General features: G+C 71.1%; 346 protein-coding genes, 5 tRNA genes, 6 pseudogenes and 2 riboswitches (1 of these 359 only partly in view). Of the genes and pseudogenes, 221 read left to right on the forward strand and 136 right to left on the reverse strand.

The features are described 5' to 3' along the window. Nucleotides 1-588: the 3' portion of an ABC transporter permease gene (locus RAN62_RS18135; RefSeq protein WP_305785859.1), read on the forward strand. 138 nt of this gene lie to the left of the window's left edge; 588 of the gene's 726 nt are visible here — the last part of the coding sequence; its start codon lies off the left edge, out of view; it ends in the stop codon at nt 586-588. A gap of 58 nt (nt 589-646) precedes the next feature. On the opposite strand, the gene RAN62_RS18140 is transcribed toward RAN62_RS18135, so the two are convergent. From RAN62_RS18140 to RAN62_RS18150, 3 genes are all read right to left on the reverse strand, one after another. Beyond that, the gene (locus RAN62_RS18140) at nt 647-3,802 is read right to left on the reverse strand and encodes an ATP-binding protein (RefSeq protein WP_305785860.1); all 3,156 of its coding nucleotides are present in this window, start codon (nt 3,800-3,802) and stop codon (nt 647-649) included. A gap of 78 nt (nt 3,803-3,880) precedes the next feature. After that, complete coding sequence (locus RAN62_RS18145; RefSeq protein WP_305785861.1) at nt 3,881-5,008, reverse strand: outer membrane protein assembly factor BamB family protein; 1,128 nt, start codon at nt 5,006-5,008, stop codon at nt 3,881-3,883. A 16-nt stretch (nt 5,009-5,024) separates the two neighbouring features. After that, the gene (locus RAN62_RS18150; RefSeq protein ID WP_305785862.1) at nt 5,025-7,166 is read right to left on the reverse strand and encodes an alkaline phosphatase family protein; all 2,142 of its coding nucleotides are present in this window, start codon (nt 7,164-7,166) and stop codon (nt 5,025-5,027) included. A gap of 148 nt (nt 7,167-7,314) precedes the next feature. Between RAN62_RS18150 and RAN62_RS18155 the strand changes: the two genes are divergently transcribed. Next, the gene (locus RAN62_RS18155; protein WP_305785863.1) at nt 7,315-8,505 is read left to right on the forward strand and encodes a glycoside hydrolase family 18 protein; all 1,191 of its coding nucleotides are present in this window, start codon (nt 7,315-7,317) and stop codon (nt 8,503-8,505) included. A 74-nt stretch (nt 8,506-8,579) separates the two neighbouring features. Here RAN62_RS18155 and RAN62_RS18160 read toward each other — a convergent pair whose 3' ends face one another. Beyond that, nucleotides 8,580-9,038: a PASTA domain-containing protein gene (locus tag RAN62_RS18160; RefSeq protein WP_305785864.1), complete on the reverse strand. Its 459-nt coding sequence runs from the start codon at nt 9,036-9,038 to the stop codon at nt 8,580-8,582. 1,069 nt (nt 9,039-10,107) lie between these two features. Then, on the reverse strand, nt 10,108-12,912 hold the full coding sequence (locus RAN62_RS18165) for an AAA family ATPase (protein ID WP_305785865.1): 2,805 nt from the start codon (nt 12,910-12,912) through the stop codon (nt 10,108-10,110). A 99-nt stretch (nt 12,913-13,011) separates the two neighbouring features. Here RAN62_RS18165 and RAN62_RS41380 point away from each other — a divergent pair, with 99 nt between their 5' ends. Then, entirely contained in the window at nt 13,012-14,094 is a 1,083-nt protein-coding gene (locus tag RAN62_RS41380; protein ID WP_305785866.1) for a medium chain dehydrogenase/reductase family protein, read from the forward strand. Nucleotides 14,095-14,145: 51 nt separating this feature from the next. On the opposite strand, the gene RAN62_RS18175 is transcribed toward RAN62_RS41380, so the two are convergent. From RAN62_RS18175 to RAN62_RS18185, 3 genes are all read right to left on the reverse strand, one after another. Next, entirely contained in the window at nt 14,146-14,691 is a 546-nt protein-coding gene (locus RAN62_RS18175) for a hypothetical protein (RefSeq protein ID WP_305785867.1), read from the reverse strand. A gap of 51 nt (nt 14,692-14,742) precedes the next feature. Next, on the reverse strand, nt 14,743-15,417 hold the full coding sequence (locus RAN62_RS18180) for a DedA family protein (protein WP_305785868.1): 675 nt from the start codon (nt 15,415-15,417) through the stop codon (nt 14,743-14,745). A gap of 133 nt (nt 15,418-15,550) precedes the next feature. Further along, complete coding sequence (locus RAN62_RS18185; protein WP_305785869.1) at nt 15,551-18,412, reverse strand: GH92 family glycosyl hydrolase; 2,862 nt, start codon at nt 18,410-18,412, stop codon at nt 15,551-15,553. A 308-nt stretch (nt 18,413-18,720) separates the two neighbouring features. Here RAN62_RS18185 and RAN62_RS18190 point away from each other — a divergent pair, with 308 nt between their 5' ends. Further along, nucleotides 18,721-20,406 carry a sulfatase-like hydrolase/transferase gene (locus RAN62_RS18190; protein ID WP_305785870.1) on the forward strand — a complete coding sequence of 562 codons (1,686 nt, stop codon included), beginning with the start codon at nt 18,721-18,723 and terminating at the stop codon, nt 20,404-20,406. On the opposite strand, the gene RAN62_RS18195 is transcribed toward RAN62_RS18190, so the two are convergent. Beyond that, nucleotides 20,403-21,290, reverse strand: a complete 888-nt coding sequence (locus RAN62_RS18195; protein ID WP_305785871.1) for an NADP-dependent oxidoreductase — start codon at nt 21,288-21,290, stop codon at nt 20,403-20,405. The two genes, RAN62_RS18190 and RAN62_RS18195, sit on opposite strands and share 4 nt — an antisense overlap. A 50-nt stretch (nt 21,291-21,340) precedes the next feature. Between RAN62_RS18195 and RAN62_RS18200 the strand changes: the two genes are divergently transcribed. Further along, nucleotides 21,341-21,946 (forward strand): TetR/AcrR family transcriptional regulator, encoded by a 606-nt coding sequence (locus tag RAN62_RS18200; protein WP_305785872.1) that lies wholly within the window; start codon nt 21,341-21,343, stop codon nt 21,944-21,946. A gap of 17 nt (nt 21,947-21,963) precedes the next feature. On the opposite strand, the pseudogene RAN62_RS18205 reads toward RAN62_RS18200, so the two are convergent. Beyond that, nucleotides 21,964-22,725 (reverse strand): annotated as a pseudogene (locus RAN62_RS18205) (dolichyl-phosphate beta-glucosyltransferase); the annotation flags it as partial. Nucleotides 22,726-22,806: 81 nt separating this feature from the next. Between RAN62_RS18205 and RAN62_RS18210 the strand changes: the two are divergent. Continuing rightward, nucleotides 22,807-23,553, forward strand: coding sequence for an SDR family NAD(P)-dependent oxidoreductase (locus RAN62_RS18210; RefSeq protein ID WP_305785873.1), 747 nt, complete (start codon nt 22,807-22,809; stop codon nt 23,551-23,553). Nucleotides 23,554-23,556: 3 nt separating this feature from the next. On the opposite strand, the gene RAN62_RS18215 is transcribed toward RAN62_RS18210, so the two are convergent. The 9 genes from RAN62_RS18215 to RAN62_RS18255 form a co-directional block, all read right to left on the reverse strand. Further along, nucleotides 23,557-24,708, reverse strand: a complete 1,152-nt coding sequence (locus tag RAN62_RS18215) for a calcium-binding protein (RefSeq protein WP_305785874.1) — start codon at nt 24,706-24,708, stop codon at nt 23,557-23,559. A 93-nt stretch (nt 24,709-24,801) separates the two neighbouring features. Next, complete coding sequence (locus RAN62_RS18220) at nt 24,802-25,995, reverse strand: cysteine desulfurase-like protein (RefSeq protein ID WP_305785875.1); 1,194 nt, start codon at nt 25,993-25,995, stop codon at nt 24,802-24,804. Further along, complete coding sequence (gene egtD, locus RAN62_RS18225; protein WP_305785876.1) at nt 25,992-26,930, reverse strand: L-histidine N(alpha)-methyltransferase; 939 nt, start codon at nt 26,928-26,930, stop codon at nt 25,992-25,994. The genes RAN62_RS18220 and egtD overlap by 4 nt, the downstream gene beginning before the upstream one ends. Then, entirely contained in the window at nt 26,930-27,667 is a 738-nt protein-coding gene (gene egtC, locus RAN62_RS18230; protein WP_305785877.1) for an ergothioneine biosynthesis protein EgtC, read from the reverse strand. Before egtC ends, egtD begins: the two co-directional genes overlap by 1 nt. Then, entirely contained in the window at nt 27,667-28,965 is a 1,299-nt protein-coding gene (egtB, locus tag RAN62_RS18235) for an ergothioneine biosynthesis protein EgtB (protein ID WP_305785878.1), read from the reverse strand. The genes egtC and egtB overlap by 1 nt, the downstream gene beginning before the upstream one ends. An 84-nt stretch (nt 28,966-29,049) precedes the next feature. Continuing rightward, nucleotides 29,050-30,267 (reverse strand): ergothioneine biosynthesis glutamate--cysteine ligase EgtA, encoded by a 1,218-nt coding sequence (egtA, locus tag RAN62_RS18240; protein WP_305785879.1) that lies wholly within the window; start codon nt 30,265-30,267, stop codon nt 29,050-29,052. Nucleotides 30,268-30,464: 197 nt separating this feature from the next. Further along, nucleotides 30,465-31,283, reverse strand: coding sequence for an RNA polymerase sigma factor SigF (locus RAN62_RS18245; RefSeq protein WP_305785880.1), 819 nt, complete (start codon nt 31,281-31,283; stop codon nt 30,465-30,467). A 297-nt stretch (nt 31,284-31,580) separates the two neighbouring features. Beyond that, nucleotides 31,581-32,090 (reverse strand): LURP-one-related/scramblase family protein, encoded by a 510-nt coding sequence (locus RAN62_RS18250; RefSeq protein ID WP_305785881.1) that lies wholly within the window; start codon nt 32,088-32,090, stop codon nt 31,581-31,583. Between the two features lie 58 nt (nt 32,091-32,148). Then, nucleotides 32,149-33,333 carry a zinc-dependent alcohol dehydrogenase gene (locus RAN62_RS18255; RefSeq protein ID WP_305785882.1) on the reverse strand — a complete coding sequence of 395 codons (1,185 nt, stop codon included), beginning with the start codon at nt 33,331-33,333 and terminating at the stop codon, nt 32,149-32,151. A 101-nt stretch (nt 33,334-33,434) separates the two neighbouring features. Between RAN62_RS18255 and RAN62_RS18260 the strand changes: the two genes are divergently transcribed. Then, entirely contained in the window at nt 33,435-34,241 is an 807-nt protein-coding gene (locus RAN62_RS18260) for an SDR family NAD(P)-dependent oxidoreductase (RefSeq protein WP_305785883.1), read from the forward strand. Here the strand turns inward: RAN62_RS18260 and RAN62_RS18265 are convergent, their stop codons facing one another. After that, nucleotides 34,242-35,078 carry a helix-turn-helix transcriptional regulator gene (locus tag RAN62_RS18265; protein ID WP_305785884.1) on the reverse strand — a complete coding sequence of 279 codons (837 nt, stop codon included), beginning with the start codon at nt 35,076-35,078 and terminating at the stop codon, nt 34,242-34,244. It lies immediately after the preceding gene. A 311-nt stretch (nt 35,079-35,389) separates the two neighbouring features. Here RAN62_RS18265 and RAN62_RS18270 point away from each other — a divergent pair, with 311 nt between their 5' ends. Genes RAN62_RS18270 through RAN62_RS18290 form a run of 5 tightly spaced genes read left to right on the forward strand, consistent with a single transcriptional unit; the run spans nt 35,390 to nt 40,602 of the window. After that, complete coding sequence (locus tag RAN62_RS18270) at nt 35,390-36,595, forward strand: ROK family transcriptional regulator (RefSeq protein WP_305785885.1); 1,206 nt, start codon at nt 35,390-35,392, stop codon at nt 36,593-36,595. Further along, nucleotides 36,592-37,401, forward strand: a complete 810-nt coding sequence (locus tag RAN62_RS18275) for an ABC transporter permease (protein ID WP_305785886.1) — start codon at nt 36,592-36,594, stop codon at nt 37,399-37,401. Before RAN62_RS18270 ends, RAN62_RS18275 begins: the two co-directional genes overlap by 4 nt. Continuing rightward, on the forward strand, nt 37,398-38,159 hold the full coding sequence (locus RAN62_RS18280; RefSeq protein ID WP_305785887.1) for an ABC transporter ATP-binding protein: 762 nt from the start codon (nt 37,398-37,400) through the stop codon (nt 38,157-38,159). The genes RAN62_RS18275 and RAN62_RS18280 overlap by 4 nt, the downstream gene beginning before the upstream one ends. Continuing rightward, entirely contained in the window at nt 38,156-39,139 is a 984-nt protein-coding gene (locus RAN62_RS18285; protein WP_305785888.1) for an aliphatic sulfonate ABC transporter substrate-binding protein, read from the forward strand. Before RAN62_RS18280 ends, RAN62_RS18285 begins: the two co-directional genes overlap by 4 nt. After that, entirely contained in the window at nt 39,136-40,602 is a 1,467-nt protein-coding gene (locus RAN62_RS18290; protein WP_305785889.1) for a sulfatase family protein, read from the forward strand. Before RAN62_RS18285 ends, RAN62_RS18290 begins: the two co-directional genes overlap by 4 nt. Nucleotides 40,603-40,639: 37 nt before the next feature. Here RAN62_RS18290 and RAN62_RS41160 read toward each other — a convergent pair whose 3' ends face one another. Continuing rightward, nucleotides 40,640-40,990, reverse strand: a complete 351-nt coding sequence (locus tag RAN62_RS41160; protein WP_369077179.1) for a hypothetical protein — start codon at nt 40,988-40,990, stop codon at nt 40,640-40,642. Between RAN62_RS41160 and RAN62_RS18295 the strand changes: the two genes are divergently transcribed. The 5 genes from RAN62_RS18295 to RAN62_RS18315 all read left to right on the forward strand — a co-directional run bounded on the left by RAN62_RS18295 (nt 40,887) and on the right by RAN62_RS18315 (nt 50,426). Then, complete coding sequence (locus tag RAN62_RS18295; protein ID WP_369077177.1) at nt 40,887-42,185, forward strand: sulfatase family protein; 1,299 nt, start codon at nt 40,887-40,889, stop codon at nt 42,183-42,185. The genes RAN62_RS41160 and RAN62_RS18295 overlap by 104 nt on opposite strands. Continuing rightward, nucleotides 42,182-43,180, forward strand: coding sequence for a formylglycine-generating enzyme family protein (locus RAN62_RS18300; protein WP_498371879.1), 999 nt, complete (start codon nt 42,182-42,184; stop codon nt 43,178-43,180). Before RAN62_RS18295 ends, RAN62_RS18300 begins: the two co-directional genes overlap by 4 nt. A 217-nt stretch (nt 43,181-43,397) precedes the next feature. Then, complete coding sequence (locus RAN62_RS18305) at nt 43,398-45,611, forward strand: family 43 glycosylhydrolase (RefSeq protein WP_305785891.1); 2,214 nt, start codon at nt 43,398-43,400, stop codon at nt 45,609-45,611. Nucleotides 45,612-45,736: 125 nt separating this feature from the next. Further along, nucleotides 45,737-48,709: a discoidin domain-containing protein gene (locus tag RAN62_RS18310; RefSeq protein WP_305785892.1), complete on the forward strand. Its 2,973-nt coding sequence runs from the start codon at nt 45,737-45,739 to the stop codon at nt 48,707-48,709. A 64-nt stretch (nt 48,710-48,773) separates the two neighbouring features. Beyond that, a complete protein-coding gene (locus RAN62_RS18315) occupies nt 48,774-50,426 on the forward strand; it encodes a methyl-accepting chemotaxis protein (RefSeq protein WP_305785893.1) in 1,653 nt (550 codons plus the stop codon). 52 nt (nt 50,427-50,478) lie between these two features. Here RAN62_RS18315 and erm read toward each other — a convergent pair whose 3' ends face one another. Further along, on the reverse strand, nt 50,479-51,240 hold the full coding sequence (gene erm, locus RAN62_RS18320; RefSeq protein ID WP_305785894.1) for an ErmE/ErmH/ErmO/ErmR family 23S rRNA (adenine(2058)-N(6))-methyltransferase: 762 nt from the start codon (nt 51,238-51,240) through the stop codon (nt 50,479-50,481). A 339-nt stretch (nt 51,241-51,579) separates the two neighbouring features. On the opposite strand from erm, the gene RAN62_RS18325 reads away from it, so the two are divergent. From RAN62_RS18325 to RAN62_RS18335, 3 genes are all read left to right on the forward strand, one after another. Next, nucleotides 51,580-52,854, forward strand: coding sequence for an AAA family ATPase (locus RAN62_RS18325; RefSeq protein WP_305785895.1), 1,275 nt, complete (start codon nt 51,580-51,582; stop codon nt 52,852-52,854). Further along, a complete protein-coding gene (locus tag RAN62_RS18330; RefSeq protein ID WP_305785896.1) occupies nt 52,851-53,471 on the forward strand; it encodes an RloB family protein in 621 nt (206 codons plus the stop codon). Before RAN62_RS18325 ends, RAN62_RS18330 begins: the two co-directional genes overlap by 4 nt. An 83-nt stretch (nt 53,472-53,554) precedes the next feature. Beyond that, nucleotides 53,555-53,647: riboswitch (ZMP/ZTP riboswitch) on the forward strand. 19 nt (nt 53,648-53,666) lie between these two features. Beyond that, nucleotides 53,667-55,091: a glycine hydroxymethyltransferase gene (locus RAN62_RS18335; protein ID WP_305785897.1), complete on the forward strand. Its 1,425-nt coding sequence runs from the start codon at nt 53,667-53,669 to the stop codon at nt 55,089-55,091. Between the two features lie 142 nt (nt 55,092-55,233). Here the strand turns inward: RAN62_RS18335 and RAN62_RS18340 are convergent, their stop codons facing one another. Continuing rightward, on the reverse strand, nt 55,234-55,836 hold the full coding sequence (locus RAN62_RS18340) for a TetR/AcrR family transcriptional regulator (protein WP_305785898.1): 603 nt from the start codon (nt 55,834-55,836) through the stop codon (nt 55,234-55,236). Between the two features lie 55 nt (nt 55,837-55,891). On the opposite strand from RAN62_RS18340, the gene RAN62_RS18345 reads away from it, so the two are divergent. Beyond that, nucleotides 55,892-57,337 carry an MDR family MFS transporter gene (locus RAN62_RS18345; RefSeq protein WP_305785899.1) on the forward strand — a complete coding sequence of 482 codons (1,446 nt, stop codon included), beginning with the start codon at nt 55,892-55,894 and terminating at the stop codon, nt 57,335-57,337. Nucleotides 57,338-57,374: 37 nt separating this feature from the next. After that, complete coding sequence (locus RAN62_RS18350) at nt 57,375-58,829, forward strand: alpha/beta fold hydrolase (protein WP_305785900.1); 1,455 nt, start codon at nt 57,375-57,377, stop codon at nt 58,827-58,829. A gap of 16 nt (nt 58,830-58,845) precedes the next feature. On the opposite strand, the gene RAN62_RS18355 is transcribed toward RAN62_RS18350, so the two are convergent. From RAN62_RS18355 to RAN62_RS18370, 4 genes are all read right to left on the reverse strand, one after another. Then, nucleotides 58,846-59,640, reverse strand: a complete 795-nt coding sequence (locus tag RAN62_RS18355) for an ATP-binding cassette domain-containing protein (RefSeq protein ID WP_305785901.1) — start codon at nt 59,638-59,640, stop codon at nt 58,846-58,848. Next, nucleotides 59,637-60,653, reverse strand: a complete 1,017-nt coding sequence (locus RAN62_RS18360; RefSeq protein ID WP_305785902.1) for an ABC transporter permease — start codon at nt 60,651-60,653, stop codon at nt 59,637-59,639. The genes RAN62_RS18355 and RAN62_RS18360 overlap by 4 nt, the downstream gene beginning before the upstream one ends. 1 nt (nt 60,654) lies before the next feature. Next, nucleotides 60,655-61,677, reverse strand: coding sequence for a sugar ABC transporter substrate-binding protein (locus tag RAN62_RS18365; RefSeq protein WP_305785903.1), 1,023 nt, complete (start codon nt 61,675-61,677; stop codon nt 60,655-60,657). A gap of 113 nt (nt 61,678-61,790) precedes the next feature. Then, nucleotides 61,791-63,989, reverse strand: a complete 2,199-nt coding sequence (locus tag RAN62_RS18370) for a discoidin domain-containing protein (RefSeq protein WP_305785904.1) — start codon at nt 63,987-63,989, stop codon at nt 61,791-61,793. Between the two features lie 294 nt (nt 63,990-64,283). Between RAN62_RS18370 and RAN62_RS18375 the strand changes: the two genes are divergently transcribed. Then, complete coding sequence (locus RAN62_RS18375; protein WP_305785905.1) at nt 64,284-64,793, forward strand: metallophosphoesterase family protein; 510 nt, start codon at nt 64,284-64,286, stop codon at nt 64,791-64,793. 53 nt (nt 64,794-64,846) lie between these two features. Here the strand turns inward: RAN62_RS18375 and RAN62_RS18380 are convergent, their stop codons facing one another. Together RAN62_RS18380 and RAN62_RS18385 are read right to left on the reverse strand one after the other, a co-directional pair. Then, nucleotides 64,847-65,545, reverse strand: coding sequence for a quinone oxidoreductase family protein (locus RAN62_RS18380; RefSeq protein ID WP_305785906.1), 699 nt, complete (start codon nt 65,543-65,545; stop codon nt 64,847-64,849). A 7-nt stretch (nt 65,546-65,552) separates the two neighbouring features. Further along, a complete protein-coding gene (locus tag RAN62_RS18385; protein ID WP_305785907.1) occupies nt 65,553-66,611 on the reverse strand; it encodes an L-dopachrome tautomerase-related protein in 1,059 nt (352 codons plus the stop codon). Between the two features lie 65 nt (nt 66,612-66,676). Between RAN62_RS18385 and RAN62_RS18390 the strand changes: the two genes are divergently transcribed. From RAN62_RS18390 to RAN62_RS18400, 3 genes are read left to right on the forward strand one after another with little or no spacing between them, the layout of a single operon-like run. Beyond that, nucleotides 66,677-67,294 carry a TetR/AcrR family transcriptional regulator gene (locus RAN62_RS18390; RefSeq protein WP_305785908.1) on the forward strand — a complete coding sequence of 206 codons (618 nt, stop codon included), beginning with the start codon at nt 66,677-66,679 and terminating at the stop codon, nt 67,292-67,294. Continuing rightward, the gene (locus tag RAN62_RS18395; RefSeq protein WP_305785909.1) at nt 67,291-68,184 is read left to right on the forward strand and encodes an ABC transporter ATP-binding protein; all 894 of its coding nucleotides are present in this window, start codon (nt 67,291-67,293) and stop codon (nt 68,182-68,184) included. Before RAN62_RS18390 ends, RAN62_RS18395 begins: the two co-directional genes overlap by 4 nt. Continuing rightward, nucleotides 68,181-69,755: an ABC transporter permease gene (locus RAN62_RS18400; protein ID WP_305785910.1), complete on the forward strand. Its 1,575-nt coding sequence runs from the start codon at nt 68,181-68,183 to the stop codon at nt 69,753-69,755. The genes RAN62_RS18395 and RAN62_RS18400 overlap by 4 nt, the downstream gene beginning before the upstream one ends. Nucleotides 69,756-69,762: 7 nt before the next feature. Here RAN62_RS18400 and RAN62_RS18405 read toward each other — a convergent pair whose 3' ends face one another. Next, nucleotides 69,763-70,578, reverse strand: a complete 816-nt coding sequence (locus RAN62_RS18405) for an SGNH/GDSL hydrolase family protein (RefSeq protein ID WP_305785911.1) — start codon at nt 70,576-70,578, stop codon at nt 69,763-69,765. 109 nt (nt 70,579-70,687) lie between these two features. Here RAN62_RS18405 and RAN62_RS18410 point away from each other — a divergent pair, with 109 nt between their 5' ends. After that, nucleotides 70,688-71,206, forward strand: coding sequence for a SigE family RNA polymerase sigma factor (locus RAN62_RS18410; RefSeq protein WP_305785912.1), 519 nt, complete (start codon nt 70,688-70,690; stop codon nt 71,204-71,206). Next, complete coding sequence (locus RAN62_RS18415) at nt 71,203-72,318, forward strand: hypothetical protein (protein WP_305785913.1); 1,116 nt, start codon at nt 71,203-71,205, stop codon at nt 72,316-72,318. Before RAN62_RS18410 ends, RAN62_RS18415 begins: the two co-directional genes overlap by 4 nt. A 3-nt stretch (nt 72,319-72,321) precedes the next feature. Here RAN62_RS18415 and RAN62_RS18420 read toward each other — a convergent pair whose 3' ends face one another. The 6 genes from RAN62_RS18420 to RAN62_RS18445 form a co-directional block, all read right to left on the reverse strand. Next, nucleotides 72,322-72,891: a LutC/YkgG family protein gene (locus tag RAN62_RS18420; protein ID WP_305785914.1), complete on the reverse strand. Its 570-nt coding sequence runs from the start codon at nt 72,889-72,891 to the stop codon at nt 72,322-72,324. Then, nucleotides 72,888-74,303 (reverse strand): LutB/LldF family L-lactate oxidation iron-sulfur protein, encoded by a 1,416-nt coding sequence (locus RAN62_RS18425; RefSeq protein WP_305785915.1) that lies wholly within the window; start codon nt 74,301-74,303, stop codon nt 72,888-72,890. Before RAN62_RS18425 ends, RAN62_RS18420 begins: the two co-directional genes overlap by 4 nt. Then, nucleotides 74,300-75,034 carry a (Fe-S)-binding protein gene (locus tag RAN62_RS18430; RefSeq protein WP_305785916.1) on the reverse strand — a complete coding sequence of 245 codons (735 nt, stop codon included), beginning with the start codon at nt 75,032-75,034 and terminating at the stop codon, nt 74,300-74,302. Before RAN62_RS18430 ends, RAN62_RS18425 begins: the two co-directional genes overlap by 4 nt. 1 nt (nt 75,035) lies before the next feature. Next, nucleotides 75,036-76,394, reverse strand: coding sequence for a rhamnulokinase (locus tag RAN62_RS18435; protein WP_305785917.1), 1,359 nt, complete (start codon nt 76,392-76,394; stop codon nt 75,036-75,038). Continuing rightward, nucleotides 76,391-78,421 (reverse strand): bifunctional aldolase/short-chain dehydrogenase, encoded by a 2,031-nt coding sequence (locus RAN62_RS18440; protein WP_305785918.1) that lies wholly within the window; start codon nt 78,419-78,421, stop codon nt 76,391-76,393. The genes RAN62_RS18435 and RAN62_RS18440 overlap by 4 nt, the downstream gene beginning before the upstream one ends. 97 nt (nt 78,422-78,518) lie before the next feature. Continuing rightward, nucleotides 78,519-79,538, reverse strand: coding sequence for a LacI family DNA-binding transcriptional regulator (locus tag RAN62_RS18445; protein ID WP_305785919.1), 1,020 nt, complete (start codon nt 79,536-79,538; stop codon nt 78,519-78,521). Between the two features lie 175 nt (nt 79,539-79,713). On the opposite strand from RAN62_RS18445, the gene RAN62_RS18450 reads away from it, so the two are divergent. From RAN62_RS18450 to rhaI, 6 genes are read left to right on the forward strand one after another with little or no spacing between them, the layout of a single operon-like run. Then, nucleotides 79,714-81,207, forward strand: a complete 1,494-nt coding sequence (locus tag RAN62_RS18450) for a sugar ABC transporter ATP-binding protein (protein WP_305785920.1) — start codon at nt 79,714-79,716, stop codon at nt 81,205-81,207. Next, nucleotides 81,207-82,229, forward strand: coding sequence for an ABC transporter permease (locus RAN62_RS18455; protein ID WP_305785921.1), 1,023 nt, complete (start codon nt 81,207-81,209; stop codon nt 82,227-82,229). The genes RAN62_RS18450 and RAN62_RS18455 overlap by 1 nt, the downstream gene beginning before the upstream one ends. Further along, entirely contained in the window at nt 82,222-83,238 is a 1,017-nt protein-coding gene (locus RAN62_RS18460) for an ABC transporter permease (protein ID WP_305785922.1), read from the forward strand. Before RAN62_RS18455 ends, RAN62_RS18460 begins: the two co-directional genes overlap by 8 nt. 33 nt (nt 83,239-83,271) lie before the next feature. Next, the gene (rhaS, locus tag RAN62_RS18465) at nt 83,272-84,351 is read left to right on the forward strand and encodes a rhamnose ABC transporter substrate-binding protein (RefSeq protein ID WP_305785923.1); all 1,080 of its coding nucleotides are present in this window, start codon (nt 83,272-83,274) and stop codon (nt 84,349-84,351) included. 3 nt (nt 84,352-84,354) lie between these two features. Next, complete coding sequence (locus tag RAN62_RS18470; protein ID WP_305785924.1) at nt 84,355-84,672, forward strand: L-rhamnose mutarotase; 318 nt, start codon at nt 84,355-84,357, stop codon at nt 84,670-84,672. A gap of 5 nt (nt 84,673-84,677) precedes the next feature. Beyond that, nucleotides 84,678-85,844: an L-rhamnose isomerase gene (rhaI, locus tag RAN62_RS18475; protein ID WP_305785925.1), complete on the forward strand. Its 1,167-nt coding sequence runs from the start codon at nt 84,678-84,680 to the stop codon at nt 85,842-85,844. Here rhaI and RAN62_RS18480 read toward each other — a convergent pair. Continuing rightward, nucleotides 85,841-86,329 (reverse strand): nuclear transport factor 2 family protein, encoded by a 489-nt coding sequence (locus RAN62_RS18480; protein ID WP_305785926.1) that lies wholly within the window; start codon nt 86,327-86,329, stop codon nt 85,841-85,843. The two genes, rhaI and RAN62_RS18480, sit on opposite strands and share 4 nt — an antisense overlap. 24 nt (nt 86,330-86,353) lie before the next feature. Between RAN62_RS18480 and RAN62_RS18485 the strand changes: the two genes are divergently transcribed. Both RAN62_RS18485 and RAN62_RS18490 read left to right on the forward strand, forming a co-directional pair. Beyond that, on the forward strand, nt 86,354-86,908 hold the full coding sequence (locus RAN62_RS18485; RefSeq protein WP_305785927.1) for a TetR/AcrR family transcriptional regulator: 555 nt from the start codon (nt 86,354-86,356) through the stop codon (nt 86,906-86,908). Between the two features lie 26 nt (nt 86,909-86,934). Next, on the forward strand, nt 86,935-89,103 hold the full coding sequence (locus RAN62_RS18490) for an SEL1-like repeat protein (RefSeq protein WP_305785928.1): 2,169 nt from the start codon (nt 86,935-86,937) through the stop codon (nt 89,101-89,103). Here the strand turns inward: RAN62_RS18490 and RAN62_RS18495 are convergent. Further along, nucleotides 89,086-91,464 (reverse strand): beta-glucosidase, encoded by a 2,379-nt coding sequence (locus RAN62_RS18495; protein WP_305785929.1) that lies wholly within the window; start codon nt 91,462-91,464, stop codon nt 89,086-89,088. The two genes, RAN62_RS18490 and RAN62_RS18495, sit on opposite strands and share 18 nt — an antisense overlap. Before the next feature lie 68 nt (nt 91,465-91,532). Between RAN62_RS18495 and RAN62_RS18500 the strand changes: the two genes are divergently transcribed. The 4 genes and pseudogenes from RAN62_RS18500 to RAN62_RS18515 all read left to right on the forward strand — a co-directional run bounded on the left by RAN62_RS18500 (nt 91,533) and on the right by RAN62_RS18515 (nt 95,491). After that, a complete protein-coding gene (locus RAN62_RS18500; protein WP_305785930.1) occupies nt 91,533-93,176 on the forward strand; it encodes a Na+/H+ antiporter in 1,644 nt (547 codons plus the stop codon). Between the two features lie 44 nt (nt 93,177-93,220). Further along, a pseudogene (locus RAN62_RS18505) lies at nt 93,221-94,555 on the forward strand (sensor histidine kinase); the annotation flags it as partial. After that, nucleotides 94,552-95,163: an aspartate/glutamate racemase family protein gene (locus RAN62_RS18510; RefSeq protein ID WP_305785931.1), complete on the forward strand. Its 612-nt coding sequence runs from the start codon at nt 94,552-94,554 to the stop codon at nt 95,161-95,163. The pseudogene RAN62_RS18505 and the gene RAN62_RS18510, both read left to right, overlap by 4 nt. 127 nt (nt 95,164-95,290) lie before the next feature. Beyond that, nucleotides 95,291-95,491, forward strand: coding sequence for a DUF397 domain-containing protein (locus RAN62_RS18515; protein WP_305785932.1), 201 nt, complete (start codon nt 95,291-95,293; stop codon nt 95,489-95,491). Here RAN62_RS18515 and RAN62_RS18520 read toward each other — a convergent pair. Then, the gene (locus RAN62_RS18520; protein ID WP_305785933.1) at nt 95,418-96,230 is read right to left on the reverse strand and encodes a DUF6082 family protein; all 813 of its coding nucleotides are present in this window, start codon (nt 96,228-96,230) and stop codon (nt 95,418-95,420) included. The two genes, RAN62_RS18515 and RAN62_RS18520, sit on opposite strands and share 74 nt — an antisense overlap. A gap of 185 nt (nt 96,231-96,415) precedes the next feature. Here RAN62_RS18520 and RAN62_RS18525 point away from each other — a divergent pair, with 185 nt between their 5' ends. Continuing rightward, nucleotides 96,416-97,210, forward strand: coding sequence for an alpha/beta hydrolase fold domain-containing protein (locus tag RAN62_RS18525; RefSeq protein ID WP_305785934.1), 795 nt, complete (start codon nt 96,416-96,418; stop codon nt 97,208-97,210). Nucleotides 97,211-97,262: 52 nt separating this feature from the next. Here the strand turns inward: RAN62_RS18525 and ahcY are convergent, their stop codons facing one another. Continuing rightward, nucleotides 97,263-98,747, reverse strand: a complete 1,485-nt coding sequence (gene ahcY, locus RAN62_RS18530; RefSeq protein WP_438874522.1) for an adenosylhomocysteinase — start codon at nt 98,745-98,747, stop codon at nt 97,263-97,265. A 224-nt stretch (nt 98,748-98,971) separates the two neighbouring features. Between ahcY and RAN62_RS18535 the strand changes: the two genes are divergently transcribed. The 3 genes from RAN62_RS18535 (at nt 98,972) to RAN62_RS18545 (ending at nt 101,819) form a co-directional block, all read left to right on the forward strand. Then, nucleotides 98,972-100,099 carry a LacI family DNA-binding transcriptional regulator gene (locus tag RAN62_RS18535; RefSeq protein ID WP_305785936.1) on the forward strand — a complete coding sequence of 376 codons (1,128 nt, stop codon included), beginning with the start codon at nt 98,972-98,974 and terminating at the stop codon, nt 100,097-100,099. Continuing rightward, nucleotides 100,096-100,416 carry a YciI family protein gene (locus RAN62_RS18540; RefSeq protein WP_305785937.1) on the forward strand — a complete coding sequence of 107 codons (321 nt, stop codon included), beginning with the start codon at nt 100,096-100,098 and terminating at the stop codon, nt 100,414-100,416. The genes RAN62_RS18535 and RAN62_RS18540 overlap by 4 nt, the downstream gene beginning before the upstream one ends. A gap of 110 nt (nt 100,417-100,526) precedes the next feature. Beyond that, nucleotides 100,527-101,819 carry an RNA polymerase sigma factor gene (locus RAN62_RS18545; RefSeq protein ID WP_305785938.1) on the forward strand — a complete coding sequence of 431 codons (1,293 nt, stop codon included), beginning with the start codon at nt 100,527-100,529 and terminating at the stop codon, nt 101,817-101,819. A gap of 327 nt (nt 101,820-102,146) precedes the next feature. On the opposite strand, the gene RAN62_RS18550 is transcribed toward RAN62_RS18545, so the two are convergent. Next, the gene (locus RAN62_RS18550; RefSeq protein WP_305785939.1) at nt 102,147-103,001 is read right to left on the reverse strand and encodes a TIM barrel protein; all 855 of its coding nucleotides are present in this window, start codon (nt 102,999-103,001) and stop codon (nt 102,147-102,149) included. A gap of 396 nt (nt 103,002-103,397) precedes the next feature. Between RAN62_RS18550 and RAN62_RS18555 the strand changes: the two genes are divergently transcribed. Next, nucleotides 103,398-104,504 carry a M48 family metallopeptidase gene (locus RAN62_RS18555; protein ID WP_305785940.1) on the forward strand — a complete coding sequence of 369 codons (1,107 nt, stop codon included), beginning with the start codon at nt 103,398-103,400 and terminating at the stop codon, nt 104,502-104,504. A 158-nt stretch (nt 104,505-104,662) separates the two neighbouring features. Continuing rightward, nucleotides 104,663-105,199 carry a peptide deformylase gene (def, locus tag RAN62_RS18560; RefSeq protein ID WP_305785941.1) on the forward strand — a complete coding sequence of 179 codons (537 nt, stop codon included), beginning with the start codon at nt 104,663-104,665 and terminating at the stop codon, nt 105,197-105,199. A 614-nt stretch (nt 105,200-105,813) separates the two neighbouring features. On the opposite strand, the gene RAN62_RS18565 is transcribed toward def (RAN62_RS18560), so the two are convergent. Beyond that, a complete protein-coding gene (locus tag RAN62_RS18565) occupies nt 105,814-107,028 on the reverse strand; it encodes a cytochrome P450 (RefSeq protein ID WP_305785942.1) in 1,215 nt (404 codons plus the stop codon). 150 nt (nt 107,029-107,178) lie between these two features. Beyond that, entirely contained in the window at nt 107,179-107,400 is a 222-nt protein-coding gene (locus tag RAN62_RS18570) for a hypothetical protein (RefSeq protein ID WP_305785943.1), read from the reverse strand. A gap of 313 nt (nt 107,401-107,713) precedes the next feature. Between RAN62_RS18570 and RAN62_RS18575 the strand changes: the two genes are divergently transcribed. Next, nucleotides 107,714-108,136, forward strand: coding sequence for a helix-turn-helix domain-containing protein (locus RAN62_RS18575; RefSeq protein ID WP_305785944.1), 423 nt, complete (start codon nt 107,714-107,716; stop codon nt 108,134-108,136). Here the strand turns inward: RAN62_RS18575 and RAN62_RS18580 are convergent. The 3 genes from RAN62_RS18580 to nhaA are packed head-to-tail and all read right to left on the reverse strand — an operon-like array spanning nt 108,133 to nt 111,170. After that, entirely contained in the window at nt 108,133-109,377 is a 1,245-nt protein-coding gene (locus tag RAN62_RS18580) for an MAB_1171c family putative transporter (RefSeq protein WP_305785945.1), read from the reverse strand. The two genes, RAN62_RS18575 and RAN62_RS18580, sit on opposite strands and share 4 nt — an antisense overlap. Further along, entirely contained in the window at nt 109,374-109,868 is a 495-nt protein-coding gene (locus RAN62_RS18585) for a hypothetical protein (protein WP_305785946.1), read from the reverse strand. The genes RAN62_RS18580 and RAN62_RS18585 overlap by 4 nt, the downstream gene beginning before the upstream one ends. A 51-nt stretch (nt 109,869-109,919) precedes the next feature. Further along, the gene (gene nhaA, locus RAN62_RS18590; RefSeq protein ID WP_305785947.1) at nt 109,920-111,170 is read right to left on the reverse strand and encodes a Na+/H+ antiporter NhaA; all 1,251 of its coding nucleotides are present in this window, start codon (nt 111,168-111,170) and stop codon (nt 109,920-109,922) included. 152 nt (nt 111,171-111,322) lie between these two features. On the opposite strand from nhaA, the gene RAN62_RS18595 reads away from it, so the two are divergent. The 3 genes from RAN62_RS18595 (at nt 111,323) to RAN62_RS18605 (ending at nt 113,637) form a co-directional block, all read left to right on the forward strand. Next, the gene (locus RAN62_RS18595; protein WP_305785948.1) at nt 111,323-112,210 is read left to right on the forward strand and encodes a DMT family protein; all 888 of its coding nucleotides are present in this window, start codon (nt 111,323-111,325) and stop codon (nt 112,208-112,210) included. Then, nucleotides 112,131-112,751: an L-threonylcarbamoyladenylate synthase gene (locus RAN62_RS18600; protein ID WP_305785949.1), complete on the forward strand. Its 621-nt coding sequence runs from the start codon at nt 112,131-112,133 to the stop codon at nt 112,749-112,751. The genes RAN62_RS18595 and RAN62_RS18600 overlap by 80 nt, the downstream gene beginning before the upstream one ends. Nucleotides 112,752-112,827: 76 nt before the next feature. Continuing rightward, nucleotides 112,828-113,637 carry a sulfotransferase family protein gene (locus RAN62_RS18605; RefSeq protein ID WP_305785950.1) on the forward strand — a complete coding sequence of 270 codons (810 nt, stop codon included), beginning with the start codon at nt 112,828-112,830 and terminating at the stop codon, nt 113,635-113,637. A gap of 69 nt (nt 113,638-113,706) precedes the next feature. Here the strand turns inward: RAN62_RS18605 and RAN62_RS18610 are convergent, their stop codons facing one another. Next, nucleotides 113,707-114,276, reverse strand: coding sequence for an NADPH-dependent FMN reductase (locus tag RAN62_RS18610; protein WP_305785951.1), 570 nt, complete (start codon nt 114,274-114,276; stop codon nt 113,707-113,709). 104 nt (nt 114,277-114,380) lie between these two features. On the opposite strand from RAN62_RS18610, the gene RAN62_RS18615 reads away from it, so the two are divergent. Both RAN62_RS18615 and RAN62_RS18620 read left to right on the forward strand, forming a co-directional pair. After that, nucleotides 114,381-116,489 (forward strand): LLM class flavin-dependent oxidoreductase, encoded by a 2,109-nt coding sequence (locus tag RAN62_RS18615; protein WP_305785952.1) that lies wholly within the window; start codon nt 114,381-114,383, stop codon nt 116,487-116,489. Next, nucleotides 116,486-117,373, forward strand: coding sequence for an LLM class flavin-dependent oxidoreductase (locus RAN62_RS18620; RefSeq protein ID WP_305785953.1), 888 nt, complete (start codon nt 116,486-116,488; stop codon nt 117,371-117,373). Before RAN62_RS18615 ends, RAN62_RS18620 begins: the two co-directional genes overlap by 4 nt. Here the strand turns inward: RAN62_RS18620 and RAN62_RS18625 are convergent. The 3 genes from RAN62_RS18625 to RAN62_RS18635 form a co-directional block, all read right to left on the reverse strand. After that, nucleotides 117,370-118,053 (reverse strand): hypothetical protein, encoded by a 684-nt coding sequence (locus RAN62_RS18625; protein WP_305785954.1) that lies wholly within the window; start codon nt 118,051-118,053, stop codon nt 117,370-117,372. The genes RAN62_RS18620 and RAN62_RS18625 overlap by 4 nt on opposite strands. 138 nt (nt 118,054-118,191) lie before the next feature. After that, nucleotides 118,192-118,482, reverse strand: coding sequence for a hypothetical protein (locus RAN62_RS18630; protein WP_305785955.1), 291 nt, complete (start codon nt 118,480-118,482; stop codon nt 118,192-118,194). A gap of 121 nt (nt 118,483-118,603) precedes the next feature. After that, entirely contained in the window at nt 118,604-119,020 is a 417-nt protein-coding gene (locus tag RAN62_RS18635; protein ID WP_305785956.1) for a nitroreductase/quinone reductase family protein, read from the reverse strand. Nucleotides 119,021-119,136: 116 nt separating this feature from the next. Here RAN62_RS18635 and RAN62_RS18640 point away from each other — a divergent pair, with 116 nt between their 5' ends. The 3 genes from RAN62_RS18640 to def (RAN62_RS18650) all read left to right on the forward strand — a co-directional run bounded on the left by RAN62_RS18640 (nt 119,137) and on the right by def (RAN62_RS18650) (nt 123,030). After that, the gene (locus RAN62_RS18640) at nt 119,137-121,149 is read left to right on the forward strand and encodes a glycosyl hydrolase family 28-related protein (RefSeq protein WP_305785957.1); all 2,013 of its coding nucleotides are present in this window, start codon (nt 119,137-119,139) and stop codon (nt 121,147-121,149) included. Nucleotides 121,150-121,248: 99 nt separating this feature from the next. Further along, on the forward strand, nt 121,249-122,397 hold the full coding sequence (locus tag RAN62_RS18645; protein WP_305785958.1) for a Gfo/Idh/MocA family protein: 1,149 nt from the start codon (nt 121,249-121,251) through the stop codon (nt 122,395-122,397). 93 nt (nt 122,398-122,490) lie between these two features. After that, on the forward strand, nt 122,491-123,030 hold the full coding sequence (gene def / locus RAN62_RS18650) for a peptide deformylase (protein WP_305785959.1): 540 nt from the start codon (nt 122,491-122,493) through the stop codon (nt 123,028-123,030). Nucleotides 123,031-123,157: 127 nt separating this feature from the next. Here the strand turns inward: def (RAN62_RS18650) and RAN62_RS18655 are convergent, their stop codons facing one another. The 4 genes from RAN62_RS18655 to RAN62_RS18670 all read right to left on the reverse strand — a co-directional run bounded on the left by RAN62_RS18655 (nt 123,158) and on the right by RAN62_RS18670 (nt 126,326). Then, entirely contained in the window at nt 123,158-124,048 is an 891-nt protein-coding gene (locus RAN62_RS18655) for an ATP-grasp domain-containing protein (RefSeq protein ID WP_305785960.1), read from the reverse strand. A gap of 2 nt (nt 124,049-124,050) precedes the next feature. Continuing rightward, complete coding sequence (locus RAN62_RS18660) at nt 124,051-125,217, reverse strand: hypothetical protein (RefSeq protein ID WP_305785961.1); 1,167 nt, start codon at nt 125,215-125,217, stop codon at nt 124,051-124,053. Nucleotides 125,218-125,302: 85 nt separating this feature from the next. Further along, a complete protein-coding gene (locus RAN62_RS18665; RefSeq protein ID WP_305785962.1) occupies nt 125,303-125,587 on the reverse strand; it encodes a hypothetical protein in 285 nt (94 codons plus the stop codon). Between the two features lie 79 nt (nt 125,588-125,666). Continuing rightward, entirely contained in the window at nt 125,667-126,326 is a 660-nt protein-coding gene (locus RAN62_RS18670; protein WP_305785963.1) for a DUF305 domain-containing protein, read from the reverse strand. 115 nt (nt 126,327-126,441) lie between these two features. On the opposite strand from RAN62_RS18670, the gene RAN62_RS18675 reads away from it, so the two are divergent. Next, the gene (locus RAN62_RS18675) at nt 126,442-127,866 is read left to right on the forward strand and encodes an LVIVD repeat-containing protein (protein ID WP_305785964.1); all 1,425 of its coding nucleotides are present in this window, start codon (nt 126,442-126,444) and stop codon (nt 127,864-127,866) included. A gap of 82 nt (nt 127,867-127,948) precedes the next feature. On the opposite strand, the gene RAN62_RS18680 is transcribed toward RAN62_RS18675, so the two are convergent. From RAN62_RS18680 to RAN62_RS18695, 4 genes are all read right to left on the reverse strand, one after another. Next, nucleotides 127,949-128,647, reverse strand: coding sequence for an acyltransferase (locus RAN62_RS18680; RefSeq protein ID WP_305785965.1), 699 nt, complete (start codon nt 128,645-128,647; stop codon nt 127,949-127,951). Between the two features lie 108 nt (nt 128,648-128,755). After that, nucleotides 128,756-128,929, reverse strand: a complete 174-nt coding sequence (locus RAN62_RS18685; RefSeq protein ID WP_305785966.1) for a hypothetical protein — start codon at nt 128,927-128,929, stop codon at nt 128,756-128,758. A 3-nt stretch (nt 128,930-128,932) separates the two neighbouring features. Further along, the gene (locus tag RAN62_RS18690; RefSeq protein ID WP_305785967.1) at nt 128,933-130,018 is read right to left on the reverse strand and encodes a helix-turn-helix transcriptional regulator; all 1,086 of its coding nucleotides are present in this window, start codon (nt 130,016-130,018) and stop codon (nt 128,933-128,935) included. A 14-nt stretch (nt 130,019-130,032) separates the two neighbouring features. Continuing rightward, nucleotides 130,033-130,275, reverse strand: coding sequence for a helix-turn-helix domain-containing protein (locus RAN62_RS18695; protein WP_305785968.1), 243 nt, complete (start codon nt 130,273-130,275; stop codon nt 130,033-130,035). Nucleotides 130,276-130,682: 407 nt separating this feature from the next. Between RAN62_RS18695 and RAN62_RS18700 the strand changes: the two genes are divergently transcribed. Further along, nucleotides 130,683-131,483: a M15 family metallopeptidase gene (locus RAN62_RS18700; protein WP_305785969.1), complete on the forward strand. Its 801-nt coding sequence runs from the start codon at nt 130,683-130,685 to the stop codon at nt 131,481-131,483. A gap of 181 nt (nt 131,484-131,664) precedes the next feature. On the opposite strand, the gene RAN62_RS18705 is transcribed toward RAN62_RS18700, so the two are convergent. Then, nucleotides 131,665-132,834 carry an LCP family protein gene (locus RAN62_RS18705; RefSeq protein ID WP_305785970.1) on the reverse strand — a complete coding sequence of 390 codons (1,170 nt, stop codon included), beginning with the start codon at nt 132,832-132,834 and terminating at the stop codon, nt 131,665-131,667. Nucleotides 132,835-133,153: 319 nt separating this feature from the next. Here RAN62_RS18705 and RAN62_RS18710 point away from each other — a divergent pair, with 319 nt between their 5' ends. Further along, on the forward strand, nt 133,154-133,891 hold the full coding sequence (locus tag RAN62_RS18710; protein ID WP_305785971.1) for an SAM-dependent methyltransferase: 738 nt from the start codon (nt 133,154-133,156) through the stop codon (nt 133,889-133,891). Nucleotide 133,892: 1 nt separating this feature from the next. On the opposite strand, the gene RAN62_RS18715 is transcribed toward RAN62_RS18710, so the two are convergent. From RAN62_RS18715 to RAN62_RS18735, 5 genes are read right to left on the reverse strand one after another with little or no spacing between them, the layout of a single operon-like run. Continuing rightward, nucleotides 133,893-134,360: a hypothetical protein gene (locus tag RAN62_RS18715; RefSeq protein WP_305785972.1), complete on the reverse strand. Its 468-nt coding sequence runs from the start codon at nt 134,358-134,360 to the stop codon at nt 133,893-133,895. Between the two features lie 11 nt (nt 134,361-134,371). Next, a complete protein-coding gene (locus tag RAN62_RS18720) occupies nt 134,372-135,430 on the reverse strand; it encodes a polymorphic toxin type 24 domain-containing protein (RefSeq protein WP_305785973.1) in 1,059 nt (352 codons plus the stop codon). Further along, nucleotides 135,427-135,732 carry a type VII secretion target gene (locus RAN62_RS18725; protein WP_305785974.1) on the reverse strand — a complete coding sequence of 102 codons (306 nt, stop codon included), beginning with the start codon at nt 135,730-135,732 and terminating at the stop codon, nt 135,427-135,429. Before RAN62_RS18725 ends, RAN62_RS18720 begins: the two co-directional genes overlap by 4 nt. Before the next feature lie 56 nt (nt 135,733-135,788). Then, complete coding sequence (locus tag RAN62_RS18730; RefSeq protein WP_305785975.1) at nt 135,789-136,526, reverse strand: SDR family NAD(P)-dependent oxidoreductase; 738 nt, start codon at nt 136,524-136,526, stop codon at nt 135,789-135,791. 20 nt (nt 136,527-136,546) lie between these two features. Then, complete coding sequence (locus RAN62_RS18735) at nt 136,547-137,419, reverse strand: NAD(P)H-binding protein (protein WP_305785976.1); 873 nt, start codon at nt 137,417-137,419, stop codon at nt 136,547-136,549. A 69-nt stretch (nt 137,420-137,488) separates the two neighbouring features. Here RAN62_RS18735 and RAN62_RS18740 point away from each other — a divergent pair, with 69 nt between their 5' ends. The 4 genes from RAN62_RS18740 to RAN62_RS18755 are packed head-to-tail and all read left to right on the forward strand — an operon-like array spanning nt 137,489 to nt 140,257. Next, nucleotides 137,489-138,355: a LysR family transcriptional regulator gene (locus tag RAN62_RS18740; RefSeq protein WP_305785977.1), complete on the forward strand. Its 867-nt coding sequence runs from the start codon at nt 137,489-137,491 to the stop codon at nt 138,353-138,355. A gap of 59 nt (nt 138,356-138,414) precedes the next feature. Next, nucleotides 138,415-138,681, forward strand: coding sequence for a hypothetical protein (locus RAN62_RS18745; protein ID WP_305785978.1), 267 nt, complete (start codon nt 138,415-138,417; stop codon nt 138,679-138,681). After that, nucleotides 138,678-139,727 (forward strand): glycoside hydrolase family 16 protein, encoded by a 1,050-nt coding sequence (locus tag RAN62_RS18750; RefSeq protein ID WP_305785979.1) that lies wholly within the window; start codon nt 138,678-138,680, stop codon nt 139,725-139,727. Before RAN62_RS18745 ends, RAN62_RS18750 begins: the two co-directional genes overlap by 4 nt. Nucleotides 139,728-139,744: 17 nt before the next feature. Next, complete coding sequence (locus RAN62_RS18755; protein ID WP_305785980.1) at nt 139,745-140,257, forward strand: zinc metalloprotease; 513 nt, start codon at nt 139,745-139,747, stop codon at nt 140,255-140,257. On the opposite strand, the gene RAN62_RS18760 is transcribed toward RAN62_RS18755, so the two are convergent. Both RAN62_RS18760 and RAN62_RS18765 read right to left on the reverse strand, forming a co-directional pair. Continuing rightward, complete coding sequence (locus tag RAN62_RS18760) at nt 140,234-141,352, reverse strand: MAB_1171c family putative transporter (protein WP_305785981.1); 1,119 nt, start codon at nt 141,350-141,352, stop codon at nt 140,234-140,236. The genes RAN62_RS18755 and RAN62_RS18760 overlap by 24 nt on opposite strands. A 110-nt stretch (nt 141,353-141,462) precedes the next feature. Further along, complete coding sequence (locus tag RAN62_RS18765; protein WP_305785982.1) at nt 141,463-141,888, reverse strand: helix-turn-helix domain-containing protein; 426 nt, start codon at nt 141,886-141,888, stop codon at nt 141,463-141,465. Nucleotides 141,889-141,966: 78 nt separating this feature from the next. Here RAN62_RS18765 and RAN62_RS18770 point away from each other — a divergent pair, with 78 nt between their 5' ends. Then, nucleotides 141,967-142,716 carry an AfsR/SARP family transcriptional regulator gene (locus RAN62_RS18770; RefSeq protein WP_305785983.1) on the forward strand — a complete coding sequence of 250 codons (750 nt, stop codon included), beginning with the start codon at nt 141,967-141,969 and terminating at the stop codon, nt 142,714-142,716. Here the strand turns inward: RAN62_RS18770 and RAN62_RS18775 are convergent. Continuing rightward, nucleotides 142,691-143,095: a gamma-glutamylcyclotransferase family protein gene (locus RAN62_RS18775; RefSeq protein WP_305785984.1), complete on the reverse strand. Its 405-nt coding sequence runs from the start codon at nt 143,093-143,095 to the stop codon at nt 142,691-142,693. The two genes, RAN62_RS18770 and RAN62_RS18775, sit on opposite strands and share 26 nt — an antisense overlap. A 223-nt stretch (nt 143,096-143,318) precedes the next feature. On the opposite strand from RAN62_RS18775, the gene RAN62_RS18780 reads away from it, so the two are divergent. Continuing rightward, nucleotides 143,319-143,391 (forward strand) — tRNA-Arg (locus RAN62_RS18780). Nucleotides 143,392-143,657: 266 nt separating this feature from the next. Here RAN62_RS18780 and RAN62_RS18785 read toward each other — a convergent pair. The 6 genes from RAN62_RS18785 to RAN62_RS18810 form a co-directional block, all read right to left on the reverse strand. Continuing rightward, nucleotides 143,658-144,470 (reverse strand): helix-turn-helix domain-containing protein, encoded by an 813-nt coding sequence (locus tag RAN62_RS18785; RefSeq protein WP_305785985.1) that lies wholly within the window; start codon nt 144,468-144,470, stop codon nt 143,658-143,660. A gap of 561 nt (nt 144,471-145,031) precedes the next feature. Further along, nucleotides 145,032-145,646, reverse strand: coding sequence for a TetR/AcrR family transcriptional regulator (locus RAN62_RS18790; protein ID WP_305785986.1), 615 nt, complete (start codon nt 145,644-145,646; stop codon nt 145,032-145,034). Beyond that, nucleotides 145,643-146,302, reverse strand: a complete 660-nt coding sequence (locus tag RAN62_RS18795; RefSeq protein ID WP_305785987.1) for a DsbA family oxidoreductase — start codon at nt 146,300-146,302, stop codon at nt 145,643-145,645. Before RAN62_RS18795 ends, RAN62_RS18790 begins: the two co-directional genes overlap by 4 nt. 117 nt (nt 146,303-146,419) lie before the next feature. Then, nucleotides 146,420-147,169 carry a MerR family transcriptional regulator gene (locus RAN62_RS18800; RefSeq protein ID WP_305785988.1) on the reverse strand — a complete coding sequence of 250 codons (750 nt, stop codon included), beginning with the start codon at nt 147,167-147,169 and terminating at the stop codon, nt 146,420-146,422. Next, nucleotides 147,169-147,915: an ABC transporter permease gene (locus tag RAN62_RS18805; RefSeq protein ID WP_305785989.1), complete on the reverse strand. Its 747-nt coding sequence runs from the start codon at nt 147,913-147,915 to the stop codon at nt 147,169-147,171. The genes RAN62_RS18800 and RAN62_RS18805 overlap by 1 nt, the downstream gene beginning before the upstream one ends. Then, nucleotides 147,912-148,685, reverse strand: a complete 774-nt coding sequence (locus RAN62_RS18810; RefSeq protein WP_305785990.1) for an ABC transporter ATP-binding protein — start codon at nt 148,683-148,685, stop codon at nt 147,912-147,914. The genes RAN62_RS18805 and RAN62_RS18810 overlap by 4 nt, the downstream gene beginning before the upstream one ends. A gap of 56 nt (nt 148,686-148,741) precedes the next feature. Between RAN62_RS18810 and RAN62_RS18815 the strand changes: the two genes are divergently transcribed. The 5 genes from RAN62_RS18815 to RAN62_RS18835 all read left to right on the forward strand — a co-directional run bounded on the left by RAN62_RS18815 (nt 148,742) and on the right by RAN62_RS18835 (nt 152,534). Further along, nucleotides 148,742-149,245 carry a hypothetical protein gene (locus tag RAN62_RS18815; RefSeq protein WP_305785991.1) on the forward strand — a complete coding sequence of 168 codons (504 nt, stop codon included), beginning with the start codon at nt 148,742-148,744 and terminating at the stop codon, nt 149,243-149,245. A gap of 216 nt (nt 149,246-149,461) precedes the next feature. After that, nucleotides 149,462-149,689, forward strand: coding sequence for a hypothetical protein (locus tag RAN62_RS18820; RefSeq protein ID WP_305785992.1), 228 nt, complete (start codon nt 149,462-149,464; stop codon nt 149,687-149,689). 461 nt (nt 149,690-150,150) lie between these two features. After that, the gene (locus RAN62_RS18825) at nt 150,151-151,644 is read left to right on the forward strand and encodes a helix-turn-helix domain-containing protein (RefSeq protein ID WP_369077173.1); all 1,494 of its coding nucleotides are present in this window, start codon (nt 150,151-150,153) and stop codon (nt 151,642-151,644) included. Nucleotides 151,645-151,676: 32 nt separating this feature from the next. Continuing rightward, on the forward strand, nt 151,677-152,144 hold the full coding sequence (locus tag RAN62_RS18830) for an HNH endonuclease (RefSeq protein ID WP_305785993.1): 468 nt from the start codon (nt 151,677-151,679) through the stop codon (nt 152,142-152,144). A gap of 57 nt (nt 152,145-152,201) precedes the next feature. After that, nucleotides 152,202-152,534, forward strand: coding sequence for a hypothetical protein (locus RAN62_RS18835; protein ID WP_305785994.1), 333 nt, complete (start codon nt 152,202-152,204; stop codon nt 152,532-152,534). A 55-nt stretch (nt 152,535-152,589) separates the two neighbouring features. Here RAN62_RS18835 and RAN62_RS18840 read toward each other — a convergent pair whose 3' ends face one another. The 8 genes from RAN62_RS18840 to RAN62_RS18875 all read right to left on the reverse strand — a co-directional run bounded on the left by RAN62_RS18840 (nt 152,590) and on the right by RAN62_RS18875 (nt 165,255). Beyond that, nucleotides 152,590-154,419 (reverse strand): substrate-binding and VWA domain-containing protein, encoded by a 1,830-nt coding sequence (locus RAN62_RS18840; RefSeq protein WP_305785995.1) that lies wholly within the window; start codon nt 154,417-154,419, stop codon nt 152,590-152,592. A gap of 236 nt (nt 154,420-154,655) precedes the next feature. After that, nucleotides 154,656-158,006 (reverse strand): Neogenin, encoded by a 3,351-nt coding sequence (locus RAN62_RS18845; protein WP_305785996.1) that lies wholly within the window; start codon nt 158,004-158,006, stop codon nt 154,656-154,658. A 92-nt stretch (nt 158,007-158,098) separates the two neighbouring features. After that, complete coding sequence (locus RAN62_RS18850; protein WP_305785997.1) at nt 158,099-158,896, reverse strand: sensor histidine kinase; 798 nt, start codon at nt 158,894-158,896, stop codon at nt 158,099-158,101. A 5-nt stretch (nt 158,897-158,901) separates the two neighbouring features. Further along, nucleotides 158,902-160,944 (reverse strand): ATP-binding protein, encoded by a 2,043-nt coding sequence (locus RAN62_RS18855; protein ID WP_305785998.1) that lies wholly within the window; start codon nt 160,942-160,944, stop codon nt 158,902-158,904. A gap of 11 nt (nt 160,945-160,955) precedes the next feature. Further along, on the reverse strand, nt 160,956-162,092 hold the full coding sequence (locus RAN62_RS18860; protein ID WP_305785999.1) for a glycosyltransferase family 4 protein: 1,137 nt from the start codon (nt 162,090-162,092) through the stop codon (nt 160,956-160,958). Next, nucleotides 162,089-162,892: a glycosyltransferase family 2 protein gene (locus tag RAN62_RS18865; protein WP_305786000.1), complete on the reverse strand. Its 804-nt coding sequence runs from the start codon at nt 162,890-162,892 to the stop codon at nt 162,089-162,091. Before RAN62_RS18865 ends, RAN62_RS18860 begins: the two co-directional genes overlap by 4 nt. A gap of 15 nt (nt 162,893-162,907) precedes the next feature. After that, nucleotides 162,908-163,975, reverse strand: a complete 1,068-nt coding sequence (locus RAN62_RS18870) for a glycosyltransferase family 4 protein (protein ID WP_305786001.1) — start codon at nt 163,973-163,975, stop codon at nt 162,908-162,910. Nucleotides 163,976-163,992: 17 nt separating this feature from the next. Continuing rightward, on the reverse strand, nt 163,993-165,255 hold the full coding sequence (locus tag RAN62_RS18875; protein WP_305786002.1) for a polysaccharide biosynthesis protein: 1,263 nt from the start codon (nt 165,253-165,255) through the stop codon (nt 163,993-163,995). 90 nt (nt 165,256-165,345) lie between these two features. On the opposite strand from RAN62_RS18875, the gene RAN62_RS18880 reads away from it, so the two are divergent. From RAN62_RS18880 to RAN62_RS18890, 3 genes are read left to right on the forward strand one after another with little or no spacing between them, the layout of a single operon-like run. Continuing rightward, nucleotides 165,346-165,891, forward strand: a complete 546-nt coding sequence (locus RAN62_RS18880) for a hypothetical protein (RefSeq protein ID WP_305786003.1) — start codon at nt 165,346-165,348, stop codon at nt 165,889-165,891. A gap of 18 nt (nt 165,892-165,909) precedes the next feature. Then, a complete protein-coding gene (locus tag RAN62_RS18885; RefSeq protein ID WP_305786004.1) occupies nt 165,910-167,274 on the forward strand; it encodes a thymidylate kinase in 1,365 nt (454 codons plus the stop codon). Further along, nucleotides 167,271-169,454, forward strand: coding sequence for a hypothetical protein (locus RAN62_RS18890; RefSeq protein ID WP_305786005.1), 2,184 nt, complete (start codon nt 167,271-167,273; stop codon nt 169,452-169,454). The genes RAN62_RS18885 and RAN62_RS18890 overlap by 4 nt, the downstream gene beginning before the upstream one ends. Here RAN62_RS18890 and RAN62_RS18895 read toward each other — a convergent pair. Beyond that, a complete protein-coding gene (locus RAN62_RS18895; protein WP_305786006.1) occupies nt 169,339-170,241 on the reverse strand; it encodes a glycosyltransferase family 2 protein in 903 nt (300 codons plus the stop codon). The two genes, RAN62_RS18890 and RAN62_RS18895, sit on opposite strands and share 116 nt — an antisense overlap. Before the next feature lie 120 nt (nt 170,242-170,361). Between RAN62_RS18895 and RAN62_RS18900 the strand changes: the two genes are divergently transcribed. Continuing rightward, nucleotides 170,362-170,913, forward strand: a complete 552-nt coding sequence (locus RAN62_RS18900; RefSeq protein ID WP_305786007.1) for a hypothetical protein — start codon at nt 170,362-170,364, stop codon at nt 170,911-170,913. Between the two features lie 3 nt (nt 170,914-170,916). On the opposite strand, the gene RAN62_RS18905 is transcribed toward RAN62_RS18900, so the two are convergent. The 3 genes from RAN62_RS18905 to RAN62_RS18915 all read right to left on the reverse strand — a co-directional run bounded on the left by RAN62_RS18905 (nt 170,917) and on the right by RAN62_RS18915 (nt 173,048). Then, on the reverse strand, nt 170,917-171,615 hold the full coding sequence (locus tag RAN62_RS18905; protein ID WP_305786008.1) for a response regulator transcription factor: 699 nt from the start codon (nt 171,613-171,615) through the stop codon (nt 170,917-170,919). Nucleotides 171,616-171,690: 75 nt separating this feature from the next. Then, the gene (locus RAN62_RS18910) at nt 171,691-172,464 is read right to left on the reverse strand and encodes an EAL domain-containing protein (protein WP_305786009.1); all 774 of its coding nucleotides are present in this window, start codon (nt 172,462-172,464) and stop codon (nt 171,691-171,693) included. Between the two features lie 149 nt (nt 172,465-172,613). Beyond that, nucleotides 172,614-173,048 (reverse strand): glycosyltransferase, encoded by a 435-nt coding sequence (locus RAN62_RS18915; RefSeq protein WP_305786010.1) that lies wholly within the window; start codon nt 173,046-173,048, stop codon nt 172,614-172,616. Nucleotides 173,049-173,255: 207 nt separating this feature from the next. On the opposite strand from RAN62_RS18915, the gene RAN62_RS18920 reads away from it, so the two are divergent. Both RAN62_RS18920 and RAN62_RS41165 read left to right on the forward strand, forming a co-directional pair. Then, on the forward strand, nt 173,256-173,948 hold the full coding sequence (locus tag RAN62_RS18920; protein ID WP_305786011.1) for an ABC transporter ATP-binding protein: 693 nt from the start codon (nt 173,256-173,258) through the stop codon (nt 173,946-173,948). A gap of 155 nt (nt 173,949-174,103) precedes the next feature. Continuing rightward, nucleotides 174,104-174,451: pseudogene (locus RAN62_RS41165) on the forward strand (FtsX-like permease family protein); the annotation flags it as partial. Between the two features lie 212 nt (nt 174,452-174,663). On the opposite strand, the gene RAN62_RS18925 reads toward RAN62_RS41165, so the two are convergent. After that, the gene (locus RAN62_RS18925; protein WP_305786012.1) at nt 174,664-174,819 is read right to left on the reverse strand and encodes a hypothetical protein; all 156 of its coding nucleotides are present in this window, start codon (nt 174,817-174,819) and stop codon (nt 174,664-174,666) included. Nucleotides 174,820-174,977: 158 nt separating this feature from the next. Here RAN62_RS18925 and RAN62_RS18930 point away from each other — a divergent pair, with 158 nt between their 5' ends. Together RAN62_RS18930 and RAN62_RS18935 are read left to right on the forward strand one after the other, a co-directional pair. Further along, nucleotides 174,978-175,667 carry a sensor histidine kinase gene (locus tag RAN62_RS18930; protein WP_305786013.1) on the forward strand — a complete coding sequence of 230 codons (690 nt, stop codon included), beginning with the start codon at nt 174,978-174,980 and terminating at the stop codon, nt 175,665-175,667. Further along, nucleotides 175,664-176,334, forward strand: a pseudogene (locus RAN62_RS18935) (response regulator). The gene RAN62_RS18930 and the pseudogene RAN62_RS18935 overlap by 4 nt, the downstream one beginning before the upstream one ends. Before the next feature lie 3 nt (nt 176,335-176,337). Here the strand turns inward: RAN62_RS18935 and RAN62_RS18940 are convergent. The 7 genes from RAN62_RS18940 to RAN62_RS18970 all read right to left on the reverse strand — a co-directional run bounded on the left by RAN62_RS18940 (nt 176,338) and on the right by RAN62_RS18970 (nt 187,614). Beyond that, the gene (locus RAN62_RS18940) at nt 176,338-179,118 is read right to left on the reverse strand and encodes a helix-turn-helix transcriptional regulator (RefSeq protein ID WP_305786014.1); all 2,781 of its coding nucleotides are present in this window, start codon (nt 179,116-179,118) and stop codon (nt 176,338-176,340) included. A 190-nt stretch (nt 179,119-179,308) separates the two neighbouring features. After that, nucleotides 179,309-179,908 (reverse strand): RNA polymerase sigma factor, encoded by a 600-nt coding sequence (locus RAN62_RS18945; protein ID WP_305786015.1) that lies wholly within the window; start codon nt 179,906-179,908, stop codon nt 179,309-179,311. Nucleotides 179,909-180,388: 480 nt separating this feature from the next. Then, nucleotides 180,389-183,355 carry an alpha-mannosidase gene (locus tag RAN62_RS18950; protein WP_305786016.1) on the reverse strand — a complete coding sequence of 989 codons (2,967 nt, stop codon included), beginning with the start codon at nt 183,353-183,355 and terminating at the stop codon, nt 180,389-180,391. A 51-nt stretch (nt 183,356-183,406) separates the two neighbouring features. Beyond that, nucleotides 183,407-184,648 carry a glycoside hydrolase 5 family protein gene (locus RAN62_RS18955; RefSeq protein ID WP_305786017.1) on the reverse strand — a complete coding sequence of 414 codons (1,242 nt, stop codon included), beginning with the start codon at nt 184,646-184,648 and terminating at the stop codon, nt 183,407-183,409. Nucleotides 184,649-184,658: 10 nt separating this feature from the next. Beyond that, a complete protein-coding gene (locus RAN62_RS18960; RefSeq protein ID WP_305786018.1) occupies nt 184,659-185,474 on the reverse strand; it encodes a carbohydrate ABC transporter permease in 816 nt (271 codons plus the stop codon). Then, on the reverse strand, nt 185,471-186,349 hold the full coding sequence (locus RAN62_RS18965) for a carbohydrate ABC transporter permease (RefSeq protein ID WP_305786019.1): 879 nt from the start codon (nt 186,347-186,349) through the stop codon (nt 185,471-185,473). The genes RAN62_RS18960 and RAN62_RS18965 overlap by 4 nt, the downstream gene beginning before the upstream one ends. Further along, complete coding sequence (locus RAN62_RS18970) at nt 186,349-187,614, reverse strand: ABC transporter substrate-binding protein (RefSeq protein ID WP_305786020.1); 1,266 nt, start codon at nt 187,612-187,614, stop codon at nt 186,349-186,351. The genes RAN62_RS18965 and RAN62_RS18970 overlap by 1 nt, the downstream gene beginning before the upstream one ends. A 163-nt stretch (nt 187,615-187,777) precedes the next feature. Between RAN62_RS18970 and RAN62_RS18975 the strand changes: the two genes are divergently transcribed. Further along, entirely contained in the window at nt 187,778-188,791 is a 1,014-nt protein-coding gene (locus RAN62_RS18975) for a LacI family DNA-binding transcriptional regulator (protein WP_305786021.1), read from the forward strand. A 38-nt stretch (nt 188,792-188,829) separates the two neighbouring features. Continuing rightward, a complete protein-coding gene (locus RAN62_RS18980; RefSeq protein WP_305786022.1) occupies nt 188,830-189,387 on the forward strand; it encodes a hypothetical protein in 558 nt (185 codons plus the stop codon). Here the strand turns inward: RAN62_RS18980 and RAN62_RS18985 are convergent. Together RAN62_RS18985 and RAN62_RS18990 are read right to left on the reverse strand one after the other, a co-directional pair. Continuing rightward, a complete protein-coding gene (locus RAN62_RS18985) occupies nt 189,384-190,190 on the reverse strand; it encodes a calcium-binding protein (protein WP_305786023.1) in 807 nt (268 codons plus the stop codon). The genes RAN62_RS18980 and RAN62_RS18985 overlap by 4 nt on opposite strands. 135 nt (nt 190,191-190,325) lie before the next feature. Then, nucleotides 190,326-191,186 (reverse strand): LysR family transcriptional regulator, encoded by an 861-nt coding sequence (locus RAN62_RS18990; RefSeq protein ID WP_305786024.1) that lies wholly within the window; start codon nt 191,184-191,186, stop codon nt 190,326-190,328. Nucleotides 191,187-191,333: 147 nt separating this feature from the next. On the opposite strand from RAN62_RS18990, the gene RAN62_RS18995 reads away from it, so the two are divergent. After that, nucleotides 191,334-191,702: a hypothetical protein gene (locus RAN62_RS18995; protein WP_305786025.1), complete on the forward strand. Its 369-nt coding sequence runs from the start codon at nt 191,334-191,336 to the stop codon at nt 191,700-191,702. Here the strand turns inward: RAN62_RS18995 and RAN62_RS19000 are convergent. Continuing rightward, complete coding sequence (locus tag RAN62_RS19000; RefSeq protein WP_305786026.1) at nt 191,699-192,298, reverse strand: methyltransferase domain-containing protein; 600 nt, start codon at nt 192,296-192,298, stop codon at nt 191,699-191,701. The two genes, RAN62_RS18995 and RAN62_RS19000, sit on opposite strands and share 4 nt — an antisense overlap. A 207-nt stretch (nt 192,299-192,505) precedes the next feature. On the opposite strand from RAN62_RS19000, the gene RAN62_RS19005 reads away from it, so the two are divergent. After that, entirely contained in the window at nt 192,506-193,117 is a 612-nt protein-coding gene (locus tag RAN62_RS19005; protein WP_305786027.1) for a GNAT family N-acetyltransferase, read from the forward strand. Then, complete coding sequence (locus RAN62_RS19010; protein WP_305786028.1) at nt 193,114-194,205, forward strand: DNA glycosylase AlkZ-like family protein; 1,092 nt, start codon at nt 193,114-193,116, stop codon at nt 194,203-194,205. Before RAN62_RS19005 ends, RAN62_RS19010 begins: the two co-directional genes overlap by 4 nt. Before the next feature lie 4 nt (nt 194,206-194,209). Here RAN62_RS19010 and RAN62_RS19015 read toward each other — a convergent pair whose 3' ends face one another. From RAN62_RS19015 to RAN62_RS19030, 4 genes are all read right to left on the reverse strand, one after another. Beyond that, nucleotides 194,210-194,509: a DUF3040 domain-containing protein gene (locus RAN62_RS19015; RefSeq protein ID WP_305786029.1), complete on the reverse strand. Its 300-nt coding sequence runs from the start codon at nt 194,507-194,509 to the stop codon at nt 194,210-194,212. 184 nt (nt 194,510-194,693) lie between these two features. Beyond that, nucleotides 194,694-195,917: a bifunctional glycosyltransferase family 2/GtrA family protein gene (locus RAN62_RS19020; RefSeq protein ID WP_305786030.1), complete on the reverse strand. Its 1,224-nt coding sequence runs from the start codon at nt 195,915-195,917 to the stop codon at nt 194,694-194,696. Between the two features lie 128 nt (nt 195,918-196,045). Beyond that, nucleotides 196,046-198,193 (reverse strand): ArnT family glycosyltransferase, encoded by a 2,148-nt coding sequence (locus RAN62_RS19025; RefSeq protein WP_305786031.1) that lies wholly within the window; start codon nt 198,191-198,193, stop codon nt 196,046-196,048. Between the two features lie 128 nt (nt 198,194-198,321). Next, a complete protein-coding gene (locus RAN62_RS19030) occupies nt 198,322-199,383 on the reverse strand; it encodes a 3-deoxy-7-phosphoheptulonate synthase (protein ID WP_305786032.1) in 1,062 nt (353 codons plus the stop codon). Nucleotides 199,384-199,661: 278 nt separating this feature from the next. On the opposite strand from RAN62_RS19030, the gene RAN62_RS19035 reads away from it, so the two are divergent. Beyond that, nucleotides 199,662-200,066 carry a hypothetical protein gene (locus RAN62_RS19035; protein WP_305786033.1) on the forward strand — a complete coding sequence of 135 codons (405 nt, stop codon included), beginning with the start codon at nt 199,662-199,664 and terminating at the stop codon, nt 200,064-200,066. Here the strand turns inward: RAN62_RS19035 and RAN62_RS19040 are convergent. Both RAN62_RS19040 and RAN62_RS19045 read right to left on the reverse strand, forming a co-directional pair. Then, on the reverse strand, nt 200,013-201,545 hold the full coding sequence (locus RAN62_RS19040; RefSeq protein ID WP_305786034.1) for a HAMP domain-containing sensor histidine kinase: 1,533 nt from the start codon (nt 201,543-201,545) through the stop codon (nt 200,013-200,015). The two genes, RAN62_RS19035 and RAN62_RS19040, sit on opposite strands and share 54 nt — an antisense overlap. Nucleotide 201,546: 1 nt before the next feature. Continuing rightward, nucleotides 201,547-202,284: a response regulator transcription factor gene (locus tag RAN62_RS19045; protein WP_305786035.1), complete on the reverse strand. Its 738-nt coding sequence runs from the start codon at nt 202,282-202,284 to the stop codon at nt 201,547-201,549. Between the two features lie 130 nt (nt 202,285-202,414). Between RAN62_RS19045 and RAN62_RS19050 the strand changes: the two genes are divergently transcribed. Both RAN62_RS19050 and RAN62_RS19055 read left to right on the forward strand, forming a co-directional pair. Continuing rightward, nucleotides 202,415-202,627, forward strand: a complete 213-nt coding sequence (locus tag RAN62_RS19050) for a hypothetical protein (RefSeq protein ID WP_305786036.1) — start codon at nt 202,415-202,417, stop codon at nt 202,625-202,627. Nucleotides 202,628-202,662: 35 nt separating this feature from the next. Beyond that, nucleotides 202,663-203,580, forward strand: coding sequence for an RCC1 domain-containing protein (locus tag RAN62_RS19055; protein ID WP_305786037.1), 918 nt, complete (start codon nt 202,663-202,665; stop codon nt 203,578-203,580). On the opposite strand, the gene RAN62_RS19060 is transcribed toward RAN62_RS19055, so the two are convergent. Further along, entirely contained in the window at nt 203,486-205,408 is a 1,923-nt protein-coding gene (locus tag RAN62_RS19060; RefSeq protein ID WP_305786038.1) for a hypothetical protein, read from the reverse strand. The genes RAN62_RS19055 and RAN62_RS19060 overlap by 95 nt on opposite strands. Before the next feature lie 128 nt (nt 205,409-205,536). On the opposite strand from RAN62_RS19060, the gene RAN62_RS19065 reads away from it, so the two are divergent. Both RAN62_RS19065 and RAN62_RS19070 read left to right on the forward strand, forming a co-directional pair. Continuing rightward, complete coding sequence (locus RAN62_RS19065) at nt 205,537-205,926, forward strand: tetratricopeptide repeat protein (RefSeq protein WP_305786039.1); 390 nt, start codon at nt 205,537-205,539, stop codon at nt 205,924-205,926. A gap of 10 nt (nt 205,927-205,936) precedes the next feature. Continuing rightward, nucleotides 205,937-206,221 (forward strand): Smr/MutS family protein, encoded by a 285-nt coding sequence (locus RAN62_RS19070; RefSeq protein ID WP_305786040.1) that lies wholly within the window; start codon nt 205,937-205,939, stop codon nt 206,219-206,221. A gap of 53 nt (nt 206,222-206,274) precedes the next feature. Here the strand turns inward: RAN62_RS19070 and RAN62_RS19075 are convergent, their stop codons facing one another. After that, nucleotides 206,275-208,626 (reverse strand): M28 family peptidase, encoded by a 2,352-nt coding sequence (locus RAN62_RS19075; RefSeq protein WP_305786041.1) that lies wholly within the window; start codon nt 208,624-208,626, stop codon nt 206,275-206,277. Nucleotides 208,627-208,687: 61 nt separating this feature from the next. Here RAN62_RS19075 and RAN62_RS19080 point away from each other — a divergent pair, with 61 nt between their 5' ends. The 9 genes from RAN62_RS19080 to RAN62_RS19120 all read left to right on the forward strand — a co-directional run bounded on the left by RAN62_RS19080 (nt 208,688) and on the right by RAN62_RS19120 (nt 218,383). Beyond that, nucleotides 208,688-209,035, forward strand: coding sequence for a hypothetical protein (locus tag RAN62_RS19080; RefSeq protein ID WP_305786042.1), 348 nt, complete (start codon nt 208,688-208,690; stop codon nt 209,033-209,035). Between the two features lie 139 nt (nt 209,036-209,174). After that, the gene (locus RAN62_RS19085) at nt 209,175-210,365 is read left to right on the forward strand and encodes a PP2C family protein-serine/threonine phosphatase (RefSeq protein ID WP_438874517.1); all 1,191 of its coding nucleotides are present in this window, start codon (nt 209,175-209,177) and stop codon (nt 210,363-210,365) included. Beyond that, nucleotides 210,362-211,957 (forward strand): sensor histidine kinase, encoded by a 1,596-nt coding sequence (locus tag RAN62_RS19090; RefSeq protein ID WP_305786043.1) that lies wholly within the window; start codon nt 210,362-210,364, stop codon nt 211,955-211,957. The genes RAN62_RS19085 and RAN62_RS19090 overlap by 4 nt, the downstream gene beginning before the upstream one ends. Beyond that, nucleotides 211,954-212,409 (forward strand): response regulator, encoded by a 456-nt coding sequence (locus RAN62_RS19095; protein ID WP_305786044.1) that lies wholly within the window; start codon nt 211,954-211,956, stop codon nt 212,407-212,409. Before RAN62_RS19090 ends, RAN62_RS19095 begins: the two co-directional genes overlap by 4 nt. Then, nucleotides 212,402-213,208 carry an inositol monophosphatase family protein gene (locus RAN62_RS19100; protein ID WP_369077174.1) on the forward strand — a complete coding sequence of 269 codons (807 nt, stop codon included), beginning with the start codon at nt 212,402-212,404 and terminating at the stop codon, nt 213,206-213,208. The genes RAN62_RS19095 and RAN62_RS19100 overlap by 8 nt, the downstream gene beginning before the upstream one ends. A gap of 65 nt (nt 213,209-213,273) precedes the next feature. Beyond that, nucleotides 213,274-214,023: an SDR family NAD(P)-dependent oxidoreductase gene (locus RAN62_RS19105; protein WP_305786045.1), complete on the forward strand. Its 750-nt coding sequence runs from the start codon at nt 213,274-213,276 to the stop codon at nt 214,021-214,023. A gap of 63 nt (nt 214,024-214,086) precedes the next feature. Further along, complete coding sequence (locus RAN62_RS19110; RefSeq protein ID WP_305786046.1) at nt 214,087-215,091, forward strand: coiled-coil domain-containing protein; 1,005 nt, start codon at nt 214,087-214,089, stop codon at nt 215,089-215,091. Nucleotides 215,092-215,133: 42 nt separating this feature from the next. Continuing rightward, nucleotides 215,134-216,636, forward strand: a complete 1,503-nt coding sequence (locus RAN62_RS19115) for a fused MFS/spermidine synthase (protein ID WP_305786047.1) — start codon at nt 215,134-215,136, stop codon at nt 216,634-216,636. Nucleotides 216,637-216,646: 10 nt separating this feature from the next. Then, on the forward strand, nt 216,647-218,383 hold the full coding sequence (locus tag RAN62_RS19120) for a serine/threonine-protein kinase (RefSeq protein WP_305786048.1): 1,737 nt from the start codon (nt 216,647-216,649) through the stop codon (nt 218,381-218,383). A 26-nt stretch (nt 218,384-218,409) separates the two neighbouring features. Here the strand turns inward: RAN62_RS19120 and RAN62_RS19125 are convergent, their stop codons facing one another. Both RAN62_RS19125 and RAN62_RS19130 read right to left on the reverse strand, forming a co-directional pair. Continuing rightward, nucleotides 218,410-219,111 carry a potassium channel family protein gene (locus RAN62_RS19125; protein ID WP_305786049.1) on the reverse strand — a complete coding sequence of 234 codons (702 nt, stop codon included), beginning with the start codon at nt 219,109-219,111 and terminating at the stop codon, nt 218,410-218,412. Nucleotides 219,112-219,119: 8 nt separating this feature from the next. Next, nucleotides 219,120-220,418 (reverse strand): TrkH family potassium uptake protein, encoded by a 1,299-nt coding sequence (locus tag RAN62_RS19130; protein ID WP_305786188.1) that lies wholly within the window; start codon nt 220,416-220,418, stop codon nt 219,120-219,122. Nucleotides 220,419-220,777: 359 nt separating this feature from the next. On the opposite strand from RAN62_RS19130, the gene RAN62_RS19135 reads away from it, so the two are divergent. Further along, nucleotides 220,778-221,503, forward strand: coding sequence for an SDR family NAD(P)-dependent oxidoreductase (locus RAN62_RS19135; protein ID WP_305786050.1), 726 nt, complete (start codon nt 220,778-220,780; stop codon nt 221,501-221,503). A gap of 172 nt (nt 221,504-221,675) precedes the next feature. Next, on the forward strand, nt 221,676-223,832 hold the full coding sequence (locus RAN62_RS19140; RefSeq protein ID WP_305786051.1) for a RecQ family ATP-dependent DNA helicase: 2,157 nt from the start codon (nt 221,676-221,678) through the stop codon (nt 223,830-223,832). Between the two features lie 13 nt (nt 223,833-223,845). Here RAN62_RS19140 and RAN62_RS19145 read toward each other — a convergent pair whose 3' ends face one another. Continuing rightward, nucleotides 223,846-224,961: a C40 family peptidase gene (locus tag RAN62_RS19145; protein ID WP_305786052.1), complete on the reverse strand. Its 1,116-nt coding sequence runs from the start codon at nt 224,959-224,961 to the stop codon at nt 223,846-223,848. An 85-nt stretch (nt 224,962-225,046) separates the two neighbouring features. Here RAN62_RS19145 and RAN62_RS19150 point away from each other — a divergent pair, with 85 nt between their 5' ends. The 5 genes from RAN62_RS19150 (at nt 225,047) to RAN62_RS19170 (ending at nt 228,450) form a co-directional block, all read left to right on the forward strand. Next, nucleotides 225,047-225,349 (forward strand): metal-sensitive transcriptional regulator, encoded by a 303-nt coding sequence (locus tag RAN62_RS19150; RefSeq protein ID WP_305786053.1) that lies wholly within the window; start codon nt 225,047-225,049, stop codon nt 225,347-225,349. A 107-nt stretch (nt 225,350-225,456) separates the two neighbouring features. Next, entirely contained in the window at nt 225,457-225,669 is a 213-nt protein-coding gene (locus RAN62_RS19155) for a heavy-metal-associated domain-containing protein (protein WP_305786054.1), read from the forward strand. Next, on the forward strand, nt 225,662-227,047 hold the full coding sequence (locus RAN62_RS19160) for a DUF8832 domain-containing protein (protein WP_305786055.1): 1,386 nt from the start codon (nt 225,662-225,664) through the stop codon (nt 227,045-227,047). Before RAN62_RS19155 ends, RAN62_RS19160 begins: the two co-directional genes overlap by 8 nt. A gap of 441 nt (nt 227,048-227,488) precedes the next feature. After that, complete coding sequence (locus RAN62_RS19165) at nt 227,489-228,154, forward strand: biliverdin-producing heme oxygenase (protein WP_305786056.1); 666 nt, start codon at nt 227,489-227,491, stop codon at nt 228,152-228,154. A 2-nt stretch (nt 228,155-228,156) separates the two neighbouring features. Beyond that, nucleotides 228,157-228,450, forward strand: coding sequence for a DUF2470 domain-containing protein (locus RAN62_RS19170; RefSeq protein ID WP_305786057.1), 294 nt, complete (start codon nt 228,157-228,159; stop codon nt 228,448-228,450). Nucleotides 228,451-228,695: 245 nt separating this feature from the next. Here RAN62_RS19170 and RAN62_RS19175 read toward each other — a convergent pair whose 3' ends face one another. The 3 genes from RAN62_RS19175 to RAN62_RS19185 form a co-directional block, all read right to left on the reverse strand. Continuing rightward, nucleotides 228,696-230,558, reverse strand: coding sequence for a DEAD/DEAH box helicase (locus tag RAN62_RS19175; RefSeq protein WP_305786058.1), 1,863 nt, complete (start codon nt 230,556-230,558; stop codon nt 228,696-228,698). A 419-nt stretch (nt 230,559-230,977) separates the two neighbouring features. After that, entirely contained in the window at nt 230,978-231,202 is a 225-nt protein-coding gene (locus tag RAN62_RS19180) for a DUF3107 domain-containing protein (protein ID WP_305786059.1), read from the reverse strand. Nucleotides 231,203-231,239: 37 nt separating this feature from the next. Continuing rightward, a complete protein-coding gene (locus RAN62_RS19185; RefSeq protein WP_305786060.1) occupies nt 231,240-231,902 on the reverse strand; it encodes a TetR/AcrR family transcriptional regulator in 663 nt (220 codons plus the stop codon). Nucleotides 231,903-232,138: 236 nt separating this feature from the next. On the opposite strand from RAN62_RS19185, the gene RAN62_RS19190 reads away from it, so the two are divergent. From RAN62_RS19190 to RAN62_RS19215, 6 genes are all read left to right on the forward strand, one after another. After that, the gene (locus RAN62_RS19190) at nt 232,139-234,196 is read left to right on the forward strand and encodes a Daple (RefSeq protein WP_305786061.1); all 2,058 of its coding nucleotides are present in this window, start codon (nt 232,139-232,141) and stop codon (nt 234,194-234,196) included. Then, complete coding sequence (locus RAN62_RS19195) at nt 234,196-235,167, forward strand: alpha/beta fold hydrolase (RefSeq protein ID WP_305786062.1); 972 nt, start codon at nt 234,196-234,198, stop codon at nt 235,165-235,167. The genes RAN62_RS19190 and RAN62_RS19195 overlap by 1 nt, the downstream gene beginning before the upstream one ends. A 28-nt stretch (nt 235,168-235,195) precedes the next feature. After that, nucleotides 235,196-236,008 carry a DUF3152 domain-containing protein gene (locus RAN62_RS19200; RefSeq protein ID WP_305786063.1) on the forward strand — a complete coding sequence of 271 codons (813 nt, stop codon included), beginning with the start codon at nt 235,196-235,198 and terminating at the stop codon, nt 236,006-236,008. A gap of 238 nt (nt 236,009-236,246) precedes the next feature. Then, complete coding sequence (locus RAN62_RS19205; RefSeq protein ID WP_305786064.1) at nt 236,247-238,265, forward strand: DUF3152 domain-containing protein; 2,019 nt, start codon at nt 236,247-236,249, stop codon at nt 238,263-238,265. 110 nt (nt 238,266-238,375) lie between these two features. Continuing rightward, nucleotides 238,376-239,557, forward strand: coding sequence for an adenylyltransferase/sulfurtransferase MoeZ (gene moeZ / locus RAN62_RS19210; protein ID WP_305786065.1), 1,182 nt, complete (start codon nt 238,376-238,378; stop codon nt 239,555-239,557). A gap of 117 nt (nt 239,558-239,674) precedes the next feature. After that, nucleotides 239,675-240,481: a prenyltransferase/squalene oxidase repeat-containing protein gene (locus RAN62_RS19215; RefSeq protein ID WP_305786066.1), complete on the forward strand. Its 807-nt coding sequence runs from the start codon at nt 239,675-239,677 to the stop codon at nt 240,479-240,481. Here the strand turns inward: RAN62_RS19215 and RAN62_RS19220 are convergent. Both RAN62_RS19220 and proB read right to left on the reverse strand, forming a co-directional pair. Beyond that, the gene (locus tag RAN62_RS19220; protein WP_305786067.1) at nt 240,478-241,716 is read right to left on the reverse strand and encodes a glutamate-5-semialdehyde dehydrogenase; all 1,239 of its coding nucleotides are present in this window, start codon (nt 241,714-241,716) and stop codon (nt 240,478-240,480) included. The genes RAN62_RS19215 and RAN62_RS19220 overlap by 4 nt on opposite strands. An 18-nt stretch (nt 241,717-241,734) precedes the next feature. After that, on the reverse strand, nt 241,735-242,835 hold the full coding sequence (gene proB / locus RAN62_RS19225; protein ID WP_305786068.1) for a glutamate 5-kinase: 1,101 nt from the start codon (nt 242,833-242,835) through the stop codon (nt 241,735-241,737). A 61-nt stretch (nt 242,836-242,896) separates the two neighbouring features. Between proB and RAN62_RS19230 the strand changes: the two genes are divergently transcribed. Beyond that, the gene (locus RAN62_RS19230) at nt 242,897-243,187 is read left to right on the forward strand and encodes an MGMT family protein (protein WP_305786069.1); all 291 of its coding nucleotides are present in this window, start codon (nt 242,897-242,899) and stop codon (nt 243,185-243,187) included. On the opposite strand, the gene RAN62_RS19235 is transcribed toward RAN62_RS19230, so the two are convergent. Further along, nucleotides 243,180-243,824: a TetR/AcrR family transcriptional regulator gene (locus RAN62_RS19235; protein ID WP_305786070.1), complete on the reverse strand. Its 645-nt coding sequence runs from the start codon at nt 243,822-243,824 to the stop codon at nt 243,180-243,182. The genes RAN62_RS19230 and RAN62_RS19235 overlap by 8 nt on opposite strands. Before the next feature lie 75 nt (nt 243,825-243,899). Here RAN62_RS19235 and RAN62_RS19240 point away from each other — a divergent pair, with 75 nt between their 5' ends. The 3 genes from RAN62_RS19240 to RAN62_RS19250 are packed head-to-tail and all read left to right on the forward strand — an operon-like array spanning nt 243,900 to nt 246,528. Next, nucleotides 243,900-244,847: an NAD-dependent epimerase/dehydratase family protein gene (locus RAN62_RS19240; protein WP_305786071.1), complete on the forward strand. Its 948-nt coding sequence runs from the start codon at nt 243,900-243,902 to the stop codon at nt 244,845-244,847. Beyond that, a complete protein-coding gene (locus RAN62_RS19245) occupies nt 244,844-245,638 on the forward strand; it encodes a hypothetical protein (protein ID WP_305786072.1) in 795 nt (264 codons plus the stop codon). The genes RAN62_RS19240 and RAN62_RS19245 overlap by 4 nt, the downstream gene beginning before the upstream one ends. Before the next feature lie 17 nt (nt 245,639-245,655). Further along, on the forward strand, nt 245,656-246,528 hold the full coding sequence (locus RAN62_RS19250) for a DUF3037 domain-containing protein (RefSeq protein ID WP_305786073.1): 873 nt from the start codon (nt 245,656-245,658) through the stop codon (nt 246,526-246,528). Nucleotides 246,529-246,532: 4 nt separating this feature from the next. On the opposite strand, the gene RAN62_RS19255 is transcribed toward RAN62_RS19250, so the two are convergent. Further along, the gene (locus RAN62_RS19255; protein WP_305786074.1) at nt 246,533-247,948 is read right to left on the reverse strand and encodes a gamma-glutamyltransferase; all 1,416 of its coding nucleotides are present in this window, start codon (nt 247,946-247,948) and stop codon (nt 246,533-246,535) included. Between the two features lie 60 nt (nt 247,949-248,008). On the opposite strand from RAN62_RS19255, the gene RAN62_RS19260 reads away from it, so the two are divergent. Next, nucleotides 248,009-248,587 (forward strand): NADH-quinone oxidoreductase subunit B, encoded by a 579-nt coding sequence (locus RAN62_RS19260; protein WP_305786075.1) that lies wholly within the window; start codon nt 248,009-248,011, stop codon nt 248,585-248,587. Between the two features lie 28 nt (nt 248,588-248,615). Continuing rightward, entirely contained in the window at nt 248,616-249,920 is a 1,305-nt protein-coding gene (locus tag RAN62_RS19265) for a DUF2252 domain-containing protein (protein ID WP_305786076.1), read from the forward strand. Nucleotide 249,921: 1 nt separating this feature from the next. Here RAN62_RS19265 and RAN62_RS19270 read toward each other — a convergent pair whose 3' ends face one another. Beyond that, complete coding sequence (locus RAN62_RS19270) at nt 249,922-250,884, reverse strand: hypothetical protein (RefSeq protein ID WP_305786077.1); 963 nt, start codon at nt 250,882-250,884, stop codon at nt 249,922-249,924. Next, on the reverse strand, nt 250,877-251,371 hold the full coding sequence (locus tag RAN62_RS19275) for an RNA polymerase sigma factor (protein ID WP_305786078.1): 495 nt from the start codon (nt 251,369-251,371) through the stop codon (nt 250,877-250,879). The genes RAN62_RS19270 and RAN62_RS19275 overlap by 8 nt, the downstream gene beginning before the upstream one ends. Before the next feature lie 277 nt (nt 251,372-251,648). Between RAN62_RS19275 and RAN62_RS19280 the strand changes: the two genes are divergently transcribed. Both RAN62_RS19280 and RAN62_RS19285 read left to right on the forward strand, forming a co-directional pair. Next, nucleotides 251,649-252,476: an NADH-quinone oxidoreductase subunit C gene (locus RAN62_RS19280; RefSeq protein WP_305786079.1), complete on the forward strand. Its 828-nt coding sequence runs from the start codon at nt 251,649-251,651 to the stop codon at nt 252,474-252,476. Further along, a complete protein-coding gene (locus RAN62_RS19285; RefSeq protein ID WP_305786080.1) occupies nt 252,476-253,435 on the forward strand; it encodes a complex I subunit 1/NuoH family protein in 960 nt (319 codons plus the stop codon). Before RAN62_RS19280 ends, RAN62_RS19285 begins: the two co-directional genes overlap by 1 nt. Before the next feature lie 238 nt (nt 253,436-253,673). Here RAN62_RS19285 and RAN62_RS19290 read toward each other — a convergent pair whose 3' ends face one another. After that, nucleotides 253,674-254,102, reverse strand: a complete 429-nt coding sequence (locus RAN62_RS19290) for a hypothetical protein (protein WP_305786081.1) — start codon at nt 254,100-254,102, stop codon at nt 253,674-253,676. 322 nt (nt 254,103-254,424) lie between these two features. Between RAN62_RS19290 and RAN62_RS19295 the strand changes: the two genes are divergently transcribed. The 9 genes and pseudogenes from RAN62_RS19295 to RAN62_RS19345 all read left to right on the forward strand — a co-directional run bounded on the left by RAN62_RS19295 (nt 254,425) and on the right by RAN62_RS19345 (nt 263,807). Next, nucleotides 254,425-255,048: a NuoI/complex I 23 kDa subunit family protein gene (locus RAN62_RS19295; protein WP_305786082.1), complete on the forward strand. Its 624-nt coding sequence runs from the start codon at nt 254,425-254,427 to the stop codon at nt 255,046-255,048. Further along, complete coding sequence (locus RAN62_RS19300) at nt 255,045-255,572, forward strand: NADH-quinone oxidoreductase subunit J family protein (RefSeq protein ID WP_305786083.1); 528 nt, start codon at nt 255,045-255,047, stop codon at nt 255,570-255,572. Before RAN62_RS19295 ends, RAN62_RS19300 begins: the two co-directional genes overlap by 4 nt. Further along, nucleotides 255,572-255,907: an NADH-quinone oxidoreductase subunit NuoK gene (gene nuoK / locus RAN62_RS19305; protein ID WP_305786084.1), complete on the forward strand. Its 336-nt coding sequence runs from the start codon at nt 255,572-255,574 to the stop codon at nt 255,905-255,907. The genes RAN62_RS19300 and nuoK overlap by 1 nt, the downstream gene beginning before the upstream one ends. Then, nucleotides 255,904-257,766 carry an NADH-quinone oxidoreductase subunit 5 family protein gene (locus RAN62_RS19310; protein WP_305786085.1) on the forward strand — a complete coding sequence of 621 codons (1,863 nt, stop codon included), beginning with the start codon at nt 255,904-255,906 and terminating at the stop codon, nt 257,764-257,766. The genes nuoK and RAN62_RS19310 overlap by 4 nt, the downstream gene beginning before the upstream one ends. Next, nucleotides 257,763-259,268, forward strand: a complete 1,506-nt coding sequence (locus RAN62_RS19315; RefSeq protein WP_305786086.1) for a complex I subunit 4 family protein — start codon at nt 257,763-257,765, stop codon at nt 259,266-259,268. The genes RAN62_RS19310 and RAN62_RS19315 overlap by 4 nt, the downstream gene beginning before the upstream one ends. Continuing rightward, a complete protein-coding gene (locus RAN62_RS19320; protein WP_305786087.1) occupies nt 259,265-260,683 on the forward strand; it encodes an NADH-quinone oxidoreductase subunit N in 1,419 nt (472 codons plus the stop codon). The genes RAN62_RS19315 and RAN62_RS19320 overlap by 4 nt, the downstream gene beginning before the upstream one ends. Nucleotides 260,684-260,718: 35 nt before the next feature. Next, nucleotides 260,719-261,207: a GNAT family N-acetyltransferase gene (locus tag RAN62_RS19325; RefSeq protein WP_305786088.1), complete on the forward strand. Its 489-nt coding sequence runs from the start codon at nt 260,719-260,721 to the stop codon at nt 261,205-261,207. 13 nt (nt 261,208-261,220) lie between these two features. After that, nucleotides 261,221-262,030: pseudogene (locus RAN62_RS41170) on the forward strand (replication initiator). Nucleotides 262,031-262,205: 175 nt separating this feature from the next. Next, entirely contained in the window at nt 262,206-263,807 is a 1,602-nt protein-coding gene (locus RAN62_RS19345; protein ID WP_305786090.1) for a tyrosine-type recombinase/integrase, read from the forward strand. A 1,800-nt stretch (nt 263,808-265,607) separates the two neighbouring features. On the opposite strand, the gene RAN62_RS19350 is transcribed toward RAN62_RS19345, so the two are convergent. Beyond that, nucleotides 265,608-266,315 carry an HAD family hydrolase gene (locus tag RAN62_RS19350; RefSeq protein WP_305786091.1) on the reverse strand — a complete coding sequence of 236 codons (708 nt, stop codon included), beginning with the start codon at nt 266,313-266,315 and terminating at the stop codon, nt 265,608-265,610. A gap of 135 nt (nt 266,316-266,450) precedes the next feature. Between RAN62_RS19350 and RAN62_RS19355 the strand changes: the two genes are divergently transcribed. Then, a complete protein-coding gene (locus RAN62_RS19355) occupies nt 266,451-266,915 on the forward strand; it encodes a DUF1707 SHOCT-like domain-containing protein (RefSeq protein WP_305786092.1) in 465 nt (154 codons plus the stop codon). Here the strand turns inward: RAN62_RS19355 and RAN62_RS19360 are convergent, their stop codons facing one another. Beyond that, nucleotides 266,916-269,036 carry an acyltransferase family protein gene (locus RAN62_RS19360; RefSeq protein WP_305786093.1) on the reverse strand — a complete coding sequence of 707 codons (2,121 nt, stop codon included), beginning with the start codon at nt 269,034-269,036 and terminating at the stop codon, nt 266,916-266,918. Between the two features lie 107 nt (nt 269,037-269,143). Here RAN62_RS19360 and RAN62_RS19365 point away from each other — a divergent pair, with 107 nt between their 5' ends. The 3 genes from RAN62_RS19365 to RAN62_RS19375 are packed head-to-tail and all read left to right on the forward strand — an operon-like array spanning nt 269,144 to nt 271,496. Next, nucleotides 269,144-269,959, forward strand: coding sequence for a GNAT family N-acetyltransferase (locus RAN62_RS19365; protein WP_305786094.1), 816 nt, complete (start codon nt 269,144-269,146; stop codon nt 269,957-269,959). Beyond that, a complete protein-coding gene (locus RAN62_RS19370) occupies nt 269,956-270,621 on the forward strand; it encodes an MOSC domain-containing protein (RefSeq protein ID WP_305786095.1) in 666 nt (221 codons plus the stop codon). The genes RAN62_RS19365 and RAN62_RS19370 overlap by 4 nt, the downstream gene beginning before the upstream one ends. Further along, entirely contained in the window at nt 270,618-271,496 is an 879-nt protein-coding gene (locus tag RAN62_RS19375; protein ID WP_305786096.1) for a hypothetical protein, read from the forward strand. The genes RAN62_RS19370 and RAN62_RS19375 overlap by 4 nt, the downstream gene beginning before the upstream one ends. Here RAN62_RS19375 and RAN62_RS19380 read toward each other — a convergent pair. Continuing rightward, nucleotides 271,426-271,971: a TIR domain-containing protein gene (locus RAN62_RS19380; protein WP_305786097.1), complete on the reverse strand. Its 546-nt coding sequence runs from the start codon at nt 271,969-271,971 to the stop codon at nt 271,426-271,428. The genes RAN62_RS19375 and RAN62_RS19380 overlap by 71 nt on opposite strands. 169 nt (nt 271,972-272,140) lie before the next feature. After that, nucleotides 272,141-273,346 carry an IS110 family RNA-guided transposase gene (locus RAN62_RS19385; protein WP_305786098.1) on the reverse strand — a complete coding sequence of 402 codons (1,206 nt, stop codon included), beginning with the start codon at nt 273,344-273,346 and terminating at the stop codon, nt 272,141-272,143. Between the two features lie 485 nt (nt 273,347-273,831). On the opposite strand from RAN62_RS19385, the gene htpX reads away from it, so the two are divergent. Further along, a complete protein-coding gene (htpX, locus tag RAN62_RS19390; protein ID WP_305786190.1) occupies nt 273,832-274,716 on the forward strand; it encodes a zinc metalloprotease HtpX in 885 nt (294 codons plus the stop codon). 125 nt (nt 274,717-274,841) lie between these two features. After that, entirely contained in the window at nt 274,842-276,056 is a 1,215-nt protein-coding gene (locus RAN62_RS19395; protein WP_305786099.1) for an MFS transporter, read from the forward strand. A gap of 1,356 nt (nt 276,057-277,412) precedes the next feature. On the opposite strand, the gene RAN62_RS19400 is transcribed toward RAN62_RS19395, so the two are convergent. Beyond that, nucleotides 277,413-277,496 (reverse strand) — tRNA-Tyr (locus tag RAN62_RS19400). A gap of 149 nt (nt 277,497-277,645) precedes the next feature. Between RAN62_RS19400 and RAN62_RS19405 the strand changes: the two genes are divergently transcribed. From RAN62_RS19405 to RAN62_RS19415, 3 genes are read left to right on the forward strand one after another with little or no spacing between them, the layout of a single operon-like run. Next, nucleotides 277,646-278,140, forward strand: coding sequence for a YajQ family cyclic di-GMP-binding protein (locus tag RAN62_RS19405; RefSeq protein ID WP_305786100.1), 495 nt, complete (start codon nt 277,646-277,648; stop codon nt 278,138-278,140). Between the two features lie 29 nt (nt 278,141-278,169). Beyond that, entirely contained in the window at nt 278,170-278,454 is a 285-nt protein-coding gene (locus RAN62_RS19410) for a hypothetical protein (protein WP_305786101.1), read from the forward strand. After that, nucleotides 278,451-279,248: a sulfurtransferase gene (locus tag RAN62_RS19415; protein WP_305786102.1), complete on the forward strand. Its 798-nt coding sequence runs from the start codon at nt 278,451-278,453 to the stop codon at nt 279,246-279,248. The genes RAN62_RS19410 and RAN62_RS19415 overlap by 4 nt, the downstream gene beginning before the upstream one ends. Here the strand turns inward: RAN62_RS19415 and RAN62_RS19420 are convergent. Then, nucleotides 279,245-279,541, reverse strand: a complete 297-nt coding sequence (locus tag RAN62_RS19420) for a hypothetical protein (protein WP_305786103.1) — start codon at nt 279,539-279,541, stop codon at nt 279,245-279,247. The genes RAN62_RS19415 and RAN62_RS19420 overlap by 4 nt on opposite strands. Nucleotides 279,542-279,798: 257 nt before the next feature. On the opposite strand from RAN62_RS19420, the gene RAN62_RS19425 reads away from it, so the two are divergent. The 55 genes from RAN62_RS19425 to truA all read left to right on the forward strand — a co-directional run bounded on the left by RAN62_RS19425 (nt 279,799) and on the right by truA (nt 321,043). Next, complete coding sequence (locus RAN62_RS19425; RefSeq protein ID WP_305786104.1) at nt 279,799-279,948, forward strand: hypothetical protein; 150 nt, start codon at nt 279,799-279,801, stop codon at nt 279,946-279,948. Between the two features lie 62 nt (nt 279,949-280,010). Further along, a complete protein-coding gene (locus tag RAN62_RS19430; RefSeq protein WP_305786105.1) occupies nt 280,011-282,542 on the forward strand; it encodes a putative bifunctional diguanylate cyclase/phosphodiesterase in 2,532 nt (843 codons plus the stop codon). Nucleotides 282,543-282,646: 104 nt separating this feature from the next. Beyond that, nucleotides 282,647-282,722: transfer RNA gene (locus tag RAN62_RS19435), tRNA-Thr, on the forward strand. A gap of 46 nt (nt 282,723-282,768) precedes the next feature. Beyond that, nucleotides 282,769-282,841: transfer RNA gene (locus RAN62_RS19440), tRNA-Met, on the forward strand. A gap of 175 nt (nt 282,842-283,016) precedes the next feature. After that, nucleotides 283,017-283,184 carry a 50S ribosomal protein L33 gene (gene rpmG, locus RAN62_RS19445; protein WP_067495822.1) on the forward strand — a complete coding sequence of 56 codons (168 nt, stop codon included), beginning with the start codon at nt 283,017-283,019 and terminating at the stop codon, nt 283,182-283,184. Between the two features lie 332 nt (nt 283,185-283,516). Next, entirely contained in the window at nt 283,517-283,963 is a 447-nt protein-coding gene (locus tag RAN62_RS19450) for a MaoC family dehydratase N-terminal domain-containing protein (RefSeq protein ID WP_305786106.1), read from the forward strand. Nucleotides 283,964-283,965: 2 nt separating this feature from the next. Next, nucleotides 283,966-284,361, forward strand: coding sequence for a MaoC family dehydratase (locus tag RAN62_RS19455; RefSeq protein WP_305786107.1), 396 nt, complete (start codon nt 283,966-283,968; stop codon nt 284,359-284,361). A 115-nt stretch (nt 284,362-284,476) separates the two neighbouring features. Further along, nucleotides 284,477-284,549, forward strand: a tRNA-Trp gene (locus tag RAN62_RS19460). 115 nt (nt 284,550-284,664) lie between these two features. Then, nucleotides 284,665-285,036, forward strand: coding sequence for a preprotein translocase subunit SecE (gene secE / locus RAN62_RS19465; protein ID WP_305786108.1), 372 nt, complete (start codon nt 284,665-284,667; stop codon nt 285,034-285,036). Between the two features lie 27 nt (nt 285,037-285,063). Beyond that, a complete protein-coding gene (gene nusG / locus RAN62_RS19470) occupies nt 285,064-285,819 on the forward strand; it encodes a transcription termination/antitermination protein NusG (RefSeq protein ID WP_305786109.1) in 756 nt (251 codons plus the stop codon). Between the two features lie 76 nt (nt 285,820-285,895). Next, nucleotides 285,896-286,609, forward strand: coding sequence for a 50S ribosomal protein L1 (gene rplA, locus RAN62_RS19475; RefSeq protein ID WP_305786110.1), 714 nt, complete (start codon nt 285,896-285,898; stop codon nt 286,607-286,609). A gap of 442 nt (nt 286,610-287,051) precedes the next feature. Further along, the gene (rplJ, locus tag RAN62_RS19480; protein ID WP_305786111.1) at nt 287,052-287,597 is read left to right on the forward strand and encodes a 50S ribosomal protein L10; all 546 of its coding nucleotides are present in this window, start codon (nt 287,052-287,054) and stop codon (nt 287,595-287,597) included. A gap of 55 nt (nt 287,598-287,652) precedes the next feature. Continuing rightward, nucleotides 287,653-288,039 (forward strand): 50S ribosomal protein L7/L12, encoded by a 387-nt coding sequence (rplL, locus tag RAN62_RS19485; protein ID WP_305786112.1) that lies wholly within the window; start codon nt 287,653-287,655, stop codon nt 288,037-288,039. Between the two features lie 589 nt (nt 288,040-288,628). Beyond that, nucleotides 288,629-292,069, forward strand: coding sequence for a DNA-directed RNA polymerase subunit beta (rpoB, locus tag RAN62_RS19490; protein WP_305786113.1), 3,441 nt, complete (start codon nt 288,629-288,631; stop codon nt 292,067-292,069). Nucleotides 292,070-292,173: 104 nt separating this feature from the next. Then, nucleotides 292,174-296,064: a DNA-directed RNA polymerase subunit beta' gene (locus RAN62_RS19495; protein ID WP_305786114.1), complete on the forward strand. Its 3,891-nt coding sequence runs from the start codon at nt 292,174-292,176 to the stop codon at nt 296,062-296,064. A gap of 110 nt (nt 296,065-296,174) precedes the next feature. Next, nucleotides 296,175-296,489 (forward strand): hypothetical protein, encoded by a 315-nt coding sequence (locus RAN62_RS19500; RefSeq protein ID WP_305786191.1) that lies wholly within the window; start codon nt 296,175-296,177, stop codon nt 296,487-296,489. Between the two features lie 88 nt (nt 296,490-296,577). Beyond that, nucleotides 296,578-297,210, forward strand: coding sequence for a hypothetical protein (locus tag RAN62_RS19505; protein ID WP_305786115.1), 633 nt, complete (start codon nt 296,578-296,580; stop codon nt 297,208-297,210). A gap of 407 nt (nt 297,211-297,617) precedes the next feature. After that, on the forward strand, nt 297,618-297,992 hold the full coding sequence (gene rpsL, locus RAN62_RS19510) for a 30S ribosomal protein S12 (protein WP_014440718.1): 375 nt from the start codon (nt 297,618-297,620) through the stop codon (nt 297,990-297,992). A gap of 1 nt (nt 297,993) precedes the next feature. Then, nucleotides 297,994-298,464 carry a 30S ribosomal protein S7 gene (gene rpsG / locus RAN62_RS19515; protein ID WP_041831882.1) on the forward strand — a complete coding sequence of 157 codons (471 nt, stop codon included), beginning with the start codon at nt 297,994-297,996 and terminating at the stop codon, nt 298,462-298,464. Nucleotides 298,465-298,578: 114 nt separating this feature from the next. Further along, nucleotides 298,579-300,675: an elongation factor G gene (gene fusA / locus RAN62_RS19520; RefSeq protein ID WP_305786116.1), complete on the forward strand. Its 2,097-nt coding sequence runs from the start codon at nt 298,579-298,581 to the stop codon at nt 300,673-300,675. A gap of 119 nt (nt 300,676-300,794) precedes the next feature. Beyond that, entirely contained in the window at nt 300,795-301,988 is a 1,194-nt protein-coding gene (gene tuf, locus RAN62_RS19525; protein ID WP_305786117.1) for an elongation factor Tu, read from the forward strand. Between the two features lie 378 nt (nt 301,989-302,366). Further along, the gene (rpsJ, locus tag RAN62_RS19530) at nt 302,367-302,675 is read left to right on the forward strand and encodes a 30S ribosomal protein S10 (RefSeq protein WP_007073037.1); all 309 of its coding nucleotides are present in this window, start codon (nt 302,367-302,369) and stop codon (nt 302,673-302,675) included. An 11-nt stretch (nt 302,676-302,686) separates the two neighbouring features. Continuing rightward, nucleotides 302,687-303,337 (forward strand): 50S ribosomal protein L3, encoded by a 651-nt coding sequence (gene rplC / locus RAN62_RS19535; RefSeq protein ID WP_305786118.1) that lies wholly within the window; start codon nt 302,687-302,689, stop codon nt 303,335-303,337. Further along, nucleotides 303,334-303,981 (forward strand): 50S ribosomal protein L4, encoded by a 648-nt coding sequence (gene rplD, locus RAN62_RS19540; RefSeq protein ID WP_305786119.1) that lies wholly within the window; start codon nt 303,334-303,336, stop codon nt 303,979-303,981. The genes rplC and rplD overlap by 4 nt, the downstream gene beginning before the upstream one ends. Further along, complete coding sequence (rplW, locus tag RAN62_RS19545) at nt 303,978-304,280, forward strand: 50S ribosomal protein L23 (RefSeq protein ID WP_305786120.1); 303 nt, start codon at nt 303,978-303,980, stop codon at nt 304,278-304,280. Before rplD ends, rplW begins: the two co-directional genes overlap by 4 nt. 14 nt (nt 304,281-304,294) lie before the next feature. After that, nucleotides 304,295-305,134, forward strand: a complete 840-nt coding sequence (gene rplB / locus RAN62_RS19550; protein WP_305786121.1) for a 50S ribosomal protein L2 — start codon at nt 304,295-304,297, stop codon at nt 305,132-305,134. 13 nt (nt 305,135-305,147) lie between these two features. After that, nucleotides 305,148-305,429 (forward strand): 30S ribosomal protein S19, encoded by a 282-nt coding sequence (gene rpsS / locus RAN62_RS19555; RefSeq protein WP_067696121.1) that lies wholly within the window; start codon nt 305,148-305,150, stop codon nt 305,427-305,429. A 31-nt stretch (nt 305,430-305,460) separates the two neighbouring features. Further along, nucleotides 305,461-305,934: a 50S ribosomal protein L22 gene (gene rplV / locus RAN62_RS19560; RefSeq protein ID WP_305786122.1), complete on the forward strand. Its 474-nt coding sequence runs from the start codon at nt 305,461-305,463 to the stop codon at nt 305,932-305,934. Further along, nucleotides 305,934-306,767, forward strand: a complete 834-nt coding sequence (gene rpsC / locus RAN62_RS19565; RefSeq protein WP_305786123.1) for a 30S ribosomal protein S3 — start codon at nt 305,934-305,936, stop codon at nt 306,765-306,767. Before rplV ends, rpsC begins: the two co-directional genes overlap by 1 nt. Before the next feature lie 3 nt (nt 306,768-306,770). Beyond that, entirely contained in the window at nt 306,771-307,196 is a 426-nt protein-coding gene (gene rplP / locus RAN62_RS19570) for a 50S ribosomal protein L16 (protein ID WP_015618999.1), read from the forward strand. After that, nucleotides 307,196-307,429 (forward strand): 50S ribosomal protein L29, encoded by a 234-nt coding sequence (gene rpmC / locus RAN62_RS19575; RefSeq protein WP_305786124.1) that lies wholly within the window; start codon nt 307,196-307,198, stop codon nt 307,427-307,429. Before rplP ends, rpmC begins: the two co-directional genes overlap by 1 nt. Continuing rightward, nucleotides 307,426-307,701 (forward strand): 30S ribosomal protein S17, encoded by a 276-nt coding sequence (gene rpsQ / locus RAN62_RS19580; RefSeq protein WP_305786125.1) that lies wholly within the window; start codon nt 307,426-307,428, stop codon nt 307,699-307,701. Before rpmC ends, rpsQ begins: the two co-directional genes overlap by 4 nt. A gap of 97 nt (nt 307,702-307,798) precedes the next feature. Further along, nucleotides 307,799-308,167, forward strand: coding sequence for a 50S ribosomal protein L14 (rplN, locus tag RAN62_RS19585; protein WP_015619002.1), 369 nt, complete (start codon nt 307,799-307,801; stop codon nt 308,165-308,167). Then, nucleotides 308,164-308,484 carry a 50S ribosomal protein L24 gene (rplX, locus tag RAN62_RS19590; RefSeq protein ID WP_305786192.1) on the forward strand — a complete coding sequence of 107 codons (321 nt, stop codon included), beginning with the start codon at nt 308,164-308,166 and terminating at the stop codon, nt 308,482-308,484. The genes rplN and rplX overlap by 4 nt, the downstream gene beginning before the upstream one ends. After that, entirely contained in the window at nt 308,484-309,053 is a 570-nt protein-coding gene (rplE, locus tag RAN62_RS19595; RefSeq protein WP_305786126.1) for a 50S ribosomal protein L5, read from the forward strand. The genes rplX and rplE overlap by 1 nt, the downstream gene beginning before the upstream one ends. Before the next feature lie 2 nt (nt 309,054-309,055). Continuing rightward, complete coding sequence (locus tag RAN62_RS19600; protein ID WP_305786127.1) at nt 309,056-309,241, forward strand: type Z 30S ribosomal protein S14; 186 nt, start codon at nt 309,056-309,058, stop codon at nt 309,239-309,241. A gap of 80 nt (nt 309,242-309,321) precedes the next feature. Continuing rightward, nucleotides 309,322-309,729: a 30S ribosomal protein S8 gene (rpsH, locus tag RAN62_RS19605; RefSeq protein WP_305786128.1), complete on the forward strand. Its 408-nt coding sequence runs from the start codon at nt 309,322-309,324 to the stop codon at nt 309,727-309,729. 12 nt (nt 309,730-309,741) lie between these two features. Beyond that, nucleotides 309,742-310,284 carry a 50S ribosomal protein L6 gene (rplF, locus tag RAN62_RS19610; RefSeq protein ID WP_305786129.1) on the forward strand — a complete coding sequence of 181 codons (543 nt, stop codon included), beginning with the start codon at nt 309,742-309,744 and terminating at the stop codon, nt 310,282-310,284. Further along, nucleotides 310,281-310,676 (forward strand): 50S ribosomal protein L18, encoded by a 396-nt coding sequence (gene rplR, locus RAN62_RS19615; RefSeq protein ID WP_438874518.1) that lies wholly within the window; start codon nt 310,281-310,283, stop codon nt 310,674-310,676. Before rplF ends, rplR begins: the two co-directional genes overlap by 4 nt. Nucleotides 310,677-310,689: 13 nt before the next feature. Continuing rightward, nucleotides 310,690-311,310: a 30S ribosomal protein S5 gene (rpsE, locus tag RAN62_RS19620; protein ID WP_305786130.1), complete on the forward strand. Its 621-nt coding sequence runs from the start codon at nt 310,690-310,692 to the stop codon at nt 311,308-311,310. Further along, entirely contained in the window at nt 311,310-311,492 is a 183-nt protein-coding gene (gene rpmD, locus RAN62_RS19625) for a 50S ribosomal protein L30 (protein WP_305786131.1), read from the forward strand. Before rpsE ends, rpmD begins: the two co-directional genes overlap by 1 nt. Next, nucleotides 311,492-311,935 (forward strand): 50S ribosomal protein L15, encoded by a 444-nt coding sequence (gene rplO / locus RAN62_RS19630; RefSeq protein ID WP_305786132.1) that lies wholly within the window; start codon nt 311,492-311,494, stop codon nt 311,933-311,935. Before rpmD ends, rplO begins: the two co-directional genes overlap by 1 nt. A 274-nt stretch (nt 311,936-312,209) precedes the next feature. Next, nucleotides 312,210-313,556 (forward strand): preprotein translocase subunit SecY, encoded by a 1,347-nt coding sequence (secY, locus tag RAN62_RS19635; RefSeq protein WP_305786194.1) that lies wholly within the window; start codon nt 312,210-312,212, stop codon nt 313,554-313,556. A 74-nt stretch (nt 313,557-313,630) separates the two neighbouring features. Beyond that, nucleotides 313,631-314,284 carry an adenylate kinase gene (locus RAN62_RS19640; RefSeq protein WP_015619013.1) on the forward strand — a complete coding sequence of 218 codons (654 nt, stop codon included), beginning with the start codon at nt 313,631-313,633 and terminating at the stop codon, nt 314,282-314,284. Nucleotides 314,285-314,290: 6 nt separating this feature from the next. Further along, nucleotides 314,291-315,145, forward strand: coding sequence for a type I methionyl aminopeptidase (map, locus tag RAN62_RS19645; RefSeq protein ID WP_305786133.1), 855 nt, complete (start codon nt 314,291-314,293; stop codon nt 315,143-315,145). A 27-nt stretch (nt 315,146-315,172) separates the two neighbouring features. Beyond that, nucleotides 315,173-315,574, forward strand: a complete 402-nt coding sequence (locus tag RAN62_RS19650) for a DUF1707 SHOCT-like domain-containing protein (RefSeq protein ID WP_305786134.1) — start codon at nt 315,173-315,175, stop codon at nt 315,572-315,574. 29 nt (nt 315,575-315,603) lie between these two features. Then, nucleotides 315,604-316,113 carry a DUF1707 SHOCT-like domain-containing protein gene (locus RAN62_RS19655; protein WP_438874523.1) on the forward strand — a complete coding sequence of 170 codons (510 nt, stop codon included), beginning with the start codon at nt 315,604-315,606 and terminating at the stop codon, nt 316,111-316,113. 238 nt (nt 316,114-316,351) lie between these two features. Continuing rightward, on the forward strand, nt 316,352-316,573 hold the full coding sequence (gene infA / locus RAN62_RS19660; protein ID WP_007073013.1) for a translation initiation factor IF-1: 222 nt from the start codon (nt 316,352-316,354) through the stop codon (nt 316,571-316,573). Between the two features lie 85 nt (nt 316,574-316,658). Next, on the forward strand, nt 316,659-316,775 hold the full coding sequence (rpmJ, locus tag RAN62_RS19665) for a 50S ribosomal protein L36 (RefSeq protein ID WP_305786136.1): 117 nt from the start codon (nt 316,659-316,661) through the stop codon (nt 316,773-316,775). Between the two features lie 188 nt (nt 316,776-316,963). Beyond that, on the forward strand, nt 316,964-317,344 hold the full coding sequence (gene rpsM / locus RAN62_RS19670; protein WP_305786137.1) for a 30S ribosomal protein S13: 381 nt from the start codon (nt 316,964-316,966) through the stop codon (nt 317,342-317,344). Nucleotides 317,345-317,361: 17 nt separating this feature from the next. Beyond that, the gene (gene rpsK, locus RAN62_RS19675) at nt 317,362-317,769 is read left to right on the forward strand and encodes a 30S ribosomal protein S11 (protein ID WP_014440747.1); all 408 of its coding nucleotides are present in this window, start codon (nt 317,362-317,364) and stop codon (nt 317,767-317,769) included. 16 nt (nt 317,770-317,785) lie between these two features. Then, entirely contained in the window at nt 317,786-318,412 is a 627-nt protein-coding gene (rpsD, locus tag RAN62_RS19680; protein WP_305786138.1) for a 30S ribosomal protein S4, read from the forward strand. A gap of 95 nt (nt 318,413-318,507) precedes the next feature. Continuing rightward, nucleotides 318,508-319,530, forward strand: a complete 1,023-nt coding sequence (locus tag RAN62_RS19685; RefSeq protein WP_015619022.1) for a DNA-directed RNA polymerase subunit alpha — start codon at nt 318,508-318,510, stop codon at nt 319,528-319,530. Between the two features lie 31 nt (nt 319,531-319,561). Next, nucleotides 319,562-320,155, forward strand: coding sequence for a 50S ribosomal protein L17 (rplQ, locus tag RAN62_RS19690; RefSeq protein WP_305786139.1), 594 nt, complete (start codon nt 319,562-319,564; stop codon nt 320,153-320,155). A gap of 63 nt (nt 320,156-320,218) precedes the next feature. Beyond that, on the forward strand, nt 320,219-321,043 hold the full coding sequence (gene truA / locus RAN62_RS19695) for a tRNA pseudouridine(38-40) synthase TruA (protein WP_305786140.1): 825 nt from the start codon (nt 320,219-320,221) through the stop codon (nt 321,041-321,043). Here the strand turns inward: truA and RAN62_RS19700 are convergent. Then, complete coding sequence (locus RAN62_RS19700) at nt 321,023-321,664, reverse strand: hypothetical protein (RefSeq protein ID WP_305786141.1); 642 nt, start codon at nt 321,662-321,664, stop codon at nt 321,023-321,025. The genes truA and RAN62_RS19700 overlap by 21 nt on opposite strands. 74 nt (nt 321,665-321,738) lie before the next feature. Between RAN62_RS19700 and RAN62_RS19705 the strand changes: the two genes are divergently transcribed. The 9 genes from RAN62_RS19705 (at nt 321,739) to thiC (ending at nt 329,734) form a co-directional block, all read left to right on the forward strand. After that, complete coding sequence (locus RAN62_RS19705; protein WP_305786142.1) at nt 321,739-322,347, forward strand: class I SAM-dependent methyltransferase; 609 nt, start codon at nt 321,739-321,741, stop codon at nt 322,345-322,347. Nucleotides 322,348-322,378: 31 nt separating this feature from the next. After that, complete coding sequence (locus RAN62_RS19710; protein ID WP_305786143.1) at nt 322,379-324,034, forward strand: ABC-F family ATP-binding cassette domain-containing protein; 1,656 nt, start codon at nt 322,379-322,381, stop codon at nt 324,032-324,034. A 41-nt stretch (nt 324,035-324,075) separates the two neighbouring features. After that, nucleotides 324,076-324,186: riboswitch (TPP riboswitch) on the forward strand. 17 nt (nt 324,187-324,203) lie between these two features. Beyond that, nucleotides 324,204-324,806, forward strand: a complete 603-nt coding sequence (thiE, locus tag RAN62_RS19715; protein WP_438874519.1) for a thiamine phosphate synthase — start codon at nt 324,204-324,206, stop codon at nt 324,804-324,806. After that, the gene (gene thiO, locus RAN62_RS19720; RefSeq protein WP_305786144.1) at nt 324,803-325,804 is read left to right on the forward strand and encodes a glycine oxidase ThiO; all 1,002 of its coding nucleotides are present in this window, start codon (nt 324,803-324,805) and stop codon (nt 325,802-325,804) included. The genes thiE and thiO overlap by 4 nt, the downstream gene beginning before the upstream one ends. Then, complete coding sequence (thiS, locus tag RAN62_RS19725) at nt 325,801-325,998, forward strand: sulfur carrier protein ThiS (RefSeq protein WP_305786145.1); 198 nt, start codon at nt 325,801-325,803, stop codon at nt 325,996-325,998. Before thiO ends, thiS begins: the two co-directional genes overlap by 4 nt. 2 nt (nt 325,999-326,000) lie before the next feature. Beyond that, the gene (locus RAN62_RS19730; protein WP_305786146.1) at nt 326,001-326,750 is read left to right on the forward strand and encodes a thiazole synthase; all 750 of its coding nucleotides are present in this window, start codon (nt 326,001-326,003) and stop codon (nt 326,748-326,750) included. After that, nucleotides 326,744-327,337 carry a thiamine phosphate synthase gene (locus tag RAN62_RS19735; RefSeq protein WP_305786147.1) on the forward strand — a complete coding sequence of 198 codons (594 nt, stop codon included), beginning with the start codon at nt 326,744-326,746 and terminating at the stop codon, nt 327,335-327,337. The genes RAN62_RS19730 and RAN62_RS19735 overlap by 7 nt, the downstream gene beginning before the upstream one ends. After that, entirely contained in the window at nt 327,334-328,086 is a 753-nt protein-coding gene (gene thiD, locus RAN62_RS19740) for a bifunctional hydroxymethylpyrimidine kinase/phosphomethylpyrimidine kinase (RefSeq protein ID WP_305786148.1), read from the forward strand. The genes RAN62_RS19735 and thiD overlap by 4 nt, the downstream gene beginning before the upstream one ends. 58 nt (nt 328,087-328,144) lie before the next feature. Then, the gene (gene thiC / locus RAN62_RS19745) at nt 328,145-329,734 is read left to right on the forward strand and encodes a phosphomethylpyrimidine synthase ThiC (protein ID WP_305786149.1); all 1,590 of its coding nucleotides are present in this window, start codon (nt 328,145-328,147) and stop codon (nt 329,732-329,734) included. Nucleotides 329,735-329,898: 164 nt separating this feature from the next. Here the strand turns inward: thiC and RAN62_RS19750 are convergent, their stop codons facing one another. The 4 genes from RAN62_RS19750 to RAN62_RS19765 all read right to left on the reverse strand — a co-directional run bounded on the left by RAN62_RS19750 (nt 329,899) and on the right by RAN62_RS19765 (nt 334,010). Then, on the reverse strand, nt 329,899-331,905 hold the full coding sequence (locus tag RAN62_RS19750; RefSeq protein ID WP_305786150.1) for a hypothetical protein: 2,007 nt from the start codon (nt 331,903-331,905) through the stop codon (nt 329,899-329,901). Nucleotides 331,906-331,986: 81 nt separating this feature from the next. Then, nucleotides 331,987-332,295, reverse strand: coding sequence for a cupin domain-containing protein (locus RAN62_RS19755; protein WP_305786151.1), 309 nt, complete (start codon nt 332,293-332,295; stop codon nt 331,987-331,989). 28 nt (nt 332,296-332,323) lie between these two features. Then, complete coding sequence (locus RAN62_RS19760) at nt 332,324-333,256, reverse strand: LLM class F420-dependent oxidoreductase (RefSeq protein ID WP_305786152.1); 933 nt, start codon at nt 333,254-333,256, stop codon at nt 332,324-332,326. Nucleotides 333,257-333,260: 4 nt separating this feature from the next. Further along, entirely contained in the window at nt 333,261-334,010 is a 750-nt protein-coding gene (locus RAN62_RS19765; protein WP_305786153.1) for an ABC transporter ATP-binding protein, read from the reverse strand. A gap of 254 nt (nt 334,011-334,264) precedes the next feature. Between RAN62_RS19765 and RAN62_RS19770 the strand changes: the two genes are divergently transcribed. Together RAN62_RS19770 and RAN62_RS19775 are read left to right on the forward strand one after the other, a co-directional pair. After that, on the forward strand, nt 334,265-335,284 hold the full coding sequence (locus RAN62_RS19770) for an ABC transporter substrate-binding protein (RefSeq protein ID WP_305786196.1): 1,020 nt from the start codon (nt 334,265-334,267) through the stop codon (nt 335,282-335,284). A gap of 62 nt (nt 335,285-335,346) precedes the next feature. After that, nucleotides 335,347-336,135 carry an ABC transporter permease gene (locus tag RAN62_RS19775; RefSeq protein WP_305786154.1) on the forward strand — a complete coding sequence of 263 codons (789 nt, stop codon included), beginning with the start codon at nt 335,347-335,349 and terminating at the stop codon, nt 336,133-336,135. 120 nt (nt 336,136-336,255) lie between these two features. Here the strand turns inward: RAN62_RS19775 and RAN62_RS19780 are convergent, their stop codons facing one another. Further along, on the reverse strand, nt 336,256-337,365 hold the full coding sequence (locus tag RAN62_RS19780; protein WP_305786155.1) for an ABC transporter substrate-binding protein: 1,110 nt from the start codon (nt 337,363-337,365) through the stop codon (nt 336,256-336,258). Nucleotides 337,366-337,888: 523 nt separating this feature from the next. On the opposite strand from RAN62_RS19780, the gene RAN62_RS19785 reads away from it, so the two are divergent. From RAN62_RS19785 to RAN62_RS19800, 4 genes are read left to right on the forward strand one after another with little or no spacing between them, the layout of a single operon-like run. Continuing rightward, a complete protein-coding gene (locus RAN62_RS19785) occupies nt 337,889-341,131 on the forward strand; it encodes a nitrate- and nitrite sensing domain-containing protein (RefSeq protein WP_305786156.1) in 3,243 nt (1,080 codons plus the stop codon). After that, nucleotides 341,128-341,538, forward strand: coding sequence for a roadblock/LC7 domain-containing protein (locus RAN62_RS19790; protein ID WP_305786157.1), 411 nt, complete (start codon nt 341,128-341,130; stop codon nt 341,536-341,538). The genes RAN62_RS19785 and RAN62_RS19790 overlap by 4 nt, the downstream gene beginning before the upstream one ends. 53 nt (nt 341,539-341,591) lie before the next feature. Next, a complete protein-coding gene (locus tag RAN62_RS19795) occupies nt 341,592-341,954 on the forward strand; it encodes a DUF742 domain-containing protein (protein ID WP_305786158.1) in 363 nt (120 codons plus the stop codon). Then, entirely contained in the window at nt 341,935-342,555 is a 621-nt protein-coding gene (locus RAN62_RS19800) for a GTP-binding protein (protein ID WP_305786159.1), read from the forward strand. Before RAN62_RS19795 ends, RAN62_RS19800 begins: the two co-directional genes overlap by 20 nt. Nucleotides 342,556-342,572: 17 nt before the next feature. On the opposite strand, the gene RAN62_RS19805 is transcribed toward RAN62_RS19800, so the two are convergent. Then, nucleotides 342,573-343,718 (reverse strand): uroporphyrinogen-III synthase, encoded by a 1,146-nt coding sequence (locus tag RAN62_RS19805; RefSeq protein WP_305786160.1) that lies wholly within the window; start codon nt 343,716-343,718, stop codon nt 342,573-342,575. A gap of 695 nt (nt 343,719-344,413) precedes the next feature. Here RAN62_RS19805 and rplM point away from each other — a divergent pair. From rplM to glmM, 3 genes are all read left to right on the forward strand, one after another. Continuing rightward, on the forward strand, nt 344,414-344,857 hold the full coding sequence (rplM, locus tag RAN62_RS19810) for a 50S ribosomal protein L13 (RefSeq protein ID WP_305786161.1): 444 nt from the start codon (nt 344,414-344,416) through the stop codon (nt 344,855-344,857). A 20-nt stretch (nt 344,858-344,877) separates the two neighbouring features. Beyond that, the gene (rpsI, locus tag RAN62_RS19815; protein WP_305786162.1) at nt 344,878-345,381 is read left to right on the forward strand and encodes a 30S ribosomal protein S9; all 504 of its coding nucleotides are present in this window, start codon (nt 344,878-344,880) and stop codon (nt 345,379-345,381) included. Nucleotides 345,382-345,760: 379 nt separating this feature from the next. Beyond that, a complete protein-coding gene (glmM, locus tag RAN62_RS19820; protein WP_305786163.1) occupies nt 345,761-347,113 on the forward strand; it encodes a phosphoglucosamine mutase in 1,353 nt (450 codons plus the stop codon). Between the two features lie 113 nt (nt 347,114-347,226). Here glmM and RAN62_RS19825 read toward each other — a convergent pair whose 3' ends face one another. Both RAN62_RS19825 and RAN62_RS19830 read right to left on the reverse strand, forming a co-directional pair. Further along, nucleotides 347,227-348,405 (reverse strand): pyridoxal phosphate-dependent aminotransferase, encoded by a 1,179-nt coding sequence (locus tag RAN62_RS19825; RefSeq protein WP_305786197.1) that lies wholly within the window; start codon nt 348,403-348,405, stop codon nt 347,227-347,229. Nucleotides 348,406-348,440: 35 nt separating this feature from the next. Next, nucleotides 348,441-349,283 (reverse strand): MmpS family transport accessory protein, encoded by an 843-nt coding sequence (locus RAN62_RS19830; protein WP_305786164.1) that lies wholly within the window; start codon nt 349,281-349,283, stop codon nt 348,441-348,443. 199 nt (nt 349,284-349,482) lie between these two features. On the opposite strand from RAN62_RS19830, the gene glmS reads away from it, so the two are divergent. Further along, entirely contained in the window at nt 349,483-351,369 is a 1,887-nt protein-coding gene (glmS, locus tag RAN62_RS19835) for a glutamine--fructose-6-phosphate transaminase (isomerizing) (protein WP_305786165.1), read from the forward strand. Here the strand turns inward: glmS and RAN62_RS19840 are convergent. Further along, complete coding sequence (locus tag RAN62_RS19840) at nt 351,356-352,705, reverse strand: alpha/beta hydrolase (RefSeq protein WP_305786166.1); 1,350 nt, start codon at nt 352,703-352,705, stop codon at nt 351,356-351,358. The two genes, glmS and RAN62_RS19840, sit on opposite strands and share 14 nt — an antisense overlap. Continuing rightward, nucleotides 352,702-352,980, reverse strand: coding sequence for a hypothetical protein (locus RAN62_RS19845; protein ID WP_305786167.1), 279 nt, complete (start codon nt 352,978-352,980; stop codon nt 352,702-352,704). The genes RAN62_RS19840 and RAN62_RS19845 overlap by 4 nt, the downstream gene beginning before the upstream one ends. A 132-nt stretch (nt 352,981-353,112) precedes the next feature. Here RAN62_RS19845 and RAN62_RS19850 point away from each other — a divergent pair, with 132 nt between their 5' ends. The 12 genes from RAN62_RS19850 to RAN62_RS19905 all read left to right on the forward strand — a co-directional run bounded on the left by RAN62_RS19850 (nt 353,113) and on the right by RAN62_RS19905 (nt 365,069). Next, the gene (locus RAN62_RS19850) at nt 353,113-353,481 is read left to right on the forward strand and encodes a holo-ACP synthase (RefSeq protein ID WP_305786168.1); all 369 of its coding nucleotides are present in this window, start codon (nt 353,113-353,115) and stop codon (nt 353,479-353,481) included. Nucleotides 353,482-353,504: 23 nt separating this feature from the next. Then, the gene (locus tag RAN62_RS19855; RefSeq protein WP_305786169.1) at nt 353,505-354,953 is read left to right on the forward strand and encodes an NAD(P)H-hydrate dehydratase; all 1,449 of its coding nucleotides are present in this window, start codon (nt 353,505-353,507) and stop codon (nt 354,951-354,953) included. A gap of 27 nt (nt 354,954-354,980) precedes the next feature. Then, on the forward strand, nt 354,981-356,132 hold the full coding sequence (gene alr, locus RAN62_RS19860) for an alanine racemase (protein ID WP_305786170.1): 1,152 nt from the start codon (nt 354,981-354,983) through the stop codon (nt 356,130-356,132). Between the two features lie 26 nt (nt 356,133-356,158). After that, complete coding sequence (locus RAN62_RS19865; RefSeq protein ID WP_305786171.1) at nt 356,159-357,247, forward strand: alpha/beta fold hydrolase; 1,089 nt, start codon at nt 356,159-356,161, stop codon at nt 357,245-357,247. Next, nucleotides 357,244-357,717 carry a tRNA (adenosine(37)-N6)-threonylcarbamoyltransferase complex ATPase subunit type 1 TsaE gene (gene tsaE, locus RAN62_RS19870; RefSeq protein ID WP_305786172.1) on the forward strand — a complete coding sequence of 158 codons (474 nt, stop codon included), beginning with the start codon at nt 357,244-357,246 and terminating at the stop codon, nt 357,715-357,717. Before RAN62_RS19865 ends, tsaE begins: the two co-directional genes overlap by 4 nt. Before the next feature lie 30 nt (nt 357,718-357,747). After that, the gene (locus RAN62_RS19875) at nt 357,748-358,467 is read left to right on the forward strand and encodes a uracil-DNA glycosylase (RefSeq protein ID WP_305786173.1); all 720 of its coding nucleotides are present in this window, start codon (nt 357,748-357,750) and stop codon (nt 358,465-358,467) included. Nucleotides 358,468-359,063: 596 nt separating this feature from the next. Further along, nucleotides 359,064-359,720, forward strand: a complete 657-nt coding sequence (gene tsaB, locus RAN62_RS19880) for a tRNA (adenosine(37)-N6)-threonylcarbamoyltransferase complex dimerization subunit type 1 TsaB (protein WP_305786174.1) — start codon at nt 359,064-359,066, stop codon at nt 359,718-359,720. A 109-nt stretch (nt 359,721-359,829) separates the two neighbouring features. Next, on the forward strand, nt 359,830-360,270 hold the full coding sequence (gene rimI / locus RAN62_RS19885; protein ID WP_305786175.1) for a ribosomal protein S18-alanine N-acetyltransferase: 441 nt from the start codon (nt 359,830-359,832) through the stop codon (nt 360,268-360,270). Then, nucleotides 360,263-361,315 carry a tRNA (adenosine(37)-N6)-threonylcarbamoyltransferase complex transferase subunit TsaD gene (gene tsaD, locus RAN62_RS19890; protein WP_305786176.1) on the forward strand — a complete coding sequence of 351 codons (1,053 nt, stop codon included), beginning with the start codon at nt 360,263-360,265 and terminating at the stop codon, nt 361,313-361,315. The genes rimI and tsaD overlap by 8 nt, the downstream gene beginning before the upstream one ends. 9 nt (nt 361,316-361,324) lie before the next feature. Beyond that, entirely contained in the window at nt 361,325-361,579 is a 255-nt protein-coding gene (locus RAN62_RS19895; RefSeq protein WP_305786177.1) for a hypothetical protein, read from the forward strand. A gap of 44 nt (nt 361,580-361,623) precedes the next feature. Next, complete coding sequence (locus tag RAN62_RS19900) at nt 361,624-363,315, forward strand: ABC transporter ATP-binding protein (RefSeq protein ID WP_305786178.1); 1,692 nt, start codon at nt 361,624-361,626, stop codon at nt 363,313-363,315. Beyond that, on the forward strand, nt 363,312-365,069 hold the full coding sequence (locus RAN62_RS19905) for an ABC transporter ATP-binding protein (protein WP_305786179.1): 1,758 nt from the start codon (nt 363,312-363,314) through the stop codon (nt 365,067-365,069). Before RAN62_RS19900 ends, RAN62_RS19905 begins: the two co-directional genes overlap by 4 nt. Before the next feature lie 30 nt (nt 365,070-365,099). Here the strand turns inward: RAN62_RS19905 and RAN62_RS19910 are convergent, their stop codons facing one another. Both RAN62_RS19910 and RAN62_RS19915 read right to left on the reverse strand, forming a co-directional pair. After that, entirely contained in the window at nt 365,100-366,356 is a 1,257-nt protein-coding gene (locus tag RAN62_RS19910; RefSeq protein ID WP_305786180.1) for a sugar ABC transporter permease, read from the reverse strand. Beyond that, nucleotides 366,353-366,584, reverse strand: a pseudogene (locus RAN62_RS19915) (sugar ABC transporter ATP-binding protein); the annotation flags it as partial. The gene RAN62_RS19910 and the pseudogene RAN62_RS19915, both read right to left, overlap by 4 nt.

The raw sequence follows: 366,584 nt of genomic DNA on the forward strand, positions 1-366,584 counted from the left end.
TACCTGCTGCCGGGCATTCTCGGCCAGACCATCGCCACGGGCTGCATCGCCATCGGCGTCAACCTCAACACCGACCTGGCCAAGGGCATCTTCGACCGGTTCCGGTCGCTGCCCATCCCGCGGTCGGCGCCGCTGATCGGGGCGGTGCTGGGCGACGTCATCCGCTACGTGATCGTCACCGTGGTCACGCTGGCCATCGGCTATCTGATGGGCTTCCGGATCACCACCGATCCGTTCAGTGCCATCGCCGGCTGCCTGCTGGCGGTCCTCTTCGCCCTGTGCCTGAGCTGGCTTTCCGTGCTGGTCGCGATGAAGGTGCGTACGCCCGGTGCGGTGCAGGGGTTGATGTTCGCCCTGATCATGCCGCTGAGCTTCGCGTCCAACGTCTTCGTGGGCACCAGCACGCTGCCGGGCTGGATGCAGGGCTTCGTCGATGTCAACCCGCTGACCCATCTCGTGGCGTCCATGCGCGGGCTCTTCCTCGGTACGCCGCTCGGCAATCACGTGTGGTGGACGCTCGCGTGGTGCGCCGGCTTCGTGATCGTCTTCCTGCCGCTGGCCCTTCGGGCGTACCGGAAAAAGGTCTGATTCCGGCCGCCGGCGCTCAGGGCGTACCGGAAAAAGGTCTGATTCCGGCCGCCGGCGCTCAGGGCGTACCGGAAGAAGGTTTGAGCAGGCCGTCCATGAGCTCGTGGATGCGCGGTCCGAGCTGCTCGAACCGCTCGGCGACGCGGCGGTCCTCCCCGAGGGCCGCCGTCAGCCGTTGCACCTCGCCGGGCGGGAAGAGCGCCACCACGTTCGTGCCCACGCCCATGCCGAGCTGCCACAACTCGCGCGCGGTGACCCGGTCGCCGCGGTGCAGGGCCAGGGTGGCGCCGCCGATCGCCCACGCGCCGATGAGCGGGACGTCCCGGGTGGACAGCACCTCCTCCCGGCTCCGGACGAGCAGCCGCCGGGCCGTCTCGTCGGCCGTGGGCTCCTCCCGGACCGTGGCCAGGGCCAGACGGGTCACCGCCACGGCCACCTGGAAGAGCACCCGGGGCTGGGGCGAGCGAACCGGGAAGACCTCGGTGGCGCGCAGCACCGCCTCGGTGTAGCGCGCGACCAGCTCCCACTTGCCGCGCTGCCAGGCCACGTGGGCGAGCCCCAGGTTGGCCTGGGCGAGGTTCCAGTCCTCGCCGGGGTTGCTCGTCGCGGCGGTCTGCAGGCGGACCTCGGCCTCCTCATCGCCGATGAGCGCCAGCTGCGAGTCCAGGCTGACCCGCAGGGCCCGCGCGTCCTGGGCGGCGCCGATCAGCTCCATGTGCCGGACGCCCAGGGCCAGCCACTCGACCGCCCCGCTCGTGCCGCGCAGGAGGATCGAGTTGCCCACCGTCTGCGCCGCCATGGCCATGCCCCAATGGTCGCCGGCCGCCTCGAACTCCGCGTACGCCTGCTCGGCGTCCGTGATCGCCTCGGCCGGCATCCCGCCACTCTCCCGGAAGGCGGCCCGGGAGAAATAGCCCATTCCCCGCACGTACGCGTCCTCGTGCCCCAGCATCCGCTCGGCCGCCAGCGTCGCCCGGTCGAACTGCACCGTCCCGAAGAACGGCAGCAGCTCGGCGAGGACCGTGCGCCGGGCCGAGACCGTCTCGGGCCGTTCCCGCATGACCGTCCGCACCATGCGGTTGCCGAGGGCGACGAGCCGGGTCGGCCCGGTGATGCCGCCGTTGATCACGGTCATGAGACCGGTCCACACGAGCCGGTCGGCGTCGGGCAGCGGCCGGCCGCTCGCCTTGCCTTGCAGGACCGCCGACCGCAGACGCGCTGCCGGGTCGTCCGCGTGCGTCACTTGCCGGGCCCACTGCGACACCTCGACATGCAGGCCGCGCACCATCCAGAACTGGAACAGTGTGGCCGCCACGTCCACCACGGCCGGTTCGTCGTCGATCGCCAGGGCCCACCGCAGGGCGGCCTGCAGATTGTCCGAGTCGCGCGCGATCGCGTGCAGGACGGACGGCTGCCGCGGCCCGATCACGTCGTCCAGCCAGGACACCGCGACGGTACGGGCCCAGCCGAGCAGCCCCTCCATGGCGGCCGTGCGATCCCCGAGCCGCACCTCGCCGTACTCCCGGACGGTCTCCAGCATCCGCCAGCGGGGCTCGCCGTCCTCCTGGTCGAGCACCAGCAGCGACTGCTCGACCAGCACCGCCAGCCCCCGCCGCACGTCGGACCGGCCGGCCACCGCGGCCGCCGCCTCCGCCGTGAAGCGCGCCGGGATGACCGCGAGCCGTTGCAGCAGCTCCCGCTCGGCGCCCGGAAGCAGCTCTCGGCTCCAGTCGACCATGGCCCACAGGCTGGCGTGCCGCTCGGGCAGCCCGCGCAGGGCGTCGTCGAGCAGCGCGAACCGGTCGTCGAGGCCGGTCAGCACGTCGTCGATGGGCATGTGCCGTAGCCGGGCCGCCGCCAGCTCCAGCGCCAGCGGCAGATTGTCGAGGCGGCGGCAGAGCAGCAGCGCGCGGTCGGCGTCCCAGGTGGGCACGGCCCCGCCGGCCCGGGCCCGCGCGTCGAGCAGGTCCAGCGCCTCGGCGTCCGGCAGCGTGCCCAGCCGGTGCACGATCTCCCCGGCCAGGCCCAGCGGCGCCCGGCTCGTGGCCAGCACGGCCACCTCGGCGGCGACGTCGATCAGATCGGCGACCACGTCCGCGGCGGCGGCCAGCACGTGCTCGCAGTTGTCCAGGACGAGCAGGCCGTCCAGCTCCGGCGCCGCGGCGCGCAGACGCTCACGGGGCGTGAGGACCCGGCGCTCGAGGTTCACCGTGGACGTCGTCTCGCCGCCACCGAGGGCGGCGAGGATCGTGGGGAGGACCTCCGCCGGCGTACGGACACCGGCCAGCTCGACCACCACGACGGCGCCCTCGGCCCGTCGCGCCACCTCGGCGGCGAGCCGGGTCTTGCCCGCGCCGCCGGTGGCCACGATCGTGACCAGTGGCGCATCGGCGAGGGCGGCGGTGACCTGGGCCAGGTCGTCGTCCCGGCCGACCAGCGCGGTGCCGGGGCGCCGCCACGATCCGGGCAGGCCGCGGCGGGCCGGGGCCTGCGGCTTGCGGGCAAGGCCGTCGCGACGGGGGGCGAGATCGCCCCGGAGCAGGGCGACGTGGACCTCGGCGATGACGGGTGACGGGTCGGTGCCGTAACGGTCGGCCAGCTCGGTGCGCAGCCGCTCGATCACGTCGAGGGCCTCGGCGTCGCGCCCCTGGGCGGCCAGGACCCGGACCAGCAGGGCGGTCGCGGGCTCGTCGGGCGGCGTGCGGGCGGCGAGCAGGCGCAGGTCGGCGTCGTCCAGGGCGCCGGCCCCGGCCAGGGCGGCCTCGGCCCGCAGGGCGACGATCTCGCCGAAGAGCCGGGCCTCGGCCGCCGGCTCCGGCACCTCGGGGAAGCAGGCCCGGGCCTGGTCGGCGGTCAGGCGGGCGGCCGTCGCGTCGCCGGTGCTCAGCGCCGCGCGGGCCTGCCCGGCGAGTGTGCGGGCCGTGGCGACATCGGTCTCGATCTGCTCGACCGGCGTCCGGTAGCCGCCGGGCACCGCCACGACCGGCACGCCGAGCCGCCGCACGCGCGAGACCAGCGCCTGCACGGCCCCGGAGGCGTCCTCGGGCGGATCGCCGTGCCAGACAGCCTCGGCCAGGGCGCCGCCGGAGACCGCGCGGCCGCGGGCCGCCACGAGCTCGCGGACCACCGCGGCCAGGCGGTCGCCACGCACTGGCCGGCCGTCGACGGCCAGCGGGCCGAGCAGGGTGATCCGCACCCGGCCATTGTCCGCCACGCCGCCACCCCGTTTCACCCGCCCGGCGGTGGCGGGCTGCTCACCCGCGTCTTACTCACTCGCGCGTTGCTCACCGCGTCAGCGGAACGTGGCGAACCGCTTGCGGATCTGGCCGCCGATCGCGGTGAAGTCGCCGCCCGCGCTCATCGCGCCGCCGTGGGCCACCAGCGTGCGGACGCCGATCACCCCGTTGGCCTGCGGCGCCCACGAGGTGAGGGCGCCGGCGGCGGTCAGCGAGGCCAGCTTCACCCGGGAGTACGAGCCGTCGAGGCAGGCGCCCTGCGTGCCGTTGCGCACCGAGCGGCAGATCTTGTCGAAGTGCCCGCCGACGTAGACGCTGCCGCCGAGGGTGGCGATGGCGACCGCGTCCCCGTCGAAGACGCGCTGCCACTTCAGCTTGCCGGTCGTCGTGTAGGCGAGGGCCCGGCCGCCCTGGCCGCCCGTGGCCGCGTACACGTTGGCGCCGTCGACGGCGATCGAGTTGACCTGCGAGTCCGGCTTCGGCGTGAACGAGCGGTCCACGGCGCCGGACGACGCCGAGATTGCCGCGAACCGCAGGGTGCCCGTGACCCCGCTGACCTTGTGGAAGCCGCCGCCGGCGTAGACGCGGCCACCGGCGAGGGCCAGGGCGTGCACCGAGTCGTCCGCGGCCGGGCGCCACTGGCTGTCCAGCCGTCCGGACGACAGCGAGAAGGCGGCCAGGTTGCCCCGGGCGGAGCCGTCGATCTCCTCGAAGCTGCCGCCGACATAGAGACGGCCATTGCCGACCACCATGGCGTACGGCGCCCCCGTCACCTGGTGCGAGAAGGAGCTCACGGCACCGGAGTACGCGTCGAGCCGCACCAGGTTGTCGCGGATCCAGCCGGAGACGCGGCGGAAGGAGCCGCCCGCGTAGACGGAGGAGCCGCTGACGGCGAGGGCGCGTACGGTGCTGTCCGCCGCCGGGGACCAGTCGAGCAGGGTGCCGGACCTCGCGTCGAAGGCCGCCAGCCGGGACCGCGAGTACATGCGGCCGCCCGACTCGGCGCTGGTGAAGGCGCCGCCGACGTAGACGGTGTCACCGCGGTACGCGATCGCGTACACGGGACCGTTGAACTGGGGCGCCCGGGCCGGGCCGGTCGTGATCGCACGGGCCGGGGCCGCGCCGGCGGCGACAGTGAGCGTGGCGGCGACGGCCGTCAGCAGCAGCCGACGCGCGAGAGGCATGAAACGCACATATCAGTCAACCATCGCGGCTCGGCGAAAGTCGCGCCGCCGCGCTGTCCGTTTGTTGTGCTTTATCCCTCACTGTCGGCTTCTCCACCACCGGGACCGGCTCGGCCGGCGGCGGCAGCCGGGTGCCCGCCGTCACCTGCCCGGCGATGTCCCGGTCGCGCAGGCCGAGCATGACCAGCCAGTCGACCAGCTGCCGGTGGACGGCGTCGGGGCCGATCAGCTCACCCTGGCTGATCTGCCACTCCGCCGGGTGCACCAGCATGGCGTCGGTCTGCCAGCCGCCGAGCCCGCCGTGCGAGCCGACCAGCTCCTCGAACGCGGCGACCTCGCTGGTCACCGGGTCCACGGTGCTGATCAGGACCAGGTCGGGGATGTGGGCTGACTCCTGGTGGCGCAGCAGGTCGGCGCGGGCGTGGGGGCCGTACGGGAGAAGGGGGTCGATGCCCTGCACCTCGCCGTCGGTGAGCCGGTGGCTGCCGCCCGGCCCGTAGGCGACGGGTCCGTCCGCCTCGGCCACCACGACGATGCCGATCCCCGGGTGCCCAGCGAGCCCCGGCACGAGCTGCGGATAGATCCGGTCGATGCGGTCCTTGGTGAGCCGCTCGGTGTAGCGGGTCAGATAGACGAGCGCGAGGTTGCCCGAGGAGACGACCAGCAGCGGCGCCACCGGGGAGGGCGGGAAGTCGGGCTCGTGCTTCGCCTCGTCCTCGGCCGGAGTGCTCGGGGCGTCTGCCGGGTCGGGCACCGAGAAACGCTCGACCGCCTCGTCGAGGGTCTCGCCGTGCCGCTGCCGGAACGTGGCGCCCTGGCTCTGCCCGTGGTCCGACACGATCACGATCTGATAGGAGCGGGCGGCCTCGCGGCGCAGCTTCTCGAGGACGCCGAGCATCCGGTCGAGACTTTCCAGCTGCCGCATCGACTCGGGGCGCGCGGGGCCCGCGTGATGCGCCACCTCGTCGTAGTCGACCAGGTCGCAGTAGATCGCCGGGGCGCCCCGGGCCATCTGCTCGGCGATCAGCGACACGTTGACGTCGCGCAGCAGCATCGAGGCCGGGCGCAGGGCCAGGAAGGCGCCGGAGCGGCTGACCCGCGGCTGCAGGTTGCGCCGGCGCTGGAGCCGGGCCTGGTAGAGCTCGACGACCACCTCGCCGACCCCCAGCACCAGGGCCCGCGTGAAGCCGAACGGGCTGGCCATGAACGCCGCCCAGCCCCGCGCCGACCGGCCCGGCAGCGCGGCGTGGCTGACCGTGAGCAGACAGGTGGTGGCGTCACCGGAGAACGCGTTGCCGATGCTCACGCCGTCGTCGCGCAGCAGTCCCCGGCCGTCGGAGAGCCGGGGCTGGATCACGGCGGCGTCGCGCGGGCGGTTGGAGACCATCAGCTTGCCGGTGTCCTTCTCGAACCACCGGAAGCCCGGGATCTGCCGGGAGGCGCCGTGCAGGATGCCCGCCTGCGACGCCGGGGTCGTGGACGGGAGGCCGGTGTGCCAGCCGCGCATGGTGTGCGTACCGGAGCGGAGCCAACGGCCGAGAGTGGGCAGGTTGCCGGCGCGGACCGCCCAGCGCAGCACTGGCTCGCTGACCCCGTCGAGCTGGACCACGAGCAGCCCGGGCTCGGTGCCCATCGCCGGCCGGTGCAGGCTCAGGAACCGCCCGCCCGCCTGCCGGGCCTGCCGCCGGCGGATGGCCCGCATGAGCCGGCGGGCCTCCTTGAGGAACGTGTCCTCGGTGCCGCTGTCGACCATCCAGTCCAGGATCGCGGCGCCCACCACGGCCACCAGGGCGGCGACCCCGACGGTCGGCCAGCCGCTGAGCCGCTTGGACGGGTCCAGCTCGAGGGCGACGGCCATGACGGCGATCTGGGCGACGACGCCGAGCAGCATCGCGCCCCAGCCACCGAGCGCGGTGACGCCCCAGAGCAGCAGCGGCCGCAGCACCGCGCCCACCAGGGCGACCAGGACCACGAGACCCATCGTGTCGATGACGTCGGTGCTGCGTACGCCCGGCATCAGCCACAGCGTGATGCTCAGGACGACGAAGGTGATGATGCCGTTGCGCAGCACGGCCTTGAGCCGGTCCAGCACGCGCGGCCAGGCGATCAGCGCCCGCAGATCGTCCCCGCGGTTGCTGTTCCCTGGTTGCACGGCCACCGGGAAACGATCGCACAGCTCCGGGCGTCCCCGCTTCCCACGTCGCCAACGACACGTCCCGCCGGGCCACCCGATCGGATGACAGAGGAGTTTTCCGGCACCGGGCCGCGATACGGTCGGTGCTCTGCGAGGGATGGGGGAGGCCCGGATGCGGGTCGTACCCGTTGTCGTCACGCTGCTGCTCGTCCTGGCCGGCTGCTCGGCCCAGGCCCCGGAGCCGACGCCGTCACTCCCGGCCCCACCGGCCGCGCCCAAGATCGTGGGCTACTTCACCGACTGGGGCGTCTACGGCCGCAACTTCCAGGTCGAGGACGTCGCCGCCGACAAGCTGACCCATCTGCTGTACGCGTTCGGCAAGGTCACCGGCGGCAAGTGCACGACCAGCGACGCCTGGGCCGACTATCAGCGTCCCGTGGCGGCCGGCGACAGCGTGGACGGGGTCGCCGACTCGTCGGGATCGGCCCTGCGCGGCAACTTCGGCCAGCTCCGCAAGCTCAAGGCCAAGCACCCCGGGCTGAAGATCCTGTGGTCCTTCGGCGGCTGGACCGGCTCGGGCGGCTTCACCGAGGCGGCCAGGAACCCGGCCGAGTTCGCCGAGTCGTGCGCGAAACTGCTGAAGGACCCGCGCTGGACCGGCGTCTTCGACGGCATCGACATCGACTGGGAGTACCCGAACGCCTGCGGCCTGAGCTGCGACTCCAGCGGCCCCGACGCGCTCACCGGCCTGGTCGCCGACCTTCGCCGCGAACTGGGTCCGGGCGCCCTGGTCACCGCGGCCGTCCCCGCCGACACCGGCAAACTGGGCGCCAGCGACTACGCGGACGTCGCGGCGCAGACCGACTGGCTCAACGCGATGACGTACGACTTCTTCGGCACCGGCAACACGCCCGGCCCGACGGCGCCGCACTCACCGCTGACCGCGTACCCGGGCATCCCCCGCGAGACGGCGACCACCGAGGCGGCCATCGGCAAGCTCCTCGACCTCGGCATCCCCGCCGGCAAGATCCTGCTCGGCATCGGCTTCTACGGCCGCGGCTGGACCGGCGTCGGCACCCCGGACCCGGGCGGCAAAGGTACGGGCGCGGCGCCGGGCAGCTACGAGCAGGGCATGGAGGACTACGGCGTCCTCGCCCGCACCTGCCCGCCGACCGGCACCGTCGGCGGGACGGCCTACGCCTTCTGCGGCGGGCAGTGGTGGAGCTACGACACCCCCGACACGATCAAGAGCAAGATGGCGTACGCCCGGAGCAAGTCCCTGGGCGGCGCCTTCGCCTGGGAACTCTCCGGCGACACCGACGACGCCCGCCTCCTGTCCGCCATGGCCGCCGGCCTCAGCTGATCGTCCGTCTCAGCCTTTACCGTCGCGCGCCTCAGCCTTACCGTCGCGCGTCTCAGCCTTTACCGTCGCGGGTCTCAGTCGTCGGAGTACTTCTTGACCGTCGCGGTGATGAACGAGTCCGCGGCGACCTTGGAACCCGCCTTCAGATCCTGCGCGACAACGACCCAGTTGGCGTCGATCAGCGGAAGCCGGTGGGCCCCGGTCGCGTCGGTAGCCGGTGCGACATGCAGTCCGGCCGCGCGCCAGAGATCCTGCGCCGACTGGTAGTTGAGCCCGACGCCGTCCGGCACCTTGACCGGAGCCTTGGTCTTTCGCGGCGCGGTCGTTGCCTTCGCGGTTGTCGCTAGTGCGGTCGTCGCAGTCGTCGCCGTCGCGGTCGTCGTGGGACTCGGCGTCGTCGCCTCGGCCGGGGCGGCGGTCGAGGTGGCTGCGGCAGCCGGGGCCTCCGATGTGGTGCCGTCGCCGCTGCTCGAACAGCCCCCGAGAGCACACGCCAAGGTAAGGATGATCGCGGACGCTGTCTTCGTGTGCATCACCGCAGGCTAGCGACGCGCTCATCTGCGGATCGGCCGAATGCCGGTCGGCTGGACATCCGATGCCTGCCCCTTTCCGGCCGGCCTTCAATCAGCCGTGCGGCGGCTCGAGTCCTTATGTGGTTGTATCCGCGCCGCGGTTGCATTCATCAAGCAATTCTTCGGCGCTTTGGTGACGGTGGTTACTTTCGGCGGTTTGGCATGCTGGATCGTCATTTCGATGCGACATGGCGGGGTGGGCGGGAGGACAATTTTCGGCATGGGACAGCTGGAATTGTTCAGCCGGGCGCAGGTGGCCGGGATGCGGGATCGCACCCGCTCGCGGAGCTGGTGCCCGGAGCGTGAGCAGTTCCGGCGCGACCACCAGGTGCGGCGCGACTGGGGCAAGTTCCGGCTGCACACTCGTCGGCTGGGTGAGCTGCGGGCTCGCCGGGAGGGCTTCTGGTCGCCCGGCGCGAGTGGGCCCGGGGGAGTGCTGCCCGCCTCCCCGGTGCGCCCTCGGCCCCGACCGGTCCTCGCGCCACCACCCGCCGCATCGCCCACCTCAGCCGCGTCGCCGTCCGCCGCGCCGCCCGCTCTGGCCGTGTCGGCGTCTGCTGCGCCGCCCGCTTTGGCCGTGTCGGCGTCTGCTGAGCCGCCCGCTTTGGCCGTGTCGCCGTCCGCCATGCTGCCCGCCCCGGCCGTGTCGCCGTCCCCGGCGGTAGCGTCGCCGCCCAGCACGCCGCGTGCTCCCGTTGTGTCGCAGCCGGGCGTGCTGCCCGCGCCGACCACGTCGCAGCCCGTGGTGCCGCCCATCCCGGTCGTGTCGTCGCCCATCTCAGCCTCATCGCCGTCTGCCGCGCCGTCCTCGACATCGAGTGGGCCGGTTCTCCCGTCAGTTCGGCCTGGGCGTGCCGCGCCGGCGATGTCGCGGTCGGTCGTTCCCGCCTTGCAGCCGGGGGTTTTCGCCTTGCGGTCGACGGGAAAGGCTTCGGGTTTTCCTTGTCTGCGCGCCACGGCGTTGCGGCGTTGCGCGAATTGCGGAGACGTGGGGAGAGGGGGCGCCTGGGAATGCGGGTGGAGGGGGCGGTCAGGGGGTTTCCTGGAGGTGGGGGTGGTCTTTGAGCTGGCGGCGGGAGGTGATGTCGAGTTTGCGGAAGATGTTGCGCAGGTGGGCGTCGACGGTGCGTTTGCTGATGAAGAGGCGGGTGGCGACTTCTTGGGAGGTGGCGCCCGCGGCGGCCAGGCGGGCGACGGCGACTTCGTGCATGGTGAGTTTTTCGTAGCCGTGTTCGGTGCGGGGGCCTACGCGGTCGCCGGTTGCGCGGAGTTCGTCGGCGGCGCGCCGGGCGAAGGCGTCGGCTCCGGCTCGGGTCAGCAGGTCGAGGGCGGCGCCCAGGTGGGTTCGGCAGTCGCGGCGGCGGCCCTGGCGGCGCAGCCATTCCCCGTACGCCAGTTGGGCGCGACCCAGATGCACGGTGAGCCGCCCGGCGGACAGCAGCTCCACGGCCTCGTGGAAGTGCTCTTCGTCGCCGGTCACCAGTCCGCGCGCGTGGGCGGCGACGCCCAGGCCCGCGGCCGTGCCCGCGGCCGCCGTGCGCTCGGTCAGGGTGGCCAGGCCCCGGGCGGCGACGGCCGGCTCGTGGCAGCGGACCGCCGCCTCGATCAGCTCCGGCAGCACGGCGCCGGTGAGGAACAAGTCGTCGTGGTCGAGGGCCTGGCGGGCCGCGGTCAGGGCGGCCGGATAGTCGCCGGTTCCGTTGTGCAGCATGGCGGTCCACAGGTGGGCGTTGGCCACCAGGCCGGTGCCGGGGGCGGCGACGGCGGCCCGGGTGAGTTCGGCCGCCTCCTCGCGCCGGCCTCGCAGCGCGGCCAGGTGCAGCCGGTGGTAGATCAGCGGGGCGGCGCCGATCGCGTCGGAGATCGCGGCCTCCTCGGCCGTGGCGGCGATCGCCCGTCCGATGTCGCCGGTGAGGATGGCGTCGACCACCTGCTGGGCCAGGCCGACCCGGAGCGGCAGGGGGGCGCCCGCCGCGCGGCCGGCCTTGACCAGCCGGTCGGCGATGGTGGTGTGGGCGTCGAGGTCCCACAGCTCGATCGCGATCATCGCCGCGAGCGTCGGGCGCCGGGCTTGGGACGGGTCGTCGAGGGCGGCGCGCAGCGCCGGGACGGCCACCGCATACCCTTCGGTGGCCTGCAGCACCAGCGCGTGCAGCAGGTCCGGTGGCCCGGGCGAGGGAGTCTCGGCCGCCGCTTGCAGGACCTCGTCGATGACCCCGCCCCGGCCCACGACCAGGCTCATCTCGAGGGCGTCGAGGAAGGTGTCGCGGGACCGCCCGGGGTCGAGGTCCGTCAGCCGTTGCGCGGCCCGGACGACCAGGCGCGGGCCGGAGGCGTCGCCGTGCCGGGTGAGGGCGATGCTGCCCCGCAGCGACTCGAGCCGGGCCCGCCGCCGGTCGTCGAGCGCGGCGGCGTCGAGGGTGCTGAGCAGGTCGGCGGCCCGGGCGATCGTCCCGGCGTCGAGGTGCGCCTGGGCGGCGTCGAGCGTGCGGGCGACGCGTCGGGCGGGGTTAAGGGTCAGCCCCACCGAACGTTCGAGGAACGCCGCGGCCGCCGCCATGCCCCCGCGCGCCTGGGCCCGGGACGCCCGGCGTTCCAGCTCGTCGGCCAGCTCGTCGTCGGGCCCGGTGGCGGCCTGGGCCCGGTGCCAGGCCCGCCGATCGGGTGCGGCGACGGGATCGGTGGCCGCCGCGAGCGCCGCGTGGGCCGCGTGCCGGTCGGCCACCGGGGCGGAGTCGTAGGCGACCGACCGCGCCAGCGGATGGCAGAAGCGGACGCGGGACCCGAAGTCGGCCAGGCCGGTCGCGGTCACCTCCGCGGTGGCGGCGGCGAGGTCGAGCCCGAGCGTCCGCGCGGCGGGCCAGAGGAGGCCGGGGTCGCCGGTCGGGTCGGCGCCGGCCACGGTGAGCAGCAGCCGGGCGGGGGCGGAGAGGTCGGCCAGCCGGGCGCGGAAGCCGTACTCGATGCGGGCCGGCACCGACGCCGTCCCCGGCGGCACGAAGCCTCCGGCCCGGGGCAGCTCGAGCAGGGCCAGCGGGTTGCCCTGGGCCTCGGCGACGAGCCGGTCGCGCACCTGGTCGTCGAGCCCGACCGGGTGCCGGGCCGCCAGCACGGCGGCGGCCGCCCCGGCGTCGAGGCCGGCGACCGGCAGCCCGGGCAGCTCGTCGAGGCCGGCGATCGGCAGCCCGGGCAGCTCGTCGAAGCCGACGTGCCCGGCCCGCCGCACTCGTGCGCCGTCGTCACGCTCGACGTGCCCGCCCTGACCCCCGGCGAGGCGATCGCCCTCGCCCGGCGCACCCTCCGCGACGCCGATGACCGGGGTCCGGACGGCGAAGATCATGGCGATCGGGTCGGTGGCGATCCGCCGGGCGATGAAGAGCATCGCCTGCGCGGAGGCGCTGTCCAGCCACTGGGCGTCGTCGACCAGGCCCAGCAGCGGCTGCTCCTGGGCCGCCGCGGTCAGCAGCCCGAGCGCGGCCAGCCCGATGCGCAGCGGATCCGGAGTGCCGTCGGTCAGCCCGAAGGCCACTTGCAAGGCCTCGCGATGCCGCGCGGGCAGACCGGTCAGCTGCCCCAGCAACGGTACGCACAGCTGGTGCAACGCCGAGTAGGGCAATTCCCGCTCGAGCTCCGACCCGGCCGCCCGGACGATCGCCAGGCCGGCTGTCGTGCGTACGGCCTGGTCCAGCAGTGCGGTCTTGCCGATGCCCGCCTCGCCGCGCAGCACCAGCGCCCCGCCCCGGCCCGCGCGGGCGGCAGCGGTCAGCTCGTCGATGCGGCGCTGCTCCGCCGCCCGGCCGACGAGCAGCTCCGTCCCGGATGGCAGCGTCCCCACCCCGGGCACGGTAGACCACGTAGGCATGCGTTGCCGACGCGCGGGCCCGCCGCGGTGGACGAGGGTCGAAGGACCACGATCCACCCCGAGGAGTACGCCATGAGCACCACCGCTGTCGAAGTCGTCCTGCCCGCCCGGGTCGAGCCGGACGGCCTGCAGGTCCGGTCCCGTCGGCTGGCGGCCCCGGGACAGGGCCGCGCTCTGCTGCGCATGGAGGCCACCGGGGTGTCGTTCGCCGAGCAGCAGATGCGCCGCGGCAAGTACTACGATCAGCCGCCCTTCCCCTTCGTGCCCGGCTACGACGTCGTCGGCACGGTCGTGGCCGTGGGCCCCGGCGTGGCGGCCGAGACGGTGGGCAAGCGGTTCGCCGTGATCACCAAGACCGGCGCCTGGGCCACGCACCTCGAGGTGGACGCGGCCGATCTGCTGCCGGTGCCCGCCGGACTCGACCCGGCCGAGGTGGAGGCCGTGCTGGTCAACGGCATCACCGCGTGGCAGATGCTGCACCGGACGGCCAAGGTGCCGCGCGGCGCCACGATCGTGGTGCTCGGCGCCAACGGCGGGGTCGGGTCGACCCTCGTGCAGCTGGCCCGGCACGCCGGGATGACGGTCATCGGCACCGCGGCGGCCCGCCACCACGAGTTGCTCCGCGAGCTCGGCGCCACCCCGGTCGACTACCGCGACCCCGACATGTACGAGCAGATCCGCCGGCTGGCCCCGGACGGCGTCGACGCGGTGTTCGACCACGTGGGCGGGCCGGGGCTCAAGCAGTCGTGGCATCTCGTGCGCAAGGGCGGCACGCTGGTCTCCTATGGCAGCGCCGCCACCATGAACGAGGGAGGCAACGCCCAGTTGCCGATGCTCAAGCTCATCGGCCAGCTGGCCGGCTGGAACTACTCGCCCAACAACCGGGGCGCCCACTTCTACAACTTCTGGGCCGGCCTGCGCAACGGCGGCGCCTTCCGGGCGCGCCTGCGCGAGGACCTCGCCGAGGTGCTGAAACTGCTGGCCGACGGCGTGCTCGTCCCGCACGTCGCCGCCCGGCTGCCCCTGGCGAGCGCCGCCGAGGCCCTCGCCCTGGCCGAGTCCCGCACCCTGGCCGGCAAGATCGTCCTGGTCCCCGACGACCAGGAAAGGCGTGCCGGCGACCAGCGTCCCGGCGACCAGCGTGCCGGCGACTGAGAAAGGCGACTGAGGAAGGCGACCGGGAAAGGCGACTGGGAAAGGCGGAGGTCAGGTGCGCGCGGCGGTGCGGCGGGCGGCAGTGCGCCGGGCCGTCGTCTTGGTCGGCAACTCCCGCTCCGGCGGCGGATCCGCGACGGCACGGCTCGTCGATTCGCGTACCCCGTCGTCGGCGGGCGACCCGGAAGCGGGCGACGCGGTGGCAGGCGATGCGGTGGCAGGCGATGCGGTGGCGGGCGACCCGGAGGAGCGGTCGCGTTCCTTCTCGCGCTGGATCAGGGCGGCCAGCACTTCCTTGTCGTACCTGGTCTCGGCGCTGCGGGCCCGGTCGCGGGCCTTCTCCGCCTTGGCGACGGCCTTCTTGCGCTCCTTGACCAGCTCGGCGCGACGCTTGCCGGCGGCCTTCAACGCCTGCTTGAGCCGGGCCGTCTCGTCCGCCGCCCGGCGCAACGCCTGACGATGCTGCTCGGACAGGCTGTCGATCGTCTCCAGCTGGTGGTCGATGTCCGTCACGGCCGTCCGCGCCCGATCGGCGGCGGCCCCGGCGGCTCCGGCCTTCTTCCGCCGGCGGTCGAGGGGCTGAGCTGTTGTGGTCACGGCTGTCACTCCCTTCGGTGTCTCTCTTTGCGCTACCCGGGGAGGGCCGGATCAAGCCTGTGAGTCTCCTGGCGCGGCCAGGGCGGCCTCGGCCTCGCGGGCGCGGCGGCGGCGGATGTGACGCATGTGCAGGATCACGTACGCCACCACGGCCAGCACCACCAGCGGGATCACGAACCACTTGTAGTGGTGCGCCTCCTCGATCAGCTCGCCGAGGCGTGGACCGAGCAGGTAGGCGATGGTCGTCCACCAGCCCACCCACAGCGCCGCCCCGATCGCGTTGTAGAGCAGGAACGCCTTCCACGGCATCGCGGTGATGCCGGCGATCACCCCGTTGAGCTGGCGCAGGCCGTCGATGAAGCGGGCCACGACCACGATCCGGTTGCCGCGCCGGGCGAAGAACTTCTCGGCGCGCTCGAGCCGCTCGGGCGTGATGAAGATGTACTTGCCGAAGCGGTGCACCGCCTTGCGGCCGCCGCGCACCCCGATCCAGTAGCCGATGTTGTCGCCGAGCACGGCCGCGACGAAGGCGATCGCGGCGACGGCCCAGATGTCGAGCCGGCCCCAGCTGGAGTAGATCGCCGCGGCGACCATGATCGTCTGGCCGGGCGCGGGCACCCCGAAGCTCTCCACGCCGATCACGGCGGCCACGGCCAGGTAGCCCCAGCGGTCGAGGATCGGAGCGACGCCGTGCAGGAAGCTCGGCAGGTCGTCGGTGGGCGGCATGGGCTCGGGTGGCTCCTGTCCTGGGCGCGGGGGCGGCGCCCCCGACCTCACACCGTATCCACCACGCGGGGGCACAAACCAAAGGTGTGCCCCGACGATCCCTCGCCGGAGCACACCTTGTCCCGCTAACAGCTCAATTCTGCGGGGGAACGTCTCCGGGCCCGCTGCCCCACGTGCGACTGGGCGTTGCGGAGAGCGTGTAGACCAGCTTGCCGCCCTGGGTGACCTTGTCGGCGGTGAGCCAGCCCTTCGTCGTCGCCTTGCCGTCCACGGTCAGCTTCTGCACGTAGATCTGGGTGCCGTCCGTCCGCGGGGCCTCGATCGTCAGGTCCTTGCCGCTGCCCAGGTGCACGACCGCGCGGGGGAAGAGCGGGCTGGTCAGGGCCAGCTCGGCCCGCGTCGGTACGGTCGGATAGAGGCCCAGCGCCGAGAAGACGTACCAGGCGCTCATCGTGCCGGCGTCGTCGTTGCCGGGGATGCCGCCCGTGCCCGCGTTCCACTTCTGGTCGAGCACCGCGCGGATGGTCTCCTGCGTCTTGTACGCCGCCCCGAAGTAGTTGTAGAGGTACGGCGTCTGGATGTCCGGCTCGTTGGTGGCGTCGTACTTGGTGCCGGTGGTGGCGCTGAGGTCGAACGAGCCGTCCGGCTTGCGGAAGAACGAGTCGAGCCGCTCGATCGCGACGTCCTGGCCGCCCATCTTCTGAGCCAGCGTCACCACGTCGGAGTAGACCATCCAGGTGTACTGGGCGCTGCTGCCCTCCACGAAGCCCGTGCCCGTGGCGGGGCTGAAGCCGCCGGCCCAGGTCCCGTCGCTGTAGCGGTCACGCATCCAGCCCTTGTGCAGGTCACCATCCGGTACGGGCGTCGGCACGGCCGGGTCGGCCAGCTCCAGCTCGCCGAGCTGCACGATGTCCGCGCCGCCGTTCGCCGTCACATTCAGGCGGTAGTACGCGTACGGCTGCGGGGTGTTGATCTGATAGGTCTTGGTCTGACCGCGCTGCTCGAACGTCTCGCCGGACCGCGTGTCGATCGGGGTCCACGTGGTGCCGTCGGCCGAGCCCTGCAGCTGCCAGTCCCGCGGGTCGCGCTCGGGGACGTCGTTGCCGGAGGTCAGCGCGTACTGGGTGACGGTCAGCGGCGCGTCGGTCTTGGCCTGGATCCAGCCCGTGGTCGCGAACGTGAGCCACTTCGTGCCCTTGTCACCGTCAAAAGCCTGAGCCTTCCCCTCGTACGGGGCGTTCTCCGCGCTCGCCTGGATCTCGGTGATCCGCTCCCGGATGTTGTGGGCCAGTCCCGGGTCGATCTGCGCCTCGGTGTCGAAGACGTTGCGCCAGTTGTGCGAGCGGCCGAGGAAGTCCGCGTACGTGTCGTCCTCGCCGAGCACCTTGGCCAGCTGCGCGATGCCGTAGTCGGCGGCGGCGTCCTCGAGCGTCTCGGCCGCGCCGCCCCAGCAGTGACAGTTGTCGGCGGAAACGTAGCCCAGCTCGAGGTACTTGTCGAGGGACGGGCGCTGGCCGACGCACTCGACGTTGCAGCCCGCGTCGCTCGAGTCGTTCGCCGTCGGCACGGTGGCCGCGTGGACCAGGGAGTCGAAGGCGCCGCGCACGTCGAAGTCGCGCGCGCCGAAGGCGTACATGCCGGCGACGGCCGCGGCGGACGGGTCGCCGGACATGACCGCGGTCTTGCCGTGCTGCAGCAGCCAGCGGTCCCACTCGCCGTCGCGCTGCGAGGCGTAGTTGAACAGGCTCTGCGCATAGTCGGATCCGACGCGCGGGTCGAGCATGGCCAGCAGCTGGACCTGGGCGCGATACACGTCCCAGCCGGAGAACGTCCCGTACTGGGCCTTTTGTCCTGTGGACAACGTGTGGATTTCGTCGTCGGCGCCGTAGTATCGGCCGTCGACGTCGCTGGTCAGCGTCGGCTCCAGCATCGAGTGGTAGAGCGCGGTGTAGAAGGTCTTCTTCTGATCCTCGGTGCCACCACCGATGCCGATCTTCTTGAGCCGGGCACTCCACGCCGACCGAGCGCCGGCCTGGATCGCGGCGAAGCTCAGCCGGTCGGGCGACTCCGTGGCGAGGTTCCGGCGAGCGCCGTCGAGGCTCACGTAGGAGATCGCGACGCGCGCGTTGACGCTGGTCGTCCCGGGGGCGAAGGTCACGTACCCGCCGGAGCCTTTGTTGGCATTGGGCCGGCCGGCGCTGCTGTAGCCACTGCCGCCCGTCGCGTCGGTGCTGCCCGGCGTGAGCGTCGTGTCGTGCCAGGTGCCCGTGGCCGCGAACGGCTGGTCGAGCTGCGCGACGAAGTGCAGCGTGTAGTACGCGTGCGAGTTGTCGGTGCTCTGCGGCCCGCAGAAGTTGCCGGCGCTGACCGACCCCGTCACCGTACGCGTGGCCGGGTCGATGTGGACGGTCGCGTCCTCGCTGCCGGTCTCCGACAGTGACGTCCGGAACAGCAGGCTCGCGTCCTGCCCGGCCGGGAACGTGAACTTGCCGAAGCCGGTCCGCGGCGTCGCCGTCACCTCGGCCCCGGCGCCGCTGTCGAGCCCGACCTTGTAGTAGCCGGGCTTCGCGACCTCGTTGGCGTGCGAGAAGGTGCTCGCGAAGATCGCGTCCGTCTGGTCCGCGGTCGGCGAGCTCGCGACCGCCCCGACGTGCGGCATGATCGGGATGTCGCCGTTGGCCCCCGAGCAGCCGACGCCGCTGAGGTGCGTGAGGCTCAGCCCGCGGATCCTGGTGGCGGTGTACTGGTAGCCGCCCGGCGCCGGCGTCGAGAGCTGGTTGCCGCGCGAGGTCTGCGGGCTCCACGCCAGCATGCCGAACGGCGTGACCGCGCCCGGATAGGTGTTGCCCAGGTTGGTCGAGCCGATGAGCGGGTCGACGTAGGCCGCGGGCTCGGCGACGAGCGGCGGCAGGGGCGCGGCGGCCTGGGCGGCCGCGCCGATCGGAATGGTCAGCGCAACGCCCGCGAGGGCGGCGACGGTACGGCGTCCGAGCATGCGATCCCCTCAGCTGACATCGATGTCACACAATGTCCAAGGTCAGCTTCCATCGACTCGTCCCGATAAGTCAACCCGCGGCCGGCGAGCGCGTTGAACTCCTGGTGCACGAGATCCGTAACGCCTCGTGGAGTGTCCTGGAGGAGGGCTCGGTTTTGTCTGTCACATCGTTTTTCGACCGCTTTCGGCGGTCCGGCCCGGCCGAAGCTCCGGCGGCGGCCGAGGTCTCCGCGGACAAATCGGACGCTTCGGAGGAGGCCGCGCCGGATGCGGCCCCCGATGCGAAGCCCGACGCGGCGTCCGTTTCCATGAACAAATCGGACGACCGGCCGGCCGCTCCGAGCCGTACCCGGAAGATCGCCGGCCGCGTCCTCACCATCAGCGCCTTCGTCCTGATCTTCGCCGCCCTGATCCTCCCCAACACGGTCAGCCGGCTCGAGCGCCCGGGCACCTATCTCCGCCTCCCGCTCGAGGGCTTCGTCGCGGTCGGCCTGCTCTTGCTGATCCCCGGCGGCCGGGCCAAGCGCATCGTCGCGGGCGTCCTCGGCGCCGGCCTCGGCGTGCTGACCGTCATGAAGATCACCGACATGGGCTTCTACAAGACGCTCGCGCGGCCCTTCGACCCGGTGCTCGACTGGGTGCTGCTCGACGACGCGGAGGCGTTCCTCCGGGACTCGGTGGGAGCGGCCGGCGCCGTCGGGACCGCGGTCGCCCTCGTGCTGCTGATCCTGGTGATCCTCACGCTGACCACGCTGGCCGCGATGCGCGTCGCCAAGGTCGGCGTACGCCACCGGCGCACCACGGCGATCACGGCCGTCAGCGGCACGGCGGTGTGGGTCGTCCTGCTGCTGCTCGGGGTGACGGGGCTCAACAACTTCCCGGTCGCGGCGCGCAGCGGTTACACGTACGCGTGGGACCGCGCGCAGATGGTGCGCAAGGGCGTGGCGGACGAGCGGTCGTTCGCCCGCGAGGTGCAGATCGACGCGTACGCGAACACGCCCGCCGACCAGCTCCTCACCTCGCTCAAGGGCAAGGACGTCATGGTGACGTTCGTGGAGAGCTACGGGCGCTCGGCGGTGCAGGACCCGACGCTCAACTCCGGCGTCGTCCCGGTGCTCGACGAGGGCACCAAGGAGCTGGCCGCGGCCGGCTACTCGGCCAGGAGCGGCTGGCTCACGTCGCCCACCTTCGGCGGCGGCAGCTGGCTGGCGCACTCCACGCTGCTCTCCGGCCTGTGGATCAACAATCAGCAGCGGTACCGCAACCTGACCTCCAGCGACCGGCTGACCCTGCCCAGCCTGTTCCGCAAGGCCAGCTGGAACGCGATCAACGTCGCCCCCGGCACCACCCGCGCGTGGCCGGAGGGCAACTTCTACCGCTACAACCAGTCCTTCGACTCCCGCAACACCGGCTACGCCGGGCCTAGCTTCGGCTGGGCCCCGCAGCCCGACCAGTACACGCTCTCGTGGTTCGAGAAGAACGTGCACACCCCCGGCCACCAGCCCTACTACGTCGAGATGCCGCTGATCTCGAGCCACACCCCGTGGGCGCCGCTGCCGACCCTCATCGACTGGGACCAGGTCGGGGACGGCTCGATCTACACCCGGCTGCGGGAGCAGGGCAAGTCCACGAAGTCGGTGTGGGCCGACCCGGCGAAGGTGCGCCACGAGTACGCGCGCTCGATCCAGTACACGCTGTCGACCGTCTTCTCGTGGCTGGAGAAGTACGGCGACGACAACACCGTCATGGTGCTGCTCGGCGATCACCAGCCCAGCCCGCTGGTCGTCGGCGACGGCGCCAGCCATGACGTGCCGATCACGATCCTGGCCAAGGACAAGACGGTCCTGGACAAGATCGCCGGCTGGAACTGGACCGACGGCACGCGCCCCGACCCGGCCGCCCCGGTCTGGCCCATGAACGAGTTCCGCGACAAGTTCCTGGCCGCGTACGGGTCGAGTCCCCAGCTCAGCCACGCGATCGCGCCGCCGCGTTAGTTGGTCAGGACGATCTTGCCGCGGGCGTGGCCGCTCTCACTCAACCGGTGAGCAGCGGCCGCGTCCGTCAAGGGAAAGACCCCGGCCAGGGGTACGGTCAGCCGCCCCTCGTCCGCGAGCCCGGCGGCCGTGTGCAGCCCGTGCCACGCCGGCGGATCCGCGTTCGGGCCGGCCGAGGTGGTCAGATGGGCGCCGGCGTTGACGTCCGCCACGGTCACCACCCGGTCGGCGATCGTCAGCAGGTCGGGCAGGGAGCCTGATCCGGCACAGTCGAGGGCCGCGTCCACGCCGGTGACCCGTTCCGCCAGTCCGGGGCCGTACGTGGTGGGGACGGCTCCGAGGGTGGACAGGAAGGCGTGGTTGCGCTCGGAGGCCGTACCGATGACTCGGGCGCCGCGGGCCACCGCGAGCTGGACGGCGACCGTGCCCACCCCGCCGGCCGCCCCCTCGATGAGCAGGGTGGTCCCGGCGCCTACGGCGAGCCGGTCCAGCGCCCGGGTCGCGGTCTCGATGTTGCCCGCCGCGCCGCCGGCCTCGGCCCAGCTCCACGCCGCGGGTTTCGGCGCCCAGGCCACGAGCACGGCGAAGTCGGCGTTCGCCCCGCCCAGCCGTGCGATGTCGGTGGCCCCGAAGACCTCGTCGCCGGCCGCCACGCCGGTCACGCCGGGCCCGATCTCGTCCACGACCCCGGCGGCGTCGAAGCCGAGCAGCCGGGGCAGCGGCAGGCCGGGCATCAGGCCGGCCCGGATCTTCCAGTCGGCCGGGGTGACGCCCGAGGCTCGGACGGCGATCCGCAGCTGCCCGGGGCCGGGGTGCGGCTCGGGGACCTCGGTGACTTCCAGCACGTCGGCCGGGCCGAAGGCGGTGATTCGAAGGGCACGCATGGCCCCGGACGTTAGCGGAACACCCCGTCCGCTTGGCTAAAGTGAGACGCGTGACCGGCACACTGCCTCAGACGCTGCGCTCGGACGCCCGCGACAACCGGGAGCGCATCCTCGCGGCGGCCCGCGACGTCTTCGCCCGCGACGGCCTCGACGTGCCGATGCGCGAGATCGCCCGCCGCGCCGGCGTGGGCCCGGCGACGCTCTATCGCCGCTTCCCGACGAAGGAGGCGCTGGTCACCGAGGCCTTCGCCGAGCGGATGGCGGCCTGCACGGCGATCGTCGAGGCCGGCCTGGCCGACCCCGACCCGTGGCGCGGTCTCAGCCGGGTCATCGAGGACGTCTGCACGCTGCACGCCCAGGACCGGGGTTTCACCGCGGCCTTCATGGCGGAGTTCCCGAAGGCAATCGACTTCGCCGCCGCCCGCGAGCACTCGCTGCGGCTGGTGGCCGAGCTGCTGCGCCGCGCGAAGGCCGCCGGCGACCTGCGCCCCGACATCGAGCTGCCCGACATCATGCTGGTCATCATGGCCAACGGCGGCCTCCGCGCAACCACTCCCACCGCGGCGGCGGCTGCCTCCCGCCGCTTCGCGAGCCTGATCCTCGACTCCTTCCGGGCACCGCCGCCCGCGCCTCACATCGTGAGCACCACGCGGTAACGCGCCTAGACCAGGGCCCGTGCGGGCAGGGCACCGCGGCCCAGTCGCGCGCGGATGTCGGCCAAGGGCAAAGTGCGCAGCGTACGCCGCATCCGCGCGATCCCCCGCAGATCCTCGGCCGCCGTGGCCACGATGTCGACCTTGCTGTCCGGGTCGTCGACCCAGTCGACCGGCACCTCGTGGGTCCGCAGCCCGGCCCGCTCCGCCAGCACCAGCAACTCCGTGTCGAAGAACCAGCCCGCGTCCTCGACCAGCGGCAGCACCGCCCGGGCCACGTCGGCGCGGATCGCCTTGAAACCGCACTGCGCGTCGGTGAAGCCGGCCGACAGCGTGGCTCGCAGGATCAGGTTGTACGCGCGGGAGATGAACTCGCGCTTCGGCCCTCGCACCACCCGCGCCCCGCGCCGCAGCCGGGACCCGATCGCCAGGTCCGAGTGCCCCGACACCAGCGGCGCGACCAGCGGCAGCAGCGCGGCCAGGTCGGTCGACAGATCCACGTCCATGTACGCACACACGAGCGCGTCGGACGCCGACCACACCTGCTTCAGCGCCCGTCCCCGCCCCTTCAGCGCCAGGTGCACGACCCGCACCTCGGGCAGCTCGGCCTGCAGTCGCCGGGCCACGAGCGGCGTACCGTCCGTGCTCGCGTTGTCCGCGATCGTGATGCGGAAGGGGAACGGCAGCACCTCCCGGCAGTAGGCGAGCAGCCGCCGGACGCTGCTCTCCAGGTCCTTCTCCTCGTTGTACACGGGAACGACGACGTCGAGCACGGGAGTCATGCGGTCCACAGTCGCCTCGGCGGCTGAGCCGGCTGTGTGCTCACCCTGTGCGCCGCCTATGAGAGCTGCGACGATGGCGGGATGGATCAGCGCATCCTCGTCACCGGCGCCCGGCGCGGCATCGGCGCGGCCCTCGCGACCGGCCTCGCCCGCCCCGGCGTCACCCTGCTCCTGCACCACCTGGACGCGCCGGACGAGACCGAGGGCGTCGCCCGGCTGTGCCGGGACCGGGGCGCCGGGGCCGAGCTGCTCGACGCCGATCTGAGCTCCGCGGATGCCGTGGCCGCCCTGGCCGCCCGGGCCGGCGCGGTGGACGTGCTGATCAACAACGCGGCCCGCGCCTCCAACGTCCCCATCGGCGAGCTGACCGTCGAGGAGTGGCAGGCCACGTACGCCGTCAACGTCACGGCCCCGATGCTGCTCGCCCAGGCCCTCGGCGCGGGCATGGCCGCCCGGGGCTGGGGCCGCGTCATCAACGTGGTGTCCCCGACGGTCGCGCTCGGCGGCCCGTCCGGCCCGGCCTACGTCTCCAGCAAGGCCGCCCTCATCGGCCTGACCCGCTCGCTGGCCCGGGCCCTCGGCCCCGCCGGCGTCACCGTCAACGCGCTGTCGCCCGGGGCCATCGACACCGAGGGCGAGGAGGAACTGGCCGCCGCCGACCGGGCCGCTGGCCGCACCCGCCGCATGAACCTCCTGGCCGCCCAGGCCGTCCCGCGCCCCTTGGTGCCGGACGACCTGGTGGCCACCGTCCGCCTGCTGGCCGGCGAGGGCTCGGCGGCCCTCACCGGCCAGGTGATCGAGGTCGGCGGCGGCCTCGTCCTGCGCTGAGGCTCAGCGCTCGATGTCGACCGCGGTGTCGCCCGGGCCCACGTAGGCGAGGTCGCCCAGGGTGCCGTTGTCGCCCCCGTCGAGCAGGTCGGGCGTCTGGGCCACGGTGGAGGAGTCCACGTCGAGCCCGCTGAGCGTGTCGTCGCCGGCCTCGCCGAAGATCTGGTCCGAGCCGAGGCCGCCCTCGAGGTGGTCGTCGCCGCTCCGCCCGTGGATCAGGTCGTCGCCGCCGTTGCCCCGCAGGGAGTTGTTCGCGCCGCTGCCGATCAGGATGTCGCCGCGGAACCCGCCGGCGGCGTCCTCGACGTTGCGCACGGTGTCGCGCTCGCCGCTCTCACCGTTGACACTCCCCGTGCTGCCCAGGTCGACGCGGACCGACTGCTGCCGCCCCGAGTAGTTGACCAGGTCGTGCGAGCCCGCCCCGCCGTCGAGCAGGTCGGCGCTGTTCGCCACGAGACGCTCGTCGAGGTTGTCGTCGCCGGCGCCGCCGTAGACCTTGTCGCTGCCCGACTCGCCCCAGAGCTGGTCGTTGCCGTTCTCCCCGTAAAGCAGGTCGTTGCCGCTGCCGCCCAGGACGGTGTCGCCGCCGTCGCCGCCGTAGATCTTGTCGGCGCCCGGGCCGCCCGCGAGGTAGTCGTAGGCACTGCCGCCGCGCAGGGTGTCGTTGCCGGCCTCGCCGTACAGGTGATCGCCGCCGGTGCCGCCGGCCAGCGTGTCGTTCCCCGCGCCGCCGTAGAAGGTGTCCCCGCCGCTGCCCCCGGTGAGCGTGTCGTTCCCGGCCTGCCCGTAGACGCCGGAGGTGACCGCGGTCTTGTTGACCAGGGTGTCGTTCTTGTTCCCGAGGGAGACGGACACCCAGCTCACCTTGGTCAGGGTGCACCTGACCCTGGTCTTGTCGCCCTTGACCGCCTTGCAGTTCTGGCCCGCCTTGATGGGCGTCACATCGTCGAAGGTGATGGTGTTCCCCGAGCGGGTGATCACCACCTTGTGCGCCTTCGCCAGGGTGGCCCGATACCAGAAGATCCCATTGCTCTCGTACGCCCCGGCCACGCCCGTGGCCGGAGCGGCCTCCGCAGGTCCGGCGAGCACAGCACCGGCTCCCGCGGAGGCCAGCACCAGGGCACCGGCCCGCATCATCCAGCCGTCACGTCGCATCTCAACTCTCCCCTTGAGTCGCTGTCGACCGGAGTGTAGAAGCGACGCCACCGTCCCGTCCCTGCGTCCGAGATGGACACTGAGTGAATTCGGTCAGGCGAGGGCATCCAGAAGGCGGTCGACCTCCTCGGCGGTGTTGTAGTGGTAGATGCTCACGCGCACCGCGCCGCCGCTGTCGCGCAGACCCATGGCGGTGAAGTACTCGTACGCGTAGTAGTCGCCCGCCATCACGCAGATGCCGCGATCGCCCAGCGCCCGAGCCGTGTCGGCGGGCGCCTGCCCATCGATGCGGAAGGCGACCGTCGGGCAGCGCTCCTCCGGCGCCGGGAGCAGCGCCACGTGGGGGAGCGTGGCCAGACCTTTGAGCAGCCGGTCCAGCAGGGAGTGCTCGTACGCCTCCGCCGCGGCCAGCGACTCGACCAATCGGGAGCGGCGATCGCCCGAGCCGGGCCCGGCCAGATCCGCCAGGTGATCGACCGCCGCCGTCACACCGCTGAGCAGCTCGACGTTGCGGGTGCTGTACTCGAAGCGCTCGGGCACCTCGTCCGAGGACGGCAGGAGCTTCGCGGGGCGCAGCGGCTCCCACACGGCCGGGTCGGCGATGACCGCGCCCTGGTGCGGACCGGACCATTTGTACGCGCTGATCACATAGAAGTCGGCGCCCAGTGCCCGCACATCGGTGGGCCGGTGCGGAGTCGCGTGGACGCCGTCCACGTACGTCAGCGCCCCGAACGAGTGCGCGATGTCCGCGATCTCCCGGACGGCGGGCACCGTTCCGATCGCGTTGCTGCCGGCCGTCACGGCGACGAGCCGCGTGCGCGGGCCGATCAGGTCGACGTACTGCGCGGCGGGCAGCGTGCCGGTGGCCGGGTCGAAGGTCGCCCACCGCACGGTCGCCCCGGCGGAGGCGGCGGCCTGCACCCACGGCCGGACGTTGGCGTCGTGGTCGAGGCGGGAGACGACCACCTCGTCGCCCGGCTCCCACGTGGCGGCCAGCGCGCGCGAGACCACGTAGGTGAGGTCGGTCGCGCCCGGCCCGAACGCCACGCCCGCCGGGTCGCCGCCGACCAGGTCGGCCACGGCGGCCCGGGCGTCGGCCACGATCTGGATGGACCGGCGGCCGGGCAGGTGGGACGGCGTGCGGTTGGAGACGGCGCGGCGCAGGGTGGCGCCGACGGCATCGGCCACCGGCGCGGCGACCTGGGTGCCGGCCGCCCCGTCGAACATGGCGAGCCCCTCGAGCAGGGAAGGATAACCAGCTCGGACCCGGTTGATGTCGAAAGTCACGATGCCACCGTAAGCGACACCGCGAACCGGCCCTCGGGGTCGGTCCACCACTCGGCCAGGGTGAACCCCGCCTCGGCCAGCTCCTTCTCGACGCCCTCGCGCCGGAACTTGGCCGAGATCTCGGTGCGCAGCTCGGAGCCCGCCGCGAACTCGGTGACCAGGTCGACGGCCGGGATGGTGACGCGCATCGGCCAGCGCGCCCGGAGCCGCATCTCGATCCACTCGTGGCCGGCGTCCCAGAGGGCCACGTGGGCGAAGCCGTCGAGGTCGAAGTCGGCGTCCAGCTCCCGGTTGAGCACCCGCAGCACGTTGCGGTTGAACTCGGCGGTCACCCCGGCCGCGTCGTCGTAGGCGGGCACGAGCACGTGCGGATCCTTGACGAGGTCGGTGCCCAGCAGCAGATGCTCGCCCGGGCGCAGCTGGGCGCGTACGGCGGAGAAGAACTCGGCCCGCTCGGCCGGCAGCAGGTTGCCGATCGTGCCGCCCAGCAGGGCGACGGTCCGGGCGGGAGCGTCGGGGAAGGGGTGACGGGCGAAGTCCCCGACGATGGTGCGAATCGCCAGGGCGGGATAGTTCGCGCTCACCAGGGACGAGGCGGCGGTCAGCGCGGAGGGGGACACGTCCACCATCACGTACGACGAGAGCGGCAGCGCGTCCAGCAGCAGTCGCGTCTTCGTCGAGTAGCCCGACCCCAGCTCGATGAGCGTCCGGGTCCCCGTTACCGCCGCGATGTCGCCGGCGTGCGCCCGCAGGATCGCGGTCTCGGCGCGCGTGGGGTAATACTCCGGCAGCTCGGTGATCCGCTCGAACAGCTCGCTGCCCCGGGCGTCGTAGAACCACTTCGGCGGCAGCCGGCGCGGGTCGGCGGCCAGGCCCCGGCGCACGTCCTCGCGCAGCGACCGGGCCACCTCGTCGGCGGTCAGATAGATCTCCATCAGCGCAGATCCTCCAGCGTGAGCGACGTGGCCCCGGCGACGACCAGCGTGCGGTCGGGCACCGGAGCCCACGCCGGGTCGTCGTCGAGCGGTTCGGAGGCGATCAGGACGGACTCGTCGTCCCGTCGCACGGACAGGGCATGTCCCCACGTGCTGGCCACCATCGACTCCCCGTCGGTGAGCAGCAGATTGAGCCGCGAGCCGGGCGCCGCGGCGGCGACCTCGGTCACGACCGCCACGACCGCCTCGGCCGGGGCGACGCCGCGCCGGAGCCGGGCGAGCACCAGCGCCCACAGCAGCGCCGCGTCGGTCGGCGCCTCCAGCGTGAGCAGATCGGTGACCTCCAGCGCGGCGGCGAGCTTCGCCACCGACTCGGGCCAGCCGGCCACCACGCCGTTGTGGCTGAAGAACCACGGGCCCGCGGCGAAGGGGGCCGCCGCGGTCTCCACGACGGGCATGCCCACGGTGGCGCTGCGCACCGCGGCCAGCACCATGGGCGCCGCGACCGACGCCGCCAGCGCGGGCAGCGTCGCGTCGCTCCACAGCGGGGTCGCGCGGCGATAGCGCACCGGGCCGCCGGGGGCGTACCAGCCGGCCCCGAACCCGTCCGCGTTGATCGTCCCGCCGCCGCGCATGTCGCGCGGGGCCCACGCCTGGTGCGCCAGCGCGTGCGGCCGGTCGAAGAGCCACCGCCCCACCGGTACGGGCGGACCGGCATAGGCCAGGTGACGGCACATCAGGCGTCCCGCGCGCAGCGGAACCCGCTGAAGATCTGCCGCCGGATCGGATAGTCCCAGTTGCGGAACGTCCCGCGCACCGCCGAGCCGTCCGTGCCGAACGAGCCGCCGCGCAGCACCTTGTAGTCCGGACCGAAGAACACCTCCGAATACTCCCTGTACGGGAACGCCGAGAAGCCCGGATAGCCGGAGAAGTCGGACGACGTCCACTCCCACACGTCGCCGATCAGCTGGTGCACGCCCGCCGGGGAGGCACCGTCCGGGTACGCCCCCACGGGCGCCGGCCGCAGGTGCCGCTGGCCCAGGTTCGCGTGGCGGGGCTCCGGCGCCTCGTCACCCCACGGGAAGCGGCGGGAGCGGCCGGTGGCGGGGTCGAACCGGGCGGCCTTCTCCCACTCCGCCTCGGTCGGGAGGCGCTTGCCGGCCCACCGCGCGTACGCCTCGGCCTCGAAGAAGCAGACATGCACCACGGGCTCGTCGTCGACCAGGGCGGCCGTGCGCCCGAAGGAAGTCACCGCCCACCCGTCGCCGTCGCGCTCCCAGTGCGCCGGCGCGGTCAGCCCGGCGGACTGCCGGTGGTCCCAGCCGGCCGCACTCCACCACCGCGGGTCGTCGTAGCCGCCGGCCGCGATGAACGCCGCGTACTGCCCGTTGGTCACGGGCGCCCGGTCGATGTGGAACGCCGGCACGTCGACGGCGTGGGCGGGGCGCTCGTTGTCGAGGGCCCAGGGCTCGGTGTCCGTTCCCATGGTGAAGGGCCCGCCGGGGATGAAGGCCTCGCCGGTCACGCGCACGGTGGCGGCGGGCGGCGCGGGCGCGGTCAGCACGGCGGCGCCCGTGCGCAGCTGGTGGGTGGCGAGCATGGTCTCGTCGTGCTGCTGCTCGTGCTGGACGATCATCCCGAAGGCGAAGCCGTCGGCGACCAGCGGCCGGCCGTCCAGCCGGACCCGGTCGAGCACGTCGAGGGCCTTGTCGCGGACCTGGGCCACATAGCGGCGGGCCTCGGCCGGGTCGAGCAGCGGCAGCGCGATCCGGTCGCGGCGGGCGTGCTTGAAGGCGTCGTAGAGCTCGTCGATGTCGCGGCGCACCGGCTCGCGGCCGCCGACGTCGCGGACGAGCCAGAGCTCCTCCTGGTTGGCGACGTGCGCGAAGTCCCAGACCAGCGGGGACATCAGCGGCGAGTGCTGGCGGACCAGGTCGTCGTCGTCGACGGCCGCGATCAGGGCGTCGGTGCGGCCGCGGGTGCGGGTCAGCTCGGCGGCGACGCGGTCGCGCAGCCGCTCGGTCTCGGCGGTCATCGCGACTCCTCCTCGTGGCCGGCGCTCGGGAAAAGAACGGTCATCGCGACTCCTCCTCGTGGCCGGCGCCCGGGAAAAGAACGGTCATCGGGACTCCTCCTCGTGCAGGCGCCGGTGGACGCCCGCGAAAAGGTCGGTGCGCAGCGCGGCCGGTAGGCCGGTGCGGTCGAGATGGCGGCAGGCTAGGTCGAGCACGGCGGCCGCCGTGCGGCGCAGCGCGGGATCGGCGACCCCCTGCCGGAACGCCGTCTCCCACTCCTGCGCCGTGGCCTCGGTCAGCTCGAGCGCCTGATCGGTGACGGCGGGGTCGGAGAGCAGCGCGGCGACGGCGGCCACCGGCGCGAACCAGTCGTCGCCGGCCTGCGCGTCGAGATAGCGGACCTCGAGATAGCCGCGCGGGCGCACGGGCGGGAACAGCGTGCTCAGGTGGTAGTCGACGTCGGCGACGGTGGGTGGCCGGGAGAACGCGCCGCCCGCCCAGGCGCGCAGGGTGAGACCCGGGGGAGCGGACCAGCTGCCGTCCTCGCGGCGGATGCAGGTGACCGGGGCGTCCAGCGCGTAGCGGGCCCAGGCGCCGGCCGGGTCGCCGGCCGAGACGGGGACGGGGTGGGTCAGCCGGCGGTCCATCGCCCACCAGGCCGCCATGCGGGCGGACGCGTGCCCGGTGGCCCGGCCCGCGTGGGTGTGGGCGGTGGCGAACGCGGCGAGCAGCGGCGGCCCGAGCGCGTTCACCGCGGCCCAGCGGGCGGCGACCTCGCCGGGTGTGCCGGCGTCGAGGCAGACCTGGAGGCCGGCGGTGCTGCACATCATGACCCGCCCGTCCGGCCCGAGGGCGGCTTCCATCGCGTCGTAGCGCGGGGTGTGCAGCAGTCGCCGCGGCGGGCGGTGGGGATCGATGCCGTGATCGCCGAGGGTCAGCCCGGCGTCGGCGAGCAGGCGCCGCAGGTGCGCGACGTCGGTGGAGACGGCCGCGTGCAGGGCGGCGAGGGAAGGGGCCGGGGCCGAGGAGATCTCGACCTGCCCGCCGGGCTCGCAGGTGACCGTGCCGTGGGCCGGCAGGGGGAGCTCGGGGCTGTGCGGGTCCAGCGTGCGCGGGGCGTGCGGACCGAGTGCTTGTCGCAGGGACGAGGGGTGCGATGGGGCCCGGGGATCGGCTGCCGGATGGACCGTCCACTCCAGCTCGGCGCCGAGGTGCGTCGGCGGGCCGGTCTTGAAGCAGATGGCGCGGATCCGCGCCTCCACTTCCTCCTGGTTGCGCAGCGCGCGGCTGGTGGCCGCCGCGTCGCGGTCGAGCGTCGTCATCGAGAAGACTCCTCACGAGGTGAGCCCGTAATCTCGTTCGACACTATGGCCGGGGTGGGACAAAAACTCGGGTCAGCCCGCTGACGAGCGGAAGAAACATGGGTGACGACCTGCGTTGACGGGCTGATAGTGACGTGCATCACTGGACATGGCGAAGGGCCGGTCCGATGCCGGACCGGCCCTTCGGCGGGAGAAGATCAGATGGTGTCGGTGGCCAGCTGCGAGCGCAGCTTGGTCAGCGCCTTGGTCAGCAGGCGGCTGACGTGCATCTGGCTGATGCCGATCTGGTCGGCGATCTGCGACTGGGTGAGGTTGCCGTAGAAGCGCAGCGTCAGGATCTTCTGCTCGCGCTCGTCGAGGGTGGCCAGGGCGGGGCCGAGGGCGACGCGGGTCTCGGCCAGCTCGAACTCGCTGTCCTCGCCGCCGAGGGTGTCGCCGAGCTCGGTGGTGCCGTCGGCGCTGATCGGGGTGGAGAGGCTGGTGGCGTTGTAGGCGCGGGCGCCCTCCAAGCCCTCCAGGACCTCTTCCTCGGTGACCCCGAGGTGCACGGCGATGTCGGCGACCGTCGGCGAGCGGCCCAGGCTGTGGGTCAGCGTGGAGTTGGCCTCGGTGATCGACAGGCGCAGCTCCTGCAGGCGCCGCGGCACCCGCACCGACCACGTGCGGTCACGGAAGTGGCGCTTGATCTCACCGATGATGGTCGGGATCGCGTAGCCGGCGAAGTCGACACCGCGCTCGGGGTCGAACTTGTCGACGGCCTTGATGAGGCCGACGGTGGCGGTCTGCACGAGGTCGTCGGTGGGCTCGCCGCGGCCGGAGTAGCGGTGGGCGAGGTGGCGGGCCAGCGGCAGCCAGGCCTCGATCGCGCGGTCCCGCAGGGAAGCGCGCGACGGGTGCCCGGCCGGCATCGCGGCCATCGCGTTGAGCAGGTCGGAGGCGCTGTCCGCGGGCGCCTCGCTGAGCGTCGTCGAAGACTCGGCCGACGTGGTCGTGGCGGTCGACTGGGTGACAGTCATTCCGTGGTCCTCCCTGGCACCTGTCCGGAGAGCCGGTCCGGCTTGCGCCGGGCCCGAGTCGGGCGGGGTGTCAACTATCGGCTTCCCGGTCGACGGTGATCGATATGACCACCGCCAGCCGGGCATGGTTGGCCGTTCGGTTATGACGACCTTATCCGAGAGGTCGAGCCATGACTAGCCGAAAGTATGAGTCACGTTATGTAGCGATGCAACCACACCGCATTGTTGCGCGTTTCGTCCGGGTCTGACAACAAATGCCGCTCGCTCGGACGGGTGACCTGTGGTGATCACCACGCCTCAGTCGTCCTTCTCCTTGTCCTCCTTCTTCTTCTCCTCGCGCTCCAGGGCGAGGTCCAGGGCCAGCGCGCTGCCGATGATGAGCAGTGGTTCGACGTTCGCGGTGACCTGCACGGCGTAGGTGTCGCGGATCGACAGCCACCGCTTCGACACCGCGGCCACCTCCTCGCCGCCCAGCTCGATGACGTACTCGTGGTCGAGCAGGTCGCCCTTCATCGTCAGGTCGTCGGGCCCCGGCACGTCGATCGTGAACTTGTCGCGGAACGGCGTGAGGAGCTTCTTGCGGACCTCGGCCGCCTTCTCGCCGCCGATCCGGATCTCGTACGTCGGCCGCAGCGCCACCAGCTGCCGGTGGACGCTCGCCACCTCGTTGCCGGCCACGTCCTCGATGACCACCCGGTCACGGACGCTGAAGACCTTGCCGTCCACCCGGTAGATCTTGTTGCCGTTCTCGTCCAGCACGTCGAAGTCGTCGCCGAGGGAGAAGAACTTCTCACGGATCACAAACATGGCGCCCAGTGTGCCCCCGGCGGGCCACCCGTAAGCGCGAGCCCGCCGGGGAAGATCACTAGGGCTTGAGGACGACCTTGATGCAGCCGTCCTCCTTCTTCTTGAACATGTCGTACGCCTGCGGGGCCTCCTCGAGGGGAACCCGGTGCGTGACCAGGTCGTCCACCCCGAGCGGGTCGGCGTCATCGGTGAGCAGGGGCATGATGTCGTCCACCCAGTGCTTGACGTGCGCCTGGCCCATGCGCATCGTGATGCCCTTGTCGAACAGGTCCATCATCGGCATCGGGTCGGCCTGGCCGCCGTACACACCGATGATCGAGACCGTGCCCGCCCGCCGGACCGCGGCGAAGCAGGTGCGCAGCGCGGCCATCCGGTCGATGCCGGCCTTGTCGATCGCCTTGCGCGCCACCGCGTCGGGCAGCAGCCCGGCCGCCCGCTGCGCGAACTCCTGGAACGGCGTGCCGTGCGCCTCCATGCCGACCGCCTCGACCACGCTGTCCGCGCCCCGGCCGTTCGTCATGTCCAGGACCGCGCCGACGACGTCGTCGACCTCGTCGAAGTTGAGCGTCTCGATGCCGTGGCGCTGGGCCATGGCGATGCGCTCGGGCACGTTGTCCACGGCGATGACCTTCTCCGCGCCGAGGTGCCGCGCGATGCGGGCGGTCATCTGGCCGATCGGGCCGAGGCCGGTGACGAAGACCGTGCCGCCCGGCTCGATGTCGGCCCACTTCGCGGCCTGCCACGAGGTGGTCAGCACGTCGGAGAGGAAGAGGAACCGCTCGTCCGGCAGGCCGTTCGGCACCCGGATCGGCCCGAAGTGCGCCTGCGGCACGCGCAGGTACTCGGCCTGGCCGCCGGGCACCTGCCCGTACAGCTTGGTGTAGCCGAAGAGCGAGGCGCCCTTCTGCTGATCCTTGTTCTGCGTGGTCTCGCACTGGGCGTAGTAGCCCTTACGGCAGTAGAAGCAGTGCCCGCAGGAGATGTTGAAGGGGATGACCACCCGGTCGCCCGGGCGGATGTGGGTGACCTCGGGCCCGACCTCCTCGACGATGCCCATCGGCTCGTGGCCGAGCACGTCGCCCTTGTCCAGGTACGCGCCGAGCACGTCGTAGAGGTGCAGGTCGGAGCCGCAGATCGCGGTCGAGGTGACCTTGATGACGGCGTCCGTCGGCTCCTCGATCTTGGGGTCAGGGACGTCCTCCACGGACACCTTCGAGGTGCCCTGCCAAGTCAGTGCGCGCATTGTGTCCTCTTCTCGTCGTCACCCGATCTGGTGCCCGGGGAAGGACCACATATGCATTGCTGAGCGTGATTAGTGGAGAACGATCGGGGCACCCCCTGGTCATGACAACGACACCCACCGGGCACGAGCTGGCGGTCGTCACGGGCGCCTCCAGCGGCATCGGCTACGAGCTGGCCCGCCAGTTCGCCGAGAACGGATACGACCTGCTGATCGCGGCCGAGGACGACGGCATCGACCAGGCCGCCGTGGACCTGCGGCGCGACGGGCAGAACCAGGTCACGGCGGTCAAGGCCGACCTGGCCAATTTCGACGGCGTGGAGAAGCTCTACGCCGAGATCAAGGCGACCGGCCGGCCCGTCGCCGCGATCGCCATCAACGCGGGCCGCGGCATCGGCGGCGACTTCGCCCGCGACACCAACCTCGAGGACGAGCTGAACGTCATCGACGTCAACGTCACCTCGACCGTGCACCTGGCCAAGCGGGTGCTGCCCGACCTGATCGAGCAGGGCGGCGGCAAGGTGCTCTTCACCTCGTCGATCGCGTCGATGATGCCGGGCACCTACCAGGCGGTCTACAACGCGTCGAAGTCCTTCGTGCAGTCCTTCGCCGAGGGCGTGCGGGCCGAGCTCAAGGACACCGGCGTCACGGTCACCGCGCTGATGCCCGGCCCCACGGACACCAACTTCTTCCACCGCGCGGACATGGACGACACCAACGTCGGCGCGAGCAAGAAGGACGACCCGGCGGTCGTGGCGAAGCAGGGCTTCGAGGCGCTCATGAAGGGCGAGGAGAAGGTCGTCGCCGGCTCGGTGAAGACCAAGGTCCAGGGCGCCGCCTCCAAGGTCATGCCGGACGCCCTCAAGGCCAAGATGCACGAGAAGATGGCCGAGCCCGGCTCCGCGAAGTAGTCACATGCGCTGGTCCCCGATGACCGAGAGCAGCTGCAGCTTCTCGTAGCTCTCGGTCCCGGGGGCGGCGGTGAAGACCAGCAGCACCTGCGTCGTGCCGGGGTCGATCAGCGTCTGACAGTTGACGTGCAGGATCCCGAGCTCCGGGTGGGCGATCCGCTTGGTGTCGAGGTGCGCCTCGCCGATCTCGTGCCGGGCCCACTCCGTACGGAAATCGGCGCTCGTGGCCAGCAAAGACTCCACGATCCCGGCCGCCCGCGAGTGCTTGCCGTCGCGGGCATAGGCGATGCGCAGCTGCGCCGTGAAGGTGCGCCCGTGCAGGTCGTGGTCCTCCGCCGGATAGATGTCCCGGGCGGTGGGGTCCGTGAACCAGCGGTGCACCATCGCCTTGTTGAGCCCGGTCCAGCGCAGGTCGTCGCCGAGCAGCCCCACCGCGGGCCGCGTCTGCAGCAGCGTCTCGCCGAGCCCGGAGAGCACCTGCGCCGGGGTGTCGGCCAGCCGGTCCAGGATCCGCATGAGGCCGGGCCCGACGTGCTCGGTGTGCACCGCCCGGCGCGGGGTCGCGTGCCCGGCGAGCCGGAAGAGATGGTCCCGCTCGTCGAGGGAGAGCCGCAGGCCCCGGGCGATCGCGGCCAGCATCTGCTCGGACGGCACCGGGCCGCGCTGCTGCTCGATGCGGCCGTAGTAGTCGGCCGACATGCCGCTGAGCGCGGCGACCTCCTCACGCCGCAGGCCCCCGGTGCGCCGGCGCGGGCCGCGGGGGAGGCCGACGTCCTCGGGCTGCAGCACTTCCCTCCGCGTACGCAGGAAGTCGGCGAGCTGGGCACGATCGGTCATGCCTCAAGACTCTCCCACCGCGCCGCCCCGGATGAAGGGATGAGTTGTCCCTGGATGTGACGAGGCGCCGGCCATGGGGACGCTGGCCGGCGCCTCGACGGGACGGAACCGGGGGACGGTGCAGCCAGTCTCATCGATGCATCTGTTAACAAGCAAGTAATCCTGGTTCCGGAACCGGGCCGGGGCCAAGTTGGCAGCCACGGGCCGCCCGCGTTTCGCCCGTGTTTCCAGCACCCTTTTCCTAGCTGTGAGGTAGAGATAATTCTGCCGGAGTGTTGACGGAAAAATTCGGCGGGTCCTACCGTCGTCACGTGCCGGTCACCGAAGGCGTCCATGCGCTGGTCAGGCGCGCTCATGAGGAGCGCGTCCTGGCCCTGCTGCGCGAGCGCGGGGCGCTGAGCCGGGCCCAGATCGCCACGCACGTCGGGCTGTCCCGCACCACGCTGTCGGAGATCACCGGCGAGCTGCTCGCCCGGGGCGCGATAGTCAAGGTCAACACCGATGCCGAGGTACGCACGGGCAGCGGCCGCCCCGCCGAACTGCTCGCACTCGACCCGCACTCCGGCCAGTTCCTCGGCGTCGACCTCGGGCACAACCGGGTCCGGGTCGCCGTGGCGGACGCCGCGCACGAGATCATCGTCCAGGGCCACAGCTCGTACGCCGCCGAGACGCCCTGGTCCGACCGCCTGTCCGCCGCGTTCGCGCTGATCGAGCGGGTGAGCCGCGAGTCCGGGGTCACGTTCCGGGCGCTGCAGGGCGTCGGGGTGGGCGTGGCCGGGCCCCGCCCCGCCGCGGACGTGCGCGAGGAGGTGCTCGCCTCCTTCGGCGCCCGCTTCTCCGCCCCCGTGACCGTGGACAACAACACCCGGTTCGCCGCGCTGGCCGAGGCGATGACCGCCGGCGACGAGGCCCGTGACCTGCTCTATCTTCGGCTCTCCGACGGCATCGGCGGCGGGCTGGTGGTCGGCGGGCGGCTGGTGGCCGGCCGGCACGGCGGCGCGGGGGAGTTCGGTCACCTCCTCGCCGATCGGGACGGCGACGTCTGCCGCTGCGGCCGGCGCGGCTGCCTGGAGACGGTCGCCTCGGTGCCCGCGGTGCTGCGCGCGGCCCGGCTGGCGGCCGTCGAGGACCTGGCCGTGGCGCTGGACGCGGGCGAGCCCGTCGCCACCGCGGCGATCGAGCGCGCGGCGCAGGCGGTGAGCCGGGCCCTGGCCGGGGCGGCCCAGCTGCTCGACCCCGAGGAGATCGTCATCGGTGGCCGGCTCGTCGCCGCGGCGCCCGGCATTGTCGCCCGTACTCGTGAGCTGATCGAGGCTGACCTGTCGGCCGGACCGCGCATCCGGGCGGCCCGGCTGGGCGACGATGACGGGGCCCGCGGCGCGATCGCGGCCCTCTACCGGCAGTCCCCGCTGCTCGCGGGCTACCCCGACTCCGCAGTTCCCGCTGATCGCGGGCTCTCCGACCCCGCAGTTCCCGCTGATCGCGGGCTCTCCGACCCCGCAGGGAGCAAGGCATGACATTGGTCGAGAACCCGGCGCCGACGCAGGCCCAGGACCCGCCCCGGGCTCGGCGCCGCGGCCGCGGCGGCCGCATGCTGCTGCTCAACGCGGTGTCCGTGGTGCTGGGCATCGGGGTGTGGTGGGCGCTGTCACTGGCCGGGTTCGACATCCCGGCGCCGCCGGAGGTGCTGAAGCGCTACGGCGAGCTGATCTCCGACGGGACATTGATCACCGACATCGGCGCGAGCCTGCGGCGCGTACTCATCGGCTTTGTCCTGGGGGTGGCCCTGGCCGTGCCGGTCGGGTTCGGCATGGGCTGGTACGGCTGGGTGCGCGGCCTGGTCGAGCCGTGGGTGCAGTTCTTCCGCACGATCCCGCCGCTCGCGATCATCCCGCTGGCCGTGGTGCTGATGGGCATCGAGGAGACCCCGAAGATCTTCGTCATCTTCCTGGCGTCCTTCCTCGCCTGCGTCATCTCGACCTTCCAGGGCGTGGTCAACGTCGACAAGACGCTGATCAACGCGGCCCGCGTGCTCGGCGCGAACGACCGGATCATCTTCGCCCGGGTGGTCGTGCCCGCCTCGACGCCCTTCATCCTCGTCGGCATGCGGGTGGGCCTCGGCTCCTCGTGGGCCACCCTGGTCGCCGCCGAGCTGATCGCCGCGCAGGAGGGCCTCGGCTACCGGATGCAGAGCGCGCAGCTCTACTACGACCTCCCGACGATCTTCGTCGGGCTCATCACCATCGGCATCCTCGGCCTGCTGATGGACCGCATCCTTCTCTTCGCCGAGGCGAAGCTCACGGGCTGGCAGGAGCGCCGATGATCACCATCGACCGGGTCCACAAGACCTTCCCGCTCCAGGGCGAGACCTTCACCGCCCTCGGCGACGTCTCGCTGGAGCTCGCCGACAACGAGTTCGTCACCGTCGTCGGCCCGTCCGGCTGCGGCAAGACCACGCTCATGAACATCCTCGCCGGGCTGGAGGAGCCGACCAGCGGCCGGGCGCTGCTCGACGGCAAGGCCATCAAGGGTCCGGGCCCGGAGCGCGGCGTCATCTTCCAGCAGTACGCGCTCTTCCCCTGGCTGACCGTCCGCAAGAACGTGGAGTTCGGCCTCAAGACCAAGGGCGTGGGGCGCGACGAGCGGCGCCGCGTCGCCGACCATTTCATCGACCTCGTGGGGCTGACGCAGTTCGCCGACGCCCTGCCCAAGACGCTCTCCGGCGGCATGAAGCAGCGGGTCGCCATCGCCCGCGCGTACGCGGTGAATCCCTCGATCCTCCTGATGGACGAGCCGTTCGGCGCCGTCGACGCCCTCACCCGCGTCCGCCTGCAGGACCAGCTGCTCGCCACATGGAGCCAGGAGAAGCGCACGGTCGTCTTCATCACCCACGACGTCGACGAGGCCGTCTTCCTGGCCAACCGGGTCGTCGTGATGGCGGCCCGCCCCGGCCGCATCGTCGAGATCATCGACGTCGATCTGCCCTACCCCCGCAACGACGAGCTCCGGCTCAGCCCCGCCTTCACGGCCCTGCGCAACCGCGTCTGGAACGCCGTCTACCACCAGGAGACCCCCTCATGAAGCGACGTTCCTTGATCTTCGGTGCCGCGGCCGCGCTGACGCTGGCGGCGTGCGGCTCCTCCAATGACGAGTCGTCTTCGGGCGGCGCCACCAAGGTCAACTTCGGCTACATCGGCGACTACAACGGCACCAGCCTGCTCGCCGTCGCCAACGACCAGAAGCTGTGGGAGAAGCACGGCCTCGAGGTCAGCACCAAGGTCTTCACCAACGGCCCGCTGCAGGTCACCGCGCTCAACGCCGGCGACCTCGACTTCGGCTACATCGGCCCGGGCGCGGTGTGGCTGCCCGCCTCGGGCAAGGCGAAGATCGTGTCGCTGAACTCGCTCGGCAACGCCGACCGGGTGATCGCCCAGGCCGGCATCACCGATCTGGCCCAGCTCAAGGGCAAAAAGGTCGGCGTGCCCGAGGGTACCTCCGGCGACATGATCCTCACCCTGGCGCTGGCCCAGGCCGGGCTCACCAACGACGACATCCAGCGCGTGCCGATGGAGGCCGCGACCATCGTGACGGCCTTCGGCGCCGGGCAGATCGACGCCGCCGGCATCTGGTACCCGCTGCTCAACACCATCAAGGCCAAGAAGCCCGACCTGGTCGAGCTGGCCAAGGACGCCGACTTCGCCGACACGGTGTCGTTCCCGACCGCGTTCGTGTCGTCGAACGACGCGGCCCAGGACACCGACAAGACCACCAAGGTGCTCAAGGTGCTGCGCGAGGCGATGGACTACCGCAAGGCGAACAGCGACGCGACGGTCAAGCTGGTCGCGGCGATGCTCAAGCAGGACGAGGCCGCGGTGAAGGCCGACGCCGGCAACAGCGAGATGCTCGACTCCAAAACCCTCGACAGCTACACGGCCGACGGCACGATCGACAAGTGGCTCAAGGGGATGGGCGATTACTTTGTCGGTGCCAAGAAGCTGACGGAGAACCCCGACCCGAAGTCTTACTACCTCGGGGACCTCTTCACCAAGGCTGCCTCATGAACGTGCTTTTCCTCATGACCGACCAGCATCGGGCGGACACTCTGGGGGCGTACGGGAACCCGCTCGCCCGCACCCCGCACCTGGACGAGCTGGCGGCCACCGGCACCCGCTTCGACCGCTGGTACACGCCGACCGCGATCTGCACTCCCTCGCGGGCGAGTCTGCTCACCGGGCAGGCCCCCTTCCGGCACAAGGTCCTGGCCAACCACGAGCGCAACGTCGGCTATCAGGAGGATTTGCCCGACGGGACGTTCACCTTTCCCGAGGCGCTGCGGTCGGCGGGCTGGAACGCGGGGCTCGTCGGCAAGTGGCACGCGGGCACTCGCAAGTCCCACGCGGACTACGGCTTCGACGGGCCGGAGCTGCCCGGGTGGCACAACCCCGTGGACGCCCCGGACTATCTGGCCTATCTGAAGGACAACGACCTCCCGCCGTACGAGATCAGTGATCGCATCCGCGGCACGCTGCCCAACGGCGGGCCGGGCAACCTGCTCGCGGCCCGGCTGCACCAGCCGGTCGAGGCGACCTTCGAGTACTACCTGGCCACCCGGACCATCGAACTGATGCGCAAGTACGCGGCCGAGGGCAAGCCGTTCTACCTGTCGACGCACTTCTTCGGGCCGCACCTGCCCTACATCGTGCCGGACGAGTACTTCGACATGGTCGATCCTTCGACCGTGCCGCTGCCCAAGTCGATCGCCGAAACCTTCGAGGGCAAGCCGCCGGTGCAGCGCAACTACAGCGCGCACTGGACCTTCGACACCATGCCGATCGAGACGACGCGCAAGCTCATCGCGGTCTACTGGGGATACGTGACGCTGATCGACGAGCAGATCGGCCGGATCCTCGCCGCGCTCGACGAGCTGGGCCTGCGCGACGAGACGTCGGTCTTCTTCACCTGCGACCACGGCGAGTTCACCGGCTCGCACCGGCTGCACGACAAGGGCCCGGCCATGTACGAGGACATCTACCGTACGCCCGGCATCGTCCGCATCCCCGGCGCGGAGCCGCAGGTGCGCCGGGAGTTCGTGAGCCTGCTCGACTGCACGGCCACGATCCTCGACCTCGCCGGCCTGCCCACCGACCGGGCCGTGGACTCGCGCAGCCTCGTCCCGCTGGTGCGCGGCGAGCACCCGGAGTGGCAGCAAGACATCGTCGGCGAGTTCCACGGGCACCACTTCCCGTACCCGCAGCGGATGCTCCGCGAGGACCGCTACAAGCTCGTGGTCAACCCGGACTCGACCAACGAGCTCTACGACCTGGAGAACGACCCCGACGAGCTGATCAACGTCTACCGGCATCCGGAGATGGCCGAGGTCCGCGGGCGCATGCTCAAGCGCCTGTACGGGCTGCTGGTCGAGCGCGACGACCGGTTCTACCACTGGATGACCTCGATGTACGAGATCGGCGAGGTCGACCACGATCCCACGCAGAGTGGGCTGGACGAGGCGTCGTACAAGTGACCCGGCGGCCCAACATCGCGATGATCCTCACGGATGATCACGCGGCGCACGCGATCTCGGCGTACGGCTCGGCGTTCGCTTCCTCCCCGGATGCGGCGCCGCAGGTCGCTTCCTCGGATGCGGCGCCGCGCGTTGCTTCCTTGGATGCGGCGTCGCGCGTTGCTTCCTTGGATGTGGCGTCGCGCGTTGCTTCCTTGGATGTGGCGTCGCGCGTTGCTTCCTTGGATGTGGCGTCGCGCGTTGCTTCTCTGAATGCGACGCCGCGCATCGACGAGATCGCGGCGCTGGGCCGCCGCTTCGACAACTGTTTCGCGACCAACTCGCTGTGCTCGCCGAGCCGGGCCAGCATCCTCACCGGTACGTACAGCCACGTCAACGGCGTGACCACGCTCGTGACACCCATCGACGCGGCCCAGCCGACCTTCGTCTCGCTGCTCAAAGGGGCCGGCTACCGCACCGCGATGGTCGGCAAGTGGCACATGGGCGAGGGCCCGGGGCACGACCCGCAGCACTTCGACTACTGGGACGTCCTGATCGACCAGGGCGAGTACAACGACCCGCAACTCCTCTCGGCCGACGGTCTGCGCGTCGAGCCCGGCTACACCACCGACGTACTCACCGACCTGGCCCTGACCTGGCTCGACAGTCTCGACGGCGACGATCCGTGGTGCCTGCTGCTCTATCACAAGGCCCCGCACCGGCCCTGGGTCCCGCATCCCCGGCACGCCGGGCTCTTCGACGACGAGATCCCGGTGCCGCCGACGTTCGACGACGACTACGCGACCCGGAGCTCGTCGGCGCGCCGGGCCGCCATGCGCATCGCCGAGCACCTCACGCAGGAGGACCTCAAAGAGGATCCGCCCGCCGGTCTGTCGTACGAGGAAGAAGCGCTCTGGAAGTACCAGCGCTTCATGCAGGACTATCTGCGCTGCGTGACCGCCGTGGACGAGAGCGTCGGCCGCGTCATCGACCACCTGCGGGCGCGGGGCGAGTTTGCCGACACCCTGCTCATGTACGCCTCCGACCAGGGCTTCTTCCTCGGCGACCACGGCTGGTTCGACAAGCGCTTCATGTACGAGGAATCGCTGCGCATGCCGCTCCTCCTCAGCTACCCGCGCCGGCTCCCTGCGGGCGAGCCGTTCACCGGCATCGTCACCAACGTCGACTGGGCCCAGACGATCCTCGCCGCGGCCGGCGTCGAGCCGCACCCGCGCATGCAGGGCCGCAGCTTCTGGCCCGACCTGCTCGGCACGCCCGAAGCCCCACCGGCGGACGGCATGTACTACCGCTACTGGGAGCACGACGACGTCTTCCACAAGGCGCCGGCGCACTACGGGTACCGCACCGACCGCTACAAGCTGATCTACTTCTACAACGACGGGCTCGGGCTGCCCGGCACCGGACCGTTCACCTACCCCGGCGAATGGGAGCTCTACGACCTCGCCGAGGACCCGCGCGAGCTGCGCAACGTCTACCACGATCCGGCCTATGCGCCGATCGTCGCCGATCTCACCCGGCGCCTGGCCGCGGAGCAGGCGCGGTTGCTCGACAAGCCGCACCCCTCGCAGGGGCGGTCCGCATGAGCTCCTGCTGCTCGCCCTCCTCCGGCCGCCCAACGCCGCTCGTCTCGCCCGCGCTGCCTGTCTCGCCCGCGCCGCCTGTCTCATCCGCGCTGCTTGTCTCGCCCGCTCCGATCACCGCGCCGGTTTCGGTTGTGTCGTCCCTTTCGACCACGGGCCGGCACGGCATCGACCAGGCCACGATCCCTCCGCAGACCTTCGTGATGGGCGACGCCCAGGAGGACGGCGCGCGCCCCGACGGCGAGACGCCGCTGCATCCCGTACGGCTGCGGGGCTTCGCCATCGATGTCACCACCGTGACCGTCGAAGCCTTCCGGGCCTTCGTCGAAGCGACGGGTTATCGCACCGAGGCCGAGCGCTTCGGCTGGTCCGCCGTCTTCCACCTCGCCGTGTCCGATCCCGATCGTGTCGTGGGGCGGATGCAGGGCACGCCCTGGTGGCTCGGGGTCGAAGGCGCCGACTGGGCGCACCCGGACGGCCCCTCCTCGGTGGCCCGCGACGACCACCCCGTGGTCCACGTGAGCTGGAACGACGCCCGGGCCTACTGCACGTGGGCGGGCCGGCGCCTGCCCACCGAGGCGGAATGGGAGTGCGCGGCCCGCGGCGGCCTCGCCGGAAAACGCTATCCGTGGGGTGACGACCTGCCGGAGGAATGGCGGATCAACATCTGGCAGGGCGACTTCCCGGTGGACAACACGGCCGAGGACGGCTGGCTGACCACGGCGCCCGTCCGCTCGTACGCCCCCAATGGTTTCGGTCTTTTCCAGCCCGTCGGCAACGTCTGGGAATGGTGTGCCGACTGGTTCTCCCCGGCCTATTACCGCCAGTCCCCGGTGGACGACCCACGAGGCCCGTCCCTCGGCGCCGCCCGCGTGATCCGCGGCGGCTCCTACCTGTGCCACGACTCCTACTGCAATCGCTATCGCAACGCGGCCCGCTCCTCGAACACCCCCGACTCCTCGACCGGCAACACAGGATTCCGCACAGTAGCCCCCTAGACACCCCAAGTTCCGTTGTCCACTACTTAGTTGTCCACACTCGAGTTGTGGGCAATCGAATTGCGAGCCATCAAGTCCCGAGCCATCAAGTTGCGGGCAATTGAGTTGTGGACAATCAAGTTGTGGGCAATTCAATGGTGCGCAATTGGTTGGCGCACACGATTGTGGAGGACACGCACGGATGCGTAAGACCCCCGCTCTCCTATCTTTGATCATGGTGGCCGCCGGCCTCACGGCTGCCACCCCGTCCAGCCCCGTCGCGGCCGCCCCGAAGGCCGCGACCTACACCAACCCGGTCAGCGCCGGAACCGTCGACACCTTCCCCGATCCCGCGACGATCAAAGCGAAGGACGGCAAGTGGTACGCGTACGGCACCACGAATCCGATCTTCTACAGCTCGGGCGAGCGCGGCGAGCACATTCTGCCGATCCTCAGCTCGACCGACCTGACCCATTGGACTTACGCGGGTGATGTCTTCGCCCTGACCGCCAAGCCGGCGTGGTGGCCCGCCGCCGCCCGTCAATGGGCGCCGGACATCCGCTATGTCGACGGCGAGTACCACCTGACGTATTCGCTGTCGGTCGGCGGGATCGGGCTCGCCACCAGCCCGGGTCCCGCGGGGCCGTGGACCGACCGTGGGCAGATCGTGCCGAACGGCGGCGGCTGCCCGAGCGGCACCATCGACCAGGCGATGTTCACCGACACCGACGGGTCGCACTACCTCTACTGGGGCAGCTACGACACGATCTGCGTGGCGCGGATGAACGCGGACGCCACCGCGATCACCGGCGCCGTCACGACGATCGCGCGCGGGCGCCGGGCCGAGGGCGGCTTCGTGGTGCACCGCGGCGGCTACTACTACCTCTTCTATTCCGACGGCGGCTGCTGCGACGGGGCCTTCAGCGGGTACGTGACCAAGGTCGGCCGGGCGACGTCGCCGACGGGCCCGTTCTTGAGCCCGGGCGGGCTGAACCTGCTCGACGACACCAGCAAGGACGGCATCGTCGTCGCGGCGAGTGGCAACGGCTGGGTGGGCCCGGGGCACAACTCGATCGCCACCGATCTCGCCGGGCAGGACTGGCTGGTCTACCACGGCATCGCCGAGACGGACCCGGACTTCGGCCCGATCACCGGCGCGAACGGCGCGACGCTCAACCTCACCCGCCGGCCGCTGCTGATCGACCGGCTGGACTGGATCGGCGGCTGGCCCGTCGTCAACGCCGGCGCCGGCCCCTCGGCGACCCCGCAGACCGCCCCGGTCACCACGTGGACGGTCGGCAGCACCTTCGCCTCGGCCGCCGGCTTCGGCCGGAACTGGTCACTGACCGACGGCCACCTCGCCACCCCCCGCCCCTCCACTGTGCTCAGCGATCAGGCCGTCTCCGGCGACGTACGGGTCGAAGGCGACGTACGCGGCACCGCCGCCGGCATCGTCCTCGCGTACCAGTCGTCGTCGAAGCAAATCGCGGCCTGGCTGGACAGTTCGACGCGGCGGCTGGTCGTCTCCGTGGGCGGTCGGCAGACCTCGGCGGCGTTGCCGGCGACGTTCGACTACGGCTCGTGGCATACGATCGTCGCGGAGAAGCGCGGCCGGGAGCTGCACGTCGAAGTCTCGGCGGACCGGTTGCACGACGCCGTGGCCACCGTGGACCTGACCGTGCCCGCGGGCTACCCGACCGGCCGGATCGGGGCTGTGTCGAAGTCCGGGGCGGCCGACGTCGACAACCTCGGAGCAGCGCCGCTCCACCGTCCAGTGACGCAGAAGGTCACCGATCCCCGGCTCGGTGCCCAGCTCGCCGCGTACTCGGACGAATTCGACGGCACCGCGCTCGGCGCGGGCTGGACCTGGGTGCGCGGCAATCCCGGCGCGACCGTCTCCGGGGGCTCGCTGGTGTGGCCCACCCAGGCCAAGGAGCTCTATCTCGGCGACAACTCGGCGTCCGTGCTGACCCGCGACGTGCCGCCGGCCGACTTCGTGGTCGAAACCAAACTGACCTTCGACGGTACGCGCGGCAACCAGCAGGCCGGTCTGCTGCTCTACGAGACGGACGACAAGTTCGTGAAGCTGGTGCACTCGGTCCTGCCGCTGACCACCTACGGGGCGCCGGCCGTCCAGCAGACCACCGAGTTCACCAAGGAGCACACCCGCGTCTCGACCGGGGCGACCTTTGCCGGTCCCATGTTCGGTGGCCCGGCGACGCCCACCGAGTGGCTGCGGCTGGCCTATCACTACGACGCGGCGACCAACAGCAACGACGTCCGGATGGCCTCCAGCACGGACGGCGTCACGTGGGAGTGGGGCGGCGCCTGGTCGTTCCCGCGCGGCGGGCCGCTGAAGCTCGGACTGGTGTCGATGAACACAGCCGGGGCGACGGGCACGTTCGATTACGTCCGCACGTATGCCGCGACGAACCCGCTGACCGGCTGCTGACGAGTGGTGCGCCGGGCCGGCTCGCCCAAGGGGAGAGGCGAGCCGGTCGGCGTTTCGCCGATTTGACAGGCTTTGGGCGTACAGCGAAAGCTTTGCAGGGCATCCGCACCCCTCGGAGGTCACCCTTGCTGCCGCTGTCGCGCCGCCAATTGCTCACGCTGGCCGGGCTGAGCAGCGCCTTCGTGGCCCTCCCGGGGATGCCCGCGCGGGCCGCCGCCAAGCCGCTCGGCCCGGTGGCGGCGATCTATCGCCGGGTGCTGCTGCTGCACACGCGCTGGGTCGAGGAGCAGTGGGATCCCACGATCAGGGCATACAACGGCGCCGATTTCCGCTTCGTCTCCGTGCTCGGCAACGCGGTCGTGCTCGGCATGGAGGAATACGATCCCGCGCTCGCCGGCGTCGAGAAGACGATCCTCCGCGCGCACACGGTCGCCACGATCCGGCACTATGCCGCCACCAACCGGCTGGCCGGCGGGTCGGGCTGGGGGCGGCAGCTCTTCTGGGACTCGACGTTCGAGCTCTATTTCGTCCTCGCCGCCCGCCTGCTCTGGGATCAGCTCGACGCCGGGACCCAGGCCGCGGTGCAGGCCATCGCGGTCGGTCAGGCCGCTTATGCGTACGGGCTGGGCGCGGGCGACGACCCGATGAGCGGCGACTGGTCCCCGCGGGGCACCGCCGGCGGTTACGAGGACGACACCAAGCTGGAGGAGATGGGCGTCTACGCGCAGGCGCTCGCCCCGGGCGTGGCCTGGGCCGGGGCCGGCGACCCGGCGGGGGAGTGGCGCAAGCGCCTCGTCCAGTGGGCGGCCAACGCGAGTGGTCTCCCGGCCGCCGACCGGGCCAACCCCGCGGTCGTCGACGGTGAGCGCCTCGACCGCCTGATGACCGCGCACAACCTGCACGGCTCGTTCGTGGTGGAGAACCACGACGCGGTCAACCCGCACTATCAGGCCGAGCTGTGGCGCACGGCCGGCCGCGCCGCGATCCACTTCATGGTCGCCGGGCGCCCGCTGCCCGAGGTGCTCACCCGCCAGCCGAACGGCGCGCAGCTCTGGCGCACTCTGCGCCTGCTGGCCAGCGACGCCGGCGAGCCGGTCATGCCGATGGTCACCGACCGCTACCACCTCTACGGGCGCGACGTGCTGCCGCTCGCCTTCCTCGCCCAGGTCCAGGGCGACCGCGACGCGGCGCGCGCCGAGGCGGACCTGGCGGCCCGGCTCGAGCCCTACACGCGCTACGCCCCCGAGTTCCGGCTCACGAAGTTCAGCGGCGAGGAGAAGTACGAGCCGGAGGCGCGGGCCGAGGTTGCCATCGCGTACCTCTTCCACCAGCTGCGCGCCGCGCCGGTCGAGCCGGTCACATCGCAGCAGTTCTTCGCCGGCGCCCTCGGCACCCGGGACTTCGGCGCCAAGACGGGCCTGACCGTGCACCAGTCGATGCACGCCTTCGCCGCGGCGTCCGCCAAGGAGGACTTCACGCGGTTCGTGTGGCAGCCGGGGCACGACAACTGGCTCGTCGACGTTCGGCAGCCGGTGTTCCTGCCGCCGGGCGTGACGCCGACCGAGAGCAGCCGCCGGGCGTACTCGAAATGCCGGGACGGGGTCGACGCGACCGCGACCGTGCTCGCGGTGAGCGAGGGCTATGCGGGCTTCACCACGCTGCCCACCGGCACCGTCGTCTATGCGAGCACCGGGCTGCCGGGCGAGGGCGACCTGACGATCTTCAACCTGACCATGCCCGGCGTGCCGGGGCTGGCCGGCACCCGCTCGTTCACGTGGGCGGGCGGCCGGGCCGAGCTGCGCGACGAGATCACCGGCGACCTGTCCTTCGCGCCGCGCGACGCCCGCTACGTGCGGATGCTGGGCCGCGAGCCCGCCACCGAGTACGGCTACTCCATCTGGACCTTCGCGGTGCTCGACACCGAGGGCGCCGACCTGGCCCAGGGCGCGATGCCCGTCGCCTCCTCGGAGAACATGTGGTACCCGGCGCGCAACGCGACCGACGGCGACCCGGACACCCGCTGGGCCGTGGCCACCGAGGAGCGCGGCCGCGGGGACAGCTGGCTCGCGGTCGACCTCGGCTCGCCCGTGCGGGTCGCCGGGGTGCGCATCACGTGGGAGGCCGCGGTCGCCAAGAGCTTCGTCATCCAGACCTCGACCGACGCCGTCACCTGGACCGACGCCGTGGCCGTCCCGACCACGCGCACGGCCTCGCGCTGGGTCGGCATCGACGGCCGGGCGGGCGTGGTCACCCATGGCGGCTCCGGCACGATCACCGTCACGGCGACCGGGATCACCGCTCCCGCGCCGCTGATCGAGGGCTATCCGGGCGCGCGGAAAGACCTGGCCCGGGCCGCCGCCCGCCGCATGCCGGCCGCCGCCGGGCTCACGGTCAGTGACGCCGACGGCTATCTCAGCGTTTTCAACCTCACGCCCGACGCGGTCGAGGGTGCCGTGGTGACGCTGCCGTCGCGGAAGCGGCTCTATCGCGGCCGGCAGGTCGTGACCGCGCGCGGGCTGGAGCTGCCGGTGAGCCTGGGCGGCGGGTCGGCCCTGGTCGAGCCGCCGCGCTTCGTGGTGGAGGGCGAGCCGCCGGCCGGCACCGCCTTCACCGTCGCCGACTCGCACCGGGTGGTCGTCGAAGCGCCCGCCGCCCGGTCCGCCGTGGTCCGGCTGGGCACGGCCACCTGGTCGCGCAAGGTGAAGGTGCCCGCCGGAGGGAAACGGACGGTGACTGTCCCCGGCGTGCCAATCACGCCGACGGCCGACCTGGCCCGCGGCCGCACGACCTTTCCGACCTCGCCCCTGCCCGCCGGCATGACGGCGCCGGACCGCGCGGTCGACGGCAACCCGCGCACCGCCTGGCGCCCCGGGCCGGCCGGGCGCATGGTCGTCGATCTCGCCCGGGTGGTCACGGTCGCGAAGGCGCAGCTGACGTGGGGTAAGGGGCGCCGACGGCCGTACCGGATCGAGGTCTCGCGCGACGGCCGCACCTATGCCGCCCTCCCGGGCGCCGGAGCCCCCGCCCGCTATGTCGCGGTCGTCGTCGACGGGTGGCGTCCGGGCGACGCCGAACTGGTGGAGTTCGCCGTGCTTTGACGATTTGCCTCAGTTGTCCCGCTCCGGGCGCGATTATTTCTGCGTACCGTCAAGTGGAGGCACCGTGCCCAAGTCCCAGCTGAACGAGCCCGTTCAGGTCACCGTCCGTCGCAACCCACTCCTCGGCTGGCTCGCCGACCGCAAGCTGGCCGCCAAGACCGGCATGGCGGCGACCGCCATGGGCATCGTCGCCCTGCTCGTGGGGCTGCTCGCCCTGAGCCAGGTCAGCGAGCTGAGCAAGGACCTGGCCACGATGAAGTCCGACCACGTCGACAGCCTCCAGCAGGTCGCCGAGATGCGGGCCGGCATGGGCGAGATGTACCGCGGCATGCTGGTCTACGAGATCGCCACCAACGACACGGAGAAGAAGAACGCGATCGCCACGACGGAGACCGCGGACCAGAAGGTCGAGGCGGCCGTCGCGGCGTACCGCGGGATCGCCGCCGAGTCGCCGGACCGCCTGGCCGTCCTCACCTCGTTCGAGGACGCGTTCAAGCACTACGGCGCCCTGCGCAACACGATCCTCTTCGGCCAGCCGCTGGCGGCCGGCTACACCATGCCGGCGGCCGACGCGGTGGGCGCCGAGTTCGACACCATCGAAGCCGACATGAACAACGCGGTCGCCGGCCTGCAGAAGGCCGAGGACACCGCCGCCGACGCGCTCGCCGCCAAGGCCGCCGACCAGGCCTCCGGCTCGCGCATGTTCATCATCGTGGCGCTCATCGCCGGCATCGCTCTGGCCGCCGCGCTGACCGTCTTCGTCATCGAGGTCATCAAGCGCCAGCTGGCCACGGTCGCCACCGCCCTCGGCGCGGTCGCCGAGAACGACCTCACCGTCGGCGCCGACGTCCGCTCCCGCGACGAGCTGGGCCGCATGGCCGTCGCCGTCAACCGCGCCCGCGACGGCCTGCGCGGCACGGTCGCCCAGCTCACCACCGGCGCCCAGGACCTCGGCGCCAGCACCAGCCGCCTCACCGGCGTCACCGCCCGCATCGGCGAGAGCGCCCGCGAGGCCGCCGCCCAGGCCGGTCTGGTCGCCGCGGCCGCCGGCGACGTCTCCGGCTCGGTCCAGTCCGTCGCCGCGGGCAGCGACCAGATGGGCGCCTCCATCCGCGAGATCGCCCAGAACGCCAACGACGCCGCCCAGGTCGCCTCGAGCGCCGTCGGCGTCGCCCAGAGCACCAACGAGACCGTCGCCAAGCTGGGCACCTCGTCCGCCGAGATCGGCGACGTGGTCAAGGTGATCACGGCCATCGCCGAGCAGACCAACCTGCTCGCCCTCAACGCCACCATCGAGGCGGCCCGGGCCGGCGAGGCGGGCAAGGGCTTCGCCGTCGTGGCCTCCGAGGTCAAGGATCTCGCCCAGGAGACGGCCAAGGCCACCGAGGACATCTCCCGCCGCGTCGAGACCATCCAGGCCGACACCTCCAGCGCCGTCGAGGCCATCGGCGAGATCTCCCAGATCATCCAGCGCATCAACGACTACCAGGTCACCATCGCCTCCGCCGTCGAGGAGCAGACCGCCACCACCGGCGAGATGAGCCGCAGCATCGGCGAGGCCGCCGGCAGCAGCTCCACCATCGCCGCCAACATCAACGGCGTCGCCCAGAGCGCCGAGGCCACCAGCAGCACCCTGATCGAGGCCGACGACGCCGTGGGCCAGCTCAACCGGGTGGCCACGGACCTGCGTACGGTGGCGGAGCGCTTCCGCGTCTGAGCTGTCCCTTGAGCGCCGGCGGCGCCGAGCCTTCGGGCTCGGCGCCGCCTTTTCATCGCGTCAGGAGCCTGTAGAGGGTCAGCCATTGCTCGGGCCACACGTGGCCGACGGGCAGGTCGCGGGCGAGCCGGGTGGAGCGGAAGGCGGCGTCCACCCGGCGGGCACCGAAGCGGCGCGTCATCGTGGCGTGCAGGGAGCCGCCCGTACCGGTGAAGCCGAGATCGACGAAGTCCTGCCAGCGGTCCTGGTCCCGGACCAGGGGCGCCGGGCGGTTCTCGAGACGGAGGATGCCGCCGTCGACCGCGGGCACCGGACGGAAAGCGGTGCGCGGGACCCGGCCCACGAGACGCCAGCCGGTGCGCGGCCAGGTGCGGATGGTGAGCCGGGACCAGCGACCGTAGTCGCCTGTGCGCTTCCGGGCGTACTCCAGCTGGGTCAGCAGGGTGGCCGAGGTGAGCATGGGCGCGCCGAGACACCACTCGACAACAGCCGCCGTCAGCGCATAGGGCACGTTGCCGGCGACGGCGAAGGGCTCGTGCGGCGGTTCCGCGGCGAGGAAGTCCTCCGCGCGTACCGTGAGCCCGGGCCGCCGCGGCAGGGCCGCCGCCATCGCCGGATCCACCTCGAAGGCGACCACGTGCCGCGCCCGCCGCACCAGGCCGGCGGTCAGGCTGCCCCGCCCGGCCCCCACCTCCAGCACAAGATCGCCGCGCCCCACGCCGGTCGCCGTGAGGAAGGCGCGGATCGCCGCCGGGTCGGAAAGAAAATTCTGGCCGTACGCACGCCGCGCGCGCACATGCTCGGAGAAAGCCATGACGAAGTCCTGTCAGCCGCACCGGAGCACGGACAGGCGTCAGCGCGGCCCGTCCGTGTGAGGACACGAGGGGCCCAGGGCGGCCACGCGACCGGAAATCGTCAGGCGGCGAGGCGGCTCAGGGCGTGACGCCCCGGCGGCACCGAACCGAGAAGAAGGCCGGCGCGAACGCCACGCAGCTCGAACACATGCCCGCGACCCTACGTACGGGTCGCCGCCTTGTCGCGCCATTTACCAGGGGCCCGGAAGGTCCTCAAGCTGCGGACAAAGCTCCTCTGCGGTCATTTCTTGACGAGATTGGGAGTTTGAGCGCGCCCTTCGTGCAGGTAGAATGAGGCCGTGCTCGTCCGATTCGAGGTTTCCAACTTCCGGTCGATCGCTGCGCCCGTCGAGCTGTCCATGGTTGCCGTCGACCGTGATCGCGAGCAAGCGCGCGATCTGCCTCAGCTGGGCGAAAGCCTTCTGACCCTGGCTGCCGTCTACGGGCCGAACGCCTCCGGCAAGTCCAACATCGTGAGCGCCCTCGCGTGGCTGCGCGACGCGGTCCACGACTCGTTGCGGATGTGGGAGGACAGCGTCCCGCTCGATCCGTTCGCCTTCGGTTCCGGGCCGAGTTCACCTAGTGGATTCGTCTTCGAGGCGGCGATCGACGGTGTCCGCTTCGAGTATGTGCTCGAGCTGACCCAGGAGAAGATCGATTACGAGGGCCTGTTCCACTACCCGGAGAAGAAGCGCCGGCGCATCTTCGAGCGTGATGACCTGGAGCTCAAGCTGCAGCGCGGTCTCGGCGCGCTGTCCGGCGTCCGTGAGCTGCTCACTGAGCAGACGTTGGCGCTCTCGGTGGCCAGACGGTTCAACGAGCCGCTGGTGAGTCGTTTCGCCACGGAGCTGCTGACCATGCAAACCTTCGGGCTGGAGTCCCAGCGCGGCCGGTCCCGCTACCCTCGCACGCTGCCTCGTCCGGGCCGGGCGACGATGCGCTGGTTCGAGGAGGCCGCTGAGCAGCCGTCGCTTCTGGCGGAGTCCGACGTCGACGGGGACAAAGAACGAGCCTTGGCCATGCTGCGGCTGGCGGACCTCGGCATCGAGGACGTCTTGATCGATGATGAGCGTGCCGCCTTCCCCTCCCTGTCGGAGAACCCGAGCGTGCGGCGGCTGAGGCTGGTCCACCGGGCCGGAGGATCGACCGCACCACTCGATTACCACGCGGAGTCCCAAGGAACGAGGACCTGGTTCGACCTCATCGGGCCGGTGCTGACTGCCTTGCGGCAGGGCTCCATCGTCGTCTTCGACGAGCTGGACGCCAGCTTGCATCCCACGCTCTCGGCCGAGCTGCTGCGGATCTTCGGCAGTGCCGTGCTCAACCCCCGGGGAGCGCAACTCATCTTCACCACGCACGACACCAGCCTGCTCAGTCATTTGAACAGAGACGAAGTCTGGCTCACCGAGAAACACAGGGATGGCTCGACCCGGCTCGGAGCCTTGGCCGAGTTCGCCGGCGAACGGGTTCGCCGGTCTCAAAACCTCGAGAAGGCCTATCTGCACGGCCGCTTCGGGGCGCTGCCAGAGGTCGACGACACTGAGTTTCTGCAAGCGCTCGGCCTGATCGGATGAGCGCGACCCGGCAGCGACGCGGTGGCAAGCCGTTGAAACGCGTCACTGCCCGGCGCGCGGAGAGGCGAACCATCGTCGTCTTCTGCGAGGGCAGCAAGTCGGAGCCGGCTTACGTCAACGGAGTGCGCAGGCTTCCGGGAGTCACGGCGAACACCGCCATGACCATCGTGGTCGACCCGATCCAGGGCACACCGGTCACACTCGTCGAGGCGGCGATCCGGAAGTCGCAGGACGACGAGGTCGACGAGTGCTGGTGTCTCTTCGACGTCGAATGGCCTCTCAATCACCCACGCCTGGCCGAGGCCGTCGACCTGGCGACCAGGAACGGTATCCATCTGGCGATCTCGAATCCGTGTTTCGAGCTCTGGCTGCTCCTGCACCATCAGGACTGGAGCAGATTCGAGAACACCGACGTGGTGGAAAGAGCCAGCCGAGCCCTGGAGAAGCGAAAGGGCAAAAGCATCGACGCCGCCTTCTACCTCCCACATCGGCAGGAAGCGGTCCGGCGGGCCGTTGTCCTGGAGCAGCGGCACTCGAGGTCCGGAACGACGCTGCCCGACGACAATCCGTCGTCCGGGATGCACAAGTTCCTGGCCGCGGTCGAGCGACCTCGCTGATCGTGCCGGTCGACGGCGAGGGCGGCGGGCAATTGGCCCGGGGATCATCGATGTGACCGGTGGGGCGGGCGCCGGTATGCTTGCTCGCAGGCCGTGACTGGCGTGATCGGATGGACCAACCATCGGGGAGCGGCCGCACCCGTGAGGGTGACCTGCCGCGCGCCTGGGCCTCATCACCTGTGATAGGGAGGTCCGATGTCCGATCTCAACGCCGAATCGACCGCATTCCGCGCCGCGCTCGACGCCGTGCGTGCCGTCGAGCCGCGCATCGCCGACGCGATCGCCAAGGAGCTGCACGACCAGCGCGAGTCGCTCAAGCTGATCGCCTCCGAGAATTATGCGTCCCCCGCCGTGCTGCTCGCGATGGGCAACTGGCTCTCCGACAAGTATGCGGAGGGCACGATCGGCCGCCGCTTCTACGCCGGCTGCCAGAATGTCGACACCGTCGAGTCGGTCGCCGTCGAGCACGCGAAGGCGCTGTTCGGCGCGGAGTACGCCTATGTGCAGCCGCACTCGGGCATCGACGCCAACCTCGTGGCCTACTGGGCGATCCTGGCCGACCGGGTCGAGGTGCCCTATCTCAAAAAGTTCGAGAAGCGCCAGGTCAACGACCTGTCCGACGCCGAGTGGGCCGAGCTGCGGGCCGCGTTCGGCAACCAGCGGATGCTGGGCATGAGCCTGGACGCCGGCGGTCACCTCACGCACGGCTTCCGGCCCAACATCTCCGGCAAAATGTTCGACCAGCGCTCGTACGGCGTTGACGCGGCCACCGGTCAGATCGACTATGCGGCGCTGCGCGAGACGGCCAAGGAGTTCAAGCCGGCCGTGATCGTGGGCGGCTATTCGGCGTACCCCCGCAAGGTGAACTTCGCCACGATGCGTGAGATCGCCGACGAGGTCGGCGCGACGTTCATGGTCGACATGGCGCACTTCGCGGGTCTGGTCGCGGGCAAGGTGTTCACGGGCGACTTCAACCCGATCGCACACGCCCACATCGTGACGACCACCACCCACAAGAGCCTGCGCGGCCCGCGCGGCGGCGCGGTGTTCGCCGGCCCCGAGCTCGCCGACCAGGTCGACCGCGGCTGCCCGATGGTCCTCGGCGGCCCGCTCGCGCACGTCATGGCGGCCAAGGCGATCGCGTTCGCGGAGGCCCGGCGCCCCGAGTTCGCCGACTACGCGCAGCGCATCGTCGCCAACAGCCAGGCGCTCGCCGAGGGGCTCAAGCAGCGCGGCGCCACCCTGGTCAGCGGGGGCACGGACAACCACCTCGTGCTGATCGACGTCGACAAGTACGGCCTGACCGGCCGGCAGGCGGAGCAGGCGCTGCTCGACAGCGGCATCGTCACCAACCGCAACGCGATCCCGGCCGACCCCAACGGCGCGTGGTACACGTCCGGCATCCGGATCGGCACGCCCGCGCTCACGACCCGCGGGCTCGGCGTGGCGGAGATGGACCAGATCGCGGAGCTCATGCACACCGTGCTCGGCCAGACGAAGGCCGGCGCCAGCAAGGCGAAGTTCGACCTCGACCCGGCGGTCAGCGACGGCGTCAGCAAGGCGGCGAACGAGCTGCTCGGCGGCTTCCCGCTCTACCCGAGCGTGGACCTGGGCGCCTGACCCGGCGTTTGACCCTCGCGCACCATCACGGATGCCGTCCAGCCCGAAAGGGCCGGGCGGCATCCGTCTGCCCGGCCGCGACAAGGCCCGCCCGGCCAGGCCGGCCGCCACAAGGACGCCGGCCGCGACAAGGCCCGTGCGGCTACGCCGGCCGCGGACGGACCAGCGGCAGGAAGATGTCGTCGACGATTTCCACGACGGCCGCCTCCGAGAGCGGCTGCAGCGTCACCATGATGTCGTGCCGGTAGAGGTCGAACGGCAGGTTCGCGATCCGCGGCGTCAGCCGGTCCGGGTCCAGCTCGCCCCGCGCCGCCGCCCGGTCGTAGATCTCCTGCACGGTCGGCCCGGACTCCTCCCGTACGATGCTGCGCCGCAGGTCGGCAATGGTCTGGCCGGTCTCCGCATAGAACGCGCCCAAGTGCACGCTGAGCATCGCGGCGAACTGTGACCGCGTCTCGTTGAAGTCGAGCAGCATGGCGATGAGGTCGCCGCGCAGGCTGCCGGTGTCCGGGACGGTCCGGACCACGGTACGCACGGCGTGCGTGATCGCCGCCTGCGCCAGCTCGTCCCGGGTCGGCCAGCGCCGGTAGAGCACCGCCCGGCTCGTCCCCGCCCGTTGCGCCACCGCGTCGATCGTGAACGCGCCGTACCCGTGGTCGTTGAGCTCGTCCCACGCCGCGTCGAGCAGCGCGTTCTCCAGTTCCTGACCTCGTCGCCGCCCGGGCTTGCCATCCGTAGGAGTCACGGGTGTATCTTATCGCTGAGCCAATAAGAAACACTCGTGTATCTAAGGAGTGGTCGTGGACAAGCTCGACCCGGTCGTCAAACGCACCGCCACAGCCCTGATCACCGGCGCCCTCGCGGTCGTCTTCGACAGCACGATCGTCAGCGTCGCGTTGCAGGCGCTCGCCGACGACCTCGACGCGAGCGTGGCGACGATCCAGTGGGTGAGTACGGCGTACCTGCTGGCGCTCTTCGTCACGATCCCGGTCGCGGGCTGGGCGCAGCACCGCTTCGGCGGCAAGCGGCTCTGGCTCGTGAGCCTCGGCATCTTCCTGGCGGGCTCGGTCCTGTGCAGCCTGGCCTGGGACGCGCCGAGCCTGATCGCCTTCCGCGTGGTGCAGGGCCTCGGCGGCGGCCTGATGCTGCCGCTGATGACGACGATGCTGATGCAGGCGGCCGCCGGGCGCTCCCTCGGCCGGCTCATGGCCGTGGTCAGTCTGCCCGTGATGGCCGGCCCGGTGCTCGGCCCGGTGCTCGGCGGCGTGATCCTCAACCAGCTCGACTGGCCCTGGCTCTTCTGGGTCAACGTGCCGTTCTGCGTCGCCGGCATCATCCTCGCGGTCCGCCTGCTGCCGGCCGACGGCCCCCGCACCCCGGCCCGCCTTGATGTGCCGGGCCTCGCGCTGGTCGTCCCCGGCGTCATTGCCATCCTGTACGCCCTCACGAACGTCACCAGCCCCGGCGGCTTCGAACGCGTCGACGTCCTCCTGCCGCTGACCGGCGGCGTGGCACTGCTCGTGGCCTTCGTCGCCTGGGCCGTCCGCCGCGCCGGCGACGCCCTCGTCGACGTCCGCCTGCTCCGCCACCGCCCGCTCGCCTCGGCGTCGGTCCTGATGTTCCTCTCCGGCGCCGCCCTCTACGGCGCGATGCTGCTGCTCCCGCTCTTCTACCAGCAGGTACGCGGCGCGGACGCCCTCGCGGCCGGCCTCATGCTCGTCCCCCAGGGCGTCGGCACCTTGCTCAGCCGCTCGCTGGCCGGCCGCTTCACCGACCGCCTCGGCCCCCGCGTCGTCTCAGCCGCCGGCTTCGCCCTGGTCGCCCTCTCCACCGTGCCCTTCGCCTTCTCGGACACCGCCTCGAACACCTGGCTCCTCGCCGCCGTCCTCCTCCTCCGCGGCGCCGGGCTGGGCGCCGTCATGATCCCCTTGATGAGCGCGGCCTTCGTCGGCCTCGACCGCCCCGAAGTGCCGCACGCCAGCATCATCACCCGGGTCGCCCAGCAGCTCGGCGGCTCCTTCGGCGTGGCCGTCCTCGCCGTCATCCTGCACGGCGCCGCCCAGGACACGACCGGCCCGGCCGCCGCCTTCCAGGAAAGCTTCTGGTGGGCCGTCGGCTTCACCGCCTTCGCGGTCCTCGTCTCCTTGCTCCTGCCCGGCCGCCCCGAGCCGGAGCCCGCGCCCGAACCCGAGGCGCAGCCGGCAGCGGTGGGGGCAGCCCTACCACGGATCGGCGGGTCTGCGTGATCGTGCGGTAAGGGTGGCGATTCCTAGGGTTCTCCTCATGAAGAAGCTGCTCTGGATGACAACCGCGGTCGCCGCCGCTGCCACCGGCACGGTGCTGGCACTACCGGGAGCCGAAGCGGCGACGACCGCCGTCCATTGGGGAGCGTGCCCGGTGACCCCGGCGGATCCACGGCAGGAATGCGGGACGGTGCGGGTGCCCCTGGACTACCGGCACCCGGCCGGACGGCAGATCTCCCTCGCCGTCTCGCGGATCCCGGCCGCCGACCCGGCCAAGCGCCGGGGCGTGCTCCTGGTGAACCCCGGTGGGCCCGGCGGGGAGGGGCTCACCTTCCGCTTGGCCGGGAGCAAGGCGGTGCTGGACGCGTACGACCAGATCGGTTTCGACCCTCGCGGCGTCGGCCACAGCGCGCCGGTCACGTGTGGCTTCACGGCCGAGGAGATGCTGCCGCCCCAGCCCTATCCGGCGGCGGACGGCTCGATCGCGCGCAACGTGACGTTCGCCCGATCCGCGGCGGCGCGGTGCGAGGCTCGCTCCGGTGACCTGCTGCCCCACGTCACGACCGCCAACACCGCCCGCGACCTCGACCGCATCCGGGCGGCGCTGGGCGAGGCGAAGATCTCCTACTACGGCCTCTCCTACGGGACGTATCTCGGGGCGGCGTACGCGTCGATGTTCCCCGCCCGCACGGACCGCATCGTCCTGGACAGCGCGGTCGACCCGGCCCGCGTCTGGTACGACAGCTTCCGGCTGCAGAGTCAGGGCATCGCGGACCGCTTCCCGGACGCCGCGTCGTATGCCGCCGCGCGAGGCGTGCTGGGCACCACTCCCGCCGCTGTCACACGCGCCTATCTCGCTCTGGCGAGCCGCCTCGACACGGCGACGGCCGGACTCTCGGGCAACGTCTTCCGCTCGGCCAGCACGGCGCTGCTGTCCCAGGACGCCGCGTTGCCCTACCTGACCGACTTCTGGACGGCGGCCGCCGCTCTCGCGGACGGGACGGCCACCCCGGAGCAGTCCTCCACCATCCAGCAGATCCTCGGCATGATCAGCCTCGCGGCCAACACGTCGCCCGGCGTCCCCGCGGACAACGCGCTCGCCGCCGCGTACGCCGTCGTCTGCGGCGATGTCCGATGGCCGCGCGACATCCGGACGTACGCCCGGAACGTCGCCGCCGACCGCAAGGCCCATCCCCTCTCGGCCGGCGCGCCCGCCAACATCTGGCCCTGCGCCTTCTGGCCCGACCCGATCGAGCCGCCCGTCGCCGTCACCGGCCACGGCCCGCGCAACGTGCTGATCCTCCAGAACTTGCGCGATCCGAACACGCCCCTCGCCGGCGGCCGGGGCATGCGCAAGGCCCTCGGCGAGCGCGCGGCCCTGGTCACCGCGAACGCGGGAGGGCACGGCGCCTACGGCACTGCGGCCTGCGCCACGGCGGCGGCCGACACGTTCCTGGCCGCCGGCCACCTCCCGGCCCGCGACCGCACCTGCTGATCCCGCCCCGAGCCGTCTAGGTTCTTGATTTTTCGCTGCGCGTGACCGGCGGCGGGGGCTCGGCGGCGCCGGTCATGATGGCCACCGCTTCGTTCATGCTGTGGGATTCCGGGGTGATGACCGTGGCGCGGCGGCCCAGGCGCTGGATGTGGATGCGGTCGGCGACCTCGAATACGTGGGGCATGTTGTGGCTGATCAGGATCACCGGGAGGCCGCGGTCGCGGACGTCGCGGATGAGTTGCAGGACGCGGTTGCCTTCCTTGACGCCGAGGGCGGCGGTGGGCTCGTCGAGGATGACGACCTTGCTGCCGAAGGCAGCCGAGCGGGCCACCGCCACCGCCTGGCGCTGCCCGCCGGAGAGCGACTCGACCGCCTGGCCGATGTTCTGCAGCGTGCCGATGCCGAGGTCGGACATGTGCTGCTTGGCCTCGCTGCGCATGTGGCCGGTGTCGAGCATGCGGAAGACCGAGCCCAGGATCCCGCGGCGCCGGTGCTCGCGGCCCAGGAACAAGTTGTCGGCGATGTCGAGGCCGGGCGACACGGCGAGCGTCTGGTAGACGGTTTCGATGCCGGCCTCGCGCGCCTCCATGGGGTTGCGGAACTGCACGCGCTGCCCGTCCAGATGGATCTCGCCGCTGTCCGGGATCAGGGCGCCGGAGAGGGCCTTGATCAGGCTGGACTTGCCGGCGCCGTTGTCGCCGATGACCGCGAGGATCTCGCCCGGATAGAGCTCGAGGTCGCCGCTCTCGATGGCGGTGACGCGGCCGTAGCGCTTGGTGAGGCCGCGGGCCTCCAGGACGGGTGTGGTCATGATTTGACCTTCCTGATCCACTGGTCCAGGGAGACGGCGACGAGCACGAGCAGGCCGATGGCGAAGCCCTGCCAGACGACCTCGACCCCGCCGAGCTGGAGGCCGTTGCGGAAGACGCCGACGATCAGCGCGCCGATGAGGGTGCCGAGGACGCCGCCGCGGCCGCCGAAGAGGCTGGTGCCGCCGAGGACCACGGCGGTGATGGAGTCCAGGTTGTACTCGGTGCCCACGTTGGGGCTGGCCGACGCGAGCCGGCCGATGAGGATCCAGCCGCCGACGGCGTAGAGGAGTCCGGCGACCGTGTAGACCGAGAAGAGCACGCGGCCGGTGCGGATGCCGGCGAGCCGGGCGGCTTCCCGGTCGTCGCCCGTCGCGTAGACGTGTTTGCCCCAGGCGGTCGAGCGCAGGGCGTAGAAGAAGAAGCCGAAGAGCAGGAGCATGAGGATCGACCCGTACGTCAGCCGGAAGCTCCCGATCGGGATCGAGTCGCCGGTCCACGTCATGAGGCCGGGCATGTCGGAGCCGCGTACCGTCTCGCTGTTGGAGACGACCGAGTTGAGCGAGAAGAAGATGGTCAGCGTGCCCAGCGTGACGATGAACGGGGGCAGCTTGATCCGCGTCACGAGCACGCCGTTGAGGGCGCCCATCGCCGTGCCGCAGACGAGACCGAGCAGCAGCGCGACGATGCCCGGCATGCCGGCGTCGAAGGCGAAGTTCGCCGCGAGGATCGACGAGAAGACCGCGATCGCGCCCGCCGACAGGTCGATGCCGGCGGTGAGGATCACCAGCGTCTGACCCAGGGCCAGCGTGGCGATGACGGTCACCTGCGCGAGCACCAGCGACAGGTTGGTCGCCGAGAAGAAGCGCACGTTGACGATCGAGAAGGCCACGATCGCGATGACGAGTACGGCCAGCGGCCCGAGCACCGGATTGCCGTGCAGGATGTGCTGCACCCGCTCCGCGGGAGTGTCGTGCCGGGCGACCTCGAAGTCGCCGACCGCCGAAGTCGCCATGTCAGCCCCAGCAATTCTGCAGGCCCCACGCGGAGTCCTTGGCCTCCACGCCGGCTTGCGGGTCGTCGGTGATGAGCTGGACCCCGGTGTCGACGAAGGTCTTGCCGGCGGTGGCCTGCGGCCGGGTGCCGTCCTTCGCGAAGCGCGCGATCGCCTCGATGCCCAGCGCCGCCATCTTCAGCGGGAACTGCATCGAGGTCGCGCCGATGACACCGTTCTTCACGTTGTCGACGCCCGGGCAGCCGCCGTCGACGGAGACGATGGTGACGTCCTTCTCCTTGCCCGCGGACTTGAGCGCCTGATAGGCCCCGGCCGCGGCCGGCTCGTTGATCGTGTAGACCAGGTTGATCGACGGGTCCTTCTGGAGCAGGTTCTCCATCGCGGTCCGCCCGCCGTCCTCGGCCCCGTCGGTGACGTCGTGCCCGGCGATGCGCGGGTCGTTCTCGTCCCCGATCCGGTTCTTGTCGGCGACGTCGATGCCGAAACCCTCGAGAAAACCCTGATCCCGCTGTACGTCCACCGAGACCTGGTTCGCGTTGAGGTCGAGCATCGCTATCTTGGCCTGCGTGCCGGACGAAGCGAACTTCGCCTGGGCCCACTGCCCGATCAGCCGCCCGGCCTGGTAGTTGTCGGTGGCGAACGTGGCGTCGGCGGCGTCCGGCGGGTCGACCGGCGTGTCCAGCGCGATGACGAGCATGCCCTGCTCGTGCGCGCGGTCGATGGACGGCACGATGGCCTTGGAGTCGTTCGGGGTGATGAGGAAGCCCTTGGCGCCGAAGGACATGAGGTTCTCGATCGCGAGCACCTGCGCCTCGTTGTCGCCGTCGATCTTCCCGGCGAAGGACTGCAGCTCGACGCCCTCCTGCCCGGCCGTCTGCTGCGCACCCTTCTTCATCGTCACGAAGAAGGGGTTGGTGTCGGTCTTGGTGATCAGGCCGACCACGTCGTCGCCGGAGCCGCCCTGGCAGGCCGCGGTCGGCAGGATCAGAAGCACCGCGGCCAGCGCGGGCGCCAATCGGGGCATGTCTCCTCCACTTCGCCGGGAAGGACTGCCCCTGTAGTCAACGCCGCGTGTCGATCGACTGTCAACGATGAAAAAGGCCGGCGCCCCGGGCGCCGGCCTTTTCCCTCAACGGTTTACGGGAAGTTGGTGACGGTCACCGGTACGGTCGCCGTGCCCTGCGCCGGGCCGCCGGTGTTGTTGACGACGTGGTCGATCACGCCGTTGCCGCCCAGCGACACGGTGAAGACGTTGTGCAGCTTCACGCCGCTGTTCACCGGCACCTCGAAGCCCCGGTCCGAGTGCACCTGCGGGTTGACGTTGAAGTAGCAGTAGCTGCCCATCGCCCACGCCTCGTGGCTGGTCACGCTGTCGGCGACCTTGTACGCGGCGTAGCCGTTGGCGCCCGACCGCCACGCGGCGTTGGACGGCGGGTCGTACGGCTGCTCGTTCTGCAGGAAGTACGTGCGGCCGCCGTTGCCGTTCCAGACGACCTCGTACTTCTGGTAGTGCTCGACGAAGAGCCCGTACGCCGTGACGTTCTGACCGTTGACGATCAGCCCGCTGTCGGCGGTGTTGATCGTCCAGCCGTAGGTGCCGGCGTTGCCGTGGTCGGCGCGCCACGCCCAGATGTGGTCGATGATCGTGTTGTTGCTGTTGACCAGCAGGCTGTTGGTGGCCTTGCCGGCGATCGAGCCGCCGATCCGGAAGAACACGTCCTGGACGGTCGTCGGGTTGGCCGCGTGGTTCGCGCTGCTTCCACTCGGCCCGATGACGAGCAGGTTCGCCGAGTTCGTGGTGCCGGCGTCGAAGAGCAGACCGGCGATCTTCACGCCGTCCACGTCGGCCACCTGCATCGGCGTGACGCCGTTGTCCGGGATGATCGTCGCGTAGCCGAGACCGAGCACGACCGTGTTGGCCCGGGTCACGTTGATCGTCTGGTTCACGTGGTAGATGCCCGGCTGGAAGATCAGGTTGAGACCCTGCGCCAGCGCCTGGTTGATCGTCGCGGCCGAGTCACCCGGCTTGGCGACGTAGAACTGCGTGAGCGGGAGGCTCGTACCCGGCGTGTTCCCGTTCGCCCAGGTCACGCCGCTCGCGTTCGACTGCAGGTTGGGTACGAAGACCGCGTACTGCCCGTTCGCCTGATAGAGGTACGGCTTCTCGCGGATGACCGGCGCGGTGCCGATCGTCGTGTACGGCGGGTTGGGGAAGCTCGACGCCGGGGCGCCCTGCACGCCGACGAACGTCTGGTTCCACACCGCGTTGAGGCTCGACCCGATGGTGCTGTTGCGGGTGAACCACTGCTGCTGCGAGTACTGCTGCTCGGAGCCGCTGATGCGGGAGTCCGCGATGTAGCCGCCGGAGGCCCACCCGTACCCGTTGGGGGCGAGGTTGAGGTCGCCGTGGATGTCCATGCGCCGGAACGGGGCGGCCTGCGAGACGGCCCAGCGGTCGGCGCCCGACACGGGGTAGACCGACAGGTTCTCGACCGAGCGCCAGAAGTTCTGGGTGGCGTTGCCCTGGAACCAGCCCGCGTCCACGGTGATGTCGCCGTTGATCCGGGTGTCCTGCGGGTTCTGGCCGAGACCGATCACCGAGGTGTAGAAGCCGACCTGGATGTTCAGCCCGTTGTAGGTGCCCGGCTTGAACGCCAGGACGTAGCGCTGCGGGCCGAACTGGTTCGACTCCTGCTGGCGGAAGATCGTGTCGGCCTGGCTCTGGATCGAGGCGGACGACATCGACGGGTCGAACGTGATGACGTTCGCGCCGAGGCTGCCACCCCCGTTCGACGGCGGTGGCGTGGTCGGGTCGGTGGACGGGGTGCCCCCGAAGACCTTGAATTCCCAGAGCGAATATCCGTACGCGGTGGCGCGCTCGGTGCCGTACATGCGCACGTAGCGGGCGGTCGCGTTGACCGTCAGGCTCTGCACACCGGCCTGTCCCGCGGTCGCCGGGGTGGCGTCGGTCCAGGTGCTGCCGTTGGCCGAGGTCTGAATCCGGAAGGTCTTCGCGTACGCGGCCTCCCAGTTCAGCTCGACCCGGTTGATCGCCGAGCTGGCGCCCAGGTCGACCTGCAGCCACGACGGGTCGGCGAAGCCGGAGGCCCAGCGCGTGCCGGTGTTGCCGTCGACGGCGGCCTCGGCCGGGAAGGCGCCCTGGTTCTCGTAGGAGGACGCGGTCACCGGCTTGCCCTGCGACAACAGTGTCTCGGCGGCGTGCGCGCTGAGCGTGGTGGCGGCGCCGAAGCCGGCGACGACCGCGACGACGAGGCCGGCGGTGGCGCCGAGACGCCACCGCCTTCGCGGCCGCGCCGGGGTGATGGGGACGGTCATGACATCTCCTCTGCGGGAGGTCGGGACGCGTGGGGTTGCGCGTCCGCCGGGGAGCCGGGGAAGCTCCACGGGGAAACGATCTTTGGAGAGCGCTTCCCCGCGTCTGGACGCTAAGTTCGGTTACATCGATGTGTCAAAGGTTCCGTAACTCGATGACCATCGAAATCCCGGAACCGGTTCCGAGGCGCCCACGCTGAGCTGCCCGATAACAGTTCTCCGCGCCGGGCCGCCTCGCCCGAATCGGCTGCCGCCAGCAGGACGGGCCTTCCCGGCATACCGCCTACAGTGGTCCGTATGCGGCTGCTCCTGACCACCGACACCCACGTCCCGAAACGCGCCCGAGACCTCCCCGAAGCACTGTGGGCCGCGGTCGCCGAGGCAGACGTGGTCGTCCACGCCGGCGACTGGGTCGACGTGACTTTGCTCGACACGCTGGAGTCGCGAGCCCGCCGCCTGATCGCCTGCTACGGCAACAACGACGGCCCGGCCCTCCGAGCCCGCCTCCCCCTCGTGGCCCGAGCAACCCTCGACGGCCTCCGCCTCGCCGTCGTCCACGAAACCGGCGACGCCAAGGGCCGCGAAGCCCGCTGCGCCGCCGCCTACCCCGACACCGACCTGCTGGTCTTCGGCCACTCCCACATCCCCTGGGACACCACCACCCCGACCGGCCTCCGCCTCCTCAACCCCGGCAGCCCCACCGACCGCCGCCGCCAGCCCCACTGCACCTACATGACGGCCACCATCGAGACCGGCACGCTGGCCGAGGTCACCCTGCACAGGCTGCCGCTACGGGTCGGTCGCTGACCCCGGACGGCAGCCGGGTGGCCGCGCCGCCTTCGGGCGGGTGGCGCTTCCCATTACGGGCGCAGGACGACCTTGCCCAGGTTCTGCCGGCTTTCGAGGATGTCGTGGGCGCGGGCGGCGTCGGTCAGTGGGAGTTCGGCGTGGATGGCGGGGCGGAGCTGACCAGACTCGGCCAGCTTCCATAGCTCGCGCTCGTGGGTTGCGTACAGGTTGGGGTGCGTGGCGGCGAAGTGGCGCATTGCCAGGCCGGTCACTGTTTTGGCGCCGGCCAGGAGGTCGGGGGCCGCGATCGTGCCGCCGCCGGAGCTCGCCCGCGCCCGGGCCAGCTGGACGGCGAGGTGTCCGACCCCACTGGCCGCCGCGGTGATCAGGACGGATTCGCCCGCCGCGAGGGAGTCCAGGGCGGCCAGCGCCACGTGCCCGCTGCGGACCAGCGCCACGGCGGTCACCGCGGCACCCGGCGGAATCGGGCTGGTCACCGCGGCCGGGGCGACGACCACGTCCTGGTACGACCCGGTGAACGGCAGCGTCACCACCTGGTCCCCGAGGGCGTAGCCGGTCACTCCCGGCCCGAGCCCGATCACCGTCCCCGCGACTTCACCCCCGAGGACGCCCGGGCCGCCGCGGCGGGACATGCGGACGACCGGCAGCGTGACGCCGATAGCTGCCGGGCGGATCAGGAACTCACCCTCGGCCGGCGCCGGCTCGGGGATCTGCTCGATGGTGAGGGTGTCGAGGCGTACGCGTCGCATCGCCCACTTATGTCAGGCGGACCGGCCCGGCGTCGATCGGAAATCGGAACAGCGCGTACGGGTACTCCCGCTCGTCCGCCCCGCCCGTGTACTTGGCCTGCCGGTGCAGCTGGTTGGCCGTCACGTAGACGTACCCGTCGGCCACGGACATCGTGTCGGGCCAGAGCAGGCGTGGGTCCTGCACCAGGGTTTCGAGCGTGCCGTCCGTCGCGCGGCGGAGCAGCGCCTTCCGCTCGGGGCTCGTCAGATAGAGCCGACCCTGGTCGTCCGTCTCCAGCCCGTCGGAGATGCCGCCCTTGTCGCCCTCGTCGCGCACGGTCAGGGCGACCTCGTCGTCCGAGGCCTCGCGGTTGCAGAGCGCGCCGGCGTCGACGCTGTACCAGCGGCGGGACTGCAGGGGGCAGTACCAGAGGCGGGAGCCGTCGGCGGCGATCGCGATGCCGTCCGCGCCCATCGTCACCGGCTGGGGCGTGGGGCCGGAGCGGTCCAGGAACGGGCGGTCCTCGACGGAGGGGCGCAGGGACAGGTCGGCCTTGGTCGACGGGTGGTCGTGCAGGCGCCGCCAGGCCGTGCCGCTGTCGAGGTCGACCACGATGATGCCGTTGGGGCCCTGGTCGGCGGAGTCGGTGATGAAGGCGGCGTTGCGGCGCAGGTCGAAGCGCACGTCGTTGAGGTAGGTCGTCGGCAGGGCGGTCCTGGGGTCGAAGACGATCGTGCGCTCGACCGTGTCGGAGGCCAGGTCGATGCAGACCAGTTTGGGCCCGCCGAAGTGGGTCTCCTGGAACATCGGGGAGCCGGTGTCGAGCACCCACAGGCGGTCGGCCGGGTCCACCACGATGCTCTGCACGGAGACGAACGCCTTGGGGTCGTCGTCGCCGGTCGGGCTGTTCCAGGCCTGGTCGGGATAAGGCACGACCTGCCCGTCGCGGATCTCGGCCACGGTGAACGGCACGTCGTCGCCCCACTTGGGGAAGTTGACGAAGACGCGTCCCGTGGCGGACACGCTCACGCCCGTCGGCATGGGGCCGCTGTCGAAGGCGTGCACCGTCTCCAGCTGATCGCTCATCGCCGACGCATACCCCCGGAAATCGAGAGGGAAACGGCTACACGGTTGTGTAGTAGGCTGCACACGTGAGTAGTCAGTCGGATCTGACCGCACGCGCCCGCATCCGGGACGCCGCCATCACGCTCATCGCCGAGCGGGGGGCTCAAGCCACCACCATCCGCGACATCGCCGACGCCGCCGGGGTCTCCTCCGGGCTGCTGCGGCACCACTTCGGCTCCAAGGAAGGACTGCGCGACGCCTGCGACGAGTGGGTGCAGGCCGAGCTGACGCGCATCCGCAGCAACGCCCTGGCCAGCGCGCAGGACGTCTTCGCCGCGCTGCGGGCCGCGCCGCTGCGCCTGCAGAGCTATGTGCTGCGCTCCACGATGGACGGCAGCCCGGCCGGCGAGCGGATGTTCGACGCCATGGTCCAGCAGGGCGAGGACTGGATCGCCACGACGGACGTCAAGACCGACGACCCGCGCGCCTACGCGGCCGTCCTCACCGCGCTGAAGATGGGCATGTTCATCCTGCGCGACCAGATTTCCCGGGCGATCGGCCAGGACATCACCGAGCCGCCCGGGCAGGCGCGGATGCTGCGCGCCTCGGTCGAGATCTTCAGCCGGCCCCTGGTCGGCCCCGAGCTGGCCGAGCAGATGCTCGCCGCGCTGGAGCGGTACGGCGCCGAGGAGGCGGAGAGATGAGTGCTGTCGAGGTCACCGGTCTGGTCAAGAGCTTCGGGCGCACGAAAGCGCTCGACGGGCTCGATCTGCGGGTCGAGACCGGCGAGGTGCACGGCTTCCTGGGTCCCAACGGCGCCGGGAAGACCACGACCATCCGGATCCTGCTCGGGCTGATGCGCTCGGACGGCGGGTCGGCGCGGCTGCTGGGCGGCGACCCGTGGGCCGGGGCGACCACGTTGCACCGGCGGCTGGCGTACGTGCCGGGGGATGTCACCCTGTGGCCCAACCTCAGCGGCGGCGAGGTCATCGACCTGCTCGGCCGGCTGCGCGGCGGGGTCGACCGGCGGCGCCGCGACGAGCTGCTGGAGCGTTTCGATCTCGATCCGCGCAAGAAGGCGCGCACCTATTCCAAGGGCAACCGGCAGAAGGTCGCGCTGGTGGCGGCACTTTCCGCCGACGTCGAGCTGCTCGTGCTCGACGAGCCGACCTCGGGGCTGGACCCGCTGATGGAGGAGGTCTTCCGCGAGGTCGTGCGGGAGGAACGGCAGACCGGCGACCGTACGGTGCTGTTGTCCAGCCACATCCTCAGCGAGGTGGAGGCGCTGTGCGACCGGGTCACCATCGTGCGCGCCGGCCGTACGGTCGAGACCGGCACCCTGGCCGGCCTGCGGCACCTGACCCGGACCACCATCACGGCCGAGCTGGCCGGCCCGGTCGACGGCCTGGCCACGCTGCCCGGCGTGCACGGCCTGCGCACCGACGACCGCCGCGTCATCTTCGACGTGGACTCCGACGCCCTCGACCCGGCGCTGCGCAAGCTCGTCGGCATCGGCGTCCGCAGCCTCACCAGCCGGCCGCCCACGCTCGAGGAGCTGTTCCTGCGCCAATACCGGAAGGAGCCGACCGCATGACCGGGACCTGGCAGCTGCTCCGGCTCGTGCTCCGCCGCGACCGGGTGCTGCTGCCGCTGTGGGCAGTCATCCTCGGCCTCCTCCCGGCGCTCTATGTGAGCTCGTTCCGGGAGCTCTTTCCCACCACCAAAGACCTCCAGGTGTACGCCGACCTGAGCCGGGCGAACGCCGGGTTCGTCGGACTCTACGGGCCCCTCGACGGCGCGAGCCTCGGCGAGATTGTCGCGTGGCGCAGTGGTTTCCTGCCCGTCGTCGTGGGCCTGTTCAGCCTGCTGACCGTCATCCGCCACACCCGCGCGAACGAGGAGGCCGGGCGCACCGATCTGCTCGGCGCCGGGGTCACCGGGCGGCACGCCGGTCTGGCCGCCGCCCTCGCCGCCACACTCGGCGCGAACGCTCTTCTCGCCCTGGTCATCGCGTCGACGCTGCTCGCGCAGGGGATGCCGGCCCCCGGATCGGTGCTGCTCGCCCTCCAGTACGCGCTGGCGGGCGCCGTCTTCGCCGGAGTGGGAGCGGTCGCGGCGCAGGCGGGGCAGACCGCCCGGACGGCACGGTTCCTGGCCGTCGGGGGACTCGCCACCGCGTACGTGCTGCGCCTCGCCGGAGACGTGAGCGCCCTCGGGAACAGCTCCCTCGCGTGGCTGTCGTGGCTCTCGCCCGTCGGGTGGCTGCACCGCACCTTCCCGTACGGGCAAAACGCCTGGTGGCCCGCCCTGCTGGCGCTCGCGCTGACCGCCGTGCTGCTCGCCGCGGCCGCGGTCCTGCAAGCCCGCCGGGACGTGGGCGCCGGGCTCCTCGCCCCGCGGCTGGGTCCGGCCACCGCGGCGCCGTCGCTGCGGGGCCCGCTGGGTCTGGCCTGGCGGCTGCACCGGGGTGTCCTGGCCGGCTGGGTGCTCGGCTTCGCGCTGCTCGGGCTGGTCTTCGGCGGGGTCGCGCAGAGCGTCGCCGCCCTGACCACGGACAACGCCGGGCTCGCGCGCGTCTTCGAGCGGATGGGCGGCGCGTCGGCGATCAGCGACAGCTTCCTCGCGTCGGTGCTGGGGCTGATGGGGATCTTCGCGGCGGCGTTCGCGGTGCAGGCCGCCCTGCGGGCCCGCGACGAGGAGGAGACGGGCCACGCCGAGCTGGTGCTCGCCACGCGGACCGGGCGCCTGCGCTGGCTGGGCAGCCATGTGCTGTTCGCCGGGGCGGGACCGGCCGCCGCGCTGCTCGCCGGGGGCCTGACCTGTGGCCTGATGGCCGGGGACGCCGGGGGAGTGCTCGCGGGGGCCGCGGTGCAGGTGCCGGCCGCTGCCACGCTGGGCGCGGTGGCCGTACTGATGATCGGTGCCCTGCCCCGGCAGGCGCCGGCGGCGTGGGGTGTGGTCGCGGCCTGCTTCCTGCTGATGCTGGCCGGCGCGGTGCTGGGGCTGGACCAGTGGGTGCTGGACCTGTCGCCCTTCACGCACACGCCGCACCTGCCCGGCGGCGAGGCGCGAGCCACCCCGCTGGTGGCGCTCTCCCTGGTCGCCGTCCTCCTCGCCACGGCGGGCGTCGCGGCCTTCCGGCGCCGCGACGTGCCCGCCGGGTGAGGCCCGCTCAGCGGATGCCGCGCTCCAGCTCCAGCATGAAGGCGAAGGCGCGGTGCCCGGTGTTCGTGGGGTGGAAGATCTCCGAGACGTGGCTGGGGTCGACGCCGTTGATCCACGAGTCGGGGCCGCAGGCCTCGTGACCCTCGAACGGGAGGCGCATCTCCACGAAGTTCACGCCCGTACGGTCGACCGCGTCCTTGATGCCGGCGACGAGGTGGTCGTTGGCGTGCAGCATCTGCTGGCGCCGGAAGTCATTGAGCGTGACGGCGCCGCAGCTGCCCGTCCCCTGCGCGACGAGCCGGGGGTAGCCGAGCACGTAGATCTGCGCCTTCGGGGCCCGCTGCCGCACGTCGGTGTAGAGGGCGGTCAGGTCCTCGGTCAGCTTCGTCCGCGCGTAGTACGCCCCGAGGTTCGTCGCGTCCTGGCACGCCTGGTCGGTGCCGAGCAGGCAGTTGTTCGCCATCGACTCGAAGCCGACGTCGTTGCCGCCGACGGTGATCGTGACCAGCGTGGTCTTGCCGCTGAGGGCGCCCAGCTGGTTGGCGCGCACGTCGGCGACCGTCGCGCCGCTGCAGGTCACGTCCTGCAGAGTGAGCGTCGGGTGGTTCTTGGCGAACGTACGCGGGTAGCTGTTCGGGCTCCGCTTGCAGGCGCCGCTCTCGGGCAGGTAGGGCGTCGTCAGGTCGCCGACCCCGGAGGCGTACGAGTCGCCGATCGCGACATAGTCGCCCGGGGCGACCGCCGCGCTCGCCGGGGCCGCGGCCGCGAACGACGCCGCGAGGGCCACGACGGCAGAGACCAGGAACGATGAAGTTTTTCTCACGCGAGGATCATGGCGGTATCGCCCCGATCGTTCCAGTTCCACAAGGGAACGTGCCCGAATTTCCGGCGATGGGGCACAACCTTTCCGCCTTGGATCGCGTCGGTGGTTCGTGACAAGTGATGGTAGGCACCAAGAGTTCCTTGCCTACGTACGCGGGCGGGCGGCATCGCTGAGACGGTCGGCGTACCTGTTGTGCGGGGACACGCACCAGGCCGACGACCTGGTGCAGGAGACCCTGACCACCGTCTACTCGCGGTGGCGGCAGGTCTCGCAGGCGGACAACGTCGACGCGTACGTGCAGCGGATCCTCGTCCGCACGTTCATCAACGAGCGGCGGCGGGGCTGGTGGAAGGTCCGGCTGTTCGGCGCGGCCCCGATCGACCCGCCCGCGCCCGGCGCCGGCGTCGAGGACCGGGAGGTCCTGCGCGCGGCGCTGTCCCGGCTCGCCCCGGGTCAGCAGGCCGTGCTGGTGCTGCGCTACCTGTGCGATTTGAGCGTCGCGGACGTCGCGCAGCAGCTCGGCTGCACCGAGGGCACGGTCAAGTCCCAGACCAGTCACGGCCTGACCGCGCTACGCAAGATCCTTGGCACCTCCACGCCGCACCTCACTTTGAAGGGAGCCCGATGAACGCCATGGACGACAGCGAGGCCAGGCAGCTCCTCGGCCCGCTGGCGGGCGAGCCCGGCGGCGCGCAGCGGCTGGACGTCGACGAGATCGTCCGCGTGGGCACCCGGCGCCGGCACGTCCGCGTCATCGGCAACAGTGTGCTGGCCGCGGTCGCGGCGGTGGCCCTGGCCAGCGGCGCCACGGTCGCGATCCGGAACGCCTCCCTGCCCCAGCCTGGTGACGTCTGGCCGAGCGCTTCGGCGCCCGCGGGTTTTGCCCTCCCCGACGCTCCGGCCGGCCCGAACTGCACGAGGTCGCGGCTGCCCGGACCGAGCGGTGCTGTCTCCGCCGTCGACCACACCGGCCGCTATGTGCTGGAGGGGAAGACCGGCAAGGCCGTCGTGTGGCGGGACGGCGAGAAGGTCGTGGAGGTGGCGGTGCCGGCCGACATCAACGCCCAGTACGCGATCAACGGCAGGGGCGAGTTCGTGGCGACGCTGAACAACGGCGTGTACGCGTACCTGGACGGGAAGTTGACCCGGCTCTGGACCGGCTCCGCCGCGGCGATCACGGACGACGGTGACATCGTGGGGCTCCAGGACGGCGCCGGGCCGGTTCTCTGGACCGACGGCGCCAAGACGACGCCGGGCCTGCCCGCGGACAGCGTCCCGGCGGCCCTCGACGACGACGGCACCATCGCCGGCATGACCGGGGCCTCCGACGAGCTGACGGTCTGGCTGCCCGGCGGCGACATCCGGGTGCTGCCGGTGCTGCCGGGCCCGGACGCGAGGTTCGTGGCGGGCCTCCGCAACGGCTGGGTCGTGGGCGTCGACGGGCGCGACGGGTTCCGCTACAACGTCACGACCGAGGAGTACGAGACCCTGCCCGCCCCGTTCTCCCGGCCGATCGCGGTGGCGGCCGACGGCGCCGTGCTCGCCGACCACTCGGAGACGTCCTCGTACTTCGTCCTGTCCGGCGGCACCGCCCGGGCGCTGGTGGTCGACACCGCGACCAGCGACTTCGCCCCGCTGAGCATCAGCGACGACGGCACGACCGTGATCGGCAACGAGTACGTCCGCGGCACCGACCGCCCGGTCGCCGAGACCCGGCCGGTCGCCTGGACGTGCGACTAGGCACTAGTCCAGCAGGACGACGTGCAGATTCCGGGGGCCGTGGACGCCCTCGACCCGGTTGAGCTCGATGTCGCTGGTCGCCGACGGCCCGCTGATCCACGTCAGCGGGCGCGTAGCGTCGAGCCGGGTCAGGGCGTCCGGCACCGATGCGACGACCTGATCCGTCCGCACGACGCAGATGTGCAGGTCGGGCAGCAGCGACAGCCGCCGGTGGCCCTGGTCGGGTGAGCCGTCCAGCACGATCGTGCCGGTCTCCGCGACGGCCACGGTGGCGGCGGTCAGGACGGCGTCGGCGGTGAACTCGTCCTCGGCCAGGGTGACGCCGGGCGGGAGCCACGAGCGGTCGATGCCCGGCGGGACGACGAGTCGTCCGGGCTGCAGACGGGCGGCGACAGCCGCGACATCCTGCTCGCGATGCACGACGGCCTTGTAGTCCACCAGCCGGTCGACGAGCATCTCCACATCGGGCTCCAGGCTGCCGGCCGACCGGTAGTCCCTCGGCACCGGCTCGGCGCTTGCTTGCTGGCCGAGGGCCGCACGGACCCGGCTCAGGATCAGATCTTTGCTGCTCATCGCTTGGCCCACCAGTCGCGGAAGGTCTCGGGCGGCGGCTCCGGCAGGTCCCGCGACGCCGTCCAGCCGTTCAAGGGCGGGGGCAGCTTCTTCGCGTGTTTCGACAGCTTCGCGGCATGCTGCGCGCGGGTGTAGAGCGCCGGGTGGTCCATCGTGTACGCGGCGGCCGCCATCGCCGCCTTCTCGGCGCGCGGATGCGGGACCTCGTTGCGCAGGTGCACGAGGATGGACGGGATGTCGATCTTCACGGGGCAGGCGTCGAAGCACGCCCCGCACAGCGACGACGCGTACGGGAGGGAGGCATTGTCCTCGACCCCGGTGAGCTGCGGCGACAGCACCGCCCCGATCGGCCCCGGATAGACGGACCCGTACGCGTGGCCGCCCGTCCGCTCGTACACCGGGCAGACGTTGAGACACGCCGAGCAGCGGATGCAGTGCAGCGCCTGCCGTCCCACCTCGTCGGCCAGCACCGCGGTCCGGCCGTTGTCGAGCAGCACGAGGTGGAACTCCTGCGGCCCGTCGCCGGGCGTGACCCCGGTCCACATAGAGGTGTACGGGTTCATCCGCTCGCCGGTCGACGCCCGCGGCAGCAGCTGCAGGAAGACTTCGAGGTCCTGCCAGGTCGGCACGAGCTTCTCGATGCCCATCACGGTGATGAGGGTTTCCGGCAGGGTGAGACACATCCGGCCGTTGCCCTCGGATTCGAGTACGGCCAGCGTGCCGGTCTCCGCCACGGCGAAGTTCGCGCCCGAGACGGCCACCTTGGTGCTCAGGAACGTCTCGCGCAGGTAGCGCCGGGCCGCCGCGGCCAGCGTGGCCGGGTCGTCGGTGAGCGCCGGGTCGACGCCGGGCATCTCGCGCAGGAAGATCTCCCGGATCTCGGCGCGGTTGCGGTGGATCGCGGGCACCAGGATGTGGCTCGGCTTGTCGTGGCCCAGCTGCACGATCAGCTCGGCGAGGTCGGTCTCGACGGCCGCGATGCCCGCCTCCTCCAGAGCCTCGTTGAGCCCGATCTCCTGGGTCGCCATCGACTTGACCTTGATGACCCGCTCCTGGCCGGTCGCCCGGACCAGGCCGGTGACGATCCGGTTCGCCTCGGCGGCGTCGGCGGCCCAGTGCACCACCCCGCCCGCCGCGGTGACCTTCTCCTCCAGCTGCTCGAGCAGCTCGGGCAGCCGGGCCATCGTGGCGGCCTTGAGCGCCGAGCCGGCTGCGCGCAGCTCCTGCCAGTCGGGCAGCTCGCTGATGACGGCGCCCGACTTGCGGCGGATCGTGCCCGTGGCGTGCCCGAGATTGCGGCGCAGCTGACTGTTCGCGAGGGCCTTGCGCGCGGCCTTCGGGAACGGCTCGTCCCCGCGCAGGTTCCCCACCCCGGGCGGCGAGGTGGCCGGCATGCCGAGGAAGGTGCTCATGATTCCTCCGTCGCGGCCAGGATCTCGGCCAGGTGCACCGTGCGTACCCCCGCGTCGAGCCGGTTCAGCCCGCCGCCGATGTGCATGAGACAGGACGCGTCGCCGGCCGTGCAGACCTCGGCTCCCGTGTCCTTGATGTGCTGCATCTTGTCGGCCAGCATCGCGGTCGACGTGTCCGCGTTCTTGAGCGCGAAGGTGCCCCCGAACCCGCAGCATTGCTCCGCCGCGGGCAGATCGACCAGGTCGATGCCCCGGACGTTGCGCAGCAGCCGCAGCGGCTTGTCGCCGACCCGGATCATCCGCAGCGAGTGACAGGTCGGGTGATAGGTGACCCGGTGCGGGTAGTACGCCCCGACGTCCTCGATCTTGAGCACGTCGACGAGCAGCTCGGAGAGCTCGTAGGTTCTCTCGCCGACCGCTTGCGCCGCTCGCTCGAGGCCGTGGTCCCCCGCACCCCGGGCGACCATGGCGTGCTGGTGCCGGATCGAGCCGACGCACGACCCCGAGGGCGCCACGATCACGTCGTGGTCCTCGAAGGTGCGTACGTGCCGCCGGACCAGCGGGAGCGCCGCCTTCTGATAGCCGGTGTTGACGTGCATCTGACCGCAACAGGTCTGCTCCGGCGGGAAGACCACCTCGTGGCCCAGCCGCTCGAGCAACTGGACCGTGGCCTTGGCGGCCGCCGGAAAGAGCGTGTCGGCCAGACAGGTGACGAACAGGGCGATCCGCACGTCAACCTCCCTGGGGCTCGTACCGCTTGATGGGCTGAGTCTGGCTGATGAGCCCGCGCAGCGCCCGCAGGTCGCCACTGATCACACCCGCCGCCCGCGCCTGCACCAGCACATTGCCGATCGCCGTGGCCTCGACCGGGCCGGCCAGCACGGGCAGCCCGCACGCATCCGCGGTCAGCTGGCACAGCAGCTCGTTGCGCGCGCCGCCGCCGACGATGTGCACCGCGTCGACGTGCGTGCCGGACAGCTCCTGCGCCTGCTCGACCGCCCTTTTGTGCGCCAGGGCGAGACTGTCCACGATGCACCGGACAAGCCCGGCTCGCGAAAGTTGCCGCCCGATTCGTCCCGTGAGCCGCCCCTCCATCCCCCCGGGGGGAAGATAGACCGGATCGTCGAGGTCGACCACCGGGCCTGTGGACAACCGCGCCGCCTCGGCGAGCAGCGCGCCGATGTCGGGGTTGCCCCACTCGCGCAGACACTCCTGCAGCGGCCACAGCCCCATCACGTTGCGCAGATAGCGGACCTTGCCGTCGACGCCGCCCTCGTTGGTGAAGTTGGCGATCCGGGACGCCTCGGTGAGCACGGGCGCGTCCAGCTCGACGCCGACCAGCGACCACGTGCCGCACGAGATGTAGGCGAACCGATCACTGGCAGCCGGCACGCCCACGACGGCGGAGGCGGTGTCGTGCGAGCCGACCGCGATGACGTCCGGGGTTCCCACGCCGATGCTGGGCAGGACCGGGCCGATGCGGTCGCCGGGCGCGCGCAGCGGCGGGAGCAGCGCCGGATTTATGCCGACTCGGTGCGCCAGATCGGTGGCCCACTCGCCCGTGCGCACGTCGAGCAGCTGCGTTGTGGACGCGTTGGTGAACTCGGCGCCGGCCACCCCGGTCAGCCAATAGGCGAGCAGGTCGGGGATCAGGAGGAGCTGGCGGGCCGCCGCGAGCTGAGGTGTGCCCGCGGCGGCCACGAGCTGATAGATCGTGTTGAAAGGCAGCTTCTGCAGGCCGGTCCGGGCGTACAAGTCCGGCACGACGGAGGAAACTTTGGCGGCCACACCGTCGGTGCGGGCGTCGCGGTAGTGGATCGGGTTGCCGAGCAGGGCGCCGCTCTCGTCCAGCAACCCGTAGTCCACGGCCCACGAGTCGATGCCGATCGCGTCGACCGGTCCCGCCCGGCGCAGCCCCTCGAGGACCCCGCGATAGAGGGCGAGGATGTCCCAGTGCAGGGTGCCGCCGACGCGTACCGGCTCGTTGGCGAAGCGGTGCGCCTCGGTCAGCGTCAGCTCGCCGGGCCCCGCGCGGCCGACCATGACGCGCCCGCTGGACGCGCCGAGGTCGACCGCGGCGAAAGCAGTCACCGGAGGAACGCGGCCGCGACGCCCGCGTCCACGGGGATGTGCAGGCCGGTGGTGTGGGACAGCTCGCCGCCGGTGAGGACGAAGACCGCGTTCGCCACGTGCTCCGGCAGGACCTCACGCTTGAGGAGCGTGCGCTGCGCGTAGTACTCGCCCAGCTTCTCCTCCGGGACCCCGTAGACGGCGGCCCGCTTCGCGCCCCAGCCGCCCGCGAAGATGCCTGAGCCCCGCACGACGCCGTCGGGGTTGATGCCATTGACGCGTACGCCGTGGGCGCCGAGCTCCGCCGCCAGCAGGCGCACCTGGTGGGCCTGGTCGGCCTTCGCGGCGCTGTAGGCGACGTTGTTGGGGCCGGCGAACAAGGAGTTCTTGCTGGAGATGTAGACGATGTCGCCGCCCAGGCCCTGCTTGACGAGGACGGCCGCGGCTGCCTTCGACACGAGGAAGGAGCCCTTGGCCATGACGTCGTGCTGCAGGTCCCAGTCGGCCTCGGTGGTCTCCAGCAGCGGCTTGGAGAGGGACAGGCCGGCGTTGTTGACGATCAGGTCCACGCCGCCGAAGGCGAGCACGGCGTCCTTGACCGCGGCCACGACGGCGGCCTCGCTGGTGACGTCGGCGCGGACGGCGACGGCGACGTCCGGGCCGCCGATCTCCTGGGCGACGGCGGTCGCGGAGTCGAGGTCCCGGTCGGCGACCACCACGCAGGCGCCCTCGGCGGCGAGCCGGAGCGCGATGGCCTTGCCGATGCCCGAGCCGCCGCCGGTGACCAGAGCGATGCGGGTGGCGAGGGGCTTCGGCTTCGGCATGCGCTGCAGCTTCGCCTCCTCCAGGGCCCAGTACTCGATGCGGAACTTCTCCGCCTCGTCGATGGGGGAGTAGGTCGAGACGGCCTCGGCGCCGTGCATGACGTTGATGGCGTTGACGTAGAACTCGCCGGCGACCCGGGCGGTCTGCTTGTTGGCGCCGAAGCTGAACATGCCCACGCCGGGGACCAGCACGATGGCCGGGTCGGCGCCGCGGATGGCCGGGCTGTCGGGGGTCGCGTTCCGCTCGTAGTAGCCGCGGTAGTCGTCGCGGTAGGCGGCGTGCAGCTCCTTCAGCCGGGCCTCGACCTCCTCCAGCGGCGCGTCGGGCGCGGTGTCGACGACGAGCGGCTTCACCTTCGTCCGCAGGAAGTGGTCGGGACACGACGTACCCAGCGCCGCGAGCTCGGGCATCCGGGCCCGGCCGACGAAGTCGAGCACCGTGTCGGTGTCGGTGTAGTGGCCGACCTGGGGCCGGTCGGTCGACGCCAGCCCGCGGAGGACCGGGAAGAGCGCCGCGGCCCGCTCCCGGCGCTCGGCGGCGGCCAGGGGCTCGTGGACCAGCGGGCCGAAGGGCTCGGGACGGCCGTGCTCCTTCAGGTACGCCGCCGCGGTGTTGATGATCTCCAGCGAGCGCGCCTCGCACTCCTCGCTGGTCGCGCCCCAGGCGGTGATGCCGTGTCCCCCCAGGATCACGCCGATGGCCTGCGGGTTGGCGCGCTGCACGGCGGCGATGTCGAGGCCGAGCTGGAAGCCGGGCCGGCGCCACGGCACCCACAGCACCTTGTCGCCGAAGATCTCCTTGGTCAGCGCGGGGCCGTCGGCGGCGGTCGCGAGGGCGATGCCGGCGTCGGGGTGCAGGTGATCGACGTGCGGCGCCTCGACCAGCCCGTGCATGGCGGTGTCGATGCTCGGTGCGGCGCCGCCCCGGCCGTGCAGGCAGTAGTCGAACGCGGCGACCATCTCGTCCTCGCGCTCGACGCCCGGGTAGACGCCGGTCAGCGCACGCAGCCGGTCGAGCCGGAGCACCGCGAGCCCGGCCTCCTTGAGAGTGCCCAGGTCGCCGCCCGAGCCCTTGACCCAGACCAGCTCGGTGGGCGCGCCGGTGACGGGGTCGGTCTCCGTGCCCTTGGCCGACGTGTTGCCGCCGGCGTAGTTCGTGGTGCGGGGGTCGGCGCCGAGGCGGTTGCTGCGGCCGAGGAGATCGCTGACTACGGGGTTCGCCATGACCATCCCTAAAGAGGAGCCGTGAAACGTTTCATAGATTGCAGGCAGGTTACGGCGGTCGTCATGCCCCGGTCAATAGCCCGACGGAGAAAGCGCCTCAGTGGCTGCGGGTGGAGGCGCGCGCCACCAGCTCGGGCGTGAAGGTCAGCTGCCGGTGCCGGTGGGTCGCCGCGGCGGCCTCCTCCAGCACCAGCTGCGCGGCGGCCTTGCCCAGCTCCTGCCGCGGCTGGCGCACCGAGGTCAGCGGCACGGCGGCCGCCGCGGCGAACTCGATGTCGTCGAAGCCCACGATCGCCAGGTCGTCCGGGATCCGCAGGCCGGCCCCGATCGCCTGCTGCAGCAGCCCGAGCGCGAGCAGGTCGTTGGCGCAGAACGCCGCCGTCGGCCGCCGCCGGGCCGGGATGCCCGCCAGGCGCTCACCCGCCGAGCGGCCCTCGGCCACGGTCATCGCGGCGGTGGGCATGAACGTCAGGTCCTCCGGCGGCAGGCCCTGCTCGGCCCAGAACTGCCGGGCGCCCTCGAGCCGCTCGCGCATCTGGCCCAGCGACTCCGGCCCGCCGATCACGGCGACCCGCTCGTGCCCCTGCTCGACCAGGTGCTCCACGGCGATCCGGCCGCCGAGGACGTCGTCCACCGCGACCGAGCAGAACTCGCCCGGCGCGACCCGGTCGACCAGCACGATCGGGATGCCGCGCCGGGCCACGTCGGCCAGGTGCGCCGACTCCGGGTCGACCGGGGTGATGAGCACGCCCTGGACCCGTTGCTGCATGAGCCGGTCGAGGTGCAGCGCCTCGCGGTCGGCGCGGGCGTTGCTGTTGCAGATGAACAGGGCCAGGTCGGCGTCCTCGGCCGCGAGCTCGATGCCCTGCGCGACGTCGTGGAAGAACGGGTTGCTGCCGTCGAGCATCACGTAGGCGAGCGTGCGGCTGGTGCCGGCGCGCAGCTGCCGGGCGGACTCGTTGCGGACGAAGCCCAGCTCGGCCATCGCCCGCTCGACCCGGTCGCGGGTGGCCGGGCTGACGACCTCGGGCCGGTTCATCACGTTGGAGACCGTCCCCAGGGAGACCCCGGCCGCGGCGGCGACGTCCTTGACCGACGGGCTTCTGCCGATGGCCACGCGGCCTCCCTCGCGGTTTTTGAAACGTTGAAGCGACATGGTACGGCACCGGATGCTCCAGCCCGGACCATGTTTCCACAAGGTTTCCATCTAATGCTTGACATGTGTGATCGGGGCCACCTACCTTCGTCACACGGCGCCTGAAACATTTCAAACACTCGATCCGGAGGTGGCCGTGAGCGCATTGCTCGAGGTCCGCGACGTGAGCAAATCGTTCGGGGCCGTGGCCGCTGTCCAGGGCGTCAGCTTCCCGCTGCACGCCGGTGAGGCCCATGCCCTCGTCGGCGAGAACGGCGCCGGCAAGTCGACCATCGTCAAGATGCTGGCCGGGGTGCACCGCCCCGACACCGGCACGCTCGTGGTCGACGGCACCCCGGCCGAGTTCACCGGCCCGGCCGACGCCAAGGCCGCCGGGATCGCCGTGATCTACCAGGAGCCCACGCTCTTCCCCGACCTCTCGGTCGCGGAGAACATCGCCATGGGCAACCAGCCGCTGACCAAGCTGCGCCAGATCGACCGCAAGGCGATGCGCGCCACCGCCGAGCGGCTCTTCGTCCGGCTCGGGGTGCGGATCGACCCGGACCGGCCGGCCCGCGGGCTGTCCATCGCGGACCAGCAGCTCGTCGAGATCGCCAAGGCGCTCTCCAGCCAGGCCCGCGTGCTCATCATGGACGAGCCCACGGCGGCGCTGAGCGGCGTGGAGGTCGACCGGCTCTTCGCGGTCACCCGGGCGCTGCGCGACGAGGGCGCCGCGATCATGTTCATCTCGCACCGGTTCGAGGAGATCACCGCGCTCTGCCAGCGCGTCACGATCATGCGCGACGGCAAGCACGTCTGCACCGAGCCGGTCGAGGATCTCAGCGTCGACGACATGATCCGGCGCATGGTCGGCCGCGACCTCAGCGCGCTCTACCCCAAGCAGGAGGCGGAGATCGGCGACGTCGTGCTCGAGGTCGAGGGTCTCGGCCGCGAGGGCGTCTTCCGCGACATCAGCTTCACGGTCCGGGCGGGCGAGATCGTCGCGCTGGCCGGGCTGGTCGGCGCCGGGCGCTCCGAGGTGATGCAGGCCGTCTTCGGGGTCGACAAGTACGACACCGGCACCGTCCGCTTCCTCGGCAAGAAGCTCAAGGGCGGCGACCCGCGCGCCGCCATGACCGCCGGCATGGGCCTGGTCCCCGAGGACCGGCGCCAGCAGGGCCTGGTCATGGAGCTCTCCATCGAGCGCAACGTCAACCTGCCCCGCTCCCGCGCGCTGTCCCGCCTCGGCCTGCTCTTCGGCGGCCGGGAGCGCAGCGAGGCGCAGGAGTGGACGAAGCAGCTGCAGACCAAGTTCGGCCGGCTGACCGACCCGGTGGGCACGCTCTCCGGCGGCAACCAGCAGAAGGTGGTGCTGGCCAAGTGGCTGGCGACCGGCCCCAAGCTGCTGATCGTCGACGAGCCCACCCGTGGCATCGACGTCGGCACCAAGGCGGAGGTGCACCGGCTGCTGTCGTCCCTGGCGGCTCGCGGGCTCGCCGTCGTCATGGTCTCCTCCGAGCTGCCCGAGGTGCTCGGCATGGCAGACCGCATCGTCGTGCTGCGCGAGGGGCACGTCGCCGCCGAGCTCACCCGGGCCGAGGCCACCGAGGAGACCGTCATGTACGCCGCCATGGGACAGGAAACGAAGTGATGGCCGCCATCGCCACCCCCTCGGCCTCGCCGGCCAGAAGAGCCTTCGGCGGGCTGGTGAAGACCCGCGAGCTGGGCATCGTCATCGCCCTGATCGCGCTGGTCGTCTACACCGCCGCGAACAACCCGCGCTTCCTGTCGGCGCAGAGCATCCGCGACATCCTGCTGAACACCGCGATCCTCGCGGTCATGGCGGCCGGGCAGGCGGTCGTGGTGATCACCCGCAACATCGACCTCTCGGTGGGCTCGGTGCTCGGCCTCAGCGCGTACGCGGTCGCCACGCTCCTGCAGGCCAACCCCGGCGTCCCGATGGTGGTCGCCCTGCTCATCGGGCTGGCCGTCGGCGCGGCGGCCGGAGCGCTCAACGGTGTGCTGGTCCGCTACGGCAAGGTCCCGGCGCTCGTGGTCACGCTCGGCACGATGTACATCTGGCGCGGGGTCGCGTACTCGTGGGCCGGGGGTGACCAGGTCACCGCGAGCGAGCTGCCGAAACACTTCCTCTCCTTCGCCAACGACTCGGTCCTCGGCATCCCGTGGCCGGTGCTCGTCGCGATCGTCGTCGTCCTCGGCGTCACCGTGGTGATGCGCAACTACCGCGCCGGCCGCGAGCTCTACGCGATGGGCTCGAGCCCGGACGCCGCGGAGCTCGCCGGCATCAAGGTGAGCCGCAACCTCATCGGCGCGTTCATCGTCAGCGGCGCCCTGGCCGGCCTCGCGGGCGTCCTCTTCGCCGCCCGCTTCGGCACGATCGACGCCTCGGCCGGCAACGGCTACGAGCTGAACGTCGTCGCCGCGGTGGTCGTCGGCGGCGTCGCGATCTCCGGCGGCAGCGGCACGGTCTGGGGTGCCGGCCTCGGGGCCCTGCTGCTGACGGTCATCGGCAGCGCCCTCACGGTGCTCTCCATCAACCAGTTCTGGCAGCAGGCCATCGTCGGCGCGCTGATCATCCTCGCGATCTGCGCCGACCGGGTGGTCGCCGTCCGCATCGCCCGTGCCCTGAGGAAGAGGGACTCGCATGTCTGACACCGCAGCCCCGAGGGGGATCCGCCGGGGCGAGCTCGGCAAGCTGGCGAGCTGGGACGGCATCATCATCGTCCTCACGGTGCTGGCCCTGGTGGTCGCGTCGCTGGCCGTGCCCAACTTCGGCACCAGCCGCAACTACACCTTCCTCGTGCTCGACCTGATGCCGATCCTGCTCATCGCCCTGCCGATGACGCTCATCATCGTCACCGGCGAGATCGACCTGTCGGTGGCGAGCACGCTCGGCTTCACCAGCGCGCTGATGGGCTGGTTCTGGAACAACGGCCTCAGCATCGAGATGATCATCCCGCTCTGCATCGTCATCGGCGCGGTGCTCGGCGCCTTCAACGGCTTCCTGGTCACCCGGCTCGGCCTGCCGTCGCTCGCCGTGACGATCGGCACGCTGGCCCTCTATCGCGGTCTCGCCCTGGTGGTCCTGGGCGACGGCGCGGTGGCCGACTTCCCCTTCGACTACACCGGGTGGGTCACCGGCACGATCGGCGGCGGCTCGATCCCGAACGTCCTGCTCCTGCTGATCCCGCTCGCGATCGTCTTCGGCATCGTCCTGCACGCGACCCCGGTCGGCCGCGCGCTCTACGCGATGGGCGCCAACGACAAGGCGGCCCACTTCGCCGGCATCCGGGTGGAACGGACCAAATTCTGGCTGTACGTGGCCAGCGGTGCCGTGGCCGGGCTGGTGGGTGTGCTCTGGACTCTGCGCTACTCGAGCGCCCGCGCCGACAACGGCTCGGGTCTCGAGCTGGCGGTCGTGGCGGCCGTGCTGCTCGGCGGCGTCTCGATCTTCGGCGGCAAGGGCAGCCTGCCGGGCGTACTCGCCGGGGTGGTCCTGCTGGCCGTCCTCCAGAACGCCCTGCGCCTGCAGGACGTCTCCGGTCAGGCCCTCAACATCGTCACCGGGGCGTTGCTCGTGCTCTCGGTGCTGCTGCCCAACATCGTCACCTCCCTCCGCACCACGTGGCACCGGCGGAGACTCCGCCAGGCCGCTGCCTGATCTTTCGAAACCCCCCTTAAACAGGAGCCCTCGATGATTCGCACCCACCATCGGCTACTGACCGCCGCGACCGCGTCACTCCTGGTCCTGGGCTTGACCGCCTGCGGCGGCACCACCAAGGACAGCAACGAGTCCTCGGGCGGCGGCCCGGCCGGGGCCGGCGCCGCGTCGGCCGACCCCAACGCCGCCATCAAGGAGGGCCTCAAGATCGCCTTCCTGCCCAAGCAGCTCAACAACCCGTACTCGGACGTCGAGACCTCCGGCGGCGAGGCCGCGGTCAAGGAGCTCAAGGGCGAGTACAAGAAGGTCGGCCCGAACGACGCGTCCGCCTCGTCGCAGGTCAGCTACATCAACACGCTGATCCAGCAGCAGCAGGACGTCATCGTGGTGGCGGCCAACGACCCGAACGCGGTCTGCCCGTCGCTCAACCAGGCCCGGCAGGCCGGCATCAAGGTCGTCACCTTCGACTCGGACTCCGCCCAGGAGTGCCGCGACGCCTTCATCAACCAGGCCACCACGCAGGGCATCGGCGAGAGCCTGGCCAAGATGGCCAACGAGCTGGCCGGCGGCGAGGGCGAGATCGCGATCCTCTCGGCCACCCCGAACGCCACGAACCAGAACGCCTGGATCGAGGTGATGAAGTCCGAACTGGCCAAGCCGGAGAACAGCAAGCTGAAGCTGGTCAAGACGGTCTACGGCAACGACGACGACCAGAAGTCGTTCCAGGAGGCCCAGGGGCTGCTCCAGTCGTACCCGAACCTCAAGGTGATCGTCTCCCCGACCACCGTGGGCATCGCGGCGGCGTCGCGCTACGTCAGCTCCTCCAACTACAAGGGCAAGGTCGCCATCACCGGTCTCGGCCTGCCGAACCAGATGCGCGAGTACGTGAAGGACGGCACGGTCAAGAAGTTCGCGCTGTGGAACCCGGCCGACATCGGCTTCCTCGCCGCGTACGCGGGTGCCGCCCTCGCCTCCGGCAAGATCACCAGCGCCGAGGGGCAGAAGTTCACCGCCGGCAAGCTCGGTGACTACACCATCGGCGCCGACGGCGAGATCGTGCTCGGCCCGCCGACCGAGTTCACCGCCGAGAACATCGACCAGTTCAACTTCTGATCGATGCCTCGTTACTGCTTCCAGCTCCAGGTCCGGCCGGACCGGATCGCGGAGTACAAGGAGCGGCACCAGGCCGTGTGGCCCGAGATGCAGGACGCACTCCGGGCCACCGGCTGGCGCAACTACACGCTCTTCCTGCGCGAGGACGGGCTGCTGATCGGCTATGTCGAGGCCGACGACCTGGCCGCCTCCGAGGCGGCGATGAACGCCACCGACGTGAACGCGCGCTGGCAGGCCGAGATGGCCCCGTTCTTCGCCGGCACCACGCCCGAGGAAGGCTTTCCCCTGCTCACCGAAGTTTTTCACCTAGAAGGTAAGTGAGTCTGATGACCGACCTGGCCGCCGTCAAGCGCGCGCTCGCCGCGCAGCGGATCGAGACCCCGTCGTGGGCCTTCGGGAACTCGGGTACCCGCTTCAAGGTCTTCGCCCAGCCGGGTGTCCCGCGCACCCCGGAGGAGAAGATCGCCGACGCGGCCGTCGTGCACCGGTTCACCGGCGTCGCCCCGACCGTCGCCCTGCACATCCCCTGGGACAAGGTGGACGACTACTCCGCCCTGGCGTCCTACGCGGCCGATCAGGGCGTCGGCATCGGGGCCATCAACACCAACGTCTTCCAGGACGACGACTACAAGCTGGGGTCGGTCACCAACCCCGACCCCGGCGTGCGCCGCAAGGCCACGGACCACCTGCTCGAGGCCGTCGACATCATGGACCGGACCGGGTCGCGCGACCTCAAGCTCTGGTTCTCCGACGGCATCAACTACCCCGGCCAGGACGACCTGACCAGCCGGCAGGACCGGCTCGCGGCGGCGCTGCGCGAGACGTACGACCGCCTGGGCGACAACCAGCGCATCCTGCTGGAGTACAAGCTCTTCGAGCCGGCCTTCTACGCCACGGACATCCCCGACTGGGGTACGTCCTACGCCCACTGCCTCGAGCTGGGCGAGAAGGCCACGGTGTGCATCGACACGGGGCACCACGCCCCGGGCACGAACATCGAGTTCATCGTCGCCTTCCTCCTGCGCCAGAAGAAGCTCGGCGCGTTCGACTTCAACAGCCGCTTCTACGCCGACGACGACCTCATGGCCGGGGCCGCCGACCCGTTCCAGCTGTTCCGGATCATGTACGAGATCGTCCGCGGCGGCGCGCTCGACCCGGCGTACGGGATCAACTTCATGCTCGACCAGTGCCACAACATCGAGGCGAAGATCCCCGCGATCATCCGCTCGGTCCTCAACATCCAGGAGGCCACGGCCAAGGCGCTGCTGGTCGACCGGGACGCCCTCGGCAAGGCGCAGAGCGACGGCGACGTCCTCGAGGCGAACGCCGTGCTGATGGACGCGTACAACACCGACGTGCGCCCGTTGCTGGCCGAGGTCCGGGCCGACGCGGGCCTGGACCCCGACCCGGTCGCCGCCTACAAGCGCAGCGGTTACCAGGAGAAGATCGTCGCCGACCGCGTCGGTGGACAGCAGGCGGGCTGGGGGGCCTAGGCCCCGCCCGGCCGCAGCGGGAGTTCGGTGCGGTCGCCGGGGGCGCGCGGGCCGACGATGGTGCGTTCGCCCTCGGTGATGCGCAGGTCGTTGATGCTCGCCTCCCGGCGCCGCATGAGCCCCTGGTCGTCGAACTCCCACAGCTCGTTGCCGAAGCTGCGCCACCACTGGCCCGCGTCGTCGTGGCACTCGTACTGGAAGCGGACGGCGATGCGGTCGGCGGTGAAGGACCAGAGCGACTTGCGCAGCGCGTACGCGTGCTCGCGTTGCCATTTCGCCGTGAGGAACCGGACGATCTCGGCGCGGCCGGTGACGAAGGTGTCCCTGTTCCGCCAGACCGAGTCCTCGGTGTAGGCGAGGGCCACCCGCTCGGGATCGCACGTGTTCCAGGCGTCCTCGGCGGCCTGCACCTTGGCGGCGGCCGTCTCGGCGGTGAACGGGGGCACGGGTGGGCGCATGACAACCTCCGGCACGAAGAGAACCACGGTTCTCCGGTAGAGTAGAGAACCGTGGTTCTCCCCGTCAACGAAGCCCGCGACCGGGCCCTGGACGCCGCCGAGCAGCTGATCTACGCGCGCGGCGTGCACGCCGTCGGCATGGACGACGTCCGCGAGCTGTCCGGGGTGTCCCTCAAGCGGCTCTACGCGCTCTTCCCCGGCAAGGAAGCCCTGGTCGAAGCGGTCCTCGAGCGGCGGGACGGGCGCTGGCGGCAGCGCCTCGCCGACTTCGTGACCCGGGTCGGTGACCGGGACGAGCGGCTGCTGGCCGTCTTCGACTGGCTGGCCGAGTGGTTCGCCGAGCCGGACTTCCGGGGCTGCGCGTGGATCAATGTGTTCGGCGAGCTGGGCTCCACCTCGCCGGCCGTGCTGGCCCAGGTGCGCGGGCACAAGCGGCGCTTCGCCGAGCAGCTGGCCGGCTGGGTGGCCGACGCGCACCGGCCCGCCGAGCTCGCCCCGCAACTCCTGCTGCTGGCCGAGGGCGCGATGGTGACCGCCGGCATCCACGGCGGCCCGGGCCCCGCACACGAGGCCCGGCGCGCGGCCGCGGCGCTGCTTTCCCGTTAGGGCACAGGTGTTGCCACAATGGGGCCATGCGCGTGCGGCCGGTCTGGGGAACAATCACCATTCTCGGCGCGCTGGGAGTCGTCGTCTCCTTCCTCATCAAGGAGGGGCGCAGTAACGCTGATCAGTGGATGAGCATCGTGTCAGGCCTGATCACGATCATCGGTCTGCTGCGCACCTTCATTTTTCCCGGCGCCGCACCGGCTGCTGCTGCGGAAATGTCGGCCACCACACCGTTGGAGCGCTGCGCTCTGCATCTCGAGAACGGCCGGTTGCCATCGGTGAGTGAGCTCTCGGACTCGGCGTTGGGAGTCAAGCCGGCCATTCAATCCTCCGGCGGAGCCGATGAAATACCTGCCTACCTGGCTCGCGCCCATGACAGTGACTTGGAGTGGGCTGTCGCAGCCGGTGGGGTCGTTCTCGTACACGGCCGGGCGGCATCAGGCAAGACCCGCAGTGCCGCCGAGACCGTCCGGCGCCTGCGTGGCGGGCATCAGCTGCTGGCGCCGGTGTCCGGACAGGCTCTGCGGGCCCTCGTCGATGCGGGATACGAGCTGCGCGACACGGTGGTATGGCTGGACGACGTCGAGCGCTATCTCGTCGCGGGCGGGATCGATCAGAATGTCCTCGACCGGCTGTGCCCACGCGGCCGGGCGGACATCACGGTTGTCGCCACGATCCGCGGCGAGGAGCTCGCTCGGTTCGATCGCGCCGCGAGCATCCGCGACGAGTTCGAGCGGGGCGGACCCGTCCGGGCTGCCGTCGATGTGCTGCAACGCATCACCGGCCGGCGTCGGGTACTGGTGAAGCAGTATCTCACCGAGGTGGAAGCCGCGGCCGTCGACGCTGCCGCCGACGATCGGGTCGCCGCCGCGGCAGCTGCCTCCTCCGGCTTCGCCGAGTATCTGGCCGCCGGCCCAGCCATGGTGCGGCGCTGGCAGGACGACGGCGACCGGATCGCTGACGTCGGTCAGGCGCTGATCAGTGCTGCCGTGGACTGCCGCCGAGCGGGCTACCACTCTCCCGTGGGTGGCGACTTGCTTGGGCGGCTGGGGGAGCATTACCTGAACCCGGCTTTGCGGGGCAGAGCGGACCTACCCTCGGTCGCAGAGGGGTTGCAATGGGCCGCCCAGCCGGTGTTGGGAGCGAGTTCTTGCCTTCAGCCCCGGGCCGGCGACTGCTATCTCGCCTCTGACTATCTGGTCGACCGGGCCGAAAGCGGTGAGGGGCCGCGCGGCCGGACCGAGATTCCGCCTCAGGTATGGGATGCGCTGCTTGGCATGGCCACGGCGGACGAGCGCGCCGACATCGCCGGAGCGGCCTTCTTCTCCGGACAGCTGACCGCGGCGTTCGACGCGGTGCTGCCGCTGGCCGAAGGAGGTGACGGCGCCGCGATGATGAACATCGGACTCATCGAGTTCCAGCGGGGGAGTGCTGAGGAGGCCGAGCGGTGGTGGCTGCGCGCGGCGGAAGCCGGAAGCGCGGGCGGGATGCACAATCTGGCTTTGCTGTACGGCAGGAAAGGCGACCAGGAAAAGGCGGAGCTCTGGTATCGGCGGGCGGCGGAGGCCGGGGAGGCTTCGGCCATGCACAACTTGGCCTTCCTGCTGGCCGCCCGGGACGAGAAGGAGGAGTCGACGTTCTGGTACCGGCAAGGGGCTGCGGCCGGAAGCGCTGAGGCCATGCACAATCTCGGTTTGATCTGCCTGCACGAGCAGCGCTACGACGAGGCGGCAACCTGGTTGACCAGCGCCTTCGAGGCCGGCAACCTCCGTGCCGCGCATAGTCTCGGCGTCCTGCACAACGCCGAGGGCCGGGACGAGACGGCTGCGACCTGGTGGCTGCGGGCCGCGACGGCTGACGAGCAGGCGGTGGAGCCGAGGTTCAATCTGGGGCAGTTGTTCTACCGGCAGGGACGTCACGATGACGCCATGAGGTGGTGGCAGCAGGCTGCCGAGCTGGGCGACGCGCAGGCCATGGTCAACCTGGCCAATGTTCACTTCGAGGCCGACCGGCCGGCAACGGCGAAGCGGTGGTGGCAGCGGGCGGCTGCTGTCGGCGACGCTCAAGCCATGTACAACCTCGGCGTACTGGCGCATCGGCGAGGGGACGTCGACGAGGCCAGAAGCTGGTACGAGCGCGCAGCCCAGGCCGGTGATGCCGACGCTGCGCTGCTCATCTCAGGACCCGTCGACTGATGCTCGCAAGCGGATGTCGCGGGAGGAGGCGCCGACGGCGATGCCGTACGAGCCCGGCGCCGACTGCCAGCGGCCGGATGTCCACTGCTCGAAGGCGCCGGGGTTCAGGGGGATCGTGACCCGGCGGGACTCGCCCGGGGCCAGGGTCACTTTGGTGAAGCCGGCCAGGGCCTGCGGCGGTTCGCCCGTGGCGGGGGGCGGGTTCACGTACACCTGAGGGGTCTCGGTGCCGGGCCGGACGCCGGTGTTGGTGATTTCGACGGTCGCGCTGTCGCGGGAGACGCGCAGGCCGGAATAGCTGAACGTCGTGTAGGACAGGCCGTGCCCGAAGGGGAAGAGCGGCTGCTTGCCCGTGGCGTCGTACCAGCGGTAACCGACCTTGAGCCCCTCCGAGTAGACGCCGCCCGGCCACTGCTCGGGCGTCGCGGCGGGGACGTCGGCGAGCGTGCGCGGGAAGGTGACGGGCAGGCGGCCGGTGAAGTCGGTGTCGCCGAAGAGCAGGCGGGCGAGGGCGTGGCCGTACTCCTGGCCGGGGTACCAGGCGGCGACGATCGCCCGGACCGAGCCCGCCCAGGGCAGCGCCACCGCCGAGCCGCTGTTGACGACGACGACCGTGTTCGGGTTGACCGCCGCCACGTCGCGGACCAGGGCGTTCTCGGCGGGGGAGAGGCTGATGTCCGGCAGGTCCGCCCCCTCGGCGGTGCCGCGGCCGACGACCACGACGCTCAGATCGGCCGTACGCGCGGCAGCCACCGCGTCGTCGTGCAGCCGCTGCCCCGGAAGCGTCCAGCCGAGCGTGAGCGCCGCACTGCCGGCATAGTGCGCGAACTCGACCGTCACCGGCACCCGTGCGCCGGCGGTGAGCGTGATCGTGCCCAGACCCGTGCGGCGCGGCCGGTTGTCCCAGCCGTTGTCCACGAGCGTTCGGTCGCCGATGCGCAGCCGGGCGCCGCCGCTGTTCGTGAGCGAGAACGTGTACGTGCCGGTGGCGGGCGGCGTGAGGTAACCGGTCCAGCGGGCGGACCACTGCGACGGCCGGCCCGTTCCGGGGTCACCGGTGCGCCAGTCGCCGTCGAGGGTGGCGTCCGTACGGGTGGCGAACGGTGTCCCGGCGAGCCCGGTCCCGGCGAAGAACGCGCCCGTCAGCCCGAGCCCGGGGACGGTCGGCAGGGCGCCGTCGGCCCGGGTCACGCCCGGTTGACAGGTGACCTCGGCGCGGTCGCCGGCGCGCTCGCGCAGGCCCTCGCAGGGGGACACGACGTACTCGGGGTCCACGCGCGCGCTGCCGCCACCCTGGCTCAGGACGGCCGTACCGGCGGCGCTGCCTATGACGGCGATCGCGCGGGCGTCGTCGCGTACGGGCAGCAGGTTTTGATCGTTTTTGAGCAGGACGCTGCCCTGTTCCGCCACCTCGCGCGCGACCACCGCGTGGGCCGCGGTGGTGACCCGGGCCGTGAGGCTGCCGGGCCGGTCGGCGTCGAACATGCCGTTGCGGAACATGGCCGTCAGGATGCGGCGGACACTCACGTCCACGTCCCGGCCGGCGAGACCGCCGAAGTACTCGGACGCCGGCATCTCCATGTCGAGGCCGTTCCGGGCCGACGAGTGCGTCGCGTCCCAGTCGGACGTGATGAAGCCGCGGAAGCCCAGCTCGCCCCGGAGGATGTGCTCCTGCAGCTCGGCGTTCTCGCACGGGTAGACCCCGTTGACCGGGTTGTAGGCGCACATCACCGACTCGGCGCCCGCGGCGACCGACGCCGCGAAGGCCGGCAGGTAGATCTCGCGCAGCGTCCGCTCGTCGATCGTCGCGTCGCTCGCCGGGGTGTTGCGGCCGGTCTCCTGGTTGTAGACGGCGTAGTGCTTGACCTGCGCCATCGGCCCGGCGGAGCGGATGCCGCCGATCTCGGCCGCGGCGGCGACCCCGGACAGGTACGGGTCCTCGCCCAGCGACTCGAATGCCCGCCCCCAGCGCGGGTCGCGGACGATGTTGACCGTCGGCGCGAGCACCACGTCGGCGCCCTTGCCCCGGTGCTCGGCCCCGAGGACCTGCCCGTACGCGCGCATCACCGCCGGATCCCACGCGGCCGCCGCGGCCACGGGGGCGGGCAGTTGCGTCACGCCGGTCAGGCCGCCGCCCACCCCCGCCGGGCCATCCTGCAGGTGCAGCGGGGGAATGCCGAGCCGCTCGATGCCGTCGACGCACCCGACGTACCCGCAGGCCGCGCCGCCGTGCAGCAAGGTGACCTTCTCGGCCTCGGTCATGCGCTTGAGCAGGGCTTCCGCGCGCTGCTCCGGAGCGTTCCGGTCCTCGACACCGCCCGTCACGGTGAGCAACAACATGATCGCCAGGAGCGCCGACACTGCCGATCTTGATCTCATCGAGTTCCTTGCCGCCCACGGGACCGCTCCGGGTCCGGAACAATACAGGGGTGAGTGTCGAGACGACGTTGCTGTTCATCCTTGCCGGGGTCGCGGTCGTGGTGGCCGTCCGCTGGTTCGCCGAGCGGACCGGGCTGCCGGCTGCCGCCCTGCTGACCCTCCTCGGCATCCTCTACGCCGTCCTGCCCGGGCCCAACGTCGAGCTGGATCCCCATCTCGTGCTGACCCTGGTGCTGCCGCCGCTGCTCTACAACGCCGCGCTGGACTCCTCCTTGATCGACATCCGGCGCAACCTGCGTACGGTGATCAGCCTCTCCGTGGTCCTGGTGATCCTCACCGCGCTGATCATCGGCGCGGGCTTCGACTGGTTCGTCGCGGGCGCCACGATGGCGGCCGGGGTCGCGCTCGGGGCCGCCGTCGCCCCGCCCGACCCGGTGGCCGCGCTCGCCGTCGGCAAGAAGGTCGGCCTGCCCCGCAAGATCGTCACCCTGGTCCAGGGTGAGGGCCTGCTCAACGACGCGACCGCGCTGACCCTGCTCAGCGTGGCCGTGGCGGCGGCGAGCGGCGAGTTCTCGTTCCCCCGCGCCCTGGCCGAGTTCGCCCTGGTCGCGGTGGGCGGGGTGGTGGCCGGCGTGGTCGTCGCCTACGCCTTCCGGGCCACCCGGCGCATCCAGCACGACCCGATCATCGCCAACGCGATCTCGCTGGCCACCCCGTTCCTCGCGTACGTGCTCGCGGAAGAGGTGCACGTCTCCGGTGTCCTGGCCGTCGTGGTCGCCGGCCTGATCATCGGCCACGACACCCCGCGCCTGGCCACGGGGGCCAGCCGGCTGCAGGTCAGCGCGGTCTGGCGGCTCGTCGACTTCCTCCTCGAGGGCCTGGTCTTCCTGCTCATCGGTCAGCAGCTGCCCCTGGTCATCGAGGGCCTGAGCGAGTACAGCACCAGCACCGTCGTGATCGCCGTGGCGATCTCGGTCGGCGTGGTGCTGCTGCTGCGGCCGCTCTTCCTCTGGGTGACGCAGACCCTGCCGCCCGCCATGCACGCCCGCCTGGGCGGCGACATGGACTCCGACGAGGACTCGCCCAAGCGGGAGCGCGCCCTCAACGGCAAGGAGATCATCGCGCTGAGCTGGTCCGGCACGCGTGGCGTCATCACGCTGGCCGCCGTCTTCACCATCCCGCTCACCACCGACGCCGGGGCGCCCTTCCCCGACCGGGACCTGCTGCTCTTCTGCGCGTTCGTCGTCGTGCTGGTGACACTCGTGCTGCAGGGCATCAGCTTCGGCCCGCTGGTCCGCATGCTCGGCCTGCGCGCCAACGAGACCGACGAGGCCCGCGAGCGCAACGAGGCCCGGACCGCCTCGGCGCAGGCCGCGATCGACCGGCTCGACGAGATCCAGCAGGAGAAGCACGACCACGTCGAGGACCCGGCCATCGACTCCATGCGCAAGCAGATGCAGGTACGCCTTGAGCGCTACCGCCGCCGACTCGACCTGCTCGAGGCGGCCGACTCCGACGAGCTGCCGGTCTCCCCGCAGTACGAGGCCGCGCTGCGCGTCCGCCGCTCGGTGATCGACGCCCAGCGCGAGGAGCTGCTGCGCTGGCGCGACGCGGGCCGGCTCTCCGACGAGAGCCTGCGCGCCTTGGAGCGGGAGCTCGACCACGAGGAGCGGCTGCTCCCCGACCGGCGCTGACCATGGCCCAGGCCGCCTTCGTGATCGCGCCGCCCGGCGCGCCCGCACTGTCCCGCGGCCGTCGCGTGGCCGGCTTCGCCTCGGTGCTTCTCGGCCTCCCGGCGCTGACCGCAGCGCTGGGGAGCCGGGAGCTCTCGCTCACCGCGGACATCCTGCTGTTCCTCGCCCTGGTGGTCGGGGTCGCCCTGATCGGCGGCCTCGGGCCCGCGCTGCTCGCGGCCGTCGGCGGGTCGCTGCTGCTCAACTGGTTCTTCACCCCGCCGTACGGCCGCTTCCTCATCGCCGAGCCCGACAACCTGCTGGCCCTGGTCATCTTTGTCGTGGTGGCGATCGCGGTCAGCTGGGTGGTCGACACCGCCGCCCGGCGCACCCGGCAGGCGGCCGAGGCGGGCGCCGCCGCGCAGACCCTGGCCACCGTGGCCGGCGGGGTCCTGCGCGGCGACCGGCCGGTGCTCGCGCTCATGGACCAGCTCCGCGAGACGTTCGCGCTGGAAGCCGTCACGCTGTCACAGCACGGCGACGTGGTCGCGACGGTCGGGACGCCCTCGCCCTCCGCCGAGTCCGCGTCCTTCTCGTCCCACGACGTCGTTCTGCTCCTGCAAGGCCGGGAGCTGGCGGCCTCCGAGCGGCGCATCGTCGAGGCGTTCGCGGCCCAGATGACGGTCGCGCTGCGCCAGGAACGACTGGCGGTCGCCGCCGAGGCGGACCGCATGCGCACCGCGCTGCTCGCGGCCGTCAGCCATGATCTGCGTACGCCCCTCGCGTCGGCCAAAGCGTCCATAGCCAGCCTCCGCAGCCCCGACGTCCACTTCGACGAGACGGATCGAGCCGAGCTCCTCCTCACCGCCGCCGAGTCCCTCGACCGCCTCGACCGGCTGGTCATCAACCTCCTCGACATGAGCCGCCTGCAAGCCGGAGCCCTCGGCGTGACCCTCCTCCCGATCGGCGCCGAAGAGGTCGTCCCGGGCGCCCTCGACGAGCTGGGCCCGCCCGGCCGCGCCGTGACCACCCGCATCCCCGACGACCTCCCGGCCCTCCTCGCCGACCCTGGCCTGCTCGAACGCGTCCTGGTCAACCTGGTCGGCAACGCCCTCCGCTACAGCCCGCCCGGCCACCCACCCACCGTCACCGCGACCGTCGCCGGCGCCATGCTGGAATTCCGCGTCATCGACCACGGCCCGGGCATCCCGGCGGCCCGCTGGGACGACGTCTTCCTGCCGTTCCAGCGCCTCGGCGACCGCGACAACCACACGGGCGTCGGCCTGGGCCTCGCCCTGGCCCGCGGCCTGACCGAATCGATGGGCGGCCGGCTGACCCCGTCCGAGACGCCCGGAGGAGGCCTGACCATGATCCTCACCCTGCCCCTGGCCCCCCGATGATCGCCTTCCTCCACACCTCCCCAGCCCACGTCCCCACCTTCGGCGCCCTCGCCCCCGACGCCCGCCACCTGGTCGACGAGTCCCTCCTGACCGACGCCCGCGCTGGTATCGACGTCCGCGACCGTTTGCTGGCCCGCCTGCAAGCTCTGACTCCGGCGGACGTGATCGTGTGCACCTGCTCCACCCTGGGCGCCCTGGCCGTGTCCCTGTCCCCGTCGGTAGGCGTCCCGATCCTCCGAGCCGACGAACCGATGGCCGCCGCAGCGGTCGCCGCCGGCCGCCGCATCGCCGTGGTCGTCACCATGGAGTCGACGGTGGGGCCGACACTGGCGCTGCTGCAGTCCTACGCCCGCCCCGAGACGGAGTTGGTGGTGGCGCGCTGTCTGTACGCGTGGCCGCTGTTCGAAGCGGGAGATCTCGAGGGGTACGCCCGGGTGGTCGCGGACTACGCCCGTACGGTGGACGCCGACGTGATCGTGCTGGCCCAGGCAAGCATGGCGCCGGCGGCGGATTTGCTCGCCGACCTCGCAAAACCGGTCCTCACCAGCCCCCGCAGCGCAGTAGCATGGGCGAGAGCTGTGCTGAGCGACCCTCACTACCGGTCATGAATCCTGTTTCGATCAGTTGCCCTGCTGATGGTGGGCGTGTTCTCCTGGTTCTGCGAGCGTCGGTGGCCGAAGATGGTCAGGTTGTCTCCTCTCAGACCTGACCGCGAAGGCGACCTTGAAGAGCGATATGGGCACTGAGCCGTTGAGTTGGCGCAAAAGCAGTCGGTCCGCGCTGGACCGCGACTGCGTCGAGGTCGCCTGCGGTGATACGGAAGCCGTTCTCATCCGTGATTCGAAGGACCCGGACGGGCCTGTCATCGCCATGACCCGGGAAGCCTTCGCCGGTTTCCTGATCGATGTGAAGTCGGGTCGCTTCGACCGGTCCTGAGATACCGGCGTTCCAAGACCGACAAGCCGACGTGGGCAATGGACACAGTGCCTGCGAAAGCTCCGGCCAAGACATGCGAGCCTCGCTTCGTCGCGCCGGCCCGGCGTCGCTTCGCCGATGTCACCAAGGGTGGCCGAGCGGCCGCGCGACTTTCGGCCTTGTGCCATTCGTCGGTGACGAGTGCTACGAAGCGACGTTGCCTGCGGTTACGCGGCTCGATCCATGTCGCCCGGCGCTCGTTCCACCAGTTGCGCGAGTCCGGGCTCCAGAACATGCGCGACACGTTGTGGCGCAGCTCGGCCTCTGGTAGGTCACCGAGCTGCCATAAACCCAGCCAGTAGCCCATCCAGAGGTTCGCATAGACCTTCTTGCGATGTTCGTACGTGACGAGGCCTCCGCCGTCCAGGGCCTCGAACAGTTCTGGATCGTCCAGGCCGAGCTTCAGCAGGTCGAGATGTCGCTGTCGATCTGAGCTGATTTGCTCTTGGCGAGTTTGCCGGACCTGGTAAGTCAGCGAGGCGGCGACTCCCGTGAGGGCGATCGCTGACACGACAGCGGACGCGCCGCCGTAAGCCTCACCAATGTCCGAGAGATCGGACCACGGGAGGCCATCGCCGAGCAGGGTGAGAAGAAGGACAGGGGACCACAGAACCGCCGCGAGTCCGGCGACAGTGCCGGCGGCGAGAAGAAGGAGCCTGATGGTCATCCGAGCAACAGCCTGGGCGAAGGGCTTGGCCATGGACGTCACCGTGCCTCTTGCGCGCCCGTCGGCAAACGGGCCGCATTGACTTGTGTGACTTGATAGTAGCTGGGCGTGACATCTCTTCCGGTGAGTGACCGGTTCACTCATCGGTTGCACGTGCCAATCCCGTCCGTACCGTTATCGGTTTGCCTTGGTGCTCGACAACCGGTAGCAGTCGGTGGGTGGAGATTGCTGAGATTGCTGTGCCGGGCGGGCTCGGGGCTGTGCCGGACTTCGGAGAGATCGACTTCGGGATTCCCGTGGTGGCGGAGCAAAAGCCGGGCGGGACGCTGGTTGCGGCGGAGGGAGTCAATCCCGCTGACAACCCGCTCGTGTACGTCCACGGCGGCGGATTCGAGCATCGGAACCCGGCCTTCATGCACAGGGAGGCGTACGAGTTCTCGCGCGTGACCGGGCGACCCGTGTTCGTGGTCTACTACCGTCTCGCGCCGGCGGATCCCTTTCCGGCGCCGCTCGCCGATGTTGTCGCGGCGGTGCGCGGGGCGGAGCTCGTGATCGGGGAGTCTTCCGGGGCGGCGCTCGTTCTCTCCGCGCTGCTGGTGTTGCGGGATGCCGGGGACCGGCTGCCGGCAAGGGTGTTGACCTGGTCGGCGGTGACGGATCTGGCGGTGACCGGCGCGTCGGTGGACGATTCGCCGGTTGATCCGGTGGGGCGGGAGATGCTCACACGGCTGATCGGGCAATATCTCGCCGGGGCGCCCGGGGACGCCGCGCCGCAGTCGCCGCTTCATGGGGATCTGCGCGGGCTGCCGCCGCTGGTCATGGTGGTCGGGGGCGGCGAGGCGTTGCGCGACGACACCTTGCGGTTCGCGGAGAAGGCTGCGGCGGCCGGCGTCGAGGTCGAAGTCGACGTGTACGAGGGGATGCCGCACGTCTTCCAGACAGCCGCACTGCAGCGGGGCAACGAGCTCGGCGCGCACCTGCTGGATCGCATATCGGCGTGGAGTCGCCGATAAGGGCGAAAGCCCCGCCGCTTCTCGCGACGGGGCCTTTCGGAAAAGACGCAACTCAGTAGCGGTAGTGGTCCGGCTTGTAGGGACCCTCGACCGCCACGCCGAGGTACTCGGCCTGCTTCTTGGTGAGCTCGGTCAGGCGCACGCCCAGCGCGTCGAGGTGCAGGCGGGCGACCTTCTCGTCCAGGTGCTTGGGGAGAACGTAGACCTGCTTCTCGTACGCGTCCGGCTTGGTCCAGAGCTCGATCTGCGCGATCACCTGGTTGGTGAAGGAGTTCGACATGACGAAGCTCGGGTGGCCGGTGGCGTTGCCGAGGTTCATCAGGCGGCCCTCGGACAGCACGATGACCGCGTGGCCGTCCGGGAAGCGCCACTCGTGGACCTGGGGCTTGACCTCGACCTTCTCGATGCCGGGGACCTTGGCCAGGCCGGCCATGTCGATCTCGTCGTCGAAGTGACCGACGTTGCCGACGATGGCGTTGTGCTTCATCTTCGCCATGTGCTCCGGCGTGATGATGTCGGTGCCGCCGGTGGTGGTGATGAAGATGTCCGCCTCGGAGACGACGTCCTCGATGCGGACGACCTGCATGCCGTCCATGGCCGCCTGCAGCGCGCAGATCGGGTCGACCTCGGTGACGACGACGCGGGCGCCCTGGCCCCGGAGCGTCTCGGCCGAGCCCTTGCCGACGTCGCCGTAGCCGCAGACCACGGCCAGCTTGCCGCCGAGCATCACGTCGGTGGCGCGGTTGAGCCCGTCGACCAGGGAGTGGCGGATGCCGTACTTGTTGTCGAACTTGCTCTTGGTGACCGAGTCGTTGACGTTGATCGCCGGGAAGAGCAGCTCGCCGGTCTTGGCGAACTTGTAGAGACGCGCCACGCCGGTGGTGGTCTCCTCGGTCACGCCCTTGATCTCGGACGCGATCTTGGTGAACCGGCCCTTGTCCGCCGCCAGGCTGCGGCGCAGGGTCTCGAGAATGATCGTGTACTCGTGGCTGTCGTCCTCGGTCGTCGCGGGGACCGCGCCGGCCAGCTCGAACTCCCGGCCCTTGTGCACGAGCAGGGTGGCGTCACCGCCGTCGTCGAGGATCATGTTGGGGCCGAGGCCACCGCCGAAGTCGAACAGCTGCTCGGTGCACCACCAGTACTCCTCGAGCGTCTCGCCCTTCCAGGCGAAGACCGGCACACCGGTGGGCGCCTCGACGGTGCCCTCGGGGCCGACGACGACCGCCGCGGCGGCCTCGTCCTGCGTCGAGAAGATGTTGCAGGAGACCCAGCGGACCTGCGCACCGAGCGCGGTCAGCGTCTCGATCAGCACGGCGGTCTGGATCGTCATGTGCAGCGAGCCGGCGATGCGCGCGCCCTTGAGCGGCTGCGCGGCCCGGAACTCCTCACGGACGCTCATCAGGCCGGGCATCTCGACCTCGGCCAGGCGCATCTGGTGCCGGCCGAACGGGGCCAGGCTCAGGTCGGCCACCGCGAAGTCGAGGCCGTTGACGGTCTGCAGGCGATCGGACATGAAAGAGGGCACCCCCCTCGTCAGGAGGCGCCCTTGACGTAGGTGACCCGCGGGCCGAGCGTGGCGGACCGGGTCTTGTCGGACCCGCCCGTCGCAGCGCCTCTCGGCCAGGGGCTGCACCGGAGCACCGGCGCTCGTCAGATGATACCGCCGTCGGCCGAAGATCGCCCAAATCCCCGGTGATCACCTCAGGTCATCACCCGACAAGGTGCTTGAAAACCCCTCAAAAAGCCATCAAAAATGTACGCATGAAGCAGTCCCCGTCCGACCCCGTCGCCGGCGCTCCGAAGCGGGCCCGGACGCCCTATCTGATCCGGGAGATCGCGGCCCAGTCCGGCCTCAGCCCGGCGACGATCGACCGCGTGCTGCACCGGCGTGGGGGCGTGCGGCCGGGCACCGTACGCGAGGTCGAGCAGGCCATCGCCGACCTGGACCGGCAACGCTCACAACTGCGCATCGGCGGCCGCACGTTCATGCTCGACGTCGTGGTGCAGTCGCCGCCGCGCTTCACCGCCGCCGTGCGCGCCGCGCTCGAGGCGGAGCTGCCGGCGTTGCGTCCCGCGGTGCTGCGGTGCCGGTTCCACTTCCTCGACGGCGGGCCGCCCGACGAACTGGTCACCGTCCTGGACAAGGTGGCCCGCAACCGGTCGCACGGCGTGATCCTCAAGGCGCCGGACTCGCCCGAGGTCGTCGCGGCTGTCGCGCGGCTGGACAGACAGGGGACGCCGGTTGTCGCTTTCGTCACCGACCTGCCCACGAGCGCGCGCAAGGCGTACGCCGGAATCGACAATCGCTCAGCCGGCGCCACTGCGGCCTATCTGGTCCGGCAGTGGCTCGGCGATCGTCCCGGCGAGGTGCTGGTCGTGCGCGGGCGCGGGTCGTTCCACGGCGAGGACGAGCGGGAGATGGGCTTCCGGGCGGGGATGCGGGCCCAGGGCATGAGCCGTACGCTGCGGGAAGTCGTCGACGAGGAAGACCGTGCGGATGCCGTCCACATCGGAACGCGCGAGCTGCTCGCCGCGCACCCGGAGGTACGGGCCGTCTACTCGCTCTATGCGGGGGCGGGCGGCAACACGGCCGTGGTCGACGCGTTCGACCGCGAAACGCGCAAGTACGACGTGTTCATCGCGCACGATCTCGACGGCGAAAACGCGCAACTGTTGCGCGACGGGCGGCTGTCGGCCGTCCTCCACCACGATCTGCGGCAGGACCTGCGGCACGCGTGTCACCTGGTGTTGCAGGCCCAAGGCGAGTTGCCCGGGCCGCCGCGCTCGCAGCCGTCGCCTGTGCAAGTGATCACTCCGTACAACGGTCCGGAAAGCCCGGTGCTCGTTCGTCAGCCGGGTAAACCGGCAGCCGAGAGGATCGAACCGTGAAGTACATGATGTTCGTCTGCACCGACACCGAGCCCGACACGGGTGACGCTCCCGACATTGACGCGTGGGTCGAGGAGAACGACGCGGCGGGCCGCCGGCTCGACGGCGACCAGCTGGCCGGCCCCGGCGCCGCGACGACCGTGCGCGTACGCGGCGGCGAGCTGCTCCTGACCGACGGCCCGTTCACGGAGAGCAAGGAGGTGATCGTGGGCTACGACGTCCTCGAGTGCGCGGATCTGGACGAGGCTGTGCGGGTCGCGCGGGCGCACCCGATGGCCTACGCCGGACGCATCGAGATCCGGCCGTTCGTGAGCTGAGAAGCGGGCGCTCGAGATCGTCCGCTTGCGAGTGCCCGAGATCGTCCGCTTGCGAGCGCTCGAGGTCGCCGTGGGGTGAGCGTTCAGGATCGTCCGTTGGTGAGTGGGGAATGAGCGTTCGAGCAGCGGTCGCGCAGGCGCATCGGGAGTCCTATGCGCAGGTCGTCGCGACCTTGATCCGGGTGACAGGCGACTGGGACCTCGCGGAGGACGCGACGCAGGATGCGCTCGCGACCGCCCTCGACCGCTGGCGTACGAGCGGCATCCCCGACAATCCGGGCGGCTGGCTGATGACGGTGGCCCGCAACCGCGCCCTCGACATCGTCCGGCGGCGCAATACTGAGCAGCGAAAACTCGCCGAGCTGGCGAACCTGCCGGAGGAGCCGCAGTCGCCGGGGCAGGACGACCGGCTCCGGCTGATCTTCACGTGCTGCCACCCCGCGCTGTCCCTGGAAGCCCGGGTGGCACTGACACTGCGAACGGTGACAGGAATGTCCGCCGCGGACATCGCGCGCGTGTTCCTCGTGAGCGAATCAACAATGACCCGCCGCCTCACGCGCGCGAAAACCAAGATCGCCCAGGCCCGTATCCCGTACCAGATCCCGGCCGGTCCGGATCTCGCCGAGCGGCTGCCCAGCGTGCTCGGCGTCTTGTACCTGCTGTTCACGCGCGGCTACGACCCGGGCGGCCCGTCGGAGTTCGCAGCCGAGGCGATCCGGCTCGCGCGATTGCTCGACCGGCTGATACCGGGAGAGCCGGAGGTGCGCGGACTACTTGCTCTGTTCCTGTTGCAGCATTCGCGCAGAAGCGCGCGCCTGGACGAGCAGGGCCGGCCAATCGTGCTGACGGAGCAGGACCGCTCGCGCTGGGACCACGCCGCAATCGGGGAGGCGCTGGCGGTGTTGCCACCGCCCGACATCGCCGGCGTCCGACCCGCGCCGCCGGCGACTCACGGCAACCGGCGTTCTGACGTCGGCGCGGGTTCCCGTGAGCGTGCTGCCGATGTGAGTGCGGAGGAGTGTCGGTGGGTAGCGGACGGGCCGTATGCGATCCAGGCGGCCATCGCCGCGTGCCATGTCGCGCATGAGACGGACTGGGTGCGCGTCGCGGATCTCTACGATCGGCTGGCTTTGCTGCTTCCGTCACCCGTGGTGCGGCTCAATCGCGCATTGGCGCACGGATACGCGCACAGTCCCGCCCGTGGTCTCGCCCTGCTCGCCGAGGCGCGGGCGGGCGGCGGGCTCGACGGCTACGCACCGGCGCTCGCCGTGGCGGCCGATCTGACCTCGCGCGCGGGCGATCCGGTTGCGGCTGCTCAGTTGTACGAGTCAGCCGCCGCCGCAGCCGCCACGGACGGTGAGCGGAGTGTCCTGCTCGCTCGCGCACGCTCACTGAGCGAATGACACATGCCCCGCCCGCTGCTGAGCGAATGACGCGTACCGAACGACGCTTGGCCCCGCCCGCTGCTGAGCGAACGACGCGTACCGAACGACGCTTGGCCCCGCCCGCTGCTGAGCGAACGACGCGTACCGAATGACGCTTGATCCGCTCGCTAACGAGTGCGTGACGCATGGCGCGCACGCTACTGAGCGAATGAACGAACCCTCCCTGCGAAGGCGTACACACCGACCGTCGAGACCATCAGCGCCTCGCGGCCGTGCTCGACGGTGCGCAGCTCGTCCCACCTGCACCCGATCGCATGGCGAACAGAGGAAGTGCTTCGCGCATCTTCACTGAGCGAACGAGCGGAGGATCGCGCGAAGACAATCGGCGCTGCGACGTACTGCTTCGGCGGGGCTCGGGCCCGCATGTTCACCGTTCAGGATCGTGTCCTGTTCCAGGACCCACCAGCCGTCGTACCCGTGCCGGTGCAGGGCCGCGGCGACCCGGGCGAAGTCCACGTCGCCGTCGCCGATCGGGCGGAACATGCCCGCGCGTACGGCATCAGTGAAGGGCCGCTGCCCCTCGCGCACCTCCCTGGCCAGCGCCGCGTCGACGTCCTTGGCGTGGACGTGGGCGATGCGGCCGGCGAATCGTTCGGCCAGGTCGGCGGGGTCGGTGCCGCCGATGAGTAGGTGGCCGGTGTCCAGGCAGAGGGCGATGCGCGAGCCGCTCAGCACTCGGAGCACCTCGTCCGGGCGCTCGATCATCGTGCCGGCGTGCGGATGGAGTACGGCCGTCAGCCCCCGGGCATGCGCGCTTTCGTGCAAAGCGTTCAAGTTGGCCAGCGTGCGCGCCCAGCCGGACTCGTCGAGCTGCGGGCGCGTGTCGTAGCCGTCCAGCCCCGTCGCCGCGGCGAGCACCACGGTGTCCGCGCCGGCGGCTACGAAACGGTCGAGGTCCACTGTGGGTTGGCCCCGGTGCAGGACCACCGGTACGAAGCCTCCGACAGCGGCGAGCTGTTCTTTGTGGAGGATCGCTCTCGCGGCGGCGCCGTCGGCGGGCAGGAAGCCGTCCGGGCCGAACTCGGTGGCGGTGAGGCCGATCTCCCGCATCTCGCGCAGCACTTGATCGGCGGGCAACTGACGGCCCCAGCCCGGGACCTCGCTCACGCCCCAGGAGATGGGGGCTCCGGCGATCCTCATGCCCCGAAGCCTGCCCGTTTAACAAGATCGTAACAAGGCGTTGCGTACCTCAAAAAGACCTCAGCCTGAGGTGTTTCTGACGGATCCTGCCCCTCGGCCGAAAGCGGATGCGGCCTCTCAGCCGGAAGCGGCTCCGGCCCCTCGGCCGGAAGCGGATGCGGCTCCTCGGCCGGAAGCGGATGCGGCCCGGCCAGGAGGGGTTCCGGCTCCGACCGCAAGCGGCTCCGACCGCAAGCGGCTCCGACCGCAAGCGGCTCCGACCGCAAGCGGCTCCGGCCCCTCGGCCGAAAGTCGGAGGGAACCGCGGCGAGTTCCCGCTGGGAGCCGATGCGCCCGGGGCGGGGCGGCGAGGAGGCTGCTTGCTGACCTGACGACCAGTCACCGGAGGCAACCGCGATGACCACGGACGACGAGAACCGCCCCGCCCGCCGGCGGGTGACCCTGACCGGCATCAGCTCGCGGGCCTGGGAGCATCCGGCCGACCGGGGTGCCCTGACCGCCCTGCGCGAGCTGCGCGGCTTCGACGATGTCGTGCGGTCGATCTTCGGGGTGTGGAACGAGCGGGGCTTCCGGCTCCAGCATCTCGCCGGGGCCATCCGGGTCGACCACCGGCAGTACCCCAGGGTGTACCGGCTCTTCACGGAGGCGGCGACCACCCTCGACGTCGCGGAGCTGCCGGAGCTCTTCGTCGCGCAGGATCCCGTGATCAACGGGCGCGCCGTCGGCCTCAACCAGCCCTTCATCGTCGTCTCGACCGCCGCCGTGGAGAAGCTCGACGACGACGAGCTGCTCACCCTGCTCGGCCACGAGATCGGCCATGTCCGCAGCGGGCACGCCGTCTATCAGACGATCATGATCATTCTGACCCGCTGGGTCACCCAGATCAGCTGGGTCCCGGTCGGGGCGATCGCCCTGCGCGCCATCATCGCCGCCATGTACGAGTGGTGGCGCAAGGCGGAGCTCTCCGCCGACCGCGCCGGGCTGCTCGCCGGTCAGGACCCCGCCGCGTCGACCCGCCTGCTCATGAAGATGGCCGGCGGCGGCGACCTCACCCAGATCGACACCGCGGCGTTCCTCGAGCAGGCCGCTGAGTACCAAGGCGGCGGCGACCTCCGGGACAGCATCCACAAGATCGGCATGACTGCCTTCAGCGGCGTCCCGGTCCCGGTGGCCCGCGCGGCCGAGCTCCGCCGCTGGGTCGACTCCGGGGAGTACGCGACCGTGCTCGGCGGCGACTACGAACGGCGCGACTCCGACGGCGACGCGTCGGTCACCGCCGATGTGAAGGCGGCGGCTGCGCACTACCGCGAGACCTTCCGTACGTCACAGGACCCGCTCGTCACCCTCGCCCGGCGCATCGGCGGCGGGGCGGCGGACCTCGGCGACTGGGCGGGTACGCAAGCCGGCAAGGTAGGCGCCTGGGTCGGCACCGCAGCCGGCGCGGCCGGAAGAGCGGCTCGCCGGGGTGGCCGCCCCGACGACAACGGCACGCCGCCGGCCTGATCGGATCCCGCAGGGCCACGGACGGGGACGCCGCCGCCTGATCGGATCCCGCGGGGCCATGGACGGAAACGCCGCCGGCCTGATCGGATCCCGCGCGGGGTCACGGGCGGGACGCTGCCCGCCTGATGGGGTCTTCGCAAAGTTCTAGAATACGGACCGTGCAGACCCGGGCAGGAACTCCGCGACCGATCACCCGTTACGGCAACCCCGTGCTCCACCGCCGGTGCGCCGACGTGACGGTCTTCGACGAGGCGCTGGAGCAGTTGGTCGCGGACATGTTCGCGAGCATGGCGGCGGCCGAGGGCGTCGGGCTCGCGGCAAACCAGATCGGCGTCGACGCCCGGGTCTTCGTGGTCGACTGCCCCGACGAGACGGGCACCCACGTCGTCGCCCACGTCGTCAACCCGGTCCTGCACTTGCCCGAGGGCCGGGGGCTCGAGGTCGACGACGAGGGCTGCCTCTCCGTCCCGGGCGTCCGGGCGGAGGTGGGCCGCCCCGCCACCTCGTACGTCACCGGTGTCGACACGAAGGGCAACCCCGTCCGCATCGACGGCACCGGCCTGCTGGCCCGCTGCCTGCAGCACGAGACGGACCATCTCGACGGCCTGCTGTACGTGGACCGGCTCCCCGTCAAGCAACGCAAGAAGCTCCTCGCGAAGAGCGCCGACGCCCCAGCCGTGGGCGTCCTCGAATAGTCGCCGACCCCCTGGCCATGGGCTTCCTCGAGTAATAGTCGCCGACGCCCCAGCGGTGGGGTGTCCCCGAATGGTCGCCGCCGACGCCCCGGCCCGTGGGCGTCGTCGCACAGCCGCCGCGAACAGCCGCCGCGAACAGCCGCCGCGATCGGCCTGCGCGGTCGGCCTGCGCGCGGTCGGCCTGCGCGCGATCGGCCTGCGCGCGATCGGCCAACGCGCGATCGGCGGCGCGACGCGGAATGATCGATTCAGGAGATGGACAAAGACCGGGATCGGTCGATACTCTGTGCCGGACGCCGTTGCGAGTTCTTCCCCCGTGGAATTCGCAGCGGCGCTCCTATTTCCGCACCGATTCCGTGTGCGTGACCGCCTCCCGCCCCGGATCCCGCGCGGCCGCCCGATGCCCGGCGCGACAGTCCGCGGGGAATCGCGGGACGCCGGATCGCGGCGGGGCAGTGCCGTGATGAATCCGGCGGCAGAGCGGAGACGCATCGCGTCAGGGCAGCAGCGCGTCGCATCTTGGCGGGAAAGTGGGCGACGCATCGCGGCGGGAGCGACCGGATCCGCGCGGCCGGTGAGCGAAGCCGCGCGGTCCAGTGCCGGCCCGGAACGTCTCAGTCGACGGCGACCGGCAGGCTTGTGAGTCCGCGCAGGGTCAGGCTGTCTCTTCGCGCCGGCGCCCCGGCCAGCTGCATCGCCGGGAAGCGTTGGGCCAGCGCCGGCAAAGCGATCTGTGCTTCGAGGCGGGCGAGCGGCGCGCCCAGGCAGTAGTGGATGCCGCCGCCGAAGGAGACGGGGGCGTTGTCGGGGCGGGTGAGGTCGAGGCGGTCCGGGTTCTCGAAGCGTTCCGGGTCGCGGTTGCCCGCCCCGAGGTAGGAGATGATCCGTTCGCCGCCCTGGATCGGGACGCCGGCGACCTCGATGTCGTCCCAGGCGATGCGGGGGATCAGTTGGACCGGGGAGTCGTACCGGAGAAGCTCCTCGACCGCGGGAACCGCGATCGCCGCGCCGTCCGTGCGCAGCTTGGCGAGCTGGCCGGGATGGTCCAGGAGCGCGACGACGCTGTTGGCGAGCAGGTTGGTGGTGGTCTCGAAGCCGGCCATGAAGAGCAGGCCGGCCATGGTGAGCAGCTCGTCCTCGCTCAGTTTGTCGCCGTCCTCCTCGGCGGCGACCAGCGCGCTCATCAGGTCGTCGGTCGGCCGCGCGCGGCGCTCGGCCGCGAGCCCCGCCAGGTAGTCGCGGATCGTGGCGGCCGCCGGGTCGGCCTTGGCCAGGACCTCGTCGGTGACGATCTCCATGACCATCGTCCAGTCGCGGACGAGCTGCTGAAACTGCGGACGATCAGCCTCCGGTACGCCCAGCAGCTCCCCGATCACGTTGACCGGCAACGGGAACGCGAACGCCGTGACGAAGTCCACCTTTCCGCTCATGGCGCTGAGCAGGTCGTCGACCATGCGCTCGATGCGCGGGCGCAGCGCCTCCACGCGGCGGGGCGTGAAAGAGGTGCTCACCAGGCGGCGCAGGCGCGTGTGGTCGGGCGGGTTGATGGTGATGAGGCTCGTGAACAGCTGGCGCAGGGACGGGTGGTCGGCCCAGCCCGGGCGTACGAAGTCGAGCATGTGCGCGGGGACGTGGCCGAGCTTCGGGTTCTTGACGACCGCGGTGCATTCGGCGTGCCGGGTGACCACCAGTGCGCCGTCGCCGGCCCGGACGATGGGTGAAATCTCCCGGAGCCTGCGATAGCGCGGATAGGGGTCCTCGCGCCCCGGCATCCGCGTCAGCTCATCGAGCAGGGTCGACACCTCGGGGCTCTCCACGATGTCCGTCATGGCCCCGAGACTACAAGCGACGCGCCGCCCGCTCCGGCCCCGAGACTGCAAGCGACGCGCCGCCGGCTCCGGCACCGAGACTGCAAGCGACGCGCCGCCCGCTCCGGCTCCGAGACTGCAAGCGCCGCGCTGGCCGCCCCGGTCCTGAGATCACAAGCGAAGCGCGGCCGGGGACAACGTGGCCGGGAAGAGCGCGGCGGGAAAGCATCGGCGGAAAAGCAACAGCGCGGTGGGGAAGGGCGAGGCGGGGAAGAGCGCGGCCAAGAAGCCCGGAAGGGCCAGGAAAATCCGCCCCGAGAAGGCGAGATTGCGCGAAACCGCAATGAGCTTGAGCCCACTCCCTCCATCGTTTACGCTCGGCCCGGAAGTCATCAACCTGAGTTTACGGTCGTTGCGATGCCGCACATCGGGGGATGGTGCAGCCCGCGGGTTGCTCATGCGACATCACCGCAACGACCGCATTTCGTGGGTGGACCCGGGTGTGCCCGGCGCGCGGCGCCAGGCGACCCGGGTGACGGGCGCCGAGCAGGACCGGGTGCCGGGCGAGAGGGCCGACCGCGCGTGCCGGTGCGGAAAGGCCCGAAACGCCGGGCAGGCGCGGAAGGTCCGGGTCGTGCGAAACTGTCCCGACCGGCGGCCACCGGATGACGAGGCCGCAGCGGCGCGACCGGCGGAAGGAGCGCGGATGCCGTCCGAGTTCTCCCTCGCCGACAAGCTCGACCGGCTGTTCCGCCAGGTGCGCGGGGCCGGCCAGGGCGAGGTGAGCTACATGGCCGTGGCCGAGGCGATCCGCGAGCGGCAGGGCATCGCGATCTCGCACACCTACATCTGGCAGCTGCGCACCGGCCGCCGCGACAATCCGACGATCCAGCATCTGCGGGGGCTGGCGACGTTCTTCGGCGTACCCGTCGCCTATTTCCTGGACGACGACGAGACCCGCAAGATCGACGGTCAGCTCGAGCTGCTCCGCACTTTGCGCGACGCCCAGGTCACCGAGATCGCCCTGCGCGCCGCCGACGTGTCGCCCAGCAGCCGCGAGACGATCGGCGAGCTCGTCCGCAAGGTGTGGGAGCTCGAACAACGCCGCAAGGGTGGCGAGCCGACCTAGCGCCGCGCGGCGGCCACGAAACGTGCCGGCTCCGGACGCCGGATCGCCGCGCTGACGGCACTGAGCCACGCGATCTCCGACGCCAGATCGTCCCCGGCCTCAAGCCACCGACCCCCCGAGCCGCCCGGAGAAAGCCCCGAACCGCCCGAGCCGCCCGAAGAAGGCCCGGAATCGCCCGGCCCGCCCGGAGACAACCCCGAGCCGGCCTGAGAAAACCCAGAGCCGGCCGGAGAAGGCCCCGAGCCGCCCGGGGAAAGACGCGAGAAGTCCGGCGATCCGGGAGCGAGATCCCGCGCCCGCCGGTCCAGCGCCAGCGCGACCGCGCAAGCCTCCACAAGCGACGCCGGAGCATCACCGACGAACTGGCGAGCCTCCTCGTGCGCCGACGCCGGCAGCCATCCTCGCAGCGCCAGCATCCCGTCCCGGATCTCGATCACCCGCCGGTACAGCCGCAGCCGCACCTCCTCGAACCCCGCCAGCTCGATCAGCGCCCGCCGCCGCGGAAACAGAATGACGTCCGGGAACGTCCGCCGCATCAGCGTCCACAACGGACGCAAGGCCCACAGCGACCGGTACGCCCGGAGAATCGTCCGCGCCCTCCCACTGGCCGGAACCGCCGCCCCGACGACGGCGAGAATCATCCCGGCCGTACGCACCCCGTTGGCGACCGGCTCGATCGGCGCGAACGACACGGGGGCCCCGAGCGCGCCCGCGATCACGACAACGGTCTTGACGACGGCGTAGAGCGCGATGATCCACACCCCGGCCGCCATGGCGCGCAGTCCCAGGCGGAGGCTCCGGGAGGAGGCCGCCCCGGCGGGACGCCAGAAGATCAGGCCCGCCACGGACAGCACCCCGCCGAGATAGCTGTTCAGGACGATCCAGTACGCGGTGTCCGTACCGATGAGGGCGATCAGCGCGACGAGCACCGCGACCGTCACGATCAGCTGGCGCCCCGCGGCCCGGGGGTGGGTGTCGGCCCAGCCGGTGACCAGCATGACGAAGCGCAGCAGGAAGTAGGCGCTGAGGACGCCGAAGAGGTGCGGGACCACGGCGGCGTGGGTGGTGACACGGTCGAGCGCCGCCGATCCGGCCGGGGAGGAGGCCGTCTTGACGAGCGCGAGGGCCAGGACGGTCGCCCACAGCGCCCGCTGCTCGGGGCCGCGGCCGAGGGTGGGCAGGCGGATCAGCACTGTCGCCCAGAGCACGAGGAACAGGGCGCTGGAGAGGCCGCCGTTCACCGGCGGAATTTGAGCACGTCGGCGAGGGTGCCCAGGGTGCCGCCGGCCGTCCGGGCGCGGGCGCCGGCCGATCGCGCCCGGATCAGGGAGGCGAGCATCTCGGCCTCGCGCTCCTGCGTGGTCGTGTAGCTGACCCGGCCGAGGATGCGCGAGACGGTGGCGGGGTCGACGTCGGGGACGAGCCGGGCGAGCGCGCCGCCGCTGACGTCGAGGCCGGTGCGGTGGCCGCTGAGCATGTGGGCGAGCTCGTGCAGCACGATGTGCTCGGCGTGCAGCCGCGACGTGCCGGGATCGTAGAAGACGTAGTCGGTGTCGCCGGCGGCGATCCAGAGGCCGCAGGGGGCGCCGGCCTCGAGCCCCGGCAGTGGCCGCAGCACGAGCGGACGGCCCCGATGGGCGGCGACAACCGCCGCGAAAGCGTCCAGATCGAACGGTTCCGGCACGTCGATGCCCGCGAGTCGTTGCTCGCAGCGCCGGCGCAGGCTTCGCACCCCGATCCCCTCCGTCGGACACCCTTCAGGCGCAAGCCTACCCGGCCGAAACTATCGCTCCTGGTAAATGTCCGGGATGCCGTCCTCGTCCGCGTCCCGGCTCTCCTGCTCGTGCACGTGCCGGTAGTGCCTGTTCCGCAGCCGCAACACGATCGCGGCCAGCAAGGCGGCGACGGCCGATCCGAGGAGGACCCCGATGCGCGCGTGGCCGTCGTGCGGACTGCCTTCCCCGTACGAGAGCTGGGCGATCAGCAGCGACACGGTGAACCCGATCCCGCCGAGCAGGCTCAGTCCCAGCACGTCCCACCAGCTCAGCCCCGGGCCCAGTTCGGCCCGCGTGAACCGCTGGACCAGCCACGTGGTGCCGGTGATGCCGACCGTCTTGCCGACGACGAGCCCGGCGACGACCCCGAGCGTGACCGCGTCCCCGAGCGCGGCGCCGAATCCGCCCGCCGCCGCCACCGAGACACCCGCGGCGAAGAGCGCGAACACGGGTACGGCCACCCCGGCGGAGACGGGCTGCCAGCGCTCCGCGAACCGGCCCGCGAGACCGCTGCGCACGGGCACGGTGAAGGCGAGCAGGACTCCGGCGACCGTCGCGTGGACGCCGGACTCGTGCATGAGCCACCACGCGGTCACGGCCAGGGGGATCAAGAGCCACCACGCCCGTACGCCGCGCTGGACCAGCAGCCCGAACAGCGCGATCGGCAGCAGGGCGAGCAATCCCGGCACCGGGTGCAGTGACGACGTGTAGAAGACCGCGATCACCAGGATCGCCAGCAGGTCGTCGACCACGGCCAGCGTGAGCAGGAAGAGCCGCAGCGCCGACGGAAGATGAGTGCCCAGCACCGCGAGCACGGCCAGGGCGAACGCGATGTCGGTGGCGGTCGGGATCGCCCACCCGGCGAGCGTCGCCGAGCCCTGGTTGATCAGCGTGAAGACGAGCGCGGGGGCCGCCATGCCGCCGACCGCCGCGAGCACCGGCAGGGCCGCCCGGCGGGGGTCGCGCAGCTCGCCCGCGACGAACTCCTGCTTGAGTTCGAGCCCGGCGACGAAGAAGAAGATGGCCAGCAGCCCGTCGGCCGCCCACTTCTCCAGGCTGAGCGGGCCCAGGTGCAGCTCGGCCAGGCCGCGGTAGGCATCGCTCCACGGTGAGTTGGCCCACAGGAGCCCCACGAGCGCCGCGCCGAGCAGCAGCAGGCCGCCGACAGTCGCGGTGCGGAGCAGCTCGGCGATGCGCCGGGCCTCGGGCCAGGTGCCGCGCGAGAAGAGAGACCCGGTGCCGCGCGAGAAGAGGGACATCGTGCCTCCGTCAGGGGTCGGTTCAGCGAACGCCGACCAGACTTCCCGGCACACCTCCAGTCAGAGTACTACCAGCGTAGTAGGCGTGCGCGGCGCCACTTACCGCGCAGGGACGACGCGCCGCGGGCCTCCCGGCTCGTACGGTGATCGGCGTGGGAACAGCAGTGGCGATCGCAGCGTGCGTCGCGTCCGCGTGGGCGTACGCCGTCGGCGCCCTGGTGCAGGAGCACGTGGCCGACCGGCCGCTCCGGCTCCTGCTCCGCCTTCCGTCGTGGTGGGGGGCCGTCGCGCTCAACGGGCTCGGCGGCCTCCTGCACGTGGTGGCGCTCCGCTACGGACCGCTGTCGTTGGTCCAGCCGTTCGGGGTGCTGACGCTCGTGGTGGCCGTACCGTTGGCGGCTGTCGTGGCCCGGCGCGCGGTCACCCGGCTGGAGTGGCACGGCATGGCGCTCACCGTCGCCGGCCTGGGCGGCATCCTGGTCGCGACCGGCTCGGCGGGCGTCGGTGTGCTCGGCGCGGGCGACGTGATCGGCCTGCTGCTGGTGACCGCGATCGCGCTGACCGCGCTGGCCGGCGCCTCGGGGCTGTGGGTGGCCGCGGCGGGCGGGATCGCCTTCGGCGTGTCGTCGGCCCTGACCCAGACCGCCACCGTACGCCTCACCGCCGGCGACTTCGGCCTCCTGAGCCTGGTGACGGCGCTCGCCGTGGCCGTGCTGGCGACGCTGGGGCTGATGTTCACGCAGCGGTCGTTCCGGGCCGGGCTGAGCGCGCCGCTGGCCGTGGGCACGCTGACCAACCCGGTCGTGGCGGCGGCGATCGGGCTGGTGCTCCTGGGCGAGGAGGTCGCCGGCGGCCGGCTGGGCCTGACCCTGGCGCTGTGCAGCGCGGCCGGCGCCGGGCTGGGCGTGGCCTTGCTGGTGCGGGCGTCCTCCGGCCCCCGTGCCGATCTAGGCTTGAGGCGTGGCCAAGTACTTCGACGTGCACCCGGACAACCCGCAGCCCCGCGCGCTCAGCCAAATCGGGGACCTGCTGCGGGATGACGGGCTGATCGCCTATCCGACGGACTCCTGCTACGCGCTGGGCTGCCGGATCGGCAACGCCGGGGGCATGGAGCGCATCCGCGAGATCCGGCACCTGGGCAGCGGTCACCACTTCACGCTGGTGTGCCGCGACTTCGCCCAGCTGGGCCAGTTCGTGCAGATCAGCAACGCCGTCTTCCGGCTGGTCAAGGCGAGCACGCCGGGCAGCTACACCTTCATCCTGCCGGCCACCCGCGAGGTGCCGCGGCGCCTGCTGCACCCCAAGAAGAAGACCGTCGGCGTACGCATCCCCGAGCACACCGTCACCCAGGCGATCCTCGCCGAGCTGGGCGAGCCGCTGCTGTCGAGCACGCTCCTGCTGCCCGGCCACGAGGAGCCGTTGACGATGGGCTGGGAGATCAAGGAAGAGCTCGACCACGTCGTCGACGCGGTGATCGATTCCGGCGAGTGCGGCACCGTGCCCACGACCGTCGTGGACCTGTCGGAGGGCGTTCCGGAGGTTCTCCGCGTCGGCGCGGGCGATCCGGCGCGCTTTGCTTAGTGATCGATCAAATTCCAAGGATCTTCACAGCTTCGTGATTCCGTCTGCCTAATGTTCACCTCTAAGGTGTACTTTCATGGCTTGGCGTAAGCAGGTTAATGTCCGGTTGGCCCGGAAGACGGGGATGCAGGTCGTGCACCGCCAGGGGAAGCTCCGCCTGGTCCCGGTGCCGCAGCGGGAGCTCGCCGCACCCGGCTTCCTCTTCTCCTCGGTGCGCTCGGGCTCGACCCTGCTGCGGATGATCCTGAACAGTCACTCCGAGATCTTCGCGCCGCACGAGCTGCACCTCGCCCACATCAAGGTCAAGTGCGAGCTCCCGGCCGCCAAGACGGCGATGGAGCAGCTGGGCTTCACCGAGCGCGAGCTCACCAACATGGTGTGGGACCGCCTGCTCACCAAGGCCCTGCGGGACAGCGGCAAGAAGATGCTCGTCGAGAAGACGCCCAACCTGGTCTTCCAGTGGGCCCGCGTGGCGCAGGCCTTCCCCGACGCGAAGTTCATCTACCTGCTGCGGCACCCCGCCTCGATCCTCGACTCCTGGCAGCGCGCCCGCACCACCCAGACCTTCGACGAGGCCGTCGCCAGCGTCACCAAATACCTGACCGCGCTGCACGAGGCGCGCACCAGCCTGCCCGGGCACACCGTTCGTTACGAGGACCTGACCGGCGACCCGGCCGGCGAGGCCCGGAAGATCTGCGCCTATCTCGGGGTCGCCTACGAGCCCGCGATGGTGGAGTACGGCAAGGCCGACCACGGTCCGCTCGTGGCCGGCCTCGGCGACTGGCAGGAGAAGATCAAGACCGGCACGGTGCAGGAGGCGCGGCCGGTGCCGCAGATCGAGCTGCCGGACACGCTCAAGACGCTCGCGATCGACCTCGGTTACTGAGCCGTCCGCCCTCCGCTGCGCCGCTTGCTTTCCGCGGCGCCGCTTGCTCCCCTCCCGCGGGGGCGTTGCTTACTGGCGCTTCCGCAGCGGGGAGAGGGCGTCGTTCAGGCGGGCGAGCTCGCGCACGACCGGGCCGACGCTCCCGGCGACGATCTCGTTCGGCACGAACTCGCCCTCCTCGTCGATGAACTGGCCGACCAGCGGGATCGGCACCTGCTCGAAGATCGGGACCATCCGCAGCGTGGTGACGACCTGCTTGAGCGCCTGGGTGGCCCGCAGGCCCGCGCTGACCCCGCCGTAGCTCACGAAGGAGACCGGCTTGTCGGCCCACTCGGCGTGCAGGTAGTCGATCGCGTTCTTGAGGGCCGCGTTGAAGCTGTAGTTGTACTCCGGGTGGACGAACACGTACGCGTCGCCGCGGTCGATCGTCTCGCTCCAGCGCTTGGTGTGCTCCTGGGTGTACTGCCGCAGGCGCGGGTGGTTGGGCTCGTCCATGAGCGGCAGGTTGAAGTCCGCGATGTCGACCAGCTCGACCTCGAACGGCCCGTGCTCGGCCGCGGCCCGCGCGAACCACGTGGCGACGGGGAGGCCGATGCGGCCGGGACGGGTGCTGCCGACGATCACCTGAAGAAGTGCCATGAAAGCCATCTAATCAGCGGCCGCGCGCCGATCCGGAACGATGTGACAGACTGCACGGATATTTGCGACCGCAATGTCTGACGCGGCAACCAACGGAGGTCAGCATGCTCCACCGGCTCGAGTTCGGCGCGCTCGTGACCGGCGCCGGCGCCGCCGTGGAGGCCGAACGGCGGGGCCTCGACCTGGTGGCGGTCCAGGGCGACGGCGCGTGGACGCGGCTGAGCTGGATCGCGGGCGTGACCGAGCGGATCGGCCTCGTCGCGCAGATCGATCTCGCGGAGCACGCCCCGGCTGTCCTGGCGCGCTCGGCGGCGAGCCTCGACCTGCTCACCGGCGGCCGCGTGACCCTCGCACTGGCCGACGAGCCCGGGACGGCGGAGGCGGTCGAGATCGTGCGCAATGTGCTCGACGCCGGGGAGCCTCGGCCCTACAGGCACCTGGGCGAGCACTACCGCGTTCCGCAGGCGCAGCGCGGTCCGTTGCCCGCGCACCGGATCGCGATCTGGCTGACCGGGGCGGATGCACGCTCGGTGCGCCTCGCCGGGCGTACCGCCGAGGGGTGGATCGGAACTCCCGACGAGCTGGCGGCGACCGGCAAGCTCCTCGACGAGGCCGCCGCGGAAGTGGGACGCGAGGCCGCCGAGATCCGGCGCGTGGTCATCCTCGACCCGCGCGCCGCAAGCGCCTCCGAGCCGGGCGCTGCGGACCTTTTCGAGCTGAGCGTCGCGGCTCTTCTTCCGCTCGTTGTTGAGCATGGTGCCGGCACGTTCCTGCTGCGGACGGACGATCCCGACGAGCTGCGGCGCTTCGCGGAGCTGCGGGAGGTCGTGCTGCGCGAGCTGCCCGAGCCGCCGCCGGCTCCGATCAAGCCCGCCGCCGTACGCGCGAAGCGCCGCCCGGGCATCGACTATGACAATGTCCCGGCGAGCCTCGCGGCCACCGCAGTCGAACCAGGTGATCTGGATTACGCGCGCGTGCGGTCGACGTACATGCGTGGGGGTGCGCCCGGGCTGGTGCTCCGCCCGCGTTCGACGGGCGAGGTGGCCGACGCGCTGGCGTTCGTGCGGGCGCATCCCGGCGTGCCGTTCGGGCTGCGCAGCGGCGGTCACGGCATGAGCGGACGGTCCACCAACGACGGTGGCATCGTGCTCAGCGTCCAGGCCCTCGACACGATGGAGGTGCTCGACGCGGCCGAGCGGCTGGTCCGGATCGGCCCGGGCGCGCGCTGGGCGGACGTGGCGCGCTTCCTGATGCCGTACGGATGGGCACTGAGCTCGGGCGACTACGGCGGCGTGGGCGTTAGCGGCCTCGCCACGGCGGGCGGCGTGGGCTGGCTGGCGCGCGAGCACGGGCTGACCATCGACCACCTGCGCGCCGTCAAGATGGTGCTCGCCGACGGGAGTGTCGTGCGCGCCTCGGACGACGAGAACCCTGACCTCTTCTGGGCCGTACGCGGCGCCGGGGCCAACTTCGGGGTGGTCACGTCCTTCGACTTCCAGGTCGACGAGGTGGGCGACGTCGGCTTCGCCCAGCTCGTGGTGGCCGCCGACGACCCGGCCGACCTGCTGGTCCGCTGGGGCCGGGCCATCGAGGCGGCGCCCCGGACCCTGAGCGGTCAGCTCATCATGGGACCGCCGCGCCCGGGACAACCCGCCTTCGCGCAACTGATGGCGGTCGTCGATGCCGCCGACCCTTCGGTCATCGTCGACACCTTGCAGCCCCTCGCGCAGTTGGCGCCTTTGTACAACCAGAATGTGGTGCTGACTCCGTACGCGGGAATCGTGAACAACGCCGCGGAGGGCTATCACAGCGGGCAAGGCGATCCGGTCTCGCGCTCGGGTCTGATCGAGCATTTGACGCCCGCCTTCGCTAAGGCCGCGGCGGAATTGATCGCGAGCGGCGCGGTGCACTGGTTCCAGATCCGCACGGTCGGGGGCGCGGTCGCCGACATCCCGCCCGCCGCCACCGCGTACGCCCACCGCTCGGCCAATTTCTCGATCGTCGCCATGGGCTCGTCCGAGCGGCGGGTGGATGCCGCTTTCGCGCCGTTGCGCAGCCATTTCGACGGCATGTACCTGAGCTTCGAAACCGGACTCGATCATGTGGCCGACGCGTTCCCGCCGCCGACGCTGGCGCGGTTGCGGGAATTGAAGCGGCGCTACGACCCTGCCGGTTTGTTCCGCGACAACTTCGCCCTGGGGGACCAGTCATGACGGATTACGGGCACGATCTGCTCTTCGGCGCCTTTGTCACGCCGTCCGCCACGGCCGGGGCGGAGCTGGCCGTCGTCGCCGACCGCGCGGGGCTCGACCTGGTCACGTTCCAAGACCACCCGTACGTCGCCCGCTTCCACGACACGTGGACGCTGCTCTCGTACGCGGCGGCGCGTACGACGCGGATCAAACTCGCCGCGAACGTGCTCAACCTGCCGCTGCGCCAGCCGGCCGTCATCGCCCGGAGCCACGCGACACTCGATCGTCTGAGCGGCGGCCGCATCGAGCTCGGCCTGGGCGCCGGCGCCTTCTGGGACGGCGTCGAGGCGATGGGCGGCCGCCGGCTCACCGCCGGTCAGTCGATCGACGCCCTGGGCGAGGCCATCGACATCATCCGCCAGGTCTGGGACACGTCCACCCCTGGCCCGGTACGCGCATCCGGCGCCTACTACGACGTCTCCGGCGCCAAGCGCGGCCCGGCGCCGGCGCACGCCATGAGCATCTGGCTGGGCGCCTACAAGCCCCGCATGCTCCGCCTCGCCGGCCGGGCCGCCGACGGCGTCGTACCCTCGTTGTCCTACCTCCCGGGCGGCATCAACGACTACGCCGACCTCAACCGCCACATCGACGAAGCCGCCGAGGCCGCCGCCCGCCCACCCGCCGCCGTCCGCCGCCTCCTCAACATCAACGGCACCTTCTCCGACTTCGGCCGCTCCTTCCTGGACGGTCCGGCCGAGCAGTGGGCCGAGGACCTGGCCGGCGTGGCCCTGGACCACGGAGTCAGCGCCTTCATCCTGGCCAGCGACAACCCGGCCGACCTGGAACTCTTCGCCGCCGAGGTGGCCCCGGCCGTCCGCGACCTGGTGGCCGCCGAGCGCGCTTAGTCCTCGTCAGAAAACAACGCCAGCAGATCCGCTGCCACTCGCGTCGGCAGGGCCGTCGACCAAATGTGCTCCCCCGGGGCAGCTTCGATGCCCAGGACCTTGCCCGGCTCGATCATCCAGTCGTCCTCCTCGATGCCGGGCACGGCGCGAAGGATCGCCGACAGGGTCCCGGCGTCCGCCGCAGTGTCGAACCCGATGACGAGATAGGTCTCACCGTCTTGCGCCCGCGCGACCGCCGTCACGCTGAAGCGCCGGAAAACGGTGTGATAGGCCCGGCCGTCCCGCAGGGACCGTGCGATCATGCCGCCGATCACCCGCCTCGGCTGCAGCTCCCAGGCGACAGTTTCCTCCGCCTCGAGTCGGTCCCAGTCCCATTGCGTGGGCAGCCAGCGATCGGAGGACGCGGGCGAGGTCGAAGTCCTCGCTGCCCGCTTCGCCGCCGCGGCAAGGACGGCGTAGAAGTCGGCCGGGTCACCGTCTCGCCGGTAGCCGCCGGCGCCCAGCCACCAGCGAGCGCTTCGCCCGCCGCGTTCGTGGGGCAGATCTGTTGCGGCGCCTCGCCAGCGGCCCGTTTTCACCTTGAACCACAGACGGTCACCGAGCGAACGAATCCGCTCGGCCCCGCCCGCGGCGCAGGTGTCGGGCAGCCTCTGCGCCTCCCGGATCAGGTCGTGACGCATGTCCGAAAGGGGGGTATCGACTGCCGGAGGGTCCACATTGAGCATCGCCAGGCACAGACGTGTCGGACGTACTGCTGAGGGGGTAGTCATACCGCAACGCTATGGGCGCCGCCTTGTCCTAGTCAAGCCGCAAGCTGACTAACGCCTATCCGGCATGCCTCCGAGCTCATTGATGCGCTCGACGGACATGCCGGTCAGCAGGGCAACGACGCTTCCCGGGGTGCCGTCGAGCTTGCGGAGGTTCGCGCGGACCTGCGCGATGATCTCGTCGCGGTGCTCCTCGGCGTACCGGCGGATGTAGGCCTTCTCGGCCTCCGTGTAGGGGGTGTCGCGCAGGTGGGTGTCGTAGGTGAGGAAGCGGATGCCCCTGGGGTCGGTCCCGGCATCGAAGGGTTCGGTGTCGGCCTCGAGGGGTTCGGTGTCGGCCATGCGTGCCTCCCGTGAGCCGGAGCGCCTGGCCCTGTGACGGACAGGCGGACAGGTGGTCATGCAGCAACGCTAGAGCCGTTCTCGCGTCTAGTCAATTAGCAACATGACTAGCGACTACTTCTCAGCTGACGGTGATGACCGCGACGGGGAACTGGCGGTCGGTCTTGGTCTCGTAGGTGGCGGCGTCCGGCCAGTACTCGCGCCACACGCCGTAGAGCTTCTCCCAGTCGTCGTCGCGGCCCGGGCGGACGACGCGGTGGCCGGCCTGGAGGGTTTCGGTGCCGAGCTCGATGGTGACGGGGCCGTCGAGGGCTTCGAGGTTGGCGACCCATTGCGGGTCGGCCGGGCCGCCGCCCGCGCTGCCGCAGACGATGTACGACCCGTCGTGCGGCGCCGCGACCAGCGGGTTCACCGTGACCTTGCCCGTCTTGCGGCCGGGGGTGTGCAGCAGGAGCGTCGTCTTGCCGGCCCAGTGGTCGCCGAGCACGCCGTCGTTGGCCCGGAACTGCTCGATGATCGTGTCGTTGAAGGAAGTCATGACCGTCACTGTAGTTCGCTCATCCGCACGAGCGCGGCTGCAAGAAATCGACCGTTCGACGAAATATCTCGACAGTCTATTGTGGCGATGGTCACAGAGTCCTTAGGGTCACGCTCATGACCCCTCCCTCCCGGGGAAGGCGAGCCGGCGTTCCACCGCGCCCGGCCGCTCTGCTCCTCAGCGCCCTTCTCGCGGCCGGCGCCAGCATGATCGCCGCTCCCGCCAGCTATGCCACGCCCGCCGCCGGTGCTGTTGTCACGCGGGCGGGTCTCGACCCCGCGCTCGTCGCCGGCCGCGGCGCCACGGTGCCCTTCCTCGAACAGGAAGCCGAGAACGCCCGCTTCACCGGCACGCGCATCGGCCCGAGCCGCGCCGCCTACACGCTGCCGGCGGAAGCCTCCGGTCGCACCGCGGTCCGGCTCACCCCCGGTCAGTACGTCGAGTTCACCCTGCCCGCGGCCGCCAACGCGATCACCGTCCGCTACGCGATCCCGGACGCGCCGCGCGGAGGCGGGATCACCGCACCGCTCGGCGTGTCGGCGCCGGGCGTCCGGCGCACCATGACGCTGACCTCCCAGTACGCCTACCTCTACAACCAGTACCCGTTCACCAATGATCCGGCGGCGGACCTGCTGCACCCGGACTGGTGGATCACCGAATGCGCGTGCGTGCCCGCGGCGACGGCTCCGGCGCCTGTGATCAGCAAGCCGTTCCGCCCGATGCACTTCTATGACGAACAACGGCAACTTCTCGGCCGTACGCTCCACAAGGGCGACAAGATCCGCCTGACCGCGCAGCCCGGGGCGGCCTGGACCGTCATCGATCTGCTCGACTCCGAGCTGGTCGCGCCGCCGCGGATCGTCACCGGGGCGGCGAACGTCCTGCTCTTCGGGGCGGATCCGAGCGGCCGCCGCGACTCCGCCGACGCCATTGACCGGGCGATCGCGTTCGCCCGGCGCGCACACCTGAAGGTCTATCTGCCCCCGGGTACCTACCAGGTCAACCGGCACATCATCGTCGATGACATCACGATCGAGGGCGCCGGCAACTGGTACACGATCGTCAAGGGGCACGAGGTCGCCCTCCCCGAACCCGCGCCGGACGGCTCGATCCACACGGGCGTCGGCTTCTACGGCAAGCCGGCAGGCGAGAGCGGCAGCCGCAACGTGCACCTTCGGAACTTCGCGATCGAGGGCGACGTCCGTGAGCGCATCGACACCGACCAGGTCAACGGCATCGGCGGCGCGCTCAGCGATTCCAGCGTCGACGGCCTGCACATCCGGCACACCAAGGCCGGCCTCTGGCTCGACGGGCCGATGAACAACCTCCGCGTGAGCAACACCATGGTCGTCGACCAGATCGCGGACGCGCTCAACTTCCACACCGGCGTCACGAACTCGATCGTGACGAACACGTTCGTGCGCAACACCGGCGACGACGGTCTGGCGATGTGGTCCGAGCGCATCGCGGACTCGGGCAACGTCTTCGATCACAACACCGTGCAGACGCCGACGCTGGCCAACGGCATCGCGATTTACGGCGGCACGGACACGACGGTGTCGAACAACCTGGTCGCCGACCCGATCCGCGAGGGCAGCGGCCTGCACGCCGGCGCCCGCTTCGGCGCCGAGCCGTTCGCGGGCGCGCTCACGATCAAGGACAACACGGTGGTACGCGCCGGAACGCTCGACCTCAACTGGAACATCGGCCTCGGCGCCCTGTGGTTCTATGCCCTCGATCGGAGCATCGACGCGGACATCCGAGTCGCCGGCGACCACTATCTCGACAGCACGTACAACGCGATCATGCTCGTCAGTGATTTCGCCGTGAAAGACCTCTACTCCGTCACGGGCGTCTCCTTCGAGAACATCCGCGTGGACGGGACGGGCACCTCGGTGGTCAGCGCGCGTACGGCCGGTTCGGCGTCCTTCCGGAACGTCGACGCGCGCAATGTCGGGGCTGCCGGCGTCAACAACTGCGGTTCCTTCCACTTCACGCCGGCCGGCTCGGAGTTCTCACTCGCCGACCTCGGCGGGAACGACGGCGGCTGGCTGGACCCGTACGCGCCGAATGTCCTGTCCTGCGACGACCGTCCCGCCGTCGTCCCACCGCCACCACCCGCCCCCTGACGGTGATGGAGGGGTCGCCGCCGCCCACCCCTGGCGGTGATGGATCTTGCCGGGACGGGTCCGCCGCGGCCCGTCCCGGACGTTTCGTAGGCTCTGCGCATGACGTCATCGCTGGGAGTCGCCGTCGCCGGGTTCGGGTGGATGGGACGCGTCCACACCCAGGCCTACCTGCGGGTTCCGCACCACTTCCCGGAGCTGGCCCGGCGCCCCCGCCTGGTCGCGGTGGCCGACGACGTGCCGGGCCGCGCGAACCAGGCCGCCGGACAGTACGGCTTCAGCACCGCCACCACCGACTGGCGCACCCTGCTCGCCGACCCGGCCGTGGAAGCGGTCAGCATCGGCGCCCCGAACTTCCTGCACCGGGAGATGGGCGTCGCCTTCGCCCGCGCCGGCAAGCACATCTGGATCGAGAAGCCAGTCGGCCTGACCTCGGCCGATGCGTCGGCGGTGGCCGCAGCAGTCCGCGAGTCCGGCGTCCAGGGCACGGTCGGCTTCAATTATCGGCACGCCCCGGCGGTCGCCGCCGCCCGGGAGCTCGTCGCCGCCGGTGAGCTCGGGGCGATCACGCACGCGCGGTTCCGGCTGTTCAGTGACTACGCGGCGCACCCGGACGGCGCCCTCACCTGGCGCTACTCACGGGAACGGGGCGGCAGCGGCGTACTCGGCGATCTGGCCGCCCACGGCATCGACCTGATCCGGCACCTGCTCGGCGAGATCTCGGCGCTGGTGGCCGACACGGCGATCTTCGTGCCCGAGCGGGCCCGGCCCGGCGGGGCGACGGCCGGTCACGCCCGCGGCACCGGCGAGCCCGGCCCGGTCGAGAACGAGGACTATGTCGGCGCCCAGCTCCGCCTCGCCTCCGGCGCGCGGGTCGTGCTCGAGGCCAGCCGCGTGGCGGTCGGCGACCAGAACAACTACGGCTTCGAGATCCACGGCACCCGCGGCCAGGTGGCCTGGGACTTCCGCCGGATGGGCGAGCTCAGCGTCAGCTCCGGCACCGACTATCAGGACCAGCCGACGCGTACGGTTCAGGTCGGCCCCGGTCACGGCCGGTTCGGTGCCTTCCAGCCCGGCGCCGCGAACCCGATGAGCTACGACGACCTGAAGGTGATCGAGGCGTACCACTTCCTCACCTCGATCGCGACCGGCGCGCCCGTGGGCAGCACGCTGGAAGACGCGGTCCGCAGCGCCGAGGCCCTCGACGCCATGTCCGCCTCGGTCGAGTCCGGCGCCTGGGTCGCGTTGTGATCCACTGCGGAGGGTCCGCGGCCCGTTCGATCTTGGCGCCGCGGGTTTCTCCGGCATACCGTCGGACGCGGTAGCACGAGCAGAGGAGCAGTCATGAGTGTCATCCCGATCCGGCTCATCGGCGACCCGGTGCTGCGGCGCCCCGCGGCGCCGGTGACCTCGTTCGACGCCGAGCTGCGGACGCTGGTGCGGGACCTCAACGAGACGCTCGCCGAGTCCCGCGGCGCCGGGCTGGCCGCGCCGCAGATCGGCGTGGGCCTGCGTGTCTTCGCGATCAACAAGGACCTGCCGGGCAACGACAAGCAGCTGGACCACCTGGTCAACCCGGTGCTCGAGTTTCCGGACGAGGAGGAGCAGAGCGGCCCCGAGGGCTGCCTGTCCATCCCCGGCATCTATCTCGACACCAAGCGCCGGATGAACGTGCTGGCCAAGGGCTACACCCAGCACGGCGACCCGGTCCAGGTGGTGGGCGACGGCATCCTGTCCCGCTGCATGCAGCACGAGACGGACCACCTCGACGGCATCCTCTTCGTCGACCGCCGCACGCCCGAGGAGCAGGAACGCCTCCTCACCACCCTCCGCAACGCCTCCTGGTGGGACGACAGCCTCACCGTCAAGGTCAGCCCCCACTGACCCGCCCCGGCCACGCCCGGATAGCGAAGCGGGCCACCTCGAAGCGCGCGCGGCGGCTGCCCGAGGTGAGGACGACGGGCCACTCCGCAAGCGCGCGCGGCGGATCAGCGGCGGCGCGGCGGGGTGGTCAGGCGGCGGCGCGGGCCAGGATGGCTTCGGCGACGTTGGCGCACTGGGCGGGGAAGAGAGGCAGGAACTTCACCGGCGCCACCATTTCCGCCTCGAGGAGGAGGAGTCCGGTCGGCGAGGCCGGGTCCAGCACGAAGTCGAGGCGGATCGCCAGCGGTTCGTTGACGAGGAGACGGCGGAGGGCCGCGTACGTCTGGTGGATCACCCGGTCGTGCTGGGCGGTCAGGCCGCGAAAGGGCTGCGGGTCGGGGTGCGGCTCGGTGATCGGCCGGCCCGGGCGCAGCAGCGGCGCCTTGGTGACAGCGTGCGACACCGTGCCGTCGAGCACCACCACGCCCAGCTCGCGATGGGTGTCGAGGGCGACCTGGTAGGGCTGGACGAGGGCCTCGTCGAGCCGCCGCAAGTGGTCGAGCAGCTGCGGGAGCTCAGCTTCGGTGTACTCGCCGGTGTTGAGGGCGCCCCCGGACGCGATCGGCTTGACGACGAGGGTCGGGCGGCTGGGGTCCGTACGCGTGAACAGGTCGTGCAGTTGATCGCGAGTGGGGGAGGTCACCGTCGGCACGACCGGCACGCCCGCGGCGGCGAGCCGGGCCAGGTAGCGCTTGTCGGAGCCGAGCGTCACCACGTCGGGCGGGTTGAGCAGGCGGGTGCCGTCGGCCTCGCGCGCGTGCAGCCAGGCGGTGAAGTCGGCGAGCCGCAGCCACATGCTCCAAGGCGACTGCAGGACCACGGCGTCGTACGCGGCCCAGCCCCCGTGATCGTCACCGTCCCAGGTCAGCACCTCCACCGTGGCGCCGCGGCCGGTGAGCTCCGCGGCGAGCACGGGGGTGTCGTCGTCGCGCCAGGACGGGTGGGGGAACTCGCGCGACGTGACCAGGGCTATGCGCATGGTCAGCTGGCGATCCGGGGCCGGGCGCCGGTGGGCTGGGTCCAGCTCGGGCGCTCACCGGGGCCGGCGGCGGTCGTCGTGCGACCCGCGGCGGTGGTCGTGCGACCCGCGGCGGTCGTCATGCGGATGGTGGCGGCGGTGTCCGTGGCGGCGCTCTGGTAGAGCCCCGCGGCAACAGGACGGGCCTGCGTGAAGGCGGCCGCGACGGGCCGGGCCTGCGGGGAAGCGGCCGCGACGGGCCGGGCCTGCGCGGGAACGACCGGGCCGGGCCGGGTCGCCGGGGATGTCGCCGGGACGGGCTGGGTCGAGGCCGGGTCGGCGGGCTCGGCGCCGAGGCCGATGCCGGACAGCTCGTCCTCGCGCGCGGCGGGCGGGGCGATCTCGATGCGCTGGGTCGTGACCACGATCGGGGCCGGCCCGGCGGCGTCGAGGATCGCGCGGGCGGCCTCGGGCAGGGCCTGACGGGCGGCGTCGGCGGCGGCCTGGGCGGCCGTGAGCTCGTTGCGCAAGGTGCGGACCGCGGCGGTGGCGACGTCGGCGGCCTGCCAGGCGGCGTCCTCGGCGGCCAGCGCCCGCTGATAGGCCTGGAAGCGGTGCTCGACGGTGGCCCGGGCGAGCATCAGCTCCTGCTCGACGGGGTGCAGCGACGGGTCCCAGCCGTTGCGGTGGGTCAGCGCGTCGAGCAGCGTCTCGTCGGAGATGTCGCCCCGCCGGTGCGCGGCCTGGGCGGCGCGGCGCAGGGCCTGCTCGCGATCGGTCTCGCTCTCGGCGGCGGAGGTGGACACCGGCGTGGCGTAGGCGGCGGCCTTGCGGGCCCGCTCGAGGGCGGCGTCCGCGTCCTGCCAGGCCTGCCAGGCCCGCTCGACCCCGGCCTGGGCGACCTGGCACTCCTCGCGCCGGCGCTCGGCCGTGGCGGCGGCACCGTCGGCGGCGACCTCGATCTCCTGGGCGAAGCGGGCGACCTCCTGGGCCTCGGCGGCCCGGCTCTCCAGCTCGGAGCGCTTCTGCGCGGCCGAGTCGGCCAGCCACCGGCTGATCTGCCGGGGCCGGCGCACGCCGCGCGGCAGCGCGAGACCGCCGAGCGCGATCACGGCCAGCACGATCAGCGTGAGGTAGATGACGGCGACGCGTCCGCTGTTGTCGCCGAGGAGCTGCAGCCCGAAGTCCATGTGTCCTGTCCTTTTCCACCGAGAGCGCGACTAATCGATGACCCCGGATGCTCGAGCGCAAACCCCGGGGGCGTGCCGAAATCGATCAGGCGCGGACGGGCGGAGCCCGCGGCGCGGCGGCCGGGCCGCCGACGAGCCCGCTGAGCTGCGGGACCGCGGCGAAGGCCGGAGCCGGGACAGCGACGGGCGTGGAAACGGCCGGGACATCCGGGGTCTCGTCGAAGGCGGCGACCGAGGAGGAGGCGGCCTGGGCGACCACGGGAACGGGCGCCGGCGCGGGCGGCGCGACGGCGGGCCCGCCGAGCAGGGCGAGGAACAGCGACGCCACGAGCGGCAACCGCGCCCGCCGCAGCACCCCCCGCACGTCCATACCGGACAACCTAACGGGGATCACCGCCCGCCCGCACCCCGTGGCCGCCGATCGTGATCGAAGCAACGCCACGAACGGGTCAGCCGAGCGCCGCCATCCGCTGGATCTCGATGCCCTGCTCGATCAGCATCTCGCCGGCGACCTCGCGCAGCTGCTCGTCGGTGCCGCCCTTGACCACGTCGTTGCCCATCTGCAGGGCGCCCTGGTGGTGGGCGGTCATCATGGTCACGAACATCCGGTCGAATCCGGCGCCCGTCGCGGCGGCCAGCGCGGCCATGGCTTCCGGGCTCTGCATGCCGGCCATCGTCGTGTGGTCGTGACCGGTGGCGTCCTCGGGAAGCTTCCGGGTCCGCAACCAGGTCCGGTAGTAGTCGATCTCCAGGCCTTGACCGGTGCGGATCCGGTCGGCGAAGGCCCGCAGCTCGGGATCGGCGGCCCGCTGCGGGGCGAGCTCCGCCATCGCCAGCGCCTGGGTGTGGTGCACGATCATCATCTGGACGAAGAGCGTGTCGATGCCGTTCCAGGTCGACCCGTCCGGGGCCTTGACCTGGGTGGAGTCGGTGATCCGCGCGGTGTCGCCGGGGCGTCCGGGCAGGACGACGCGCTGCGGCGGCGCGGGGCTCGCACTCGGCCGGGGCGCCGCGGCGGACCGCTCGGGCCCGGCCCGGGTGACGAGGATGACGCCGGCGACCACCGCGGCCAGCACGGCGACGACCATCAATGCCCGCTTCCGGCTCATCGGATCCTTTCATCGGTGTTAACAAATGTTCCCGTGGGGCGCCCCGGCCACTACTGTAGCGACGAAGGTGAATACGCACCGTACGTGAAGCGATGCGTGGACCGGAAGGAGCTCCATGAAGCACACTGCCCCACAAGGGCGGCGGCTCAAGCGCCTCGCCGTGCTCAGCACGGCCGCGGTGGTCGTCGGACTGCTGACGGCGCCGGGCGCGGGCGCGGCACAGGCGCCGGACCCGGGGACGATCCCCGGCGTCGACGAGATCCGCAGCAGCGCCAACCTCACCCAGGTCGCCCACCTGGACAAGCCGGCCCTGCTCACGGCCACCAACTCGGACTGGGCGTTCAAGGGCCGGTACGCGTACGGCGGCAACTACAACGGCTTCGCCGTGTACGACGTGAAGAACCCGAAGGCGCCCACCGTGGCGACGCAGGTCTTCTGCCCGGGTTCGCAGAACGACATCTCGATCAGCGGCAACTTGCTCTTCCTCGGCACGGACTCGCAGCGTACGAACGACTCGTGCGACAACGCCGCGTCCACCACCGACGTTCCCGGCGAGCGCTGGGAGGGCATCAAGATCTTCGACATCAGCGACCCGCTGACGCCGCAGTACGTGAAGTCGATCAAGACGGAGTGCGGCTCGCACACCCAGACGCTGATCCCGGGCAAGCGCTGGGACCCGAACGTCTACCTCTACATCTCGTCGTACCTGTCGGGCACGACGATCAACTGCGCGCCGCCGCACGACAAGATCTCGATCATCAAAGTGCCGACGCGCAACCCGCAGGCGGCCACCTTGCTCTCGGCGCCGATCATCTTCCCGGACGGCGGGTACGAGGGCTCGACCGGCCACAGCGCCACCAGCGGCTGCCACGACATCACCGCGTACCCGGCCAAGGACATCGCCGCGGGCGCCTGCATGGGTGACGGCGTGCTGTTCGACATCTCGGACCGCACCGCGCCGAAGATCATCACGTCGGTCCGCGACACGGTGAACTTCGCCTTCTGGCACTCGGCCACGTTCAACAACAACGGCACCAAGGTCGTCTTCACCGACGAGCTCGGCGGCGGCGGCCAGGCCACCTGCAACCCGACGATCGGCCTGCAGCGCGGCGCCGACGCGATCTACGACCTCGTCGGCAAGGGCGCCCAGCGCAAGCTGGAGTTCCGCAGCTACTACAAGATCCCGCGCACCAATGCGGACACCGAGAACTGCGTGGCCCACAACGGCTCGCTGATCCCGGTGCCGGGGCGCGACATCATGGTGCAGGCGTGGTACCAGGGCGGCATCTCGGTCTTCGACTTCACCGACTCGCGCAACCCCAAGGAGATCGCCTACTGGGAGCGGGGCCCGATCTCGGACACCGCGCTCGTCACGGGCGGCTCGTGGTCGGCGTACTGGTACAACGGCTACATCTACTCGAACGACATCGCCAAGGGCATCGACGTCCTGGACCTCAAGGACTGGCGCACGCTGCCGGCCAAGATCTTCCGGACGGACCTGTTCAACGCCCAGACCCAGGAGAACTTCTACACCTGGTGACGTGCGAAAGCCCGGTTTCCCGTACGGGAAACCGGGCTCCTCGTTTTCCCGGCGCGGCTGGAGGAAGCCCCAAGCCGGCCCGTCAGTGCTGCGTGAGGTTCCAGTAGCCGGTCTTCGTGACCGTGCTCGCGTCCGGCTTGTAATAGGGCTCGGTCAGCGAGAGATGCGGCCGCTCCCAGGCGACATTTTCCCGGATGACCCGGGCGGGCGTGCCGGCGGCCACGCAGTTGTTCGGGACTTTGCCGGTCAGCAGGCTGCCGAAGCCGAGGATCGAGCCGTCGCCGATGCTGGCGCCGCCGAGGACGACCGCCCGCTTGGCGATCCAGACATGGTTGCCGATCGTGATGTCCTGCGCCGGGTTGATCCGCTCGCCCGTGGTCACGTCGAAGATCGGGTGCGCGTCGTCGGCGCGGATGTCGTTGTCGCTGGCGATCATCACGTCGTTGCCGATCGTGATCGTGGCCCCCTCGACGGCCGAGATCGTGCACGTGTTGGTCATCGACACGTTGGCGCCGATGCGGACCTTGGCGTCCTCGCCCAGCCGGATCCAGCCCCGGAACGACGGGACCTTGCTGTGCCCGCCGATCTCCAGGACCGCGTTGTTGCAGTCGAAGTGCACCTCGAGCTTGCCGATCGAGGCGTTCGGCGAGACGACGAGCGTGTTGCCCGTACCGCGGAAATTGATCTTGACGTTGTTCGTCGTGGTGTTGCCGTGAATGATCTTGTTGCCGCGTTCGTCACTGTAGTCGGCAAGCGTGGTCACGGTCGTCACGGTGGGCATCGCGCCATGCTATGCCACGCCTGTGATTTGTCTATGGGTCGGCTGTCCGTCACCTCGCGGCAACCCCGGACCGCCGGCCCGGCTGGTGCCGGGCCGGCGTCACGCCTGTCAGGCGCAGGTGATGCAGGAGCCCCCCGGGAACTCGGAGGGGGTCGGCGTGCCGACGATCGACTGCTGCCGCGGCTGCTCGCCCGGCCCGGAGGTGGTGGCCAGGAAGGCGACCAGGGCGACGAACAGCAGGGCGAAGGCACCTATGACGACGGTGGACAAGCGGATACGCATCATTTACTCCCCGTGAGTTGATGACACTTCGGACATCAGAGACGGCGGTACGGTGGCCTGCAGTCCACCGAGCGCCAAGCCGAGCTGGAACCTGTTCTCCACGCCGAGCCGGTCCATGAGCACACGCAACGTTCCGGTGACCGAGCGCGGGCTGATGCGCAGCTGCTCGGCGGCCGTCCGGTCGGTGTGCCCGGCTGCCAACAGCGTAACCAGTGCGCGCTCGCGATCCGACAGATTTATGGGCGTCACAGGATCACGCCGCTTCGCCGCCGCGTCCGCCCAGTGTCGGTTGTAGACGCCGGTGAGCGAGTCGAGCAGTCCGGGATCGGTGATCTCCAGCCAGCCACGCTCGAGGTCGGCCGGGTCGGCGGGCAGCAGGGCCACCCGGTGGTCGATGAGCATCATGCGCGCCGGCACCTCGAAGGAGTCGAGGCGCTGATAGGAGCGTCCGTCGATCAGGTGCCCGCTGACGTCCCAGGCGTCCCCGTCGGCGACCGGGGGCGCCAGCAGCCGGATCTGCGTACCCCGGGCGACCAGGGCATTGTCCAGCGGAGCCGCCGCCCGGGCCGCCTCCGCGTCCACCGCCTGGTCGGTGGTCATGGTCCAGTACTCGCCGACCGGGGCGCTGACCAGCTCGCCGATGCGGTCGCGGGCGCGGGGGCGGGTGTCGAGATAGCGGATGCCGGCCGCGACCTCGCCCCGCAGCGGCGGCAGCCGGCCCGGCCCGACCATGGCCATCAGGCCCGACGAGCGCAGCACGGCCTGGAACGACCGGAGCTTCTCGGCCGGGTCGACGAGCTTCAACCGGCGGCAGCGCAGGCGCTCGACGACAGCGGCGGGCCGGGCGGGGGTCCACAACCGCACTGTCGTACGTGGATCCGCGGTGGCCGCCGCGGCGCCGCACTCGCGGAGCTCGGCCAGCGCCTGGGCCGTACGCCGGGCGGAGAGCCCCAGCTCGACGGCGAGAGACCGCTCGGTGTGGGGCCCGAAAGTGACGAGAGTGCGGTAGACGAGGTCGGCGTCGCTCGTCAGCCCCCAGCGGACCAGGGACGGCACGGCGGCGCCCATCGGGACCGGGGTGCTCGACACTTCATCGATTCTCGTCAACCGGATTCGTCACCGCCTCCGACGGACGGCCGGGGAACGCTGGCCTTGCGGAGGAACCCGAGCGCCAGCCCGAGCTGGAACCGGTTGTCCACGCCGAGCCGGTCCATGAGGCTGCGCAGGATGTTCGTCACCGACCGCGCGCTGATGCCGAGCTGCTCGGCCGCGGACGTGTCGGTGTGTCCCTGGGCGAGCAGCTCGACGAGCCTGCGCTCGCGCTCGGACAGGGTGATCTTCGGCATGGACGACTCCGTTCCCGTGTCACAGGCCCAGGGCCCGCGCTCCTACGGGTGCAGCCAACCCGTGTGACGGCCGCAGACAATCACAGCCGTCGCCGCCGGTCCAGACTTACCGGCCCGTAGCCACCGGCGGCTGCGCGATCGCGCACCCTCCGATTGCGGAATCCCGCAATCTGCCCGGCCCGGGCCGGACGTTCGTTGACCCCTGACGGACGGTTCAGCACTCTGGTGGCACGGGGGAACAAGTCCGGGGCCGGCGCCGCGGGTGCGAGGGGGACGCATCCACGGCGCCGCCACCCCGGCGGGACCCGGCGGGCCGGTCCCGGCGTTCAACGGGGGACGTCGGAGCCGGCCCACCGGTTTCGCCGATCCCGCTCATGATCATGGCCGGGCGAGGCGTAATGGTCGTGATGAAAAGCTTTCTCGCCTTCGTGCTCCTGGTGTCCCTTCCGTTCGTGCCCGGCGCTCCCGCCGCCGCGGCCCCGGCGTCGCCCTCGGCGGTCACCCCGCCCTATCACGTGGTGCGGCCGGGCGAGACGATCAAGGAGATCGCCGCCGTCCATCACGTGACCCCGGGCCAGCTGCGGGCGTGGAACAGCATCCGCAAGCCGTACCAGCCCGTCCCGGACGGCGTCCTGCACCTGGCGAAGCCGGCCGTCCCGCTCACCGGCTGGCGCTCCCGGATCGAGGAGGTCACGCCGGGGCAGGTCAACTGGGACCCGAAGCGGGCCTGCCCGGTCCTGCCGGCGAATCTGCGCAAGGTCTGGGTCACGTACATCGACTTCTACGGCGTCGCCCGCGCCGGCAGCCTCGTCGTCAACAAGGCGATCGCGGCGCGGGTGCAGCGGGCGTTTCTGTCGCTCTATCGCTTCCGGTTCCGGATCCAGGGCATGAGCCCGATGTCCATCAACGCGCCCTGGATCACCGACATGGGCACGGTGACGGCCGGCTACAACTGCCGGACGGTCGCCGGCAGCGCGACGCTGTCCCAGCATTCGTACGGGCTGGCGGTCGACGTCAATCCGGTGCAGAACCCGATGGTCCGCGGCGGTTACCCCGGCAGCGGCGGCTTCCTGGCCCGCGACGCGTACCGGCGGGGCATGATGCACCCCGCCGGCGCGGTGCGCGCCTTCACCGCGAACGGCCTGGCTTGGGGCGGTCGCTGGCGCACTCTGAAGGACTACATGCATTTCAGTACGACGAACAGGTGACGCCCCGCACCGCCGCTCAGCTCAGCTCGGGTGCCGGGCTCACCCTGCGGGCTCAGCTCTCGGCTCGCCCTCCCGGGGCTCAGCTTTCGGCTCGCCTCCCGGGGCTCAGCTTTCGGCTCGCCTCCCGGGCTCAGCTTTCGGCTCGCCTCCCGGGCTCAGCTCTTGGCTCGCCCTCCCGGGCTCAGCTCTCGGCGATGAACTCCGGGTGGTCCTGGAGGAAGACCGAGACCTGGTCCTTCTTGACCGACTTGAGCAGTTTCAGCGAGTCGTCGCTGAGAATCTCGACGCTGCCGGCGCCGGGCACGATGTCGGTGGTGAACTTGCCGGCGTTCGTCTTGATGGTGATCAGGTCGTCGGGGTTCGTGTTCTTGAGGTTGAACGCCCAGTCCTCGAGCGAGATGCCGCCGTCGTCGACCGTCATCGTCTTGCCGACCGCGGAGAGCAGGCTCGGCAGCTTGGTGGGCGAGTTGAGCCCGTCCTTCACGACCTGCTTCATGATCGCCTTGAGCAGCTGCTGCTGGTGGCGCTGCCGGCCGTAGTCGCCGTCGCCGTTGGCCAGCAGGTCGCGCTGCCGGGCGAAGTCGAGCGCCTCGACCGGGGTGAAGCAGTGGTCGCCCTTCTTGTAGAAGTTCGCCGTCACGCCGGGGACCTTGCGCGGGTTCGTGCCGTCCGAGTTCGTCTTGTACGGGACGGCCTGCTTGCCGTTGGCGTCCTTGCCGACGTGGATCGAGGTGACGTCCTCGTCCACGTACATGCAGACCTTGCCCAGCACCTCGACCACCTGCTTGAAGCCGGTGAAGTCGATGATCGCCCCGGCGTCGGGGGTGATGCCGGTGAGCTGCTTGATGGTCAGCGCGAGCAGCTCGAACCCGTGCGAGAGCGCCGCTTCGCCGTCGAGCCCGCGGCTGCCGTACGCGAAGGCGCTGTTGATCTTGTTCTTGCCGCCGTTGTACTTCTGCGCGCCGTTGTCGTAGGCCGGGATCTCGACGTAGCTGTCACGCGGCAGCGAGATCAGGTACGCCTCGGAGCGGTCCGCCGGCAGGTGCAGCAGGATGATCGAGTCCGAGCGGCTCGGCTCCTTGTTCTTCCAGCTGGGCCGGGTGTCGAGACCGATCAGCAGGATGTTCTTGGCGCCCTTGATGTCGGCGTGCTGCCGCTCCACGGTCGTCTGCGCGGCGCCCAGCAGGCTCTGCTGCGTCACCGCCCCGGTCGCCGACTTGAGCAACATGTTCGCGCCGACGAGCGTGCCGCTGCTCGCCACCAGCAGGAAGGCGCCCGCACCGAGCAGCCAGCGCGCCCACACCGGGGAACGGCGGCGTTTGACCCGCTTGACCCGCGCACTCTTCGGCACCGTGGCTCCCCTGTCTCCCGCTGTGGTATCTCTCTACCCCGCAAAGACGGGAGCCGATGCCCGAAACATTGCGCCCGACGGGGAAGTCCTGATGGCGGCGGAAGGCTACAACATCACTCTGTGGCTTTCCTGGCCGTTCCTCGTCACCATTCGTCACCGATCGCGGTGCCTTGAGGAACTGAGTGCAACCGGCCCGGCCGACCTTGGTCAAATGTCCGGAAAGCCGTCGTCACGCAGCGTCCACCGGGCGCCCGAGGACTATGCGATGTGATTTCCGCAACGTCTTGATGGGCAACCGGTGCATGGCCTAGAAAAAGGCATGGACCTCCGGCCCGAAGTCCCGCACGCCGCCCGCATCTGGAACTACTGGATGGGCGGCAAAGACAACTTCGCCGCCGACCGAGCCGCCGGCGACGCGGTCGCCCGGGTCTATCCCGAGATCGCCACCATGGCCCGCGTCTCCCGCGGCTTCCTCATCCGAGCCGTGCGCCACCTGGCCTTCGAGGCCGGCATCGACCAGTTCCTCGACATCGGCACCGGCCTCCCCACCATGCAGAACACCCACGAGGTCGCCCCCGCCGCCCGCGTCGTCTACGTCGACAACGACCCCATGGTCCTCGCCCACGCCCGCGCCCTCCTCAACGGCAGCCGCTACATCCAGGCCGACTACCACGACCCCGGCCGCATCCTCACCCAGGCCGCCGAGGTCCTCGACTTCGACCGCCCCGTGGCCGTGATGTTCATGGGCGTCCTGGGCTACGAGCCGGACCTCGAGCTCGTCCGCTCCATCGTGGACCGAACCGTGGCGGGCCTCGTCCCCGGAAGCCACCTCGTCCTGTGGGACGGCACGAACACGTCGCCGGAGGTGGTGCGCGGGAGCGAGCGGCTGGCCCAGAGCGGCGGGGTGCCGTACATCCTGCGGAGCCCGGAGGAGATCGGGTCGCTGTTCGGGGACTTCAGGCTGCTCCCGCCCGGCCTGACCCAGATCACCCAGTGGCGGCCGGACGAGGCCGACCCCGAATACATCGACGCGTACGGAGCCGTGGGCGTCCGCTGAGTCACAGGTCGTGCGGCTGCGTCCAGAAGGTGACCGAGGGACCGTAGGCGTCGCCCACCTCGACGGTGACGGTCAGATCCGGATGGCGGGCGGGCAGTACCCCGCGCCAGCAGGCCGCCACGTCGGCGGCAAGGCCCGGCAGTGCGTCCGCGTACGGATCGATGTCACAGTTCACGAACAGGTCGAAGAACGTCACGGCATTGACGACCGCCTCGATGCGAGCCGACTCGTCAGGATAACGCTCGAACCACTCGTCGACGGCGGGCGCGGAGAACCGGTCAGCCAGGAACAGGCCGCCCCGATACCGTACGGTCGGCGGGTTGAACAGCCACCCGGCAGCGATGGCCGGACCCACCGCGGTGTCCTGGTTGAGATAGTCGGTGGGCGTCCAGCCGGCTGCGCTGTCGCCCCAGCCCGCGCGCCAGCGAACGAAGAATTGAGGCAGCGGGCGGCCCGGGTCGCCTGTCATCGACATCTCCCTCACGGGATCTCCTCCGGCGTGGCCGGCCGCACGTGCCGCCGCGCCTGGACGAAGACCTGGCCGGTGTCCGGATTGACGTTCGAATCGTATTCAACGACGTGGGGCGTGGGGACACCGCCGTGCCCGCGACCCGTCAGGTCCACCCGTTTGACGGCATTCCCGGCAGAGTCGTAGACGGTGTAGTTCGTGATGTCGCCGGACTGCGGATCACGTTTGTAGAGGGTTCCAAGCGGCGGTCCGCCCTGCACTGGAAGCTTCCGGCCGACGTACTGCTCACCGTTCTTGATCTGCCGGGTGGCCTTGGTCGGTGGCTTTCCGCCGCCCGGGCCGGACGAGCTGCGCCCGAGGAGCTTCGTGAGTTTGCGGAGCACCTCGCCGACCTCGCCGGCCATGCCCCGGAGCCGCGAAAGGCTGCTGATCAGGTCGCGCAGCCACTTGCTGATCTTCGCGGCCCACGCGGCGCACAGTGTGCTCACCTGCTCGACGACCAACGGGGTCGCGAGTCCGAGCGACGCGACCTCTTCGATCGCATAGACAGTCAGCCGGGAGATCACGGTCGCGACGGCATCCCGGACCAGCATGCGCACGCCGGCGACGAGAACACCGGCTGCCTCGGTCATGGCCGCCAGCGTGCCCGCGCACGTGGCGATGCCCTCGGCGGCGGCACGCTGCTGCGTCATCCAGGCCCGGTACGCCTCCGCGGCGGCTCCGGTCCATTCGGCGATGTCCCATCGCACGACGCGCTCGAGGTCGGCCGCTCGATCGTGCAGCATGGTGGCCACTTGGCGCCACGTCCGGGCGTGGGCGGCGATCTGGCCCGGGTCGCCGGCGAGCCGGTCGAGGGCCTCGGACAGCGGCTCGACGTGTTCGAGCAGCCATGCCACGCCGTATTGCAGGAGGGCGCCGGCCGGGTCGGAAAGCAGAGCGAGCGCGTCCAGCCCCGCCGAGACTGCCTCGAGGGAGCTGTCGACCCAGGAGCCGTTCTCGACGCCCTGACGAAGGGCCTCGACGTCTTCCGCGATCCATACGCCGGCCCATAGGTCGGCCGACGCGCTCATCGCGCATTCCGGAGCCGCTCGGCTGCCCGCAGGTCGGAGGCTTCGTAGCCTGCGGCCACGGCGCGCAGGGCCTCCGCTGTGTCGTGCACGGCCGTTGCCGCAGCCGCGATTCCGTCGAGCACTTCGTCCTGGAGGACGCCGAGGAACGCCGGGACCAGCTGACACAGATCCCCGTACACGCCGGCCGCCATCCGTACGGGGAGGCCTGCTCGATGCGCGTCGGCCAGGCCGGCGCCGATCTCGTCGACGTGCCCCGCGTGCGCCACGAGGTCGGGCAGGGGGACCTGCATCTGGTCGGTCATCGCGCCTCCCTGCCGTGGGCCCTCTCAACTCCCACGGCCCGGGGCGCGGCGGTGGTTCAGGCGGCGTCGGGGAAGTCGGGCTGCTCGGGGCCGTGGGGGATGTCGATGCGGGGTTCGCCGGTGCGGAGGGCTCGGAGGATGACCCGGGCGACGTATTCGGGGGAGTGGGGGATCAGGCCGCCCGGGCGGACGACGGTGCGGTCCTGGAACATGCCGCCGCCGAATTCGGTGGCGGTGATGGAGGGGAGGAGGAGGGTGACTTGGATGTTGTCGTCGGCCAGTTCGAGGCGGGCGACGTCGGTGAGCATGTTGACGGCGGATTTGGTGGCGGCGTAGGCGCCTACGGCCGGGGTGGCGCGGCCGGTGCTGCCGGAGCTGATGTTGACGATGTTGCCTCCTCCGGCGGTGCGGAGGTGGGGGAGGACCGCCTGGATGCCGTGGACGATGCTGACGACGTTGAGGTCGAGGAGCTTCAGGTACTCGAGGGGGTCGATGTCCTCGATGCGGTGGTGGTAGCTGGCTCCGGCGTTGTTGACCAGGGCGTCGATCCGGCCGTGGCGGTCGAAGGCGGCGGTGGTCAGGGCGGTCCACGCGTCGGGGTCGGTGACGTCGGCCGGGACGGCGAGGGCGTCGCTGAGTTCCTTGCTCAGGGCGTCCAGGCGGTCGGCGCGGCGGGCGGCGAGGACGGGGTGGGCGCCGGCTTCGTGCAGGAGGCGGGCGGTGGCCTCGCCGATGCCGGAGGACGCCCCGGTGACGATGACGACCTTGCCGGCGAGCGGGGACTGTGCTGTCACGGGTTCCTCGATCCGATCTGTCAGGCGTCGACGGCCGGCTTGAGCACGTCGAGGCACCACTGGCGGAACGTGGTGCCGCCGAGAGGCGTACCCAGGATGGTGTGGTCCAAGCCGTTGTCCTTGGCCACGAGCATGTCGACGCGGCCGTGGGCCATCGCCTCGGAGACGCCCTGGCTCCGGGCGAGCTGCAGGGTCGCCTCGGGCGTCGTGCGCTGGTAGCGCACCGGCCGGCCGAGCACGTCCGACATGACGGCGGCGAGGTCGTTCTGGCTCAGCAGCTCCGGGCCGAGCACCGGGACCTCCTCGTAGCCGGTCCACGTGTCGTCGCGCAGCAGCCGGGCGGCGACGGCGGCGATGTCCCGGGTGGCGACGAGCGGCAGGGGGCGCTCGGGGTCGTACACGGCGGTGAAAATGCCCTGGCTCTTGATCAGCCCGGCCTGGCGCAGCAGGTTGTCCATGAAGGACGGCATGGTGAGGGCCCGATACGGTACGCCTGTCGCGGCGATCAGGTCGTCCATGGCGAGCGAGGCGGTGACGTAGCCCGCGTTGCCGGCGACGGCCGTGCCCCGGCCCAGCGCGGAGACGCCGACGACCCGGCCGACGGACGGGAACGCCTCGATGGCCGCCCGCGCGAACCCCGAGAAGGCGGCTTCCAAGCTCGGGGCGTGCGGGTCCGGCGGCACGAGCCAGAAAACCGCGCCGGCCCCCGCGAAGGCGTCGGCGACGACGGCCGGGTCGCTGTGCGAGCCACGTACGACCTCGGCCTGCTCGGCGACGCCCGGCGCGAGCCGCGCGGGGTCCCGGGCCACCACCCGCAGCGGCGTGCCGGTGGAAAGGATGTTCTGCACGACCTGGCGGCCGATCGCGCTCGTCGGCGCGGTGATCACGATCATGCGTCCAGTCAACGGCCGTCCGCCGGAAAGCGGAAAGACCGTCTCCCTCTGGATTGATACCCTCGCGGTATGGGTGACCTCGAGACGCGGCAGCTGCGCTACTTCGTGGCGGTGGCCGAGGAGCGGCATTTCGGGCGGGCGGCCGAGCGGCTCGGCATGGCCCAGCCGCCGCTCTCCCGGGCCATCCGCGAGCTCGAACGGCAGCTCGGCGTGCAGTTGCTGATCCGCACCACGCGCCAGGTCAGCCTCACGCCGGCCGGAGAGGCGCTGCTGACGGACGCCCGCACGGCGCTGGACGCGGTCGCCGCCGCCGCCCGCCGCGCCCGTCGCGCCGGCCAGCCGGTCCAGGCCCTGCGCCTCGCGCTCAAGGCCGACTACGACGCGGGCCTACTGCCCAAGATCCTTGACGCGTACGCCGCCCAGCCCGTCGAACTCCAACTGGGCGGCCGTGGTGAGCAGCTCCCCGCCCTGCACGACGGCCGGGCCGACGTCGCGCTGCTGGTGACTCCCTTCGACGACCGTGGCCTCGATCACGAGCCACTGGTGACGGGGCCGCGGGTGGTCGCCCTGGCGGCCGGGTCGCCGCTGGCCGCGCGGGAGACCGTACGGCTGGCCGACCTGACCGGATGGCGCCTCCCGGACGGCACCCGGGCCGACCGGGGCGGCCGGGAGCCGTTGCCGCCCGGCTACCGCAGCCCGTTCGACCTGCTGCAGATCTTCAACCTGATCGAGGTCGGGGAGATCGTGTGGTTCCTGCCGGAGTGGCTGGCCCGGCGCTATCCCCGGCCGAACATCGCCTACCGGCCGGTCGAGGGCCTGGACCCGGTCACGCTCGCCGTGGCGTGGCCGGCCGAGTCCCGGTCCCCGGCCGTGGCGGCCTTCGTGCAGACCGCCCTGCGCGTGGCCCGCGAGTCACGCCTCGAAGTGTGTAGGTGAATGCATAGGGGCTCTCCCGAGACTGCGGACGACATCCGTACGTCCGGGAAGGAAACAGGATGCGACTCTCTCGATGGCGCGTGGGCGTGGCGATCGCCGCGGCGATGACGGTGGGGGCCGGGGGCGGGGCGATTGCCACCGCGGCGGTTCGGCAGGCGGCGGCGGGGCAGACGGGCACGGTCGTCAACACGTGTACGAACCCGGTGCTCGATCGGGACCTGACCGGCTGGGGCAAGCACGGCACCGGCGCCACGCCGGGCCGGGTCGCGGTGACCGGGCACGTGGTGGCCGACTACGCATACTCGCAGCCAGCAGCAACGGGGTGAACCCCGAGATGTATCTGCCGCAGAAGGATGTCTCGCCCGGCGAGGTGTGGACCTTCGCCATGGACACGTGGGTGAGCGGCTCGGCTTCGGCGCCCGCGGTGGCCATGCAGGTCGACTGGTACAGCGCGAGCAGCAGCTACCTCGGGCACACCGAGGGCGCGCCGGTGCCGGTGGCCGCGAGCAGCGCCGAGCAGTGGACCCGGGTCGCCGGGGACTTCACCGTGCCGGCCGGGGCGGCGCGGGCCAATGTCACCGCGCAGCTGACGGCACCCGCCGGGATGACGTGGCGGGCGACGGCGTGCGACTACCGGCCCATCAGCGCCGGAAGCAACCCGCCCGCGGAAACCGGCACGGCGGCGGGCATCTTCGGGTGGGGGACGCCGTTGCCGGAGTCCGATGAGTTCAACTACGGCAGCGCCACGGCGCCGGCCGCGCCGGATGCGAGCAAGTGGAACTCCGCCGGCACCGGTCCGAACACCTGCTATGCGGGACACAACGGCAACGGCCTGCGCTGCGAGGCGAACACCCGGGTGGTCGGGACCTACGCGCGGATGACCGGCGAGGCCAACGGCGAGACCGGGTGGCTCGGCAGCAAGCGCGAGCAGAAGTACGGCCGGTGGGAGGTCCGCGCGCGGTCCCAGGCGACCGGGGCGGCGAGCAGCCGGCAGTACCACCCCGTGCTGATCACCTGGCCCTCGAACGACGAGTGGCCGGAGGGCGCGGAGTACGACTTCCTGGAGAACAGCGCTCCTGGCGAGGACTGTGCCGGAGCGTTCCTGCACTATCCCAACCACCAGCCCAAGACGCAGGAGCACGCCGAGAAGTGTGGCGTGGACCTGACGCAGTGGCACAACTTCGGCTTCGAGTGGACGTCGCAGGGGTTGAAGGGCTACATCGACGGGGTGCAGTGGTTCTCCTACAACGGTGACTGCATCCAGTGCGCGCCGGGCCCGATGAACCTGACGATCCAGCTGGACAACTTCTTCGGCAGCAACCTCCAGCCCGCCGTCTTCGACATCGACTGGGCCCGCGTGTACGCGCTTTAACCCCCTACATTGGACATGTGGGGGAAGAAAGGGCGGCCGTCCGGCGGCGCTGCGCGGCTCTGGTCCGCCGGCTGACGCGCGCCACCGGCCTGCCGGCGCCGTTCGAGCTGGCCGCCTTTCTCGCCGCGTACAGCGAGCACTTCTCCGGCCGGCCGATCGAGCTGCTGGCCCTGGCCCCGGACGAGATGCCCGCCGGGGTCTGCGGCCTGTGGCTCGCGATGGCCGGCCGGGACGTGATCGGCTTCCCGGCCGGGGTCGGCCGCACCCACCGCGACCACATCGTGCTGCACGAGGTCGGCCACATGCTGGCCGGCCACACGAGCATCTCCGGCCCGGCGGCGCTGCTGCCCGACCTCGACCCCGAGATGGTCCGCGCGGTGCTGGGCCGCTCGGTCTACGACGACGTGCAGGAGCAAGAGGCCGAGCTGATCGCCTCATTGATCCTGCAGCGGTCGCTGTCCACGACCCCCACCCGCGATCGCCCGTACGATCCCGTGGTCGAACGCCTACGCCGGGCCCTCGACGACTAAGCGGTTGTAGGCGGCGCTCACCTGTTCGAGGTGGCGCACCACGGCGGCGAGGTCGGGCTCGTCCTCGTCCGGGGGAGCCGCGTCGTGTGCGGGCAGCCCGGCGCGCAGAGCCGCCAGACCGGCTGCGAGGATCGCCGCGTCGCGGGTGGCCCGGGAGGTGGAGGCTTGGTCGATCGCGGCCAGGGTCTCCGGGCGTACATGGGCGGCGGCGGCGAGGCGGCCGTCCTGGATCTCCACCACGCGCCGGTAGAGGCGCAAGCGGGCGCCCGGGGCGGACACCGGCAGGACCGCGTGCGGGCGCACCTCGCGGATGGCCTCCCACAGCGGTTGCAGCCGGCGGATCGCGCGGCGGTGGTCGACGGCCCGGCCCACGACGCGGATCAGCACCGCGAGCACCACCAGCGCCAGCGCGGTCGCCGGGACCACGGTGGCGACGATCAGCTCGAGCAGGCCGTAGCGGTCGCCCGTGATCATCAGGTCGGGGTCGATGCGCCCGACGACCAGGGCGCCGATGCGACCCGCGAGGTAGAGCATGCCGACGGCGCAGGACCACGCGTAGAGACGCAGGCTCAGGCGCAGGTGGCGATCGTCGACGCGGGCGGCGTACCGGCGCAGGAGCAGGACCATCGCGCTCAGGGTGACCGCCAGATAGCCGGTGTAGACCAGGTAGTAGGCGACCACCCCGGCCGGCGCGTCGGGGGAGGTGAAGCGGCCGGCGGCGGTCGGCGTGGCGAGGAAGAACGCGGTCAGGCCGGCCAGCGCGGCGACGAGCGGAATCAGCCAGCGGCGCGACAGCGTGCCGGCGCGGGGGCGGTCGTGCAGGATGTGCACCATGCCGACCTGCATGAGGTAGGCCGCGATCAGCGTGGTGCCGTTGCCGGTGAGCTGGCCCAGGTTGCTGATCAGCGCGTTCTGCAGCTCGCGGGCTGCGGGCGACTGCACGAGGAACGACACGCCCAGGATGCCCAGCGCGCCGGTGAAGGCGCCGCGCGCGGGCGAGGCCGGAGCGCCGCGGCGGTGGGCCGTCACCGCGGTCGACACCAGGAGCACCCCCATGGTGGCGAATGCCCCGTTGACCGCGGCCGCGTGCGACATCGATCGAAGAGTACCACTGCGTTCATCTACTGACAGTAGACACTGTGGACGACCGCATCTACTCTCAGGAGAGCCGATGCGCGCCACGGGGGTGGGTTATGCGGGGGGAGTCACGAGGGGGAGCCCTCCGCATGACCGTCGCCGTCACCGCTGAGGCGCTGCACGATGCGCAGCACCGCGAGCCGGTCCGGCCCGGAGAGCGTGCTGCTGCGCTGCAAGATCTCGCGTACGTCCGCATCGCGCGCGGCGGCCAGCAGCGCCAGCTGCTCGTCGATGTCGGCGGCGCGCTCGTCGGAGAGAAAATAGGCCGGCGGCACCCCGAAGAAGGCGGCCAGCGCCTCAAGCTGCTTCACCGTCGGGTTGTCCCGGCTGCCGTTGCGCAGCGCCCACAGGTACTGCGGCGAGATCTGCACGTCGCCCCGCCCGCTGACCGCCCGGGCGACCTCGGGATTGCTGAACGGCTTGCTCCGCCCCGCCGGGCGCACGACCTCGAACAGGTGGTTGAGCCGGTCGGCGAGGGTGCGCTGCGCGGACATGACTCAGCCTAACGTGCCACGACCCGACTCTCGTCCCCCGTCTTTCTCTTCCGTCGCTCATCCTTTTTGGAGCTTCCCGTGCCCAGGATTCGGATGCTCGGCCCGTTGCAGGTCGAGGACGCCGCGGGCCGGCCGGTCACCCCGGTCCGCCGCAAGCAACGCGAATTGCTCAGCCTGCTGCTCGTACGGGCCGGAGCAGTCGTCACCACGGACGAGATCGTCGACTGCCTCTGGCCCGCCCGGCCGCCCGCCTCGGCCCGCGCCAACGTCCACTCGTACGTCCACGGGGTGCGCGCCCTCCTGCCCGGCGGCCTGACGCGGACGTGCACCGGCTACCTGCTCGACGTGACGCCCGACGACTGCGACGCGCTCCTCTTCGAACGTCAGGCGACCCTCGGCGGCGCTGCCCTGTCCGCGGGCCGGCCGCACGAGGCGGCTTTCCTCCTGGCGCCCGCTCTGGCCCTGTGGCGCGGCCCGGTCCTCGCCGGCATCGAGCGCGCCGACTGGCTCGCCCCGGCCGCCGCCCGCATCGAGGAAGCCCGGCTCACCGCGATCGAGGACCACGTCCAGGCCCGCCTCCTCCTCGGCCGGCTCGGCGGGCTGGCCACCGAACTGACCGACGCCACCGCCCGCTACCCGCTGCGCGAGCGCCTGTGGGGCCACCTGATGCTCGCCCTGCACCGCACCGGGCGGAGCGCCGAGGCGCTGGCCGCGTACGGGCGGCTGGCCGATCTGCTCGACCGCGAGCTGGGCACCCGCCCCGGCCCCGCCATCCGCCGCCTCCACCGGGGCATCCGCACCCTCAATGGCGAACCCGGCGCAGCGTGACAATCGGCGCCGGCGCCTCCGGCACGGACGGCATCCCGCTGTGAAACCGATAAGCCGCCGCCACGGCGTCGTAATAGTCCCGCCGAATCCGCGCCGTCCCCTCTTTGATCGCCCGCCTCGCCCGAGCCGCACTGGCCGGCTTGGCAACATAGGTCCACGCGTCGCCCGTGTCGGTGCGCACGTAGTTCCCCTCCCGTGCGTCGAGAGCGCGCAGCTCCGCCGCAGGCACGAAAAAAGTCACGCCTTCCGCCACGGCAGCGGGAGCTCTCTCAACCGTCAAGAAAAGCACCTGAATCTGCGGCCGCGTGCCGTCGACAGGATCCTCGTACGAAACCCTCCGATCGGGCGCCGTGTTGTCCGTGCACACGTTCCAGGTCACGGTCCAGCCCGGAAGAGTCGTACGCACGTAGTCCCGCCCCGCAACCGCCGGCCGGCCGAGCAGGGTGGCCATCGTCGCCGGGGCGGCCAGAGACCCGTACACGAAGACGCCTCTGCTCATGCTTCAAGAGGCTCCCGTGTCCGGGGGCCGGTGGTCAACTGCGGGCGGGGCTTGGTCGGGTAGCATGTGGCTTCGCGCCCCTCGTAGCTTCGGGGGCGCTCGGGCCCTCGTAGCTCAGGGGATAGAGCAACGGTTTCCTAAACCGCAGGTCGCAGGTTCGATTCCTGCCGGGGGCACAAATGTGATGTCTCGCGACATCGGAAACGTCCGGATCGACGTTTTCCTGAGTTCGGGCGTTCTGGGCAAGTGCGCGACCGGTGGGCTGGCAGTCGCGTTACGCGTCGATGGGAGCCCTTTGACAGGTACGCCGGCGTCGCCGTCCGGGCCGAGCAAGGTGCAAGGCGCACCCCAGCGCCTCTCGACTTTCCGGAGGTGGGCGATGCATCGGTCAGGACCGCGGCCTCCTCGGGCCCGCCGTCCGATGCCCGACTGAATCACTAGCTCAGAGGCGATTCAGCGCCTCGTGAAGGTGTTTCAAGGTGTCCTCGGGCTTTCCCGCGTCCAGGGACAGCTCCTCCATCGCCGTCCGGTAGGGATCCGATTGCGCGGGAGTGTCGAAGAACAGCGGGTCACCGATGTGTTCGATGTAGATGACATCGGCGAGTTTTTCGATGCGTTGCCGCAAGATCGAGAAGGACGTGGCGATCCCCCGTCGGCCGCCCGCGCCGGAGGGCACTACTTGCAGGACGACGCTGGGCCGCTGGGCGGCTTCGATCAAGAACTCGATCTGCTCGCGCATCACCTTGCGGCCCGCGAAGGTTTCCTCCAGGGCGGCATGATCGACCAAGGCCCACAACCGTCGAACATTCCCTTGCAGAATCGTCCGTTGTCGTTGCTGACGGATGTCGACCCGTCGGCGAATTTCCCGTTCGTCGTCGTAACGCCGCCCGATGAGTGCAGCCGCATATGCGGGCGTCTGCAGCAACCCTGGGATGAAGCGAACCTCGTAGGTCCGGATTGTCTGGGCCATGGATTCCAGCAGCAGGTAGGAGCAGAACGAACCGACGAGCACCGCGCGGTCGGAGTGCCACCATTGCGGGCTGTTGAGACGGCTGACGTACTCGAGCAGCGCCTGCCGCTGGGCTCGGCCCGTCACGCTGTAGAGGTCCATCAGCACGTGCAGATCGCTTTCCTTGACTCTGCTCTTGCCGCTTTCAATGCGGCTGACCTTGGAGGGGCTACCGACGTGCCGGCTGGCGACCACGGGAGAAATGCCGGCCGCTTCCCTCAGTAACCGAAGCTGGCGTCCGAGCATCTGGTGAGCTTCGTTCGGACGAGTCGGCGGTTTTTGGCGCTGGGACATGCCACTCCGTTGTGCGCTGGGCGAGTTGGAAGTCGGCCGCCGGGCAGGCGGTGCGGTGCTTGTGGCGTTGAGGTCCGGCGATGTCAGGCAGCGAGTCGCTTGATGATCGTGTTTGACAGTGCGACGGACGCAACGCCGGCAGCGGTGGCAACTACTGGCTGCGCCAGGGTCGCCTCGGCGACAGAGAATGCCATAAGCGCAAGATCGAATATCAGAAGAGAACGCACGCCATGGATGCCACGCGGGGTACGGCACGTGGGGCAGGGGCGTAAAGGTCGTGGAGGGCGTCGTTGCCTAGTCACAAGACCTATAGTTTCCCGATCACCGTGCAACGCGCAATGGCAGCTGCACTCTTGCATGCACGTGCAGATGCATCGCCGTTTTCGTCCTGATTGGACGGGATCTCATCGTAGAACGGCGATTCCATCGTCGTTACCGCGGAGCCCCTCCATCGCCTGCCGGAAGCGGATCAGGCGGTCAAGTGCCCGACAGATTGAGGCGAAGGCGTCCGCGTCAGCGGGTAGCGCGGAGGCCCCGCAGGATGAAATCGAGGCGGCGGGTGTAGTCGGTGCGGGACTGTTTGGTGCAGGCTCGGACGATCACGCCGCGCTCGAGGATCAGGTAGGTCAGGTCCTCGGGGGTGACGTCGGCGCGGATCACGTTGGCGGCCTGAGCTTCGTGGAGGAGGTGGCGGGCGAAGTCGCAGGCTTGGTCGCAGAGGATGGCGAGGGGCTGGGAGTCGGGGAGGGCTCGCATCAACACGTCGTTGGCGGCTGGTTCGTCGTACTGGAGGAGCCAGGTTCGGCGCAGGAATTCTTCGAAGCGGGTCAGGGGGCCTTCCAGCTCGCCTACGGCTTCGATGATGTCGCGGATGCGTTCGGCGACCAGGTCGTCGACGACCGCGTCGATCAGGGCGCTTCGGCCGCCGAAGCGGTGGTAGATGGTCCCTTTGCTGACGCCGGCGGCCCGGGCGACCTCGTCGAGGGGCGTAGTCAGCCCACTCGTGCGAAATACTTCCAGCGCGGCTCGGCGGATGCCCTCGACGTTGCGTTGGGCATCCGCACGGAGCCGCGGCGCCGGCGTTGCGGCCGAGGCGCGCGGCGGCGGCTGGCTTGCGGAGGGGCTCATGCCGGCTGGGCGGCGCGGTCCTGCCAGCTCAGGTCCAGCGCCTTCCGGAACAGCTCGAGCGGCTGCGCCCCGGACACGGCCCGCTTGTTGTCGAAGACGAAGAACGGGACGCCGGTGATGCCGTACGCGCGGGCCTGATCGAGGTCGGCTCGAATCTCCTGCTCGTACGCCTTCGTGCGCAGCGCCTCGAGGGCGGCGTCGCGGTCGAGGCCCAGCCCGGCGGCTAGGTCGGCGAGGACGGCGTGGTCCGAGAGGTCGGCGCCGTCCGTGAACTCGGCCCGGAAGAGGCGCTCGACCATCGGCAGCTCCTGGCCGTGGGCCTTGGCGAAGTGGATCAACCGGTGCGCGTCCAGGGTGTTGACCATGAGGGCCTGCGGGAAGCGGTAGTCCAGCCCCGCCTCGGCACCCCGCGCGGTGAGGTGCTCGTGCGACGCGTCCAGCTGCTCCTTCGGTACGCCGTGCAGAGTGCTGACGTAATCGTCGGCGCTCACGGCCGTACCGGTGAAGGCGGGGTTGAGCTGGAAGCTGTGGTAGCGGATCTCCACCTGGTCGCCGTGGTCGAAGTCACGGACGGCCGCTTCGAGCGTCGCGTGGCCGAGGTAGCAGAACGGGCAGACGACGTCGCTCCAGACGTCGATGACAACGGGCTCGGTCATCAGTCACACACCTCGCCGGGCGTGCAGACGCCGCCGTCGTCGTCAGTCGGCTCGAGCACGATCAGCGGAGGCGGCGCCTCGTTACTTGACTCCATAGTCAAGAAGATAGCTCGCTGGTCAGAGACGTTCCACCCGGGTCCACGTCACCCAGCCGCGCTCGCGCATGAGGTCCCGCATCCGCTGCGAGCGCGGGTCCGCCTCGTCCGCCAGCGCGTCGAGGAGATCGGTGTCCATTCCGCTCGTCTCCCGGAAGCCGGCCGCGAAGGCCTCCTCGTTCAGGACGGCCATGATGTCGGCGGCCTCGACCAGCAGCGCCTCGTCCCACGCGTCGTCGTCGATGACCTTCGACAGCACCTCATAGAGCCGGAGGATGCGCGGGTCGTCAAGCGCGGCGAACTTGCTGGGCATCCACGCGACGACCTCGTCCGGCCGGAGGGCCGTCATCAGGATCCAGCCGTCGCGCTCGCCGGCCACGATCCGCTCCGACACTCCGAGCTCCCGGAGCCGGTCGAGATAGGCGACGACCTCGGGTGGCAGCACCAAGCTGTCGCCCGCGGCCAGTTGCGCGATCTGCTTGCGGCTGGTCTCGAGCCGGTCGACCTCGGCGCGCAGCTGCCCGTCGATCCGGTCGATCGCCTCCGCGAAGGCGTCCGCGTCGGCTTCGAGCATCGCGCCGATCCGGGACAGCGGCACGCCGGCGTCGGCGAGCGTACGAATCTTGGTGAGCAGCACCACGGCCGTCGCGCCGTACCGCCGGTAGCCCGAGGCGTCGCGCCCGGGCTCCGGCAGCAGGCCGATCTGGTGGTAGTGCCGGACCGCCCGCACGGTGACGCCGGCGCAGGCCGCCAGTTGGCTGATCGTCAGCATCAGCTGATTTTCCGCCGATAGGTCAGAACCGCGAAGAGGTACGCCACCACGAGCACACCGACGCACCAAGCGAGCGCGGTCCAGATGCCGGAGCCGACCGGCCGCTCGGCGAAAAGGTCACGGATCGCGTTGACGAGCGCGGTCGCCGGCTGATGCTCGGCGAAGGCGCGCACCGGCCCGGGCATGGATTCCGTGGGTACGAACGCCGAGCTCACCAGCGGCAGGAAAACGAGCGGATAGGAGAACGCACTCGCGCCGTCCACGGATTTCGCGGTGAGCCCGGGAATCACGGCTATCCACGTCAGCGCCAGCGTGAAGAGGATCAGCAGCCCGGCCACCGCGAGCCAGCCGAGCACGCCCGCCCCGCTCCGGAAGCCCATGAGCACCGCGACGCCGACGACGACCACGAGCGAGATCAGATTGGCGACGAGCGAGGTCAGAACATGCGCCCACAGGACGGACGACCGCGCGATCGGCATCGACTGGAACCGCTCGAAAATGCCGCCCCGCATGTCCAGGAACAGCCGGTACGCGGTGTACGAGATGCCCGACGCGATCGTGATGAGCAGGATGCCGGGCAGTTGATAAGTCACGTACGAGTCGGATCCGACGTCGATGGCGCCGCCGAAGACGTACACGAAGAGCAGCATGAAGGCGATCGGCATGATCGCGGTCGTGATGATGGTGTCGGGGCTGCGCAGAATGTGCCGCAGCGAGCGTCCGAGCAGGACCAGAGTGTCATTCATCGCTTCTCGGCTCCCACGACGCTGAGGAAGATCTCTTCGAGGGTCGGCTGTTTCTCGACGTATTCGACCTGGGCCGGCGGCAGCAGTCGCTTGAGCTCCTCGAGCGTCCCGTCGACGATGATCCGGCCCTGGTGCAGAATGGCGATCCGGTCGGCGAGCTGCTCGGCCTCGTCGAGATATTGGGTGGTGAGCAACACGGTCGTGCCGCTCTCGGCGAGCTCCCGGACCGCTTGCCACACCTCGAGCCGTGCCTCCGGATCGAGCCCGGTCGTCGGCTCGTCGAGAAAGACGACCGGCGGATTCCCGATGAGGCTCATGGCAATGTCCAGCCGCCGCCGCATGCCGCCCGAATAGGTCGCCACCCGCCGTCCGCCCGCCTCGGCCAGATCGAAGCGCCCGAGCAGCCCGTCGGCAATCGCGCCGGGGTCCGCTTGCCGGCGCAGCCGGGCGACCAGCACGAGATTCTCCCGGCCGGTGAGGATTTCGTCGACCGCGGCGAACTGCCCGGTCAGGCTGATCGAGCGGCGCACGTCGGCGGCTTGGGTGCGTACGTCGAAGCCATTGATCGAAGCCTGGCCCGCGTCGGCCTTGAGCAGGGTCGAAAGAATGCGGACAACCGTGGTCTTTCCCGCCCCGTTCGACCCGAGCAGGGCGAAAATGCTGCCCCGCGCCACGTCGAGATCGACCCCGCGCAGCACGGGCAGATCCTTGAACGATTTCTCGAGGCCCCGCACGTGAATCGCGCTGGTCCCCGTCTCCGGTGCACTCATGCCGGTCAGCTTGCAGGGTTGACGCTGCGTCAGGGTCAAGCCTTACATTCAATGTCATGCGTCGATATGCCAACGCCGCGCTCGCCGGAATCCTGATCGCCCTGGCCCCGGGCGCCGCCGCCCAGGCCGCACCCCCGACCGGCGGCGGATGGGTCAAGGAACCGACCCCGCCGTTCGATTTCCCGGCCGGGGTGCCCTGCGACTTCGCGGTGCACGGAGAGCCGATCGTGGACGAGGTCTACTACAAGGACATCTCGGAAACCACGCAGCTCGCAGTCGGACCGCTGATCTACGAGGTCAGCAATCCCGCGACGGGCGCTTCCACCCGGGCCGACGCGAGCTCGAGCGCCGTGCTCATTCATCGCGCGGACGGCTCGCAGACCTGGCTGCTGCACGGGCCGCTGCTGCTCCGCTTCCGCGAGGGCAACGGAAATCTGCCGCGCGGCCTCTACAACCTGACGGGCCCGGCCTGGCGCCTCGACATCAGCAGCGAAGGCCGTCTCACCGTCTCGGGCAACTACCGCATCACCAAAGACGTCTGCGCCACCCTTCAGCCATGACCTTGTCCCTCCCCCGAGGCATTGACGCGGGGGTTGACGACATCGGTACTCTCGGCACGTGGCTGTTGCGGCGGCCTGGTTGCCGGGAGCTCCCGGACATGGTTCCCCCATGGCAGCCGAAAGGTTGACAGCCTTCCGCAGCGCGAATTCGCAGTGATGGTCGACATCTGGCAGATCTCGAAGCCGCTGGCCGGGTAAAGCGGAGCGGAGATGGTCATGCCCTCATTCGGCCTTGTCACGGTGCCCGGCGCGATGGTCCGCCCCTTGATCGTGGTGATCGCCCACATTCCCATTCTCGTCCTCGCCTGTTTCACGATCCCGGTGTGGATCATGGCGGCGGTGCGTCCCTCGACGCACGGCACCTTCGGCTTGAGCCTGGTGCGCGAGCTGAGCACGTGGAGCCGCGACGTGATCGGCGCGACCGGCGGGACACGGCGGCGGTGACTCGGTCCGTCCGCCGGCGGCGCATGTTCACCGGGGAGTCGCATCAGCAGGCGTTGGCGGCGATCGGACGGCTGGAGGCCGGACAGCGGTTGATCCCGGACGCCACCGGCAGCGACCAGCAACGGATCGAGGCCGTCCTCCTGCACCGGATGTTGTCCGGCGGGGTTCGGTTGCCCTCAGCGGTGTCCCCTGCGACGGTCCTCGGCGTGCGCGCGGTTGAGCCGTCACCGGGAGGTCTGAGGATCCACGTTCCTGCTGGTGCGGAGCCCGAGTTCGGCCGGTGGCTGACAGTGGGCCGGGCTCCCGTGGCAGGGCAAGCGGCGGACGCCTTCACGCTTCAGCGCCGAGACGGCCGCAATCTGTCGATGACCGCCCACGGCGCCGGCGCCGAGATCAAGGTGCGCTGCTCCTGGAGTGATTTGTGGAACGCTTCCGCGCCAGGCCTCGGCAAAAGGGCATTGATGGAGGCGACGGCAGGAGTCGCACCTGCTGTCGCTTACCGCTCGGCGCTCAGCGCCCTGCTGCGCCGCCTCATCCTCTTCACGCGAGAAGACCGCCTCCACTGGCTCCTCTCCTGGTACACACGACTGTCCCGGGGAGAAACGGCTCCATCGACGCCTCCGCCCGCCGACCTGGCCAGACTCTTGGCCGACCCCTACTTCGGAGTACCGGAGCCGGTGCTGCACCTGCTGTGCCCCGCCGCGCCGACCCGCCGCGGACGAAGCACCGTCGCCGGCGCACCGGCGCACTATCCGGCCGGCGGCCTGCCGATCGGCCGCCGCATCTCCTACTGGCGCACCCGGCGCAAGATGTCCCAGCAGGTATTCGCGGACCGGATGGGCAAGAGCAGGAGCTGGGTCGACAAGGTGGAGCGCGGGGTGCGCCGCATCGACAAGCTCTCGGTCATCTACGAGATCGCGGACGTCCTCGCCGTCGACGTCCAGCTGCTGCTGGGCCGGGACGTCGAGCCACGGCCCGAGACGCGGAACGACATTGACCAGGTCGACATCGAGAAGATCCGCGCCGCCCTGGAACGCTACGACCTGATGAGCGCGTTCTTCGCCCAGCCACCGCCTGCGCCGCCCTTGTCCGAGCTGGGGAAGGCCGTTCGCCGGGCATGGCTGACCTACCAGCACAGGAACTACGGCCCATTAACCCGAATGCTCCCGCAGCTGTTGCACGATGCCCAAGCCGCCGACAGCGCGCATGCCGGAGGGAAGGAGGCCAGTGCGGCCGCCCACCTGCTCGGGCAGGTCTATCAGATCGCCTCCACGACGCTGCGCAAGGTCGGCGAGCACGAGCTGTCCTGGCTGGCCGCGGACCGGTCGATCGCGGTCTCCCAGCGCGCCGGCGACCCGCTGCTGGCCGGGCGGGCCAGTTATCGGGTCGGCAGCGCGCTGCTCTCGCTCGACCGCGCCCACGCCGCCCTCGACGTCAACGTCAACGTCGCTGACCGGCTGGCCTCGGGCGGACAGGAACGGTCCCCGGAACGGGTCAGTGTCTACGGGATGCTGTTGGCCAACGGGGCGCTGGCGGCAGCCCGGATCGGGGCCGACGCCACCGTGCGTGACCTGATCGCGGGGGCTGAGGAGGCCGTCCGAGAGCTGGGCGACGAGCAGACGCACTACTGGACCCGGTTCGGCCCGACCAATGTTCAGCTGCACCGGGCGGCGGCCGCGGTGCGCTGCCACGAGCAGCTCGACCACAAAAGCTTCGCAGCGATGCCGCCGGAGCACCGGGCCGACCACTATCTGACTGTCCCCCGCGGGTACGCCCAGATCGGCGACGTGGAAAAGGCCGGCGAAATGGTGCTCGAGGGCGACAGGCTCGCCCCGTCGGAGATCCGGTGCCGGCCGTTGGCGCACGAGGTCCTCTCCGACGTGCTGAGCCGCACCCGGGGAAAGCCGCCGGCGCCCATCGCGGAGCTGGCCGAGCAGATGGGGGTCGGCATTTAGACCATTCCGACCCGTCGACCCGGACGTTTCCGATGTCGCGAGACAAGTTGTGCGCGGTCAGCGGCTGCGACCGCCGCACGTATGCACCCGGCAGCACGATGTGCAACCGGCACTACCAGCGCGAACGCAAGTACGGCGACGTGCATGTCCGGGGCCTTCCCCGCATCGCCACGTGCGCTACGTGCGGCAGCCAGTTCGATCCGGGCGAGGGACGCGCACGCAAGTACTGCGGTCGAACGTGCAAGCCGAGCGGCCGGATCGCGGGCAGCGTGAACATGCGGCGCTGGGTCGACAAGCTCGGCGCCGAGGACGGCTGGGTCTGCTGGCTGTGCGAAGACCCCGTGGACCCGGGCCTCTTCTGGCCGCACCAGTACGCCGGATCGGTCGACCACGTCGTCCCCGCCTCGCACGGCGGCACCGATGAGCGTCACAACCTGCGCCTGGCTCACCTCACCTGCAACTGCTCCCGTAGCGACAAGTTGATCGACAAATCGGACTGACGGCGACGCCGATCCGGGCACGGTAGCCGGCCCTCCGCGGCGCTCTAGACTGCCCGGATGAGCGACCCCGGCGTCCTGGACATCGGCCGGCTGTCGCGGGGGCTCTTCGTCGAGTATCTGGGCGAGACGACCACCGACGATCTCGTCGTAGGAGTGGGCGATCCGCCCCCGGTCTGTGACCGCCTCTGGCACGGGCATCCGGGCGTGATCGAGGACCCCACCATGCAGCACGTCCAGGTCACGTGGGCCGGCCTGGAGGACGCGGCGGTCAGTTTCGGGGTGGGGCACAGCTGCGACGACCAGGGTCGCTACGGCCTGGGTGTCATCTCCGCGGCGGAGTACGAGCGGCGCCGTCGCCGGGTGCTGGCGGGACGACCTCCGCAGGATTGACGGTCAGGGCACGTCCGGCGGATCACGACGACGCCGTGATCCGCCGGACGCACCCTCAGCGCGGGGCGTGGGCGGCGAGGAAGGCCTGGGCGATGGCCGAGGCCACGTCGGCCGGGTTCGTGGCGGAGATGGCCTGGCCGCCGGTGGCTTTGGCCATGGCGTTGAGGGCGTTCATGTCGGCGTCCTGGCCGAGGCCGACGGCGATGACCGGGACCGGCTTGCGCGGGTCGGCGTCCTTCTGCAACTGGTCGAGGAAGGCCTGCTGGGTCATCGTGAAGTCGGATTCCTCGTCCTGGCCGTCGGTGAGGACGATGACGATGTTCATCGTGCCCTCCTTGGCCTTGGACCGCATCGAGTCGACGCCGTCGAGGACGGTGCGGTAGAGCGGGGTGCCCGCGTCGTCGACGGCCTTGTAGGCGGCCATCGCGGCGCCCATGACCTCGCGGCGGGACTTGCCGTTGATGTCGTCGGTCAGGGGGCCGAGGGGGACGGCTTCGACGTGGGGGGTGCTTTCCGGGGTGGGGGACGAGAAGTACCACATGCCGATGCTGGTGTCGTCGCCGAAGAGGGTGTTGGCGTTGGCTCCTGACTCGCGGAGCAGCGTCGCCTTGGTGGTGACGCGGCCGCCCTTGTCGGTGACCTTCTGGTTCATGGAGCCGGAGCCGTCGACGAGCAGGAGGACCTGGAAGGGGAAGGTCCGGTACTGGGACCACTGCTGGGCGGTCCGGGTGAGGCGGCTCGGGTCGTCGGGCAGCTTCAGGGCGCGCGGGTCGGCCTCGGCCCGGAAGCCGGCCGCGGTCAGGGACTTGGTGGTGATGGCCGCGCGCAGCTTGTTGGCCAGGTCGCGCTGCTTGGTGGTGCGGGAGATCGCGTACGGGTAGTCGGCCTCGATCATGGCGTCCTGCGGGTACAGGGTGGTGAGATCGGTGTCCTTGGCCAGCTGCTGTTCCGTGGTCGGGAAGACCTCGGTGGCGTGGTCGCGCAGCAGCACCGACGGGTCGGCGTTGGCGTCGGTGAGCCGGCTGCGCAGGGTCAGCGCGCGCAGCTGGGCGATGCCGTCGTCGGGGGTGGTCTTGTTCATGGCGGCCTGCACGGCATAGACGGAGAGCATGCCGACCGTGTTGTGCTGCGGGTCGGGCATGGCGACGTCCTTGACCCGCTGCTTGCTGACGCTGTCGATGAGCGCCGCCCAGGAGGTCTTGTCCTTCTTGGCGAACCGGGCGGCGGTCTTGGCCGGGGCGGCGATCACGATCGGCGAGCGGGCCAGCGGGCCGCCCTTGGTGTCGTAGGTGGTGCCCCCGGCGGCGGCGAGGTCGAGCCAGGCGCTGCTGGAGGGGATCCAGACGTCGGGCTTCTGCACGCCGCTGCCGACGGTGGACGGCTCCTCGGCCCCCACGTAGACCGGGCCGCAGGTGGCGCCCTCGGGGGCCAGCTTGCGGGCGGCGGCCTCGATGACCGGGGCGATCTCGGGGGCGGCGGCGACGCGCAGGATGGTGTCGGGGCAGCCCTCGGCGCTCTGGCGGTCGGCGGCCGCGTCGCGGTCGCGCTGGAGCCAGGTCATGCCCCCGGCGACGGCGGCCAGGACGGCCACGGTGGCGAAGGCGACCGGCCACCGGCTGAAGCGGCGGTGCGAGCGGGGCTCGTCCCAGGAGTAGCGCTGCGGCTCGGCGTCCGGGCGGAGAAGTGAGCCCGCCGGGGCCAGCGTGCCCGACTCGGTGATGACGCGGTGGGGGCGCGGCGGGGCACCGGGCGGCGGAGTCGGCGCGGGGGGCTCGGAGGGCTTGCGGCGGGCGTGGACGACGCCGGCGACCACCCAGATGAGCAGCAGCAGCGCGGCCAGGCCGGCCACGCCCCAGAGCAGGATTGCGCCCAGGTTCCCGTCCATCCAGTACTGCCCCGCTCGTCTCGATCCGATCACTTTCAGTCACGGGTCCGGCGGCCCGCGAACACGAAGAATAGTCGCTTAAATATGCGTGCCCGACGATGGGTACCGTCGGGTATCTGCACTTGCGGAAATGGAGATCAACAGCACCGGGAGTACATAACCGGTGCACAAAGGCGCAGGGCCCGGGTTCGCGTACACCCGGGCCCCGCATTTAAAGATTTTTTAAGGAATGGTGATCAGTACTTCCGGTCCAGCACGTAAGCCCAGTAGATGAGCGTCGTGGCCTGGGCGCTGGAGATCACCGGCTTCTTACCGACAGTCAGCGCCAGCACCTTGGCGATGTAGATCAGGAACCACCGCTTGTTGAGCGAGGTGTCCAGGCTGCCCAGCACCGAGGCGGTCGCGTTGTCCCCGGCGTACTGGTGGGTCAGCTGGATGAGCCACGCGATGGTGGGCTCGACCGTGTAGGTGATGGTCAGCGGGTTCGCCGCGTTGCCGGCCTTGTCGACCGCGCCCTTGCAGATCACCGTGTGCACACCCTTGTCGGTGCTGGTGTGCGTCATGGCGGCCTGGGTCGCCACGCCCGACGCGTCGTCGGTGGTGAGGCAGGAGACCACGGGGAGCGCCTCCATGCCGTAGACCGTGCCGTTGACGGCGCCGGCGATCGACACCTTCGGGGCGGTCTTGTCGATGTTCAGGCTGACCGACGCCTCGTTGGTGTTGCCGGCCTTGTCGGTGACCTTGCCGGGCACGGCGATCTTGGCGCCCTCGGTGGTCACCGTGACGTCGGCGGGGCAGCTGGCGACCGTCGAGATGTTGTCGGTGCAGGTGAAGCGGACGGTCGGGTTGGTGCGGTACCAGCCGGCGTCGTTCTTGGTGCCGGTCACGGTCGCGGTGATCTCGGGGGCGATCTGGTCGACGTTGACGGCCACGGCCGCGGCGGCGGTGTTGCCCGCCTTGTCGATCACCGAGCGGGCGATGCGCTGGTCGGCGCCGTCCTTGGTGACCTTGACGTCGTCCGGGCAGACCGCGATGCCGGCCAGGCCGTCGGTGCACTCGAAGTGCACGACCGGGGCGGTGCGGTACCAGCCGTCGGCGCTCTTCTCGCCGAGCACGGTGGCCTTGATGACCGGCAGGGCCGAGTCGAGGTTCACGGTCGCCGAGGCGGTGGCCGTGTTGCCCGCGGCGTCGGTCGCGGTGCCCAGGACGATCTGGTTCGCGCCGTCGGCGAGGACCGTCTTGTCGCCGGGGCAGCCGGTGATGCCGGAGCCGGCGTCGGTGCACTCGAAGTGGATGACCGGCGCGGTGCGGTACCAGCCGTCGTCGGTCTTGTCGCCCACGACGGTGGCGGTGATCTCCGGCGCGGTGGCGTCGATGTTCAGGGTCAGCGCCGCGGTGGCGGTGTTGCCGGCCTTGTCGACGGCGGTGCCGATGACCTTGGCGACGCCCTCGGTGGTCAGCGTGGTGTCCTCGGGGCAGCTGGCGATGCCGGAGCCCTCGTCGGCGCAGGTGAAGTGGACGGTCGGCGCGCTGCGGTACCAGCCCTCGGCGTTCGGCTCGGCGCCGGTGATGGTCGCCGTGATGGTCGGGGCCACCTTGTCGGCGTTCACCGTGAGCGAGGCGGTGGCGGTGTTGCCGGCCACGTCCTTGGCCGTGCCGATCAGCGTCTGGTCGCTGCCGTCGAGCCGCACGATCTGGTCGCTCGGGCAGAACGCCACGCCGGAGGCCTCGTCGGTGCAGGTGAAGTGGACCAGCGGCTCACCGGTGTACCAGCCGTCGGCCGTCCGCTCGCCCTTGATCTCGGCGGTGATCTGCGGCGCCTTGGTGTCGACGTTCAGCTTGAGCGCGACGTCGGCGGCGTTGCCGGCCTTGTCCTTGGCCGTGTTGACGATGGTCTGCAGCTTGCCGTCGGTCGTTACCTTCTTGTCGTCCGGGCACAGCGCCACGCCGGACAGCGCGTCGCTGCAGGTGTAGCGGATGGTCGGGGCGACGGTGTACCAGCCGTCGGCGTTCGCGTCGCCGAGCACGGTGGCCGTGACGACCGGCGCGAGCTGGTCGAGGTTGATCGTGACCGGGGTCGGCGTGGTGTTGCCGGCCTTGTCGTACGCCGTGCCGATGATCTTCTGGCCCAGGCCGTCCTTCGTCACCGGGGTGTCGGCGGGGCACAGGTTCACGCCGGAGGTGGCGTCGGAGCAGGTGTAGTGGATGACCGGCACCGAGGTGTACCAGCCCTCGTCGTTCTTGGTGCCCTGCACCGAGGCGGTGATGACCGGGGCGGTCATGTCGACGTTGACGGTCAGCGTGATCGTCGTGGTGTTGCCGGCCTTGTCGATCGCGGTGCCGGAGAAGCGCTGCTGCGCCCCGTCCTTGTCGACCTTGATGTCGGCCGGGCAGGACGCCATCTCGACCAGGTCGTCACAGGCGAAGCTGATGGTCGTCGGGGCGACGATCCAGCTCTTGGGGGTCGGCGTCAGGGTGGCCTTGATGGTCGGCGGCGTCCGGTCGTTGCCGGTGGTCACCGTCGTCGAGGTGGTGGTCTCCTCGGGGCTCGCCCCGGGCGCGGTGGTAGGCGCGGTGACCGGGGTCGCGGCGGCCGGCGTGGTGGCGGCGGGCGTCGGGTCGACCGTCACCGTGGTGGGCGTGGTCGCGGCCGGCGCGGCGGGGGCGGTCCACACCGGAACGGTGCCGGTGATGCCGTTGCTGCCGCCGTTGCCGTTGTACGCCTTGACCTGCACCATCCACGCCTTGGTGGTGTCCAGCTTGATCGAGCCGGAGGTCGCGGGCGCGGTCACCTTGGTGATCGCGGTGACCTTGGACTCGCCGTAGCCGATCTGGTAGTAGGTCGGCTCGACCCCGGAGGCGGCCTCGGTCCAGAGCACCTCGACGGTGTTCGGGTCGTCCGAGCGCCGCTGCACGATGAGGCCGCTGGCGTCGGAGGGGACCCACTTGGCCAGGGTCGACTTGATCGTGGTGCCGGCGCCGTACTCGTTCTCGGTGGTGAGCGAGATGCTGTACGACAGCGCCGGGTCGATGCCCTCCAGGCGGAAGGACGTGTCGAGGCTGCGGTAGTCGCGGAGCACCACGCCGTCGGAGTTGCGCGAGAAGACCACGTGATAGGCGGTCATGGGCGTGTAGCCGATCCACGACGGCGTCTTCCACGTGATGGCGGCCGTGGCGCCGTTGTCCTCGCGGTTCAGCGCGAGGCCGCTGGCGGTGCTCGGCACGAGCGACTTGACCGTCCAGTAGCCGGTGGAGGCGGTCGCGCCGGCCGCGTCCGCGGCGCCGATGCGCACCTTGTACGACGCGGTGATGTCCGGCGCGTCGACGGTGTAGGACAGCGTCGACGCCGGCACGTTGATCAGCGACTGCACGTTGCCGGCGGCGACCACGTCCACGACGTAGTGGTCGGCGTCGCTGACGGCCTTCCACGTGACGTTGATCTTCTTGACGTCATCGGTGGCCCGTGCCACCGAGAAGCTCTTGGGAGCCGCCGGCGCCGCCAGTGCGGCGACCGGGCTCACGACAGCGGTGGCTGCCACGCCCACAAGAGTCGCGCTCACCGCGGTGAGCAGTCGCCTCACGTTCATCTGGCCTCATCTCGGGATTCGAGTCGAACAGCCAGCCCTATCGGAAGCAAACCTCAAGACCCGAGCAAGGTGATGTCAGCAAATGAGCAAGCTCACCGGAGAATCATGGTCCGGGCGACCGGCAGGGTCAGCCAGATGCGCGCGCCCCCGGTGAAGTCGGGGTCGGCGCCGATCTCGCCACCGAGCCGGCGCACGATCCGGCGGCAGATGGTCAACCCCAGACCCGTTCCCGGGTACGCCGGATGGGCCCGGTGCAGCTCGCCGAAGATCGCCTCGTGCTGTCCCTCGGGGATCCCGATGCCCTGATCGGTGACCTCCACGCGGACGAACCCCTCGTGGCCCTCGGCGGCCGGGATGACGTCGGCGGAGACGTGGACCCGGGCCGCCTCGCCGGGCCGCACGTACTTCACCGCGTTGCCGATCAGGTTGTCGATCACGCGGCGGAGCATCAGATCGTCCCCGCGTACGGCCGGCAGGTCGTCCCACGTGATGCGCGGCGCCGGCCTGGAGACGTCGCCGGCCCACTCGGCGGCCACGTCGGCCAGCACGGCGGTCAGCTCGACGTCGGTCAGGTGGAGCACGGCGCCGCGGGCGGTGGAGTAGGCGAGGACGTCGTCGATCAGCCGGCTCATCAGGCTCGTACCCCGGCCGATCTCGTGCACGAAGTCGTCGAACTCGGCCGGGCGGGCCGGCCCGAAGTCCATGTTCTCGAGCAGCTGGGCGTAGCCCAGGATGCCGGCCAGCGGCGCCTTGAGATCGTGGCTGACCTCGCGGGCGAAGGCCTCGAGCTCCTGGACGGAGTCGTTGAGGGCGCGGACCGTGCGCTCGAGCTGCTCGTTGCGGAGCCGCTCCTGCTCGAGTTGCGCGGCCAGAGTCTCCGGATCGGTCACGACGGTCACCTCTCGTCCCCGGCGAGGTACTGCTTCATGCCTTTCGTGGCGCCGCTGACGGCGCTCTCGATGCGTTCCACCAGCTCGGTCAGCCGGTCGGCGGCCGCCCCGGTGGTCGCCTGCCGCTCGAGCTCGGCGCAGGCGTCGGCGAGCGGCATCGCCCCGAGCAGGGCGCTGGACGACTTGAGCGTGTGCGCGGCGGCCCGCAGTCCGTCGACGTCGTGGCGGCGCAGGGCGTCGGACATCGCGAGCCGGCGCCCGTCGAGCTGCGCCAGGAACGTGTCCACGGTCGCCACCACGAGGGCCCTGTCCTCGAGCTGCTCCTCCAGCTCCTGGAGCCGGGTGAGGTCCAGGGGCGTCGCCGGCGCCGGCTTGGCCGACAGGTACGGAGCCAGCGCCGTCCGCAGCTCCGGCAATGTGATCGGCTTGCTGAGGTGCCCGTTCATCCCGGCCGCGAGACAGCGCTCGCGGTCCCCGTGCAGGGCAGTGGCCGTCAGCGCCAGGATCGGCGTCTCATTGCCGGCCGCCCGCACGCGCTGGGTCGCCTCGATGCCGTCGGTGCCGGGCATCTGCAGATCCATGAGCGCCACGTCGTACGGGTCCGGGCCGAGCAGCGCCTCCGCGGCGGCCGCCCCGTCGGGCACCGCGTCGCACTCGACGCCGAGGAGCTGGATCATGCGGCGGAAGACCGTACGGTTGACGTCATTGTCCTCCGCGAGCAGCACCCGGCCGCCGGCGAGCGGGGCCACCGTGACGGGCGCACCGCGCACGCCGGTCCGCTCCCGGTTGAGGGCGGCGACGAGCCGGGCCAGCACCAGGGGCGCCGTGAGCATCCCGGGCCGCCGCACGACGCCGGTGCGCGGGTCGGTCGTACTGATCATCAGGGCCTGGCCCGACGTGCCGAGCGCGCCGATGATCTCGTCCGCCCGGCCCACCGCCGCCTCGTCGTGCGCGTCGTCGCACCAGACCACGGTGTCGGTGGCCGTGGCACCGGTGACGACCTCGTCCAGCGTGGCCGCCAGCGGGTCGGCGCCGGCGCTGGTCAGCAGCCAGGACAAGGCGGTGAGCGAGCGCGGCGTCGGCGCCACGACCGCGACCTTGCGCGTGGCCAGCGGCAGCGGATCGGACTCGGGCTGGTCCGGCGCGGCGACCAGCGGCAGCCGCAGGTGGAACGACGAACCGGCCCCGGGAGCCGACTCGGCCGTCAGCGATCCGCCCATCCGCTCGCACAGCCGGGAGGCCAGCGCCAGGCCGAGCCCGGCACCCTCGTGGCGGCGGGCCGCGGACGAGTCGGCCTGGGTGAAGGGCGCGAAGATCCGTTCGAGGTCGCCGGCGGCGATGCCCGGGCCGGTGTCGGAGACCGTGATGACGAACTCGGCCGCGGAGGAGGCAGCGGCCGTGACGACGACCTCGCCGTCCTCGGTGAACTTCACGGCGTTGCCGACCACGGCACTGAGCACCTGCCGCAGCCGGTCCGCGTCCCCGACGAGCGTGGCCGGCAGCTCCGGAGCGGGCGCGGCGAGCAGCAGGACGCCCTTGCGCCGCACGAGGTGCTGCAACGGCTCGACCACGTTCTCGAGCAGGGGGCGCAGGGCGAACGGCTCCCGCTGAACCTCCAGCGTGCCGGTCTCCAGGCGGGCCAGGTCGAGCAGGTCGTCGGTCAGCGTGCGCAGGGCGTGCACCGAGCGGCGGGTGCTGTCGACGACCTCGCGGGCCTCGGCGGGCAGGGGCTGGGCGCGCAGGAGGTCGACCATCGCCACGACGGCGGTGACCGGCGTGCGGATCTCGTGCCCGAGCAGCGCGAGGAACTGCGACTTCGCCGCCGCGACCGCATCCGAGTTGTCCGAGTGGGGCATCGTGACCAGACGCCGCTGGGCCCCGCAGGAGGCTTCCAGGGGCGCGACGTGCATCGTGCCGCCCGGGTCGGCGAAGAGCGAACCCTCCGGGAACACCGCGGTGTCGTTGGCGACAAGGATGCGCCCGTCGGCGTCGACGATCGCCGCCGGACCCGGGAGGGCCTGGACCAGCGCGCGTGCCGCGAACCCCATGACAACCCCTTCTAAGCCGCCGCGTACGCCGAGGCGGTGACCGCCGCGGCCCGGTCCCAGCCCAGCCGCTCGCGCACCGACGCCAGCCCCGCGGTCGCGTACCGGCGCCAGGACACCTCGTCGCGCAGCAGGCTCGCCAGGGCGTCGCCCAGCTCGGCGGGCCGGGCGGGCGGGACGGCCACCCCGTTGACGCCCGGCTCGAGGACCGCCCGCACGCACGCGACGTCGGTGGCCACGACGGGCAGCCCGACGCTCATGGCCTCGGCGACGGCCATCGCGGGCGGCGACGTCGTGTAGTCGAACTTGAACGGCCACGTGCCCACCTGCGCCGCCGCCAGCTCCGCGAGCAGGTCGGGGACCGGCTCGGTGACGACGTCCACGGACTCCAGCGACTCGGCGCGGGCCAGGATCGCCGGCAGCTCGGGCCGCGGGATGAGCAGCAGCCGCAGCCGCGCGCCGGGCACGCGATCGAGGACCGTGGGCCAGGCGGCGAGCAGGGTGTCCAGGCCGCGTACGGTCTCGGCCCGCCCGGCGAACACGACCGTGGGCGTCCCGGCGTCGAAGCGGGCGCGGCGCTCGTCGGCCGGAGCGCCCGAGGGCAGCCGGGTCACCGTGATGCCCGCGCGGTCGCCCAGGCGCTCGGCGACCCGCGGGTCCGGTGTGAGCACGGTCGAGACGCCGGCGCGGTGCAGGGCCGCCGTGGCGAGCGCGGGCGGCAGGAGGGTCGTGAGGGCCACGCGGGGCTGCAGGACGTTCGAGGCGCGCATCTCGGCCAGGGACGCCCGGCGCCAGGCCGCGGGCCCGGGCACGGTCGGCCACGCGTACGCGGTCAGCACCGTCTTGTACGGCCGGAGCACCGGCAGCGCGGCCTGCACCGGGCCGAGCGCCCCGGCGTGCAGGTGCACCACGTCGGGCCGGATCCGGGCGAGCACCCCGGCCAGCGCGGCCGTGCGCCCGAGCGGGAAGGACGCGACCGCGCCCCCGATCTCGTCCACGCTCGCGAAGACCGCGTGCCCGTCGTGCGCCGCCGAGGTCACCAGGTGATGGGTGCCCGGCACCCGCCCGGCCGTCTCGGTGACGGTCCGGCCCATGGCCTCGTGCGCCGAGAACTCGGCGATGAGGTGCACGACGCGCGGCCCGGAACTCATGAGCGAGCCGCCGCCCGACTGTCCCGGATGCCCAGCACCAGCCCCGCGGCCTCGGTCGCCTTCAACGTCACGAGACCCGCCGTGAGCACCGGGTGGCGCAGCAGCCGGCCCGGGTGGCGCAGCAGCGCCGTACGCGCGAACTTGTCCCCGCTCGAATCCGCATGCATGCGTACATACTGGTCGATCCAGCGGCCGTAGTACCGCTTCTTGGCAAAGGTCGCCCGCAGCTGGATGCGCCCCTCGTCGTGCCAGATCCACGCCCCGACCCGCCCGATGGTGGTGATCTCGCGGGTCCGGTCGGCCAGGTCCCAGTCCTCGGCGGCGGTCAGCTGCTCGTCCCAGCCGCCCAGCTCGTCGAGGACCGCCCGGCGGAAGGCGCGGGGCGACTCCACGGCCGGATCGCCGACGTACAGCATCTTCTCGAGCTGCCGGCAGCGGGCCAGGAAGCCCTCGCCGAACGACCGCTCGGGGATGACCAGCGCGCCGGTGCCCGGGGCGGCGGCGAACTGCCGCTCGATCTCGGTGGCGACGTGCGGCTCGAGCACCATGTCCGAGTCGATGAAGACGACGACGTCGCCGGTGCTCAGGTAGGCGCCGCGGTTGCGCTGCGCGCTGCGCTCGGGACCGAACTGCTCGACCTTGTCGGCGAAGCGCTCGGCGAGCTCCGGGGTGCCGTCGGCCGAGCCGTTGTCGATGACGAGCAGCTCGACGTCGGGGTGCGTCTGGGCCTTGATCGAGCCGAGGCAGGCCGCCAGCGTACGGGCGTTGTTGCGGGTCGGCACGACGAAACTGATCCTCACGGGAACTCCTGCCAGTCAGGCGGCGCGCTGCGAGACCGCGTCGAAGAGGGTGGTGGCGACGTCGTCCCAGGAGTGGGCGCCGCCGTAGGGAACGGGCTCGAAGGACCGCGTCTGCCAGCCCGGCAGCAGCTCGGTGATCCAGTGGGCCATGGCCTCGGGGCTCGGCGGCACGACCACCCCGCCGGCCGCGAACGTGGAGTCGCGCAGGCCCGGGACGTCGTACGCGATGGTGGGTGTGCCCAGCGCGGCCGCCTCGGTGACCACCAGTCCCCAGCCCTCGCGGACGCTGGTCGCCAGGTGCACGTGGGCGCGGGCCATCATGTCGTGCTTGACCCGCTCGCTGACCCGCCCGACGAAGTCGACGCCGGCCGGGGCCTCGGCGCGCAGCTTGTCGAGCAGCGGGCCGCCGCCGATCATCCAGAGCCGCAGGTACGGGATCTCCCGGCGGGCGAGCTGGTGGGCGCGCATGACGTCGTACGGCCGCTTGTAGCTGACCATCCGCCCGCAGAAGACCGCCGTGGGCACCTTCTCCTTGGCGCTGTCCGGCAGCGTGGCCGGCGGCTCGTAGCCCTCCGGCACGACCGTGACGTCCCGGGCGCCGAAGCGGGCCAGCGCGTCGCGGGTCGACTCGGACACGGCCAGCACCGGGGCCGACGCCAGCCGGTGCAGCCACCGCGGCTCCAGCGCCAGCCGGCCCAGATGCGCGACCAGCGGCGGCGCGTTGTGGTGCCAGATCTCCTCGCACGTCTGGTGGACCAGGGCGACCGTCCGGGCGTCGTCCACCCACTCGTGGGCCAGGAACGGCACGGTGTTGGTCTCGTCGACGACGATGTCGAACCGGCCCCGGCCGCAGCGCTCGTACCAGCGGCGGGCCTCGCGGTAGACGGTGAACCGGTTGCCGGCGCGGACCACCCGGTAGCCATCGCGCAGCTCGGCCGCGGGACGCCCGGCGACCGCGGCGGCGAAGAGGGTCACCTCGTGGCCGGCGGCGGCCCAGCGGCGCAGCACCTGCTCGGTGTACACCTCCGCGCCCCCGGCGGCCGGGTGGGACAGGTCGCGCCAGTTCAACACCAGGATGCGCACGGGAGGCTCCGAGGGGGTCAGGCCGCAGTCGCGGCAGTAGCGGAAGATTCGGCAGCGACCGGCTGCGGTTGAGGAGCCCGGCCCCAGACCCGCACTTCCAGCAGCAACATCGCCAGCAGTGTCGGCACCAGCGCGGCGACCGAGCAGGCGGCGATCTGCGCGGCGGAGCCGTGCCACACCTCGATCAGGGCCACCTCGAGCACCGCCCCGAGCCACGGGACGGCGATCGTCCGGGCGTCCCGGGCCAGCGCCGCGTTGGTGAGCAGCGTGACGAACGAGGTCAGGGCGGCCACGCTTGCCAGCGTCCGGACCAGGCCGGTCTCACCCGCGTACGCGTCCCCGTAGAGCACCGTGAGCACCAGGCCCGGCAGCGCGACGATCACGAGCGCGCCGAGCAGCGCGGGACCCGTCACGGCCAGTCCGCCGGAGAGCAGCGCGCGGCCGCGTCCGGGGCGGTTGCGGGCCGCGAGCAGGCGCGGGAAGACGGCAGCCATGATGCCGGCCGGCAGTGCGAGCACGGTCTTGGCCAGGGTGGCCGCGGCGACGTAGGCGCCGGACGCCGCCGCGGCGAGGTGGTGCCGGGCCAGCAGCAGGTCGACCGTGGAGAACAGGAACAGCCCGGTGACCGCGATCCCGGCGTGCGCGACCGCGCCGAGCCGCAGCCCGTTTTGTCCCGGACCTGCGCTGGCCCGGAGCGGGCGGAGGGCCACCAGCAGCGCGGCGAGCTCGGAGAGCACGGTCGCGGCCAGCGCGCCGGAGACGCCGAAGGGGATGACCAGGGCGAGCCCGAGCCCGAGCCGGATCGCGGTGGCCACGAAGTAGGTGTGGGCGACGGTCGCCACGCGGCGGTCGCCGAGGAGCAGGCCCCGGGCGGTCGCGGCGAGCGCGGCCACCACCAGGTAGGGCGCCAGCTGGGCGGACTGGGCCAGCGAGGAGAGGTGGAAGTAGTCGCGCAGCAGGGGCGCGCAGGCCAGCACGATGCCCGCGGGGATCAATGACCACAGGCCGACCGAGCGCAGCGTACGCCGCGTCGTGTCCCGGCTCGGGCCGTGCTCGGCGACGAGGGCGGACGCGGCCGTCTGCAGCGCGCCCAGCGGGACGCCGAGCATCGTCATGGCGGCCAGCACCGCGCCCAGGGCCCCGTAGGTGCCCGGGTCCAGCGTCCGGCCCACCACCGCGTGGAAGAGCAGGTTGCCCACGCTCTGCGCCGCGACGGCGACCGCGATGGGGGCGGCGCCGACCGCGAGCAGGCGGCCGAGCCGGCCGGTTCCGAGTGTCACGGGGGTGCCTATCGGCCGCGCGACTCAAGATCTGTTCATTTCCGCCGTGAGGTTGCGTCACACGCGGAAAAGCCGCCGCATAGTGGGGACATGTCCCAGCCGAGCAGCGTGCCGAAGAAGGTCCGGGTCGTTGTGGCCGTGGTCCTGCTGGCCGCGGCCGCCGCGGTCCTCGCGCTCTGGCCGGACACCGCCCCCAAGCAGGCCAAGAGCAAATTCGTGTCGCCCGGCGCCGGGCTGACCGTGGCCTACGACGAGAAGACCGGCGAGATCAACATCGCCGCGATCGGCTATCGCAAGAAGTCGGTGGCCCAGGTGCGGGTCGGCAGCAACCCGTGGCAGGACGTGCGGGCCGACGACAACGGCACGGTCAAGTACACCGTCATGCTCGGCGCGCGGCCCGGGCTGTCCGGGACGTCGGTGCTGGTCAGCGGGCGCAGCGCGAGTGCCGGATCGCGGACGTTGATCGGCGGCCTGCCCCCGGCGGCCAGCGCGCGCGGCGGGGTCGACCTGACGCCCTACGCCGTGGCGAACGGGCTGATCCTCATGGCTGTCGTCGCCGCCTTCGGCCACCGGCCTCGCCGAGGTCGTCATCGCCGGACCCGTGTTCGGGATACGGCCACGGTGGCGTTCGCCTGAGGGTCATACTCGGGGGAAATGACCGATTATCTGCCTGTCCGAGCCATCCCGACCCGGGACGAGCTGCTGCGTGCGATCGCTGCGGCGCTCGACGCGACCGGGGTGCCATGGGCGTGGCAGGGCGCCGAGGACGCACCCGGGCGCTGGGCCGCGGACACCGGCCCCAAGGATCTCGACATCTGGCTCGGCGGCACCCAGCGCACGGCCGAGAGCGTGGCCGCCGCCCTGCGCAGTCACGGCCCGGCGGCGCTGATCGCCGAGGCGCACGACCCGCGCCGGCTGTGCCACCTGAGCATCGCCGTGCGCACGGCCACCGGACCCGCCGTGGTCGACCTGACCTACGGCGACCTGCGCGTGGGGCCGGTGCTGCTGGTCCCGGCGGCCGGCGTCACCGTCGAGGACCGCCGGCTCACCGGGGCGGCGGCGATGGCGGACCTGCTCGTGCGGCCGGTGCTGCGGGGGCGGCTGCCGGACGCGTACCGGCTGGTGGAGGCCCGGGCGGCCTGGGCGGTGGCCGACCCGGTGGGGCGCGAGCTGCTCGCCCGGCGCCTCACCACCCAGCTCGGCGCGCGGGTCGCCGCCGACCTGATCAGCGCGGCCGGAGGCGAGGACCCCGATCCGGATCTGCCCCGGCGCGCGCGGCTGCGACTGGCCGCCTGGAGCCTGACCCCGGGCGCCGCCCCGGCCACCTGGGCGCAGCGCCGGTCGGTGCTGCCCGCCGGGCCGGCCGCCGGACCGTACGGGCTGCGCACCCGCGGCGTCGTCGTCGCCCTGGTCGGCACGGACGGCTCGGGCAAGTCGACCGTCGCCGAGTCGGTGCGCGCCGGGCTGCACGAGTTCGGCTTCGCCACGCGGGCGGCGTACTTCGGGATGGCCCGCGGCAACCTGCCCGGCGTCGCCCTGGCCCGCCGGATCCTGGGCGTGGGCTCCACGGACCCGGCCCCGGCCGAGAAGCCCGAACCGGTGCTCACCCACGCGCCCCTGCGCAAGGTCGCCGCCTGGATCTACGCCGGCGAGTACGTCTGGCGCTACCTCCGGCACGTCGCCCCGGCCGTGGCCCGGGGCGAGGTCGTCGTCGCCGACCGCTGGGTCTACGACCTCCGCGAGTCGCCATGGCCCGGCTCGCCCGCCGCCCGCGTCGCCGAGGCGGTGGTTCCCGCGCCCGACGTGCTCGTGCTGCCCGACGCCCCGGCCGAGCTCATCCACGAGCGCAAGCCCGAACGCTCGCTCGCGGAGCAAAAGGCGCAGCAGGAGCGCTTCCGCCGGCTGCTCGCCGAACGCCCCGCCCGGCACGCCGAGATCGTGGTCGACACGTCGGGCGCGCACAGCTCGGTGGCGCCGGTGATCGAGGCTGTGGTGAGAGCGGCCCACAGCCCGCGGTGACCACGGCGGTGGTGCCGCGGCACCGGCGGATCCCCGGGTTCGAGGCGCGGGCCGCCCGGATGACGGCCGAGTCGGCGCTGCTCGGGCTGCTCGCCGGGGCCGCGGTGGTGGCGCCCTGGACCCGCGACGGCTATCTGCTGCTGCTCGACTGGGTCAGCGGCCCGCACCAGACGATGACCCCCGGCCTGTACGGGCTCGATCCCGCCGCGCTCGACGCGATGCCCTACCGGCTGGCCACCCAGGCCCTGCGCAACGTGGTCGGGCCGGGCGCGGTGAGCTGGCTGATCATCCTGGGCTACTTCCCGGTGGCGGCGGGCGGCATCTCCGCGCTGATCGGCGGGGGCCGGTCCCGGCGCTATCCGGCGGCACTGTTCGTGTGCTGCAACCCGTTCGTCGTCGAGCGCCTCCAGGCCGGGCACACGGCGTTCCTGATGGTCGTGTCACTGCTGTGCTGGCTGCTGGCTTCCGCGTTGCGGGCGCGCCGGCGCGGCTCGTGGTTCGCGGCCCGCCCGGCCGGGTGGTACGCGCTGGCCATGGCGGTCGGCCCGCATGCCGCGTGGCTGGGTGGGCTGTGCCTGCTCGCCGTGGCGGTGCTGCCGCGGCCGCGCAAGCGCGATCTGGTGCGTACGGTGCTCATGATCCTGTCGGCGGGCGGCATCTACGCGTACGCGGTGGTGCTGGTGCTGAGCGCGATCCTCACGGTGAAGGTGGGGCGCGGCGACCTCGACGTGTACGCCCCCCACGCCGGCCCCGGCGGCATGCTCGTGACCCTCGCGTCGCTGCGAGGCTTCTGGCGCGGCAGCTCCGACAGCAGTCCCCAGGTCGACATCGGCTTCGTGGCGGGCATGGCGATGGTGGCCGGCGCCGCGGCGGGGCTGGCGCTGCTGTGCCGCCGCGAGCCGCGTACCGGGGTCCCGCTGGCCGTGCTCGCCGGGGCCGGACTGCTGCTCGGCGCCGGCATCCACGGGCCGCTGGCGCCGGTCTACCGCTTCGCCTTCGACCATCTGCCCCTGTTCCAGGCGATGCGCGAGCAGCAGAAGTGGCTGTCGATCACGATGATCGCGTACGCCGCCGGCGTCGGCGTGACCGCGGAAGCCCTCAAGACCCTGTGCCTGTCGGCGCGCCCGCCTCTCGTCCGTCTGGCGAGCGGCGCGGCGCTGCTGGCGGTGTTCAGCGGCTACGCGGGCTCGGCGCCCTCCCTCTTCTGGGGGCTGGGCGGCAGCGTGCGGGTCAGCCACTATCCGGGCGCCTGGTACGCCGCCGACCGCATCATGGGCGCCGGCGACGAGTCGGTGCTGTTCCTGCCGTGGCACGAGTACCAGCCGTTCGCCTTCACGGACTCGCGGACGGTGGCGACCCCGGCCGGGGCGTTCTTCCGCCGTCCCGTGCTGAGCAGCGACGCGGTGGAGCTGGGCGAGGTGCGCACCAACTCGTCGTCGCGGCGGATGGCGTACGTGCAACGGCTCGTCGTGGACGGCGGCCACGGGAGCTTCGGGCGCCTGGTCGCCCCGCTCGGCGTCGGATATGTGGCGCTGGCCCGGGACCGGGAGGCGGAGAGCTACGAGTGGCTGGACCGGCAGCGGGATCTGCAGGCTGTGCTGCGTACGGACGACATGGTCCTGTACGAAGTCCGCGCCGAAGGCACCGGACGGGTCGGCGCCGCGCGCAGCGGGGACTACGCCGCGGCAACCGAGCTGGCGGCGCAAGGTGAGCTCGGATCCGAGGCGATCCTGCCCGGCGGTACGCCCTCCGGTCGCGTCCCCTCGGCCGAGTCCGGTGGCATCCGCCGCACGAGCTCCACGAGCTGGGCCGTCGCCCCCGGTACGCCCGGCTGGGTCGTCATCCCCGAGGAATGGTCCCCGGGCTGGCGGGCCGGCACTCTCCCGACCCGGCGGACGGCGGCCGGGACCGTGGCCGTCGAGGCGCGCTCGGAGGGCTTCTCCGTGCGCTATGCCCCGTGGCGATGGCTGCGGCTGGGCCTGGCGGCCTCGCTGCTCACGCTGGCCGGGCTGATCGTGGCCGGCCTGGTCGAGCATCGGCGCGAGCTGCGCCGGTGGCTCTTCGTCACGCGGCGCGAGCCACCTGCTCCTCCCGCTGCACCAGCACCGGAGCCGCCTGGGGGAGAAGCTCGGCGCGCACGGGCCGGTACTGCCGGGTCAGGTGCAGCCGGCCGAAGATGACGAACGTGTCGCGGATCGTCCGCAGGATCGCCTTCGAGGTGACCGTCGACCCGGCGACCCGCTCCTCCAGCCGCACCGGCGCGCCGACGAAGCCGCGGATGCCCGCCGCCTTGGCCGCCACGAAGAACTCCAGGTCGAAGGCGAAACGGCGCTCCCGCATCCGGGGCAGCAGCGTGGCGAGCACGTCGCGGCGCAGCACCTTGCAGCCCGTCTGGGTGTCCCGCATGCCCAGCAGGAACAGCATCGTCACGAGCGTCGAGTAGAACATCGACACGAGCTTGCGGAACTTGGAGGACGCGCTGTCCGAGGCACTGTGCCGCTTGTCCGCGTACACGCCGGGGTGGTTGCCCTGCCGGGCCGTCCGCAGATAGTCGACCAGGTGGGTGGGGTCGATGTCGCCGTCCGCGTCGACGAAGCCGATCCACGCCCCGCGCGCCGCCGCGAAGCCCAGGTGCAGCGCCGCGCCCTTGCCCTGGTTGCGGCCGGCGGTGACGACCCGGACCCCGGGGAGACCCTCGACCGTACGCTCCGAGCCGTCCGTGGAGCCGTCCGAGACCGCGATGATCTCGTACGCCACCCCCTCCGCGCGCAGCTTGCCGATCAGCTGCTCGACCGTGGGCCGCAGCGCCGCCCCCGGGTTGTAGAACGGCACGACCACCGTCAGCTCGACGCCGGCGTCCGCGGGGGACCAGAGGCGCGAGGCGTCGAACAGCTGGGCCCGACCCGTGCCGGTCTCGACGGCGTTCTTGTCGGCGGCGGGGGTGCTGGGGAGCGCTGAGGCGGTCATGCCCGTGTCGATCGGGGCCGACCCTCAATGCAATCTCTGAGCTACCTCAAGCCCGCCGCAAGGTTGCAGACCGGTTGTGGGGGCCCTGGGCATTCCGGGCATTCGTGGCACCATGGAGAGGTGACAGCCTCTCGTTTCCGCAGGTCAAGCGCGCTCGCGCTGGCCGGCCTGACGATGGGTGCCGTCCTGCTGCCGGGCGCCGCGCTCGCGGACGGCCCCGGTTACGGAGGCACGGCCGACGCCCTCACCGTGCAGTGGCAGGAGTCCTCCAGCGACCTCGCCGTCTACGCGGTCGGCTTCCGGGGCGGCTCGACGGTCCAGCTGCAGGTCGGCTCGCAGGGCGACAGCACGGTGTCGGCCGACGTGTCCGGCGCCCTCCGCGTGCTCGTCGTCCCGGCGTCCTCCGCGATCCTGGGGGCCGCCGACACCACCGTGCTCCGCGTGACCGACGCCGCGGGCCCGGGCACCAGCATCCTGGTCACCGGCCAGACGCCCGCCGGCAGCCTGCGCACGCTGGTCGGCTCGGTGCCGCCCGTGGCGTCGGGCACCGGGGCAAGCGGCCTCATCCCGTGGGCCGTGGCCGCAGCCGCCCTGACCGCCGGCGCCGCCTGGCTGGCCGCACGCACGCAAAAGCCCGGCCGTCACCGGCCGGGCCGTCACCGCATGGTCTAGCGCCTAGCTCTGCGGCTCGAAGCGGTAGCCGACGCCGCGGAGGGTGCGGATGTAGCGCGGGGACGAGGCCGACTCGCCGAGCTTCTTGCGCAGGTTGCCGACGTGGACGTCGATGATGTGGTCGTCGCCGTACCAGTTGTCGCCCCACACGTCCTCGAGCAGCTGCCCGCGGGTGAAGGTGCGCCGGGGCGCGGAGGACAGCAGGTCCAGGATGCCGAACTCGATCTTCGTCAGCTCGAGGACGGCGCCGGCCAGGGTCACCTCGCGGACCTCGGGGTCGACGCGCAGGTCGCCGTACTCGCGGACGGCGGCACCGGGACCGGATGCCGTGCCGGCCCGCGGGCGGCGGCGCATGGCCTGGATGCGGGCGGCCAGCTCGCGTGGGGAGAACGGCTTGGTCACGTAGTCGTCGGCGCCGACCGAGAGGCCCACGACCTTGTCCACCTCGTCGGCGCGGCCGGTGACCATGATGATGTAGGCGTCGGTGAACTGCCGGATCCGGCGGCACACCTCGATGCCGTCGACGTCGGGCAGCCCGAGGTCGAGGATGGCGATGTCCGGCTTCTGCGCCTGCGCCTGCTCGACGGCGGCCTCGCCGTCCGTGACGGCGTGCACCTCGAAGCCTTCCTTCTCGAGCAGATGGGTGCAGAGCAGCGTGAACTCGGGCGAGTCCTCGACGACGAGCGCACGTGGCCTGGACACGGGACCTCCGGGTAAGGCTGCGACGGGGCGGACATGCCTCTATTCGGTCGCCGGGCCCGTCACTTCAGCATTCGCTCAGTTCTGGTCGGCGCCGGCCTGGATGAGGGCGCGGTCGGGCAGCGGGCCGGGGCGGGCGAGATAGTAGCCCTGGCCGTAGCGGACGCCCAGGTCGCGCAGGCGGTCGTACTCGTCGGTGGTCTCGATGCCCTCGGCGATGAGGATGGCGCCGATGTCGGAGGAGAAGCCGACGAGCGAGCGGGCCAGGGCCATGCGTACCGGGTCCTCGTTGATGCCCCGGGTCAGCGTGATGTCCAGCTTGATGATGTCCGGGCGCAGCTGCAGGATGTGGCTGAGGCTGGCGAAGCCGGCGCCGGTGTCGTCCACCGCGAGCAGGATGCCGGCGCCACGCAGGACGTCGGTCACCGCGATCAGCGCCGGATAGTCGTGCACCTGGGCGTGCTCGGTGAGCTCGACCGCGATGCTGCGGTCGGCGTGCGACAGCAGGAAGGCGTGCACGCGCGGGGTGAGCAGCGCCTCGACCGACAGGTTCGCGGTGAGCATCGTCCCCTCCGGCATGTCGCCGAGGTGCTCGAAGGCCCGTTGCAGGGCGAGCAGCTCCAGCTCGACGCCGATGCCGGCGGCGGTCGCGGCGGTGAACGCGTCCACCGGGTTGGGGAAGTGCTGGTCGAAGCGAGCCAGGGCCTCGTACGCCATGACCGTGCCGTCCTGGAGCGAGACGACCGGCTGGAAGGTGGGCCGGATCGCCTGTGCGTCGATGATCGCCTGCAGGTCCCGCACCGTGGCGAGGGAGAGCGTCGTCGCTGTCATGCCGGTCAGATCGGCCGCCACCCTCAAGCACCTGTCTGGCCGGCCTCAAGAACGGCGCAAGGTGCAACCGGCTGACAACCCGCGGACCGGCCCCCGGAAACGACCGGACCCCGGCTCGCCGAAGCGGGGCCGGGGTCTCAGACGGGGTCGTGGGGAGGGTGCGGTGCTCTTCAGGCCAGGACAGAGGCTTCCTCGCGGGCGCGGTGCAGGCACTCGATCAGCTCGTACGGGTCGACCTCGGAGTCCGCGTCGACGTCGACGAAGCCGATCCACGCGCCCCGGGCGGCCTCGAAGCCGGCCTGCAGCGCGGCGCCCCGGTCCTGGATGTCGCCGCGAGCGATGACCTGCGTGCGGGACAGGTCGTCGAGCGTGCGCTCCGAGCCGTCCTTCGTGCCGCCCGACACCGCGAGCACCTCGAAGAGGATGCCCTGGGCGTAGAGGGCGTCCGAGATGCGCTCGACCGTGCTGCGCAGCGCGGCGCCGGGGTTGTGGAAGGGGATCACGATGCTGAACTCGACGGCGGTGGGGTCCCCGTACTGCCACTCGGCGCGGTCGCTGCCGGCGATGACGACGGGGGGAACGGCGATGAGGTGTGCGACAGTCATGCCGCCTATGTCGGCACCCTGTCTCAAGCCGCTCTCAACCGATCGTCAAGCCCCGCGCAAAGCTCGGAAAGCCCTGCGGGTTGCCGTCCGGTTGCCCAGCGCCCGGGCCCCGGGTTGCGCGCGGGTTGCGGGGGTCCTCCCTGGGGAGGACGCCGGGTCGGACCGTGGTCCGACGCCGTGGGCCGCGCCGCGGACGACGATCGGTGCATGAACCTGATCGTCGACCAGTTGACCAAGACCTTCGACCGCACTCCCGTGCTCAAGGGAGTGTCGTTGACGGTCGCGGCCGGCGAGTTCGTGGCTGTCGTCGGGCCGAGCGGCTCGGGCAAGTCCACGCTGCTCTACTGCATGTCCGGCCTCGAGCCCGCGACCTCCGGCAGTGTCACCGTCATGGGCAGCCGGTTGGAGACGCTCAACGGCAACGCGCTGGCCGCCCTGCGGCGCCGGCACGTGGGCTTCGTCTTCCAGTCGTACAACCTGATCCCCTCCCTGACCGCCCGCGAGAACGTCGCCCTTCCCGCCCGCCTGGCCAAGCGCCCGGTGGCGGCCGGGGCTGTCGACGCCGCCCTCGCCGCCGTCGGTCTGGCCGAGCGGGCTTCGCACCGGCCGTCGGCGCTCTCCGGCGGGCAGCAGCAGCGGGTCGCTGTCGCCCGGGTGCTCGCGCTGCGCCCCGATGTGGTCTTCGCCGACGAGCCGACGGGTGCGCTGGACACGGAGCCGGGCGACCAGGTGCTCGATCTGCTCGGTGCCGCCGCCCGGGACGGGCGCTCGGTGGTCATGGTGACGCACGACCTGGCGGCGGCCGAGCGCGCCGACCGGGTCCTGGTGCTGCGGGACGGCCTGCTGCACCGATCGCTGATCCGCCCGTCGGCGGCCGAGATCCTGGCGGTGATGAAGTGATCCGGCTCGTCCTCACCGATCTGCGCATCTGGCTGGGCGCCCTCGTGGTCGCCGCGGGCGCCGCCGCCGTCGGCCTGGTGGTCGCCGCGCAGTTGGAGACCGCGCTCGCCGTCCGGGGCATCGAGGGAGCGGCCATCGCTTCGATCGCGAGCACCGTGCTCGTCCTGGGCCTGGTGGCCGGCTTGGTGGTGCTGTCGTCCGTCACCAACCTGACCGTCGCGCTGCACCGCCGGGACTATGCGCTGTGGCAGCTGGTGGGAGTCCGGCCGGCGTACGTGCGGGTCGTGGTCCTCACCCAGCTCGCGCTGGTCGCCCTGGTCGGCGGCGGCGCGGGGGTGGCTCTCGCACTGCCCGTGCTTCCCGGCCTTTTCCGTTTCCTGTACGCCCACAGCGCCGGACTGACGAGCGTCCACGCGACTTTCGGACCGGCCTCGGCCGCCGGCGCGGTGTTGTTCGTCGTGACGGTGATCGTGCTCGGGGGCTTGCGCGGGGCGCGACGGGCCGCGCGAACCGCTCCGATCGCTCTGCTGCGCGAGGCGTCCCTGCCCGACCGCGGCATGACGGTGGCGCGGTGGATCGTGGGCGGGAGCGGGAGTGCTGTGGGCGTACTCATGGCGGTGTCGTTGTCTCGCACCGGCGACCCGGCGGCGGCCCTGCCGGCGCTCGTGATGCTGGCCGGTCTCGTGGCCGGGGTGCTCGCCGCCTTCGGGCCGCTCTATCTCTCCCGGCTGGTCCGCGCCTGGACGGCCGTGGTCCCCGCGCGGGCATCAAGCTCGTGGTGGCTGGCCCGGCACACGACGGCCGACAACATCGGCCGCAGCGCGGCGGCCGTCACCCCGCTGATGGTCGCGGTGGCGCTCTGCGGCGGCATCTATGCGGTCGGTACGACGCTGCGGGGCGAGGTGCCCATCGCCTTCGCCGGCCTGCTCATGGGCGGCCCGCTGCTCCTGAGTTGTCCTGGCCGCGGCGCTCGCCGTCGCGCTGTGGGACATCGCCTATCCGATCCCGCCGGCGATCGGCGGGGCGCTCGTGACGATCGCGGTTCCGTGGCTGGTGGGAGATTCGGTGCGGACGCGCCGGCGACTGGCCGGGGAACAAGCCGTCCAGGCGGTCGTCGACGAACGGCTCCGCATCGCCCGCGAGCTGCACGACGTGGTGGCGCACCACGTGAGCGTCATGGGAGTGCAGGCCGGCGCGGCGCGGCTGTTCCTCGACGTCGACCCCGGCCGCTCCCGCGAGGCGCTGCTGGCCATCGAGGCGGCGGCCCGCGAGGCGGTCGACGAGATGCGCCACATGCTCGGGGTTTTGCGTACTGTCCCGGGCGACACCGCGCCCCAGCCCGGCCTGGCGGCACTGCCCGCCCTGGCCGATGGCTTCCGGGCCGCCGGCCTGCCGCTGGACCTGAAGGTGGAAGGCGCACCGCCGCCCTCGGAAGCCGCGCAGCTGTCGGTCTACCGCATCGTCGAGCAGTGCCTCACCAACGTCCTCGAGCACGCGGGCCCCGCCGTGACCACCGTCCGCGTGACCATGGACGATGCCCAGGTGGAGATCGTCGTCACGAACGGCCCGCCCGCCGCCAGTTTTTCAGGCCGGCCCCCGGGCGGTCACGGCATCGTCGGTATGCGCGAACGGGTGGCGCTCTTCGACGGCCGCCTGGAGAGCGGCCCGTTGCCCGACGGCGGCTATCGGGTGCGCGCTGTGCTCAGGCCGGCCGCATGATCCGCGTCCTGATCGCCGACGACCAGCCCCTCATGCGCGGCGCACTGAGCATGATCATCGGCACCCGGCCGGACATGGAGCTGGTCGCCGAGGCGGCCGACGGCCGGGAAGCCGTCACCCAGGCGGTCCGCCTGCGCCCCGACGTGGCCGTCCTGGACATCCGCATGCCCACCCTCGACGGCCTCGCCGCCACCCGCGAGCTGGCCCGCCTCGGCGCCGACGCCCGCATCCTCATCCTGACCACCTTCGACCTGGACGAGTACGTGACCGCGGCCCTCGCCGCCGGCGCCAGCGGCTTCCTGATCAAAAACGCCCCACCCGAAGACATCCTCGCCGGCATCCGCACCGTCGCCGCCGGCGAATCCCTCCTCGCCCCACGGTGACCACCCGCCTCCTGACCCGCTTCCGCGCCGCCGCCACCGCCGTCGACCCCGCCCGCGCGGCCACGCTCGCCCAGCTGACCCCGCGCGAGACGGAGGTGCTGCGCGGCATCGCCCGCGGCCTCACCAACACCGAGATCGCCACCGACCTCCACATCGGCGAAACCACCGTCAAAACCCACGTCTCCCGCATCCTCACCAAAATCGCCGCCCGCGACCGCGTCCAGGCCGTGATCTTCGCCTACGAAGCCGGCCTCGTCGCCCCCGGCACAGATCGGCGACAGTGATCCCTAGGGGAGTAGCTGCCGGGAGGCCGCCCCGCCGACCAGTTCGACGCGACGGCTGATGTCCAGCTTGACGAAGATTCTGCGCAGGTGACCGTCGACCGTGCTACGCGGGATGAACAGGGCTTGAGCCACTTGACTGTTGGTCAGCCCGTCGGCCACGAGCCGTGCCACGCGTAGCTCCGCGCTCGACAGCTCAGGCGAGAAGATCGGTGTGCCTGTTGCTGCGCTCGGCGCGGTCGTGCGCCACGAGCCGCGGGCATGCTCGAACCGATGCCGTGCGCCGTCCGCCCCGCATGTGATGACAACGCTCAGCGCCTCGTCGAACCAGGTTTCCACTCGTGCCGGGTTCTCGCTGCCGCTCCCCACGACGGCTGCGTCATGAAGAGCCGCGGCCATCGCCAGGCGTCGACCGGCCCGTCGGAACTCGCTCGCCGCTCGACGCAGCCGGGCGACGTCACCGTGAAGCAAGCCCGCCGCGTGAGCTGCCGCGCCCGCCGCGGAATGTGACGCGGGGTTGCGTCGGGCAAGGATGTGCGCGGCGTGAGCGACGGCGGCTGCGCGCCGGCGATCGCCCGCGGTCAAAGCCATGCCGACCAGGGTCGCAGCGGTTCCTGGATCCTGAACGAGCAGGGCGAGCCGGTCCGGCAAGGCTTCGTACAGGTCCTTGAGGAGCTCGTATGCGGCGTCGTCCTGGCCGGTGGCGTGCAAGTAGGTCGCCTCGGACCAGGCCACGTCCTCCGGAGCGGCGGTGATTCCGGTGGCGATCAGACTCCGCATGTGGATGAGCTGCTGATCCGCGGCGGCGAGATCGCCTCGCAGCACCGATGTCCGGGAGAGGGCGCCGAGCAACGGCACCGCCAGTTGGAAGGCGGTGAGCCGCTCGGCGACTTCCACGCCGGCCTCCGCCTCGGCGGCAGCCTCGTCGAGCGAGCCGAGGGCGGTCAGCAGGGCGGCCCGGTAGTAGTGCCACAGCGGCTTGTCCCAGGCGGTGCCAAGTGCGTCGGCCTCACGGTGGCCATGCAGGAGCGTGTCCCGGGCTCCGGCGAAGTCGTCGGTCGCGGTCTGTGCGGCGGCCAGCCAGATGCGTGGGTGACGGTGCCGGGCGTGCCCGCCGAACTGGTCGGCCAGGCGGGTGGCGGTGACTGCGTGGGCCAATGCGTCGCCTGTGCGGCCCTCCGTGTGAGCCGCGAGGCTGCGCGCGGTCAGTCCGAAGACTGCGGCGGCGTACTCGCTGCTGTTCCGGCCCAGCTCGTCGGCCTCAGCGCCATCGGTGTCGGCACCGGCCAGGTTGCCGGAGTAGACACGCGCGTGAGCGCGGATGGCGTGCAGGCTCGCGCGGGTGCCTGTGGTGATCGCGTCCAGCGCGAGTGCGCGGTCGGCGTACTCCTCGGCGGTCTTGTTGTGGCCGGCGTGCTTGCAGGCCTCCGCCAGCCCCAGCAGCAGTCTGGCCTCGGTCTCGGCCGTCAGGCCGGCGGCCAGGGCCTGCTCACCCAGGGCGCGAGCATGCGCGAGGCGGGCGGCGGAGGCGAGCAGGCTGACTGCTTCGGCCACCAGAGCTGTCCTGCGCGGGTCCTGCGCGTCGAGCGTTTCGAGGGCGTGCACCATGAGGTCGGCTGCGGTGGCGGGGGCGGCGACGGCGATCTCGCGTGCGGCGGTGCTGAGCATCATCGCGGCCTCGCCGGCGTCGCCCGGACCGCTCCTGAGCAGGTGCCCCGCGATCTCCGGGGCCGGGCGGTGCTCGTCCCGCGCGATGTCGGCGGCGATGCGATGCAGCCGTTCCCGTGCCCTGAGGGACAGCTTGCTCTGCACTGCCTGACGTACGAGGTCGTGGGTGAATGTCAGTACGCCGCCATCCTCGCTCAGGAAGTCGTCGGACACCTCCCTTACGAGTGGGAACAGCGAAGTGTCCGGACGACCGGTCAAGCGGCCTGCTGTGCTGATGTCGAACGGGCGGTCCAGCACCGAGGTGGCTCGTACCAGCCACCGGGCGCCCGGGGAGAGACTGGCCAAGACGCTCTGCACAGCCTCCACGAAGCTGGACGGCAACTCGTCACCCGTCACCGTGACGCGTCCGGCCTGGGTGAGGACCTGGTTGCCGACGCGCAGGGCCCGCATCAGCTGGGTGACGCGCAGGGGCAGACCTCCACAGTTACCGGCCAGAGCCAGCACGGTGTTGTCGACGTCCGCGCCGAGGACCTTCGCGCTCAGCTGGGCGATGGCTTCCTCGCCGAGGCGCGGCACGTCGATGGCCGAGGCCGCCGCGAGCCGGTCGAGGATCCGCGTGCTCAGGGTGGTGTCGTGGCCCGGCCGCACGGCCAGCAGCCAGCGTACGGGCGTCGAGGCGAGGGCCGGGACGAGCTCGCGGACGGCCAGAGCGCTCACCTCGTCCATCCACTGCGCGTCGTCGATCACGATTAGCAGCGGCTGCCGGGCGGCGAAATCCTCGAGTGCTGTGCGCAACCGGTCGATGGTCAGGAACGGCTTCTCGCTGCGGGGGCTCTCGAACAACCACTCGAACTCGGGCGCGCCGACCGTGCAGGAGCGCAATGCTGCAGCCAGAGTGACCAGGGGCGCGGCGAGGTCCAGCTTGAGCGCTTCGCGGGCGGCGGTGGCCACACCGAGCTCACCGGCCATGGTCACGGTGGTGCGCAGCAGGTGCGACTTGCCGACGCCGGCTTGGCCCCGCAGCACGAGGCATCCACCGGCCCCGGCGGCGGTGTCACTCAGCACATGACGCAGAGTCGTCAGCTCACGGTCACGGCCGAAGGTTTGTCCGGCCCCCATGCTGACGTACCTGGGGCTTGACGGAACCGGCCCCTCCGGCTGGGCCGAAGCCAAGCCCGCGGCGGCCAGGATCCGGTTCAACCGCCTGTCCACCTCGGAGGGGGATATGCCGTCGACCGCCCGGTCGACGAGATCGAACAACTCCCTGAACTCGTCACCCGAAACCCGTCCGGCCCGGTCAGGGGTGGGATCAGCAGTGTTCATCGGGCCTCCGCCCCCGCTTGCCGCCGTCGTTCTCTGCGGCCTGTTCTCGTTCGAGTTCCTTCATGAGCCGCAGCCGGGCTTCCATGAGGTTCTGACGTACCGCGTCCGAGGACCGGCCGAGCAAGATGGCGATCTCGGCGGGCTGGAATCCGTCGATCACGAAGCTCATCACTTCCCGCTGCTTCGGTGGCAGTCCGTCCAGAAGCTGCTTCACCCACTCGCTGTCTTCCCACAGCGTCAGGTGTGGGTCCAGCCGGCCCATCGAAAGGTCGGTCCCCTGGCACGCTTGCTGAACGCGCTCGCGGTCCAGTGCTTCCTTGTTCTTGATCCTGATGAGGTGCGAGATCGCGGCCTTCTGCGCGTAGGCCTGCGGGTGCTGAATCGCGCTCCACCGTTGCCCTACCTCGATCATCGCCGCTTGCGCCGCATCTTCGGCCTGATCCCCACTGGCCCCGAAATACATGACCGTTCGCAGCAGAGGCTGGTAACCCACCCGGAAGAACGCGACGAACTCGTCAGAGACAGACACCCGTGTACCGGCAGGCGGTACAGCAGCAGCTTCCACCGCGTCGTCGTCGGCATCCACTCGGGCTCGCTCCTGTGCTCGTAGCCGGGCGGCCGGATCGACGCCCTTGTCACTAGCCTTGGTTGGCGGACCGGGCCCGGCGTGAGGTCGGCGAGCAAGATTTTCTGTGCCACTGTCCCGTGGATCATCGCCGCCGGCCGAGGGCTGCCGTCACCGCCGCGATTGCCACCACGACCCCGGCCGAGATCAAAGTCACGGGGACCGAACTCGTCACCAGGAAAGTACCGGCCACGGCCGTGCAACCGCCTTGAAACGCCGGGACCACCGATCGAGTGGTGTGCTCCGGGGGTGACTCGAGCCTTTGATCGGCGGGACGAGTATCGGTGACCTTGCCGCTCATGACAGACCTCTTCCTCAGCGCCCGCTTGGGTGTTCACTGCTGTGGTCACCCGAGGCGCAGGAACGTGAGGTCGCCAACGATCTGAACGGTCACAGTGGCGAGCCTGCGGGTGCGCGCAAGGCACACCCGCAGGCGGTCGCTCAGCGGGTGAAGCGGAGGGTGCGTACCTCGAAGGCGGTGAGGGACAGGGCTACCTCGCCGGAGCTACCGATCTCCGCGGGCCCCTCGGGCTGCTCCAGCAGCGTGACCGTCGCGGCGCCCTTCACTGGAGTGTGGAGGGTCAGGGTGCCGGTGGCGCGGCGGCCCTGGGATTCGTAGACGCGGACGATCAGGTCGCCGCTGCGGTCGTTGGCGAGTTTGATGCTGGAGAGGAGGATGCTTTCGCTGTCCAGGGTGATCAGTGGGTCGACGCCGTGGTGGCCGGGCACGGTGCGGGGTGGGAGGTTCAGGTCGAGGCCGGCGGCGGTGGCGGTGGCGATGTCGGCGCCGATCACCAGGCCGTAGGTGGCGGTCTGGGGGCCCTGGTCGGTGGCCGGGTCGGGGAAGCGGGGCGCGCGCAGCAGGGAGAGCCGGACGGTGGTGGTGACGCCGGAGGGATCAGCGTCGCGGGTGAGGTCGTAGCCGTACGTGGAGTCGGTGATGAGGGCGGCGCCGAAGCCGGGCTCTTCGATGTGGACGAAGCGGTGCATGGAGGCTTCGAACTTGGCGGCTTCCCAGCTGGTGTTGGTGTGCGTGACCCGCTTCTGATAGCCGAACTGCGTCTCGGCGGAGACTTGCTCGGCGCGGATGTCGAAGGGGAAGGCGACCTTGAGGAACTTCTCCGTCTCCTGCCAGTCGATCTCCTGCTCGACCCGGAGTGTACGGCTGCCCGGCGCTAGGGACAGCGTCTGGCGGATCGACGACCGGGAGAAGGAGCGCTCCACCACGATCGACGCGTCGACGACGGTCAGCGCGTCGATGGAGCGGATGTCCGTCACGCGGTTGCGGTAGAAGCGGTCGACGTCCCAGGCGTCCCACATGTTCGGGAAGTCCTGGTGCAGCTGGAGCAGGTTGCCCGCCTGGCCGGGGGCGATGGCGTCGCGCCCGGTGGCCAGGTCGACCGCCGACGTGATCAGGCCCTCCGGCGAGACGGTCACCCGGACGATGCCGTTGTCGAGCACGAAGTCGTCCGGGGCAACCGGGCCCGGAATGTCCGCAACGGCAGCCCCGAGCGCCGCCACCCCGTGCCGCGCGAAGGGCGCCGCATTGAACACGATCGGCTGCGACCCATCGCCGGCCAGAGCGCGGCAGGCCGAGTCAATGATCGCCAGCGCCGCGGACGAGATGCGCGCATAGGCGGCCACGGCCTCCCGGTGCACCCAGGCGATCGAGGTGCCCGGGAGGATGTCGTGGAACTGGTGCAGCAACACCTGCTGCCACAGGGCGTCCAGTTCTTCGTACGGATAATCGAAGCCGGCCCGGACCGCGGCGCTCGCCGCCCACAGCTCCGCCTCGATGAGCAGGTGCTCGCTGCGGCGGTTGCCCTGCTTCGTCTTGTGCTGACTGGTCAGCGTGGCGCGGTGCAGCTCGAGGTAGAGCTCGCCGACCCACACCGGCGGGTGCGGGAGCTCCGACCGCGCCCGCGCGAAGAAGTCGTCGGGGTGCTCCCAGGCGACCCGGGCGCTGCCTTCGAGGTCGGCCGTGCGCCGGGCGCGGGCCGCCATCTCGCGCGTGGTCCCGCCGCCGCCGTCGCCCCAGCCGACCGGGGCGATCGACGTGGTGGCCAGCCTGTTCTCCTGGTTCTGGCGGGTCGCGCGGGCCAGCTCGGCGCCGGACAGCTGGGAGTTGTAGGTGTCCATGGGCGGGAAGTGCGTGAAGACCCGCGAGCCGTCGATGCCCTCCCACAGGAAGGTGTGGTGCGGGAACTTGTTGACCTGGTTCCACGAGATCTTCTGCGTGAAGAACCACTGGAAGCCGGCCCGCCGGATGAGCTGCGGCAGCGCGGGGGAGTAGCCGAAGCTGTCGGGCAGCCACACGCCCTGGCACTCGACGCCGAACTCCTCACGGAAGAACCTCTGCCCGTACGCGAACTGGCGCACGAGTGACTCGCCGGTCGGCATGACCGTGTCGCTCTCGACCCACATGCCGCCGAGCGGGATGAACCGGCCGTCCTGCACCGCCTTGCGCACCCGCTGGTAGACCTCGGGGCGGTGCTCCTTGATCCACGCGTACTGCTGGGCGCTGGACATCCCGTACTTGAAGTCGGGGTCCATGTCGATGAGCTCGGTCATGCTCGACGCCGTGCGGGCCGCCTTGCGGATCGTCTCGCGGACGGGCCACAGCCACGCCGAGTCGATGTGCGCGTGCCCGATCGCCGCGATCCGGTGGGCGCTGCGTTCCGCCGGCGACGCCAGGACGGCCTTCAAGCGATCTCGAGAAGAAGCCGCCGTGCCCGAAATGTCCTGCAAGTCCAGCACGTCGAGAGCGTCGTCAAGAGCTTGCAGGATCCGCATGCGGCGCGGCCCGGAGGCGGGCAGCTCGGCCTGCAGCTCGAGCAGCACGTCGATGTCCAGCGCCAGCTCGTAGACCTCCTCGTCGAGCAGCGCGAGGTCCATCCGGCGCGTGGTGTAGAGCGGCCGCTTCGACGACGTCTCGATGTCGCCTTCCTGCGTCGGCAGGAAAGGGTGGTAGTCGAGCAGCACCGGGTTGGCGGCCGCCTCGAGATAGAACTCGACGGTCTCCCCGGTCACCGGGATCCACTGGTTGCGCGGGTTGATGCTCTTTACCGGCGTGCCGTCGGCCAGATAGACCAGCGCCTCGCACTGGAAGCCCGGCATGTTGACGTCGAAGCCCAGGTCGACGAGCGCCTCGACCCGCTTGCCGTGCCACTCGGCCGGCACCTCGCCGCGCAGCCGGAACCACGTGGTGTTCCAGGCGGGACCCCACGGCGTGCCCACCTCGCAGGGCGAGTAGGAGAGCGCGAGTCCCTCGGCCGGCGGGATCGGCTCGCCCGGCAGGGCGTGGGCGGCGACCTCGAGCGGCACCGTGGCGGGGTGGACGGCGGGCAGGATGCGCTCGGCCAGGACGCGGGTCGCGCGTCCGACGGTCAGCTTGATGTCGTCGTGCAACGGGGGACCTTCCTCACAGGGGAGCGTGGATCGCGTGAACCGACCCGACGATCACGGGACGACGGCACCGGTGACGTCGCGAATAACCTCGATGCCGCGGGCCCGCAGCAGCGCGGTGTCGGAAGCCAGGGAGGCGAGCACGATTTGCGGCCCGGGCCGGTCGTCGGTGACGCGGGCGAGCCAGGCGCGGTGGAAGGCACCGGACGGCGAGGTGGCCGCCCGGTGCCCGGGCGCGAAGTCGTCGAGCAGGATCGCCTCGGATACAGGCTCCGGGGTGACCGCCGCCGATTTCAACTCCGCAATCGTGTCGCGGAACCGGGCGCCCGTCGGCTTGAGGGCGCCCGACGCGGTGAAGAGCCCGAGGTCGTACTCGAGCTCGGGGAAGTCCAGCAGGTCGCGGGACACGTCGTGGGAGCACCACCACGTGATGCCGGACACCCCGGCGACCGCGGCGGCGTGCTTCACAGTCTCCGCCAGGAACTCAGGGGTGTCCGCGGGGTCGACGACGTTCGTCGGGGCGCCGACCTCCTGCAGCCACACCGGGCGGTCCGCGTCGGTGTGCCACGCGGCGGCCAGCTTGATCAGGTATTCCGCGTGGCGCACCGAGCCCCGGCCCAGCCCGCCGTGGATCTGCGCGGTGCCGTTGAAGACCCACGAGTGCACGACGGTCTCGTCCCCGTGCGTCACGGCGTGCTGGGGACCGAACGGTTGCGCGTCGTCGTACCAGGCGGCGTCGTACATGGCGTGGGTGATCAATGTCCCGGCCGGAGCCGCACCGCGCGCGGCCGCGGTCAGCCGGCGCAGCCACGCGTCCGCACCGGCCGGGCCCACCGGGTGCGGCGTGGGATGCGGCGCGTGCGCGAACTGGTTGGTCTCGTTGCCGAGCGTGATCCCGAGCAGGTTGGGCCGGTCGGCGACGGCTTCGGTCAGCGCCCGTACGTAATCCGCGAGCGACCCCACCACCGCCGGGTCCGTGAACATGTTGCGCCGGTGCCAGCTCTCCAGCCACGCGGGCACGAAGTCGAAGCTCGACAGATGCCCCTGCAACGCGTCCACGTTCACGTCGAGCCCGAACTCGCCCGCGATGTCGACGACCGTGGCCACGTCCCGCAGCCCCTGACGCCGGATCAGCCCTCGGTTGGGCTGGATGTGCGGCCACAGCGGCAGCACCCGCACGTGATCGAGCCCCAGGCCCGCCAGCGCCGCGAAGTCACGCCGCACGGCCGCCGGGTCGAAGTCCAGCCAGCTGTGGAACCAGCCGGCCGAGGGCGTGTAGTTGACACCGAATCTCATGATCCCCATCTCATCCCTTGACGCCGCCCTCTTCGACGCCTTTGAAGAAGTAGCGCTGCAGCGCGCTGAACAGCACCGCGATCGGCAGGAAGGCGATCATCGTCCCCGCCGCGATCAGACGCTGGTCTTGCGTGAACGTGCCGGACAGGTATTGCAGGCCGACGGTGAGCGTGAACTTGTCGGGCGAGGTCAGCACGATCAGCGGCCACAGGAAGTCGTCCCACGCCGCGATGAAGGAGAAGATCGCGACCACGGCCAGGGTTCCCCGTACGGACGGCAGCGCCACCCGCACAAGCCGCTGCCACGCGTTCGCCCCGTCGACGATCGCCGCCTCGTCGATGTCGGCCGGCAACGCCCGGAACGCGTTGAACATCAACAGCACGTTGAGCGCCGAGATCATCGTCGGCAGTGCGACGCCGAGCAGTGTGTCCGCCAGCCCCAGGTCACGGATGGTCACGAACTGCGAGATGATCGTCACCTCGCCCGGCAGCACCAGCGTGGCCAGGAACAGCCCCAGCACGATGCCGCGGCCGCGGAACTTGAGGCGTGCGATCGCGTACCCGGCGAGGGTGGTGAAGATCAGGTTCCCACCCACCGTCAGTACGGCCACCAGCAGCGAGTTCCCGATGTAACGCCAGACCGGAATCGCGTCCGCCACCCGCGCGTAGTTGTTCAGGGTCGGCTGCTGCGGGACGAACGACGGGGTCGACGTGTAGATGTCCTCGCCGGCGCCTTTCAGTGACGTCGACAGCTGCCACAGGAACGGTCCCACGGTGATGATCAGGACCAGCACCAGCAGCACGTACCTCAAAATCTTCTCTTTCACCGGTCACCTCGGCTGTTGAGGCGGGCCAGCACGATCATCGGGACGACCGCGACCACGAAGAGCAGCACGCTCAGCGCCGAGGCGTAACCCAGGTCGCCGTAGAAGCCGCGCGCGTACTGCTGGATGAGCATGACCAGCGACGAGTCCTGCCCGCCGGGGCCGCCCGTGCCGGCCGTCAGCAGGTAGAGCTCGGAGAAGACGCGCAGCGCCGCGACACTGACCAGGATCGCGACCAGGAAGATCGTCCCGCGGACGCCGGGCACGGTCACGCTCCAGAAGCGCCGGATCGGGCCGGCGCCGTCCATCACGGCCGCCTCGTGCAGGTCCTTGCGGACGTTCCCGAGCGCGGCCAGATAGACGATCATGTAGTAGCCGAGGCCCTTCCACACGGTCAGGCTGACAGCGCTGATGATGATCAGCCAGCGGTCGGTGAGGAACGGCAGCGGCTCCTGCAGGATGTGCAACCGCTGGGCCAGGCTGTTGATGAAGCCGCGGTCGTCGAGCATCCACGTCCACATGAGACCGACGACGACCGCCGAGGCGATCACGGGTACGTAGAACGCGGTGCGGAAGAACGCGATGAACTTGAGCTGCTTCTCGACCAGGATCGCGATGAGCAGCGGCAGCACGGTCAGCAGGGGCAGGCAGATCGCCATGTAGACGACGCTGTTGAGCAGCGCGTCGGCGACCTGGCCGTCGTGCAGCATGTCGGTGTAGTTGCGGAGGCCCACGTAGTCGGCGTCGCCACCCAGCGGCTTGGTGTCGGTGAACGACAGCCGCAGGGTGTTGATCGAGGGCCAGATGCTGAACCCCAGCACCGAGATCAGTGCCGGGGCGACCAGCACCCACGGGGTGAACCAGCGGTGGGATCTCATTACTGCCGGGCGAGCATCTGGTTCATCTTGGTGACGGCGTCGTCGAGGGCCTGCTTGCTGCTCACGTCGCCCTTGACGGCGAGGGCGATCTGCTGGGCCAGGATCGTCTCCATCGCCGTGTTGACCTCGTACGGCTGGAGGCTCTTCGCGGTCTTGAGCTCCTCGAAGGCGAGCGCCCGCGCCTGGCCGACCGGCGTGCCGTCATCCTTCGAGAAGTACGCGTCCGAGGCCGACGCCGTCGTGGACGGGAACACGTTGACGAGGTGGCCGAACTTGTTCTGGTTGTCGGCGTTCGTCACCCACTCGGCGAGGGCCCGGGCCGTCGCCTTGTGCTTGCTCTTGTCCGAGACGCTCAGCCCCTGGACGTACAGGGGCGGGGTGTCCAGAGCCTTGCTGACCGCGACCTGGCCTTTCAGGCTGGGGTTGTCCTTCTCGAAGTCGGCGAGGCTGGTCGCGCCGCCGGTCGTCCACGCCACCTTGCCCTGCGTGAAGAGCTTCGAGTTGCCCTGGTAGTCGGTGTTGAGCACGGTCGGCGGCATGTAGCCGTTCTTGAACGCGTCGCGGTACTGGTCGACGATGCCGGCGGCCTGGTCGGTGTTGAAGACGAACTTCTTGCCGTCGTCGCTGAGCGTCGGGATGCCGGCGAGCGTGAAGTCGATGATGGTCGGCTTGCGGCTCATCAGGTACTCGTCGGGGCACTTGCTGTGCATGATCGCCGCCTGCGCGAAGAGCTCCTGCGTCGTGGCCGGCGGCTTGCTCGCGTCGAGCCCGCACTTGGCGAACTTGGTCTTGTTCCAGTAGTCCAGGTCGGTGTTGAGGTACCACGGGTAGCCGTAGACGCCGTCCGTGCCCTTGAACTTGTAGGCGTCGATCGAGCCGGCGACATACGTCGCGTTGACGTCCACGCCCGCGTCCTTGCTCACGTCGACGAGCAGGTCCTGCTGGGCCAGCGGCAGCGCGAAGTCCGGCGGCAGGTTGATCACGTCGGGCAGCGTGTTCGAGGCGGCCTGGGAGAGGACCTTGTCCGAGTAGCCGTCGCCGGGCTGGTCGAGCAGCTCGACCTTGGTGCCGGGGTACTTGGTCTCGAAGCCCTTGATGACCTCGTTGAGATAGTCGGTGAACTTGGGCGTGAGGGCCCAGGTCTGCAGCGTGACGGTGCCGGTGATCTCGTCGCTGCCCGAGTCGTCGTCGCCCGAGCCACCGCACGCGGCGAGTCCGAGGGCCACTGCCGTGAGAACGGCCACGGAAGCATGTCTGATTCGCATGATCACTCCAGATGCCATAGGTCTTCGTCGACCGTCCGGGTGTGGCGGACATCTCCCGGAAACGTCGGCGCGATCGATGCTCGTTAACTAAAGCGGTATAGTCAATGGCTGGCAAGAGAAAGTTTGTGCCGCTGCAGAGCTTCTAAACCGCTACAGTGGCGCCGTGGGAAATCGGCCGACCATCGCGGACATCGCCAAGCGCGTCGGGGTCTCGCCCGGCGCGGTCTCGTTCGCGCTCAACGGCCGGCCCGGGGTCAGCGAGCAGACCCGGGCGCGCATCCTCGAGGCGGCGCGGGAGATGAACTGGCGGCCGCACCGGGCGGCCCGGGCCCTGGGCGGCTCGCAGGCCGGCGCGGTCGGGCTGGTCCTCGCCCGCGACCCCCGCACGCTGGGCAGCGAGCAGTTCTACACCCAGATCCTCTACGGCATGCAGGACACGCTGTCGGCCCGCTCGTTCGCCGTGCAGATGCAGCTCGTCCGGGACACCGAGGCGGAGATCGCCCTCTATCGCGACTGGGCCTCCGAGCACCGCGTCGACGGTCTGCTCCTGGTCGACCTGCAGGTGGACGACCCGCGGCCGGCGATCCTCGACGAGCTGCGCCTGCCCTTCGTGACGCTCGGCTCGACCGGCGAGGAGGGCCGGCCCAGCGTCTGGGCGGACGACGCCGCGGCCATGATCACGATCGTCGACTATCTGGCGGCGCTCGGGCACCGGCACGTGGCCCACGTGGCCGGGCCGCCGATCTACCGGCACACCGCCCGGCGGGTCGCCGCGCTGCACGAGCACGCGATCCTGCGCGGCCTCGACGCCGGCGAGTCGGTGTCCACGGACTTCAGCGACGCCCAGGGCGCGGCCGCCACGCGGGCTTTGCTGTCCCGGCCGCAGCCGCCGACCGCGATCATCTACGACAGCGACCTGATGGCGGCGGCTGGTCTCGGGGTTGCGCTGGAGCTGGGCGTACGCGTCCCGCAGGCGCTCTCCATCGTGTCCTTCGACGACTCGGTGCTCACCCGGATCGTGCACCCGCAGCTGACGTGCCTGTCCCGGGACACGTACGCCCTCGGCGCCCAGGTGGCGGAGAGTCTGCTCCAGCTCGTGGCCGACCCCGCGACGGGGCACAGCATCCAGGCCGAGACCCCGCGGCTCGTGGTGAGAGGCAGCACCGCGCGTCCTTAGGCCACGTCCCGCCGCGGGTGCCGTACGTTTGACGGGCCATGGGTGTCATCGACCTGGACCTGCCTCCCGCCGCCCGGCCGCTCCCGGTCCGCCGCAGGCCCCGCGTCATGCTCGCCGTCGCCGGGGTGCTCGCCGCGGGCATGGTCCTGGGCGGCGCCGGCGTGTGGGCGTGGTCGGCGCACCACCAGCGGGCCGAGGTCGCCGTGGTGCTGCTCGCCGACGCGGGACCGCAGGCCAACGACGGCGGCGTGGGCGGCACCGTCCTGCACGGGCGGGTCACCGACGCGTCGCTCACCCGGCGCGTGGTCCTCGTCAACGCCGGCCCGCTGCCGATCGACGTGCGCGCTCTGGAGGCCGACCGCCCCGGCCTCACGCTGCACGGCACCGACCAGCGGAGCTGGATCCGGCCGGGTGAGTCGGTGCCGGTCGACGCGGACGTCCGGATCGTGTGCCGCCGCGGGCTGCCGATCAAGAAGCTGCCCGTACGCCTCACCGTCCGCACCGCCGACAACCGCGAGCGGACCGCCGTCACGACCCTCGACGCGGGCCAGTGGAACGAGCCGGCCCGCGTCGCTTGTGCGGGGGCTTTGCTCTAAAAAGTACGGCCTTCGCAGTTGACCTTCTTGTCGGGCTTGTCGCCGCGGCAGTCGTCCAAGCCCGGGCCGCCGTCCATCGAGTCCTTGGTGACCGGCGAGAAGTCCTCGTCGGCGAAGACGATGTCGTTGCCGTAACCGCCCGAGAGCACGTCCGCGCCCCGGTCGCCGCTCACGAAGTCGTCGTCGTTGCCGCCCCAGATGTGGTCGGCGCCGGCGTCACCGTTGATGTGGTCGTGGCCGTTGTCGCCGAAGAGCCAGTCGTTGCCGCTCTGCGGGTTGTGCGACTCCTCGATGATGTCGTCGTCGCCGTCGCCGCCGTGCACGATGTCCGAGCCGTCGCCGCCCCAGATCGTGTCGTTGCCGCCGTTGCCCCAGATCTTGTCGTTGCCGGTGCCCCCGGTCAGCCGGTCGCCCCGCGGCCCGCCGACGATGCTGTCCTGGCCGCTGCCGCCGTCGAGCGTGCTGCCCAGGCCGGACTTGTTGCTGGTCGAGTCGTTGCGGTCGTAGGTGTAGACGCGGACCCAGGTCGGGTCCTTCTTCGGCGTGCACCGCACCTTCGTCTTGTCGCCCTTGACCGCAGCGCATCCCTTACCGGCCTTGACCGCGACCACGTCGTCGATCGTGATCGTGCGCCCGGAGCGGGTGACGACGACTTTGTTCTGCTTGCCCGAGGCGGCCTTGTAGACGACCTTGGTGGTCTCCACGACCGAGGCCACCCCGGTGGTGGCGGCCTGGGCCGGCGTTGCCGTCAGAGCGGCGGCCGAAGCCGTGGCGAGCAGTGACCAACCGACGAAACGACGCACTTCCGCGTTCCTCCCCCGAGTCCGATGAATGGCCGGAACGGTACCGTCCCGTCGCGCAAAAGTCACCCGTTCGTGAACGCCGTCTCGTGGCGCGGCCGTCATTTCCGCGTGAAGGCCTCCCTGAAGTGGGGGCCGTCATTCTCGCGTGAAGGCCTCCTTGCAGTGGGGGAGGAAGGCGCGCAGCAGGGTCGTCTCGCCGCGCCACACCAGCGTCACCGGCAGGGGCAGGTCCTCGACCGGCACGGTTGTCAGCTCCGGCAGCGCCGCGGCCGCCGACGCGTGCAGCACGCCGACCCCGAGCCCCCGGGCGGCGAGCGCGGCGATCGCCTCCGGCGCGGTCACCTGCATCGCCACGGTCGGATGCAGCCCGGCCGTGGCGCAGGCCTCGTCCAGCGCGCCGCGCACGCCGATGCCGGGCGGAGGGCAGATCAACGGGTACGTGCACAGCCGCCGCAGGGACACGCTCGGCCCCTCCGCCAGCGCGTGACCACCGGGCACCGCCGCGGTCAGCCCCGCACCGACGACCGTGTGCCCGGTCAGCCCGGTCGGATCGCCGCCGACCAGGGCGATGTCCGCCTCGTCGGCCCGCACCCGCGCCACGAGGGTCGCCGAGTCCGCCTCGGTCAGCGCGATGTCGACGGTCGGGAACTCCCGATGGAACGACGCCAACGCCTCGAAGAGTGCGGTCACGGTGCACCCCGTGACCATTCCGACCCGCAACTGTCCCCGCACCAGCCCGGTGACCTCGGCGACGGCCTGCCGGACCGCCTCGGCGCCGGCGAGGGCGCTCCGGGCGTACGGCAGGGCGGCCTGGCCGGCGGGCGTCAGCCGCACCGAGCGGGACGAGCGGTCGAAGAGCCGCACCCCCAGGTCCCGCTCGATCTGTCTGATCTGGGTGCTGACTCCGGACTGGGTGAGATGCAACCGCCCCGCGGCCTTGGTGAACCCGGCCTCTTCGGCCACCGCGACGAAACACTCGAGCTGCCACAGATCCATGCCCGCGGATAGTAGTCATGGCGCTAGACTAGTCACACTTACAGAGCGGCCGGCGCCCATCCACGGCGGACAGACCGCGTCTGATTACACCCCGGCGGGGACGTGAGTGAACGCGCTTCCCCGGCGCCGCCGCGTTAGCCTGCGGGGGTGAAGCTCAAGTTGAAGCTGTCCCGGCAACAGCTCATCGTGCTCGGCATCGCCGTGCTCGTGGTGGTCGCGCTGCTGTTCAGCCGGGCCAACGGCGACGACGCCGCCCAGGGGCCGGGCCCTCTCGACACGGCGGCGAGCCAGGCGTGCAACGACTTCGACGCGGGCTATCTCGACGCGCGGACCAAGACGGCCCGGCTGGCCCTCGCCGACAAGGTCATGCAGTCCACGGGCAAGTCCGAGAACGATCAGATCGCCGATCGAGCGGCCGAGCTGGGCCGGAGCGCCGGCGACGGCGGGGGCGGGTGGAAGACGTCGGCCGACGCATTGACCACGGCGTGCCGCGACGCGGGCTGGAAGGCTTCCTAGGGTCGCACCGCCACGGCGTGGAAGACGTGCCAGTGCTTGTCACCGCCGTAGGCCGGCCCCGGCGCGTCCTCCTCTTCCCAGGACACCAGGTCGAGTCCGTCGAAGAGCTGCCGGGCCTCGGCCACGGTGAGGAACGTCTCGCCCTCGGTGCCCGCCCACTCGTCGTGGTCGCCGAAGAGGTTGACGGCGAGCACCCCGCCCGGCCGCAGCGCGCCCCGGACCAGCCCCCAGATCCGGTCGAAGGACTCCCGGGGCTGGTAGGGGAGGGCGTATCCGGAGTAGACGAGGTCGGCCGGGGGCAGGGCGGTCAGCTCGGCGTAGTGCTGGTTCGTGACGGTGAGTCGATCGTAAACGCCGCCGACCGTGCGCCGGACGACCGCCTCGGTCCCGGGTGCGCCGTCGATCGCGTGCACCCGCCAGCCGGCGTCGAGCAGGGCGCGGGTCTCCACGCCGGCGCCGCAGCCGAGGTCGATCGCGGTGCGCCCGCGGCCCGGGCCGGCCGTGGCCGCGGCGCGGACCAGCAGATCCCGGGGCGGGCGGCTGCCCCGCACGGCGTTGTAGGCCACCCAGTGCGCATCGTCGTGAGCCACTGTCACCAGTCCTTCCTGTCATGTCGCCCGGAACCGCCGGCCGACCCGCCGAAATCGCGGAAGATCGCAGTCGACAAGCTGACAGGGTGCCACGCCGTCGCAGGCGGGCGGCGGTTTGCGGCTTTCCGGCGGGCTCCGGCACGGGCTCCCGGGAGCGTTGCGCAGCTCACGGGCACTGGCCGAGTCCGGGTCCTTCCGGGCAGGATCGGGCGCATGACCAGCCCGGGCGGCCTGCCGTACCCGATCACCCTGCGCGGCGACGGCATCGTGCTGCGCGAGTGGCGGGACGAGGATCTCGACGCGCTGGTCGAGCTGCTCGACGAGCCCGCCATCGCCCGGTGGACGCCGATGACGTCGCCGTTCGACACGGCGGCGGGGATCGCGTACCTGAAAAGAGCCCGGCAGGGACGCCTGAGCGGGCGCCGCATGCAGCTGGCCGTCACGGTCGACGGCGAGCGCCCGCTGGGCGAGGTGCTGCTCTTCGGCGTCGACGCCGGCCTGCGGGAGGCGGAGCTGGGCTATCTGGTGGGCGCGCCGCATCGCCGGCGCGGGCTGGCTGCCCGGTCCCTCACGCTGCTTTCCGGGTACGCCCGGAGCACGCTCAACCTCGGCCGCCTCCTCCTGCGCATCGACCCCGCCAACACGGCGAGCACGGCCGTGGCCCGGCACTGTGGCTACCGGCTGACCGGTGAGCCGCCGATCCTCCAGGAGGGCCCGTACGGCCCGAGCAGTCTCGACACGTGGGAACTCGTCGCCGGAGGGGCGAACAGCCGCTCGGAACGGCTGAGAAACGTCGCGGCGAGACGGTACGGTCGCCGCTCATGAAGGTGAGTCGGGAGCAGGCCCTGGCCTATCGGGTGACGGCCCTCGGGCTGGCCGAGCGGTCCACGGCGCGGCCGGCCGATCTGCCCGTGCTCGACCTCGGCATCCAGGAGTACACGCCGGGTTCGGAGCGCGTCGCCCTGGCGGCCCGCACCGGCGCCGAGTTGAGCGACGACCGGCTCGTCACCGTCTGGGCCGCCCGGGGAGCCCCGCATCAGCACCGGCGCCGGGATCTCGGGTGGCTGGTCCAGGCCCTGTGGCCCCTGAGCGACGCCGATGCCGCCGCCCGGACGAAGAGCGCGCAGGTCCCGGCGGCCCAGCGGCTCGGCATCGAGGCGATCCGGGTCACCGCCCGGGCGTTCCGGGAGGTCGTGACCGGCCCGATGCCCCGCGGCGAGGTGAGCGCCGAGGTCAGCCGGCGGATCCCGGCGGAGCTCACGTACGACTGCCGGGCCTGCGCCGCCCGGCACGTCGCGGGCACGGTGTGGCAGCCGGCGGGTCTGCCCGGGGGAGTGCTCGTGGCCGCGCGGGGCCGGGACGCGTTGCTGGCTCCGATCGCGGGCGCCCCGCCGCTGCCCGGGCGCAATGCCGGGATCGGTGAGCTGATCACGGCGTACCTGCGGTTGCTAGGGCCCGCCGGCCCGGCGGAGGTGGCGCGTTATCTCGGGACGACCGCGACCGAGATCAAGCGGGTGTGGCCGGCCGGGCTGGACGAGGTGACCGTGGCGGGCCGGCGGGCGTGGCTCCCGGCCGGGGGCGCGGCGACGCTCGGCGCGGTGGAGCGGCCACGGGGCGTGCGGTTCCTCCCGCCGATGGATCCGCTGCTGCAGGCCCGCGACCGGGAGCTGCTGATCCCGGAGCGCGACCGGCAGAAGGAAGTGTGGCGCGTCCTGGGCAACCCGGGCGTGCTGCTCGTGGACGGCGAGCCCGCCGGGGTGTGGCGCGCGAAGACGGCCGGCCGCAAGCGGGTCGACCTGACGGTGACGGCCTTCGACGCGATGCCGGCGACGACACGCAAGGCGGTCGAGGAGGAGGCGGGCGTGGTGGCCCGGGCCCGCGAGGTGGGCGCGGCGACGGTGGCCTGGAGCTGACTTCTTACCAGCTCGGGGGCAGCGTGTCCGGGGTCGGCGGGAGCTTCGGGGCGCGGCAGCGGAAGCCGATCGCGACCATCACGACGAGGGCCCAGACGGCGGCGACCACGGCGGCGGCCCACCAGCCGACGACGGCCAGGATGAGGGCGGCGGCCCAGACCACGGTCGCGGTGAGGATCAGCGAGACGGGCACCTGACGGCGACCGGAGCGGCGGCCGGCCATGCGGTTGCAGAAGTCGGGGTCATCGCGGCGCAGCTGACGCTCCAGCTGCGCGAGCCGGCGGTTGTCTTCCTTGCTGAGCATCTCGCACCTCCGGCACGGGGACACGCAACGACCGGAACCGTACGGGGGCCGGGGCCGGTCGGTTTCTCCATTGTTACCCGTTGGTCACGAGATTCATACCGTGCCAGGGGTTGTGTTCCAGGAATGTTTGTGTTTCCGTCCCCGGTCCATCCTGGAGTTTGTCCCCTGGCGCCGGCCGACCAGGTCAGGGCCGGTGCGCCGCCCGGAAGACCCAGATGCGCATGAGGAGAAACCGAGCCGCCGTGGCCAGCAGGTTGGCGACGATCAGGGCCGCCAGCTCGACCCACGTGGGCGGGGTGGCGACGGCCTGCAGCAGGGCCAGCGTGCCCGAGGTGAGCCCCAGCCCGATGCCGAAGACGACGAGACCCTGCACGTGGTGCCGCCACGCGCCGTCGCTGCCCTGGATCCGGAAGGTGACCCGGCGGTTCACCGCGGTGTTGGCGACCGCGGTGACCAGCAGCGCGATCAGGTTGGCCCACTGGGCGCCGGCCCCGGTGCGGAGCAGGGCGTAGAGCGCGAGATAGGCCAGCGTGCTCGCGGCGCCCACCGCGGCGAAGCGGATGAGCTGCCCGGCGAGCCCGGCGGGCACCCCGGCGACGGGCAGCGGGTTGCGGCCGAGCTGCTCGCGCAGGGCGGCCAGGGGCAGGCTGCCGGTGCCGAGCGCCTTGGTGAGGCGGGCGATGCCGCGCAGGTCGGCCAGCGCGGTGGCGACGATGTCGACCCGGCTGTCGGGGTCGTCGACCCAGTCCACCGGCACCTCGTGGATGCGCAGCCCGGCCCGCTCGGCCAGCACCAGCATCTCGGTGTCGAAGAACCAGCCGGTGTCCTCGACCATCGGCAGCAGCCGCTCGGCGACGTCGCCGCGGATGGCCTTGAAGCCGCACTGCGCATCGGAGAAGCGGGCGGCCAGCGTGCCCCGCAGGATCAGGTTGTAGCTGCGGGAGATGAACTCGCGCTTCGCGCCCCGGACCACCCGCGAGCCCCGGGCCAGCCGGGAGCCGATGGCCAGGTCCGAGTGCCCGGAGATGAGCGGCGCGACCAGCGGGAGCAGGGCACCCAGGTCGGTGGAGAGGTCCACGTCCATGTACGCGAGGACGGCCGCGTCCGAGTGCGTCCACACGTGCTTGAGCGCCCGCCCCCGGCCCTTCTCCGGCAGGTGCACCGACTCGACCGCGGGGTACGTCGCCGCGAGCCGGCGGGCCACCGCGGCCGTCCCGTCGGTGCTGGCGTTGTCGGCGACGGTGATCCGGAACCGGTACGGGAACTGGGCCGTCAGGTACTCGTGGAGTCGCCGGACGCACGGCTCGAGGTCGGTCTCCTCGTTGTAGACCGGGACGACCACGTCGAGAACGGGGGCGACGATCCGAGGGGCGCCGGGAGCGGCGGAGGGCAGCGTCGAAGTGCTCATGGGACCAAGGTCGCCGGGGGCGCTTTGACCGGCTTGTGGCATGCCTGTGGCGGCGCTGTGATCGATCACGGAAGCTCCAGGGAATCGGGCAGGAGGCGGCCCCCGGGGTACGAGGGCCGCCCGCTGGACTACTGCGCCGGCTGGGTGAGGTCGTAGACCGTGACGCCGTCGACGGTCTGCGCCGCGAAGGTCTCCTGGACCCAGGTGGAGATCTCGGAGCTGGCGTTGCTGCCGCCGGAGTTCCCGCCGCCGCGGTTGCCGCCCCCGCCGAAGCCGCCGCCCCCGATGAAGTAGTGGATCTTCCCGGCCTGCACGTACGCCTGGAACTGCGCGAGCGTCGGCGAGGGGTCGCTGCCGTTGAAGCCGCCGATCGCCATGACCGGCTTCTCCGTGGCGAGCTGATAGCCCGAGGCGTTCTGCGAGCCGACGGCCGCGGCGACCCAGGTGTACTGGTCCGCGCCGGCCTCGAGCAGCGTCTTCATCTGGTCGCTGACGGTCGCGGCGTCGAGCAGGCCGCCCATGCCACCGCCGCCGCGCATCCCGCCGTTGCCCCGGCCGCCCGTCCCACCCGGGAACCCGCCGCCTTGCTGGCCGTTCTGGGTGCCGCCGCCCGGGAAGCCGCCCTGCCCGCCGCCGGGGAAGCCCCCGCCGCCGGGGAAGCCGCCTTGGCCGCCGCCGCCCGGGAACCCGCCCCGGCCACCGCCGCCGGGGCCGCCGCCGGGGCCACCCCGGCCGCCGAAGCCGCCGCCCTGCACCGACGGGCCCGCCGACGGGATGGAACCGGTGTGCGGCTCGGACGCCGTCTGCACCGCGTACGCCGCCGGCCCGCCGAGCACCGCGACCAGCGCACCGCCGGCCGCCACCATGGCGATCTTCGCCGAGAGCCGGACAGAGGCGACGACGGCGACGGCGGCGAGGGCGCCCACGATCAGGACGACCCAGCGCAGCCACGGCACGAAGTCCGGGCTCCAGCCGAGCATGTGCCACGACCACCACGCGGTGACGCCGATCGCCACGGCGAGGGCGGCTGCGGCGAAGATGTTCCTGCGGGCCCGCCAGAGCAGCACGGCGCCCATGCCGGCGACCGCGCCGACCGCCGGGGACAGGGCCACGGTGTAGTACGCGTGGAAGATGCCCTGCATGAAGCTGAAGATCAGGCCCGTACTGAGCAGCCAGCTGCCCCACAGGATCAGGCCGGCCCGCTGGTTGTCGGTGCGCGCCCGGCGGAAGGTGAGCACCAGCCCGGCGACCAGCACGATCAGCGCGCCCGGGATGAGCCACGAGATCTGGCCGCCCTGCGACGTGTCGAACATGCGCAGGATGCCGGTCTCACCCCACATGCCGCCGCCCATGCCGCCACCACCGCCGCCGCCGACGCTGCCGGTCTCGTCGCCGTTGAGCCGGCCGAGGCCGTTGTAGCCGAGGGTCAGCTCGAGCAGGCTGTTGTTCTGCGAGCCGCCGATGTACGGGCGCGCCGAGGCGGGCACCAGCTCGACGATCGCGATGTACCAGCCGGCCGACACGACCACGGCGAGCCCGGAGAGCAGCAGCTGCCCCACGCGCTTGAGGATCTTGGGCGGGCCGGCGATCAGGTACGTGAGGGCGTACACCGGCACCACGAGCAGCGCCTGCAGCATCTTGGCCAGGAAGCCGAAGCCGACGAAGACCCCGGCGAGCACGATCCACTTGGTGGAGCCCGTCTCGACCGCGCGCGTGGTCGCGTACGCTCCGGCGATCATCAGCAGCACGAGCAGCGCGTCCGGGTTGTTGAAGCGGAACATCAGCACCGCCACCGGGGTCAGCGCCATCGCGACGCCCGCGATCAGGCCCGCCGCCGCGCCGAAGTGGCGCTTGACGGTGGCGTACAGCAGGCCGACCGAGGCGACGCCCAGCAGCGCCTGCGGGACCAGGATGCTCCACGAGCTCAGGCCGAAGATCCGGACCGAAAGCGCCATGATCCAGAGGGCGGCCGGCGTCTTGTCGACGGTGATCGCGTTGGCCGCGTCCGACGAGCCGTAGAAGAACGCCTTCCAGCTCTCGGAGCCGGCCTGGACCGCCGCCGAGTAGAACGCGTTCGCCCAGCCGGAGGCGCCGAGGCCCCAGATGTAGAGCACGGCCGTGAGCACCAGCAGGGCGAGCAGCGACGGCCGGGCCCAGGCCGGGTCCTCGGGCCGGCCGCGGAGCAACGCCGACCACCGGGACCGGGGCGGCGCCGCGGGCGGTGGTGAGACCGCCGGCGGCGATGCCATCTCCGGTACGGGCAACGTCGAGGTCATCAAGGTTCCTTAGGGGCAGGCGGGGAGCACATTGACTCCCTCACCTTCGGGCGCCCGCCTGTCGGACCCTTATGCCGTTCCTGTGCGCCCCCTGTGAGTCCTGTTTCGACCTGAAGGCGCGCCCGGGATCACGACGCGCGGCGCTTGGCGGCCGCGGCGGCGAGGCGCTCGAGGACGCCCACGGTCGGGTCCCAGCCCATGCACGCGTCGGTGACGCTCTGCCCGTACGTGAGCTCGCCGCCCAGGTCCTGCCGCCCGGCCTCGAGGAAGCTCTCCAGCATGACCCCGCGGATGCCCCGCTGACCGGCCTCCAGCTGCCCGGCGACGTCCTCGGCCACGGCCGGCTGGCGCAGGTGGTCCTTGCCGCTGTTGCCGTGCGAGCAGTCGATGACGACCCGCTCGGGCAGCCCGGCGTCGCGCAGCAGCCCGAGCGCCGAGGCCACGTCCGCCGCGCTGTAGTTCGGGCCCTTGCCGCCTCGCAGCACCAGGTGGCAGTCGGGGTTGCCGGTCGTGTGCATGATCGCCGGCGTGCCGGAGACGTCGATGCCGGGGAAGACGTGCGGCACCGCGGCGGCGTTGATCGCGTCGATGGCGGTGGCGATGCTGCCGTCGGGGCGGTTCTTCATGCCGATCGGCATCGACAGGCCGGACGCCAGCTGCCGGTGGACCTGCGACTCCACCGTACGGGCGCCGATCGCCCCCCACGCCACGGTGTCCGCGATGTACTGCGGCGTGATCGGGTCGAGGAACTCCACGGCCACGGGCAGCCGGCGCTCCAGCACCTGCAGCAGCAGCGACCGGGCCATGCGCAGCCCCTTGCCGACGTCGCCGGTGCCGTCCAGCCCGGGGTCGTTGATCAGGCCCTTCCAGCCGACCGTGGACCGCGGCTTCTCGAAGTAGACCCGCATCACGATCAGCAGGTCGTCGGCGAGCCGGGTGGCTTGTTCCCGCAGCCGGTCCGCGTACTCGACGGCGGCGACCGGGTCGTGCACCGAGCACGGCCCGACCACGACCAGCAGCCGTTGATCTCGGTCGTTGAGCACGTCCTCGACCTGGCGCCGGCCGTCCAGCACGGTCGCGGACAGCTCGTGGGTCAGCGGCAGCTCGTGGTGCAGCAGCGCGGGGCTCATCAGCGGCACGACGGTCTCGATGCGGTGGTCGCTGACCCGCTGCACCTCGGGGATCGTCACGGTGTCCTGCCCTTCTCCGCCGGCCGCCGCGGGGGCCGGCGTCCCCCTGGCCTGGACCGGCTCGTGAAAACGAAAAAGCAGCGACATCGTGTCGCTGCTTCGGCCGGCCCTGCGGGGTGTCTCAGGTCATGAATCCATGGCCGAGGCACCGGCGGGAGCCGGCCTCGTAAACCACGAATACCAACGGGACACGCGGCCATGGTAGCCCATCGGAGACGGACTGTGTCCGTCAGCCGGGGTATGGCTACATGCAAGTTGCGTGTGCTCACATGAAGTGCATGAACGACACGAGCACGCCGGCTCTTCTCGACAGTCTCGCCGATCTGCCGCCGGCGGAGCGTCGCCAGGCGGTCGCGGTGGTGGTGCTGCGGGTGTGGGAGACGCCGCAGGTGCTGCTCGGGGAGATCCCGCCGACCCAGGCGCTGGCGGCCATCGCCGCGATCGCCGCCGGGCTGCCCGGGGCCCAGGGCCGCCCGTGGCTCGACGAGCGCCTGCGGGCCGCCGCGTGTCCCCGGGTCACGAGCGAGCTGTCCGGCCGGGCGCTGTGCGCGCTCGACGTGCTGGTCGGCCGGGACAGCGAGTCGGTGCCGCTGGAGTTGCACGTGAGCGACGGCGCCGCGGCCGGGGCGCTACTGGACGACCTGCGGGACGTACTGATGGACGGCCTGCGGCTGGGGCTGTGAGACCGGCTGGAGCGGCAGCCGTACGGTGAACTCGGTCCGCCCGGGCACGCTGGCCACCTCGACCCGTCCGCCGTGGGCCGTGACCACCGCGTGCACGATCGACAGGCCCAGACCGGTGCTGCCGGCCGCCCGCGAGCGGGAGCTGTCCCCGCGGGCGAAGCGCTCGAAGATCCGGGGCAGCAGGTCGGCCGGGATGCCCGGGCCGCCGTCGACCACCTTGATCACGGCCGCGTCGCCCTGGGCGCGCACCCCGGCGATGACGATCGTGCCCTCGGGCGTGTGCGTCCGCGCGTTGGCCAGCAGATTGGCGATCACCTGATGCAGCCGATGACTGTCGCCGAGCACGGTCACCGGCTCGTCGGGCAGGTCGAGCTGCCAGGTGTGCTGGGGGCCCGCCGCGTGCGCGTCGCTGACCGCGTCGACCAGCAGCATCGTCAGGTCGACCGGATCGTGGGCGAGCGGCCGGCCGGCGTCGAGGCGGGCGAGCAGCAGCAGATCCTCGACCAGGGCCGTCATCCGCTGGGCCTCGGACTCGACCCGCCGCATGACGTGGCTGATCTCGTCCGGCACGGGCTGGCGGCTGCGCCGGCTCAGCTCGGCGTAGCCGCGGATCGCCGCGAGCGGGGTTCGCAACTCATGGCTGGCGTCCGCCACGAACTGACGCACCTGCATCTCGCTGGCGTGCCGCGCCTCGAGCGCGTTGCCGACATGGTCGAGCATCCGGTTGAGCGCCGCGCCGACCGCTCCGACCTCGGTGTGCGGATCGGTGTCGCCGGGCGGCACCCGCTGCGCGAGCTCGACCTCGCCACGGTCCAGCCGCAGCTCGGAGACGCGGGTGGCGGTCGCGGCGACCCGGTTGAGCGGTTTGAGCGTACGCCGGATGATCACGGCCCCGGCCCAGCCCGCGACGCCGATCGCGATCAGGACCGCACCCCCCGTGACCAGCGCGACCGCCAGCAGCGTCTGCTGCGTGTCGGCCAGTGGCAGAGCGACCACGACCACGCCGTTGCTGGTGGTGCGGGACAGCGCCCGATAGTCGCCCAGAGAGCCCAGATCGACGTCGACCGCGTTGCCGTCATCCGCTATGCCGGACAGCGCGGTGATGGTGGCGGGGGACAGATCGGTGAAGTCGTTGTCGTAGTTCCCGTCCTCGTTGAGCGCGAGCCCCACGGTGCCGCCCTCGATGTCCGTCCCGGTCAGGTAGAGGAAGATGTCTCCCTCCTGCGCGCCCGGCGGCACCCGGTCCGACCATCCGCCGAAGGGCGACGGCTGCTGGTTGGAGCGTCCTGCGGGCGGGCGGTTCTGCGCGCGGTTCGCGGTCTCGTTGAGCTGGTCGTCGAGCTGCTGATAGAGCGACTTGTGCAGATAGATCTCGGCGACACCGCCGACGACCACGCCGAGGACCGACAGCAGCGCGATCATCATCGCGATGAGCCGGGTCCGCAGCGACCAGCCCGCGGGGGAGCGCCAGCGGGTCATCTCAGTCCGCCGGCTTCAGCACGTAGCCCGCGCCGCGCATGGTGTGGATCATCGGCGCACGCCCGGCGTCGATCTTCTTCCGCAGGTACGAGATGTAGAGCTCGACCACGTTCGCCTGGCCGCCGAAGTCGTAGTTCCAGACGCGGTCCAGGATCTGGCTCTTGCTCAGCACCCGGCGCGGGTTGCGCATGAGATAGCGCAGCAGCTCGAACTCGGTGGCCGTCAGCGTCACCAGATCGCCGCCGCGGCGCACCTCGTGGCTGTCCTCGTCCAGGCTCAGGTCCCCGACGATCAGCTGGGACTCCTGGCGCTGCTGGGAGCGGCCGGTGCGGCGCATCAGCCCGCGCAGCCGGGCGACGACCTCCTCCAGGCTGAACGGCTTGGTCACGTAGTCGTCGCCGCCCGCGGTGAGGCCGGTGATCCGGTCCTCGACCGAGTCCTTGGCCGTCAGGAAGAGCACGGGCACGTCGGGCGACTCCCCGCGCAGCCGGCGCAGCACCTCGAGCCCGTCGATGTCGGGCAGCATCATGTCGAGGACGACGGCGTCGGGGCGGAAGTCGCGCGCGGCCCGCACGGCGCCCATGCCGTCACCGGCGCTGCGCACGTCCCAGCCCTCGTAACGCAGCGCCATCGACAGCAGCTCGGCGAGGGTGGCCTCGTCGTCGACCACGAGAACACGGACGGGCGCGCCGTCCGGCCGCCGGAGGTCGTTGCTGGGGTCTGCGTTAGCCATCGTCATGATCCCACTGTCGCGGGCGGCGCTTTGCGTCACCTTTCCCCTTCCTGTGTAGCACCTGTGTGTCGCGCGCACAGGAATGCCATGCTTTCCGCACAGCGTCGTGACGGCCGGGGCCGGAACCGTACTGCTCATGACGGAGACGATGAGCAAGCAGCCGCGCCGGGTGATCGGTGCGATGGTGGCGGCGTCATTGGCCGTGGTCGCGGTGCTGGGGCCGGGTCCGGACCTCGTCACCCGGCTCGGCGCGAGCGAGCAGGTGGCGTTCGCGACGGTGAGCGCCGCCGACACCATCCGCAGCGTGGGCATGCTCACCGAGGTGCCCGCGGGCCGGCGCAGCAGTTGAGCGCGTCAAACTAGGACAAACGTCGTTAAATCGGCGTGTCAATCGAACCAGTGCGGCTGCGCCGCTGGGGAGTGGTCCTGGCGATCCTCCTCGTGGTCATCGTCCCGGCCGGGCCCGCCGCGGCTCGTGGGGAGCAGCAGGGGCTCATCGCCACCGGGGGCGCCCACTCCTGTGCGATCACCGGCGCGGGTGATCTCTACTGCTGGGGCGACGACAAGTACGGGCAGCTCGGCGACGGTGCCCGGGCGCACGCCTTCGCCCAGCCGGTCCCGGTGCTGGGCGGGATGACCGAGGTCGCCGCCGGGCGGGCGCACACCTGCGCGCTCGATGCCGGGGGACGCGTCTACTGCTGGGGCGACGGCTCGCTGGGCCAGCTGGGCGTGCCGGGCACGATCGGATCCACGACCCCGCTGTACGTCCGGCTGCCCGGCCCGGCGACGCACGTTGCCGCCGGTGGGGACGCCGGCTGTGCGACTGTTCGCGGCGGGGGCTCGTACTGCTGGGGTGCGGGCCTGGGGCTTGAGCCCCGCGCGGTGGACACTGTCCCGGCGATCGACAGCGACGGCGCCCACGGGTGTGCGGCCGGCGCTCAGCACAGCGTCTACTGCTGGGGCGCCGGTGACGAAGGGCAGCTCGGCGCCGGGAACACTGTCATGTCGGCCGTACCCGTGCAGGTCAGGAACTTGCCGCAGGAAGCCGGCGGCGCGCCGCTGCTGCCGGTGACCCGCATCCTGCAGCCCGTCGCCGCGACCGACGGCCTGCCCCTGACCGAGGTACGCCCGGTCGCACTGATCTCCGTCGGCACGATGCTCGTGGCGGCCGGCCTGGCCGCGCTGCTGGTCCGGCCCGGATCTCGCCTCAGGACGCCGTCTCGAGGACCGCGTCACGGACCACGTCGGCGCCCGGCTTCAACCGCTCCGAGTGGTACACCCGATTCCAGTTCGTCCACGTGACGTGCCCGGCGGCCAGGTCGGTGCCGGACGCCGAGACGGTCACGCCGACGCCGGGGCTCGCGACCGCGCCGATCATGTGCTTCGACGGGTCGGTATAGCCGAGCATCCCCCACGGCACTCGCACCACCAGGTCGTCGCCGTCGCGATGCCAGAGCGCCCGGCTGTCCTCCTCCGGCGGCCCGAAGCGCAGCAAGCCCGTGTCCTGCCCCGCCGGCTGGAAGCGCCGCCATCCCTCTTTCCGCAGGTACGCCTGCCCAGCGCGCCGCGTCACGTCCAGCTCGAACGCGGCGTCGGCCGCCCGGTTGCCCGATCCGGGGGCCGGTGGCCCGTGCACGCCCGGCAGCACGTCGAAGCCGAGCGTGAGCTGGGCCGGCGTGGGGCTGCCGAGACGCACGCGCAGGTGAACGTACGACTCGTCGACCCGCGCGGTCACCCGGCGCGCGGGCCAGGCGGTGTCGTCGTCGAGCAGCTGCTGCGGCCCGGCGTCGGGCGAGCCCGCCGCGTCCATGGCGATGAGCCCGAAGCCCTGGGCGGCGGTGAGCGGGTCGTGCCACAGCTGCCGCCGCTCACCGTCCTGCTGCCCGGCCGTGTTCCAGGACGACCGGAACCACTCGTCGGCCCACCCGGCGAGGAAGCCGCCCGCCAGACCCTGGTCCTTGAGCAGGCGGAGCAGCTCGGCGTCGATCGCCATGGCCTCGCGCTCGCTGTGGTCACCCTCGCTGCGGCCCAGCGGGGCGTCGTGGGCGGACCCGATCGCCGACGGTACGCCGAACTCCGTCACCAGGGTCGGCATGGTGCTGTGGCGCTGGCGCAGCGCGGCGACATATCCGGCGTACGGGTCCGCGCGCCCTTGATAGCGATAGCTCAGCAGCCGGGTGGCCGAGTCGGGCCAGAACGGGTACGCCGCGTAGCTCGCGAACGTTCCACCGGGCCACGTGGACGTCATGTGGTTCGTGCCCTCGCCGTCCGCGGCCGCTATGGGCGGGCTGTAGCCGGCTGCCGCCTCGTAACCCGCCAGCTCGTCCATCCGGGCTGCCAGCCGGCGCTCTCCCGGTGTGGCGCTCGGCGCACTGCGGAACCACTTGCCCCGCGCCGGCCCGGCGGTTTCCTCTTCTCCGGCGGCCTCCGGTTTCTCTTCTCCGGCGGCCTCCGGTTCTTCTTCTCCGGCGGCCTCTGGGTCAATGATCCAGCCGGTCAGCCAGGGCCCGGCGTCGGTGTCCCAGGTGCCGCTCGCCCGTCCCGGCCGGGCGCCCCGCTTCAGCCCGCCGTGCACCGCGTCGTGGGCATCCCGCAACTCGGCCGGAGAGACGCCCTGCATCAGATAGAGCGGCTCGCCGGGATTCGCCCGGTTGAAGGCGACCAGCTCCCGATAGAACGCGGGCGGATGGATCGTCGCGATCCGGACCACGCGCAGCCCGAGCCAGCCCATCGCCGCGAACCACCGCCGGTACTGCTCCGCGGTGATCGCCAGCTCGCCGGGCAGGTGACCCGGCGTGGTGCTGCCCAGGTTGACGCCGGTCAGGAACGTGATGTCGCCCCCGGCGGTGTGCAGCGCGAACCCGTGCTCGTCCGCGGTCGCGACGCTGCTCAGGCCGTGGGTGACGACCGGGGCGGGCGCCTTCGAGCGGCCCACCGGCGGGGAGCCGAGCGCGTCCATGCCGGGGATCGACCACGCGACCGTACGGACGGCGGGGCGCGGCGTGGCCCCCGCGAGGAAGAGGCACATCGCGAGCGTCACCAGACCCACCAGCACCGCCTTGAGCCGGGCGGGCCGGGGCCGGGGCGGCGCCTGCACGAGGTGCAGCGGGAAGTCCCCCACGAAGAGCATTCTGTGCCCCGACAGTTGCGGCCTGGGCGGAAATGTCGGGAAGGTGGAGGGGCTGGAACACTCGCCGTTCGTCCTCGGTTGTGCCAGCGTTGGTCAAGTCGGCGGCGCGCGAGCGTGGGGAGCGGTTCGTGGATCTTCTCGAGGAGTACCGCAGGGCAACGTTCACCTTCGAGTCCGGCGACCCCCTCGGGGCGGCCCGGATGCTCGAGCCCATAGTCGAGGCCGAGCCGCACAACTCCGCCGTCCGGCTGCTGCTCGCCCGGGCCTATTTCAACTCGGCCCAGTTGCAGCGGGCCGAGGAGCAGCTGCGCGCGCTGGTCGAGCACGACCCGTCCGACCACTACGCGCACCACGTGCTCGGCCGCACCCTGGAACGGGCCGGCCGGTTCAGCGAGGCCCTGCCCCACCTGCGCCTGGCCGCGGCGATGAAGCGGCACGACGACTACGACGAGGCGCTGCGGCGGGTGGAGGCGTGGGTCGGCAAGAACGGCGGCCGCACCGCCTACGCCGCCGAGTAGGGTTTCCGGCGTGAAGCTCAAGCTGGATCTCCACGACATCTTCAACAAGGGCACGGAGATCGACAAGGCGCTCCGCGGCATCATCGACGAGGCCATCCAGAAAAAGGCGACCCTCGTCGAGATCATCCCGGGCAAGGGCAGCGGTCAGCTCAAGAAGAAAGTGATCCGCTTCCTCGACCAGAAGGAGATCAAGCAGCTCTACCACCGGGTGGAGAAGGACGGCGACAACTGGGGCCGGCTCTTCGTGCACTTCAAGTTCAACGAGTCGACGGGTCGCCGGGGCCGGGGTCGCTGAGCGTCCGGGTTCTCGCCCGGGTCGCTGGATCGTCCGGGTCCTGGCCCGGGTCGCTAGATCGTCTGGGTCTTCGCCACGGTGAGCATGTCGGAGGTGTGGGTGCCGGCGACGCCGACGGTGGCCGGGCGTGGCTGGAAACCGGGGAGCCCGGTCAGCCCGTCGCTCGCCGACATCAGCCGGAGCCGCATGGGGCCGGCGCCCGCCGCGGTGAGCGTGACCTCGACGCCCTCGGCCGGCGCGTGGAAGACGAAGCCGAACCCCCAGCCGCCGCCGGCCTTCCGGCCCACCGGCACCGGCTGCCCGCCCGCCGTGGCCGCGACGATAGTCGTCTCCTCGGCCACGTGCAGCGTGACCAGGCGGGCGTCCCGGCCCGGGACCAGACGCAGCCGGACCGTACGCCCCTGAGGCGCGTCGGTGCTGCTCAGCACGGTGACCGCCGGGGCGGGCAGCGGGGCGGCCGGGGCGGGACCCGAGCGCACCTTCTCGTCCCCAAAGGCCGGCAGCGTGGCGGTCACCGCGGCCGGCTCACCCGAGACGTAGCCGGCCGTCCAGTCGCTCAGGTCGGCGGACTCGCTCAGCCAGCGGGCCTGCCCGGTGTCCGCGTCCAGGGCGTACATGAGGTGGGTGGGCTCGGGGTGCCGGGCGTCGAAACGGTCGGTCACCATCCCGGCCGCCACGCACGCCGCGGTCGCCACCAGTGCGGTCACGGTCGGTAAGGCCCCGGCGCGGCGCGCACGCAGGGCGACGAGGCCACGCTGACCGCCCGCGGCCGGGTGCAGCAGGTCGGCCACGGGCAGCAACGCGAAGGCGAGCAGCGCGGTGAGGAACGCGCCCGCCGCGGCGAGGTTCATGCCCAGTGCCGGGAAGAAGAGCACCAGGGTCGGCAGGAGCACGACGACCGCCACCCCACCGGCCACGGTGACCAGCAGCGGGGGCAACCAGCCGCGCGGGTGCCGGGCGCCGAGACCCGCCAGCGCCCCGGCCAACGCCGGCAAAGCGGTCAGATAGGAGCCGCCGGGCGCCACGGCCGCGAGGACGATGCCGAGCACCGCGAGCCACGCCAGACCCGCGAGGGCCAGTGCGGCGGGGGACAGGCGGCGGCGCAGCACGGCGTACCAGGCGAAGACCGTCGCCAGGGTGAGCGCGACGACGGCCAGCCGGTACCACCAGGGCCGGTACGGATCGACGGGCATCTCGGCGTACCCGGGGCGCATGGTCTTGATCGTCAGCCACAGCAGCTGGGCCAGGGCCGGGGCGAGCAGCAGCGGCCCGAGGGCGGTGGCGAAGGCGACCGCCTGCCGGCGCGCCGACGCGAGGCCGCGGCGCCGGATCAGCCAAGCCAGCGCGAGCACCGCGAGCACCGCCGCGGCGGCGATGGGCCAGGTCAGGGCACCAGGATAACGGGCGAGCCCGCCGAGCAGCGGGAAATAGGTCGCGTCCTGCCCGGAGCGCAACGCGGGCAGGTTCTCGTCGCCCAGCTCCCGGGCGAGCGCCAGCAGGTTGTCGCCCTCCTGCTGCAGCGTGCCGCGGTCCACGGTGGAAGGCGTGTCCAGCGGCGTGTGGTACCAGGCCACGCCCTCGATGTAGGCGCTGTTCAGGCCGGTGAAGCCGCGGCCGAGGAACGCCGTGAAGTCCGTGTTGTTCGGCATCATCCGGTAGACCTCGACCGCCAGGGACGTGCCGATCGGGTGCGGGGCCCGGCCGAAGACCCCGATCAGACCCGCGTTGCGGGCGGCTGTCTCGAACATGACCGAGGGGCCGGCGCTGCCCCGGGCCTCGAGGTTGAGGACGATGCCACCCTGCCGGGCGTACGGGTGCTGGTCGGCGAAGGCCTTGGCGCCGCAGAGGCAGCCCTCCTCGCCGTCGGTCAGCACGAGGACGATGTCGTTGCGCGGGCGCGGGCCGGTGACGAGGGCTCGCGCGGTCTCCAGGACGGCCGCCACGCCGCTCGCGTCGTCGTTGGCCCCGGGCCCGTTCTGCACCGAGTCGTAGTGGGCCACGAGGAAGACTCGCCCGGTCGGCGCCGTGCCCGGCAGGAGCGCCACGATGTTGCGTACCCGGGCCATGCTCGCCCCGCCCGCGCTGGACGACAGCGCCGCGCCCTGCACCGACACGGTGTCCTGCACCCGGGCGTCGAGACCCAGCCCGCGCAGCGTGGCGACCAGCTGCTCGCGGACGGCGTCGTTGGCCGGGCTGCCCAGCGGGTGCGGGCGGGCGGCGACGGCCTCGACGTGAGCGAAAGCACGTCCGGCGCTGAACTCGGCCGCCGGAGCATCGGCCGGCCGCGCGGCGGGCGGCCGGATACTCGCGAGCGCGTACGCCCCGAGGCCGGTCAGCGCGGCGACGACAGCGAGCGCGGCCCAGCCTCGGCGCCGGGGGTGGGTGAACGCACGATCGGCGGCCACGGGCTCCTCCTCCGGGCGGGTGGTCGAGCGATCTTACGGCCGGGTGGCTTACTTTTGTCCCGTGACTGCCCCGCTCGATCCCGCCGCCGTCCTCTCGGAGTTCGTCGAGCGGGTGGCGCCCTACGACCCGGCCGCCGGCGCCTCGCCTGTGGCGGTGCTCGGCGTGCGTACCGCGCTCGGGGAGGCGACGTTCCAGCTCAGCGACCATGTGCTGCGGGCGATGTGCCGGGCCCTGGAGGTCTATCGGGACCCGGAGGACCGCGGCGACTGCACGGCCTGCGGCGGCCGCCGGCTCGATGACAACCTGCACTGTCTCGACTGCGGACGGTTGCACGGCATCCTGGGCCAGGTCATCGCCGACCACGCCCGGCGGGTCGCCGAAGAGGCAGCCCGGGAGCACTCGGCGTGATGCTTGCCACCGCCGATGTTGTGTCCCCGTCAGGTGTGGTGGACGATCAGCGAGTCACGCCCCCGAAGGAGTCCGTCATCAAGTCCATCCGCCCCGCCGGTGCCGTGGTCCGGCTGCGCCCCCGGGGCGTGGTGACGCCGTGACCGAGCTGGCCCCGCCGCGCCCCGCCATGAAGGCGCCCGAGCGGCTGCGCGTGCTGCTCGTCGAGGACGACGAGGGCGACGCCTTCCTGGTCCGCGAGCTGCTCGAGGAGGCCGGCGCCTCCTTCGACCTGCAGGTCGCCACGACGCTGCGCGAGGCGCAGTCGCTGATGCGCGGCATCCAGTGCGTGCTGCTCGACCTCGGGCTGCCCGACGCCGAGGGCATCGACGGCCTGCGCAAGCTGCTCGCGGTCGCCGGCAGCGCGGCCGTGGTCGTGCTCACCGGCCGCTCCGACGAGCACCTGGGCGTGGGCGCGGTCGCCGAGGGCGCCCAGGACTACCTGGTCAAGGGTCAGGTCGACGGCGTGCTGCTGGCCCGGGCGCTGCGCTACGCCGTCGAGCGCAAGCGCGCCGACGAGAATGCCCAGCGGCTGCGCGAGGTCGAGCTGCGCCAGGCCGAGTCGGCGCGGCTCGAGCGCGGCCTGCTGCCCCAGCCGCTCATGCGCACGACCGCGGTCGACGTGCACACGTTCTATCGGTCGGGCCGGGCGATGGGCCTGCTCGGCGGCGACTTCTTCGACGTCGTCCAGGTGGGTGACGACAAGCTGCACGTGATCGTCGGCGACGTCTGCGGGCACAGCGTCGACGAGGCGGCGCTCGGCGTGGAGCTCCGGGTGGCCTGGCGGGCGCTCGTCCTCGCCGGGGTGCCCGAGGACCAGGTGCTGGGGTCACTCGAACAGGTGCTCATGACGGAACGGCGGGCCCGGGAGGTCTTCGCCACGGTCGCGATGGTTTCGCTGGACCTGAGGGGTAACAAGGCGACCGTACGGCTGGCGGGCCATCCGCCACCGGTGTTGCTCGCCGGCGGCAAGGCCGTGCCGGTGACCGCGCGCACGGGCATCGTGCTCGGTGTGCGCCCGACCCCGACCCCCGCAACCGACGTGGAGCTCACCGCAGATGACTGGTCCCTGCTGATGTACACCGACGGCCTGATCGAGGGTCACACCGGCCACGGCAACGAGCGGCTCGACGTGGAGGGCCTCTGCGGTCTGCTCGGGGAGCCCGCCGCCGCCCAGGTGCCGCTGGCTGCTCTCCCGCCGTGGCTGGTCGGCCGGGCCGAGCAGGGCAACGGCGGCCCCTTGGCCGACGACGTGGCCATGCTGCTCATCTCGTACGGCGGTGGCCGATGAGCTGGACCCAGCTGGGCACCTGGACGTTGCGGCGCCGGGTGCTCGCCCTGTGCGTCCTCGTCGGCGTGGTGCTGTCCCTGCTGGGCGTCGTCGCGGCGGTGACCGCGGCCGACAGCAACAGCCGGGTCGACGACGTCATCAACCGGGCCAGCCCGATGCGCGCCGCCGGGGAGCGCCTCAGCACGGCCCTGGTCGACCAGGAGACCGGCATCCGCGGCTTCGCGATCAGCGGCGAGGAGGCCAATCTCAAGCCCTACACCGAGGGGTTGACCTCCGAGAAGGAGCAGATCGCCACCATCGACCGGCTGCTCGCCGACGGGGAGCAGGACGACCGCATCCGGGCCGACCTGGCCGAGGTCGAGCGGCGGGTGCAGGCCTGGCACGCCGAGGTCGCCGACCCGACCGTCGAGGTCATCCGCACCCAGGGCGCCGAGGCCGGCCAGGCCCGCATCAAGGCCGGCACCACCACCGCCTTCGACGCCGTCCGCTCCTCGATCGACGTGATGCAGCAGGACATAGGCGTGCTGCGGGCCGAGTCGGCCACCGCCGCCCGCGACGCCAGCTCGCAGATGGTCGCCATCCAGATCGCCGCCGCCGGCATCATCATCGTGGCCGGCGTGGTGCTGATGCTGCTGCTCGACCGTCTGGTCGGGCGTCCGGTCACCGAGCTCGCCGACCAGGTGCGCGAGGTGGCGCAGGGCGACTACGACCGGCACATCGAGAGCCACGGCGCCCCCGAGCTGCGCAGCCTCGCCCACGACGTCGACGGCATGCGGCGCCAGATCGCCGCCGAGCTGACCGAGGTGCGCGAGGCCCGGCAGCAGATCGAGTGGGTCAACGACCAGCTCAAGCAGCAGGCCGACGAGCTGACCCGGTCCAACCGTGACCTCGAGCAGTTCGCCTATGTCGCCTCGCACGACCTGCAGGAGCCGCTGCGCAAGGTGGCGAGCTTCTGCCAGCTCCTCCAGCGCCGATACGCGGGCCAGCTCGACGACCGGGCCGACCAGTACATCGCCTTCGCGGTCGACGGCGCCCAGCGGATGCAGCGGCTGATCAACGACCTGCTGGCGTTCTCCCGCATCGGCCGGCTCACCTCCGGCTTCACCGACGTCGACCTCAACAAGGTCCTCGGCGAGGTGAAGTCGCAGCTCGAGCCCCGGGCCGGCGACAACGCCGAGATCACCTGGGACGCCCTGCCGACGGTCGAGGGCGAGGAGCCGTTGCTGACGACGCTCTTCGTCAACCTGATCGGCAACTCACTGAAGTTCAGCCGCCCCGACGTGCCGCCCGTCATCAAGGTGACCGGCGCGCTCGACGGCGAGGAGTGGCGCATCAACGTCCGGGACAATGGCATCGGGATCGAGGCCGAGTTCGCGGACAAGGTGTTCGTCATCTTCCAGCGGCTGCACGCCCGGGACGCCTACGAGGGCACGGGCATCGGACTCGCGATCGTCAAGAAGATCGTCGAATACCATGGCGGACGGATCTGGCTCGACCTCGACGTCACCGAGGGCACCTCGATCTGGTTCACGCTGCCGGTGCTCGCGGGTGTTCCCGTGCAGGAGAAAGCGAAAGAGGTCACCACATCATGACCGCTGCCATACGGCCGGACGGAACGCCCATCGAGGTCCTGCTCGTCGAGGACGACCCGGGCGACGTGCTGATGACGCAGGAGGCGTTCGAGGAGCACAAGGTCCGCAACCGGCTGACGGTCGTGTCGGACGGCGCCGAGGCCCTGTCCTACCTGCGCCGCGAGGGTCAGTACGAGGGCGCCGTCCGCCCCGACCTGATCCTGCTCGACCTCAACCTGCCCCGCCGCGACGGCCGCGAGGTGCTGGAGGAGATCAAGAAGGACGACCAGCTCTGCCGCATCCCGGTGGTCGTGCTCACCACGTCCGCCGCGGACGAGGACATCCTGCGCAGCTACCAGCTGCACGCGAACGCCTATGTCACCAAGCCGGTCGACTTCGAGCGGTTCATCGCGGTCATCCGGCAGATCGACGAGTTCTTCGTTAGCGTCGTGAAGTTGCCGCCGCGTGCGTGACGACATGCTCGACCGGGTCGAGGAGCTGATCCGGGAGGTCGCGCAGACGATCGTCCTGCCGCGCTGGCGGCACCTGGGCAGCGACGAGGTGCACCAGAAGGGCCCCGGCGACCTGGTGACGATCGCCGACCAGGAGTCCGAGCGTGCCCTGACAGCCGGCCTGAAGGCGCTGCTGCCCGGCTCGACCGTGGTGGGCGAGGAAGCCGTCGCGGCCGACCCCGGTGTGCTGCGGCGCACGGGCGACGCGGGCGCCGTCTGGATCGTCGACCCGGTCGACGGCACGAACAACTTCGCCGCCGGCAAGACCCCGTTCGCGGTGATGGTGGCGCTGCTCCAGGACGGCGAGCAGGTCGGCGCGTGGATCCTCGACGTGGTCAGCGACCGCATGGTCCGGGCCGAGGCCGGCGGCGGTGCCTTCGCCGACGGTGTGCGGATGAAGACGCGCGCCGACGCTCCGGCGGCCGACGCGCTGACCGGCACGGTCTCGCACAACCACTTCCCCGAGGACCTGCGCGACCGGGTGGCCGCGGGCGCCGCGAAGTTCGCCGGTGTGAGCGCGGGGCACCACTGCGCCGGCTACGAATATCCGGCCGTCGTCCTCGACGAGCAGCAGTTCGCCGTCTTCTGGCGGATCCTGCCGTGGGACCACGCGCCGGGCTCGCTGATCGTGCGCGAAGCCGGGGGCACGGTGCTGCGGCTGGACGGATCGCGTTACTCGCCCGCCGAGGACGGCCCGGGCCTGCTGGTCGCCCCGAACGACGACATCTGGCACACCGTCCGCGGCACGTTGCTGTCCTAGGCCGGATCCGGCCTGCTCACGTTCGCACTGCGGAGCGGGCCGGGGGCCGATATTAGGGTGCTCGCATGGCTTCGTACCTCGATCGGCTTTTCGGGCTGGACGGGCGCACCGCGCTGGTGACCGGCGGGAGCTCCGGCATCGGCCGGGCGATGGCCGCCGCCCTGCATGGGGCCGGCGCTTCGGTGATCCTGGTCGCGCGCCGGCCGGAGCCGCTGGCCGCCGTCGCGGACGAGTTGTCGGCGACCTTCCTGACGGCGGACCTGGCCGACCGCGACGATGTGGCCCGGGTGGCCGCCGCTGCCGACAAAGTGGACATCCTGGTCAACGCGGCGGCGGTGAACGTGCGGCCGCCACTCGACGAGCTGACGACCGCCGACTGGGATCTGACGCTCGCCGCCAATCTGACGGCGCCGTTCCTGCTGGGGCAGGCCTTCGGGCCGGCGATGGCGGCCCGGGGCTGGGGCCGCATCATCAATGTCGTCTCGCAGCAGGCTTTCCGGGCGTACGGAAACAGTGGTGCCTATGGTGCCGCCAAGGCCGGCCTCGTCGGGCTGACCCGCTCGCAGGCCGAGGCGTGGTCCGCGCGCGGCGTGACCAGTAACGCCGTGGCGCCCGGAGTCGTCCGCACCCCGTTGACCGAGGAGACCGTTTTCGCCCATCCGGGGCGTGCCGAATCTCACGCGCGCCGGACGATGATCGGGCGCAACGGGCTGCCCGAGGATTTCGCCGGAGTTGCCGTATATCTGGCGAGCGCCGCCGCCTCTGCTGTAACCGGGCAGACACTCTTCGTCGATGGTGGATATTCGGCGACATGATCGACCTGCCTTCGCCACCTCCGGCACGGTAAAGTCACCGCGCTCACTTGGAGGAGGTAGATCGTGGCGGCGACGCTCCTGCACCGGCTGAAGCCTGTGCTCGCCCTGGTCACCGCGGCCGTCGTGCTGCTCGTGGCACCCCCGGCCGCGCACGCGGACCCGGAGGACGAGGGTGGCACCAAGGCGCTGCGCACGGCGCTGACCTCCGCCTCCAAGGGTTACAGCCAGGCCAAGCAGAGACTCGCCGCGTCCAAGAAGCGCCAGACCCAGCTGAAGGCCGCGCAGACAGCGGCCGAGGGCAAGGAGGCGGCGCTGCACGACCGGGTGCAGGAGATCGCCGCCCGGTCCTACATGCAGGGCCGCTTCAGCACCATGTCACTGCTGCTCAACAGCAGCTCGCCGGACGGCTTCATGGAGCGCTCGCTGCGCCTCGACCAGCTCGCCCAGATCGACGGGCAGACGCTCAAGGGCTACAGCGAGGCCGCGACCACCGCCGCGAAGGCCACCAAGGCCATCGAGGTCGAGATCAAGGAGCAGCAGAAGCAGGTCACGATCATGGCCAAGAAGAAGGAGCAGGCCGAGGCGGCCCTGGCCGCGGTCGGCGGGGTGACCTCCGCGGGCTTCGGCACCGGCGGCTCCTCCGCCAAGCCCGCTCCCCGCAACTCCGACGGCTCCTGGCCCAAGGAAGGCTGCACGGTCAACGACCCGACCTCATCCGGCTGCATCACGCCGCGCACGCTCAACGCCTATCAGCAGGCGCAGGCGGCCGGCTTCAAGCGCTACACGGCCTGCTTCAGCGAGCGGGCGTCGGGCGAGCACCCGCTGGGCCGGGCCTGCGACTTCTCCGCGGCGTCCGGCGGCTTCGAGAACGTCGCCGCCAGCGGGGGCGACAAGACCTACGGCGACAACCTGGCCGCGTACTTCGTCAAGAACGCCGACCGCCTCGGCGTCATGTACGTGATCTGGTACCGCGAGATCTGGATGCCCAGCACCGGCTGGCGCTCCTACAGCCCGTCCGGTGGGCCGTCCGTCGTGCACACCAACCACGTGCACCTCTCGATGGAGTAGTCACCAGCGGACTCACAGGTGATCACCGGTACCATTCCGCCGATGGAGTCCCCGCGATCCCTCCCGACCGGTCTCGCCACCGCGCTGGTCTTCGTCGCCAGCGGCGCCGCTCTGGTGCTGGAGATCGTCGCGCTGCGCCTCGTCGGCCCCTACGTCGGGGTCACGCTGCAGGTGAGCAGCTCGGTGATCGGCGTCTCGCTGGCCGCGATCGCTTACGGGACCTGGCTGGGCGGGCGCCTCGCCGACAAGCTCGACCCCCGGCGACTGCTCGCCCCGGCCCTGCTGCTGGCGGCCATCGCCACCGCGGTGACGCTGCCGCTGGTGCGCTGGGGCGGCGAGCTGTTGCGTGGCGGCGCGGCCGCGGCAGTGCTGCTCCTCGCCGCGCTCGCCGTCTTCCTCCCGATGCTCCTGCTCTCCACGATCACGCCGCTGACTGTGAAGCTGCAGCTCAGCGATCTGAGCCGGACCGGGGCCGTGGTCGGCCGGCTGTCCAGCGTCGGCACGCTCGGCGGCATCACGGCCACCCTCGGCACCGGCTTCATCTTCGTCGCCGCCATGCCGAGCAGCTGGATCGTCCTGACCACGGCGGGGCTGCTCGCGGTGGCCGGCTTCGCCCTCGGCTGGTACCTGCGGCGCAGCCCCGGCGTCACCGCGGAGGGCAAGCCCCGGACCCGCGCGGCGCTGGTGACGATCGGGCTGGTCGGGGCGGGACTGGGCGCCGCCGCGCCGACCCCCTGCGACGTCGAGACCGCCTACCACTGCGCACGGGTCGACGCCGATCCCCAGGTGCCGGGCGGCCGGACGCTGCTGCTCAACTCGGCGCGCCACTCGTACGTCGACCTCGACGACCCCACGCACCTCGAGTTCGCGTACGTGCAGTGGCTCGGCGCCCTCATCGACGCCCAGAAGACCAGCGGCGCCCCGCTCGACGCTCTGCACCTGGGCGGGGGCGGCTTCACCGTGCCGCAGTACATCGAGGCCATGCGCCCCGGCAGTGATCAGCTGGTTCTGGAGCTGGACGGCGGGCTGGTCGACCTCGACAAGAAGGAACTGGGCCTGCGTACGAGCCCGCAGTTGCGCGTCCGCGTGGGTGACGCGCGCGTGGGCCTCGCCGCGCAGGCCGACGCCGCGTACGACGTCGTGGTGGGTGACGCGTTCGGTCACCTCGTGGTCCCGTGGCACCTCGCCACCCGCGAGATGGCCGCGGACATCGCCCGGGTCCTGCGCCCCGGCGGCCTGTACGCCCAGAACGTCATCGACTACCCGCCCAACCGCTTCATCCGGGCGGAGCTCGCCACGGTCGCCGATGTCTTCCCGCACGTCGCGTTGATCGCGCCGAAGGAGGCGCTGGCGGGCGAGACCGGCTCGAACTTCGTCATCGTGGCGGCCGCGCAGCCGTTGCCGCTGGAGGAGATCCGGCTGCACCTCGACCTGGTCGACGAGCCGGTCGAACTGGTGTCCGGAGCGGCGCTCGACGCCTTCGTCGACGACGCGCGGGTGCTGACCGACGACTACGCGCCGGTGGACCAGCTGCTCGCGGGCTGATCGTCGCTGTTTGCGGGAAGCCGCCTGGCGCGGCTTTCTCTCGCGTAACAATCAGCACATGGGGTGGCTGGCGACGGGCAGGCGGGGAAGCCTCATCGGCGGCCGGTACCGCCTCGTCGAACGGCTCGGCACCGGCGGCATGTCCGAGGTCTGGCGCGGGCACGACGAGGTGCTGGGCCGCGAGGTGGCGGTCAAGCTGCTGGCGCCCCGGCACGCGGACGACTTCCGCTTCCGGGCCCGGCTGCGGCAGGAGGCGGTGGCGGCCGCCCGGCTGTGCCACCCGCACGTGACTGGGGTCTTCGACTTCGGCGCCTTCCCGTACGTGGTCATGGAGCTCAACGACGGCGAAGCGGTGGCCGACCGCCTCCGCCGCGACGGTCCACTGCCCTGGCGCACCGCCGTCACCGTGGCCGCCGAGGTGGCATCCGCCCTGGCCATGGCCCACGCCCGCGGCATCGTGCACCGCGACGTCACCCCGGCCAACGTTATGCTCACCGGGTCCGGCGCCAAGATCGTCGACTTCGGTATCTCGGCCGTGAGCGGCCAGCGCGACGCCGCTCCCGACGGCAGCCTCCTGGGCACGCCCGCCTACCTGGCCCCGGAACGGCTCAGCGGCGGCCCGGTGGCCCCACCCGCCGACGTCTACGCGCTCGGTCTCCTGCTCTACCGCATGCTGACCGGCGGCTTCCCCTGGCCGGCGGACAGCACCACCGAGGCATTACGCGCCCACCTGTACGCCGACCCGGCGCCCCTCCCGCCGCTGCCCGGCCTGCCGCCCGAGGTCGCCGACCTGTGCCTGCGCTGCCTGGCCAAGCAGCCGGAGAACAGGCCCGGGGCGGAGGAGGTCGCCACCGAGCTGGCCCGCCTCGTCGGGCTGCAGCCGGTCATCCCGGCCGCGGCCGAGCCCGCCCGCCCCGCCGTCCGGGTGGCCGTACGCCCCCGCCAGCGCCCGGCGCTCTGGCTGCGCGCGAGTCTGCGCCTCGGGCAGTCATTGCGGCTGGGAGTGCCGCGTCCGCTCGGCGGCGGGCTCTTCGCGGTGACCGGCCGGCGTGGCTCCCTGTCGCGGCTGTCGGACCTCATCCTCTCCGGGCGTCACCGCCTGCACGCCGCGGCGGCCACGGTCGCCCTGGTCGCCGCCCTGGGCCTGGTCTGGACCTCCACCCGCGAACCCGTCGACGTCGCCACCGCCCAGGCCGCCGCCGCGGGTGCCGCACCCGTCCCGCACGGCACCGGCTGCAAGGTGCGCTACCGCGTCCAGCGCGACTCCGGCACCGACTTCGGCGCGCAACTGACCGTCATCAACACCGGCGAACACACGCTCTCCGAGTGGCGCCTGGTCTTCAGCTTCTCGGGCGGCCAGCGCCTCACCGACGCCCCCAAACGGCTCTCCCAGCAGGGCCGCAAGCTGGTACTCCGGGCGAAGAAGGGCGTCGCGCTCCGCCCCGGCCGGTCCGCGAGCGTGTCCCTCAGCGCGAGCTACCGGGCGACGAACCCCCTGCCGCTGACCTTCTCGCTGAACGGCCACGAATGTCAGGCGGAGATCCTCGGCGCCGTGGCCGCCCCGGAGGTCTCGGAGCCCTCCCGCGACCGGCCGTCCCGCTCCGTCCGCGCGCCCCAGCGCAAGGAGTCGCCGCGCCCGCCGGCCCCGTCCCTCCCCACGAACAAGCCGTCACCGGAGGTAACCACACCCTCCTCCGGCTCGCCGGTGCCCCGCTCCCAGGGCGACGGCTTCTCCACCTCGATCTGACGACCGCTGCCGGCTTGCCGGTGCGATCAGTCCTTGGTAACCCCGGCGAACCGCTCGACCTTGGCCGTGTCACCCGCGACTATCAGCAGGCAGCCCTCCGGCACGACGGTCTCCGGCCGGGCGTAGGTGAAGTCCTCGCCGGGCAGCTTCGTCCCGACCACGGTGACGCCCCACTTGCTGCGCAACCCGATCTCGGCCAGCGATCGCCCCACCGCCTCCTCGGGCGCCCGCACCTTCGAGATCGCGAACCCGTCGTCGAACTCGATGTAGTCCAGCATCCGCCCGGTGATCAGATGCGCGACCCGCTCGCCCATCTCCGACTCGGGGTGGATCACGTGCCGGGCGCCCACCCGGGACAGGATCTGGCCGTGCTTCTGGCTGGTCGCCTTGGCCCAGATCTCGCTCACCCCGACCTCGGCGAGGGTGAGTACGGTCAGCACGCTGGTCTCCAGGTTCGTGCCGATCCCCACGACCGCCCGGGAGAAGTCCTGCACCCCGAGCTGCCGCAACGCGTCGGTGTCCGTGGCGTCCGCCTCCACGACGTGCGTCAGCCGGTCCGACCAGTCCTGCACGATGCGCGGGTCCGAGTCGATGCCGAGCACCTCGTGACCGAGATTGACCAGGGACTCCGCGACCGAGCCACCGAACCGTCCCAGGCCGACCACCACGACGTTGTCGGACGTCTCCGGCATGCTGCTCTTCTCCTCGTTGTCGTTGCGTCTCGCCATGCTGCCCCTCATCCCACCAGCGGTCGTTCCTCGGGGTAGCGGTAGAGCCGGCGCCGCGTGTTCAGGGCGATGGCGGTGCCGACCGCGATGGTGCCCACACGCCCGACATACATCAGCAGTACGAGGACCAGCTGCGCCGACGGCGGCAGATTCGGCGTGATGCCGGTGCTCAGGCCCACCGTCGCAAACGCCGAGGTCACCTCGAACAACGCCCGGTCGAACGGCACCCCGTCGGTCAGCGCGATCAGTGCCAGGGTGCCCGAAGCCACAAGAGCCACGCCCAGCAGGGCGACCGTGATGGCCTGCCGTTGCGTCTCCTCCGCGATCCGCCGCTTCCTGATCACCACGTCCGGCTCGCCGCGCAGTTCCGCCCAGATCACGAAGGCCAGCAGCAGGAAGGTCGTGATCTTGATGCCGCCCGCCGTGCTCGCGCTGCTGCCGCCGATGAACATCAGCCCGTTCGTCACCGCGATCGTCTCGGTGTTCATGTTGCCGAGGTTGACGCTGTTGAAGCCGCCCGAACGGGTCATCACGTCCTGCGTGAACGCGGCCAGCACCTTCGTGGAGGCGCCCAGTGGCCCGAGCGTGCCCGGGTTGCTCCACTCGAACGACAGGAACACCAGGAACCCGGTCACGCTGAACAGCACCGTCCCCCACACGGTCAGCCGCGTGTGCGTGGACCAGCTCCCCGGGGTGCGCCACTCCCGGGCCAGCTCGAACATGACGGGGAAGCCGATCGAACCGGCCAGCACCCCGAGCGCCAGCGGGACGCAGATCCACCAGTCGCCGACGAACCGGACCAGGCTGTCCGGGTAGAGCGCGAACCCGGCGTTGTTGAAGGCCTGCACCGCATGGAACACCGCCTCCCAGACGGCGCGTCCGAACGGATAGTCGTACGTGAGCCAGAAGCGGAACGTCAGCACCACGCTGATCAACGCCTCGGACACCAGCATCACCAGCGCCACGCGGATCAGCACGCCGCCGATGTTGCCGCCCAGCCCCGCGCTCTCCGCCTGGGCCATCAGCCGCCCTCGCAGCCCGAGCCGCCTCGACACGAGCAGGCTGAGCAGCGTCGCCAGCGTCATGATGCCGAAGCCGCCGATCTGGGACAGCACGGTCAGCAGGACGAGCCCGAAGCCCGACCAGTACGTGGGCGTGTCGACAACCGCCAGCCCGGTGACACAGACGGCGCTCGTGGCCGTGAACAGCGCCGTGACGAACGGCGCATGCCCCGGCTCAGCCCGCGCCGCCGGCAGCATCATCAACACCGTGCCGATGCCGATGGCTCCGAGAAAGGCGAGGGGCACGATCCGCGCCGGATACCGCCACGGTGACCGTCCGCGCACTCGACAACCTCCGCCTCACCCGATGTCCCCGGTCAGGGTGCCCTACTCGGCGGCCCGAATCGAGAAACATTCCCGCGCGTCGCCCGCCGCGCGCACGGCCCGGACCTCTGTGCCCGTCCGGACCCGGTCATAAGCCTCCGCAACCAGGGTCGACCCCGTCTCCGACGCCGCAGTCGGCCTCTCGCGCGCGCAACGGTCGGTTGTCCCGGTTCCGCGGTCGGCCCGCCGCAGGCTTCGCGGGCGGTTGTCTTCGGCGCCGCGGGCGGCTGTCACTGGCTCTCCGCCGGCTGACTCCGGCGCACGACGATAGAGTCGGCGGCATGGCGAGGCTTGCGGTGGTCAGTGGGGGCGGGACGGGCATCGGGCGGGCCACGGCCGGCATGCTGGCGGGGGAGGGCTACGACGTGATCATCGTCGGGCGCCGTCCCGAGGTGCTCGACGACGCGGTCAAGTGGATCGGTCCGCAGGCGTCCGCGGTCGTCGCCGACTGCTCGGATCCGGATCAGGTGCCCGCGGTCGTCGACGCGGTGGGCGGCCGCGAGGTGGACGTCCTCTTCAACAACGCCGGTGCCTTCATCTCCGGCGACGACGCCACGCTGGCCGATCTCAAGGCGCGCTGGCACGCCGCCTTCGACTCGAACGTCACGTCCGCCGTGCTCATGACCGAGGCCCTGCGCCCGCGGCTGCGCCGGCCGGGTGCCCGGCTCATCCTGGTCAGCTCGATCGCCGCCCAGCGCGGCGGAGGCGGCCCCTATTCGGCGGCCAAGGCGGCCCTGCACGGCCTGATGTTCGACCTCGCCGCCCAGTTCGGCCCCGACGGCATCACGGCGAACGTCATCGCGCCCGGGTATGTGACGGACAGCGAGTTCTTCGACGGCCGCATGACCGAGGAGGGCCACCGCCGCCGGGTCGACGCGAACCTCATCAAGCGCCCCGGCGAGCCCTCAGACATCGCCGAGGCCGTGCGATGGCTGGCCGGCCCGGGCGGCACCTATGTCACGGGCCAGATCATCAACGTCAACGGCGGGTCCGTGCTGGGGCGTTGAGGCCCGTCGCTGTGAAGTTGTCAAGGTAGGCGAACCATCCGGACGCCGTCCAAGGTGCCACCGTCGCCACGTCCGGTCAAAGTGATCCGGATCGCCCCTGTGGATAACGCCGGAGCCTGTGGACAACCCGATTTTCGTCGGCCCTGGCTGATAGACATGCGGCGTGGCCGAGATGAACCGAGAACCAGTCAGCGACGCCGAGCGGGTAGCCGTCCGCGAGTGCGCCGAGGAAGTTCTGCGCCGGTTGGCCGGCGAGCACGCGGTGCTGCGCGAGGACCAGTGGCGGGCGATCGAGGCCCTGGTCGTCGACCGGCGCCGGGTGCTCTGCGTGCAGCGCACGGGATGGGGCAAGTCGGCGGTCTACTTCGTCGCCACAGCGCTCCTGCGCGACGGCATCACGGCGGAGGCGGACGAGCCACCGGCCGGGCCGACAGTCATCGTGTCACCTCTGCTCGCCCTCATGCGCAACCAGGTGGAGGCGGCGGCCCGGGCGGGCATCAGCGCCCGCACGATCAACTCGGCCAACCTCGACGAGTGGGACGAGATCACCGCCGAGATCCAGGCCGGCACGGTCGATGTGTTGCTGATCAGTCCCGAGCGGCTCAACAATCCGGACTTCCGCGACAACGTGCTGCCCGGGCTGGCGGCGAGCACCGGCCTGCTCGTGGTGGACGAGGCGCACTGTGTCTCGGACTGGGGACACGACTTCCGCCCCGACTACCGGCGGTTGCGCACGTTCCTCGAGGGGCTGCCGGGGCGTACCCCGGTGCTTGCCACCACCGCGACCGCCAACGCGCGGGTGACCGCCGACGTCGCCGACCAGCTCGGTGACGCGCTGGTCCTGCGCGGGTCGCTCGAGCGTGACTCCCTGCGCCTCGCGGCGCTCGACCTGCCCGACCCGGTGCACCGGCTGGCCTGGCTCGCCGATCACCTCGACCGGCTTCCGGGCTCCGGCATCATCTACACGCTGACCGTGGCGGCCGCCACGGAGACGGCCGAGTTCCTGCGCTCGCGCGGCTTCGCGGTGGCTTCCTACACGGGCCAGGTCGAGGACGCCGACCGTCGCGCCGCGGAGCAGGACCTGCTCGACAACAAGATCAAGGCGCTGGTCGCCACGTCGGCGCTCGGCATGGGCTTCGACAAGCCCGACCTCGGCTTCGTGGTGCATCTCGGGGCACCGCCGTCGCCGATCGCCTACTACCAACAGGTCGGCCGCGCGGGCCGGGCTGTCGATCATGCCGAGGTGATCCTGCTCCCGGGCCGGGAGGACGCCGCGATCTGGCGCTACTTCGCCTCGCTCGCGTTCCCGCCGGAGGAGCAGGTGCGCACGGTGCTGAGCGCGCTGGCGCCCGACCGTCCGATCTCGACGCAGGCGCTCGAGCCCATGGTCGATCTGCGTCGCGCCCGGCTGGAGCTGATGCTCAAGGTGCTCGACGTCGACGGCGCCGTCCGGCGTACCCGGGGCGGTTGGACGGCGACCGGGGAGCCGTGGACCTACGACGGTGCTCGCCTGCGCCGGGTCGCGGAGGCACGCACGGCCGAGCAGCAGACCATGATCGACTATGCGGCCACGACCGAGTGCCGCATGGAGTTCCTGCGGCGCTGTCTCGACGACCCGGAGGCGCGTCCCTGCGGGCGCTGCGACCGCTGCGCCGACCCGCTGTACGGTCCCGAGGTGTCGGCGGAAGCGCTGGCGGCGGCCGGTGCCTTCCTGGGCCGGGCCGGGGTGGAGATCGCCCCGAAGAAGTTGTGGCCCAGCGGGTTGCCCGCCGTCGGTGTCTCGATCAAGGGCAAGATCCCGCCGGGTGAGCAGATCCTGCCGGGCCGGGCCGTGGGACGGCTGTCGGACCTCGGCTGGGGCGGTCGCCTGCGCGAGCTGGTGTCCCCGGAGGTTCCCGACACCTCCATCCCGGACGCGGTCGCGAGCGCCGTCGTCGAAGTGCTCAAGTCCTGGGCTCACGGGGACGACGCGTGGGAGCAACGGCCCGCCGCCGTGGTCGCGATGGGCTCTCACCGGCGCCCCGAGCTGGTCGGCAGCCTCGCCGCCCACATCGCCCGGGTGGGCCGCCTTCCGCTGATCGGCACAGTCGTCACCCGCCCGCGCCAGGACGACGGCCCGCGGGGCAACAGTGCGCAGCGGGTTCTCGCTCTGCACGACTCGTTCACGGTGCCGCCCGACCTGGCGGAGGAGCTGGCGCGGCTGGACGGCCCTGTGCTGCTGGTGGACGACCTGGTCGACTCCGGCTGGACGATGACGATCGCCGGCCGGGCCCTTCGCCAGGCCGGCGCGCCGGGGGTGCTCCCACTGGCCTTGGCCGTGGCCGGCTGACGGACGACGACGTTCAGGGGCGGCCGAAACCATGAATGGGCTGAGTATCGATACTGGCGACACGGATGTTCTCGCCGAACTCCGGCGCGTGGATCATCTTGCCGCCTCCGATGTAGACGCCGACGTGACTGACCGGGCTGTAGAAGAAGACGAGATCGCCCGGACGCAGGTCGCGCCGGCTCAGGTGGGCCATCGTGGCGTACTGGCGGGCGGCGTTGTGAGGCAGCGAACGACCGGCCGTGCGCCAGGCCGCGAGGGTCAGCCCCGAGCAGTCGTAGGAGCCGGGGCCGTCCGCGCCCCAGATGTAGGGCTTGCCGAGCTGGGCGAAGGCGAAGGCGACGACGTCACCGGCGGGCCCGGCGACGTATTCGGGGACGGGAATGTCGCCCTGCCCGGGGTAACGCGAGCGGCCCGCGTAGGCGAGCATGCGGAGCTGCTTGAGGGTGGTGACCTCGCCCTCGATCACGGCCTTGCGCAGGGCGAGCTGACTTTGCTGGCGCTGTTGCCGGGCGGCCAGTTCGGTGAGGGCGGTCCGGGTGCTGTTCACCGTGATGCGTGCGGCGCGCAGTTCCTCGGCGGCTTGGCGCTCCTCGGCGGCGAGGTGGTGCAGGACGAGGAGACCGTCGACGAACTGGTGCGGGTCGTCCGCGGTGAAGAGGGCGACCGTCGGCCCGGAGCGCGTGCGTTGATAGGTGCGCGAGAGCAGTGCGTCCATGACTGCTTGCCGCCGCCTCAGCTCCCGGGTCAGGGGGCCGAGGCGGGCGTTGAGCTGCTGGATGCGCAGCCGGGTCGTGCGGAAGTCGTCGCGAGAGTTGTTGTAGTGCTCGACGACCACCTCGAGCTGACGGGCCGCGGCGGTGATGCGCTTGTTGAGGTCCGAGGCGGTCGGGCGGTCCTTGCGGCGGTCGAGGACTGGGAGTGCGGCGGGCGCGGGCGCTGCGGCGGGCGCCAAGGCTGCGGTGGCGAGAGCTGTGTGGGCTGCGGCGCGCTCAGGGGCCAGGGCGGCGAGCGCGGGCGCCGGAGCGGCGGCTGTCTGGGTGGGGTGCGCGGCGGCGGGCGCCGGCAGCATGGCGGCGGTCATGAGGGCGGTCGCGGCGACGTGGAGTGGGAGGGAGTGGGGCACGGTCACATAACGAAACAAATCGGACTTAAGCGACGCAGAGCGGTGAGGCGGCGGGGCGAGTGGCGATACGGGTGGGGGGTATGCTCGGGGCATGAGCAGCGAGCACGAGCACCATGGTCCGCACGGCTACTCGGGGGACAAGGCTGCCTTGCTCGGCCGGTTGCGGCGGATCGAGGGGCAGATCCGGGGGCTGCAGCGGATGGTCGACGAGGACACGTACTGCATCGATGTTCTCACTCAGATTTCGGCCGCCAAGAGTGCGCTGCAGGCGGTTGCTGTCGGGCTGCTGGAGGACCATCTCGCGCACTGCGTGGTGGATGCCGCGCGGGCCGGGGACCCGAGCGCCAAGGTCAAAGAGGCGTCGGACGCGATCGCCCGGTTGATCCGTTCCTGACGGGTCCGGTGCTGATCCGCGCCGCTCGATATCGACGGATGTCCGACGTGCCGTCACGGACGCCGCTGCGAAACAATGGGAAAGTCCGAGGGAAGGAAGCGCCAGCCATGGCCGTCACCAGCACCTACACCGTCACCGGCATGACCTGCGCGCACTGCGTCCAGGCCGTCACCAGCGAGCTCTCCGGGCTGCCGGGCGTCGCGGACGTCCAGGTCGACCTCGGCAGCGGCGCCGTCACGGTGACCAGCGCCGAGCCGCTGCCCGCCGAGGAGGTCCGAGCCGCGGTGGACGAGGCCGGGTACGAGCTCGCCGATGCGTGACCGGTCCGCGCACACCGAGCCCGCCGACGCCGAGCAGGCCAGCCCCGAGAACATCGAGTCTGCGAACACCGTGCCCGCGAACGCCGAACAGGCCAGCCCCGAGAACATCGAGTCCGCGAACACCGTGCCCGCGAACGCCGAGCAGGCCAGCTCCGCGCCCACCGAACCCGCGAACGCCGAGCAGGTCAGTCTCGCGAGCGCCGAGCCTGCCAGCGCCGAGCAGGTCAGCGCCGTGCCGGCCGTAGCCTCGACCGCCGACAGCGAATCCGCTGCGGTCGCTGAGTCGGCGGGCGCCCGGTCCGCTGCTTCGACAGTCGAACCGGCCGGGCCTGCCGGGGTCAAGCCTGGCGGGGGTGGGCCGGGCGATGGTGAGCCGGTGGAGATCGGGCTGAGTGGCGGTGGGGCGCCGGGCGAGGTGCGGGAGCGGAGTGCTGCTTTCCGGCTGGCGATGTTCGGGGCGTTGATCGTGGTGGTGCTGTTCGCCGGGTACGGGATCGGACGGCTCAACAACTCGGTGGAGAACGCCGCCACGCCGGCTGTCACCGGACCGGCCGGTCATGACATGGCGGGGATGGCATCGGCGGCCCCGCATGACGACACCGGGGCGGCGCCGCATGTGCACAACACGGATGGGACGGTCACTCAGGTCGCCGGCTCGACGTCTACGGCGGCGCAGTCGGTGGGCGGGCTTGCCGTCACGGCGAGTGGGCTCACTCTTGAGCCGGCGAGCACCTCGTTCGTGGCCGGCCGGAGTCAAGCTTTTTCATTCAAGGTTGCCGCTGCGGGTGGGGCGCCGGTGACGACGTACTCGATCGTGCATGACAAGCCGTTGCACCTGGTGGTCGTACGCCGGGATCTCAGTGGTTTTCAGCACTTGCACCCGACGATGGCGCCGGACGGAACGTGGTCCATCGACCTGACGCTCGCGGCGCCGGGTAGTTACCGGGCGATCGCCGACTTCACGGCTGTCGTGGGTGGGCAGCAGACGCCGGCCACGCTCGGTGTCGACCTGACGGCGGCCGGAAACTACGCGCCGGTGGCACTGCCTGCGCCGGCTACCGAGGCGACTGGCGACGGGTTCACGGTGAGCTATGAGGGCACGGCCAGCACCGCGGCCACGCAGCCGATCATCATGACGGTACGTGACCAGAGTGGCGGGTCCGTCGCGCTGCAGCCTTACCTCGGGGCGTACGGCCATCTGGTCGTCCTCCGGGAGGGTGACGTCGGCTATGTGCATGTGCACCCGGAGCCCGCGCTGGTCGACGGGGCCGTCAAGTTCTGGCTGGCGGCGCCGGGGCCCGGCCGGTACCGGATGTTCTTCGACTATCAGGTTGCCGGGAAGGTGCACACCGCTGCCTTCACGACCATTGTGGAATAGCGGCCTGAGCGTCGTGGGAGAGGCGTTGGTCGCCGTCGCGGCAAGACGGTGACCGCGGTGCGAGGAGGCGTTGGCCGCCCTTGTCGGACGGGTCGTTGATCGCCGTCGCCCCTTCGCCTCGTCGCCCAGTCGCCTTGTCTCATCGCCCGTCGCCGTCGCCCGCCGTCGCCGTCGCCCGCCGTCGCCGTCGCCCGCCGTCGCCGTCGCCCGCCGTCGCCCGCCGTCGCCGTCGCCGTCGCCCGCCGTCGCCGTCGCCCGCCGTCGCCGTCGCCCGCCGTCGCCGTCGCCCGCCGTCGCCGTCGCCCGTCGCCCGTCGCCGTCGCTGGGGGAGGGGTTGAGTGCCGTCGGGGAGGAGGGGAGGGCCGTTCAGGGGCAAATTTGTGGATCTCCATTCGGGGTTGCGTTTGTTAGGCTCCCCTAACCAAGCATGGAGGTGCTGCGATGACCCTGGCCGACCCTCCCACTGAGCGGCTGTCCGTCCGGCTGCGGACCGGGACCCGTCCCGATCACGACGCCGCGCAGGGCAGTGGCTTTCTCGACCGGCTCGCGGCGGGGACCTTGCCGCGCGAGGCGTACGCGGATCTGGCCACCCAGCACTGGTACATCTACGAAGCCCTGGAGCGGGCCGCCGGGGCGATGGCCACGGACCCGGTCGCCGGGCGGTTCGTGTTTCCGGAGTTGACGCGGCTGCCGGCGTTGAGTGCCGACCTGCTGCACCTGGGCGCCGGCGTCCCGGACACCGCGCGGCCCGTGGGGTTGCTGGCGGCGACTGCCGAGTACAGGGCGCGGCTGCAGGCGGTGGCCTTCGACCAGCCCTGGGCGTACATCGCGCATCACTACACGCGGTACCTCGGCGACCTCTCCGGCGGTCAGTTCCTGGGTCCGGCCATCGCCCGGGCGTACGGGCTGGCGGGTGACGGGCATCGCTTCTTCGTCTTCGACGGGGTCAAACCGCCAGCCTTCCGCACCCGTTATCGCGAGCTGCTGGACGAGACCGGGTTCACGCCCGCCGAGGAAGACCTGTTCCTGGCCGAGGTCACAGAGGCCTACCGGCTGAACATCGCCGTGCTCGCCGAGCTCAAAGAGCGCTGGGCCCAGGAAGGCTGACCATGACTTTTCCGCCTGACGTCGTCGACCAGGTCGCACGGCACATGAACGACGACCACGCCGAGGACAACGTGCTGATCGTGCGCGGGCTCGGCGGGGTCGGGGCCGCCAGCGCCGCCCGGATGTCCGGGATGGACGCCGACGGGATGGACTTCGAGGCGACGGTGAACGGAATCGCCGTGCCTGTGCGCATTCCCTTCTCCGAGCGGGTCACCGAGCGGCGGCAGATCCGGATGGAGGCCGTGCGGATGTACCAGGAAGCCTGCGCCGCCCTGGGCATCGAGCCCAGCCACTGAGGGCCGCGCGCACTGAGGGCCGCGCGCACTGAGGGCCGCGCGCACTGAGAGCCGCGCGCACTGAGAGCCGCGCGCACTGAGGGCCGCGCGCACTGAGGGCCGCGCGCACTGAGGGCCGCGCGCACTGAGGGCCGCGCGCCGAGAGCCGCGCACTGAGAGCCGCGCACTGAGAACCCCGCCGAAAAGGCAGGAGCATGCGAAAGGGCGCCCCGCCGACCGGCGGAGCGCCCTTGTCACGTCGAGGATCAGTCCTCGGAGCCCGTCCCGGCGCCAGCCTCGGAACCGCCGCTCATCTCGCCGGTGGCAGCGGCCTCGAACCCGGCGTCGTCGCTCGCGCCCCGGGGGCTGCGGCGACGGCGGCGACGCGGCTTGGTGCCGGCCTCCGCCGAGTCGCCCGCCTCGGCGGAATCCGACGACGGTGCCGAGGTGGAAGACGCCACGTCCGCGGAAGAGGAAGTGGAGGGCGAGGGCGCCGCATCCAGGGAGGAAGCGGAAGGCGCCGCGCCCGACGAGGAAGAAGAGGAGGCAGCCGACGATTCGGCGGTGACGGCCTCGTCCGCGCCGGTCACCAGCTTGCGGCGGCGCCGGCTGCGCGGGGCGCGAGCCGGAGCGTCCTCAGCCTCGGAGCCCGGACCCGAGCCGGAGTCCGCACCCGATCCGGAGTCGGAGCCGGAAGCGGACTCGTCGCCCGAGCGACCCCGGGACCGGCTGCGCGAGCGCGGCGGGCGGCCACTCTCCCCGCGGTCACGGTCACGGTCACGGTCACCGCGGCCGCGCCGGCGGGTGCCGCCCAGGTCCTCCTCGACCTCGGCCGCGAGGCCGGCGCGGTTGCGCTCGGCGGTCGGCAGGGTGCCCGAGATGTCCGTCGGGATGTCGAGGTCGGAGTAGAGCGCCGGCGAGGTGTGGTAGGTCTCCGGCGGCTGCGGGGCGTTGAGGCCCAGCGACTTGTCGATGAGGGCCCAGCGGGGCATGTCCTCCCAGTCCACGAACGTCACGGCGACGCCCGTGGCCCCCGCGCGGCCGGTGCGGCCGATGCGGTGGGTGTAGGTTTCCGGGTCCTCGGGGCAGTCGTAGTTGATGACGTGCGTCACACCGGAGACGTCGAGGCCGCGGGCGGCGACGTCGGTGGCGACGAGGACGTCGATCTTGCCGCTGCGGAAGGCGCGGAGGGCGCGCTCACGGGCACCCTGGCCGAGGTCACCGTGCACGGCCGCCACGGCGAAGCCCCGGAAGTCGAGGTCCTCGGCGACGCGGTCGGCGGCTCGCTTCGTACGCGTGAAGATCATGGTGAGGCCGCGGCCGTGCGCCTGCAGGATGCGCGCCACCATCTCCACCTTGTTGAGCGGGTGGGTGCGGTAGACGACCTGCTTGGTCAGCGGCGACGCGGCGCTCTCGGCGGTGTGGCCGGCGTGGATCGTCACCGGGTGGCGCAGGAAGCGCCGGGACAGCGCGACGATCGGGTCGGGCATGGTCGCCGAGAAGAGCATGGTCTGCCGCTGCTCGGGGAGCATGGCGAGGATCTTCTCGACGTCTTCGAGGAAGCCCAGGTCGAGCATCCGGTCGGCCTCGTCGAGCACGAGGGCCTTGATGGAGTCGAGCTTGAGCTGCTTCTGCTTGGCGAGGTCGAGCAGGCGGCCGGGGGTGCCGACCAGGATCTCGACGCCCTTCTTGAGGACGTCGACCTGCGGCTCGTACGCGACGCCGCCGTAGATGGGCAGCACGCGCACGCCGCGCGTGGCGCCGGCCGCGGCCAGGTCGCGGGCGACCTGCAGGCCCAGCTCGCGGGTCGGGACGACGATGAGCGCCTGGGGCTTGCCGTCGGCGCCCTCGCCGGGCGACGTGATCCGCTCGAGCAGGGGCAGGCCGAAGCCGAGGGTCTTGCCGGTGCCGGTGGGCGCCTGGCCGATGAGGTCGGTGCCGCGCAGCGCGATCGGGAGAGCATATTCCTGGATCGCGAAGGCCCTGGTGATCCCGGCGGCGGCCAGCGCCTCCACCGTCTCCGCGCGGACGCCCAGCTCAGCGAAGGTGGGGCTGTCGGTGCGGACGGGGGCGCGGGTCAGCGCCGGGACCAGGGCGGGTTCTGTCTCGTTGGTGTCGATGTCGGTCATGAAGTCCTACGGGTGCCTCTCGTGGTGCGCCCGTCGAATTCCTGGGCGCGATCTGGGTAGGGCGCGGGCCACACGCGAGAAAGGGCTCGCGGGCCGCACGCGCGTCGCCGCGGCGAAACCAGCTGAGGAGTCCAGCCAGGGGAAGGGTCCAGAGGCCTGAAGCAGACCAGCTGAAGGATCGATGTGGGCGGCGACGCAGCAAGTCTACCCGACGGAGAGATTTCCCACCCCTGGCGCAAAGGGGACAATGCCCGCGACCTGCCCCGGAGCAATTGCCGGGCCATATGCTCCGGCGCCCGGCAAAAGGCGGTCAAGCGGCGAGATGTGAAAAGACTCAGATAGCGCGAACGCCGGGACCCGGACGATCCAGGTCCCGGCGTCCCGGGTGACGGGCGTGGCCCGCCCCCCGAAAGACCAGCTCAGCGCGTGGTGAAGCCGAACGGGCGGTTGGAGCTCTCGGCGATCTCCACGTAGGCCAGCTTGGCGGTCGGCACGATCACCTTGCGGCCCTTCTCGTCGGTCAGGGTCAGGACGCTCTCCTTGGCCATCGCCTCGGTCACGAGCTGCTCGACCTCGGCCGGCGTCTGCGCGCTCTCCAGCACCAGCTCGCGCGCGGCGTACTGCACGCCGATCTTGACCTCCACGGGTCCCTCCCTCTCAGCAGTCTGTACGAAGTGAAGGCTAGCCGATTTCCGCAGGCGTTCCCGGCGTTGACTCACCCTGCAGCGGGAAGCTGGCGATGCCGCGCCAGATCAGGGCCGCGACCAGCGACTCCGCCTCGTCCTTGGGGGTCTGCCGCCCGGTGGCCAGCCAGTATTGCGCGGCCTGGCCCGCGGCCCCGACCAGGCCGGAGGCGATCAGCTCGGCGTTGGCCTGGCTCAGCCCTGTGTCCGACACCACGGTGTCCGTGACGGCGGCGATGCAGCCCTGCTCGACCCGCTCGACCCGCTCGCGGACCTGCGGATCGTTGCGCAGGTCGGACTCGAAGACGAGCCGGAACGCCTCGCTCTCGTGGTCGACGAAGTCGAAGTAGGCCCGGGTGGCGCCCTTGACCCGCTCCTTGTTGTCCGGCGTGGCCAGCATCGCGCCGCGTACCTTGGCGATTATCGCGTCGCAGTGCGTGTCCAGCAGGGCGAGATAGAGCTCGAGCTTGCCCGGGAAGTGCTGGTAGAGCACGGGCTTGGAGACGCCCGCCCGCTCGGCGATCTCGTCCATGGCGGCGGCGTGGTAGCCCTGAGCCACGAAGATCTGCTGCGCGGCGGCAAGCAGTTGCTTACGGCGCGCGGAGCGCGGCAGGCGCGTCGGGCGCCCCGCCGTCTGGGCTCCGCCGGACGCAGCGGTCATGTCTACCAACCTCCGAGCTCGTCTCCGCGCCGCGCGGGCCGACGCGGCTGCCCGGTTCGGCGATGGTCGCGTCCGGGCGGGCAAAAGTCGCAACGCTGCAACTTATCGCCACTGCCACAACACGGTAGCCTCAGCACGGGGCAAGCGAGGAGCGTGGTGTGGACGAAACAGGGCAGAACGGTGACGGAGGTACCGCGGAAGGCGGTACCGGTGCCGAGTCGCACGACCGTGCCCTGGTGAACGGCTGGGCCCCACGGGAGAGCCCGTGGTCCGCCGGCAGCGCGCTCGACGCGGAGAAGGCGGAGAACGACCTCCCGTCGTGGCGCCGCCCGGCCACCGAGATCCGTCCCTACACCCGGGAGCGTTCCCTGACCACCGACTCGTCGCCGAGCGACCTCCGCGCCTATGCCGTGCCCCCGCCGCCGCACAACTTCCAGCCGTCGCCGCAGTCCGAGCGCGCGGCCGGAGGTCCTTACCAGCCGGGGCCGCAGAACGAGCGGCAGAGCCAGCCGCACGAGCGTCCGGGCGCCGCGCCGGTCTCCCCGGTGCCGCTGACCGGGCCGATGCCGGGCTCGCCCGCCGCCCGCCCCTCCTCCCCGGCGCCGGTCGGGGCCGAAGGAGGCACCCGCGCGGAGAGGGCAGACAGAGCCGGGGGCGGCACCCCGCGCTGGCAGGAGAGCCGCGTCCGCTACGACGACCTGCTCTCCCCGCTGCCACCCGCCGACGAGCCCGGCCGCCCCGATCCGCTCTCGCCCGAGCTGCTGCGCGGCGAGGAGCCCCGGGCCGCCGCGTCGGCCAGCGCGCCGCCCTACCCGTACGAGGGTGATCTGGACGACTCCCGCCGCGACACCCGGATGGCCTTCCCCGCGGAGCGCCCGTCCCGATCGGCCCCGCGCCCGTGGGGGAGCCCCGACGCCGCCCGGCACGCCCAGCCGACGCCGATGGAAGGCCTGCCGCAGGTCGCCCCGGCCGACGACGCCCGCTCCGGTGATCAGGGCCCCGGCCGCCCGTCGTACGATCCCTCCAGCTTCCCGCGCCGGCTGCCCTACGAGCCGGCGTTCCCCGCCCGCCCCGGTGACCCCGGGGCCGGCAGCACGGGTGAGCAGACCCCCGCGTTGCCCCAGCGCGTCCCGGCCCGGCCGGACGTGCCCACCGTCCCGGAGCCGCCGTCCGTGGAGCCCTCGGCCGAGACCCCCGCGCTGGCGCGCATCGCCACGCACCTGCGCCGCGACGACGCGCTCGAGTCGCACGAGCGGCAGGAGGGCTTCGACGTCAAAGCGATCCTGGAGGCCGTCCGCGAGGTGCCCGGGGTCCGCGACGCCGCCCTGCGCACCACGCCCGCCGGGGCGAACAGCCTGCGCCTCGACCTCGCCGAGGGCGCCGACCCGGCCGAGGTGAGCCGCCAGGTCGCCCGCCTGCTGCAGGACCGCATGGGCCTCGACGCCGCCATGCAGGGCGCCGCGCCGCTGGGTGGCATGCCGCCCGCACCGGCGCCGCGCTCGGCTCCGCCCGGACCCGCGCCCCGGTCCGGCCCGCCGTCGCCCGCGCCTCGATCGGCCCCGCCGTCACCCGCGCCCCGGTCGGCCCCGCCGGCTGCGGCGGCACCCAGGTCCGCGCCGCCGGCGAGCACGGGGGCCCCGGCGACCCCGGCATCCCGGTCGGTGTCGCCGGCTCCGCTGCGTCCGGGCCCGGCGCCCGCCTCCGCGCCGCCGTCGGTCACCCGGCCCGGCGCGAACCCGGCGTCGTTCCCGACAGCGGGCACCTATCAGTCCGGCGCGGGCTATGCCCCGTTCGTGCCGGCGCAGCCCAACCCGGCCGGCCGTACGCTGCCCCAGCGCAACCCGGCCGGTGAGAGCCCGCGGCCGCTGCTCGAGCCCGGCGACCGCCCCGGCCCGCGCATCATGATCGAGAACGTGCAGGTCAACACGTTCGGCACGGAGGCCACCGTGTCCGTGCGCCTGACCGTGGGCGGCCGGATCGCCGCGGGGGAGGCCACCGGTCCGGCCTTCGACGGCTACCTGCTGCGGCTCTGTGCCACGGCCACCGCGCACGCCGTCGACCAGTTGCTCGGCCACTCGATGCACGTCGAGGGGCCGGCCAAATGCTATGTCGAGCACGCGGCGGTCGTACCCTTCGGGTCCATCCAGGTGGCGGTGGCAGTCGTGCTGCTCGCCACCGACGGCTGGGTCGAGCAGCTCGCGGGCTCGGCCGTGGTCACCGGCGACGACCGGGACGCCATGGTGCGCGCCACACTCGCGGCGGTCAACCGGAGGCTTGAGGCACTCTTGTCCTGATGAAGGGTGCACAACTAGCGGCCGACGAGGCCCTCCCGCCGGACGGTGCCGTTCCGCCGCCGTGGCCGGCTCGCAAGATCCAGGTCGGCGGCGCGATGCTGCACGTGCGCGACACCCCCGGCACCGCGCCCTCGGCGGAGCCCGCGGTCTATGTGCACGGGCTCGGCGGCTCCTCGCAGAACTGGACGGACGTCGCCGGGCTGCTGGCCGACCGCCTCGACGGCCAGGCCGTGGACCTGCCCGGCTTCGGCTACAGCGATCCGACGCGGCGCTACTCGGTGCCGGCCTTCGCTGCGGGGCTCATCGCCTATCTGGAGTACGCGGACCGCGGCCCGGTCCATCTGGTGGGCAACTCGCTCGGGGGCTCCATCGCCGTACGCGTGGCCGCCCTCCGCCCCGACCTGGTGCGCACCCTCAGCCTGATCAGCCCGGCGATGCCGTTCCTCAACCCCCGGCGCACCGCGCAGGGCCCGTTGCTCCCGCTGCTCGCCCTGCCCCGGGCCGACCTCGTCTATGCGTGGGGCCTGGGCCGGATGACCGTCGAGGAGGTCGCCGACCAGGTGATCCGCGCCTGCTTCGGCGACACGGCCAAGGTCAGCGACCAGCGGCGGGCCGAGGCGACGGAGGAGATCCGGCTGCGTTACACGGTCGAGCACTACCCGAAGGCGTACATGGGAACGCTGCGCGGCCTGGTCTCGAGCTTCCTCCGGGCGTACCTGCCGGGGGCGAACTCGCAGTGGCGGCTGGCCGCCCGCGTGACCGTGCCCACCCTCGTGATCGGCGGGATGCGCGACACGCTCGTCGACTCGCGCGTGCCGGCTCAGGTGGCGCGGGCGATTCCGGACAGCCGGCTGCTGCTCCTGCCCGGCGTCGGCCACGTCGCCCAGATGGAGGTGCCGCGCCTGGTGGCCCGCGGCATCCTCGGCCTGCTCGACGAGGTGCGGGGCAAGGCGCCCACAGCCACCGTGTGAGAGGGATCATTGTGGCAGGGTGAGGGCGATGGCCGAGTCCCCGACACCCGCGCCCGGCCGCCGCTGGCTGCCCGCCACGCTGCTCGCCGGGGTCGTGCTGGTCGCCGGCGCCCTCCTCCTCCCGCGCGTGTGGTCGGTGACGTCCGCCACGCCCGTCGCCTCACAAAAGCCGCGTCCAACGAAGATCGAAGAGCCCCGTCCGACGAAGAGCGCGGGACGAACGCCTGCGGACCCGCTCTCGCTGCCCGGCAAGGTGCCCACCCAGGGCTCGGGCACCTTCACCCATGCGCCGGGAACGAGCAAAATCTTCGGCACCCGGGGTACGCTCCGCCGCTTCCGAGTGGCCGTCGAAGACGGCAGTGGCGAGAACGTCCGCGCGTTCGCCGCCGCGGTCGAGGCCACGCTCGGCGACCCGCGCAGCTGGGCCGGGACGGGACAGGTACGCCTCCAGCGCGTCCCGGTCACCACGGCCGCCGGCTTCACCGTGTACCTCGCCACGCGCACCACGGCGGGCCGCATGTGCGCGAACGGTGGCGTCGACATCACGGTCGGCGGGCGCCCGTACACGTCGTGCCGGACGACCGGCCGGGCCGTCATCAACCTCGACCGGTGGCGGCTCTCGGCGCCGACCTACGTGGCCGCGAAGGTGTCGCTCGCCGTCTACCGCCAGTACGTGATCAACCACGAGGTCGGGCACGAGCTCGGCCGGCACCACGAGGGCTGCCCGCGGCGGGGCGGGCCGGCGCCGGTCATGGTGCAGCAGACCCTGACGCTGCGGGGCTGCACGCCCTACGCCTGGCCCCGCGAGGACGGCCGGACGCTGCGCGGCCCCGCCCTCTGACCGATGCCTCCCGCCCCTTTCGCGTACGCCTCCCAGCCCCCGATCCTGCCTGCTCACGCCCTTCGGCCCAGCCGGTGGGGGCGGTTCGGCCGGGGCGGCATCACCTGGGAGTCGATGGTTCTGAGGTGGTCTCGCGAAACGCCTGTGACGAGCCGCCGCCTCTGGCACTCTGGCGTTTGTTATGGCAAAGGTGACAAAAGGCTCCCCAGTGCCTCGGACCGCCGACGAGGAACTGCCCGTGCGGGAGCCCACGACGGCGACGATCCCGGCTGATGCCGTGCCGGTGAAGGCCGCGCCGGTGAAGCGCACGGCCTCCCGGGCGACTGCCGCCAAGGCCACGCCGGCCAAGACCGCGGCGACGAAGGTGGCGGCCACGAAAGCGGCGGCGACCAAGGTGGCGGCGACCAAGGTGGCGGCGACGAAAGCGGCGGCCACCAAGGCGACCGCGACCAAGACGACCGCGACGAAGGCCACCGCGGCGAAAGCGACCCCGGTCAAGGCGACGGCGGCGAAGGCGGCCCCGGCGAAGACGACGGCGGCCAAGGCCACGCCCGAAAAGACGGCGAGAACGACGGTGGCCAAGGCCACGCCCGAGAAGACGGCGAGAACGGCGGCCGCCAAGGCGACGCCCGCGAAGACGGCCGCCACCAAGGCCACCCCCGCCAAGACGGCGAAGGCCACCCCCGCGAAGACCGCGAAGGCCACGCCCGCCAAGGCAGCCGCCGCCAAGGCCACCCCCGAACCCGGGGACGGCACGGCGGCGAAGCGAACCCCGGCCCGCACCCGAGCCCGCAAAGCAGCGGAACCGGCCGCGGTCTCCGCCGGCGAGGTCGCCGAGGCGTACGCTGCGGGCAAGGCCGACGCCGCAGCGGTCTCCCCGGCGCCCAAGACCGCCGCAGCAGTCGCGCCCAAGACCGCCGACGCCGCAGCGGTTTCGCCGGCGCCCAAGACCGCCGCCGCGAAAGCGTCCACGGTGGCCGAAGCCCCGGCCGAGGACGAACCCGTGCTGGTCACCGCGGGCCCGACCCGCCGCACCTCCCGCCGTTCGAGCGCGGCCAAGGCGCCGGCGGTCGAGCAGCCCGAAACGCCCGCCGTCACGATCCAGGCCCCGGGCGCGCCGGCTGTGACAGTGCAGACGACAGGCCCGGCCGAGGTCACTGTCCAGACCGCGGAAGCGCCCACCGCCACCGTGGCGGCACCCGACGCGCCCACCGAGGTGATGCCGGCCGTGCCGCCGATGGCCGACCCGGTTTTGCCGCCGGCCGGTGCGCCGTTCGGGGTGGGGGCGGGCTCCGGGCGTACGGAACAAATGTGGCCCGGCAGCGCACCCACCGTGCCCATGTCCGCGATCCCGCCCGCGGGACCGATGATCATCCCGCCGCCGCCCGTGCCGCCGGAGGAGACGGACGCGGACACGGCGCCGGCCGCCCGGCGGATGGACAAGAAGCGGCGGCAGGCGGCCGTGCTCATCTTCCTGCTGCTGGCGGTGATCGTGCTGGTGGCCGGGCAGATTTTGCGCAATCACGACGACGAGACCAAGCCGTCCGGCAGCCCGGTCGTGACCGCTCAGCCCGGCGCGGCGGCACCGGCCCGGCCCAGCGCGGCGGCCAGTGCGGCGGCGGCCACCAAGCCGGCCGCCGGGGGCATCCCGCCCGACGCCGTCGACCAGCCGCCGACCAAGGCGCCGGCCAACATGAGCGCGACCGGCTTCACCTTCGTCAGCGGGTACGGCCCGGTGCTCGGCACCACGGGCACGCTGCGCCGCTTCAAGGTCGCCGTGGAGAACCGGATCGGGCAGGGCAACGGCGGCGAGTTCGGCGACGAGATCGACCGGGTGCTCGGGGACCCGCGCAGCTGGATCGCCGCCCGCCAGTTCCGGCTGCAGCGCGTGCCGCAGACCGCCGCCTCGGAGTTCACGATCTATCTGGCCTCGGTGCAGACGACCGACAAGATGTGCGCGACCGGCGGCCTGACGACCGGCGACTTCAGCTCGTGCCGGCTGCCGGGCCAGGTCGTCATCAACCTGGCCCGCTGGCAGGACGCCGTCCCGGACTACGACGCGCCGCTCGAGGTCTACCGGGCGTACGCGATCAATCACGAGGTGGGCCACCAGCTGGGCCACGCGCACGAGGCCTGCCCCGGCAAGGGCGAGCCGGCGCCGGTGATGATGCAGCAGACGTACGGCCTCAAGGGTTGCGTGGCGAACGCCTGGCCCTATCTCGACGGCAAGCGGTATGCCGGCAACCCGGTGAGCTGACGGCGCATTCCCCGTCCCGCATGTCGGGCCGGTGTTCCTCGTCATGGAAAATCCGGCGGTCACCGAGCAACAATGGGTGCGCACCTTACCGTCAACCCGGGGAGTTCACCGTGTCACTGCCCCCGCTCGTCGAGCCGGCCGACTCGCTGTCGATCGACGAGATCCAGCGCTACTCCCGTCACCTGATCATTCCTGACGTCGGCATGGACGGGCAGAAGCGGCTCAAGAATTCCAGGGTGCTCGTCGTCGGCGCCGGTGGTCTCGGCTCGCCCGCGCTGCTCTATCTGGCCGCCGCGGGCGTGGGCACGCTCGGCATCGTCGACTTCGACACCGTCGACGAGTCCAACCTGCAGCGCCAGATCATCCACGGCGTCTCCGACGTCGGCCGGCCCAAGGCCGAGTCCGCCGCGGCGAGCATCGCCGAGATCAACCCGCTGGTGCAGGTGGTCATCCACAACACCGCCCTCGACGTGGACAACGTCAAGGAAATTTTCAGCCAATACGACCTGATCGTCGACGGCACGGACAACTTCGCGACGCGTTACATGGTCAACGACGCCGCGGTGCTGCTCGGCAAGCCGTACGTGTGGGGCTCGATCTACCGCTTCGACGGTCAGGCGTCCGTGTTCTGGGAGGAGCACGGTCCCTGCTACCGCTGCCTCTACCCGGAGCCCCCGCCGCCCGGCATGGTCCCGAGCTGCGCCGAGGGCGGCGTCCTCGGCGTGCTCTGCGCGTCGATCGGCTCGATCCAGGTCAACGAGGCCATCAAGCTCCTCACGGGCATCGGCGAGCCGCTGGTCGGCAAGCTGATGGTCTACGACGCCCTGGAGATGGAATACCGCAAGATCAAGGTCCGCAAGGACCCGAACTGCGCGCTCTGCGGCGAGAACCCGACGGTCACCGACCTGCTCGAGGACTACGAGGACTTCTGCGGCGCGGTCTCGACCGAGGCGCAGGAGGCGACCCTCAACGCCACGATCACGGCCAAGGAGCTCAAGGAGTGGCAGGACTCGGGCAAGGACCTGTTCCTGGTCGACGTCCGTGAGCCCGCCGAGTGGGAGATCGTGTCGATCCCGGGCGCCACGCTGATCCCCAAGGGCGAGATCCTCTCCGGCGAGGCGCTGTCCCGCTTCCCGCAGGACCGCCAGATCGTGCTGCACTGCAAGTCGGGCGTCCGCTCGGCCGAGGCCCTGGCCGCCCTCAAGCAGGCCGGCTTCAAGGACGCGGTGCACGTGCAGGGCGGCATCGTGTCGTGGGTCAACACCGTGGACCCGTCGCTGCCGTCGTACTGATCGTCACCCATTCGAGGTGCCAACTTGTGGGCGGCTCGTCCCTTTGGGGGCGGGTCGCCCTTCTTAAGTGCCGCTGAGCAGCGGCGCGAACATCATCCGCGCGGTAGCGTCTCGGTCGTGGTCGATATGGATGCCGCGATCGGGTACGTCGTGGCGCACGGCGATCCGGTGGAGCGGGCGCGCTTGTCGTGGCTGCGCGCGGGTGCGCACCCGCCGGAGGCCGTGCTGCAGCGCATGGAGAGCGGCCAGACGGAGGCCGGCGGCTGGCCCGCGGCGGGCGACGGCTCCGTGCCCTCGATCGACGCCACCTGCTTCCGCCTCGCCGAGCTGGACGATCTCGGTGGCCTCCAGGGGCCACCCGTCGAGAAGGCCCTCGCCTGGCTCGCCTCGGTGCAACGCGAGGACGGCACCTGGCAGGAGGACGAGTCGCTCGCCGACGTGGCGCCGGTGTGGGCCGTGCCCGGCGACCCGGAGGCCACGTTCTACCAGACCGCGGTGGCCGGCTTCTGGCTGACCGTGGCCGACGTCGAGGAGCACCCGCACCACGAGGCCCCGCCCCGCTACGCGAAGGAGCTGGGCGCCGCCGCCCGGTTCGTGGTCTCCCAGCTGCGCTCGGACAACACGTGGCCGTCCTTCCTGGCGGCCGGCTGGCACGCGGCGGGGCTCCTGCACGAGCAGCAGTTCTTCTACGAGTCGGCGCGGGTGCAGCTGGTCCTGGGCGACCGGCTCGGCGACATGTCCCCGGCCGACCTCGCGGGCATGGCGGCGGCCCTGCGACGCGTCAACCTCGGCGACGACTGGCTGCTGCGGAGCGCGCGCAAGCGGCTGGCGGAGACGCAGCGTACGGACGGCGGCTGGGACAGCGACGAAGGCCCCATCTTCGACGTCAACACGACCCTCACCGCCATCCGGGCGTGTCGCTAACGCGTGTGACCGTTGCCCGTCACCACGTACTTGGTGGAGGTCAGCTCGGGCAGCCCCATCGGCCCGCGCGCGTGCAGCTTCTGCGTGCTGATCCCGATCTCGGCGCCGAAGCCGAACTCGCCGCCGTCGGTGAACCGCGTCGACGCGTTGATCATCACGGCGGCGGCGTCGACCCGGGCGGCGAAGCGACGGGTGGCCGCGATGCTCTCGCTGACGATCGCCTCGGTGTGCCCGGTCCCGTACGTGCGGATGTGGTCGAGCGCGTCGTCCAGCGAGTCGACCACGGCCACCGAGATGTCCGCTGACAGGTACTCCCGCCCCCAATCCTCGTCAGTCGCCGGGACGACGCCGCTCAGCTGGGCCACGCGCGGGTCGCCGTGCACCGTCACGCCCGCGTTGATCAGCTCCTCGACCACGAGCGGCAGGAACGTGTCGACCAGCTCCGCGTGGACCAGCAGCGACTCGGCCGTGTTGCACGTGGACAGTCGCTGGGTCTTGGAGTTGAGCACCACCGCGAGGGCCTTCTCGAGGTCGGCGGCCTCGTCCACGTACACGTGGCAATTCCCGACGCCGGTCTCGATCACCGGCACGGTCGACTCCTCGACCACGGTCTTGATCAGGGACGCCCCGCCGCGCGGGATCAGCACGTCGACCAGGCCGCGGGCGCGCATGAGCTCCTTGACCGAGTCGCGGCTGCTCGCGTCGAGCAGCTGGATGGTGTCGGCGGGCAGGCCCGCGTCGGCGACGGCCTTGCGCAGCACCGAGACGATCGCCGCGTTGGAACTCATCGCCGAGCCGGAGCCGCGCAGCAGCGCCGCGTTGCCCGACTTGAGGCAGATGCCGGCCGCGTCCGCGGTCACGTTGGGCCGGCCCTCGTAGATGATGCCGACCACGCCGAACGGGACCCGGACCTGCCGCAGCTCCAGCCCGTTGGCCAGGGTCGAGCCGCGGACCACGTCGCCGACCGGGTCGGGCAGCGCGGCCAGCTGTCGCAGCCCGTCGGCCATGGCAGCGACCCGCTCGGCGGTCAGGGTCAGCCGGTCGATCATGGCGTCGGTCAGCCCGCCCGTCCGGGCGTTGTCCACGTCCACGGCGTTCGCGGCGACGATGTCCTCCGCCCGCTCGACCAGCCGCTCCGCCATCAGCAGCAGCGCGGCGTCCTTCTCCGCGCGCGTGGCGGCCGCGAGCTCGATCGCGGCGATCCGGGCATCGGCGGCCTGCTGCAACACACTCATGCTTTCCCTCTCACGTCGTCAGAGCAGAACCATGTCGTCGCGGTGGACGACCTCACGTTCGTAGCCGGGGCCCAGCTCCGAGGTGGAATGGCCGAGCAGCGCGGGGAGCTCCACGGCGTCGTAGTTGACCAGCCCGCGCGCCACCGGTGTCTCCGAGGCGGCGTCGATCAGATCGACCGGGTCACCCGCCGCGAACGAGCCGTCCACCGCGGTGATGCCCGCCGGCAGCAGCGACTTGCGCCGGACGACCACCGCGGCGACCGCCCCGGGATCCAGGTGCAGGCGCCCGCGCGGCGTCGTGGCGTGCGCCAGCCAGAACAGTCGGGCGGTGGGCCGGTGCTCCGCGGCGTGGAACAGCGTGCCGACCTCGTCACCGGTCAGCGCGGGCCCGGCCATCGGCGCGGCGGTCAGCACGACCGGGATGCCGAAGCCGGTCGCGATCCGAGCGGCCTCCACCTTCGTGACCATCCCGCCGGTCCCGACCCCGGCCCGCCCGGCGGACCCGATCGCGATGCCTTCGAGATCGGATTCCGTACGCACATCAGTGATCTTTTTCGACGCCGCAGCGGCCGGATCGCCGGTGTAGAGCGCGTCCACATCCGACAGCAGCACCAGCAGCTCGGCCTGCACCAGCGCGGCCACCAGCGCGGCGAGCCGGTCGTTGTCCCCGAAGCGGATCTCCTCGGTCGCCACCGTGTCGTTCTCGTTGACGATCGGCACGGCGCCCAGGTCGAGCAGCTTGCGCAGCGTGCGATGGGCGTTGCGGTAGTGCGCGCGCCGGGTCACGTCGTCGGCGGTGAGCAGCACCTGCCCGACGGTCAGCCCGTGCCGCGCGAACCCGGCCGTGTAGCGCCCGATCAGCAGGCCCTGCCCCACCGAGGCCGCCGCCTGCTGAGTGGCCAGGTCGGCCGGGCGCCGGCGCAGCCGCAGCGGGGCCAGCCCGGCCGCGATGGCACCGCTGGAGACCAGCACCACCTCGCGCCCGTCGGCGGCCAGCTTGCCGAGGACGTCGACCAGCGCGTCGACACGCAGGTCGTCGATGCCGCCCGCGGCCGTGGTCAGCGAGGACGACCCCACCTTCACCACGATCCGGCGCGCGCCGGTCACCTCATCTCGCACCCGGCCCATTCTCCTCGCCGGGGCGGGCGGAGCCGACTTCCGATCCCATATGGTGGCGATGATGACCCCGCAGGAGTACGTCGAAGAGGTCCTCAGGCTCGTCGAGAGCATCCCCGAGGGCAAAGTCATGTCCTACGGCGCCGTGGCGGACGCCCTGGCCGAGCGCTCCGGACGCAACTCCTCGCGCCTGATCGGTGCCATCATGGCCCGCCACGGCGGCGGCGTCCCGTGGCACCGGGTGGTCAACAGCGCCGGTCGGCTCCCGCCCGGTCACGAGCAGGAGGCGCGGGCGCGGTTGCTCAGCGAGGGCGTCCCCTTCCGCGGCGACCACGTCGACATGCGTCTCATGTAAGACCCACCCACCTGGCGGCGCCCCGCATCTGGAATTCGAAGAAGTCGCGGCGGGCCTCGACCGTGTCCTGCAGCTGGCCGAAGAGCTCCGCGCTGATCGCGCCGCAACAGTGCAGCCAGGCGCCCATCGCACGCCCTACCACCTGCGGAGCTGTGCCCGGCGCGAAGCCGTCGGCCACGGCTTGCAGCTCGTCGGCCAGCGGGCCGGTGACGGGCTCGCCCTCGGCGACCTCGGCGGCGGCGACGATCCGGGCCAGCGCGAGGATGACCCGGGCCGCCGCCGGAACGGTGTCGCGCGGCGCCCGATAGCCCGGGACCGGGCTGCCGTAGATCAGCGCCCACTCGTGCGGGTGAGCCAGGGCCCACTCGCGAATGGCGTGACAGACGGCGAGCCACTCCCGGGGGGCGGCCTCGGCGGCGTCGCCCAGGGACCCGTACGCGTCGATGATCAGCGCCGTCAGCAGCTCGTCGCGGCTGGCGAAGTAGCGGTAGACGGCCGACGACGCCATGCCCAGGTCCCGCGCGACCGCCCGCAGCGACAGGTTCGCGCCGTCAGTGCTCAGGTGGCGGCGCGCCACGGCCTTGATCTCGTCCGTCATCTCGGCCCGGACCCGCGCCCGCAGCGAAGCAGCCTTCATGCCGCCAGTGTGCCACTTGCTTTCTCATTGGCTCGGTGCTCTCATGAGAGAGCACTGCTCACAAAGGAGAACGGCATGGACGTCATCCTCGGTGCCGGGCCGGTCGGAACAGCCGTGGCCCAGCAGCTCATCGCCCAAGACCGGCACGTGCGTGTCATCACCCGCAGCGGCTCCGGCCCGGCGTCGGCCGACCGGGTCGCAGCCGACGTCGCCGACCAGGACCGCCTGATCACCCTCACCCGCGGCTCCGACGTCATCTACAACTGCGTCAACCCGCCCTACACGGCGTGGCCGAAAGCCTGGCCGCCCATGTCGGCCGCCATGATCGCCGCGGCCCGCGCGCACGACGCGGTCCTCGCGATCACCGCACCCGTCTACGCGTACGGATCCCAGCCCGGCGGCCACATGACCGAGCACACCCCACTGGCCGCCGTAGGCCGCAAGGGCCGGATCCGCCGCGCGATGTGGGAGGACGCCCGGGCCGCCGGCATCCGCACGGTCGAAGTCCGCGGCGCCGACTACCTCGGGGCCCGCACCACCGGCGTCTTCTCGGCCGTCCTCGCTCCGGCCGTCGCCAAGGGCCGCACCGCCTGGATGCCGGCCGACCTCGACGCCCCGCACTCCTGGACCTACGCGGGCGACATGGCCACCGCCCTCGTCACCCTGGCCCGCGACGACCGCTCCTGGGGCAACGCCTGGCACGCGCCCACCCACACCGGCCTGAGCATCCGCGACCTGGCCGGCCACTTCTTCGCCGTCACCGGCGCCCCCGAGGTCCCGCTGCGCCGCATGCCCCGCTGGATGATGCGCCGCGCCGGCCTGCTCGTCCCGATGGCCCGCGAGCTGGCCGAGATGGACTACCAGTTCTACGGCCCGTTCCTCCTCGACACGACGGAGACGGACCGGGTCTTCGGCCTGCCGCGCACCGACCTCGACACCGTCCTCCGCGAGGAAGCCGCCAGCCTCAAAGGAGGTAACGCGGTTGACGAGCGCCTAGATGTCACTGGCATCATGGAGCCATGACCGATGGCCTCGCGGAATCGACCTGGCGCGGCTTGGTGGCCGGTGCGCGTGAGAGTGCCGACGTCATTGACTTGCGGATGGCGCTGCAGCCCTCCCATCAGGGATTGGCGGGTTCTTTCCTGGGGCTCGGGAGCGATCTGCGGCGCTGGTGGGTAAAGCCTGCCGGGCAGAACGAGGACATGGACTATGCCCTCGTAACGGAGTTTGTCGTGGGTCGGGCCGGGAGCTTGATCGGCGCACCGACCTGCGAGAATGCAATCATCAGCATCGGCTCGGAGTGGGCAGGCTGGGATTTCGCGCCGGGGCGGACTCTGGTGGCGGGGCTCGGCCACGGGACCGTCGAGGTCGAGGCGGCGATCGAGGAACGTCCGTTGCTGAGGCATCGTGATGAGGACGACAATCAACTTCGCCACGCCGGCGTCTTCGCCCTGCACGACTGGTGCTGGGGCTCGGACCAGCAGTGGCTGCACTCAACAACCAATCAGAACAGCATCTACAGCCACGATCATGGGTTCTTCTTTCCTCCGAGCGGCTGGCGATGGGAGGCGGAAGAGCTGCGCCGCCGGGTCGACGAACCACACGTCCTTCGCCAGCCGGCTGACGGGCTGCTCGCAAAAGATCTGCAGGCGATCGCCGATCAGCTCGACAATGTGAATCGGATGTCCCTGGCGCGGATCTTGCGGCAGGTCCCACGCAGCTGGCCCGTTCTGGACAGCGAGTTGGAGACACTGGGTTGGTTCATGGAGCGCAGAGCAGGAGCCGTCGCGGGCCGCTTGCGTGACTTGATCTGATCTTGAGAGGAGGCGAGATGAGATACCTGTACAGCGTTGTTCGGTTCGTGCCGAGCCCAGCCACCGGTGAATACGTCAATATCGGTGCGATTGCCGGCAGCGACGAGACGGGCGACTGGAGCCTGCGGCAGGCGGGCAATCCGCGCCGGGCTCGCCTCTTCGGCCCGTTGGAGAGCCTCAACGCGGTCAACGCCTTCATGAATGAGATCGGGAGCCGCATCGATCGTCATGCCCTGATGCAGAGCGACGAGGTGTCCGAGGGCTGGCTCCGAGATCTTCACCGGCGTCATCGCAATGTCGTGCAATTGAGCCGTCCGGCACCGGTCATCGCCGAGTCGGCGGAGGAGGCCCTGGAGCTGGTCCTCTCCCAGGCGATACCCGAGGACCAGGGGCTGGGCGCCACGGCGCGTGGCTACACGACAAGGCTGCGTCTGTTTTCGGAGCTGCGTGCCAGTTACCGGCGGGTGAACATTCCTCCGAGTCTCCTGCGCGAGCGGATCTCCGTCTCGGCCGGCGGTCTGAGCGCGCCGATGGACTTCGTGGTGGGCAACGGAACCGCCCTTCAGTTGACCCATACGTGGTCGTTTCAGATCCAATCGACTGATGAGGTCGCCAAGGACGTCAAATCCTGGGGGTTCACGGTCGAGCGGCTCCTCAGGCACGGCGGCACCGTCGCCGGGGAGAACTCACCTGTCGTTCCCCCGGGCGCCCACATCGATGTTGTTGTCGCGCCACCGCTGACGCTGCCCCAGGAAGCCGCCTACGAAGAGGCCACCAAGGTCTTCGACGACCTGGGAGTTCACGCAGTCCCCGAGACCAGGGCCGCCGACGTGGCGAGCGAAGCACGGGACCGCCTGCTGGCCGATGGCATCGCGCTGGACCTTTTCTGACTCGTCAGAGCAGAAGGCCGACGCCGCCGCGGCGGGGGTCGCCGGCGGCGCCGCCTGCGCCGACGGCGGTGACGCCGCCGAAGTAGTGGTTGAGGGCGGGCCACTGCTTGACGTGCCAGCCCGCGGCGGCCAGGGCGGCCAGTTCGTCGCGGGGGATGCCCGGCTCGGCGTGGGCGGTGTCGTCGACGACGTGGAAGCGGGCGCGGGCGGTTGCCGACGGGAGGTCGAGGCCGTCGAGCAGGACGCCGAGGAGGGTGTGGACGAGGGCGGTGCGGATGCGGGAGGCGCCCGCGGAGCCGGCCGCCACGACCAGGTTGCCGGACTGGTCGCGGACGACGAGGGGGCACATGTTGGAGGACATGCGGCGGCCCGGGGCGAGGTCGTCGGTGAGGAGTTCGCCCTCGCCGAGCATGGAGTTGAAGTTGATGCCGAGGCCGGGGAGCCAGACCCCGGCGCCCAGGCCCATGGTGGTGGTGACCACGCAGGCGTTGCCGTCCGCGTCGACGACCGAGACGTTGGTGGTGTCGCCGATCTTCTGGCGGCCGCGGTCGCGGAGAGCGGCGGCGAGGGCCACGGCGCGGTCCGGGCGCGGCAGCTCGGGAAGCCCTGCGGGCAGGGCGGCGATCGTGTCCACGGTGCGGTTGAGGTCGTGGCGGGCCAGGACGCGCCACGAGGCCAGTGGCGCCTCGTCGACCGGGGTCTCCAGCACGCGGTAGGACGCCAGGTCCTCCGGCCCGATCGAACCACCCGCCGCCCGTACGGTGTCCACCGTCAGCCCCGCGTAAGCGCCCGTGTAGAACAGCTCCGGCCCCTGATCGGCGAAGGCCGCCAGCGCGTTCGCCAGCCCGGGGTGGAACAGCCGCTCCCCGGCTCGCAACAGCCGCCCACCCGGCGCGTAGACCGCGGCGCCCTCGCCCCACGCCAGCGCCGGCGCCAGGGGCTCCAGGGTCAGCGCGTGCGCGGCGGGCAGGGCGACACCCTCAGCCGCCAGCTCGTACGCCGGCCGCACCACCTCGTGCCACGGCAAGCGCCCCCATCGGCTGTGCAGCTCGGCGCACCCCTTGGGCACTCCGGGCACGGCGATGCTGGCGCCCCCGATCGCGTACACCTGGGGAACTCCGCCGAAGAACACGTCGACCGACGTCATGGGGCCGGCCGCGCGGTCGCCGTCCGTGCCCGGCACCGAGACGAAGAAGTCCAGACAGGTGACCTCGCCCGTCGCCGCGTCCAGCCACGTCGCGAAGCCGCCGCCGCCCAGTCCCGTGTAGACGGTCTCGGCGACACAGGTGGCCAGCACCGCGGCGACGGCGGCGTCGGCGGCCGTCCCGCCGGCGCGCAGGATCCGCAGGCCCGCCTCGGCTGTGGCCGGGTGGCTCGCCGCGACCCCGGCGGCGACCGGGCCGTCCTGGAAGAGCTCCATCCGGGCAGCCTAAGGTGCGTCCGGCGGAAGACGGCGCCGCCGAGCCGGTAGGTTGGTGAGGTGGCCGGTCTGCCAGGTGTCCTCGGTGAGCCCATCAAGTTCGCGTTGAACTGGGGGCGCCGCTACTCGCTGTGGGTCTTCAACTTCGGGCTGGCCTGCTGCGCGATCGAGTTCATCGCGACCAGCATGGGCCGGCACGACTTCATGCGGCTGGGCGTGATCCCCTTCGCGCACGGCCCCCGGCAGGCCGATCTCATGGTCGTCTCGGGCACGGTCACCGACAAGATGGCCCCGGCGATCAAGCGCCTGTACGACCAGATGCCCGAGCCGAAGTACGTCATCTCGTTCGGCTCGTGCGCCAACTCCGGCGGCCCCTACTGGGACTCCTACTCGGTGACCAAGGGCGTCGACCAGCTCATCCCGGTCGACGTCTATGTGCCGGGGTGCCCGCCGCGGCCGGAGGCGCTGCTGCACGGCATCCTCAGCCTCCAGCAGAAGATCGCCGCCGAGCAGTCGGGCCCCGGCGGCGTGTCCCGGCCCGACCCGCTGGTCCCCGGCCCGCCGGACGCGGCCACCCGCCCCCGCGACGCCGCCTCCCTGACGGCTGGTGTCGTGAAACCTCCAGCTCAAACCCGGTAGTTGCGAAATACAGCTACGCTGGCGAGCTATGGGTGGTCAACCGCGGTCCGACTTCATCATCGACGTGCTCACCCGGGAGTTCGGCGAGCTCATGGCCGTCGACCCCGCGGCGTTCCGGCGCAAGTTCCGCAAGATGGCGGCCTCGCCGTTCGCGTTCTACCGCGGAAGCGCCTCGCTCTTCTACGCCGACCTGACCGGTGACTGGCGCGACGACCGGTTCCTCGACGAGCACACCAGCCGGGTGTGGATCCACGGCGACCTGCACGCCGAGAACTTCGGCACGTACATGAACTCGTCCGGCCAGCTCGTCTTCAACGTCAACGACTTCGACGAGGCGTACGTCGGGCCCTTCGTCTGGGATCTCAAGCGCTTCTGCGCCAGCGTCGCCCTCATCGGCTACAGCAAGGCGCTCTCCGACGACGTGATCACCTCGCTGGTCAGGACGTTCGCCGGCGCCTATCTGACCGAGCTGCGGGCGATCGCGCACGGCGGCGACGACGCGATCGGCTCGATCACCCTGGACAACGCCGACGGCGTGCTGCGCCGCGTGCTGCAGGAGGCGCGCCTCAGCACGCGCGTCGACCTGCTCGCGGGTCAGACCACCATCGACGAGTACGAGCGCCGCTTCTCCCTCGGCGACGGCGTCTACGACGTGGACGCCGCGACGGCCGAGCAGGTCACCGCCGCGTTCCACGCCTACCTCGACACGCTGCCCTCGCACGGTCACGGCGTGTCCACCGGCATCAAGGACATCAAGCTGCGCAAGGGCGTCGGCATCGGCTCGGCCGGCCTGCCCTCCTACAACCTGCTGCTCGAGGGGCACACCCAGGCGCTCGAGAACGACGTCATCATCTACATGAAGCAGGCCCAGGTGCCGGCCGTGGCGCGCTGGATCGACGACGAGCGCGTGGCGAACTACTTCCAGCACCAGGGCCACCGTACGGCCGAATCGCAGCGGGCCCTGCAGGCGCACGCCGACCCGTGGCTGGGTTACACCGAGCTCGCGGGCGTCGGACAGCTCGTCGCCGAGGTGTCCCCGTACGCCAACGATCTGGACTGGGCCGACGTCAACGAGCCGGACGAGCTCAAGGGCGTGATCGCCGACCTGGGCCGCGCGGTGGCCCGCATGCACTCGGTCGCCGACGACGAGTCGAGCCACGACCTGGTCGACTTCTCGACCGAGGAGGCCATCGCGGCGCAGGTCGACAAGGACGAGGCCGGTTTCGTGCAGGCGCTGGTCGACTTCGCGCACCGCTACGGCGACCAGGCCCGCGAGGACCATCAGGACTTCGTCGACCTGTTCCGCAACGGCCGCCTCCCCGGGCTCGACTGAGTCAGCCCGCGGGCTGCAGCGCGTAGGCGAATCCGGCCACATCGCGGGCTGCCGCATCCGGCGTGACGGTGACCCACAGCTGCCGGCCCGCCTTGTACTGGATCCGGTTGTGTGACGGATACGCCTGCGGGATCGCCTCCTCGGTGCACGAGATCTTCTCGTCGACCAGCTCGGCGCCGCTGCGCCCGCTCCCGGGGGCGTTGTCCGTCACGACCAGCGCGACGCTGCCGGGCCCGACGCAGGCCACCCGGAGGACGAACTCGCCGTCAGCGGTGGACTCCCACGGGCTGGCCAGCTGGATCAGCTCGGTGGTCATGGACTGGGCCGACAGACCTGCCCGCTCGAGAATGTCCCGGGCCGTGGCCGTGTTGGTCATCGTCAGGTCACTCGGCGTGAAGGTGTCGTCCGTGGCGGTGACGCGGGACAATGTCACCGCATAGTGCGCCGTCTCGGCCGATCCCGAGTCGCCCGCCAGTGTGACGACAATGTCCCCCGCGGCCGCCATGCGGAACTGCCACGACCGCGACGCCGGATCCGGGGCACAGACGACCGTCTGGCCGCCCAGATCGGTGCGGGTGCCGTCACCGGCGACGCGGACCGCCCGGACGTCCAGGGAACCGGTGCCCTCGCAGGCCGCCGTCACCGTGTAGTCACCGGCGGCGACCTTCGGGAACGACGGCTCGCTGTAGAGACCGACCAGCCCGGCGAGGGTCGTGCCGCCCGGGCGTTCGGCCGCGTCGACCGCGGCGCTCGCCCCCTCCCGGCCCGGGCCGGTCAGCCGGGGGATCGCGGTCACACCGGCGATGCCGAGCACCGCGAGCGCCGTCGTGGTCACGGCCACGACCCTTTTCCGCGTACGCCGCCGGCGCACCGTTTCCCGGGCGGAGTCCGCCCCGGGTGGGCGTACCCCCGGGATGGTCTCTGTCCGCAAGGCCGCGAACAGGTCGTCGAACTGATCAGACATCGCGCACCTCCGCGGTGGCCGGCTCGGGGCGCAACTGGGCGGCGAGCGCGGCCCGGGCCCGGTGCAGCCAGGACTTCACCGTGCCCTCGGCCACCCCCTCGCGGTCCGCGATCTCGGCCACCGTCATGTCGGCCAGATAGTGCAGCACCATCGCCCGGCGCTGCTTGTCGGGCAACGTGGCGAGCGCCGTGACCAGCGCCACCCGTTCGGGGCTGGGACCGTCGACGTGGTGGTCGTCCGCGCGCTGCCGGTGCAGGAAGGACAGTGCCGTCCGGGCGCGGCGCCACTTGCTGACGGCGAGGTTCCAGGCGACCCGGCGGACCCACGCGACCGGATCGTCGTACGCGGCCACTGCCGGCCACCGCGCGAGGGCACGGCAGAACGCCTCCTGGACCACGTCCTGCGCCTCCTGCCGGTCGCCGAAGTACGCGTACAGCTGCACGGTGAGGTCGGCATAGTGCGCGGCGTAGACCTCGTCGAAGGACACGGTGGTGGCACGTCTGATCGCTATCGCCTCCGATGTCACGGGCACTACACGTCCGGTCGGGGCACCGGGTTGCGGGGAAGAACTGTCTCATCCTCGCCCTAGGGGCGCGTCTGGCGGATCACGACGGCCTGCGGCGGGCCCAGCTTCCGCCTCGCTGCGCGGTGCGGGCGGCCCGATACAACACTGGTATCGGACCACCCACCCCACTTGCGACGCGAAACCTGGGCCTCGCCTCGGCGACGCCGTGATCCGCCAGACGCGCCCTAGGATGTCTGCCATGACTCCCGAAGAGGTCGGCGAGCGGATGGTCGCGCTGCTGACGGCGGACGATGCCGACGCGCCCGTGGACCCGTCCGAGCTCACCGCGGGCGTCTCCGGCGGCGGCGCGAGCTTCGCCCGGGCCGTGGTCGACGTGCCGGCCGCGCTCTGGTGGGCCGCCCTCGCCGTGGCGCAGGACCAGGGCGGGCTGGGCTGCGACTTCTTCGACTGGCTGTCGGCGGTCGACGAGCTCGACGAGGGCTTCGGCATCGTCGCCCACGTCTGGTCCAGCCGCCGCAAGCACGGCCTGCTCCTGCGCACCCGCGTCCCGCGTGACGCGCCGTCGGTCGAGTCGGTGGTCGACCTCTATCCGGGCGCGGCGTGGCACGAGCGCGAGACGCACGAGATGTTCGGCATCGCCTTCGAGCGCCACCCCGGCCTGCGGCCGCTGCTGCTGCCGCCGGGCTTCGAGGGCCATCCGCTGCGCAAGGAGTTCGTGCTCGCCTCCCGCGTCGCGAAGGCCTGGCCCGGGGCGAAGGAGCCGGGCGAGTCGGAGGCGGGCACGGCCAAGCGGGCTCCGATGCGGCCGCCGGGCGTCCCCGACCCGAACGACTGGGGGCCGCAGAAGGGGCAGGTCCCGCCGCCGCCGTCACGGCCGGCCCGGCGGGCTCCGGCCGAGCGGCCCGCGCGTCCTGGTGCCGCCGAGCGGCCCGCGCGGCCTGGCGCTGCTGACCGTCCCGCGCGGGCTGCGGGTGCTGATCGGCCCGCGCGTCCGGCTGATCCGCCCGCGGCGCCTGATGCCGATCCGCCCGCGGCGCCGCCGGCTGCTTCCGAGGGGGAGGGCTGATGCCGCTCTGGCTCGACCTGCTGATCCGGGTCGTCGCGGTGGTGGCCGGCTTCCTCGTGGTCCCGCTCGTCGTGGGCCAGATGGAGCACAAGGTCATGGCGCACATGCAGGGCCGGCTCGGTCCCATGTACGCGGGCGCCTTCCACGGGTGGGCGCAGCTCGTCGCCGACGGGCTGAAGTTCGTCCAGAAGGAGAACATCACCCCGCGCGACGCCGACAAACGGGTCTTCCATCTGGCGCCGGTCGTGGCGCTGTTCCCGTACCTCATCGTGCTCCTGGCCGTCCCGCTCGGACCCGGCGGCCTGGTCGCGCAGAGCTTGGACATCGGTCTGTTCTTCGTGCTCGCCGTGCTCGGCGTGGGCGTGGTCGCGGTGCTGATGTCGGCGTGGGCCTCGGCCAACAAATACAGCCTGCTCGGCGGTCTGCGCGGCGCGGCGCAGCTGCTCGGCTACGAGCTGCCGCTGGTGCTGTCGGCCGCGAGCGTCGCGATGGCGGCCGGCACGCTGAGCCTGCCCGGCATCGTCGAGGCGTGGCGGCCGTGGTGGCTGCTCTGGCAGGCGCCGGCCGCCCTGGTGTTCTTCGTCTCCGGGCTCGCCGAGATCCGCCGCCCGCCGTTCGACATGCCGATCGCCGACTCGGAGCTGGTCTTCGGCTACATGACCGAGTACACCGGGCTGCGCTTCGCGTTCTTCCTGCTCGCGGAGTATGTCGGCATCGTCGTGATCGCCGCGCTGACCACCGTGCTGTTCCTCGGGGGCTGGCACGGCCCGGCCGCCGACCAGCTCGGGTGGCTGTGGACGCTGGTCAAGGTGTTCGCGGTGGCGTTCGTCGTCATCTGGCTGCGGGTCAGCTATCCGCGGCTGCGCGAGGACCAGCTCCAGCGGCTGTGCTGGCTCGTCCTCGTGCCGGTCGCGCTCGGCCAGCTGATCCTCACCGCGGCGGTCAAGGTCGCCCTGTAGGGCTCGCGATCGGCGGGCGCCGCAGCACCGTCCGTCAGCTGCTCCAGCACACGAGCGACCTGCCCGATGAGACGAGCAGCCCTTCCCCTGACGCGGCCAACGGCCGGGCGCAGTTGCGGTGCGCCCGGCCGGTCGGTCTGGTCGCTCGTTCGATCGCTCGCCCGGTCGGGAACAGTTGCGGATGCGCCCGGCCGGTTCGATCGTCAGCCTGCTCGGTGGGGGTGAGCGACGGCTTCGATCAGGTCAGGAGCGTGACCGAGTAGTCCAGCGTGGTGCCGCTCGCGGTGTAGGTCGCGGTCTGGCCGTTCGCGCAGTAGGACACGAAGACGTTGCCGGCCACGTCGTCGCCCGCGGTGGCGTGGACGAGGGGCCGGACGTCGAGACCCTCGGCCAGCGGCGTCGAGGTCAGGTCGATGATGCGCCACTGGTTGATCGGGTAGGTGTCGGTCGCCGCGGAGAGCTGGCCGTCGCGGGTGGTGATCTGGAAGTTGAGGACGAAGCCGGCGTTGTTGACGACGGCCACCTTCTGCACGCACGGGGTCGCCAGCGTGGTGGGCGGCTCGGCGGCGGCAGCGGGCTGGGCGGTCGCCGCGAGCAGCCCGGCCAGCCCGGCGGCGGCCAGCGAAGCGGTCACGGCGGCCCGGATCCTGGGTGTCCGTACGGTCATGAGGAGTCCCTCCAATGTGGTTCGGGGTCGTTGTCGGGGCTCCCTGTTTCCGGACACCACCCCCCTAAACTGACGATCATCGTTATTTACCGAAATAACTGTGAAGCCCTCGAACAATTAAAATTCCGCACAAAGCTCTGGGAGCGCGCCGACCCCTTACCGCCCGCCCCGTGCCCGCTTCCGGCCCCCGCCCCTGTCTCTTCGCCCCGCTTCGTGTTCGAGCTTCTTCCCGCGCGGCACTCGTGCTCCGGGAGCGCCGTACGGCAGGATGTTCCGGGGGTGTTCTTACCTGTGGACCGGCGACCGGGCAGGATAAGCGCTTATGAGTGAGCATCCGGGTCGGCGCACGCCCGGCAAGGGGCTGGTGGACGGGCTCGCCGTCACGCTCAAGACGATGACCCGCCGGTCGGGGACGCAGCAGTACCCCGACGTGGAGCCCGATCTTCCGCCCCGGTCGCGAGGCGTGATCGCCCTCCTCGAGGAGAACTGCACCGTCTGCATGCTCTGCGCACGCGAGTGCCCGGACTGGTGCATCTACATCGACTCGCACAAGGAGGAGGTCGTCGTCCCCGGCGCGGCCCGGGCCCGGCAGCGCAACGTGCTGGACCGGTTCGACATCGACTTCTCGCTGTGCATGTACTGCGGGATCTGCATCGAGGTCTGCCCCTTCGACGCCCTGCACTGGACCCCCGAGTTCGAGTACGCCGAGACCGACGTCCTCGACCTCCTCCACGACAAGAACCGCCTCGGCGACTGGATGCAGACCGTCCCGCCGCCGCCGGCCCACGACGTCCTGGGCGAGCCCTCCAAGGAGGAGACGACCGCCGCCCGCAAGGCCGCCGGCCCCGGCGCCGCCACCCCGGCCAAGGTCGCCCGTCCCGCCGCCCGCCCGGCCGCCGCCCCGAAAGCCCCGGCTGAGGAGCCGGGCGAGGGGGCCGAGCGGTGACGGTCGCCGACGCGCTGCTGCTGGCGCTCGGGGCCGTCGCGGTCGGCTCGGGGGCGCTCGTCGTCACCAGCGCCCACCTGGTGCGGGCCGGCCTCTACCTGGTGGTGAGCCTCGGCGCCATGGCCGGCCTCTTCCTCGTGCTCGGCGCCGAGCTGGTCGCCTGGGTCCAGGTGCTCGTCTACGTGGGCGCCGTCGTGGTGCTGCTGCTCTTCGCGGTCATGCTGACCCGGGCGCCGATCGGGCCGTCGCGCGATCTCGACCGGCCGGCCTGGCCCGCGCTGATCATCGGCGGCGGCGTGGGGCTCGGGCTGGCGGTCCTCTTCGTGGCGGCGTTCCGGTGGACGGTCTTCGCCCTGCCCGAGCCGGGCACCGCCGAGCGGATGGGCGCGGAGATCTTCGGCTCCTGGGTGCTGCCCTTCGAGGTCCTTTCGATCCTCCTCCTCTCCGCCCTCGTCGGCGCAATCATCCTGTCCCGGCCTGACATCGGCGCAGCGGAGGAGAACAAGCAAGAGGAGGACGCCTGATGCACGCGGCCATCCCGTACGTCACCGCCGCCCTCCTCTTCGGCCTCGGCGTCTACGGCGTCCTCCGGCGGCGCAACGCCGTCCTCGTCCTCATGGCGGTCGAGCTCATGCTCAACGCGGTCAACCTGATCCTGGTCACCACGGACGCGACCCTCCCCGGCCATCGGGGCGGCGCCTCCGCCCTCTTCGTCATCGTCCTCGCGGCCGCCGAGGTGGGCGTCGGCCTGGCCATCGTGCTCCAGTACTACCGCCTCCGCGCCGGCGTGGTGGTCGACGACGTCACCCTGCACGAGCCCGAAAACGAAAACGAGCACGAAAACGAGAACGCCCGATGACCGCCGACGTCCTCACGCCGCTGCTCTCGGGCGTACCCCTGGTCCTGGGCTTGCTCGGTCTGCTTCTGACGAACAGAAGAACGGCCGCCACCCTCGGCATCGCCGGCGCCGCCATCGCCCTGGCGATCACTGTCCTCCTGCTGGCCCTCGTCGACGATCCGATCCGCGTCACCACCGACTGGGTAGCCTTCGGCGACTATCACGTAACCCTCGGCTACGGGCTCGGCCCCGCGGCCCTCTACGTCGCTCTCGCCGTCACGGTCGTCGCGCTCTGCGTCCAGGTCTACTCGGTCGCCTATCTGCACGACGACCAGCGCTACGCCCCGTACGCCGCCCAGGTCAGCCTGTTCACCGGCGCCATGCTCCTCGTGGTCTCCGCCAACGACCTGATCCTGCTGCTCATCGGCTGGGAGGTCATGGGCGCCTGCTCGTACCTGCTGATCGGCCACGACCGTCGCCTGCCCGAAGCCCCCGCCGCCGCTGTCAAGGCGTTCGTCGTCACCCGGGTCGGCGACGTCGGCTTCCTGCTCGGCATCGCGTGGCTGGGAGTGAGCCAGGGCACCTTCGAGATCGACAGGATCACCGAGGCGCCCACGGTCGCGCTGCTCCTGATCCTGGCCGGTGTCGCGGGCAAGAGCGCCCAGTTCCCCCTGCACACCTGGTTGCCCGACGCGATGGCCGGCCCGACGCCGATCTCCGCGCTCATCCACGCCGCCACGATGGTCGCGGCCGGGGTGTTCGTGGTGTTCCGGCTCTTCCCGCTGTTCGCCGGGTCGCCCGCCGCCCTGGCCGTACTCGGCGTGATGGCCGCGGTCACCCTTTTGCTCGGCGCGCTGACCGCGACCGCGCAGGACGACCTGAAACGCGTGCTGGCCTGGTCGACCGTCTCCCAGATCGGCTACATGACCGCCGCCCTGGCCGTCGGCTCGCCCGCCGCGGCGCTGTTCCACCTGCTCAGTCACGCGGCGTTCAAGGCGCTGCTGTTCCTGGCGGCCGGCGCGGTGATCCACGCCCTGGGCACCAACTCGCTCACGCACATGGGCGGGCTGCGGCGGCACATGCCGGTGACGTTCTGGTCGTTCGTGATCGGACTCGGCGCGCTGGCGGGCGTACCCCCGCTGTCGGGTTTCTGGTCCAAGGAGAACGTCTTGGTCGCCGCCGCGCACGCGATCGAGGGCGACGGCCCGGCGCCCGTGTGGGCCGGCTGGGTGGTCTACGTCGCCGCGCTGGCCGGCGTCGCGATCACCGCCTGGTACGCGACCCGCCTCCTGCTGCGTACCTTCTTCGGCCGCTCGCGGTCCGAGCAGTGGTCGGTCGGCTTCGACGACGCCCGCTACGACGTCCCGCCGGGCCCGCCGCACGATCCGCCGCGGGCCATGCGCTGGCCGCTGATCGTGCTCGCCGTGCCCGCGCTGCTCGCCGGGTTCGCGGCGTTCCTGCCGGCCTTCCGCGCGGCGCTCGAGCTCGAGTCCCCGCACCTCAGCGTGTCGATCGTGCTGCCGCTGCTGCTCACCGCGGTGGGCATCGCGAACGCCTGGTGGCTCTGGCACTCCGCCCCGGGCCACGATCCGGTGCGGGAGCTGGGTCGCGCGCGGCCGCTGCTCGCCGCAGGCTTCCGGATCGACCAACTGCAACACCTTCTGGTCGTACGCCCGACGCGCGCGCTCGCCACAGCAGTGTTACGCGTCGACGAACGGGTCGTCGACGCCGCCGTCGAAGGCACCGGAACCACGGCGACCCGGCTGGGCGCCGCGCTCGCCACGGTCCACCGGACGGCGCTGCCCCGGGCGGCTGTGGCCGTGTTCGCCGGCGTGCTCGTCCTCGGCGCCGTCGCCGCGATCGTGGGAGCCGCCGCATGACTCTCCTCCTGCAGATCCTGCTCGTCGCGGTGGTCGCGATTCCGGTCGCCGGGGCGGCCGTGGTCGCCCTGATGCCCGCGAGCCGGGACCGGGGCGCGCGCGTCGTCGCGACCGTCTTCGCCGCGGCGGGGCTCGTGGCGGCTCTTGTCCTGGTGCTCTGGCCCTACCTGCGGGGTGTCGGCGGCGATCCGACGCTGGGACCGTGGGCCGAGATCGACGCCGCCTGGGTGCCCGCGCTCGGTGTCGACTTCCATCTGGGTGTGGACGGCTTGTCCGCCCCGCTCGTGGTGCTGACCGCGTTGCTGACGCTGCTCTGTTGCGCGTACACGGTGTGGAAGGTGCCGGCGGGCGGCTCCGGGCGTACCCTCGCGGGTCTGCTCTTGATCTTGGAAGCCGGCATCCTCGGCACCTTCCTCGCGCTCGACCTGGTCTTGTTCTTCGTGTTCTTCGAGGTCGTGCTCCTGCCGATGTACGCCGTCATCGCCGGCTGGGGCGGCCCGGACCGCCGGCGCGCGGCGCGCAAGTTCGTGCTCTACACACTGTTCGGCTCGGTCCTGCTGCTGCTCGGCGTCTTCACCGTCGTCGTGGCGGCGGGCACGGGCGACATGCTCGCGCTGGCGGGTGGGTTCGGCCTGTCGCACACCACGCAGTACGTGGCCTTCGCGCTCTTCGCGGTCGCGTTCGCCGTCAAGGCGCCCCTCTGGCCCCTGCACTCGTGGCTGCCGGACGCGCACACCGAGGCGCCCACGGTCGGCAGTGTGATCCTCGCGGGCGTGCTGCTCAAGATGGGTACGTACGGGCTCATCCGGGTCGGCGTCGGCGTCGCGCCGGAGGGGGCGGTGTGGGCGTCCCCGGTGCTCGGCATCCTCGCCGTGGCGGCGATCCTCGTGGGGTCGCTCGTGTGCCTGCGGCAGACCGAACTCAAGCGCCTGATCGCGTACTCCAGCGTCAGCCACATGGGGTTCGTCCTGCTCGGCATCGCGACCCACACGGTGACCGGCCTGCAGGCGGCGCTGATCGGCAACATCGCGCACGGCGTCATCACGGGCCTGCTGTTCTTCCTGGCCGGCGCGATCAAGGACCGTACGCACACCGGCGCCCTCGCCGACCTCGGCGGCCTGCGCGAGACGGCGCCCCGGCTGGCCGGCCTGCTGGGCTTCGCGGCGATCGCCTCGCTGGGGCTGCCGGGGCTGGCGGGCTTCTGGGGCGAGGCGTTCGCCGTGGTCGCCGCCGTCGAGCGTGGCGGCGCACTGTGGACGACGCTCGCGGTGCTGGCCGCGCTCGGCGGCGCCCTGACGGCGGTCTACTTCCTGCGGCTGCTGCGCCGGGTCACGCACGGCCCGGCGAGCCCCGCGGTCACCGGAGTGCCGGCGATCTCCCGGCCGGAATGGTGGGCCTGGTCACCGCTCGTCCTGCTCGCGCTCGCCGTGGGCCTGGTGCCCGCGCTGGCGCTGACCGGCACCCTCGACCCGCTGGCCGCCCTGACCGGAGCGCTGCGATGACCCAGGCTGTCAACCACGTCGCCCTGCTGCCCCTGTACGCCGCCGCCGGCACAGCGATCCTGATCCTGCTCGCGGATCTCTTCCTCGGGCGGTTCCAGCTGGCCGCCGGGCTGCTCGGCGCGGCGGGGACGGCGGTGTGCGCGCTCGTGCCCCGCGACACCGGCACCTTCTGTACGGGTGACCTCTGCTCGTGGGTCGTCACTTCCCGGGCTGCCCTGCTGACACTCGTCTTCGCAGCTCTCACAGCCGGCGTGCTGGCACTGTCCGCCCCGGTGCTCCGCCAGGGGTACGCGCCGCCGGGGGAGTACCCGTTCCTGCTCGCCTGTTCGATGGCGGGGGGCGTCGTGGTGGCGTACGCGGGGGATCTGATCACTTTGATCGTCGGCCTGGAGACGCTGACCCTGCCGCTGTACGTGCTGGTCGGCCTGCGCCGAGGCCGCTCCCTGCTGGCCGGGGCGAGCGCCGCCGTCACGTTCTTCCTGATCAGCGTCATCTCCACCGCGGTCGCCCTGCTCGGCGCCGCCCTGCTCTACGCCGCGACCGGCGCCCTGCACCTGACCGCCCTCCACGACGCGACGGGACAGTTCGCAGCCTTGGGTACGGCCGGCGCCGCTCTGCTCGTCGTCGGCTTCGCCTTCAAGGTCGCCGCCGTGCCGTTGCACGCCTGGGCCCCCGCGACCTATGACGGGGCGCCGGTGCCGGTGGCCGCGTACCTGTCGACCGCGTCCAAGCTCGGCGGCGTGCTGGCCCTGGCCGCCGTCGTCCAGCGCCTGGACACCGGCCCGGTCGTCGCCGTCCTCGCCGTCCTCACCATGACCGTGGGCAACCTGGTCGCCCTCCGCCAGGAGCGCATGGTCCGCCTCCTCGCCTGGTCGTCCGTCGCCCAGGCCGGCTACATCCTGGCCCCCCTGGCCGCCGCCGGCGTCGAGGCAGCCCTCGCGTACGCCATCTTCTTCGTCCTGCTGGAATTCGTCGCCTTCGCGGCCGTGGCGGCTCTGCGCGGGCCCGGCGCCGACGGCGGAGCGCTGCTCGCCTACCGGGGCGCCGGCCGCCGCAACCCCTGGGTGGGCGCGGCCCTGGTCCTGGCCCTCGCCGGCCTCGCCGGTCTGCCCCCGGGCCTCGCCGGCCTCTTCGCCAAGGTCACCATCGTCGAGTCCCTGATCGCCGCCGGCTGGGGCTGGCTGGCCGGCGTGGTGGCGCTCAACGCGGTCATCGCCCTGGCCTACTACGTACGGGTGGCCGCCCTGCTCTACACGGTCCCGCAGTCGCCGGGCATCTCGGTCCTCGACCCGGCCCTGCTCCCCGCCCGCGCCCGGGTCCCCCTCGCCCTCACGACAACACTCCTGGTCGGGGCCGTGGTCGCCGTGCTGGCCGGTTTCGCCCCCCAGTCGATCTTCGACACCCTCGCCGGCTGATGCCGATACCGCCGGTCGAGCTGACTGTGGCGGGCATGCGACTGCGGCCGCCTCATGTCGACGACGCTCCGGCTGTGCTGGCGCTGGCCCGGGACCCGGACGTTCGCCTCTGGAACCCCCGCTGCCGGATCCCCGACGAACCGGCCGCCGTCGCCGCATGTCTGGCCGACGCCGACTGGACCACCGGCGCGACCTTCTCCATCCTCGACGAGGCCACCGGCACCTACGCGGGAACCATCGCCCTGCACGACATCGACCCCGGCCGCGCGCAGGCGCACATCGGCTATCGGATCGCGCCGTGGACCCGCGAGCGAGGACTGGCCACCGCCTGTGTGCGGACCGTTGCGGGGTGGGCTTCGGCGAAGCTGGGAATGCGGCGGATCGTGCTCACCCACGCGGTGGAGAACATCGCCTCCTGCCGGGTGGCGGAGAAGGCCGGCTTCGCCCTGACCGGCACGACGCCGGCAAGCAAGCGCTTCGGAGACGGCCTCCTGCACGACGAACATGTGCACGCCCTGACCTAGGGCCTACCACCAGGTGTGGTGGCCGGCGACGACGACGCTTCGCTACCCGCTCGACCGGCTACCCGTCTTCGACGCAGAAGCGGAAGCCTGGCTCGATCCGGACACGCGAACGCCGCTGCCGACGTGGGATAAGTCCCTGGACGCCGTCGACGCCGACCCGGACGCGCGGCCGGCACACGTGGTGCGGTTCGGGCCACAGGTCAAGGCCAAGGGCGTCGACCCCGGCGCGCAAGACGTAAGCCGCACCATCGGTTACATCATCAAGTACGTGACCAAGTCCGCGGCGGACTGCCACAGCATCACCAGCGACCCGTAACGCGACCACGCCGACCGCCTCTGGCGCGAGCTGCGCGTCACGCCATGCTCAGAGCGCTGCGCCAATTGGCTGCTCTACGCCATCCAGCCCAAAAAGGCACACGGCAAGCTGCGACCCGGCCACTGCAAGGGCCGGGTTCACCAGAAGACCACCCTCGGCATCGGCGGCCGGCGCGTCCTCGTCTCCCGCAACCGGTCCGGCAAGACCCTCGCCGACCACCGCGCCGACGCACACGCCTGGGTCAAGGCGCTGCTCGGCGTCAGCGATGAGGCGGCCACCGCGCCGGCCGCCGACTCGCAGAAGGCGGCGCCAGCGCCCTTCGCATGGGAGATGGCCCGACACGGCGACCCCGACCTGCCGCCGCTCGAACACCGGCTCCTGCGGGCGCTGAGTCAACGCATCCAGCGACGCGCCCAGCTCGCCGCCGCTCGGCAACGCGACAGACCGGCCGCCGATCTTTCGGCAACCGAGATCGGATCGACCAGCGATCACGAGGGGGACGGATAAACGAGTTGCTGACGGTTCCGGAAGTGCTCGCTGAGCTGAGCGTCTCCCGGTCGACGTGGTTCTACTGGCGGCAGATCAGCAAGGGTCCGCGAACGATCAAGCTGCCGAACGGTGAGCTGCGAGTTCGCCGGTCCGCGCTCTACGTGTGGCTTGGCCAACTCGAAGGGCGGGCGGCGTGAAGAGCTTCGAGTTCCAGGTCTGGGAGATCACCAAGCGGGCTGACCGGAAGGCTCGGCCGTGGCGCGTCCGGTGGGCCGTCTCCGGCAAGCGCTTCGAGGACACTTTCCGCACCAAGGCCCTGGTCGACTTGTTCCGCTCGGTCCTGCTCAAGGCCGCGAACGACGGCGAGCCGTTCGACACCGACTCCGGGCGGCCGTGGTTCGAGGTACGCGCACAGCAGGCTGTCAGCTGGTACGCGCACGTCCGCGAGTACATGAAAGCCAAGTGGCCCCGGCTCGCCGCCAAGTCGCGTCGAGGCACCGTGGAGGCGCTGACGCACGTGACGCTCCTGATGACGACGGGCGCCAAGCGCGGACGGCCCTCTGACGCAGCGCTGCGGGAGGCGCTGTACGCCTACGCGCTAAACCCTCGCCGCTGGTCCGAGGAACCGTCCGACACGCACGCAGCGGCGCTGGCCTGGCTGGAACGGGAGTCGCTATCCGTCACGGAGCTGGACACCACGGCGACCGTCCGCCGAGTCCTGGACGGCCTGTGCGTCAGGATCGACGGCAAGCCGGCCGCCGCCAGCACCATTCGGCGTAAACGGGCCATTCTCTACAACGCGGTGGGCTACGCCGTCGAGCTGGGCCGCCTAGACGTTAATCCAATCGACCGGATCCAGTGGACGGCACCGGAGGTCGCCTCAGGTGTGGATCGCCGAATGGTCGCCAACCCGGCCCAGGTCGCTGCACTGCTCGATGCTCTGCAGTCGATCGGCAAGCGGACTGATCGGGTCACAGCCTTCTTCGGATGCCTGTACTACGCTGGAACCCGTCCGTCTGAGGCGGCTGATTTGCGTCGGCCGGACTGCGTGCTGCCCGGTCGTTGCGTCGACTGCGATACCAAGCTGCCCGACGTCACCGCGGCGCCAGCCGCCGTTCGCCAGCACGAGAAGGTTAAGTACGGCTGGGGGCAAATCACGCTCGCTGAGACTGCTCCTCGGGCCGGCACGGCATGGACTGACGACGGCCAAGCGCACGAGCGGCGCGGGCTCAAGCACCGGTCTCGCAGGGATACCCGGTCGGTTCCGATCCCGCCGCAGCTGTTGGCGCTGCTGCACCGGCACATCAGGGACTACGGGACGGCGCCGGATGGCCGGCTGTTTCGAGGTCTGCGTGGTGGGCCTCTGTCCGAGTCCGTCTACAACCGGTGGTGGAAGCTTGCGCGCAAACAGGCATTTACCCCTGTACAGATCGCCTCGCCACTGGCTCGGCGGCCGTACGATCTTCGCCACGCCGCTGCGTCGCTCTGGCTCAACGCGGGGGTGCCTGCCACCGAGGTGGCTCATCGGCTCGGCCACAGTGTTGCGGTGCTGCTTCGGGTTTACGCGAACTGCATCGACGGTGACGCGGCCAGCGTAAATGACCGCATCGGCGGATGCCTTGCGATGACAGATTGTGCCTTCCGGTGCTTGAGGCGCCCCGACATGGGCTGCGCTGGCTTCGCATGCTCATCTCAAGCTCCGTCCGCGACGCAGCGCCTCTGCGATCAATTCTCTCGCAATCACCGACGGCATAGTCTGAGATGGAGCACAAGGCCGTACCGCCTGGCGGAATAAGGAAGACGTTGTTACGCGGCTGTGAGATCCTACCCGTTATGGCCGACCGAAATCTACAAGCCATTGTTGATCTACTAATCACCGCAGCATCTCAAATGGTGCCGGCGCCCGACCAAAAACCGTGGGACTACGGATGGTGCGTTCCGGACTACCGACACTCGCCAGGCGCAGCGATGTCCGGGCCTACTGGCCCAGTCGCCTTCACCTCGGAAGGTCTTGCAGCATGGGAGGAAGCCGCTACCAAGCTCCTGCGAGACAGAACAATCCTGGACCGCTTCGGTGAAGAAGAATTCTGGAGTGTATTGGGCTCCATGACAGTCGCAGCAGCGACGTCCGATGACCCCGTTGCACTCGTATCAAACGGCGTCGGAAGATTGCGTGGATGCGATCCCGCGCTCACCATCATCCTTGTCGCGAATGTGGCTTGGGGGACTCCACCACTAGCAATAGGCAACTTCGTTATTGGCAACGCTGGTCATACCTTTGTGAAAGAGGTCAATAGGGCTGCAGGCCGGCGACGCGGCATTCCGCAGGAAACGGCAGACGCTTGGCTGAAGCGACAGATAGCGTCGCGAACTCGCGATGACCAATCGCCAACTCCAGTCGCCTTAGCATGCTGGACGCGTGGACAGCAGGCGCTCGCTCACGACGAGGCCGAGCGCGCCTTGAGGAATCTTGTCGATCTATGCGTGCTTCTCGAAACGGATCTTCCTGCGCATAGAGTCTATCGGCGCGGTGATACCAATAGGCCGGGAGTCCGAGGTCTTAGGCTCGACCGTGGCGCAATTGAGGAAGGGCTTTCCAAACGCTCCCGCATTGAGCTCGCCTCCTTCCCTTTGGTTCTCAGCGATTTGACTCCAGCCCGCGAGAGCACACAGTGGTTCAACACCGAGCCCTTACCACTAGGAGAGCTATTGGGGCAGGAAGAACTTAGGACAGTCGTCAGGTCATGTTTCGCCGAGGATCCTATTTCGAACAGGATTCGAGTTGCCGCTAGGTGGTTCGCGGAAGCTCACTACACGCTAGCTGATGACGATGCCGCCTTGGCGCTCGGAGTAGCACTAGATGCACTATTGAGTGGCCAGCGTGCGCTACCGGGAAGCGCAATGGCAGACAGATTCGCACTCCTCGAACCGGAAGCGAGTGAGCGACGAGAGCGGGTGAAAGCATATCTGGATTTCTACGGTGTCCGTAGTAGCGTTGCTCACGGAGGGCGTAGCAGCCGCCTCGATCAGAAGGATTTTGTTTCTCAATATCAAGCAGCAGTTCGGTGGGCAGCGCTCCAGACAGTCGCGATGCGCGACAAGTTCACGCCCTCTTCGGAGAAGCAAGTAGACGAACTGTTCGATGACCTCAGGTGGGGTGCGCGATCCTGGTAGAGGAGCGAAGCTTGGCCTCACCCCACGGGCCGGCGGGCGGATCGTGGGCGACAGCACTCTTCGCATGGTCGGAAGCAGCAAAAAAGCCAGGTCAAAGTCGGTGCAGCTACGGACGTTCAGAGCCCTCCGTAAATCCGTCGCGAAAGCTACGAAGGTTCGAATCCTTCACCCGCCACCGGAAAGTTGAACGGCCTCGTGAGCTGCGGAAACGCGACTCGCGGGGCCGTTTTTCGTCGAGGCGTCGGCGGGGTGGCGAGATGCGGCCGGTCACGGGAACACGCGGGTGCGCCTCCCCCTGGGCTCAGGCGGGCATGCCAGGCTCGCCATTTCCGGCCGTCGGCGGCCACTCGGCTGAGCGACGAAGCCGCGACGCCGGCCCGGCGAGACCACCTGTCCGCGCGAGACCATCTGTCCGCGGGGGTCAGCGGGACCACTTCCAGCTGGTGAAGGGGGTTCGGCGGACGATTTCGGCCAGTTGGGTCATCGAGGTGGTGATGGCGTGGGCGCCGGCTGCGGTGAGGTGTTCGTTCTTGCCCAGCTCGTTGGCGTACCCGATGGTGGGGATGTTGTCGGCGCGGCCGGCGAGGATGTCGGTGGGTGAGTCGCCGATGAGGATGCTTTCGCTGCCGTAGGCGCCGCCGTCGGCGAGAGCCTGCCGGACGAGGAACGGGTTCGGCTTGAGGCGGCGGGGGTCCAGGCCGTCGAAGCGGGCGGCGACATGGCGGACGTACGGGGTCAGGTCGTGGGCGGCCAGGTAGGCGTCGACCGCCTCCACCGCATTGTTGCTCACCACGATGACTGCCCGGCCGGTGTCCCGGGCCGCCTTGAGGAGGGCCTCCGCGCCGGGTGTGGGGGTGGCCGTGCCCGCGGCGATGATTTCGGCGTCGCGGAGGTGGTCGGCCACGGCCCGGATCAGGTTCCTGTCGCCCCGGTCGGCCATCGCGCGCAGGAGGGCGAGCGGATCGTCGCCGGCCGTGACGTCCAGCGGGAGCCGGGCGCTCATCTCGGCGGCGATGGCCCGGGCGGGGTGGCCGGCGAAGAGGGAGCAGAGCGGGCCGTCGAAGTCCAGCAGCAGGTAGCGGCCCCAGCTGACCACCTCCGCCAGCGGGCGCGTGATCGGGGTGCTCATGGGATGTCCCTTCCGGGCAGGCGGGGAAGGACATCTTCGCGACTTCGGGGTAGTGCGTGGACAAGGCACAAGCCCGCGCGACACCGGGAGTGACACGGGCAGCTGCGGGGGCTGCGGATGGCCTACCCTCGGTCCATGGCGCGGGAACCGGTGCGACGACCGGACATCGACACGCTGCGGGCGGCGGATGTTGATCGGCACAAGATTGCCGAGCAGCTCAAGGGGGCGCTCGACGAGGGCCGGTTGAGTTTGGCCGAGTACGACGACCGGGTGCGCGACACGTATGCCGCGCGTACCTATGCGGATCTGTTGCGGATCGTGGCGGATCTGCCGCAGCCGGGGCTCAGTGCCGAGGAGATTCATGCCCGGCAGCTGGCCGAGCAGCGGCGCGCGGATCGGCGGATGCCGCTCGCGTTGTCGATTCTGTGGACCATCTGGTCGTCGTTGTTCGTGCTCAATCTGGTGGTGTGGCTGATTGTCGAGATCACCACGCCGGACGTCGACATCTATCCGTGGCCGGTCTGGGTGCTCGTGCCGGGCGCCGTGCTGGGGGTCACGACGATCGGTGTCCAGAGCATGCGGCGGCGGCACAACCGCTGATCACTTGAAGAGCGCCGCGCCCATCAGCGGCGCCAGCGCCTTCGAGTACGTCTCCGTCAGGTGACTGTTGTCCTTGAACACCAGCGTGTTGCCGATCACGATCGGGCACGTGGTGGTGCACAACCACGGCGTCGGGTCCACCACTCGGATGCCGTCCGCACGGGCGGCCGCGGCGACGAGCTTGCGGCGGTTCGGTTCCACGATGGACTTGTTGAGCGGCCGGTTGCAGGCGGTGAGGTTCTCGGGGTTCGTCGCCGCGCACTCGGGCGCCTCGCCGCGGGGCCAGTTGGTGTCCTGCAGCAGCACCAGGCTGGCGCCCGGGGTGCGCAGCCGGTCGAAGGAACGCTGCCAGCCGGCCGCCCACAGAGGATCGTCGGCCTTGCCCGACATCGGCACCCGGGCGCCCGCGTCGTCGATCAGCCCGCCGCTGTCCATGTCGTTGGAGGCCAGCACGACCAGCTGCGGCCGGTCCGCTGCGATCCGGTCGAAGACCTGGTCGCGCCAGGCCGAGCATTCCGCGTACGGCCGCTTCAGCGGGATGTTCCACGTCCGCACCGACGGTACGGGGCACGCGGCCTTGGTCATCGCGACGAGCTTCCACCCCGCGTCGCGCGCCGCCGCGTCCACGGCCGGGAACCAGTTCGCGGCGTGCGAGTCGCCGATCAGATAGACGGTACGGGCGCCGGCCGGATCCCCGTACACGCAGAGCCGGTCCTGACGATCGGGCTCGTAGTCGACGTGACACTCGTCGGCGTAGATCCGGGGCACGTCGTCGCCGGCGTCCTGAAGCTTCGGCGTCAGGTTCTCCGGCATGAGATTCTTGCCGGCCGACGTGGCGATCAGCTGCGTCAGGCGCGCCTGCGGATCGGCGGCCGTGGCGAGCGCCGCGGCGGTGTCGGGGGCGGCCGGGCCGGTCGGCAGCGGGGGTGTGAACTGCGCCGCGACCAGGGCGAGCGCCGCGGCGGACGCCGACAGCACCAGCCCGAGCCCGATGCCCCGCGCCGAGGTCGCCTTCAGCCAGGCGTGCCGGCGCACCGGGTTCTCCACCAGGTGATACGACGCCACGGCCAGTCCGAGCGCCCCGGCTGCCAGCGCGAGGTTGACCGCCGTGGTCGGCTCGACGCCGAGGGCCGCCGGGCCGATCATCAGCACCGGCCAGTGCCAGAGGTACCAGCCGTAGGACAGCTTGCCCAGCTGCTGGAACGGCCACGTGCGGAGCAGACTCACGGCGCTTCCGCGGGCGGCGGGCGTACCTCCGGCAATCACCGCCGCGGACCCCAGGACCGGGAGCAAGGCGGCCGCCCCGGGGAACATTGTCCCCTCGTCGAAGACTACGGCCGCCACACCGATCGCGGCGAGGCCGGTCCAGGTCGCGGCGGCGGCCAGCACTTTGGGCGTACGGGCGAAAGCGCCGGCGCCGACGGCAACCAGCGCGCCGATGCCCAGCTCGAAGGCCCGCGTGTGCGCGCTGAAGTAGGCCCACGGCGCCGAGCGGCTCGTCAGCCAGACGCTGACCGTGAGCGACGCCACCACGACCACGGACAGAACCACGATCACGGGTACGACGTGCGACCGGCCGCGCCGCCACGCCCAGACGGCGAGAAGCAGCAGCGGCCACACGAGGTAGAACTGCTCCTCCACGGCGAGCGACCACAGGTGCTGCAGCGGCGACGGCGCGGAGGTGGCATTGAGGTAGTCGGTGCCTTCGGCGGCGAGGCGCCAGTTGATGCCGTAGAACGTACTGAAAAGGGCGTCCGTCGCGATCGAGTGGAAGCGCGTGACCGGCAGCCAGAACCAGGCGCCGACGAGTGTGGTGACAAGAACCACAGTGGACGCCGGGAGCAGTCGCGTGGCCCGGCGGGCGTAGAAGCCGGCGAGCGAGATCGCCCCGGTCTTGCCCAGCTCCTTGACCAGCAGCGTCGTGATCAGGAAGCCCGAGATCACGAAGAACACGTCGACGCCGACGTAGCCGCCCTCGAGCCCGGCGATCCCGGCATGGCTCAGCACCACCAGCACGACGGCTAGCGCGCGCAAGCCCTCGATGTCGGGCCGGAAGCCCAGGTGCGGGGCGGTGGCCGGGGCGGAGGGAGCGACCGGGCGGGTCGGGGCGCTGAGGGACACGCGGTAGTGAACCAGCGGCTTGCGAACGGAAAGTGTACGCCGGGTCAATCACGGGGGTCGGTGGAATTGATGTGCACTCCGGTGGCGCCGGTGGGAAGAATCGGACCATGGCGTGGCGGATCACCGAGGACGTGGACGAGTTTCTGGCCGGGGCGGGCGACTTCCTGCGCTCCCGGCCGGTGGAGAACACTGTGTTGCTGACGGTCGCCGACAGTGTGCGGCGGGGGGCGTACCCGGCGGGTGCGTTGTTCGGCTGGGCCGCGGAGGGCGGGGCCTATGTGCGTACGGTCCCCCGGCCGAGCCTGGTCTCCGCCATGTCACCGGACGTCGCCCGCGAGCTCGTCGCGGCCCTCGACGGGCAGGAGCTGACCGGCGTCCTCGGCCCCGACGACGTCGTCGAGGTGTTCACAGTGGAGTGGCAGCGCCGCACGCGAGGCCACGCCCGGGTACGCGGCCGGCAACGCCTCTACCGACTCGGCGCCCTCAAGTCCCCGGTCCCCCACCCGTCCGGTGGCGCCCGGAAGGCCGTACCGGCGGATCGTGAACTCCTCGTCGAGTGGATGACCAGCTTCTTCCGCGACGTCGGGGAGACGCAGCCGCGGCCCGAGCAGTTCTTCGAGGAGAAGCTGGCCCACGGCGGCATCATGCTCTGGGAGGACGCCGGCCGGCCCGTCTCCATGGCCGCCCTCACCCGCCCCGACGCCGGCATGGTCCGCGTCCAGGCGGTCTACACCCCGGTGCCCTACCGCGCCCGCGGCTACGGCGGCGCGATCACCACCGCCGTCAGCCAGGCCGCCCGCGACGCCGGCGCCGCCGAGGTGGTGCTCTTCACCGATCTGGCCAACCCCACCTCGAACGCCCTCTACCAGCGGCTCGGGTACGTACCGTTGGAGGACCGCACGATGATGGAGTTCACCGCATGAGCAAGGTGTTGCAGGTCAACCTGGCCGTCCCGGAGCGCACCGACGTCAAGGGCGTCGGCGTGACGGGCATCAACAAGCAGCCCGTCACGCACCCGGTCCAGGTCACCGCCCCGGGCCCCAAGAACACCGCGCCGCCCGCCCAGGCGAGCGGCCTGGCCGGCGACGAGATCCACGACCTGGCCAACCACGGGGGTACGGATCAGGCTGTCTACGCGTACGCCCGGGAAGACTACGAATGGTGGGAGAAGGAGCTCGACCGTCCCTTGCCGGGCGGCATCTTCGGCGAGAACCTCACCACCTCGGGCGTCGACATCAACGCCACCCTCCTCGGCCAGCGCTGGCAGATCGGGGCGACACTGGTCCTCGAAACCACGTTCGGCCGCATCCCGTGCGCGACGTTCCAGTGGAAGATGCAGGAGCCGCGCTGGGTCAAGCGGTTCTCGCAGGAGGCGCGCCCCGGGGTCTACTTCCGGGTCGTCACGCCGGGTCCGGTGCAGGCCGGCGACGAGATCACCGTGCTGGACGAGCCGGGTCACCGGGTGACCGTGTCGGAGAGCTTCCGGGCGTGGCTGTTCGAGCCGGAGAAGCTGAAGAGCTACCTCGACCTCGACGACTTCCCCGAGGGCCAGAAGGCCGAGATCCGCCAGCGCCTGCGCCTGTGACCGGCCCCTTCCGCTGGGATCTCGTGACGCCCGGCCAGTTGGGCACTCTGCTGGCCGGGGTCGAGTCGCCGTCGTTGTGGTACCTCGACGACCTCGTCGCGTGCGCCGGCAAGGTGCTGGCCCGCAGCGGCGACGGGGATCTCGTCTTTGTCGGCCGGTCCCTGGACTCGATGTACGACCTGCTCGGCGGCGCCCTCGACGGTCGGCGGCTGAGCCGGTTGCCGCTGTCGTTCCACCGGCACTGGCGCGACTCGTTGACCGGGGCGCAGCTCGATCAGGCGCGACGGATCGCCGATTCTTTCGGACTGTCGCCGTACGCTCTCGCCCGCCGCAGCCGCCCCGTCACCTTCGTCGACGTCGTGGACAGCGGCGGCACCTTCACGGACTTGTTCACGCTGCTCCGCGACTGGATCGACGACGAGCGGGAGCCGTGGGACGTGATCCGGCGCAAACTGCGGTTCGTCGGCGTGACCGTGCGCCGGGACACCAGCCCCAAAACCTTCCGGTGGCAGCAGCAGGTGTCGTGGGCCCGGCAGCTTCCGTCCCGGTCGGTGCTGAACGTGTCGCTGGACGGGCGAGTGTGGTCGTACTTCGCCGGGTGGCAGGAGAAGCTGACCCGGTCGTACCGGCCGGAGGACTGGCTGGTGGAAAGCTCGGGGCCGCAGCGGGACGAGGCGACTCGGCTGGCCCTGGCGGAGGCGGCGGCGCTGGTGGCTCATGGCCGGAGCGCGGCTGGGCGGCGGGCGCTGGCCCGGGCGACGGACGGCGAGCCCGCGCTGGCGGAGGCCTGGCTGCGCCGGCTCGTCACCGACCTGCGACTCCCGGCCACGAGGGCGGCTCGAGATCGCCCGCCTCCAGCCAGTCGTGGCCGGTGAGATCGACCGCGCAGCCGGCGGTCTGCAGGCGGTGGGCCAGATCCTGGCGGCGAGCCGGGGTGTTGTCGAGACGGACGACATGGCGGCCGTGAATGTCGCTGAAGACGCGGATGCGGCCCAGCTCGACGATGACGGTGCGGCCGGGGTCGCGACCCATGGCCATGCCCGCCTCGAAGAGCACGTTGGGGCGCGGCTGCGGCTGCGGCTCGGTGTCCGGGTCGTCGCCGGGGGCCAGGCTCGGACGCAGGTAGGCGATGTCGTCCGGAGTCTCCAGCACCACCACCGCCTGGGCCGCACCGAAAGCCGCGTCGAGCACCTCGCCGATGTAGGGGGTGGCCTGGCCGGTCAAGCGGATCGCCTGGGACCACTCGATCGGATCCAGCCCGACCGCCCGCAGAAACGCGAAGAGCGCCTTGCGAGCCGGCTCATTCCGCCCGTGGACGACGAACACTTTCCGGGCATCCGGTTGACCCATCGAGTTGTGCCCCTTCCCCGCGTCACCACCACGGTCGACGCTATCCGAGGGGTACGACACCGGGGTTTTCGCAGGTCTCCACTCACGCACGTCGCCGTGCGGCCGCAGCCGTTCAGGGGACGGAGTCACCTGGCTGCGGGCGTGCGGCCCTCGGCGTGAGTGCCCTGTGTCAACCTTCTGGTTGTGGGTTTTGTTTGAGGAGGGTTTGCAGGGCGTTGTGGCGGGCCGGTTGGTAGGTGGTGTTGGTGGTCCAGCAGGCGTGGATGATGGCGATCCAGGCGCGGGCGAGGATCCGGGTGGCGTGGTTGTGGTTCTTGCCTCGTGCTCGGGCCTGCTTGTAGAGGTGAGCGGCCCAGGGGTTGGTTTTGCGGCTGTCAGCGGCGAAGTCACAGACCGCGTCGCGTAGTTGTTTGTCCACCGCCCACCGAAACGCCACGATCCTGGTGTGACCAGACTGCCGGGTCGAGGGCGTGACACCGGCCAGCGCCGCCAGGCTGGCGGGGGTGGGGAACCGGGCCCGGCAGTCGCCGATCTCGGCCAGCAGCCGGGCCGCGCGCACGGTCCCGGCCCGGGGCAGGCTGGTGAAGATCGCCGCGTCCGGATGCTGGGCCAGAGCCTCGGCGATCCGGTCTTGCAGGGCGGCGATCTGGGTCATGACGGTGTTCAGCGCGGCGAGGTATGCCTGGGTGATCGCGGCCAACGCCTGCCCGGGTGCACCGGTGACACCGCGAGCGGCTTGCTGCACGCGTTGCAGCAGCACGGCAGCGGGTTTGACGTAGTAGTGCCGTTCGTGCAGCCACGGCTGCAACTGCTCGGCGGTCAACGCGTCGACGGTGTCCTGGGTGCCGAAGTCGGCGAGAAACGCCCGCGAGGTCGGCGCGTCGAGTTCGGCGAACAACCCGACCGCTGCCGGCAACACCGTCAGCAGATGCGCCCGCAGCTGATTGGCCACCGCCAGACGATGCCCGATGAGGTCTTTGCGGGCGCGCACCAGCGCCCGCAGGCTCTGGGTGTCCTCGTGGTCAGCGACCAGCGCGCTGAGCCGGCGCCGGTCGGTGCGCACCACATCAGCCAGCACGAACGCATCGAAACGGTCGTCCTTGTTCCCGGCCGAGCCGTACCGGCCCCGCAGCGCCTTGACCTGCGATGGTGCAATCACGAACACCGGCAGACCGGCCGCGAGCAGGGCGGTGACCAGTGGGCCGTCGCCGCGTTCGATACCGACCCCGGCCGGCTCATACTCGCCTAGCTTGGCGATCAGGGCGGCGATACCGGCCTTGTCATGGCTGACGGTGACACGTTCGAGTACCTCACCATCAGCATCGAGCAGACAGACAACGTGGTGGGTATGGGCCCAATCGATGCCGGCGAACACTCGCGCCCGCGGGCCAGCTGCTGTCAGACTTGTCACTGCTTCTCCTGCTGCTCGAATCAGTAGGACGAAGCATCTGGTGGTACCGGTGGCATCACTGCCGGACGCTCATTGAAGGCGCTCTACGGCGCAGTGCCCTGTCGCCAGTCGGGATGCCCCGGACCGCCAGACCCCCGCAAACACTCACGCAGGCCCTCAACCGGGGTCAGCAACGATGGGCAGTAAGCCTGACAGACCAGATGCCGCCCGGCCCTGACGGGCCGGACGACAACCATGCTCCAGCAATGAGCAGCGATCTGCACCCCCATCCAACCGCCCCGCCCACCACCCGAACCGGACTGAAGGCTGAGCCGCCCCGAAGCTACGACATCAAGCCCTTGATCTTGATCTACGTTCAGCGAAGTCACAGCTACTCACGGATGAATCCACACCTGGGCGATGTTCTCTGGAAGGCGGGTCCCCTCCGGCCCGCAGGTGAAGGAGTCATCGTGCACCATCACAACGGTCTCAAGACGGCCGCTCTGCTGGGCCTGCTCACCGCCATGATTCTTGCCGTCGGTTACTGGGTCGGCGGGAGCGGTGGTCTGGTCTTCGCCGTCGTGTTGTCGCTGGCCTTGAATGCCGGCAGTTACTTTTTCTCGGACAAGATCGCGCTGCGGTCGATGGGGGCGCGGCCGGTCAGTGAGGCCGAGTTCCCGGCGCTTTATCAGATCGTGCGGGAGCTGGCGACGTCGGCCGGACAGCCGATGCCGCGGCTCTACGTGAGTCCCTCGATGCAGCCCAATGCCTTTGCCACCGGGCGCAATCCGCAGAATGCCGCGGTGGCCGTGACGGCCGGGATCACGCGGATTCTGGACCGGCGGGAGTTGCGTGGAGTGATCGGGCACGAGCTTTCCCACGTCTACAACCGGGACATTCTCATTTCCAGTGTGGCCGCGGCGCTGGGCGGGATCATCACGATGTTCGCGCAGCTGGCGATCTTCCTGCCGCTCGGCGGGGGTGACGACGAGGACGGGCCGAACCCCGCGTCGCTGCTGCTCATGCTGATTCTCGGGCCGCTGGCGGCGTCGATCATCCAGCTGGCGATCAGCCGGAACCGGGAGTACCAGGCCGACGCCTCGGGCGCGACCCTCACGCGGGACCCGCTGGCGCTGGCCAGTGCGCTGGAGAAGATCCATTACGGGGCGCAGCGGATGCCGCTTCCCGCGGACGGGCAGCTGGCCACGTCGGCGCACCTCATGATCGCGAACCCGCTGCGCAGCGGCGGCATCGCGGGGCTCTTCTCGACGCACCCGCCGATGGCCGAGCGGATCAAGCGGCTGCACCAGCTGGCCGCGATCACGGGAACGGGCCCGGTGCAGTTCCAGAGGTGACGTCCGCGACAACCGGGTAATTTCAGGTGTGTTACGCCGCCTCCGATCGTTACCGTCGGAGGCGGCGTTCGCTCATTCTGTGACTTCCTGGAGGCTCGGTGCGGCAGTACCTCGGCGTGTGGCAAATGCCGAGTGCCAAGACGTTGCTGGCGGTCGGCATCATCGCCCGCCTCGGCATCGGCATGACGCCGCTGGCCCTCCTCCTGTCGGTCCAGCAGACCACCGGACGCTATGCGGCCGCGGGCCTCGCGGGCGGTCTCTACGCCCTCGCCGGCGCCGCCGTCAGCCCGATCGCCGGCCGCGTCGCCGACCGCATCGGCCCCACGCCCGTGCTGATCGTCACCGCGATCCTGCACCCGCTCGCCCTCGGCGGCCTGATCATGGCCACCCACGGCGACATCTCCTGGGTCCTGGCCGCCGCCGCCCTGGCCGGCGCCACCTACCCGCCCCTCACCGCCGCCATCCGCCGCGCCTGGACGGACGCCACCTCGGTCGGCAGCGGCCGCCACACCCTGCGCCCGGCCGCGATGGCCGCCGAGACGTCACTGTTCGAGCTGGTCTTCGTCCTGGGCCCGATGCTGGTCGCCGCCATCATCGTGATCACGCACAACCCCCTGGTCGCCCTCGGCTTCGCCGCCGTGGTCACCCTGGCCGGCACGCTGTGGATCGCCCTCCTGCCCATGATGCGCGGCTGGATCCGCCACGAACACGCCGAGCACGCCCGCGGCCTCGGCCCCCTGCGCGTCGGCGGCTTCCCGGCCCTGCTCGCCTGTGTCGGCGCCCTGGGCATCGCCTTCGGCGCGGCCGGCGTGATCGTCCCCGCCTACGCCCTCCAGCACGGCGGCGGCGACAGCCTCGGCGGCGTCCTCCTGGGCGTCTGGGGCATCGGCAGCGCCATCGGCGGCATCTGGTTCGGCACCCGCCACCCGGCCATGGCCATGTCCCGCCAGTTCGCCTGGTTCCTGGGCGCGGTCGCCGTCAGCTTCGCCGCCCTCGCCGTCATGCCCAACCCCATCGCCCTCGCCGTCGCCCTCATCATCGGCGGCGCCGCCATCGCCCCGGCCCTGACCATCGAGAACAACCTGGTCGGCCGGTTCGCCCCGCCCGCCATGCTCAGCGAGGCCTTCACCTGGGTCACAACGGTCTCCGTAGCCGGAAGCGCCGCCGGCGGCGCGATCGCGGGCGCCATCGTGGACCGGCCGGGCGGGCTTCCGTGGGCGTTCGTGTTCGCGGGGGCTGTGGTGGGGGTGGCCGCGGTGGTTGCCGCCGTGCCGACCGGGCCGGTGGCGCGGGCGGACGAGCGGGCTTCGGAGCGCATGCGCGAGGCGCTGGCTTCTTAAGATCAAAGGCTTCATGTCGTAGCTTCGGGGCGGCTCAGCCTTCAGTCCCTGCAGCAGGCGAATCGGGAAGAAGTCGCCAGGCTGGTTGAGCAGGCCCGCCTAGCGTCAGAGTCGCAAACCGAGGCGGAAAGGCGCGCATCACTGATGCAGGACGCCGAACGCCAGTTCCGCGGTATGGCCACTACGCTGCTGGCAGTGATAAGGGCCGCTGCGCCTGCTATAGAGGAATCCGGCATAGTTGCCCAGCACCTTTCGGGTGGGGCGCCTACCCATGGCTGGCGAGTACGATTGGGTATGGGGAAGCTTGATTTTGAACCTTTTAGGCGCTTTGAGGAACCGCCGGGCCTACCATTCGACGTTATATCGTGGTGTTCGCTTGTAGTGACCAAGAATCAGGACCATTATGGCTATAGAGGTCGCTCTCACAGTCTGTGGTTCTGCGACGCCAAAACACCTGGTCAGTATCGTTGGTACGAGACCGCTTTTATGGCTCAGCCCCTAGTCAGCGGCGGCACATCAGAGTTCAACCCTTTCGCCGTGGACCCTCAAAGCGATGCAGCTAGACAAGCATTGCTTCCGGGTATGGGAACATTTCAGGTCGCATGGCCCTTTACGCCTGTCGACCCAGGCGAAATGGACGAGTTCGTGAATCGTTGAGCTAGTTGGCTTGCTGCTGCGGCGAGTGGAACCTTGATGCACCCGTCGGAATTGCCGGAGCGTTCGATCGCAGGTAGCTGGCGACATTAGATCGGAGCACGCGTGTGCCGAGCGACTGATTGAGCGACGATCGCCTGGGGGCTAGGCATACGTCTACGAACGATAACGGACTGGAACCGCAGATCAGCCTAGTTCGTGGCAACGATCCGTCTCCGGAGCCGAGCTGGCACGTTGAAAGATTGCCGAATAAGTCTTTTCTGGATCAAGGCGCCGCGCAAGCGCGTCGCGGCCGGTCGCCCTCGGCCTGCTGGCGCCCTCCGGGCGGCATCGGCCGGCGCACCGGCCACCGGCTGAGTGAACGTCAGCTCCATGGCGATGCCTCCGGCGGGAGCACTCAGGCTTCTGGGATGGGTGCCATCCCGCCCGCCATCGACTCAGGCAAGTCGAGCAGACCGACGCCGGGACCGCCAGCGTCCGTACCTATCTATAGGCAGCCGCTCAGTGGCGGCTGCGGCGCCGGCCCGCACCCCGGAGGGTGAGTCGACGGCGGACAGGATGGCGGTGGGGGAGTGGGCTGCGGTGTTCCCGCTATGTTCCCGTGGACCCTCGTAACCGGCCAGATCCACCCGGACGGCGTCGGACCCAACGAGAACGGCCCCGCGGCTGCGTTTCCGCAGCTCACGGGGCCGTTTCTATCCCTGGTGGCGGGTGAAGGATTCGAACCTTCGTAGCTTTCGCGACGGATTTACAGTCCGCTCCCATTGGCCGCTCGGGCAACCCGCCTGGGATCACCACCGGGATCTCCCCCGGCAGCGGACAACAGAATAGCCGCCCCGCCGGACCCCCTCGCAACCGGGTACGGTCGGCATGTCGGGGCCCCTTCGCGCGGCCCTCACCTACATCGACAAGCGTCCAGCAGTTGGAGTCTGATCATGGCAGCCAGCCCGTCGTTCGACATCGTGAGCAAGGTTGACGGCCAGGAGGTGGACAACGCCTTCCACCAGGCGGAGAAGGAGCTCGGGACCCGGTTCGACTTCCGGGGCACCGGCACGGTGATCGAGAAGTCGGGGGAGAACGGCATCACGATCACCTCGGAGACCGAGGAGCGGGCCTCCGCCGCCCTGGAGGTCTACAAGGAGAAGCTCGTCAAGCGGAACATCTCGCTGAAGTCGCTGGACGCCGGGGAGCCGCGGCAGTCCGGGAAGACGTACAAGATCGATGCCAAGGTGGTCGAGGGCATCGAGACGGACAAGGCGAAGGCGATCAGCAAGAAGATCCGGGACGAGGGACCGAAGGGTGTGCAGGCGCAGATCCAGGGCGACCAGCTGCGCGTGACCGGCAAGAAGCGGGACGACCTGCAGGCCGTCATCGCGCTACTCAAGGCCGAGGATTTCGGGGTCGCGCTGCAGTTCACCAACTACCGGTGAGCTGACCCGGCGGGGCGCAGACTGGGGTGATGAACGCGACGCTGGCGGTCGGCGGAGGGATTGGGCTGCTGCTGGCGCTCTTCGGGGCGGTGATGCTGGTCACCGGGAGGGCGCCCGCGGGCACGATGCGGATGTTCGCGGAGGTCCGTGACGCCGGGCTCTATCACCTGTTGTTCGGGGTGGGACTGCTGGTGATGGTGGTCTCGCAAGCTCTGCTGCGCGGGCCGGCCGCCGTGGCCGTCGGGGTGGTGGCGCTGGCCCTCGCCGTCGTGGCACTGGTGAAATACAGACCACGAAAGAGGGGGTCAGTGTGATCGATCCGGTCGTCGACCTGCGGGACGTACGCGACGGGGCCGTCTTCGCCGACGTGCGGTGGTACCTCGACGGCCGGTCCGGGCGGGCCGCCTTCGAGCGGGGTCACCTGCCCGGGGCCGTGTTCGTGGATCTCGACCGGTGGCTGGCGGCGCCCGGGTCGCCGGGGGAGGGGCGGCATCCGCTGCCCGCCCCGGAGGTGTTCGCCGAGGGGATGGCCGCGGCCGGCATCGGGGACGAGGACACCGTCATCGCGTACGACGACGGGGGTGGCACGATCGCCGCCCGGCTGGTGTGGCTGCTGCGCGCCACGGGGCGGGACGCCGCGCTGCTCGACGGCGGGCTGGGGGCGTACCCGGGAAAGCTGGAGAGCGGACCGGTGAGCCCGGCTCCCGCGGTTTTCACCCCCCGGCCGTGGCCCGCGGAGCGGCTGGCGGCGCTCGGCGATCTCGACGCCGCCGCCGTGGTGATCGACGCCCGCGACGGCGCGCGGTTCCGCGGCGAGGTGGAGCCGGTCGACCCGCGGCCGGGGCACATTCCCGGGGCGCGCAATGTCCCCTGCCGGGAAAATCTCGACGAATCGGGCCGTTTCCTGCCGGTCGAGCAGTTGCGGGAGCGGTTCGCGGCGGCCGGTGTGACGGCGGGCGGCGATGTCGTCTCCTACTGCGGCTCGGGCGTCACGGCCTGCCACAACCTGATCGCGCTCGAGCATGCCGGGCTGGGGCTGGGGCGGCTCTATCCCGGTTCGTGGTCGCAATACAGCGCGACCGACCGGCCGGCCGCGACGGGCGCCTAGGGCCGGTAGGCCTCCCACGCTGCCTGCTTGGTGGTGCCCAGCGCGGCCCCGATCTGGGTCCAGGAGGCACCGGCGGCGCGCGCCGAGCGGACCATCGCCTGCCGCCCGTACGAAGCCTTGCGGCTGACCACCTCACTGAGCGCAAGCAGTTCGAGCGTCTCCTCCCGGCTGAGCGCCGGCGACTCCGCGCTCCCGGACACCGTCGCGAGAGCATCGCGCATCCTCAACTCGTCGTAACGCGTTGTAGCGGTGGAGAGCGTGTGCTGTTGCTCCAGTTCGTCGGGAGTAGTCATGTCTTCACTTTTCCGTCAGGTTCGCCTGACGTCAATCCAGCTTGACGAAGGCGACGCGAGTTGCCCTCATATCTCCGGTTAAATCGGGCTCAAAGCCGTCAATTTTGCGGCTCGTGACCCGGCCGACGCCTCAACCGTTCAGTCAAGATTTCGGGATGTGCGGCTTCCACCCGCGCGCGAGCGCTGTCTGACGTACTCCCGGTGTGGCACCATCATGGAACCCCCCATCCGGAGCACTTTTTCCTCGAGGAGCAAACATGTCTGCAAGGAAGCTGGGCCGCTTCGCCGGCTTGGTTTTCGTGCTCGTCGCGCTGGCCGGCGGAGCCGCCGCAACAGTGTCGGCCGAGCAGTCCCCGACGTCGCAGGCATCCACCGCCTCCACTCTGGGCGACATCGTCTGGACCTGATCGCCGGCCCGGCCGGCATCGCCGGCCGGGGCCGCGCGGTTCGACCGACGAGGAGCGTGCACATGGCGGGGCAATCGCGTCCGAGACGGGGGTCCTCGCACAATGCGTGGCTCATCACCAGCCCGCTCGCCATCTTCGCCCTCGTCTGCCTGACGGTCTACTGGGTCCGTGACCCGGGCTGGGTCGAGAAGTCGTGGGTCGGAGGCCTGATCCTCCTCGCGGCTTTCGTCGTCGCGCACGTCAGCGTGCTCAACGTCATCGTCCGGCAGCAAAGCTTCGTTCTCGTGCTCAACGAGATCCCCCTGCTGCTCGGCCTCTATTTCCTGCCCGCGCCGCCGGTCATCCTCGCGCACGCCATCGGCAGCATGTTCTCGCAGCTGCGCACGCGTAACGATCCTGCGAAGCTCGGCTTCAACGTCGCCAAGTCCGCCGCCGGCACCGCGGCCGCGGCCGTGGTCATGTCGGCCCTGCCCAAGATCACGAACGCGGGCCCGGGCACCTGGGGCATCCTCACCGCGGCGGTCCTCACGGCCACCGCCGTGAGCTGGGTCGCCTTCGGCGGCGTCATCGCCGTCGTCCAGGACAGGCACGCCGCGCTCGAGGCGCTCAAGGTCTCCACGCAGGCCTTCGTCACCGCCGGCATCAACATCGGCCTCGGCCTGGTCCTGCTGATCTCGCTCGACGCCACCTGGTGGTCACTGGTGCCGCTGGGCGCGCTCGGGCTGGCCCTGGGCATCGCGCTCCGGTCGGTCTCCGAGTTCTTCCGCCAGCACCGCACGCTGGCCGAGGTCTCCGAGATCACCCAGGCCATCCGGGAGCAGGGCACCCACGGCAGCCTGCCCGACGTCGTTCTGGGCCCGGTGCGCACACTGCTGCGCGCCGAGTTCGCCACGTTGTGGCTGCCCGTGCAGGGGCGGCATCCCGAGGTGCTGCTGACGGCGCGGGTGGGCGGCAAGGGGCTGCTGGACATCTCGGCCACCCCGGCGCCCGTACGCGACCAGGCAGTCAAGAACGGACGCACGGTGGCCGTGGGGGCGCGGTTCTCCGACACCACGCACCTCCGGCCCTATCTGCGGGACAGCCGGGTCAAGGACGTCGTCGTGGTGCCCCTGCGCTCCGGCCAGACCACGATCGGCAGCCTCGAGGTCGTCAACCGGATGAGCGAGCCGCTCACCTTCCGCGACTCCGACGTGCGCGTGCTCGAGACGATCGCCGCGCACGTGGCCGTGGCCGTGGAGAATTCGCGTCTCGTCGAGCGGCTGCGGTTCGACGCGTACCACGATCGGCTGACCTCGCTGCCCAACCGTCGGCGGATCATCGACGCGCTGGCCGAGTCGGTCAAGGTGCGGGCGCCGGGCGAGGTGGTGGCCGTCATGCTCTTCGACGTCGACGGGTTGCGCGACGTCAACGAGTCGATGGGTCACGCGGCCGGCGACAAGCTGCTGGCCGAGGTGGCCGAGCGGCTGCGCACGCTCGCGGGGCCGGGTTCGCTGGTCGGGCGGATCGGCAGCGACGAGTTCGTGGTCACGCTGCGGGCCGAGTCGGCCGACGAGTCCGTACGGCTGGCGACCGACCTGCGCGAGCAGCTGCGCGGCTCGATGGCGGTGGAGTCGCTCACGCTGGACGTAGACAGTGCGGCCGGCGTGGCCGTGCACCCGGACCACGGCGACGACCCCGAGGCCCTGCTGCGCCGGGCCGAGCTGGCGGCCAACGCGGCCAAGACGCTCCCGTACGGCGTGCAGCTCTTCCACCCCGCCCTCGAGTCCCGCGCGGTGCGTCGCCTGGGTCTCGCCGCCGACCTGCGGCGGGCGCTGGACTCGGGCGAGCTGGAGGTCCACTTCCAGCCGAAGGTGTCCATCCAGGACCGGCATCTGATCGGGGTCGAGTGCCTCGCGCGCTGGCAGCATCCGGCGCACGGCGAGGTGTCGCCCGAGGACTTCGTGGCTGTGGCGGAGCACACGGGACAGCTGCACCGGCTGACCGAGGTCGTGCTCACCGCCGGGCTGCGGCACTGCCGGGACTGGGCGGAGGCGGGGCGGCCGCTGTCGATAGCGGTCAACCTCTCCGCCCGTACGCTGCTCGATCCGCGCTTCCCCGACCAGGCCCGCCAGCTGCTCGCCGAGCACGGGGTGCCGCCGGAGCTGGTGACCTTCGAGATCTCGGAGCCGGGCATGCTGGGCGAGATCGAGCGGGCGCTGCCCACGCTCTACCGCCTGAAAGACCTGGGGGTACGCCTCTCGGTCGACGATTTCGGCACCGGCGCCTCGTCCCTGTCCTACCTCCGGCAGCTCCCGGTGCACGAGGTGAAGATCGACGAGAGCTTCGTCCAGGGAATGGCGACCGACTCGGGCGACCTGGCGATCGTGCGCGCGGTCATCGGACTGTCCCGTGAGTTCGGCCTCACCGTGGTGGCCGAGGGCGTGGAGAGCGAGCTCACCCTCGACCTGCTCGCCGAGCTCGGCTGCGAGATCGGCCAGGGCTACTTCTTCAGCCGGCCGTTGCCGGTCGAGCGGCTCAACACGTGGCTCACCGCCCGGACGGAGCTGGAGGAGACGCCCACCGGAGAGGTGCGCCGGCTCCGGGCCGTCGGCTGACGCGGCCCGCTGAGCTGGGACTTCGCGACACGGGGGTACCGATTTCACTCGCGGCGCCGGGCCGTGTAAGCTTTCCCCTGCAGCGAGCGAGAGATCGCGAGCAGGCCCCCTTAGCTCAGTCGGCAGAGCGTCTCCATGGTAAGGAGAAGGTCTACGGTTCGATTCCGTAAGGGGGCTCCACCCGGGTTTGTGATCCGCCTTCAGGCGCGGAATTTCAGCCTGGCGCGGCGGTGTAGCTCAGATGGCAGAGCAAGCGGCTCATAATCGCTGTGTCGCCGGTTCAAGTCCGGCCACCGCTACTGAGGATCTCCCGCTGGAAGATCCTCTTCGATCCGGGAGCAGTCCCGGATCGGCATGCGAACCCGGACAAATGTCCGGCGTTTTGCATGTCCGCACCTCAAGCGTCTACTCTGGTACGCCGTAGTGGCTGCCAATCAGTAGCCAGAAGCATCGTGAGCAGGAAGGCATTCCGCCGTGGCCAAGGCGACCGACGTCCGTCCCAAGATCACCTTGGCGTGTACGGAGTGCAAGGAGCGCAACTACATCACGCGCAAGAACCGCCGTAACGACCCCGACCGCATCGAGCTGAAGAAGTTCTGCCCCCGGGACGGCAAGCACACCCTGCACCGCGAGACGCGCTGATCCGATCTCTTCCCGACATGGCGGTTCCCCGATTCCGGGGGAGCCGCCATGTCGGCGTTCGGGGCCCCTTCCCGGCGGTTACCACCGCTCACCGCGCCCCTGCTCCCTCGGCGCCCGTCCACCCGCCGCGCTCTTCACCCTCGGCGTCCTCCTTCCGCCGCCCGCCGCCGCGCTTGCTGCCCGTCGCCGCTCGCCGCCCGCCGCCGCCCGCCGCCGCTCGCCGCCCGCCGCCGCTCGCCGCCCGTCGCCGCTGCGCCGCCGCCCGCCGCTCGCCGGCTCGGCCGGGGCGCCCGTCCTCCCCTGCACGGCCGGTGCAGAGTAGTTTCAGCGGCATGCCTCTCGACCCGTCCTTCGTCGGCCGCAGCTGGCCGGCGACCCCGCCCTACCAGGTGGGCCGCGAGAAGATCCGCGAGTTCGCCACCGCCGTCGGCGCCACCGCCGCCGAGCACCACGACCCCGAGGCGGCCCGCGCGGCCGGCTACCCGGATGTCGTGGCGCCGCCCACCTTCCCCGTCGTGATCACGATGGCCGCCAGCCGGCAGATCATCGCCGACCCTGCCCTCGGCCTGGACTACAGCCGGGTGGTGCACGGCGACCAGCGGTTCGCCTACGCCCGGCCGGTCGTCGCCGGCGACTCGCTGGTGTGCGTCAACACGGTCGACGAGATCACGTCCCGCGGCGGGCACGACTTCATCACGACCCGCACCGAGGTCAGCACCGAGGCCGGCGAGCCGGTTGTCACCGTCTGGTCCAAGCTCGTCCAGCGTGGGGAGGGATGACGATGAGCGAGCAGCTGCCGCCGCAGACGTTCCGGGTGACCCGGGCCGATCTGATCCGCTACGCGGGCGCGTCGGGTGACTTCAACACGATCCACTGGAGCGACCGGATCGCCACCAGCGTGGGCCTGCCCGGCGTGATCGCCCACGGCATGTTCACGATGGCCCTGGGGGGACGGGCGCTCGCCGAGTGGGCCGGCGCCCCCGACGCCGTCGTCGAGTACGGCGTCCGGTTCAGCCGTCCCGTGCCGGTCCCGGACACCGACGAGGGCACCGAAGTCGTGGTCACCGGCGTGGTCAAGGAGGTCACGGACGACGGGCTGACCCGCATCGACCTGACCGCGACCTGCAACGGCGAGAAGGTTCTGTCGCTCGGCAAGGCGCTGATCCGCAAGCGCTGAGGGGGCCACGGCGGGTTGTGGGTGGGGCGGGTTGGTCGGTCCGCCTCCCTACCCGTACACTGGTCCGCCGTAGGGCAATAACTCCTGTCTGTAGGCAGGGGTGGGCGCCTTACGTAGGGGTGTAGCTCAATTGGCAGAGCAGCGGTCTCCAAAACCGCAGGCTGCAGGTTCAAGTCCTGTCACCCCTGCGCACCGACCCGTATCGGCCCGGCGGACCGCCCGGCGCGGGCCGCCGGTACGACCGAGCGCCGCGTAAGGGCGCAGTGCGACATCCACCGACCGACGTTACGGAAGAGGGGCGAAGTGGCCGAGAGGAACCGACCCGGTGACGACGCTGCAGGCGAGCGCCCCGAGGACGAGTCGATCGACGATGTCACGGCCGACGACGCCCGGGCCGACGACGGCGACGAGGAGCTGACCCGCGGGGGCGGCACCGCCGTCCGGGAGCGCACCGACTCCGGCAAGGGCAAGGCCACGAAGGAGCGCCGGCGCGGCCGCATCGGCGGTTTCTTCCGCGAGGTCGTCGGCGAGCTGCGTAAGGTCATCTGGCCGACCCGCCGCGAGCTTCTGACCTACACCGCTGTCGTGATCGTCTTCGTGGCCGTGATGACGACCATCGTGGCCCTGCTGGACTACGGGTTCGGCAAGGCCATCCTGACGACGTTCGGCAACTGAAGCCGAGAGTTACGGAAGTGAGCAAGCGTGCCTGAGTACGACGACGAGAACGCCCTCTCCGCCGACGAGCAGTCGTCGGTGGCCACGGCGGGCGATGCCGAGTCGGTCGAGGCCGCCGCCCAGACCGCCCCGGACGAGGCTGAGCCGGCCGACGCCGAGGCCGAGGCCGCCGCTCCCGACGTGGACGACAACTACGACCCGGTGGCCGAGCTGCGGCAGAAGCTGCGCTACGCCCCCGGCGACTGGTACGTCGTGCACTCCTACGCCGGCTACGAGAACAAGGTCAAGACCAACCTCGAGACCCGCATCACGAGCCTCGACATGGAGGACTTCATCTTCCAGGTCGAGGTGCCGACCCGCGAAGAGGTCGAGGTCAAGAACGGCAAGCGCAACCAGGTGCAGGCCAAGGTCTTCCCGGGTTACATCCTCGTCCGGATGGACCTCACCCCGGAGTCCTACTCCTGCGTGCGCAACACGCCCGGCGTGACCGGCTTCGTGGGCGCGACCGACCGCGTCGACCGCCCGGCCCCGCTCTCGCTCGACGAGGTGCTGAAGTGGCTGGCGCCGGCCGTCGAGCAGGAGGAGAAGAAGGCCAAGCCCGAGGTCAAGGTGCTCGACTTCGAGGTCGGCGACTCCGTCACGGTCACCGACGGCGCCTTCGCGTCGCTGCCGGCGTCGATCTCCGAGATCAACGCCGACCAGCAGAAGCTCAAGGTGCTGGTTTCCATCTTCGGCCGGGAGACGCCGGTCGAGCTCAACTTCAACCAGGTCGCCAAGATCTGAGTTGCCGCACCCCGCACGTCGTGGGAGGGGCGCGCGATTCGTCGCGCCCCGCGATCTACCACAGGAGTAAAGAGAAATGGCACAGCGCAGCAAGGCGTACCGCAAGGCTGTCGAGCAGATCGACGCCGCCAAGCTCTACGAGCCCACCGAGGCCGTGAAGCTGGCCAAGGACACCGCCTCCACCAAGTTCGACGCCACGGTCGAGGTCGCCATGCGGCTCGGCGTGGACCCGCGCAAGGCGGACCAGATGGTGCGCGGCACGGTCAACCTGCCCCACGGCACCGGTAAGACCGCTCGCGTCATCGTCTTCGCCCAGGGCGCGAAGGCGGAGGAGGCCGTCGCGGCCGGCGCCGACGAGGTCGGCACGGACGAGCTCGTCGCCCGGATCCAGGGTGGCTGGCTGGACTTCGACGCCGCGATCGCGACGCCGGACCAGATGGCCAAGATCGGCCGCATCGCCCGCATCCTCGGCCCCCGTGGCCTCATGCCCAACCCGAAGACGGGCACGGTCACCGTCGACGTGACCAAGGCCGTCTCCGACATCAAGGGCGGCAAGATCACGTTCCGGGTGGACCGCCACTCGAACCTGCACCTGATCATCGGCAAGGCGTCCTTCTCGGAGCAGCAGCTCGTCGAGAACTACGGCGCCGTGCTCGACGAGGTCCTGCGGGCCAAGCCGTCCGCGGCCAAGGGCAGCTACCTCAAGAAGATCGCCGTCAGCACCACCATGGGCCCCGGCATCCTGATCGACCCCAAGGTCGTCAAGGGCTTCCAGGTCGCCCAGGACTGACGCACCCCGCTTCACCGAAAGCCCCCGGCTCACTCCGGGGGCTTTCGCATGCCCGGAGCGGCAGCCGGCCGCGATGTGCGAGCTCCGGTTTCGGCACGGTGGCACGCTCCCGCACAGCGCCGGTCGAGGCACTGTGCGCGCTCCGGCACAGCGCAGGCCTCGGCAATGTGCGCGATTTGGCAATGTGCAGCGGAGCGGGTACTGTTCCTTCTCGAAGTTCCACCCACAGACCGCTGGTTGCCGCAGTCGCCGTTGTTTCTGACGGAGGCCGTGGCCGAAGGTCCCGCAACAGGCGGGCGGCCCGCGCAGGGGAGAACGGTTCGCGATCATGTCGACGCTTCCGAGCGTCCATGCCCGCCCCGTGCGCCCTGCGCCCGGGGCGTTTCTCGTTGTCGGGGCCGGACAGATGCCGGCGGCTCATGAGCAACGAGAGAGGAGGGACATGGCGGACAAGCCGGTCCGGGCCGACAAGGCCACTGCGGTCGCCGAGCTCACGGAGCAGTTCCGTAACTCGTCGGCCACCGTGCTCACCGAGTACCGCGGCCTCACGGTCAAGGAAATCAGTGAGCTTCGCCGTTCGCTCGGCAACGAGACCAAGTACTCCGTGTCGAAGAACACGCTCGCGAAGCGGGCTGCGGCCGACGCGGGGATCGAGGGGCTCGACGCGCTCTTCGCCGGTCCTACCGCGCTCGCGTTCGTCGGCGGTGACGTGGTCGAGGCGGCCAAGGGCCTTCGTGCCTTCGCCCGCGCCAACCCCACCCTGGTGATCAAGGGCGGCGTCTTCGAGGGCAAGGCCATCTCGGCCGACGAGGTCACCAAGCTCGCCGACCTCGAGTCCCGTGAGGTGCTGCTGGCCAAGCTGGCCGGCGCCATGAAGGGCAACCTGACCAAGGCCGCGGGCACCTTCCAGGCCCCGCTCGCCCAGGTCGCACGTCTGGCAGCTGCTCTGCAGGACAAGCGCGCGCAGGACGGTTCCGCCGAGGCCTGACGGTCTCGCGCGGCGTACGACTTAAATTCTCAGTACTGACGAAAGGTTGCCAGACATGGCGAAGCTCAGCACCGACGAGCTGCTCGACGCGTTCAAGGAAATGACCCTGATCGAGCTCTCCGAGTTCGTGAAGCAGTTCGAAGAGGTCTTCGAGGTCACCGCCGCGGCTCCCGTCGCGATGGTGGCGCAGGGTGGCGGCGGCGGCGAGGCCCCCGCGGCCGAGGCCGAGAAGGACTCCTTCGACGTCGTCCTCGAGGCCGACGGTGGCAAGAAGATCCAGGTCATCAAGGTCGTGCGTGAGCTGACCGGCCTGGGCCTCAAGGAGGCCAAGGACGCCGTCGAGAGCGCCCCCAAGGCGATCCTCGAGGGCGTCAACAAGGAGAAGGCCGAGGAGGCCAAGGCCAAGCTCGAGGGCGAGGGCGCCAAGGTCACCCTCAAGTGACCTGAGGTCTCACCTGATCTGCCCGGACGGGCGGGGATCCCACACCGGATCCCCGCCCGTTCCGTGTTTTTGGCAAAGTCGCAGGTCAGAGCCCTTTTGGTGGGCGGTCGGATGACTGACTCGCATAATCCACCAATCACCACATATGCTCTCTAACGGGCTCGGTCACAGGACCCGCCCCCAGCGCAAGTCTTGACTGTGTGTCCGCTGACAGGCACGCTGACATCAGCAAGTTTCCGCGCTTGCGACAGCCGTCCGATGGGTAATCCGGTGTCACCGGGATCCCGCGGGCCGGCACCCGAGGGAGAGTTGCCGCGTTCGAGCGGCCCCGTCTGGACCCTGGCCGAGAAGGCGCAGGTCAGAGGCGACGGGGATCCGTTCCGCAGGTCCCCTCCGGTGTGGGCTGGACAGCGGTTAGCCGAGCGGCTACACTGCTAGTTTGCGCTGCCTTCTGCCTTGAGCCCTGCAGGGACATCCATCCGGGTGAATTCCTGGGGGTCCATTGGAGTGCCCAGAGCAGTAGACAGCGCAGAAAGTTGCATCAGCAGCTCAGCCGCATCAGCAGCACCGGTCCTCGGAAGGACGCATCTTGGCAGCTTCCCGCCCTGCGAAGACCAGCCGTACGTCGAGCGCATACGCTCCCCGCCGTATTTCTTTCGGCCGGATCCAAGAGCAGCTTGAGGTCCCCAACCTCCTCGCCCTCCAGACGGAGTCCTTTGACTGGCTGGTCGGCAACGAGGCTTGGCAGGCCCGCACGACGGACGATCCGCACGCCCACTCGGGCCTCGCAGAGATCCTCGAAGAGATCAGTCCCATTGAGGACTTCTCCGGCACCATGTCGCTGTCCTTCTCCGCTCCGCGCTTCGACGAGGTCAAGGCCTCGATCGAGGAGTGCAAGGAGAAGGACCTGACCTACTGCGCGCCGCTGTTCGTGACCGCGGAGTTCACCAACAACACGACTGGCGAGATCAAGAGCCAGACCGTGTTCATGGGTGACTTCCCGATGATGACCCCCAAGGGGACGTTCGTCATCAACGGCACCGAGCGCGTCGTGGTGAGCCAGCTCGTCCGCTCCCCGGGCGTCTACTTCACCAAGGAGCCGGACAAGACCTCCGACCGCGACCTGTCCAGCGTCAAGATCATCCCGAGCCGGGGCGCCTGGCTCGAGTTCGACATCGACAAGCGGGACACCGTCGGCGTCCGCATCGACCGCAAGCGCCGGCAGGCCGTCACCGTCCTGCTCAAGGCGATCGGCTGGTCCGCGGACCAGATCCGTGAGCGGTTCGGGTGGTCCGAGCTGCTCATGACGACGCTCGAGAAGGACCACATCGCCGGGCAGGACGAGGCCCTGCTCGACATCTACCGCAAGCTCCGTCCCGGTGAGCCCCCGACCCGGGAGAACGCGCAGACCCTGCTCGACAACCTCTTCTTCAACCCGAAGAGGTACGACGTCGCCAAGGTCGGCCGCTACAAGTTCAACAAGAAGCTGGACATCGACGTCCCGATCGTCCGCGGCACCCTCACCGAAGAGGACATCGTCAAGACCGTGGACTACCTCGCCCGGCTGCACGCCGGCGAGGAGGGCTACGAGGCCGACGACATCGACCACTTCGGCAACCGGCGCCTGCGCACGGTCGGCGAGCTCATCCAGAACCAGGTCCGCGTCGGCCTGTCCCGGATGGAGCGCGTCGTCCGCGAGCGCATGACGACGCAGGACGTCGAGGCGATCACGCCGCAGACCCTGATCAACATCCGCCCCGTCGTGGCGGCGATCAAGGAGTTCTTCGGCACGTCGCAGCTGTCGCAGTTCATGGACCAGACCAACCCGCTGGCGGGTCTCACCCACCGGCGCCGGCTGAGCGCGCTCGGCCCGGGCGGTCTCTCCCGTGAGCGGGCCGGCTTCGAGGTCCGTGACGTGCACCCGTCCCACTATGGCCGGATGTGCCCGATCGAGACCCCGGAAGGCCCGAACATCGGCCTGATCGGTGCTCTCTCGACCTTCGCGCGGGTGAACCCGTTCGGTTTCGTCGAGACCCCGTACCGCAAGGTGGAGAACGGCCGGGTCACCGACCAGGTCGACTACCTCACCGCGGACGAGGAGGACCGGTTCATCAAGGCGCAGGCCAACGCCCTGCTCGCCGCCGACGGCACCTTCGCCGAGGATCGTGTCCTGGTCCGCCGTAAGGGCGGTGAGGTCGACTACGTGCCCGGCACGGACGTCGACTACATGGACGTGTCGCCGCGGCAGATGACCTCGGTCGCCACCGCGATGATCCCGTTCCTCGAGCACGACGACGCCAACCGCGCCCTCATGGGTGCGAACATGCAGCGTCAGGCGGTCCCACTGGTCAAGGCGGAGGCCCCCCTGGTCGGTACGGGCATGGAGTACCGTGCCGCGGTCGACGCCGGCGACGTGGTCGTGGCCGAGGTCGGCGGCGTGGTCGAGGACCTGTGCGCCGACTACGTGACGGTCCACCAGGACGACGGCCACCGCCGCACGTACCTGCTGCACAAGTTCCGCCGCAGCAACGCCGGCTCCTGTGTCAACCAGAAGCCCGTCGTCTTCGAGGGCGACCGGGTCGAGGCCGGCCAGGTCATCGCCGACGGCCCGTGCACCGACGAGGGGGAGATGGCCCTCGGCCGCAACCTGCTCGTCGCGTTCATGTGCTGGGAGGGTCACAACTACGAGGACGCGATCATCCTGTCGCAGCGCCTCGTGCAGCAGGACGTGCTCACCTCGATCCACATCGAGGAGCACGAGGTCGACGCGCGCGACACCAAGCTCGGCCCGGAGGAGATCACCCGCGACATCCCCAACGTCAGCGAGGAAATGCTCGCCGACCTGGACGAGCGCGGCATCATCCGGATCGGCGCCGAGGTCGTGCCCGGCGACATCCTGGTCGGCAAGGTCACGCCCAAGGGCGAGACCGAGCTCACCCCCGAGGAGCGGCTGCTCCGCGCGATCTTCGGTGAGAAGGCGCGCGAGGTCCGCGACACCTCGCTGAAGGTGCCGCACGGCGAGACCGGCACGGTCATCGGCGTCCGCACCTTCTCCCGCGAGGACGGCGACGAGCTGCCCCCGGGCGTCAACGAGCTGGTCCGCGTCTACGTGGCGCAGAAGCGCAAGATCCAGGACGGCGACAAGCTCGCCGGCCGCCACGGCAACAAGGGCGTCATCTCGAAGATCCTGCCGGTCGAGGACATGCCGTTCCTGGAGGACGGCACCCCGGTCGACATCGTGCTGAACCCGCTGGGTGTGCCCTCGCGCATGAACATCGGCCAGGTCCTGGAGACCCACCTCGGGTGGATCGCCAAGACGGGCTGGGAGGTCGAGGGCGACGACGCCGAGTGGAAGCGTCAGCTGCGGGCCATCGAGGCGCACGAGTCCCCCAAGGACTCCAACGTCGCGACCCCGGTCTTCGACGGTGCCCAGGAGGAGGAGATCAAGGGCCTCCTCGAGTCGACGCTGGTCAACCGCGACGGTAAGCGGCTGGTCAACGGCGACGGCAAGGCGCAGCTGTTCGACGGCCGCTCGGGAGAGCCGCTGCCGGACCCGATCTCGGTCGGCTACGTCTACATCCTGAAGCTGAACCACCTGGTCGACGACAAGATCCACGCTCGCTCGACCGGCCCGTACTCGATGATCACGCAGCAGCCGCTGGGTGGTAAGGCGCAGTTCGGTGGCCAGCGCTTCGGTGAGATGGAGTGCTGGGCCATGCAGGCCTACGGTGCGGCCTACGCACTGCAGGAGCTGCTCACCATCAAGTCCGACGACGTTCTCGGCCGCGTGAAGGTCTACGAGGCCATCGTCAAGGGCGAGAACATCCCGGAGCCGGGCATCCCCGAGTCCTTCAAGGTGCTCCTCAAGGAGCTGCAGTCGCTGTGCCTGAACGTCGAGGTGCTCTCCAGCGACGGTGTGGCCCTCGAGATGCGCGAGACGGACGACGAGGTCTTCCGGGCCGCGGAGGAACTCGGCATCGACCTGTCCCGGCGCCCGAACGAGGGCGTCAGCAGCGTCGAAGAGATCTGACGGAGTGCGTCCCCGGTGAGCTCAGCTGCGGCTGACCGCGAGCCGGGGACGCCCCCCGCCGGCCTGGAACCCATCCGAGCAACGAAACACGAGGGATAGACCAAGTGCTCGACGTCAACTTCTTCGACGAGTTGCGCATCGGCCTGGCCACCGCTGACGACATCCGGCAGTGGTCGCACGGCGAGGTCAAGAAGCCCGAGACGATCAACTACCGCACCCTCAAGCCCGAGAAGGACGGACTCTTCTGCGAGAAGATCTTCGGTCCGCAGCGGGACTGGGAGTGCTACTGCGGCAAGTACAAGCGGGTCCGGTTCAAGGGCATCATCTGTGAGCGCTGCGGCGTCGAGGTGACCCGGTCCAAGGTCCGCCGTGAGCGCATGGGCCACATCGAGCTGGCCGCGTCGGTCACGCACATCTGGTACTTCAAGGGTGTGCCGAGCCGGCTGGGCTACCTGCTCGACCTGGCGCCGAAGGACCTCGAGAAGATCATCTACTTCGCCTCGTACGTGGTCACGAGCGTGGACGCCGAGGCGCGTCACCGCGACCTGTCCACCATCGAGAACGAGATCTTCGCCGAGAAGCGCCAGTCGGAGAACAGCCGCGACTCGGAGATCGAGAAGCGCGCCGCCAAGCTCGAGCAGGACCTGACCGAGCTCGAGGCCGAGGGCGCCAAGGCCGACGTGCGCCGCAAGGTCAAGGAGGCCGGCGAGCGCGAGATGCGCCAGATCCGCGACAAGGCGCAGCGCGAGATCGACCGCCTCGACGAGGTGCTCGACACCTTCCGCAAGCTCGACAGCAAGCAGCTGGTCACCGACGAGCTGCTCTACCGCGAGCTGCGGGACCGCTTCGGTGAGTACTTCACCGGTGGCATGGGTGCCGAGGCCATCAAGGCGCTGCTCGAGAACATGGACCTGGACGCGGAGGCCGAGAGCCTGCGCGAGACCATCCGTACGGGCAAGGGCCAGCGCAAGATCCGCGCGCTCAAGCGCCTCAAGGTCGTGGCCGCGTTCCTCAACACGCGCAACTCGCCCCTGGGCATGGTGCTGGACTGCGTCCCGGTCATCCCGCCGGACCTGCGCCCGATGGTGCAGCTCGACGGTGGCCGCTTCGCCACGTCCGACCTGAACGACCTGTACCGCCGGGTCATCAACCGCAACAACCGGCTCAAGCGCCTCATCGACCTCGGCGCGCCCGAGATCATCGTGAACAACGAGAAGCGCATGCTGCAGGAGGCCGTCGACGCACTGTTCGACAACGGCCGCCGCGGCCGGCCGGTGACGGGTCCGGGCAACCGCCCGCTCAAGTCGCTGTCCGACATGCTCAAGGGCAAGCAGGGCCGCTTCCGGCAGAACCTGCTCGGCAAGCGCGTTGACTACTCCGGCCGTTCGGTCATCGTCGTCGGCCCGCGCCTCAAGCTGCACCAGTGCGGCCTGCCCAAGCAGATGGCGCTGGAGCTGTTCAAGCCGTTCGTGATGAAGCGCCTGGTGGACCTCAACCACGCGCAGAACATCAAGTCGGCCAAGCGCATGGTCGAGCGTCAGCGGCCGGTCGTGTGGGACGTCCTCGAAGAGGTCATCAGCGAGCACCCGGTGCTGCTGAACCGCGCGCCGACCCTGCACCGCCTGGGCATCCAGGCCTTCGAGCCGCAGCTGGTCGAGGGCAAGGCGATCCAGATCCACCCGCTCGTCTGCACGGCGTTCAACGCCGACTTCGACGGTGACCAGATGGCGGTCCACGTGCCGCTGTCGGCCGAGGCGCAGGCCGAGGCCCGGATCCTGATGCTCTCGTCGAACAACATCCTCAAGCCGGCCGACGGCAAGCCGGTCACCATGCCGACCCAGGACATGGTCATCGGGCTCTACTACCTGACGCACCTCACCCAGGGTGCGAAGGGCGAGGGCCGGGTGTTCAGCTCGGACGCCGAGGCTCGGATGGCGTTCGACAACGGCGAGCTGCACCTGCAGGCCCCGATCAAGGTGCGCCTGCACGGTCTGATCGGCGTGGACAACGGCGCCAAGGCCGAGAAGTGGGTCCAGCCGGAGGAGTGGCAGGAGGGCGAGCAGCTGCTCGTCGACACCACCCTGGGCCGGGTCATCTTCAACGAGACGCTGCCCCCGGGCTACCGCTTCGTGAACTACGAGATCCGCAAGGGTCAGCTCTCCGCGATCGTCAACGACCTCGCCGAGCGCTTCCCCAAGGTCGCCCTGGCGGCGACCCTGGACGCGCTCAAGGAGGCCGGCTTCCACTGGGCCACCTGGTCCGGTGTGACGATCGGCATGGGCGACGTCATCGGCCCCCCGCGCAAGCCGGAGATCATCGCGCGGTACCAGGCCGAGGCCGACCGGATCGACAAGCAGTACCAGCGTGGTCTCATGACCGCCGAGGAACGCCGCGGCGAGCTCATCGAGATCTGGACCAACGCGACCAAGGACATCTCCAAGGAGATGGAGACGGCGCTGCCGCAGGAGAACCCGCTGTGGGTCATGATCAACTCGGGTGCCCGCGGTAACCTCCTCCAGCTCCGGCAGATCGCCGCGATCCGTGGTCTGGTGGCCAACCCGAAGGGCGAGATCATCCCGCGCCCGATCACCTCGTCCTACCGCGAGGGCCTCACCGTCCTGGAGTACTTCATCTCCACGCACGGTGCGCGCAAGGGTCTGGCCGACACCGCGCTGCGTACCGCCGACTCGGGTTACCTGACCCGTCGTCTGGTGGACGTCTCGCAGGACGTGATCATCCGCGAGGAGGACTGCGGCACCGACCGCGCCATCCCGATGGTGGTCGGCGAGCGCGAGCCCGACGGCACCCTGGTCGTGCACACGCACTCCGAGACCGGCGTGCACGCTCGTACCCTGGCCGACGACATCGACGACGCCAACGGCAACCGGGTCGTGTCGCGCGGTGACGACCTCAACTCGATCCTGGTCGACAAGCTCGTCGCCGCCGGGGTGGAGCAGGTCCGCGTCCGCAGCGTCCTGACCTGTGAGTCGAAGCTCGGCGTGTGCGCGGCCTGCTACGGCCGTTCGCTGCCGACCGGCAAGTCGGTCGACATCGGCGAGGCGGTCGGCATCATCGCCGCCCAGTCCATCGGTGAGCCCGGCACGCAGCTGACGATGCGTACCTTCCACACCGGTGGTGTCGCGGGTGAGGACATCACCCAGGGTCTGCCGCGTGTGCAGGAGATCTTCGAGGCCCGCGTGCCCAAGGGCAAGGCGCCCATCGCCGACACCCCGGGACGCATCCGCATCGAGGACGGCGAGCGTTCGCGGAAGATCATCGTGATCCCGGACGACGGCAGCGACGAGATCGTCTACGACAAGATCTCGAAGCGCGTCAAGCTGCGGGCGCACGACGGCGACCACGTGGCGGTCGGCGAGAAGCTCACCGAGGGCACCATCGACCCGCACGAGCTGCTGCGCATCATGGGCCCGCGCGCGGTCCAGGTCCACCTGACCCAGGAGGTCCAGGAGGTCTACCGCTCGCAGGGTGTGCTCATCCACGACAAGCACATCGAGATCATCATCCGCCAGATGCTCAAGCGGGTGACGGTCATCGACTCGGGTGCCGCGGAGTTCCTCCCGGGCGTGCTGGTCGATCGGGCGCTCTTCGAGTCCGAGAACCGTCGCATCGTCGGCGAGGGTGGCGAGCCCGCCGCCGGCCGTCCGGTGCTGATGGGTATCACCAAGGCCTCGCTGGCGACCGACTCCTGGCTCTCGGCGGCCTCCTTCCAGGAGACCACCCGGGTGCTCACCGACGCTGCGATCAACTCGCGCAGCGACTCGCTGGTGGGCCTCAAGGAGAACGTCATCATCGGTAAGCTCATCCCGGCCGGTACGGGCATCAGCAAGTACCGCAACATCCGGGTCGAGCCGACCGAGGAGGCCAAGGCCAAGGTGTACTCGATGACCGGGTACCCCGAGACCGACTACGGCTTCGGTCCGGCCAGTGGCCAGGCTGTCCCGCTGGACGACTTCGACTTCGGGTCGTACCGCTGAGCAGCTGAGCAATGACGTCGAGGGCGTCCGCGCACCGCGCGGGCGCCCTCCGGCGTTTCTAGAATGGAGCCGTGACGCTTCCGGTCTCCGCAGCACCCACCCGCCACCCGATGGACCCGGAGCCCGCGCCTTCCACGAAGGCCCGGGCTGTTTTCGTGCTCGGGCTGGCGGCCCTCCTCACCGGCGCCTTCGTCGGAGGCGTGATTCCCGCCACCCTGGCGCTGCTCTTGGCCCGGCAGGTCGAGCGGGAGCACTATGCCGCCGGCGGCTATCTGCTCGGCGCCCGCTGGGTGCGCCGGGGCCGCCGGCTGGCCTGGGCCGGGCTGATCCTCGCGCTCACCGCCCTGGTCGTGGCCACGATCGCCGGGCTGCTGCACTTCGCGGCCGCCCCGGGCGGTCAGGACTTCGACCCCGGCACCGACTGACCGGCCCGGGCCCGACCTCGGGCTGCGGGGCACCACCTTCGGGTGACATGCTCGGAGTCCTACGGGTAGGCGGCGAGAGGGACGGTCCGTGACACAGCAGCCAGGCTCCTGGCCCGGGCAGCAGCCGGGACACCCGGTCATGCCGCCACCGCCGATGCCGGCCCCGCCCATGGCGCCGCAACAAATGCCGCCGATGGCGCCGCAACAAATGCCGCCGATGGCGCCGCAGCAGATGCCGCCGATGGCGCCGCAGCAGATGCCGCCGATGGCCCCGCAGCACATGGTTCCGCCGCACATGGCCCCGCCGGCGGCGGGGGAGACGTGGACGGCGGAGCGGATGGACCCCGTGGCCGGCACCCCGTTCGGGCTGGTGCAGCTGCGGGTGGCGCCCATCACGTCCGGGCTGGCCGTCGGCTCGCTCGTCGCCGGGGTCGCCGGGATCCTGGTGTCCACGCTGGTGCTCTGTTTCGGCGTCGCCGGGGCCTCGGCCGGCTGGGGCGCGCTCGTGGGCGGCGCCTTCACCCTGCTCGCCGTGCTGGCCGGCGGCGGCTCGATCAGCCTGGGCCTGGCGGCGCGGCGGCAGATCCGGCGCTCGGGGCAGGAGGGGCGCCTGCGCTTCACCGGCCGGGGCGTCGCGATCGCCGGCATCTCCTGCGGCGCCGCGGGAGCGGGAATTGCGCTCCTGACCCTCTTGTTGGTAGTGCTGGTGGAGGTCGCGTGACGCGTGGCGCGGGAAACAGGCACCGCGGCGTTGCTTGCGCGCGGCACCCGCTACACTTGTAATGCGGAGATGTCCATCATCAAGCTAGCCGGTCTGACCGGCCGCTTTTCATGCGGCTCGTTTTGACCTGCGTGCGTGTGGTGGGTACTCTTTCCCCTCGTGCCCGGGCTCGCCCGGGCAACTCGTGCGTGCGCCCGAGTCTGAAGTAACGACGGGGCAGTGGCACGACGGGCTCGACAGCCCGACAAAGACAAAAACTCGCCGCGCGTGACCTGCGCGTGGTGGGACCGTGAGCCGGACGACACGCCCGACCGCGGGTGCGGGAGCCCACCGGGGCCGCTCGCACACAAGGCATAACGAAGACGGTGCGGTCGCGTGAGAGCGGCCGAAGGGAGCGGAGAAACCCGGTGCCCACGATCCAGCAGCTGGTCCGAAAGGGCCGCCAGGCGAAGACGAGCAAGACCAAGACGCCGGCGCTGAAGGGAAGTCCTCAGCGGCGCGGCGTGTGCACGCGCGTGTACACCACCACCCCCAAGAAGCCGAACTCTGCGCTGCGCAAGGTCGCTCGTGTGAAGCTCAGCAGCCAGATCGAGGTCACGGCGTACATCCCGGGCGTCGGCCACAACCTGCAGGAGCACTCGATCGTGCTCGTGCGTGGCGGCCGTGTGAAGGACCTCCCCGGCGTTCGCTACAAGATCGTCCGCGGTTCGCTGGACACCCAGGGTGTCCGCAACCGCAAGCAGGCCCGCAGCCGTTACGGCGCGAAGAAGGAGAAGAGCTGACATGCCGCGTAAGGGCCCCGCTCCGCGCCACCCTGTGGTTGCGGACCCGGTTTACAACTCCCCCCTGGTCACCCAGCTGGTGAACAAGATCCTGGTGGGCGGCAAGCGTCAGCTCGCCGAGCGCATCGTCTACGGCGCCCTCGAGGGCTGCCGCGAGAAGAGCGGCACCGACCCCGTGGTGACGCTTAAGCGCGCCATGGACAACGTCAAGCCGACCCTCGAGGTCCGCAGCCGCCGTGTCGGTGGCGCGACCTACCAGGTGCCGGTCGAGGTCCGCACGCCGCGGCAGACCACCCTGGGCCTGCGCTGGCTCGTGCAGTATTCGAAGGCGCGCCGCGAGAAGACCATGATCGAGCGCCTGCAGAACGAGCTCCTCGACGCCAGCAACGGCCTCGGTGCCGCTGTGAAGCGCCGCGAGGACACGCACAAGATGGCGGAGTCCAACAAGGCCTTCGCGCACTACCGCTGGTAACAGCCCCCGTCGCCGGCCCGGCCACTGCGCCGGGCTGCGACGCCGGTCACCCCGGCATCTCGTGCCATCGGCGCGGGAACCCAGTCGACGAGACGACGAAGAGTAGGGATTGCAGTGGCTGCCGCAGACGCGCTCGCCAAGGTACGCAACATCGGCATCATGGCGCACATCGACGCTGGTAAGACCACGACGACCGAGCGCATCCTGTTCTACACCGGCATCACGTACAAGATCGGTGAAGTCCACGAGGGCGCGGCCGTCATGGACTGGATGGAACAGGAACAGGAACGCGGCATCACCATCACCTCCGCCGCCACGAAGTGCGAGTGGAAGGGCTACACGATCCAGATCATCGACACGCCCGGCCACGTCGACTTCACGGTCGAGGTCGAGCGGTCGCTGCGTGTGCTCGACGGCGCCGTCGCGGTCTACGACGGTGTGGCCGGCGTGGAGCCGCAGACGGAGAACGTGTGGCGGCAGGCGGACAAGTACCACGTCCCGCGCATGTGCTTCGTCAACAAGCTCGACCGGACCGGTGCCGACTTCTTCCGCTGCGTGCAGATGATGATCGACCGGCTCAAGGCCACCCCGCTGGTCCTGCAGATCCCGATCGGCCTCGAGGGCGACCACATCGGTGTCGTCGACCTGATCGGCATGCGGGCCCTCACGTGGCGCGGCGAGACCCAGAAGGGTGAGGACTACGCGGTCGAGGAGATCCCGGCCGACCTCGCCGACCAGGCCGCCGAGTGGCGCGAGAAGCTCGTCGAGACGCTCGCCGACGTCGACGACGCCGTGATGGAGAAGTACCTCGAGGGCGAGGAGCTCTCCGAGGACGAGATCAAGGCCGCCATCCGGCGCGCCACGATCGCCAGCAAGGCCAACCCGGTGCTGTGCGGCTCGGCGTTCAAGAACAAGGGCGTCCAGCCCATGCTCGACGCCGTGGTCGACTTCCTGCCGTCGCCGCTGGACATCCCGGCCATCGAGGGCACCGCGACCGACGGCGAGACGCCGATGCAGCGCAAGCCGTCGAACGACGAGCCCTTCTCGGCCCTGGCCTTCAAGATCCAGACCGACAAGCACCTCGGCAAGCTGACGTACGTCCGGGTCTACTCCGGCACGCTCGAGTCCGGTTCCCAGGTGGTCAACTCCACCAAGGACCGCAAGGAGCGCATCGGCAAGATCTACCAGATGCACGCCAACAAGCGTGAGGAGCGTCAGACCGCGCAGGCCGGCGACATCATCGCCGTCCAGGGTCTGAAGCAGACCACCACCGGCGACACGCTGAGCGACCCGGGCCAGCCGGTCATCCTCGAGTCGATGACCTTCCCCGAGCCGGTCATCCAGGTCGCCATCGAGCCGAAGACCAAGTCGGACCAGGAGAAGCTGGGCACCGCGATCCAGCGTCTGGCCGAGGAGGACCCGACCTTCCGCGTCTTCAACGACGAGGAGACCGGGCAGACCATCATCGCCGGCATGGGCGAGCTCCACCTCGACATCCTCGTCGACCGCATGCGGCGCGAGTTCAACGTCGAGGCGAACATCGGTAAGCCGCAGGTCGCGTACCGCGAGACGATCCGCCGCACGGTGGAGAAGATCGACTACGTGCACAAGAAGCAGACCGGTGGCTCGGGCCAGTACGCGAAGGTCGTCGTCTCGGTCGAGCCGCTCGACATGACGGCGGACGGCCCGACCTACGAGTTCGTCAACGCCGTGACCGGTGGCCGCATCCCCCGGGAGTTCATCCCGTCGGTGGACGCGGGCGCGCAGGACTCGCTGCAGTACGGCGTGCTCGCCGGCTTCCCGCTGGTCGGCGTCAAGCTGACCCTGCTGGACGGTCAGTACCACGAGGTCGACTCCTCCGAGATGGCGTTCAAGATCGCCGGCTCGATGGTCATGAAGGAAGCGGCTCGCAAGGCCGACCCGGCGCTGCTCGAGCCGATGATGTCCGTCGAGGTCACCACGCCCGAGGACAACATGGGCGACGTGATCGGCGACCTCAACTCCCGGCGTGGCATCATCCAGTCGATGGAGGAGCGCTCCGGCGCCCGCGTCGTCAAGGCTCTGGTCCCGCTGTCGGAGATGTTCGGCTACGTCGGCGACCTGCGGTCGAAGACGGCCGGCCGGGCGAGCTACAGCATGCAGTTCGACTCCTACGCCGAGGTGCCCCAGGGCGTGGCGAAGGAGATCATCGCGAAGGCCACCGGCGCCTGATGCGGTGAGGCGCGTGCGGCCTGTCGAGGGCCGCACGCGCACTAGCAGTCGACAGAGTCCCCATCGCCTTATCGGGCGTGCCGGGCGAGAAGAAAACCACAGTCCACAGGAGGACACCAGTGGCGAAGGCGAAGTTCGAGCGGACTAAGCCGCACGTCAACATCGGCACCATTGGTCACATCGACCACGGTAAGACGACGCTGACTGCGGCAATCACCAAGGTCCTGCACGACGAGTACCCGGACCTGAACCCCTACACGCCGTTCGACGAGATCGACAAGGCGCCGGAGGAGAAGGCCCGCGGCATCACGATCTCGATCGCGCACGTCGAGTACCAGACCGCGGCGCGTCACTACGCGCACGTGGACTGCCCCGGCCACGCCGACTACATCAAGAACATGATCACCGGTGCCGCGCAGATGGACGGCGCGATCCTGGTGGTCGCCGCGACCGACGGCCCGATGCCGCAGACCAAGGAGCACGTGCTCCTGGCCCGCCAGGTCGGCGTTCCGTACATCGTCGTCGCCCTGAACAAGAGCGACATGGTCGAGGACGAGGAGCTCCTGGAGCTCGTCGAGCTCGAGGTTCGCGAGCTGCTCAGCACCTACGAGTTCCCCGGCGACGACGTTCCGGTCGTCCGCGTCTCGGCGCTCAAGGCGCTCGAGGGCGACTCGGAGTGGACCGGCAAGCTCCTCGAGCTGATGAACGCGGTCGACACCGCGATCCCGCAGCCCGAGCGTGAGACCGAGAAGCCGTTCCTCATGCCGATCGAGGACGTCTTCACGATCACCGGTCGTGGCACGGTCGTCACCGGTCGCGCCGAGCGTGGCATCCTCAAGCCGAACGAGGAGGTCGAGATCGTCGGCATCCGCGAGAAGTCGACGAAGACCGTCTGCACCGGCATCGAGATGTTCCGCAAGCTGCTCGACGAGGCCCGCGCGGGTGAGAACGTCGGTCTGCTGCTCCGCGGCATCAAGCGCGAGGACGTCGAGCGCGGCATGGTCGTCGTGAAGCCGGGCACCACGACTCCTCACACGGAGTTCGAGGGCCAGGTCTACATCCTCTCGAAGGAGGAGGGCGGCCGGCACACCCCGTTCTTCCAGAACTACCGCCCGCAGTTCTACTTCCGCACCACGGACGTCACCGGCGTCGTCACGCTGCCCGAGGGCACCGAGATGGTCATGCCCGGCGACTCCACCACCATGTCGGTGAAGCTGATCCAGCCCATCGCCATGGAGCAGGGCCTGAAGTTCGCGATCCGTGAGGGTGGCCGCACCGTCGGTGCCGGCACGGTCACGAAGATCAACGTCTGAGTGAACGCTTCCCCACCTCGTGGGGACGCTCACAGGTGACCCCGATTAGCATTGTCGGATTCGATCCGGCATACTAGTCAGGTTGCGTCGCGCAGGGTGGTTGGCTGCCTTTGCAGTACAGGCAGCCAACCACCCTCGCCCGGTGTCCGGCGTGTGTTGTGACAGAGCCGCCGGCCGCCCCGATCCCGACGGATGGGGTCGCTCTTCGGAGCTGATCCACGGGCATGATCGCTCCAGATCCTTGGGGCGGAGCCTGGTTCCCGAGCGCGACACGCCCGACCGCGGGGGTCGGACAACGCAGGATCAACGGTCCTGCGGGCATGCGAGAGCCACCGCTTTCGCAGGTAGCGGCATCGAGAGAAGGAAACAGAAGCCACCATGGCGGGACAGAAGATCCGCATCCGGCTCAAGGCCTATGACCACGAGGTCGTCGACTCCTCGGCGCGGAAGATCGTCGAGACGGTGACGCGGACCGGGGCGCAGGTCGCTGGCCCGGTGCCGCTGCCCACGGAGATCAACCGTTTCTGCGTGATCCGTTCGCCGCACAAGTACAAGGACTCGCGCGAGCACTTCGAGATGCGCACGCACAAGCGTCTGATCGACATCATCGACCCGACTCCGAAGACGGTCGACTCGCTCATGCGCCTCGACCTGCCGGCTGGCGTCGACATCGAGATCAAGCTGTAGGGATCCGGACAATGGACAGGCAAGTTAAGGGGATCCTGGGCGCCAAGCTCGGCATGACCCAGGTCTGGGACAACAACAAGGTCGTCCCGGTGACCGTGGTGCAGGCCGGCCCTTGCGTCGTGACCCAGGTCCGCACCCCCGAAGCAGACGGTTACGCAGCGGTGCAGCTGGCCTACGGCCAGATCGACCCGCGCAAGGTGAACAAGCCCGAGAGCGGTCACTTCGCGAAGGCGGGTGTGTCGCCGCGGCGCCACAAGGTGGAGCTGCGCACCACCGACGCCGGCGAGTACGAGCTCGGCCAGGAGATCACCGTCGAGGCGTTCGAGGCCGGCGCGGCCGTCGACGTCACCGGTAAGACCAAGGGCAAGGGCTACGCCGGTGTCATCAAGCGGCACGGCTTCCACGGCCTGCGCGCGAGCCACGGTGTCGAGCGCAAGCACCGCTCGCCCGGCTCGATCGGCGCCTGCGCGACCCCCGGTCGCGTCTTCAAGGGCGTGCGGATGGCCGGTCGCATGGGTGGCCAGCGCTTCACCGTGCAGAACCTGACCGTGCAGGCGGTCGACGTCGAGAACAACGTGATCCTGGTCAAGGGTGCCGTTCCCGGCCCCAAGGGCGCGCTGATCCTCGTCCGCACCGCCGCCAAGAAGGGTGGTGCGAAGTGAGCTCCGTTGACGTGATCAACGCGGAGGGCGCGAAGGCCGGCTCGGTCGAGCTGCCCGACAGCGTCTTCGACGTGCAGGCGAACATCCCGCTGATGCACCAGGTCGTCGTGGCGCAGCTGGCCGCGGCCCGGCAGGGCACGCACAAGGCCAAGACGCGCGGCGAGGTCGCCGGCGGCGGCAAGAAGCCGTACAAGCAGAAGGGCACCGGTCGCGCCCGCCAGGGCTCGATCCGCGCGCCGCAGTTCACCGGTGGTGGCGTCGTGCACGGCCCCGTGCCGCGCGACTACTCCCAGCGGACGCCCAAGAAGATGAAGGCCGCCGCCCTGCGTGGCGCCCTCTCGGACCGGGCCCGCGAGGGTCGCATCCACGTGGTCGACGCCTTCGTCGCGGGCGAGACCCCGTCGACCAAGGCGGCCGTCGCCACGCTGCGCAAGGTCGCGAAGAGCACCAAGGTGCTGGTCGTGCTGGGCAGCCAGGACGCGACGAACTGGCTGTCGCTGCGCAACGAGGCCACGGTGCACCTGATCGAGGCCGGCCAGCTCAACACGTACGACGTGCTCGTGGCCGACGAGGTCGTGTTCACCAAGGACGCGCTCGACGAGTTCCTGGGCACCTCCGAGACCTCCGAGGAGGCGAACAAGTGAGCACGATCGCCGACCCGCGCGACATCATCCTCGCCCCGGTGGTCTCCGAGAAGAGCTACAGCGTTCTCGACCAGAACTGGTACACGTTCCTCGTCCACCCGGACGCGAACAAGACCCAGATCAAGATCGCGATCCAGCAGATCTTCGACGTCCGCGTGCTGACGGTGAACACCGCGAACCGCGAGGGCAAGCGCAAGCGCACCCGCACCGGCTTCGGTCAGCGCAAGGCAACCAAGCGCGCCATGGTGAAGCTGGCTGACGGTGACCGTATCGAGGCCTTCGGCGGCCCGGTCAGCTAAGGGGTTTGTGAATCATGGCTATCCGTAAGTACAAGCCGACCACGCCGGGCCGCCGCGGCTCGAGCGTCGCCGACTTCGCCGAGATCACCCGGTCCACGCCGGAGAAGTCTCTGGTCGTCCCGCTGCCCAAGAAGGGCGGCCGCAACGTCCACGGCCGGATCACCACCCGGCACCAGGGCGGCGGTCACAAGCGTCAGTACCGCCTGATCGACTTCAAGCGGAACGACAAGGACGGCGTGCCGGCCAAGGTCGCGCACATCGAGTACGACCCGAACCGCACGTCGCGCATCGCGCTGCTGCACTACGCCGACGGCGAGAAGCGCTACATCCTCGCGCCGAAGGACCTGAAGCAGGGCGACCGCGTCGAGTCGGGCGTGGGCGCGGACATCAAGCCGGGCAACAACCTGCCGCTGCGCAACATCCCGGTCGGTACGACGATCCACGGTGTGGAGCTTCGTCCCGGCGGTGGCGCCAAGCTGGCCCGCTCGGCCGGCGTCGGCATCCAGCTGCTGGGCCGCGAGGGCGCGTACGCCACGCTGCGTATGCCCTCCGGCGAGATCCGGCGCGTCGACATCCGCTGCCGCGCGACGGTCGGCGAGATCGGCAACGCCGAGCAGTCGAACATCAACTGGGGCAAGGCCGGCCGCATGCGCTGGAAGGGCAAGCGCCCGACCGTCCGTGGTGTCGCCATGAACCCGATCGACCACCCGCACGGTGGTGGTGAGGGTAAGACCTCCGGTGGTCGCCACCCGGTCAACCCGGCTGGTAAGCCGGAGGGCCGTACCCGCCGCAAGGGCCAGGAGAGCGACAAGCTGATCGTTCGCCGCCGCTACGCCACCCGCAAGCGCGGGTAACGGGAGTTAAGAGATGCCTCGCAGCCTGAAGAAGGGCCCGTTCGTCGACGACCACCTGCTCAAGAAGGTGGAAGTCCAGAACGAGAAGAATTCGAAGAACGTCATCAAGACCTGGTCGCGGCGCTCGACGATCATCCCCGACATGCTCGGGCACACGATCGCCGTGCACGACGGGCGCAAGCACGTCCCGGTGTTCATCTCCGAGGCCATGGTCGGCCACAAGCTCGGCGAGTTCGCTCTGACCCGCACGTTCAAGGGTCACGAGAAGGACGACCGCAAGAGCCGTCGTCGCTAGTCGGATCACGGATAGGAAAGGGGTTACAGCGATGCCAGCAAACAGCGATGTCGCGGCGCTTCCGGGCGCTCGCGCTGTTGCGCGCCACGTGCGCATCTCGCCGAACAAGGCGCGCCGTGTGATCAACCTCGTCCGCGGTCTGCCCGCGAAGGAGGCTCTCACGGTCCTGCAGTTCGCGCCGCAGGCCGCCAGCGAGCAGGTCTACAAGGTGCTCGCCAGCGCGATCGCCAACGCCGAGAACAACGAGCGGCTCGACCCGGACGCGCTCCTGGTCGCCGAGGCGTTCGTCGACGAGGGCCCGACGCTGAAGCGGTTCCGGCCGCGGGCGCAGGGCCGGGCGTACCGGATCCGCAAGCGCACCTGTCACATCACGATCGCGGTGGAGGCCGTCCAGGTCGCCGCTCCGGCCCGCAAGGCCGCCGCGAAGAAGGCCGCTCCGGCCCAGGCGGCTCCGGCCACCGAGGCGAAGCCGGCCGAGTCCCAGAGCACGGAAGGTGCCGAGTAATGGGTCAGAAGGTTCACCCCACCGGGTTCCGGCTCGGCATCTCCACCGACTGGAAGAGCCGCTGGTTCGCGGACAAGCTCTACAAGGACTACATCGGCGAGGACGTCAAGATCCGCCGCATGATGTCCAAGGGCCTCGAGCGCGCCGGCATCTCCAAGGTGGACATCGAGCGCACCCGGGACCGGGTCCGCGTCGACATCCACACCGCCCGGCCGGGCATCGTCATCGGCCGCAAGGGCGCGGAGGCCGACCGCATCCGCGGTGAGCTGGAGAAGCTCACCGGCAAGCAGGTCCAGCTCAACATCCTCGAGGTGAAGAGCCCGGAGTCGGACGCGCAGCTCGTGGCGCAGGGCGTCGCCGAGCAGCTGTCCAGCCGGGTCAGCTTCCGCCGGGCGATGCGCAAGGCCATGCAGTCCGCGATGAAGAACCCGGTCTGCAAGGGCATCCGCGTGCAGGTCTCCGGTCGCCTCGGCGGCGCGGAGATGAGCCGCACGGAGTTCTACCGTGAGGGTCGCGTCCCGCTGCACACGCTGCGCGCCGACATCGAGTACGGCTTCTTCGAGGCCCGTACCACCTTCGGTCGCATCGGCGTGAAGGTCTGGATCTACAAGGGCGACGCCGTTCCGGGTCGCGAGGTCGCCCCCGAGGCGCCCGCGCGTCCGCGCCGGGACCGTGGCGACCGTCCCGACCGTCCGCGTCGTGGTCGTTCCGGCTCGTCCGGCACCACCGCGGGTGGCACCGAGGCCGGCCGGGCCGCGCAGGCGCAGGCCGCCGCCGAGCCGACCGAGACCGCCGCTGCTCCGGCCGCGGCCGAAACGCAGCAGGAGGGCTGACACATGCTGATGCCGCGTAAGCCCCCGAAGGGCTTCCGCAAGCCGCACCACCCGGACCGCCACGGCGCGTCCAAGGGCGGCAACCGGGTGGTCTTCGGCGAGTTCGGTATCCAGGCCCTGGAGCCGGCGTACGTGACGAACCGGCAGATCGAGTCGGCTCGTATCGCCATGACCCGCCACATCAAGCGTGGCGGTAAGGTCTGGATCTCGATCTTCCCGGACCAGGCGCTGACCAAGAAGCCCGCCGAGACCCGCATGGGTTCCGGTAAGGGTTCGCCGGAGTGGTGGGTCGCGAACGTCAAGCCGGGAAGGATTCTCTTCGAGATGTCGTTCCCCAACGAGACGATTGCGCGCGAGGCGATGCGCCGCGCGATTCACAAGCTCCCGATGAAGTGCCGCATCGTGACACGCGAAGTGGGTGAAAGCTGATGGCAGCGGGCGTGAAGCCGGCCGAGCTGCGCGAGCTCTCCGAAGAGGAGCTGGTCTCGCGGCTGCGGGAGGCGAAGGCGGAGCTGTTCAACCTTCGCGTGCAGGGTGCCACCGGGCAGCTCGACAATCACCGTCGGCTGCAGGTGGTCCGCAAGGACATCGCGAGGATCTACACGGTCATGCGGGAACGTGAGCTCGGGCTCTCGGCCGCGCCGAGTGAGGTGACAGCATGAGTGAGAACACGACTGCTGCTCCGCGGGCTCAGCGCAAGACGCGCGAGGGCCTCGTGGTCAGCGACAAGATGGACAAGACGGTTGTCGTCGAGGTCGAGGACCGCGTCAAGCACGCGCTCTACGGCAAGGTCATCCGGCGTACGCGCAAGCTCAAGGTGCACGACGAGCAGAACGCGGCCGGCATCGGCGACCGGGTCCTCATGATGGAGACCCGTCCGCTCTCCGCCACCAAGCGCTGGCGGATCGTGGAGATCCTCGAAAAGGCCAAGTGAGTCTGGCTGGGCCGGCGAGAGCCGGCCCAGCCGACCATCGTTCCGCCAAGCTTCGGACAGCAAGTCTCCGGAGAACTGGCAGACATAGGAGAACCCAGTGATCCAGCAGGAGTCGCGACTGCGCGTCGCCGACAACACGGGTGCCCGAGAGATCCTGTGCATCCGCGTGCTCGGTGGCTCCGGCCGCCGCTACGCGAGCATCGGCGATGTCATCGTGGCCACGGTCAAGGACGCGATCCCGGGCGCGGGTGTGAAGAAGGGTGACGTCGTCAAGGCGGTCATCGTTCGCACCGCCAAGGAGAAGCGCCGTCCCGACGGCTCGTACATCCGCTTCGACGAGAACGCCGCCGTCATCATCAAGGACGGCGGGGACCCCCGCGGTACGCGTATCTTCGGCCCGGTCGGCCGTGAGCTGCGCGACAAGCGGTTCATGAAGATCATCAGCCTGGCGCCGGAGGTGCTCTGACCGTGAAGATCAAGAAGGGCGACACGGTCGTCGTCATCGCCGGCAAGGACAAGGGTGCCAAGGGCAAGGTCATCGCGGCCTTCCCGCGCCAGGACAAGGTCCTCGTCGAGGGCGTCAACCGCATCAAGAAGCACGAGCGCATCCGTACGACGCAGCGCGGTTCGAAGACCGGCGGCATCGTCACGCAGGAAGCCGCCATCCACATCTCGAACGTGCAGATCGTGGACGACCAGGGCAAGCCGACCCGCGTGGGCTACCGCATCGACGAGAACGGCCAGAAGGTCCGGATCGCTCGTACCACCGGTAAGGACCTGTGATGACTGCCGCTACCGAGACCAAGACCCTGCCCCGGCTGAAGCAGAAGTACCGCAGCGAGGTCATCGCCGGGCTTCAGGAGCAGTACAAGTACGGCAACCCCATGCAGGTTCCCGGCCTGGTGAAGGTCGTCGTGAACATGGGTGTGGGCGAGGCCGCCCGCGACGCCAAGCTGATCGACGGCGCCGTGCGGGACCTGACCACCATCACCGGCCAGAAGCCGCTGGTGCGCCGGGCGACCAAGTCCATCGCGCAGTTCAAGCTGCGTGAGGGCATGCCGATCGGCGCGAAGGTCACCCTCCGCAACGACCGCATGTGGGAGTTCCTGGACCGGCTGCTGTCGATCGCGCTGCCGCGTATCCGCGACTTCCGCGGCCTCGACGGGCGCAAGCTCGACGGGCACGGCAACTACACCTTCGGTCTGACCGAGCAGTCGGTGTTCCACGAGATCGACCAGGACCGGATCGACCGGACCCGGGGCATGGACATCACCGTGGTCACCACCGCCAAGACCGACGAGGAGGGCCGGCAGCTGCTCAAGCTTCTGGGCTTCCCGTTCAAGGAGAACTGAGCATGGCTAAGAAGGCCCTGAAGATCAAGGCTGCCGCGAAGCCGAAGTTCGCCGTTCGGGCTTACACCCGGTGCCAGAAGTGCGGTCGCCCGCACTCGGTGTACCGCAAGTTCGGCCTGTGCCGGGTTTGCGTCCGGGACATGGCCCACCGGGGCGAGCTGCCCGGCGTGTCCAAGGCTTCTTGGTAACCCCGACTTCTGTAACACCGCTTCGCCGTAGGCCTGGCCGTATGACCGGGAACCCCGGCGAGAAAGGTTGACGAACACCCATGACGATGACTGACCCGATCGCAGACATGCTCACGCGTCTGCGTAACGCCAACCAGGCGTACCACGACAAGGTGACCATGCCCTTCTCGAAGATCAAGGCGAACATCGCCGAGGTCCTGAAGGCGGAGGGCTACATCGCCTCCTGGTCGGCCGAGGAGCCTGAGGAAGGCGAAGTCGGCAAGCGCCTGGTCGTTGAGCTCAAGTACGGCCAGAGCCGCGAGCGCAGCCTCGCCGGCATCAAGCGCGTGTCCAAGCCCGGCCTGCGGGTTTACGCCAAGTCCGACGAGCTCCCGCGGGTGCTCGGCGGCCTGGGCGTCGCGATCATCTCGACGTCCCAGGGCCTCCTGACTGACAAGCAGGCCCGCAAGCGGAGCGTTGGCGGGGAAGTCCTCGCCTTCGTCTGGTAACGGAGACTAGACATGTCGCGAATCGGACGTAAGTCGATCCCGGTCCCGGCCGGCGTCGACGTCACCATCACGGGCCAGACCGTCAAGGTCAAGGGCCCCAAGGGCGAGCTCTCGCACACCATCGCCGAGCCGATCACCATCGAGAAGGCGGAGAACGGCGAGCTCTCGGTCAACCGCCCCAACGACGAGCGCAAGGCCAAGGAGCTGCACGGCCTCTCGCGTACCCTGGTCGCCAACATGATCGTCGGCGTGACCGAGGGCTACAAGAAGACGCTCGAGATCAACGGCACCGGTTACCGCGTGACCGCCAAGGGCAAGGACCTCGAGTTCGCCCTGGGCTTCTCGCACCCGGTCAACATCGTGCCGCCGGCCGGCATCACCTTCACGGTGGAGCGGCCCACGCAGTTCACGGTGGCCGGCATCGACAAGCAGCTCGTCGGCGAGGTCGCCGCGAACATCCGGAAGATCCGCCCGCCGGAGCCCTACAAGGGCAAGGGCGTCAAGTACCAGGGCGAGGTCATCCGCCGCAAGGCCGGAAAGGCAGGTAAGAAGTGACCGCCACGCTGCTCAAGCGCCGCAACGGCGGCGGGGTCGCCCACAAGCGCTCCGTCGGCAAGGCTCGCCGGCACTTCCGCGTTCGGAAGAACGTCCGCGGCACTGCCGAGCGTCCCCGTCTGGTCGTCTCCCGGTCCACGCGGCACATCACCGCGCAGATCATCGACGACCTCAAGGGTCACACGCTGGCCTCTGCCTCCACGCTCGACGCCTCCCTGCGGGGTACCGAGGGTGACAAGAGCGCTCTGTCCGGCAAGGTCGGAACGCTCCTCGCCGAGCGGGCCAAGGCCGCGGGCGTGTCCAAGGTCGTCTTCGACCGCGGCGGCAACAAGTACGCGGGGCGGATCGCCGCGCTTGCGGACGCCGCCCGCGAAGCCGGACTCGAGTTCTAGGAGGGAATGACCAATGCCTGGTCAGCAGCGCCGAGGCGGCGGGTCCGGCGGTAACAACGAGGGTGGCCGCCGCGACAACCGCCGCGAGGGCGGCCGCGGCAACGCGCCCGTCGAGAAGACCCCGCACCTCGAGCGGGTCGTCGCGATCAACCGTGTCGCGAAGGTCGTGAAGGGTGGTCGTCGCTTCAGCTTCACCGCCCTCGTGATCGTCGGCGACGGTGACGGCACCGTCGGCATCGGATACGGCAAGGCCAAGGAGGTGCCCGCGGCCATCGCCAAGGGTGTCGAGGAGGCCAAGAAGCACTTCTTCAAGGTGCCGCGGATCGGTAACACCATCCCGCACCCGATCACGGGTGAGGCGGCCGCGGGCGTCGTGCTGCTCAAGCCGGCGTCGGCTGGTACCGGTGTCATCGCCGGTGGCCCGGTGCGTGCCGTGCTGGAGTGCGCCGGCATCCACGACATCCTCTCGAAGAGCCTCGGCTCCTCGAACCCGATCAACATCGTGCACGCGACCGTCTCGGCCCTCAAGGGTCTCGAGTCGCCGGAGAAGGTCGCGGCGCGCCGTGGCCTGCCGGTCGAGGACGTCGCGCCCGCGGCCATGCTGGCGGCGCGTGCGGAAGCGGCGGTGCACTGATGGCACGCTTGAAGGTCACCCAGGTCCGGTCCGAGATCGGCCGTAAGCAGAACCAGCGGGACTCCCTGCGGTCGCTCGGCCTGAAGCGGATCAACGATGTGGTGGTCAAGGAGGACCGCCCCGAGATTCGGGGCATGATCTTCACCGTGAGCCACCTCGTCAGTGTCGAGGAGGTCGAGTAATGGCGATCAAGGTCCACCACCTGCGTCCGGCGCCCGGTGCCAAGACCGCGAAGACCCGTGTGGGTCGCGGTGAGGGCTCCAAGGGCAAGACCGCCGGTCGCGGTACCAAGGGCACCGGCGCCCGGAAGAACGTCTCGGCGGCGTTCGAGGGTGGGCAGATGCCCATCCACATGCGCCTGCCGAAGCTGAAGGGCTTCAAGAACAAGAACAAGGTCGTCTTCCAGGTCGTGAACCTGGACCGGCTGGCCGAGCTGTTCCCGAACGGCGGCGAGGTCGGCGTGGCCGAGCTCGTCGAGGCCGGCGCGGTCCGCAAGGGCCAGCTGGTCAAGGTTCTCGGCTCGGGCGAGCTGGGCGGCGTGGCGCTGACGGTGTCGGCCCACGCGTTCAGCGAGTCGGCCAAGGAGAAGATCGCCGCGGCCGGTGGTTCCGTCACCGAGCTGTGATGCTCGCCGGGGGTGCTGGCCTGGTATCAGTGAGATACCGGGCCGGCATCCCCGTTCTGGCGTCTGAACTGGCACAACGCCAGTTCGGGCGCGAGAGCGCAGACAGCCGTTGAGTAGCTCTTCGTCCCCGAGTGCTGCACAAGCGGCGACCGTGCCTCACGACGGGCACGTCAGGCTGTTAGAGTCCGTTCCCAGCTAGGGATATCGGTCGTCCGGACCGATGCCTACCCCCATCCGCCGGTTTCAGGCGGCCACCTCGCGCAGGAGGATGAAGTTGCTCTCCGCCTTTTCCAGTGCGTTCCGGACGCCTGACCTGCGCAAGAAACTGCTGTTCACAGTAGCGATCATCGCGGTCTACCGGCTCGGTGCGACTTTGCCCAGCCCGGGTGTGTCCTACACCAACGTGCAGAACTGCCTCGAGGCGGTCAACGACCAGAACGCCGGCGGCGGGGTGCTCAACCTGCTGAACCTGTTCTCCGGTGGCGCGCTGCTGCAACTGTCGGTCTTTGCGCTGGGCATCATGCCCTACATCACCGCCTCCATCATTCTCCAGCTGCTGACGGTCGTGATCCCCCGGCTCGAGCAGCTCCGCAAGGAGGGGCAGAGCGGTCAGGCGAAGATCACGCAGTACACGCGTTATCTGACCCTGGGTCTCGCCATTCTGCAGTCCTCGGCCTTCGTGGCGCTGGCCCGCTCCGGTCAGCTCTTCGCCAACGCGTGCCCGCAGGACCAGGCCAACCTGCAGATCATCCCGGAGAACACCGGCCTGCCGCTGTGGCTCACGCTGGTCATGCTCATCGTCACGATGACCGCCGGCACCGGCGTCGTCATGTGGCTGGGCGAGCTGATCACCGACCGCGGCGTCGGCAACGGCATGTCCGTCCTGATCTTCACCTCGATCGCCGCGCGCCTTCCCGGCGAGGGCTGGACGATCAAGGAGAGCAGCGGCTGGGGCAAGTTCTGGCTCGTCATCGCGCTGGTGCTGCTGGTCATCTGCGCGGTCGTCTTCATCGAGCAGGCGCAGCGCCGCATCCCGGTGCAGTACGCGAAGCGCATGATCGGCCGGCGCATGTACGGCGGCACCTCGACGTACATCCCGCTCAAGGTCAACCAGGCCGGCGTCGTGCCGGTGATCTTCGCGTCGTCGCTGCTCTACCTGCCGCAGCTGTACCTGCAGTTCTTCGACCCGAACAACCTCAAGGGCTACCAGCAGTGGATCCAGAACAACCTGGCGAACCCGAGCCACTGGATCTACATCACGACGTACTTCCTGCTGATCATCTTCTTCACGTACTTCTACGTCTCGATCACGTTCAACCCGACCGAGGTCGCGGAGAACATGAAGAAGTACGGTGGGTTCGTACCGGGCATCCGGCCCGGTAAGCCGACCGCCGACTACCTGGACTTCATCCTGAGCCGGATCACGCTGCCGGGTGCGCTCTACCTGGGTCTGATCTCGGTCCTGCCGAACTTCTTCTTCATCTGGCTGAACAGCCAGCAGTACCAGAACTTCCCGTTCGGTGGTACCGCGGTGCTGATCATGGTCGGTGTGGGTCTGGAGACGGTCAAGCAGATCGAGAGCCAGCTGATGCAGCGCAACTACGAAGGGTTCCTCCGGTAGTGGGGGCGCGGAGCCGGGGGGCTCTCGCGTCCAAGGTTTGCGAGGCTCGTTCTCACCGAAGCGAGGCGATGTAGGTGCGGCTGGTACTGGTGGGCCCTCCGGGGGCCGGCAAGGGGACCCAGGCTGAGTTCATCGCTGCCCATCTCGCCGTACCGAAGATCTCGACCGGTGACATCTTCCGGGCCAACGTCTCCCAGGGCACGCCGCTGGGCCTCGAGGCCAAGCGGTACATGGACGCCGGGAACCTCGTCCCCGACGAGGTGACCATCAACATGGTCCGGGACCGGCTCGCCGAGCCCGACGCGGCCGACGGCTTCCTGCTGGACGGCTTCCCGCGGACCGTCCCGCAGGCGTCGGCGCTCGACAAGCTGCTGGCCGACCTCGGCACGGCGCTCGACCTGGTCATGGAGCTGGTGGTCGACGACGACGAGGTCATCCGGCGGCTGTCGGGGCGGCGCACGTGCCGGGGCTGCGGCAAGATCTGGCACGTGGAGTTCGACCCCACGAGCAAGGAGAACATCTGCGACAGGTGTGGCTCCGAGCTCTTCCAGCGGGACGACGACCGGGCCGAGACGATCGCCAACCGGCTCGTGGAGTACGCCGACAAGACGGCGCCCCTGGTCGACTTCTACGGGGCCCAGGGCAAGCTGGTGGGCATCGACGCGACCGGCCCGGTCGAGGACGTCACCGTGCGTGCCATCGACGCGCTGCGGTCGTACGGAGGCTGAGCGAGCATGCGCCGCGAGCAGCTGGACATTCAGCTAAAGACCCCCGAGCAGATCGAGCTCATGCGCGGCGCCGGCCTCGTCGTCGCCGCCGCGCTGCAGGCGATGCGCGAGGCGGTGGCGCCGGGCATCTCCACGGGTGAGCTCGACGCCATCGCGGAGAAGGTCATCCGGGACGCCGGGGCGGTCCCGTCGTTCAAGGGCTACCACGGCTTCCCGGCCTCGATCTGCGCCTCGGTCAACAACCAGGTGGTGCACGGCATCCCGTCCACCGAGCAGGTGCTGCGCGAGGGCGACCTGATTTCGCTCGACTGCGGCGCGATTCTCGAGGGCTGGCACGGCGACTCGGCCATCACGGTCGGCGTCGGCGAGACCGATCCGCAGCTGCTCAAGCTGGCCGAGGTGGCCGAGGACTCGATGTGGGCCGGCATCGCCGCCGCGGCGCGCGGTGCGGCCAACGGGCGGGGCCGGCTGACCGACATCTCGTTCAACGTCGAGAAGACGGTGCGCAAGGCCGGGCGCTACGGGATCGTGGACGGCTACGGCGGGCACGGCATCGGCACCGAGATGCACCAGGACCCGCACGTGCTCAATCACGGCAAGCCCGGCAAGGGGCCGAAGCTGGTCCCCGGCCTGGCGCTGGCCATCGAGCCGATGATCACGATGGGCTCGCCGCGGACGGCCGAGCTGTCCGACGGCTGGACGGTCGTCACGCGCGACGGGTCGATCGCCGCCCACGTGGAGCACACGATGGCGATCCTCGAGGACGGCGTCTGGGTGACCACGGCGCCGGACGGCGGCCGGGCGCGCCTGGGCGACCTCGTCACGGCCCGGCAAGAGGCCGTTGGCTCCCACTCGGAGTAAAAGCGCCGGGGTGGCATGCTAGGAGCCATGGGGCGCGAGGAGATGCGGGCGGGCGACGACGACCGCGAGGCAGTGGCGGCGAGGCTCAAGGAGGCGCTCGATCAGGGGCGCCTCGACCTTCACGAGTACGACGAGCGGCTCCAGCGCGTGTACGGCGCCAAGACCTACGGCGAGCTGGAGACCGTGACCACCGACCTGCCCGGCACCGTCCCCCCGCGGCAGGCCCGGGTCGCGACGCCCCAGCCGGCGACCGCGGTCGGCAAGCGGCCGCCCTACCTCACCGGTTACGCGGGCGTGGTCGTGGTCTGCGTGATCATCTGGCTGCTGTCGAGCCTCGGCTCGGGTCACTGGCAGTACCCGTGGCCCGCCTGGATGCTGATTCCGCTGGTCTGGAGCTTCGTCGGGCGTTCCCGCGGCCACGGGCGCTGAGCGGGCCGGCCGACATGGAGCGCGATCGGATGCGGGCCGGCGACGGCGACCGTCAGGCCGTCGCGGAGCAGCTGCGCGGGGCCCTGGACGAGGGGCGGCTCGAGCTGCACGAGTACGACGACCGGCTCCAGCGCGCGTACGGCGCCAAGACCTACGGGGAGCTGGCGGAGCTGGTCGAGGATCTGCCGGCGGCCGTGGTGCCCGTGCCCCGGCCGCCCGCGACGCCGCAGCACCTGGATCCCCGCACCGATCGGGAGCTGACAGCCCGCTGGCTCGCGGAGATCTGGGGCAGCTGGGTCTCCGTCAACGCCATCATGGTCGTGATCTGGCTGGTGACCGTCATCGGGAGCGGTGAGCTGAGTTACTTCTGGCCGGTCTGGGTGGCCGGTCCGTGGGGCGCGGTGCTCGTCTGGCAGACGGTGGCGGGGCTGGCGAGCGGGCAGCCGCGCCTGCAGGCGGAGAAGAAGGCCCGTAAACGAGCCGCGAAGCTCGAGCGGAAGGCCGCGAAGGACGACCGGCGCGGGGAGATTGCCCCCTGACGCGTCGTTTGTCCGGGCGCCGACACACCCGACCCCGGGTTACGAGGGGCTCGGTTTGGTGTCGATGCGAGGGCGCGCGTACACTGGCTAGCTGGCGCACAGCGTCCACTCCGGCATGTCATCAAGCGCTTCTGGTGAGCGCCGGAGCCGCGGCTGGTCCCAGGCCCCCGGTGATCCGGGGATCGGGGATGAACGTTGTGAGCTTGCCCCAAGAACCCGATGTCAGGTAGCGGAGGACATGCCTAAGAAAGACGGAGCCATCGAGATCGAAGGCCGAGTGATCGAGCCCCTGCCGAACGCCATGTTCCGCGTGGAGCTCGCCAATGGTCACAAGGTGCTCGCACACATCTCCGGCAAGATGCGGCAGCACTACATCCGCATCCTTCCCGAGGACAGGGTCGTCGTCGAGCTTTCGCCGTACGACCTGACCCGTGGGCGCATCGTCTACCGCTACAAGTGACCTTGTCCCGGCGGCGACGCCGGGTGAGTTCTTGCAACGGGGTCGCGGGGATCTGTTCCCGTCCGACTGAGAGTTAAGGCAAACCGTGAAGGTCAAGCCGAGCGTCAAGCGGATCTGCAACAACTGCCGGGTCATCCGGCGGCACGGCCGCGTCATGGTCATCTGCAAGTCCGACGCGCGTCACAAGCAGCGCCAGGGCTGATCCCAGCCTGGCTCTGCCAGATCCGTACCACATGCACAAGCCCGTTCCAGCCGCTGTCACCGCAGCGTCGTTCCGCGACGCGTCGATGACGTGCGGTTCCACCCCCGGTCGGAGGCCGGGGCCCGCCCGGGCAGGCGGGGTGGTCCGGGCACAGACCTCCGTGAGACATCTGAGGAGTTAGCCCACTTATGGCACGACTCGTCGGCGTCGATCTTCCCCGCGAGAAGCGGATGGAGATCGCGCTCACCTACATCTTCGGCATCGGGCGCACCCGTGCCGTCGAGGCGCTTACCGCCACCGCGATTGACCTGAACAAGCGCGCCAAGGACCTCACGGACGAGGAGCTGGTCCAGCTCCGCGACTACATCGAGGCCAACTTCAAGGTTGAGGGTGACCTGCGCCGCGAGGTCGCCGCGGACATCCGCCGCAAGGTCGAGATCGGCTGCTACGCCGGCATCCGTCACCGCCGGGGTCTCCCCGTGCGGGGTCAGCGCACCCGGACCAACGCGCGTACGCGCAAGGGCCCGAAGCGCACTGTTGCTGGCAAGAAGAAGCCCGGTCGGAAGTAATAGGAGCGCACTGACTTATGCCACCCAAGGCACGCGCAGGGGCCGCAGTCAAGAAGGTCCGGCGCAAGGAACGCAAGAACGTCGCCCACGGGCAGGCGCACATCAAGAGCACCTTCAACAACACCATCGTGTCGATCACCGACCCGACCGGTGCTGTCATCTCCTGGGCCTCGTCCGGCCAGGTGGGCTTCAAGGGCTCCCGCAAGTCGACCCCGTTCGCCGCGCAGCTGGCCGCCGAGGCGGCCGCCCGTCGTGCCATGGAGCACGGCATGCGCAAGGTCGACGTGTTCGTCAAGGGCCCCGGCTCCGGCCGGGAGACCGCCATCCGTTCGCTGCAGGCCGCCGGCCTCGAGGTCGGGCAGATCTCCGACGTCACGCCGCAGCCGCACAACGGGTGCCGTCCGCCGAAGCGCCGCCGGGTCTGAGGGATAGAGAGAGAAGATGGCTCGTTACACAGGGGCGGACTGCAAGCGCTGCCGCCGCGAGAAGATGAAGCTGTTCCTCAAGGGCAGCAAGTGCGATGGTCCGAAGTGCCCGTTCGAGTCCCGGCCCTTCCCGCCCGGACAGCACGGCCGCGGCCGCACCAAGGAGTCGGAGTACCTGCTCCAGCACCGTGAGAAGCAGAAGGCCCGCCGCACCTACGGCGTGCTCGAGAAGCAGTTCCACGGTTACTACGAGGAGGCTGTCACCAAGCCCGGCAAGACCGGTGAGGTGCTGCTGCAGATCCTCGAGACGCGGCTCGACAACGTGGTCTACCGGGCCGGCTACGCCGCGTCCCGCGACATGGCCCGTCAGCTCGTCAAGCACGGTCACTTCCTGGTCAACGGCGTGAAGGTCGACATTCCTTCGTACCGGGTCAAGGAGCACGACATCGTGCAGGTCCGCGAGAAGTCGAAGGAGATGACCCCCTTCGTCGTCGCGCAGGCCCAGGCCGGCTCGCGCCCCGTTCCGGCGTGGCTGGAGCCGATCCCGAGCGAGATGAAGATCCTGATCCACTCGCTCCCGGCCCGTGCCGTCATCGACACGCAGGTCCAGGAGCAGCTGATCGTGGAGCTCTACTCCAAGTAACAGCTTTTTCGAAAGGCCGGCCGGACCGGCCGGCCTTTTGAAAAGGGCACCGACGGCCATCAAATAGTGGGTGGCCTGACAGAAAGAAGAACAGCGTGCTCATCAGCCAGCGGCCGTCCCTCTCGGAGGAGACGCTCAGCGAGACCCGCTCCCGGTTCACCATCGAGCCGCTCGAGCCGGGCTTCGGCTACACCCTCGGCAACTCGCTGCGGCGGACCCTGCTGTCGTCCATCCCGGGCGCGGCGGTCACCAGCATCAAGATCGACGGCGTCCTGCACGAGTTCACCACCATCCCCGGTGTCAAGGAGGACGTGGTCGAGCTGGTCATGAACGTCAAGGAGCTCACCGTCAGCTCCGAGCACGACGAGCCGGTCAGCATGTACCTGCGCAAGCAGGGCCCGGGCGACGTCACCGCCGGTGACATCCAGCCCCCGGCCGGCGTGTCCGTGCACAACCCCGACCTGAAGCTGGCCACGCTCAACAGCAAGGGCCGGCTCGACATGGAGCTCACCGTCGAGCGGGGCCGTGGCTACGTCACGGCGGCGCAGAACAAGAGCGCCGGCGCCGAGATCGGCCGCATCCCGGTCGACTCGATCTACTCGCCGGTCATGAAGGTGACCTACCGCGTCGAGGCGACCCGTGTCGAGCAGCGCACCGACTTCGACCGTCTGATCATCGACGTCGAGTCCAAGGCGTCCATCTCGCCCCGCACCGCGCTGGCCTCGGCCGGCTCGACTCTCGTCGAGCTGTTCGGCCTCTGCCGCGAGCTGGACGAGACCGCCGAGGGCATCGACATCGGCCCGTCGCCGCAGGACGCTCAGCTGGCCGCCGACCTGGCCCTGCCGATCGAGGAGCTGGACCTCACCGTCCGGTCGTACAACTGCCTCAAGCGCGAGGGCATCAACACGGTGGGCGAGTTGATCGGGCGGACGGAGGCCGACCTTCTGGATATAAGGAATTTCGGTCAGAAGTCGATCGACGAGGTCAAGATGAAGCTCGCCGGAATGGGCCTGGGCCTCAAGGACAGCGCGCCGTCCTTCGACCCGGCGCACGTGGTCGACTCGTTCGGCGACGTGGACTACGACACCGACGACTACCGCGAGACCGAGCAGCTCTGAGCTGTCCGGCCTGAATTAGGAGCAACCGGAAATGCCTACGCCCACCAAGGGTCCCCGCCTCGGCGGCAGCCCGGCGCACGAGAAGCTGCTGCTGGCCAACCTGGCCACGGAGCTCTTCCGGCACGGCAAGATCAAGACCACCGAGACGAAGGCCAAGCGCCTGCGTCCGCTGGCCGAGACGCTGATCACCAAGGCCAAGCGCGGTGACCTGCACGCCCGTCGCCGGGTGCTCGGCACGATCAAGGACAAGGACGTCGTGTACGCCCTGTTCGAGCAGATCGCGCCCCGCTACGGCAACCGCCCGGGCGGCTACACGCGGATCACCAAGACCGGCCCGCGCAAGGGTGACGCCGCTCCCATGGCCGTCATCGAGCTGGTCGAGGAGCTCGAGGTCGCGGCCACCACCGCGCCCGCGAAGAAGGCGGCCCGCAAGGCCGCCGCGCAGCAGGACAAGGTCGAGGCGCTGGCCCGCGAGGACGAGGCGCCCGCCGCCTCGAGCACGCCGGCCGAGGCCAAGGCCGACACCGATGGTGACCAGGACGCCGAGGCTCCCGTGAACGCCTCCGGCGACAAGGGTGCCGAGGGCCCGGGCGACCAGGCCGAGGGTGAAGACACCAAGGCCTGATCTTCAGGCAGCGACGGCCCGGCCCCCTCACGGGGTGCCGGGCCGTTCCCATGGGAGGAAGAAGTGACGGAGACGACCCGGCTGCGGCTGGATGTCTCGTACGACGGCGGCGACTTCTCCGGCTGGGCGGCCCAGCCCACCCGCCGTACGGTCGCCGGGGTCCTCATCGAGGCCCTGCGCCGCCTCGCGGGCCCGGACGCCGAGCTGGGCCTGACCGTGGCCGGCCGCACCGACGCCGGGGTGCATGCGACCGGCCAGGTGTGCCACATTGAGCTGCCCACCGAGCTGTGGGAGACCCTGCGTGGCTCGCTGCTCCGCCGCCTCGCGGCCCTCATGCCCCCGGACGCGCGGGTCAAGGCGGTCACCGAGGTGCCGGGCACGTTCGACGCGCGCTTCTCGGCGACCTTCCGGCGGTACGAGTACCGCGTCGCCGACACCCCGTACGGCCCCGACCCCCTGCGCCGTCACGACACGCTCGGCTGGGTCCGCCCGCTCGACCTGGGCCGGCTGAACGCGGCGGCGGAAGGGCTGGTGGGACTGCACGACTTCGCGGCCTTCTGCAAGCGCAAGGAGCACGCCACCACGATCCGCGCGATCACCCGCCTCGACTGGCGGCGCGACCCGGACGGGATCGCCGTGGCCACGGTGCAGGCCGACGCCTTCTGCCAGGCGATGGTGCGCAGCCTCGTCGGGGCGATGCTGACCGTGGGGGACGGGCGGCGCGACCCGGGCTGGCCGGCGAAGCTGCTGACGCTGCGGGAGCGGTCGAGCGAGGTGACGGTGGCGCCCGCGCACGGGCTCACGCTGGTCGAGGTGGGCTATCCGGACGAGGCCGAGTACGCCGGGCGGGCCGACGCGACCCGGCGGCTACGAAGTGCCGAGGAGTGACTCGAACAGCTCCGCGGTGATCCGATCGGCGTCCGGATCGTCGTCGGGCACGACACCGCCGCCCGGGCGCGAGATCACGCAGTAGAGCAGGTACTGGCCCCGGGGCTGCCACGACGCCTGGCCGGGTGGCCCGATGAGCTGTCCGAAGCCGCCCCGGCCGTGCTCCACGAGGATCTGGGCGCGGTCGGCGGCGTCGCGGGCGGCGGGCGCGTCGCCGAGGGTGAAGACGCCGGCGGTCACGCGGTAGTCGCCGTACGGCGCCTGGAGCGCCGCCCGCACCACTTGGGCACAGCCGGTGTCCCGCAGCACGGTGGCCAGCTCGCCGGTCACGGCGGAGGCGCAGTTCGCGTCCCAGTGCGACAGCTGGACCGCGTACGGGGAAGTGGCGAAGACGTCCGCGACCGTGAGCGGGCCCGGGGGTGGGGTCCGGACGTCCGCGCGGCTCCGGGCGCCCTCGGCGAAGACGAAGAAGCCGGCGACCGCCACGATCGCCGTGAGAATGAGCGAGGCGAGCCCGCTGAGCAGGAGGTGTGGCGCCTCCCGCACGTCGGGCGACGGCGGCCTGCCGTGCCGGGGCCCGGAGGCGCGGTGGGCGGGTCGGGTGCGGCCACCGCTTGGCATGCGCCGAAACTAGGCCGGTACGGTGGTCGACCGGCGCACACCAGGTGCGCGCCGAGACAGGGGAGACTGACAGCGTGAGCGCCGATCATTACTTCAGTGCCGAGCCGGCGGTCCCCGAGACCCGTGAGCAGATCGAGTTCGGCGTCGGGGGCCGGCAGTACGCCCTCGCGGCGTCCCGTGGCGTCTTCTCGTCCGGGCGGCTCGACCCGGGCACGGCCGTGCTGCTGCGCAAGGGGGACCTGCCGCGCGAGGGCGGCACGTTCCTGGACATCGGCTGCGGCTACGGCCCGATCACGTGCGTGCTCGCGGCGGAGGCGCCGGGTGCCACCGTGTACGCGATCGACGTCAACTCCCGGGCGCGCGCTCTCACCACGGAAAACGCGACGACCCTGGGCCTGGGCGACCGGGTGCGGGTGCTGGCGCCGGACGAGGTGCCGGCCGAGGCGGTCTTCGACCAGATCTGGAGCAACCCGCCCACCCACATCGGCAAGGCCGAGCTGCGCGAGCTGATGGCGCGCTGGCTGCCCCGGCTGGCGCCGGAAGGCGTGGCGTGGCTGGTGATCAATCGCAACCTCGGTGGTGACTCGCTGCACGCCTGGCTCGTCGAGCAGGGCTGGGACGTGACGCGTACGGCCAGCCAGCGCGGCTTCCGTGTGTTGAAAGTGACGCGGAAAACAAGCTGACCGGCGGGCCGCGACCGGGGACCATGTCCGCGTGGGTTATGTGGATGTCGCCGGCGTCGAGTTCGTGCTGCCGGACGGAAGAGTGCTCTTCTCCGACGTGTCGTTCCGGGTCGGGGAGGGGAAGAAGGTCGCCCTCGTCGGGCCGAACGGCGCGGGCAAGACGACGCTGCTGCGCATGGTCGCGGGCGACATCGCGGCGCCGGCCGGGTCGATCGCCCGGGTCGGCGGGCTCGGCGTCATGCGCCAGTTCATCGGCATGATCGGCGACGACCGGACGCTCGAGGACCTGGCGCTGTCGCTGGTCGTCCCGGCGCTCGGCCAGGCGGGGGCCAGGCTGGCGGCGGCCACGGCGGCGCTGGAGGCCGCGCCGGAATCGGAAAAGACGCAGATCGCGTACGCCAACGCGCTCACCGGCTGGGGCGAGGCCGGTGGCTACGACGCCGAGGTGCTCTTCGACACGGTCGCGGTGTCCATCCTGGACAAGCCGTGGGAGCAGGTACGCAGCCGCCCGGTCCGGACCCTCTCCGGCGGCCAGCAGAAGCGGTTCGCCCTCGACCTGTTGCTCCGGGGCAGCGACGAGGTGCTGCTGCTCGACGAGCCGGACAACTTCCTCGACGTCCCGGGCAAGCGCTGGCTGGAGGCGCGGCTGCGCGAGTCGTCGAAGTCGGTGCTCTTCGTCTCGCACGACCGCGAGTTGCTGGCCCAGACCGCGGACCGGGTCGTGGCGGTGGAGGGCGGGGGCGCGTGGACGCATCCGGGTGGCTTCGCCTCCTGGCACGAGGCGCGCGCCGACCGGCACAGCCGGCTGCTGGAGCTGCGGCGCCGGTGGGACGAGGAGCACGAGAAGATCAAGGAGCTCGTCTTCACGCTCAAGAACAAGGCCGCCTACAACGACGGGCTGGCGTCGCGCTACCAAGCGGCCCAGACGCGACTGCGAAAGTTCGAGGAGGCGGGACCACCACCGCTGCCGCCGAAGGAACAGTCGTTGCGGATGAACCTGCGTGGGGGGCGTACGGGGAAAAGGGCCGTGATCTGCACCGGGCTGGAGCTGGAGGATCTCACCTTCCCCTTCGACCTGGAGATCTGGTACGGCGACCGGGTCGCCGTGCTCGGCGCCAACGGCACGGGCAAGTCGCACTTCCTGCGGCTGCTCGCGGCCGGCGGCACGGCCCCGGACGTCGACAACAAGCCGGTCGACGGCGCGCCGCTGGCCCACGTCGCGCACAACGGCGTGGCGCGGCTCGGCGCGCGGGTCCGGCCGGGTCACTTCTCGCAGACGCACGACCGGCCCGAGCTGCTGGAACGAACGCTGGTCGAGATCTTGTGGCGCGGCGACGAGCACCGGTCCGGAATGGACCGGGCGGGCGCGATGAAGGCCCTCAACCGCTACGAGCTCTCGGCGCAGGGTGATCAGCGGTTCGGCACGTTGTCCGGCGGGCAGCAGGCGCGTTTCCTGGTGCTGCTGCTGGAGCTGTCGGGGGCGACCGTGCTGCTGCTCGACGAGCCGACGGACAACCTGGACCTGGCGTCGGCGGAGGCGCTCGAGGAGGGGCTGAAGGCGTACGAGGGCACGGTGATCGCTGTCACGCACGATCGCTGGTTCACCCGGGGCTTCGACCGGTTCGTGCTGTTTCAGGGCGACGGGGACGTGGTCGAGACGCCCGAGCCGGTGTGGGACGTGCGGTAGGTCTTTACGGCGGCGACGCGCCGGGGTTAGTGTCCGTAACGGAACAACCCCACGGGAGTCCGGTGCACCGGGCTGAGAGGGGGGCTCGGTAGCCCCCGACCGTCGAACCTGATCCGGGTCATGCCGGCGCAGGGAGGAGCGTGTTGTGGACTTTCCGTCTCTTCATGTCGTGACCGGTGCCCGGCCGGTTGCCGTCGTCACTGCGGCGATTGCTGCGGCCGTGCGGCTCGACGCGACCGACCGGCTGGCCGTGCAGGTGCGCGTCGAGGACGACGTGACCGACCGGGCGGCGTACGAGCTCGCGCTGGCCGTCGTCGACCTCTGCCGCCCGGCCGGGGTGATGTGCCTGGTCAACGATCGGTTGCACATCGCGCTGGCGGTCGGCGCCGACGGGGGTCACGTGGGTGCCGACGACCTGAGCGTGCCGGCGGCCCGGAAGGTGCTGGGCCCGGCCGCGGTGGTGGGCGCCACGTGCCGCGACGGCGATGACGCCCGGGCGGCGGTGGCGGCGGGGGCTACGTACCTCGGCGTGGGTCCGGCCTTTCTGACGGTGACCAAAAGCGGCCTGCCGGCGCCGCTCGGCCCGGACCAGGTCGGCGCGGTCGCGCGGGCCGTGCCGCAGACTCCGGTGGTCGGCATCGGCGGCATCACCGTCGCGAACGCCGCCGAGCTGGTGCGCGCCGGGACGCACGGGATCGCCGTGGTCGGTGCCGTGGCGCACGCGCCCGATCCCGGTGAGGCCGTCGAGCAGCTGCTCAAGGCCCTGCCGTGACCGGCGTCGCCGTGATCGGCGGCGGCATCATCGGGCTGAGCATCGCCTGGCGGCTGCGGCGCAAGGGGATCAAGGTCACTGTGTACGACGGCGGTGACGACGATGCCGCCTGGTACGCCGCGGCCGGGATGCTGGCGCCGGCGGGGGAGACCTCGTTCGGTCAGGAGGCGCTGACCGAGCTGCTGCTCGAGTCGTCGCGGCGCTGGCCCGCCTTCGCGGCCGAGCTGGCGCAGGAGTCGGGGCTGGACCTGGGTTACGACGCGACGGGTGCGCTTACCGTGGCGCTGACCAGCGACGACTTGTCCGTGGCGCAGCACGAGTGGCGGGGGGCGGCTGGTCGCGTACCCAGTGAATTGCGGGACCTCGAGCCCGCGCTGACGCCGCGGATCCGGGGTGGCGCCTTCGTTCCGGGCGATCACCAGGTGGATCCGCGCCGGGTGGTCGCGGCGCTGCGGACGCTGGTGGACATCCGGGCGGGGAAGGTGTCGGAGCTGCCGCCGGGGAAGGTCGTCGTCGCGGCGGGGCTCGGTACGGCCGCACTGACCGGACTGCCCGTCCGGCCGGTCAAGGGTCTGGTGCTGCGGCTGCGCGGGGAGCCCGGCCTGCTCCGGCACGTGATCAACGGATACGTCGACGGGCGGCACGTCTATCTCGTCCCGCGCGCCGACGGCGAGATCGTCGTGGGCGCCACGCAGGAGGAGCGCGGCGACTTCACCGTGACCGCCGGGGCCGTGCTGGAGCTGCTGCGCTCGGCCGTCGACCTCGTGCCCGACCTGGCCGAGTGCGAGCTGACCGAGACGGTCGTGCGGCACCGGCCCTCCACCCCGGACAACGCCCCGCTGCTGGGCGAGCTCCGGCCGGGCGTCGTCGTCGCGGCCGGGCACCACCGCAACGGGATCCTGCTCGCGCCGGTCACCGCCGACCTGATCGCCGAGCTGGTCGCCACGGGCCGGGCCGATCCGCTGCTCGCCCCCTTCCCCCCTGGGAGGTTCGCGTGAACGTCATTCTCAACGGCAGCGCCACCACGGTGTCCGTCCATACGGTCGAGGGGCTCGTCGCCGGCGTGACCGAGGCCCGGCGCGGAGTCGCGGTCGCCGTGAACGGCGAGGTCGTCCCCCGCTCGGCCTGGCCCGGGGCGCAGCTGCGCGAGGGCGACAAGGTCGAGATCCTCACCGCCGCGCAGGGAGGCTGAGCATGCCGGACATCTTCAAGGACTCCCGCCTCATCCTGGGCACCGGCGGCGCCGAGAGCCTCGCCGCGCTCGAGGCCGCGATCGTCGCCTCGGGCACGGACATGGTGACCGTGGCGCTGCGCCGGATCGACGCGGCCGGGCCGGGACTGCTGCCGCTGCTGGACCGGCTCGGGGTGCGCGTGTTGCCGAACACGGCCGGTTGCTACACCGCCTCCGACGCGGTCAAGGCCGCCCGGCTGGCGCGCGACGCCTTCGAGACGGATCTCATCAAGCTCGAGGTCATCGGCGACGAGCGGACCCTGCTGCCCGACGGTGTCGAGCTGCTGCGGGCGGCGGAGATCCTGGTCGCGGACGGGTTCGGCGTGCTGGCCTACACCAGCGACGACCCGATCCTGGCCCGCCGTCTGGCCGACGCCGGGTGCGCGGCGGTCATGCCCGCGGGCGCGCCGATCGGCTCCGGCCTGGGCATCTCCAACCCGCACCACATCCGGCTCATCCGCGACAGCGTCACCGCGCCGGTGATCCTCGACGCGGGCATCGGGACGGCCTCCGACGCGGCGCTGGCCATGGAGCTGGGCTGCGACGGCGTCCTGATCGCCTCGGCCGTCACCCGGGCCGAGGACCCGGCGCGGATGGCGGCGGCGATGCGGCACGCCGTCGAGGCGGGGCGGCTCGCCTTCGGCGCCGGGCGGATTCCGCGGCGCTATCACGCACTGGCGTCCACATCGGACGCCGGGATGCCGCAGTGGTGACCCCCTCAGGCGTCGTCGTGCTCACCGATCGGCGGCTCGCTGCCGGGCCGTTGGTGCCCCTGGTCCAGGCGGCGGTACGCGGCGGCGCGTCGTGGGTCGTGCTGCGTGAGCGAGACCTGCCGTACGCCGAACGCGCCGCCCTCGCCTCGGAACTGCGGGCCGTGGCGCCGGGGCGCGTGATCGTCGCAGGTGCGGACCCCTTGGGTGGCGACGCCGTTCACCTGTCGTCGACGGATCCGGCGGTCGACGGCGTGGGGCTGGTCGGGCGCTCGTGGCACGGGACCGAGCCGCTGTCCGATGAGGACTACGTGACGCTCTCGCCGATCTTTCCCACGGTCACCAAGCCGGGGTACGGGCCGCCGCTGGGCGTATCCGGTGCGGCTCGCCTGGCGGGCTCTCGGCCGTGGCTCGCGCTGGGAGGCGTCGACTCCCCGGATCGGGCGGCTGCTTGTCGCGCGGCCGGGGCGGCCGGGGTGGCGGTGCTCGGGGCGATCATGCGGGCAGACGATCCGGGGCGGGTGGCCGGGGCGCTGGCCGAGGCTTTTTCCGTGCCGCCTTTCCTGCCGGCTGGGGCGGTGCGGTCGTGACTCCTCGGGTGGTGCTGACGATTGCGGGGTCCGACTCCGGCGGGGGTGCCGGGATTCAGGCCGACTTGAAGACGTTCGCGGCGCTGGGGGCGTACGGGGTGTCGGTGATCACCGCGATCACCGCGCAGAACACGCTCGGGGTGACCGCCGTGCACCCGGTGCCGCCGGACATCGTGGCGGCGCAGCTCGACGCGGTGCTGGACGACTTCGAGGTGGCGGCGGTCAAGGTCGGGATGGTGGCGGACGCGGCCGTGGCCCGGGTCATCGTGGATCGGGTCGCTCGGCTGCCGCATCTGGTGGTGGATCCGGTGCTGGTCGCCACGAGCGGGAGCCGGTTGTCGAACGTGGAGGCGGTGGCGCCGCTGCTGCCGCTGGCTCGGGTGCTGACGCCTAATCGGGCCGAGGCTGGTGCTCTGCTCTCCCGTGAGGTGGTCACGGTTGCGGAGATGAGTGCCGCAGCCCGGGAGCTGGCGTCCTCCGGCGCGGTGGTTGTTACAGGCAGCGAGTCTGCTGTGGATGTGCTTTTCGCTGACGGGCGGGAGTTGTTGCTGCGGGGCGAGGCCGTGGCCAGTGGCAACAATCACGGGTCCGGCTGCACGTTCTCGTCGGCGATCGCCGCCCGGCTGGCGCTCGGGGACGAGTTGGTGCCGGCGGTGAGGTTCGCCAAGTCGTACGTCGCGCGGGCGCTTGCCGGTGGCCGCGACTGGAAGCTCGGCGCCGGGCCGGGTCCGCTGCACCACTTCAACTGAGTTTTCGCCCTTGTCACGGGACAACTCTGTCCCGAGGGCGCCCTTTTTGGGAGGTTTCGTGAGGAACAAGGTGTACGTCGAGGGGTCCCGGCCGGACATCCAGGTGCCGTTCGCCGAGGTGCCGCTGACCGGGGACAACCCGCCGGTGCGGCTCTACGACACGTCGGGTCCGGGGTCCGATCCGGCGGTGGGGCTGCCGCCGTTGCGCGGGCCGTGGATCGCTGCCCGGGGCGACGTCGCCCCGGTCGCGGGGGCGGGGACTCCGCTGGCCGGTGCCGGTGGGGCGCGGCCGACGCAACTGGCCTATGCCCGGGCCGGGATCGTCACGGACGAGATGGAGTTCGTGGCGATCCGGGAGGGCGTCGATCCGGCCCTCGTCCGGGACGAGATCGCGGCGGGGCGGGCCGTGCTGCCGGCCAACATCAACCATCCCGAGATCGAGCCGATGATCATCGGGGCCCGGTTCCTGGTCAAGGTCAACGCCAACATCGGCACGTCCGCCGTCACCTCCTCGATCGCAGAGGAGGTCGACAAGCTGACCTGGGCGACCCAGTGGGGCGCCGACACCGTGATGGACCTATCCACCGGCAAGCGCATCCACGAGACGCGCGAGGCGATCGTCCGGAACTCGGCCGTGCCGATCGGGACGGTCCCGATCTATCAGGCGCTCGAGAAGGTCGGCGGCGACCCCGTCGCGCTGAGCTGGGACGTCTTCCGCGAGACCGTGATCGAGCAGTGCGAGCAGGGCGTCGACTACATGACCGTGCACGCGGGGGTGCTGCTGCGGTACGTACCGTTGGCTGTGGCTCGTGTCACCGGCATCGTCTCCCGCGGTGGCTCGATCATGGCGGCGTGGTGCCTCGCCCACCATCGGGAGAACTTCCTCTACGACAACTTCGCCGAACTGTGCGACATCCTGGCCCGCTACGACGTGACGTTCTCGCTCGGGGACGGGCTGCGGCCGGGGTCCATCGCGGACGCCAACGACGAAGCGCAGTTCGCGGAGCTGCGGACGCTCGGCGAGCTGACCCAGGTCGCCCGGGCGCGCGGCGTCCAGGTGATGATCGAGGGGCCGGGCCACGTGCCCATGCACAAGATCAAGGAGAACGTCGACCTGCAGGTCGAGCTCTGCGACGGCGCGCCCTTCTACACGCTCGGGCCGCTGACGACCGACATCGCCCCCGCGTACGACCACATCACCTCGGCCATCGGCGCCGCGATGATCGGCATGTTCGGGACGGCGATGCTCTGCTACGTGACGCCGAAGGAACATCTCGGGCTGCCGGACCGGGACGACGTGAAGGCGGGCGTGATCGCGTACAAGATCGCCGCCCACGCCGCCGACCTCGCGAAGGGTCACCCGGGCGCGCAGGCCTGGGACGACGCGTTGTCGAAGGCGCGCTTCGAGTTCCGCTGGGAGGACCAGTTCAACCTGGCGCTGGATCCGGCGACCGCGCGCGCCTACCATGACGCGACGCTGCCGGCCTCGCCCGCGAAGACCGCCCACTTCTGCTCGATGTGCGGCCCCAAGTTCTGCTCCATGAAAATCACCCAGGAACTCAAGGACTACGCGGCGCGCGGCATGGCCTCGAAGAGCGAGGAGTTCGTGAGCTCCGGCGGCAAGGTCTATCTGCCGCTCGCCGAGTAACACTCTCATCCCGGCGCCCGGGTGGCGGCGTTCGTCTTGCTTCGCGGGGCTTGGGTGGCGACGCTCGTCTTGCTTCGCGGGGCCTGGGTGGCGACGCTCGTCTTGGTGCGGCGCCCGCGCGGGGCCGACGCCGGCCGGGGTGGCTTCCGCGCCGGCGCCGGGCCTTACTTGCCGAGGCCGCTGACCCAGTCGGCGTAGTCCTCTTCCTTGCGGGCGGCCTTGCGGCGGCCGCGGCCGAAGAGGCCCTTGCTCTCGGGCTGCGCCGGGCCGGGCGGCTCCGGGACCGTGCCGTCGGGGCCGGGGATCGGGGCGCTGATCCTCGGCTCCTGCGTGGTGGCCGGGGCGCTGATGCGCGGCTCCTGCGTGGTGGCCGGGGCGCTGATGCGCGGCTCCTGCGCGGGGACGGGCGCGCTGATCCGCGGCTCGGACTGGCTGATCGGGGCGCTGATCCGTGGCTCCGGCTGGCTGATCGGGGCGCTGATCCGCGGCTCGGGCTGGGTGATCGGGGCGCTGAGGCGAGGCTCGGGCTGGGTGATCGGGGCGCTGACGCGGGGCTCCGGGATCGGGGCGCTGACGCGTGGGGGCTCCGGGGTCAGCGGCTGGCCCGGGCGGCCCTGCGGCGCCGGGCGTTGGGCCGGGTGCTGGGTCGGGTGCTGGCCGCGGACCGGGAACTCGCCGGTGCGTCCGCGGAAGGCGTCGGCCACGCTGCCTCGGCGGCGCGGGGCGGGCGGGGGCGTGACCGGGGCCGGTTCGTCGGTGCGGGGACGGGAGTGGCCGCCCAGCGCCGGGAAGCCGGACGGGTCCGTGGGTGCCTGTCCCGTGGCCGGCGGGTAGCCGTGTGCCTGTCCCGTCGCGGGCGGGTAGCCGTGTGCGCCGGTGTCGGCCGGGCGCGGCGACTGGGAGAGGTCGATCACGCCGGTGTCGACCGGGCGCGGGGTGGGTGACTGCCGGCCGGGGCCGCCGACGGCAGCAGCGATCGGGTCGGACGGCGAGGGCACGGGCCCGGCGGACGGCGACGATGCGGGTCGGCCGGACGGTGCGCCCGCCGGCTGGCCGGACGGCGAGGAGGTGGGCCGGCCGGACGGTGTGGAGGTGGGCCGGCCGGACGGCGTCGGCGCGACGGCCGGCGAGCCGGAGGGCGCAGGGGCCGCCTGCGGGCCGGACGATGCGGGCCCGGTCGGAGCGGGCCCGCCGGCGGACGAGGCGGACGGGGCGGACACCCCGGCCGACGAGGAGGACGTCCCGGCGGACGGAGACGATGCTCCGCCGGCCGGCGCCTCGGTGGACGGGGTGGTTGCGGTCGCCGGCTGGGGGTCTTCCTCGTCGGCGGGTGGGCGGCGGAGGACGGCGGCCAGGACCGAGCCGAGGACGCCAGCCCCGGTGGCGGTCATGGCGGCCCAGTAGGGCGTCATCTGGTAGTGGTCGGCGCCCGAGCCGGGCCCGGCGATCAGGTAAGCCACGGTCAGCAGGGCCGGGCCGGGGAGGCCGGCGAGGGCGATCGTGAGCATGGACAGGCCGCGCCGGCGGGCGAGGATGCCGAGGGTGAGGCCGATGAGGAGGGCCAGGGCCGGCATGGTGGCGAGGGCTGTGCGGTCGGTGGGCAGCGCAGCCAGGTCGAGGACGCCGAGGCGCACGGCGGGCAGCGGGTCGCTCGGGGCCAGGGAGGGTGCGACCGACACGAGGGCGACGATCCAGATCGCGGCGGTGACCGTGGCGAGGCTCCAGCGGGCGACGCGCTGGGCGAGGGCCGCCCAGGCGGCGAAGACGCCGACGAGGGCGCCGATGCCGGTGCCGATGGCGATCACCACGACCGGGTCGACGCCGGCGATGCGGGCGGTGCGGGCCGGCTGCATGGTGAGCGGGACGATGACGGCGGCGCCCAGGGCGGCGGCGAAGGACAGGGCGACCTCCGCGCGTACGCCGATGCGGGTCGAGGGTGACCAGCGACGCAGCAGGGCCGCACCCGCCAGGGCCCCGGCCGCCGCGGCGATCATCGGGAACCAGACGACCCAGGCCAGCTGCGCGGTCCACTGATCACGCGTGGTGACGTCGACGACCCGGGTGAGTCGCACGACGCCCAGCCCGTACGCCATCCCCAGCTCACTGGCGCCCACGAGCGCGCCGACACCCACCGTGGCGGACAACGCCTTGGCCCAGGTCCGAAATGCCATGCCCGGCACGTTACGGAACCGGCACCGGTGACCGCCAGTCCGGACGCCCGTTCTTAAGACTCGCCAAAATCGAGCTTGGTTCTACTCGAAGCCGGCCTTCAGCTCGATGATCCGGCCGATATACACAGTGTCACCGACGTTGGTCAGCTTGTGAGTCTGGCCGAGGTCCCGATAGACGACGTCGCCGGTCTCCTCGACGATGTCGATCTTCTTGCCGTCGAGGGTGTGGATCACCTGCCGGGCGCCCGAGACGGCCACCACGAGATAGGGCAGCCCGTGGTGGTGCAGCCCCTGCGTCTCGCCCGGCGCCAGCTTGATGTGCCATACGCGTACGCGCTCATTGTCGAGAATCACTTCCTGGCCGACGGGTCCGAGCTCTTCCGAAGTCACGAGTCACGCCCCTGAGCGAAGAAGTGAGTCACAGATCACGCACCTGGGGGAGGACCTGAGCGGCGATCAGATCGAGGTGGCCGAGGTCATGGATGTCGATCATGCGGAGGTGGATCCGGGTGGCACCGATCTCCGCCAGCTCACCGATGCGCTGGACGAGCCGGTCCGGACTGCCCTCCACGGGATCTTCCGGCGGCAGAGCACTCGGAACGTGCAGCGGAGCCGCGCGACGGGCCACCTCGCCGGGCGTCCGGCCGACCGCCGCCACGACGCCGGCGGAGAAGATCGGGGTGCTCCGGGCGTACCCGTGGGAGGCAAGCCGGACCCGCTCGAACGCCGCCGCCGTCTCGCTGACCGATTTGAACGGCACGTTGTATTCGTCCGCGAAGCGGGCGGCCAGGTTGGGTGTGCGCTTCGGGCCCTTGCCGCCGACGATCACCGGCGGGCCGGGCCGCTGCACGGGCTTGGGCAGCGCGGGCGCGTCGAGCAGCCGGTAGTGCTTGCCGTCGAACGAATAGGTCGCGCCTTCCGGCGTGGACCAGAGGCCGGTGATGATCTCCAGCTGCTCGGTCATGCGGTCGAAGCGCTCGCCGACCGGCGGGAACGGGATGCCGTAGCTGAGGTGCTCGCGCTCGAACCAGCCCGCGCCCATGCCCAGCTCGACGCGGCCGCCGCTCATCGCGTCGACCTGCGCCACCATGATCGCCAGCGGGCCGGGGAGGCGGAACGTCACCGAGTTGACCAGCGTGCCGAGCCGCAGACGGGTGGTCTCGCGGGCCAGGCCGGCCAGGGTCAGCCAGGCGTCGGTCGGGCCGGGCAGCCCCGGGTCGGCGCCCATCGACTGATAGTGATCAGCGCGCAGCAGGCCCTCGAAGCCGGCGTCCTCGGCGTGGCGGGCCAGGCGCAGCTGGTCGTCGTACGTGGCGCCGCGGTGCGGCTCGATGAAGAGGCTGACGCGCATCGGCTCAGGCCATCAGCAGTTCGTGGAGCTCGGCGCTGCTGCGCGCGACGTCCTCGAGGTGCGCGCCGCGGCCCAGCGTGCGCGGGCGGGGGATGTCGATGTCGAGCACCTGGCGGATCCGGCCCGGCCGGGGGCTGAGCACGACGACCCGGTCGGCGAGCAGGACGGCCTCGTCGATCGAGTGGGTGACGAAGACGATCGTGGTGCCCAGCTCCATGTGCACGCGCTGCAGCTCGCCGGAGAGCTCCTCGCGGGTCAGCGCGTCGAGGGCGGAGAACGGCTCGTCCATGAGCATCACGCGCGGGTTGGCGATCAGCGACCGGCAGAGAGCCACGCGTTGCTGCATGCCGCCGGACAACTCGTGCGGCAATCGCTTCTCGAAGCCGGTCAGGCCCGTCAAGGCCAGAAGCTCGTCGGCCCGCGCGCGGTGCTCGGCTTTCTTCCAGCCGAAGATCTGCACCGGAAGGAGGACGTTGTCGAGGACCGTGCGCCACGGCAGCAGCGCGGGTTTCTGGAACATCATCGCGATGTCGCGGCGGGGCTTGGTGATCCGCTCCCCGGAGACGGTGATCTCGCCGCCGGTCGTCGGCAGCAGCCCGGCGATCAAGCGCAGCAGAGTGGACTTTCCGCAGCCCGAGCGGCCGAGGACCGCGACGAACTCGCCATCGGCGACCGTCAGATCGATGTCGCGCAGAGCCTCCACAGTGCCCGAACGCCCGGAGAACGTCCGCGACACGCTGCTGAGGCTGATCATGCTGCGCTCCCGCGAAGATCGGATCGATGCGGCTGCCACTTTAGCCACTCAAGAGTGCTCTGTCGTCACCAACCTGTCCACGTTGGTCACCGATCCGTACCAGTCATCGATGACTCGCCGATGTTCCCCTACGCTTACGCGGCGAGTTCGACTGAACACAACTGTGGCGTCCCGGCACCCTCCGCCCGGCGCCTCCTCGACACCCCTTGTTGGGAAGGAATACGGTGCAAAGACGGACATTCACCCGTACGCTCATGGCCGCCGCGCTGGCCACGACGCTCGCCGCAGCCGGCTGCAGCGATGACGGGGACGACACCAGCTCGAGCAGCTCCGGCGGATCGCAGTCCCTGGAGAAGGTCACGTACCTCACGTCGTTCGGCAACTTCGGCCGGGACTCGTACGCGTACGTGGCCAAGGAGAAGGGCTACTTCCGCGACGCCGGCTTCGACGTCGAGATCAAGCCCGGCAACGGCAGCCTCGAGAACATCAAGGCCGTCGTCGGCGGGCAGGCCGCGTTCACGCCGATCGACCTCACCGGTGGCCTGCTCGCGGCCGGCGGCGCCAACAACCAGCCCAAGGTCGAGGGCTTCACCGCCGTCGCCGCGATCCAGCAGCGCACCATGGCCGCGGTCATGTCGCTCGAGGGCTACGGCATCGCCACGCCCAAGGACCTCGAGGGCAAGAAGATCGCGGACACGCCCGGCTCCGTGGTCCGCAACCTCTTCCCGACGTACGCCAAACTGGCCGGCGTGGACGCCGCCAAGGTGACCTTCGTCAACGGCAACGCGACCACGCTCTTCGGCACGCTGGCCAGCCACCAGACCGACGCCATCGGGCAGTTCGTCGTCGGCGCGCCGACCGCCGAGACCGTCTCCAAGGGCAAGAAGCCGGTCGTCCTGCCCTACAGCGACGTGCTCCAGGACCTTTACGGCAACGTGCTGATCACCTCCAGCAAGTACGCCAAGGACAACCCGGACAAGACCAAGAAGTTCACGGACGCCCTGCTCAAGGGGCTGCAGGACAGCATCACCAACCCCGACGAGGCGGGCACGATCCTGCAGAAGACCGTCGCCACGGCCAACGCCAAGGCGGCCGCCGCCGAGCTCACCCTGATGGGCCCGTTCGTCAAGTCGGAGGCGTCCGGCGTGCCCGTCGGCGCGCTCGACAGCCAGCGCGTCGCCCGCAGCATCGCGATCCTGCAGGGCGCCGGCCAGATCCCGGCCGGACTCACGCCCGAGCAGGTCATCACCTTCTCGCTGGTGCCGAACGCCTGATCCGCAGCCGGCGCGGGGCCTGTCGCACCTGACGGGCCCCGCGGCCGTCGGAAGGAACCGTCATGACCGATCTGGCAACCGCTCGCCGACCGCCGCTGACCATCGTCTTGTGGCCCCTGCTCGGGCTCGCCGCCGCCGTCGGCGCCTGGTGGGCCGCCACGGTGGTCTTCGACATCAACGACGTGATCCTGCCCGGCCCGCCGGACGTCGCCGACGGCTTCGGGCGCTATCCGGACACCTTGCTCCAGGAGGCCTGGCACACCACCGTCGCCACGGTCGAGGGCTTCGGAATCTCCGTGGTGATCGGCGTGCTGCTGGGCGTCGCGATCGCCGCCTGGGGCCCCTTCGAGCGGATGTTCGCGCCGCTGCTGGTGGCCTTCAACGCGGTGCCGAAGGTGGCGCTGGCCCCGCTGATGCTGATCTGGTTCGGCTACGGGAAGACGCCGGTGCTGGCCATGGCCTTCATGGTGTGCTTCTTCCCGATCGTGCTCTCCACGGCGACCGGGCTGACCAGCACGCCGACGGATCTCGCCGAGCTGGCCCGGGCGATGACCGCGTCGTGGGCGCAGACCTTCTGGCGCGTGCGGCTGCCCGCCGCGCTTCCGCAGATCTTCGTCGGACTCAAGGTCGCGATGCCGCTCGCCGTCATCGGCGTCGTCGTCGGCGAGATGCAGTACGGCGAGTCGGGGCTCGGCATGATCATCGTGCAGACGAGTGGCCAGGGCGACACCCCGGCGACGTTCGCGGCGATCGTGCTGCTGGCGGTGGCGAGCATCGTGCTCTATTACCTGCTCGCGTTGATCGAGCGGCTGGCGCTGCCCTGGGTCAAGGGCACCACGTCGACTCGGTGAGACTCGGAAGGCGGGGGCGCCATGGGTGCCCCCGCCTTTCTTTCGCTCTTCCGGTCCTCCGCCGGCTCTTCCGCCGGCGCCTTCGTCAGCTCTTTCGTCGGCTCGGCCGACACGCTCTTGTCAGCTCAGGAGACGCCAGCGGCCGCTGCGGGCAACCAGCAGGGTCAGGGCCTGCGGCATCAGGGCCGAGTGGTTGTCGGGCGTCAGGCGGATCGGCCCGGAGAGGCCGTCCGTCTGCGACGTCTCGAGGATGTCGCGCAGCTGCTCCCGGTCGGTGCCGGCCCGGGCCACGGCGTCGGCGATCAGGGAGACGGCGTCGGCGCCGAAGGCCGCCACTCCCGAGTACGACCCGTAGCGCGCGGTGTAGTCGCGGAACCACTGCTTGCGGGCGGCCTTGGCCGGGGTGGTCGCGATGACGTCGTCGATGGCCAGGATCTGGGTGAAGACCATCGTGGTGTCGTCGGTCGCCGCCGCGGCCTGCGGGGAGAGGAAGAGGTCGCCGGCCGCGGCCGCGTCGAAGTAGATGCGCCCCTTGAACTCCGCCGCCTTGGCCCGGGTCGCGGCGAGCGTGGCCTGGTCCGGGCCGGTCAGGATCACCAGCGCCTGGGGCTCCTCCTCGAGCAGGCCGGTGACGGGGGTGGTGACGTCCGTGGCGTCGGGCCGGACCGCGGCACTGCCGGTGACGTCGATGCCGGCCTTGGTCAGCAGGAGTTCCATCTGCTCGCGGGCCTTCTTGCCGTACAGGTCGTTCGAATAGAGGATCGCGACCTTCTTCTGCTTGGCCCGCGCCAGCTCGGCGGTCAGCACGGCGGTGCTGTCGGCGCTGTTGGGGCCGAGCTTGAAGAGGTAGCGGTGGCTGGCGATCGGCGTGGTGAGACCGTCGGCTGTCGCGAGCGCGATGGTCGGGATCTTCTGGTCGTTGATCGTCTTGGCCGAGTTGGCCGTGCACTCGTTGCAGGAGCCGGTGATCAGAGCGGCCACAGAGGAGTCCGCGGCCAGGGTGCCGACGTCGGGCACGGCGGACCGCGGGTCGGCGCCGTTGTCCAGGATGCGCAGCACGAGGTTGTGCCGGCCGAGCTGGCCGGAGGCGTTGATCTGCTCGACGCGCAGCTGGAGGGCGCGGGCGTACGCCGCGTCGACCGGGGAGTTGGACGCCAGATCGGCGCCGATGACGACGTCGGTCTTCGCGCCGGCGTCGCTGCCCGAGTCGCACCCCGCGAGTGCGGACATGACGAGCGCCGATGCGGCGACGGGCGCCGTCAGACGACGGGGGAGCCTCACTGGGGTGCCTCCTCAAAGGCGCTTCAAGGGATTTCTTCGCGATGCGACAGAGCCACGTTGTCCGGTTTGGACCGTGCGAACACGGACACGGCGTCCGTTCGATCGCGAGAAACCTTGCCAACGTGAGGGTTGCTGGTCAAGCCGCGCGCAGAGCCTTGCGCGGGACGTTCATCCCACATAGTGGTTGGAATCTTGATGCATAAGTGTCACTGCGCCGATACGTTGCGTTGCCGTCGTCACATTTGCGCACGTCAACACCTACTGTGTGTCGATTGTCGATCCGTTCGGACCATTGTCTCCGGCTCGTGAACGCTCATTCCGGACGGTCGCGGGCTTCCCAAACGGTTGCCGACTCTGATGAAATCGCGGCCGTGCCGCGTGTGGCACGTGCCTTGCCGCGGGGGGTCCGGTGGGCCCGCTTCCCGCATCCGGGCGGACGACGAGATGCGGAGATGATCAGCGAGGAGATGTCGTGAGCACCGGATCTTCGACCCAGGCTTCGACCTTTCCCGCGGGCTCGTCCGCTCCCGCCCTCGGCTCCTCCGCCGCCGGCCGCGACGACAGCCCCCGGCCGGCCGCCGTCCGTCCGCGCCGCCGCTGGCTGCCGCGCCTGCAGGACACCCGCATCCGCTCCAAGCTGACGCTGATCCTCTTCGTCCCGTTGGCCGCCGTCCTCGCCCTCGCCGCCGTGCGACTGGTGGACGTCGGCCGGCAGGCCGTCGACGCCGGCCGGGTGGAGGACCTGACCCGCCTCGGCACCGACGTGTCCGGCCTGACCCAGGCGCTGCACCAGGAGCGCATGGCCGCCGCCGAATATCTGGCGAACCCCAAGGCGGACCGCAAGGGCTACAACGCCCTCGTCGCGGCGAGCGACGAGCGGATCGACAAGTTCACGACCGACCGGCGCGAGATCGACGATCCGCCCGCCGTCGTGGCCACCGCGCTCAACCGCATCGACGACCACCTGCGGCTGATGGACGCCACCCGCAAGAAGATCGTCGACCGCGACCAGATCGCCGTCTCCGAGGCCGTGACGCGCTACGGCGTCGTGACCACCGACCTGATCGGCTATCACGAGGTCCTCAGCCAGTACGCGGGCGAGGGCGACGTGGCCGACAGCCTGCGCGCGCTCTCGGCCTTCGCCAGGGCCAAGGCCGGCACCGCCGAGCAGGAGGCCGTCGCCTATGCGGCGCGCTCCGCCGGCGACGTCAGCGACGAGCAGCTCACCGTGCTCACCGCGACCCAGACCGGCCAGCAGGAGGCGCTCGAGAGCTTCTCGCTGGTCGCCACCCCGGCGCAGCAGCAGCTGATCGACGACACGGTCACCGGTGACGCGGTCAACCTCGCCGACCAGACCGCCACCCGCATCGCGCGCAAGGAAGCGGTGCCCGCCGCCGAGGTGACCACCTCCCTCGGCGCGGTCGTCGACCTCATGCGCTGGGCCGAGCAGCGGCTGGAGGGCGAGACGCTCGCCCGGGCCGCCGACGAGAGCTCCGAGGTGGGTCAGCAGACCGCCCTCGAGGCCGGCCTGATCCTGCTGGTCCTGGTCATCGCCGTCGCCCTGGCCGTCGTCCTGGCCCGCTCGCTCAACAACTCGCTGCGCCGGCTGCGCGAGGGTGCCCTGGCGGTGGCCAACCGCGACCTGCCCGACGCCGTGGCCCGGCTCCGCGACGTGCGCAACCTGGGCGATGGCGGCGTCGACGACATCGTCGACCAGCTGCCCGACGCGATCCGGCTCACCAACCGCGACGAGGTCGGCCAGGTGGCGCAGGCCTTCAACGTGGTCCACCGCGAGGCGGTCCGGATCGCGGCCGAGCAGGCCGCCCTGCGCACCACCGTCTCGGCGATGTTCCTCAACCTCGCCCGCCGCTCGCAGAGCCTGGTCGACCGCATGATCGGCGAGCTCGACACGATCGAGCGCACCGAGGAGGACCCGAAGCGCCTGGCCCGGCTCTTCGAGCTCGACCACCTCGCCACCCGCATGCGCCGCAACGACGAGAACCTGCTGGTGCTGGCGGGCGCCGACTCCAGCGCCCCGCGCCGCGAGGACGCCCTGGTCGTCGACGCGCTGCGAGCCGCCCAGTCCGAGGTCGAGCTCTACAACCGCATCGAGTTCGGCACGGTCGACACCGACATCTCGATCATGGCCGTCGCGGTCAACGACGTCGTCCGGCTCGTCGCCGAGCTGCTCGACAACGCGACCCGCTTCTCGCCGCCGAACACGGTGGTGGTCGCCGACGGCCGCCGGATCCGCGACTATGTCGTGATCCAGGTCGAGGACCGCGGCCTCGGGATGTCCGAGGAGCAGATGGAGAGCCTCAACCGGCGCCTGGCCGAGACGCCGGACGTCGACGTGGCCGCCTTCCGCCTGATGGGCCTGGCCGTCGTGGGCCGGCTGGCCGGACGCTACGGCATCCGTGTCGAGCTGCGGGCCAACATCGAGGGCGGCACGGTCGCCCAGGTGATCCTGCCCAACAGCATCGTGATCCTGCCCAACAGCCGGCCGCTCGACCCGCCGGGACGCGGCCCGCGCCAGCTCGACGCGGCGCCCGCGGCGTGGAACGACCCGACCGGCTTCAGCCGCGCGGCCACGGCGACGTTGCCGGCCGTCGCGCCGGATCCGTGGCGGGACGGGCCGGCGATCCGGGCCGGGTCGGGCGGCATCTCCGCGCCGCAGTCGCCGGCCGTACCGAAGCATCCTCTGCTCCCGGCGCAGCCGTCGCAGCTGCCCGGACCGGGCGAGGGTTTCCCGACCCCGAACAGGCCCGCGCTGCCCAAGCGGGGTGTGGCGGACCGGGGACTGCCGTCGCCGGTGTCGCCCGCTTCGTCCCCGATCTCCGCCGCTCCGATCTCGTCGGCCTCGGTTTCAGCCGCTCCCATTTCGGCGGCTCCTGTCTCGGCGCCGGCTCCGGCGGCTTCGGTCTCGGCGCCGGCTGCGGCTGTCGAGGTGCCGGCGCCCGCCGGGTCGGCCGCGACGGCGTTCCCGATGGTGGAGGCGCCGGCCAACCGCCCGGTGAGCCCGAACCCCGACGGGTGGGGCGCCGCGCTGGCGGAAATGCCGCCCGCGCCGGCCGCCGACAGCCCGGCCGAGCCCGCGCCGATCTTCCTGCAGATGCAGCAGAGCTGGTTCCTGGGCGGTGACGAGACGCCCGGCGAGGAGTGGAGCATGCCGACGGCGGGTTACGCCCCGCCGCCGAACCAGCCCGCCGCGCCGGCCGACGAGACGCAGATCCTGTCCACCGAGGCGCCGGTCGAGCCGGTTTCGGACGTTGTGCCGGAAGTAACAGCGGAAGATTCTCCCGCTCCCGTGTCTCCTGCGGCTTCAGCCAGTGGCCGATCCGTGAATGCGGGGCAGAATGGTTCCCGGCCGGCGGACGACGCCGGTTCCGACAGCGGTAACCCGTCCGTGCCCCGGCAGCGCCGAGCTGCCGACGACGCGTGGCGGACCGCGGCTGACGAAGGATGGCAGCGGGCGATGGCGGCGGCACAACCAAACGTCACCGACACCACCCGCTCCGGGCTGCCCAAGCGGACACCTCAGGCCCAGCTCGTCCCGGGTGGGGTGCAAAGTGTGCCGCGTCAACAGAATCGGCGCAGCCCGGACCAAGTGCGCGGGCTCCTCTCTGCGTACCACCGAGGCGTGCAACGAGGGCGTACGGCCGGCAGTGAGGAAGCTGCCGCGCTCGCCCCTGCTCCGAAGGAGAACGGACAGTGACCAGGCCCCCCACCATGCAGGACATGGGCTGGCTGCTCAGCAACTTCGCCGACAGCGTGGCCGGAATCGCCCACGTCGTCGCGGTCTCCGCCGACGGCCTGCTGCTGGCCTCGTCCCGGGACCTGCCGGCGGACCGTGCCGACCAGCTCGCCGCGATCACCTCCGGCGTCGTGAGCCTGACCGACGGCGCGTCGCGCATGTTCAACGCCGGTCAGGTGCAGCAGACGATCATCGAGATGGACAGCGGCTACCTGTTCCTGATGTCCATCAGCGACGGGTCGTCCATGGCCGTGCTCGCGGCGCGCAGCTGCGACGTCGGCCAGGTCGGCTACGAGATGGCGTTGCTGGTCGAGCGCGTCGGCGCGGCCCTCGTGCCGGCCCCGCGTGAGGCCGTCGTCCATCACTGAGCCGCTTGTGTTCCTGACGTGTCCCGTGCCAGCCGGAAGGAGGTGACCGCCCGATGGGGCAGCCGCACGACCCCCGCGGCAACCTGGTCCGTCCGTACGCGGTCACCCGGGGCCGGACGGAGCCACGGCGGGAGATCCCGATCGAGGCGGTCCTGGTGGCGAGCCAGGCCGCCGTGCAGGAGGCCCGGTTCGCCGGGCACGACAAATATCGCATCGCCGTGCTGTGCGAGCCCAAGGCGCAGTCGCTGGCCGAGATCGCGGCCTACAGCCGGCTCCCGCTGGGGGCCGCCCGGGTGCTCGTCGCCGACATGGTCGACGACGGGATGTTGGCTTTGCACAGCGCCGCTCCCAAGCAAGGGTTCACGGAGCGGATGGATCTGCTGGAAAGGGTGTTGAGTGGACTTCGCAAGCTCTGAGCGGGCGGGGGCGCAACCCAAGGAGATCACCTCCGCGAAGATCGTCGTCGCTGGTGGCTTCGGCGTCGGCAAGACGACGCTCGTCGGTGCGGTCTCCGAGATCGAGCCCCTGACCACCGAGGCCGTCATGACCTCGGCCGGGCAGGGCATCGACGACGCGTCCAAGGTGCCGGGCAAAGAGACCACCACGGTGGCGATGGACTTCGGCCGCATCACCATGGCCGAGGACCTGATCCTCTACCTCTTCGGGACGCCGGGCCAGACGCGCTTCTGGTTCATGTGGGACGAGCTGATCCGGGGGGCCGTCGGCGCCGCCGTGCTGGTGGACACCCGCCGCATCTCGGACGCCTTCGCCCCGCTCGACTACTTCGAGAACAGGCACCTGCCCTACATCGTGGCGCTGAACTGCTTCGACGGCGCGCCGCGCTACGAGCCGGAGGAGGTGCGGGAGGCGCTCGCCATCTCGCCCCAGGTGCCGCTCGTCATGTGCGACGCCCGGCAGCGCGACTCGGTGAAGATGGTGCTGGTCAGCGTGGTCGAGCACGCGATGCGGACGCTCGTCGCCGAACAGGGCCGCGGGTTCCCCGCGCCGGTCGGGTGATCATCGGCTGCCTCGTCTCACAGAGGTAGCCGATAACCCCGTTTCACCACCGTCTGGACGACGCCCGGGGTGCCCAGGCCGGCGCGGAGCCGGGCCACGGCCATCTCGACGGCGTGCTCGTCGGCGCCGCGGGGGAGGGCGCGCAGCAAGGCGGCCCGGGAGAGCACGCGACCGGGCGTGACGGCGAGCGCGCGCAGGACGGCCATCGGGGCGGGAGCCAGCGGACGCAGCTCACCGTCGATGATCGCCGCGTGGCCACGCAGAGTCAGCGCGTGCCCGGCGACTTCGAGGCTGAGGGCCCGCTGGGGGAGCTTGTCCACGATCGTACGGACCAGGGCGCTCATCCGGGCCCGGGACGGTGCGATCACCGGGACGTCGTGCTTGCGCAGCGGAGCCGCGGTCACCGGGCCGACGCAGGCCGCCAGGACGTCCGTACGCAGGGCAGTCAGCAGCTCGTCGACCTCCTGGCCCGCCGCCCGCAGCACCGCGCCCACCGCCGGCGCGGAGGTGAACGTCACGGCGTCGACCAGCCGGCCGGTGATGAGATCGACCAGACGGTGCAGTGGCGCCGGATCGATCGGTGGCGCCCAGCGGTAGACCGGGACCTCGACCACGCGGGCGCCGGCGGCCTGGAGCGCCTCCGTGTACTCCGGCTGGCTCTCGCCGTGCAGCTGCATCGCCACCGTCAGGCCGGAAACGCCGCGAGCCGTCAGATGGTCGACGACCTCCTCGTAGCTTTCGCCCTCCGGTGACCAGTTGTCCCGGAGCCCGGCGGACCGGACAGCGGCCCGGGCTTTGGGGCCACGCGCGACCAGGTACGCCCGGGAGAGCACGTCGCGCAGCGGTTCCGCCAGCCCCCAGCCCTCGGCCGCCTCGAGCCAGCCCCGCATGCCGATCCCGGTGTTGGCGAGCACGATGTCCGGTGGCGACGCGAGACAGGCCCGGGTGGCGGCGCGCAGCTCGGCGTCGTCAGCGATCGGGACGATGCGCAGCGCCGGGGCGATCACAACCCGGGCTCCCCGTTGCTCCAGCAGGCCGGCGAGCTCGTCGCGGCGGTGATCGGAGGTGACCCCGATCGTGTAGCCCGCCAGGGAGGCCGCCGGCTCCTCCAGAGCCGATGCGGTGAGGACCGGACGTCGCGTACTTCCCGTCCGGTCGGTCATGTGTTCGTGAAAAGCCGCGGCGTGGCCGGCCGGTCCACCGAAGGGCACGCTCGGAGACCGCCGTCCTCAGCGTCGACCCGCTCCCATGTCACGCCTGCGTTCTCCGCCGTACCTCCGGCCGGCACACGCCGCGGCTCTCCTCCGCCGATGCGGTCGCCCGCGCCGGCAGGCACCGCCAGGTCCGTCCTCAACCCTGGCGGTGGCTCGGAGGTCGTGGTGGTGGCGCACCCGGGCGCGGAGAACCGCACCTTCGGGGAGACATCACCACGTGCCATGACGGAAGCGTGCCGGTGGGGAATTTCGGTCGCGGGTCCCGTATGTTTCGAGCCTGCTAAGGCATCGATCGACACTCGGCGTTCTCGTCCGGCCGGATGCGGCGACCACGGTGGGCCTCGTTCTCCGCGACAGTGGGTTTCGTTCTCCGCCACGGTGGGTTTCGTTCTCCGCCACGGTGGGTGGAATCACGTGCCCCGCTGTCGGCGTGCCGCGCATCACGGCCTATCCTGGGACCGATAAGTTATGCGGTCCGTCGGCTGACGGGCCTCCTAGCCCGTTTTGACCGCGCGCCGCGCTGGCGGGTATTGTTGCCTGCTGTTGTGCGACAGCTGCGAGCGTCCCCGTTCGGGTACGCTTGATGGTCGTGCCTGTTACGACCAGCGCGCGCCCCAAGACCGACGACGAGACAAGGTAATTCTGTGCGTACGTACAGCCCGAAGCCGGGTGAGATCGAGCGTCAGTGGCACATTATCGACGCTTCTGACGTCGTCCTGGGCCGCCTGGCCACCCACGCCGCGACCCTTCTGCGCGGCAAGCACAAGCCGACCTTCGCACCGCACGTCGACACCGGCGACTTCGTGGTGATCATCAACGCCGGCAAGGTCGCCCTGACCGGCAACAAGCGGCAGACCAAGGTCGCCTACCGCCACTCCGGCTACCCGGGTGGTCTCAAGCAGGTCGGCTACGAGGAGCTGCTCACCAAGCGCCCCGAGCACGCGGTCGAGCTGGCCGTCAAGGGCATGCTCCCGCACAACAAGCTCGCGCGTCAGATCATCAAGAAGCTGAAGGTCTACCCGGGCGCCGAGCACCCGCACGCCGCGCAGCAGCCGCAGCCGTTCGAAATCAAGCAGATCGCGCAGTGAGCGCGGGCGAAGGAAACAGCATGACCGACATCGTCGAGCCCGAGGTCGTCGAGAACGTCGAGACCGTCGAAGAGCCCGCTGAGACCGTCGTGGTGGTCGAGGCCCCGGCTCCCGCCGTTCGCGCGCCGCGCCCCGGTGATCGCCCGATCCAGACCGTCGGCCGCCGCAAGGAGGCCATCGTCCGGGTCCGCCTGGTCCCCGGCAGCGGCAAGATCGTCTGCAACGGCCGCGACCTCGAGGAGTACTTCCCGAGCAAGGTGCACCAGCAGCTCATCCGCGAGCCGCTCGTCACCACCGAGAAGGCCGAGCAGTTCGACGTCATCGCCAACCTGCGTGGCGGCGGCATCACCGGTCAGGCCGGCGCCCTGCGCCTCGGCATCGCTCGTGCCCTGATCACGAACGAGCCCGACGACCGCCCCGCCCTCAAGAAGGCCGGCTTCCTCACCCGTGACGCCCGCGTCAAGGAGAGCAAGAAGTACGGTCTCAAGAAGGCCCGCAAGGCCCCGCAGTACTCGAAGCGCTGACCTCAGCGCTCGTCTTGCACCACGTCTGACCGATACGGCCGGGTGCGCCCCCTCGCTCGGGGCGTGCCCGGCCGTTTCGCATCTCTGAGCTTTGTTTGCTTTTCCCGCTCGGCCGCGCGTCACGCTTTGACCACTTGGCCGCGCGTCACGCTTTGACCACTTGGCCGCGCGTCACGCTTTGACCACTCGGCCGCGCGTCTCGTGGCAGGCTTCCCGTCGCTTCACGCGGCGGGCCGACTTCCCCGTCGCTTCTTGTGGCGGGCCGACTTCCCCGTCGCTTTACGTGGCGGGCCGACTCTCCGTCGCGGCGGTTGCTTCGTGCGGCGGGACCCACCGACTTCCGGTCCGGAGCGTCCGGACCACCGAAAGGAACGGCGCCATGGGGCGACTCTTCGGCACGGACGGCGTACGCGGGCTTGCCAACGGTGAGCTGCTGACCCCGGAGCTGGCACTGTCGGTGGCCGTGGCCGCCGCCCGGGTGCTGATCGAGAGCGACCGGAGCCACCAGCCGCTCGCCATCGTCGGCCGGGACCCGCGGGCCAGCGGCGAGATGCTCGAGGCGGCCGTGGTGGCGGGCCTCGCCAGCGCCGGCGCGAACGTCGTCCGGGTCGGGGTGCTGCCCACGCCCGCCGTCGCCTACCTGACCGGGCAGGCGCAGGCCGATCTGGGCGTCATGCTGTCGGCGTCACACAACCCGATGCCGGACAACGGGATCAAGCTCTTCGCCCCCGGCGGCCTCAAGCTCCCGGACGAGATCGAGGAGCGCATCGAGGCGGCGATCGCCGACGGGCACGGGCTGGTCGGCCGCCCGACCGGCGCCGGCGTGGGCCGCGTGCACGACCTGCTCGACGGTGCCGAGCACTACACCAAGCACCTGGTCGACGCGACGCCGCACAGCCTGGCCGGCATCAAGGTCGTCGTCGACTGCGCGAACGGTGCCGCGAGCGACGTCGCCCCGGCTGCCTACGAGCAGGCCGGCGCGGAGGTCATCGCCATCCACGCCGAGCCCGACGGCCTCAACATCAACGACAACTGCGGGTCCACGCACATGGAGTCGCTGATCGAGGCGGTTGTGCGGGAGGGCGCCGACCTGGGTCTCGCCCACGACGGCGACGCGGACCGCTGCCTCGCCGTCACCGCCACGGGCGAGGTCGTCGACGGCGACCAGATGATGGCCATCCTGGCCCTGGCGATGCGCGACGCGGGCACCCTCACCGGCGACACGCTGGTGGCCACGGTCATGAGCAACCTCGGCCTGCGCCTCGCGATGAAGGAGGCGGGCATCCGGCTCATCGAGACCAAGGTCGGCGACCGGTACGTCCTCGAGGAGCTCAACGCCGGCAAGCTGGCCCTCGGCGGCGAGCAGAGCGGTCACATCGTCATGCCCGCGCACGCCACCACGGGCGACGGCGTGCTGACCGGCCTGCACCTGATGGCCACGATGGCGTCCAGCGGCAAGTCGCTCGCCGACCTGGCGGCCGTGGTGCACAAGCTGCCCCAGGTCCTGATCAACGTCAACGTCGCCGACCGTGAGGCCGGTGCGCAGGCCCCGACCGTGCAGGCCGCCGTGGCGCTGGCCGAGGCCGAGCTGGGCGAGACCGGCCGGGTGCTGCTCCGCCCGTCGGGCACCGAGCCGCTCGTCCGGGTGATGGTCGAGGCGGCCACCGAGGAGCAGGCGCGGAGCGTCGCCGAGCGGGTCGCCGACGAGGTCCGCACGGCCAGCCCCGCCTGAACGTTTTCCTCCGGCCCGGCTCTTTCCGGCCCGGCGTTGCGCTCTCTTGCGCGGCGCTGGGCCGTTTTCCTCAGCCCGCGAGCATGCTCAGGCGGCGGGCGGTTTCGCCTCCGTCAGCGGGACAGGCCGCTCAGGCGGCGGGCGGCCTCGTCGATCACGTCCTCCCGCTTGCAGAAGGCGAAGCGGATCAGGCGGCGCCCCTGCTCCTGGTGGTCGTAAAAGACCTGGGTCGGCACCGCGACGACCCCGCACCGTTCGGGCAGGGTCCGGCAGAAGGTGACCCCGTCCACGTCCTCGGGCGCCAGCGGGCTGATGTCGGCGGTGACGAAATAGGTGCCCTCCGACGGCAGGACCCGGAAGCCGGCCTCGGCGAGCCCGGCGACGAGCCTGTCCCGCCGTGCCTGCAGCCCGGCGCGGAACCCGGCGAAGTAGGCGTCGGGCAGCCCCAGCGCCACGGCGACGGCCGGTTGCAACGGGCCCGCGTTGACGAAGGTCAGGAACTGCTTGACGCGCTGCACCGCCGAGACGAGCGGTGCCGGACCGGTGGCCCAGCCGACCTTCCAGCCGGTGCACGAGAACGTCTTGCCGGCCGACGAGATCCGCAGCGTGCGCTCGCGCATCCCGGGCAGACCGGCCAGCGGGACGTGGCGCCCGTCGTCGAAGACGAGGTGCTCGTACACCTCGTCGGTCACCGCGTACACGTCGTGTTCCCGGCACAGCTCCGCGATCAGGGCGAGCTCTGCGGGGGTGAAGACCTTGCCGGTGGGGTTGTGCGGGGTGTTGAGAAGCACCATCCGGGTCCGCGGCCCGAAGGCGGCGCGCAGCTCGGCCTCGTCGAAGGCATACCGGCCGTCCGGGCCCGGACGGAGCGTCACCGGGCGGCGCACCGCTCCGGCCAGCGTGATCGACGCCGCGTACGAGTCGTAGTAGGGCTCGAAGCACACGACCTCGTCGCCCGCCTCGCACAGGGCGAGCACCGCGGCGGCGATCGCCTCCGTCGCCCCGGCCGTCACCACGACCTCGGTGTCCGGGTCCCGGGCGAGACCCCAGAAGCGCTGCTCGTGCGCGGTGACGGCCTGTCGCAGGGCGGGGATGCCCGGCAGCGGCGGATATTGGTTGGCGCCGGAGCGCAGCGCCTCGGCGGCCGCCGCGAGCATCTCCGGCGGCCCGTCGGTGTCGGGGAACCCCTGACCGAGGTTGACCGAGCCGGTCCGCGCGGCGAGCGCGGACATCTCGGTGAAGATGGTGGTGCCGAACGGGCGCATGCGGCCGACGAGCGGGTCCGCCGAGATCGACGACGTCACGCCCGCCAGCCTACGGGCTCGCCTCAGGAAACCGTCTTCGAGCAGCTGGCCGTCGTGAAGCGGCCGGTGCCCTCCTTCTCGGCGACCTGCTCGCCGTCGACCTTCACCGAGCAGGCGATCGTGCCCTCCTCGACGTCGGCGCGCACGGCCGTCACCGAGACGAAATACGGCTTCTGCATGGTCAGCGTCTTGCGCCACGGCAGCGAGACGTCGCTCTCCTGCTGCGGGCCCTTCTCGGCGTCCACCCAGACGATCGAGACCGGGCCGTCGCCCGTCACCTCGTACTCGACCTCGAACTCCTCGCCGAAGCCGCCGTTGCCGGGCAGGTCGGGCAGGTCGGTCGGCAGCGTGGGCAGGTCGGTCGGCAGCTCGGTGGGCAGCCCCGGGACGTCGATGTCCGGCGGCGCCGTCGGCACCGAGCCGATCGTCTCCTGGGCCTTCTCGGTCGCCCTGTTCACCAGGAGCACGACCGAGGTCACCCCGCCGGCGCAGAGCAGCAGCGTCACGGCGATCAGCACGGCAATCAGCGGGGTGTTGTTCCGCTTCGGCTTCGGCGTCTCGTAGGGCTGCTGGTATCCCGGCTGGGGCGGGCCGTATCCGGGCGGCGCGTATCCCGGCTGCGGGCCGGGCTGCGCGTAACCCGGCTGCTGGTAGCCCTGGTATCCGGGCTGGGTGCTCGACGGAAACTGCGACGTCGGCGGGTACGGATCGAACTCGACGGGCGGCGGGACGGCCGCCTGGCCCGGCTGGAAATACTCGCCCGGTCGCGGCTGCGGCTGGGGCGCCTGGGCGTCGCCCGTCGAGGTCGCCCACGGATCGGCCGAGGGCGGGTCGTGGGGGTCGGAGGGCGGCGGTGGGTAGCTCAAGCGTCTCTCCCGGGGAGTCGTCGGCTCGACGGTACGCCGGGTCCGCCAGCCGCGGATCACCCGGTCGTGTCGGAGCCGTCGATGACCTGCGGCTATATCTGCCCAGGTCGTCCGCTTCGCCCATTTCGATCAAGTGGCGTGCGCAAAAGTATGCCTCTCGCGCACCACAGATGCGCGAAAGTCCGCTACGCTGCCCCACATGTGTGGGATCGTGGGTTACGTCGGTGCTCGACCGGCGCTGCAAATCGTGCTCGACGGGCTTCGCCGCCTGGAATATCGCGGCTATGACTCCGCGGGCGTCGCGGTGGTCGGCGACTCGGCCATCCTGACCGAGAAGAAGGCCGGCAAGCTGGCGAACCTCGAAAAGGCGCTCTCCGAGCGGGCGAGCGACGGCATCGCCACCGGCCCGACGGCCATCGGGCACACGCGCTGGGCCACCCACGGCGGTCCGACCGACCGCAACGCGCACCCGCACCTGTCCGGCGACGGGCGCGTGGCCGTGATCCACAACGGCATCATCGAGAACTTCTCCCGGCTGCGCGCCGAGCTCGAGGCCACGGGCGTCGAGTTCGTGAGCGACACCGACACCGAGTGCGCGGCCCACCTGCTCGCCGCCGAGATCCGCGCCCTGCGCGAGTCGGGCGCCACCGAGACCGGCCCCCAGTTGCTCGCCGCGGGCATGCGCCGGACCGTGCGCCGCCTCGAGGGCGCCTTCACTCTGCTCGCGATCGACCTCGAGGTGCCCGACGCCGTCGTCGCGGCGCGGCGCAACTCCCCGCTCGTGGTGGGCCGGGGCCAGGGCGAGAACTTCCTCGCCAGCGACGTCTCCGCCTTCATCGAGCACACCCGCGAGGCCGTCGAGCTCGGCCAGGACCAGGTCGTGCTCATCACGCCGGACGCCATCGAGATCACCGACTTCGCGGGCGCCGAGGCGAGCGGCAAGGAGTTCCACATCGACTGGGACGCCTCCGCCGCGGAGAAGGGCGGCTACGAGCACTTCATGCTGAAGGAGATCGCCGAGCAGCCGCAGGCCATCGCGGACACGCTGCTGGGCCGGCTCTCCGAGCGGGGCGAGATCGTCCTGGACGAGGTGCGCCTCACCGACCAGGACCTGCGCGACGTCGACAAGGTCTTCATCGTCGCCTGCGGCACCTCCTACCACGCCGGCATGGTCGCGAAGTACGCCATCGAGCACTGGACCCGCATCTCGTGCGAGGTCGAGCTGGCGAGCGAGTTCCGCTATCGCGACCCGGTGCTGGACCGTTCGACGCTGGTCATCGTGATCAGCCAGTCCGGCGAGACCATGGACACGCTGATGGCGCTGCGCCACGCGAAGGAGCAGAAGGCGCGCGTGCTCGCCATCTGCAACACCAACGGCTCGACGATCCCGCGTGAGTCGGACGCCGTGCTCTACACCCACGGCGGCCCGGAGATCGCGGTCGCCTCGACCAAGGCCTTCCTCACCCAGCTCGTCGCCTGTTACCTGATCGGCCTGCACCTGGCCCAGATCCGCGGCGTCATGTACGCGGACGAGGTCGCCGCCGTCGTCTCCCGCCTGCAGCGCACCCCGGACGATCTGCGCGAGCTGCTCACCCGCATGGAGGAGGTGCGCGAGCTCTCCCGCGACCTCCGGACCGCGTCGACGATCCTCTTCATCGGCCGCCACGTGGGCTTCCCGGTGGCGCTGGAGGGCGCGCTCAAGCTCAAGGAGCTCGCCTACATGCACGCCGAGGGCTTCGCCGCCGGCGAGCTGAAGCACGGGCCGATCGCCCTCATCGACCAGGGCACCCCGGTCGTCTGCGTGGTGCCGTCGCCGGCCGGCCGCGGCGTGCTGCGCGACAAGGTCGTCTCCAACATCCAGGAGGTCCGGGCCCGGGGCGCCCGCACGATCGTGATCGCGGAGGAGGGCGACGACGCCGTGGCCGCCTATGCCGATCACCTGATCCCGGTGCCGCGTACGCCCACCCTGCTCGCACCCCTCATGACCACCGTCCCGCTGCAGATCCTCGCCTGCGAGATCGCCACGGCGCGGGGTCACGACGTCGACCAGCCCCGCAACCTGGCCAAGTCCGTCACCGTGGAGTGACATCGGCCTGTCCCGTCACGATCCGGGCGAGGGCGTCCAGCGCGGGCCGTCCCTCGTCCCAGTAGCCCACGTGCCCGGCGTCCGGCTGACTCGCCACCGAGTGAGCGCCGAACGCCGGGTCGGCGGGATTCCGCCCGAAGAAGAGCTCGTCCTCGGGGCGCAGGAACGCGTGGGCCGCCCCGCCGGGGATCACACGGCTCACGAGCAAATCCCGGGCCAGCGCGTCCGGAGCCACCGCCGCCCACTGGACGGGATCGGAGAACGCCGTCATGGCGTACACCTCCGAGCGCGGCACCCGCAGCTCCGCAGCATGGTCGACGCCCACGCCGGGAGAGCCGACGAAGACCACACTGTCGGCGGCGAGCCCGGGCTGCGCCGCCGCGGTGCCCACCACCAGTGACCCGTAGCTGTGCCCGAGCAAGGTCTGCCGAGCAGGCTCGCCCTGGTGCGTGACTCGGAGCCCCTCCTGGAACCGGCGTAGCTGATCGGCCCCGGCGACTGCCGACGATCGGCCGGCGGCCTCGAGCAGGTTGTCCGGCGCGTCGTAGCCCAGCCACATGACCACGCTGGCCGGGCGGTCCGGCACCAGCTCCGCGGCCCGGACGGCGAGCCGGTCGGCGCGGGTCAGCTCACCCCGGTAGGAAGCCAGGTCGGCGGTCATCCCGGGCACGTGCGTGACCACGGCGGCGGCTCCGTCCGGGTCGCCCAGGGCCACCACCGCACGCCCGTCGCCGCCCGGGTCGACAGCCATCAGGTACGCCCGGGAACCCGACTCGGCATCCAGTCGCGCCGCCAGGTCGCCGGGCAGGTGCATGCCGTCGAGCAGGATTCTGTTGGCCCTGTCGCGGGCGGCTGCGGGCACGCCGTCGAGGGCCCCGAGCCAGGCCGGCTGTCTCGCTGTCACGTCGTCGCGCTGGGACGGGGTGAGGGACTGCCACCAGGCGTGAACTTTGGGGGCTGGGGCCGTACAGAAAGGTGTGGGTGTGGGGTGTGTTTGTGGGGTGGGGAAGAGCCGGCGCAGGGTGCCGGCGTGGGTCTGGTCGGCAGTCTCGGCGGAGCCGCCGGTGCGCCCGGCCCGGGTGAGTGCCGCCGCGAACTCGCTGAGCGCCTGATCGGCGGCCCAGCACCCGAGGCGCAGCAGGGTCAGCCGGTGGACGATCGCGGTGAGGGCCGCCACGACGGCCTCCGCGCAGGCACCCGACCAGAGCTCACGCAGACGTGCGGCGCAGCTCTGGATGCGGGCCGCCCAGAAGCCGGCGGCCGCCGCCCAACGCCGCCAGTCCATCGCGGCGGCCTGCCACCGCGCGGGATCGCCCGCGATCGCTGTGGCGCTCATCGCATCCGCCGCAGAGCCGCTGCCGCCCGGTCGTCCGCGGCCTCGTAGTCGTCCATGGTGGTGAGGGCCGCCTCGCTGATGCCGGCGATGTCGCCGGTGAGCAAGGCGAGGATCCGCTGCGCCGCGGCGACGGCCGCGGCGTTGGCCGCCGTGCAGGACCAGACGGGACCCGCGCCGGGCGACGGCGGATCGGCCTCCATCCGCTCGCCCGTGCGGCGCAGCGCCGTGGCCCAGGACCGCACGGCAGGGATGTCGACGCTCAGTTCGGACCGCATGGGCAACCTCCTGGAGGGGTTCGGGGCCGCCAAGATAGGCCGATTTCCCGGGGGCCCGCAGGGGGCCTGTGGATAACCTCTCGGCGTCCCGGGCGGGCCTGTGGACAACTCGGCCCGGATAGGGTTGGCCGTGTGATCGTGTCTGTCGGGATCGACGTGGTGCTGGTGGAACGGTTCGCCCGCTCGCTGGAACGAACGCCGCTGCTCGGAGATCGGCTCTTCACCGACTCGGAGCGGACGACGACGTCCGGCAACCCGCGCTCGGCGGAGTCGCTGGCCGCCCGGTTCGCGGCCAAGGAGGCCGTGGCCAAGGCGCTCGGCGCCCCCGCGGGGCTGCGGTGGCACGACTGCGAGATCGTCTCGGACCCCGACGGCCGGCCCTGGCTGACCGTCTCCGGCACGGTTGCCGCGGCCGCGGCCGAGCGCGGGGTGAGCCGCTGGCACCTGTCGCTGTCCCACGACGGTGGCATCGCCTCGGCCATGGTGGTGGCGGAGGCCTGAGCAACGGCAGGTAGGGAGTTCCGATGCGGCACGCATGGCGGGTGGCGGACATACGGTCGGCCGAGAAAGCGCTGATGGCGATCTTGCCCGAGGGCACGTTGATGCAGCGCGCCGCGGCCGGGCTGGCCCGTCGGTGCGCGTTGCTGCTGCGCGAGCGCGGCGGCGTCTACGGCGCGACGGTGGTGCTGCTCGTCGGCAGCGGCGACAACGGTGGCGATGCTCTTTACGCGGGCGCGCGGCTGGCTGCCCGGGGCGCTGCGGTGCTGGCTGTGTTACTGCAGCCCGAGAGAGCCCACGCGGCCGGGCTTGCGGCGCTGGTGCGCGCCGGCGGGCGTACGGTGGCGGGCTTGCCGTCCGTCGCCGACCTCGTGGTCGACGGCATCGTGGGCATCGGTGGCAGCGGCGGGTTGCGCTCGCAGGCGGCTCAGCTGGTCGCGGGTCTTTCCGGGTTGCGTGGGCGCGACGGCACGCGCCCGCCGGTCGTCGCGGTGGACGTGCCGAGCGGAGTGGCCGTCGACACCGGAGACGTCCCGGGTGACGCGGTTCACGCCGACGTGACGGTCACCTTCGGCTGTCTCAGGCCGGCCCATGTCGTGGGCCCCGCCGCGGCCCTGGCGGGCCTCGTCGAGCTGGTCGACATCGGCCTGGGTGCGACGCTGCACGCCGATCCGGCGGTACGCATCCCCGACGCGCCCGACATCGCGGCGTGGTGGCCCCGCCCCTCGGCGTCGTCCGACAAGTACACCCGGGGCGTGGTCGGAGTGGCGACGGGCTCCGCGAAGTATCCCGGCGCGGCGCTGCTGTCCGTGACCGGAGCCCTCGCCGGGCCCACCGGCATGGTGCGCTATGCGGGCAGCGCCGATCGGGAAGTCGTCCGGCAGCACCCTTCTGTCGTCGCCGTGTCCCGGGTCGCCGATGCCGGCCGGGTGCAGGCGTGGGTGTGCGGCTCCGGGCTGGGCACGAGCGACGACGCCCGGGAGGAGCTGCGGGGCGTCCTCGCGAGCTCCCTGCCGGTCCTGCTCGACGCCGATGCTCTGACTCTGCTCGTCGACGGGCAGCACGCGGAGTATCTCCGTCGGGAGGCGCCGCTGGTCGTCACGCCGCACGACCGGGAGTTCGAGCGCCTCGCCGGGGAGTTGCCCGGCGCCGATCGGATGGAGGCCGCCGCGCGGCTGGCTCGCAAACTCAACGGCGTCGTGCTGCTCAAGGGAGACAGGACGATCGTGGCGGCGCCGTCCGGCGAGACCTGGGCCAACCCGACGGGTACGCCCGAGCTGGCCACGGCCGGATCCGGTGACGTGCTGGCGGGGCTGCTCGGATCGTTGCTGGCCGCCGGAATGCCGGCCGAGCGGGCGGCGGTCGCGGCGGCTTACGTCCACGGACTGGCCGGCCGGCGGGCGGCAGCCGGGGGCCCGCCGACGTCCGCGGACGTGGCGGCCGCCCTGCGCCCCACCCTCGCCGAACTGCTGTGACCCGGACTGCTCAGTAGGGTGATGAACATGTGGCAATCCGAAGTCCGGATCGATCTGGACGCCATCGCCGGCAACGTGGCGACGCTGCGCGCGGGCACGACCGCCGAGGTCATGGCCGTGGTCAAGGCCGACGGCTACGGGCACGGCATGCTGCCCTCGGCCCGGGCCGCCCTGGCCGGCGGCGCCACCTGGCTCGGCGTGGTGACCCTCGACGAAGCTCTGCAGCTGCGGCGGGCCGGGCTGACAGCACCGATCCTGTCCTGGCTCCATTCGCCCGGAATGCCGCTGCACGAGGGCGTCGAGGCGGAGATCGATCTCAACGCGGGCAGCCTTCCGCAGCTCGCGGAGGTCGTCGCGGCGGCACAACGGGCGGGGCGGACGGCCCGGGTGCATCTCAAGATCGACACAGGGCTGGCCCGCGGGGGCTCGACTCCCGACGAGTGGCCGGCCCTGCTCGAGGCGGCGGCTAAGGCCCAGGCCGACGGCGATGCGGAGATCGTCGGCGTGTGGAGCCACTTCGTCCGCTCCGACGAGCCCGGGCACGAGACGACGGACCGTCAGCTCGCCGTCTTCGCCGAGGGGCTGGCGACGGCCGAGCAGTTCGGCATCGAGCCGCGCTACCGCCACATCGCCAACTCGGCGGCGACGCTGAGCCGGCCCGACTCACACTACGACCTGGTCCGGCCCGGTCTGGCCGTCTACGGCATCTCGCCGCTGCCCGGGCCGCAGCCGCCCGGTCTGCGGCCGGCGATGACCGCCCGGGCGCGGGTCGCGCTCACCAAGCGGGTGCCGGCCGGGCAGGGCGTCTCGTACGGGCACGCGTACCACACCGCGAGCGAGACGACGCTGGCTCTGGTGCCGCTCGGCTACGGCGACGGCGTGCCGCGACATGCCTCGAACGTGGGGCCGGTGCTGCTGGGCGACAAGGTTCGCACGATCGCCGGACGGGTGTGCATGGACCAGATCGTGCTGGACTGCGGGGACGACCCGGTGCGGGCCGGCGACGTCGCCACCCTCTTCGGCCCGGGTGCGCACGGTGAGCCGACCGCCACGGACTGGGCGGACGCGATCGGGACGATCAGCTGGGAGATCGTCACGCGGTTCGGAGCGGCGCGGGTGCCCCGGGTGTTCGACGGGACCGCCGGGTTGGCCGGCTCTTCGACCGGAGCAGACGCGTGAGCCCGGCCCGAGCTGTTCCGTCGTCTTTGTCGACGTCTTTGTCCAAGGCGGTTCCCTCGCGTAAGCAGGTCGGCATCGCCGGTGCTGTGGTGGGTGTCGCCGCGGCCGGTCTCGCGACGGCGTTCGCGGTCGAGCGGCTGCTGGTGCGCCGGTCGGTGCGGACATCAGAAGACCCGTACGTCGACGAGGAGTTCGGCGACCAGCCGTTCGACGAGGAGCTGACCGTCACCGCGGCCGACGGCACCGAGCTGCACGTCGAGATCGTCGAGCCGCGGGTGGAATCGGGCGAGCCCAAGCCGACGATCGTGTTCGTGCACGGGTTCGCGCTGGACATGGGCACGTTCTACTTCCAGCGCCAGGTGCTCACCGAGCGCGGCGACCACCGGCTCGTCTTCTACGACCAGCCGGGGCACGGACGGTCGAGCCGGCTCAAGTCCGGCCAGTACGACATCGCGGCGCTCGGCAAGTCGCTGGCGGCCGTGCTCGACGCCACGGTCCCGGACGGGCACATCATCCTCGTCGGACACTCCATGGGCGGCATGACGATCATGGCGTTCGCCGAGCAGTACCCGGAGTGGTTCGGCAATCGCGTGACCGGCGTGGTCCTCATGTCCACGTCGGCGGGCCTGATCGACAAGACGAAGCTGGGGCTGCCGAGCCTCGTGGCCCGGGCGAGCGCGCCCTTCTTCCCGCTCTGGTCGGGGGCGGCCCGGCTCGGCGGCGGAACCATCGACCGGGCGCGGATCGTGTCGTCCGATCTCGCGTGGCTACTGACCCGCCGGTACGGCTTCGGCGAGACACGGCCCAGCCCGTCGCTGGTGACCTTCGTCGAGGAGATGAACTCCCGGACGTCGGTGGAGACGCTGACCAAATACCTGCACACGCTCTACACCCACAACCGCTTCCCGGCGCTGTCGGTGCTCAAGGGCGTGCCGGTGCTGGTGCTGGTCGGGACCAAGGACTATCTGACCCCGGTGACGCATTCCGAGGAGATCGCCCGGCATCTCCCGGACGCCGAGCTGATCAAGATCGACAACAGTGGACACGTGGTGATGCTGGAAAAGGCGGACGAGGTCAACGCGGCGCTGCTGCCCTTCCTGGACAAGATCTCATGAGCTTCCGTCTGTCGACTGTGGAGGAGACGCACGCCTTCGGGACGCGGCTGGCCGGGATCCTGCGACCGGGTGATCTGCTGCTGCTGACCGGGCCACTGGGCGCGGGCAAGACGGCTCTGGTGCAGGGGATCGGGGCGGGGCTGAAGGTGGTCGGGAGCATCACGTCGCCGACTTTCGTGATCGCTCGGGTGCATCGGGCGGATGTGGGGCGGGGCGGGGTGGTGCCGCTGGTGCACGCGGATGCGTACAGGCTGGGGGATGCGCCCGACCCGCGCGCCGAGATCGACGACCTGGACCTGGACGCGTCGGCGGAGGACGCGGTGACGGTGGTCGAGTGGGGCGCCGGGATGGTCGAGCAGCTGAACGACGAGTACCTGGGCGTCCGGATCGATCGGCTCGAGGACGACACGCGGGTGATCGAGCTGCGGCCTTGCGGCGGGGACTGGGCGGAGCGGATCAAAGAGCTGTGAGGGTACGGGAAAGTGTCGTACCCGGTGGCTATGGTTTCTGCGTCCCGCCTTCGAAAGACCGGAGCTGACGTGAATCTTGCTGAGCTGCTGCCGCCCGCCTGGCGCTCGGAGCTCGACCCGTTCCTGGACCCCGCGGCGACCGCGGCGCTCGGGGCGTTCGTGGGCGAGCAGTACAGCACGCACACGATCTATCCGCCGATCGAGGACCTTTTCGCGGCCTACCGGCTGTGCTCGCCCGAGCAGACGCGGGTGCTGATCCTCGGCCAGGATCCCTATCACGGGGCGGGCCAGGCGCATGGGCTGAGCTTCAGCGTGCGGGACGGGGTGCGGGTGCCGCCCTCGTTGCGCAACGTCTACAAGGAGCTCGCCGAGGATGTCGGGGTGCCGCCGTCCTCGAGTGGCGACCTCACGGGCTGGGCGCGGCAGGGAGTGCTGCTGCTCAACGCGGTGCTGACGGTGAAAGAGAAGTCGGCCGGCTCGCACAAGGACAAGGGCTGGGAGATCTTCACGGACGCGACGATCCGGGCGCTCAATGCCCGCTCGGAGCGGATCGTGTTCCTGCTGTGGGGCGCCTACGCACGCAAGAAGACGGCGCTGATCACCAACCCGGCCCACACCATCATCGAGTCGGGCCACCCGAGCCCGATGAACGGCGGCCGCGACTTCTTCGGCGCCCGCATGTTCAGCGCGACGAACAAGGCCCTCGCCGACGCCGGCCGCCCGGTCATCAACTGGGACCCGCGCGCCTGAGCCCGCCCCCGCCCCTCGCCGAATCGCCGGATCGCCACGTCGCCGCGTCGCCACGTCGCCGGATCGCCGCGTCGCCGAGCCGCCGAATCGCCGAGCCGCCGAATCGCCACGTCGCCGGATCGTCAGGTCGCCGAGCCGCCGAAACGTCAGGTCGCCAGGTCGCCGGGTCGCCGTAACGCCGGGGCGCGGGGTGCCGGGTTGCTGGGACGCCGGGGTGCGAGGTCGTGGGGTGGCCGGGTTGCTGGGACGCCGGGGCCGCGAGGTCGCTGGGTCGCGGGGCTGGCGGGTCGCTGGAGCACCGGGTCGCTGGATTGCTGGATCGCCGGTTCGCGAGGGGCTCGCCGGGGCGCGGGTGCGAGAGGGCGCGCGCCGAGGTGGTGGCTGCGGCGAGTCGGCGAACCAGGGAAGGCGGCACGGGTTCGGCTGCGGTGCGCGTTCGAACGGGGCGGCCGAGTGCGGCGCGCCTTCACCGTCGGTATGAGGCCCGCGCCACGTGTCTGGGTGGCGGGGATCTGCGTGAGGGGCGTCGCGTCGTGCCGGTCCAGCGATCGGACCGGGGGTGCGGCGGGGCGGCGGGGGAAAGCTACTGTTTGTTGGTGCTCGTTCTAGCTCTTGACACTGCCACCCCTGCCGTCACGGCGGCGCTGGCCGAGGTGGGTGATGGTGGGCTGCTGCGGGGGCTGGGGGAGCGGCGGACCGTTGATCCCCGGGCGCACGGGGAGTTGCTCGCGCCGCAGGTGAGGCTTGTGCTTCAGGAGGCTGGGCGGACTGCTCGCGAGGTGGGGGCGGTTGTTGCCGGGCTGGGGCCGGGGCCGTTCACCGGGTTGCGGGTCGGGCTGGCCACGGCGGCGGCCATGGGGCAGGCGCTGGGGGTTCCGACTTACGGTGTTTGTTCGCTTGATGCGCTTGGGCGGGCGGCCGGGCCGGGGCGGGTGCTCGTGGCCACCGATGCGCGGCGGCGGGAGGTCTACTACGCGGTCTATGAGGACGGGGTGCGTGTCGGCGAGCCCGATGTGGGCAAGCCCGCCGATCTTCATGTGACTGCGGACCGGGCTGTCGGGGAGGGTGCGGTCAAGTACAGCGAGGTGTTCGGGATGCCGATCGACGATCGGGTGCTGTATCCCTCCGGGGAGGCGTTGATCGCGCTGGCCCTCGACAAGATTCGCGGCGGGACGGGCGAAGTGCTCACCCCGCTCTACCTGCGCCGCCCCGACGCGGTTGCCGCCGCCGAGCGAAAGAGCGTGCTGCAATGATCAAGGCGCCGGGCAAGGAAGCGACCAAGGCGCCAGGCCGGAAAGCGACCAAGGCGCCGGGTAAGGACGTGACCAAGGCGCCGGGCCGGCAGCGGAAGAGCGGGCACCGATGACCACGCCACCGGCTCTCGAGCGGTTCCGCTGGTGGCACATCGCCGAGGTGCTGCCGATCGAGGAGGATCTTTTCGGCGCGGAGAAGTGGTCGGCGGCCATGTTCTGGAACGAGCTGGCCCAGCGGAACTACTACGTCGTCGCGACGGACGGCGCCTCGCTGCTCGGGTACGCCGGTCTCAACGTGGTGGACGAGCAGGAGAGCTGGGTGCAGAACATCGCGGTCCGCCGTGAGGCCCAGAAGCGTGGCATCGGCCGCCTCCTGCTCGAGGATCTCATCGAGCGAGCCGGCCGCCGGAAGGTGCTGCTCGAGGTCGCGGTGGACAACGCGCCGGCCCAGCACCTCTACGCCACCTATGACTTCGAGCCCGTCGGGATCCGGCGCGGCTACTACCAGCCCAGCAACACCGACGCCCTGGTGATGATGCGAGATGCCTGACGAGCCCCTGGTCCTCGGGATCGAGACCTCCTGCGACGAGACCGGCGTGGGAGTTGTGCGTGGGCACACCCTGCTCGCCGACGCGCTGGCCAGCAGTGTCGAGCAGCACGCGCGGTTCGGCGGTGTGGTGCCCGAGGTGGCCAGCCGGGCGCACCTCGAGGCCATGGTGCCGACCATGCAGCGCGCGCTCGACGAGGCCGGCGTCACGCTCAATGACATCGACGCGATCGCCGTGACCTCCGGGCCCGGTCTTGCGGGGGCGCTGCTCGTCGGGGTCGCCGCCGCCAAGGGGTACGCCCTCGCGGCCGACAAGCCGATCTACGGCGTCAACCATCTCGCGGCCCACGTGGCCGTCGACACCCTGGAGCACGGCCCGCTGCCCGAGCCCGCGGTCGCGATGCTCGTCTCCGGCGGTCACTCCTCCCTGCTGCTCGTGGACGACCTGACCGCGGGCGTGACCCCGCTGGGCGCCACGATCGACGACGCCGCCGGGGAGGCCTTCGACAAGGTCGCGCGGCTGCTCGGGATGGGTTTCCCGGGCGGGCCGGTGATCGACCGGTCGGCGCGGGCGGGCGACCGGGCGTCCATCATGTTCCCGCGTGGGCTCACCGGGCCCCGTGATCAGGAACGGCACCGCTTCGACTTCTCGTTCTCGGGGCTCAAGACCGCGGTCGCCCGCTGGGTCGAGGCGCGAGAGCGGGCCGGCGAGCCGGTGCCGGTCGCGGACGTGGCGGCGAGCTTCCAGGAGGCGGTGTGCGACGTGCTCACCGCGAAGGCGCTCGACGCGTGCCGGGAGCACGGCGTGGAGACGCTCGTGATCGGGGGCGGGGTGGCGGCCAACTCGCGGCTGCGGCTGCTGGCCGAGGAGCGGGCGGCCAAGCTGGGCATCCGCGTACGCGTCCCGCGCCCCCAGCTCTGCACCGACAACGGCGCCATGGTGGCGGCCCTCGGGTCACACCTCGTGGCGGCGGGCGTGGCCCCGAGCCGGCTCGACCTGCCCGCGGATTCGGCAATGTCATTGACCGATGTCGTGGCCGCGGGGTAGGAAGCACGGATGATCGCACGCATGTGGGAGGTCCGCGCCTCGCGCAGTGGCTTCGACGAGCTGCTGAGCTGGGTCTGCGACGTGGCGGTGCCGCAACTGGAGGTGCTGCCCTCGCACGTGTCGAGCGAGGTCTACTCCTCGACCGATCTGCGCATTGTGGTCATCAGCCGGTGGCGCAATACCCCGGAAGAGTTACCCGCGCCGCCCGCCGAGCTGGTGGCAAGATCTCCGCACGTGTGGGATTTCACGCCGGTCGATAGATAAGGCAGCTAGATCGTGATCACGGGATTACGTAACGTCGAAGGGCGATGCGTGATCTGCCTCCTGCCGACTCCGGAAGCCCCGACCACCGGTCAGCCACCCGCTACCTGACGTGGCTGGCCCGCCGCACTTGGGCCTCCGTCGGTGCCGCCGTCATCTTCGCCGTCCTGTGGATGGTGTGCCAGGCCGTCGTCCCGGCGGTCGTGGGCCGGGCGATCGACGCCGGCCTGACCCATCACGACGGCGGCGATCTGCTGCTGTGGAGCCTGGTGCTGCTGGGCATCGGCGCGGTGCAGGCGCTGGCCGGTGTCCTGCGCCACCGGCGGGCGGTCTACAACTGGCTGTCCGCCGCGTTCCGGACGATCCAGGCGTCGGTCCGCAAGTCCGGCAAGCTGGGCGTCGCCCTGCCGCGCCGGCTCGACGCGGGCGAGGTCGTTGCCATCGGGACGGCCGACATCAGTCACATCGGCAACGCCATCGACATCACCGCCCGGGGCACCGGCTCGGTGATCGCCGTACTGACCGTCACCGTCCTGCTGCTCTTCACGTCGGTGCCGCTCGGCCTGGTCGTGATCTTCGGCATTCCGCTGCTGACCGCGGTCGTGAGCCTGCTGATCCGGCCGTTGCACCGCCGTCAGCAGGAATATCGCGAGCAACAGGGTCAGCTCACCGGCCGCGCCACCGATCTGGTCGGCGGTCTGCGGGTACTGCGCGGGGTGGGCGGCGAGCCGGTCATGGCCGAGCGCTACCGGGCCGGGTCGCAGTCGCTGCGCGCGGCGGGCCTGCGGGTGGCCCGGGTGGAGGCGCTGCTCGACGGGGCCCAGGTGCTCGTACCGGGAATCTTCCTGGTGCTGGTGACCTGGCTCGGCGCCCGCTTCGCGCTGGAGGGGCGGATCACCGTGGGCCAGCTGGTCAGCTTCTACGGGTACGCCGCGTTCCTGGTGTCACCGCTGCGCCAGCTCACCGAGACGATCGACAAGCTGACCCGCGGGCACGTCTCCGGCCGGCGCGTGGTGGACATGCTGCGCGTGGAGTCGGACCTGCCGGATCCGCCCCGGCCGGTTCCCGTGCCGCGCACCGGCGATCTCGTGGACCCGGTCTCCGGTCTCGTCGTCCGCGCGGGCCGGGTCACCGCGGTCGCCGCGGCGCAGCCCGCCGACGCGGTCGCCATCGCCGACCGGCTCGGCCGCTACAGCCGCGCCGGCGACGGGACGCTGCTGTCGGGCGTACCTCTGAAAGAGCTGGAGCTGGCCGCCGTGCGGGAGCGGATCGTGGTGGTTGACAACGATTCCCGGCTGTTCTCGGGGCCGCTGCGGGAGGATCTCGATCCGGACGGCACCGGCCGGGCCCCGGCGGCGCTGGCGGCGGCCTCGGCCGACGACGTCGTCGCGGAGCTGCCCGGCGGCCTGGACAGCGAGGTCGCCGAGCGCGGCCGCAGCTTCTCCGGCGGCCAGCAGCAACGCCTGCGGCTGGCCCGGGCGCTGGTCGCCGATCCGGAGATCCTGGTGCTGGTCGAGCCGACCAGCGCGGTCGACGCGCACACCGAGGCGCGCATCGCGGACCGGCTCGGACCGGCGCGGCGGGGCCGGACCACCGTCGTCTGCTCCACCAGCCCGCTGGTGCTGGACCGGGCGGACCACGTCGTCTATGTCGAGGACGGCGTGGCGGTCGCCGAGGGAACCCATCGCGAGCTGCTGGACAGCAGCCGCGCCTACGCGAGGACGGTGCTGCGCGAGTGAGCAACGCGCTGCCGGTGGCGGACAGCCACCAGGTACGCAGGTACGCCCGCGATCTGTTCCGCCGCCATCCCCGGCAGCTCGCTGTCGCCGTGGGACTGCACGCGGCGGCGGCGATCGCCGGGCTGGCCGGGCCCAGGCTGCTCGGCGACCTCGTCCAGTCGATCGAGCACGGCTCCGGCTTCGGTGCCGTGGACCGCATCGCCCTCCTCATCGCCGTGTTCATCGTGGCGCAGGCGGTGCTGGTGCGCTTCGCCTACATCCGGTCCGCCCGCCTCGGCGAGCGCATCCTCGCCGAGCTGCGCGAGGAGTTCGTGGACCGGGTGCTGCGCATCCCACTGTCCACGGTGGAGCGGGCCGGCTCCGGCGACCTGCTGACCCGGACCTCCCGGGACGTCGACGCGCTGTCGCGGTGCGTCCGGTTCGCGGTGCCCGAGACATTGATCTCGCTGCTCACCGTGGCGCTGGCCGTGGTGGCGCTGATCCTGGTGAGCCCGCTGCTGGCCCTCCCGCTGCTGATCGCCGTACCGTTGATCGTCTTCTCGGCGCGGTGGTACCTGCGCCGGGCGGCGGCCGGCTACCTGCGCCAGAACGCGGCCTATTCGCAGGTCACCGATGGCCTCGCGGAGACGGTCGAGGGGGCCCGGACGGTGGACGCCCTGCGGCGCCAGCGCCAGCGCCTCCGCCGTACGGACGCCGACCTGAGCCGCTCCTGGCAGGCCGAGCGCTACACCCTGTGGCTGCGCACGGTGTGGAGTCCCACGGTCGAGTTCGGCTACATCCTGCCGGTCGTGGGCACCCTGCTCATCGGCGGCTGGTTCTACTACCAGGGCTGGGTGGACCTGGGTCAGGTGACGTCGGCGGTGCTCTACACGCAGCTGCTCATCGACCCGCTCGACCGGTTCCTCGGCTGGCTCGACGAGCTCCAGGTGGGAGCCGCGTCACTGGCCCGGCTGCTCGGCGTCTCGTTCGAGACCCCGCCCGCCACCGAGGAGGTGCCGCGGGGGACCGAGATCGTGGCCAAGGACGTCCGGTTCTCGTACGTGGAAGGGCGTGAGGTGTTGCACGGCATCTCGCTGACCATCGCGCCGGGGGAGCGGCTGGCGATCGTCGGCCCGTCGGGCGCGGGCAAGTCGACGCTGGGCCGCCTGCTGGCCGGGGTCCACGCGCCCGGTGCCGGGTCGCTCACCGTCGGCGGGGTCCCGCTCGCGGATCTTCCGCTCGACCGCTTGCGTACGGAGGTCGCGCTCGTCAGTCAGGAACATCACGTCTTCATGGGCACCCTGCGTGACAACATCGCCATGGTCCGGCCCGGGTCCTCGGCGGCCGATGTCCGGGAGGCGCTCGCCGCGGTGCACGCGCTCAAGTGGGCGGACGCCCTGCCGGCCGGGATCGACACGCTCGTGGGCGCCGGCGGTGTGCCGTTGTCCGCGGCCCAGGCGCAGCAGGTGGCGCTGGCCCGGCTCGTGCTGGCCGACCCGCACACCCTGGTGCTGGACGAGGCGACGGCGCTGCTCGACCCGCGGGCGGCGCGTGATCTCGAGCAGTCGCTGGCGGCGGTGCTCCGGGGACGTACGGTGGTCGCGATCGCCCACCGCCTCTTCTCCGCGCACGACGCCGACCGGGTCGCGGTGGTCGAGGGCGGGCGGATCACCGAGCTGGGGTCGCACGACGAGCTGGTGGCCGCGGGCGGCTCGTACGCCGCGCTGTGGGACTCGTGGCACGGCACGCCGCAGGTACAAGCGGAGCCCGCCTGAACAGCAGGCGGGCTCCCTCGGGCGCAGCGGCTATCTGGCGCCGGTCGCCGCCGATCGGCGCCGGGAGAGCGCGTCGACGCTGGCCGCGAGCAGCAGGATCAGGCCGGTGACGATGAACTTCGTGCCGGAGCTGAAGCCCATAAGGCCCATGCCGTTGTCGATGACCGCGATCACCGCGCCACCGATGACCGCGTCGAAGACCCGGCCCTTGCCGCCGAAGAGGCTCGTGCCGCCGATGACGGCCGCGCCGACGGCGTAGAGCAGGACGTTGCTGCCGCCGGAGTTCGGGTCGACCGAGTTGGCCCGGCTGGCGGCGATGATGCCGCCGATGGCCGCCATGAACGTGCCGATCACGAAGACTGAGATGCGGATCCGGTCGACCGGGATGCCCGCGCGGCGGGCCGCCTCCTTGTTGCCGCCGACCGCGTAGAGGTGCCGGCCGTAACGGGTGCGGGCCAGCACGAAGGTCCAGACCACCAGGATCACGCCGATGATCGGGGCGACGATCGGCACGCCCTTCACCGAGATGATCAGCGGGTTGATGCTGCGCTCCTTCGTCAGCACCGCGACGGCCGCGAAGAGCAGGATCGCCAGGCCGGCGACCCGGGCCGCCACGATGCCCATCGGCTCGGTGACCAGACCCCGGGACGCCCGCCCGCGGATCTTGGCGAACTGGGCGGCCGCGAAGCCGGCCACGGCGACCACGGCGACGATCCAGCTCAGGGCGACCGACATGTTGTTGTTGGCCAGGGCGAGGACGAACTTGTCGCGGATCGAGATGTTCTTGCCGCCGCTGAGCAGGACCAGCAGGATGCCCTGGAAGGCGAGGAAGCCGGCCAGGGTGACGACGAACGACGGGATGCCCAGCTTGGCGCAGAGCCAGCCCAGCACGAAACCGATCACCAGGCCGGTGGCCAGGGCGACGAGGATGGCGCCCGGCCACGACCAGCCGTGATCGGTGAGCAGGATCGCCATGACCGCGCCGCAGACACCGCTGGCGAAGCCGGCCGACAGGTCGATCTCGCCGAGCAGGAGGACGAAGACCAGACCCATCGCGATGAAGATGACCGCGGCACCCTGCGAGAACAGGTTGGCGAAGTTCGTGGCGCTGAAGAACGTCGGCCGCGCGATGCCGAAGACGAGGCACAGCACGACGAGTCCGAGGATGGCCGGCAGGCTGCCGATGTCGCCGCCGCGGACCCGGCCCCAGTAGTCGTGCAGGTGGCCGGCGACGGTCGGCTTGACCACCTGGATGTTGCCGGCGGTCTCGGTCGTGGAGGTACTCATGCGGCGGACCCTCCGGGCGTGATGTCGGGGATGCCGGCGGCGGCGGGCTTCTCGGGCGGCAGGCCGAGGTTGCCGCTGCGGCCGGCCGTGATCAGCTCGACAACCTGGGAGTGGGTGACGTCGGTCGTCTTGACCTGCGCGGCCGTGCGGCCCAGATAGAGGGCGGCGATCCGGTCGCTGACGGCGAAGACGTCGTTCATGTTGTGCGAGATGAGCACCACGCCCAGG

The organism is Symbioplanes lichenis, from assembly GCF_030709675.1.
Taxonomy (GTDB): domain Bacteria; phylum Actinomycetota; class Actinomycetes; order Mycobacteriales; family Micromonosporaceae; genus Actinoplanes; species Actinoplanes lichenis.

Coding starts and splice junctions, on each gene's coding strand:
- rplE (WP_305786126.1), top strand. CDS start 308,484: ATGACTGCCGCTACCGAGACCAAGACCCTGCCCCGGCTGAAGCAGAAG.
- rpsJ (WP_007073037.1), top strand. CDS start 302,367: ATGGCGGGACAGAAGATCCGCATCCGGCTCAAGGCCTATGACCACGAG.
- rpmD (WP_305786131.1), top strand. CDS start 311,310: ATGGCACGCTTGAAGGTCACCCAGGTCCGGTCCGAGATCGGCCGTAAG.
- RAN62_RS19235 (WP_305786070.1), bottom strand. CDS start 243,824: ATGAAGGCTGCTTCGCTGCGGGCGCGGGTCCGGGCCGAGATGACGGAC.
- RAN62_RS18555 (WP_305785940.1), top strand. CDS start 103,398: ATGACCACGGACGACGAGAACCGCCCCGCCCGCCGGCGGGTGACCCTG.
- RAN62_RS18920 (WP_305786011.1), top strand. CDS start 173,256: ATGAACCTGATCGTCGACCAGTTGACCAAGACCTTCGACCGCACTCCC.
- RAN62_RS18840 (WP_305785995.1), bottom strand. CDS start 154,419: ATGGACGGGAACCTGGGCGCAATCCTGCTCTGGGGCGTGGCCGGCCTG.
- RAN62_RS18415 (WP_305785913.1), top strand. CDS start 71,203: ATGAACGCCATGGACGACAGCGAGGCCAGGCAGCTCCTCGGCCCGCTG.
- RAN62_RS19765 (WP_305786153.1), bottom strand. CDS start 334,010: ATGATCAGCCTCAGCAGCGTGTCGCGGACGTTCTCCGGGCGTTCGGGC.
- rplL (WP_305786112.1), top strand. CDS start 287,653: ATGGCGAAGCTCAGCACCGACGAGCTGCTCGACGCGTTCAAGGAAATG.
- RAN62_RS18765 (WP_305785982.1), bottom strand. CDS start 141,888: ATGTCCGCGCAGCGCACCCTCGCCGACCGGCTCAACCACCTGTTCGAG.
- RAN62_RS19015 (WP_305786029.1), bottom strand. CDS start 194,509: ATGCTCAGCAAGGAAGACAACCGCCGGCTCGCGCAGCTGGAGCGTCAG.
- RAN62_RS18675 (WP_305785964.1), top strand. CDS start 126,442: ATGAAGCACACTGCCCCACAAGGGCGGCGGCTCAAGCGCCTCGCCGTG.
- tsaD (WP_305786176.1), top strand. CDS start 360,263: ATGCCTGACGAGCCCCTGGTCCTCGGGATCGAGACCTCCTGCGACGAG.
- rpsS (WP_067696121.1), top strand. CDS start 305,148: ATGCCTCGCAGCCTGAAGAAGGGCCCGTTCGTCGACGACCACCTGCTC.
- RAN62_RS19255 (WP_305786074.1), bottom strand. CDS start 247,948: ATGGAGCTCTTCCAGGACGGCCCGGTCGCCGCCGGGGTCGCGGCGAGC.
- RAN62_RS18460 (WP_305785922.1), top strand. CDS start 82,222: ATGTCTGACACCGCAGCCCCGAGGGGGATCCGCCGGGGCGAGCTCGGC.
- RAN62_RS18740 (WP_305785977.1), top strand. CDS start 137,489: ATGGGTGACCTCGAGACGCGGCAGCTGCGCTACTTCGTGGCGGTGGCC.
- RAN62_RS19320 (WP_305786087.1), top strand. CDS start 259,265: ATGACCCAGGCTGTCAACCACGTCGCCCTGCTGCCCCTGTACGCCGCC.
- RAN62_RS18720 (WP_305785973.1), bottom strand. CDS start 135,430: ATGAGCGCGTCGGCCGACCTATGGGCCGGCGTATGGATCGCGGAAGAC.
- rpsE (WP_305786130.1), top strand. CDS start 310,690: ATGCCTGGTCAGCAGCGCCGAGGCGGCGGGTCCGGCGGTAACAACGAG.
- RAN62_RS19455 (WP_305786107.1), top strand. CDS start 283,966: ATGAGCGAGCAGCTGCCGCCGCAGACGTTCCGGGTGACCCGGGCCGAT.
- RAN62_RS19245 (WP_305786072.1), top strand. CDS start 244,844: ATGACCGATGGCCTCGCGGAATCGACCTGGCGCGGCTTGGTGGCCGGT.
- RAN62_RS18880 (WP_305786003.1), top strand. CDS start 165,346: ATGTCCCAGCCGAGCAGCGTGCCGAAGAAGGTCCGGGTCGTTGTGGCC.
- RAN62_RS19655 (WP_438874523.1), top strand. CDS start 315,604: ATGCGGGCCGGCGACGGCGACCGTCAGGCCGTCGCGGAGCAGCTGCGC.
- RAN62_RS18940 (WP_305786014.1), bottom strand. CDS start 179,118: ATGGGGGCCGGACAAACCTTCGGCCGTGACCGTGAGCTGACGACTCTG.
- RAN62_RS18725 (WP_305785974.1), bottom strand. CDS start 135,732: ATGACCGACCAGATGCAGGTCCCCCTGCCCGACCTCGTGGCGCACGCG.
- RAN62_RS19125 (WP_305786049.1), bottom strand. CDS start 219,111: ATGGCGAGACGCAACGACAACGAGGAGAAGAGCAGCATGCCGGAGACG.
- RAN62_RS18565 (WP_305785942.1), bottom strand. CDS start 107,028: ATGACGGACATCGTGGAGAGCCCCGAGGTGTCGACCCTGCTCGATGAG.
- RAN62_RS18785 (WP_305785985.1), bottom strand. CDS start 144,470: ATGCTCGGACGCCAGCTTCGGTTACTGAGGGAAGCGGCCGGCATTTCT.
- RAN62_RS19425 (WP_305786104.1), top strand. CDS start 279,799: ATGTCTGCAAGGAAGCTGGGCCGCTTCGCCGGCTTGGTTTTCGTGCTC.
- RAN62_RS18290 (WP_305785889.1), top strand. CDS start 39,136: ATGAACGTGCTTTTCCTCATGACCGACCAGCATCGGGCGGACACTCTG.
- RAN62_RS18990 (WP_305786024.1), bottom strand. CDS start 191,186: ATGGATCTGTGGCAGCTCGAGTGTTTCGTCGCGGTGGCCGAAGAGGCC.
- RAN62_RS41380 (WP_305785866.1), top strand. CDS start 13,012: ATGAGCACCACCGCTGTCGAAGTCGTCCTGCCCGCCCGGGTCGAGCCG.
- RAN62_RS18570 (WP_305785943.1), bottom strand. CDS start 107,400: ATGACTTCCGGGCCGAGCGTAAACGATGGAGGGAGTGGGCTCAAGCTC.
- RAN62_RS18810 (WP_305785990.1), bottom strand. CDS start 148,685: ATGAGTGCACCGGAGACGGGGACCAGCGCGATTCACGTGCGGGGCCTC.
- RAN62_RS18640 (WP_305785957.1), top strand. CDS start 119,137: ATGACCCCTCCCTCCCGGGGAAGGCGAGCCGGCGTTCCACCGCGCCCG.
- RAN62_RS18760 (WP_305785981.1), bottom strand. CDS start 141,352: ATGTCGCACGCGGCCGCGGTCAACGGGGCATTCGCCACCATGGGGGTG.
- RAN62_RS19380 (WP_305786097.1), bottom strand. CDS start 271,971: ATGGGTCAACCGGATGCCCGGAAAGTGTTCGTCGTCCACGGGCGGAAT.
- RAN62_RS18645 (WP_305785958.1), top strand. CDS start 121,249: ATGACGTCATCGCTGGGAGTCGCCGTCGCCGGGTTCGGGTGGATGGGA.
- glmS (WP_305786165.1), top strand. CDS start 349,483: ATGTGTGGGATCGTGGGTTACGTCGGTGCTCGACCGGCGCTGCAAATC.
- RAN62_RS18210 (WP_305785873.1), top strand. CDS start 22,807: ATGGATCAGCGCATCCTCGTCACCGGCGCCCGGCGCGGCATCGGCGCG.
- RAN62_RS18745 (WP_305785978.1), top strand. CDS start 138,415: ATGCGACTCTCTCGATGGCGCGTGGGCGTGGCGATCGCCGCGGCGATG.
- RAN62_RS19910 (WP_305786180.1), bottom strand. CDS start 366,356: ATGAGTACCTCCACGACCGAGACCGCCGGCAACATCCAGGTGGTCAAG.
- RAN62_RS19395 (WP_305786099.1), top strand. CDS start 274,842: ATGCCGAGTGCCAAGACGTTGCTGGCGGTCGGCATCATCGCCCGCCTC.
- RAN62_RS18470 (WP_305785924.1), top strand. CDS start 84,355: ATGCCTCGTTACTGCTTCCAGCTCCAGGTCCGGCCGGACCGGATCGCG.
- rpsD (WP_305786138.1), top strand. CDS start 317,786: ATGGCTCGTTACACAGGGGCGGACTGCAAGCGCTGCCGCCGCGAGAAG.
- RAN62_RS18795 (WP_305785987.1), bottom strand. CDS start 146,302: ATGACCGAGCCCGTTGTCATCGACGTCTGGAGCGACGTCGTCTGCCCG.
- RAN62_RS19600 (WP_305786127.1), top strand. CDS start 309,056: ATGGCTAAGAAGGCCCTGAAGATCAAGGCTGCCGCGAAGCCGAAGTTC.
- tsaE (WP_305786172.1), top strand. CDS start 357,244: ATGAGCTTCCGTCTGTCGACTGTGGAGGAGACGCACGCCTTCGGGACG.
- RAN62_RS18360 (WP_305785902.1), bottom strand. CDS start 60,653: ATGGCGACTTCGGCGGTCGGCGACTTCGAGGTCGCCCGGCACGACACT.
- RAN62_RS18830 (WP_305785993.1), top strand. CDS start 151,677: ATGTCGCGAGACAAGTTGTGCGCGGTCAGCGGCTGCGACCGCCGCACG.
- RAN62_RS18790 (WP_305785986.1), bottom strand. CDS start 145,646: ATGAGCCCCTCCGCAAGCCAGCCGCCGCCGCGCGCCTCGGCCGCAACG.
- RAN62_RS19050 (WP_305786036.1), top strand. CDS start 202,415: ATGACGGAGACGATGAGCAAGCAGCCGCGCCGGGTGATCGGTGCGATG.
- RAN62_RS18455 (WP_305785921.1), top strand. CDS start 81,207: ATGGCCGCCATCGCCACCCCCTCGGCCTCGCCGGCCAGAAGAGCCTTC.
- RAN62_RS19700 (WP_305786141.1), bottom strand. CDS start 321,664: ATGCCAAGCGGTGGCCGCACCCGACCCGCCCACCGCGCCTCCGGGCCC.
- RAN62_RS19370 (WP_305786095.1), top strand. CDS start 269,956: ATGAGCAAGGTGTTGCAGGTCAACCTGGCCGTCCCGGAGCGCACCGAC.
- rplB (WP_305786121.1), top strand. CDS start 304,295: ATGGCTATCCGTAAGTACAAGCCGACCACGCCGGGCCGCCGCGGCTCG.
- RAN62_RS18300 (WP_498371879.1), top strand. CDS start 42,182: ATGAGCTCCTGCTGCTCGCCCTCCTCCGGCCGCCCAACGCCGCTCGTC.
- RAN62_RS19135 (WP_305786050.1), top strand. CDS start 220,778: ATGGCGAGGCTTGCGGTGGTCAGTGGGGGCGGGACGGGCATCGGGCGG.
- RAN62_RS18630 (WP_305785955.1), bottom strand. CDS start 118,482: ATGGCCGACACCGAACCCCTCGAGGCCGACACCGAACCCTTCGATGCC.
- RAN62_RS18420 (WP_305785914.1), bottom strand. CDS start 72,891: ATGAGCAGCAAAGATCTGATCCTGAGCCGGGTCCGTGCGGCCCTCGGC.
- RAN62_RS19770 (WP_305786196.1), top strand. CDS start 334,265: ATGGCCGCCGCGCTGGCCACGACGCTCGCCGCAGCCGGCTGCAGCGAT.
- RAN62_RS18265 (WP_305785884.1), bottom strand. CDS start 35,078: ATGACCGATCGTGCCCAGCTCGCCGACTTCCTGCGTACGCGGAGGGAA.
- RAN62_RS19290 (WP_305786081.1), bottom strand. CDS start 254,102: ATGACCGTACGGACACCCAGGATCCGGGCCGCCGTGACCGCTTCGCTG.
- RAN62_RS18245 (WP_305785880.1), bottom strand. CDS start 31,283: ATGACTGTCACCCAGTCGACCGCCACGACCACGTCGGCCGAGTCTTCG.
- RAN62_RS18380 (WP_305785906.1), bottom strand. CDS start 65,545: ATGCGACGCGTACGCCTCGACACCCTCACCATCGAGCAGATCCCCGAG.
- RAN62_RS19325 (WP_305786088.1), top strand. CDS start 260,719: ATGCGACTGCGGCCGCCTCATGTCGACGACGCTCCGGCTGTGCTGGCG.
- rhaS (WP_305785923.1), top strand. CDS start 83,272: ATGATTCGCACCCACCATCGGCTACTGACCGCCGCGACCGCGTCACTC.
- RAN62_RS19265 (WP_305786076.1), top strand. CDS start 248,616: ATGGGTGGTCAACCGCGGTCCGACTTCATCATCGACGTGCTCACCCGG.
- RAN62_RS19730 (WP_305786146.1), top strand. CDS start 326,001: ATGCCGGACATCTTCAAGGACTCCCGCCTCATCCTGGGCACCGGCGGC.
- rpmC (WP_305786124.1), top strand. CDS start 307,196: ATGGCAGCGGGCGTGAAGCCGGCCGAGCTGCGCGAGCTCTCCGAAGAG.
- RAN62_RS19090 (WP_305786043.1), top strand. CDS start 210,362: ATGAGCTGGACCCAGCTGGGCACCTGGACGTTGCGGCGCCGGGTGCTC.
- RAN62_RS18800 (WP_305785988.1), bottom strand. CDS start 147,169: ATGCTGACGATCAGCCAACTGGCGGCCTGCGCCGGCGTCACCGTGCGG.
- RAN62_RS19405 (WP_305786100.1), top strand. CDS start 277,646: ATGGCAGCCAGCCCGTCGTTCGACATCGTGAGCAAGGTTGACGGCCAG.
- RAN62_RS19160 (WP_305786055.1), top strand. CDS start 225,662: ATGCGTGACCGGTCCGCGCACACCGAGCCCGCCGACGCCGAGCAGGCC.
- RAN62_RS18660 (WP_305785961.1), bottom strand. CDS start 125,217: ATGGACTTCGGGCTGCAGCTCCTCGGCGACAACAGCGGACGCGTCGCC.
- RAN62_RS18965 (WP_305786019.1), bottom strand. CDS start 186,349: ATGAGATCCCACCGCTGGTTCACCCCGTGGGTGCTGGTCGCCCCGGCA.
- RAN62_RS19200 (WP_305786063.1), top strand. CDS start 235,196: ATGGCCGAGTCCCCGACACCCGCGCCCGGCCGCCGCTGGCTGCCCGCC.
- RAN62_RS19650 (WP_305786134.1), top strand. CDS start 315,173: ATGGGGCGCGAGGAGATGCGGGCGGGCGACGACGACCGCGAGGCAGTG.
- RAN62_RS19805 (WP_305786160.1), bottom strand. CDS start 343,718: ATGACCGACCGGACGGGAAGTACGCGACGTCCGGTCCTCACCGCATCG.
- RAN62_RS19105 (WP_305786045.1), top strand. CDS start 213,274: ATGGCTTCGTACCTCGATCGGCTTTTCGGGCTGGACGGGCGCACCGCG.
- RAN62_RS19230 (WP_305786069.1), top strand. CDS start 242,897: ATGACCCCGCAGGAGTACGTCGAAGAGGTCCTCAGGCTCGTCGAGAGC.
- rimI (WP_305786175.1), top strand. CDS start 359,830: ATGACCACGCCACCGGCTCTCGAGCGGTTCCGCTGGTGGCACATCGCC.
- RAN62_RS18970 (WP_305786020.1), bottom strand. CDS start 187,614: ATGCGAATCAGACATGCTTCCGTGGCCGTTCTCACGGCAGTGGCCCTC.
- nuoK (WP_305786084.1), top strand. CDS start 255,572: ATGCACGCGGCCATCCCGTACGTCACCGCCGCCCTCCTCTTCGGCCTC.
- RAN62_RS18895 (WP_305786006.1), bottom strand. CDS start 170,241: ATGACCGCCTCAGCGCTCCCCAGCACCCCCGCCGCCGACAAGAACGCC.
- RAN62_RS19115 (WP_305786047.1), top strand. CDS start 215,134: ATGGAGTCCCCGCGATCCCTCCCGACCGGTCTCGCCACCGCGCTGGTC.
- RAN62_RS19140 (WP_305786051.1), top strand. CDS start 221,676: ATGAACCGAGAACCAGTCAGCGACGCCGAGCGGGTAGCCGTCCGCGAG.
- RAN62_RS18425 (WP_305785915.1), bottom strand. CDS start 74,303: ATGAGCACCTTCCTCGGCATGCCGGCCACCTCGCCGCCCGGGGTGGGG.
- egtC (WP_305785877.1), bottom strand. CDS start 27,667: ATGTGCCGTCACCTGGCCTATGCCGGTCCGCCCGTACCGGTGGGGCGG.
- RAN62_RS18710 (WP_305785971.1), top strand. CDS start 133,154: ATGGACCTCCGGCCCGAAGTCCCGCACGCCGCCCGCATCTGGAACTAC.
- RAN62_RS19185 (WP_305786060.1), bottom strand. CDS start 231,902: ATGACCGCTGCGTCCGGCGGAGCCCAGACGGCGGGGCGCCCGACGCGC.
- erm (WP_305785894.1), bottom strand. CDS start 51,240: ATGGCTTTCTCCGAGCATGTGCGCGCGCGGCGTGCGTACGGCCAGAAT.
- RAN62_RS19795 (WP_305786158.1), top strand. CDS start 341,592: ATGGGGCAGCCGCACGACCCCCGCGGCAACCTGGTCCGTCCGTACGCG.
- RAN62_RS18440 (WP_305785918.1), bottom strand. CDS start 78,421: ATGGCGAACCCCGTAGTCAGCGATCTCCTCGGCCGCAGCAACCGCCTC.
- RAN62_RS18510 (WP_305785931.1), top strand. CDS start 94,552: ATGATCGCCTTCCTCCACACCTCCCCAGCCCACGTCCCCACCTTCGGC.
- RAN62_RS19450 (WP_305786106.1), top strand. CDS start 283,517: ATGCCTCTCGACCCGTCCTTCGTCGGCCGCAGCTGGCCGGCGACCCCG.
- rplC (WP_305786118.1), top strand. CDS start 302,687: ATGGACAGGCAAGTTAAGGGGATCCTGGGCGCCAAGCTCGGCATGACC.
- rplA (WP_305786110.1), top strand. CDS start 285,896: ATGGCACAGCGCAGCAAGGCGTACCGCAAGGCTGTCGAGCAGATCGAC.
- rpsI (WP_305786162.1), top strand. CDS start 344,878: ATGACCGACATCGTCGAGCCCGAGGTCGTCGAGAACGTCGAGACCGTC.
- RAN62_RS19270 (WP_305786077.1), bottom strand. CDS start 250,884: ATGTCTGATCAGTTCGACGACCTGTTCGCGGCCTTGCGGACAGAGACC.
- RAN62_RS18695 (WP_305785968.1), bottom strand. CDS start 130,275: ATGCCGAAGATCACCCTGTCCGAGCGCGAGCGCAGGCTCGTCGAGCTG.
- RAN62_RS19750 (WP_305786150.1), bottom strand. CDS start 331,905: ATGGCATTTCGGACCTGGGCCAAGGCGTTGTCCGCCACGGTGGGTGTC.
- RAN62_RS19280 (WP_305786079.1), top strand. CDS start 251,649: ATGACTCCCGAAGAGGTCGGCGAGCGGATGGTCGCGCTGCTGACGGCG.
- RAN62_RS19500 (WP_305786191.1), top strand. CDS start 296,175: ATGGACCCGGAGCCCGCGCCTTCCACGAAGGCCCGGGCTGTTTTCGTG.
- RAN62_RS18330 (WP_305785896.1), top strand. CDS start 52,851: ATGAGCGCGACCCGGCAGCGACGCGGTGGCAAGCCGTTGAAACGCGTC.
- RAN62_RS18685 (WP_305785966.1), bottom strand. CDS start 128,929: ATGCGTATCCGCTTGTCCACCGTCGTCATAGGTGCCTTCGCCCTGCTG.
- RAN62_RS18400 (WP_305785910.1), top strand. CDS start 68,181: ATGACCGGGACCTGGCAGCTGCTCCGGCTCGTGCTCCGCCGCGACCGG.
- RAN62_RS18260 (WP_305785883.1), top strand. CDS start 33,435: ATGACAACGACACCCACCGGGCACGAGCTGGCGGTCGTCACGGGCGCC.
- RAN62_RS19060 (WP_305786038.1), bottom strand. CDS start 205,408: ATGCTCTTCGTGGGGGACTTCCCGCTGCACCTCGTGCAGGCGCCGCCC.
- RAN62_RS18915 (WP_305786010.1), bottom strand. CDS start 173,048: ATGACTGTCGCACACCTCATCGCCGTTCCCCCCGTCGTCATCGCCGGC.
- RAN62_RS19150 (WP_305786053.1), top strand. CDS start 225,047: ATGAGCAGCGAGCACGAGCACCATGGTCCGCACGGCTACTCGGGGGAC.
- RAN62_RS18545 (WP_305785938.1), top strand. CDS start 100,527: ATGAGCGTTCGAGCAGCGGTCGCGCAGGCGCATCGGGAGTCCTATGCG.
- RAN62_RS18655 (WP_305785960.1), bottom strand. CDS start 124,048: ATGCGCATAGCCCTGGTCACGTCGCGCGAGTTCCCCCACCCGTCCTGG.
- RAN62_RS18335 (WP_305785897.1), top strand. CDS start 53,667: ATGTCCGATCTCAACGCCGAATCGACCGCATTCCGCGCCGCGCTCGAC.
- RAN62_RS18615 (WP_305785952.1), top strand. CDS start 114,381: ATGCTCCACCGGCTCGAGTTCGGCGCGCTCGTGACCGGCGCCGGCGCC.
- rhaI (WP_305785925.1), top strand. CDS start 84,678: ATGACCGACCTGGCCGCCGTCAAGCGCGCGCTCGCCGCGCAGCGGATC.
- RAN62_RS18370 (WP_305785904.1), bottom strand. CDS start 63,989: ATGACCGTCCCCATCACCCCGGCGCGGCCGCGAAGGCGGTGGCGTCTC.
- RAN62_RS19760 (WP_305786152.1), bottom strand. CDS start 333,256: ATGCGCGTCAGCCTCTTCATCGAGCCGCACCGCGGCGCCACGTACGAC.
- RAN62_RS18925 (WP_305786012.1), bottom strand. CDS start 174,819: ATGCCGCCGCAGAGCGCCACCGCGACCATCAGCGGGGTGACGGCCGCC.
- RAN62_RS18885 (WP_305786004.1), top strand. CDS start 165,910: ATGACCGATTATCTGCCTGTCCGAGCCATCCCGACCCGGGACGAGCTG.
- RAN62_RS18605 (WP_305785950.1), top strand. CDS start 112,828: ATGGCTTGGCGTAAGCAGGTTAATGTCCGGTTGGCCCGGAAGACGGGG.
- RAN62_RS18160 (WP_305785864.1), bottom strand. CDS start 9,038: ATGCACACGAAGACAGCGTCCGCGATCATCCTTACCTTGGCGTGTGCT.
- RAN62_RS19365 (WP_305786094.1), top strand. CDS start 269,144: ATGGCGTGGCGGATCACCGAGGACGTGGACGAGTTTCTGGCCGGGGCG.
- RAN62_RS19025 (WP_305786031.1), bottom strand. CDS start 198,193: ATGACCTCGACGTTGCCCGTACCGGAGATGGCATCGCCGCCGGCGGTC.
- RAN62_RS18155 (WP_305785863.1), top strand. CDS start 7,315: ATGCGGGTCGTACCCGTTGTCGTCACGCTGCTGCTCGTCCTGGCCGGC.
- RAN62_RS18275 (WP_305785886.1), top strand. CDS start 36,592: ATGACATTGGTCGAGAACCCGGCGCCGACGCAGGCCCAGGACCCGCCC.
- rplV (WP_305786122.1), top strand. CDS start 305,461: ATGCCAGCAAACAGCGATGTCGCGGCGCTTCCGGGCGCTCGCGCTGTT.
- RAN62_RS19355 (WP_305786092.1), top strand. CDS start 266,451: ATGGCGCGGGAACCGGTGCGACGACCGGACATCGACACGCTGCGGGCG.
- RAN62_RS19780 (WP_305786155.1), bottom strand. CDS start 337,365: ATGTCCGCACTCGCGGGGTGCGACTCGGGCAGCGACGCCGGCGCGAAG.
- RAN62_RS18575 (WP_305785944.1), top strand. CDS start 107,714: ATGCCGTCCGAGTTCTCCCTCGCCGACAAGCTCGACCGGCTGTTCCGC.
- rpsG (WP_041831882.1), top strand. CDS start 297,994: ATGCCGCGTAAGGGCCCCGCTCCGCGCCACCCTGTGGTTGCGGACCCG.
- RAN62_RS18825 (WP_369077173.1), top strand. CDS start 150,151: ATGGAGGCGACGGCAGGAGTCGCACCTGCTGTCGCTTACCGCTCGGCG.
- RAN62_RS19010 (WP_305786028.1), top strand. CDS start 193,114: ATGAAGGTGAGTCGGGAGCAGGCCCTGGCCTATCGGGTGACGGCCCTC.
- RAN62_RS18635 (WP_305785956.1), bottom strand. CDS start 119,020: ATGACTTCCTTCAACGACACGATCATCGAGCAGTTCCGGGCCAACGAC.
- RAN62_RS19775 (WP_305786154.1), top strand. CDS start 335,347: ATGACCGATCTGGCAACCGCTCGCCGACCGCCGCTGACCATCGTCTTG.
- RAN62_RS18145 (WP_305785861.1), bottom strand. CDS start 5,008: ATGCCTCTCGCGCGTCGGCTGCTGCTGACGGCCGTCGCCGCCACGCTC.
- egtA (WP_305785879.1), bottom strand. CDS start 30,267: ATGACGACGCTCGACCGCGACGCGGCGGCCACCAGCCGCGCGCTGCGC.
- RAN62_RS19350 (WP_305786091.1), bottom strand. CDS start 266,315: ATGAGCACCCCGATCACGCGCCCGCTGGCGGAGGTGGTCAGCTGGGGC.
- RAN62_RS18375 (WP_305785905.1), top strand. CDS start 64,284: ATGCGGCTGCTCCTGACCACCGACACCCACGTCCCGAAACGCGCCCGA.
- RAN62_RS18610 (WP_305785951.1), bottom strand. CDS start 114,276: ATGGCACTTCTTCAGGTGATCGTCGGCAGCACCCGTCCCGGCCGCATC.
- RAN62_RS18835 (WP_305785994.1), top strand. CDS start 152,202: ATGAGCGACCCCGGCGTCCTGGACATCGGCCGGCTGTCGCGGGGGCTC.
- RAN62_RS19045 (WP_305786035.1), bottom strand. CDS start 202,284: ATGACGATGGCTAACGCAGACCCCAGCAACGACCTCCGGCGGCCGGAC.
- RAN62_RS19220 (WP_305786067.1), bottom strand. CDS start 241,716: ATGAGTGTGTTGCAGCAGGCCGCCGATGCCCGGATCGCCGCGATCGAG.
- RAN62_RS18805 (WP_305785989.1), bottom strand. CDS start 147,915: ATGAATGACACTCTGGTCCTGCTCGGACGCTCGCTGCGGCACATTCTG.
- RAN62_RS19895 (WP_305786177.1), top strand. CDS start 361,325: ATGATCGCACGCATGTGGGAGGTCCGCGCCTCGCGCAGTGGCTTCGAC.
- RAN62_RS19035 (WP_305786033.1), top strand. CDS start 199,662: ATGAACGACACGAGCACGCCGGCTCTTCTCGACAGTCTCGCCGATCTG.
- RAN62_RS18490 (WP_305785928.1), top strand. CDS start 86,935: ATGCGCGTGCGGCCGGTCTGGGGAACAATCACCATTCTCGGCGCGCTG.
- rplF (WP_305786129.1), top strand. CDS start 309,742: ATGTCGCGAATCGGACGTAAGTCGATCCCGGTCCCGGCCGGCGTCGAC.
- nhaA (WP_305785947.1), bottom strand. CDS start 111,170: ATGTCCCTCTTCTCGCGCGGCACCGGGTCTCTCTTCTCGCGCGGCACC.
- RAN62_RS19410 (WP_305786101.1), top strand. CDS start 278,170: ATGAACGCGACGCTGGCGGTCGGCGGAGGGATTGGGCTGCTGCTGGCG.
- RAN62_RS19430 (WP_305786105.1), top strand. CDS start 280,011: ATGGCGGGGCAATCGCGTCCGAGACGGGGGTCCTCGCACAATGCGTGG.
- RAN62_RS19165 (WP_305786056.1), top strand. CDS start 227,489: ATGACCCTGGCCGACCCTCCCACTGAGCGGCTGTCCGTCCGGCTGCGG.
- rpsH (WP_305786128.1), top strand. CDS start 309,322: ATGACGATGACTGACCCGATCGCAGACATGCTCACGCGTCTGCGTAAC.
- rpsC (WP_305786123.1), top strand. CDS start 305,934: ATGGGTCAGAAGGTTCACCCCACCGGGTTCCGGCTCGGCATCTCCACC.
- RAN62_RS19155 (WP_305786054.1), top strand. CDS start 225,457: ATGGCCGTCACCAGCACCTACACCGTCACCGGCATGACCTGCGCGCAC.
- infA (WP_007073013.1), top strand. CDS start 316,352: ATGCCTAAGAAAGACGGAGCCATCGAGATCGAAGGCCGAGTGATCGAG.
- rplJ (WP_305786111.1), top strand. CDS start 287,052: ATGGCGGACAAGCCGGTCCGGGCCGACAAGGCCACTGCGGTCGCCGAG.
- RAN62_RS18845 (WP_305785996.1), bottom strand. CDS start 158,006: ATGAACGTGAGGCGACTGCTCACCGCGGTGAGCGCGACTCTTGTGGGC.
- RAN62_RS18815 (WP_305785991.1), top strand. CDS start 148,742: ATGCGTCGATATGCCAACGCCGCGCTCGCCGGAATCCTGATCGCCCTG.
- RAN62_RS18625 (WP_305785954.1), bottom strand. CDS start 118,053: ATGCGTCACGACCTGATCCGGGAGGCGCAGAGGCTGCCCGACACCTGC.
- RAN62_RS18620 (WP_305785953.1), top strand. CDS start 116,486: ATGACGGATTACGGGCACGATCTGCTCTTCGGCGCCTTTGTCACGCCG.
- RAN62_RS18665 (WP_305785962.1), bottom strand. CDS start 125,587: ATGGACGTGCGGGGGGTGCTGCGGCGGGCGCGGTTGCCGCTCGTGGCG.
- RAN62_RS18255 (WP_305785882.1), bottom strand. CDS start 33,333: ATGCGCGCACTGACTTGGCAGGGCACCTCGAAGGTGTCCGTGGAGGAC.
- rpsQ (WP_305786125.1), top strand. CDS start 307,426: ATGAGTGAGAACACGACTGCTGCTCCGCGGGCTCAGCGCAAGACGCGC.
- RAN62_RS18735 (WP_305785976.1), bottom strand. CDS start 137,419: ATGATCGTGATCACCGCGCCGACGAGCGCGATCGGCCGCCAGGTCGTG.
- RAN62_RS18385 (WP_305785907.1), bottom strand. CDS start 66,611: ATGAGCGATCAGCTGGAGACGGTGCACGCCTTCGACAGCGGCCCCATG.
- RAN62_RS19840 (WP_305786166.1), bottom strand. CDS start 352,705: ATGAGCGCCACAGCGATCGCGGGCGATCCCGCGCGGTGGCAGGCCGCC.
- egtD (WP_305785876.1), bottom strand. CDS start 26,930: ATGGAGATCTATCTGACCGCCGACGAGGTGGCCCGGTCGCTGCGCGAG.
- RAN62_RS18715 (WP_305785972.1), bottom strand. CDS start 134,360: ATGACAGGCGACCCGGGCCGCCCGCTGCCTCAATTCTTCGTTCGCTGG.
- glmM (WP_305786163.1), top strand. CDS start 345,761: ATGGGGCGACTCTTCGGCACGGACGGCGTACGCGGGCTTGCCAACGGT.
- RAN62_RS18550 (WP_305785939.1), bottom strand. CDS start 103,001: ATGAGGATCGCCGGAGCCCCCATCTCCTGGGGCGTGAGCGAGGTCCCG.
- RAN62_RS19900 (WP_305786178.1), top strand. CDS start 361,624: ATGCGTGATCTGCCTCCTGCCGACTCCGGAAGCCCCGACCACCGGTCA.
- def (WP_305785959.1), top strand. CDS start 122,491: ATGAGTGTCATCCCGATCCGGCTCATCGGCGACCCGGTGCTGCGGCGC.
- RAN62_RS18350 (WP_305785900.1), top strand. CDS start 57,375: ATGAAGAAGCTGCTCTGGATGACAACCGCGGTCGCCGCCGCTGCCACC.
- RAN62_RS19875 (WP_305786173.1), top strand. CDS start 357,748: ATGGTTTCTGCGTCCCGCCTTCGAAAGACCGGAGCTGACGTGAATCTT.
- RAN62_RS19175 (WP_305786058.1), bottom strand. CDS start 230,558: ATGACCGACATCGACACCAACGAGACAGAACCCGCCCTGGTCCCGGCG.
- rpsM (WP_305786137.1), top strand. CDS start 316,964: ATGGCACGACTCGTCGGCGTCGATCTTCCCCGCGAGAAGCGGATGGAG.
- RAN62_RS18215 (WP_305785874.1), bottom strand. CDS start 24,708: ATGCGACGTGACGGCTGGATGATGCGGGCCGGTGCCCTGGTGCTGGCC.
- alr (WP_305786170.1), top strand. CDS start 354,981: ATGTGGCAATCCGAAGTCCGGATCGATCTGGACGCCATCGCCGGCAAC.
- RAN62_RS19005 (WP_305786027.1), top strand. CDS start 192,506: ATGACCAGCCCGGGCGGCCTGCCGTACCCGATCACCCTGCGCGGCGAC.
- RAN62_RS19195 (WP_305786062.1), top strand. CDS start 234,196: ATGAAGGGTGCACAACTAGCGGCCGACGAGGCCCTCCCGCCGGACGGT.
- RAN62_RS18535 (WP_305785936.1), top strand. CDS start 98,972: ATGAAGCAGTCCCCGTCCGACCCCGTCGCCGGCGCTCCGAAGCGGGCC.
- RAN62_RS18190 (WP_305785870.1), top strand. CDS start 18,721: ATGAACAAATCGGACGACCGGCCGGCCGCTCCGAGCCGTACCCGGAAG.
- RAN62_RS18195 (WP_305785871.1), bottom strand. CDS start 21,290: ATGCGTGCCCTTCGAATCACCGCCTTCGGCCCGGCCGACGTGCTGGAA.
- RAN62_RS19845 (WP_305786167.1), bottom strand. CDS start 352,980: ATGCGGTCCGAACTGAGCGTCGACATCCCTGCCGTGCGGTCCTGGGCC.
- RAN62_RS19240 (WP_305786071.1), top strand. CDS start 243,900: ATGGACGTCATCCTCGGTGCCGGGCCGGTCGGAACAGCCGTGGCCCAG.
- RAN62_RS19285 (WP_305786080.1), top strand. CDS start 252,476: ATGCCGCTCTGGCTCGACCTGCTGATCCGGGTCGTCGCGGTGGTGGCC.
- RAN62_RS18860 (WP_305785999.1), bottom strand. CDS start 162,092: ATGAGTTCCGGGCCGCGCGTCGTGCACCTCATCGCCGAGTTCTCGGCG.
- RAN62_RS18955 (WP_305786017.1), bottom strand. CDS start 184,648: ATGAGATTCGGTGTCAACTACACGCCCTCGGCCGGCTGGTTCCACAGC.
- RAN62_RS18250 (WP_305785881.1), bottom strand. CDS start 32,090: ATGTTTGTGATCCGTGAGAAGTTCTTCTCCCTCGGCGACGACTTCGAC.
- RAN62_RS18395 (WP_305785909.1), top strand. CDS start 67,291: ATGAGTGCTGTCGAGGTCACCGGTCTGGTCAAGAGCTTCGGGCGCACG.
- RAN62_RS18700 (WP_305785969.1), top strand. CDS start 130,683: ATGAAAAGCTTTCTCGCCTTCGTGCTCCTGGTGTCCCTTCCGTTCGTG.
- RAN62_RS19295 (WP_305786082.1), top strand. CDS start 254,425: ATGAGTGAGCATCCGGGTCGGCGCACGCCCGGCAAGGGGCTGGTGGAC.
- RAN62_RS18855 (WP_305785998.1), bottom strand. CDS start 160,944: ATGGGGTTCGCGGCACGCGCGCTGGTCCAGGCCCTCCCGGGTCCGGCG.
- RAN62_RS18980 (WP_305786022.1), top strand. CDS start 188,830: ATGGGTGTCATCGACCTGGACCTGCCTCCCGCCGCCCGGCCGCTCCCG.
- egtB (WP_305785878.1), bottom strand. CDS start 28,965: ATGACCGCCGAGACCGAGCGGCTGCGCGACCGCGTCGCCGCCGAGCTG.
- rplO (WP_305786132.1), top strand. CDS start 311,492: ATGGCGATCAAGGTCCACCACCTGCGTCCGGCGCCCGGTGCCAAGACC.
- RAN62_RS18355 (WP_305785901.1), bottom strand. CDS start 59,640: ATGACCACACCCGTCCTGGAGGCCCGCGGCCTCACCAAGCGCTACGGC.
- RAN62_RS18180 (WP_305785868.1), bottom strand. CDS start 15,417: ATGCCGCCCACCGACGACCTGCCGAGCTTCCTGCACGGCGTCGCTCCG.
- RAN62_RS19020 (WP_305786030.1), bottom strand. CDS start 195,917: ATGAGCACTTCGACGCTGCCCTCCGCCGCTCCCGGCGCCCCTCGGATC.
- RAN62_RS18185 (WP_305785869.1), bottom strand. CDS start 18,412: ATGCTCGGACGCCGTACCGTCGCCGCCCTCGCGGGCGTTGCGCTGACC.
- RAN62_RS19250 (WP_305786073.1), top strand. CDS start 245,656: ATGAGATACCTGTACAGCGTTGTTCGGTTCGTGCCGAGCCCAGCCACC.
- RAN62_RS18520 (WP_305785933.1), bottom strand. CDS start 96,230: ATGGCCAAGCCCTTCGCCCAGGCTGTTGCTCGGATGACCATCAGGCTC.
- RAN62_RS18285 (WP_305785888.1), top strand. CDS start 38,156: ATGAAGCGACGTTCCTTGATCTTCGGTGCCGCGGCCGCGCTGACGCTG.
- RAN62_RS19040 (WP_305786034.1), bottom strand. CDS start 201,545: ATGACCCGCTGGCGCTCCCCCGCGGGCTGGTCGCTGCGGACCCGGCTC.
- RAN62_RS18670 (WP_305785963.1), bottom strand. CDS start 126,326: ATGAGCCGGAAGCGGGCATTGATGGTCGTCGCCGTGCTGGCCGCGGTG.
- RAN62_RS18280 (WP_305785887.1), top strand. CDS start 37,398: ATGATCACCATCGACCGGGTCCACAAGACCTTCCCGCTCCAGGGCGAG.
- map (WP_305786133.1), top strand. CDS start 314,291: ATGCGCCGCGAGCAGCTGGACATTCAGCTAAAGACCCCCGAGCAGATC.
- RAN62_RS18680 (WP_305785965.1), bottom strand. CDS start 128,647: ATGCCCACCGTGACGACCGTGACCACGCTTGCCGACTACAGTGACGAA.
- RAN62_RS19095 (WP_305786044.1), top strand. CDS start 211,954: ATGACCGCTGCCATACGGCCGGACGGAACGCCCATCGAGGTCCTGCTC.
- rplQ (WP_305786139.1), top strand. CDS start 319,562: ATGCCTACGCCCACCAAGGGTCCCCGCCTCGGCGGCAGCCCGGCGCAC.
- RAN62_RS18820 (WP_305785992.1), top strand. CDS start 149,462: ATGCCCTCATTCGGCCTTGTCACGGTGCCCGGCGCGATGGTCCGCCCC.
- rpsK (WP_014440747.1), top strand. CDS start 317,362: ATGCCACCCAAGGCACGCGCAGGGGCCGCAGTCAAGAAGGTCCGGCGC.
- rplP (WP_015618999.1), top strand. CDS start 306,771: ATGCTGATGCCGCGTAAGCCCCCGAAGGGCTTCCGCAAGCCGCACCAC.
- RAN62_RS19310 (WP_305786085.1), top strand. CDS start 255,904: ATGACCGCCGACGTCCTCACGCCGCTGCTCTCGGGCGTACCCCTGGTC.
- RAN62_RS19315 (WP_305786086.1), top strand. CDS start 257,763: ATGACTCTCCTCCTGCAGATCCTGCTCGTCGCGGTGGTCGCGATTCCG.
- RAN62_RS18515 (WP_305785932.1), top strand. CDS start 95,291: ATGGGCACTGAGCCGTTGAGTTGGCGCAAAAGCAGTCGGTCCGCGCTG.
- RAN62_RS19170 (WP_305786057.1), top strand. CDS start 228,157: ATGACTTTTCCGCCTGACGTCGTCGACCAGGTCGCACGGCACATGAAC.
- RAN62_RS18365 (WP_305785903.1), bottom strand. CDS start 61,677: ATGCCCCGATTGGCGCCCGCGCTGGCCGCGGTGCTTCTGATCCTGCCG.
- RAN62_RS19420 (WP_305786103.1), bottom strand. CDS start 279,541: ATGACTACTCCCGACGAACTGGAGCAACAGCACACGCTCTCCACCGCT.
- RAN62_RS19855 (WP_305786169.1), top strand. CDS start 353,505: ATGCGGCACGCATGGCGGGTGGCGGACATACGGTCGGCCGAGAAAGCG.